This window comes from Candidatus Sulfurimonas baltica (assembly GCF_015265455.1).
In the GTDB taxonomy this organism is placed as follows: Bacteria; Campylobacterota; Campylobacteria; order Campylobacterales; family Sulfurimonadaceae; genus Sulfurimonas; species Sulfurimonas baltica.
In genome coordinates this window covers 922,741-1,384,113 of record NZ_CP054492.1, presented here as the reverse complement: position 1 = coordinate 1,384,113, position 461,373 = coordinate 922,741, and the positions used below count along the sequence as shown (strand labels likewise).

General features: G+C 33.0%; 473 protein-coding genes, 6 tRNA genes, 1 other RNA gene, 3 pseudogenes and 1 riboswitch (2 of these 484 cut by a window edge). Of the genes and pseudogenes, 237 read left to right on the top strand and 246 right to left on the bottom strand.

Annotation, left to right across the window (positions count from 1 at the left end):
- The 3 genes in view from HUE88_RS06955 to glyS are tightly spaced (at most 51 nt apart) and all read left to right on the top strand, a layout consistent with a single transcriptional unit that may run on beyond the window.
- Positions 1 to 853: the final stretch of a TonB-dependent receptor gene (locus HUE88_RS06955; RefSeq protein ID WP_194368007.1), read on the top strand. It extends 1,241 nt beyond the left edge of the window; the window shows 853 of its 2,094 coding nt (coding positions 1,242-2,094); its start codon lies off the left edge, out of view; the stop codon is at positions 851 to 853.
- Positions 854 to 861: 8 nt separating this feature from the next.
- Positions 862 to 2,694 (top strand): nitrous oxide reductase accessory protein NosL, encoded by a 1,833-nt coding sequence (locus HUE88_RS06950; protein WP_194368006.1) that lies wholly within the window; start codon positions 862 to 864, stop codon positions 2,692 to 2,694.
- Between the two features lie 51 nt (positions 2,695 to 2,745).
- On the top strand, positions 2,746 to 4,770 hold the full coding sequence (gene glyS, locus HUE88_RS06945) for a glycine--tRNA ligase subunit beta (RefSeq protein WP_194368005.1): 2,025 nt from the start codon (positions 2,746 to 2,748) through the stop codon (positions 4,768 to 4,770).
- A gap of 15 nt (positions 4,771 to 4,785) precedes the next feature.
- On the opposite strand, the gene HUE88_RS13995 is transcribed toward glyS, so the two are convergent.
- The 3 genes from HUE88_RS13995 to HUE88_RS06930 all read right to left on the bottom strand — a co-directional run bounded on the left by HUE88_RS13995 (position 4,786) and on the right by HUE88_RS06930 (position 7,517).
- Positions 4,786 to 5,136, bottom strand: coding sequence for a hypothetical protein (locus HUE88_RS13995; RefSeq protein ID WP_194368004.1), 351 nt, complete (start codon positions 5,134 to 5,136; stop codon positions 4,786 to 4,788).
- Positions 5,133 to 5,711, bottom strand: a complete 579-nt coding sequence (locus HUE88_RS13990; RefSeq protein ID WP_194368003.1) for a D-alanine--D-alanine ligase family protein — start codon at positions 5,709 to 5,711, stop codon at positions 5,133 to 5,135. Before HUE88_RS13990 ends, HUE88_RS13995 begins: the two co-directional genes overlap by 4 nt.
- A 282-nt stretch (positions 5,712 to 5,993) precedes the next feature.
- Positions 5,994 to 7,517 carry a hypothetical protein gene (locus HUE88_RS06930; protein WP_194368002.1) on the bottom strand — a complete coding sequence of 508 codons (1,524 nt, stop codon included), beginning with the start codon at positions 7,515 to 7,517 and terminating at the stop codon, positions 5,994 to 5,996.
- 60 nt (positions 7,518 to 7,577) lie between these two features.
- A riboswitch (cyclic di-GMP riboswitch) is annotated at positions 7,578 to 7,657 on the bottom strand.
- Positions 7,658 to 7,749: 92 nt separating this feature from the next.
- Between HUE88_RS06930 and HUE88_RS06925 the strand changes: the two genes are divergently transcribed.
- The 3 genes from HUE88_RS06925 to HUE88_RS13865 are packed head-to-tail and all read left to right on the top strand — an operon-like array spanning position 7,750 to position 11,879.
- Positions 7,750 to 9,642 (top strand): TonB-dependent receptor plug domain-containing protein, encoded by a 1,893-nt coding sequence (locus HUE88_RS06925; protein WP_194368001.1) that lies wholly within the window; start codon positions 7,750 to 7,752, stop codon positions 9,640 to 9,642.
- On the top strand, positions 9,643 to 10,062 hold the full coding sequence (locus tag HUE88_RS06920; RefSeq protein WP_194368000.1) for a hypothetical protein: 420 nt from the start codon (positions 9,643 to 9,645) through the stop codon (positions 10,060 to 10,062).
- Complete coding sequence (locus HUE88_RS13865; RefSeq protein WP_229860024.1) at positions 10,062 to 11,879, top strand: sensor histidine kinase; 1,818 nt, start codon at positions 10,062 to 10,064, stop codon at positions 11,877 to 11,879. Before HUE88_RS06920 ends, HUE88_RS13865 begins: the two co-directional genes overlap by 1 nt.
- On the opposite strand, the gene HUE88_RS06910 is transcribed toward HUE88_RS13865, so the two are convergent.
- Positions 11,848 to 12,582: a hypothetical protein gene (locus HUE88_RS06910; RefSeq protein WP_194367999.1), complete on the bottom strand. Its 735-nt coding sequence runs from the start codon at positions 12,580 to 12,582 to the stop codon at positions 11,848 to 11,850. The two genes, HUE88_RS13865 and HUE88_RS06910, sit on opposite strands and share 32 nt — an antisense overlap.
- Before the next feature lie 59 nt (positions 12,583 to 12,641).
- On the opposite strand from HUE88_RS06910, the gene HUE88_RS06905 reads away from it, so the two are divergent.
- Together HUE88_RS06905 and HUE88_RS06900 are read left to right on the top strand one after the other, a co-directional pair.
- A complete protein-coding gene (locus HUE88_RS06905) occupies positions 12,642 to 13,424 on the top strand; it encodes an alpha/beta hydrolase (RefSeq protein WP_194367998.1) in 783 nt (260 codons plus the stop codon).
- Positions 13,424 to 14,161 (top strand): ElyC/SanA/YdcF family protein, encoded by a 738-nt coding sequence (locus HUE88_RS06900; RefSeq protein WP_194367997.1) that lies wholly within the window; start codon positions 13,424 to 13,426, stop codon positions 14,159 to 14,161. The genes HUE88_RS06905 and HUE88_RS06900 overlap by 1 nt, the downstream gene beginning before the upstream one ends.
- Before the next feature lie 5 nt (positions 14,162 to 14,166).
- On the opposite strand, the gene truA is transcribed toward HUE88_RS06900, so the two are convergent.
- From truA to coaBC, 6 genes are read right to left on the bottom strand one after another with little or no spacing between them, the layout of a single operon-like run.
- Positions 14,167 to 14,877, bottom strand: coding sequence for a tRNA pseudouridine(38-40) synthase TruA (gene truA, locus HUE88_RS06895; protein ID WP_194367996.1), 711 nt, complete (start codon positions 14,875 to 14,877; stop codon positions 14,167 to 14,169).
- Positions 14,878 to 14,883: 6 nt separating this feature from the next.
- Positions 14,884 to 15,897 carry an LptF/LptG family permease gene (locus HUE88_RS06890; RefSeq protein WP_194372441.1) on the bottom strand — a complete coding sequence of 338 codons (1,014 nt, stop codon included), beginning with the start codon at positions 15,895 to 15,897 and terminating at the stop codon, positions 14,884 to 14,886.
- A complete protein-coding gene (locus HUE88_RS06885; RefSeq protein ID WP_194372439.1) occupies positions 15,897 to 16,712 on the bottom strand; it encodes a prepilin peptidase in 816 nt (271 codons plus the stop codon). The genes HUE88_RS06890 and HUE88_RS06885 overlap by 1 nt, the downstream gene beginning before the upstream one ends.
- A complete protein-coding gene (locus HUE88_RS06880; RefSeq protein ID WP_194372437.1) occupies positions 16,712 to 17,389 on the bottom strand; it encodes a di-trans,poly-cis-decaprenylcistransferase in 678 nt (225 codons plus the stop codon). The genes HUE88_RS06885 and HUE88_RS06880 overlap by 1 nt, the downstream gene beginning before the upstream one ends.
- Positions 17,386 to 18,132 (bottom strand): hypothetical protein, encoded by a 747-nt coding sequence (locus HUE88_RS06875; RefSeq protein WP_194372435.1) that lies wholly within the window; start codon positions 18,130 to 18,132, stop codon positions 17,386 to 17,388. Before HUE88_RS06875 ends, HUE88_RS06880 begins: the two co-directional genes overlap by 4 nt.
- A 7-nt stretch (positions 18,133 to 18,139) precedes the next feature.
- Positions 18,140 to 19,414, bottom strand: a complete 1,275-nt coding sequence (gene coaBC / locus HUE88_RS06870; protein ID WP_194372432.1) for a bifunctional phosphopantothenoylcysteine decarboxylase/phosphopantothenate--cysteine ligase CoaBC — start codon at positions 19,412 to 19,414, stop codon at positions 18,140 to 18,142.
- Between the two features lie 191 nt (positions 19,415 to 19,605).
- Between coaBC and HUE88_RS06865 the strand changes: the two genes are divergently transcribed.
- From HUE88_RS06865 to HUE88_RS06845, 5 genes and pseudogenes are all read left to right on the top strand, one after another.
- Complete coding sequence (locus tag HUE88_RS06865; protein WP_194372430.1) at positions 19,606 to 20,805, top strand: cation:proton antiporter; 1,200 nt, start codon at positions 19,606 to 19,608, stop codon at positions 20,803 to 20,805.
- 63 nt (positions 20,806 to 20,868) lie between these two features.
- Positions 20,869 to 22,127, top strand: a pseudogene (locus HUE88_RS06860) (catalase).
- 11 nt (positions 22,128 to 22,138) lie between these two features.
- Positions 22,139 to 22,657, top strand: coding sequence for an ankyrin repeat domain-containing protein (locus HUE88_RS06855; RefSeq protein ID WP_194372428.1), 519 nt, complete (start codon positions 22,139 to 22,141; stop codon positions 22,655 to 22,657).
- Positions 22,654 to 24,045 carry a phospholipase D-like domain-containing protein gene (locus HUE88_RS06850; protein ID WP_430733199.1) on the top strand — a complete coding sequence of 464 codons (1,392 nt, stop codon included), beginning with the start codon at positions 22,654 to 22,656 and terminating at the stop codon, positions 24,043 to 24,045. The genes HUE88_RS06855 and HUE88_RS06850 overlap by 4 nt, the downstream gene beginning before the upstream one ends.
- 14 nt (positions 24,046 to 24,059) lie before the next feature.
- Complete coding sequence (locus HUE88_RS06845) at positions 24,060 to 24,791, top strand: endonuclease/exonuclease/phosphatase family protein (protein ID WP_194372427.1); 732 nt, start codon at positions 24,060 to 24,062, stop codon at positions 24,789 to 24,791.
- A gap of 24 nt (positions 24,792 to 24,815) precedes the next feature.
- Here the strand turns inward: HUE88_RS06845 and dgt are convergent, their stop codons facing one another.
- Both dgt and HUE88_RS06835 read right to left on the bottom strand, forming a co-directional pair.
- Positions 24,816 to 26,261, bottom strand: coding sequence for a dGTPase (dgt, locus tag HUE88_RS06840; RefSeq protein ID WP_194372426.1), 1,446 nt, complete (start codon positions 26,259 to 26,261; stop codon positions 24,816 to 24,818).
- Between the two features lie 31 nt (positions 26,262 to 26,292).
- Entirely contained in the window at positions 26,293 to 27,009 is a 717-nt protein-coding gene (locus HUE88_RS06835) for an SdiA-regulated domain-containing protein (protein WP_194372425.1), read from the bottom strand.
- Between the two features lie 220 nt (positions 27,010 to 27,229).
- Between HUE88_RS06835 and HUE88_RS06830 the strand changes: the two genes are divergently transcribed.
- Together HUE88_RS06830 and HUE88_RS06825 are read left to right on the top strand one after the other, a co-directional pair.
- Positions 27,230 to 28,264 (top strand): leucine-rich repeat domain-containing protein, encoded by a 1,035-nt coding sequence (locus HUE88_RS06830; RefSeq protein WP_194372424.1) that lies wholly within the window; start codon positions 27,230 to 27,232, stop codon positions 28,262 to 28,264.
- Positions 28,265 to 28,267: 3 nt separating this feature from the next.
- A complete protein-coding gene (locus HUE88_RS06825; protein ID WP_194372423.1) occupies positions 28,268 to 29,398 on the top strand; it encodes a WD40 repeat domain-containing protein in 1,131 nt (376 codons plus the stop codon).
- 118 nt (positions 29,399 to 29,516) lie between these two features.
- Here HUE88_RS06825 and HUE88_RS06820 read toward each other — a convergent pair whose 3' ends face one another.
- The gene (locus HUE88_RS06820) at positions 29,517 to 30,929 is read right to left on the bottom strand and encodes an NAD(P)/FAD-dependent oxidoreductase (protein WP_229860183.1); all 1,413 of its coding nucleotides are present in this window, start codon (positions 30,927 to 30,929) and stop codon (positions 29,517 to 29,519) included.
- A gap of 288 nt (positions 30,930 to 31,217) precedes the next feature.
- Between HUE88_RS06820 and HUE88_RS13860 the strand changes: the two are divergent.
- Both HUE88_RS13860 and aspA read left to right on the top strand, forming a co-directional pair.
- Positions 31,218 to 31,568: pseudogene (locus HUE88_RS13860) on the top strand (cyclic nucleotide-binding domain-containing protein); the annotation flags it as partial.
- A 129-nt stretch (positions 31,569 to 31,697) separates the two neighbouring features.
- The gene (gene aspA, locus HUE88_RS06815; RefSeq protein ID WP_229860194.1) at positions 31,698 to 33,101 is read left to right on the top strand and encodes an aspartate ammonia-lyase; all 1,404 of its coding nucleotides are present in this window, start codon (positions 31,698 to 31,700) and stop codon (positions 33,099 to 33,101) included.
- Between the two features lie 302 nt (positions 33,102 to 33,403).
- Here the strand turns inward: aspA and HUE88_RS06810 are convergent, their stop codons facing one another.
- From HUE88_RS06810 to glmU, 5 genes are all read right to left on the bottom strand, one after another.
- Entirely contained in the window at positions 33,404 to 34,657 is a 1,254-nt protein-coding gene (locus HUE88_RS06810) for an IS5 family transposase (RefSeq protein WP_194368150.1), read from the bottom strand.
- 199 nt (positions 34,658 to 34,856) lie between these two features.
- On the bottom strand, positions 34,857 to 35,126 hold the full coding sequence (locus tag HUE88_RS06805) for an acylphosphatase (protein ID WP_194372420.1): 270 nt from the start codon (positions 35,124 to 35,126) through the stop codon (positions 34,857 to 34,859).
- A gap of 96 nt (positions 35,127 to 35,222) precedes the next feature.
- A complete protein-coding gene (locus HUE88_RS06800; RefSeq protein WP_194372418.1) occupies positions 35,223 to 37,592 on the bottom strand; it encodes an AAA family ATPase in 2,370 nt (789 codons plus the stop codon).
- Complete coding sequence (locus HUE88_RS06795) at positions 37,579 to 38,697, bottom strand: metallophosphoesterase family protein (protein WP_194372416.1); 1,119 nt, start codon at positions 38,695 to 38,697, stop codon at positions 37,579 to 37,581. The genes HUE88_RS06800 and HUE88_RS06795 overlap by 14 nt, the downstream gene beginning before the upstream one ends.
- A gap of 33 nt (positions 38,698 to 38,730) precedes the next feature.
- Positions 38,731 to 40,035: a bifunctional UDP-N-acetylglucosamine diphosphorylase/glucosamine-1-phosphate N-acetyltransferase GlmU gene (gene glmU, locus HUE88_RS06790; RefSeq protein WP_194372414.1), complete on the bottom strand. Its 1,305-nt coding sequence runs from the start codon at positions 40,033 to 40,035 to the stop codon at positions 38,731 to 38,733.
- Positions 40,036 to 40,180: 145 nt separating this feature from the next.
- Here glmU and HUE88_RS06785 point away from each other — a divergent pair, with 145 nt between their 5' ends.
- The 30 genes from HUE88_RS06785 (at position 40,181) to HUE88_RS06640 (ending at position 68,753) form a co-directional block, all read left to right on the top strand.
- The gene (locus HUE88_RS06785) at positions 40,181 to 40,945 is read left to right on the top strand and encodes a motility protein A (protein WP_194372412.1); all 765 of its coding nucleotides are present in this window, start codon (positions 40,181 to 40,183) and stop codon (positions 40,943 to 40,945) included.
- Between the two features lie 12 nt (positions 40,946 to 40,957).
- Positions 40,958 to 41,749: a flagellar motor protein MotB gene (locus HUE88_RS06780; RefSeq protein WP_194372410.1), complete on the top strand. Its 792-nt coding sequence runs from the start codon at positions 40,958 to 40,960 to the stop codon at positions 41,747 to 41,749.
- Positions 41,749 to 42,483, top strand: a complete 735-nt coding sequence (fliP, locus tag HUE88_RS06775; RefSeq protein WP_194372408.1) for a flagellar type III secretion system pore protein FliP — start codon at positions 41,749 to 41,751, stop codon at positions 42,481 to 42,483. The genes HUE88_RS06780 and fliP overlap by 1 nt, the downstream gene beginning before the upstream one ends.
- A gap of 6 nt (positions 42,484 to 42,489) precedes the next feature.
- On the top strand, positions 42,490 to 43,605 hold the full coding sequence (gene trmA / locus HUE88_RS06770) for a tRNA (uridine(54)-C5)-methyltransferase TrmA (protein WP_194372399.1): 1,116 nt from the start codon (positions 42,490 to 42,492) through the stop codon (positions 43,603 to 43,605).
- Entirely contained in the window at positions 43,605 to 44,183 is a 579-nt protein-coding gene (locus HUE88_RS06765) for a hypothetical protein (RefSeq protein ID WP_229860182.1), read from the top strand. The genes trmA and HUE88_RS06765 overlap by 1 nt, the downstream gene beginning before the upstream one ends.
- A gap of 158 nt (positions 44,184 to 44,341) precedes the next feature.
- Entirely contained in the window at positions 44,342 to 44,728 is a 387-nt protein-coding gene (locus tag HUE88_RS06760; RefSeq protein WP_194372397.1) for a response regulator, read from the top strand.
- A 3-nt stretch (positions 44,729 to 44,731) separates the two neighbouring features.
- On the top strand, positions 44,732 to 45,247 hold the full coding sequence (locus HUE88_RS06755; RefSeq protein WP_194372395.1) for a chemotaxis protein CheW: 516 nt from the start codon (positions 44,732 to 44,734) through the stop codon (positions 45,245 to 45,247).
- On the top strand, positions 45,244 to 47,223 hold the full coding sequence (locus tag HUE88_RS06750) for a methyl-accepting chemotaxis protein (protein ID WP_194372393.1): 1,980 nt from the start codon (positions 45,244 to 45,246) through the stop codon (positions 47,221 to 47,223). Before HUE88_RS06755 ends, HUE88_RS06750 begins: the two co-directional genes overlap by 4 nt.
- Positions 47,224 to 47,487 (top strand): hypothetical protein, encoded by a 264-nt coding sequence (locus HUE88_RS06745; protein WP_194372390.1) that lies wholly within the window; start codon positions 47,224 to 47,226, stop codon positions 47,485 to 47,487.
- Positions 47,480 to 49,576: a chemotaxis protein CheA gene (locus tag HUE88_RS06740; protein WP_194372388.1), complete on the top strand. Its 2,097-nt coding sequence runs from the start codon at positions 47,480 to 47,482 to the stop codon at positions 49,574 to 49,576. The genes HUE88_RS06745 and HUE88_RS06740 overlap by 8 nt, the downstream gene beginning before the upstream one ends.
- A 28-nt stretch (positions 49,577 to 49,604) precedes the next feature.
- The gene (locus HUE88_RS06735; RefSeq protein ID WP_194372387.1) at positions 49,605 to 50,411 is read left to right on the top strand and encodes a CheR family methyltransferase; all 807 of its coding nucleotides are present in this window, start codon (positions 49,605 to 49,607) and stop codon (positions 50,409 to 50,411) included.
- A gap of 9 nt (positions 50,412 to 50,420) precedes the next feature.
- Entirely contained in the window at positions 50,421 to 51,311 is an 891-nt protein-coding gene (locus HUE88_RS06730; protein ID WP_194372385.1) for a sensor histidine kinase, read from the top strand.
- Position 51,312: 1 nt separating this feature from the next.
- The gene (locus tag HUE88_RS06725; RefSeq protein WP_194372383.1) at positions 51,313 to 51,777 is read left to right on the top strand and encodes a chemotaxis protein CheD; all 465 of its coding nucleotides are present in this window, start codon (positions 51,313 to 51,315) and stop codon (positions 51,775 to 51,777) included.
- A gap of 2 nt (positions 51,778 to 51,779) precedes the next feature.
- The gene (locus HUE88_RS06720) at positions 51,780 to 52,820 is read left to right on the top strand and encodes a protein-glutamate methylesterase/protein-glutamine glutaminase (RefSeq protein ID WP_194372381.1); all 1,041 of its coding nucleotides are present in this window, start codon (positions 51,780 to 51,782) and stop codon (positions 52,818 to 52,820) included.
- A gap of 1 nt (position 52,821) precedes the next feature.
- Complete coding sequence (locus tag HUE88_RS06715; RefSeq protein ID WP_194372379.1) at positions 52,822 to 54,351, top strand: hybrid sensor histidine kinase/response regulator; 1,530 nt, start codon at positions 52,822 to 52,824, stop codon at positions 54,349 to 54,351.
- Position 54,352: 1 nt separating this feature from the next.
- Positions 54,353 to 55,645 carry a response regulator gene (locus tag HUE88_RS06710; protein ID WP_194372377.1) on the top strand — a complete coding sequence of 431 codons (1,293 nt, stop codon included), beginning with the start codon at positions 54,353 to 54,355 and terminating at the stop codon, positions 55,643 to 55,645.
- Positions 55,646 to 55,667: 22 nt separating this feature from the next.
- Positions 55,668 to 57,074 (top strand): COG3400 family protein, encoded by a 1,407-nt coding sequence (locus HUE88_RS06705; protein WP_194372375.1) that lies wholly within the window; start codon positions 55,668 to 55,670, stop codon positions 57,072 to 57,074.
- Between the two features lie 77 nt (positions 57,075 to 57,151).
- Positions 57,152 to 58,201, top strand: a complete 1,050-nt coding sequence (gene aroB / locus HUE88_RS06700; RefSeq protein WP_194372373.1) for a 3-dehydroquinate synthase — start codon at positions 57,152 to 57,154, stop codon at positions 58,199 to 58,201.
- Complete coding sequence (locus HUE88_RS06695) at positions 58,201 to 59,844, top strand: mechanosensitive ion channel family protein (protein WP_194372371.1); 1,644 nt, start codon at positions 58,201 to 58,203, stop codon at positions 59,842 to 59,844. The genes aroB and HUE88_RS06695 overlap by 1 nt, the downstream gene beginning before the upstream one ends.
- Positions 59,845 to 61,092: a tRNA (N(6)-L-threonylcarbamoyladenosine(37)-C(2))-methylthiotransferase MtaB gene (gene mtaB, locus HUE88_RS06690; RefSeq protein ID WP_194372362.1), complete on the top strand. Its 1,248-nt coding sequence runs from the start codon at positions 59,845 to 59,847 to the stop codon at positions 61,090 to 61,092.
- Positions 61,079 to 62,737, top strand: a complete 1,659-nt coding sequence (locus HUE88_RS06685) for an AAA family ATPase (protein WP_194372355.1) — start codon at positions 61,079 to 61,081, stop codon at positions 62,735 to 62,737. The genes mtaB and HUE88_RS06685 overlap by 14 nt, the downstream gene beginning before the upstream one ends.
- A gap of 73 nt (positions 62,738 to 62,810) precedes the next feature.
- The gene (locus HUE88_RS06680; protein WP_194372353.1) at positions 62,811 to 63,323 is read left to right on the top strand and encodes a 3-isopropylmalate dehydratase small subunit; all 513 of its coding nucleotides are present in this window, start codon (positions 62,811 to 62,813) and stop codon (positions 63,321 to 63,323) included.
- A complete protein-coding gene (gene leuB / locus HUE88_RS06675) occupies positions 63,323 to 64,390 on the top strand; it encodes a 3-isopropylmalate dehydrogenase (protein ID WP_194372570.1) in 1,068 nt (355 codons plus the stop codon). The genes HUE88_RS06680 and leuB overlap by 1 nt, the downstream gene beginning before the upstream one ends.
- Positions 64,387 to 64,635: a tetratricopeptide repeat protein gene (locus tag HUE88_RS06670; RefSeq protein WP_194365374.1), complete on the top strand. Its 249-nt coding sequence runs from the start codon at positions 64,387 to 64,389 to the stop codon at positions 64,633 to 64,635. Before leuB ends, HUE88_RS06670 begins: the two co-directional genes overlap by 4 nt.
- Complete coding sequence (locus HUE88_RS06665; protein ID WP_194372351.1) at positions 64,626 to 64,967, top strand: CiaD-like domain-containing protein; 342 nt, start codon at positions 64,626 to 64,628, stop codon at positions 64,965 to 64,967. Before HUE88_RS06670 ends, HUE88_RS06665 begins: the two co-directional genes overlap by 10 nt.
- Positions 64,968 to 65,804: a formyltetrahydrofolate deformylase gene (gene purU, locus HUE88_RS06660; protein WP_194372349.1), complete on the top strand. Its 837-nt coding sequence runs from the start codon at positions 64,968 to 64,970 to the stop codon at positions 65,802 to 65,804.
- 52 nt (positions 65,805 to 65,856) lie between these two features.
- Entirely contained in the window at positions 65,857 to 66,327 is a 471-nt protein-coding gene (locus HUE88_RS06655; RefSeq protein ID WP_194372346.1) for a tRNA (cytidine(34)-2'-O)-methyltransferase, read from the top strand.
- Complete coding sequence (locus HUE88_RS06650) at positions 66,324 to 66,476, top strand: hypothetical protein (protein ID WP_194372344.1); 153 nt, start codon at positions 66,324 to 66,326, stop codon at positions 66,474 to 66,476. Before HUE88_RS06655 ends, HUE88_RS06650 begins: the two co-directional genes overlap by 4 nt.
- A gap of 228 nt (positions 66,477 to 66,704) precedes the next feature.
- Positions 66,705 to 67,364, top strand: coding sequence for a LexA family transcriptional regulator (locus tag HUE88_RS06645; RefSeq protein WP_194372342.1), 660 nt, complete (start codon positions 66,705 to 66,707; stop codon positions 67,362 to 67,364).
- 12 nt (positions 67,365 to 67,376) lie between these two features.
- A complete protein-coding gene (locus tag HUE88_RS06640) occupies positions 67,377 to 68,753 on the top strand; it encodes an SH3 domain-containing protein (protein WP_194372341.1) in 1,377 nt (458 codons plus the stop codon).
- A gap of 3 nt (positions 68,754 to 68,756) precedes the next feature.
- Here the strand turns inward: HUE88_RS06640 and HUE88_RS06635 are convergent, their stop codons facing one another.
- Together HUE88_RS06635 and HUE88_RS06630 are read right to left on the bottom strand one after the other, a co-directional pair.
- Positions 68,757 to 69,062: a flagellar basal body protein gene (locus HUE88_RS06635; protein WP_194372339.1), complete on the bottom strand. Its 306-nt coding sequence runs from the start codon at positions 69,060 to 69,062 to the stop codon at positions 68,757 to 68,759.
- A gap of 56 nt (positions 69,063 to 69,118) precedes the next feature.
- A complete protein-coding gene (locus tag HUE88_RS06630) occupies positions 69,119 to 70,318 on the bottom strand; it encodes a tetrahydrodipicolinate N-succinyltransferase N-terminal domain-containing protein (protein WP_194372337.1) in 1,200 nt (399 codons plus the stop codon).
- Between the two features lie 75 nt (positions 70,319 to 70,393).
- Between HUE88_RS06630 and HUE88_RS06625 the strand changes: the two genes are divergently transcribed.
- Complete coding sequence (locus HUE88_RS06625; protein WP_194372329.1) at positions 70,394 to 70,870, top strand: ankyrin repeat domain-containing protein; 477 nt, start codon at positions 70,394 to 70,396, stop codon at positions 70,868 to 70,870.
- Position 70,871: 1 nt separating this feature from the next.
- Here HUE88_RS06625 and HUE88_RS06620 read toward each other — a convergent pair whose 3' ends face one another.
- Together HUE88_RS06620 and HUE88_RS06615 are read right to left on the bottom strand one after the other, a co-directional pair.
- On the bottom strand, positions 70,872 to 71,498 hold the full coding sequence (locus HUE88_RS06620) for a DUF6166 domain-containing protein (RefSeq protein ID WP_194372327.1): 627 nt from the start codon (positions 71,496 to 71,498) through the stop codon (positions 70,872 to 70,874).
- 186 nt (positions 71,499 to 71,684) lie between these two features.
- The gene (locus HUE88_RS06615) at positions 71,685 to 72,416 is read right to left on the bottom strand and encodes a competence/damage-inducible protein A (RefSeq protein ID WP_194372325.1); all 732 of its coding nucleotides are present in this window, start codon (positions 72,414 to 72,416) and stop codon (positions 71,685 to 71,687) included.
- 61 nt (positions 72,417 to 72,477) lie between these two features.
- Between HUE88_RS06615 and HUE88_RS06610 the strand changes: the two genes are divergently transcribed.
- From HUE88_RS06610 to HUE88_RS06590, 5 genes are all read left to right on the top strand, one after another.
- On the top strand, positions 72,478 to 72,768 hold the full coding sequence (locus HUE88_RS06610) for a hypothetical protein (RefSeq protein ID WP_194372323.1): 291 nt from the start codon (positions 72,478 to 72,480) through the stop codon (positions 72,766 to 72,768).
- Positions 72,769 to 72,888: 120 nt separating this feature from the next.
- Positions 72,889 to 75,276, top strand: coding sequence for an efflux RND transporter permease subunit (locus HUE88_RS06605; protein WP_194372321.1), 2,388 nt, complete (start codon positions 72,889 to 72,891; stop codon positions 75,274 to 75,276).
- Entirely contained in the window at positions 75,273 to 76,055 is a 783-nt protein-coding gene (locus HUE88_RS06600; protein ID WP_194372319.1) for an outer membrane lipoprotein-sorting protein, read from the top strand. The genes HUE88_RS06605 and HUE88_RS06600 overlap by 4 nt, the downstream gene beginning before the upstream one ends.
- 3 nt (positions 76,056 to 76,058) lie before the next feature.
- Positions 76,059 to 77,486 carry a DUF1302 family protein gene (locus HUE88_RS06595; RefSeq protein ID WP_194372317.1) on the top strand — a complete coding sequence of 476 codons (1,428 nt, stop codon included), beginning with the start codon at positions 76,059 to 76,061 and terminating at the stop codon, positions 77,484 to 77,486.
- Positions 77,487 to 77,502: 16 nt separating this feature from the next.
- Positions 77,503 to 78,108, top strand: coding sequence for a hypothetical protein (locus HUE88_RS06590; protein ID WP_229860181.1), 606 nt, complete (start codon positions 77,503 to 77,505; stop codon positions 78,106 to 78,108).
- On the opposite strand, the gene HUE88_RS06585 is transcribed toward HUE88_RS06590, so the two are convergent.
- Positions 78,095 to 79,330: a DEAD/DEAH box helicase gene (locus tag HUE88_RS06585; protein ID WP_194372315.1), complete on the bottom strand. Its 1,236-nt coding sequence runs from the start codon at positions 79,328 to 79,330 to the stop codon at positions 78,095 to 78,097. The genes HUE88_RS06590 and HUE88_RS06585 overlap by 14 nt on opposite strands.
- A gap of 254 nt (positions 79,331 to 79,584) precedes the next feature.
- Between HUE88_RS06585 and HUE88_RS06580 the strand changes: the two genes are divergently transcribed.
- Both HUE88_RS06580 and adk read left to right on the top strand, forming a co-directional pair.
- Positions 79,585 to 80,394, top strand: coding sequence for a CHAD domain-containing protein (locus HUE88_RS06580; RefSeq protein WP_194372313.1), 810 nt, complete (start codon positions 79,585 to 79,587; stop codon positions 80,392 to 80,394).
- Between the two features lie 76 nt (positions 80,395 to 80,470).
- Positions 80,471 to 81,118: an adenylate kinase gene (gene adk, locus HUE88_RS06575; protein WP_194372311.1), complete on the top strand. Its 648-nt coding sequence runs from the start codon at positions 80,471 to 80,473 to the stop codon at positions 81,116 to 81,118.
- Between the two features lie 44 nt (positions 81,119 to 81,162).
- Here adk and HUE88_RS06570 read toward each other — a convergent pair whose 3' ends face one another.
- From HUE88_RS06570 to HUE88_RS06560, 3 genes are all read right to left on the bottom strand, one after another.
- Entirely contained in the window at positions 81,163 to 81,732 is a 570-nt protein-coding gene (locus tag HUE88_RS06570) for an adenylate kinase (protein ID WP_194372309.1), read from the bottom strand.
- A gap of 8 nt (positions 81,733 to 81,740) precedes the next feature.
- The gene (gene aspS / locus HUE88_RS06565) at positions 81,741 to 83,495 is read right to left on the bottom strand and encodes an aspartate--tRNA ligase (protein ID WP_194372308.1); all 1,755 of its coding nucleotides are present in this window, start codon (positions 83,493 to 83,495) and stop codon (positions 81,741 to 81,743) included.
- 65 nt (positions 83,496 to 83,560) lie between these two features.
- A complete protein-coding gene (locus HUE88_RS06560; protein ID WP_194372306.1) occupies positions 83,561 to 85,351 on the bottom strand; it encodes a sensor domain-containing diguanylate cyclase in 1,791 nt (596 codons plus the stop codon).
- A gap of 92 nt (positions 85,352 to 85,443) precedes the next feature.
- On the opposite strand from HUE88_RS06560, the gene HUE88_RS06555 reads away from it, so the two are divergent.
- Complete coding sequence (locus tag HUE88_RS06555) at positions 85,444 to 86,298, top strand: NAD(+)/NADH kinase (RefSeq protein WP_194372304.1); 855 nt, start codon at positions 85,444 to 85,446, stop codon at positions 86,296 to 86,298.
- Positions 86,299 to 86,311: 13 nt separating this feature from the next.
- Here the strand turns inward: HUE88_RS06555 and HUE88_RS06550 are convergent, their stop codons facing one another.
- The 10 genes from HUE88_RS06550 to HUE88_RS06505 form a co-directional block, all read right to left on the bottom strand.
- Entirely contained in the window at positions 86,312 to 87,055 is a 744-nt protein-coding gene (locus HUE88_RS06550; RefSeq protein WP_229860180.1) for a methyltransferase family protein, read from the bottom strand.
- Between the two features lie 12 nt (positions 87,056 to 87,067).
- Positions 87,068 to 87,271 carry a DUF1450 domain-containing protein gene (locus HUE88_RS06545; RefSeq protein ID WP_194372302.1) on the bottom strand — a complete coding sequence of 68 codons (204 nt, stop codon included), beginning with the start codon at positions 87,269 to 87,271 and terminating at the stop codon, positions 87,068 to 87,070.
- 2 nt (positions 87,272 to 87,273) lie between these two features.
- Positions 87,274 to 87,780: a ferritin gene (locus HUE88_RS06540; protein ID WP_194372300.1), complete on the bottom strand. Its 507-nt coding sequence runs from the start codon at positions 87,778 to 87,780 to the stop codon at positions 87,274 to 87,276.
- Positions 87,781 to 87,831: 51 nt separating this feature from the next.
- Complete coding sequence (locus tag HUE88_RS06535; RefSeq protein ID WP_194372298.1) at positions 87,832 to 89,079, bottom strand: TIGR03862 family flavoprotein; 1,248 nt, start codon at positions 89,077 to 89,079, stop codon at positions 87,832 to 87,834.
- 135 nt (positions 89,080 to 89,214) lie between these two features.
- Positions 89,215 to 89,547, bottom strand: a complete 333-nt coding sequence (locus tag HUE88_RS06530) for a hypothetical protein (protein WP_194372296.1) — start codon at positions 89,545 to 89,547, stop codon at positions 89,215 to 89,217.
- Between the two features lie 91 nt (positions 89,548 to 89,638).
- Positions 89,639 to 91,285, bottom strand: coding sequence for a transposase family protein (locus tag HUE88_RS06525; RefSeq protein WP_194372294.1), 1,647 nt, complete (start codon positions 91,283 to 91,285; stop codon positions 89,639 to 89,641).
- An 87-nt stretch (positions 91,286 to 91,372) separates the two neighbouring features.
- A complete protein-coding gene (locus HUE88_RS06520; RefSeq protein ID WP_194372292.1) occupies positions 91,373 to 91,627 on the bottom strand; it encodes a hypothetical protein in 255 nt (84 codons plus the stop codon).
- Between the two features lie 51 nt (positions 91,628 to 91,678).
- Entirely contained in the window at positions 91,679 to 92,485 is an 807-nt protein-coding gene (locus HUE88_RS06515; RefSeq protein WP_194372290.1) for a DUF6615 family protein, read from the bottom strand.
- 89 nt (positions 92,486 to 92,574) lie between these two features.
- On the bottom strand, positions 92,575 to 92,913 hold the full coding sequence (locus tag HUE88_RS06510) for a hypothetical protein (protein ID WP_194372288.1): 339 nt from the start codon (positions 92,911 to 92,913) through the stop codon (positions 92,575 to 92,577).
- A 27-nt stretch (positions 92,914 to 92,940) separates the two neighbouring features.
- Positions 92,941 to 93,672 (bottom strand): hypothetical protein, encoded by a 732-nt coding sequence (locus HUE88_RS06505; protein WP_194372286.1) that lies wholly within the window; start codon positions 93,670 to 93,672, stop codon positions 92,941 to 92,943.
- Between the two features lie 284 nt (positions 93,673 to 93,956).
- On the opposite strand from HUE88_RS06505, the gene HUE88_RS06500 reads away from it, so the two are divergent.
- From HUE88_RS06500 to mrdA, 13 genes are all read left to right on the top strand, one after another.
- Positions 93,957 to 94,481, top strand: coding sequence for a phage integrase N-terminal SAM-like domain-containing protein (locus HUE88_RS06500; RefSeq protein WP_229860179.1), 525 nt, complete (start codon positions 93,957 to 93,959; stop codon positions 94,479 to 94,481).
- A gap of 96 nt (positions 94,482 to 94,577) precedes the next feature.
- Positions 94,578 to 94,709 carry a tyrosine-type recombinase/integrase gene (locus HUE88_RS13855; RefSeq protein ID WP_229860178.1) on the top strand — a complete coding sequence of 44 codons (132 nt, stop codon included), beginning with the start codon at positions 94,578 to 94,580 and terminating at the stop codon, positions 94,707 to 94,709.
- 120 nt (positions 94,710 to 94,829) lie between these two features.
- A complete protein-coding gene (locus HUE88_RS06495; RefSeq protein ID WP_194372284.1) occupies positions 94,830 to 96,365 on the top strand; it encodes a DNA repair protein RecN in 1,536 nt (511 codons plus the stop codon).
- Between the two features lie 10 nt (positions 96,366 to 96,375).
- Complete coding sequence (locus tag HUE88_RS06490; RefSeq protein WP_194372564.1) at positions 96,376 to 97,152, top strand: TatD family hydrolase; 777 nt, start codon at positions 96,376 to 96,378, stop codon at positions 97,150 to 97,152.
- Positions 97,153 to 97,226: 74 nt separating this feature from the next.
- Complete coding sequence (locus HUE88_RS06485; protein WP_194372282.1) at positions 97,227 to 98,456, top strand: lytic transglycosylase domain-containing protein; 1,230 nt, start codon at positions 97,227 to 97,229, stop codon at positions 98,454 to 98,456.
- Entirely contained in the window at positions 98,449 to 99,273 is an 825-nt protein-coding gene (locus tag HUE88_RS06480; protein WP_194372273.1) for a septal ring lytic transglycosylase RlpA family protein, read from the top strand. The genes HUE88_RS06485 and HUE88_RS06480 overlap by 8 nt, the downstream gene beginning before the upstream one ends.
- Positions 99,263 to 99,835 (top strand): imidazoleglycerol-phosphate dehydratase HisB, encoded by a 573-nt coding sequence (gene hisB / locus HUE88_RS06475; RefSeq protein WP_194372271.1) that lies wholly within the window; start codon positions 99,263 to 99,265, stop codon positions 99,833 to 99,835. The genes HUE88_RS06480 and hisB overlap by 11 nt, the downstream gene beginning before the upstream one ends.
- Complete coding sequence (locus tag HUE88_RS06470; RefSeq protein ID WP_194372269.1) at positions 99,832 to 100,326, top strand: KdsC family phosphatase; 495 nt, start codon at positions 99,832 to 99,834, stop codon at positions 100,324 to 100,326. Before hisB ends, HUE88_RS06470 begins: the two co-directional genes overlap by 4 nt.
- Position 100,327: 1 nt before the next feature.
- Entirely contained in the window at positions 100,328 to 100,849 is a 522-nt protein-coding gene (gene lptC, locus HUE88_RS06465) for an LPS export ABC transporter periplasmic protein LptC (protein ID WP_194372267.1), read from the top strand.
- Entirely contained in the window at positions 100,846 to 101,322 is a 477-nt protein-coding gene (gene lptA / locus HUE88_RS06460) for a lipopolysaccharide transport periplasmic protein LptA (RefSeq protein ID WP_194372266.1), read from the top strand. The genes lptC and lptA overlap by 4 nt, the downstream gene beginning before the upstream one ends.
- Positions 101,315 to 101,944, top strand: coding sequence for a ribosome biogenesis GTP-binding protein YihA/YsxC (yihA, locus tag HUE88_RS06455; protein ID WP_194372264.1), 630 nt, complete (start codon positions 101,315 to 101,317; stop codon positions 101,942 to 101,944). The genes lptA and yihA overlap by 8 nt, the downstream gene beginning before the upstream one ends.
- Positions 101,934 to 102,398, top strand: coding sequence for an N-acetyltransferase (locus HUE88_RS06450; RefSeq protein ID WP_194372262.1), 465 nt, complete (start codon positions 101,934 to 101,936; stop codon positions 102,396 to 102,398). Before yihA ends, HUE88_RS06450 begins: the two co-directional genes overlap by 11 nt.
- Positions 102,399 to 102,813: 415 nt before the next feature.
- The gene (mrdA, locus tag HUE88_RS06445) at positions 102,814 to 104,595 is read left to right on the top strand and encodes a penicillin-binding protein 2 (RefSeq protein WP_194372260.1); all 1,782 of its coding nucleotides are present in this window, start codon (positions 102,814 to 102,816) and stop codon (positions 104,593 to 104,595) included.
- A gap of 75 nt (positions 104,596 to 104,670) precedes the next feature.
- On the opposite strand, the gene HUE88_RS06440 is transcribed toward mrdA, so the two are convergent.
- The 3 genes from HUE88_RS06440 to HUE88_RS06430 all read right to left on the bottom strand — a co-directional run bounded on the left by HUE88_RS06440 (position 104,671) and on the right by HUE88_RS06430 (position 106,285).
- Positions 104,671 to 105,600 carry a calcium/sodium antiporter gene (locus HUE88_RS06440; protein WP_194372258.1) on the bottom strand — a complete coding sequence of 310 codons (930 nt, stop codon included), beginning with the start codon at positions 105,598 to 105,600 and terminating at the stop codon, positions 104,671 to 104,673.
- 7 nt (positions 105,601 to 105,607) lie between these two features.
- The gene (ybeY, locus tag HUE88_RS06435; protein WP_194372251.1) at positions 105,608 to 106,027 is read right to left on the bottom strand and encodes an rRNA maturation RNase YbeY; all 420 of its coding nucleotides are present in this window, start codon (positions 106,025 to 106,027) and stop codon (positions 105,608 to 105,610) included.
- 78 nt (positions 106,028 to 106,105) lie between these two features.
- The gene (locus HUE88_RS06430; protein WP_194372249.1) at positions 106,106 to 106,285 is read right to left on the bottom strand and encodes a hypothetical protein; all 180 of its coding nucleotides are present in this window, start codon (positions 106,283 to 106,285) and stop codon (positions 106,106 to 106,108) included.
- Between the two features lie 84 nt (positions 106,286 to 106,369).
- Between HUE88_RS06430 and queC the strand changes: the two genes are divergently transcribed.
- The gene (gene queC, locus HUE88_RS06425) at positions 106,370 to 107,044 is read left to right on the top strand and encodes a 7-cyano-7-deazaguanine synthase QueC (RefSeq protein ID WP_194372247.1); all 675 of its coding nucleotides are present in this window, start codon (positions 106,370 to 106,372) and stop codon (positions 107,042 to 107,044) included.
- Positions 107,031 to 107,693, top strand: coding sequence for a M48 family metallopeptidase (locus HUE88_RS06420; RefSeq protein ID WP_229860176.1), 663 nt, complete (start codon positions 107,031 to 107,033; stop codon positions 107,691 to 107,693). Before queC ends, HUE88_RS06420 begins: the two co-directional genes overlap by 14 nt.
- On the opposite strand, the gene HUE88_RS06415 is transcribed toward HUE88_RS06420, so the two are convergent.
- Positions 107,677 to 108,903: a putative glycoside hydrolase gene (locus HUE88_RS06415; protein ID WP_194372238.1), complete on the bottom strand. Its 1,227-nt coding sequence runs from the start codon at positions 108,901 to 108,903 to the stop codon at positions 107,677 to 107,679. The genes HUE88_RS06420 and HUE88_RS06415 overlap by 17 nt on opposite strands.
- Positions 108,904 to 108,950: 47 nt before the next feature.
- Complete coding sequence (locus HUE88_RS06410; RefSeq protein WP_194372236.1) at positions 108,951 to 110,084, bottom strand: TRAP transporter substrate-binding protein; 1,134 nt, start codon at positions 110,082 to 110,084, stop codon at positions 108,951 to 108,953.
- Positions 110,085 to 110,205: 121 nt separating this feature from the next.
- On the opposite strand from HUE88_RS06410, the gene HUE88_RS06405 reads away from it, so the two are divergent.
- A complete protein-coding gene (locus HUE88_RS06405) occupies positions 110,206 to 110,883 on the top strand; it encodes a hypothetical protein (RefSeq protein ID WP_194372234.1) in 678 nt (225 codons plus the stop codon).
- A 20-nt stretch (positions 110,884 to 110,903) separates the two neighbouring features.
- On the opposite strand, the gene HUE88_RS06400 is transcribed toward HUE88_RS06405, so the two are convergent.
- From HUE88_RS06400 to mobB, 5 genes are all read right to left on the bottom strand, one after another.
- Positions 110,904 to 111,899, bottom strand: a complete 996-nt coding sequence (locus HUE88_RS06400) for a hypothetical protein (RefSeq protein ID WP_194372232.1) — start codon at positions 111,897 to 111,899, stop codon at positions 110,904 to 110,906.
- On the bottom strand, positions 111,896 to 113,827 hold the full coding sequence (gene metG / locus HUE88_RS06395; RefSeq protein WP_194372230.1) for a methionine--tRNA ligase: 1,932 nt from the start codon (positions 113,825 to 113,827) through the stop codon (positions 111,896 to 111,898). Before metG ends, HUE88_RS06400 begins: the two co-directional genes overlap by 4 nt.
- A gap of 84 nt (positions 113,828 to 113,911) precedes the next feature.
- Positions 113,912 to 114,118 carry a hypothetical protein gene (locus HUE88_RS06390; RefSeq protein WP_194372228.1) on the bottom strand — a complete coding sequence of 69 codons (207 nt, stop codon included), beginning with the start codon at positions 114,116 to 114,118 and terminating at the stop codon, positions 113,912 to 113,914.
- Positions 114,102 to 114,944 carry a class 1 fructose-bisphosphatase gene (locus HUE88_RS06385; RefSeq protein ID WP_229860175.1) on the bottom strand — a complete coding sequence of 281 codons (843 nt, stop codon included), beginning with the start codon at positions 114,942 to 114,944 and terminating at the stop codon, positions 114,102 to 114,104. Before HUE88_RS06385 ends, HUE88_RS06390 begins: the two co-directional genes overlap by 17 nt.
- Before the next feature lie 5 nt (positions 114,945 to 114,949).
- Positions 114,950 to 115,453 carry a molybdopterin-guanine dinucleotide biosynthesis protein B gene (gene mobB / locus HUE88_RS06380; protein ID WP_194372224.1) on the bottom strand — a complete coding sequence of 168 codons (504 nt, stop codon included), beginning with the start codon at positions 115,451 to 115,453 and terminating at the stop codon, positions 114,950 to 114,952.
- Between the two features lie 97 nt (positions 115,454 to 115,550).
- Between mobB and HUE88_RS06375 the strand changes: the two genes are divergently transcribed.
- Positions 115,551 to 116,021 (top strand): hypothetical protein, encoded by a 471-nt coding sequence (locus HUE88_RS06375; protein WP_194372222.1) that lies wholly within the window; start codon positions 115,551 to 115,553, stop codon positions 116,019 to 116,021.
- Here the strand turns inward: HUE88_RS06375 and HUE88_RS06370 are convergent.
- From HUE88_RS06370 to rnpB, 9 genes are all read right to left on the bottom strand, one after another.
- On the bottom strand, positions 115,954 to 117,576 hold the full coding sequence (locus HUE88_RS06370; RefSeq protein WP_194372220.1) for a lytic transglycosylase domain-containing protein: 1,623 nt from the start codon (positions 117,574 to 117,576) through the stop codon (positions 115,954 to 115,956). The genes HUE88_RS06375 and HUE88_RS06370 overlap by 68 nt on opposite strands.
- A gap of 4 nt (positions 117,577 to 117,580) precedes the next feature.
- Positions 117,581 to 117,865 (bottom strand): YggT family protein, encoded by a 285-nt coding sequence (locus HUE88_RS06365; RefSeq protein WP_194372218.1) that lies wholly within the window; start codon positions 117,863 to 117,865, stop codon positions 117,581 to 117,583.
- A complete protein-coding gene (gene gltX / locus HUE88_RS06360; RefSeq protein ID WP_194372216.1) occupies positions 117,862 to 119,160 on the bottom strand; it encodes a glutamate--tRNA ligase in 1,299 nt (432 codons plus the stop codon). The genes HUE88_RS06365 and gltX overlap by 4 nt, the downstream gene beginning before the upstream one ends.
- A 98-nt stretch (positions 119,161 to 119,258) precedes the next feature.
- Positions 119,259 to 119,333 (bottom strand) — tRNA-Glu (locus tag HUE88_RS06355).
- A gap of 93 nt (positions 119,334 to 119,426) precedes the next feature.
- Positions 119,427 to 119,972, bottom strand: coding sequence for a response regulator transcription factor (locus tag HUE88_RS06350; protein ID WP_194372214.1), 546 nt, complete (start codon positions 119,970 to 119,972; stop codon positions 119,427 to 119,429).
- Between the two features lie 131 nt (positions 119,973 to 120,103).
- Positions 120,104 to 120,313 carry a hypothetical protein gene (locus HUE88_RS06345; protein WP_194372212.1) on the bottom strand — a complete coding sequence of 70 codons (210 nt, stop codon included), beginning with the start codon at positions 120,311 to 120,313 and terminating at the stop codon, positions 120,104 to 120,106.
- The gene (locus tag HUE88_RS06340; protein WP_229860174.1) at positions 120,310 to 121,113 is read right to left on the bottom strand and encodes a glucosaminidase domain-containing protein; all 804 of its coding nucleotides are present in this window, start codon (positions 121,111 to 121,113) and stop codon (positions 120,310 to 120,312) included. Before HUE88_RS06340 ends, HUE88_RS06345 begins: the two co-directional genes overlap by 4 nt.
- A 36-nt stretch (positions 121,114 to 121,149) precedes the next feature.
- On the bottom strand, positions 121,150 to 121,410 hold the full coding sequence (locus HUE88_RS06335; RefSeq protein ID WP_194372210.1) for a hypothetical protein: 261 nt from the start codon (positions 121,408 to 121,410) through the stop codon (positions 121,150 to 121,152).
- A gap of 44 nt (positions 121,411 to 121,454) precedes the next feature.
- Positions 121,455 to 121,789: RNase P RNA component class A (gene rnpB / locus HUE88_RS06330), an RNA gene on the bottom strand.
- A 174-nt stretch (positions 121,790 to 121,963) separates the two neighbouring features.
- Here rnpB and HUE88_RS06325 point away from each other — a divergent pair.
- Positions 121,964 to 122,581 (top strand): TetR/AcrR family transcriptional regulator, encoded by a 618-nt coding sequence (locus HUE88_RS06325; protein ID WP_194372208.1) that lies wholly within the window; start codon positions 121,964 to 121,966, stop codon positions 122,579 to 122,581.
- A gap of 92 nt (positions 122,582 to 122,673) precedes the next feature.
- Here HUE88_RS06325 and HUE88_RS06320 read toward each other — a convergent pair whose 3' ends face one another.
- From HUE88_RS06320 to mltG, 10 genes are all read right to left on the bottom strand, one after another.
- Positions 122,674 to 123,228, bottom strand: a complete 555-nt coding sequence (locus HUE88_RS06320) for a 2-oxoglutarate:acceptor oxidoreductase subunit OorC (RefSeq protein WP_194372206.1) — start codon at positions 123,226 to 123,228, stop codon at positions 122,674 to 122,676.
- A gap of 9 nt (positions 123,229 to 123,237) precedes the next feature.
- Positions 123,238 to 124,095, bottom strand: a complete 858-nt coding sequence (locus HUE88_RS06315) for a 2-oxoglutarate ferredoxin oxidoreductase subunit beta (protein ID WP_194372204.1) — start codon at positions 124,093 to 124,095, stop codon at positions 123,238 to 123,240.
- Position 124,096: 1 nt separating this feature from the next.
- Positions 124,097 to 125,230: a 2-oxoglutarate synthase subunit alpha gene (locus HUE88_RS06310; RefSeq protein WP_194372202.1), complete on the bottom strand. Its 1,134-nt coding sequence runs from the start codon at positions 125,228 to 125,230 to the stop codon at positions 124,097 to 124,099.
- Positions 125,230 to 125,577: a 4Fe-4S dicluster domain-containing protein gene (locus HUE88_RS06305; RefSeq protein ID WP_194372200.1), complete on the bottom strand. Its 348-nt coding sequence runs from the start codon at positions 125,575 to 125,577 to the stop codon at positions 125,230 to 125,232. The genes HUE88_RS06310 and HUE88_RS06305 overlap by 1 nt, the downstream gene beginning before the upstream one ends.
- Before the next feature lie 174 nt (positions 125,578 to 125,751).
- Complete coding sequence (gene sucD / locus HUE88_RS06300) at positions 125,752 to 126,624, bottom strand: succinate--CoA ligase subunit alpha (RefSeq protein ID WP_194372198.1); 873 nt, start codon at positions 126,622 to 126,624, stop codon at positions 125,752 to 125,754.
- A gap of 3 nt (positions 126,625 to 126,627) precedes the next feature.
- Positions 126,628 to 127,800 carry an ADP-forming succinate--CoA ligase subunit beta gene (gene sucC / locus HUE88_RS06295; protein ID WP_194372196.1) on the bottom strand — a complete coding sequence of 391 codons (1,173 nt, stop codon included), beginning with the start codon at positions 127,798 to 127,800 and terminating at the stop codon, positions 126,628 to 126,630.
- A 34-nt stretch (positions 127,801 to 127,834) separates the two neighbouring features.
- A complete protein-coding gene (gene fumC, locus HUE88_RS06290; RefSeq protein WP_194372194.1) occupies positions 127,835 to 129,226 on the bottom strand; it encodes a class II fumarate hydratase in 1,392 nt (463 codons plus the stop codon).
- A 1-nt stretch (position 129,227) separates the two neighbouring features.
- Positions 129,228 to 130,184 carry a malate dehydrogenase gene (mdh, locus tag HUE88_RS06285; RefSeq protein ID WP_194372192.1) on the bottom strand — a complete coding sequence of 319 codons (957 nt, stop codon included), beginning with the start codon at positions 130,182 to 130,184 and terminating at the stop codon, positions 129,228 to 129,230.
- 184 nt (positions 130,185 to 130,368) lie between these two features.
- Entirely contained in the window at positions 130,369 to 132,540 is a 2,172-nt protein-coding gene (locus tag HUE88_RS06280) for an NADP-dependent isocitrate dehydrogenase (protein WP_194372190.1), read from the bottom strand.
- 122 nt (positions 132,541 to 132,662) lie between these two features.
- On the bottom strand, positions 132,663 to 133,670 hold the full coding sequence (gene mltG / locus HUE88_RS06275) for an endolytic transglycosylase MltG (RefSeq protein ID WP_430733202.1): 1,008 nt from the start codon (positions 133,668 to 133,670) through the stop codon (positions 132,663 to 132,665).
- On the opposite strand from mltG, the gene HUE88_RS06270 reads away from it, so the two are divergent.
- Positions 133,594 to 136,713 carry a YhdP family protein gene (locus tag HUE88_RS06270; protein ID WP_229860172.1) on the top strand — a complete coding sequence of 1,040 codons (3,120 nt, stop codon included), beginning with the start codon at positions 133,594 to 133,596 and terminating at the stop codon, positions 136,711 to 136,713. The genes mltG and HUE88_RS06270 overlap by 77 nt on opposite strands.
- 5 nt (positions 136,714 to 136,718) lie before the next feature.
- Here the strand turns inward: HUE88_RS06270 and HUE88_RS06265 are convergent, their stop codons facing one another.
- Positions 136,719 to 137,921 (bottom strand): ABC transporter permease, encoded by a 1,203-nt coding sequence (locus HUE88_RS06265; RefSeq protein WP_194372178.1) that lies wholly within the window; start codon positions 137,919 to 137,921, stop codon positions 136,719 to 136,721.
- The gene (gene secA, locus HUE88_RS06260) at positions 137,918 to 140,509 is read right to left on the bottom strand and encodes a preprotein translocase subunit SecA (protein ID WP_194372176.1); all 2,592 of its coding nucleotides are present in this window, start codon (positions 140,507 to 140,509) and stop codon (positions 137,918 to 137,920) included. The genes HUE88_RS06265 and secA overlap by 4 nt, the downstream gene beginning before the upstream one ends.
- Positions 140,510 to 140,685: 176 nt before the next feature.
- On the opposite strand from secA, the gene lolA reads away from it, so the two are divergent.
- Complete coding sequence (gene lolA, locus HUE88_RS06255) at positions 140,686 to 141,201, top strand: LolA-like outer membrane lipoprotein chaperone (protein ID WP_229860171.1); 516 nt, start codon at positions 140,686 to 140,688, stop codon at positions 141,199 to 141,201.
- Between the two features lie 58 nt (positions 141,202 to 141,259).
- On the opposite strand, the gene acnB is transcribed toward lolA, so the two are convergent.
- The 4 genes from acnB to HUE88_RS06235 all read right to left on the bottom strand — a co-directional run bounded on the left by acnB (position 141,260) and on the right by HUE88_RS06235 (position 148,755).
- Complete coding sequence (gene acnB / locus HUE88_RS06250; protein WP_194372174.1) at positions 141,260 to 143,845, bottom strand: bifunctional aconitate hydratase 2/2-methylisocitrate dehydratase; 2,586 nt, start codon at positions 143,843 to 143,845, stop codon at positions 141,260 to 141,262.
- A gap of 123 nt (positions 143,846 to 143,968) precedes the next feature.
- Complete coding sequence (locus HUE88_RS06245) at positions 143,969 to 144,361, bottom strand: putative quorum-sensing-regulated virulence factor (RefSeq protein WP_194372172.1); 393 nt, start codon at positions 144,359 to 144,361, stop codon at positions 143,969 to 143,971.
- Positions 144,361 to 146,574, bottom strand: a complete 2,214-nt coding sequence (locus HUE88_RS06240) for a DNA translocase FtsK (protein WP_194372170.1) — start codon at positions 146,572 to 146,574, stop codon at positions 144,361 to 144,363. The genes HUE88_RS06245 and HUE88_RS06240 overlap by 1 nt, the downstream gene beginning before the upstream one ends.
- Positions 146,575 to 146,637: 63 nt before the next feature.
- A complete protein-coding gene (locus tag HUE88_RS06235; RefSeq protein ID WP_194372161.1) occupies positions 146,638 to 148,755 on the bottom strand; it encodes a flagellin N-terminal helical domain-containing protein in 2,118 nt (705 codons plus the stop codon).
- A 159-nt stretch (positions 148,756 to 148,914) separates the two neighbouring features.
- Here HUE88_RS06235 and HUE88_RS06230 point away from each other — a divergent pair.
- The 6 genes from HUE88_RS06230 (at position 148,915) to HUE88_RS14095 (ending at position 153,481) form a co-directional block, all read left to right on the top strand.
- Positions 148,915 to 148,998 (top strand) — tRNA-Leu (locus HUE88_RS06230).
- Positions 148,999 to 149,084: 86 nt separating this feature from the next.
- Entirely contained in the window at positions 149,085 to 149,954 is an 870-nt protein-coding gene (gene flgA / locus HUE88_RS06225; protein ID WP_194372159.1) for a flagellar basal body P-ring formation chaperone FlgA, read from the top strand.
- A complete protein-coding gene (locus HUE88_RS06220; protein ID WP_194372157.1) occupies positions 149,951 to 150,469 on the top strand; it encodes a UbiX family flavin prenyltransferase in 519 nt (172 codons plus the stop codon). The genes flgA and HUE88_RS06220 overlap by 4 nt, the downstream gene beginning before the upstream one ends.
- Complete coding sequence (gene coaD / locus HUE88_RS06215) at positions 150,469 to 150,960, top strand: pantetheine-phosphate adenylyltransferase (RefSeq protein ID WP_194372155.1); 492 nt, start codon at positions 150,469 to 150,471, stop codon at positions 150,958 to 150,960. Before HUE88_RS06220 ends, coaD begins: the two co-directional genes overlap by 1 nt.
- Complete coding sequence (gene tmk / locus HUE88_RS06210) at positions 150,945 to 151,520, top strand: dTMP kinase (RefSeq protein WP_194372153.1); 576 nt, start codon at positions 150,945 to 150,947, stop codon at positions 151,518 to 151,520. The genes coaD and tmk overlap by 16 nt, the downstream gene beginning before the upstream one ends.
- A 44-nt stretch (positions 151,521 to 151,564) precedes the next feature.
- Positions 151,565 to 153,481 carry a methyl-accepting chemotaxis protein gene (locus tag HUE88_RS14095; RefSeq protein ID WP_194372151.1) on the top strand — a complete coding sequence of 639 codons (1,917 nt, stop codon included), beginning with the start codon at positions 151,565 to 151,567 and terminating at the stop codon, positions 153,479 to 153,481.
- 73 nt (positions 153,482 to 153,554) lie between these two features.
- Here the strand turns inward: HUE88_RS14095 and HUE88_RS06200 are convergent, their stop codons facing one another.
- A complete protein-coding gene (locus tag HUE88_RS06200) occupies positions 153,555 to 154,562 on the bottom strand; it encodes a tetratricopeptide repeat protein (protein ID WP_194372149.1) in 1,008 nt (335 codons plus the stop codon).
- A gap of 241 nt (positions 154,563 to 154,803) precedes the next feature.
- Between HUE88_RS06200 and hisS the strand changes: the two genes are divergently transcribed.
- From hisS to HUE88_RS06175, 5 genes are all read left to right on the top strand, one after another.
- The gene (gene hisS, locus HUE88_RS06195) at positions 154,804 to 156,015 is read left to right on the top strand and encodes a histidine--tRNA ligase (RefSeq protein ID WP_194372147.1); all 1,212 of its coding nucleotides are present in this window, start codon (positions 154,804 to 154,806) and stop codon (positions 156,013 to 156,015) included.
- On the top strand, positions 156,016 to 157,743 hold the full coding sequence (locus tag HUE88_RS06190) for an FMN-binding glutamate synthase family protein (protein ID WP_194372145.1): 1,728 nt from the start codon (positions 156,016 to 156,018) through the stop codon (positions 157,741 to 157,743). It abuts the gene before it with no gap.
- Between the two features lie 8 nt (positions 157,744 to 157,751).
- Positions 157,752 to 159,581: a biosynthetic arginine decarboxylase gene (gene speA, locus HUE88_RS06185; protein ID WP_194372143.1), complete on the top strand. Its 1,830-nt coding sequence runs from the start codon at positions 157,752 to 157,754 to the stop codon at positions 159,579 to 159,581.
- A gap of 18 nt (positions 159,582 to 159,599) precedes the next feature.
- Positions 159,600 to 160,301: a serine O-acetyltransferase gene (gene cysE / locus HUE88_RS06180; protein WP_194372142.1), complete on the top strand. Its 702-nt coding sequence runs from the start codon at positions 159,600 to 159,602 to the stop codon at positions 160,299 to 160,301.
- 76 nt (positions 160,302 to 160,377) lie between these two features.
- Positions 160,378 to 161,547 (top strand): pyridoxal phosphate-dependent aminotransferase, encoded by a 1,170-nt coding sequence (locus tag HUE88_RS06175; RefSeq protein ID WP_194372140.1) that lies wholly within the window; start codon positions 160,378 to 160,380, stop codon positions 161,545 to 161,547.
- A 22-nt stretch (positions 161,548 to 161,569) separates the two neighbouring features.
- On the opposite strand, the gene HUE88_RS06170 is transcribed toward HUE88_RS06175, so the two are convergent.
- From HUE88_RS06170 to HUE88_RS06140, 7 genes are all read right to left on the bottom strand, one after another.
- The gene (locus tag HUE88_RS06170) at positions 161,570 to 161,773 is read right to left on the bottom strand and encodes a hypothetical protein (protein WP_194372138.1); all 204 of its coding nucleotides are present in this window, start codon (positions 161,771 to 161,773) and stop codon (positions 161,570 to 161,572) included.
- Positions 161,774 to 161,802: 29 nt separating this feature from the next.
- Positions 161,803 to 162,753 carry a UDP-3-O-(3-hydroxymyristoyl)glucosamine N-acyltransferase gene (gene lpxD / locus HUE88_RS06165; RefSeq protein WP_194372136.1) on the bottom strand — a complete coding sequence of 317 codons (951 nt, stop codon included), beginning with the start codon at positions 162,751 to 162,753 and terminating at the stop codon, positions 161,803 to 161,805.
- A 3-nt stretch (positions 162,754 to 162,756) separates the two neighbouring features.
- Positions 162,757 to 163,230, bottom strand: coding sequence for an acetolactate synthase small subunit (ilvN, locus tag HUE88_RS06160; RefSeq protein ID WP_430733198.1), 474 nt, complete (start codon positions 163,228 to 163,230; stop codon positions 162,757 to 162,759).
- The gene (locus HUE88_RS06155; RefSeq protein WP_194372134.1) at positions 163,230 to 164,924 is read right to left on the bottom strand and encodes an acetolactate synthase large subunit; all 1,695 of its coding nucleotides are present in this window, start codon (positions 164,922 to 164,924) and stop codon (positions 163,230 to 163,232) included. The genes ilvN and HUE88_RS06155 overlap by 1 nt, the downstream gene beginning before the upstream one ends.
- A gap of 77 nt (positions 164,925 to 165,001) precedes the next feature.
- Complete coding sequence (locus HUE88_RS06150) at positions 165,002 to 167,128, bottom strand: WD40 repeat domain-containing protein (protein WP_194372132.1); 2,127 nt, start codon at positions 167,126 to 167,128, stop codon at positions 165,002 to 165,004.
- A 6-nt stretch (positions 167,129 to 167,134) separates the two neighbouring features.
- Positions 167,135 to 168,337 carry a threonine ammonia-lyase gene (gene ilvA, locus HUE88_RS06145; RefSeq protein ID WP_194372130.1) on the bottom strand — a complete coding sequence of 401 codons (1,203 nt, stop codon included), beginning with the start codon at positions 168,335 to 168,337 and terminating at the stop codon, positions 167,135 to 167,137.
- Positions 168,338 to 168,347: 10 nt separating this feature from the next.
- Complete coding sequence (locus tag HUE88_RS06140) at positions 168,348 to 168,773, bottom strand: CoA-binding protein (RefSeq protein ID WP_194372128.1); 426 nt, start codon at positions 168,771 to 168,773, stop codon at positions 168,348 to 168,350.
- 155 nt (positions 168,774 to 168,928) lie between these two features.
- Here HUE88_RS06140 and HUE88_RS06135 point away from each other — a divergent pair, with 155 nt between their 5' ends.
- Positions 168,929 to 170,041, top strand: coding sequence for a tyrosine-type recombinase/integrase (locus HUE88_RS06135; RefSeq protein ID WP_194372126.1), 1,113 nt, complete (start codon positions 168,929 to 168,931; stop codon positions 170,039 to 170,041).
- Between the two features lie 110 nt (positions 170,042 to 170,151).
- Here the strand turns inward: HUE88_RS06135 and HUE88_RS06130 are convergent, their stop codons facing one another.
- The 5 genes from HUE88_RS06130 to HUE88_RS06105 form a co-directional block, all read right to left on the bottom strand.
- Entirely contained in the window at positions 170,152 to 171,072 is a 921-nt protein-coding gene (locus tag HUE88_RS06130; RefSeq protein WP_229860170.1) for a site-specific integrase, read from the bottom strand.
- A 944-nt stretch (positions 171,073 to 172,016) separates the two neighbouring features.
- The gene (locus HUE88_RS06120; protein WP_194372124.1) at positions 172,017 to 172,985 is read right to left on the bottom strand and encodes a helix-turn-helix transcriptional regulator; all 969 of its coding nucleotides are present in this window, start codon (positions 172,983 to 172,985) and stop codon (positions 172,017 to 172,019) included.
- Between the two features lie 225 nt (positions 172,986 to 173,210).
- A complete protein-coding gene (locus HUE88_RS06115; RefSeq protein WP_229860027.1) occupies positions 173,211 to 174,077 on the bottom strand; it encodes an IS3 family transposase in 867 nt (288 codons plus the stop codon).
- 11 nt (positions 174,078 to 174,088) lie between these two features.
- Positions 174,089 to 174,388, bottom strand: coding sequence for a transposase (locus HUE88_RS06110; RefSeq protein ID WP_194368079.1), 300 nt, complete (start codon positions 174,386 to 174,388; stop codon positions 174,089 to 174,091).
- Between the two features lie 87 nt (positions 174,389 to 174,475).
- Entirely contained in the window at positions 174,476 to 174,823 is a 348-nt protein-coding gene (locus tag HUE88_RS06105; protein ID WP_194372122.1) for a hypothetical protein, read from the bottom strand.
- A gap of 158 nt (positions 174,824 to 174,981) precedes the next feature.
- Here HUE88_RS06105 and HUE88_RS06100 point away from each other — a divergent pair, with 158 nt between their 5' ends.
- Complete coding sequence (locus tag HUE88_RS06100) at positions 174,982 to 175,359, top strand: TerB family tellurite resistance protein (RefSeq protein ID WP_194372120.1); 378 nt, start codon at positions 174,982 to 174,984, stop codon at positions 175,357 to 175,359.
- A gap of 73 nt (positions 175,360 to 175,432) precedes the next feature.
- On the opposite strand, the gene HUE88_RS06095 is transcribed toward HUE88_RS06100, so the two are convergent.
- The gene (locus HUE88_RS06095) at positions 175,433 to 176,677 is read right to left on the bottom strand and encodes a hypothetical protein (protein ID WP_194372118.1); all 1,245 of its coding nucleotides are present in this window, start codon (positions 176,675 to 176,677) and stop codon (positions 175,433 to 175,435) included.
- Positions 176,678 to 176,906: 229 nt separating this feature from the next.
- On the opposite strand from HUE88_RS06095, the gene HUE88_RS06090 reads away from it, so the two are divergent.
- The 7 genes from HUE88_RS06090 to HUE88_RS06060 all read left to right on the top strand — a co-directional run bounded on the left by HUE88_RS06090 (position 176,907) and on the right by HUE88_RS06060 (position 181,908).
- A complete protein-coding gene (locus HUE88_RS06090; protein WP_194372116.1) occupies positions 176,907 to 177,215 on the top strand; it encodes a hypothetical protein in 309 nt (102 codons plus the stop codon).
- 243 nt (positions 177,216 to 177,458) lie between these two features.
- Positions 177,459 to 177,758 (top strand): hypothetical protein, encoded by a 300-nt coding sequence (locus HUE88_RS06085; protein WP_194372114.1) that lies wholly within the window; start codon positions 177,459 to 177,461, stop codon positions 177,756 to 177,758.
- A gap of 23 nt (positions 177,759 to 177,781) precedes the next feature.
- Complete coding sequence (locus HUE88_RS06080; RefSeq protein WP_194372112.1) at positions 177,782 to 178,159, top strand: hypothetical protein; 378 nt, start codon at positions 177,782 to 177,784, stop codon at positions 178,157 to 178,159.
- A 23-nt stretch (positions 178,160 to 178,182) separates the two neighbouring features.
- Entirely contained in the window at positions 178,183 to 178,647 is a 465-nt protein-coding gene (locus HUE88_RS06075) for a hypothetical protein (protein WP_194372110.1), read from the top strand.
- A 25-nt stretch (positions 178,648 to 178,672) separates the two neighbouring features.
- Positions 178,673 to 179,128 carry a type IV secretory system conjugative DNA transfer family protein gene (locus HUE88_RS06070; protein WP_194372108.1) on the top strand — a complete coding sequence of 152 codons (456 nt, stop codon included), beginning with the start codon at positions 178,673 to 178,675 and terminating at the stop codon, positions 179,126 to 179,128.
- A gap of 201 nt (positions 179,129 to 179,329) precedes the next feature.
- Entirely contained in the window at positions 179,330 to 180,613 is a 1,284-nt protein-coding gene (locus HUE88_RS06065; RefSeq protein WP_194372106.1) for a type IV secretory system conjugative DNA transfer family protein, read from the top strand.
- 29 nt (positions 180,614 to 180,642) lie between these two features.
- Positions 180,643 to 181,908: a GGDEF domain-containing response regulator gene (locus HUE88_RS06060; protein ID WP_194372104.1), complete on the top strand. Its 1,266-nt coding sequence runs from the start codon at positions 180,643 to 180,645 to the stop codon at positions 181,906 to 181,908.
- 59 nt (positions 181,909 to 181,967) lie between these two features.
- Here the strand turns inward: HUE88_RS06060 and HUE88_RS06055 are convergent, their stop codons facing one another.
- From HUE88_RS06055 to HUE88_RS05995, 13 genes are all read right to left on the bottom strand, one after another.
- Positions 181,968 to 183,293, bottom strand: a complete 1,326-nt coding sequence (locus tag HUE88_RS06055) for an ATP-binding protein (protein WP_194372095.1) — start codon at positions 183,291 to 183,293, stop codon at positions 181,968 to 181,970.
- A 169-nt stretch (positions 183,294 to 183,462) separates the two neighbouring features.
- Entirely contained in the window at positions 183,463 to 184,791 is a 1,329-nt protein-coding gene (locus tag HUE88_RS06050) for a hypothetical protein (RefSeq protein WP_194372094.1), read from the bottom strand.
- Positions 184,792 to 184,851: 60 nt separating this feature from the next.
- The gene (locus HUE88_RS06045; protein ID WP_194372092.1) at positions 184,852 to 185,412 is read right to left on the bottom strand and encodes a hypothetical protein; all 561 of its coding nucleotides are present in this window, start codon (positions 185,410 to 185,412) and stop codon (positions 184,852 to 184,854) included.
- Between the two features lie 84 nt (positions 185,413 to 185,496).
- Complete coding sequence (locus HUE88_RS06040; RefSeq protein WP_194372090.1) at positions 185,497 to 188,868, bottom strand: ankyrin repeat domain-containing protein; 3,372 nt, start codon at positions 188,866 to 188,868, stop codon at positions 185,497 to 185,499.
- A gap of 62 nt (positions 188,869 to 188,930) precedes the next feature.
- Positions 188,931 to 189,836 carry a toll/interleukin-1 receptor domain-containing protein gene (locus HUE88_RS06035; protein ID WP_194372088.1) on the bottom strand — a complete coding sequence of 302 codons (906 nt, stop codon included), beginning with the start codon at positions 189,834 to 189,836 and terminating at the stop codon, positions 188,931 to 188,933.
- A 5-nt stretch (positions 189,837 to 189,841) separates the two neighbouring features.
- Positions 189,842 to 192,019: a WD40 repeat domain-containing protein gene (locus tag HUE88_RS06030; RefSeq protein WP_194372086.1), complete on the bottom strand. Its 2,178-nt coding sequence runs from the start codon at positions 192,017 to 192,019 to the stop codon at positions 189,842 to 189,844.
- Positions 192,020 to 192,096: 77 nt separating this feature from the next.
- Positions 192,097 to 194,841, bottom strand: coding sequence for an AAA family ATPase (locus tag HUE88_RS06025; RefSeq protein ID WP_194372084.1), 2,745 nt, complete (start codon positions 194,839 to 194,841; stop codon positions 192,097 to 192,099).
- Between the two features lie 94 nt (positions 194,842 to 194,935).
- Positions 194,936 to 195,385, bottom strand: a complete 450-nt coding sequence (locus tag HUE88_RS06020) for a hypothetical protein (RefSeq protein ID WP_194372082.1) — start codon at positions 195,383 to 195,385, stop codon at positions 194,936 to 194,938.
- 848 nt (positions 195,386 to 196,233) lie between these two features.
- Entirely contained in the window at positions 196,234 to 198,849 is a 2,616-nt protein-coding gene (locus HUE88_RS06015) for a hypothetical protein (protein WP_194372080.1), read from the bottom strand.
- Positions 198,849 to 200,741 (bottom strand): NAD-binding protein, encoded by a 1,893-nt coding sequence (locus tag HUE88_RS06010; protein ID WP_194372078.1) that lies wholly within the window; start codon positions 200,739 to 200,741, stop codon positions 198,849 to 198,851. The genes HUE88_RS06015 and HUE88_RS06010 overlap by 1 nt, the downstream gene beginning before the upstream one ends.
- Before the next feature lie 48 nt (positions 200,742 to 200,789).
- The gene (locus tag HUE88_RS06005; protein ID WP_194372076.1) at positions 200,790 to 203,564 is read right to left on the bottom strand and encodes a tetratricopeptide repeat protein; all 2,775 of its coding nucleotides are present in this window, start codon (positions 203,562 to 203,564) and stop codon (positions 200,790 to 200,792) included.
- Between the two features lie 13 nt (positions 203,565 to 203,577).
- Positions 203,578 to 207,159: a tetratricopeptide repeat protein gene (locus HUE88_RS06000; protein WP_194372075.1), complete on the bottom strand. Its 3,582-nt coding sequence runs from the start codon at positions 207,157 to 207,159 to the stop codon at positions 203,578 to 203,580.
- Between the two features lie 204 nt (positions 207,160 to 207,363).
- Positions 207,364 to 208,836, bottom strand: a complete 1,473-nt coding sequence (locus tag HUE88_RS05995) for a DUF3373 family protein (protein ID WP_194372073.1) — start codon at positions 208,834 to 208,836, stop codon at positions 207,364 to 207,366.
- Positions 208,837 to 209,014: 178 nt separating this feature from the next.
- Between HUE88_RS05995 and HUE88_RS05990 the strand changes: the two genes are divergently transcribed.
- The 3 genes from HUE88_RS05990 to HUE88_RS05980 are packed head-to-tail and all read left to right on the top strand — an operon-like array spanning position 209,015 to position 212,274.
- On the top strand, positions 209,015 to 210,391 hold the full coding sequence (locus HUE88_RS05990) for an AAA family ATPase (RefSeq protein WP_194372071.1): 1,377 nt from the start codon (positions 209,015 to 209,017) through the stop codon (positions 210,389 to 210,391).
- Complete coding sequence (locus HUE88_RS05985; RefSeq protein WP_194372069.1) at positions 210,384 to 211,844, top strand: hypothetical protein; 1,461 nt, start codon at positions 210,384 to 210,386, stop codon at positions 211,842 to 211,844. Before HUE88_RS05990 ends, HUE88_RS05985 begins: the two co-directional genes overlap by 8 nt.
- A 25-nt stretch (positions 211,845 to 211,869) precedes the next feature.
- The gene (locus HUE88_RS05980; protein WP_194372067.1) at positions 211,870 to 212,274 is read left to right on the top strand and encodes a hypothetical protein; all 405 of its coding nucleotides are present in this window, start codon (positions 211,870 to 211,872) and stop codon (positions 212,272 to 212,274) included.
- A 385-nt stretch (positions 212,275 to 212,659) separates the two neighbouring features.
- Here HUE88_RS05980 and HUE88_RS05975 read toward each other — a convergent pair whose 3' ends face one another.
- From HUE88_RS05975 to HUE88_RS05950, 7 genes are all read right to left on the bottom strand, one after another.
- Positions 212,660 to 213,250 (bottom strand): ankyrin repeat domain-containing protein, encoded by a 591-nt coding sequence (locus tag HUE88_RS05975; protein ID WP_194372065.1) that lies wholly within the window; start codon positions 213,248 to 213,250, stop codon positions 212,660 to 212,662.
- Positions 213,251 to 213,258: 8 nt separating this feature from the next.
- On the bottom strand, positions 213,259 to 213,975 hold the full coding sequence (locus tag HUE88_RS05970) for a metallophosphoesterase (protein ID WP_194372063.1): 717 nt from the start codon (positions 213,973 to 213,975) through the stop codon (positions 213,259 to 213,261).
- On the bottom strand, positions 213,972 to 214,772 hold the full coding sequence (locus tag HUE88_RS05965; RefSeq protein ID WP_194372061.1) for an inositol monophosphatase family protein: 801 nt from the start codon (positions 214,770 to 214,772) through the stop codon (positions 213,972 to 213,974). The genes HUE88_RS05970 and HUE88_RS05965 overlap by 4 nt, the downstream gene beginning before the upstream one ends.
- A 93-nt stretch (positions 214,773 to 214,865) precedes the next feature.
- The gene (locus tag HUE88_RS05960; RefSeq protein WP_194372059.1) at positions 214,866 to 216,254 is read right to left on the bottom strand and encodes a TraM recognition domain-containing protein; all 1,389 of its coding nucleotides are present in this window, start codon (positions 216,252 to 216,254) and stop codon (positions 214,866 to 214,868) included.
- A gap of 111 nt (positions 216,255 to 216,365) precedes the next feature.
- Complete coding sequence (locus tag HUE88_RS05955; RefSeq protein ID WP_194372057.1) at positions 216,366 to 216,944, bottom strand: hypothetical protein; 579 nt, start codon at positions 216,942 to 216,944, stop codon at positions 216,366 to 216,368.
- A 236-nt stretch (positions 216,945 to 217,180) separates the two neighbouring features.
- Positions 217,181 to 217,438: a CBU_0592 family membrane protein gene (locus tag HUE88_RS14155; RefSeq protein ID WP_430733197.1), complete on the bottom strand. Its 258-nt coding sequence runs from the start codon at positions 217,436 to 217,438 to the stop codon at positions 217,181 to 217,183.
- Positions 217,438 to 218,175 carry a hypothetical protein gene (locus tag HUE88_RS05950; protein ID WP_194372055.1) on the bottom strand — a complete coding sequence of 246 codons (738 nt, stop codon included), beginning with the start codon at positions 218,173 to 218,175 and terminating at the stop codon, positions 217,438 to 217,440. Before HUE88_RS05950 ends, HUE88_RS14155 begins: the two co-directional genes overlap by 1 nt.
- Positions 218,176 to 218,428: 253 nt before the next feature.
- On the opposite strand from HUE88_RS05950, the gene HUE88_RS05945 reads away from it, so the two are divergent.
- Both HUE88_RS05945 and HUE88_RS05940 read left to right on the top strand, forming a co-directional pair.
- A complete protein-coding gene (locus HUE88_RS05945) occupies positions 218,429 to 219,037 on the top strand; it encodes an LPP20 family lipoprotein (protein WP_194372053.1) in 609 nt (202 codons plus the stop codon).
- 100 nt (positions 219,038 to 219,137) lie between these two features.
- The gene (locus tag HUE88_RS05940; protein WP_194372052.1) at positions 219,138 to 219,650 is read left to right on the top strand and encodes a thioredoxin domain-containing protein; all 513 of its coding nucleotides are present in this window, start codon (positions 219,138 to 219,140) and stop codon (positions 219,648 to 219,650) included.
- A gap of 284 nt (positions 219,651 to 219,934) precedes the next feature.
- Here HUE88_RS05940 and HUE88_RS05935 read toward each other — a convergent pair whose 3' ends face one another.
- Positions 219,935 to 221,332, bottom strand: a complete 1,398-nt coding sequence (locus HUE88_RS05935; protein ID WP_194372051.1) for an ankyrin repeat domain-containing protein — start codon at positions 221,330 to 221,332, stop codon at positions 219,935 to 219,937.
- Positions 221,333 to 221,478: 146 nt separating this feature from the next.
- Here HUE88_RS05935 and HUE88_RS05930 point away from each other — a divergent pair, with 146 nt between their 5' ends.
- From HUE88_RS05930 to HUE88_RS05910, 5 genes and pseudogenes are all read left to right on the top strand, one after another.
- The gene (locus HUE88_RS05930; RefSeq protein WP_194372050.1) at positions 221,479 to 222,330 is read left to right on the top strand and encodes a hypothetical protein; all 852 of its coding nucleotides are present in this window, start codon (positions 221,479 to 221,481) and stop codon (positions 222,328 to 222,330) included.
- A 30-nt stretch (positions 222,331 to 222,360) separates the two neighbouring features.
- On the top strand, positions 222,361 to 222,927 hold the full coding sequence (locus HUE88_RS05925; RefSeq protein ID WP_194372049.1) for a transglutaminase-like domain-containing protein: 567 nt from the start codon (positions 222,361 to 222,363) through the stop codon (positions 222,925 to 222,927).
- Positions 222,928 to 222,946: 19 nt separating this feature from the next.
- A complete protein-coding gene (locus HUE88_RS05920; protein WP_194372048.1) occupies positions 222,947 to 223,243 on the top strand; it encodes a hypothetical protein in 297 nt (98 codons plus the stop codon).
- A 90-nt stretch (positions 223,244 to 223,333) separates the two neighbouring features.
- Positions 223,334 to 223,636: a hypothetical protein gene (locus HUE88_RS05915; protein WP_194372047.1), complete on the top strand. Its 303-nt coding sequence runs from the start codon at positions 223,334 to 223,336 to the stop codon at positions 223,634 to 223,636.
- A gap of 75 nt (positions 223,637 to 223,711) precedes the next feature.
- A pseudogene (locus HUE88_RS05910) lies at positions 223,712 to 224,629 on the top strand (IS256 family transposase); the annotation flags it as partial.
- Between the two features lie 70 nt (positions 224,630 to 224,699).
- On the opposite strand, the gene HUE88_RS05905 reads toward HUE88_RS05910, so the two are convergent.
- The 4 genes from HUE88_RS05905 to HUE88_RS05890 form a co-directional block, all read right to left on the bottom strand.
- Positions 224,700 to 224,972, bottom strand: a complete 273-nt coding sequence (locus HUE88_RS05905) for a hypothetical protein (RefSeq protein ID WP_194372045.1) — start codon at positions 224,970 to 224,972, stop codon at positions 224,700 to 224,702.
- Positions 224,973 to 225,068: 96 nt separating this feature from the next.
- Positions 225,069 to 225,344, bottom strand: a complete 276-nt coding sequence (locus HUE88_RS05900; protein WP_194372043.1) for a hypothetical protein — start codon at positions 225,342 to 225,344, stop codon at positions 225,069 to 225,071.
- Between the two features lie 150 nt (positions 225,345 to 225,494).
- On the bottom strand, positions 225,495 to 226,358 hold the full coding sequence (locus tag HUE88_RS05895) for a DUF808 domain-containing protein (RefSeq protein ID WP_194372042.1): 864 nt from the start codon (positions 226,356 to 226,358) through the stop codon (positions 225,495 to 225,497).
- A 208-nt stretch (positions 226,359 to 226,566) separates the two neighbouring features.
- The gene (locus HUE88_RS05890; RefSeq protein ID WP_194372040.1) at positions 226,567 to 227,565 is read right to left on the bottom strand and encodes an SPFH domain-containing protein; all 999 of its coding nucleotides are present in this window, start codon (positions 227,563 to 227,565) and stop codon (positions 226,567 to 226,569) included.
- A 384-nt stretch (positions 227,566 to 227,949) separates the two neighbouring features.
- On the opposite strand from HUE88_RS05890, the gene HUE88_RS05885 reads away from it, so the two are divergent.
- The 7 genes from HUE88_RS05885 to HUE88_RS05855 all read left to right on the top strand — a co-directional run bounded on the left by HUE88_RS05885 (position 227,950) and on the right by HUE88_RS05855 (position 231,333).
- Entirely contained in the window at positions 227,950 to 228,966 is a 1,017-nt protein-coding gene (locus HUE88_RS05885; protein ID WP_194372038.1) for a hypothetical protein, read from the top strand.
- 97 nt (positions 228,967 to 229,063) lie between these two features.
- Positions 229,064 to 229,531 (top strand): hypothetical protein, encoded by a 468-nt coding sequence (locus HUE88_RS05880; RefSeq protein WP_194372036.1) that lies wholly within the window; start codon positions 229,064 to 229,066, stop codon positions 229,529 to 229,531.
- Positions 229,532 to 229,711: 180 nt separating this feature from the next.
- Entirely contained in the window at positions 229,712 to 229,987 is a 276-nt protein-coding gene (locus tag HUE88_RS05875) for a hypothetical protein (protein ID WP_194372034.1), read from the top strand.
- A gap of 80 nt (positions 229,988 to 230,067) precedes the next feature.
- Positions 230,068 to 230,484: a hypothetical protein gene (locus HUE88_RS05870; protein WP_194372032.1), complete on the top strand. Its 417-nt coding sequence runs from the start codon at positions 230,068 to 230,070 to the stop codon at positions 230,482 to 230,484.
- Positions 230,485 to 230,559: 75 nt separating this feature from the next.
- Entirely contained in the window at positions 230,560 to 230,805 is a 246-nt protein-coding gene (locus HUE88_RS05865; RefSeq protein WP_194372030.1) for a hypothetical protein, read from the top strand.
- Entirely contained in the window at positions 230,798 to 231,142 is a 345-nt protein-coding gene (locus HUE88_RS05860) for a hypothetical protein (protein ID WP_194372028.1), read from the top strand. The genes HUE88_RS05865 and HUE88_RS05860 overlap by 8 nt, the downstream gene beginning before the upstream one ends.
- A gap of 2 nt (positions 231,143 to 231,144) precedes the next feature.
- Positions 231,145 to 231,333 carry a hypothetical protein gene (locus HUE88_RS05855; RefSeq protein ID WP_194372026.1) on the top strand — a complete coding sequence of 63 codons (189 nt, stop codon included), beginning with the start codon at positions 231,145 to 231,147 and terminating at the stop codon, positions 231,331 to 231,333.
- Between the two features lie 45 nt (positions 231,334 to 231,378).
- Here the strand turns inward: HUE88_RS05855 and HUE88_RS05850 are convergent, their stop codons facing one another.
- Genes HUE88_RS05850 through HUE88_RS05835 form a run of 4 tightly spaced genes read right to left on the bottom strand, consistent with a single transcriptional unit; the run spans position 231,379 to position 232,809 of the window.
- Positions 231,379 to 231,711 carry a hypothetical protein gene (locus HUE88_RS05850; protein ID WP_194372024.1) on the bottom strand — a complete coding sequence of 111 codons (333 nt, stop codon included), beginning with the start codon at positions 231,709 to 231,711 and terminating at the stop codon, positions 231,379 to 231,381.
- Position 231,712: 1 nt separating this feature from the next.
- Entirely contained in the window at positions 231,713 to 232,090 is a 378-nt protein-coding gene (locus tag HUE88_RS05845; protein ID WP_194372022.1) for a hypothetical protein, read from the bottom strand.
- Positions 232,091 to 232,573 carry a hypothetical protein gene (locus HUE88_RS05840; RefSeq protein WP_194372021.1) on the bottom strand — a complete coding sequence of 161 codons (483 nt, stop codon included), beginning with the start codon at positions 232,571 to 232,573 and terminating at the stop codon, positions 232,091 to 232,093. It abuts the gene before it with no gap.
- Positions 232,570 to 232,809: a helix-turn-helix domain-containing protein gene (locus HUE88_RS05835; RefSeq protein ID WP_194372019.1), complete on the bottom strand. Its 240-nt coding sequence runs from the start codon at positions 232,807 to 232,809 to the stop codon at positions 232,570 to 232,572. Before HUE88_RS05835 ends, HUE88_RS05840 begins: the two co-directional genes overlap by 4 nt.
- Before the next feature lie 234 nt (positions 232,810 to 233,043).
- Between HUE88_RS05835 and HUE88_RS05830 the strand changes: the two genes are divergently transcribed.
- From HUE88_RS05830 to HUE88_RS05795, 8 genes are all read left to right on the top strand, one after another.
- The gene (locus HUE88_RS05830) at positions 233,044 to 234,051 is read left to right on the top strand and encodes a hypothetical protein (protein WP_194372017.1); all 1,008 of its coding nucleotides are present in this window, start codon (positions 233,044 to 233,046) and stop codon (positions 234,049 to 234,051) included.
- Positions 234,052 to 234,486: 435 nt separating this feature from the next.
- The gene (locus tag HUE88_RS05825) at positions 234,487 to 234,876 is read left to right on the top strand and encodes a 4Fe-4S binding protein (protein ID WP_194372015.1); all 390 of its coding nucleotides are present in this window, start codon (positions 234,487 to 234,489) and stop codon (positions 234,874 to 234,876) included.
- A 4-nt stretch (positions 234,877 to 234,880) separates the two neighbouring features.
- Positions 234,881 to 235,258 (top strand): 4Fe-4S dicluster domain-containing protein, encoded by a 378-nt coding sequence (locus tag HUE88_RS05820; protein WP_194372013.1) that lies wholly within the window; start codon positions 234,881 to 234,883, stop codon positions 235,256 to 235,258.
- A gap of 66 nt (positions 235,259 to 235,324) precedes the next feature.
- Positions 235,325 to 236,752 carry a nitrogenase cofactor biosynthesis protein NifB gene (nifB, locus tag HUE88_RS05815; protein ID WP_194372011.1) on the top strand — a complete coding sequence of 476 codons (1,428 nt, stop codon included), beginning with the start codon at positions 235,325 to 235,327 and terminating at the stop codon, positions 236,750 to 236,752.
- Positions 236,753 to 236,755: 3 nt separating this feature from the next.
- A complete protein-coding gene (gene nifV / locus HUE88_RS05810) occupies positions 236,756 to 237,862 on the top strand; it encodes a homocitrate synthase (RefSeq protein ID WP_194372009.1) in 1,107 nt (368 codons plus the stop codon).
- Entirely contained in the window at positions 237,853 to 238,665 is an 813-nt protein-coding gene (locus HUE88_RS05805; RefSeq protein WP_194372007.1) for a hypothetical protein, read from the top strand. The genes nifV and HUE88_RS05805 overlap by 10 nt, the downstream gene beginning before the upstream one ends.
- Positions 238,666 to 238,893: 228 nt before the next feature.
- Entirely contained in the window at positions 238,894 to 239,865 is a 972-nt protein-coding gene (locus tag HUE88_RS05800; protein ID WP_194372005.1) for a leucine-rich repeat domain-containing protein, read from the top strand.
- Positions 239,866 to 240,389: 524 nt separating this feature from the next.
- Positions 240,390 to 241,388 carry an IS110 family RNA-guided transposase gene (locus HUE88_RS05795; protein ID WP_194369361.1) on the top strand — a complete coding sequence of 333 codons (999 nt, stop codon included), beginning with the start codon at positions 240,390 to 240,392 and terminating at the stop codon, positions 241,386 to 241,388.
- A 43-nt stretch (positions 241,389 to 241,431) separates the two neighbouring features.
- Here HUE88_RS05795 and HUE88_RS05790 read toward each other — a convergent pair whose 3' ends face one another.
- From HUE88_RS05790 to HUE88_RS05780, 4 genes are all read right to left on the bottom strand, one after another.
- Positions 241,432 to 242,805 (bottom strand): IS4 family transposase, encoded by a 1,374-nt coding sequence (locus HUE88_RS05790; RefSeq protein WP_194372003.1) that lies wholly within the window; start codon positions 242,803 to 242,805, stop codon positions 241,432 to 241,434.
- A 171-nt stretch (positions 242,806 to 242,976) separates the two neighbouring features.
- Positions 242,977 to 243,975: an IS110 family RNA-guided transposase gene (locus HUE88_RS05785; RefSeq protein ID WP_194369361.1), complete on the bottom strand. Its 999-nt coding sequence runs from the start codon at positions 243,973 to 243,975 to the stop codon at positions 242,977 to 242,979.
- 947 nt (positions 243,976 to 244,922) lie between these two features.
- Positions 244,923 to 245,054 carry a hypothetical protein gene (locus tag HUE88_RS13985; protein WP_268245919.1) on the bottom strand — a complete coding sequence of 44 codons (132 nt, stop codon included), beginning with the start codon at positions 245,052 to 245,054 and terminating at the stop codon, positions 244,923 to 244,925.
- Entirely contained in the window at positions 245,051 to 246,355 is a 1,305-nt protein-coding gene (locus HUE88_RS05780; protein ID WP_194370462.1) for an IS1380 family transposase, read from the bottom strand. Before HUE88_RS05780 ends, HUE88_RS13985 begins: the two co-directional genes overlap by 4 nt.
- A 299-nt stretch (positions 246,356 to 246,654) precedes the next feature.
- Between HUE88_RS05780 and HUE88_RS05775 the strand changes: the two genes are divergently transcribed.
- The 14 genes from HUE88_RS05775 (at position 246,655) to HUE88_RS05710 (ending at position 260,557) form a co-directional block, all read left to right on the top strand.
- Positions 246,655 to 249,354 (top strand): cation-transporting P-type ATPase, encoded by a 2,700-nt coding sequence (locus HUE88_RS05775; RefSeq protein WP_194372002.1) that lies wholly within the window; start codon positions 246,655 to 246,657, stop codon positions 249,352 to 249,354.
- The gene (locus HUE88_RS05770) at positions 249,329 to 249,466 is read left to right on the top strand and encodes a hypothetical protein (protein ID WP_194372001.1); all 138 of its coding nucleotides are present in this window, start codon (positions 249,329 to 249,331) and stop codon (positions 249,464 to 249,466) included. The genes HUE88_RS05775 and HUE88_RS05770 overlap by 26 nt, the downstream gene beginning before the upstream one ends.
- 117 nt (positions 249,467 to 249,583) lie before the next feature.
- Positions 249,584 to 250,105, top strand: coding sequence for a Na+/H+ antiporter subunit E (locus HUE88_RS05765; protein ID WP_194372000.1), 522 nt, complete (start codon positions 249,584 to 249,586; stop codon positions 250,103 to 250,105).
- Positions 250,092 to 251,069, top strand: coding sequence for a universal stress protein (locus HUE88_RS05760; protein ID WP_194371999.1), 978 nt, complete (start codon positions 250,092 to 250,094; stop codon positions 251,067 to 251,069). Before HUE88_RS05765 ends, HUE88_RS05760 begins: the two co-directional genes overlap by 14 nt.
- Positions 251,070 to 251,074: 5 nt before the next feature.
- Positions 251,075 to 251,353 (top strand): MrpF/PhaF family protein, encoded by a 279-nt coding sequence (locus tag HUE88_RS05755; protein ID WP_194371998.1) that lies wholly within the window; start codon positions 251,075 to 251,077, stop codon positions 251,351 to 251,353.
- Positions 251,346 to 251,639 (top strand): monovalent cation/H(+) antiporter subunit G, encoded by a 294-nt coding sequence (gene mnhG, locus HUE88_RS05750; protein ID WP_229860169.1) that lies wholly within the window; start codon positions 251,346 to 251,348, stop codon positions 251,637 to 251,639. Before HUE88_RS05755 ends, mnhG begins: the two co-directional genes overlap by 8 nt.
- On the top strand, positions 251,627 to 252,595 hold the full coding sequence (locus tag HUE88_RS05745; protein WP_229860168.1) for a hydrogenase subunit MbhD domain-containing protein: 969 nt from the start codon (positions 251,627 to 251,629) through the stop codon (positions 252,593 to 252,595). The genes mnhG and HUE88_RS05745 overlap by 13 nt, the downstream gene beginning before the upstream one ends.
- Positions 252,592 to 252,903: an NADH-quinone oxidoreductase subunit K gene (locus HUE88_RS05740; protein ID WP_229860167.1), complete on the top strand. Its 312-nt coding sequence runs from the start codon at positions 252,592 to 252,594 to the stop codon at positions 252,901 to 252,903. The genes HUE88_RS05745 and HUE88_RS05740 overlap by 4 nt, the downstream gene beginning before the upstream one ends.
- A 2-nt stretch (positions 252,904 to 252,905) precedes the next feature.
- Positions 252,906 to 254,366 (top strand): complex I subunit 5 family protein, encoded by a 1,461-nt coding sequence (locus HUE88_RS05735; protein WP_194371995.1) that lies wholly within the window; start codon positions 252,906 to 252,908, stop codon positions 254,364 to 254,366.
- Positions 254,363 to 255,856: a complex I subunit 5 family protein gene (locus HUE88_RS05730; protein ID WP_194371993.1), complete on the top strand. Its 1,494-nt coding sequence runs from the start codon at positions 254,363 to 254,365 to the stop codon at positions 255,854 to 255,856. Before HUE88_RS05735 ends, HUE88_RS05730 begins: the two co-directional genes overlap by 4 nt.
- A gap of 7 nt (positions 255,857 to 255,863) precedes the next feature.
- Positions 255,864 to 257,588: a complex I subunit 5 family protein gene (locus HUE88_RS05725; protein WP_194371991.1), complete on the top strand. Its 1,725-nt coding sequence runs from the start codon at positions 255,864 to 255,866 to the stop codon at positions 257,586 to 257,588.
- Between the two features lie 149 nt (positions 257,589 to 257,737).
- Entirely contained in the window at positions 257,738 to 258,862 is a 1,125-nt protein-coding gene (locus tag HUE88_RS05720) for a universal stress protein (protein WP_194371989.1), read from the top strand.
- A gap of 47 nt (positions 258,863 to 258,909) precedes the next feature.
- A complete protein-coding gene (locus tag HUE88_RS05715) occupies positions 258,910 to 259,911 on the top strand; it encodes a DUF21 domain-containing protein (protein ID WP_194371987.1) in 1,002 nt (333 codons plus the stop codon).
- Between the two features lie 199 nt (positions 259,912 to 260,110).
- Complete coding sequence (locus HUE88_RS05710; RefSeq protein WP_194371985.1) at positions 260,111 to 260,557, top strand: hypothetical protein; 447 nt, start codon at positions 260,111 to 260,113, stop codon at positions 260,555 to 260,557.
- 105 nt (positions 260,558 to 260,662) lie between these two features.
- Here the strand turns inward: HUE88_RS05710 and HUE88_RS05705 are convergent, their stop codons facing one another.
- A complete protein-coding gene (locus HUE88_RS05705) occupies positions 260,663 to 261,361 on the bottom strand; it encodes a nucleotidyl transferase AbiEii/AbiGii toxin family protein (RefSeq protein WP_194371983.1) in 699 nt (232 codons plus the stop codon).
- Positions 261,358 to 261,750, bottom strand: a complete 393-nt coding sequence (locus HUE88_RS05700) for a hypothetical protein (protein WP_194371981.1) — start codon at positions 261,748 to 261,750, stop codon at positions 261,358 to 261,360. The genes HUE88_RS05705 and HUE88_RS05700 overlap by 4 nt, the downstream gene beginning before the upstream one ends.
- A 177-nt stretch (positions 261,751 to 261,927) precedes the next feature.
- Between HUE88_RS05700 and HUE88_RS05695 the strand changes: the two genes are divergently transcribed.
- Positions 261,928 to 263,481 (top strand): IS1182 family transposase, encoded by a 1,554-nt coding sequence (locus HUE88_RS05695; protein WP_194371979.1) that lies wholly within the window; start codon positions 261,928 to 261,930, stop codon positions 263,479 to 263,481.
- A 236-nt stretch (positions 263,482 to 263,717) separates the two neighbouring features.
- Here HUE88_RS05695 and HUE88_RS05690 read toward each other — a convergent pair whose 3' ends face one another.
- From HUE88_RS05690 to HUE88_RS05650, 9 genes are all read right to left on the bottom strand, one after another.
- A complete protein-coding gene (locus HUE88_RS05690; RefSeq protein WP_194371978.1) occupies positions 263,718 to 264,962 on the bottom strand; it encodes an MATE family efflux transporter in 1,245 nt (414 codons plus the stop codon).
- Positions 264,963 to 265,191: 229 nt separating this feature from the next.
- The gene (locus tag HUE88_RS05685) at positions 265,192 to 265,542 is read right to left on the bottom strand and encodes a hypothetical protein (protein WP_194371976.1); all 351 of its coding nucleotides are present in this window, start codon (positions 265,540 to 265,542) and stop codon (positions 265,192 to 265,194) included.
- Positions 265,542 to 266,756, bottom strand: coding sequence for an ATP-dependent Clp protease ATP-binding subunit ClpX (gene clpX, locus HUE88_RS05680; RefSeq protein ID WP_194371974.1), 1,215 nt, complete (start codon positions 266,754 to 266,756; stop codon positions 265,542 to 265,544). Before clpX ends, HUE88_RS05685 begins: the two co-directional genes overlap by 1 nt.
- Positions 266,756 to 267,577, bottom strand: coding sequence for an SIR2 family protein (locus HUE88_RS05675; RefSeq protein ID WP_194371972.1), 822 nt, complete (start codon positions 267,575 to 267,577; stop codon positions 266,756 to 266,758). Before HUE88_RS05675 ends, clpX begins: the two co-directional genes overlap by 1 nt.
- On the bottom strand, positions 267,570 to 268,109 hold the full coding sequence (locus tag HUE88_RS05670) for a hypothetical protein (protein WP_194371970.1): 540 nt from the start codon (positions 268,107 to 268,109) through the stop codon (positions 267,570 to 267,572). Before HUE88_RS05670 ends, HUE88_RS05675 begins: the two co-directional genes overlap by 8 nt.
- On the bottom strand, positions 268,099 to 269,622 hold the full coding sequence (locus tag HUE88_RS14090; protein WP_194371968.1) for a sigma-54 interaction domain-containing protein: 1,524 nt from the start codon (positions 269,620 to 269,622) through the stop codon (positions 268,099 to 268,101). Before HUE88_RS14090 ends, HUE88_RS05670 begins: the two co-directional genes overlap by 11 nt.
- 77 nt (positions 269,623 to 269,699) lie before the next feature.
- Entirely contained in the window at positions 269,700 to 269,909 is a 210-nt protein-coding gene (gene nifT / locus HUE88_RS05660; RefSeq protein WP_194371966.1) for a putative nitrogen fixation protein NifT, read from the bottom strand.
- Positions 269,910 to 269,924: 15 nt separating this feature from the next.
- Positions 269,925 to 271,565: an L-aspartate oxidase gene (locus tag HUE88_RS05655; RefSeq protein ID WP_194371964.1), complete on the bottom strand. Its 1,641-nt coding sequence runs from the start codon at positions 271,563 to 271,565 to the stop codon at positions 269,925 to 269,927.
- Between the two features lie 2 nt (positions 271,566 to 271,567).
- Positions 271,568 to 272,674, bottom strand: coding sequence for an aldo/keto reductase (locus HUE88_RS05650; protein WP_194371963.1), 1,107 nt, complete (start codon positions 272,672 to 272,674; stop codon positions 271,568 to 271,570).
- A 309-nt stretch (positions 272,675 to 272,983) separates the two neighbouring features.
- Between HUE88_RS05650 and HUE88_RS05645 the strand changes: the two genes are divergently transcribed.
- A complete protein-coding gene (locus tag HUE88_RS05645; RefSeq protein WP_194371960.1) occupies positions 272,984 to 273,436 on the top strand; it encodes a GNAT family N-acetyltransferase in 453 nt (150 codons plus the stop codon).
- A 108-nt stretch (positions 273,437 to 273,544) separates the two neighbouring features.
- On the opposite strand, the gene HUE88_RS05640 is transcribed toward HUE88_RS05645, so the two are convergent.
- Positions 273,545 to 274,402 carry a hypothetical protein gene (locus HUE88_RS05640; RefSeq protein WP_194371958.1) on the bottom strand — a complete coding sequence of 286 codons (858 nt, stop codon included), beginning with the start codon at positions 274,400 to 274,402 and terminating at the stop codon, positions 273,545 to 273,547.
- 446 nt (positions 274,403 to 274,848) lie between these two features.
- Here HUE88_RS05640 and HUE88_RS05635 point away from each other — a divergent pair, with 446 nt between their 5' ends.
- The gene (locus HUE88_RS05635) at positions 274,849 to 275,085 is read left to right on the top strand and encodes a CopG family transcriptional regulator (RefSeq protein ID WP_194371956.1); all 237 of its coding nucleotides are present in this window, start codon (positions 274,849 to 274,851) and stop codon (positions 275,083 to 275,085) included.
- Positions 275,078 to 275,347 (top strand): type II toxin-antitoxin system RelE family toxin, encoded by a 270-nt coding sequence (locus HUE88_RS05630; RefSeq protein ID WP_229860166.1) that lies wholly within the window; start codon positions 275,078 to 275,080, stop codon positions 275,345 to 275,347. Before HUE88_RS05635 ends, HUE88_RS05630 begins: the two co-directional genes overlap by 8 nt.
- Before the next feature lie 116 nt (positions 275,348 to 275,463).
- Here the strand turns inward: HUE88_RS05630 and HUE88_RS05625 are convergent, their stop codons facing one another.
- The 11 genes from HUE88_RS05625 to cowN all read right to left on the bottom strand — a co-directional run bounded on the left by HUE88_RS05625 (position 275,464) and on the right by cowN (position 284,010).
- Positions 275,464 to 275,817, bottom strand: coding sequence for a HepT-like ribonuclease domain-containing protein (locus tag HUE88_RS05625; RefSeq protein WP_194371953.1), 354 nt, complete (start codon positions 275,815 to 275,817; stop codon positions 275,464 to 275,466).
- On the bottom strand, positions 275,810 to 276,109 hold the full coding sequence (locus HUE88_RS05620; RefSeq protein ID WP_194371951.1) for a nucleotidyltransferase family protein: 300 nt from the start codon (positions 276,107 to 276,109) through the stop codon (positions 275,810 to 275,812). The genes HUE88_RS05625 and HUE88_RS05620 overlap by 8 nt, the downstream gene beginning before the upstream one ends.
- 281 nt (positions 276,110 to 276,390) lie before the next feature.
- The gene (gene nifK, locus HUE88_RS05615) at positions 276,391 to 277,938 is read right to left on the bottom strand and encodes a nitrogenase molybdenum-iron protein subunit beta (RefSeq protein ID WP_194371949.1); all 1,548 of its coding nucleotides are present in this window, start codon (positions 277,936 to 277,938) and stop codon (positions 276,391 to 276,393) included.
- A gap of 1 nt (position 277,939) precedes the next feature.
- Entirely contained in the window at positions 277,940 to 279,403 is a 1,464-nt protein-coding gene (gene nifD, locus HUE88_RS05610; RefSeq protein WP_194371947.1) for a nitrogenase molybdenum-iron protein alpha chain, read from the bottom strand.
- Between the two features lie 26 nt (positions 279,404 to 279,429).
- Complete coding sequence (locus tag HUE88_RS05605; protein WP_194371945.1) at positions 279,430 to 279,792, bottom strand: hypothetical protein; 363 nt, start codon at positions 279,790 to 279,792, stop codon at positions 279,430 to 279,432.
- A gap of 43 nt (positions 279,793 to 279,835) precedes the next feature.
- Positions 279,836 to 280,750, bottom strand: a complete 915-nt coding sequence (nifH, locus tag HUE88_RS05600; RefSeq protein ID WP_194371943.1) for a nitrogenase iron protein — start codon at positions 280,748 to 280,750, stop codon at positions 279,836 to 279,838.
- Positions 280,751 to 281,048: 298 nt separating this feature from the next.
- The gene (locus HUE88_RS05595) at positions 281,049 to 281,381 is read right to left on the bottom strand and encodes a nitrogen fixation protein NifQ (protein ID WP_194371941.1); all 333 of its coding nucleotides are present in this window, start codon (positions 281,379 to 281,381) and stop codon (positions 281,049 to 281,051) included.
- Positions 281,378 to 282,598 carry an FprA family A-type flavoprotein gene (locus HUE88_RS05590; RefSeq protein ID WP_194371939.1) on the bottom strand — a complete coding sequence of 407 codons (1,221 nt, stop codon included), beginning with the start codon at positions 282,596 to 282,598 and terminating at the stop codon, positions 281,378 to 281,380. The genes HUE88_RS05595 and HUE88_RS05590 overlap by 4 nt, the downstream gene beginning before the upstream one ends.
- Entirely contained in the window at positions 282,595 to 282,960 is a 366-nt protein-coding gene (locus HUE88_RS05585) for a NifB/NifX family molybdenum-iron cluster-binding protein (protein WP_229860165.1), read from the bottom strand. Before HUE88_RS05585 ends, HUE88_RS05590 begins: the two co-directional genes overlap by 4 nt.
- On the bottom strand, positions 282,957 to 283,694 hold the full coding sequence (locus tag HUE88_RS05580) for a NifU family protein (RefSeq protein WP_194371937.1): 738 nt from the start codon (positions 283,692 to 283,694) through the stop codon (positions 282,957 to 282,959). Before HUE88_RS05580 ends, HUE88_RS05585 begins: the two co-directional genes overlap by 4 nt.
- Before the next feature lie 13 nt (positions 283,695 to 283,707).
- Positions 283,708 to 284,010: a N(2)-fixation sustaining protein CowN gene (cowN, locus tag HUE88_RS05575; protein ID WP_194371935.1), complete on the bottom strand. Its 303-nt coding sequence runs from the start codon at positions 284,008 to 284,010 to the stop codon at positions 283,708 to 283,710.
- 105 nt (positions 284,011 to 284,115) lie between these two features.
- Here cowN and HUE88_RS05570 point away from each other — a divergent pair, with 105 nt between their 5' ends.
- Positions 284,116 to 285,456 (top strand): nitrogenase component 1, encoded by a 1,341-nt coding sequence (locus HUE88_RS05570; RefSeq protein ID WP_194371933.1) that lies wholly within the window; start codon positions 284,116 to 284,118, stop codon positions 285,454 to 285,456.
- Between the two features lie 122 nt (positions 285,457 to 285,578).
- Here the strand turns inward: HUE88_RS05570 and HUE88_RS05565 are convergent, their stop codons facing one another.
- Positions 285,579 to 286,709, bottom strand: a complete 1,131-nt coding sequence (locus HUE88_RS05565) for a Fic family protein (RefSeq protein WP_194371932.1) — start codon at positions 286,707 to 286,709, stop codon at positions 285,579 to 285,581.
- A gap of 184 nt (positions 286,710 to 286,893) precedes the next feature.
- On the opposite strand from HUE88_RS05565, the gene HUE88_RS05560 reads away from it, so the two are divergent.
- Positions 286,894 to 288,447, top strand: coding sequence for an IS1182 family transposase (locus HUE88_RS05560; protein ID WP_194371930.1), 1,554 nt, complete (start codon positions 286,894 to 286,896; stop codon positions 288,445 to 288,447).
- 376 nt (positions 288,448 to 288,823) lie between these two features.
- On the opposite strand, the gene HUE88_RS05555 is transcribed toward HUE88_RS05560, so the two are convergent.
- The 4 genes from HUE88_RS05555 to HUE88_RS05540 form a co-directional block, all read right to left on the bottom strand.
- Entirely contained in the window at positions 288,824 to 289,402 is a 579-nt protein-coding gene (locus HUE88_RS05555; protein WP_194371928.1) for an Ntn hydrolase family protein, read from the bottom strand.
- A 60-nt stretch (positions 289,403 to 289,462) separates the two neighbouring features.
- Entirely contained in the window at positions 289,463 to 289,822 is a 360-nt protein-coding gene (locus tag HUE88_RS05550) for a hypothetical protein (protein ID WP_194371926.1), read from the bottom strand.
- A 1-nt stretch (position 289,823) separates the two neighbouring features.
- Complete coding sequence (locus HUE88_RS05545; protein WP_194371924.1) at positions 289,824 to 289,997, bottom strand: hypothetical protein; 174 nt, start codon at positions 289,995 to 289,997, stop codon at positions 289,824 to 289,826.
- A gap of 262 nt (positions 289,998 to 290,259) precedes the next feature.
- Entirely contained in the window at positions 290,260 to 290,565 is a 306-nt protein-coding gene (locus HUE88_RS05540; RefSeq protein ID WP_194371922.1) for a hypothetical protein, read from the bottom strand.
- Positions 290,566 to 290,757: 192 nt separating this feature from the next.
- Between HUE88_RS05540 and HUE88_RS05535 the strand changes: the two genes are divergently transcribed.
- Positions 290,758 to 292,122, top strand: a complete 1,365-nt coding sequence (locus tag HUE88_RS05535; RefSeq protein WP_194368113.1) for an IS4 family transposase — start codon at positions 290,758 to 290,760, stop codon at positions 292,120 to 292,122.
- Here HUE88_RS05535 and HUE88_RS05530 read toward each other — a convergent pair.
- The 19 genes from HUE88_RS05530 to HUE88_RS05440 all read right to left on the bottom strand — a co-directional run bounded on the left by HUE88_RS05530 (position 292,089) and on the right by HUE88_RS05440 (position 306,693).
- Entirely contained in the window at positions 292,089 to 292,346 is a 258-nt protein-coding gene (locus HUE88_RS05530; RefSeq protein ID WP_194371920.1) for a hypothetical protein, read from the bottom strand. The genes HUE88_RS05535 and HUE88_RS05530 overlap by 34 nt on opposite strands.
- A gap of 207 nt (positions 292,347 to 292,553) precedes the next feature.
- A complete protein-coding gene (locus tag HUE88_RS05525; protein WP_194371918.1) occupies positions 292,554 to 293,792 on the bottom strand; it encodes an RNA polymerase factor sigma-54 in 1,239 nt (412 codons plus the stop codon).
- A 66-nt stretch (positions 293,793 to 293,858) separates the two neighbouring features.
- Complete coding sequence (locus HUE88_RS05520) at positions 293,859 to 294,155, bottom strand: 2Fe-2S iron-sulfur cluster-binding protein (protein ID WP_194365652.1); 297 nt, start codon at positions 294,153 to 294,155, stop codon at positions 293,859 to 293,861.
- Positions 294,156 to 294,164: 9 nt separating this feature from the next.
- Positions 294,165 to 294,506, bottom strand: a complete 342-nt coding sequence (locus HUE88_RS05515) for a 2Fe-2S iron-sulfur cluster-binding protein (RefSeq protein WP_194371916.1) — start codon at positions 294,504 to 294,506, stop codon at positions 294,165 to 294,167.
- 26 nt (positions 294,507 to 294,532) lie between these two features.
- A complete protein-coding gene (locus HUE88_RS05510) occupies positions 294,533 to 294,955 on the bottom strand; it encodes a nitrogen fixation protein NifZ (RefSeq protein WP_229860164.1) in 423 nt (140 codons plus the stop codon).
- Positions 294,906 to 295,247, bottom strand: a complete 342-nt coding sequence (locus tag HUE88_RS05505; RefSeq protein ID WP_194371914.1) for a nitrogenase-stabilizing/protective protein NifW — start codon at positions 295,245 to 295,247, stop codon at positions 294,906 to 294,908. Before HUE88_RS05505 ends, HUE88_RS05510 begins: the two co-directional genes overlap by 50 nt.
- An 11-nt stretch (positions 295,248 to 295,258) precedes the next feature.
- Entirely contained in the window at positions 295,259 to 295,660 is a 402-nt protein-coding gene (locus tag HUE88_RS05500) for a P-II family nitrogen regulator (protein ID WP_194371912.1), read from the bottom strand.
- A gap of 1 nt (position 295,661) precedes the next feature.
- On the bottom strand, positions 295,662 to 296,186 hold the full coding sequence (locus HUE88_RS05495) for a flavodoxin domain-containing protein (protein WP_194371910.1): 525 nt from the start codon (positions 296,184 to 296,186) through the stop codon (positions 295,662 to 295,664).
- 11 nt (positions 296,187 to 296,197) lie between these two features.
- The gene (locus HUE88_RS05490) at positions 296,198 to 296,620 is read right to left on the bottom strand and encodes a NifX-associated nitrogen fixation protein (RefSeq protein WP_194371908.1); all 423 of its coding nucleotides are present in this window, start codon (positions 296,618 to 296,620) and stop codon (positions 296,198 to 296,200) included.
- Entirely contained in the window at positions 296,620 to 297,018 is a 399-nt protein-coding gene (gene nifX / locus HUE88_RS05485) for a nitrogen fixation protein NifX (protein WP_194371906.1), read from the bottom strand. The genes HUE88_RS05490 and nifX overlap by 1 nt, the downstream gene beginning before the upstream one ends.
- Before the next feature lie 45 nt (positions 297,019 to 297,063).
- Positions 297,064 to 298,323: a nitrogenase iron-molybdenum cofactor biosynthesis protein NifN gene (gene nifN / locus HUE88_RS05480; RefSeq protein ID WP_194371904.1), complete on the bottom strand. Its 1,260-nt coding sequence runs from the start codon at positions 298,321 to 298,323 to the stop codon at positions 297,064 to 297,066.
- Positions 298,324 to 298,421: 98 nt separating this feature from the next.
- Positions 298,422 to 299,204, bottom strand: coding sequence for a TIGR02757 family protein (locus HUE88_RS05475; RefSeq protein WP_194372538.1), 783 nt, complete (start codon positions 299,202 to 299,204; stop codon positions 298,422 to 298,424).
- A complete protein-coding gene (locus HUE88_RS05470; RefSeq protein WP_194371903.1) occupies positions 299,158 to 300,426 on the bottom strand; it encodes an RNA polymerase factor sigma-54 in 1,269 nt (422 codons plus the stop codon). Before HUE88_RS05470 ends, HUE88_RS05475 begins: the two co-directional genes overlap by 47 nt.
- Positions 300,427 to 300,452: 26 nt before the next feature.
- Complete coding sequence (lptB, locus tag HUE88_RS05465; RefSeq protein ID WP_194371901.1) at positions 300,453 to 301,175, bottom strand: LPS export ABC transporter ATP-binding protein; 723 nt, start codon at positions 301,173 to 301,175, stop codon at positions 300,453 to 300,455.
- Positions 301,162 to 301,581 (bottom strand): tRNA (adenosine(37)-N6)-threonylcarbamoyltransferase complex ATPase subunit type 1 TsaE, encoded by a 420-nt coding sequence (gene tsaE, locus HUE88_RS05460; RefSeq protein WP_194371899.1) that lies wholly within the window; start codon positions 301,579 to 301,581, stop codon positions 301,162 to 301,164. The genes lptB and tsaE overlap by 14 nt, the downstream gene beginning before the upstream one ends.
- Complete coding sequence (trpD, locus tag HUE88_RS05455; protein ID WP_194371891.1) at positions 301,578 to 302,564, bottom strand: anthranilate phosphoribosyltransferase; 987 nt, start codon at positions 302,562 to 302,564, stop codon at positions 301,578 to 301,580. Before trpD ends, tsaE begins: the two co-directional genes overlap by 4 nt.
- Positions 302,561 to 302,809 (bottom strand): RNA-binding S4 domain-containing protein, encoded by a 249-nt coding sequence (locus tag HUE88_RS05450; RefSeq protein ID WP_194371889.1) that lies wholly within the window; start codon positions 302,807 to 302,809, stop codon positions 302,561 to 302,563. The genes trpD and HUE88_RS05450 overlap by 4 nt, the downstream gene beginning before the upstream one ends.
- A gap of 121 nt (positions 302,810 to 302,930) precedes the next feature.
- Positions 302,931 to 304,883 carry an EAL domain-containing protein gene (locus HUE88_RS05445; protein WP_194371887.1) on the bottom strand — a complete coding sequence of 651 codons (1,953 nt, stop codon included), beginning with the start codon at positions 304,881 to 304,883 and terminating at the stop codon, positions 302,931 to 302,933.
- A 79-nt stretch (positions 304,884 to 304,962) separates the two neighbouring features.
- Positions 304,963 to 306,693: a YgiQ family radical SAM protein gene (locus tag HUE88_RS05440; protein WP_430733201.1), complete on the bottom strand. Its 1,731-nt coding sequence runs from the start codon at positions 306,691 to 306,693 to the stop codon at positions 304,963 to 304,965.
- Between the two features lie 131 nt (positions 306,694 to 306,824).
- On the opposite strand from HUE88_RS05440, the gene HUE88_RS05435 reads away from it, so the two are divergent.
- Genes HUE88_RS05435 through HUE88_RS05425 form a run of 3 tightly spaced genes read left to right on the top strand, consistent with a single transcriptional unit; the run spans position 306,825 to position 309,579 of the window.
- Positions 306,825 to 308,516 carry an AMP-binding protein gene (locus tag HUE88_RS05435; RefSeq protein WP_194371885.1) on the top strand — a complete coding sequence of 564 codons (1,692 nt, stop codon included), beginning with the start codon at positions 306,825 to 306,827 and terminating at the stop codon, positions 308,514 to 308,516.
- Positions 308,506 to 309,045 (top strand): flagellar basal body-associated FliL family protein, encoded by a 540-nt coding sequence (locus tag HUE88_RS05430; protein ID WP_194371883.1) that lies wholly within the window; start codon positions 308,506 to 308,508, stop codon positions 309,043 to 309,045. The genes HUE88_RS05435 and HUE88_RS05430 overlap by 11 nt, the downstream gene beginning before the upstream one ends.
- 54 nt (positions 309,046 to 309,099) lie before the next feature.
- A complete protein-coding gene (locus tag HUE88_RS05425; RefSeq protein WP_194371881.1) occupies positions 309,100 to 309,579 on the top strand; it encodes a hypothetical protein in 480 nt (159 codons plus the stop codon).
- Between the two features lie 4 nt (positions 309,580 to 309,583).
- Here HUE88_RS05425 and HUE88_RS05420 read toward each other — a convergent pair whose 3' ends face one another.
- The gene (locus HUE88_RS05420) at positions 309,584 to 310,501 is read right to left on the bottom strand and encodes a manganese-dependent inorganic pyrophosphatase (RefSeq protein WP_194371880.1); all 918 of its coding nucleotides are present in this window, start codon (positions 310,499 to 310,501) and stop codon (positions 309,584 to 309,586) included.
- 104 nt (positions 310,502 to 310,605) lie between these two features.
- Between HUE88_RS05420 and HUE88_RS05415 the strand changes: the two genes are divergently transcribed.
- On the top strand, positions 310,606 to 310,863 hold the full coding sequence (locus HUE88_RS05415; RefSeq protein ID WP_194371878.1) for a hypothetical protein: 258 nt from the start codon (positions 310,606 to 310,608) through the stop codon (positions 310,861 to 310,863).
- A gap of 56 nt (positions 310,864 to 310,919) precedes the next feature.
- Here the strand turns inward: HUE88_RS05415 and HUE88_RS14085 are convergent, their stop codons facing one another.
- The 4 genes from HUE88_RS14085 to HUE88_RS05395 all read right to left on the bottom strand — a co-directional run bounded on the left by HUE88_RS14085 (position 310,920) and on the right by HUE88_RS05395 (position 317,470).
- Entirely contained in the window at positions 310,920 to 312,752 is a 1,833-nt protein-coding gene (locus tag HUE88_RS14085; RefSeq protein WP_194371876.1) for a methyl-accepting chemotaxis protein, read from the bottom strand.
- A gap of 126 nt (positions 312,753 to 312,878) precedes the next feature.
- Positions 312,879 to 313,748 (bottom strand): radical SAM/SPASM domain-containing protein, encoded by an 870-nt coding sequence (locus tag HUE88_RS05405; protein ID WP_194371874.1) that lies wholly within the window; start codon positions 313,746 to 313,748, stop codon positions 312,879 to 312,881.
- 160 nt (positions 313,749 to 313,908) lie between these two features.
- Complete coding sequence (gene uvrA, locus HUE88_RS05400; protein ID WP_194371872.1) at positions 313,909 to 316,740, bottom strand: excinuclease ABC subunit UvrA; 2,832 nt, start codon at positions 316,738 to 316,740, stop codon at positions 313,909 to 313,911.
- Entirely contained in the window at positions 316,733 to 317,470 is a 738-nt protein-coding gene (locus HUE88_RS05395; RefSeq protein WP_194371870.1) for a sulfite exporter TauE/SafE family protein, read from the bottom strand. The genes uvrA and HUE88_RS05395 overlap by 8 nt, the downstream gene beginning before the upstream one ends.
- 131 nt (positions 317,471 to 317,601) lie before the next feature.
- Here HUE88_RS05395 and HUE88_RS05390 point away from each other — a divergent pair, with 131 nt between their 5' ends.
- From HUE88_RS05390 to HUE88_RS05380, 3 genes are read left to right on the top strand one after another with little or no spacing between them, the layout of a single operon-like run.
- Positions 317,602 to 318,027, top strand: a complete 426-nt coding sequence (locus HUE88_RS05390) for a chemotaxis protein CheX (protein WP_194371868.1) — start codon at positions 317,602 to 317,604, stop codon at positions 318,025 to 318,027.
- Positions 318,024 to 318,368, top strand: coding sequence for a flagellar motor switch protein FliN (fliN, locus tag HUE88_RS05385; protein ID WP_194371866.1), 345 nt, complete (start codon positions 318,024 to 318,026; stop codon positions 318,366 to 318,368). Before HUE88_RS05390 ends, fliN begins: the two co-directional genes overlap by 4 nt.
- Entirely contained in the window at positions 318,365 to 319,258 is an 894-nt protein-coding gene (locus HUE88_RS05380) for a hypothetical protein (protein WP_194371864.1), read from the top strand. The genes fliN and HUE88_RS05380 overlap by 4 nt, the downstream gene beginning before the upstream one ends.
- Here the strand turns inward: HUE88_RS05380 and HUE88_RS05375 are convergent.
- The 9 genes from HUE88_RS05375 to gltB all read right to left on the bottom strand — a co-directional run bounded on the left by HUE88_RS05375 (position 319,255) and on the right by gltB (position 330,594).
- A complete protein-coding gene (locus HUE88_RS05375) occupies positions 319,255 to 320,388 on the bottom strand; it encodes a hypothetical protein (RefSeq protein WP_194371863.1) in 1,134 nt (377 codons plus the stop codon). The two genes, HUE88_RS05380 and HUE88_RS05375, sit on opposite strands and share 4 nt — an antisense overlap.
- Before the next feature lie 10 nt (positions 320,389 to 320,398).
- Entirely contained in the window at positions 320,399 to 321,352 is a 954-nt protein-coding gene (gene dusB, locus HUE88_RS05370; protein WP_194371861.1) for a tRNA dihydrouridine synthase DusB, read from the bottom strand.
- Positions 321,353 to 321,367: 15 nt separating this feature from the next.
- Positions 321,368 to 322,384, bottom strand: a complete 1,017-nt coding sequence (locus HUE88_RS05365; RefSeq protein ID WP_194371859.1) for a hypothetical protein — start codon at positions 322,382 to 322,384, stop codon at positions 321,368 to 321,370.
- 13 nt (positions 322,385 to 322,397) lie between these two features.
- Complete coding sequence (dksA, locus tag HUE88_RS05360; RefSeq protein ID WP_194371857.1) at positions 322,398 to 322,748, bottom strand: RNA polymerase-binding protein DksA; 351 nt, start codon at positions 322,746 to 322,748, stop codon at positions 322,398 to 322,400.
- Between the two features lie 17 nt (positions 322,749 to 322,765).
- Positions 322,766 to 323,224, bottom strand: coding sequence for a 23S rRNA (pseudouridine(1915)-N(3))-methyltransferase RlmH (locus HUE88_RS05355; protein ID WP_194371855.1), 459 nt, complete (start codon positions 323,222 to 323,224; stop codon positions 322,766 to 322,768).
- Positions 323,221 to 323,784, bottom strand: a complete 564-nt coding sequence (locus HUE88_RS05350) for a thiamine phosphate synthase (RefSeq protein ID WP_194371843.1) — start codon at positions 323,782 to 323,784, stop codon at positions 323,221 to 323,223. The genes HUE88_RS05355 and HUE88_RS05350 overlap by 4 nt, the downstream gene beginning before the upstream one ends.
- Positions 323,784 to 324,629, bottom strand: coding sequence for an acetyl-CoA carboxylase, carboxyltransferase subunit beta (accD, locus tag HUE88_RS05345; RefSeq protein WP_194371841.1), 846 nt, complete (start codon positions 324,627 to 324,629; stop codon positions 323,784 to 323,786). Before accD ends, HUE88_RS05350 begins: the two co-directional genes overlap by 1 nt.
- 137 nt (positions 324,630 to 324,766) lie before the next feature.
- Positions 324,767 to 326,152 carry a glutamate synthase subunit beta gene (locus tag HUE88_RS05340; RefSeq protein WP_194371839.1) on the bottom strand — a complete coding sequence of 462 codons (1,386 nt, stop codon included), beginning with the start codon at positions 326,150 to 326,152 and terminating at the stop codon, positions 324,767 to 324,769.
- 2 nt (positions 326,153 to 326,154) lie between these two features.
- Entirely contained in the window at positions 326,155 to 330,594 is a 4,440-nt protein-coding gene (gltB, locus tag HUE88_RS05335) for a glutamate synthase large subunit (RefSeq protein WP_194371837.1), read from the bottom strand.
- 175 nt (positions 330,595 to 330,769) lie between these two features.
- Here gltB and recO point away from each other — a divergent pair, with 175 nt between their 5' ends.
- Entirely contained in the window at positions 330,770 to 331,387 is a 618-nt protein-coding gene (gene recO / locus HUE88_RS05330) for a recombination protein RecO (protein ID WP_194371835.1), read from the top strand.
- 4 nt (positions 331,388 to 331,391) lie between these two features.
- On the opposite strand, the gene tpx is transcribed toward recO, so the two are convergent.
- The 3 genes from tpx to HUE88_RS05315 all read right to left on the bottom strand — a co-directional run bounded on the left by tpx (position 331,392) and on the right by HUE88_RS05315 (position 334,013).
- Positions 331,392 to 331,964, bottom strand: a complete 573-nt coding sequence (gene tpx / locus HUE88_RS05325) for a thiol peroxidase (protein WP_194371833.1) — start codon at positions 331,962 to 331,964, stop codon at positions 331,392 to 331,394.
- 328 nt (positions 331,965 to 332,292) lie between these two features.
- Positions 332,293 to 333,081, bottom strand: coding sequence for a flagellar basal-body rod protein FlgG (flgG, locus tag HUE88_RS05320; protein ID WP_194371831.1), 789 nt, complete (start codon positions 333,079 to 333,081; stop codon positions 332,293 to 332,295).
- A gap of 110 nt (positions 333,082 to 333,191) precedes the next feature.
- A complete protein-coding gene (locus HUE88_RS05315) occupies positions 333,192 to 334,013 on the bottom strand; it encodes a flagellar hook-basal body protein (protein WP_194371829.1) in 822 nt (273 codons plus the stop codon).
- Positions 334,014 to 334,151: 138 nt separating this feature from the next.
- On the opposite strand from HUE88_RS05315, the gene rpoD reads away from it, so the two are divergent.
- Positions 334,152 to 336,017, top strand: a complete 1,866-nt coding sequence (gene rpoD / locus HUE88_RS05310; protein WP_194371827.1) for an RNA polymerase sigma factor RpoD — start codon at positions 334,152 to 334,154, stop codon at positions 336,015 to 336,017.
- Positions 336,018 to 336,029: 12 nt separating this feature from the next.
- Complete coding sequence (locus tag HUE88_RS05305) at positions 336,030 to 336,716, top strand: hypothetical protein (RefSeq protein ID WP_194371825.1); 687 nt, start codon at positions 336,030 to 336,032, stop codon at positions 336,714 to 336,716.
- Here the strand turns inward: HUE88_RS05305 and HUE88_RS05300 are convergent.
- The 3 genes from HUE88_RS05300 to hemL are packed head-to-tail and all read right to left on the bottom strand — an operon-like array spanning position 336,700 to position 338,822.
- The gene (locus HUE88_RS05300; protein WP_229860163.1) at positions 336,700 to 337,206 is read right to left on the bottom strand and encodes a hypothetical protein; all 507 of its coding nucleotides are present in this window, start codon (positions 337,204 to 337,206) and stop codon (positions 336,700 to 336,702) included. The two genes, HUE88_RS05305 and HUE88_RS05300, sit on opposite strands and share 17 nt — an antisense overlap.
- Positions 337,187 to 337,537 carry an AtpZ/AtpI family protein gene (locus HUE88_RS05295; protein WP_194371823.1) on the bottom strand — a complete coding sequence of 117 codons (351 nt, stop codon included), beginning with the start codon at positions 337,535 to 337,537 and terminating at the stop codon, positions 337,187 to 337,189. The genes HUE88_RS05300 and HUE88_RS05295 overlap by 20 nt, the downstream gene beginning before the upstream one ends.
- A complete protein-coding gene (hemL, locus tag HUE88_RS05290) occupies positions 337,530 to 338,822 on the bottom strand; it encodes a glutamate-1-semialdehyde 2,1-aminomutase (protein WP_194371821.1) in 1,293 nt (430 codons plus the stop codon). Before hemL ends, HUE88_RS05295 begins: the two co-directional genes overlap by 8 nt.
- Positions 338,823 to 338,917: 95 nt before the next feature.
- Between hemL and HUE88_RS05285 the strand changes: the two genes are divergently transcribed.
- On the top strand, positions 338,918 to 339,808 hold the full coding sequence (locus HUE88_RS05285) for an energy transducer TonB family protein (RefSeq protein ID WP_194371819.1): 891 nt from the start codon (positions 338,918 to 338,920) through the stop codon (positions 339,806 to 339,808).
- Between the two features lie 16 nt (positions 339,809 to 339,824).
- On the opposite strand, the gene HUE88_RS05280 is transcribed toward HUE88_RS05285, so the two are convergent.
- On the bottom strand, positions 339,825 to 340,757 hold the full coding sequence (locus tag HUE88_RS05280; RefSeq protein ID WP_194371817.1) for an HpcH/HpaI aldolase/citrate lyase family protein: 933 nt from the start codon (positions 340,755 to 340,757) through the stop codon (positions 339,825 to 339,827).
- Positions 340,747 to 341,097: a c-type cytochrome gene (locus tag HUE88_RS05275; RefSeq protein WP_194371815.1), complete on the bottom strand. Its 351-nt coding sequence runs from the start codon at positions 341,095 to 341,097 to the stop codon at positions 340,747 to 340,749. Before HUE88_RS05275 ends, HUE88_RS05280 begins: the two co-directional genes overlap by 11 nt.
- Positions 341,098 to 341,155: 58 nt before the next feature.
- On the opposite strand from HUE88_RS05275, the gene folD reads away from it, so the two are divergent.
- The 11 genes from folD (at position 341,156) to HUE88_RS05220 (ending at position 350,107) form a co-directional block, all read left to right on the top strand.
- On the top strand, positions 341,156 to 342,013 hold the full coding sequence (folD, locus tag HUE88_RS05270) for a bifunctional methylenetetrahydrofolate dehydrogenase/methenyltetrahydrofolate cyclohydrolase FolD (protein WP_194371813.1): 858 nt from the start codon (positions 341,156 to 341,158) through the stop codon (positions 342,011 to 342,013).
- On the top strand, positions 342,014 to 342,823 hold the full coding sequence (gene lepB, locus HUE88_RS05265) for a signal peptidase I (protein ID WP_194371811.1): 810 nt from the start codon (positions 342,014 to 342,016) through the stop codon (positions 342,821 to 342,823).
- Positions 342,810 to 343,487 (top strand): site-2 protease family protein, encoded by a 678-nt coding sequence (locus tag HUE88_RS05260; protein ID WP_194371809.1) that lies wholly within the window; start codon positions 342,810 to 342,812, stop codon positions 343,485 to 343,487. Before lepB ends, HUE88_RS05260 begins: the two co-directional genes overlap by 14 nt.
- 9 nt (positions 343,488 to 343,496) lie before the next feature.
- Positions 343,497 to 343,934 (top strand): ribose 5-phosphate isomerase B, encoded by a 438-nt coding sequence (gene rpiB / locus HUE88_RS05255; protein ID WP_194371807.1) that lies wholly within the window; start codon positions 343,497 to 343,499, stop codon positions 343,932 to 343,934.
- A gap of 9 nt (positions 343,935 to 343,943) precedes the next feature.
- The gene (locus HUE88_RS05250) at positions 343,944 to 344,276 is read left to right on the top strand and encodes a hypothetical protein (RefSeq protein ID WP_194371805.1); all 333 of its coding nucleotides are present in this window, start codon (positions 343,944 to 343,946) and stop codon (positions 344,274 to 344,276) included.
- 11 nt (positions 344,277 to 344,287) lie between these two features.
- Complete coding sequence (locus HUE88_RS05245) at positions 344,288 to 344,836, top strand: adenine phosphoribosyltransferase (protein WP_194371803.1); 549 nt, start codon at positions 344,288 to 344,290, stop codon at positions 344,834 to 344,836.
- A complete protein-coding gene (gene trpB, locus HUE88_RS05240; protein ID WP_194371801.1) occupies positions 344,836 to 346,035 on the top strand; it encodes a tryptophan synthase subunit beta in 1,200 nt (399 codons plus the stop codon). Before HUE88_RS05245 ends, trpB begins: the two co-directional genes overlap by 1 nt.
- Positions 346,036 to 346,041: 6 nt before the next feature.
- On the top strand, positions 346,042 to 346,431 hold the full coding sequence (locus HUE88_RS05235) for a hypothetical protein (RefSeq protein ID WP_194371799.1): 390 nt from the start codon (positions 346,042 to 346,044) through the stop codon (positions 346,429 to 346,431).
- 194 nt (positions 346,432 to 346,625) lie between these two features.
- Positions 346,626 to 348,038 (top strand): leucyl aminopeptidase, encoded by a 1,413-nt coding sequence (locus HUE88_RS05230; protein WP_194371797.1) that lies wholly within the window; start codon positions 346,626 to 346,628, stop codon positions 348,036 to 348,038.
- Positions 348,039 to 348,068: 30 nt separating this feature from the next.
- Positions 348,069 to 349,154, top strand: a complete 1,086-nt coding sequence (locus HUE88_RS05225; RefSeq protein ID WP_194371795.1) for a cytochrome c3 family protein — start codon at positions 348,069 to 348,071, stop codon at positions 349,152 to 349,154.
- 17 nt (positions 349,155 to 349,171) lie between these two features.
- Positions 349,172 to 350,107, top strand: coding sequence for a ChaN family lipoprotein (locus HUE88_RS05220; RefSeq protein WP_194371793.1), 936 nt, complete (start codon positions 349,172 to 349,174; stop codon positions 350,105 to 350,107).
- 20 nt (positions 350,108 to 350,127) lie between these two features.
- Here the strand turns inward: HUE88_RS05220 and HUE88_RS05215 are convergent, their stop codons facing one another.
- Positions 350,128 to 350,433: a gamma-glutamylcyclotransferase family protein gene (locus HUE88_RS05215; protein WP_194371791.1), complete on the bottom strand. Its 306-nt coding sequence runs from the start codon at positions 350,431 to 350,433 to the stop codon at positions 350,128 to 350,130.
- A 146-nt stretch (positions 350,434 to 350,579) separates the two neighbouring features.
- Here HUE88_RS05215 and ychF point away from each other — a divergent pair, with 146 nt between their 5' ends.
- Complete coding sequence (ychF, locus tag HUE88_RS05210) at positions 350,580 to 351,680, top strand: redox-regulated ATPase YchF (protein ID WP_194371789.1); 1,101 nt, start codon at positions 350,580 to 350,582, stop codon at positions 351,678 to 351,680.
- Between the two features lie 46 nt (positions 351,681 to 351,726).
- Positions 351,727 to 352,326 carry a hypothetical protein gene (locus HUE88_RS05205; RefSeq protein ID WP_194371787.1) on the top strand — a complete coding sequence of 200 codons (600 nt, stop codon included), beginning with the start codon at positions 351,727 to 351,729 and terminating at the stop codon, positions 352,324 to 352,326.
- Here the strand turns inward: HUE88_RS05205 and HUE88_RS05200 are convergent.
- Genes HUE88_RS05200 through HUE88_RS05190 form a run of 3 tightly spaced genes read right to left on the bottom strand, consistent with a single transcriptional unit; the run spans position 352,323 to position 355,078 of the window.
- Entirely contained in the window at positions 352,323 to 353,141 is an 819-nt protein-coding gene (locus HUE88_RS05200) for a phosphatidylserine decarboxylase (protein WP_194371785.1), read from the bottom strand. The two genes, HUE88_RS05205 and HUE88_RS05200, sit on opposite strands and share 4 nt — an antisense overlap.
- Before the next feature lie 27 nt (positions 353,142 to 353,168).
- A complete protein-coding gene (truD, locus tag HUE88_RS05195; RefSeq protein WP_194371783.1) occupies positions 353,169 to 354,242 on the bottom strand; it encodes a tRNA pseudouridine(13) synthase TruD in 1,074 nt (357 codons plus the stop codon).
- 17 nt (positions 354,243 to 354,259) lie between these two features.
- Complete coding sequence (locus HUE88_RS05190) at positions 354,260 to 355,078, bottom strand: thiamine-phosphate kinase (protein WP_194371781.1); 819 nt, start codon at positions 355,076 to 355,078, stop codon at positions 354,260 to 354,262.
- Positions 355,079 to 355,164: 86 nt separating this feature from the next.
- Between HUE88_RS05190 and HUE88_RS05185 the strand changes: the two genes are divergently transcribed.
- The gene (locus HUE88_RS05185; protein ID WP_194371779.1) at positions 355,165 to 356,349 is read left to right on the top strand and encodes a GGDEF domain-containing protein; all 1,185 of its coding nucleotides are present in this window, start codon (positions 355,165 to 355,167) and stop codon (positions 356,347 to 356,349) included.
- Positions 356,350 to 356,363: 14 nt separating this feature from the next.
- Here the strand turns inward: HUE88_RS05185 and HUE88_RS05180 are convergent, their stop codons facing one another.
- Positions 356,364 to 357,440 carry a DUF5644 domain-containing protein gene (locus tag HUE88_RS05180; protein WP_194371777.1) on the bottom strand — a complete coding sequence of 359 codons (1,077 nt, stop codon included), beginning with the start codon at positions 357,438 to 357,440 and terminating at the stop codon, positions 356,364 to 356,366.
- Between the two features lie 180 nt (positions 357,441 to 357,620).
- Between HUE88_RS05180 and HUE88_RS05175 the strand changes: the two genes are divergently transcribed.
- The 8 genes from HUE88_RS05175 to HUE88_RS05140 all read left to right on the top strand — a co-directional run bounded on the left by HUE88_RS05175 (position 357,621) and on the right by HUE88_RS05140 (position 366,589).
- Positions 357,621 to 359,333 (top strand): FAD-dependent oxidoreductase, encoded by a 1,713-nt coding sequence (locus tag HUE88_RS05175; RefSeq protein ID WP_194371775.1) that lies wholly within the window; start codon positions 357,621 to 357,623, stop codon positions 359,331 to 359,333.
- Between the two features lie 9 nt (positions 359,334 to 359,342).
- On the top strand, positions 359,343 to 360,323 hold the full coding sequence (locus HUE88_RS05170) for a succinate dehydrogenase/fumarate reductase iron-sulfur subunit (RefSeq protein ID WP_194371773.1): 981 nt from the start codon (positions 359,343 to 359,345) through the stop codon (positions 360,321 to 360,323).
- 10 nt (positions 360,324 to 360,333) lie between these two features.
- Positions 360,334 to 361,215 carry a CoB--CoM heterodisulfide reductase iron-sulfur subunit B family protein gene (locus HUE88_RS05165; RefSeq protein ID WP_194371771.1) on the top strand — a complete coding sequence of 294 codons (882 nt, stop codon included), beginning with the start codon at positions 360,334 to 360,336 and terminating at the stop codon, positions 361,213 to 361,215.
- A gap of 124 nt (positions 361,216 to 361,339) precedes the next feature.
- Entirely contained in the window at positions 361,340 to 362,116 is a 777-nt protein-coding gene (locus HUE88_RS05160; RefSeq protein ID WP_194371769.1) for an exodeoxyribonuclease III, read from the top strand.
- 44 nt (positions 362,117 to 362,160) lie between these two features.
- The gene (locus tag HUE88_RS05155) at positions 362,161 to 362,901 is read left to right on the top strand and encodes a fumarate reductase cytochrome b subunit (RefSeq protein WP_194371768.1); all 741 of its coding nucleotides are present in this window, start codon (positions 362,161 to 362,163) and stop codon (positions 362,899 to 362,901) included.
- Entirely contained in the window at positions 362,898 to 364,886 is a 1,989-nt protein-coding gene (locus HUE88_RS05150; protein ID WP_194371767.1) for a fumarate reductase flavoprotein subunit, read from the top strand. The genes HUE88_RS05155 and HUE88_RS05150 overlap by 4 nt, the downstream gene beginning before the upstream one ends.
- Positions 364,883 to 365,620, top strand: coding sequence for a fumarate reductase iron-sulfur subunit (locus tag HUE88_RS05145; RefSeq protein ID WP_194371766.1), 738 nt, complete (start codon positions 364,883 to 364,885; stop codon positions 365,618 to 365,620). Before HUE88_RS05150 ends, HUE88_RS05145 begins: the two co-directional genes overlap by 4 nt.
- Before the next feature lie 15 nt (positions 365,621 to 365,635).
- The gene (locus HUE88_RS05140) at positions 365,636 to 366,589 is read left to right on the top strand and encodes a cation diffusion facilitator family transporter (RefSeq protein WP_194371765.1); all 954 of its coding nucleotides are present in this window, start codon (positions 365,636 to 365,638) and stop codon (positions 366,587 to 366,589) included.
- Here the strand turns inward: HUE88_RS05140 and mog are convergent.
- Both mog and bioV read right to left on the bottom strand, forming a co-directional pair.
- Complete coding sequence (gene mog, locus HUE88_RS05135) at positions 366,582 to 367,115, bottom strand: molybdopterin adenylyltransferase (protein WP_194371764.1); 534 nt, start codon at positions 367,113 to 367,115, stop codon at positions 366,582 to 366,584. The two genes, HUE88_RS05140 and mog, sit on opposite strands and share 8 nt — an antisense overlap.
- An 11-nt stretch (positions 367,116 to 367,126) precedes the next feature.
- Entirely contained in the window at positions 367,127 to 367,648 is a 522-nt protein-coding gene (gene bioV, locus HUE88_RS05130) for a pimelyl-ACP methyl ester esterase BioV (protein ID WP_194371763.1), read from the bottom strand.
- A 258-nt stretch (positions 367,649 to 367,906) separates the two neighbouring features.
- On the opposite strand from bioV, the gene HUE88_RS05125 reads away from it, so the two are divergent.
- From HUE88_RS05125 to HUE88_RS05085, 9 genes are all read left to right on the top strand, one after another.
- A complete protein-coding gene (locus tag HUE88_RS05125; protein WP_194371761.1) occupies positions 367,907 to 369,307 on the top strand; it encodes a hypothetical protein in 1,401 nt (466 codons plus the stop codon).
- Positions 369,304 to 369,792, top strand: coding sequence for a hypothetical protein (locus HUE88_RS05120; RefSeq protein ID WP_194371759.1), 489 nt, complete (start codon positions 369,304 to 369,306; stop codon positions 369,790 to 369,792). Before HUE88_RS05125 ends, HUE88_RS05120 begins: the two co-directional genes overlap by 4 nt.
- Positions 369,782 to 370,282 carry a hypothetical protein gene (locus tag HUE88_RS05115; RefSeq protein ID WP_194371757.1) on the top strand — a complete coding sequence of 167 codons (501 nt, stop codon included), beginning with the start codon at positions 369,782 to 369,784 and terminating at the stop codon, positions 370,280 to 370,282. Before HUE88_RS05120 ends, HUE88_RS05115 begins: the two co-directional genes overlap by 11 nt.
- On the top strand, positions 370,261 to 371,736 hold the full coding sequence (locus tag HUE88_RS05110) for a type II secretion system protein GspD (RefSeq protein ID WP_194371755.1): 1,476 nt from the start codon (positions 370,261 to 370,263) through the stop codon (positions 371,734 to 371,736). The genes HUE88_RS05115 and HUE88_RS05110 overlap by 22 nt, the downstream gene beginning before the upstream one ends.
- A complete protein-coding gene (locus tag HUE88_RS05105; protein ID WP_194371753.1) occupies positions 371,733 to 372,695 on the top strand; it encodes a tetratricopeptide repeat protein in 963 nt (320 codons plus the stop codon). Before HUE88_RS05110 ends, HUE88_RS05105 begins: the two co-directional genes overlap by 4 nt.
- A 1-nt stretch (position 372,696) precedes the next feature.
- Positions 372,697 to 373,605, top strand: a complete 909-nt coding sequence (locus HUE88_RS05100) for a type II secretion system protein (RefSeq protein ID WP_194371751.1) — start codon at positions 372,697 to 372,699, stop codon at positions 373,603 to 373,605.
- A gap of 9 nt (positions 373,606 to 373,614) precedes the next feature.
- On the top strand, positions 373,615 to 375,270 hold the full coding sequence (locus HUE88_RS05095; protein WP_194371749.1) for a GspE/PulE family protein: 1,656 nt from the start codon (positions 373,615 to 373,617) through the stop codon (positions 375,268 to 375,270).
- A complete protein-coding gene (locus HUE88_RS05090) occupies positions 375,270 to 376,481 on the top strand; it encodes a type II secretion system F family protein (RefSeq protein WP_194371740.1) in 1,212 nt (403 codons plus the stop codon). The genes HUE88_RS05095 and HUE88_RS05090 overlap by 1 nt, the downstream gene beginning before the upstream one ends.
- Positions 376,482 to 376,593: 112 nt before the next feature.
- Positions 376,594 to 377,187, top strand: a complete 594-nt coding sequence (locus HUE88_RS05085; protein ID WP_194371738.1) for a prepilin-type N-terminal cleavage/methylation domain-containing protein — start codon at positions 376,594 to 376,596, stop codon at positions 377,185 to 377,187.
- 80 nt (positions 377,188 to 377,267) lie between these two features.
- On the opposite strand, the gene HUE88_RS05080 is transcribed toward HUE88_RS05085, so the two are convergent.
- The 7 genes from HUE88_RS05080 to HUE88_RS05050 form a co-directional block, all read right to left on the bottom strand.
- Positions 377,268 to 377,822 (bottom strand): class I SAM-dependent methyltransferase, encoded by a 555-nt coding sequence (locus tag HUE88_RS05080; protein WP_194371736.1) that lies wholly within the window; start codon positions 377,820 to 377,822, stop codon positions 377,268 to 377,270.
- 10 nt (positions 377,823 to 377,832) lie between these two features.
- The gene (locus tag HUE88_RS05075; RefSeq protein ID WP_229860162.1) at positions 377,833 to 380,043 is read right to left on the bottom strand and encodes a bifunctional diguanylate cyclase/phosphodiesterase; all 2,211 of its coding nucleotides are present in this window, start codon (positions 380,041 to 380,043) and stop codon (positions 377,833 to 377,835) included.
- A gap of 114 nt (positions 380,044 to 380,157) precedes the next feature.
- Positions 380,158 to 381,309, bottom strand: a complete 1,152-nt coding sequence (gene nspC / locus HUE88_RS05070) for a carboxynorspermidine decarboxylase (protein WP_194371732.1) — start codon at positions 381,307 to 381,309, stop codon at positions 380,158 to 380,160.
- Between the two features lie 11 nt (positions 381,310 to 381,320).
- Positions 381,321 to 381,575: a hypothetical protein gene (locus HUE88_RS05065; protein WP_194371730.1), complete on the bottom strand. Its 255-nt coding sequence runs from the start codon at positions 381,573 to 381,575 to the stop codon at positions 381,321 to 381,323.
- A gap of 34 nt (positions 381,576 to 381,609) precedes the next feature.
- Positions 381,610 to 382,794 carry a saccharopine dehydrogenase family protein gene (locus tag HUE88_RS05060; protein WP_194371728.1) on the bottom strand — a complete coding sequence of 395 codons (1,185 nt, stop codon included), beginning with the start codon at positions 382,792 to 382,794 and terminating at the stop codon, positions 381,610 to 381,612.
- A gap of 4 nt (positions 382,795 to 382,798) precedes the next feature.
- Positions 382,799 to 384,616, bottom strand: coding sequence for an MFS transporter (locus HUE88_RS05055; RefSeq protein WP_229860161.1), 1,818 nt, complete (start codon positions 384,614 to 384,616; stop codon positions 382,799 to 382,801).
- A 5-nt stretch (positions 384,617 to 384,621) separates the two neighbouring features.
- Positions 384,622 to 385,332, bottom strand: coding sequence for a DUF695 domain-containing protein (locus tag HUE88_RS05050; RefSeq protein WP_194371726.1), 711 nt, complete (start codon positions 385,330 to 385,332; stop codon positions 384,622 to 384,624).
- A gap of 173 nt (positions 385,333 to 385,505) precedes the next feature.
- On the opposite strand from HUE88_RS05050, the gene HUE88_RS05045 reads away from it, so the two are divergent.
- The 4 genes from HUE88_RS05045 (at position 385,506) to HUE88_RS05030 (ending at position 388,368) form a co-directional block, all read left to right on the top strand.
- Positions 385,506 to 386,807, top strand: a complete 1,302-nt coding sequence (locus tag HUE88_RS05045) for a porin (protein WP_194371723.1) — start codon at positions 385,506 to 385,508, stop codon at positions 386,805 to 386,807.
- Between the two features lie 130 nt (positions 386,808 to 386,937).
- Positions 386,938 to 387,465 (top strand): FMN-binding protein, encoded by a 528-nt coding sequence (locus tag HUE88_RS05040; RefSeq protein ID WP_194371721.1) that lies wholly within the window; start codon positions 386,938 to 386,940, stop codon positions 387,463 to 387,465.
- On the top strand, positions 387,465 to 387,938 hold the full coding sequence (locus HUE88_RS05035) for a hypothetical protein (RefSeq protein ID WP_194371719.1): 474 nt from the start codon (positions 387,465 to 387,467) through the stop codon (positions 387,936 to 387,938). The genes HUE88_RS05040 and HUE88_RS05035 overlap by 1 nt, the downstream gene beginning before the upstream one ends.
- Entirely contained in the window at positions 387,922 to 388,368 is a 447-nt protein-coding gene (locus HUE88_RS05030; protein ID WP_194371717.1) for a hypothetical protein, read from the top strand. Before HUE88_RS05035 ends, HUE88_RS05030 begins: the two co-directional genes overlap by 17 nt.
- Here the strand turns inward: HUE88_RS05030 and HUE88_RS05025 are convergent.
- Positions 388,339 to 389,289: an FAD:protein FMN transferase gene (locus HUE88_RS05025; protein WP_229860160.1), complete on the bottom strand. Its 951-nt coding sequence runs from the start codon at positions 389,287 to 389,289 to the stop codon at positions 388,339 to 388,341. The genes HUE88_RS05030 and HUE88_RS05025 overlap by 30 nt on opposite strands.
- A 3-nt stretch (positions 389,290 to 389,292) precedes the next feature.
- Positions 389,293 to 390,321: a bifunctional 3,4-dihydroxy-2-butanone 4-phosphate synthase/GTP cyclohydrolase II gene (locus tag HUE88_RS05020; protein ID WP_194371715.1), complete on the bottom strand. Its 1,029-nt coding sequence runs from the start codon at positions 390,319 to 390,321 to the stop codon at positions 389,293 to 389,295.
- A gap of 183 nt (positions 390,322 to 390,504) precedes the next feature.
- Here HUE88_RS05020 and HUE88_RS05015 point away from each other — a divergent pair.
- The 7 genes from HUE88_RS05015 (at position 390,505) to HUE88_RS04985 (ending at position 395,046) form a co-directional block, all read left to right on the top strand.
- Positions 390,505 to 390,581, top strand: a tRNA-Met gene (locus HUE88_RS05015).
- 19 nt (positions 390,582 to 390,600) lie between these two features.
- Positions 390,601 to 390,675, top strand: a tRNA-Gln gene (locus HUE88_RS05010).
- Between the two features lie 12 nt (positions 390,676 to 390,687).
- Positions 390,688 to 390,764: transfer RNA gene (locus tag HUE88_RS05005), tRNA-Met, on the top strand.
- A 712-nt stretch (positions 390,765 to 391,476) separates the two neighbouring features.
- Positions 391,477 to 391,722, top strand: a complete 246-nt coding sequence (locus HUE88_RS05000; protein WP_194371713.1) for a hypothetical protein — start codon at positions 391,477 to 391,479, stop codon at positions 391,720 to 391,722.
- Between the two features lie 59 nt (positions 391,723 to 391,781).
- Positions 391,782 to 392,900, top strand: a complete 1,119-nt coding sequence (locus HUE88_RS04995) for a tyrosine-type recombinase/integrase (RefSeq protein WP_194371712.1) — start codon at positions 391,782 to 391,784, stop codon at positions 392,898 to 392,900.
- A 90-nt stretch (positions 392,901 to 392,990) separates the two neighbouring features.
- Positions 392,991 to 393,503, top strand: coding sequence for a hypothetical protein (locus tag HUE88_RS04990; protein ID WP_194371710.1), 513 nt, complete (start codon positions 392,991 to 392,993; stop codon positions 393,501 to 393,503).
- 73 nt (positions 393,504 to 393,576) lie between these two features.
- Positions 393,577 to 395,046 (top strand): hypothetical protein, encoded by a 1,470-nt coding sequence (locus HUE88_RS04985; RefSeq protein ID WP_194371708.1) that lies wholly within the window; start codon positions 393,577 to 393,579, stop codon positions 395,044 to 395,046.
- A gap of 5 nt (positions 395,047 to 395,051) precedes the next feature.
- Here the strand turns inward: HUE88_RS04985 and HUE88_RS04980 are convergent, their stop codons facing one another.
- Positions 395,052 to 395,681: a hypothetical protein gene (locus HUE88_RS04980; protein ID WP_194371706.1), complete on the bottom strand. Its 630-nt coding sequence runs from the start codon at positions 395,679 to 395,681 to the stop codon at positions 395,052 to 395,054.
- A gap of 214 nt (positions 395,682 to 395,895) precedes the next feature.
- Between HUE88_RS04980 and HUE88_RS04975 the strand changes: the two genes are divergently transcribed.
- From HUE88_RS04975 to HUE88_RS04965, 3 genes are read left to right on the top strand one after another with little or no spacing between them, the layout of a single operon-like run.
- On the top strand, positions 395,896 to 396,132 hold the full coding sequence (locus HUE88_RS04975; RefSeq protein WP_194371704.1) for a helix-turn-helix transcriptional regulator: 237 nt from the start codon (positions 395,896 to 395,898) through the stop codon (positions 396,130 to 396,132).
- 39 nt (positions 396,133 to 396,171) lie between these two features.
- Positions 396,172 to 397,515: a hypothetical protein gene (locus HUE88_RS04970; RefSeq protein ID WP_194371702.1), complete on the top strand. Its 1,344-nt coding sequence runs from the start codon at positions 396,172 to 396,174 to the stop codon at positions 397,513 to 397,515.
- A 1-nt stretch (position 397,516) separates the two neighbouring features.
- Entirely contained in the window at positions 397,517 to 398,677 is a 1,161-nt protein-coding gene (locus HUE88_RS04965; protein ID WP_194371700.1) for a hypothetical protein, read from the top strand.
- 87 nt (positions 398,678 to 398,764) lie between these two features.
- Here the strand turns inward: HUE88_RS04965 and HUE88_RS04960 are convergent, their stop codons facing one another.
- From HUE88_RS04960 to HUE88_RS04950, 3 genes are all read right to left on the bottom strand, one after another.
- Positions 398,765 to 398,956, bottom strand: a complete 192-nt coding sequence (locus tag HUE88_RS04960) for a hypothetical protein (RefSeq protein ID WP_194371698.1) — start codon at positions 398,954 to 398,956, stop codon at positions 398,765 to 398,767.
- Positions 398,956 to 399,111, bottom strand: a complete 156-nt coding sequence (locus tag HUE88_RS04955; protein WP_194371696.1) for a hypothetical protein — start codon at positions 399,109 to 399,111, stop codon at positions 398,956 to 398,958. The genes HUE88_RS04960 and HUE88_RS04955 overlap by 1 nt, the downstream gene beginning before the upstream one ends.
- Positions 399,112 to 399,298: 187 nt before the next feature.
- Positions 399,299 to 399,958, bottom strand: a complete 660-nt coding sequence (locus tag HUE88_RS04950) for a hypothetical protein (protein WP_194371694.1) — start codon at positions 399,956 to 399,958, stop codon at positions 399,299 to 399,301.
- 364 nt (positions 399,959 to 400,322) lie between these two features.
- Between HUE88_RS04950 and HUE88_RS04945 the strand changes: the two genes are divergently transcribed.
- On the top strand, positions 400,323 to 400,463 hold the full coding sequence (locus tag HUE88_RS04945; protein ID WP_194371692.1) for a hypothetical protein: 141 nt from the start codon (positions 400,323 to 400,325) through the stop codon (positions 400,461 to 400,463).
- A 55-nt stretch (positions 400,464 to 400,518) separates the two neighbouring features.
- Here the strand turns inward: HUE88_RS04945 and HUE88_RS04940 are convergent, their stop codons facing one another.
- The 4 genes from HUE88_RS04940 to HUE88_RS04925 form a co-directional block, all read right to left on the bottom strand.
- On the bottom strand, positions 400,519 to 400,944 hold the full coding sequence (locus HUE88_RS04940; RefSeq protein ID WP_194371690.1) for a hypothetical protein: 426 nt from the start codon (positions 400,942 to 400,944) through the stop codon (positions 400,519 to 400,521).
- A complete protein-coding gene (locus HUE88_RS04935) occupies positions 400,941 to 401,597 on the bottom strand; it encodes a P-loop NTPase family protein (RefSeq protein WP_194371688.1) in 657 nt (218 codons plus the stop codon). The genes HUE88_RS04940 and HUE88_RS04935 overlap by 4 nt, the downstream gene beginning before the upstream one ends.
- A gap of 65 nt (positions 401,598 to 401,662) precedes the next feature.
- The gene (locus HUE88_RS04930) at positions 401,663 to 402,103 is read right to left on the bottom strand and encodes a hypothetical protein (RefSeq protein WP_194371686.1); all 441 of its coding nucleotides are present in this window, start codon (positions 402,101 to 402,103) and stop codon (positions 401,663 to 401,665) included.
- Positions 402,104 to 402,117: 14 nt separating this feature from the next.
- Positions 402,118 to 402,489 (bottom strand): hypothetical protein, encoded by a 372-nt coding sequence (locus HUE88_RS04925; RefSeq protein WP_194371684.1) that lies wholly within the window; start codon positions 402,487 to 402,489, stop codon positions 402,118 to 402,120.
- Between the two features lie 160 nt (positions 402,490 to 402,649).
- On the opposite strand from HUE88_RS04925, the gene HUE88_RS04920 reads away from it, so the two are divergent.
- The 4 genes from HUE88_RS04920 (at position 402,650) to HUE88_RS04905 (ending at position 405,253) form a co-directional block, all read left to right on the top strand.
- Positions 402,650 to 403,588: a helix-turn-helix transcriptional regulator gene (locus HUE88_RS04920; RefSeq protein WP_194371683.1), complete on the top strand. Its 939-nt coding sequence runs from the start codon at positions 402,650 to 402,652 to the stop codon at positions 403,586 to 403,588.
- The gene (locus tag HUE88_RS04915) at positions 403,575 to 404,264 is read left to right on the top strand and encodes a hypothetical protein (RefSeq protein ID WP_194371681.1); all 690 of its coding nucleotides are present in this window, start codon (positions 403,575 to 403,577) and stop codon (positions 404,262 to 404,264) included. The genes HUE88_RS04920 and HUE88_RS04915 overlap by 14 nt, the downstream gene beginning before the upstream one ends.
- On the top strand, positions 404,257 to 404,940 hold the full coding sequence (locus HUE88_RS04910; protein WP_194371679.1) for a hypothetical protein: 684 nt from the start codon (positions 404,257 to 404,259) through the stop codon (positions 404,938 to 404,940). The genes HUE88_RS04915 and HUE88_RS04910 overlap by 8 nt, the downstream gene beginning before the upstream one ends.
- A gap of 133 nt (positions 404,941 to 405,073) precedes the next feature.
- On the top strand, positions 405,074 to 405,253 hold the full coding sequence (locus tag HUE88_RS04905) for a hypothetical protein (protein ID WP_194371677.1): 180 nt from the start codon (positions 405,074 to 405,076) through the stop codon (positions 405,251 to 405,253).
- 36 nt (positions 405,254 to 405,289) lie between these two features.
- Here HUE88_RS04905 and HUE88_RS04900 read toward each other — a convergent pair whose 3' ends face one another.
- Positions 405,290 to 405,469, bottom strand: a complete 180-nt coding sequence (locus HUE88_RS04900; RefSeq protein WP_194368043.1) for a hypothetical protein — start codon at positions 405,467 to 405,469, stop codon at positions 405,290 to 405,292.
- A 203-nt stretch (positions 405,470 to 405,672) separates the two neighbouring features.
- Here HUE88_RS04900 and HUE88_RS04895 point away from each other — a divergent pair, with 203 nt between their 5' ends.
- Positions 405,673 to 406,266: a tyrosine-type recombinase/integrase gene (locus HUE88_RS04895; protein ID WP_194368044.1), complete on the top strand. Its 594-nt coding sequence runs from the start codon at positions 405,673 to 405,675 to the stop codon at positions 406,264 to 406,266.
- An 85-nt stretch (positions 406,267 to 406,351) separates the two neighbouring features.
- Positions 406,352 to 406,534 carry a hypothetical protein gene (locus HUE88_RS04890; protein ID WP_194368045.1) on the top strand — a complete coding sequence of 61 codons (183 nt, stop codon included), beginning with the start codon at positions 406,352 to 406,354 and terminating at the stop codon, positions 406,532 to 406,534.
- A gap of 119 nt (positions 406,535 to 406,653) precedes the next feature.
- Here HUE88_RS04890 and HUE88_RS04885 read toward each other — a convergent pair whose 3' ends face one another.
- The 4 genes from HUE88_RS04885 to HUE88_RS04870 form a co-directional block, all read right to left on the bottom strand.
- Positions 406,654 to 406,902 (bottom strand): hypothetical protein, encoded by a 249-nt coding sequence (locus HUE88_RS04885; protein ID WP_194371675.1) that lies wholly within the window; start codon positions 406,900 to 406,902, stop codon positions 406,654 to 406,656.
- The gene (locus HUE88_RS04880; protein WP_194368047.1) at positions 406,899 to 407,147 is read right to left on the bottom strand and encodes a hypothetical protein; all 249 of its coding nucleotides are present in this window, start codon (positions 407,145 to 407,147) and stop codon (positions 406,899 to 406,901) included. The genes HUE88_RS04885 and HUE88_RS04880 overlap by 4 nt, the downstream gene beginning before the upstream one ends.
- On the bottom strand, positions 407,147 to 407,446 hold the full coding sequence (locus tag HUE88_RS04875; RefSeq protein WP_194371673.1) for a DUF2958 domain-containing protein: 300 nt from the start codon (positions 407,444 to 407,446) through the stop codon (positions 407,147 to 407,149). Before HUE88_RS04875 ends, HUE88_RS04880 begins: the two co-directional genes overlap by 1 nt.
- A gap of 264 nt (positions 407,447 to 407,710) precedes the next feature.
- Complete coding sequence (locus HUE88_RS04870; protein ID WP_194371671.1) at positions 407,711 to 408,019, bottom strand: hypothetical protein; 309 nt, start codon at positions 408,017 to 408,019, stop codon at positions 407,711 to 407,713.
- Between the two features lie 159 nt (positions 408,020 to 408,178).
- Between HUE88_RS04870 and HUE88_RS04865 the strand changes: the two genes are divergently transcribed.
- Complete coding sequence (locus HUE88_RS04865) at positions 408,179 to 408,478, top strand: transposase (protein WP_194368079.1); 300 nt, start codon at positions 408,179 to 408,181, stop codon at positions 408,476 to 408,478.
- Positions 408,479 to 408,489: 11 nt separating this feature from the next.
- Positions 408,490 to 409,356, top strand: a complete 867-nt coding sequence (locus HUE88_RS04860; RefSeq protein ID WP_229860027.1) for an IS3 family transposase — start codon at positions 408,490 to 408,492, stop codon at positions 409,354 to 409,356.
- Between the two features lie 3 nt (positions 409,357 to 409,359).
- Here the strand turns inward: HUE88_RS04860 and HUE88_RS04855 are convergent, their stop codons facing one another.
- Complete coding sequence (locus tag HUE88_RS04855; RefSeq protein WP_229860159.1) at positions 409,360 to 409,587, bottom strand: hypothetical protein; 228 nt, start codon at positions 409,585 to 409,587, stop codon at positions 409,360 to 409,362.
- Between the two features lie 157 nt (positions 409,588 to 409,744).
- On the opposite strand from HUE88_RS04855, the gene HUE88_RS04850 reads away from it, so the two are divergent.
- The 3 genes from HUE88_RS04850 to HUE88_RS04840 are packed head-to-tail and all read left to right on the top strand — an operon-like array spanning position 409,745 to position 413,133.
- Positions 409,745 to 411,130 carry a choice-of-anchor D domain-containing protein gene (locus HUE88_RS04850; RefSeq protein ID WP_194371669.1) on the top strand — a complete coding sequence of 462 codons (1,386 nt, stop codon included), beginning with the start codon at positions 409,745 to 409,747 and terminating at the stop codon, positions 411,128 to 411,130.
- A complete protein-coding gene (locus HUE88_RS04845) occupies positions 411,130 to 411,579 on the top strand; it encodes a hypothetical protein (protein WP_194371667.1) in 450 nt (149 codons plus the stop codon). Before HUE88_RS04850 ends, HUE88_RS04845 begins: the two co-directional genes overlap by 1 nt.
- 60 nt (positions 411,580 to 411,639) lie before the next feature.
- Positions 411,640 to 413,133, top strand: coding sequence for an SUMF1/EgtB/PvdO family nonheme iron enzyme (locus HUE88_RS04840; RefSeq protein WP_194371665.1), 1,494 nt, complete (start codon positions 411,640 to 411,642; stop codon positions 413,131 to 413,133).
- 29 nt (positions 413,134 to 413,162) lie between these two features.
- Here HUE88_RS04840 and HUE88_RS04835 read toward each other — a convergent pair whose 3' ends face one another.
- On the bottom strand, positions 413,163 to 413,423 hold the full coding sequence (locus HUE88_RS04835; protein ID WP_194371656.1) for a hypothetical protein: 261 nt from the start codon (positions 413,421 to 413,423) through the stop codon (positions 413,163 to 413,165).
- Between the two features lie 224 nt (positions 413,424 to 413,647).
- On the opposite strand from HUE88_RS04835, the gene HUE88_RS04830 reads away from it, so the two are divergent.
- Positions 413,648 to 413,986, top strand: coding sequence for a hypothetical protein (locus HUE88_RS04830; RefSeq protein WP_194371654.1), 339 nt, complete (start codon positions 413,648 to 413,650; stop codon positions 413,984 to 413,986).
- Between the two features lie 20 nt (positions 413,987 to 414,006).
- On the opposite strand, the gene HUE88_RS04825 is transcribed toward HUE88_RS04830, so the two are convergent.
- The 3 genes from HUE88_RS04825 to HUE88_RS04815 form a co-directional block, all read right to left on the bottom strand.
- Complete coding sequence (locus tag HUE88_RS04825) at positions 414,007 to 415,776, bottom strand: Lnb N-terminal periplasmic domain-containing protein (protein WP_488349769.1); 1,770 nt, start codon at positions 415,774 to 415,776, stop codon at positions 414,007 to 414,009.
- Positions 415,777 to 415,792: 16 nt separating this feature from the next.
- Entirely contained in the window at positions 415,793 to 416,209 is a 417-nt protein-coding gene (locus HUE88_RS04820) for a hypothetical protein (RefSeq protein ID WP_194371650.1), read from the bottom strand.
- A gap of 130 nt (positions 416,210 to 416,339) precedes the next feature.
- Positions 416,340 to 416,972: a YihY family inner membrane protein gene (locus HUE88_RS04815; protein WP_268245928.1), complete on the bottom strand. Its 633-nt coding sequence runs from the start codon at positions 416,970 to 416,972 to the stop codon at positions 416,340 to 416,342.
- Between the two features lie 77 nt (positions 416,973 to 417,049).
- On the opposite strand from HUE88_RS04815, the gene HUE88_RS14150 reads away from it, so the two are divergent.
- Positions 417,050 to 417,349, top strand: coding sequence for a transposase (locus HUE88_RS14150; RefSeq protein ID WP_430733196.1), 300 nt, complete (start codon positions 417,050 to 417,052; stop codon positions 417,347 to 417,349).
- An 11-nt stretch (positions 417,350 to 417,360) separates the two neighbouring features.
- Complete coding sequence (locus HUE88_RS04810; protein ID WP_430733194.1) at positions 417,361 to 418,227, top strand: IS3 family transposase; 867 nt, start codon at positions 417,361 to 417,363, stop codon at positions 418,225 to 418,227.
- Positions 418,228 to 418,234: 7 nt separating this feature from the next.
- Here the strand turns inward: HUE88_RS04810 and HUE88_RS04805 are convergent, their stop codons facing one another.
- The 4 genes from HUE88_RS04805 to HUE88_RS04790 form a co-directional block, all read right to left on the bottom strand.
- Complete coding sequence (locus HUE88_RS04805; RefSeq protein WP_194371646.1) at positions 418,235 to 418,738, bottom strand: hypothetical protein; 504 nt, start codon at positions 418,736 to 418,738, stop codon at positions 418,235 to 418,237.
- 209 nt (positions 418,739 to 418,947) lie between these two features.
- On the bottom strand, positions 418,948 to 419,931 hold the full coding sequence (locus tag HUE88_RS04800) for a tetratricopeptide repeat protein (protein ID WP_194371644.1): 984 nt from the start codon (positions 419,929 to 419,931) through the stop codon (positions 418,948 to 418,950).
- The gene (locus HUE88_RS04795; protein ID WP_194371642.1) at positions 419,931 to 420,866 is read right to left on the bottom strand and encodes a hypothetical protein; all 936 of its coding nucleotides are present in this window, start codon (positions 420,864 to 420,866) and stop codon (positions 419,931 to 419,933) included. The genes HUE88_RS04800 and HUE88_RS04795 overlap by 1 nt, the downstream gene beginning before the upstream one ends.
- A 10-nt stretch (positions 420,867 to 420,876) precedes the next feature.
- On the bottom strand, positions 420,877 to 421,302 hold the full coding sequence (locus tag HUE88_RS04790; protein ID WP_194371640.1) for a hypothetical protein: 426 nt from the start codon (positions 421,300 to 421,302) through the stop codon (positions 420,877 to 420,879).
- A 287-nt stretch (positions 421,303 to 421,589) separates the two neighbouring features.
- Here HUE88_RS04790 and HUE88_RS04785 point away from each other — a divergent pair, with 287 nt between their 5' ends.
- Entirely contained in the window at positions 421,590 to 422,564 is a 975-nt protein-coding gene (locus HUE88_RS04785) for a hypothetical protein (RefSeq protein WP_194371638.1), read from the top strand.
- 474 nt (positions 422,565 to 423,038) lie between these two features.
- Here HUE88_RS04785 and HUE88_RS04780 read toward each other — a convergent pair whose 3' ends face one another.
- Genes HUE88_RS04780 through HUE88_RS04770 form a run of 3 tightly spaced genes read right to left on the bottom strand, consistent with a single transcriptional unit; the run spans position 423,039 to position 425,239 of the window.
- On the bottom strand, positions 423,039 to 424,139 hold the full coding sequence (locus HUE88_RS04780; RefSeq protein ID WP_194371636.1) for a hypothetical protein: 1,101 nt from the start codon (positions 424,137 to 424,139) through the stop codon (positions 423,039 to 423,041).
- 9 nt (positions 424,140 to 424,148) lie between these two features.
- Complete coding sequence (locus tag HUE88_RS04775; RefSeq protein ID WP_194371634.1) at positions 424,149 to 424,856, bottom strand: nucleotidyl transferase AbiEii/AbiGii toxin family protein; 708 nt, start codon at positions 424,854 to 424,856, stop codon at positions 424,149 to 424,151.
- A complete protein-coding gene (locus HUE88_RS04770; RefSeq protein ID WP_194371632.1) occupies positions 424,853 to 425,239 on the bottom strand; it encodes a hypothetical protein in 387 nt (128 codons plus the stop codon). Before HUE88_RS04770 ends, HUE88_RS04775 begins: the two co-directional genes overlap by 4 nt.
- Before the next feature lie 120 nt (positions 425,240 to 425,359).
- Here HUE88_RS04770 and HUE88_RS04765 point away from each other — a divergent pair, with 120 nt between their 5' ends.
- Together HUE88_RS04765 and HUE88_RS04760 are read left to right on the top strand one after the other, a co-directional pair.
- Positions 425,360 to 425,611, top strand: coding sequence for a helix-turn-helix transcriptional regulator (locus tag HUE88_RS04765; protein ID WP_194371630.1), 252 nt, complete (start codon positions 425,360 to 425,362; stop codon positions 425,609 to 425,611).
- Positions 425,612 to 425,944: 333 nt separating this feature from the next.
- Positions 425,945 to 426,790 carry a tetratricopeptide repeat protein gene (locus HUE88_RS04760; protein ID WP_194371628.1) on the top strand — a complete coding sequence of 282 codons (846 nt, stop codon included), beginning with the start codon at positions 425,945 to 425,947 and terminating at the stop codon, positions 426,788 to 426,790.
- A 72-nt stretch (positions 426,791 to 426,862) separates the two neighbouring features.
- Here HUE88_RS04760 and HUE88_RS04755 read toward each other — a convergent pair whose 3' ends face one another.
- Positions 426,863 to 428,332 carry an acetyl-CoA carboxylase biotin carboxylase subunit gene (locus tag HUE88_RS04755; protein ID WP_194371626.1) on the bottom strand — a complete coding sequence of 490 codons (1,470 nt, stop codon included), beginning with the start codon at positions 428,330 to 428,332 and terminating at the stop codon, positions 426,863 to 426,865.
- A gap of 149 nt (positions 428,333 to 428,481) precedes the next feature.
- Here HUE88_RS04755 and HUE88_RS04750 point away from each other — a divergent pair, with 149 nt between their 5' ends.
- Positions 428,482 to 429,357 carry an AraC family transcriptional regulator gene (locus HUE88_RS04750; RefSeq protein WP_194371624.1) on the top strand — a complete coding sequence of 292 codons (876 nt, stop codon included), beginning with the start codon at positions 428,482 to 428,484 and terminating at the stop codon, positions 429,355 to 429,357.
- A gap of 23 nt (positions 429,358 to 429,380) precedes the next feature.
- Here HUE88_RS04750 and mnmH read toward each other — a convergent pair whose 3' ends face one another.
- The 6 genes from mnmH to HUE88_RS04720 all read right to left on the bottom strand — a co-directional run bounded on the left by mnmH (position 429,381) and on the right by HUE88_RS04720 (position 435,449).
- The gene (mnmH, locus tag HUE88_RS04745; RefSeq protein ID WP_194371622.1) at positions 429,381 to 430,466 is read right to left on the bottom strand and encodes a tRNA 2-selenouridine(34) synthase MnmH; all 1,086 of its coding nucleotides are present in this window, start codon (positions 430,464 to 430,466) and stop codon (positions 429,381 to 429,383) included.
- Positions 430,467 to 430,601: 135 nt separating this feature from the next.
- A complete protein-coding gene (locus HUE88_RS04740; protein ID WP_194371620.1) occupies positions 430,602 to 431,396 on the bottom strand; it encodes a magnesium transporter CorA family protein in 795 nt (264 codons plus the stop codon).
- A gap of 9 nt (positions 431,397 to 431,405) precedes the next feature.
- On the bottom strand, positions 431,406 to 433,223 hold the full coding sequence (locus HUE88_RS04735) for a mechanosensitive ion channel family protein (RefSeq protein WP_194371618.1): 1,818 nt from the start codon (positions 433,221 to 433,223) through the stop codon (positions 431,406 to 431,408).
- Positions 433,224 to 433,385: 162 nt separating this feature from the next.
- A complete protein-coding gene (locus tag HUE88_RS04730; RefSeq protein ID WP_194371611.1) occupies positions 433,386 to 434,042 on the bottom strand; it encodes a hypothetical protein in 657 nt (218 codons plus the stop codon).
- Positions 434,023 to 434,472, bottom strand: coding sequence for a ribosomal protein S18-alanine N-acetyltransferase (rimI, locus tag HUE88_RS04725; RefSeq protein ID WP_194371609.1), 450 nt, complete (start codon positions 434,470 to 434,472; stop codon positions 434,023 to 434,025). The genes HUE88_RS04730 and rimI overlap by 20 nt, the downstream gene beginning before the upstream one ends.
- A complete protein-coding gene (locus HUE88_RS04720; protein ID WP_194371599.1) occupies positions 434,469 to 435,449 on the bottom strand; it encodes a DUF2156 domain-containing protein in 981 nt (326 codons plus the stop codon). The genes rimI and HUE88_RS04720 overlap by 4 nt, the downstream gene beginning before the upstream one ends.
- Before the next feature lie 98 nt (positions 435,450 to 435,547).
- Here HUE88_RS04720 and HUE88_RS04715 point away from each other — a divergent pair, with 98 nt between their 5' ends.
- From HUE88_RS04715 to HUE88_RS04705, 3 genes are all read left to right on the top strand, one after another.
- Entirely contained in the window at positions 435,548 to 436,576 is a 1,029-nt protein-coding gene (locus tag HUE88_RS04715; protein ID WP_194371597.1) for an IS5 family transposase, read from the top strand.
- A 382-nt stretch (positions 436,577 to 436,958) separates the two neighbouring features.
- On the top strand, positions 436,959 to 437,765 hold the full coding sequence (gene ppk2 / locus HUE88_RS04710; protein ID WP_194371595.1) for a polyphosphate kinase 2: 807 nt from the start codon (positions 436,959 to 436,961) through the stop codon (positions 437,763 to 437,765).
- Between the two features lie 79 nt (positions 437,766 to 437,844).
- Positions 437,845 to 437,919: transfer RNA gene (locus tag HUE88_RS04705), tRNA-Gln, on the top strand.
- 140 nt (positions 437,920 to 438,059) lie between these two features.
- On the opposite strand, the gene HUE88_RS04700 is transcribed toward HUE88_RS04705, so the two are convergent.
- Positions 438,060 to 438,551, bottom strand: a complete 492-nt coding sequence (locus HUE88_RS04700) for an HIT family protein (RefSeq protein ID WP_194371593.1) — start codon at positions 438,549 to 438,551, stop codon at positions 438,060 to 438,062.
- Positions 438,552 to 438,831: 280 nt separating this feature from the next.
- On the opposite strand from HUE88_RS04700, the gene HUE88_RS14145 reads away from it, so the two are divergent.
- The gene (locus tag HUE88_RS14145) at positions 438,832 to 439,131 is read left to right on the top strand and encodes a transposase (protein ID WP_430733195.1); all 300 of its coding nucleotides are present in this window, start codon (positions 438,832 to 438,834) and stop codon (positions 439,129 to 439,131) included.
- A gap of 11 nt (positions 439,132 to 439,142) precedes the next feature.
- Positions 439,143 to 440,009, top strand: coding sequence for an IS3 family transposase (locus HUE88_RS04695; protein ID WP_430733194.1), 867 nt, complete (start codon positions 439,143 to 439,145; stop codon positions 440,007 to 440,009).
- A gap of 61 nt (positions 440,010 to 440,070) precedes the next feature.
- Here the strand turns inward: HUE88_RS04695 and HUE88_RS04690 are convergent, their stop codons facing one another.
- Genes HUE88_RS04690 through HUE88_RS04660 form a run of 7 tightly spaced genes read right to left on the bottom strand, consistent with a single transcriptional unit; the run spans position 440,071 to position 447,588 of the window.
- Positions 440,071 to 441,354: a TRAP transporter large permease gene (locus HUE88_RS04690; protein WP_194371589.1), complete on the bottom strand. Its 1,284-nt coding sequence runs from the start codon at positions 441,352 to 441,354 to the stop codon at positions 440,071 to 440,073.
- On the bottom strand, positions 441,351 to 441,830 hold the full coding sequence (locus HUE88_RS04685) for a TRAP transporter small permease subunit (protein WP_194371587.1): 480 nt from the start codon (positions 441,828 to 441,830) through the stop codon (positions 441,351 to 441,353). Before HUE88_RS04685 ends, HUE88_RS04690 begins: the two co-directional genes overlap by 4 nt.
- A 14-nt stretch (positions 441,831 to 441,844) precedes the next feature.
- On the bottom strand, positions 441,845 to 443,290 hold the full coding sequence (locus HUE88_RS04680) for a Mur ligase family protein (protein ID WP_194371578.1): 1,446 nt from the start codon (positions 443,288 to 443,290) through the stop codon (positions 441,845 to 441,847).
- A complete protein-coding gene (locus HUE88_RS04675) occupies positions 443,290 to 444,027 on the bottom strand; it encodes an EstV family lipase (RefSeq protein WP_194371576.1) in 738 nt (245 codons plus the stop codon). The genes HUE88_RS04680 and HUE88_RS04675 overlap by 1 nt, the downstream gene beginning before the upstream one ends.
- Positions 444,027 to 445,064, bottom strand: a complete 1,038-nt coding sequence (locus HUE88_RS04670; RefSeq protein WP_194371574.1) for a D-alanine--D-alanine ligase — start codon at positions 445,062 to 445,064, stop codon at positions 444,027 to 444,029. The genes HUE88_RS04675 and HUE88_RS04670 overlap by 1 nt, the downstream gene beginning before the upstream one ends.
- A 15-nt stretch (positions 445,065 to 445,079) precedes the next feature.
- Positions 445,080 to 445,646, bottom strand: coding sequence for a Holliday junction branch migration protein RuvA (ruvA, locus tag HUE88_RS04665; RefSeq protein WP_194371572.1), 567 nt, complete (start codon positions 445,644 to 445,646; stop codon positions 445,080 to 445,082).
- 19 nt (positions 445,647 to 445,665) lie between these two features.
- Positions 445,666 to 447,588 (bottom strand): flagellar assembly protein A, encoded by a 1,923-nt coding sequence (locus HUE88_RS04660; protein ID WP_194371570.1) that lies wholly within the window; start codon positions 447,586 to 447,588, stop codon positions 445,666 to 445,668.
- A 103-nt stretch (positions 447,589 to 447,691) separates the two neighbouring features.
- On the opposite strand from HUE88_RS04660, the gene murJ reads away from it, so the two are divergent.
- The 7 genes from murJ to HUE88_RS04630 all read left to right on the top strand — a co-directional run bounded on the left by murJ (position 447,692) and on the right by HUE88_RS04630 (position 452,423).
- Positions 447,692 to 449,098 carry a murein biosynthesis integral membrane protein MurJ gene (gene murJ / locus HUE88_RS04655; protein WP_194371567.1) on the top strand — a complete coding sequence of 469 codons (1,407 nt, stop codon included), beginning with the start codon at positions 447,692 to 447,694 and terminating at the stop codon, positions 449,096 to 449,098.
- A gap of 214 nt (positions 449,099 to 449,312) precedes the next feature.
- Positions 449,313 to 449,780, top strand: coding sequence for a hypothetical protein (locus HUE88_RS04650; protein ID WP_194371561.1), 468 nt, complete (start codon positions 449,313 to 449,315; stop codon positions 449,778 to 449,780).
- A gap of 118 nt (positions 449,781 to 449,898) precedes the next feature.
- The gene (locus HUE88_RS04645; protein WP_194371559.1) at positions 449,899 to 450,126 is read left to right on the top strand and encodes a CopG family transcriptional regulator; all 228 of its coding nucleotides are present in this window, start codon (positions 449,899 to 449,901) and stop codon (positions 450,124 to 450,126) included.
- Positions 450,126 to 450,377, top strand: coding sequence for a type II toxin-antitoxin system RelE family toxin (locus HUE88_RS04640; protein ID WP_194371557.1), 252 nt, complete (start codon positions 450,126 to 450,128; stop codon positions 450,375 to 450,377). The genes HUE88_RS04645 and HUE88_RS04640 overlap by 1 nt, the downstream gene beginning before the upstream one ends.
- Positions 450,378 to 450,403: 26 nt before the next feature.
- Complete coding sequence (locus tag HUE88_RS13825) at positions 450,404 to 450,493, top strand: CcdB family protein (RefSeq protein ID WP_229860157.1); 90 nt, start codon at positions 450,404 to 450,406, stop codon at positions 450,491 to 450,493.
- A 15-nt stretch (positions 450,494 to 450,508) separates the two neighbouring features.
- Positions 450,509 to 451,909 (top strand): cysteine--tRNA ligase, encoded by a 1,401-nt coding sequence (cysS, locus tag HUE88_RS04635; protein ID WP_194371555.1) that lies wholly within the window; start codon positions 450,509 to 450,511, stop codon positions 451,907 to 451,909.
- Positions 451,884 to 452,423 (top strand): ribonuclease HI, encoded by a 540-nt coding sequence (locus HUE88_RS04630; RefSeq protein ID WP_194371553.1) that lies wholly within the window; start codon positions 451,884 to 451,886, stop codon positions 452,421 to 452,423. Before cysS ends, HUE88_RS04630 begins: the two co-directional genes overlap by 26 nt.
- A 296-nt stretch (positions 452,424 to 452,719) precedes the next feature.
- On the opposite strand, the gene HUE88_RS04625 is transcribed toward HUE88_RS04630, so the two are convergent.
- Positions 452,720 to 453,073, bottom strand: a complete 354-nt coding sequence (locus HUE88_RS04625; protein WP_194371551.1) for a hypothetical protein — start codon at positions 453,071 to 453,073, stop codon at positions 452,720 to 452,722.
- Between the two features lie 130 nt (positions 453,074 to 453,203).
- Here HUE88_RS04625 and HUE88_RS04620 point away from each other — a divergent pair, with 130 nt between their 5' ends.
- Positions 453,204 to 454,121, top strand: a complete 918-nt coding sequence (locus HUE88_RS04620; protein ID WP_194371549.1) for a class I SAM-dependent methyltransferase — start codon at positions 453,204 to 453,206, stop codon at positions 454,119 to 454,121.
- Between the two features lie 79 nt (positions 454,122 to 454,200).
- On the opposite strand, the gene HUE88_RS04615 is transcribed toward HUE88_RS04620, so the two are convergent.
- Positions 454,201 to 454,935 (bottom strand): cytochrome c3 family protein, encoded by a 735-nt coding sequence (locus tag HUE88_RS04615; protein ID WP_194371547.1) that lies wholly within the window; start codon positions 454,933 to 454,935, stop codon positions 454,201 to 454,203.
- A gap of 92 nt (positions 454,936 to 455,027) precedes the next feature.
- Positions 455,028 to 455,588, bottom strand: coding sequence for a DJ-1 family glyoxalase III (locus HUE88_RS04610; RefSeq protein WP_194371545.1), 561 nt, complete (start codon positions 455,586 to 455,588; stop codon positions 455,028 to 455,030).
- An 83-nt stretch (positions 455,589 to 455,671) separates the two neighbouring features.
- Between HUE88_RS04610 and HUE88_RS04605 the strand changes: the two genes are divergently transcribed.
- The 7 genes in view from HUE88_RS04605 to HUE88_RS04575 are tightly spaced (at most 60 nt apart) and all read left to right on the top strand, a layout consistent with a single transcriptional unit that may run on beyond the window.
- A complete protein-coding gene (locus tag HUE88_RS04605; protein WP_229860156.1) occupies positions 455,672 to 456,538 on the top strand; it encodes a UbiA prenyltransferase family protein in 867 nt (288 codons plus the stop codon).
- Entirely contained in the window at positions 456,535 to 456,924 is a 390-nt protein-coding gene (locus tag HUE88_RS04600; protein ID WP_194371543.1) for a GtrA family protein, read from the top strand. The genes HUE88_RS04605 and HUE88_RS04600 overlap by 4 nt, the downstream gene beginning before the upstream one ends.
- Positions 456,925 to 456,927: 3 nt before the next feature.
- The gene (locus tag HUE88_RS04595) at positions 456,928 to 458,220 is read left to right on the top strand and encodes an FAD-binding oxidoreductase (RefSeq protein ID WP_229860155.1); all 1,293 of its coding nucleotides are present in this window, start codon (positions 456,928 to 456,930) and stop codon (positions 458,218 to 458,220) included.
- Positions 458,217 to 458,948, top strand: a complete 732-nt coding sequence (locus tag HUE88_RS04590; RefSeq protein WP_194371541.1) for an SDR family oxidoreductase — start codon at positions 458,217 to 458,219, stop codon at positions 458,946 to 458,948. The genes HUE88_RS04595 and HUE88_RS04590 overlap by 4 nt, the downstream gene beginning before the upstream one ends.
- Entirely contained in the window at positions 458,945 to 460,435 is a 1,491-nt protein-coding gene (locus HUE88_RS04585) for an ArnT family glycosyltransferase (RefSeq protein WP_194371539.1), read from the top strand. Before HUE88_RS04590 ends, HUE88_RS04585 begins: the two co-directional genes overlap by 4 nt.
- On the top strand, positions 460,436 to 461,014 hold the full coding sequence (locus HUE88_RS04580; RefSeq protein WP_194371537.1) for an HAD-IB family hydrolase: 579 nt from the start codon (positions 460,436 to 460,438) through the stop codon (positions 461,012 to 461,014).
- Positions 461,015 to 461,074: 60 nt separating this feature from the next.
- On the top strand, positions 461,075 to 461,373 hold the 5' end (the start) of the coding sequence (locus HUE88_RS04575; protein ID WP_194371535.1) for a quinone-dependent dihydroorotate dehydrogenase. 760 nt of this gene lie beyond the right edge of the window; the window shows 299 of its 1,059 coding nt (coding positions 1-299); it begins with the start codon at positions 461,075 to 461,077; its stop codon lies beyond the right edge, outside the window.

Sequence of the window (461,373 nt, the reverse complement as noted above, 5' to 3'; positions counted from 1 at the left end):
AAGAGTTGATAAACTAAGTTTTGACATAAGTGGCAATGAGATTACTGCTTATGATTACAGCTCAAAAAACTATATAACAGGAGTTGGTCTTTATACAACCGATAAGTCATATACGCTTCTATCATCAAGAGTTGGGGCGACTTATAAGCTAACTGAGACTACAAACATGTATGTATCTATAGCAACGGCCAATCAAGCTCCTACTACAAGTGAATTAGGCGAGAATGAATCTTTGGAAAAATCAACAAGTTTAAACTATGAAGTTGGTATTAAAACAAGAGCCAAAAATATCTCATATGATTTGGCTGTTTATCAAAATGATGTAGATGACGAGATTATTCAGATTTTAGATTCTAACGGCAACTCTATATATGACAACGCCGGAAAGACTCAAAAAAGAGGTTTGGAGTTTAACGGTGTATATAAATTATCTCAGAATATGAACATTGGTGGCAGCTATGCTTTTAGTGATTTTAAATTTAAAAAATTCAATGAAAAAGTCGGTGCTGGATTAGTCTCTAGAGATTCAAACTATCTGCCGTATATTCCAAAAAACCAGTATTCGCTTTTTGCCGCATTTAACATGTCAAACGGCTTTAAAACACGAGTGACCGCAAAAAGTTGGGGCAGCTACTATATGGACAATGCAAATACAAAAAAATATGAAGGGTTTAAATTTGTTACTAATTTAATGGTGGGTTATGGATATAAATCGCATAATATACAGTTGAATATTAAAAATATGACAAATAAGTATTATGCAATGGAAGCTTTAAAAAATGTATACGGCAATGAATCATACAAGGCCGGAGCTCCAATGAGTTCAATGCTTACTTATAGCTATCTATTTTAGGAATTATTATGGTTGAAAAACAAATAAGAGATAAGAGTGACATATTTAATATTCCTGTTTTAAGGTTTTTATTTAAAAATCAATTGTTTATAATGGGTCTTAGATTAATACTTCTGGAGTTATTTATATATGCTATATACTTTGGACTTATCCATCATGTAAAAGAGGAAAACATCTTTACAACTGCAGTTTTTTGGTCATTGTTCTGGCCACTGTTTGTAGTTGTTACACTCTCGACTTTTGGCAGAATTTTTTGCGGTATCTGTCCACATGGCTTTATGGGAAAATATATAACTAACTTCGGCCTTAAAAAAAAGATGCCTAAAGTACTCTCTAACCCTTTTGTCGGTCTTTTGCTTCTTATAGTGGGTTTTTGGGTGGTTTATTATATATATCCTGAGGCCTATAAAACTCCAATAGCTTCATCAATCTTTTTTATTGTTTTAACGGTTATCTCAGTTGTGTTTTTTTATATATATAAAGATATGAGCTACTGCAAATCAATATGTCCTATAGGGACTTTGATGAGAGGTTTTGGAAAAATTTCTTTTGTAACGCTCGGTACTTATGAAAATTCTTGTAAGACTTGTACAACATTTGAGTGTGCAGATGCATGTTCATACAACCTCAAACCATTTACCTTTGATAAACGCTCAAGCATGACGGACTGTACTTTGTGTATGGATTGCAGTAGTGCATGTGAGGCAGTAAGTTTAAAATTTACAAAGCCATCTGAGTCGCTTTTTAAAAACTTTAAGATACAAAAAGCTGAAGTTTGGGCTTTCATTCTGATAACAGCGGCAATTTCCATTGCCATGAGTTTTCACCACGCACTTGGACGTGTTGCAATATCTGATGAATTTATATGGTCGAAACTCGGTCTTTTTTTAGAAGATAAAATAGCTATTAGTGGAGTTGATTATGTAGGAATCAGTGCACTGTTTTTTGCAATGCTTATAACAATCTCTTTAGTATACTTGGGAATGTACATTGCGGCAAAAGTTTTGAAAGAAGATTTCAAAAGAGTGTTTTATACTCTAGGTTATGCTTTTGCACCTCTGTTTATAATAGGGGGACTCTCACACACTTACGAATTTTTCTTTTTACACCACTACAGCGATATAGCAAATGGATTTATTCAAGGTTTTAATCTTACTCAAAACAGAGTAGAACCAATCGCTGCAAGAGGAGATAGCTGGCTTAGAATATTTGCTATTTTTAATTACATTGCCGTTGTTTGGGCATTTATAATTATGGCAAAGAGAATAAACTTTTTCAGTGCTTCAAAAATTGCCAAAATAGTAGCGTTTGTAGCCGCTTCTAGTCTAATTATTTTTTATCTGTGGCTTAATGTCTATAAAGTTTATGCCTTTAAAACCTATGGTGCTAAAAAGTTTTCGCATCATGCTCCAAACACTAAAAGGTTTCAATCAGTCTCCTTAATTGATGCAACACTTCTTCAGTCTGGAGAGAACAAGAGAGATGGAATTTTATGCGGCATGGATTTGGTTATATTTTATAAAACAAATCATGCAGCCACACTAAACGGTGAGGCTAGACAATACTGCTCTCTTTACTGTCTTGTTGATGACCTACATGTAAATAAACTTCCTCTTGAAAATATTCAGGTTGTTGATGCGAAAAGTTTGAAATTTATAGATGTGACAAAAGCTTTTTACGTAGTTGGCAGCAGACAAAAAGGGACTATGAGCGTAGAGAGTAAATATGCATTTTCAAACTATGAAGATGCCAGTGCGTTTGCAAAATTGTATGGCGGTAAAATTTTAAATTTTGATGGAGCCGTTGAGATAGCAAAAAAAGATTTTAAAAGCGCTCTTTAACCAATAAATAGATAAAATCGCGACAATAATATAAAATAAAGAGTCTAAGATATGTTAAAACCATTATTAATAGAGATTGGTGTAGAAGAGCTTCCAGCGGTTCCGCTTTTAAAAGAGTTAAACAATATTGAGAAGAAATATGCTGATATACTAGAAAAAAATTCACTTTTATGTGAGTTTGAGTTTTACTATACGCCTCGTCGTTTGGTTATTTGGCACGCAGAGTTTAAAACTCGTCAAGATGACAGTGAAGAGGAGTTCTTCGGCGCACCAATAGCTGTAGCATACAAAGATGGTGAGCCAACTCCGGCAGCTATCGGCTTTGCAAAGAAATGTGGAGTTTCCATTGAAGAGATTGGCAAAGCACAGAAGGGCGGGAAAGAAGTTCTTTACTATAAAAAAGATCTTAAAGGAAAAGCTTCTGCAGAACTTCTAGGTGATGTTATACAAAGCTGGATAAAGTCACTTGATTTTGGCAAGTCAATGAGATGGGGAAGCAACAGCGAGAGCTTTATTAGACCAATCAGATGGGTAAATGTGCTTTTAGGCGATGAATTAGTTGACATGGAACTTTTTAATGTTAAGTCATCAAAGCAAACTTTTGTTCACCGTATAAGCAATTTTGACGTTGTTAATATCAGTGGAGCTAAAGAGTATTTTGAAGTTTTAAAAGATGGCGGTGTAACACTCTTCCCTGAACTTAGACGTGAAAATATTTTGGCAAATTTTTCTTCACTTGAAAAAGACAATGGTATAAAAATTGAAATAGACGAAGATTTACTTGATGAAGTAGTTGCTATTACAGAACATCCAACTGCACTTTTAGGCTCATTTGATGAGTCGTTTTTAAGACTTCCCGCTGAAGTAATTATTACCTCTATGAAAGAGCATCAGAGATACTTTCCAGTTTTTAAAGATGGTAAATTAATCAATAAATTTGTTGTTGTATCAAATGCGCTTACTGATGATTTTACCAAGGTTATTGAAGGGAATGAAACAGTTCTTAGACCACGTTTGGCTGATGGGCTTTTCTTTTATGACAATGATCTCAAAAATGGACTTAGCACCAACGGACTTGAAAAAGTTGTTTTTATGAAAGGTCTTGGGACAGTTGCTGACAAAATACAGCGCGAGAAAAAAATAGCAAATATTCTTTTTGATATATATAAGCCAGAAGGCTCAAGTAAAGAGACTCTAGAGCGCGCTGTAAGTTTAGCAAAGGCTGACTTGACAAGCGAGATGGTTTATGAGTTTACAGAGCTTCAAGGTCTTATGGGAAGCTACTATGCAAAAGCACTAGGCGAGAGCGATGAAGTAGCTACATGTATAAAAGAGCAGTATCTTCCAGATGGAGAAGATAGTGAACTTCCTTCGTCTAAGTTAAGCGCTATAGTTGCTATGAGTATTAAGCTAGATACTCTTCTTGCAATGTTTAGCATAAACCAAATCCCAACAGGCACTCGTGATCCTTTTGCTCTTCGTCGTGCCGTTAATGGTCTTATTAGAATAACTAAAGAGCATAATTTAGAGTTTGATATTGTTAAGACTTTAAAAGAGTTGTTAGTAGGCTATGCAGAGTTTGATATGTCAAAACTTGAGGCATTCTTTTTAGAGAGAGTTAAGCAGTACTTTAAAGTAAACCCCTCAATCATTGTAGCTGTTTTAGCTTCTGGAGAGAGAGAACTTTTAGCCATGGGTAAAAAGATAGAAGCTTTAGAGACTATGGTAAACAGTGAAGGTTTCAGTGAATCTTTTTCAACATTTAAAAGAGTCTCAAACATCACTAAAGATATTAATATGTCAATAGAGATGATAGTTGATCACAAGCTTTTTGAGCATGAAGCGGAAAAAGTTCTACATGTAAGATACATAGAAGTCTCTACATGTAGATATAACTCTTATGAGGAGGAGCTAGATGCTCTCTTTGGTCTTAAGCCTGAACTCGACAAGTTCTTTGAGGATGTTATGGTAAATGCCGAAGATGAAAGTGTAAGAAATAACAGAAAATCTTTACTAGCTTCTATCTATAAAAGCATCTTGAAGATTGCTGACATAAAAGAGGTGAGTGTAGCATAGAGGGGGAGGATTCAGCTAAACTCTGCTGATTCCCTTATCTACGATAATCTCTATTATCTTGTTATATGAATATCCATGTTCAATTTCGAATGCTTTAACCAGATAGCTAGATTCATCTTTTATATCTGGAAGTAGATTTGCTCCCATAAAAAAGCAGTGTCCATAACTGTTTGTTTTAATATCTATTTGTGCAAAGTCTCTTGCTCCAAGATCCATAAAAGCGTTAACAGCAATATTTTTAACCCTGCTTACAAGCTCGCAATCTTCAGTTTTTAGGAATTCTTCTTTCTTCTCTGCTCGTGTTTTTAATCCAAGAACTTTAATTCCATTCTGTGATTTAGTCGGTACAACTTCAATTGCACTCACCAGTAAATCACCTTTTTTGTTTTAATAAGAGCAACTGTAAACTCTTGGCTCTCAAGGTACTCTTCAACTAAAACAGGCTCATTATATGTAGTATATAATGATAAAACTTTACTCTCAAACTGCAAATAATTTGTAACATAAGATAAATCGTCAATACCGTTGCCATAGGCAGAACTATTTGGTTTTATAAACAGTGGGTATCTTATCGGTATTTTGTTGTCATTTATATATTCGCCGGGAGTCGCTGTAAAATAATTTGCTGTATTGTGACCTTGCTCTTTTAAGTAAGATTTTGTTAATGCCTTGTCGGAGTCATATTTTAATGCCTCTTTTGATGAGCCTGAAAAATTTATATTGTTTGTTTCAAAGTATTCAGAGAGGCAAATATTTTCTTCATTTTCAATAAAAATGTTTTTTTTAGACAAAATCACTAAGTCCGGCTTTCTTTGCACAACGTCTTGTAAGTTTGATTTATTTAAACATATACTCACTCTTGCTTCGTGACCCATTACTTGAATTGATTTAATAATAGCATCATATGTGCCTGTATCTGTTGATATAATTTCTATATTCATTGTTGCCGACTCTCTTTATGGTTAAAGATGACTATCGCTTTGGATGGTATCCAGCAATCAGCTCATCGCATCTATCAGATTTTCTCGATATTAGAGTAAACCACATTTAAAAAGGTTCTAGTGCGTCTTGGTTGGGGGGGGATTTAATTATAAAAAAATGAAAACTACATCTTAGAAAAAGAAAAAACTCGCCCGCTTACATCCAAAAAAGGAGTTTGCATAGGAATGAAATTGTACACTCTAACCGCTTAATATATAGTGTGATTGTAAAGCAAAATCCAGCTATTCAACTCTACCTAATAGTGTCTTCTTTGATGTTAATGCTTTTATAAGTGCATTTTTAATTGACAAATATGAATCTTGATTTTGATCTATAATTTTCTTATCTCTATTCTCTTGTCTTTTTAAAGAATCAATTTCTCTTTTTATATCTGTATACTCAGTTATTGTGCTTGAATCAGCAAACTTAGAAGAGAGAATAGATTGCTTTTCTTTTAGATGTAATAAATAACTTTTAAGTGAGATTATTTCATTTTTTAATACTTTTTTCTCATTTTCATCTTTTGATGAACTTAAAGTCTCTGTGTATAAATTAAATTTTTTCGTGTCAGAGTTAATATTTTGAGATAAATTTTCTATCTCTTTTTTTAATCTGCTGTTATATTCTACAGGGGAAATTCCACCAATATAAAACTTAGAGATATCATTATTTAAATTATCAATCGTTTCATGTATATTCTCTATGGATATTTTTGCTTTAATATAAATCCTTACTATAGACATTATTGACGTAATATTCCATCTCATCCCATTTTCCGCTTCTATGCGTGGAACAGTGTATTTGTTTCCATCAAGAACAACAACATCCAAAGAATAATATTTTAAAAAATCTATCATATACTTATTTGATGAACCAACTTCTTCTAGTATAATATCTGCTATATAACCAAATACTTCTTTGAAATGTATTCTAAACAGATAGCCTGCAAACCCTTTGAAAAACTCATTTTGATTATCATATGAGTCAGTTAACTGCTCCATTATAATTGTTTGAATCAATGAAAATGCATTTTTTTCGTAAATTATATTATCTATGTTCTTAGATAAAAAATATGTATCAACAAACTCTTCAGCAGCAAAATAAAAAAAATCTTCATTATCTTGTTGTGAAAAAATTTCATCATTAAATGATTTGAGTTTAGCCTCATCTATGCCATTATATCTTGCTGCAATAGTATTTTTTTGATTGTCAGCAACTTCTTCTACAAGAAATCCGTCTAATAGTTTTATAATTATTTGATTACTTCTAATAATTACAATATCACTCTCTTCAAGTTCAAAAGCTTCTCTTACAGCAAATTTAATCAACTCTTTTTTATTTATCTCTTCATTCTTAATGTTGTTTACAAAATATATTATTTTGTCTTTTACATCTTCTGGGATAGCAATTAAATCATCTTTGCCTTTGTAATCATATTCGATTAGCTCCTCGTTTTCCTCAATAATATCAATAATAGAATCTAAGTTTAAACTATTTTTTGGCTCTGTTTTGTACTCGAACACTTTTATACGTATTGTATTTTCTGAGAGCTTTACTAATGGGTATCCAATAGGCTCAAAGTACTCTTTAAATGCATGTTTAATCTCCAATTGATTTTCGCTGTTTGAAAAATAGTCGCTTGGATAGTTTTTATTTAGATATGAGAAAAAATTTTCATTCTCAAAATCACCCCACTTAAAATCAATAGAGGGTTTAGGTAAATTTGTTTTTAGATAGATTTTTAATTCTGAAGCTATATTCTTCATTTTATTCCAATAGTAACTTAATGTATGAAGTAAACAACTGCTAAATTAAATAGAAGAAGTATCTGCAATCCGACCATCTTTTAGTAAAAAGATTCGTAACTTTCCGTCCTTACTTCACAATAAGTTTGGCTTTTTTTTATTTAGTCATTGTACAATATAATGTTTTAATTTATTATAAAAATTATTTTGAAGATTCTTATGTTAAAATTATATAAAAAATACAAGGTGAAGAATGAAATTAATATTTTTATTATTATTAGCCATAGGATTACTACACACTGAAGAGCTGGACGACTTGTTAGGAACTTACACACACAATAGTGACCTTTCTCAACAGACAAAACTTGAAAGTGGTGGAGCAGTTACTATCTTCACAAGAAAAGATTTAGATATTATGCAGGCTCATAGTCTAAAAGATTTATTAAAATCACACCCCATTGTAAGATACAAAGAGAGTCGCGGCGGAATTTCTGATATGTTCAACAAGGGTTCTTCGGCATTTTTCTCAAGCAGTAGTATACGTTTATATATTGATAATCAAGAACTTGTATCATCAACATTTGGAAGCGGTATTACAGCTTCTAACAATATTAACCTAGATAGTATTGACCATGTTGAGATATATACACGCTCACCATCTTATGAATTCTCTACTGAGCCAACATATATACTAATTAAACTCTATTCAAAAACTCCTGAGCGTGACAGAGGCGGGAAGTTAAATCTAAACTATGGAAATCGTGGATTCAATCAACAATCTGCATATTATGCAGATGAGCTGAAGGACTACTCTTATGTTACATATGTATCTAGAAGTGATGACAAAAAAAAGGAGTATTCAAGTCATAATATTCCAATAAAGCGTGATTCTGAGAGTAATTCATTTTTTGGTTCAATATATACTAACTACAATAAACTCCAAGTTATGGCAGGAACATCAAATCTTGATACCTCTATAGCGAGAAGTCCCACAGCTACCTATGAGGTCTCAACAGGTCATTATGACTATTTAAATATAGGTTATGAGACAACATATTTTAAAAATATATTTATTTCTGTAAATAATCAATTCACGCATATCTCCGGAGAGAATAAAGAAGCTGCAGCTGCCGGTTTTGATGAGTCACCTTACTCTCCAGATCTTGATTTTGATAGAGAAGAGGGTGTTTTTACTGCAGAGATAAAGTATACAAATGAATCAGATTATAATCGCTTAATTGCCGGAGCAAAGTTTCGTAATAAAAGTTTTGAGATGGTAGAAGCTAAAGTTGATGGTGTTTTAAGTTCCAAGGATGATTATAGTAGACAATCTATTAGTACTATTTTCTTAGAAGAGAGATATAGCATCTCCGATAATAATATAATAAGCGCAGCTACCCAATATGCTATTGTAGATAATAACGGAGGGATTAAAAATGAAGATCTTTTTCAATTTCGTTTAAGTCACACATATATTTATGAAAAATTTGTTTTTAAATCTTTTGCATATAGAGTTGAGTCATTAGTTGAGCCTTATATATATGTAGATTTTCCATGGACTGAACGACCACTTGATAATCAAGTCTTAAATGCGATTAGTGAGGAGATAAAGTATATTGACGGAAAAAACGAAATAGAGTTTGTAGCTACCTACGGTGTTACCAAAAACTTATTTCAGCAACTCCCATTTGCAAAAAATAATCTTGCAGTTAACCCATCAGGAGCTTTTACAAACAGTAAAAATGATGTAAAAAACATATCTACATTTTTGGAATATACTTATAATTTTGACATAGACAATAAACTTGTCTCAAATGTTTCATATGCAGATATAAGAAATTTTAATAACAAATCTATTGCTGCTTTTGTCCGCTCACTAAATAGAGTTGGAAAGTTTGATATTTTTAATGAGTTGGTTTACAATAGAAACAATATAAATAATAAATCTTATTATGATTACAGTGCAGGTGTAAAATATCGTTATACGAATGACGTAATTCTTTCTTTAAAAGGTGAAAATATTTTTAATAGGGGTTATGAAGATAGTTATTATAGAGTTGATCCAAACACATTTTTAGCAGAAGAACCTATAAATATATCCCCCGTTGAACAACGGTTTTTTATCAGTATGGAGTATATGTTTTAAATGAAATTAATTCTGTTTGTACTTTTAGCACTTGAGCTATCTGCTTTTGATACTGCTACTGCCTCTAAGATATTTGATAAAATATTTCATGCTATGGTGCCAAAAGAGAATGTTATTGTTTATACAAGTAATTATGAGTATAAAGTAGTTATTGCTAATGCTCCAAATCTATCTTTAAGCAGCGAGATTGAGAGTGCTGATATTATTTTAGTTGATTCATTTGAAGAAGTTCCTAAAAACAGTGAAAATTTACTGCTTTTTACAACATCACATGTAGTATATACGTCCAATAAAAATGCAGTTGGAGCTTTTTATTGGTATAGAGGGCATATAAAAATTGAGTTTTCAAAAGCAAGGTTGCAAAATAAAAAAATATCACTTCCAAAAAGTTTTGATAAATACATAAAGGATGGTGAATAATGTTTAAATTCAAAACTATACAGACTAAGGTGATATCTCTTTCATTCGCCATTATTATCTCGTTTTTTGGTATTAATTTTTTGTTTCAGCTTCATAAAATAAAGGAGTATGCGTTTGAAGTTATTCAGAGCAGTAATAGCATTGTAAATGATTTACTTGTTGAGCATACAAGCGCATATGTTTACAATCAAGACAAAGTAAATATTCAGCTAAGCATTGATTCCATTAACAGTGATTATATAAATTCCGTATATATTCTTGACAAAGATGGAGTTATTTTAGCAAAAAACAAATCATCCAATATTGTTCATGAGGTACACCCCAGATTTGAGGCACTTTTGAAAGAAGAAGAGAAAAGTATTAAAAATACAGAGGAATACATAGTCTTAAACACCTTCTCTGTGTTGGATGTCCCTATCGGTTATATGATCGTTGAGGCTAATTTGGATGCTTATTATGATTACGTAAAAAGAGAGACAACAGAGTTTATTATTGAAGGGTTGTTACTCATCGGTATATTTTTTATAATCTCTTATTTTGTAGCAAAATCTATAGTTTTGCCGATAGAGGATATTGTTAGAAAATTGCAAGATACAAAAGATGATGATTTTTTGATATTTCCTACTCAAGATCAAAAAGAGTTTCAGTATCTTGGGGTAAATATTGCCAATAAGCACAATAAACTCCTTGAGTCAAAATCAAATTTAAATACAATTTTCAATATGACTACAGACGGAATTGCAGTTATTGATAAAAATACAAACTTTCTTTTTGTAAACAGAGCCTTGAGTGAGATTACCGGATACTCAAAAAACAGACTCCTTGAGATATCTTTTCTTGAGTTTATATCTGCGGATTTTAAAGACGAGATGGTAGATAATATTAAAGATGTGTTTTATAAAGGGTCACACCATAATTTTCAAAGCAGCTGTATTGTTAATCATGATAATATTGTCGATGCAATTATTAGCATGAGTCTGATGCCCGACAGAAAAACAATTATGCTTGTTTTAAAGGATGTGACTCAAGAGAACCAATATAAAAGAGAAAAGCTAGAGCAAGAGCGTAAGTTTATAGAGCAGACAAGAATGGCTCAAATGGGAGAGATGATAAGCATGATTGCCCATCAGTGGAGACAACCGCTCTCTTCAATCTCTGCAACGTCCATGAATATGATGATTAAAATTCAACTTGGAGAGTACAACCTAGAGACGAAAGAGGGGAGAGATGAGTGTGAAAACTCCTTTGTAGGGCAGCTTGAAAAAATTGAAATATATACACAAAACCTAACTACTACAATAAATGATTTTAGAAATTTTTATAAACCAAACAAGTTGCCTGTGCTCACATCACTCAAGAGTGTTGTAGAAAAATCTTTAAAAATAATCGAAGGTTCACTTCATAATGACAATATTAATATTATCTATGATTACAATTTTAATGAAAAAATAGAACTTTATGACAGTGAACTTATGCAAGTTGTTTTGAATATATTTAAAAATGCTCAGGACAATTTTAAAGAAAAGGGTATTGAGAAACCGCTGATTAAAATAACCACAAAAGAAAGAAGTTTAATTATTTGCGACAATGGCGGCGGAATACCGGAAGAAATCATGAAAAATATATTTGATCCGTATTTTTCAACAAAAGACGAAAAAAATGGAACAGGGCTTGGACTCTATATGTCCAAAACAATTGTAGAAGACCACCACAAAGGAAGCCTACATGTAGATAATCAAGAGGCTGTAGAGGGAGAGGGTATTGGCGCTTGTTTTACAATAAAGCTTAATTTGTCTTCACAATCGATGGAGGGTTAGTTTTAAAGGCTCTCTTGAATGAATTTGCCCTTATGTCTCTAAGTTTTCCAGTTGCAATTGCCGGTAAAAAATATGCAACCTCTTGACTCTCGGCAGCATCGTGGTTATTGTCATACATAAACGCAATATGTTTCCCAAGTTTTGCAGCTTGTGCAGAAAGATTTCTGGCATAGGCGATGATGTTTTTGTGATGTCTGTCATATTTGTTTCCTGAAGCAAAGAAAACAAACTTGCCGCTAAGACGAATATTGAGGTAGTCTTGATAGTTAAGCTCTTTATCGTAGCGAGTTAGCTGATTGCTTGTGTATCTGTCTAAATCACCATCAAACTCTTCTAATATAGGTGTTGGTTCTATATTTGGTTTGTTAAGACCGAAAAGATATTTGATCTCTATAAGTTTGCCTCTGTATCCATCTTTGATAGCCGAAGCGAAAAGAGTACAGTTTTTATCAAATGCAAGCTCATCAAATTGACCCTTAAACTCATATCCTTGCCCATCTAAGCTTGCATTGTCTTTATACCCTATAGGTGCTATTGTAGGATTGTATAAAAAGATAGTTCCAATAACAGTTTTACGTTTGTGTTTAAGCATCTGCTCTAATTGTTCTGAATCGATTGTCTCATCACTCTCTTGAATGTAAATGTACTGCTCTACAATATACTCTAAATCTATTTTTCTTGAAAATTTCCCAAATGCTTGCATATAATTGTCCTATAATAATTATTCGAATTATACTATAATTCCGCTCAATAAGGTTACGAATGATATATACTCTATTTTTACTTTTTACGTTTGGTGTTTTAGCTTTTGTATTTTACCATTGGCAGTACTTTATGGTGTTTTCACCAACTTACTACCGTGAAGAAGAGCTAGACGATGACTTTGAAATACTTAGTATTAAGACAGATGATGGGGTTGAGCTTGAGGGTGTTGTCTATGAGCCAAAAAGTTTGTACAGAAAACTCCCCAGTATAAATTCGACACTTCTTTTTTTTGCAGGACGCTCTCACGACAGCGTAGGTCTTATTAAAAGACTCTCATTGTTGTTCCCACATGTAAGAATAATCACCTTCAACTACCGCTCTTACGGAAAAAGCGGTGGAGTTGTTAATGAAAAAAATCTCTTAGATGATTCTCTCAAAGTAGCTCAAATAGTTAAAAAAAATTATGGTGATTTTTATGTTTTAGGCTTCTCTATAGGCTCATTGGTTGCTGCTTATGTAGCGAGTAAAATGAGTGTTGCAGGTCTGTTTATGGTTGGACCGTTTGACTCTATTGCCTTACTTGTTAAAGAGAAGTACGGTTTTAATATGCCATGGATTTTGAGATATAAATTTGATAAAACTAAATTAGTCTCAAAAATAGATGCTAAGACTTATGTTTTTGCGAGCAAAGATGATGAAATAACATATATAAAAAATACAAGAAATTTAAAACAATATGTAAAAAACTTGGTACTCTACAAAGAGTATGAAGGGTTGTCACATAAAGAGCTTCTTTGGCATGAGGAAGTCTCAAAACATATAAATGAGGTGTTGGAATAATGGAATTTGGATTTTTTTTAAAGAAGTTTATAACTTTTTTTGTTGAGCCTTTTGGCATGATACTTATAGCTTTTGCTATTGGCTTTTATTTTTTGTTTAATGCAAAGTATAGAGTTGCAAAAGTTTTTCTAGGCTTTGCGCTTGGGCTTTTACTCCTTTTTTCATACCATCCGTTTTCAAACTTTTTAGTGAAAAATTTGGAAAACCAATATCCAAAATATTGGTATAAAGAAAAAATAAAATATATACATGTATTGGGAAGCGGACATAACACAGATGAATCTCAGCCATTATCATCACAAGTTGCAAGTAAACGAGTGCTTGAGGGTGTTATAATCCATCTGCAAACACCAAATTCTAAACTTATATTTACAGGTTATGAGGGGGATACAAATGTTTCCAATGCCCAGATGAATGCCTCTTTGGCTCTTGCGCTGGGTGTTAAGTCTGAAAATATTATAGTAAATCCAAAACCAAAAGATACAAAGGAGGAGGCTATTTTTACGAAAAGTTTGATTGGAGATGAAGCTTTTGTCCTTGTAACATCGGCAAGCCATATGCCTAGATCTGTAAAGCTTTTTAAATCACTTGGCTTAAACCCAATTGCTGCACCTACTGACTTTCATAAAAGAGATGTTAACCTGTATTTTACACCACCCGACATTGACAACCTGTATGACTCAAAAATTGCCATGCATGAATATTTCGGAATTTTATGGAGTATGTTGAAAAAGTAAATATATTAGTATTTAATTTTGGCTAAATAAAGACCATTGCATTTAGCAGGTTTAAGCTTGTGATTCTCTACGCATTGTAGCTTTTGAATAATCTTATCTGCATCTAGTGTAAGGAGTGCTCCAACAATAAGCCTTATCTGACTTCTTAAAAAGCCGTTTCCTTCGAAATGTAGGACTATATACCCTTTATGCTTATAAGCAAACGCTCTGTAAATAGTCCTACATGTAGAGTTTACATCACTTCCTGTTTTCATAAAATATTTAAAGTCAAATTCACCTCTAAAGAGCTTTATATTTTTCTCAACACTATTGAAATCTATAGAATCAACAAATGTAACATAGTTACCCTCAAAAGGATTGCTATCGCCTTGTTTTATCAGGTATCTATAAACTCTTTTTTTAGCACTATATCTGGCATGAAACTCACTCTCAACCTCTTTTATATGTTTGATAACAATTGAGTTTGGAAGCATCTCATTTAGAACTTTTTTAAGTTTTACAAGGTCATTCCAAAACTCCGGTAAATCAACATGGCAAACCTGACCTGTGGCATGGACACCTCTGTCTGTTCTTCCGCTGGCTATAATCTTTGAATCTACATGTAGTTTGTGAAGTACATGTTCCAGATTTCCAAGTATGGTGTTTGGAGAGCTTTTTTGTGTCTGTGAACCTAGAAAATTTGTGCCGTCATAGGCTATTGTTAAAGCACATCTCATAAAACACTAAAACTTTGCAACAATCGTTTTTCTGTAGATGAAATATGTTGCAGCTAGCCAAGCGGTAATAAACAATGGAATAGTATAGTATGAAAATTTACCCTGCAACCCAAAAGCAAGAACATCATAAACTAAAATTCCCAAAAATAAGTATAGATATATTTTCCCTTTTTGATGTCTTACATGTACAATTCCTATGCTTGCAACCAAAAACAGGCTTATCAAAGGAAAGAGACTAAGTAAAATATTTATTATAAATATTTTTTTGTAACCAGCACCACTTTGAAGCCAGTACTCAACAGGTTTTTTATAATCTAGAACATTCGTTTTCATTGTATCGTTAATAAACATTGTTTGAAAGTCTATTTGTGTAAACTTATCTTTCGAATAGCTGTAACCCTCCCCATCGCTCAGTTTTAATCGCAAAATTCCAGAGTCATTAATAATTTCTGCTTTTTTTGCCCCTATTAAAACCTCTTCATTTTGTTTTTTATTAAATAAAATAACATCAGAGTAGCTTTCATCCCCGTTATCGCTTCCAATATAGAGTAGCCATTCACCAAATTTATGACCAAATTCCGAAGCTGAGAGATTGAATTTTGCTTCACTTGTCTTATATGAAATAAAGTTTTTTGATAGAACTTTGGCATGTGGAAAAAGTACGAAAAAATTAAATAAAAGAATAATACATAGCATAGCTGCAGGTTTTAGCAATGTTTTTAGTATAAACTTAGGCTCTATGCCGAGTGCAAACAGCACAACAATCTCATTGTCATTTGAGAGTTTAAACAGGGTTAAGGTAGCGGCTATAAAAAAAGAGATAGGAAGCGAATAAAACAGCAGTTCAGGGATTATGAAAAAAAAGAGTTTTGTCATCTCCCATATTGACAGCTGTATAACAGCTGTATATGTAGCCAACTTTATAAGAAAAACTACAGAAGCTATGGCAAAAAGAGGGATAAAAATAGATAAAAATATAACAGATAAAGAGTCTCTTATATATTTTTTTAGTTCATGCATTAGTAAAGAGCCTCAATATATGTTAATACAGAGCTGTCAAATATGTAAACTAAAAATGTCGATAAAACCAAAAAAGGGACAAAAGGGACTGTTTGACCTTGCCCATATCTGTTTACAAGAAATATCATAATAGGAAGTGCTAAGATGGCTGAAAGAAATATAGCTGCAAGTGTTAGTTTTATTCCAAGAAGTGCACCCATTGTTGCTCCAACCATTATGTCACCTTCTCCCATAGCTTCTATAAATGGGTATGTGTGATAGTTTTTTGTCCAAGGTGTTATAGTTTTTTTTGCATATCTATGTGCAGATGATGTTAGGTGGTAAGATAGAGCAAACCTCAAAAGAGTAAATCCACCGGCAAAAAGAAGAGCATTCTGAAAGTTTGTGAAAACTCCGTGTAAGCTCCATGCACCGATTATTGCAAAAAACATAGCCAAAAGATTTAGCGAATCTGGAACCATCTTATACTTTAAATCAATCATAGAGAGAGATAAAAGCATAAAGAAACTGAGTGCTATAAAAACAACAGGAGTGCTAAAACCAAACTTGTTTACAAGCAATAAAAATATCAATCCAGATATCAGTTCTACAATAGGATACTGAACCGATATCTTAGCAGAGCAAAAAGAGCATTTTCCTCTTAAGAACAACCAAGAAAATATTGGTATATTGTGCCAAGGTTTCAAGTTGTTTCCACATGTTGTGCAGTGGGAGCCACCAAAAATTATGCTCTCATCCTTGGGAATTCGTAATATGATTACATTTAAAAACGAACCAAATAGCACACCGAATATAAAAGAAATAGTTAGTTCCATTATTTTAAGCCTCCAAAGCGTCTCTCAATTTTTGTAAAATCTTTAATTATTTTTTGTAAATCATCTATTGTAAAATCAGGCCAAAGAATATCTGTGAAAAATAGCTCAGCATATGCCGCTTGCCAAAGTAGAAAGTTAGATAATCTATGGTCTCCGCCTGTGCGAATAAGTAAATCTACATCGTGCTTACAGTCAAGTGCATTGAAGAGCATTGCTTCTGTAATATCATCTTCACAGTTTTTAATTTTATTAACGGCTCTTAATATCTCATCTTGAGCCCCATAGTTAAGCGCAAGTGATTGAACCAAGCCGTCACAATGTGAAGTTTTTTCTTGAACGTCTTTTATTGTTTTTTGCAGAGATTTTGAAAAAGCTCTGGTGTCACCAATAGGCTCAAACCGCACATTGTTCTTTAGATAAGCAGAAAGCTCATTTTTTAGATATGTTTCTAACAGCTTCATTAAAAACTCAACCTCTAGCCTGGGTCTTTTCCAATTTTCTGTTGAAAAAGCATAAAGCGTTAATCTCTCAATATCTTTATTTTCAGAACAAAATGCTGTAATCTCTTTAACAACATTTGCTCCAGCTTCATGACCTTTAACTCTTTTTTTACCTTTTAGCTCTGCCCATCTGCCATTGCCATCCATAACAATTGCAATATGTCTTGCTTTATTCATATGCAAAGGTCCAAAAGAGAGTTAAGATTAGCAATATAAAGAGGCTCTATAATATTTACAACAGAGATGTCTACATCATAAGAGAGGTTTTTCATATCATTTTCCAAAAATTGTTTAGTTTTATCAAAAGCAACATTTAGCTCAATGCTAACTCCGCCATTTTCAAGTGAAATAATACCTGAAATAGGTCCCAAAAGTTCAAGTGCCGCATAAAAGTTTATTTGACTCTTCTTAGTTTTCTTATTGTACCTTTTTTTAAATTGTAAAACAGAAAAATAGCCATGATAATTGAGTGGAATTGTCACAGTCTGATTGTGCAAAGAGAGTAAAAGGGCAGATGTGCTTGAAAATTCCTCTTTAGTCGATGCAACGCTTAAATGTTCAAGTAAGTTTTGCTTAAGAGTATTTTCCGGTTTCGCAGATGAGAGAACAGTTCTTAAATCTTTCAGCGAATATTCCAAATTTGTGTGTTGCATATTTTTAAGTAATGCAGGATGTTTTAAGAGTTGAGATAGTTGTGGTGTTGAATCTTTCGATTGTGTGAGTTGAGACCAATATTTTGCACCTTCGCTGAGTGGCTTGTCACTCTGTGCTGTAAGTGTTTTGTTGTCAAGCAAAACACTATATTTACCATCTCCTAAAGATTTTAAAATATCAACAGAGACTAGCTTTATAAGAGCTTTTGCCTCATTTGGATTTGTGCTGATCAACTTAACCAAAGAGTCTATTTGTGATATATTCATTTGGTAATTATTTGTGCATACTTTTTGCGTGTTCTAAAATATTAAACGCAACACTAAGTTTATCAGAGAGAGGGATTGACTCTATCTTGTCTGGAAGAATAAAATCAACCTTGTTAGTGTCAGTCCCAAAGCTAGATGAGTCTTTTAAGATATTTAGACAAACTGCATCAACGCTTTTATTGTCAATCATATTTGAAGCATTTTTAATTGCGTTGTTTGAGTCCATTTCAGCCTTAAAAGCAATAGTGGTTATATCTGTTTTATCAATAGAATTTAATATATCAATATTTTGTTTAAGTTTGAGTTCCCACTCATCACCTAAGGTCTCTTTTTTCAGTTTTCCCTCCTGAGCGTAAGCAGGTACATAGTCACTGACAGCCGCCGCCATAAAAAGGTATGGTTTTTTCTGTATAAGACGAATTTTATCATCACTCATAAGTGAGGCCTTTGATAATTTCCCTTTTTTTGCAATGCGTATAGAGTCACTTAAATACTCAAGCATTTCATCTGAACTTTGAACATCAATAGTATGGAGATCTTTTGGCAGATTGTCTTCAAATTTAGTTGAGATTAAATTGACATCTGCCCCTTTGCAGTAGAGTGCCGTAGCTAGAGATGAAGCCATTTTACCACTTGAGTAGTTAGAGATGTACCGTACATCATCAATCTTTTCTACAGTTCCGCCACCTGTAACTATAACTCTTCTATCGCTCCAAAAATCATCTTTAAGCATAGCTCTTGCGCAGTGCCAAAATATATTTATAGGTTCAGCCATAGCTCCATTTCCAACTGCTTTACATGCAAGCTCTTTAGTCTGGGTATCTACAAGCTCATAAGAGGCTATAGCCAACATTTTAAGGTTAGCTTTTGTAATTGGATTTTCAAGCATATTTGTGTTCGCAGAGGGTGCTATAATCTTTACATGTGGGTATGCCAAAGCAGTCTGTAAAAGCATATTGTCGGCTATAGCATTTGCCAGTTTCGCAATTGTATTGGCAGAGCAGGGCGCTATTACAAATAAATCTGCCCACTCCCCAGCCTTAATATGGTTATGGTCATTCACCCAAGATTCATTTGTGTCATCAAGCACTTGGTTTGAGGTGAGAGTTTCAAAAGTGAGGGGAGTTATAAATTTTTTGGCAGCTTCACTCATTACAACTTTTACATCCGCGCCGGCCTTAACAAAAAGTCTAACAAGTTCAGGTGATTTATAGACTGCAATTGAGCCCGTAACTCCTAGGAGTATCTTTTTACCTTTTAATAAATCTGTTGGAATAAGCATGGTTTACCTCGGTTTTTTTAAATAATTGTAGTTTGTATAATAATGTTTCTTATATGTTTATTTGAGTTATATTTTAGCAGGAAAACCTTTAAGATGTTTAACTTAAAACTATATAATCATCTATCATTGTATTTTGTTATTTTTTTTAAATTATTTTAGTTAAGTATTAAAAAAATAGTATAATGATTTTTATGGAAGCACATGACTTTTTTTTAACACTTTTTTTAATATTAATAGTTGCAAGAGTATTGGGCGAAATCTTTGCTAGATTTGGAGTACCGTCAGTTCTTGGTGAACTGTTTGCAGGAGTACTTTTAGGCTCATCAATTTTAGGTATAGTAGAGCCTAATGAAATATTGAAGATATTAGCAGAGATTGGAATTATTTTACTTCTTTTTGAAGTGGGGATAGAGACCGACTTCACGAGATTGAAAAATGCAGGAACCAAATCTCTTGTTGTTGCTATACTCGGTGTTATACTGCCCTTTAGCTTTGGTTTGTTAATAGCTTATTATATTTTTGGATTGTCATTTGACATATCATTGTTTATCGGTGGGACACTTACAGCCACAAGCATAGGTATAACCCTTAGAGTTTTAAAAGATATACATATGGAAAAGACTAATATAGCGCAAATTGTTATTGGTGCGGCTGTTATTGATGACATTATAGGGATTATTCTTTTAGTCTTTATATATGACTTCTCAATTTCTCATGAGACAAATTTTAACCATACACTCTCAGTTGCAGGGATGGTTATGATGTTTTTAGTATTGGCCCCGATTTTGGCTAAGTCACTCTCTTATATGATACATAAGTTTAATGGAAATGATTTAGTTCCAGGGTATATTCCAACGATTATTGTTTCGCTTATTTTATTTTTTGCATATCTTTCACATTTAGTTGGCGCTCCCGCTATTTTAGGCTCTTTTGCAGCAGGTATTGCACTCTCAAGAAGGTTCTTTCTCCCATTTGGTGCATTTTTGAGCACAAATGAAATACTTCTTGATGAAGTAAAAAAGAGTATGACACCAATTATTCAAATATTTACACCTATATTTTTTGTTATGGTCGGTCTCTCTATGGACCTAACTGTTATAGATTTCTCATCTTCTTCTTTTTGGATTATGGGATTATCTTTTGTTTCAATAGCTTTTGTGACTAAATTTATAGGTGCATTTTTCATTGTTCAAAGTTGCGTAAGAAATAATGTAATAATTGGAATCTCTATGATACCAAGAGGAGAAGTTGGTCTTATATTTGCAGAAATGGGGAGAGTAAACGGAATATTACCAAATGATATTTATGCAATGCTTATTTTTGTAATAATTATTACAACTGTTCTGCCTCCATTTTTATTAAAAAAATATTTTAAAGGTGAGTGCGCTTAGTATAATTTTTTATTAAGATTTTTTGTTATAGACTGTGTAAAACATTACATGTAAGGAATAGCTATGAAAAAGAGAATGACTACAACAGGTGGAAATCCAATTGGTGACAATCAAAATTCGTTAAGTGCCGGAGCGCGTGGTCCGTTACTTATGCAGGACTATCAGTTAATTGAAAAACTTGCTCATCAAAACAGAGAGCGAATTCCTGAACGTGTCGTACATGCAAAAGGCTCTGGTGCTTTTGGAACACTCAAAATAACTCATGACATAAGTGCATATACTAAAGCAAGTGTTTTACAGATAGGTGAAGTTACGCCTATGTTAATTCGCTTTTCTACAGTTGCTGGAGAGAAGGGTGCTGCAGATGCCGAGAGGGATGTTAGAGGGTTTGCCATGAAGTTTTACACAAAAGAGGGGAATTGGGATTTGGTTGGAAACAACACTCCTGTTTTTTTCGTAATGGTTACGGCTCTCACACATACAGCCTTATTAACGATAAAAATGAAAGAGCATATGTGAAGTTTCACTTTAAAACTGCTCAAGGAATTGAGACTATGTCAAATGCCGAGGCCGAAGCAGTTATAGGAAAAGACAGAGAGAGTTCTCAAAGAGATCTTTATGAGTCTATACAAAGCGGAAATTTTCCTAAGTGGAAATTTCAAATACAAATTATGACAGATGATCAGAGTAAAAACACGACGTTTAATCCATTTGATTTGACAAAAGTGTGGCCACATGCTGAGTATCCTATGATTGATGTTGGTGAGTTTGAGCTAAACAGAAATCCGCAGAACTATTTTGCCGAGATAGAACAATCTGCCTTTAGCCCATCAAATGTAGTCCCGGGCATAAGTTGGTCACCTGATAAAATGCTTCAGGCAAGAGTTCTCTCTTACGCTGATGCGCATAGATACAGAATTGGTACACACTATGAGATGCTTCCGGTAAACAAACCTTCTAGTGAAGTAAATACATATCACGCTGATGGCCCAATGAGGCTTGATGAGCCAAAAGGGAGTGATGCTTATTATGAACCAAATAGTTTTGACGGTCCTGTTGAAGATAAACAATATGTTGAGCCACCTTTTGACATAGATGGCGATTGCTTCAGATATGACCATCGTGAAGACAGTGATGATTATTTCTCTCAGCCAAGAGCACTTTTTAATCTAATGAATGGTTATCAAAAACAACAACTATTTAGTAATATTGCAGAAGCTATGAGCGGTGTGCCAAAAAATATAATTGACAGACAATTGGCACTTTTTAAAAAAGTTGACCCAGCCTATTCTGCAGGTGTCTCAAAAGCACTTGGCATATAAAAGGGTCAACAATGAAGATATCAGTTACGGAAGACGAAAATAGCAGGTATTTGGAACTTCAGCTTATGGCGCTTCATTTTGCACGAGTTGGTGAAACTAACACATTGAAAAATATGATAGAAGCCGGCCTAAATACTGATTTATCTGATGAAAAGGGGAATCCTCTTCTTATGCTCGCTTCATATAATGGTAATGTTGAATGTACAAAAATGTTACTAAACCATGGAGCACAGGTAGATAAAAGAAATGATAGAGGACAAACTCCACTTGGTGGAGTAGCTTTTAAAGGCAACCTTGAACTTGTTATGTTGCTTGTAGAACATGGAGCTGAAGTTAATGCAGACAATGGTGGAGGAAAAACTCCACTAATGTTTTCAGCGATGTTTGGACACAAAAATATTGTTGAATATTTAATAGATAAAGGTGCAGATATACAATCACAAACTTTCTTTGGTATGTCAGCTTTGCAAATGGCAAAGATTACTGGTGGAATAAGAGTTTTATTTGGAAAATCAAATAATATAGCATGATGAATATTGATATATCAAATAATTTAATCTATTATATTTTATCAGTATTCGGGGAATTGTTAATTGTTTTGGTATTTGCGCATATGATTTATAAAAAGCGAACGCCGGCTAGTATGACAGCATGGCTTCTGACTATGATATTGGTTCCATATGTAGGTGTTCTCCTGTATTTGATTTTTGGTTTAAGAAAACGAGAAAACAGATATAAGAAAAAACCAATAATACTTCAAAAACATACAAAAAATTTTTATAAGCAAAATCCCGTCCATGATGTACTAAGAAGTTATGGTATTGCAGATGCTAGTGAAAATGAGAAGTTTGAACTTTTTACGGATTCTGTAAAAGCATATGAAAAGTTTATGAGTTGTATTGAGGATGCTAAAACATCTATATATTTAAGTACATATATTTTTGAATATGATGATGTTACAAAAGAGATTGTAAAGGCACTAGTTAACAAAGCAAAAAATGGGGTAAAAGTTAAAATACTTATAGATTCACTCGGTTCTATAGGGTTGTACTTCTCTCAGTTTAAATTGAAAGAACTTAGGGAGTCAGGTGTTAAAGTTGAATTTTTTATGCCAATCTTTCAGATGCCCTTTAGAAACTACATAAACTTAAGAAATCATAGAAAGATTTATATATTTGATGATAAGAGGGTTTTAAGCGGCGGTATGAATATCTCAAGTGAATATTTCGGACCAAATATAGATGGAACAAGATGGGATGATATATTTTTTTTCAGCGAAGGTACATCTGCGGAACTGTTTTTTGAAATATTCGCTTCTGATTGGTTTTATGCTTCAGAGGAGAAGATAAGTTTTGCAAAAAATGGTGTTGCTAACAGCGGTGACACATTTTTACAAGTTGTACCATCTGGACCGGATATGAGTAAAGATATCCTTTATGAAGCGCTCCTGTGTGCAATTTACAGTGCAAGGAAGCGTATCTGGATTGTTACACCATATTTTATACCTGACAGCTCTATAATTCAAGCATTGATTATTGCTAAGCATAAAGGGATAGATGTTAAACTAATTACGCCAAAAGACTCACAAAATATAATTGTTAATCTAACTAGAAGTTCATACATGAGAGAACTTGAAGAGGTCGGGGTAGAGGTTGCACTCTATAATGGTGCGCTTTTACATGCAAAAGCAATACTTTTTGATGATACAAGTGCTATGCTTGGAAGTGTTAATTTTGACAATAGAAGTCTTTTTTTAAATTATGAAGTTGCTACATTTGTTTACTCTGTAAAAGTTATAGAAGATATTGAGTTTTGGATGAACAAGCTAGTTTCAAATTCATCAGCAGGTACGAAAGATGTATCTTTACCTAGAAGAGTTTTGGAAAACTTTATGAGAATTATAGCGCCTCAGCTATAGTAAAAAGAAAAATTATGCTTAAGCCTACAAAAACTATAAAATCTTTAAAACATCAAGATAAAAACTTAGGCAATAGTTTTACGGTTTTATGTTGGAATGTTGCTAAACTAACACTTAAAAGCGAATATCTTGACTACATAAACTCAATTGTACAATACAATAAAGTAGATGTTTTATTACTTCAAGAGGTGAAAAAACAGATAACAAAAGATTTGGAAATGTCAGAGTTCTCTTATGTCTTATCTCCAAATATTCAGACTAAAAAACACGTTTTTGGGGTTTTGAGTGCATTTAAAATATCTTGCGAGAATGATGTGTCACTTCTTACTCAAAAACGTGAACTTACATATGCAACACATAAAGTAACTCTAATAACTAAGCATAAAATATCTCACGACAAAGAGATATTGATAGTTAACCTGCATGCTATCAACTTTGTAAACAACAGTGATTTTTATAATGAGTTAGAGAGTATAAAATTAATGATTAAATCTCATACAGGAGCTATGATAGTTGCTGGTGACTTTAATACTTGGAATGTAAAAAGAGTCCAATACTTAAGAGAGTTTACACATTCATTGTCGCTAAAAGAAGTTACTTTTAGCGACAAAGTAAACCTAAAAAAAGTTTTTACAAATTGCTTAGACTATATATTTTACAGAGACTTGGAATTAACATACTCAAAAGTGATAGACAGCAAAAAAATCTCAGACCACAATCCAATAGTTGCTACATTTGAGTTTTGATTTTTACATGTATGATTTAGTGTGCTATTTAATAGCCAGCAAAACATGATATTCATGTAAAGCAAAATCATCTGTCATACCGCTGATGTAGTCAATAATGAGTCGCACTCTGTAGTACCACTCAAGAATTTTAAATGACTCTGTATCCTCTTTATCTAGTTTTTTAACATCATTTGAGTACGCTACAACATGCTTTGATGCTATTCTTTTTATAAGTCTCATTGCAATAAAACACTCTATCTCCTCATCACGCATTAACTTCTCAAAATCTTCTGAGCTCAGCCCTAAAAGAGGTTTATAAATATTTAGCAGTCCATTTATAATTGCGTAGCCTTGAAGTTCCAGTTTTTGGACATGTGCATTTTTGTAAATATGTTTTTCAGATATATTTTGTAAAATCTCAATAGCTTTGTAGTACTTACTATGTTTATCATACTCAAGCAATGCACTGTTAAACTTGCCGTTAAAAATGGCTTCGTGGTTGTCAATATAAATATCTACGACATGAAACACCAACGAAGTAACAAGTTTTGCTCTTACGAGAGTAAAAAACATGTTAAATTGGAAAGGTTCATCATCGCTTTTTGCCTTTTGGTATCTATCTTCTATAACCTCTAGCAGATAGTTTTCTCCCTCTTTTTCACACTCTGCTTTTATAAGGTTATAAACCTCGTCTAAACTAAGTATCCCTTTTTCAACAGAGTCTTCTAAATCTGCTGTAAGGTATGAGATGTCATCAGCTGCTTCCATAATGTAAGTTATTGGGAATCTATGTCCATGTTCTACGCCCAGCTTTTTTTGAATCGTCTTTATTAAATCTTTTTCACTGTAGTAAAAACCAGGTTTTTTCATAAGATAGTCAAAAGGTTCACCCTTTTTTGGTTTATCTTCAAATGCTCCTCTGGTATATTTTAGTACCGCTAAAGTTTGGGTGTAAGAGAGGTTTAGTTTTTGCAGTTTTGTGATTACTCTTATGGCTTGTGCGTTTCCGTCATAGTTGCAAATATCTTTGGCAATCATCTCTTTGAGTTTTTTACTCTCATCAGAACTTGCAGAAAAACTCTCAAGTATTGGCAGAGCATTCTCTTTTATCCATTTGTTGATAGTCTTTTCAGCAAAATGTCCAAACGGCGGATTGCCGATGTCATGAAGTAAACTTGTCATCTCGGCAGTAGAAACAAATGCATCTTTAAGAGTCTCTAAGCCATAGGTTTTTAGTTTTTCTTCTGTTAGCTTTGAGAAAATAGTTTTGGCTATGAATCGGGCAGTTTGCGCTACCTCTAGAGAGTGTGTAAGTCTTGTTCGTATAGATGCGTTTAGTTCTAGGGCAAAAACTTGTGTACGTTTTTGGAGCCTTCTAAATGCAGGTGCAGATAGTATTCGACCTCTGTCACTCTCTATGGAAATATCAAGATTATCTATGGGGTAAAACTCTCTGTCTACTGTTAATTTTTTTCTATAATCAATCATTTACTACCTTTGTTAATTTTATAATATTACTTTACAAAAATGGTTTATCCATCTTTATTATTTTCCCACCATCATCAGCAATATACATTTTACCATCATCGTCAAAACATAATCCTTCCTGACTAGCTTTAGGTAGTTTATAGGTTTTGATTGTTTTCTCGTTTTTTGGATTATATGCTATCAAAAGGTTATCGTGGTCACTAATCATATATAAAATATTTTGATAGTAACTAAGTGCTGCTATATCTACATAGCCATGATTAAAAATTTTTGTTATTTTCGCTTTTTTGTTTTCAAGTGTGTCTATTGTGAAAACGATTGAAGAGTCCTCTTTTGGGTAGATATTGTATGACTGGTTAGAAAGATATATAACACCATCAATAATCTCAATCGCTTCTAATCCATGTTTTTTATCTTTTTTAAGAACTTTTATGCCATTGAATTTTCTTTTTATAGGAACTTCTTTTAAAATTTTGAAACTTTTTACATCAACAACTAAAACAGAATCATCGCCCTCAACACAGAGATATAGAAGTTCTTTTTCATTGTCACATGCAATCCCTTCTAAATCAAAATTTCCAAGATAATGTTCTCTTTTTATTTTTCCTTTTTTGGAGAGTTCATATATATTACCCTCATCATTCACAACAAAAAGAGTTTTTGATGGAGCGTAAAAACAGATGCCTGATGCCTCTGGTATTTTAGCAATAACTTTTTCTTTGGCAATGATTTGAGTAAAAACACCCAACGATAGGATTAGTATTATTATATTTTTAATTTTTTATCCGTTTTAGTGTATATTAGAGTATCTTCAGTAGTGTCATTTTAGCATAATGATATAATTATTTAATCTCTTGTTTATTATAATGGGGTCACTACACCGCTGAGGCGTAGCTGTCAATAAAATCAGTAATCAACAAATTTTTACTTGATATTATGCCTATAATAATTAGATTAAAAGGTACAAAATGTTAAAAAAACTTTTTTCAATGTTTGGTAAGTCAGAAAAACCAAGTGAATTGGTACAATGGATAAATGAATTTAATAGAGGTGCGGTTATTTATGAAGATAAAGATTTAAACTCTTTAGAGGTTCTTCATATAGGCGGAAATTTTGATAGTTTGACATTTATACCAGAAGAAATAGATACGTTAACAAACTTGAAAGAGCTAAGTTTTGATAAAAACAATATAACGAAAATACCAAAAACAATAGCAAATTTAAAAAATTTACAAACTCTTATATTTAAAGATATGCCAATTGAAAATATACCATTAGAGATATTTGACCTTGAAAATTTAATTTATTTAACTTTTGGCAGGACAGATATGCTTGAGTTACCCAAGGAGATAGGTAGATTAAAAAATTTAAAATATTTAGGTTTATACACTTCAAAATTCAAAACTTTACCAGATGAAATATCTACATGTAGCGCATTAAAAGTTTTAAGTATTTTCAGTAGTGATATTGAGTCTCTTCCAGAGAGTATTGGTAAACTAGAGAACTTAGAGACACTAGATATGAGTTATTCTGATATGAAAGAGTTGCCGGAGTCATTTACTAAGCTAGATAAGTTAGTCAAATTAGATTTAGATAGTGCAAAAGATTTTTATAAACTTCCAAACAATATAGGAGATATGAAAAACTTAGAAGCTGTATATTTAGATAGAACTTTAGTTGATAATATTCCAGATAGCATAGGAGAGTTAATTAATCTTAAACTATTGAATTTAGAAGCAACCAAGATAACTTCACTTCCAAGAAGCATAGTAAATTTAAAAAAACTAGAGATATTGATACTCTTAAAAACAATGGTGACAGAGCTGCCACAAGAGATGCAAGCAATAGAAAATTTAAAAATAGCCACAAAAAGAGTAGAAACTAAATTAAGCAATATAATAACTGATAATGTAATACCACTTAGAATTAAAGTAGAAGAGGGGCTTACAAAAGTGGAAACTATTTATGATTTTAAATCTTTAAATGGGGAGATGTTACTGTAAAGTATGAAAAAACTAATAATATTACTCTTGGCACTTTTAGTAAACGCCAATGCTTCAATGGTGAAAATGCAAAATGATGATAGTTGGAATATGGCTCATGATAAGATATATATCTATGCACTCACAAGAAATTACGAGCAAGGTAGCTATAAAATAGAGATTTATGATAAAAAAAGTTTAAAGTTTGTAAAGTCAAAGCAACTAAGTATCACTAAGTCTTTTACTCAATACTACAACGCAACATATGTAAAAATACCAAACAAGCCAAATTCCATAGAGGTAGGTGATAAATATATTTATATAGGTACAGTTCAAGACATAACCTTTTATGACAAAAAAAGTTTAAATAAAGTAAGCAACTACAAGATAGCTTCGCCAAAGATTTGGGATGATGAAAAAGAAAAAAATTATATTTATGATACAAATGAAATTGGAAATTTTACAAAATATAAAAATTATGTAATAGCCTATGGAAAGGGCGATAATCTATATGTATTTAAAGATGATAAAATAGTTCGGATAATAAATATTAAAAAAGATTACCCTAAAAACATAGCTAAAATCCATGAAGACCTCGATGTAAGAAGGATAAATAGCGTTTTAGTTCATAACAATAGAGTATATACAGGCAATTGGAGAGGTTTTTTAAATATTTATGATTTAAACAGTGGTGAATTTTTGGATCAAATCAGTACTATTGAGTTTAACAAAGAGTATGGATACGTAACTGCCAAAGAGGTGAATTATATTGCATTATATAAAGATAGATGGATTTATATGGCACTTGATTATGATGGTTTAATGATACTCGATACAAAAACAAAAAAACTTAAAAATGTGAAAACACTTTTTGAAAAACAAAGAGCATATAGTGAAATTTTAAAAAAATATTATGACAATACTCAAATAACAAGTATATATAGGATGGTGTTTTATAAAGATAATCTTATCTTTAGTGAAGTAAATAAGAATGAAAACTATTTATACGTCTATAATCTTAAAACAAATAAAATTGTAGATACTTTTAAAAAACATACGGGAGACATTACGAGTATGTTTACAGAAGATGATAAACTTTTTGGACTTAGTTCTAGCGGGTACATTTATAAATGGGATTTACAAAACTTAAAGTGAGAGTCATTAGTTCATAAACTAGATTCCAAGTCAAGCTTGGAATGACGACAATTACGTCACTCTGAACTTGATTCAGAGTCTAATAGCTAATTACATGGGTGCCTCTCTACCATTTTTACTACATCAAACCACGCATCATTAGATGTTTATACATGTGCTTTAGCATATATACATCAAAAATCCACCATGAATAACGTGGAACTGAAATATCTTTCCAAAAAGGTATAGAAGGCATTGGTCCATCGTAACCAAACTCTGCCATGATTATTTCACCATATCGTGGTTTTAATGGGCAAACTGTGTAGCCATCAAACTTTTCTTCTAATGGTTTGTTACCCATAGCTGAAATAATGTTTTTTGCTACAATCGGTGCATGATGACGAGCAGAACCACCTGTTTTACCCATAGGCACTCCACAAACATCACCTATTCCAAATATATTTTTATAACGGCGATGTTGAAGAGTAAATTTATCTACTTCAAGCCAACCTTTTTCAGCCCCTTCTTCCCATACTAGATTCGACTCTCTTACAGCATCAACAGGACTCATAGGTGGAACAATATGTAGATAGTCATAATCTAAAACAACTTCCTCTTCCATTGATTCTACACCCCACTCATCTTTATGCTCATAAATATAATGAAAAGTAGCCTTCTTATTTTTCACATCTACTTTAATAAGGTTGTGCTTAAATTTTGTTGACATTCCTTCGTAACTATCTTGCGCTTTTTGTAGCTCATCTGCTACATTTTTAAGGCTAAAAAGTTTTCCCCCTGCAGTCGTGAAAATCATCTCAGTATGAAGTTTTTTCTGCTTTAAATAATCAGCACATAGACAAAGCATCTTCTGAGGAGCCCCACCACATTTAATGGCCGTTCTTGGCTGAGTAAATATAACACGAGGCTTTTTGCCAGACTCTACCTCTTTAGTTATGTCATTTAGCCATGTCCATCCCGTTGAACCACCATCAGCTGTGCCTTTTTCAAAGTCTGAAAGATAAACAGATGAAAGCCCATTTGTTCCAATGTCTTCTTTCTTAAGTCCTTCAATCCAGTCGTAGTTACACGCTGCGCCTGTCGCAACTACAAGGTAGTCATAACTAACTTCTTCGCCATTTCTAAGAGTTAGTTTATTGCTCTCAGCATCAATATTTTTTACTTCATCTTTAATCCAATTTACATCACTAGGAATAAAATCATTATTGTTCATGATGATATCTTCAGGCTGGTATACACCAGTTGCGATAAAAACTTGTCCTGGTTGATATAGATGAGTTTCATTTGGAGATATTATAGTAATATCAGGGTTGGAAATTTTAGACCTTAAGTGCGCCATTGCCATAATCCCACCAGCTCCTGCGCCAATAATTACGATTTTTCCCTTAACGTCTGTTGCAGCTTTAGCTTGCGTTGACATTGAAGCACTAGCAATTGCCATAGCTGCTACTGGTGAAATTCCTATTAGTTTAATCGCATCACGTCTTGATAAATGAGTTTCTACATTTAAAGTTTTTTTTGATTCTTGATTCACTATGTATCCTACTTATTAAATTAATAAGAAACTATAATATTATATAGCTAAAAAAAATCTTATATAGTAAAATATTTTTTACTTAAATATAGTTACATATAGATTCGCTTTGGAAACATTGAAGGTTCATTTTTAGCCTTTTAACCTATTATTGTTTAGTGTAGGTCTGAATTTATTGCATAATGTCATTTTTTTATATAATATAGTGGACTCTAAACTTATAACAAGGAATTAATATGTACACAGTATATCTTGCAGGGGAAATTCATTCTAAAAGGAGAGAATTTAATGAATACGGATAAAATTAGGGATTTTTTTAAGGGTGTTGAACTATTTTCAACATTGAGTGATGATGAGTTAAGCCTACTTCTTGATGAAGTTGAAGTAAGAACTTTAAACACAGGGGACCTTCTAATCCGCGAGAATCATCCAAGAAAAGCAATTCATTTTATTTATGATGGGAAGGTGGCTTTGTTTAAAACCACTCCTTATGGTGAAGAAAAGAAGATGGGGCTTTTTACAAACTCTGATTTTTTGGGAGAAGGTGCTCTTTTTGATGACTCCCCACATTCCACTTCAGCCAAGGCAGAAGTAGATACTACTGTTTTATCTATAAGAAAAGAAAAACTTTTTCATCTATTTGAAAATAACGGTATTTTGGCAACAAAAATATTTTCATTAATTGCAGGGGTGATTTCAAGAAGATTACAGCAAACTAACAGCCGTGCAGTCAACTCTTCGGCTCAATACAAATCAGGCCAAACTAGGATGGAACACGACCTTCTTGGAGACAGAAAAGTCCCTTTTGAAGCATACTACGGTATTCAAACTATGAGAGCTATGGAAAACTTCAACATAAGTGGAGTAACTCTCAACTTTTTTCCAGATTTAATTTTAGGACATGCTATAGTTAAGATGGCAGCAGCAAAAGCCAACTTTGAACTGGGTTACTTGGATGAAAAAGTAAAAAATGCAATCGTAGAAGCGTGTCAAGAAATCTTAGAAGGAAAACACCACGATCAATTTGGAGTAGATATGATACAAGGCGGTGCTGGAACCTCTACTAACATGAATGCCAATGAGGTGATTGCCAATCGAGCTTTGGAGATTATGGGTCACAAAAGAGGGCAGTACCAATATTGCCACCCAAATAATCACGTAAACTATTCCCAGTCTACAAACGATGCCTATCCCACTGCAGTGCATCTAGCTCTAAACTTTTCAAATAAAAAACTACTTGATGTTCTTCGTAATCTCGTTAGTGCTTTTGCAGAGAAGTCTCTTGAGTTTGCTGATATTATAAAAATGGGAAGAACCCAGCTTCAAGATGCCGTTCCGATGACACTGGGACAAACATTTCAAACTTATTCAGATACCTTGGAGACAGAAGCAAAGAAATTAGTCTACGCTGCAGATCATTTCTTAGAAGTAAATATGGGTGCCACAGCTATCGGAACAGGAATCAATTCTGACCCTGAGTACAGCGACAAAGTAGTAAAACATCTTAGAGAAATAACAGGACTAGACGTAGTATTAGCGACTAATCTTGTAGAGGCGACGCAAGATACAGGCTCATTTGTAATGTATTCAGCAACAATGAAGAGACTAGCCATAAAGCTATCTAAAATCTGTAACGATTTACGCCTTCTCTCTTCCGGTCCAAGAGCAGGTTTTAATGAAATAAATCTGCCAAAAATGCAACCTGGTTCTTCCATTATGCCGGGAAAAGTAAACCCTGTTATTCCTGAAGTAGTAAATCAGATTGCCTTTAAAGTTATTGGTAACGATTTAACCGTTAGTCTTGCGGCAGAAGCTGGTCAACTAGAACTAAATGTAATGGAGCCTGTAATCGCTCAGAGTATTTTTGAGTCTATAGAGATGTTGAAAAATGGAATGAAGACTCTTCAGTACCGCTGTATTGAAGGTATAACGGCTAATAGAGAAGTATGTCGCAAGCAGGTTGAAAACAGTATTGGACTTGTTACAGCCCTCAATCCTATACTAGGTTATGATACATGTACCATGCTTGCCAAAGAAGCATTGGAAAAGGATGCTAGTATTTACGACTTGGTTCTTGAAAAAGATTTGATGACAAAAGAAGAGTTAGAAGATGCTCTATTGCCTGAGAACATGACCAAGCCTAAAAAGAGAATTATTCGAGATTGGAAATAGAGAATTTATAAAGTGTGGATGTGTCGATTCATGTACCTTATAATCTGCTTCTTCGCCTTTAAATATTAAACTAGATTCCAAGTCAAGCTTGGAATGACGATAATTTCGTCACTCTGGACTTGATTCAGAGTCTAATAGCTAATTATTCAGAGAAGTTAATTGATGGGAGCACTGCATAACAACAAGAAGTTCATTTGCATCTAATTTTGCAAATATTTAAAAAAATACACTTTCGTATATTCCAAATTGATAATATATTCCATTAATATTATGGATATTTGAGATATTTACTTCTATCTCTTTCATCTATTAACACTCTTTCTCATGTTCATCTGTCTATATGCCAATAATCTTAGGTTAGCTGCTATACAAGCGATGGTAAAATTCATATTGTTTCTAACCAAACCTATAAATCTTGTAGTATGTCCTTTCATTTGAACTTTCAAATCTGCGAATCTATGTTCAACTTTTGCTCTTATCTTGTGTTTTGGTTTCTCATCTTCTCGCTGGATTTTTCTCTCATCACTGCTCATTTTCTGCTTCTCTTTAAGACATATCATATTCTCAATATCTTTTGATTGCAGAAGCTCATCTATCTCTTTGGACTTATAGGCTTTATCGGCATAACAAGCTTTTACATTTGGAATTGATTCTATAAATGGTTCAAGCACATCTATATCTGAAGTGTTAGCAAATGTAGTCATTGTTTTTAGAATCACTCCGCTCTCTTCATCTGATGCAATATGAGTTTTATATCCTTGTGTATATTGTTTTTTTGAGGATTGGTAACCTATTCTTATATCTGTATCTATTTTATTCTTATGCTCATAGCTATCTTTCTCATTTTCAATAATCTCTTGAGAAATTTTTACATCTTTAGTATCTATATCTTGAAGTGTGTCCAGTTGAGCGTTTTTCATTGTTTTTGAATTGTATTCTTTAGCGTTTAACAATTTTTCTATTTTCTTTTTTGAAGGTGTTCTTGATTTTAGCTCTTCATTTATTTGAATGTCTAGTTTGCTATTATCAGTTTCTACTTTTAATTTATCTTCACTTTTTTGCTCTTTAGTTTTATTGTTGATTTGAGTGTTTTCACTTTTGATAAGAGAAGCATCTACTAATACTGATTTACCCTCTTTGGCGATAAAGTTATTATCTTCTAGTTGTTTGTTGACTGCATTAAAAAGCTTATCATATAGTTTATTTGCAAGTAGTGAGTTTCTAAATCTACAAATTGTAGATTCGTCTGGTACGGTGTCTTCTAAACTAAGTCCAACAAACCTTATAAACAATAAATTGACATAAAGTGCATCTTCCATTGATTGATCACTGAGGTTGTAGTATTTTTGCACGAGGAGTATTCTAAACATTAACACATTGTCATAAGCAGGCGAGCCAGTAGCATTCTTTCCGCCTCTACCATTTTTATTTAGTATTGGTCTTAGTTTCTCAAAGTTTATTATTGAATCTAACTCTTTAAGAAACGAATTTACCTTATGGAGTCTTGATGTTATTGCTATATCTGAAAATGTGTTGTTTGTATCTTTAAATGCCATGTCTCTACCTTGTTTATAGCAGATATTTTAGCCAAAAAGTGCTGTTAAAGTGCTTGTTTTAGGGAGTTTTCCTTGATGTTCTGGGGTTATTTACTGTGCAGTGGTCTCTTGATACTCCATTCATAACCTATCCTATATGCTTTTATAGATTATTGCATGAAAAAAGTTTAGAGTGAAAAGTATGGCATTTTGTAATGTTTTAATATCTTATTTCAAAATCACCGCTAAATATCTCATCGCATGGGTGTCTCTCTATATTTTTTACGATACTTTCAGGCGAGCCTTTTTTGAGTATCTCGACAAAGCTATTTAAATCATTTTCATTACATGTAACGCAGGCTTCAACAGAGCCGTTTGGCAGGTTTTTAACATATCCGCTAAAGTTTTCTTTGATGGAATTTTCATAAGTATTTTTTCTGTAATAAACACCTTGTACTTTTCCACTTATAATAAATCTGTAATTTTTCATGAAGATTCCTTCTGCGAAAATGTATCAAAAATTTACTTATATCTTGATACATGTAGAAAAAGTGGAGATTCAACCTCTGGGGAGTAGCTTTAAATTTTAAAGTTCCACAACCCGCTCAAACATCTCTTTTATCTCCATCTCGTGGCTTATCAGAAATATCTGTCTATATTGCTCTTTAATGGTGTGAAAAGCCTCTAGTATCTCCATTCTTCTTGCTTCGTCTTGACTTCCGAACACTTCATCAAACGCTAAGAAACCTATGGAACTTGCACCGCTTAGTTCTGTTAGAGTTTTTGAGATAGCAATGCGTAGAACTAAGTTTGCTAGGTCTATCTCTCCACCACTAAAGCGTTCTATGGGGTATTTTTTTCCCTCATCGTAGATGAAAAAGTCGAAGTCGTTGCTTACCTCTATGTGTTGGTATTTGCCTTTGGTTATTTGAGAGTACATCTCGGAGGCAACGCTTGAGATACGAGGTGCTACTTTTGCGTTTAGTTTTGTCTTAAACTCTGCAAGAGAGAGTTTGATTTTCTCGTAGTCCACTAAGTCATCTTTTTTAGTTTGCACTTTTTTGAGTTGAGTTTCGTTGTTCTCAAGTGAGTTTTGGATGTTTTTTATCTCGCCGTCTATCTTTGCAGTTTGTACTTTTAGCTCATGAATAAATGAAGTTTTTGACTCTATGGTTTTGAGAAGACCTTCGTGCTCATCAAGTGCGTGTTTATGCTTCACATCGTCGTAAATAACGAGCTTAAACTCTGCTTCTTTATCTCTATATGTAGAGTCTAAAACTTTGATGTTTCTAGTTACGTTTGCTAAGTCGGATTTAACTAAGACAAATCTTTTCAGCTCTGTCTCAAGGCTAAGTAAATGTTTGTATTTTGGCTCTAACTCAGTAAAATTGCCCAGAACAATGTTGTGTTGTTTCTCATCGTAGTTGTACTGTTCAAGCTCTTTTAACTCTTCTTTATTTTTTAGACCTTTTTTCTCTACATGTACAAAATGTTCTTGTGCAGTTTTTAGATCTTGAAGCTTACTTTGTATAAGATTCAGGCTCTTTGAAAGCTCCAAGTGTTGCTTCTCTTTAGCTCTTTTTTGAGCTTCAAGTGTAGCTTTTTGAGTTTGTACATGTAGAAGTTGTTTTTTAAACTCGTTTATATTTTTTTGGTGCGTGTTATTTACTATATCTAAAAGAGAGTTTATAACATTGTCATACTCCTCTATAAGCGGTCTCGTACATGTAGGGCACTCAGATTCACTCCCTAGCTCTTTAAGTTTTGCTATTTTTGAGTTTGTGACCTCTATTTGCTTTTGTTCTCCAGCCATCTCTGCAAGAACCTCTTTTTCTTGCTTTTGACTTTCTGTTACGTTCTCTTGCAGTAAAGAAAGTTCTTGTTCTGTCTTTTTTAGCTCAAGCACGAATTGCTCGTGATTTTCACACGCTTTTTCTAGTGTTTGAATATCAGCCTTACTTTTACTAAACTGCTCTCTTAGACTAACTTGCTCTTTTAAAATACCATCTTTTTTGAGGTGAAACTCTTTTAACTTCTCTTGGTTTTTTAGTTGCTCTTGGAGGTTTGTGTACTCTGCTTTTAGGTTGCCTAGCTTGTTTAGTTCTTCTTGTTTGTGTTCTAGCTCATGAACCTCTGCCGATAGTTTTACTTGGTTCATAACCTCAGAAGACTTGGAGTTTTTAGCAAGTTCAAGTTCTGAATACAGCTTTTGTTTTTGCTCTTTTGTTTTAGCAAAAACCTCTAGTTCTTTTTTTACATGTAGCTCTCGATTCTTAATGCTCTCAAGCTCTTTTGTCTTACTTTTCTCATCTTCACTAAGAGCTTTTTTAGTCTCTTCATTGACTTTTATTTGCTCTTGTTTTAGCTTTATCTCATCCTCGCCTAGAAGAACCTCTGCAAATGCACTTATCTCACGTTTTAGCTCTCTGCTTTTCTCAACCAGCTCTTTTTCAACAAAGTCTATTTTCTCAAGCCCAAGAAGTTTTCGTATCATCTTTTTACGGTCTTCATTTTTTAGAGTGCTTAGACTTGTAAGCTCTTTTTGAGAAGCAAAAAGTGTGTGCATAAAAGCATCTTTGCTCATCTTTGTTAAGTTTACTATGGCGGTGGTAACCTCTTTTGCTCCAGTAGTTGTAAGAGAGCCGTTTTTGTAAAACTTTGCATTTGCAGTAAGACTTTTGCCGCGAAACTCACGAACCACTTTGTACTCCAAACTTTCAAACTCAAACTCTAGTTCTACAACAACTGCCTCTTTCTCAGATGCATTGGCATTTCGGATTAACTCTTTGTTTCCTCTTGTCTTAGCTTCACCGTAAAGTGCAAAAAGTATCGCCTCAAATATGGTAGATTTCCCGCTTCCGTTCTTGCCGATGATACCCACAAGACCCTCGCCAAACTCTATCTCAAATTTGGTGTATTTTTTGAAGTTGGTAAGCTTTATATTAGATAGTATCATTCGATATATCCTCATATTGTGCAAACAGTTCTTGAACTTTAAATTTTAGTCTTTCATACTCTTTTTCTTTCGTCTCTTCTTTGATATGCTCTAAGAAAAACTCCTCTAAAGAGAGTGCTTCTACGCCATCTATATTTGCCTCGTTTTGCCCATGTATAAACTCTCTTTTTACACTCACACTCATAGCATCAGGGAAGAGGTTTTTTATATTTGTGTTTTGAATATCAATAGATTGCAGAGCTGTTAAGTTTGTAAGTCTTATCTCCACAATCGCATCTTTTGTATCACTAGCGTCTAAAGTTTTTAGTGACTCTTCAAACTCTGCGCAATCTATCTCTTTAAGAATTATGGGACGTATTTTTATCTCTCGATAATCTACATGTAGAGTGTCGTTTAACTCTACATGTATAAAACCTTTTGAGTTTCTTTTGTCGTTTAGTGATGTTCTCTCAGTTGAACCGCTGTAGTAAACATTTTCATGATTGCCGACTTTTCCAAAGCCGTGCCAGTGACCAAGAGCAACATAGTCCATCATCTTAAATATATACTCTTTATCGCTCGGGTAAACCCACTCTCCAAACTCTTGCATTAAGTACCAAGCTCCAACCGAACAGTGCATCATCATAATATTTTTCTTACATGTAGAGATGTTTTGCTCGCAAAGTTCTATCTGAGAGAGTGCCTTTGTATCATCGTTCATATGGGGGAGGGTGTGAAACACTATGTCCTCAAATTCAACTTTTTTGTACTCTTGGTTGTACGCTACATGTAGATTTTTAAAGCCCTCAAATATCTTTAAAATAGGGCTGCTTAAATTAGTTCTAGGAGTTGAGTGATTTCCAGCTATTAGTATAAATGGAATGTCCAATGAGTCTATTATTTTAAACTGTTCAAGTGCAAAAGTTATAGCACGATTTGAGGGGCTAGAGCGGTGAAATAAATCACCGGTATGGATAATGTAGTCTGGTTTTATAAGTTTGATTTGCTCAACCACTTGAGAGAAAGCATCGTAAAAATCTGCTTCTCTTTGGTTGATATTATCTTTGTTTAAAATATCTAAGTCGCTATATCCCAGATGAGTATCGCTAAAGTGCATAATTTTCAAATATTCTCCTGATATAACAACAGCAGTTGTTTTTTACTTCTTGGCAAAAAATTTGTAATAAAAATCTTTTATAGTTCTTAATTTTGCACTGCTGACTGCAAGATGACCGCTCTCAATTTTACCGCTTCTTACAGTTGTTCCAGCAGCTACCATAACATCATCTTCTAGCGTAACAGGAGCTATAAGCTGGCTATCACTACCTATAAATACATTTTTACCAATAATGGTCTTATGTTTATTGATGCCGTCATAGTTACATGTAATAACTCCTGCACCGATATTTGTCCCCTCGTCAATCTGTGCATCGCCAATGTAGCTTAAATGTCCGGCTTTAACACCTTTGAGAGAACTTTTTTTCACCTCTACAAAGTTTCCTATATGTGAGTTTTCTATAAACGAAGCAGGGCGCAGATGTGCCAAAGGTCCAACATCCGAGTTCTTAACGATGCTGTCCTCTATAACGCTTCCTGCTTTTATGTGAGAGTTTACTATCAGGGTATTTCCAGTTATACGACAACCGTTTTCTACTGTACACTCACCTTCAAAAACTACTCCATCTTCGATGTATGTTGTTTGAGGAAGCTGCATAATGACACCTGACTTCATTAGTTGTGATTTTATTCTGTCTTGCATTATCTCTTCTGCAACTGCCAAATCAAGCTTTGAGTTAATCCCCTTAAAATACTCCTCCTCAACAAGTAACGGAGAGATCCTTAATCTGTCCTCTTTAGCCATTGATATCACATCTGTTAAGTAGTACTCTTTTTGAGCGTTGTCATTACTCAAAAGAGGAATGTATTTTTCAAGAACACTTTTTGAAAAAGCGTAAACCCCGGCATTTACTGTTGTTACTTTTAGCTCATCCGCAGATGCGTCTTTTTGTTCAACAATTCTCTGAACCTGAGTATTTTCAATAATAACACGACCATATCCGTCTGGATTTACAAGGTCAAATATCGACATAATGATTTCAGCTTCACTCTCTAAAAATCCCCGTAAAGAATCTGCAGTTATTAGAGGCATATCTCCGTTTAAAACTAACACTTTCTCATTTTTAGCCCTTACATCTCTCATGGCTCCACCCGTTCCGGGGAAGTTATCGGCATCTTGGACAATAAAGTTTATATTATTAAAGTAAGAGTTCATCTGCTCCTTGACACTCTCTTTTTGATGTGCAACTACCACTGTAACGTCATTGCTTATTTCCAAAGATGATTTAATAATATGAAAAAGCATAGGTTTACCGCTTATAAAATGAAGAACTTTTGCCTTGGTTGATTTCATACGGCTGCCTTGTCCGGCAGCTAAAATTACTATACTTATTTTATCTTTGTTCATCGATTTCTCTTGTTTGTTAAATTGATTGAATTATACCCTTTTAGGTGATATATTTGAAATTAAATTAAAAAAAGAACCATTTTAGTGGTGAGCCTAATATTTTTTGTGGTATTATAAGCCTAATATTTTGGTTTAAGGTTTGTTAATGGATTTAGGTACGGTCATTGGTATTGTTTTAATCATGGCGCTTCTAATGGGCGCTATGTCAATGGGTGTCGGTGTGGGTGCTTACATCGATATCCCCTCTGTTTTAATTGTTATCGGCGGTAGTATCGGTGCATTAATGATTTCATTTAAACCGTCTCAAATGAAGTCATTTACAAAAATCTTTATGATAGCTGTCAAGCCGCCCGAAGAAGATAAAGCTGAGTTAATAAAAAAACTTATAGGATTTGCTACTAAAGCAAGAAAAGATGGTATCTTAGCACTAGAGAGTGAAGTCAATGATGAGCCAAATGAGTTTTTAAAAAAAGGTTTATCAATGGCTATCGATGGAAATGAGCCTGATACTATCCGCGACCTTTTAGAGATTGATATGGAACAAACAAGTACCCGTCATAAAATCAATGGTTCTATATTCTCTCAGTGGGCAGGACTTGCCGGAGCTATGGGTATGGTTGGTACTCTTATCGGTTTGGTTGCTATGCTTTTAAATATGGCTGATCCCTCTGCCATTGGTCCATCAATGGCAGTTGCCTTGCTTACAACGATGTACGGTGCAATTATTGGTAACGTTGTTGGAACACCTATCGCAATTATACTTGGCATTAGAAATGATGACGAAACTTTAGTCAGAGAGATGATTATTTCAGGAATTATGTCAATCCAATCTGGAGATGCACCAAGAGCCTTGGAAGCAAAACTTTTAAGCTTTTTACCTCCTATAGAACGTGTTAGTCAATTTAACTAATGGGTATTTCTAATGGCTAAAAAAGCAAAATGTCCTGAATGTGAGAGATGTCTCCCCGGTTGGCTAGCAGCCTTTGGGGATTTAATGTCCCTTCTTTTGTGCTTCTTTGTTCTGCTTCTCTCTATGTCAAGCATGGATGCGAAGAAAATATCTGAAGCAATTGGTTCGTTATCGGGGGCAATGAGTGTTTTAGAAGGCGGTACAAAAACTGAAATTTCTAAACAGCGCATACAGGAATCAACACCTGTTGAAACACAAGATGAAACATCTGAGCAGGTAAACAGAATTACTGTATCAGCTGCTCAGGCTGTTGTTGACGCCAATGAGATGATAGAAAAAGGGCATGCGCCCTCTATCGTTTTAGAAGAGGCACAAGATGGTTTTGTAATTGAGCTACCGGCTTCACTGCTGTTTAAATCTGGAAGCGCAATCATACAAAACGATGATGCGATACTTTTTTTAAAAAGAATTGCTCTTATTATTGCAGAGCTTCCAAATGAGATAAAAGTAAGTGTTCAGGGGCATACGGATAGCAGTGGACCTGGTCAAAACAGTATATTTAAGGATAACTGGGAACTCTCTTCGGCCCGAGCAATATCTGTTTTACAAGAACTTTTGCTTGATGGAGTTGATCCAAAGCGTATTAGTGCATCCGGCTATGCCGAGTTTTCACCAAAAGCAACAAATGTAACGAAAAACGGCAAAGAGAAAAACCGCAGAGTAGAGTTGCATTTCTTTGGTGCAAAACCTAAAGATAAGAGTAAAGTAAGTGAGACGGTTTTGGACAAGGCAGCAAATAAATAATGCTTAGACTGTTTTTATTGCTTTTTAGCGTAAGTTCTTTTTTGGGTGCTGAAGCTGTGCAGATTCCTACAATGAACTTTCAGCTATCTGCTCCCGATACTCCTCAGCAACTAGTGAGCTCTCTTAATGTTCTAGTAGTGCTTACGCTACTTTTCTTGGCCCCTAGCATGGTGCTTGTTATGACAACGTTTACGCGCTTTGTTATTGTTTTTGGATTTTTAAGGCAGGCTCTGGGTACTCAACAGGTTCCGCCAACACAACTTCTTGTAATGCTTGCTATGGTCTTAACATTTTTTGTAATGGAACCGGTCGGAACAAAGGCTTACGAAGCTGGTATTAAGCCGTATATAGAGGAAAAAATCGGTTATGAAGAGGCTTTTGATAAAACTGCCATGCCATTTAAAAACTTTATGATTAGAAATACAAGAGAGAAGGATTTAGCACTGTTTTTTAGAATAAGAAAAATGGAGAATCCTCAGAGTGTAGCAGAAGTCCCTTTGTCTGTTATAATTCCGGCTTTTGTTATCAGTGAGCTAAAAACAGCCTTTGAGATTGGTTTTTTACTCTTCTTGCCATTTCTTGTAATAGACATGGTTGTTGCATCTATTTTGATGTCAATGGGTATGATGATGCTTCCTCCGGTTATGATAGCTCTGCCCTTTAAGATACTTGTATTTGTTCTAATAGATGGATGGAACTTGCTTATTGGTAATCTTATTGCCTCAATAAAGTAGTGATAGATGAATTGTAAATATTTTGGAATATGTGGAGCTTGCAGAATCTATGAAAATGGATACGCTTCCCAATTAAATGAAAAATTAGAGTTAAATATAGATAGATTTAAAAGCTTTTACAGTGGTGAAATATCTGTTTATGAGTCTCCCCAGCAAAACTACCGCTCAAGAAGTGAGTTTAAGATTTGGCATGATGGTGACATCATTCGATATGCTATGAATCATGTAGATAAAAAAGGGGTTGTGTTTGTAGATGAGTGCCCGCAAGTAAATGAGTTTATATTTGAATTAATGCCAAAACTTCTTTATGAAATTGACCGCAAGCAGATAGGTTTTAAGCTTTTTGGTGCTGATTTTTTAAGCTCAAGCAGTGGTGAAATAGTTGTTTCACTTCTTTATCATAAAAAACTAGATGAAGAGTGGCAAGAAAAAGCTTCAGAGATAGCAAAAACACTTGGAATATATATCATAGGTAGAAGTCGTAAGCAAAAAGTTGTAATTGGACAAGATTATATAACAGAAACGTTACATGTAGAAAACAAAGAGTATAAATTTAACTATATTGAGAACAGTTTTACTCAGCCAAATACTAAAGTAAATGAGCAAATGATATCGTGGGCTTTGAAAAACTTATCTAATATTGATGGAGATTTACTTGAACTTTATTGTGGTGCTGGAAATTTCACTATACCTTTTTCAAAAAAATTCAACAAAGTATTAGCAACTGAAATATCAAAATCATCAATAAATGCAGCGAAAACAAATATGCTATTAAATGATGTAAGTAATATTGAGTTTGTAAGAATGAGCGTTGAGGAGTTTGTTCAGGCTCTAGATGGCGCTAGAGACTTCAGAAGAATGAACGAGATAGAGATAAGTTCATACAATATTAAAAGCATATTTGTAGATCCTCCAAGAAGCGGAATGGATACTGCTTCTTGTGAATTTAGTTCAAGATATGAACATATTTTATATATATCTTGTAATCCAGAGACTTTAGTGAGAGATTTAGAGTTACTATGTCAAACACATGATGTTGTTGATATGGCTCTATTTGATCAGTTTCCCTACACCCATCATGTTGAGATGGGTGTAAAATTAGTTAAAAAAGGTAGTAAGTGATGAAAAATATATTTGTAGCCTTGGTTTTTTTGTCGTTTTTACATGCAGGTGAGATGCCGAATCTAGAGACAGGTGAAGTAAAAAGAATAGGGGCAATAATAAAAGACATAGGCAAGCTTCGTATTGATAATGATATGTGTAAAAAGCAGCTCAATGAAGAGAAGCAAAAAAACACAATATTAAGCGCAAAAAAAGATTTTGAAAATGATTTAGCAGCTAGTAATAAAAATTTGTCAAAAAAAGTTGAAGAGTTAGAGAAAATTATTTTAACTCTAAGAAAAAATAATAGCGTTGGCGTTGCACAAGAAGAGAACTCTTTTCCAAAGCTTGCGATGAAAGAGCAATACAAAGAGAAAGTTGTAGCTTTTAAGGCTGCTCCATTTGTTTTGCAAACCGATAGTATTATTTATAACTCTATAAATGGCAAAAAAATAGATGAGTGGAAGAAAGGAACATCCTTTACCTCAAACCAAAAGAGTGAAAACTGGATTAAAATAACAGGCTATTTTGTTGATAGAAAATGGAAAAACAGCAAAACTGAGATGTGGGTTAAAATACTACAGGTTTCTAAAAAGTAGTTATTTCTTTTTTTACTTTAGTTAGTTAAATTGTTATGTATAGTTTATGTTTATTTAATATGGCTTTTATATTCCTTCTAGTACAATCATCTAATGTTTATATAATAAATATTCGAGAAAGTTAAATTTCTCGGATAACTAATTTGGTGGAGAGTAATATGAGTAAAAAAATTATAATTGTTGATGATTCCAAGACCATTCTTGCAACAGCGGAAATGGCTTTGGAAAGTTTAGTTAGCGACGGATCAATAGTCTTAAAGACGTATGTGAATCCGGCAGAGTTGCGCGATGCACTGATTGGTGCAACTGAAGATTATGATTTGCTGATTAGTGATATAAATATGCCTCAGTTAAATGGTTTAGATTTAGCAGCAGAGCTAAAACAAACTGCTAATTTTAAAAGTAAGCCGATTCTTATCTTGACTACGGAGAGCTCAGCTGAAATGAAGATGAAAGGGAAAGAGATTGGTGTTACCGGTTGGCTAGTTAAGCCTTTTAGTGATGAAAAGTTAATTAAAGCCATTAAAATGGTATTAGGAATCTAATTTATGGATAATAAGAAAAAAACAAAAGATCTTGGCGCGGCACATAGGTATTTAACCTTTTTTGTTGATGAAGAACAGTACGGAATTGATATATCTAAAATAAAAGAGATTATTGCTCCTATAACAATCACTCATATACCAAAAACACCTCCATTCGTAAAGGGTGTAATCAACCTTAGAGGCTCTATTATTCCAGTAGTTGACATAAGACTTAAGTTTGGTATGCAAGAGCGTGAGATGGATATCAATACTGCAATCATTATATATGAAGTTGATAAAGTATATATTGGTTTTATAGTTGACCATGTAGAGGATGTTCTCTCCTTAAACGATGATAGCATCTCAGATGCACCTCATTTTGGAAGTGATATTGACACCTCTTTTATTGAGAATGTAGCTGAAGTGAATAATGATGTTATTATGTTGCTAAATCTAGAGAAAATATTTGAACCAGAAGAGTTACTAAATATTAGTAAATTAGAACAAGAAAACTTACATACAAAAGAGGAAGAAAAATGAAGATGACGATTAAAAAACAATTAGTAATAGCGCTATTATTGGTAGGGTTTATACCTTTTATAGTTGTAGCATTAACATCATATATTAAATCTAGTGATGCACTTAATGCAGAAGCAATTGATAAAATGGAGATAGCAAGAGATTTAAAGAAAAATCAACTGACGACTTATTTTGAAATGCTTGAGTCTGGCGTTGAAAATCTTTCTGACAATAGAAATGTTCATGCTATGAATAATGAGCTATTAGTTTTACATGAATCAGATAGCATTAAAGATAATGGACTATTTGATGTGACTAATAAACCTGAGACGCTTGCTATTTATTCAAAATATGATAAATATTTTAAAAAGTACACAGAAGAGAATAGTCTTTATGACCTTTTTATAATCTGTGCAGAGCATGGACATGTTATGTACTCTTCTGAAAAAGAAACAGAACTTGGACAAAACCTTGGTTCAGGGCAGTATCGTAATAGTGGTCTTGCAGAAGCATGGCGTATAGCAGTTAAAGATAGAGAGCCTCATATGACAGACATGGCACCTGACCCTATGCAAAATGGAGAGCCTGCAATGTTTATGGGTGTCCCTATTATGGAAGGTGGAGCAGTTGAGGCTGTTGTTACAATTCAACTTAATCCTAAAGCTATTAATAAAATAATGCAAGATAGAACAGGAATGGATAAAACTGGAGAGACATATCTTGTTGGACAAGATTATCTTATGAGAAGTGATAGCTTTGTTGACCCAATAAACCGTTCACTTTTAGCTTCTTTTAAAAACCCAGCTAATGGTTCAGTAAAGACATCATCGTCAAAGGCTGCTCTATCTGGAGGAACAGGTACAGAAAGCATTCTAGACTATGATGGTGATAAAGTTTTATCATCATATGCATCTTTTGAGTTTCTTGATTTAAAATGGGCACTAATTGCTCAGATTGAAGAAGAAGAAGTATTTAGTTCTGTTACTGATCTTCGTAACAGCACACTTATTATGGGAGCCGCATTCATTGTTTTAATCACTGCCATTGCTATATTACTTGGAAACTTTATTACAAAACCAATCATAGCAGCAGTAAGATCAATAATAGAAGCAAATGACCAAGTACTAAGCGCTTCATCAGAGATTGCAGACTCTGCAACAAGCTTAGCAGAGGGTGCTAGTGAGCAAGCAAGTAGTGTTGAACAGGTTAGTGCTACGATTGAAGAATCAACTGCAATCAATAGTCAAAACTCTAGCAACTCTCGTGAAGCTGATATCTTAGCTAAAGAGGCTAGAACCTCTGCTGAGAATGGTTCTAAAAAAGGTACTGAACTAATTGAAGCAATGGGAGAGATTAATAAATCTAGTGATCGAATTTCTAAAATTATTAAAACAATTGATGAGATCGCTTCACAAACTAAACTTCTTGCACTTAATGCTGCAGTTGAAGCTGCACGTGCAGGTGAACATGGACTTGGATTTGCAGTTGTTGCAGATGAAGTTAAAAGTCTTGCTCAACGCTCTTCAGACGCTTCAACTGAGACAGCGGCTATTATTGAAGAATCAATAAATCAAACAAAAAAAGGTGCAGAGATAGCTAAACTTACTTCTCAGTCATTTGAAGATATTCTAGAACGCATTAGTAAAACATCTAATTTAATAAGTGAAATTTCAATATCTACAAAAGAGCAAAGCGAGGGAATGAACCAAATTGCTATAGCAATGGGTGAAGTAGACCAAGTTACCCAACAAAATGCAGCTACAAGCGAAGAGGCTGCTGCAGCTTCCGAAGAGCTTAGCGCACAAGCTGTCTCTATGAAAGAGATTGTTAATGTTATTGCTGTTATGGTTGGTGAATCAACGGCAGCAGTAACTACAAAAAAACATAGTATAAATACAACAAAGCGCCAAGTTAAAAAAACTCAGGCAGTTAGACAAACTTCAAAAAGAGCAGAAGATATCTTCCCTCTAGATAAAGATGATCTTAAGGAGTTCTAAATGACCATAGATGGAGACACTCTTGAAATTGAGTTAGATATGGACATTAAAGATGTACTTGAGCTGAAAAACTTTGTAGTTGACAGGCTTGAGTATATTGAAGCTGTTTCACTTACGGGAGAGATGAATGAATTCTCCTCCTCATCATTGTTTCAATTACTTTTTAGCATGAAAAAATCTAAACCATCTATTGTAATAAATGCGATAGATAAAGATTTAAGGCTAGACAAATATGGTTTATTGCATTGGATAAAGAATGACTAAACAACAGATACGGGATATATTTATTGAAGAAGCAACAGAGATTATTGAGAAACTAGATGTTGATATTATAAATTTTGAAGATAATCCACAAGATAAAGATTTGCTTAATGAACTCTTTCGCGGTGTACATACACTAAAAGGGAGTGCTAACTCTTTTGGATTTACTAGGCTTGGTGAATTTGTTCACCATTTTGAAGATGTACTTGATTACTATCGTAATTCTGATGATATTGTAAATCCACAAAATATTGATCTTTTTTTATCCTCTGTTGATATCATTAAAGATGTTATGTGGAGAGAAGTTGATGGTAATGATGGTGTTCCTGATAATTATAACGATATTTTAGTAGGTATAAAATCTATTTTATCACAAAGCACAGAAGAGACAAAAGTTGAACTTGATGATTTAACAACTGAATTTTCAGAGCAAGAAGAAGTAATAGAAAACAATTTTGATGAAGATGATATTTTTAGAATGAAAAATATGCTTAAATATGGTGAAGAGTTATATCATATTTCTTTAACGCTTGATGATGATATATTTTTTCGTGGGTTTGATCATGCACGACTATTTAAACTACTTAGTGATGAGGGGCAAATACTTGAATCTTGGTGGAATATGGATGGCATTCTTCCACTTGAAGAATTCAACCCTGAAAGAAGCAGTATTAAACATGTAGATATATTCTTAGCTTCTGATAAGCCATCAGACGAAATTGAAGAGTTGTTTGAATATATAGATGAACATGAATACAGCTTTGTACGTGTAGAAAGAGAAGTAAAGAAAAAACCTGAACCTCAACCGCTTAAAGATGAAGATATTAAATTTGGACGTAGAGAAATTGACAATGAAGTGAAAACATCTGGTCGTAGAGAAAACGATAGAGATGACACAATAGCTGGAGTTGGTCGCAGAAAAAATGATGCACGCTCTTTTGTGAAAGTTGACACCACTAAGCTTGATGAACTTTTTGACTCAATTGGTGAGATGGTAATAGCACAAAACTTTCTTGCTGAAAATGAAGAGATAAAAAAGATTAAAAGCGAGGGTATCTCTAAAACTATAAATGTTCTTTCAAAAATTACACGTTTAATTCAAAATAGAGTTATGTCTCTACGAATGGTAGCTGTAAATGATACTTTCGAGAAGATGAAACGGGTTGCTCGTGATGCAAGTAAAAAAGTAAATAAAGAGATATCTTTAGAGATTGATGGTGCAGATACCGAGATAGACAAAACAATGGTAGATGCTCTTTCTGATCCTCTTATACATATTATGCGTAATGCGATTGATCATGGATTGGAAGATTGTGCAGAAGATAGAGTTGCATCAGGAAAAACAGCCATAGGCGTTATAACCCTCAGAGCATTTCACAGAGGCGGTAATATAGCTATTGAGGTATCAGATGACGGACGGGGAATAAACCGTGATAAAGTCTTTTCAAAAGCAGTAGAGCGCGGACTTATTGATGCTGAGGATGATTTAACAGATATGCAAGTATTTTCTCTAATAATGCAAGCTGGTTTTTCAACGGCAGATGCAATTAGTGATATCTCTGGTCGCGGGGTTGGGCTTGATGTTGTTCGCTCATCTATTGAGAAACTACATGGACGAGTTGAAATTGCTTCTGAGGTAGGAAAAGGCTCTACCTTTACTATTTTACTCCCATTAACTTTAGCTATTATTGATGGCATGATTGTTAAAAGTGCTGGTGATACTTTTATTATCCCAACACTTACTGTAGTAGAATCATTTATTCCATCTAAAGAGATTGTTCACTCCATTAAACGTAAAGGTGAATTTGTTGATTTAAGAGGAGAGATGATCCCTGTTGTAAGGTTAAATCATGTGCTTGAGATAGGTGACGAAAAACCTGATATTTGGGAATCTACACTTATGTGTGTAGAGAGTGAAAAAGGTAAATATGCTATTTTGGTAGATGATCTTGTTGGAAGACAGCAGGTTGTTATAAAATCTCTTGGTGCTACATTGTCAAGAATTAAGGAGCTCTCAGGCAGTGCTATTATGGGCAGTGGCGAAATAGCACTTATTCTAAATGTAGAAGAGCTCCTTAATAGGGACGCGTAAATAAGTGTATACAGAGCAAGCTCTGACAATGTCAGAATTCAAGATGTTCCAGAAACTCATATATAATGATGTTGGCATTTCTTTAGCAGACCATAAGCGTACTCTTGTTCAGTCACGACTTAGAAAATGGATAAGAGAGTTTGGATTGTCAAGTTATGAAGAACTTTATGAAAAAATAGCTAGTGATAAAAGCGGTCAGATGCTTATGTTGTTGGTAAACGCAATTACAACAAATGTAACATCTTTTTTTCGTGAAGAGAATCAGTGGATTTATATGCAAGAGCACTTAAATGAAATGTTTGATGTAAAGAATAGACGAATACGTATCTGGTCGGCAGCTTGTTCTAGTGGGCAAGAGCCATATAGTATAATTATATTTTTAAAAGAACATTTGAAAAACTTTGATGAGTGGGATATTAAAATTTTAGCAACAGATATATCTGAAGAAATTTTGAAAAAAGCCATTAATGGTGTTTATACAAAAAAAGATGTAGAGAATATGCCGAAAAACATTCTATTAAAGCATTTTAACAGCATAAAAGATAGCAATGGAATTAGCACATTTGTTGTTAAAGATGAAATTAAAAAATATATCATTTTTCGTGTTTTTAATCTAGTTACAGGCGACTTTTCAATGTTCAAAAATTATTTCAATATTGTTTTTTGTCGTAATGTGATGATATATTTTGACCGTCCAACACAAAATCAACTTCTTGAACAGTTTGCAAAATTACTCAACAAAAAGTCATTGCTATTTATTGGGCACTCAGAATCAATACATAAAAAAGATTATACATACAAATTAGTTGCACCATCAATATATAAACTTAATTAAGGAAAAATTATGGAAATTACAAATATTGCAGATAGTGAGCTACTTAAAGAAATCGGGCGCCGATTTGAAGAGAAAAAAGCCTCTATTTTAGAGATGGAGTTTATGACAAAAAAACTTCTTGAACTAAATGAAAAAAATAAAAACTCACAAGAGGTCAAAAGCCAATTTTTGTCTCTTATAAAAAATGAGTTTAACAACCCTATGTCGTCATTGCTTAACATATCCAATATGATAGTAAAAAAAACAACAGATCCAAAAATTGAAAAGTTATCCTCTATGATGCAGAGTGAGTTGTTAAAACTAGATTTTAGTTTAAAAAATATTTTTGCAGCCTCAGAGATAGAGGCAGGAGAGACAGCCAATGATTACTCCGATGTTGATATTGAGAGTATTTTTAATGAAAAGCTAGAGTATTTTAACTATCTTATAGAAGAAAAATCTTTAAAACTAAAGTATGTAAACAGATGTCAAGAAAAAGTTATTTCAGATTCTCAAAAGATAAATATTATTTTACTTAACTTAATATCAAATGCGTGTGAATATTCTTATAATAACTCTGAAGTTGTAGTTACTGTTGATTGTGATGATAAAAACTACATCATTAAAGTGAAAGATTCAGGGGAGGGTGTATATGAAGAGCATACGAAAGAGATTTATAATCGTTTTACTCACTTTGAGACGGGAAATACTCGAGCTACGGCCGGATTAGGCCTTGGACTAAGTGTTACCAGAGGAATGGTCGAAGCACTTGACGGTACTATTGACAATACCATAGAAAACGGGAAAACAGTTTTTACAGTTTTAATAAGTAAAATAGATGAAACAGACATGGACATATCAACAGGAATAGGCTCTAATGAGTTTTTATTTGACCAAGGTGACGGGTCGGTAGAATTTTAATATGTACATAAAGAAATTTATTCATGTTGGAGAAATTCATATTGGTGCAAGAGAAACTGAAATTAGTACAATACTAGGTTCTTGCATTGCCGTTTGTCTCTACGATAGTGTAAATTGCGTTGGTGGAATGAACCACTATTTAGTCCCTTTGTGGAATGAAAATGGTCTTCAAAGTCCAAAATATGGGAATATATCAATTCCTCGCTTAATTGAAAGTATGGTAAATATTGGTTGTGAGATAAAAAACATGGAAGCTAAAATATTTGGTGGGGCAAATGTAATTGATGTTTCAAGCGTTGAGATGATGATAGGACGAAAAAATATTTTAATTGCTAAAGAGATATTAAGAGAATATGGTATTCCAATTACAGCCCAAGATGTTGGCGGTGAAAAGGGAAGACGAATTATGATGCGCAGTGATACAGGAAAAGTTTTTTTAAAATATACAAAAAGTGGTGATGAATAGTTATGGGGATAAAAGTCTTAGTAGTTGACGACAGCGCCACAGCAAGAGCTATTATTACTGATATTTTAGAGAGTGACAATGAAATAGAAAGCGTAGCGACAGCTCCTGATGCCTATATAGCAAGAGATAAAATATTAAAAAATAAACCAGACGTCATATGTTTGGATATAGAGATGCCAAGAATGGATGGGATAACATTTTTAAGAAAACTTATGAAATATCTGCCTATTCCTGTTGTAATGGTATCTTCTCTCACAAAAAGGGGAGCCCAGACAACACTTGATGCTCTTGAGTTGGGTGCTATTGATTTTGTTGCCAAGCCACACTCTAATATATATGAAAATTCTGATGAAATTCGCAGTGAACTTTTAAAAAAAGTAAAAAGTGCAGCTATGGTGCAAGTTCATAAAAATATTAAAATTGATACAAATAGAGAACTTCTTTATAAAACACCTACTTTAGAGACTACTCAGAAGCTTATTGCTGTTGGCTCATCGACGGGTGGTGTTGAGGCATTAAAAGTGTTTTTGGCTCAATTCCCTCATAATAGTCCTGCTATATTGATAGTACAACACATGCCTGTAGATTTTACTAAACAATTTGCACAGAGACTTGATAGTATATGTAAAATGGATGTTAAAGAAGCAAAAGATGGAGATACCGTTGAGATAGGGCAAGTGTTGATTGCTCCCGGAGATAAGCACATGACATTAAGACGTTCAGGGCATAGATATTATGTTAATATATATAGTGGAGAAAAAGTCTCAGGTCACTGCCCATCAGTTGATGTCATGTTTGACTCTGTGTCAAAAATGGCCGGAGCAAATGCTATTGGTGTTATTTTGACGGGGATGGGTTCTGATGGAGCAAAGGGATTGTTAAATATGAGAAACTCGGGAGCCATGACTTTTGGACAGGACAGTAAAAGCTCTACAGTTTATGGCATGCCTAAAGTAGCGTATGATTTGGGGGCAGTTATAAAACAAAATTCATTGGATAAACTTCCAAAAGATATCTTATATTATTTACAGAAAGGAAAATAAATTGAATAACCATAATAATATTGCAGAATTAAAAAAAATAACAAAAAATCTAACTCTTTTATATGTAGAAGATGATGAACAAATTAGAAAAAGTACAGCGGAAATTTTCTCTCATCTAGTTCAAACGGTACATGTAGCAGCAGATGGACAAGAGGGGTTAGACCTTTATGGAGAATACTTTTTAGACAATGGTAGATATTATGATATTGTGATAAGTGATATTCAGATGCCACGTATGGATGGTCTTACTATGAGTAAAATGATTTTACAAACAAACAAAAAACAAAAAATCATTTTAATATCTGCACATGATGAACATATGCTAGAGGCAATCAATATAGGTATTGAAGGTTTTATACAAAAGCCTTTAAAAAGTCAACAGGTTTTTGATGTACTGAAAAAAGTATCTTTAACCTTCCACTCTGATGATCTTCAATACTTCAATGCACTTACAGAAGCTTCAATTATATCAAAATCAGATATGAACGGTATTATCACTTACGTTAATGACAATTTTTGTAAAATTACTGGATATACGAGAGAAGAGATGATAGGGCACTCTCACAGTATGTTTAGACATCCAAACAATCCTAATGAAATATATATAGATATGTGGAAAACTATAACTTCAGGAATAATATGGAGAGAGAGAATGGTCAATCTAAATAAGGATGGCTCTGAGTTTATTGCCGAATCTACAATCATCCCTTTGCTTGATGAAAATGACAATATTAAAGAGTATATGGCTATAAGAAATGATGTTACTGATGCTGTAACTTTTAAAAGAAAAATATTTTTAGAAGAACAGGAAAAAATAAAACGAATTAAAATTGCAGAGGCACAAAAATCTTTTCTTGTTGTCTTTACGCATGAGCTTAAAACACCACTAAATGCTATAATTAACTTTACTAAATATGTTAAAAAACAGATAGAATTGCCAAAAGAATTAAATAAGGAAAAGCTTTCTAGTTTGCTTGAATCAGTTTTAAGTAATGCCCATGATATGCTTGAGAATGTAACGCAAATACTCGAGGTCTCTAAACTAAATGCACATAAGTTAACCTATAATTACTCGGTATTTAATGCTAAGGATATTGTTTCTGAAGTTATGAAAAGATATAATTCACTTTTAACAGAAAAAAATATTACTTTAACATGTGATGTTCAAGATGACGCTTTAATAAGCAATGATGTATTTCGCGTTAAGCAGATATTCTCAAATATAGTTTCAAACGCTATAAAGTATGGCAATAATGAAATTAAAATCTCTGTTTTAAACAAAGAACATATAACAGTTTCAGTGGAAGATAATGGACCTGGTATAAAAGACAAAGATGCCGTATTTAACCTTTATTCTCAGGAGGATGATGGACTTCTTGAAAGAAAAAGTCAAGGTACAGGAGTTGGTCTGTATTTTGTAAAACTTCTTTGTACAGATTTACACATAAGCTACAAAGTCGAAGATAGAAATGAGGGTAGTGGAACAAAATTTACTCTCACATTTAATGAAAAACAAGAAAAAGGTGCATAAAATGAAAATATTAATTGTTGATGATAATAGCGATAATAGAATGACAGTAGAGCTTCTTTTAGAAGAGTTTGAGAATATTGAAATTTCTGAAGCCAAAGATGGTCAAGAGGCTATTGATATGTGCAAAAAAAAGCATTATGACATAATTTTTATGGATATCATGATGCCTAATGTCGATGGGATAAAAGCTACAAAAATTATAAAATCATTTGATAAAAAGGTGATGATTTTAGCCTTGAGCGCCTTGGATGACGAAGAGTCAAAAAATCAAATGCTTGCTAATGGCGCAGAAGACTATATTGTCAAACCAATTGAGAGTGGACTTTTTCATCAAAGAATGAAGAACTACTTGCAAATTGTCGAGCTTCGTAAAAGAAAACTCTACAATGTAAATGCCGTTAACGCTTTTACTGAAAAAATTTACTCAAGGACTATGGTCTTTAACATCTCTTCGTTGCAGTCACTATCTGAATTGTGGGATTATTATTTAAATAACCATCATTATGAGATAGAAAGCTTGGAAGATTGTATAAGAATGATATACGCTTATGGGCAACTCAATTTAAAAAAAGACCAAGTATTTACAATTGTTGCCGAAGAGAACGATGATAATTTATACTTAACGCTTACACCTCTAGATATTATAAGCGAGTTGGTTATACAAAAAACATTAGTAAAAAACTACAGTTCTGCCATTTTTATTCTTAAAAATAAAGAGCTCTCTTTTCGCCTTCCAAAAGCAAAGCCAATAAGTATTGAAAAAGTTGAAAAAATTGAAGTAACTGACTATCAGCAAAATATTTTAGGCAAAGTTCATTTTAGTAAAACAACTGCAGCCGATTATGTAGAAAACACTGCTGTATACGTTATTGATAAAATAGAAATACTTGAGAGCACCTTGTATGAAGTAGAGATTAAGGCAATTGCCTTTGAAAAAGATGCTAGTAAAAATATACTACTTGAGATTACGGAGTTGTTTGAAACATATATAAATGTCGTTGAAGAGCTGATAGAGTTTGAACATTTTGCCTATGCTCTTAAAACACTCAATGAGTTTATGAGAAATTTAGATATTGAACACGTTGACCCCGCAGATCATAAAAAGTTTGCCCTTTTATTTATGCTTCTCTTAGATGATATAGGAGAATGGAGAAATAATATATTTATAAAAATAGAAGCAAATGATGTTCATTATCTTGACTCATCACTTTTAAGCTCTTGTTTGCAATTGCAGTCAATATTTGAGAAAAAAGAAGTCTCTCAGCAAGATGAAGATGATTTTGAGCTTTTTTAAAATATTTAAATAAGAATTACATATGAAAAAAATTTTAATTATAAGCGATGGAGATGTTGGTGAACATTTCATACGCAGGACAATTGACACTTATACAAGTGAAAATATATATTATGTTGTTCAAAGAAAAGCAAAAGAGTATAAAGATGTAAATCCAAAACGTTTTAAATTTTATGAGTTTGATTCAACAAGTTTATACAAACTTTCAAATCTTCTGAAAATGGATTTTGTTCAAGTTATTATTGCTATGGAAAATCAACTTGATGTTGAAAATACAATTAAAAATATCAGAACTATCAAAAAACAACTTAGAGTTATTGTTTTAAACAGATGGAATTTACTCAATGAGGATCCAAATGTTGTTTTAATAAACTCAAATGAAATTTTAGCATCAAGACTTCTTGATTATTTGCCAAATGTACCGGTCATTGCCCAAAATGTCGGAATAGGCGAGGGTGAGATAATGGAGGTATTGGTTCCGTTTGGAAGCTCATTTGTGTATAGGCATATAGGTGTTATTGAGCAAAAGAATTGGCGAATAGTGGCAATTTACAGAAACAGAAAGCTAGTTATGCCAAATCGCCGCAGAATGATTCAGCCGAATGATTTGCTCCTACTGGTTGGAGAGCCAACAGTTTTAAAGTCAGTTTATCGTGCTATCAAGAGGGAACTTGGGCAATTTCCAGAACCATTCGGATCTAATATTTATGTCTATATTGATATGAACATTGTAAATCTAAAAACTATAGAAAATTTTGTAAAAATGGCGATTTTTGCATATGAAAAATTACATCAAAAGCTTTTTATAAAAATAGTGAATCCAAATAACATATCTGTCATTTGGAAGATTAAAGAGTATGTGAATGATGATATTACGATAGACATAGACTACAATAGTCTAAATTTAAAAGAGAATTTTTTTAGTGATATAAAAACATACCATGTGGGATTGGTTATTGTGCCAAAGGAGATGTTTAAAAACTATAGTATTAGACAGACTCTCTATGAAGCACATGTTCCTGTCCTTAAAATTGCTGATAAAACTTTTTCTTCAGTCAAAGATGCAGTTATAATTTTAAGTGATAATCGTGATATAGAAAAAATTTCATCTACAATATTTGATATATCTGAGCAAATGAACTTTAACATAGAGCTTTATAACTATTTAAATGAACACCAAGAGGCAAAAGAGCAGGTAATTGAGCACTATTACAATTTATCAACAATCTTTTCAAAGAATATTAAAGTTATAAAAGAGAGTGAAAATCCTATTAAAGTTTTAAAACAAAAAGATGATTTTATTCATCTTCTGCCGTTTACAAGAAAGTTGACTAAAAGACGAATTTACTCTATTTTCTCTACAGACAGCGAAAGACTATACCACAAACTTGATGATTATCATCAGATTTTTATTCCTGTTCAGATTTGATATAAAAATTTATCAAAATATTAGTTTGTTTTAAGTATTATATATCCAATTATATAATAAATAAATCTGGATAAATAATGCAAGTAAATATAGCTCTTAAAAAAGTTGTTGACAACTCCTATAACATAACAATTGACACACTCCCGACACTTCATTTTGAGACAAAAGTAGCAATAGTAACCAATGAAACGGTCTCAGCCATTCATTTAGAATATTTGCTGAAAAAAGTTTCTGCAAAAGAGTTACATGTAGTGACTTTGAAAGATGGGGAAGAGTATAAAAATCAAGAGAGTATAGATCTTATTTTAGAGTCACTATTTGAAAATCGTTTTAATCGTAAGTCCCTCTTGATTGCTTTTGGAGGCGGTGTTATCGGAGATATGACAGGTTTTGCAGCAAGCATATACCAAAGAGGGATAGATTTTATTCAAATTCCTACAACTCTTCTTTCTCAGGTTGATGCCAGCGTTGGCGGGAAAACCGGAATGAATAACAAATATGGAAAAAATCTTGTTGGAGCATTTCATCAACCAAAAGCTGTATATATTGACCCGTATTTTTTAGCAACACTTCCATCTCGTGAGTTTAGTGCTGGTGTTGCTGAAATAGTTAAAATGGCTGTAACATTTAATAAAGTTTTTTTTGAATTTTTAGAGGTAGCTGATCTTAATAACCATGAAATCTTACAAGAAGTAATAAAACAAGCTGTATCAACAAAAGCAGATGTTGTGACTAAAGATGAAAAAGAACATGGAATACGCGCTGCTCTTAACTATGGTCATACTTTTGGACATGTGATAGAAAATGAAACTAAATACAAAAAGTATTTGCATGGTGAAGCTGTAGCCATAGGAATGGTAATGGCAAATGAGATAGCTGTCAAAATGAATCTAATGAATGAAAAAGAGGCTGCTCGCATAAAAGTACTTTTAGAAAAATACAATTTACCCACTTCATATAAAATTGAAAATTCCCATAGCTTTTATGAAGCATTTTTTTTAGACAAAAAGAGTTCAGACTCTTCGATAACATTTATTATCCCTATTGGAATTGGTGATGTAACTATTACAGACAAGGTAGATGCAGGGACAATAATGTGTGTTTTAAACAAGTTTGGAGAATCTTAATGAAAATATTATTATTTTATTTTTTATTAACTTCATCTTTACTGTTTGCTGTGGATACAGAAAAAAATATTGCTGCAGATAAGCAGGAGCTTAAAAAAATAGAGCTTGAAAAAGAGGATCTTAGAAAAGAAAAAATAGCTGAATATGTTTTAGAGTTAGAGAATATAGAGGCAAATATAGAGAATAAAGATAGTGTTTGGATGAAAAGTTATGCCTCATATCTAACATCTTTAGACGTTAGAGAAAGCCTAGAAAAGATTAAAAAAAGAATAAATTTTTTACAAAGAATTAGAAAGATATCTGTTGCTCAAAAAGATGAGCTGGATGCACTTGTGTCAAAAGAGAAAATTTTAACATCTCAAATAGAAAAACTAAAGAAAAAAGACAGTTCTCCTTTTGCAAATATTTTAACTCCCCCTACTATTGATGAAACGGTAGTTATAACAAACCCATTTGATATTTTTACTGGTATTTCTTTGATTAAAACAATGGAAAAAGATTACAGTGATTATGTGCTGCAAAAAGAGGAGTTAAGTGAATTGATATCTCTGCTGAGATCGCAAATATTCATCTATAAAGAGATAGACACTATAGATACTGATGGCAAATATAAAGAAGATGCCAAGAAAAAATCAAAGCAGCTGGAGAGATTTGAGACTGCTTTAGATACTATGAGTGTGACTTCTGAAGTTTATCAAAAAAGATTGGAAATCATAGAGATAAAGATTAATAAAGATATTGAAGTTCAAATGCTAAAAATTGTAAGAATAGGCGTTATCGTTTTAGTTGTATTTATTATATTTTTCTTGCTTAAATTAGTTATTAAAAAATACATAACAGACAATGAACGATTTTATACTGCAAATAAAATTATCACATTTACTAATTTTACGCTAATTATTTTAATTCTATTCTTTAATTATATTGAGAATGTAGCATACTTGGTAACCATACTTGGATTTGCCTCTGCAGGTATAGCTATTGCCATGAAAGATTGGTTTATGAGCATCTTGGGATGGCTTGTTATAGTATTTGGTGGGAGCATACACGTTGGCGATAGAATACGTGTAGATATGGACGGAATGAAGTATGTTGGTGACGTTATGGATATATCTCTTCTTCGTATGACGATACTTGAAGATATTACGCTGACATCTGTTATGCAAAATAGAAGAGCCGGAAGAATTATTTTTGTACCAAACAACTATGTTTTTACGAGAATGATTGCAAACTACACCCACAGCACACTAAAGACTGTTTGGGATGGTGTACATATTACTATATCATTTGATTCAAATCATAAAAAAGCAATGCATATCTGTAAAGAGATAACTAAAAAATACTCTAAGGGGTATACGGATATAACAAGAAAACAGTTAAATAAATTAAGAAATCAATATAGTCTTAAAAATACAAATGTTGAGCCTAGAATTTTTTCATTTATTGAAACAAACGGCGTATCTATTGACTCATGGTATTTAACAAATGCTTATGCAACTCTTACTTTAAGAAGTGTTATATCTATTGAAATAGTTGATGCTTTTAATGCTGAAGATGATATTACTATTGCATATCCTACTCAAAAACTACATGTAGAAACAGCCAGAAAAAAACCGCCTTTTGATGAAAATGAAGTTGTATAAATGAAAAAGAAGGTCTATTTTAAAACTTTTGGTTGCAGAACTAATCTTTATGACTCTCAAGTTATGATGAGTGCAATGCAAGATTATGATGTTACGGAGATTGAAAGTGAAGCTGATGTTGTTGTTATAAATTCATGTACTGTAACTAACGGAGCCGATTCTCATGTTCGTTCATATCTCTCACATGTAGAAAAAAGCAGTGGCGCTAAAGTTTTTTTAACAGGTTGCGGTGCACATACAAAAGGCGAAAAACTACTCTCTCAAGGGAGAGTGCAAGGGGTGTTTGGTCAAAGTGAAAAAATGAAAATAGATTCAATGCTGAGCAAAGATAAACCTTTTTATGAACCTGGTGACTTGAACCATATTGATGAAGCAGTTGTTGATGATTTTGTAGGTATGAGCAGGGCATTTATAAAAATTCAAGAGGGGTGTAATTTTCGCTGTTCTTACTGTATTATCCCATTTGTCCGCGGTGATGCAAGAAGTATGGATGAGGGTAGAATACTAGAACAAATCAGAAGGCTTGCTCTAAACGGTTTTGGTGAATTTATCTTAACTGGCACCAATGTTGGGAGTTATGGTCAAAAAACAAATAGTTCTCTTGCACAACTTATGAAAAAAATATCTCAAATTCGAGGTGTTAGACGGATAAGACTGGGGAGTGTTGAACCAATCCAGATAACTGATGAATTTAAAGAGATACTTAATGAGCCTTGGCTTGAAAGACATCTGCATATAGCTCTGCAACACACATCTGAGCAGATGTTAAAACATATGAACAGAAGAAATGTTTACAAGCAAGATAGAGAACTATTTGAGTTCTTGGCTTCAAAAGGCTTTGCAATTGGAACTGATTTTATTACAGGTCATCCTGGTGAGAGCCAACAACTTTGGAATGAGGCTATGAGAAATGTAAAAGATTTACCGCTTACACATCTTCATGCTTTTACATACTCAAAAAGAGACGGCACACCATCTGCTATAATGAAGCCAGAAGTTAATGGTAAAGTGGCAAAAGATAGATTGCACGAATTAGAGTCGGTTGTAAAAGCAAAAAATCTAGAATTTAGAAAAGCTTTTAGCAGTGAATTAGAAGTTTTAATAGAGAATGAAAAAGATGGCCTCTATATTGGGTATGACCAACATTTTAATAAAATATCTGTAGAGTCAGATGAAGATCTTGTTGGCAATTGGCTAAGTATTAAAGATTATAAAATAAAAGAGGAGTTTAATTATGCTAGAGTCTAAATCAAACAGAATAGCCCTTTACGCATCAGCTTTTTTGGTGATTATCTTAGTTCTATTTGCAATGCTTAGGGATAATGCAGATAAAATAACTCTAGGTTATGCAACTGAAATCTTAGAGAACAGTTTGGTTAAAAAAGTAGTTGTCTCTAAAGATTATGTTTATCTTAAAACAGATAAGGATTTTTATAAAATAGCATCATCTCAAGTGACTCCTAAGATGTTTATTGATTACAAAGTAGAAGTTGATAGTGGTTCAAATATAATTGTATATCTACTTTTTTTAGTTCTATTTTTAGGTTTTGGTAGCTTGATATTTAGATGGCTTAAAAAAAGCTCACTAAGGATAGGTGGAGATTCTCAAAAAGATTTATCTGCTTCCGCTTACGAGTCAACAAGACCAATAGAGTCAACAAGAAGTGATGTGACATTTAATGATATTGGTGGAATCACTGACGTTAAAATAGAGCTTGAAGAGATTATTGATTTTATGAAAAATCCAAAGCGGTATAAAACTTTTGGTGCAAGAATGCCAAGAGGTGTCCTTTTGGTTGGTCCTCCAGGCGTAGGCAAAACTATGATTGCTAAAGCAGTTGCTAATGAGGCAGGTGTCCCATTTTACTATCAAAGCGGTGCTTCATTTGTGCAAATATATGTAGGAATGGGTGCAAAAAGGGTTCATGAGCTTTTCAGCGCCGCCAAAAATAACTCCCCATCTATTGTGTTTATAGATGAAATAGACGCAGTTGGTAAAACTAGAGATGGGCAAAGAAATGACGAAAGAGAAGCAACTCTAAATCAGCTTCTAACAGAGATGGATGGTTTTGAAAACTCCAGCGGAGTGATTGTAATAGCTGCTACAAACAAGATAGATGTCTTAGACTCAGCACTCCTTCGCGCAGGTAGATTTGACAGAAGAATTTTTGTTGAGCTTCCGACAAAGAGGGAAAGGGAATCTATCTTATCTAAGTATTTAGCTCAAATTCCACATGAGTTGGATATTAAGGCAATAGCAAATATGACAGTTGGATTTAATGGCGCATCTTTAGCTACATTAGTAAATGAAGCAGCACTTCTTTCGATAAGACAGCATGACTTTCAAGTTACTATTGAACATTTTCATCATGTAAAAGACAAGGTTATGTTTGGAAAGAAAAAGCTTCAGATGCTTAGTGAGATACAAAAAGAGTATCGCGTTACATATCAGGCTGCTAAGGTTGTGTGTGCTACATATTTTGACCTTCCTTTTGAAAAACTTATGTTATCCAGTGAGAAATTAACTCCTAGAACCGATGACCCATTGATTAAACATGAATTAGAGTCAAGAGTTAAGATGTTGCTGGCTGGAATGGTTGCCTGTGGGATTAAGTTTAACGAACATGCAAGTAGTGCGAAAGTTGATTTAGACGAAGCAAAAGAGATTGTAAATAAAATGCTTCAAGAATATGGCATGGGCGTATCTTTAATTGCTAAAGATAAAGAGCAAGAAATAATGATGGGCAGGCTTTATGCAGAGACTAAAATTTTATTAGAGTCACTTTTAAAAGTAATAAATAAAGTTGAAAATGTTCTATATGAAAGAGAAAGTATTACAAAGTCGGATGTTAAAATATTCATTGATCAAGCATTGCTAGAAAGCACTTTATAAAACTACAATCACAATTTGGCTATAATCGCAAAATTATTTAGAGATACAATATAAAAAATATAGGATTTTCATAATGCAAAAAGCAAATATTGATGGTAAAGTTTGGACATTCGGCAAAGATGTTGACACAGATTTAATCATAGCGGCTCGTTATCTTAACACTTCAGTACCAGAGGAGTTGGCAAAGCACGTAATGGAAGATGCTGACCCAGAGTTCGTAAACAAGATGAGAGTTGGTGATATAATAGTAGCAGGTGATAATTTTGGTTGTGGAAGCTCACGTGAACACGCCCCAATAGCACTTAAAGCAGCTGGTGTCGCAGCAGTGATTGCTCCAACTTTCGCAAGAATATTTTATAGAAACTCTTTTAATATGGGTCTTCCAATTTTTGAGCTTAAAGAGAGTGCTGAAATATCTGAGGGTGATGAAGTTAGTGTAGATATGAATAATGGAACTGTGACAAACAAAACTACAAATAAAACTTATAGTTTCACACCGATTCCAGAATTTATGCAAGAACTTATAGATGCAGGCGGACTTATGAACTTTGCACAAAATGAAATAAAAGCTCAGGAGAGCAAATGATGAAAACATATAAAATAGCACTTATTAAAGGTGACGGTATCGGCCCAGAGATAATAGATGAGGCTGTAAAAGTTTTAGATGCTGTGGCATCTTGCTACGACTTTGATTTTGAATACGAAGAGGCTTTAATGGGCGGCTGTGCTTATGATATAACTGGCGACCCGCTTCCTCAAGAGACTATAAATATTTCATTAAACAGTGATGCTGTCCTTTTTGGTGCAATAGGTGGAACTAAGTGGGATTCTCTACCTCGTGAAAAACGCCCAGAAAGCGGTCTTCTAAGGTTTAGAAAAGAGCTAGGTGTTTATGCAAATCTTCGTCCTGCTGTTGTTTATGATGAACTAATAAATGCTTCATCACTAAAGGCAAGCGTTGTTGAAGGCGTTGATTTGATGGTTGTTCGCGAGCTTATTGGTGGTATCTACTTTGGTGAACCAAAAGGTCGCACAGAGGACAAAGGTTGGAATACCATGGTTTACACTCGTGAAGAGATAGTTAGAATCGCTCATCAGGCATTTAAAATTGCAATGACTAGAAGTAAGAGAGTTTGTTCTGTTGATAAGGCAAATGTTTTAGATGTTTCTCAATTATGGAGAGATGTGGTTACTGAGGTTGCAACTGAGTACCCTGAGGTTGAGCTAAGTCACATGTATGTAGATAATGCTGCAATGCAACTGATTCGTGATCCAAGACAGTTTGATGTAATGCTTACAGGAAATATTTTTGGTGATATTTTAAGTGATGAGGCTAGTATGCTCTCAGGTTCTATCGGTCTTTTACCGTCTGCATCTGTTGGAGCTAGAATAGGTGTTTATGAGCCTATTCATGGCTCTGCTCCAGATATCGCAGGTCAAGGTATAGCAAATCCAATCGCTACGATATCTTCTGCGTCTATGATGCTTAGATATGCTCTTGGTGAAATTGATGCAGCAGATAAAATAGACAACGCTGTAAAAAGAGCACTGAAAGAGGGCTATAGAACAAAAGACTTGGCGCAGTATGATGCAAAAGAGGTTTGTTCTACAAGTGAAATGGGTTCTATTATTGCTAATTATGCGGCTAGATGAAAACATTAACCTTAGCTAATATTTACGAACTTCAGGGACTTAAAGAAGAAGCCCTTGAAATTTACAAAGAAATTTTAAAAAAAGACCCTTCTAATAGTGATGCAAAAATTGCTATAAGAAGATTATCTGGTATGAGAAAAAAGTTTTTAAATGTAAACACTCAAATGAAGGGCTTTTTTTTAAAATTGGATTCTGAAGTAGAGTTTAACGAATTTGAAAGGTGGTTATTGAAGTTATGGAATTAAAAGATGTAATACTCTCAACTTTAGCTGAGATGGAAGATGTAGGTTCTGATAAAAGTGATACAAAACCTATAAATAATTTTCAAATTAAACTAAAAAAAAAAGAAGAAGTGTACGAAGAAGATGAGAGTGAATATTTTGGAGAGAAAAACTCTAGTGATGAGATAAATTTTTTAACTTCAATGAGAGAGAGATTGCTAGTTCTTTTTGAGGGTTTTCAAGCACCAAACAACACCAATATTGAGGCAAAAGTTGATATGACGCTTAACTTCTTGGAATATGTTTTAGTTACCCTTGATAAAAGAGTACTAGAGCTTGAAAAAGGGGAAAAGTAAATGAGTAAGTATAGGGTTCTTATAGATGCTTATGACGAAAAAGGGCTTGTTCATAAAGTATCCACTGTATTTTATAATAATGATTTAAACATACTATCAAATAATGAGTTTGTTGATAAAGAGAATAATAAATTTTTTATGAGAAGTGTTGTTGATGGAGATATCGACCTAGATATACTTTATGACTTATTAAAAAAGGTTCTCCCCTCTAGTGCAAATATCAAAGTGATAGCGCCTAAGAAGAAAAATATAGTAATAATGGCTACAAAAGAGATGCATGCGTTAGGTGATATATTGATTCGTCATGAAGCAGGTGAGCTTGAAGCAAATATTTTAGCTGTAGTATCTAACTATAGTGATTTAGAGTCTTTAGTCACTAAGTTTGGCATTCCTTTCATGGCAGTTTCACATGTAGATTTAGACAGGGCAGAACATGAAAATAAAATACTTGAATGTTTGGCAGAGTTTAAAGATATAGACTATATTGTTTTGGCAAAGTATATGAGAATTTTAACTCCTAGATTTGTTGAAGTTTATGCTGATAGAATAATCAATATTCACCACTCTTTTTTGCCTGCCTTTATAGGAGCAAATCCTTACAAACAGGCTTACGACAGAGGTGTAAAGATTATTGGTGCCACTTCACACTTTGTAAATAATAACCTTGATGAGGGACCGATTATTGCACAAGAGGTAATACATGTAGACCATGCTTATGGTTGGAGAGACATGCAACGCTCAGGTAAAGATGTGGAAAAAGTAGTTCTTTCACGCGCTCTTAAATTGGCATTGGAAGACAGAATATTTGTATATGCCAACAGAACTGTAATTTTTTAACATACTAATATAATGAATTTATATATAGTAAAATCAACTTCGGGAGTATCATTTGTTTAACATAGTGCTCGTAAATCCGCAAATACCAAACAATACGGGAGCTATAGGTCGTCTTTGCGTTAACGCGGGTGCAGCTTTACATATCATAAAGCCAATAGCATTTGACATAGATGAAAAAGCAGTTAGGCGTGCAGGGCTTGATTACTGGGAAAAGTTAGAGCTACATGTATGGGAGAATATAGACGAGTTTTTTCTTGAGAATAAGATAACGGATAATGCATATTTTGCAACTACGAAAACAGATAAACCGTACTTTGAGGCAAAATTTAAAGATGGTGATTTTATATTTTTTGGAAGTGAGACAGCAGGAATTCCTGAGAATATTTTAAATGCTTATAAAGAGCAAAATATTACAATTCCAATGACTAAAGAGGGTCGAAGCCTGAACTTAGCCATAAGCACAGGCATTGTTCTTTATGATGCCATAAGACAAACGTATAGTACATTTAAGGAAAATATATGAATCCAGTTGTTAATGGAATAATGGTTGCATTATTTGTATTATTTCTTGTATTTGTTTTTAGCGGTTACCATAAAAATAAATCAGCGCAAAGAGAAGCAGATAGAGAAGCTCAGGAGAAAAAAGTCAGCGAAGATATATCAGTCAAATAAGATAGTAACTTCTAAAAAACTTTTCTAGCCCATATTTCTACGCTATTTTCAAATCTATCAAGTAAACTTTGTGCATTTTTTACGATAATTGCCATTTCTAATCCTTTTATTTATTCTCAAATACTACACATATTTTCAAATAAAAATAATAAATATTGCATTTTGTCATATTTTCTTTGACTAAAATGAAAAATAGTATTATAATTGTAAAAATTACAGGAGAGCGAAATGAAAAGTTTTTTAGAAATTGTTGAAGAGATTAAAAGTATTATATCTGCTGAGTTTAGCGGCAGGAAAATATTTGACAAAGATGTAGCCGATACCTTAGGTGTAAGTCAGATGAATTTTGCAACAATGAAAAAAAGAAATAAAATACCTTTCGGTGAGCTTCTTGATTTTTGTGCAACAAAATCTATTTCAATTAACTGGATGCTCTATGGACAATCTCCTGAGAGTCTTGTTGATGCAACAAACAAATTTTTTATGGTTAAATACTTTAGTGACATAAATGCTTCTGCCGGCGGTGGAGCAGATTCTGACACAGAAGATGCTCAAGAGATAGAGATACCGCACGCATTTGCAATGATGCTAGGCGGAGAGAGAGAATTAAAACATATAGAAGCCATAAATGTAAGCGGTGACTCAATGGAGCCAACTTTTAGCTACAACGATATAGTTTTTATAAACAGAAGTAAAACTGACATTAAGCGAGGCGGAATCTTTACAATAAGAACAGAAGCTGGTTTATTTATAAAGAGGGTAGTTCGAAGAATAGATGGAAAAATAGATATAATATCCGATAATGAAGTATATTCAACGCAAACTCTTGAGCCTGAAGAAATTGAAGTTATTGGTAGAGTTGTGAGTAGATTTGGTGAGGTTGATTAAAAGGTTATGTCATTGAAATATATTTATATAGTTTTATTCGTATTGCTTTTTACAGCTTGTTCTACGCAGAAATTAGAACCACAAGAGCCTTTGGTTCTAGATGAAAATAAAAGTGTCAATATAAAACTTGTTTTACCTAAAAAAGACACAGAGATTCATGACTTGAAAAATATTCCGCAAGATGTGGATTATTTTCTAAAAAACATAAACAGTAGTATATTAAAATATGATGTACAAGAAAAATATGAGAGTAGTTATTTCAGTGTATGGAATATTGATAAACCAAAAGAAGATGTAGAATCTGCTAAGTGGCCGTTTTTTTTATATAAAGCTGAGCAGAGCTATGGAGAAAATCTTCAGCCATTAAAACAAGAGTTTTTTGACAATATGTTAGAGAGTGCAAATTTCGGTGCATATGCTACTGTTAATTTAAAAGCAGTGACATTGAGAGAGACAAATATAAGGGCTTTTCCGACCATTAGACCTTTACTCCTAGACCCAACGCTTGCCGGAGAGGGATTTCCATTTGACTACATGCAAAATAGCACAGTACATGCAAATAAACCGCTTTTTATTTCACATTATTCTAAAGATATGGAGTGGGTATATGTTTTAAGTAGTTTTGCCTCAGGCTGGGTCAAAACATCTGATATTGTTATCTTGGGTGATAATGATGCAGATATTTGGCAAAAAGCACAACAGATACAAATTACCAAAGAGAATGTTCCTATATACACCATAGATGGAAGATTTCTTTTTAAATCAAGACTTGGGATGATGTTTGCCTTGATTTCACAGAGTGACAACGCATATACAATCTTAACAATTTCATCATATAAAGATTCTAAGCCACTTTTTACAGAATCTATAATATCAAAAGATATAGCAAGTAGAGGTGTGATAAGCTTAAATCAAAACAATTTAGGCGAAATAGTTAGAGAAGTATCAAAAACAAATTATGGTTGGGGCGGAATGTATGAGCAAAGAGATTGTTCTTCCATGCTCAGAGATATGTTTGCTCCATTTGGTATATGGCTACCAAGAAACTCTTACCAACAAAGCAAGATAGGAAAAGTTATAGCTTTTAATGGGATGAGTGATGATGACAAGATTAAGCTTATTAAAGATAAGGGTATAGCATTTGAGACACTTCTGTATAAAAAAGGACATATAGTTTTGTATGTAGGAACTTATAATGATGAAGTCATTGTGTTTCATAATACTTGGGGGATAAAAACTAAAAAAGACGGTGTTGAAGGAAGGGTAATAATAGGAAAACCAATTTTCAGTACTCTGAGACTCGGCAAAAATCAAGAAAATTATGACGAAGAAGCAGAGATACTGAAAAATTTAAAAAGCATGAACATCCTGACACAAGACGCCTTTTAGATATTATGCTTTAATATCTAAAAGTGAACCAAACATAGCATCCTGCGTTTTTATTGCTGTAACATTCACGGCAGTTGCATTCTGCGCAATAATCTGATCCGGAATCTCTTTTGCCAAATCTGTTTGACTTTTTGTAGAGTCGGTATTATCAGCTTTGCGATTGTTTGCCAAAACAGAACCGTTATCACTTGACATTCTAGTGCTACTAGGAACAAACCCATCTGAATTAACATTTGCTACATTATTTGCAGTCGTGTTCATCATGGTCTGATGAGATTGTATCGATGACATATTACTTGATATACTCATATTAACTCCTTTTGGTATCCCTAATTATACTACATGTTAGCTAAAAAAATAGCTACCTAATGAAGATCCGCATTTAGTTTAATCTCTCTTGTTGAACGTGAAGCAGTTAGCTCACCTGTCATAGAGTTTTGTCTAAAATGTATGCCGTTAAGTCCTGCTAAATCTTTACCCTTAAAGATTTCACCATCAAGAGTAAGATTGTTGTTAACCTCTTTAATTTTAGGGAGTTCTTTAGAATATATTTTAACTTTAGTACCTTCTAAAATTGCTACGCCTGCATCTAAAATACAGCCGTCACCCATAGGTATTCCACATGTAGAGTTTGCACCTAAAAGTGTGTTTTTACCTATAGAGACAGGATTTCCATCCGTTCCACTAAGAACACCAAGGATAGAAGCACCACCGCCAACATCGCTGCCTGCGCCAACAATAGCTGAGCTGGAAATACGCCCTTCAACCATAACCGGACCAGTTGTGCCAGCATTAAAGTTCACATAAGAAGCCCCCGGCATAACAGTTGTGCCTGCTGCTAGTTGAGCACCAAATCTAACTTTAGAAGTATCTAAAATACGAGTATTGTCAGCAGGAATAATGTGTTGTAAAAATCTTGGAAACTTATCTACAAAGTCAATATGCGGGTACTCATTTGATAATTTCAATTCAATTTCGAATTCACGAAGATAGTCAAGTTCAATTGGTTGACCATTTGACCAAGCAAGATTTGGAAGTACGCCAAAGGCACCATTTAGGTTAATACTTCTGAGCTCAACTTTAGCTTGTGATAATGCATATAGCTTTAGATAAGAAGCTTCTACGCTTTTTAACGCTTCATCAGCAAAAATAAATGTAATTTTAAACTCACCCTCTAAAGAGCCGCTATTCATTATTTGGTTGTAAAGTGCAGACACAACTTGAATGTTTTTATGAGCATCGCCATAAGCTTCATCAGAATAAGGTGTAAAAGCATTTAGACAGTTTCTTAAAAAAGCAGCGTTAATATTACAAACAACCTCGCTCTCATTAAAGTCAACTTCAATACCTTGTTCAAATAAAGCTTTTATGAAAATAGCCGCACTGCCGAAATTCTCATTCCAATTAATTATAGGGTAAGTTGCCTGAAGAGATTTCTCAATATTGAGTTGTCCTAAATCTACTCTACAAATACCAAATGCAAGAGGATCTTTGTATCCTTTAGTTGATGATTTGATATTTTCTATTAATGCTTTAAAGGCATCCGTTGTTTGAATTAGTTCCATAAGTTCTCTCTTTGCTAAATTATTTATGCAAGTATATTAAAACTTTACTAATACTTATTTATATATACTTTCATTATGGATAAATGGATACAATTTTTAAAAAATAATGACTACTTAGGTGTAAAAAAATATCTAAGAGATGGTGCTGATGTTAATGAAGCCGATGAGCATGAGGAGTCTGTGTTAGCTATGTCGTTTAGACATCATTGTGATATGGATTTGATAATGCTGCTTATCGAGAGTGGCGCGGATATATATGATTTTGACGAAGAGGGTGTTAGCATCTTTGAAGTAGCCATTACATACGGCAATATAGAAATAGTAAAATATTTAATATCTGATGGAATAGATGTAAACAAGACACACAGGAGAAGTGGATTTACCCCTATGATGGCAGCAGCTTGTTATGGAAGAATAGAAATTTTAAAACTTCTTATGCAAGAGGGTGCCGACAAAAATGCGGTTGACTCCAAGGGGTGGGGTGTGGCAGATTTTGCAAGAAAAATGAAAAAGAACAAAGTACTGGAGCTACTTGAAAATAGCTCTTTGTAATCTAGGAGGCGTGCAGTAGCTTTGCAAAGCTTTTATAGCCCTCTATGATATGCTGATTTTTTTGGCTCTGAATATAAAATTCAATTGCTTTTTTACCTAATCTAGGTATTTCATTTTTAACAGCCCAACTGCTTACTGTACCTTCGGGCACTTCTAAAATTTGTGCAAGGTTTTTTTGAGTTATTTGAAGCTCGTTGCAAATATCTTTAACAACGTTTGTTTTTTGTTTTGTTCTCTTTGTGATTTTTTTTACTTCTTTTTTTACTTCTGAAGAGACTATGTTTGCAGGTTCATTTTCTATTGTGCATTCTGTTTCGGCGGTATTTTTATTTATCCAGTTTAATACATCAGAAGCACTCATAACCCAATCTCTTGTAAATACTCTAATAATATCGTGAGTAAACTTTAGTGCATTCTCTCTTGCAAAATCTTCATCGCTAAGTTGACATAGTATTGAAAAGCCCAACTGTCTAGCGGCCGGCCCTGTATGTCCCCAGTCAAAACCATTTTTAGATTGAGCAAAAATCTCATATCTTACTGGAAGCTCCAACTCTCCATAGGTTACAAACTTACTTCCAAGTAGTGATTTGTGTCCTTTAAAAACATAGTTATTTCTAACAATAGCCATCTTTTACCTCTTAAATTTTAAATGTAAAATGATTGTTTATCTTTGTCTCTTCCTCTTTTTTTTCAAAGAAAGCAAATCTATAAACAATATATATGGATAGTGTCAGCAATAATAATACCAATAACCAAATTAACATGATAAATTTCCCTGATTTTTACTTATTTCTAAAAATCGACAAATAAAATATTAAATTAAATTATATGTAATATTGGAGTTTGATAAAAAGTCTGTAAAAAGCTTGAAATATTTTTCTACATGTAGCTTATCTGTAGAGCATAGTGATATTTCTACTGATATATTTGATTTACCAAGCATGGGCAAAGATGAGAGTTCTATATCTTCAGGGATCTCTTTCATAATAGATATAAGTGTGTTTTCACTGGTTTGAGCGAGGAGAGTCAGTCTGTACTTTTTTGCTGAGTTATTAAAGAGAGTGCTAATAACCGTGCTTATCATAGGATGTGCCATTTGTGGGAAGCCAGGAACAAAAAAATATCTATCTTCAAGAGAAAATCCTGACATGTTGTTTACAGGGTTAAATAATAAGTCTGAGTTTTGAGGCAAATCCGACATGTGTATTCTATGCGGATACGCTTCATCGCCAAATCTATTTATTATGTCTTTTTCAAACTGCTTGTGTCTAAAGAGCGGCTTTGATGTGAAAACATCTGCTGCAATAGCTCTTGTTAAATCGTCCGGAGTTGAACCTATCCCTCCAAATGAGAACATAACAGATTTTTTATCATTCATTATAAGTTTGTATATGTTTTTAATAAGCTCTTTGTCGTCTTTGATTATAAATGAAGCAAAAAGTTCATGTCCGTATTTGTTAAGTTCATTTTTTAAGAATTCAAAATGTTTGTCAACTCTTCGTCCGTTTAAAATTTCAGTTCCAATTATTAGCGCATAAAAGTTCATTTTAACCTACTAGTTTATTATTTTTAAGTATTATATTGTAAATTATTTAAGGAAAACAGATATGTCTTATGCAGAAAAATTAGAAGAGTTGATTACAAAGAGTGTTATACCTGATCTTGATGAGAGATTAGATGAAATTTTTGCAGAAATTGCTGACAGTAAAGAAGCTAATGAGGACGCAAAAGAAGAGATAGAGGAGCTACGTGAATTCAAAGCTGACCTGCAAGATGTTTTAGAAGATATAGTGCATGGAGACATAGACGAAGATGAGTGTAAGGAGCTGATAGATGATATTTTAGAGGCTCAAAAAGGTAGTGAAGAAGAAGATTTTGGATTCACTGAAGAAGATTAGTAGTTATCAAAAACGCAAGTGCTATTAATATGGCATTTGCAAATATAAACAATTAACCCATTAACACGCTTACTACACAAAAAATCAATATAATTCAGTACTAAAATCACAAGGAGTGTCATGAACTGGCGTACAAAAACCGAAGCTTTATTGGAAAAACTCGGAAAAAAAATAACTCTTCATCCAAAAAAAATCATTTTATTTATGTTGCTTGCAAGTTTTGCAATTATTTCAAACATACCAAAAATCACCATTGACACATCAACCGAAGGGTTTTTACACCATGAAGATCCGGCATTAGTCAAATACGAAGCCTTTAAAGAGCAGTTTGGTCAAGATGAACGAATTATGGTCGTTGTTAGGACTAAAGATATCTTTGATATTAAGTTTTTAGAGAGATTCAAAGAGTTACATGTAGAGTTGCAAAACAACATCCCGCACCTGACAGACATAAACTCACTTATTAATGCAAGAAATACAAGAGGCGATGGTGACAGGCTTATTGTTGAAGACTTGGTTGAAAACATGCCTCAAAATGCACAAGAGTTGGCTTTGTTAAAAAGGCTGGCTACAACCAGTGTAATGTATAAAAACCTTCTTTTAAATAGTGACAATACTCTAGCAACTATTATACTTGAGCCTAACGCATATGAAGGTTCTTCGAATTTAAATGCACTTGAAGGGTTTAGTGAAAGTAAAACAAAACAAGAAAAACCGGAATTTATATCAGATAAATCTAAAAGTGAGATGGTTAGAGCAGCTAAGGCTATTGCCGAGAAATTTACTGGGGATAATTTTGATGTTTTTATAGCTGGCTCACTTGCGGTAAATGACAATACAAAAAAATCTATGCAGTCTGATATGCAAAAGTTTATCAAGCTTGTTCTTCTGATAATAGCAATATTTTTATTTGTGGTATTTCGAAGAGTCAGCGGTGTTTTACTTCCCTTGTTTATAGTTCTTGTATCTTTATTGAGCACTGTTGGACTTATGGCAATGACTGGCACACCTATATCTGTACCGACTCAAATACTCCCATCATTTTTATTAGCCGTGAGTATCGGGGCTACAGTTCATCTTTTGGCAATGTTTTTTAAGCATTTCAATAGCAGTGAGTCAAAAAACGAAGCTGTCATATTTGCGTTAGGACACTCAGGACTGCCAATAATTATGACATCCTTAACAACTGCGGCAGGACTTTTGTCATTTAGTTCAGCAGAGATTGCACCCATAGCAGATTTGGGTATATTTGGAGCAGTAGGTATCATGTTGGCTTTAGTCAATACAATTGTACTGCTGCCAGCTATGCTTGTTGCATTGCCTATAAAAAAAGCCAAAGAGACACATAAGAACAACTCTGCAAAAATGGATAAAATTCTAATTGCTATAGCAAATTTCAGTATTTATCACGCTAAAAAAATAGTTGCTGTTACGGCTATTGTATTTGTTGTGTTTTTGTATAGTGCATCTCAGCTTGAGTTGAAGCACGACCCTCTTAGCTGGCAAAAAAAAGATGCTCCAATCAGGATAGCTACCGAGGTAGTAGACAGCAAGCTTAAAGGTTCTGTCACAATGGAAGTTATTCTTGATACAAAAAAAGAGAATGGTCTTCACAACTCAGAATTACTTAAGAAAATAGACAGAGTAAGAGAAAAAGCTGAAGCTATCAGTAACGATAAATATTTTGTAGGAAAGGGCTGGAGCGTCGCTGAAGTTCTAAAAGAGATTCATCGTGCTCTACATGCAAACAACGAAGAGTATTACGCCATTACAGATAACAATGCTCTAATTCCGCAAGAGTTTTTACTTTTTGAAAATAGCGGAAGTGATGATTTGGAAGATTTGGTTGATTCTTCATTTTCTAAAGCAAGACTGACATTCAAACTCCCTTGGATGGAAGCGAGTGAGTATGAGGCACTATCTCGGGAGCTGACTACACTTATTAAAGATGAACTTAAAGATGAAGTTGAGATTACTATAACTGGTATGGTTCCGCTTTTTCAAAGGACGTTGGTTGCAGCCATGGACACCATGGCAGTTAGCTACGCAACGGCATTTGTATTAATAACAATAATGATGATTCTGCTTCTTGGAAGCCTTAAAATAGGGATGGTAAGTATGCTGCCGAATGTCCTTCCGGTAGTTATGGCTTTAGGATTTATGAATATGGTTGGCATGCCGTTGGATATGTTTACTATGCTTATAGGGGCAATTATAATAGGTCTCTCAGTTGATGATACGGTTCACTTTTTTCATAATTATGCGAAATATCATCATAAAGGGGCGAGTGTACAAAAAGCGGTAGATGAGACAATGCTTGGAACAGGTCGGGCAATGGTTGCTACAACAATAGTTTTATCGTTAGGATTTTATGTTTATATGTTTGCTTCACTGAGTAACTTGGTTAACTTCGGTATTTTAACGGGTGGTGCTATAGGTATAGCCTTGCTCGCTGACATTATACTTGCTCCGGCGCTGCTAAAACTAATGTCAAAGGATGAAAAATGATTTTAAAAACAGTTTTAATAACCGCTCTGACGCTTAGCTCGCTTATGGCTATAACCGGTGAAGAGATAGCACAAAAAGTTCATGACAGAGATGACGGAGACAACATCGTCTCAAATATGAAGATGACTCTTATTGACAAGAGTGACAACATGAGAGTCCGTCAGCTTAAGGTCTTCACAAAAGACAAGGGTGTCGATACCCAAAAGCTGATGTTCTTTTTGGCTCCAGCAGATGTTAAAAATACAGGTTTTTTGACTTATGACTATGATGACAGCTCTAAAGACGACGACCAGTGGTTATATCTTCCAGAGCTTCAAAAAGTAAAAAGAATCGCTTCAAGCGATAAAAGCTCATCTTTTATGGGGAGTGATTTTACATATTCAGATATGACCAAAAGAAATGTGAAAGACTACACTTATGAGATAATGAAAGAGACGATGGTTGACGGATATAAAACTTGGCAGATTCTTGTAACACCAAAGAGTGAGAAAACTATTGACGAAACAGGTTACACAAAGTCTATTATATTTGTACGACAGGACAACTTTGTAATTGTTCAAGCACTTAACTATATAAAAGCCGGCAATAGATTGAAGTACATGATGCTTACAGGCTTGGAAAAAATCGACGGGATTTGGACAACAACAAAAATACAGATGGTTACAAAAAAAGGGAAGCAAACTCTTCATAAGACTATCTTGGAATTTTCAGATATTAAGTACAACCAAGATCTAAAAGAGTCGTTTTTTGTCACCAGAACCATAGAAAAAGGTCTATAAGGAATGTTACACAAAGTCTCTATTGGCTTATTGTTTTTTCTTACATGTAGCAACGCTCAAAATATTGTTGAAGATGATTTGGGTGGATTTGCAGCAGAGATAGTGAAAGAGAAAAATGTTGAGATTTCTGATGACTTGGCAGGCTTTGGAGAAGAGGTTATGCTGGACTCATCAACCAAAAACGAAGATGAAAGTATCTTCTCTTTAGGTGGAAATTTGGCTTTTAAAACCTCTGCGGGATATAAAAAACATAAAGTTGACGGTATTGAATATTCAGGTATAAACCAAGCTCAAACTTCGCTATTTATTCAGTTAGATTCTAAACTTTCAGAGAAATGGAAAATGCGAATAAGCACAAATATGTTTTATGATGCAATCTACGATTTATATTCACACAACAACTACAGTAACGATATTAAAGATGATTACAAAACACAAATCAGGATTGATGATGCTTATATTCAGGGCAAAATAAACTCACGTATTGATTTAAAAGTAGGTCGTCAAATAGTTGTGTGGGGAAAATCTGATAGCCTGAGAGTTACAGATGTTATAAACCCGCTTGACAACCGCCTGCCAGGGATGACTGACATAGAGGATTTAAGACTCAGTGTCGGTATGGCAAAGCTAGATTACTATTTTGGCAAATGGAACTTCTCTTTTATTGCTATAGGTGAGAATAGAATTATGATTGAAGCTCCCCCTAGAAGTGAATTTTTTCCAGTGGATGAAATATTTCCATCTGCACCGAATCCATTTTTAGAGTTAAAAATACCAAGCAACTCTTTAAATAACATGCAGTATGCAATGGCAGCAAATGGCGTTTTTTCAGGATGGGATTTGTCTTTTTACGCAGCACATGTACTTGATCAAAAGTGGAATTTTGACAATGTTCAGGGAAGTGTTCCTCTAAGCGACATAACAAGAGTTGTAAATAAAATTGATATGCTTGGAACCGCTATAAATATCGCGACTGGTAGCTGGCTTTTAAAAAGTGAAATAGCATATTTGAGCGGAGTAGGGTATAACTCAACTGCAGATGAAAAAAACCGTCTCGATGTCTTATTTGGTTTTGATTACATGGGAATTAAAGACGCTGTTGTCTCTTTGGAAATAGTAAACAGACATATTTTCAATCATGAAGCACAGATGAGATACCAGTCGGACTACGTTGATAAGAATGAGATGCAGACCGCCCTTAGATTTACAAAATCGTATTCAAATGACACTCTAAATACTTCTGCTCTGCTGAGTATGTTTGGCTCAAGCTGGGAAAATGGCGGTTTTGCCAGAATTTGGGTTGAGTATGAGATAATGGACGGAGTGAGTGCAAATGTTGGCATTGTAGATTATATAGGCGGAGATAGACCGTTTATGGAAGCAAATAAAGAGAACGACAGAGTATTTGCAGATATAACATATAGTTTTTAACTTTAAAGGGATATAGATGATTGATAATAGAATTGATGAGTTAACAGCAAAAATAAAAAAATTAGAAGATGAGCTGATAACAGAGTTCAAAAAGAAAAGTGAGGATTTTTACTTTACTATTGAAAACGAAAAAGTGAAGTTTGAAGAGAGGGTTATAAAAGAGGGGAAATCCCAAATCATCAGCTCTATAAAATATCTCTCATCGTTTCCGGTTACTGTTATTTTAACTATTCCTTTTATCTGGGCTATGATTATACCTGTGATATTGGCAGACATAATGGTCACCATATTTCAAGCTATATGCTTTCCTATTTATAAAATCCCAAAAGTTAAGAGAAAAGATTATGTGGTTATAGACAGGTACAATCTTTTTTATTTAGACAGAGTTGAGAAAATCAACTGCCTGTATTGTGAGTATTTTAACGGTGTGACAGCTTATGTAAGAGAAATAGCAGGAAGAACTGAGCAGTTTTGGTGTCCTATTAAGCACTCTAAACCGCTAAAAGAGAGACATACCAGATATGATAATTTTTTTGATTATGGAGATTATTTAACGTACAAAGATGAACTTAAAAAAAGAAGATCAGACTTTAAAGACCTTGAAGAGATTAAGCCTCTTTAAGAGCTTTTTCTCTCGCTTTATCTTTTTTACTTTTACCTTTTCCCTTAACCGGAGCAGGGCCTTTTACTTTTTTAGGAGCTTCACCTTTTAGCTCAAACCCTGTTATCTGCTCTGGAGTCAATTTTACCTTACACTTCTTCTCTATAACGCCAAAATGCTCTTTGTCCTCATGTGATATAAATGATACTGCTACACCGGATTTACCGGCCCTTGCAGTACGTCCAATACGGTGGATATAGTCAGTAGGAGAGCGTGGAAGATCAAAGTTGACCACACATGTAATATCGTCAATATCTAAGCCTCTAGCGGCAATATCCGTAGAAAATAAAATTCGTATCTTCTTAGCCTTAAAGTCACTTAGTGTCAGGTTACGCTCATCTTGAAGAAGATCCCCATGAAATGACTCTGCCTTGTATCCGTACTTAATAAACTTATCAGCTATATTGTCCGTAGCTCTTTTGTTTGCCATAAACACAAGTACCTGTTCCCACTTCTCACTTTCGAGCAGGTGTCTTAGCAGTGGACCGCGGTTTTCACGACTTACTTCTATTACTCTTTGAGTAACGCTATCTACTGTTGGTACTTCTTGTTCAATAGTGACTTGAATAGGGTTTTGAGTAATTTTAGAAGCAATATCTAGAATTTTTTGAGGGTAGGTTGCCGAGAAGAGAAGGTTTTGGCGTTTGAGCGGAATAGCTTCAAGAACAGCTTCAAGCTCCTCTGCAAAACCAAGGTTAAGCATTTTATCTGCCTCATCAAGAACAAAGAAGTCAAGATGAGAAAGGTTCATTTGCTTTTTTGAAAGTACATCAAGAAGTCTTCCCGATGTTGCAACCAAAATGTCACACCCTTGCTGAATAGCATAAATTTGATCGCCAAGACTTTCACCGCCGATAACACTAACAACTATGGGCTTTCTCTTTAGTGAAGCGCCAAATATTGAAAAGGCTTCCGCAACCTGAAGAGTAAGTTCACGCGTAGGTGTCAAAACCAAGGCTTTTATCTTAGGTTTCCCTTCACCAACATTCTTTGACCAAAGCTCAAGTATTGGTAAAACAAAACTAGCACTCTTGCCACTTCCTGTCTGTGCCATTGCCATTACGTCGTTGTGTTCAAGCACAAGAGGAATGACCTTCTCTTGAATAGGTGTCGGCTCTTTAAACCCACTTTTTTTAAGTGCATTTTGAATTTCTACAGAGAGTCCTAGTTTGGAAAATGGCATTTTACTTCCTCTTATAATATAAAACGTATTTTAGAGTGTTTTGGCTTTATAGGAGGTTTATTTATTTTACATGTAGAGTGTTGAATTTAAAGGTATCTCTAATAATGCGCTACTAGATTCTGAATCAAGTCCAGAATGACGAAAATATAGTGACTTGGAGTCCAGTTTGTGAATTTATCAGATGTCTAAATTATTTGAATTTTAAAGTATATTGGTGTATCATCTTGTATTTTTGATACAAAAAGGTAGTTATAGTGGATTTTAGAGAGTGGTTTGAAGAGAATGCCGATGTCACTAATGAGTTGTATATAAAACTGGATAATTATGAAGATATCGAAGTGCTACATAAATATCGTGTCAATTTAAGAAGATTATATGCCTGCAGCGAAGTGTATGCAAAACAGCTGAACAAAAAAAAATCTAAAGAACTCTCAAGACTTGTAAAAAAAATAATTAAGCCTACCTCTGCTTTACGTGATTTAGATGTATTTTTGGGCGAAATAGATACTTTTGCCTGCTCGCTTAAAACAAAAGAGAAACTCCATTCTCTGCTAACTTTAAAAAGAGTTTCTCTTTTTAAAGTTTTTTCTTCTTCGATTAAGAGTGTTGAGTATAAAAAAAATTTAAAAGATTTTCATGAGATGAGCAAAAGTGATGAGTTTTTTATATACAAAAAAATAAACAAAGCAAATAACTATAAAATTATTAGAGATATAGAAAAAAACATCTACGAAGATTTCAATAAAATAGATAAAAACACATCTTTCACAGAGCTTCATGAGCTAAGGATGAAGTTTAAAAAATTTCGTTACGGGCTAAATATTTATGAACAATGTTTTGAAAACAATAAAAAAATCTCTACAGATTTGTCAAAATTGAAAATCTTGCAGGATTTATTCGGAGCGATTCAGGATAATCTTGTGAGACTGAAATTAGTAGAAAGCTTGGAAGGTAAACTGACAAAAAAACAGCTCTTAGAATTAAAAAATTATTTTAAAAAAAATTTAAAAAGAGCAAGGGAAAAATTGTTTACGTTTAAAGAGGCTAAAACATGGCTGTTATAAATAGAATTATGGAGCATTATAGTTTATTTTAACCTCATTTATATATAATATCACCAATAAAACAGATAGGATAAATATGAGAATAATATTACTAGGAGCTCCAGGTGCAGGAAAAGGTACTCAGGCTCAATTTTTAACTAAAAAATACAACATCCCTCAAATCTCTACAGGCGATATGTTAAGAGCAGCTATAAAAGCTGGTACTGACATGGGTAAAATGGCTAAGGCTGCTATGGATGCTGGTCAACTAGTAACTGATGAGATTATTATTGGTCTTGTAAAAGATAGAATCGCTGAAGACGACTGTAGAAACGGTTACCTTTTAGATGGTTTCCCACGTACACTTCCTCAGGCTGATGCTGTTACAAATGCAGGTATTACCGTTGATGCTGTTATCGAGATAGACGTTCCAGACTCTGAGATAGTTACACGTATGGCTGGTCGTCGTGCTCACCTTGCAAGTGGAAGAACTTATCACCTTGTGTACAACCCACCAAAAGTTGAAGGTAAAGATGACGTAACTGGTGAAGAGTTAGTTCAACGTGATGATGATAAAGAATCAGTTGTTTTAGACCGTTTGAAAGTTTACCATGAGCTTACAAGCCCGCTAATAGGTTACTATAAAGAACAAGCTTCTAAGCTTGACACTTTAACTTACATAACTGTTGATGGAACGGCTGACATCGCTGATGTTGAGGCTAACATCGTTTCTAAATTAGGTTAATCAACTTCTACATGTATATATCCAGAAATTTTCTGGATATATAATTATATTTTAGACTTAACGAAACTTCCCATCTCGTGAACTATCTCTTCAATAGTACCTTCGCCACTTATTACATGTAGAAGATTTTTAGCACTGTAAAAAGCTTGTATCTCAGCTAAAGGCTCAGTGTAGACTTTCATACGGTTGTCGAAAACTTCTGTGTTGTCATCAGCACCACGGTTACGACCTAGAACTCTATCACGAGCTGTTTCTTCACTTACATGTACTTCTATAACGCTAGCAAGCTCTAAAAATGAGTCTACATGTAAGTATTCATCTAAAGCATTTAACTGCTCCATGCTTCTAGGATAGCCATCTATAATGATTATGTCAGTAGGAGCATTTTTAATGGCATTTGTGATAGTTTTAATCGCTACTTCAATAGGCACGATTAAACCTTTTGACATGTAAGAGTTTAACTCTTTACCAATTTCACTTCCGCTTGCAACTTCTGCTCTTAACATGTCGCCAGTAGAGTAGTGTGTTATTGCGTCGTTTTGTTCTGCTATCAACTCTGCATCTGTAGTTTTACCAGAGCCTGGAGCTCCGATAATTAAGAATAGTTTTTTCATAAGTGGGACTATTTTACTTGTTCACGTAAACGAATATGTAGGTCACGAAGTTGATTGTTGTCAACTGCGCTCGGTGCTTTTGTAAGAATACAAGAAGCTTTTTGTGTTTTAGGGAATGCTATAACATCTCTAATGCTTGCTTTTTTAGTGATAAGCATCATTAGTCTGTCGAAACCTAAAGCGAAACCGCCGTGTGGAGGTGCGCCAAATTTAAGAGCGTCAAGCAAGAAACCGAATTTCTCTTGAGCTTCTTCTTCTTCGATTCCAAGAAGTTTGAAAACCTCTTCTTGAACATCTGCTTTATGGATACGAATAGAACCACCGCCAAGCTCAGTACCGTTTAAAACGATATCGTAAGCAATAGACTCTATGTCTTCTACATTATCTTTATCTGTGTCTTTAGGCATAGTAAACGGATGGTGAAGCGCTTTAACTCTTCCATCTTCAACCTCGAACATAGGGAAGTCAACAACCCATACAAATTCGAACGCATCTCTGTCTAGGATATTCATCTTCTCATGCTCTGCTATGAAAATTCTTAGTCTTCCCATATAGTCAAGTACAGTCTTTTTGTCGCCTGCACCAAAGAATACAACGTCACCAACTTCAAGTTCAGTTCTCTCTATGATAAGTGCAATATCATCTTCAGAGAAGAATTTAACAAGAGGACCTTTAAGACCATCTTCTTTCATCTGAAAATAACCAAGCCCATGTGCTCCAAACTTACGTACAAAGTCTTCAAAAGTTTTCATCTCTCTCTTTGAAAACACCAAATCAGCGCCAGGAACTTTAAGAGCTTTGATGCGGTTTTTATGAGGAGTTTTTGCAATACCAGTAAAGATTTCGTTGTCACATCTTGAAAAAATATCAATAACATCAACCATTTTAAGGTCGTATCTCATGTCCGGCTTATCAGAACCATACCACTCCATAGCGTTATTGTGCGTAATACGGTTAAATGGAGGTTTAACATCAACATTACAAGCTTTGAACATAGCAGTAAGTAAATCTTCTGCAACTTTGATAACATCTTCTTGGTTACAAAAACTCATCTCAACATCTATTTGAGTAAATTCCGGCTGTCTGTCTGCACGTAAATCTTCGTCACGGAAACATTTAGCTATTTGAAAATATCTGTCAAATCCGCCAACCATTAAAAGTTGTTTGAAAAGTTGCGGTGATTGAGGAAGTGCGTAGAACTCGCCGTTATGAACACGAGATGGAACTAGGTAATCTCTAGCACCCTCTGGAGTTGATTTAGTTAAAATCGGAGTCTCAACTTCTAAAAAACCGTTCTCATCAAGGATGTTTCTAGCTGCAATTGCCGCTTTTGAGCGAAGACGAAAAACTTCGTATAAATCAGGGTCACGAAGTTCTAAGTAACGGTACTTAAGTGTAGTCTCTTCACCAACACTTTTGTCGCCGATTACAAAAGGGACAGTAGCACTTTTGTTTTCAATAATAAGCTCTGTAACTATAATCTCAATAGCACCAGTTTTTAGTCTTGGATTTGTTAAGCCTTCACCGCGAAGACGAACTTTTCCCTTAGCGATTAGAACAAACTCATCACGAACACCATCTGCAATCTTATGTGCCTCAGCACCATCTTCTGGATCACATGTAAGTTGAACTAAACCACTCTTATCTCTTAAATCTATAAAGATGATTCCACCGTGGTCACGGTAGTTGTTTGCCCAACCAGCTAGAATAACATCCTGCCCTATGTTTGCTTCACTTAAATCTGTACAATAATGACTTCTCATAAAATAGAGTCCTAAATATAATTTTTTGCGATTGTATCTAAAATTGTCTTATTGGATAATAAGTTTTAAGTATTATTAATAACTACTTTATTTCTACCACTGTTTTTTGCCTCATAAAGAGCATCGTCTGCTTCTTTTAAAAGAGCCTCTTTGTCAATGCTACCATCTCCATCAGTATAAGAAACCCCTACACTAATTGAAACAACATTAGTTGCAATTGAGTAATCATGAGGAATATTTAAATCAGTTACAGCTTTTAAAAGTGAATCAGCTACTTGTTTAGCACCTTTTATATCTACACCTTTTAAAAGAAGAACAAATTCTTCTCCTCCATATCTAGCTACCATATCACTTGGTCTTTTTAGCTCATGCAGAAGAGTTTTGGCAACTTTTTTAAGAACATTATCACCTTCTGCATGTCCATAGTGATCGTTATACTCTTTAAAACAATCAATATCTATCATAATAATAACAAGTGATGTTTGCTCTCTTAAGCTCTCTTTATACTTGATTTCAAAACTTTCATCAAAATATCTTCTGTTTGCTATGTCTGTTAAGCCATCACGCCTAGAGAGTTTTTCAAGAATATCATTTTTTATTTTTAAATCATATTCGCTCTTATGAAGTTCTCTTGTTCTATCTTTAACTTTTTCTTCTAGCTCTTCATTTAGCTCTTCTAATTCTAAATTTTTTAAAATAATTCTTCTTTCATATCTTGAAAAACTTTGTTTTATTTTTGCTGAGACATAATAAGAGATAAATAAAGTAACTATCATAATCAGCACTGCAAAATAGATAACTTTTTTAGATTTTTCATAGTATATTCTATACATATCACTCTTTTTTAAAGCTATCTCCTGCTCTATGTCTTTTAAATAAAAACCTGTTCCTATAATCCAATCTGTGCCAGGAACGTTCATAACGTAAGAGAGCTTTTCTTCAATAGTTTCAGTTTGTAAATTAACCCAATTGTAAGATACAAAATCGCTATTATTCTCTTTCATAATCATAATGATTTTTGCTATAGCCTTTCGAGTATATTTTTTTTCAAAATCAGAAATATTTTTACTAATATGATCTGGAATTTCTTTTTGAAAAAGTATGTATTCATCTTTATGTACAATAAAAATATATCGATTTCCAATATTGTTTATTTTTGCAATAGTTTGAATGAGTTCTTCATCTGTTCTTTTTATTGCGGAATCAAGATACTCTCCTGAGCCTAAGTACCAATTGTAATGATTAAATGCCTTGACATATTCTATGTAAGTGTAGTGTTCAGCACTATCTGGTGATTTTGGATTAGTGCTCCAAATAAATCCTCCACCATCTTTTTCACATAATTCTATCTCTTCTTTGACAGTATATTTGCCTGTCGCATCTTGAATATTGATAGCACAAGTTCCCTCTAAATGTTTTAAGTGTTTTGGAGCAAGTTTATAAAATCCATCAAAATCCAACATAAAAATATAACTTTCACCATTATTCCAAGCAAGAGTTTCTAGTGATGCTATTGTGATATTTTGTATCTCTTGTTTAGATTTAATATCTTTATATTTACTATAGATATTATTTGCTACATCATATGCTACATCAACGCGCTCTTTTACACGAGATTTTAGTTTTTCTTGTGTTATAGATTTTTGATAGACTATAAGGTCAGAAACACTAGATATCTTATCTTTACTTGTGCTCATTTCCATTTCATACATGTCTTTTTCTAATTCTTTTAGGCTTAAATCAAAGCTTTTATTGTACATCTGAATATAAAAGAAAGATAGCAATCCAACCATAAAAGGTATAAATAGTAATGGCCCAAATGATAAGAATTTTAAAAAATAGCTATTTTTAAACACAACTTACCCTTTTTTCACATATTATATCATTTTCATACTATTAATCGATAAAAGTGTATAATCAATGAAAATATTTTAAAAAAGAGTCGTTTTTGAATAATAAAATTATTAAAAAAATTGGTGTTGTTCTTAGACCCTCAACACCGGAGTTGAAAGATAGCTATATCAAGTTGGAAAAAATTTTCAACTCATATGACATCGAAGTAATGCTTGAGGAAAAGAGTGCCAACATGATTGGTATGGATGGTGAAAGCTTCGCCAAGATATGTATGGACTCAGATTTTTTAATAAGCTTTGGCGGTGATGGTACTTTTATATCTACTGTCAGAAAATCATTTGACTTTGATATTCCTATTTTAGGGATTCATGCAGGTACTTTGGGGTTTTTAGCAGACTTGTCTTTTGATGAGCTTGAGTCTTTTGCAGATAAAATAGTAAAAGGGGAGTATAGAGTTGATGAAAGAGCGATGCTTGAGGCTACTGTAATCAAAAACTCCAAAGAGCTTAAGATGTACGCTTTCAATGACATTGTATTAACTCGCACCAGTGTTTCAAATATGATTCACGTTGAGACATTAGTTAATTCAAAACCTTTTAATACTTACTACGGAGATGGTGTAATAGTATGTACACCAACAGGCTCAACAGCATACAACTTATCTGCCGGCGGTCCTGTACTTTTTCCTATGACAAATGTTTTTGCTCTTACACCTATTTGTCCTCACTCTTTAACCCAAAGACCTGTTGTTCTTCCTGGAAAGTACGCCATAGAGATGAAAACATCAGAGGAGAGAGCTTTGATAATTATAGACGGACAGGACATGCATGAGCTTGAACTCGGAGAGAGCGTAAACATCAAACTTGCAACTAAAACCATTAAATTAATGCATAAAGAAGAGTATAACTACTTTGATGTACTAAAAGAAAAACTTAGATGGGGCGAATAAACTCTACATGTAGCTATTTTGTAAATGGAAACATCATCCGAACACGCTTTTGGTAATCCTTATAGCTGCTTCCTAAAGTAGATACCAAATCTCTCTCTTCACACCAAAGACCAATAAAAATATAAATCGTCAAAGTGACACAAAGCATCAGATGCGAATATGACATGGTTGGAGTGAACCATATGCCTAGCAGAACTCCAAACTGTATTGGGTGTCGCATAAATTTATAAAAGAGTTTTTCCTTGAAATCAACAGGGAGTTCAGATTTATTGATAAGATTAAAATATACCTGTTGCAGACCAAATAGCTCAAAATGGTTGATTATAAATGTTGAGAAAAGTGAAAATAACCAGCCAAAGATATAACCTGCACTCAATAAAGCTTTTGCAGTTTCATTCTCAACCTGCCATAACAATCCGTCCAACGGCTGCCAATAAAGACATATAAGACCCAATGCTATGCCAGATGCAAGAACATAAGTACTTCGCTCTGCGGCTTGCGGGATAAACTTTGTCAGATATTTTTTAAATGATGGGCGAGCCATTACCGAATGTTGAACACCAAACAGCAAGACAAGCCCTAAGTTTATAGCAAAAGGATATTCTGAGGGGATTCTCTGCTGTGTATCAATATTGGTTGCCATAAAATCCCACTCACCAATATAAAAGATAAACCATAACTGTACTGCTATGGCAAATACATATGAAAATATCCCATATGTGAAAATAATTAGCTTACTTATTAATCCATCTTTCACATTTACACTCTTCTAACTTTTCAGTTCTTTTATAAATTTTTTAATGCTCTTTTTCTTGATTTTTTCACCATCTACAATAGCCGTAGGCTTTGATTTACAAGACTTGCACATTCCTATGCATGATTTTATTACAATCTGCGCATCGGGAAAATTCAAGGCTAATTTCTTTGCAAATTTCTTTTTTTTAGAATAATTTTTACAAAGTTTTATCAGCATAGTTATGCGCCAACTTGAGTGTCTGGTTTACGCTGGGAGAGTTGAGAGTCAATCATAAATATTCCATTTCCATCACCAACAAGTTTTAGTTTAGAGATAATTTCTCCAACACTCGCTTCTTCTTCTATTTGTTCTTGTACAAACCATTGAAGATAACCGTAAGATGCATGATCTTTTTGTTTTATTGCCAAGTCACACAGTTCATTAAATGAGTGTGTCATCATTTGTTCGTGCTTTAAACTATCTTTAAAACACTCTAAAAGTGATGTGTAATTAATATCTGGCTGTTCAATAGTGAGAAGCTCAATCTTTGCTCCCTGATTTAACATATAGTTATAAATTTTAAATGCATGCATACGCTCTTCTTCATGTTGCAACATAAACCAACTTGCACTGCCATTATATCCAGTGTTTGCACACCACGTAGACATGCCAAGGTAAAGATAAGAAGAGTAAAACTCTTTGTTGAGTTGTGTATTTAACTCAGATGCCATTTTTTTGTTAATCATAGTTTGCTCCTTGTGTGTTTATTATTATAACCAAAATTATTATACAAGGGTCTATTTTTTTGTTTGTAGCAATTTCAAAAGACCTCTTGCTGCTTGTTTACCTTGACCCATTACCCCTGTCAATAAATAGCCTCCCGTTGGCGCTTCCCAATTCAACATTTCTCCAGCACAAAATACACCAGGAAAATCCTTGAGCATCAGCTGTTCGTCTAGATTTTTAAATTTTAAGCCCCCAGCTGTGCTAATCGCCTCTTCAATTGGTCTAAAAGTTTCTAATATTAATGGAAACTTTTTAAGCGTCTTTGCCACTAACTCAGGATGAGTTAACAACTCCTTTGCCAATACCTCTCTGAGTAAAGAAGCCTGAATGCCAGATAAACCTAGGCGCTTCCAAAAAGCACTCAAACTCTGCTTCCCTTGCTTGCCACTGAGCTGTTGTTGTAATTGACTTTGGGTGCGATGAACAAATAGGTCCAAGTAGACCGTAAACGGAGATTTTTGCTCTATTTTCTCTCTCATAAATTTAGAAAAGGTATAGATTAAACTACCCTCAACCCCATTTTGACTTACTAACAACTCGCCTAGCTTTGATTGAAGATTTCCATTAATATCTGTAAAGCTAAGTTTTACATTTTTAAGCGGAGTACCAGAAAATTTTTCTTTAAACACTTCTGACCAAGTAACATTAAAGCCCATGTTTGCAGGTTTAAGCGGGGCGATTACCAGCCCTTTATCTTTTAGTGTGGTTGTCCAAGCGCCTGTTGAACCTAATCGTGGCCAAGATGCACCACCAAAGGCCAAAATGACTCCGTCAAACGAATAATCTTTGAGACCGTCAGGCGTATCAAACTGCCAAACATCCTTCGACCAACCCACTAGTCGATGTTTCATTTTGAACTGAGTATTATTTGCTTTGAGTTTACGTAACCAAGCACGTAGTAACGGCCCGGCTTTTTTATCAAGTGGATACACTTTGCCAGAGGAGCCAACATAGGTTTCAAAACCAAGGCTCTCTGCCCACAAGCGTATGTCATTGGGAGTAAAGGCTTCTAGTGCAGGTTGCAAAAAAGGTTGTGCTTCAAAATAACGACTCGCAAAGAGGGCAAAGTCTTCATCGTGTGTTAGGTTTAAGCCCCCGCGTCCCGCCTGCAAAAACTTACGTCCCGCAGAAGGCATCGCATCAAATACCGTCGGTGCATAACCTGCTTCAGACAACACTTGTGCCGCCATCAGACCCGCGGGACCAGCCCCGATTATAGCAATCTTGCACGATAATGTTTCTGAAATATCTGGCGACATAAATCCAATCCTTTGTGATTAAAATGTTTGATGATACTTTTTGAGATATTTCTGTTTTGTATTGATAGATGTCTGGTGATTTTATATTAAATATGTAATTATAACACAATAAGATTTTTCTAAATTTTATTCCTTTTACACAATGATATTAGTAATCTTTAAAAATACTTTATCTAATCCACTAACCACTTTATCTGCAGCAGAAACAGAGTCACCAACGTCTTTAAGGTCTTCAACAATCTTGTTAGAAACTTCTTTTATATCATTAAACTGCCTATGTAGTGTGTTTATATCTTTTGACTGTTCTTCAAGAGCTTCAATATCAAATCTCTCTAATAGCGCAGCTAATTCTTCATGTTTTATAATCATTACCGAATGCTCTCGTCCAAGTTGGCTATTATCTAAATAATCTTTTATCTGAAAATATGTATTTTCCAGTGAATCATACAGTGAATTATCTATAGCCATTTATGGTTCCTTTTTAATGTTATCTAACGTTTGAATTGAGAAATATTTGAGCCGCAGGGTCAAATATTTCTCTCCAATGATTTGTTATATCTCATTTAATTAGTCCTGTTTTTTCTTTTACAAATTCATATATTTCTTTAAAATAGTTAGTTTTTGCTTGAATATTATTAATGGTGTTTGATTCTAAAGAACCTTTACATTCTTCATGGTGATTGGATACTTGATTATTTGTTTCATCTAAATGGATATTATCTTGAATTTTTTCTTGAAATATACTTTTGCAATCTTGACATTGATATCTTTGCACAGTTCCATATCCATACACTCTCTTATTCTTTTTATGGATATTTTTTGAACCACAATTGTGACAACTTACATTTTTAAACCATTCTTCCCTTATTGATTGTTTTGAATTAATATTTTTCTCTAATTCATTTATTCTTTCCTCTGCATTCTGATTTTTAATAGTTTCAACTACCAAGTCCAATAATTTTTCAAACTGATTGTTTTTCCATAATATTCTTGTCATTCTTACATTTTGCCTGTCTCTTTGTTCTACTAATTCTAATGTATGAGCATCCAATGTTGTTACTTTATACCAATCAGGAATAGTTTCCGAAAAATATTTAGAATCTTTTTCTATATTTATTCCATATTTTAAACCATCATCTATAATAATCCAATCATTTAAATTTAATGTTTTTACTTTTTTTATCATTTTTAAGTTATTTAATGTTTTATTGAATAGTGCAGAGGTTATATCAGATTTTGAAGACTTTAATAGCTTTTTTAAATCACTATATTCATCTGAAATTTTATACGTCGCTTCTATATATTCAGTATATTGTGCATCGTGGTCGCGATTACAATATGTAATTGCTTCACGATACAAAGAGTCTTTTATTTCCCATAAATAACCTTTATTTTTTGCTGTATCTCTTTTTTCAGATAATTTTTTTTCATACTCTTGTCTTTCTTTTTCAAATATTTCTTCTTCTCTTTGTAACCTTTGTTCTTCTAGAAGCATATTTTTTTGTCTACAAGATAAAGCATAGTCATAATCACGATCATAGAAGAAAATATTACCATTTTCCATAAAAACAGAAACTTTATACTTATCAATGGTCACAAATTTAATTTTATATTCAGTATTTTCCTCATAATAAGTGTCTAGTTTTATTCTTTCATTAACAAAAAACATATAACTATCAGAAAAGGATTCGCTGTAGGCTTCTTCAAATGAAAAGCTCACATCTTGTTTACTTGGAATATTTTTTTTAATAAAATTGATAAGAGTAGATTTTTCATTACCTTGAAAACTAATTAATTTTGAGTCATGTTTTTGTCTAAAATGATTCTCTACTTCTTTGTAGCCAACAGGCTTTTCGTTTTTAGCCCAAACATGCTTATTGTTATCTGTATCATATAGATACCCATATTTATTCCCATTATTATCATAAACATTCATCCAATAGTGGTCTTGTAAAATAATATAGCCGTTTATTGGAAGTTTAAGTACTTTTTCAAAATCTTTTGTAAAACCCCATTCTTTACTTTTATAGAATTTTATATCCTCTTTAAAATATTTTAAATTGTCAGACAGATTATCGATATCAAGTTTATTAATGATATGTTTACATAATCTTCTAGGATCATCTATAGGATATTCTTTTCTTGTTTGCTTCCAATCTTCGCAAGTACAAGTAAGCTTTTCTGTATTTGTATCATATATATTCATAGCGAACTCTTGTATTAGCTTTTATTAATTCGTAACTGTGCTTTCTATTCCATTGTAAATGTAAGTTATATAACTTTTTACATTTTCTTATGTATTATCATACCCAATATAAGAAGCTGCACTCTCAAGAGCTTCAGCTAAAGAGTATGCTTGTTCTTTTGTTAAATGTAATGTTATTTCTTTCCTATTTTCATCCGTTGTTCTTAAATAAACTTGATGACTGTCACCAAAAAAATTGCTTACCGCTACATCAAGTGTAAACGGTGATTTGGTTTTATCGGCTTTACCATCCTCATATTTAGGAGGGTATAAATTTTCTTCAAAATATGTGGTTGTTGACATTTTAATCCTTCTTTTAATATATAACGTTTGACTTGAGAAATAGTTTTGCCGCTAGGGTAAACTATTTCTCTCCAAGGTTTTGTTAGATGATTCATTCGTGTCCCTCATATCATACACTGCGATGTAACGATAAACATTAAGTTCATTTTTTTCTATAAAATATTTCATTTCTTCTGAATTAATTTTATCCTCATCCACATTTAGTAAATATTGAGCATATGCTGGAAGTTCTTGTCTATCTGATGAGTCTTTTATATCTTGAAAATAATGGGTAAAGTACTCATTGTCAGCAGCTAGTGGGCAGCAAAACATACAATGAAAAGGATTGCTTTTTGATAATAAGTCATTTTTAGAAATTCTATTTCCATGTACTTTATCAGCAAATTCTTCAACAACTTTTGCATGAGACATAAAAACGGCACAATCATTAATATAGCCATTTTGACACATTGTAGTTGTGTTTTTATCAGGCAAACTATAATACATATAGAAAGGGATTCTCTTATGACTTTTAGCATACTTTAAAAGGGTGTTCATTTGTTTTTTTGTATTGGAAGGGTAGCGAAGCTTAGTAACATATGCATCATATTGTTTTCTGAATTTTTTTGCTTGAAATACCAATGGATAATTATATTTATTGCCAACTATCCATATTTCCATTTCATAATCAGCACCTGATAAAGTACTTTCTTGATGTCTTGTAAAAGTTGAGACATCAATGCATTTAAACTTTTTGTCTATTTCCTTCCATTTCCAAACTAAAAAGTCTGTTATAGATTCCTCATTAACATCTTTTACATGTAACATAAAGTCTTTAACTTCTTTTGCTAAAATTTTATTTGTATTACAAAGATTCATTATCTTCCTTATCTCATCTAACGTTTGTCTTGAGAAATAGTTTTGCCCGCTAGGGTAAACTATTTCTCTCCAAGGTTTTGTTATGTAGTTTATCTTTCTTCCATCGTTCCATCAGGTAGTAACCACATGCCATCATATAAATAGGTGGCTTCACCATCTAAATGCGTTATATTTGCATATAGATTTTTCATTTCATTATCTGCCATTTTATTTGTATGCTTTTTGTATCTATGATAGTTTTCAACATCATATCCCAAGTTATCAAGTTCTTCATTTGAAGTAACTTTTAATTTTAATTTTAATGCTTCAATATTATGAATCCAAATTTTTTCATGTTTAATGAAATACTTTCCTTTATACGCATTTTCATCTGACACCTCTTCATAACCAAGCGATAAAGCAAGTTCAACACTTTTTTTATAGTCCATATTCATAAATTAATCTCCTGCGTTTCGTTAACTACTTTCAATCAACTTCCAAATGTAACTAGATAATATATTTATAGTTGTAGAAAATACAATAGTTGCACTAATAGATAAAAGTGGGTATTTTCTAATAAATAATTCAATAGATTTAAAGATTGGTTTAGTGATTTTCTTTAGTTCAGATTCCAACTGATTTATAAAATTACTAGGAATAGCTTGCTTATTTATTTTAGATTGACATTCATTACAAATCATTGGTTTTTCTGTATTGTAAATAATATCACTTTTATCACCGTTTAAATCAAACAAACAGCCTCTTGTATCATCATGAACAAAATCATATACTTTATCACTAAGAGTTGAGCCTAACACTTTATAAAATATGTATATTTCATAAATATTTTTTAAAATAAAATTTTCTAATGAAATATCTTTCCTTTTTAAAATTTCTTCTAAACCAGCAACTGAAATACAAACTTTATTGTCATCAAGTCTATGCATATAAAAGTTATCATCATATTTATAATTCATCACTCCGATACAAAGACCGTCATGAGTTATATTTGATAAAATATTTTCCATTTCTTTAACTGAATAAACAACATCTAAATAGCCATCATCTTTGTTTGGTGCAGGTAAATCACATATTCGATTAAGTTCTTCTATGGCAAAAAACTTTGATGAATGTTTTTGTATTAAATCAAAATCAATTATTTTTTCAATATGTCCTATCATAATAAGTTTGACAGATATTTTAGACATTTAGTTCCTTTGTGCATAACTATTTATTCATTCCCATTATAGTGAACTAAGACTTAATATTAATGATTAATAGAACACATAAAATGTTCCATTTAAAGTGATAATTAATCAATTTAATGACAAATTGTCATATTATTGATTTATTTTTATTATTTGACTTATTATTCTTAAATAAAAAGTGTCCTTTTAGCACGAAATTAATCGTTATATAGACAAAGTGTAGAGTTATTTGTCAAATAACCCATTAAAAGGACACAATGTCCCTTGAGCGAGAGGTGTGAATTATGGAGAATAAGAAGAAATTATTGGATATTGTTCGTGATAAAATCAGGTTTAAACACTATAGTATATCTACTGAGAAAACTTATGTGTATTGGATTAAACAGTATATTTTTTTCCATAACAAGAAGCATCCTGTTGAAATGGGAAAAGTGGAAATAAAACAATATTTAACTTCTTTGGCAGTTGAGAATAAAGTTGCACCTGCTACGCAAAATCAGGCATTTTCTTCAATTTTATTTTTATACAAAGAAGTTTTAGGTGTAGATTTAAGCAATGAAAACATCCAAGCGTTAAGAGCCCAAGAGAGAAAGCATATCCCTGTTGTTTTAACAAAAGAAGAAGTTATGAAAGTTTTTGAAAATATTACTGGTATATATCAACTCATAGTTACTCTTATGTACGGTTGTGGACTTAGAATGAGTGAAGTTTTAAGCCTTAGAATAAAAGATATAGATATGGGGTTTGATAAAGTTTATGTTTGGGATAGTAAATCACTTAAAGATAGAAATGAACAAAGTTTCGTCTGATCCCAGAAGCAAAGAAATCAGAAGACATCACATCCATCCTAATACTTTAGGAAGAAATATAAAGATAGCCTCTAAAAAGCAAACCTTAGTAAAAGAGTGACATCTCATATTTTTAGACATTCATATGCTACGCATCTTCTACAAGCTGGAATTGATTTGAGAAGCATACAAGAGCTTTTAGGACATAAAAGTGTTGAAACGACTATGATTTATACTCATGCGCTGTGAGCGAAGAGAGGAAGTACTCTTGGGGTGTAGTTTCTGAAATGAACAAGGCTAAAGTCATAAGCCCTTTAGATTTTTAATAATAAGAAAGTATAATTTGAAAATATTTTACAAGGCATATAAATGATAGAGAGATTTTTTCTAAAAGATTATCTTAGTTTTAAAGAGGTTGAATTAGAATTAAATAGTGGGTTAATTGTTTTTACCGGTCCTAGCGGTAGTGGTAAATCTATTTTAATGAACTCTATTTTAGCTTCTCTTGGCAGTGCTTCTTGTGATGCAACTTTATGTGAGTCGAGTGTCACATGGGACATTAACGGCGAAGAGTTAGGCATAGAGAGTGATGATATAAATGTTTTCAAGCATATAAAAAAAGAGAAATCCAGATACTTTATAAACAACCAAAGTGTTTCAAAAAAAGCTATGAGCAGTCTGGCTTCAGGCTATCTTAGACATCTCTCTTTAAAAGATTTCAGCGATTTTGAAAATGACAACTTACTCTCTATTTTAGATAGCAGAATTGAGCACAAAGAGCATAAGATTTTTGCTTTAAAAGATGAGTATAAAGTGACTTATCTAGAGCATAAAATGGTTAAGAAAGAACTTTTAACTATAGAAGATGAGCAGAGAAAGATTGTTGAGCTAAAAGAGTTTGCAGCTTTTGAGATTAAAAAAATAGAAGATATTAACCCGACTCCATCAGAAGACAGTGAACTATTAGAGATTAAAAAAGGGTTGTCCAAAAAAGAGAAAGTATTGAAAAACATCTCGTTGGCTAACTCTATATTTGACTATGAGCATAATGTTTTTTTAGCTTTAGACTCTTTGGATATTGACAGTTCATTTTTTGGTGACAGCATGAATGAACTAAGAGCAATAATGGAGAGTGCAGAAGATAAGTTTAGTGCACTTGATGAAGTTGATGTAGAAGATGTTCTTAACCGCATAGAAGCACTCTCTGAGCTAAAAAGAAGGTATGGAAGCATTGAAGATGCTCTGAAATACAAAGAGCAGAAAATACTAGAGTTGAAAAAGTATGAAAATATAGAGATGACCAAGGGCGATTTAGAGCAAAGAGAAGCTGCCCTTGGTAAGAAGGTAAGAGAGTTAGCACAGAGACTTAATGAACTTCGACATGTAGAGATAAAACTCTTTACAGATGACTTAAACAGATACTTAAAAGAGCTCTATTTAAGAGAGGCGCAAGTAGATATAAAAGAGGTTGACTATGAACTCTCAGGAAAAGATGAGATTGTCATAAAGCTAAACTCAACAGAGCTGCAAAAAGTAAGTACAGGTGAGTTCAACAGGCTTAGACTTGCCATTTTGGCTCTTAAATCTGAGTTTATGGGTAAAAATGGCGGAATCTTAATGCTTGATGAGATAGATGCCAATCTAAGTGGTGAAGAGTCTATGAGTGTTGCAAAAGTTTTAAAGCAACTCTCAAAACACTTTCAGATATTTGTTATTTCGCACCAACCGCAGTTGACGTCTATGGGAGACCAGCACTTTTTAATACACAAAAATGGCGATGAATCTTTAGTTAAAAAGCTAGAACATCAAGAGAGAGTTGATGAAATAGCCAGAATAATCAGTGGTGACAGAGTTACCGATGAAGCAAAGAGGTTTGCAAAAGAACTTCTACATGTACAAAAGTAATAGAGTAGAAATGATAATAGATACACATGTACATCTTGATGATGAGAGATATATTGACGATTTAGACGAAGTCTTAAACAGAGCCAGAGAGAGCGGGGTAGAGCGTTTTATAATCCCTGGAGCAGACCCAAAAAATATAAACAGAGCCATAGAGATTTCTGAGAACAACAGCGATGTGTACTTTGCCGTTGGTGTTCATCCGTATGACATGGAGACATTTGAAACTTTAGAATTTGAAAAATATGTTAGTCATAGTAAATGTATTGCGATTGGTGAGTGCGGTCTTGATTATTTCAGACTTGAGGGAACAGACGAGGAGAAAGAGGCGGAAAAACAGAGGCAAAAAGAAGTTTTTGTGACTCAAATTGAGATAGCAAAAAAGTATAAAAAACCTTTAATTGTTCATATAAGAGATGCCTCTAGAGATTCAAAAAAGATATTGATAGATTGTAATGCCGATGAAGTTGGCGGTGTTTTGCACTGCTACAACGCTGATGAAGAGCTTTTGAGTTTAGCAGATAAAGGTTTTTATTTTGGGATAGGTGGCGTTTTGACTTTTAAAAATGCTAAAAAACTTGTTAATGTCTTACCAAAAATTCCACTAGAAAAACTTCTTATAGAGACAGATGGTCCATATTTGACTCCAATGCCACACAGAGGGGAGAGAAATGAACCGCTTTATACAAAACTTGTTGCAAAAAAAATCTCTGAACTTTTGGATATATCATTGGAAAGTATAGAAAAAATAACTACAGAGAATGCCCTAAAACTCTTTGATATTTCTTAATATTAAGACTTCTTAACTATTTTTAATATTGTTTTAGGTAAAATCAACTCTTTAAATTTTAAATCAGGATTGTTATGTTGAAATATTTTTTACTTATTTTATTACCGCTTTTGCTGAGTGCTAACCTTACTTTTTCTTCTAACCATAACAAAGAGGTTGCCATTCTTGAGTCTTTTGATATAGAAGCATCGTTTTTACATGATAAAGTTTTAAATAAAATGAAGAGCAACAACGTAACAATATACAAAGAGAAACATTTTTTCCAAGCAATGAATGAAGCTTATCTGTTTATACCTGCAATAAAAAATATATTGGCTGAGAATAATGTTCCTGCTGAATTTCTTTTTCTTGCAATGGCAGAATCAAATTTTTCTACAAGAGCGTATTCAAAAAAAAGAGCATCTGGACTCTGGCAATTTATGCCACAAACTGCGAAGCTCTACGGTCTTAAAATTGATGAATATGTTGATGAGAGAAGAGATCTTGTCAAGTCAACAGAAGCTGCAGCTAAGTATCTCTCCAACCTTCATAAAAGATTTGGCAAATGGTATCTTGCTGCCATAGCCTACAACTGCGGAGGCGGAAGACTAAACCAAGCTATTAGAAAAGCAAAAACAGATGAACTGTCAGTTTTACTTGACCCTAAAAAAAAGTATATCCCGAGAGAAAGCAGGCTGTATATTAGAAAAATTATTGCTTTGGCAATGATGGGGAATGATGAACAGTTTTTACTAAATAGTGAATACGAACACCTTTTAAACAGAGCAAATGCATACTCAATATCAACAATAAAGATTCCAAGAGGAGAGTCATTAAAAAGAGTCTCAAAACTAGTGGGAATTCCAATAGATGATTTGAAAAAATTGAACAGACACCTTAAATATGACTTTGCTCCTCCATATTTAAGTGGATATGATATATATATTCCGTATATTAAACTTTCTGAATTTAAACAAAAATATTTTGAAGAAAAAATTCAAAATATATATAGAGTACATATTGTAGACAGAGGAGACAACCTCTCCATGATAGGAAAAAAATATGGAGTCTCATATAGAGTTATTATGGATTTTAATTCTCTTAAAAATAGCCGATTACACTTAAAGCAAAAATTAATTATTCCAATTGACAACAAAACTACTGTTGCAAAGATTAATAGCAAGTTTTATTATATGGTGAAAAAAGGTGATACACTTGAGTCTATCTCAAAGTTTCACAAAATAAGTGTAAAAAATTTAAAGCTTCAAAACCACCTAGAGGATAATATGATAAGAGCTGGAGAGAGATTAAAACTATATGAATAAGTCTTCAATTTTCTTTATAATACTACTACTAATACTTACCTCTGGCTGTAGTTCAAGAGGCAAAAGGGTGTATAATAACTCTACAAAAGCTAAATCGTATTCACAGAATTCAGATGATCATAGCTCAACAGTAAACAAAAAAGATTATAATCATCCAACAATGAATCCTTACGTCATCAGAGGTATAAGATACTACCCAACAGTTGTAAGTGTTGGAGATGAGTTTAGTGGAAATGCAAGTTGGTATGGCCCAGATTTTCATGGTAAACTTACTTCAAACGGTGAGATTTATAACATGTACGATATGACAGCCGCGCATAAAACACTACCTATGAATACTATAGTAAAAGTCACAAACAAAAGAAATGGACTTAGCACAGTAGTTAGAATAAACGACAGAGGGCCATTTATAGCAACAAGAATTATAGATTTGTCAAATAAAGCAGCACATAAGATAGAAATGGTTGGAGCTGGAACAGCGCCTGTTTCCATTGAGATAATAGGCTTTTATAATAAAAATAAAAAAAATATTCCAACAAAAAAAGAGATGGAAGATTCTCCTAAACAAAAGTCAATAGAAGGTTTTGCTCTGCAAATAGCTTCTTTTTCAAAAATCGAAGGTGCACTTGCTGTTCAACAAAAACATAACAATACAAATGGCTATACAACCGTTATAAAAGATGTTCAGACAGAGCAGGGCAGAATGTTTAAAGTTTGGTTAAAAGGCTTTAGAAGTGAAGAGGAAGCTAGGGATTACAAATCTCTTGGGAATTTTAAAAATTCATTTATAGTAAGAGAGGATTACAATGATAGCTAAAACAAGAACAACTAAAGAGACAGATATAACAATTTCATTAAATTTAAATGGCAATGGCAAAAGTAACATAGACACAGGTGTCGGTTTTTTAGATCACATGCTAGAGAGCTTTTCAAAGCATTCACTAATTGATATAAACATTACATGTAAGGGTGATACACATATTGATGACCACCATAGCGTAGAGGATGTTGGGATTGTTTTGGGCTCCCTGTTGGCTGAGGCTATATATCCGGTTAAAAATATGGAAAGATTTGGATCTGCAAATATTGTTATGGATGAAGCTTGTGTTTCATGTGATTTAGATCTTAGCAACAGACCATTCTTGGTATACGAGGCTGATGTACACGGGAAGGTAGGCTCATTTGATACTGAACTTGTAGAAGAGTTTTTTAGAGCTTTTGTCCTTAATGCAAGAATCAGTACGCATATAGTAATGTTAAGAGGAAAAAATAAACATCATATAATAGAAGCTTCTTTTAAATCACTTGCAGTTGCCCTTCGTCGTGCAATGTCTAAAAATGAAAGAGTTGGAATACCTAGCACAAAAGATGTATTATGATTAAATTAATAGTATTGGATGTTGATGGATGCTTGACCGATGGAGGAGTTATATACTCATCTGACGGTAATGAGAGCAAGCAATTCAATATTAAAGATGGACTCGGTATAAGCACTTGGGTTAGAATGGGCAAACAGGTCGCTATAATAACGGGTAGAAACTCTAAAATAGTAGAGAGAAGGGCTAAAGAGCTCGGGATTCAGAATCTGCATCAAGGTATTGTAGATAAAGAAAGTGTTTTAAGAGAGATTGTTGATTCTTTAGGACTAAAATTTCATGAGGTTGCCGCTATTGGTGATGACTTAAATGATTTCAAAATGTTGAGCCTCGTTGGAAGAAGCTTTACTCCAAAAAATGGTGTTAAAGATATAAGAGTGATTGTTGACACTGTTTTATCTTCCAACGGAGGAGACGGAGCTGTTAGAGAGATGATAGAAACACTAGTCGATGAAAACGATTTAAGAGATCAATTTTTAGCTTTATGGATCTAATATGAACCTGAATATTTTTTTTATTATAATATCTTCTGGTTTATTAATGATATATTTTCTTTTTAAACCTCTTATTATTAAAGAGCAAAAATTTACAGACGTGGCTCTGTTTAATATATTTTCATTTACTATGTATGAATTAAATAATAAAGGCTTAATAACCCTTATGAATGGCACGGAAGCAACAAGATACTCAAATAGATATACAATAAAACATATAGACTACACGGATAACTCTAAAAACTATATAGCTAATATGAAATCTAAAAATGGCATATATAAAAATGATATAGTTACATTAGACGGTGATGTTATATACTATAGAGAAGATGGATTGACTTTTGAAACACAAAAAGCAGTCTACAATAAAAAAACAAGCATAGCTCAAGCAGATGGAAAATATATACTCTATCAGAACTCCGACAGTGTTGTTGGAACACAACTAAAATACAACAATCTTTTACAGCAGGCTAGCTCTAAAGATGTTACAGCAAAATATCAACTCATAGAGGAACAAAAATGAAACAAATATTAATTTTAACAATTTTCTTAACATTAACACTATCATCAGAAGAGTTACAGGTAAAAGCAAAACTTTTTAATGCTGATCAGAAAACAGGCATATCTGTGTTTGAGGGTGATGTGAATGTTATAAAGGGAAGTGATGAGCTAAATGCGTCAAAAGTTACCATTTATACAGATGAAAAACAACAGCCTACAAAGTTTATAGCTGAAGGAAATGCTTCATTTAGCGTAAAAACACTCGATGGTAATTTATATAGAGGCAAAGCACAAAAAGTTATATTTTTCCCACAAAAAAAAGAGTATCACTTCTATAAAAATGTTTATTTGCTTCAGGTAAATGAGAAAAAAGAGATTATAGGTGAGGAAGTTGTTTTGAAAACAATAGAGGGTAAAGCCTACGCAAAAGGGGCTGAAAAAGAGCCTGTTATAATGATATTTAATATTCCGGAAAAAAAGGAAAAGAATGATTGAGATAGTTGATGCAAAGTTTGTTACTTCAGCCCCAAATATAATGGCTGCTCCAGATACAATTGAGCAGGATGAAGTTGTTTTTATGGCTCGCTCTAATGTTGGTAAAAGTTCACTTTTAAATGCCCTTACAAATCATAAAGGCTTAGCCAAAGTCTCATCTACTCCCGGTAAGACAAGATTAATTAACTATTTTGATGTTACTTTCATAAATAGAGAAAATTCTGAAAAATCTTTAGCAAAATTTGTAGATTTACCAGGCTTTGGATATGCTAAAGTTTCAAAATCTATAAAAAGCGATTGGGAAAAAAATTTAACAGACTATATTTCCAAAAGAGAGCAGATAAAACTTTTTATTCACCTAGTAGATTGCAGACACCCATTTTTAGATATTGACAAATCAGTTAGTGACTTTTTACTTGAACACTCCAATGAAACGCAACACATAATGCAGATTTTCACAAAGATTGATAAGCTCAATCAAAAAGAGCAAAATGCTCTTAGACGTGATTTTCCTGAAGCTGTGATGGTTTCAAGCTCAAAGAAAAGAGGATTAGAAAAAGTAGTTAAAATTATATATGATATTTTAAATGAAGATATAAAAGAAGATATACATGAAGATTGAGCTTACAAAGGCAAGACTTAGCGATATTGAAAATATGCAAAAGCTTGTCTCCCCTGAAGTTGAATCTGGCATTATACTTATTAGAAGCTCCGATGAGATAGCTACAAACATAAGATCATATATACTTGCAAGAGATGATAGTGGTGAGCTTGTAGGTTTTTGTGCCCTTCATATTCACGCTTCTTCACTGGCAGAAATCAGATCATTAATAGTAAAAGAGGATAAAAGAGGCAAGGGGGTTGGTGAAAGTCTAGTGCTTAAAGCCTTAGACGAAGCTAAGGCACTTGGTCTACAAAAAGTTCTTAGTTTAACTTACAAGCAATCGTTTTTTGAAAAGCTTGGGTTTGTAGAAATTCCTAAAGAGTCTATCCCAGAGCATAAAATTTGGGCTGACTGTATTAAATGTAAACACTTTCCGGTATGCAACGAAGTATCTCTGATAAAAACTCTATAGCAAAATACCTATATGTTATAGGGTTTGTTATATATAGTGCATTAACTGGTATATACCTGTTTCTTCCGCCTCTTTTTGCAATTTTATATATCTACTTTGCTAAAGCACTTAAAAAAGAAGACAGCATTGCAATTCTATTGGTATCCTTGTGTTTGGTGATTTTTGAAGCTGAAAATGGATATGTACTTTTTAGCTCAATTATTTATTTTACTATTATTTATAAATATGTAATGCCAAAAATAGCTAAAAACTTTAGTTGTTATTCATGCATTAAAATCTCAACAGTGCTAATAGTCTATATTGGCTTTTATATCTTTAATTTACTCTTATCAAATGTTTTTCTCTTGCCATCGCCAAGTATAAATTATTATGTCATCTATTACATTATAATTGAGTTTTTTATAGTGAGTATATTATGAAAATAAAGTTCATCCTTTTTCTATTTTCCATTGTATGGCTAGCTATTATCATAAGAGTTTTCTTTTTGTCGGTAGAATCAAATACATATTATGAACAGCTCTCATACAACAATACTGTTAAAATAGAAGAAATAGCCCCTGTTAGAGGAGAAATAGTAGATAAAAACAATAAAGCAATTGCCATAAACAAGCTTGGTTTTAAAATACAACTATCTCCGCATCTCAGATCAAAGAAAAATATTAATCAGTTTAACAATGAAATAGATATATTAACAAAACTATTACCAAGCCTAGACAGAAACAAAATTATAAAAAACTATAAAAAGGTTGATTCATATTACAATCATAACTATATTGACATAGTTCAATTCGTATCTTATGAAGAGATTATGCCCGTTTATTCAATACTAAACTTAAGAGAAAACATAAGTATAATTCCAGCTCCAAAAAGATTTTATCCATATAAAGAGATTGGTTCACATATAGTCGGTTATGTTTCTCGCGCAAACAAGAGAGATATTAAAGATGACAACCTTATAGAACTTATCGGATACACTGGTAAAACAGGTATTGAAAATTATTACAATACCTATCTTCAAGGACTAGCAGGCAAAAGAGAAATCAAGGTAAATGCTAATAACCAAGAGGTTGAAGAGCTTTCAAACAAAGAGGCTATTGAAGACAGAAAAGTAATTCTAAACGTAGATATTGAATTGCAAAAATATATATCATCTCTTTTTGTAAATCAGTCTGGTGCAGTAATTGTTATGGGCGTAGACGGAGCAATACTCTCTGCTAGTAGTTTTCCTGAGTATGACTTAAATACATTTGTTAATGGTGTATCTATTGAGACTTGGAATAAGCTTTCAAATTCCATTGAAAAACCATTTACAAACAAGTTAATACATGGTCTTTATCCCCCAGGTTCAACTATTAAAACCGGACTAGGTCTAATTTACATAACAACAGATGTCAGCCCTTACTGGAGTGTAGATTGTGTTGCGTCTATGCCTCTTGGCAAAAGGATATTTAGATGCTGGAAAAAAGATGGACACAGAAAAACAGACCTTAAAAAAGCCATCAGAGAGAGTTGTGATGACTATTTCTACAAAGGAAGCATTCAAGTAGGCATTAAAAAAATGAGTGAAGGGTTAAACAGATATGGGCTTGGTAAAAAAACAGGAGTTGATCTGCCAAATGAATTTATTGGCACTGTTCCATCACGTGAGTGGAAAAGAAAAAAATACAATCAACCATGGTACATTGGTGAAACTGTAAATACATCAATAGGGCAAGGTGACTTTCTAGTTACACCTATGCAAATGGCTCAATTTACAGCTTTGATGGCAACTTCAAAACTTCCGCGACCATACATTGCAAAAAAAGTTGGAGATAATGAAATTAAGCCAGACTTAGAAGATGTTTTAACGGAAAAAGAGTTAAAAAGACTACCAACTATTCAAAAAGCTATGTATGAAGTTTGTAATTATCCATCAGGTACTGCCACAAACTACTTGAGTTCAAAAGTTAAGATTGCAGGAAAAACAGGGACTGCACAGGTTGTTGGTATCTTACAAGATATTGACAAGAGAGAGCTTGAGCATGAAATGGAATACTATACACGCTCTCACGCCTGGTTTACATCTTACGGACCGTATACAAACCCTCAGTATGTTGTTTTAGTTATGGTTGAACACGGTGGACATGGTGGTGCCGCAGCTGGTACAATAGTCTCAAACATATATAATAAGCTTTTAGAGTTGGAATATATTAAGTAGTAGTTTTTAGGAGTATTACATGTGGGCATTTATATGTAATACTAGCTAGATAGAATTTTTTAAAGAAACTTGTTGCTATACAACTGCATTTTGTATAAAAATAGCCAAAATCGCAAGCAAAAAGATTGCTCCAGCTTTATTATAAAGTTTATTTGCTAAGATAAACACAAGTGTTAAAGAAGCTGCAGCCATAATAAACATATCAAATTCAGTAGAGGCTAAATCTATAATTAATGGATTAAGTAAAGAGGCTCCGCCTATAACCATGGAAAAATTTGCTACATTTGAGCCTATAATATTTCCTATGCTCATCTCTGCATTACCTTTTTTTATGGCAACTAAAGATACCACAAGTTCAGGCAAAGATGTACCTAAAGCTATAAGAAAAAGTCCTATAATCCACTCACTGATACCAAAATCTCTTGCTATACTTGTTCCACTCTCAATAACGAAATTTGCACCGCCAATTGTAAGAACAAACCCAATAGTTAGTAAAATGATTGTTTTATTCCAGTTAAACTTCTCTTTAGCTAATTCTTCATCTATTCCACTCTCTAAATCTTCTTTAGAATCACTAAATAAGAAGATAAGATAAGAGACCATTACTAAAAGATATAGTAAACCGTCAAATCTACTTATTATGCCGTCTTGAATCATTATAAAAAATAGAACCACAGGAATAACTACCCACGCACTGTCTTGTGCAAATAAGTTTCTTGCTGGAGACATTTTTTTTGCTATAAAAAATACTAATCCTAAAACTAGTGTAATGTTAAAGATAACACTTCCGACAACATTTGCAACAGCCATATCACTCTTGCCTGCGGATGATGCCATCATAGATGCTGCCATCTCTGGCAGGGATGTTCCAAAAGCTATTAGCGTAGCACCAATGACAAAGTGTGATATATTAAAGTGAAGAGCAATTCTTTCAGACTCTTTTATTATGAAATCTGCACCGTAGATAAGAGCTGACATTGCAGCAATAAAAATTATAAAATCCATTGAATAACTATCCTTGTGTTCTTATTATTAAACTTTTTGGTAGATTAAATTCTTCAATCAACTCAGCTTCTTTTTCTCTCATCTCTCCATTATCAACTTCGTGATCAAAGCCAAGTAGATGAAGCAGTCCATGAATAAACAACAAGGCTAGTTCGTCACTCTCTTTGTGACCCAGCTCTTTAGCCTTATCTTCAACATGTAAAGATGATATAACAATACTTCCAAGTGGACACATCGGCATATACTCATACGGAAAACTTAAAACATCAGTATCTTTGTCAATATTGCGATGAATCTTATTTAACTCTTTAATCTCTTTGTTATCTGTAATTATTAACTCAATCTCTTTGTCTGTAAGAGATTGAGCTATAGCCTCTAAGGCATCAATATTAATTTCAAGTGAGGTTTTGTTATCTAAATCAATCATAAGGAGGATTATATCTAATGTGCGGGTCAATGTGGTTAAAATAGATACAAATAGTATCTATTTTTATATAGCAGTCTTCTATCCAGTAATATTTATACTACCGCCAATACCAGTTTTTTGTGCTGTAACTTGTTTAGACTGCTCATTAGCACTCTCTAAAACTTTTAGAATTTGACGCTCTTGAACTTCTGTCGCTTTTTTTAATACTTCCACTTGAACAGAACTTGAACCAGTGCCTGATGAAGATGATACATCCATAATAAATCCTTTATTGCTATATACTGCCATTATAATAGTTGTTTGTTTCAATAAAGATTAAAAAAATATGCTAAAATCTTTTTTATGAACTCAAAAATTAAAAAATCTGTCTGTGTGATGAGCGGCGGCATGGACTCAACGCTCAGTGCATATATGATGAAAAACAGTGGATACGAAATTATTGCAATACATTTCAACTATGATCAAAGAACACAAACAAAAGAGCTTGAGTGTTTTCATAAAATATGCGATAAGTTAAATGTTTTAGAAAAATATGTTTTAGACCTAGATTTCTTTAAACAACTAGGTGCTTCGGCTTTAACGGATAAAAATATAGAGGTTCCAACCGGTGGAGTAGAAGAGGGTATTCCTGTCACTTACGTCCCTTTTAGAAACGGTATATTTTTAAGTATGGCAGCAGCTATAGCGGAAAAAGAGGGTGCAGAAGTAATAAGCATAGGCGTAGTTGAAGAGGATAGCAGTGGATATCCTGATTGTAGAGAGTCTTATATCAAAAGTATGCAACAGAGTATTAATCTAGGGACAAAAGATGAAACGAATTTAAAGATTGAAATGCCACTTGTTCATCTGCAAAAATTCCAAATTGTTCAAAAATCATTAGAGCTACATGTACCGCTAGAACTTACTTGGAGCTGCTACAAAAATGACACGCAGGCATGTGGAGTTTGTGATAGTTGCAGACTACGACTAAATGGCTTCAATGTAGCTGGAGTAAAAGATCCAATTGATTACGAATGAGATAACTTTTAAGGATTTAAATATACTGCATGTATGTAATCCAAAGCTGAAAAACAGCTATATATCAATATGTAAAAAAGGTTTTATAAAACTAAAAACACCAAGAGTATCAGATAGATTTATCCAAAATTTACTTAGCAAAAAAGAGCTTTGGATAAGAAAACAACTTCTACATGTAAGCCAAAACAAGCCTTTGCAAATAAACCTTGAAGATGAAGTACTACTGTTTGGAGAGGTTTACAGTATAGATGCGCAAGAAGCAAAAGAGCTAAGATGCTACTTGGAAAAACTTAAAAAACCAGACGAAAAAAATGTAATTAAGTGCTACGACAATTTCTATAAACTATATGCTTCACAATATATAGTTCCAAAAGTGGAGCAGTTTTCTAAACTAATGAATTTAGATTATGAAGAGATAAAATTCAAAAAGATGAGAAGCAGGTGGGGCAGCTGTAGTTCAAAGAGAGTGATAACTTTAAATACTCAGCTGATAAAAATCGATAAAGAGCTAATTGATTACATAATTGTTCATGAATTAGCCCATTTAACCCACATGAATCATTCCCGAAAGTTTCATGATTTAGTTGATATGTATATCTCAAATGCCAAAGACTTAAATAAGAGGCTAAAGGCTATTCATCTTCTTTAACAAAATAGTTTAGATGATAAGTACTAGATGGTGACCACATCATCCAGCCGCTTGTATTTATATCCTCGGCTGCTCTTATCTGTTCTCTTACTTCAAATTTTCTATAGTGCTTTTTTGTATGTGCATAATCTTTAAAATACTGCAGCCATGGCCTTACTCTTTTTGAATCAATTCTGTCTTCTATATTTTTTATACTTCTGTAGATAACGGCATATGGATGCTCGGACGGATTCTCAAAATAAAACGATCCACTTGCAAATCCAGATGGGTAAAGCATAGGAGAAATATAGTCCGCATGTTTTGCCAAAGAGACAACTGTTTGACCTATATTATTATCGTCATCACTCCAGCATATGTTTCCATATGTATCTACAGATATAAAAACTCCATATTTTCTGAGTTTATTTTGTGCTAAATCTATAAATCTGCCTATAGTTTCAACTCTATTCTCTTGATTGTTGGTTTCACAAAATGCCAATCCTGATTTTGCAGGAAAACGGATGTAATCAAAATTTATTTCATCAAATCCAACTTTTGCAGCTTCTTCAGCCATAGCTATTGCATACTCATGTGATCTTGAATCAAACGGGTCGACCCAGGCCATATTATCATGGTTTCTCCATATAGATCCATCTATTTTTTTGATTGCATAATCTGGATTATTCGAGGCTTGAAGTTCATCTTTAAAGGTAACAATTCTGGCAATGGTATAAATATTTTTTGATTTTAGCAACTCCATAAAACCTTCTATATCTCTGTTTGTTCTATTTTCATGAGCTCCATAACTGTTTGCCTGCTCAAACGACGTTTTAAACAGTGTTGAGCCATATTCATTTTTAATGTCTATTACTAAAGCATTTATCTCGGTCTCATCAATCATCTTTAATACCTGCTTGATTTTTTTTGACGTAGTATTTGCAGACCAAAAGCTTAAGTACAAAGCCTTTACAGTGATAGATACCAACTCTGCATTGCTAATATTATTTTCAGTATTAATTTTGTATGGTCTGTAGCCGTAAGCTTTTACATGTATATATGTTTCATTAGTATCTATTGTAAAAGAGCCATTTTCATCACTTTTTACGCTAATCGTAGAGTCGCTAATTGTAGCATTTATTATCGGGGCAGATGTGTTTTTATCTACGAGAATGCCACTATATGAGGCAAAAAGTAAAGTTTGGAATAGGGCTGTTATAAGTATAAGTTTCAAAGTATCTCGCTAATTTAAATTAAAATGCGATTATACACTTATACTATTTATCTCTCATTAAGAAAGTATCTTAAACTTGCATCACTCCACTCTTTAGAGAGATTGAGATGCTGCTCAATAGAGGCATAAACTTTTTTAAATTCATTATTTTTGGAACTTAAATCCTCTATAACTTCTTTTAGAGCCTTTTTGCCAGCCACAATTACATCTTTTGGATATTGATGTATTGATATATTTAACTCTTTTAGCTTTTTAAGCGCTTTAATATTTTCAGCATGAAACTCATAAGTCATATTTGAGTTCATTTCGCTTGATGCAACCTCTATAATTGATTTATGTTCGTAAGATAACTTATTCCAAAACTGTTTATTAAAAGTAAGTTCTAAAATTGAACCAGGCTCGTGCCATCCAGAGTAGTAATATGGTGCAACCTTATAAAATCCCATCTTAATGTCAAGAGCAGGTCCTACCCATTCTGTTGCATCTATAACTCCTCTTTCAAGTGATGTATATATCTCTCCTGCGGGAAGCAAAATAGGGTTAACACCCATTTTAGCAAAAACTTCACCGCCAAGACCTGGAATACGCATTTTAAGCCCTTGCATATCGGAGAGTGAATTTATAGGCTTTGCAAACCATCCACCCATTTGTATATTTGTATTACCACCCATAAAAGGGTGAAGATTATATTTACCGTACTGTTCACGCCAAAGCTCCAAGCCACCACCAAAGAGCATCCAAGAATTTATCTCCTCAGCAGTAAACCCAAAAGGGATTCCGCTATAAAGTGAAAAAGCTGAGTTTTTGCCTTTCCAGTAATATGGACCAGAGTGAAAAGCATCAATCTGACCACTGCTAGCGGCATCAAAAACTGCCAGAGCAGGGACCAGAGTATTTTTCGGATAAATTTTTACTTCAATTGAACCTCCGCTTACATCTTTTACTCTCTGCGCAAACCGCTCAACTCCAACACCCATAATAGGAAAATGTGCCGGCCAGCTAGTAGCAAGCTTTATAATAGTTTTTTTATTACGATTTATATTTACTCTTTTTATATCATTGCTATTTTTTTTTGGATGTTTTGAGTAGTCTATTGCCTGACGGTTCTCATCGTTACACCCGCTTAGTGCGAGCGTTGCAGAAGCTGCTGTAGCAGTTGTTAAAAAGTCTCTACGGTTCATGTTTTGATAATACCTTAAAATTTACAAGTTACTATATTGTATCTAAAAATCTATAATAGTTTTTAAGGACAATCTATATAGAATCACAAAAATCAAGACCTCATTTAAGGAAATTAACACAATGACTACAATTATAAAAATATTTTTAACGATAGCTATTTTTTCTCTAACACTTAATGCAAAAGAGATTAGCAGTGAAGCAGTTATTGAAAATATGATAAAAGCATATGGGGGAGAGAGAAATCTTGAAAAATTAAGCTCATATGAACAGGTTTGGGGTATTCAAAGACAAACTGATGGGGTAAAAGGGACTGACTATCGTAAAATCACTCTCCCACACTATCTAAAAACTGAGCTTATCTACCCTGAAAAAACAGAAATAAGAGTAGTAATAAAAGATAGAGGAACAAAAGAGTTTTCTGGGAGAAAAGTGCAGGCAAAAGGACCAATGTTAGATGCCATGAAACTACAGCTCATGAGACTGTTTAGCCCTCTAACACTTAGGGAAAGAATAAAGGATATAAAACTTTTTATAGAGAAGGAGCATTTTCTACTCGCTTTAAAGAACAATAGTATCACAGCAAAATATTATATTTCTAAAAAAAGTTTTCTTGTTGAAAAAACTATAGGGGAGCTTAAAATGGGCTCTAATAGCATGGAGTTTTTAACAATTTATGAAGATTACAAGTCTGTCAAGGGTGTTATGATGCCGCATAAAGAGATAAAATACGCTGGCAGCGTAAATACTGCCGTAATGACTTTAAAAGAGACTAAGCCTATGCTATCTCCAAATATATAAGTTCTACATGTAGTCCAAAACTAAAAATCTAATGTTAACTGAGTCTGGTTTACGATAGGTCTGCTTAAAATAGATTTATCAACACCTACAATTAAAGCGAAGTTAAAACTGTTGTTTTTTAGTATCTCGATTATATCTTTTTCATTTTTGTACTTAAATATATTTTTATTATCTTCACACGCAATACTAAATGGAATAATAAAGATAATATTTGCCCAGGCAGCATTGCGCTGTAAAAATATCATCTCGCTATCTATTAAGCTCTCATTTGGCTCAAATATAAGAACTTTATCACTAGTTCCAAAATTTTTAATCTCAAATTTTTTATTTGTAAAAACCGCTTCAAAATGTTCAATTGGTGTAAATTTTCTAAGTCTAAAGTTTATTTTCAATGTTTTGTACAAATGGAAAAGCTCTTCAAGATATGGCATAAAAAATGGTGATATCAACTGTCTTTCATAAAAAACATCATCATATATAAAAGATGTCTCAAACAGTGTCTGTTCCATAATGTCAATAGGTTTAATGGCAGTATTAGGAAGTGTTTTTACATCTACAAACATATCTCTATTGTTTAGAGTAGGGCAGAATAAAATTGTAGTTTTACTCTCTAAATCACAAAGGGAGTTGTAAATGTATCTTATATCTCCGTTTAAAACAAAAAAATTCATTTGTGTTATTACCTGAAGAGCAAGTTTTAAGATTATTTCATTGCATTCATATACAGCAACCTCTTTTTCTATCATCTTAAAACGGAGTAATCTTTTTAAAGCATCATCTAAACTTGTAGCTTTTATCCAAGCTATTTCGCTGTCACTGATCTGCATAGGCTTATCAAAAACCACACCATAAGCACCATTTAAAATAGCCAAATCAACTTCTTTTTCATTGTATGCAAAAAAAAGATCACCTCTTTTTACCTTGGAAGCTTCAAAATTTATGTTCTCAAAATTATTTACACATGGTTCATTTACTAAAGATGCATGAGTAAGTGCTAAAAAATTTTCAAGTCTCATCCAATCGGTGTGCCTACTTTCTTAGGTTTTTCAGGTCTAACCAAACATAAACCATCTTCATCTTTAGCAGCAAGAAGCATTCCTTCTGACATCATTCCCATTAGTTTTGCGGGTTTAAGGTTTGCGACAACACAGACTTGTGTATTTAAAAGAGATTCGGCACTATAAAATTCTTTAATTCCAGCAACCACTTGTCTATTTCTTCCTTCGCCTAAATCAACCTGAAGTTTTAAAAGTTTTTTACTTTTTGGAACTTCTTCTGCTTCAACAACAGTTCCAATTTTTAATGATGTTTCAAAAAATTGACCTATCTCTATAAGGTTATCTTCTTCTTTATTGATTTCAAGCTCTTTTTTTTCATCTTTTGGCGCATTTGGTTGAGCTGCTGGAGCTTCAGGCATTAATGGCTCTTCTACACGTGGAAAAAGAGGGGGAACTATTTTAATATTAAATAATTTCAACAGTTTTTTATCTAAAATAAGCTCTTTATAGCTTGAGTTATCTATAGTGAAATTTAATGCATCAGCTATAATATTTGTTGTTTTAGGCATAACAGGGTGAAGCATTATAGAAGCTTTTGCTAAAATATTTGCAACTAAGGCGACTGTTGCTAGCGCCTCGTCTTTCTTCTGTTCTTTCATTTTTACCCATGGAGCATGTTCTTCTATTGCTTTGTTTCCAATAGCAAATAGTTTCCAAAGCTCTTCTAAATATCTGTGAGTCTGCATATTTTGCATAAATCCATCAAGATTACCCAATGCTTCGTCCATAGCATCAAGCTCTTTTTTATGATATTTAAGAACATCTACGCTATCTATCTCAAAATCAGAGTATTTTCCACTCATACCAATTATACGATTTAAAAGATTGCCCAAATCATTACTTAGTTCTGAGTTTATTCTATCTATGAATGCTCTTTGAGAAAAGTCACCATCTTGACCAAAAGGTACTTCTCTAAGCATAAAATATCTTAAATTTTCAACTCCGTAAGCATCTGCAACCTCTTTTGGAGAAACAACATTTCCCTTACTCTTTGACATTTTTTCGCCATCTCTTGTCCACCAGCCGTGTGCACCAATATGCTCAGGTAGTGGCAAGTCAAGGCTCATTAAAAATGCTGGCCAGTAAATAGCGTGAAAACGAAGAATGTCTTTACCAACAAATTGAGTTGAAGCAGGCCAGTATCTCATATTTGCATCATCTTTACCATAGCCTAACGCTGTAATATAGTTCATAAGAGCATCAAGCCAAACATACATAACATGCTTGTCATCATTTAGTGACTCTGGCATTTTAACGCCCCATGTAAAAGATGTTCTTGTTACCGAAAGGTCACGAAGACCGCCTTTTACAAAGTTAATTACTTCATTTGCACGAGAACGAGGAAGAATAAAATCAGGATTATCAGAGTAGTGTTTAAGAAGAGCATCCTCATATTTTGAGAGCTTGAAAAAATAGCTCTCCTCTTTTACAACACTAGTTGATCTTCCACAATCAGGACAAAATTCCCCGTCAACCAACTGAGTCTCAGGAAAAAAAGTTTCACAACTTACACAGTAGTGACCTTCATAAAAATCTTTGTAAATATCACCTTTTGCGTACATAACCTCGAAAGCTTTTTGAACACCTTTTTTATGGTCTTCATCAGTGGTTCTAATAAATTGATCATAAGAAATTTCAAATTCATCCCATAAATTTTTAAAAGTAGCACTAATCTCATCCGCAAATTCTTGTGTAGGTTTGCCATTTTTTTGTGCAGATTCTTCAATTTTTTGACCATGCTCATCAGTACCTGTTAAAAAGTAAGTATCCTCACCTTTTAACTTCTCATATCTAGTCATTGTGTCAGCTATAAAAGTAGTGTATGCATGCCCTATGTGAGCTTCGCCGTTAACATAGTATATAGGTGTTGTTATATATTTACTCAAAATTATTTTCCTTTAGTTTAATTCTTGTAAGCAACGAGTTGCGCGAGCTTTCTGTGGCTTTTACTACTTTTGCATTTAAAATGACTAGAACTCAAATCCACCAGTATCGCCCTTGGACATACTGTTGTAAACTGACTTAACATAATCAGTTCTTAGTTCACAGTTAAAATAGTGTTCACATTTGCTACAACTAATCAAGTCTTTGTTTTTTTGACAACTCTGTATTTTTATTACCATCTCATCAAGATGAAGTTCAAACTTATCTTTTTCTTGATTATCTATTTTTTGCATAAACTTCTTTTACTCTTGCAATTTCATACTTAGAGCCAAAAAAACATGCCGAAGTGTCATGGATACTTTTATGAGGAAGCGTCATTAAATCTACATGCCCATCTGTTGCCTCTCCTCCAGCAATTTTATATATAAAAGCAAAAGGAAATACTTCAAAAAGCTTGCGAAGTTTACCTTCTGGTTTATCAGCAGTGCCTGGGTAACTAAAAAGTCCGCCACCTTTAAGTAAAAGTTGATGTAAGTCAGGAACCATACCTCCGGAATATCTAAGACGGTAGCCTTCGCTAAAAAAACTATCTACTAGTTCTTTATGATATGGTTCCCAATTTTGCTGAGTTCCGCCTGGTGCGTTTATATTTCCTTTTTCTTTTAATCTAATCTCTTTAACAAACTCAAACTCGCCATCCTGAAGTAGGTGAAGTTTTGTTTTATGATGAGCAAATACCATCTCTACACGAGGGCCAAATACAACATAGCAAGCAGCAACCATATTTTTTGAGCCAAAAGAATTCTCATAAATTCCAAAAATTGAACCGACACTAAGATTTACATCTATAAGTGATGAGCCATCAAGAGGATCATAAGCGATATAATATTTACCAGCTTTATGCATTGGCATCTCATGCTCTTTTTCTTCACTTGCAATTGTGTGAATAGAAGCTACATTAGAAAACTCTTCCTCAATAATCATGTCACATTTTATATCAAGCTGAAGCTGAGTTTCTCCCGAACTATTCTCTATTTGTGAATAGCCTATATCTTTGGTATCTATCGCTATTTTAATTCTTTTTGCTGTTCTTTGAATTGCTTCGAATATATCAGTCATTTGCTTTACACCTCTTTTGCATTTTTTAGTATCCACGATATTACATTTTCGCAGTCGTTTATATCTAATATTTCTATATTTTCTGGTAGATTGTAGTTTTTCATATCAACGCTACTGTCTGTCGCGAGTGCATCCATATATGGAAAATAATCACTATCTAAAGAGCCTCTAAACACACTTATCCTTGGAAGTTGTAGATTTTTGAGCCCTTCAACTAATAATATATCAAACTTATCAAATAGCCTAATCATTTCGTCCAGCTCTTTTTGTCGCTGAGAGAAATAAGTTGTGCGATAAGGTGAAGTAACTATAACTTCCGCTCCAGCATCACTAAACTTGTAACTATCTTTCCCTTCAACATCAAAGCGAGCTTTGTCTTTAGGGTCATGTTTAATAATCGCGACCTCTTTTCCATACTCATGAATAAGCTTTCTAGCCACTTTTAAAATAAGGGTAGTTTTGCCACTGTTGGATGGACCTGTAAACGCAACTGCTAATCTTTTGCTCAAAATTACATCTTTATTTAAATTTTAAGTGATTATACAAAATAGTCATTAAAAGCTTGTTTAATAAGATATAATTCTACCATTATTTATAGGAATTACAATGAAATATTTTTATTTATTTTTTATTTTTTTAATACTTTTTACAGGTTGTTCAAATAAAAATGCTTTCACTGAGTTTAATATGAGCAAAGAGCAGGAACTAAGTGTATCAAGCCTGCAAAGTAGTAAAGTTATTTCTAATAAAGGGGAAATTAGTGGCGTTTTTTCAGCTATTTATTTAAATGAAGTTTACCCTGAATCATTTAAAGATAATGAATACTTTTTTGTTTACATGTATTTAAAAAAACCTTTAGAGTCTGAACCGGACTTAAAACTTAATTCAAAACCACCAACTAAATTGCAAGAACTACCAAAAGATAATAAATTTTCTCATCTAGTCTCAATAAAAAGTGATTGGAATAAATACTATATGGCCACTTTTTCAAAAGATAGCAGTGAGATTATTAACCTTGTTTTCGAAATCGATCAGTCATCTTCGGCTGCGTTAAGATATCAAAAAGATGAGCAATAGAAATCTCCTCTCCCATAACTTTTTTATACATAACATAATTAGCTAGAACTCTTTTACCGTATTCTCTACTTTCGCCATTAGACATCATCTCCATGCTTAAAAAAGGTTCATATTCACCTTCGCTAAAACTACCTTTTAGTAGATGCTTTTTAAAAAATCCCATACCACCATTATATGCATAGGCCAAAAACAACGGATGATATAATGATTTCTGCATCCATTTTATATGCGCTCTGGAGTATCTAATATTATTTTCTGGCATAAACATCTCGTCATAGTTTTTAATTGGTTCTCTAATGCGTTTGCTGATATCATCTGTCACAAATGGCATAATCTGCATTAGTCCAAGTGCATACGATCGAGACAGAGCAGATGGAATCATATTACTCTCTTGTCTCATAAGCGCATAAACCAAAGCTTTAGAGTCCAAGCTTAAACCTTCAAGATGTTTATCGTATGGCATTACGTAACCGTGAATATTGTATTGGTTGGCCTTTTGAATAATAAGAGCCTGAACAGGTAACATTTCCTTTTGTTTATAGAGTTCTACAAGGTTAAGAAGTTCATCTTTTTCTGTATTTCTTATCTCTTTTAATATTTTATCCCATTCAAATGGATCTAATAAACTTTTTTTTGAAACCTCACTGTTTGTCTTAAGTGAAGTAAAATAATTTTTAAAATCTACACTCATTTTTTCTCGTGCGTAAAGCGTGTATATATTAATATCCATACTCAAAAGAAGCTTATTTAAGTAATCTTTATCTTTTGTGATTTTGTATAACCAAAAATTATTTTTATCTACATCTATTTTATGTTTAGCTTGTGAGCGAGATAGTTCAAAATACCGTACAGCAGAGTCTATCTCTGAATGACGTAGGCTGTTTAGCGCTAAAAAAAAGTTACTTTTAGAGTTTAATTTTTCACCATCAATATAAAATAAAGATTGCTGAAGCTTGTCTAGCTTGTCATCATGTATAACTGTTTTAATAAACTGTGAGATTCTCCAAGATGATGTAAGTGAGTCTAGAAATTCTTTATCGAGCGATATATTTAAATATTTTCTTCGATACCTATATCCAGTATTATTAAATAATGTTAATATTGTATTGGCGTCGTAAGACTTATAGTTTGCAGTGGAGTGTTTTTCATTTAAAATATTTAGTACTTTTGCTTTTGGCTCTGATTTTAACCTTTTTGCTAAAATATCTCTTTGATAGTTTGTGAAATTTAAAGCCTTATATGGAGAAAAAGCGAGCTCTAGACACTCTGTGTCTCTTATTCTAAAAAGATCTGACCTTTTTTTACAAGAAATCTCTTTCTTAATTTCTTGATTTTTAGTTTTTTTTGCATAAGCGTACAGTAATTTACTGTTTTTTTTATTGTTTACTTGCTGATAAGCCTTATCTGCTTCATTTGAGTTAATATTTTGCTTTAGATACTGCCAAATCATAAAATCTTTAGCACGACTAGCTGGTTTTGACTCTATATCTTCAAGTGTTATTTTTGCGTAAGCACTTGTAAACACAAGAGAAAAAACAAGAAAGTGCTTAATCATTTTATTAAATAGCGTGAAGCAATGAACTCAGAAGCACTATAATTACTTGCAGTGCTACAATTATAATTAAAGGTGCCAAGTCTAAGCCATTAAAATTTGTCTTAATGATTTTTCTAACAAAAGCATATGCAGGATTTGTTATTCTGTGTAACAACTGTACCACCGGATTATAAGGATCTGGATTAACAAAGCTAAGTAAGGCAGTTATAATAACAACCCAAATATACACATTTATAAGTCCTACAACTAGCGAACCAAGACCCTGTATTATTTCAATAAGTATATTCATTTAACAATCTCCCCTATATAATTTTTAAGATATTTATATATCTCAGCAACATCTGGACCATTTCCAGCACCTGTTAATATAAAACGAAGAGGTTTAAAAAAGTCTTTACCTTTGAGTCCTGACTCTTTCATTATATGGTTTTTAAAGTCATTGTATTCTTCAAAGTAGGGTGCACTTTTAATAGTTTCTATCATTATTTTAGCTGAGGCTGAGAACTCTTCTGGAATAATTTTATCAGCAAAAATAGGCTCTATTTTAGATCTCAATTCTTTCGTTGTTCCTGCCTCTTCTAAGTAAACTCTTGCAAGTTCACCTATTTCATTATCAGCAAAACCAACATACCTTGATAACTCTTTAGCATCAAGATTTTTAAGATGCTCTCTATTTATATGTTTAAGCATGTCAATATCAAAGCGAGCAGGGGATTTAGATATTTTCTCTAAGTCAAACCAATCAATAGCTTCTTTTATATCAAAAATTTCTTTCGGTGGTTTATTTCCTATTAATATTAAGTAGTTTGCAATAGCATCTGGTAGATACCCCTCCTCAAGAAGCCACTTAACGCTTGATGCATCATCTCTTTTACTCATTTTTTTGCCACTATCGTTTAAAATAATAGGCAAATGAGCATACTCAATTTCTTTCTCATAACCAAGTGAATTTCTAATTAAAGCTTGCTTTGGTGTATTACTCATATGATCTTCACCACGAATAACGAGAGATATATCACTTAACATATCATCTACGGCGCAAGCAAAGTTGTATGTAGGTGTTTTATCTTGCCTCATAATAATAAAGCTGTCTACATCTTTTGGCTCAAAACTAACGCTACCTTTTATATAGTCCTTAATAACTATTGTTTCATCTGGTTTTTTGATTCTAATAGTAAATGGATTCATATTGTCTATAACAAGTTCATCAGGTAAATTTCTACATGCATCATCATATCTATATGGATTTTTATCTTCTTTGGCTTCATTGCGCTTTTTATCAAGCCACTCAGAAGAACAAAAACAGCTAAATGCTTTTTTGTTATGTATTAATTGTAAAGCCATTGCTGTATGAAAACGTGCATTTTCACTCTGATATAATACTTGAGAGTATTCTATACCAAATAAAGCCAACACATCAAGTATCTCTTTGTCCTTACCTTCTATATTACGTTCTTTATCTGTGTCTTCAATTCTAACTATAAGCTCTTCATTTCTTTGTTTTGACACAATATAATTAAATATAGCAACTCGAAGGTTACCTATATGCATATCACCAGTTGGACTAGGCGCAAATCTTAACATTAAAAATCCTAAAAATTATTTTTGTGATTCTATCCTATTTTAGCTAATAGTTATATTTGTAAAAGTTTTATTTTTGATTGTTTTTTGAAAAAAGAAAGTGGTGACCCCGAGGAGAATTGAACTCCTGTAACATGGATGAAAACCATGGATCCTAACCGCTAGACGACGGGGCCACTTAGTAATATCAATTACTGAGCCGGAATTATATAGATTTTTATCTTAAAAAATTATAAAATTGCTCAAACTCAGTAAAATCTATTGTAGATTTAGTTGTAAAAACTTCGAAGAGCTCTTATTATAACAGCATTTTTAGAAATACTTTCAGCTTTTGCATTTTCATTAACTATTTCATAAAGATCTAGAGGAAGTGAAATAGAAAACGTTTTAGTCTCTATTTTTTTCTTTTTATTAATCATTGACATAACACTCGTAAGTAATTCAATAATTTTTTTAGTATCTATTGGTTTTTGGATAAAACTATTTACCCCAACCTCAATAGACTCAGATATTTTTTCAATGTCATTACTTGCAGAGATAACAATGATTATCTGAGTAGGGTTAATCTCGCGAATTTTACGAGAAAGTTCAATTCCATCCATTCCGGACATAATAATATCTACGAAAACAACATCTGGAGCTGATTTCAGATAGGCATTAAGTGCATCTTCACTATTAAAGTATGATCCTACAGTTGAAAAAAAGTTTTTAAAAGTTGAGCTCAAAAGTTCATTAACAACTTTTTCGTCTTCAACAACCATAGCAGTTAGTTTTTTAGTTTCTTGTGTCAATTGAACCAAGTCTACATTTGACATAATAAATCCTTGTTTTAAAATATTAAAGAATTATAGCAGATAATTGGGTAACAAATGAAACTAAAATAGTACAAATAAGATTTATCCTTAACAAAATGACACGAAAGAGGGGATTAACTTAAAATAATATGTCAATTTTCATGTTTTTTAAATTTTTCTAACCACTCTAGATCAGGCTCTTTTGAATCCTCTTTTTGATACAGCAAAGAATCTATAATGCTAACAAGTGTCTTTTCATCCATAAACTCTAACAAATTAGGATTTATTGATGTTTTATCGATACCACTATATGCATTTAATAGATTTTGTATATCTTGTATAAGTTGTTCTTTTTTATTCATTTATTGCTCCATACTTTGTTGAAATCATTTTTTTCATTGAATATGTCTGTTGTCAGCTCTACTAAGCCAGTTTTTTTCATTATATATTTTGCTTTTTTAGGCCATGCTTTTCTATAATTAAACGAATGTGGATGGCCTCCTATAATATCAATGAATTTTTCATTTACAGCAGGGTCAAATAGTATAGATATTCCATTATTTAAGACTTTTTTATTGAGCCAGACTCTTGCATCTCTAAATACCTTAACCTTAGACTTTCTTACAATCCACCTTGATGCAAAATCATTTAAACATTCTCTGTATGCTTTTTGCTTTAGTTTTTTATCATATTTTAACAATTCTAATTTTTTTGCAGTTCCAGCATACGGGTAAGGTCTATAATCTCTTTTTAGACTTTTAGCTCTTTTTTTCCATAATAAATCATTTTCACTATGATTTTTAATAATTTTTTTGTCATAAACAATTGTTTTACTAAGTTTGGAATAGGGCAGATAAAGACTTGGAAGCTCTTTATCTCCTGAAAATGCCCCAAGACTAAGTATATTTCCTGTTATTTGTGAAACATAACCTCTGCCATATCCAGATTCAAGACCTGCGATTGCCATAATTGCTGCTGGTGGAATCTGATGCTTAATCCCTATCTCTATAGCATCCAAACATATCTCTGAATAGAATTTTTTTACATGCTCATATTTCCGATAAGGATACTGACTTGAAAACAAAGCAGTACTAAAAAATAGTGTTGCTAAAAACAGAGGTGTAAAGTATGAAATAGAAGTTTTCTCTACATTGGTTAACATAATGTATATTCTCTTGAAAATAATCCTGACTCTATTCTATTTAACAAGTGGAGAATTAGATATTGCTTTTTCAACTTCTGAAGAATCTATGCCATCTCCATGAAGCATAAGCTCTATATTGCCATCTTCACCACTTACTTGCATGTCTTTAATTTTTTCTTTCGTCTCTTTAATCATACATTCGCACTTGCCACTTTGACATCTCTCAACCATTTCAAGCACATTTTTTTTCTCTATAGCACCACTAAATGTTATCTTAACACCATCTTTTTGTGCTTCCACATTTGCTTTTTTCATATTTTATCCTTTGTAGTAATTAATATTAAATAGTATATATCGATATAGTAGGCACAGCTATAAGCCGAGTTTTGTTTAAATAGCATTAATCTACATCACCATTTGCATAGTGCGTCTAGCGAAACAGTAGCATTTAAGACGCTGACCACCTGTTTCTTGCTGCCATGTTGGGTTTACAAGCTCTCTATATTGCTATAAAGACTGGTGGTCTCTTACACCACCCTTTCACCTTTACTACATCTAGTGAACTAAATGCAGAAGTCTACTCTCTGTTGCACTTTCCCTCGTATTACTACGGCCATTAGTTAAATGGAACACTGTCTTATAGCAGCTCGGACTTTCCTCTTGTATTGCTACAAGTTGCTATCTGCTGTACCTATGAAATAATACTAATTTTTTCCTTTAAATCAGTTTTTTATTAAATGAACAAACGTTCTTCTTGGATTAGAATTGTATGAACAATTGTTCATTTAAAATAAGCTTATATTAACAAGTGTTCATGTATAATACTATTAAAATTAACAAGTGTTCACATACTTGCAGGAGGTCTATAGTGCCCAATAATACGACAGTTCAAAAGAAAACGAATACAAAGCAAAAGATATTAAAAGTATCCTCCACCCTATTCTCAGAGCATGGCTATAAAGGTACAAGTGTTAGAAAAATAGCCTCAGAAGTTGGTATAAGAGAGAGTGCTTTATATAATCACTTCAAAAATAAAGAGGAGATATTCTTAAGTGTTGCCAAAGAGATATTTGCTTCACCCTTCTCTGATTCTAATGAAGATATAAAAGAATCAGCGATGAAAGGAAAAGCTTTTTTACAGAAGTTTGCTATGCAGTATAAGCTTCTTACATTTGATAAAAACAACGAGAATATGTTTAGACTACTCATGATAGAGCTTTTTGCGAATAAAGAGCTCAGAGAGCAGTTTATGGATGAATTCCATACTCAAAATATAAAAACACTTTCAGAGGCTTTCTTTGTAATGATGCAGAACGATATAATACGCTCTTCTGATCCAATGATGGTTGCTTATGAGTTTTTATCCACCCTATTCTATATTAGACTGCAGATAACGCTTATGAGGTTTGATAATAGCTCTACGAACAACATGTCAACACAGTTTGAGAAACATGTAGAGTTTTTTTGGGAGAGCATAAGAGTATAATACTAGTTAATATAATTATAATATTAACTAGTATTAAAGTAAGTTTTAAAAAAAAGACAACCTATTACAGGCTGTCTTATAAATAGAACTAATTAAGCCATAGCTTCTTTAGCGTATTTTTCACCAAGCTCATAAGCTTTTTTATTTACATCGTGAACTTTAGCTGGTACTTTTGAAAGCATTGTAGCAATAAGAGTTTCTTTATCAATAGCATTCATCATAGTATTTGCAATAGCAAGTGCAACAACAGATTGAGTAATTACATTACCAACCTCTTCCTTGGCAATAGTAATAATAGGAATCTCATGAATATTCCAAGTTTTTCTATCTTCATCAGTTGGATGAACTAGATTTGGATCAACAACAATTGTTCCGCCTGGTTTAACACCATTCTTAAAAGAGTTGTAGCTTACATCTGCAACAGAAAGCATAAAACCAATCTCACCATCATTTGCATATGGATAATAAATTTCTTCATCATCAAGTTGAATATCAACAACAGTTGGTCCACCACGAACTTGTGATGTATATGTTGCAGTTTTTAGTCCATTTCCGCCAGTTTTAATTTTTGCAGCTGCAAAAATTTCACCTGCAAGAAGAACACCTTGTCCACCAACACCTGTAAATCTCATTAATGTTTTACTCATAGTGTCTCCTTATATTTTTTTCGCAAAGTCATCTTGAGTTATTGCTTTTCTCAGACCTTGATGAACTTTTTGAATCTCTGCGTACATGTCACAATACTCATCTGCTTCTGTATCTTGCTTTAAGATACCAGTTGGTAATATATTGAGTTGCTCTTCTGGCGTCATAAGGTCATATTTCTTCTTAGGAGCAGTAATACTGTCAATCCACTCTAAGTTTTCCATAGCAGAAACCATCTTATTTTTTCTACCAAGATTAATATGACAGTTGGAAAGCACTTCCATCATTGAGAAACCTTTGTGTTCCATCGCTTTAATAAGAACTTTTTCTAACTTTTTAGGGTCAAGCATAGTCTCACGAGCAACAAACGAAGCTCCAGCAGCGATAGCTAAATCACATGTATCAAAAGTTGGGTCAATATTACCAACTTTTTGAGTTACTGTCCACATACCTTTTGGTGTTGTTGGAGAAGTTTGTGAATTAGTTAAACCATAGATAAAGTTGTTAATAATAATCATAGTCATATCTATGTTTCTTCTACAGCCATGTATTGTATGATTACCACCAATAGCAAGTGCATCACCATCACCAGCAACACAGATAACCATTTTATTTGGTCTTGCTAATTTAATACCAGTTGCATAAGCTACTGTTCTACCGTGAGTTGTGTGAACTGTATTAAAATCAACATAAGAAGAAAATCTTCCCGAACAACCGATTCCAGAAACAACACATACATCATCTTGCTTTATGCCCATTTTTTCAATTGCTCTAACGAATGCCTTAAGAATAACACCATCACCACAACCCCAACACCATAGTGTTGGCATCTTTTGAAGTCTTAAATATTTTTCATAATTAAATGCCATCTTATAATTCCTTTACTTTAGTTACTATCTCATAAGGAGATATTGGTCTACCATTAACTTTAAATAAACCTTCAATATCAAGTCTAGCAGCTGCTCTTTGAATTTCACTATGGTATTGACCAATGTTAAGCTCAACAACTAAAACTTTGTCAATTTTATCAGTATGCTCTTTTATTTTAGCAGCTGGTGAAGGCCAAATAGTTATTGGTCTGAATAAACCAGCTTTTATTCCCTCTTTTCTAAGGTGTCTGATTGATTCTTTTGCAGCCAGTGAAACAGAACCGTAAGCGATAATCATAATTTCTGCATCATCCATCATAAATTCTTCATAAGACTCAAGTTCATCTTCATGAAATGCCACTTTGTCTTCTAGTCTTTGGATTAGTTTTCTACAAGTTTCAATCTCTTCAGTTGGAAAACCATTTTTATCATGATGCAGACCTGTAAAGTGGTATCTATAACCTTCAAACATCGGATTAAGAACCGCTGGTTCATCATGTTCACACTCATATGGAAAATAATCTTCTGGTGCTCCATCAAATCTTTTTCTTGGAACAATTCCAGCTTTAACATCTTCAACAGTTGGAATAACTGCTTTACCATGCATGTGACCGATAGTCTCATCTAGTAAAACGATAACTGGTTGCATAAATCTGTCAGCTAAATTAAATGCTCTTACAGTCTCAGTATAGCACTCAGCTAATGAACCTGCACATAAAGTGATTGATTTATAATCACCATGTGATGGGTTTTTAGACTGAAGGATGTCACCTTGAGAAACACGAGTTGGAAGACCAGTTGATGGACCACCGCGCATAACATTTACACAAACCAAAGGCACTTCTGCCATTTGAGCAAGACCTAAGTTTTCAGCCTTTAAAGACATTCCTGGACCTGATGTAGCTGTTAGTGCTCTATCACCAGCCATTGCAGCGCCGATAACAGCACAAATACCGGCTATCTCATCTTCCATCTGAATTGCTACCCCACCAATCTTTGGTAAAAGGTCAGAAATTTCGTGCATAACTTCGCTTGATGGTGTTAATGGATAACCACCAAAAAACATACAGCCTGCATCAACTGCTGCAATTGCCGCTAGTTCATTACCTGTAGATATTACTTCTCTAGTTGCCATTATTTAGCTCCTTGGTTTAGTGACATATAATTATTAGCAATAATAGCTGCTTGTCTCTCTTTTGCTTCATCAGTAAGTTTAGCAAAGCTAAAACCTGCAGCTTTATACTCTTTTGAGTCTGCTACATAAATAGCAAAGTCGGGACACGTAAGTTCACACTCATTACAACCAATACAAGATTCAGGGTGATCAATTGAAATCATTGCACCAAGAGTTGATGTTGATTCATATTTCATACCAAGCACACCTGAAGGACAGACTGACACACAGATGTCACATGCTTTACAGTTGCTTGTATTCACCCATACAGGTTGGTTACCTGGGTTTACAGTTTTAAAAGTTCCCATTTATTCTCCTCATTTATTAATGTATAAATTGTCTATACTGTGTCAATGTTTATTTAAACACTAACTTTTTTCATAAACAGATTAACTAAGTTTAATTAATATAGCTCTGAATTGTGCTGCTGTCGCCTTGTAAAAACAAATAATGTTACCTTACGGGGCTCGCACAAGAGTAAATTACTTAGCTAAAAGTTCTGCGATAGCTTTTCCAATTTCAGCAGGTGAAACAACCACTTTTACTCCAGCAGCTTCGAGTGCTTCCATTTTTTCTTTTGCTGTACCAGCACTACCACTAACAATTGCACCTGCATGCCCCATTGTTTTACCTTTTGGTGCAGTTTGACCAGCAATAAAAGCAACTACAGGTTTAGTGATTTGCTCTTTGATTAGCTTAGCAGCTTGTATTTCAAGATCACCACCAATCTCACCAATCATAACAATTGCATGAGTATCTGGATCTGCTTCAAACATTGGTAAGATTTGCATATATGAAAGACCAATAATCGGATCTCCACCAATGCCAACTGCTGTTGATATACCGAAACCTTCATTACAAACTTGATTAGCACCTTCGTAAGTTAATGTACCAGATTTTGAAATAAGACCAATATTTCCTTTTTTGAAAATAGAACCTGGCATAATACCAATCTTACACTCTTCAGCAGTAATAATACCTGGGCAGTTTGGCCCGATAGTCATCATACCATGCTTTGTAGCGTGAGCTTTAGCAGCTTGCATATCTTTAACAGGAGCCCCTTCAGTGATTATTACTGCAAGAGTAATTCCAGCTTCAGCAGCTTCCATTACAGCGTCACCAACAAATGCAGGTGGAACAAATATCATAGAAACAGTAGCGCCAGTAGTCATTACGGCATCGGCAACAGTATTAAATACTGGTTTACCTAAATGTTCTTGACCACCTTTATTTGGTGTAACGCCACCAACAATTTTAGTACCATATGCTAAACACTGCTCAGCGTGAAAAGTTCCCTCTTTACCAGTGAAACCTTGAACGATTACTTTTGTATCTTTATTTACTAAGATTGACATTAATTAGTTTCCTTTCGCTGCCGCTACAGCTTTAGCTGCACCGTCACCTAAATCATTACCAACGATAAGGTTAGCAATATTTGCATTTTTAAGAATTTCTGCTGCTTCTGGAGCATTTGTTCCATCAAGACGAACAATAACTGGAACATTAACATCAGTAAGTTTAGTAGCTTCAATAATACCATTAGCAATACGATCACAACGAACAATTCCACCAAAGATATTTACGAAAATAGCTTTAACTTTTGGGTTTTTAAGGATTATCTCAAAACCTTTTGCAACAGTCTCTGCATTAGCTGAACCACCAACATCAAGGAAGTTAGCAGGTGTTCCACCCATGTAGTTAATAGTATCCATAGTTCCCATAGCAAGACCAGCACCATTTACCATACAACCAATTTCACCATCTAGAGCAACATAAGAAAGGCCATACTTAGCAGCCTCTACTTCATCAGCATCTTCTTCAGTTAAATCTCTCATTGCTGCAATTTCTGGTTGACGTCCTAGAGCAGAGTTATCAAACCCCATCTTTCCATCAAGTGCAATAAACTCGCCCTTACCTGTTTTAACAAGTGGGTTAATTTCTATCATCTCTGCATCATTTTCCATATATAGTTTGAAAAGTTTATGTGCAAATTTGATAATATTTTTTTGCTCATCTGGATCTGTAAGACCAAGACCAAATGCTAATTTACGACCATGAAAGCTTTGAAAACCAATGGCTGGATCAACAGGAATTGTTATAATTTTTTCAGGAGTATTTTCAGCAACATCCTCAATATTCATCCCACCCTCAGTTGAAGCCATAATTAAAGGCATTTCAAGTTTTCTATCAAGAACAACTGATAAATATAATTCTTCTTTAATATCAACACCATCTTCAATATAAAGTTTTTGAACTAATTTACCTTCTGCTGTTGTTTGGTGAGTCACCAAAGTCATACCAAGAATTTCATTAGCTAACACTTCTACTTCTTCAAGAGACTTAGCAAGTTTTACACCACCGCCAAGACCACGACCACCTGCATGTATTTGAGCTTTAACAACCCATATAGGACCACCTAATTGCTCTGCAGCTATTACAGCATCTTTAACGCTCTCAACCATTATACCTTTTGGTATTGGAACACCATATTTTTTGAAAATCTGCTTCGCTTGATATTCATGTATATTCATTTATTCTCCTTATTTTAAAGTGGGCACAAAGCAGTTAAGCTTTAGGTGCAATCATATCTTCTGGTACAACATACTTATCAAACTCTTCAGCCGTTAAAAGACCAAGCTCGATAGCTGTAGCTTTTAATGTTGAATTGTTTTTATGTGCTGTTTTAGCAATTTTTGCTGCATTATCATAACCTACATATGGATTAAGTGCTGTTACAAGCATTAGCGAATTATGTAAAAAATGATCTATCTTATCAGCAACCGGCTCTAGCCCAACAGCACAATGATCATTAAATGAATTAATTGAGTCTGCCAATAAACGACATGATTGTAAATAGTTATATGCAATAACCGGCTTAAAGACGTTTAATTGAAAATTTCCCTGTGAAGCACCCATTGAAATAGCAACATCATTGCCAAAAATCTGACATGTAACCATAGTTACAGCTTCAGCTTGCGTAGGATTTACTTTACCTGGCATAATTGAAGAACCTGGCTCATTTTCAGGAATAGTTATTTCGCCAATTCCACAACGAGGACCAGATGCCAACCATCTAACATCATTAGCGATTTTCATCATGTCTGCAGCCAATGCTTTTAATGCACCATGTGAATATACAAGTGCATCATGCGAAGTAAGTGCATGAAATTTGTTTGGAGCAGTAATAAAATTGTGTCCTGTAAGTTCTGTTAGTTTTTTAGCAACTCTTTCACCTAATTCTGGATGAGCATTAAGTCCAGTTCCTACAGCCGTTCCACCTAGAGCAAGCTCACGAACTGCTTCTAGTGAATCTTTAGCCATTTTTTCACACTTGTTAAGCATTTCTACCCAACCGCTAATCTCTTGACCTAATGTAATCGGTGTTGCATCTTGAAGATGTGTACGACCAATTTTAACAATAGATTCAAATTTTACAGATTTTTCAGTAAGGGTAGCTTTTAATTTTGCGATAGCTGGAAGAACACGTGTCTCAACAGCAATTACTGAAGCTACATGTAGAGCTGTAGGATAAGTATCGTTTGAAGATTGTGACTTATTAACATCATCATTAGGATGAACTAATTTTTCTATTCTAAAATCACCACCAAGTATTTCAGTAGCGCGGTTAGCAAGAACTTCATTATTGTTCATATTTGACTGTGTACCAGAGCCTGTCTGCCATACAACTAAAGGGTAATTACCATCCAATTTACCAGACAGCATATCATCTGCTGCCAAAGCAATAGCATCTGCTTTTTTAGCGTCTAATTTACCAAGATCTTTATTTACTAGTGCAACTGCTTTTTTTAGATACGAAAATGCTCTTGTTATTTCATAAGGCATAGTCTCTTCACCAATAGCAAAATTTTCAATTGAACGCTGTGTTTGAGCAGCCCAATAAGCATCAATTGGAACTTCTATCTCACCCATTGTGTCTTTTTCTATACGTGTACTCAAATTATTTTCCTTCAAAAAATTTATTTTCATTAAGTGTATTTATTAACTCTTGAACAGAAGCACAAGAATTTTTAAACATCTCTTGCTCTTTCTCATTTAAAGTTACTTCTATAATTTTTTCAGCACCATTTGCTCCCAGCATAACAGGTACGCCAGAAACTACATCACTGTATCCGTATTCACCTTCAAGGTAAACAGCACAAGGATGAATCTGCTTTGTGTCTTTTAATATTGCTTCTACCATTATTGATGTAGACTTTGCCGGAGCATAGTAAGCTGAGCCTGTCTTAAGGTGTCCAACAATCTCTGCACCACCATGACGAGTACGAGTTACAATCTCTTTAATCTCATCATCACTTAAAACATCAGTAAGTGGCACACCAGCTACAGTAGAATAACGAGGCAAAGGAACCATATCGTCACCATGTCCACCCATAACGGATGCACGAATCTGACCACCGCCATATCCAAGTTTTTCTTGAATAAAAGCGGCCATTCTTGAACTGTCTAATATACCAGCCATACCGATAACACGACTTCTGTCAAAACCACTCTCTTTTAGTGCTACGTATGTCATAGCATCTAAAGGGTTAGAAACCATAATGATTATAGCGTTAGGAGAGTATTTAGCAATCCCAACAATAACTTCTTTTGTAATATTTGCATTAATCATAAGCAGGTCATCACGACTCATACCTGGCAATCTTGGGCTACCTGCCGTAACAACAACTACATCACAATTTGTTAAGTCAGACATCTCTTCCGCAACACTAACAACTGTATGACTTCTAACAGCTGATGCTGCTTGACTCATATCGAGTGCCTTACCGCGAGCAACATCAATTTTGTTGTCACGAAGGATTATCTCATGGCAAGATCCAAGCATTGCTAGAGAGTAAGCTACTGTAGCTCCAACATTTCCAGCACCTACTATCCCTACTCTTTTTCCTTGACTCATATGTACTCCTCAGTATAAAATATTATGATATTTTAAACAAATACACTTAAAAGATATGTGCTAACACATAAAATTTAAGTATATAAATATCATAGTAAAGACTTATTTTGCCTTTTTTATAAAACTAAAAAGTTTCATAAAAAAAGAAAATACTAAGAGGGACTCACCCTCTTGGTATGTAATATTATATGCTATCTATGATAGCGTTTAGTGTTGCAGATGGTCTCATCGCAGCTTCAGCTTTCGCATCATCTGGATGGAAGTAACCACCGATATCTTGAACTTTGCCTTCAACAGCAAGTAACTCAGCGATAATTGTATCTTCATTTTCAGTTAAAGCTTTTGCTACTGGAGCAAATTTAGCGGCTAACTCAGCATTTTCACCTTCAGCAAGTGCTTTAGCCCAGTATTGAGCTACGAAGAAGTGAGAAGCTTTGTTATCTGGCTCACCACATTTTCTACCTGGCTCTTTGTTGTTGTCTAGGTAAGCATCATTTGCAACATCAAGACCAGCAGTTAATGCAGCAAGTTTAGAATCATTGTTTTTTTGACCGATAAATCTTAAAGACTCAGCAAGTGCTAAAATCTCACCTAGTGAATCCCAACGAAGGTGACCCTCAGCTAAGAACTGATCAACGTGCTTAGGAGCCGATCCACCAGCACCAGTCTCATATAGACCACCACCAGCTAATAAAGGAACGATTGAAAGCATCTTAGCAGATGTTCCAAGCTCTAAAATTGGATACATATCTGTAAGGTGATCACGAAGAACATTACCTGTTACAGCGATAGTCATTTTACCTTCACGAACACGAGCATTTGTAAAACGAGTAGCGTTAGTTACATTCATGAATTGGATATCTAAACCAGTAGTATCAAACTCTTTAAGGAATGCATCTACTTTGATTTTAACTTGTACATCATGAGCACGGTTTTCATCTAACCAGAAGATTGCAGGAACGTTTTCAATTCTTGTTCTCTCAACTGTTAAACGAACCCAGTCTTTGATTGGAATATCTTTAGTACGAGACATTCTCCAAATATCACCAGCTTCACACTCAAAACTCATAAGAACACCATCAGCGCCTGTCACAGTAACAGTACCAGCTTCTGCAAGTTCAAAAGTTGTTGGATGAGAACCGTACTCTTCAGCTTTTTGAGCCATAAGACCGATATTTTGCATTGTACCCATAGTTGAAACATCGTACTGACCATTTTTAACACAGTCAGCTACCATCTCAGCATGAAACATAGCATAAGTAGAATCAGGGATAACTGCAACACACTCTACAGCAGCACCAGTTCTATCCCACTGCTTACCACCTTCACGCACAACTACTGGCATAGAAGCATCAATAATTACATCGTTAGACGCGTTAAAATTAGTTGTACCTTTATCAGAATCAACCATAGCTAGTTTAGGAGAGTCAGACTCTAATACAGCTAAGAAGTCAGCTTTAATTTCAGCTTCTTTTGCATGACCTTTGATTTTTTTCTCTAAATCAGACATACCCTGATTAGGATTAACTTTAAGTTCTGCAAATGTGTCTGCATGTTTAGCAAATACATCTTTAAAGAATACAGTGAAAGCATGACCGAACATAATTGGATCAGAAATTTTCATCATTGTTGCTTTAAGGTGTAGTGACCATAAAACATCATTTGATTTTGCATCTTCAATTGTTTTTGCATAAAAATTATTAAGTGCAGCAATTGACATGAAAGTACCATCAAGAATTTCACCATCAATAGCATTAACAGATGTTAATTCTTTACCGTTAAGTGCTATAGTAACTTTTTGTGCTTTTGCAACAGTAACTGATTTCTCATTACCAAAAAAGTCTCCATTTCCTTCCATATGTGCAACATATGATTTAGGATTTTCCGGGAATGCTCTAAGTTTGTGAGGATTCTTTTGAGCAAATTTCTTAACTGCTACTGCAGCACGTCTGTCTGAATTACCTTCACGTAAAACAGGGTTAACTGCTGAACCTAAACATGTGCTATATTTAGCTTGAATAGCTTTTTCATCAGCATTTGCTGGATTTTCAGGATAGTTAGGAATATCATAACCTTGGCCCTGAAGCTCTGCAATACAATCTTTAAGCTGACCAACAGAAGCTGATATATTTGGAAGTTTAATAATATTTCCATCTTCTTGCAAAACAACTTCACCTAGTTTTGAAAGTTCATCTTCTGCAAGACCCATTGCAGCTAAAACTCTACCTGCTAGTGATATATCACTAGTAACTACTTCAACGCCTGCTGCTTTAGTAAAAGCATTTACGATAGGTAATAACGAATACGTTGCTAAAGCTGGTGCTTCATCAATTTTAGACCAAATAATTTTTGACATTTTCTGTCCTTAGGTTAATATTTGTTTTTGCTAGTTAACATTTACGCTACAAAAACTTATAGTGACATACTACCACTAAGATAAATAATATTTAGCTACCTTCCATTATTTATAAGATGTATTTAGTTTTTGTTTCTTTTAGTAACACGCTTAATGTTGCTCAGATGTGTAGAATAGTTACGCGAAAAATCATGGGTTCCATTATTTGATTTCATAAAATATAAGTATTCTGTCTTAGCAGGAAATATTGCTGCTCGAATAGCATCAAAACTTACATTACAAACCGGAGACGACGGAAGTCCCTTATTCACGTATGTATTGTACGTAGATTTATCTTCTCTTATCCTTTGAGGTGATACTTTTACATGTGAATATTTACCATAATTGAGAGTTCCATCCATCTGTAGTTTCATATTTTTTTTAAGCCTGTTATATATAACAGAACTTACCAATGACATCTCTTCAATACTAGCTGATTCTTTTTGAATAATTGAGGCAACTGTTACAAAATGAAACCATTTCTTTTCATTGTAATTGCCAAATAATTTAATAGAGAAATTTTTCATCTGATTAAGTGACTCAGCAAGCAAAATTTTAATTATCATTTTTTCAGTTATTCCAATAGGCAAATAGTACGTATTTGGAACAAGAACGCCTTCTACATGTAAGGCTTGCAAATCATACTCTTTTTGCAATACTGTTCTATTTAGTTTCAGATTTTTTGCCAACTCATCTAAAAAAATGTATGTTGTTTCTCCAGGTATTAAAGTTATTTCTTGAAGCGCTGCCTTTGCAGTTGTAAGCTTGTATAGAAAATCGCCTCTTGTACTGTGTGTTGTTCCTATGTTTATCCATCCACTTTGAGGGGAGCCTATCACTCTTAATAACAGTGAATCAAGTTTACTTACATTATAATTTTTATCACTCAAATGTGTTATAATCTTATTAATAGAACCTTGAGGTATATAGATGACTTTTGGGGAATTTATAGGCTTATTTAGGTAATACATGAACGACACAATTATTATTAATACTATTTCAAAAATCCACTTCATGCTAATTAGTGTTCTCTCTTTCATTTTATTAACACTTTCTATAATATTTATACTTCTGCAAAATGGGCTGTATATAGATGATATATCACTTCCAAATATTAAAGTTAAGAAATTATACATTAAATGGGATGAAAAGCTAAGTGTAGTTATAGAAGAATTTAATGTTGTTAAAGAAAAAAACAGTAAAGATTCTAAGATAGACTATGAGATGTTTAGAGAAGTCTTAAAAAGCACTGTATATATTGATAGCTGGTTTGAAAAAATTATTATAAAAAAAATATCATTTAATGATGTGGAAGGCTCTTTTAGATATATTGACGGTGGAAATGGTTTTTTATCTGCATTTTCTCCTACCTTCTCGCTTGAGAGTTCAATGTTCTTTGAGTCACATATGTTTAACATCAAAATAGATAAATTTACAGATAAGAAAAGAGATATTAATGCTAGTGGAAACCTAATCTTAAATACTATTGGCAAGATAGAGTTGGCTGTTTCATTAAACTTAGACATAAGCAGTGACACAAATTTAAGTATATATGCAATAAGTGATACTGAAAAACTTTCCTATAGATTAGAATCTTCAAATAATATAAAAAATAGCAGATATATTGTCGATATGTTTAATATGAATCCTAGCGTCAAATACTGGGTTTACGATGCTATTGAGATGTCAAGTCTATCAATTAGAAGTGCTTACGGTTGGCTTGAGTATGACAAAGTAGACGAAACGTATCTAAACTTACATGTTAAAGCTACTGCAAATGATTTGAAATACACCTATGATAAACAACTGGAACCCGTAAATACGCTTTATACTGATTTGGAATTTAAAAATGGCATACTTTACATAAAACCTCAAAACGCGTTTTCGTATGGTTTTTTTCTTGATAAAAGCTGGTTGAAAATTGATTTTTCTAAAAAAGAGGAGCTACTTTCACTCTACCTACTATTTAACGGCAAAGTTGACAAAGGGTTGTTAAGCTTACTAAATAGATATAAAATAAGATTACCGTTTATACAAACAGAAGGTGAAGTAGCTACAAATCTGGAACTAAATATCAATCTAAGATCAGCACAAGTTACAGCAGTTGGTGACTTTTATGCAAAAAAAGGGCAAATAGACTACCTGGGTTTAAATATAGATGTCTTTGATGCACATGTATTATTAAATAACTCATACATTACTATAAATAATATGCTTGCGAAGTATAAAGACATTGCAACTTCACATGTAGATATGTATTTTAATGCTCGCGAGTCTTCTGGAATCTTAGATTTTAGAGTTGAAAAGCTCTCTTTTAAAGAGAAAGGTTTAACACTGCGAAATATTCCAGAGCCTCTACATGTAGCCTATTCTATTTCACCACAAAATTATTATCTAACTATTGACAACTCAAATTGGATATTTAAAAATGAACTTTTAAAAGTTTCTTCAATGAAAATACCTTTTGATATGGAAAAATTAACGGCTCAAATTCCTATCACTTTTGTAGAGGTTCCAAAAATTGCAACAGCTCTCGTGTCGGGCAAAATTTTACTAAAGTCTGCTAAGGCTAATATGAAAATTGACTTACTAAAATTAAACTATAACAATATAAAGTTAGGCCAATCACCGGCATCTGTAAATGTTTTTTATAATAATGGTTTCACCATATCTTCAAAAGAAAAAATCACTTTGGATATTGATAGCATTGACTACACTTTTAATAATGCTAAGGTGAATATAAATTCAGATAACATCATTGTAAATAATCTCTCGCTTAATATAAGTGATAAATTAAAATCAAAGATTAGTGCTGTTTACAATTTTAAAAAATCAATTGGTAACGTAGATGTTCATAGTGTAGAGTTTGCAAACTCTACACTAGGCGAAATTTTTAAGTCTGACAAAACCATACAACTAGATGTAGAATCAAAAAATTCAGAAATAAAGATAGCTTCCAAGGAATACGATTTAGATTATACGATGAGTAATAATGAATGGAAGTTGAGATTTAATTCTTTAGAGAAGATAGCTGAAAATTCCAAAGCTCTAAAAGAGTTTGGCTTGACTAATGGAAATTCTACAATCATTAAAAAAGAAAATGATAAAAATATAAAATTTTCAGTAAACAGCGAATACAAATATAAAATTTTAGTAAAAGACAATGTACCCATAAAAAACTATACTGTAAACGGGGAATTGCAGAGTGAAAACGGGAAACTCTCTCTTACAGTAAATGACTCCGTTGATGTAAGTATAAATGATTATATAACAATTAAAGCAGAGAGTGTTGGTATAAATATCAATGAAATTCTAAACTTCATATCTGACAAAAACAGCTCAACCAAAAGCGGAAGCAATCTAAAGTTATCACTAACAGCTAGAAATTCATATATCTATTTCAATAAGGATAGATCTGCGGTCTCTGACAATATTAATCTTAAGTACAAAAACAATATTGTAACTGCAAGCCTAGCACACAAAGATGGAAATGCCAACTTTAAGTTCAGTGATGGAAACTTTCATTTGTATGGAAAAGATTTTGGTGATATTTTTATGGACAATCTATTTGCTCGCTCGAAGTTCAAAGGTGGTATTTTAGACTTTGCAATAAATGGTAGACCGGATAAGCATAATGGTATGATTTTTGTTAGAAACACTACTATACTTGATTATAAGATTCTAAATAACATACTTGCATTCGTTAACACTATTCCATCTTTAACTACATTTTCATTACCTGGATACAATAATAGCGGACTGGCTGCTGAGAGCACATATATGAGTTTTGTTTTTGATGAAAACATATATACAATTAGTGATTTATACCTAAAATCTAAAGAGATTGATATCATCGGCAAAGGTAATGCCAGTATAAAAAATAACACTATCAATATAGATTTGAACTTGAAAACTGATCTAGGGAGTGCAATATCTAAAATACCGATAGTAGGATATATATTGTTAGGCAAAGACAGCATCTCTACTTCTTTAAAAATAAGAGGAAAATTAGACAATCCAGAAGTGACAACTCAAGTAGCAAAAGACATAATGGTAGCACCACTGAATATTTTAAAGAGAACTCTGATGCTTCCGTTTGAGCTTTTTAAAAGCGGTGATGATAAAAAAGAATAACCTGTTTACTCATTCCTCAAAACAGTTAATATATCTATTTCACTCGCTTTTTTTGCTGGATAATAAGATGATGCAACAACTATTGTGAATGCTCCAGCAACTATAAGGATAAAGTCTTTTAGACTTAAATCAAGAGGTAGCGTAGATGTAGGGTAAACGTCTTTTGGCAAGTGCACTATATCAAAAGTACTCAGTATCCATAAGCCACTCATTCCAAGAATTACACCAACTAAAATACCGCTGATACCTATCACTATGCCCAAATACAAAAACACTCTCTTAATTTCCGAGGATGTAGCCCCAAGTGATAAAAGCAGTGCTATCTCACTTCGTCTATTCATGACATTCATTAAAAGAGAAGATATAATATTTATAGCTGCTATTAAAATAATAAGCATAAGCACTATAAACAAAGAGGCCTTTTCTAACTCCAAGGCTGCGAAGAAGTTAAGATTGTCTTCCCACCACCCCTTTACAACAACGCTATTTGGAAGAAAGCTTTTTAGTTCAATAATGTCAACTTCGGGATTTTTAGAGAAAATATGAATCCCATTGTACTGATCAGTTGGCATATGCAACATTGTTTGAAGAGATGAGAGGGTTGTGTAGCTATATGCTTTATCATATGCGGAGAGACCTGAATCAAATACACTTTTAACTTTAAATCTTTTTATTTTTGGAGTTATAGAGAGTCCACCTGGTTCTACTTGTGTAAAAATATACATAAGCCTATCATCTGTAAAAAGATTGAATTCATCTTTAAGAGATTTGCCAATTAGTACATCAAATTTTTTAAAATCACTATTTTTTATTGCGTCATTTACGACACTGTTTACTTTAGCTTCACTTTTAAAATCTACTCCAAATATATAGCCACCCTCTAGCTTTGTCCCACTTCTAGCCATTACAGCAGATTGAACATAAGGACTAAAATGAAGCTGTGGAAATTTATTCTCTAAATCTATTAATAGACTTTCATTAACTGCGCCAAAAAACTTTGGCATAACTGTCAATGGATAATTCATAATCGTAAGCTTTTTTTTAAACTCTTTGTCGAAACCATTCATAAGAGCCATAGCTATAAGAAGTACCATTACACCAAGGGAAATCCCTAGAAATGCAAGTAATGCAGACAAGAAAATAAATGGCTGCTCACTGTCAAATCGTAAAAATCGTTTTACTAGATATGGTACTATCGATGTTTTCAAGAAGAAAAAGCACCGCTTCCGGCAAATACACCCTTCTTGGGACCACTTTTACCACAACACTGTTTGTATTTTTTACCGCTTCCACAAGGACATGTATCATTTCTTGAAATCTTTTTAGAACCATACTCATCATCACTATCAGAGTGACTGAGTTGTATAGCAGCTGCTGCGTGTTTACGCTGAAGCTCTAACTGCTCAGCAACCTTTCTAGCCTCTTGCTCAGGGTCTTCAACTCTAAACTGAATTATTTGAAGAGTCTTTATTGTATTGAACTTGATGTCACTAATTAATTCCGTAAAAAGATTAAAACTCTCTTTTTTATATTCTACTAATGGGTCTTTTTGATTGTATGCTCTTAGTCTTATACCTGTTTTCATATTGTCCATAGCATACAGATGCTCTCTCCAAGCACTGTCTAGCTCTTTAAGATATAGCTCTCGCTCAATTTCATTTGAAATTCCATCATCCAATACACTCATTTTATCATCATAAGATTTTTTAACACTGCTAACTAAAGCCTCTAATAATTCTTCATATTCAAGTGAAGAGAAATCATCTATCTTAAGTTCTAAATTAACCTCTTCACGCAATAGTTTAAAAACTTTTTCTAAATTGAAATCTTCTTTGGCCCCACCGTCAAATATATCTGCACTGGACAGAATGTGTGCCACATATTCTTCTCTAATTTCATCAATCTTAGATGAGATATTATATTCACTATTAAGTAATTGAGCTCTAAATTTGTAAACTATTTTTCTCTGCTCATTTGCAACATCGTCATACTCTACAATCTGCTTTCTACCTTCGTAGTGCATATTTTCAACTTTTTTCTGAGCTTTTTCAACTGCACGAGTAACCATTTTAGACTCTATATATTCACCATCTTCAACACCAAGACGCTCCATAATAGATTTGATTTTATCACTTCCAAAAATACGTAGAAGATTGTCTTCTAGAGATAGATAAAATTGTGTTGTACCTGCATCACCTTGACGACCTGAACGACCACGAAGCTGATTATCTATACGACGATTTTCATGTCTCTCTGTTCCTACTATATAAAGACCACCAAGTGCTCTAACTTCATCATTTACTTTAATATCAACACCACGACCTGCCATATTTGTTGCAATTGTTACAGCGCCTTTGGCACCGGCATTTTTAATAATTTCACCCTCTTGTGCATGGTTTTTAGCATTAAGTACAGTATGAGCAATTTTTTCTTTTTTTAGAACACTATGTAGCACTTCAGATTTATCAATAGAAGCAGTACCAATCAGAACAGGCTGACCAGTTTTTGAAAGGGTTTTGATTGTATCTATTACAGCTGCAAATTTCTCTTCTTCTGTTTTATAAATTAAATCATTTAAATCTTTTCTAGAAATTGGAATGTTAGTAGGTAAAGATATAACATCTAAAGTGTAAATTTGTGCGAATTCTGATGCTTCAGTCTCTGCTGTACCAGTCATACCGGCTAGTTTATCATACATTCTAAAGTAATTTTGGAATGTAATATCTGCTAGAGTTTGTGTCTCTTCTTTGATGTCAACACCCTCTTTTGCTTCGAGTGCCTGATGAAGTCCTTCCGAAAAACGACGTCCTTCGCTGAGACGACCAGTAAACTCATCAACAATCACAACTTCACCATCATTAATTACGTAATCAACATCTTTTTCAAAAAGATAATTTGCTTTTAAAGCTTGATCCAGCACATGTGGAAGTGAAGAATTCTCTGCAGAATAAAGATTTTCAACTTTAAACAGTTCTTCTGCTTTAGTTATACCATCTTCTGTAATAAGAATGACTTTATCTTTTTCATCAACTGTAAAATGTTTCTCTTTTTCCAATGTAAGAGCTATAATATTTGCATCTGTATAGTCTTGCATAGTATTATTTGTTGGTCCTGAGATAATAAGAGGCGTTCTTGCTTCATCAATTAATATGCTGTCAACTTCATCAACTATTACAAAATTATGGCCTCTTTGAACCATATTTTCAGCTGAATAACTCATATTGTCTCTTAAGTAGTCAAAACCAAACTCATTGTTGGTTCCATAAGTAATATCTGCTGAATAAGCCTCTCTTTTAACAGACGAATCATGCATATTCTCCAGTAAAATACCAACCGATAGACCTAAAAACTCATATAGAGGTTTCATCTCATTGGCATCTCTAGAAGCAAGGTAATCATTAACTGTTACTAGGTGAACCCCCTTACCAGTCATTGCATTCAATACAATTGCCAAAGTAGCAACAAGTGTTTTACCCTCACCCGTTTTCATCTCAGCAATTCTACCCTCGTGAAGAACAATGCCGCCTATAATCTGAACATCAAAATGTCTCATCTTTAGCGTTCTAACACTTGCTTCTCTGGTTATAGCAAAAGAGTCTTCTAGAACGTCTTCTAAGGTTTTTTCCTCTTTTAATACGCTATTTTTTAACTCCGTAAAAGCATCTTTTAATTCACTGTCATTTAGAGCTTGATATTTACTCTCTAACTCATTTATACTATTTACAATCTTTGTATATTTTTTTAATTCTCTATCATTTGATGTACCAAATACTTTACCCATTAATGCTTGTAGCATCTCCAACCTTATATGCATCACCAAAACTTATAGAATATGGCAATTTTGAAATTGCTATGATTTTATCACACTTATAATAACAATTTGCATAAATTTATAAATGAATTTTATTATTATTAATATTATATAATATGTAAACAATCGCTTTGATATAATTTTCAACAAAAAGGAATTATTTGAAATATTTACTATTAGCTATGCTACTTATAACTCATGTTGCTGCCTCGATGAATGATATAACCTCTTTTGAAGCAGATTTCACACAAACCATAACTGATGATAAAGATAAGACATTAACTTACAGTGGGCATATATTGGCCTCAAAACCCCAAAATGCCAGATGGAACTATATTGAACCAGTTAAAAAAAACGTTTTTATAACTCAATTTGAAGTTACTATAGTTGAGCCTGAGATTGAGCAAGTTATTGTAAAAAGAATCGAATCAAATTTTGATTTTTTTAAAATGATTTCAAATGCGAAGAAGATAAATAATAATACATATGAGACAAAATATAAAGAGTCGGTATTTAAAATAGTTCAAAACAACAGTCTAATAGAGTCAATATCATATATTGATGAATTTGAAAACAGAGTCAAGATAATTTTCAAAAATCAAAAACAAAATCACACTATTGATTTAAAAGTTTTCACCCCTAATTACCCTCTATATTTTGACATTATCAGAGATTAGATTTAAATAACTAAGAGGTTAACGACGCATAAGTTGCGTCGTTTTTTGAATTTTAAGGTTATACAGCTTTAATAGTAACACCGTATTTCTCTTCCGCAGTTGTACGTGCTTCGAGCTTATAGTCTTTTATTTCATTGAAGTTTAAGTATTTATAAACATCATCTGTTTTACCTGCAAGTTTTGCAGGAACGATATCCATATACTCTTCTACCGTAGGAATACGTCCAAGTTTAGAACATACTGCTGCAAGTTCTGCAGAACCTAGATAAACTTGAGTTCCTTTTCCTAAACGGTTATCAAAGTTACGAGTTGATGTTGAGAAAACTGTACAACCGACACGAGCTGACGCTTGGTTACCCATACATAATGAACATCCAGGTATCTCTGTATTTGCTTCTATCGCTTTAAATACATCGTAATAACCTTCGTTGATTAGTTGTTGCTCATCCATACGAGTTGGTGGAACAATCCAGAATTTTTCAACTGCAACTGCACTCTCACCACGCATTACTTCACCAGCTGCACGATAGTGACCGATATTAGTCATACAGCTTCCTAAAAATACTTCATCAATTTTTGTGCCAGCTACTTCGCTTAAAAGTTTAACGTTATCTGGATCATTTGGACATGCTAGAATTGGCTCAGTAATTGTATTAAGGTCAATGTTGATTACCGCTGCATACTCTGCATCAGCATCTGGTTTCATAAGTGTAGGATTAGCTAACCACTCTTTCATCTTATCAACACGACGTTGTATTGTACGTGTATCTTCATAACCATCAGCAATCATAGACTCTAAAAGCACTACATTTGATTTTAAGTACTCAATAACTGGTTCATTATTTAAAAGTACTGTACATGCAGCTGCTGAACGCTCTGCTGATGCATCTGAAAGCTCAAATGCTTGCTCTGCTTTAAGATCAGGAAGACCTTCAATCTCTAAAATACGACCAGCAAAGATATTAATCTTACCAGCTTTAGGAACAGTTAAAAGACCCTCTTGAATCGCTTGGTAAGGGATAGCATTTACAAGGTCACGTAAAGTGATACCTGGTTGCATTTCACCTGAAAAACGTACAAGCACTGATTCTGGCATAGTAAGAGGCATAGAACCAGTTACAGCAGCGAATGCAACGATTCCTGATCCACCAGGAAATGATATACCTAAAGGGAAACGTGTGTGAGAATCTGCACCAGTACCAACTGTATCTGGAAGAACCATACGGTTTAACCATGAGTGTATAACTCCATCACCAGGACGTAAAGCAACACCTGAACGGTTAGCAATAAAGTCAGGTAGTGTATGGTGCATTATTACATCAGATGGTTTTGGGTATGCAGCTGTGTGACAAAATGATTGCATAACGAAGTCCGCAGAGAAACCTAAAGCTGCAAGCTCTTTAATCTCATCACGTGTCATTGGACCTGTTGTATCTTGTGAACCAACAGTTGATGTTTCAGGCTCAACATACATACCTGGACGAACACCAGCTAAACCTGAAGCTTTACCAACCATTTTTTGCGCTAAAGTAAAACCTTTGCCTGTATCAGCTGGTTGCTCAGCAGTTAAGAATACTTCAGATGCACCTAAACCAAGAACACCACGAGCCTTAGAAGTAAGACCACGACCAATAATAAGTGGAATACGGCCACCAGCACGCACTTCATCAGTAATTGTATTAGGGTTTAGTTTAAAAGTAGCGATACATTTGCCATCTTTGTGAGCTTCACCTTTATAAGGATAAATAGTTACAACATCACCTGTTTCCATACCAGAAACATCAAGTTCTAATGGTAATGCACCTGAGTCTTCACATGTAGCGAAGAAAATTGGTGCAATAAGAGAACCTAAAACAACGCCACCGGTACGTTTGTTCGGAACACCTGGGATGTCCTCACCCATGTGCCATTGAACAGAGTTAACACCTGATTTACGAGATGAGCCAGTACCAACAACATCACCAACGTATGCAATAGTATGACCTTTTTCTTTTAAAGACTTGATTGTGTTAATAGGATCTTCCATTTTTGATACAAGCATAGAATTAGCATGTAATGGAATATCAGAACGTGTAAATGCTTCAGAAGCTGGAGAAAGATCATCTGTGTTAGTCTCACCTGGAACTTTGTAAACAGTTACAGTGATCTCTTCAGCTAGTGCCGGTTTAGAAGTAAACCACTCAGCATTTGCCCAAGAAGTCATAACCTCAGTAGCATGAGCATTTCCACCTTTATGTAACTCTTCGACGTCATTAAATGCGTCATAAACAAGTAAAGTGTGCTTAAGTGCTTCTTTAGCTGCTTCAACTACTTCACTGTTTGTAGAAGTTAAACAATCAATAATTGGTTTAACATTGTACCCACCAAGCATCATACCCATTATTTTAACTGCATGCGCAGGAGTTATACCGCTAACAGTTACTTTTGCAGATGCAACATCATTTAAAAAAGCAGCTTTTACATATGCAGCATCATCAACACCTGGTGACACACGGTTTGTAATAAGATCCACTAATTCTTCTGTACAGTTACTCTTAATTAACTCAATCACTTCTGCTGTTTGTTCAGCAGAAAGTGGAAGTGCTGGTACTCCAAGTAATTCTCTCTCAGCAATATGTGCTTTATACTCTTCAATAAATGCCATTGTCATTCCTGTTTAATTTAAATTTTATGGATTATATCTGAATATGCAGGGTCAAAATAAACAGTGTTACCAAAGTAAACATATTTTTATCTATTTATATGATGATTGTTAATATTGGTAACACTATATAGATCTAAAACTCACTTCGGCCTCTATTATGCTTCTATCTTTTCCTCTATAATTACTTTTTAGCCACAAAAGATATGCATCAGGAATATCTGAGTAAAACATTCCTTTAAATTTTCCAAATTCTACTTTTGATTTTTGTTGTATTTTTAAAATTTTCTCTTCACAAACAGCTTCTAATAATATATGTTCGAGCAATAGAATGAATTCATTAAACTCTAATCTTTTTTTAATAACAAATGTATACGTGTTAAAATCAAATATGCCGTTACGCTCAGACACAAATGCTTCTATCTGTTGTATCTGCTGTACTGATAGTTGCTCTAAATTATCTACATGTACACTAAATGAGTTTGTGTACTTTGTAAAAATAAAATGTGGTTTAGCCATTAGAGAATTTCACGAATACCTTTAGAGTTTGGAGAAGATAAAACACCCTCATTTTCCAACTGCTCTATAAGTCTTGCTGAACGGTTATAACCTATTTGTAGCTTTCTTTGAAGGTATGAAATAGATGTTTTTCTATCTGACAATATAACATTTCTAGCATCACCATAAAGCTCATCTAACTCTTCATATGTTTCATTATTAGAATTATTAAATTCATTCTCTTCCACTAAAAAGCTTTTGTCATAATTTGGTGCTCTTTGAGATTTTATAAACTCAACAATTTTTTCTATTTCTGCCTCTGTACTCCATGGTGCATGCAAACGAACTAAACCGGTAGAGCCAGGAGGAGTAAACAACATATCGCCTTTGCCAAGAAGGGATTCAGCGCCTTGCTGGTCAAGAATAATTTTAGAATCAATTCTTTGCCCTACCCTATAAGATATACGAGATGGCAAATTTGCTTTTATTAGTCCCGTAACAACATCAACAGATGGTCTTTGTGTTGCAACAACTAAGTGAATTCCAGAAGCTCTTGCCATCTGCGCCAGTCTAGCGATAGAGTGCTCAACATCCTTTCCGCTTGTCATCATCAAGTCAGCTAACTCATCTATTATAACTACTATATATGGGAAGTGTTCACCACCCTCTTTTTTTACTTTATCATTATAGTTTTCAATATTTTTTGTTCTGTTTTCACTCATAAGCTCATAACGGCGTTCCATCTCAAATACCATATTGTTAAGAGCTACTATTGCCTGCTTTGGCTTTGTTATTACTGGAGTTAAAAGATGCGGAATATCATTATATATTGAGAACTCAAGCATTTTTGGATCAATCATTAGAAGTCTTAACTGATCTGGAGAGTTTTTGTACAAAAGAGATAAAATCATTGCGTTTATACCAACACTTTTGCCACTGCCCGTTGTTCCTGCTATGAGGAGGTGTGGGAGCTTTTTTAAATCAGTTATAAAAGGTTTTCCAACTATATCTTTACCTAAAACTATAGTCAATGGTGATGATGATTCCTTAAAAATCTGACTATCTAGTAAATCTCTTAAATAAATAGTATCAACAGTTGCATTTGGTATCTCGATACCGACTACATCTTTTCCTGGTATTGGAGCTTGAATACGGATAGTTTCGGCTGAGAGCGCCATAGCTAAATCATCTTGGAGATTTAATATTTTACTTACTTTTACATTTGCAGCAGGTTTAAACTCGAAAGTTGATACAACTGGTCCTGCATACGTTCTTACTACATCGCCATCTATCTTAAAATGTGCTAATTTTTCTATCAAAAATCCTATCTTGTCATCTAGCTCACGCTCATCAACACTGTGTGCTTTAGAATTTGGTTTTTGTAAAAAATCAACTGATGGGAGAGTGAAATTTTTTGGTTTTTCTACTTCTCCCTTTTCAATAGATGCTAATAGCTTTGCATTTTCTTCCAACTCATCTACAACAATTGCAGAACTTTGTTCTTTAATTTCGTGAACCAACTCTAATATATTATGCGGTTTTTCTTGTGAATTTACACTATCATCAACTACTGATGATTTTAAAGTCTCTACATGCTCTTCTCTTCTTAGATATGCAGGTTTGTCTATCTCAGATTCAAACTCTTGTTCAATTTTTTCAATCTCTTGGGTTACATGTACTTTTTTTATCTCTTTAACATCTTTCACAGGTACGGAGGAAACTCTTTTTTCTATAATATTTAAATTTTTATTTTTAGAAAGACTTTTTTTATCTGCAATTTTAGTTTTTATATTTCCTAAAAATATGTCAACCAGTTCATGAGCGCTTTTATCAAGTATTATTACTATTGAAACAATTGTAATTATTAACCAAAATATCCAAAGCCCGAATGATCCAATATATGGAGAGAGGAACTCTACAAAATCAGAACCTATGCTTCCTCTTAATTTGTCACTTACTAAGAGTGCCTGTGCTAAGAGTAGAGAGAAAAAGATTAAAAATGATGTTATTGCTAATTCAAATTTTCTTATATTTAGTACAGTGTTTTTATAAAAAAGATATAAAGGTATTAAAGAAGCAAATATATATATGTAAGATATATACCCAAAATAGCCATGATTATATTTAGCGAAGGTAGCTCCGTAACTACCCATTATGGTGTTGTCTCCAAGCGCCGTAGCAAATCCAAGATATATCAGTAAACCAAAAAATATTATAAATAGAGTATCTTTCAAACTATAGCTGCCTTTAAAAATAAATAGTGTTAATTAAGGAAGTATAGCCAAAATCGTTCCAGATTATAAATAGTTTACCAGACTTAATTGAGAAACTTTACCAACTGTATACAGCATAGCCGAATAGTTATTGGTCAATTGTGTCAACTGCAAAGATGCCTCAGCTAGATCTGTATCTATTACAGATGAACGGAGCGACATTGTTGAAATTTCAAGTATCTGTGTTCTCTCTAATGAAAACGTAAGAGCATTTGACTGAGCTCCAACTTGAGCATGAGATTTAGATACATGATCTCTTAAATCATTTAATTTTGAAATTGAATTTTCTATCCCTATGCTTCTTATGTCACCACTTGAAGTATCTGGATGGAATTTATAATTTTCAACAGAAGTTATAACTTCTCCTAAAGTTTTAAAAAAATCTGTTTTTGGGTCACGAATTGTTAATGCATTATTTGTATTAAATGTTGCAACAGATGCATCTGTAGTAAAATCTCCACTATTTGAGTCATAAATAGCTATAGTAGCATTCGTACTAGCTATATTAAAATCAGAAAAACTTATTTTACCATCAGATGACAGAGAGGTACTTCCTATATTATTTGAAGCCATTATTGCTGCATCATACTGAGTATCATTACCTGGTGCAGTAGCTGGAAAATTACCACTTACAGCCATGTTTACAACATCCATAAGTTGACGATATGTCATTTCACTTGCTGGCGTTGCTACTCTTGTGCTATCCATATTAAAAATATTATATGTTCCGTTATCATAGTTACCATCGTTATCAGTATCTAGTGAAAATGTGGAACCTCCATCTAAAAGATTAATGCTTACATTATAGTCCGTATTAGATACGGTTTTACCTTGTAATATTAAAGATTTTCCATCTAAACCACCAGTATAGGTTCCATCTAAATCATAAGTGACTCCAGAAAAAACTTCATGAAGTTTTGTAGAATTAGTTGCAAATGCATTGTCATCTTTTAGAATTTGAGAAACATTTGATGAAATTGTACTACCTGAAACACTGAACTGTGTTCTATCATACAAGAGAGCATCAATATTCGTGATGCCGGCAATAGCTGAACTATATGGAGATTTAACAAACTCTTTAACATAAAGATTATTAGCTGGAGGAACAGTTGGATTTATAATCTCATCAAAATTTGTCTCACCGCTATCCAATGAATCTATATTATTCACATTTGCAGCGCCACCACCGCTAAAATCTGTCGCACCTACTATATGAAAATCTAATTTGCTTGAACCTTTCAGCTTATCTTCTATAACAATCTGCCCTGAAGAGTTCATTGAAACATTAACCACATCTACAACCCCATTACCATACTCATCACCTATTGCAATCAATAAATCATCTATTGTATTGGTATCTGTCATTTGTATCTGTTTTTTAAATGCCGTGCCGTCACTTTGTGTACCGCTAAGGTAAAAATAATGATTATTAGGAGGCACTATAGAATTATCTGTATCGCCCATCAAATCTCGAATAGTATCACTGCTTGAAATGGTAGTAGGAGTTCCGGTAACTGTCGCATCTGTAAAGTCAGGATATTTAGAACTTAAATTAGTTTGAACAACATTGCTTGTAATTTCTCTTTTAACAAGAACCTCTTCACCTAAAAATAGATCAGCACCGGTCAAATTATACTGTTGCTCCACTCCCGATCCTAAAAATGCGTTCATTGAAATATTATTTCCCTTGTATTTCCCATCAGCACTTATTGGTTTTGTGTCTACTGCTGAACCAGAGAATAGATACTGACCATTAATAGATGTGTTTGCCAAGCTGATAAAATGACCTTCAAGGCCTCTTAACTCTGCAGCTATAGCATCAAGAGATACTGAGTCGTTTGTACCATTGGCAGCTTGAATAAGAAGGGTATTCATCCTATTCATACTTGTGTCAAACTCATTTAAAATAATATCCGTCTGATCCGAAGTTTTATAGCCACTCTCAACACTTTTAGCGACTTGATTTAGCGTAATCAACTCATTATCAAGTCTCATAGTATCCGTAAAGACACCTATATTATCACTGGCATATTGAATTTTAAGTCCAGATGCAATCTGCTTATTTACATCAAACAACCTCTCGTTTGCTCTAGAGCCCTCTGCAGCCACATTTTTGTAGTACATGCTAGGTGTTACTCTCATGATGCACCTCCGTTTAATCTTTAATATTTTACTGTACTTATGCTTTATCTAATTTATACAGCAATTTAAGTTCCATGCGACATATATCGACAAAAAAGCATTTACAATTCATTTTAAAAATACTTTAAGTTATAAACCACTATCATTCCACTCTTTCATGCCAGAGTGGTGGAATGGTATACACGGCGGATTCAAAATCCGCTGCCGCAAGGCTTAGGGGTTCGAATCCCCTCTCTGGTACCACCTTTTTTATGTTATCACACTAAATTATGTTATCACACTAAATAATGTTAGAATTGTAAAATATTTTATATTGGATGATTATTTAAATGCTAACAAAAACTTTTTTTTCACTTTTTATCTACTTAACGTTATATTCCAGCAGCACTTTAGATGAAACTTACTACGTAAATACAAAAACTATCAATCTTTCACATATAATTCCTAATGTAAAAAATGATTCAAAACTATTTTCAATTGAAAACACTAAACACACAAAAAGAGTAAAAACAAAAGATTTATTAAACACGCTAAAACAACTTGGATATGCAGAGTTTAGCTCAAAAAGCAGTTATACAAACTTTGTATTAAAAAGTCCTATCGATACATCAAAGATAGAACTAAAAATAAAAAATTATTATCAAAACAAATATGAAAACATTAATATTACAGATATTTTTATCGAGCCAAGAGGTTATTTGGTATCATTGCCTGAAAATTACACAGTAAACATTAGAAGCAGAAATTATTTATCAAGAAGCGGAGTGATATATATTAAAACATCAGATAATAAAAAAATGTTTTTCAACTATGATGTTACAGCTACTGTTTTAGTGTATATAAGTAAAAAAAAGATAAAAAAAGATGTAGAGCTATCAGTTTTAAATGTGAGTAAAAAGAGTATAATTTTGGATAAATTTGTAGATAAGCCGATACAAAATGTAACCAAAGGTCTGTTTCAAAGTAAGCGTCACATATCTGAAAATAAAATTTTAACCATTAGGGATGTTGAAACTTTTAATATTGTAAAAAGAGACTCTTTGATAAATGTCAGTTTAAAAAGTAATCATATGACAATAAGCTTCAGCGCCAAAGCTCTTCAGGATGGAAAAGAAAATGACATCATAAGAGTTCAAAAAAATAATGGGACAAGAGTTAAAGTTAGAATTACCGGTAAAAATAGAGCGGAGATGCAATGAAGTTAATAGTAGCTACAAGTGGTGCCAGCGGAGTAAACTTAGGTCTTAAGGTACTTAAACTACTCCCGTTAGATATAGATAAACATTTTATTATGACAAAAAACTCTGAGATAGTTTTGGATAAAGAGATGAGTGTTACAGTACATGAGAATGAAGACATCTCAGCAAGCATAGCCTCTGGTTCATTTGGAAGTGATGCTATGATTATTGCTCCTTGCAGTATGAACACACTTGCAAAAATAGCATGTGGAATTTCGGACAATCTTGTAACAAGATGTGCTAGTGTTATGATTAAGGAGCAAAAAAAGCTTATACTTGCCCCAAGAGAGATGCCATTTTCTGCAATAGCATTAGAAAACATGCAAAAACTAGCTACCTTAGGTGTAATTATCGCACCGCCTGTTATGGCTTACTACTCTGAGCAACAAACTCTTGACGAGATGGAAAATTTTATAATTGGGAAATGGTTTGACCTACTTAATATAGAAAATAATTTATACAAAAGATGGAAATAATGAGAAAAATAGCACTTTATCCTGGCACATTTGATCCTATAACAAATGGTCATTTCGACATAATCGAGAGAGCTTTAAGACTTTTTGATGAAGTAATAATAGCAGTTGCTATTTCTCAAGATAAAAAGCCAATGTTTTCCCTTGATGAGAGAATAGAGATGACTAAAGAAGCTGTTAAAAGTTTAAGCAATGTAACCGTTGTTGGTTTTGACAACTTAACTGTTGAACTTGCAAAAACACACGATGCAAGTATAATCATTCGCGGCCTAAGAGCTGTAAGTGACTTTGAATATGAGCTCCAGCTTGGATATCTAAACAATTCTCTTGATGACACCATTGAGACTGTATATCTTATGCCAAAACTACAAAATGCGTTTATAAGCTCATCAATTGTCAGAAATCTTCTGAAATTTAATGGTAAAACAGAGCACTTGCTACCGCAAGAAGTTCAAAAAATTATAGGAAGTATGACATCATGTACATTGCACTAGAAGGGATTGATACTGCAGGTAAAAGCACGCAGATAAGTAATTTAGCAAAGTATTATCCAGATGCAATAATCACAAAAGAGCCAGGGGCTACAAAAATTGGCAAAGAGATAAGAGAGATGGTTCTTAACGCTCGTGCCAAAAGTAAAAAAGCTGAATTTTTACTTTTTTTAGCAGATAGAGCGGAACATATAAAAGAGGTAATTGAGCCAAATATATCAAGAATGATTATATCTGACAGAAGTGCAGTAAGTGGTGTTGCTTATGCGTTAGTTCAAGGTGAAATAGACAAAAAAGATTTAGTTTCACTAAACAACTTTGCTACAAATGGAATTTATCCAGAGAAAGTTTTCTTGCTTAAACTCACAAAAGAAGAACTAGAGTTTAGACTTTCTCAAAAAGAGCTAGATGGGATAGAACTCAGAGGGTCCAAATACCTATTAGAAATTCAAGATGCTCTAATAGAAGCTACGAAACTCCTAAATTTAGAGCTTATAGAGATAGATGCAACAAAAAGTAGAGAAGATATAACAATAGAGATATTAAATAATATTAAAGATTAGTTTTATTAATAAAAATTTTTAAAACATAAATTTGAGGAATATTGATGAAAAAAGACATAAGAAACCTTCTGATTATAATTTCCATTATATTATCACTAGGTATGACCGTCATATATTATGTGTACAATGAACATAAACAAGTCACAATAAAAAATAAAGAGCTTATAAAAAAAGAGCAAGTTGAAATTAATTTTTCAAACAAAAAAACACAAATTGAACAGGCTTTCAAGAAGATGTATGAGAGTGCAAGGACAATTTCACTACTTCCATCTGTTAGACAGATAGATAGCGGTAATAGATTAAGTGAAGATGAGGATATTGTATCTACAGGGAGGTTTTCAGAAGATGCTTTTGCAACCGTTCAACAACTCTATAATGATTTGGTATCAAATGTAAATGTATCAGAAATCTATGCTGTTGCTGATGGACTTGATTTTCAAAAGGGTCAATTTCCTTTTTTTATGTTTGACTCTCTGGCAATTGGAAATGAGCAAGAAAATGAAAATGATGCTAGAGTAAATCCTGATTTTCCTGAGGAGGCTGAAGAAGCTGAATACTTGTATTACCCGACTCAAATTGAATATTTTAAGAAAAAATATCCAATATTCAACTATAAAAATCTAGGAGAAATCCCTGCTCTTTTTTCGCCACTTTTAAGAACTTGTGATAATACTCAATATGTTTCAAAATCAACCGGTAACGTAGAAGATAGTTTTGGCATCTTATACTCTGTGCCTTTTTATAATGATCAGAACAGAGTAAAAGGTATCATCTCTATAATTTTTAGAAAAAATTTGCTTGAATCTCTGCTAGTTGGTGTCCCTTTTATAATAATTACTGACAATGATAAAAAAATGGCAAAAGAGATTGATTTTTCAATGCCAAAAGAGTTTAGTCAGTTTGTTTTGTATAACACAAAACATAATATCTACATTGCAGATAGACGAGATAAAGAGATTGTTTCGTTAGTGAGTGCCAAGAATAAAGATATTTCAAACTTTCATGAATTGGTAATTAATACAACTGGAGAGAGTGACTGGAAACTTTTTATGAGAATTCCAGAGACTCTTTATGCCCAAAATCTTCAACAAGAGAGTGAGATTTATAAACTAAAAATAGGTTTCATAGTATTTACAACCCTGTTTTTGATTATATTCATGATTTATAGAACACAAAAGTTATTACATAATATTAATAGTGGCACAAAAGAGTTTGATGATGTTGTGCGAGATTTAATAAATAATATTTCATTGTCAGTAGAACAATCATCAAAAAATAAAGATATTCTTTATACCACTAATGAGAATATAGAAAATAGCTTTTTAATGACAAATGAAAATAGTGTTAGATTACAAAAAAACTATAAAGTTTTAGCAGAATTAGTAACTAGTATGAAAGATGTAATGTCAAAAATAGACTCAAATAGTGAGAAACAAAATGATGCGGTGCATGCCATGAATAAATTAAATGAACAAGCTGGTGAAATCTTAAAAGTAATAAATTTTATCAATGAGATTGCAAATCAAACAAATTTATTGGCATTAAATGCAGCAATTGAAGCAGCTCGAGCAGGACAACATGGATTGGGTTTTTCAGTTGTTGCAGATGAAGTTAAACAACTTGCCAATAAAACAAAAAAAAGCCTTATAGAGATTAGTGCAACAACAAATCTCATAACACAAAGCATAGGTAAAATTGGAAGTGATTTAGAGCATAACTCTCAAGAGATTTTGCATGTCTCAGAATATACAAAAGATCTTGTTGAAAAAGCAGATAGAACAAAAAATGAATTAACAAAAACCATAAGCGCATCAGAGAGTCTAATATTAAACAACCATGAAGTAAAGGAAAATTTAGAGACTCTAATAGAAGGTATGGAAATTATCACAGAATTCTCAAAGAAAAATAAAAAATCCAGTGAAGATATTCAAGCCGTTGCTTTAAAGAGATTTAATGTTTAAATTGTGTGACTTTAGCTAGGGAGAGCAACTGACACAGTTTTGAATGGTCCCCTGAACGCTATCTATATTTATTTCAGAAACTATCACTACTTAGTCTTTTATAATTTTCACACCCTTGAACAACCCCTCCGTTGCAAGCTTTTTCAAAAAGATTTTTTGCTTTTTCTATCTCTTTAGCTTTTTCTTCTTTATAATTAAAATCTAAAAAAAATGAAATATCGAATTTATCTTCATTCTTTTTATAATAAAATAAATTCCCAAGGGTAAAACAACTATTTGCAATACCGCCCTCGCATGCTTTTTCAAACAAATATTTAGCTTTCTTTTTCTCATCGGTTTTTCCATGAGCATAATTAAAATCTAAAAAACTTGAAATAGATACTTGTTGTTCTTCTTTATAAAAATACAAATATGCAAGATTAAAGCAACCATTCAAAAAGCCTGCATCACAAGCTTTAGTGTATAGCTCTTGAGCTTTTTTCTTGTCTTGCTTAATTCCATCACCAAGATAATATAAAACTCCTAGATTAAAGCAACCATTTATAAAGCCTGCATCACAGGCTTTCGTGTATAACTCTTGGGCTTTTTTCTTGTCTTTGGCTACTTCATAACCATTTGAATACAAAAATCCAAGGTTTAAACAAGCAGAATTATTTCCACCATCACATGCTTTAGCGTATAACTCTTGAGCTTTTTTCTTGTCTTGGGCTACTCCCTCCCCTTCAGAATATAAAACCCCTAAATTCAAGCAAGCATCTGCATTTTTATTATCACATGCTTTAGTGTATAGCTCAAAAGCTTTTTTCTTATCTTTTGCTACTCCATAACCATTAGAATACAAAAAACCAAGATTTAAACAAGCATCAATATTTCCGCCATAGCATGACTTATTATATAACTCTTGGGCTTTTTTCTTGTCTTGGACTACTATTTCACCATTGTAGTATAAAACTTCTAGGTTATAACAGCCAGTCATATTTCCATCTTCACAATCTTTATTGTTTTGATTTAATAAAGCTTGTGAGTCTGCACACAAATTAATACTAATTATTACAGCCAACAAAATAAAAGTTTTTTTCATTTTTATCCAAAACAATATATTTTTTAGTTAAATAATACTAAAGAGGAACTTTGTTATCAATTAAGGTCCATTAATATAGATCCAATTGGTTAAATCTCCATTTTTAAAACAAATATTTAGATTTGTAATATTTTCTAAATATGGAGTGCTAACCCTTAGTCTATATATTATATAAGCTAAAAATGGTATCCTTTCATAAAAATAAAAAATTAAACAATATTGCGCACTACTAAGGATAAAAATGATTAATTCACTAAGAGGAATGAATGATATTTTAAGTGAAGACTATGAGAGATTCACTTACTTTATCAACACAGCCACAGATATAGCTCAAAAGTATGGCTTTCATTTCATAGAGACTCCTCTGCTGGAAGAAACAGCACTTTTTAAACGCTCAGTTGGTGAATCTAGTGATATCGTCGGCAAAGAGATGTATCAGTTTATAGACAAAGGTGAAAACGATGTTTGTCTTAGGCCTGAGGGGACAGCCGGTGTTGTTCGTGCATTTGTACAAAAAAAACTTGATAAAGCTGGTGGAATATACCGTTACTTTTACCATGGTTCAATGTTCCGTTACGAGAGACCTCAAAAGGGTCGTTTAAGACAATTTCATCAGTTTGGCGTTGAGAGTTTTGGCGTTGACAGCGTTTATGAAGATGCTACTATGATTATGATGGTTAGCGATATTTTAAAAAAGCTTGGTATCGGATATAGGCTTCAGCTGAATTCACTTGGTGATAACAACTGTATGCCAGATTATCGCACTAACTTAGTTAAATTTGTGCAAGCGTGCAAAGATGATATATGCGAAGATTGTATCCGCAGATTAGATACTAACCCTATCCGTGTGCTTGACTGTAAAAATGCTAAGTGTCAAGAGTTATATGTTGGTGCTCCAAAGCTTATACAAAATCTTTGCCCTACATGTAGCGATGATTTTGAGACTCTTAAGAAAATTTTACAAAACAATGGAATTGATTACGAAATAGACACTAATTTAGTTCGTGGGCTTGATTATTACTCTAAAACAGCCTTTGAATTTGTAAGCGATAACATAGGAAGCCAAAGTGCCATTGCTGGTGGTGGCAGATATGACAGACTTGTTGAGTTTTTAGATGGTCGCCCTACTCCTGCTGTTGGTTTTGCTATGGGAATTGAGAGGCTTATGGAGCTTATTGTAATGCCCGAGAGTGTAAGAAGTGGTTATTATCTTGGCGCTATGGATGATGAAGCTATTGATTTAGTTGTTGGTTTAACTCAGAAAAAAAGAGCACTCCATAAAGCTACATGTGACTACAAGACAAAAAATCTTAAAAGCCATTTAAAGGCAGCTGACAAAGTTAATGCTAAATATTGCGCAGTTATAGGTTCAAATGAGATTGCAGACGGCACAGTATGGATTAAAGATCTAGAAAATAAAACAGAACAAACAATACCTTTGAAGGATTTTTAATTGGAAATACTACACGCTATATGGGCTATCTTTATAGATTTCATTGAGTTTTTTTTATTAGCGGGTGTTTTTTTAATTGCTATATTATTTGTTTATGACAGATATATCCAGAGAAAACATGCACTACTGATTAATTACCCTGTTATCGGTCGTTTCAGATACCTGTTTGAAGCGTTAAGAGAACCTCTGCGTCAATACTTTGCAGAAGAGACATTTTATGATTCAAAAGATAAAGTAGACTGGGTCTACACAGCAGCAAAAGACAAACCAAATTATAAATCTTTTTCAGTTGCACAGCCATTTTCAGGTTCAAGATTTATTATTAAACATGCAACTAATGTACTAAATGAGAATGAAGTAAGTTATGACACATCTGTTGTTTTTGGAAAAAACAGAGAGATTCCATTTACTTCACACACTCCAATTATCCGTTCTGCCATGAGTGATGGCTCACTTAGTCCTGAAGCCATCCGTGCATTCTCTATAGCCGGTGCAAACTCAAACTTAACTATTAATACAGGAGAAGGTTCACTTACGTCCAATCATCTTTTTACTCATAAACCTGACCTTGAAAACTGTGACTATCTAGAAATAGTAAAAAGTAGTCCCTATGCAGAGTTTATATTTAAACTTGGAAAATTACTATTTAATACACCAAGAGCCTTAAAATGGTATAGAACTGTTTTATTAAACAAAAAAACTCAAAATACATATATATATGACACAACTTCACATGTACTCTTTCGTGTAAACTGGAAAGCACCTATAGAAGCCTTTCCTAAAGAAGTTCCATCTGATCTACCAAACATAATTTTTCAAATGGGCTCAGGACTCTATGGGGTTCGTGATGAAGATGGAAAATTTGATGAAGTTAAGTATCAAAAAGTAATGAAATTTTGCCGCATGACAGAGATTAAGATTGCGCAGGGGGCGAAGCAGACTGGTGGAAAATTATCTGGCTCTAAAGTTACAGCTGATATTGCATACTACAGAGGTGTGCCTGAAGGTAAAGATGTTTTTTCACCAAATCGTTTTCCTTTTGCGGATAGCACTTCTCATTTGTTAGATTTTGTAGAAAGATTACAAAAACTATCTAATAAACCTGTTGGATTTAAAATAGTAATCTCGGACTCTAAAGCCGTAGAAGAGATGGTTAGAGAAATTTCTGCTAGAAAATCTGCAGGTAGAAGCTTGCCAGACTTTATAACAGTTGACAGCGGAGAAGGTGGAAGTGCAACGGCACCACTGGAACTTATGGAATCAGTTGGACTAACTACAAACAATGCACTTTTTGTGCTTGACACTCTTCTTAAAAAATATAATGTAAGAGAAGATATAAATATCGTTTCAAGTGGTAAGATATTAACTCCTGATGATGCAATAATCACTTTAGCTATGGGTGCAGATGCTGTTGGTATTGCCAGAGGTTTTATGATGAGTGGCGGATGTATTCGCGCTAGAATGTGTTCTGGTTTTGGTTCACATGTTTGCCCTGTTGGAATGGCAACTCAAGATGAAAAGAAAAGAGCTTCATATCTTGTTATTAAAGAGGGCAAGGAGATAGGCAACTATCATATAAATCTCGTAAAAGGGATAAAAGTCGTTTTGGCAGTTATGGGTATTGACCATATTAATAAATTAGATAGAAGTATGCTTACTTTTAAAAACCAAAATGGTGAAATATTCTTTAATGTAGAAGAGTATTTTCATCATAAATTACATGTATAGGTGGGAAAATGAAAAACTTCGGTCTTGATATCTGGTCAAACAATAACTTTATAATTGAAGATGGGCAGATTAAATTAAACTATAAATCTATGCCATCAATTTTGCAAATAGTTGAAGAGATTCGTTCTGATGATGTAAGGGGGCCTATTTTACTTAGGTTTCCTCATCTAATTAAAAGACAAATTAAAAGCTTATACTCGTATTTCGATAAAGCTATGACAGAGAATTCCTACAATGGAAACTTCAATGCTGTTTTTCCTTTAAAGGTAAATCAATTCCCACATGCTGTAGATGCCATAACGTCTCAGGGTGCACAATTCAACTATGGACTAGAAGCAGGAAGTAAAGCTGAACTAATTTTAGCGATGAGTAAAACTCCTAGCGGAGCACATATCACTGTTAATGGCTTTAAAGATGAAGAGATGATTACGCTAGGGTTTATAGCTGCTCAAAGTGGACATAACCTTACAATAACAATAGAAGGTCTTGGAGAACTTGAGACAATTATAGAAGTTGCAAAAAAGTGTGACTTAAAAGTTCCAAATATAGGGATAAGAGTTAGACTTCATAGTGCCGGGAGTGGTATATGGGCAAAAAGTGGAGGAATGGACGCTAAGTTTGGCTTAACTTCCACAGAGATTATTGAAGCTGTCAGATTACTAAGAGAAGAGAATTTGCTGCAACATCTAAGTATGATTCACTTTCATATTGGTTCTCAAATGTCAGATATTGCACCTCTCAAACGCGCTCTAAGAGAAGCTGGTAATATCTATGCCGAACTTAAAAAAATGGGGGCTTCATCACTAGACAGTATAAATATTGGTGGTGGATTGGCAGTAGAGTATGACCAACACACTCATTCAAAATCTCGAAACTACTCAGTGGAAGAGTTTTCAAGCAGTGTTGTGTTCTTGCTAAAAGAGATTATGGATGCTAAAAATGTTAAACATCCAGATATATATACAGAGTCTGGAAGATTCATAGTAGCTTCACATGCTGTATTAATAACCCCTGTATTAGAACTTTTCACTCAAGATTATCAAGAGAAATTATTAAACTTCAAAGAGGTAAATCCTCCACTTATAAAAGAGCTTATAGATCTAAATAGTCTGCTAAATAATAAAAACTGTATAGAATACCTGCATGATGCGCTTGACCACATGGAATCAATTTTAACTCTATTTGATTTGGGTTACATAGATTTACAAGACCGCTCAAACGCTGAAATATTGGTACATAATATTATTAAAAGAGCGCTCTACTTAACATCATCAAATCCAACAAATGAACTTGAACAACTACAAGTAAGACTACAGGAGAGATATCTAATAAATGCTTCTATTTTTCAAAGCTTACCAGATTACTGGGGATTAAACCAACATTTTCCGGTAATGCCTCTGCACCACTTAAATGCAACTCCAATAAGAGCTGCATCATTATGGGATATTACATGTGACAGTGATGGAGAGATAGGTTTTAATCCGGAAAAACCTCTCTATCTGCACGATGTAAACCTAGATGAAGAAGATTACTTTTTAGGCTTTTTTAATGTTGGTGCTTACCAAGAGACATTAGGAATGAATCATAATCTATTCACTCATCCAAGTGAATATACAGTCTATATAAATGATACGGATTACACGATAACCAATAAAGTTGAGTCAAAAAGTATTTTGGATATTCTAGAGTCACTAGGCTACAACAAAGATATTCTCTCAGATAAACTTAAAAATGATTTGTTAGCTTCCGAGTTTATTACAGAAAAAGAAAAAAATGATACACTTGCCAAATTGGAACTATATTTAGAACAAAATGGTTACTTAAGAACAACAAATTAATTATTTAGGACTTTGACCTTGGGACTCTATGCTGAAATAAAAGAAGACTTTTCAAATGCTTACAACAATGACCCTGCACTCAATTCTAGGCTTGATTTCTTATTTAATTATCCCGGAGTTTGGGCTATAGCTTGGTATAGAGTTGCTAGTAAACTCTACAATTCTAACTTTAAAAGTTTAGCCAGAGTGATTATGGGGTTAACTCAAATCTTAACTAATATAGATATTCATCCTGCGGCAAGAATTGGAAAAAGAGTTTTTATAGACCACGGCACAGGTGTGGTTATTGGCGAAACAGCAATTATAGAGGATGATGTACTTATTTATCAAGGTGTAACTCTTGGCGGTGTATCTCTAACTCAAGGCAAAAGACATCCTACTATTAGAACTGGTGCCGTATTGGGTGCCGGTTCAAAAATCCTAGGAAATATAATAATTGGTGAGCACGCAAAGATTGGGGCAAACTCCGTGGTAGTAAAAGATGTGCCAGATAATGCAACGGCAATTGGAATCCCTGCACATGTAATAGAAAAAGGGAGATGTAAAGATCCTCTTATGCACAATATGCTTCCAGATATAAATAAAGAGATGTTTGAGTATATGCTAAAAAGAGTTGCTGTTTTAGAACATATATTAGTTGAAGATAATAAAGAATTGCTCGAGCAAGATTTAGAGCTTGAAAAAATATATGAATCTTTTATTACTGCTATGAAAAATTAAAAAATCCTCCTTCTCTTAACTGATATATATTATTATTTTAGTATAATGCCCTCATTATTTCACCTAAGGGTTTCAAATGCTAACAAATCGCATTAACACACTATCTGAATCGATTACAATCGCAATTTCAACGCTCGCACAAGAGCTAAAGTCACAAGGTAAGGACATCATAAGTTTTTCTGCTGGAGAACCTGATTTTGACACTCCGCAAGTTATCAAAGATGCTGCCATAGAGGCTATCAACAGCGGTTTTACCAAATATACTGCCGTTGACGGAATCCCTGCTCTTAAAGATGCTATTGCCAATAAACTAAAGAGAGATAATGGGCTAATATATGCTCCGAATCAAATAATCACCAACAATGGTGCAAAGCACTCTTTGTTTAATCTTTTTGCCGTAACCATTGATAAAGGTGACGAGGTTATTATCCCTTCACCATACTGGGTTACATACCCTGAATTGGTTTTATACCATGGTGGAACTGTAGTTAAGATAGAAACTCATGACTACAGTGAGTTTAAAATAACTCCCCAGCAGTTAAAAAATGCTTTGACACCAAACACTAAAATGCTAGTACTTACAAGTCCATCAAACCCTACAGGATCTGTTTACACAAGAGATGAGCTGATTGCACTTGGCAAAGTTCTAGAGGGAACTGATGTAATTGTAGCTAGTGATGAGATGTATGAAAAACTTATATATGACGGCGAATTCACATCTAGCGCAGCTGTAAGTGAAGATATGTACAAAAGAACCGTTACTATAAATGGTTTAAGTAAATCGGTAGCTATGACCGGATGGAGATTTGGTTACATGGCAGCTCATAATACTGAACTTATACAAGCTACTAAAAAGCTTCAAAGTCAAAGCACTTCAAATATCAACTCTATTACTCAAAAAGCTGCTATTGTAGGACTAAACGGGGATGCGGATGCTGATATAGAGATGATGAGAAAAGCATTTGCTCAACGTCGTGACGAGGCTGTTAAGCTTATTAATGCAATTGATGGACTAAGTGTTTTCAAGCCTCATGGCGCATTTTACCTTTTTGTAAATATAAAAGAATTAAGTAATGATTCAATGGAATTTTGTAAAGAGTTGTTATCTAAAAAAGGCGTAGCTGTAGTTCCTGGTGTTGGTTTTGGGAGCGAAGGTTATTTCAGATTTAGCTTTGCTACAGATATTGAGAGTATAAGAGTTGGTATAAATAGAATTGAAGAGTTTGTAAAAGAGCTTAAAGCATAGTCTCTACTAAAGTAGGTTTAACCTACTTTAGTGATTTAAGTGCTTCTATCACTTCATCAAGATTTTCAAGCGGAATATGGACTTTCCATTCAGGTTCAGCTGCATTTCCAGCCAAAGATATACCAATACTAGCAACCGGCGTACTTTTCTCACCATAAGGCTTATCTATTTTCATAACAGAGATAACACCTTTTTTTGTTCCATTTAATGCGATAGTTTTTGACATCTTATACTCCTTAATTTTGCTAATATATTTTACTTTAACAGTCTAGCAATTTTCACCTGAAGCTTTAGCCACAATTTATGCTCCATTAGCGGAAATCCTGAAAATGTCTTACCACTCTCTTTTATGCTCTTTGTTATTCCGCTTCTTGCTGCAAACGTATTAAAAGGTCCAATATCTAAGTGTCCTGCTGCTGCAGATTGCCCACCCATAACAACATTACGTCCAAGTTTTGTAGAGCCTGCGAGGCCAGATTGAGATACCATTACACAATACTCGCCAATCTCACAGTTGTGTCCAACCTGAACCAGATTGTCTATTCTAGTACCTTTTTTAATTAATGTCGTACCAAATACCGCTCTATCGATTGTTGTTGAACTTCCAATCTCTACATCATCCTCAATAACTACATTACCGTTTTGATAAATCTTTTTATGCTCACCAAGTTTATTAGTAGCAAATCCAAAGCCATCGCTGCCTATAGTTGTATTCGCATGAATAATACAATCTTTTCCAATGGTGCAGTCTCTGTAAACAGTTACATTAGGATAGATAACAGTATTATCACCAATAACTGTTTGGGCGCCAATATATACATGTGCTAAAATCGTGCAGTTCTTGCCAATTTTTGCCCCATTTGCAATTTCAGCTTTAGGAGAGACTCTGCTCCCCTCGCCTATCTCTGCACATGGCAATTGATCGTCCTCAATCAGAGGAGAAAAATACTTTGATAAAACTGCCATTGACCAATAAGGAGAATCAACTACTAAAGCCGCACACCCTTGTGGTATATGGCTTTTTAAAGATTTGTCTATTATAACAGCTGCTGCTTTAGTAGTATCTATATCTTTTATATATTTAGAGTTTGAGACAAAAGTAACTTCACTTGACTTTGCATTATTTAATGTATTCATACCCGTTATTTCAAAATTAGTGCCATTAAACTCAGCACCAATTATAGAAGCTACTTCTACTAAATCCATTAACTATCTTTCAAGTGCTACAGCACCGCTTCTAACAATCTCTTTTGGATTGTATCTTTTGATAACTTGCAAAAAATTCTCAACTCTTTTTGGCTCATCTGCAACCATAACTATAATTACATTATCACCAACATTTACTATTTTGCCATTATATGCTTCGCAAAGAGTACTTATGTCAGTAATATTTTCAGTGATTGGGAACTTAACCAAAGCCATCTCTTTTTCAACCAAGTCCGCATGCTCATAGACTCTAAGAACAGGGATAAGCTTATGTAGCTGTTTCGTAATTTGCTCTATAACTCTTATAGAACCTGATGTAACAATAGTAAGCCTAGAGTATTTACTATCAGGAATCGGAGCAACAGTCAAAGATGTAATGTTGTATCCACGACCAGAGAAAAGATCTGTAATACGAGATAAAACACTAGCCTCGTTTACTACAATAACAGAGATAACTCTTCTTTCACTAGCTTCCATTATTTCTCCTTCTTCTCTAATAGCATCATATTAAACAGCGACCCACCTGATGGAACCATTGGCATAACGTTTTCCATTCTTTCAACAACAACATCTATAAATGCAACTATGTTCTTCTCAACAGCATCTTTAAGAGCTGCATCAAATTCCTCTTTTGTATTAACCCTGTATCCAATTCCACCAAACGCCTCTGACAATTTTACGAAGTCAGGCTGAACACTTAAATCGGTCTCACTATGTCTTTTATCATAAAAAAGTGTTTGCCACTGACGAACCATTCCAAGAAAGTTATTGTTAAGAATGATATTTATAACCGGAAGTTTTTGCTCAACCGCAGTCATTAACTCTTGACAATTCATAAGGATTGAGCCATCTCCGGTAAAATTAACACTTATTTTTTCAGGACAAGCTGATTTTACACCCATAGCTGCCGGAAAACCGAATCCCATTGTTCCAAGTCCACCAGAACTTATAAACTGTCTAGGGCGAGAGAATGGGTAAAATTGAGCTGTCCACATTTGATGTTGACCAACATCAGTAGAGATATTTGCATCATCACCAAGTAGTTGCCCGACTCTTTCAATAACCCATTGTGGTTTAATTCTATCTGTGTCTTCATGATAAGCCAAAGGGTGAAGCTCATCAAATTTACTTATAGTATCTCTCCAAGAGGCATACTTCTCAGGTTTAACTTGTGAAGATAGTTCTAGCATCTCTTTTACAACATTTTTTACGTCACCAACAATTGGATAATCTGCATTAATTAACTTAGAAATTGATGCAGGATCGATATCTACATGTATAACTCCTGCATTTTTTGCAAATTCTGAAAGTTTACCGGTAACGCGGTCATCAAATCTTGCACCTAGAGCAATTACCAAGTCAGTCTCGCTCATTGCCATATTTGCAGCATATGAGCCATGCATACCTAGCATAGAGATCAATAAATCATCATCATGGCTCAAAGTACCTCTTGCCATAAATGTCTCTACAGCAGGGATTCCTGTTTTATGAACCAACTCTCTAACTTCATCAGCAGCATTTGAATTTATGATACCGCCGCCAAGATAAAAAAGTGGTCTTCTAGATTTAGCTATAGCTTCCATCGCTTTTTTAATTTGACGAGGGTTACCTTTGATATGTGGCTTATAAGTTTCCAAGTCAAGCTCTATTGAATAATCAAATTCAGCAATCTGAGCAGTTACATCTTTTGGAATATCTACATGTACAGGTCCTGGACGACCACTTGATGCTATATAAAATGCCTCTTTCAGTACACGTGGTAAATCAGCTGCATTTGTTACAAGATAGTTATGCTTAGTACATGAGCGACTTATACCAACAGCATCAATCTCTTGAAATGCATCAGTACCAATCAGACTCATCGGAACCTGCCCGCTTATTACAACTAATGGAATTGAGTCCATATATGCATCAGCTAAACCAGTTACAGCATTTGTAAACCCTGGTCCACTTGTAATCATTGCAACACCAACTTTACCGCTAGCTTTTGAGTAGCCCTCAGCGGCATGAACAGCAGCTTGTTCGTGTCTTGTCAAAATATGTTTAAAGTTATTTTGTTTATAAATCTCATCGTAGACATTCATGATAGCTCCGCCTGGGTAGCCAAACACTGTGTCAACGCCCTCCGCAATTAAAGCCTCAATGACCATTTGTGCGCCATTTATTTGCATGAAAGTCTCCTCTAATAAAAAATTTGCTTATTATACCTATCTTCCCTATATTTTACTTTAAAGGAGGATGTAAATTTCTACTCTAATATTGATTTAACAATCATTGAGGGTCTCCAGCTACTTATTGAACCTTCAGTTTGAGATTGTAAATTTAATTTCGAATTAGGATAGTTTTTTTTAAATTGCTCAAAAAAAGTAAAAATTTTATCATCTAACCCATAATACAAAATATAATTTTTAATCCCTTTTTCAATATTTGATTGTTCTTGTTTTTCTCTTGTACTTACTTCTAGTTGAGTAATGTAACAGCGTGCAAAGACATTAGCTATTGGAACATTTTTTGAATTTATTTTCATGTATTTTTCTAAATTTTTTTTAATCTTAATTGCATCGCCTCTAAATGCATGCCCGTTTACGGTACATAAATCATCATCCCATAATTTTTGAAGGTTTACACCCTCTATAGAGTTTTGTAAATCACCATAACTATCTAAAAGATTATAAGCAACGACGATATCATTATCTCTTATGGAGTTAAAAAATTTATGTTTATTCTCTATCTCAAGTAGAGTATCTTTAGCCTCGTCTTTAAAATCTTCAAAATCAAGTAAAACCCTAAGAAGCTTTACTGCTGAATGTGTATCATTTTTTGCAATAAATTTTTGTGAGTTTACATACAGCATGTCAGCATATTTACTCAAAGAATCATATTCTGAATACTCTTTCAAAAATGGGTGTATTTTCAATAGCTCATATACAAGTTTAAAATCTTTTTGAGCAATAGCAATTTTAAACCTTCTATGAATCTTCGCATTAGTTGATAAAGCATGAATAAGTTTTGATTTTTCGCTCAGTCCCCTATATGGAGCCAAAATTTCATTAACTTTATCTGCAGATTTTGGCTCAAGCATATACTTTTGAGCCAGCATAAATGATTTTTTCCAATTTAATTCCATCAATTTATAAAGAGGTGTCTCTTTATATAACGGATGTTTATTTGCTAAGGTATAAGCCAATGTTATTTTGCCATGCTTTGCGTGCAATACAAACTTATCAAACTCTTCATACTCTTTAATTAGATTGTTCATTACTTGTTTTTTACTTGGAATTGTTACAAAATTGCCAAATATGCCAACTGCTCTTTTTTTATCACTTTTTCCAAACAACTCTTTTGCTTTTTGTACTGTTTTTATCCATAAAGTATCAAGAACTATATAAGTCTCTGTATATTTTAAAAGTGGATTTTTTTCAACCTCTGCATATATCTGCACGTAATTTTTTTCTCGAAGAAGCTGAGTTAAATGATTTTGACCAAGATATATTTCATATAAAATAAACTCTCCACTATCCGTGCCAATTATAAGATGTTTATTGTTTTCATCAAAATTTATAGAAGTGATTTTATTGCTAAGTTTAATATATCTTCTTGATATCAACTCATAACTATTTAAATCATATACTAAAACATAACCAAGAGCAGTTGCTAAAAATAAAAACTTTTCATCATCACCGAGAGTAACTTGTGCAATGTCGTCATGTAATCCATCAAGTCTTGTAATTATTTTACCGTTACTTGTATCCCATATGATTGCGCTATTGTTTTTATCTATGCTAAAGAGTCTCTGTTTGCTTAAAAACTGCAACTTCATAACCGGGGCTGAGTGAGCTCTTAATTTATATATCAATGTCATTGTAGACAAACTAGATATATGTATATTTTTATCATAACTAGCGGTTGCAACCAACTGTGCATTATCACTAAATGATATGTCGTTTACACAATCAATATGACTTGTTAGAGTAAATGCAAGCTGTCCGCTTTTAACATCGGATGCAAAAATTTTACCATCATCACCAGCAGAGAACATATATCTGTCTTGTGGGTCAAATGCAACACAAGAGACATCTCCGTGGTGTCTATCTATCTTAGAAATAATTTTTTTTGTTTTTATGTCATAAAGCCTAGACTCTTTGCAATCAGAGCTTATTACAACAAAATATTTTGCATTAGAGCTAAAACCAAAAACATTGGAGCTGTATCTAAAGTGGACTATATTACATTTAATAGCACTTTTTACATTAAGTGTATTTATGTCTAAATAGTGCATTGTAGTAGATGAATCAACAACTAATACTCTATTCTCATCTATAATTTTAGTATATACGACTGCTTCACTAAAACTACTGCTTTTTACAGGTAACATTCTATATTAGTCCCTTATGTAGCCCTCTTGTTTTAAAACATTATGAATCTCGACTTGATGCTGTTCACCCTTTGTCTCTACATGTACGGTTACATTTGCATCGCCATAGTCAAGCGAAATCGACGTTCTGTCATATGAAATATGAACAATATTTGCATTTAACCCTTGAAGAATCTGTGTAAAATGCATAAGAGAACCTGGTTTATCAATCAGTGTAACTGTCAATTTCATCTTTCTTCCAGACTTTAAAAGACCCTTTTCAATAATAACAGAAAGAAGCGTAACATCCATATTCCCGCCACTTAAAACTACGGCAACTTTTTTACCTTTTAGATACTCTAATTTTTTATGAATCAAAGCGGCAACACCAACGGCACCAGCCCCTTCAACTACAAGTTTTTGTTTCTCTAGTAAAAACAAAATTGCACTGGCAATCTCTTCATCATCTACGCTGACAAACTTGTCTACGCTATCTAACATATATGCTAGTGTTATAGGAGAAGTATCACGAACTGCTATTCCGTCAGCTATAGTCCTTACACTTAGTGTGTCAACAACTTTTTTAAGATCGTATGAATTTTTCAGAGCCGGCGCACCTGTAGCACTAACACCTATGACTTCTATGTTTGGATTTATACTCTTTATAGCGCATGCCATTCCAGAGATAAGTCCTCCACCGCCAACTGGGATGATTATGGCATCAAGATCTTCACATTTATTGAGAATATCTAAAGCTAAAGTCCCCTGCCCTGCAATAACATCTTCATCTTCAAAAGGGTGTATAAATGTTAAAGAGTTTTTCTTTCCATACTCTGTAGCGTATGCATAAGCTTCATCATAATTGCTTCCGGCCAGGATAACTTCCGCACCATAATACTTAACACCGTTTACTTTTGTAAGAGGCGTTGATTCTGGCATAATAATCACAGCTTTAATATTAAACTTTAACGCAGAGAAGGCAACACCTTGTGCGTGATTTCCAGCACTAGCTGCAACGACGCCGCAAGCTCTTTGCTCATCGTTTAATGATGCTATTTTATTGTAAGCACCTCTTATTTTAAATGCACCAGTTATTTGCAAATTCTCTTTTTTCAAGTAAACTTCACAACCAGATATTTTGCTTAAATATGGCGCATACGAGAGAGGTGTGTCAACCACAACATCTTTTATGCGTTCTTTTGCCTCATATATCTTTTTTATATCTAACAATAAATTTTCCTTACAGAGCTTTGTGCTCTATCATACTACACATATTTTGAACAACCATCATTCCGGCATTTTTTGCTCTTTGAGCCGCATCATTGTTAACAATCTCTTTTTGAGCCCAAAAAACCTTTATATCTCCGCGTTTAATACACGCATCAGCAACGTTATCTAGCTCTTTTGACTTTCTAAAAATGTCAACCATATCTACTGCAAAAGGTATCTCTCCAAGTGAGCGATAAACTTTTTCACCCAAAATCTCATCCTCTTTTGGGTACACTGGAACTATCTTAAATCCTTGCTCTTGAAGATATTTAGCTACTCTATGACTTGGCTTTGAAGCGTCAGGAGAAAGCCCTAAAACTGCAATCGTTTTCACACTGCTAAAAATATCTTTTATCTCTTTTTTATTTGAGTTAACACAAGGGAATTCACACTCCATATTTTTCCTTTATCATATATTGTCATTTGTCATCAAGTCTCGTACCCATAGGGCTTAGCTTGTATTATTATGATATAATTTTTTATCAACTATAGTCCAGTTTCATCAAATCAATCGGACTACAGTCGGACTTATTCCAGAAATTAGGATTTATCTTGAAAACACTTCCAAAGCGAATCCCAACTAAAACTATAGGCGTCTTCTTTAAGGAGATTATATCTAAAAACAATAAAGCTATCGATAAAGTATTTATCATCAGATATGTAGATGAAAATAATAAAGAGCGACTAAAAACTATAGGTAAGTACTCTAACGGTATCAGAGAAGCGTACTGCAAAGCCAAGATCAACGAAATAACAACTAAAATAAGACTAGGAGAAGACCTACCACATATAGCAAAACAAAAGAATAAACTAACTTTTGATGATTTAGCACAAAGATATTTTTCTGATAAAGAACACACAACAAAAGAAGCCGAAAAAGAAAAAGCTAGATACACTAACCATATTGAAAAAGATATTGGTCACTACTTCGCAGAAAACATTACAGCTGATATATTATTGAAAATGCAAAACGAATTTAGAGCAAAACTTGCACCAAGGACAGTTAATCATTTAATCTTTATGATTGGTACTATTTACAAACATGCTCAAAAGATGGAATTATACAAAGGCTCATCCCCTACTTCAACATTAGATGGACTAAAACTTGATAATAAGCGAGAAAGATATTTAGAACTTACAGAGATTACAGAACTTTTAGATGAATCACTAAAAGCTTCTTTAGAAGTATGGCTATTTGTAAAACTAGGCTTGTCAACCGGTTCTAGGGTTGGCACAATTATGAATATCAAGAAAAAAGACATAAATATAAAATCAAATTCTATTACTCTAAAAGATTTTAAAAATAATAAAACATATAATGGCTTTATCTCAGATGATAAATTAAAAGAGGAATTAATAAGTAGAGTAGAAAATTTAAAAGCAAATGATAATATCATATTTTATGAAAGAACATCAATTGAGTACAAGCTCAGACCTATACTAGATACCCTCTTTAACTCTGAACTAAATATAGATGATAGAAAAAACAGAGTTGTTATACATACGCTTAGACACACTTTCGCTTCTCATTTAGCCATAAATGGCACACCTATTTTAGCCATTAAGGCCCTCATGAATCATTCTAGCATTGAGATGACTATGAGGTATGCACATTTAGCACCAAATGCTGGATACGAACAAGTGAGAAAATTATACAAGTCCTAAAGTATATAAATGAATCAATACATTTATTTGGAATGACCTCACTTTAATAGACACTTATTTTTCATTAAGCCTAATTTAGTAATTCTATCTAACATATTTTCCAATTATATTTACCCTCCCAAATAATGTTCACTTATAGAAGCCCTATAATGCTTCATTTCCCAACTTACACCTTGAAGAGCTTGTTCGTACGAATAACCATTATCTTGATAAGCTCTAATACGGTTTTGAGCAAATGTCCAGCGAAAGCCATGTGAGCCTTCAGGTTTTATACCTAATTTTATACATGTATTGCGTATATCATTAGCGTACTCTTGATATTTTATTTTGAACTGTTTGTTTTTTTCTATGTAGTTTTTCAATATTTTATACATTTCATAACTGAGCATTACGATGCCCTCTTTTCCGCCCTTCTCTTTTGTCCATATTTGACCAACCGTTTGCCCTTCTATCTCATCATAGATTGTACCTCTAAGTTGTTCTTGTTTAATAAAAGTAACTGCTTCACTTCTTGCTCCACCTTCTAGTTGAATATGTGCAGCAATTTTATGTAAAGGATTTTTCAAATTATGAATAATTAAATGTGGATCTGGATAAACTCTATTGTGGTAACCATCTGCAACTTGCTTGAACTTTCTTGCACTGTTTAGAACTTGCTGTCTGATATCAAAGTTATATTCAATGGGTTCTTCATATTTATTAGCACTGTATCTATTGAGTGCAAACTCAAGCTTACCCAAAGCAGATGAGATTTTTTCAACATATTGTTTACTAGGATAATACTCAACTTTATATTCAAAATATGCCTCTATATATTCAGCAGTTATTAGCTCAAAATTTTTGAGTTTCCAATGTTCTTTTAGATAGTTACCTAGATTGTTCCATACATTTCTATATGTCTCCATTGTTTTGTAAGATGACACATAATTATAGTGATGATGCGAAGGATCTATTTTGTCTTTCTTTTTAACGCCTTCTGCAAATATCATCTTAACTAACTGTGAAGTTTGATAGTATACACTTCCTCTCATTTTTATTCCTTGTATTTAAATCGTTTATTCCCATATGGGTAGTTTTTGGTGAGTCAATCTGCTTTTTTAATCTGAAGCATTAACAGCATATATACCTAAAACCAAACGCCTTTATGGTCATCTGGGACTTAGCCTTAAGCTAAATGTACGCACAGACAAAACTACACATAAACTCTAAACGACAAGTACGAAATAAAAATAAATAAAGAGCCAGTATATGACAAAATTTGTAAAGTGTGAAGAGGTTGAACTTTTTTATAGTAGGCAAATTTTTAAAAATCACCCGTTTCCTATTATAGAAAAATTGCTCAAAACATTGCTGTTATGCTGTAAAGTCATTTTATATTAATTTAAGGTTTTACAGCTGAATTTACAGAAACTTCACAGTTGACTTTACAGGAAAGGTAAACTCAAATTTGACAGTTTTTTTCTTTTTTGCATCAATCACAATATGATTATGATAACAATATACTACAATAGCACAACATATGAATTCACAAAACTATAAATTGACCTATTAGTTATTCAGAACTCTTAAACATGGCAATATTTATATCAGTGATTATCAATCTATTAAGGAGCTCAAAGAAGGTGTAAAAGCTTACATGTATAAATACAATTTCAAGAGATTTCATTCAGCTATTGGTTATCAAAAACCTATGAATATGTATCTTGAATTTATAAAAATTGTGGGATAAAGTAACAGTTAGAGGTGGATATTAATTAAGCTGAAAAGTTGTCTTGATTTTTCAGGCCATTATACTATCAAGTTTGACCTTTTTTTAGACTCATATTTCTCTCCATTAATTTCATAATATTTTAACTACTTTAGAAATTAACTTCGCTGAATTTATGTCTTAAATATTTAGGCCATTATAGTATTAAAATAGTATAAAAAACTTCATGTGCAACATAAATGTGAACAATAAAAAATTATATAAACTTTATACGTCAGGATGTGTCATTTCAAAATTTTTAAGTGATTTCACATATTCATCTAATTCTTTTAACATTTTTTTTCTAATTCTTTTTGGAGAAATAACTTTTATATGAGGTAGCCATGATTTAATAAGATTATCAACCTCTTCATCAGAGCTAACTTTAAAAGACACTACTATAGAACCATCATCATCTTCTCTTACAAGCTCTTGGGATACAAAATGTTTTTTACGTTTAAAATAATGAGCTATTGGTTGCATAATTTTTACTTTTACTTCATATTGAACACCATCATCAAACCAAGCAGTATGAACATTTTCAAGTATGCTGTCTATTGGTTTTTTCATAGTGAAGCTCTTTTGTGAATAATCTACTTGTGATATATCACTAATAAAAAAAGTTTTTATTTTTTCAGATTCTAACTCTTTGGCAAAAAGATACCAAATCTCATCAAAACTTATTATCTTATATGGTTCTACTACAAATTCTCTTTTATTTATCATTATAGTAGTAATTCTCTTGTTTTCTATTCCATATTCAAGCTCATTCAGTTTAGCTGAATCAACATCTATACTCTCATATGGGTTTTGCTTTATAAGGTATGGTGTGGCAAAGTTTGGTACCAATAGTTTTGCTAAAAGAGAGTGTGAAGACTTTGAGAACTTAGGACTTATATCCATAATCATAGAAAGGGAAAGAGACAATAAAACCATTTCAATATCTTCAAAAGAAGTTCTCTTAAGAGAGAATCCTTCAGTAAAGTAAAGCTTACCATCATCAGTTTTTTCAATAGGGAAATAACATAAACGACCTATATCTCTTTGAATAGTACGAAGACTTACTGAAAATTCTTGAGCAAGTTCTTTTTGTGTTGGTCGTTCATCTTCATCTAATTTTGAAAGTATTAGAATCAGCCTGGTTACTGTTGTGTCATGTGATTTTAAATCATTACTGCTGTCATTATTTTCTTGCATAGTCCATCTCATTTTTTTTGATAATTTTATAATATCTAATATATCATTAATATAGATATTCTTTATTTGTACATATCATTCTTTCGTAAAGAAGGATTACAAAAAAAACTTACTTAATGCATGAGCCATTATGAGTTCCTTTTTTGGCTAATAATAGAATATACTATTATAGAAGTGCAGGAAGAATGGAATGGTAACTTAAATTCATACACTTTTTTATAAATTCTAAGCAACCATTTCCATTTGTAACACTTTGTTTATTTCTTCAAATTTAACAGGTGATAAGTTTCCAAGATAACTATGTGATCTGACTCTGTTATAATGAAATTCTATATATTCAAATATCTCTTGTTTTGCCTGCCTCTTCGTATAAAAATATGTCTGATACACTAAATCACTTTTGAGTGTTTTAAAGAAGCTCTCAGCCACTGCATTATCCCAGCAGTTGCCTTTTCTGCTCATGCTTTGAATTATAGAGTGTTTTTCCAATAAATCTTTATGTGCATAAGAAGCATATTGACTCCCTCTATCTGTGTGCCATAGTAACCCTTCGGAAGGGTTTCTATGCTTAATAGCCATGCTTAAGGCATCATTTACAAGTGAAACTTTCATAGTGTCATCCATAGACCAACCGACAACTTTTCTTGAGTATAAATCAATCACAGTAGCCAGATAGAGCCAACCTTCACCTGTATGGATATATGTAATATCTCCTACATATTTTTCATCTGGAGCAGATGCATAAAAATCCATGTTTAGGAGATTAGGAGCTATTGGTAAGTTATGATTAGAATCTGTCGTATTTTTATATCTTCTTTTCATGTTCACTTTTAGACCCAGTTCTTTCATGATACTGGAGATACGCTTTCTTGATACTAATACACCGTAGAGTTCTTTTAGTTTGTCTTGAATTCTTCTTGTGCCATAGTTTTTTCTACCTTGAATAAATATAACTTCAATCAAATCATTGAGTTGCTCGTCTACTTTTTTAGTAATGCATCCAGTTTTTATCCAATGATAATAAGATGTCCTATCTACCTTGAGCACTTTACTCATAAGATTAATACTAAAACTTTTTCTATGTTCATACATCCAGGCGTACTTTATAGAACTTCTTTGGCGAAGTACGCGGTCGCCTTTTTTAAAATGTCACGCTCTTGCTTTAAAAGCTTTACCTCTCGTCTGAGGCGTTTATTCTCTTCATCTAGTGTCTCTGTTGAAGATGATGTATTTACAACTCTCATTGGTATTCTATGCTCTTTTTTATAACTGCTCATCCAGTTATATAAAGTCTTTACATGTATATCTAAATCAGCTGCTATCTTTGAGACACTCTCGTTATTATTAAGTATTAATTGAATTGTGGAATCTTTAAATTCTTTGGTGTATTTACTAGTTCTCATGGACTACCTTTATTCGTTTTATTTTAACTTAGAATTATTTAAATTCTATGTATGAAATAAGGTTACCACTCCAGAAGTCCCTATTATTTAGCATTCATTAACATCCTTATTTAATAACTTATACGAGCACCCTATTCTGATTTGAAACTCTTCTATAGTCATATCAGGGAATACATAAGGTGGTAGAAGTTCAAAAAACAGCTTGTATTCACATCTAATATAATTTTCTAGCATCATTTTTTCATAAATATTTTTATAATCCCCTCTTTCATGTTTGTCTAAAGCCTCTTTCAAAAAATTTAGGCGACGTTTTAAATTTTTTAAGTTGCTTACTATTGCAAAACCTAAGTCATGAATATCACCTCTTTTTTCTATATAATAGTTATCTATGAACTCTTTAATTAAATAATAATCTTTATGTATTTCTTCTATCATTAGTAAACCTTTTAATAAGTAGTTGATTAAAATATTACTAATTGTAAATGACAAGATGTGTCGCTTCTTTATAATTGTGCTGCGTTTTTTCATAGATAGCATTAAGATTTAAATATCTATATGCTATTATAATGTCAAATAAATTAGTAGGGGTGTTTATGTTTAATTTTTTAAGTGGTATGGATCTTTTTAATCAACACACAAACAAGGACGCTATTAAAAATATATTAGCTGTACTAATGATAGTTGTGGTTAAAGCAGATGATAAAGTCTCCGTTAAAGAGCAAAATAAAGTACTAAGTTTTTATAAAAATGAATTTGGCATGGACACAGACGCGACTGAAAAACTTTTTGATTCTGTTAAGCATGATGATGCTACTTTTCACTCATCTCTAGCTGAACTAAAAATAATACTTCAAGATGACATAACAGCAAAAGCAAAGGCACTTCATCATTTAAATGGTGTTATGTATTGTGATGGCAGTGTAAATGTAGAATGTGACTTATTTGAAGATATTAGAAAATTTTTAATATAAATCCATATATATTTATTTCATCCTTCAAAAATCTGATATACCAACCCTATATTACACAAAGAATACTACATTCCTAGTCCAGATTTAACTTTATTTTGTTCTGATTCAAATACTTAATAACTCCATAAGACAAAGCTTGAGGACTAGATGCTGATGTTCCTATAAATCTTTTTTGATTATCAACTAGTATTTCATTTACCGTTTCATACTTTATATTAAAAACCTGCCCCTGAGGTGCTAAAATATTTTTTTTATTTAGATCTAGTGTAGAGTAGTTTTCATATACTGATATAAACAATTCAGGATATTTGTTTTGATACTTTAGGATAAAATTATTAACTTTGTCAATGTAAGAAAAATTATATCTCACCATGTTTAAAGAGTCTGATTTTAAGTATTCAATATAGATATTATCCAAATCATTTTTAAGATGATTTGGATATGTTTTATCGGATTTTTTATATGAACTATATATTGAATCATAGTTAATAGATTCAACAAGTTTAACATTATTATTTCCAATTAAAGAGTTGTTTATATATTGAGAAAAGAGTTCAACTTCAGAGTATCTAATCAAATTTTTTATTACATTATTATTTAAATCAGACTTCATCGATATATTTTTTTCTATATATGATTTTATATTTAAAAAATCTATTTTTTCTTTGGTATATAAATAATTTCTTATATAGTTTGATAGTTTGATTTTTTTATCATAATTATTTCCACATAAATACTGATATATTATAGATAAAGATTGTTTAGTTGATTTTTTCATATTTATTTTTTTGTCATCAAAAAGAATATAATTTCCAAATGATTTATAAATTGTTACATTATTTAATTTTTCTATTTTATTGTTAAATACTGATGCTATTCTTTGAAATCTATCAAGTTCATTTTTCAATTTATTGTTAAAAAAAGGGTTATTTGTATAGCTAACATATCTTGATGGTAGGTTGAAACTATATCCATAAGACATATTGATAAAGATCTGTTGTTTATGCAATTTTTTAGATAAATACGAAATAATATCTATATCACTTAATTCATTAGAAGATTGGAAATTTCTATTAATCATAAAGATATTGTTTTTTAAAAAATTGATTTTATTATTCAAAAGAGTGTTTTCGATTATTGAGATTACTTTTTTAGCATGTGTGCCATTGTCAAATATCAATATTAATGGGTGATTCTGAGATATTTTTTTATTTTGAATTATAAAATCAATATCTTCAGTGTTCTTGATGATTTTTGTATTAAAGGAATTTCCAAATAACAAATTAGAAAAAATAATTAATAATATAAACTGTCTCATTGCAACTTTCAATATTGAATATTTCTACACCAATTAAGCAAAATAATTAATGCTATATTTTTCACTATATCACACATTAAATAAAATATCAGTTCTTTCATTATTATTTATGAATACGCTGGCGATGAAAAAATTAAAATAAATGACTTTTTTTGGAGAGCAACTAGTCATGACATAAGCTGTCATAACTAGTTGATATAATTTTCAAATAAAATAAGAAGGATAGATAATGAGTAACAACACATATTATGAAAAAGTATATTTTGCGACGGCTTGTAGTCTTAAAAGTCCAAATAGTAAACTGGGTGATAGTTATGATGGAGGGTGGAAACACAATGAAATTTTTGAGAACAATGGCACAGTCTATAATATTGACATCATAGGAACAGATAAGTTAAGAATATTAGAAATTCAAGATAAGAATTTTTTTGATAAAACTATTTCTGAACATAATATCAATCTAAAAGACGATGATAATTCTGTGTTTGGTCATATTTATACAGATCAAAAAACTGGAGTTGATTATTACCTAATATAAATCTCACAATATAGCGGTTACGATTACAATATAGATTACCGCATTGCACGACCATCAACTGAGGAAGAGACACGAACGCTAGTAGAAGAGTGTGGAATATATACAACTTATGAAGTTATGGGCTATATCACGAATCGTTAATTTTATATTTATATAAACATCACTTTATCAAAATAATAAATATTATGTGACATAAGCTGTCACTCTAATCTAGTAAAGTTATAAAAATAAAAAGGACTTAAAATGGCCCCTAAATCAAATGCAAATACAAAAGAAACACAAATAGAAGATTGGGCTTTAAATCACTTTGATAACAGTAAGGAACCTTCATTTAGTTTTGACGTTGACTCCTATGAACTGCAATATTTTTTAGATAACACTTCTTTTGAAGATACAAATTGGAATCATTGTGACTTTAGTGTTTCTGGAGTTAAAAGTTATGATGAAGAATATAACTCATATTGGATAGGAATATTGATAGTTAATGCAGAGGGCAAAGATGTGTCAGACTTCTTGGAACTAGCTCAAATATTTAATATTTAATAAAAACAACACTAGGAGTGACTGTGCATAAAACAATCTTTTTTATTACTGATTTTGATGGCTTACATAAATTTATATATAATCTAGGACAAGAGGAAATATATGCATTTAGTTCATATGACATTGCTAAAAAAAATTTAATTATTTGGAATAGTTTTTTAGATTTTGGATTTATGGTAGAAGCAGTCGTTCCAATTGATGTAAATATTAACAATCCTGTAGAGGTTGCCGATAGCCTAATGTTGACTGGTCAGTTAACTATGCTTAGCAATAAAGAGAAAACATTTTATAGCATTGACATGAACCTTGATGATACAGAGCATGTAGCAGAGCTACTAAATGTGTTAAGCAGCAGTAAAAGTGATAAAGTTCTGCAAAACAGCTCTAATAAGTTATACTAACCAAAATTATTTAAGGATAAAAATTGAAACTATTTATATCGCTAATATTCGTACTTGTATCCCTTCAAGCTCAAAACTTTACAAAACAAAATCTTCTTGGTTCATGGGAACTATCTTCTGCAAAGTTAAATCAAATAGTGTCTTTTGGAAAGTACATAGGCAAAAATAGAAATGAAGTTTTAGAGCTTCTTTTTAATCCACAAGGCTTGATGAAAGTTGTAAGCACAGGTGATGTTTATAACTATGAAGTAGTGCAAGGTCAACTTAAAATATATGAAACTAAAGTTTATAGAAATAACTACCAAATAAAACGAAAGAGCCGTTATGACCTTATGAAAATAGTGGGTAGTTTTGAAGGGTGTGAAGTAGTAAAAATAGTTGAAAAGAAAATACCAGGATATAAACAAAAATATGATTTAAAAATGTGTAAAACATCAAACCTGCCACAACCAACTTATCAATCAGAAATATCAAGATATAAATTTTAAAAAATAAAAATATAAAAGGACAAAGTTGAAAGTAGGACTAATAAAAGACACAGAGCTAAAAGAAGAAACACCGTTAGTTGATGTAAAGTTTACACATTCACTATGCATAGGCCAAACAGGAAGCGGTAAGACTACTTCATTTATTTATCCAAACATAAAACATCGTATGGAAATAGGACATGGTGTACTCTTCTTTGATATAAAAGGGAGTGAGCACTTAGCATTAAAAAAACTTGCTTCAGATGCAAATAGACTTGATGATATCGTTGAGATAGGTAAACCATGGGGTTCTAACATAAATATTATAGAGTCTCTTAACAATAGAACTTTTGCAACTCTATTGCAAGGCTTGGTTGGAGATCCATCTGATGCTGGAAGCAATACATATTTTTATAACGAAGCTATGAGCTTAGGCACAAGTATATTTAATATACTCAAACTTAAATCTATAATTTCTAAAGAGATACGTGAGATAGGGTAAGCTGTTGCATTTATACTAGATGACTCTTTTACTCTAAATGAATTATATAACATCTCGTACAATATAGATACTCTCTATAAATTTATTCAAGATATTAAATATTTTACAAAAGAGTTACATAATTTTATAATAGAGAATACCAAGTATTATAATGGTGCGCATAGTGAAGTATATAAAAATATAGTTTTAAATTACACAAATGTGAACGCATCACTAAAGTACTTTACTAAATATGATGTAGAAGCAGATGATAGAAATGATGGTGGTAAGTTTGAGTCATCTCTTCTGTCTGTTATTAGCACTCTTTCATCAGGATTTAGCTTTATGGGAACATCTTCTGCAAAGTATATATCTGAGAAAGAAAATCCTCTAGATATAGTTAAATCATTACAGGATGCAAAGATTATTATAATAAATGTTCGAGTGGTTCCAGATACTATACTAGAGTTGATGTTAGAACAAATATTTGAAAAGATGATTGATTTAAACCTTCAAAGTGAAGATGATAAAAAACCTATATCTATCTTTATAGATGAAGCACAGAGACTTATAAACAAAGATATACCTCTTGATGTTCTTAGAAGCTCTAAAGTAGATGTCCTTATGGCAGTTCAAAGTGAGCTTCAACTTATTAGTAAGTTTAAATCAAGAGAAGATTGGCAACAAATCTCTGTAAATATTGCTCAGAAATATGCATTTAAGTCATCTTTTTTTGGAGGGGATCATTTACTATCTTTTTATGTAGAAACTGCAACTTTAAATACTTTTGAATATGTAAAAGAGCATGATGCGAACATACTTAGAGCAAACCCAATATTTTTAAATAAAGAGGATTTTGATGCTGTTGAACATACTTATCAGCATGATGTATTAAAACTACAAGATATAGAAAAAAATGAGATACTTTTTTATGATGTTACACACTTTGAAAATGAGAGAGAAGTTATACTGTTAAACACTAAAACAAAACAAAAAAAGTATAAAAAATTATTTACAGAGTTTCAAGATAAGCTTATAGAAAATGAAATAAAGCTTTATCTTAAAGAGCCTATTGAATCATTAGTTACAATTTATCCTGTCCCAAAAGATAAACTACAAATCATGTATGATCAACATGAGAAATATAATCAAACTAAATTGAAAGATACTTTTGTTAGTAGATTTTTAACACAAGACAAGGCCTTCTCTTGTGCATATGATATTGGAGAACTACTTGCTAGTCAAGATAATGATACTGATATATTAGATATTTTTGATTCCCTAATACGTGATGAATTTTCAGATGAATTAATCATAGATGAATACTCTGATGATGAAAAAATAATAACTAATGAATCTAAAGACTTGGCATTAACCATAGTGCTTTTGCTTGAACACAATGGTGTTTTTGTAATCAATAATGAAGATTTTTTTACTGTTTATTTTATGAGAGAGATTTCTAATATTACACCTATAAAGTTGCGTTCAAGATTTGATGATTTATAGAGTATTGAATTTAAAAAAGGGATTTATTTATGAAAATGAAAGATAAAATATTACTAATAGAGGACGATGCCACATTATTAAATAAACATATTAAAAATATTGTTTCATTAGGTTATGAGATTGTTGTAGTAAGTGATTTTGTGCAACTAGATGATGTAATAAAAAAAGATAAAGATGATTTTTTTATTGCTTTACACGATCACTTTCTTTCAAAAGATTTTGAAAATAGATCATTGTCATTGTTGATGGACAACAATATACCCGCGATAGTATTTGCAGAGGAGTACAATGAAAATATTGCCGAAGAAGCAGTTTCTAAAGGTGCTTTAGATTATGTTATTAATAATGATGATGGAATTGACTATATCTACATTAAACAAATGATTGAACGAGCCTATAAAAATCAAGTTGTAAAAGCTATTGTTGCCGATGGAAATAAAAGAGCGCGTTCTATACAGGTAAACTTATTGAAAAAATTCAATATACAATCATATGAAGCAAATAGTCATGCCCAAATAGAAACCTTGCTTAAAGAAGATAGTAACATTGGTTTACTGGTAATTGACCAATCTCTGGATGATGAAAAAGGCACAAATGTAATCTCGGAGCTTCGAAAAACATATAGCAAAGACAATCTAGCTATTATTGGAGTGAGTGAACATGGGCATTCAAGCCGTTTGTCTATAGAATTTTTAAAAAAAGGTGCAAATGATTTTATTACTAAGCCATTTACCAGTGAAGAGTTTAACCTTAGAGTTTTACAATCTTTAGATACTTTAGAATTTATACATGTAAATAAACAGAGCGCCTTGACTGACCATCTCACAAACATGTACAACAAGAGAGCTTTTGAATCTTTAGGTATTGAGATTCTTTCAAAAGCTAAAAAAGAGAGTGTAAGTCTAGCTTGTGCGGTACTTGATATTGATTATTTTAAAAAAATAAATGACACCTATGGTCACCATATTGGAGACAGAGTTTTAGTAACTGTTGCTGATTTATTTAGAGAACATTTTCGTAAAGACGACTTAGTGGCTAGGGTTGGAGGTGAAGAGTTTGTTGTTTTGTTAAGCAATATTTCTAAAGAGAAGCTTTTAAATATTTTTGAGGGTTTTAGAGAAAAAATCGAATCAACAACTATCTCCACAGATTCTGGCAATATTAATATTACTATTTCAATTGGTTTATATATAGCTCAAGAGTATATATTGAGTAAACTCTTTGAGCACGCCGATGAATTGCTTTATAAGGCTAAAAACGGCGGACGCAACCAGGTTAAAGTTAATACGGATTAGTATAATGTCCCCCTTTTGTCAAGACTAAAAAGCCGTTGTATTTTAAATTTGGTGTCATATTATATACTCTCTTTTAAATAACTATCTTTTGTTACAACTAAGTAAGAAGTGGTTTTGTCAGAAACTATGTTTATTGACTTTTGCATTAGCTTTTCTTTCACTTTCTCTTCATCAACCCTGTTTTGCCATTTGCACTCTATGAAGCAGATATTTTCATCATCAAACGCGACTATATCTATCTCTTCTTTGTTGTTCCACCAACGACCGACTTTCGTTGGTATAAAATCTAAGTACTTTTTAGGATTTTCTAAAATATCTTCAACTACATAGTCTTCAAACGCGAAAGAGACAAATCTATCATTAAAGTTTAACTCTATCTCATCTAACACAGCTCTTTTTTGCTCTATCTCTAAAAAGTTATAGTTTTTAAATACATAAAAAAACCAAAAGTTTAAAAATTTATCTTTTATTTTATAGCGACCAAATTTACTCTTTAGCGGATTTGTTTCAGTTACGGGAACCTCTTTTTCAATGATGTCCAACTCTATAAGTCTTTGCATATATTTTGTTAGATATGAAGAAGCCAGTCCAAGGGATGCGCCTATATGACCTATCTTAGTGTTGCCCTTTGAGATGCTTTCTAGTATGGAGAAGTAACTTCTAGCATCTGAAATCTCATCTTTAAGTAAAAAGTTCCCCTCACTGTAAAGATATGAATTTTTATTTAAGATCTTCTGCTCTATATTTTGCATAAAATCCATAGATGAATCATACTCATTTAGATATTTTGGAATACTGCCAAAAGATGCGTAAATCTGCATTAGCTCTAGCTTTGTAGATCCTGGCAAGAACTCTTGCAAGTAGTTAAATTTAATGGCTTTTATATGAAACTGTGAAGTCCTTCTGCCATAAAGTGGAGCATTGTAAGCAAGAACTTCTGAGTGCATCATAGAAAGAACCGAGCCACAAAGTATGAGGTGAATATTTGAATTTATGAGACTCATATCCCATATTTTTTGTAACTTTGATGAAAAGGTTTTGTCTAACTGCGTTAAGTACTGATACTCATCTATAACTAGAACTAACTTTTTTTCAAGTTCAAGAGTTGCTAAAAACTCTAATGCCTCTTCAAAACTATCAAACTTTAAATGTTTGGCGATTGACAATGGAGCAAATTGTCGTATTTGCTGAGTAAATGCTGATAGTTGAGAGTTTAAATCACTTAGTGTTATATAGAGATATATGCTAGGTTTGGATTCAATGTACTTTGATAAAAGTGAAGTTTTACCAACTCTGCGTCTTCCATACATAACGCTAAAAGTAGCATCACTTTTTTTATACTCATCTTCAAGCGCTTTAAGCTCATTGGTTCTATTAACAAACATTATGTTCTCCAACATTATAATTTATATCATAATTATATCTAAATAAAAACTTCTAAGTTTTCAGAAAATAGACTAAGTGGCTAGGGTTGAGTAAACTCTTTGAGCACGCCGATGAATTGCTTTATAAGGCTAAAAACGGCGGACGCAACCAGGTTAAAGTTAATACGGATTAGATGATTACTTTATGAGTAATCATCCCGTCAAGCATATAATCTATTTTATCAGCTACGTTATCAAAACATTTGTCTGACACATACTTAAAGGTTGTTATAGTGATTCTATCTGAACCTTCCTCCACATATATTTCTTTATCAGCGGACATATTTACAATTATTTTATAATCAGTAATGTCTTCAATAGAATTAAATAAACTATCTTGAAATGATATAGTCACTGATAATGATTTAGGATAAGCACTAGTATCTATATCCTCAACTTTAGGAGGAGTTTCCATTGTAATTAAATTTATTGAAGAATTTTGAGTAAAAAAGTATTTATTAAATTTCAAAAATAAATTTTCTACTTTTGTTGGTGTGATAAAGAAAAATTCACAATTTTGGAAATGTATAAATTTTGGAAATTCAGAATCTGCAAAAAACTCAACATTATCCTTATCTGTTTCATACACTATTTTAGCATTATCGACAACGAAAAAGCTAATACCTTCGTTATCTACTTTTTCCATATCGGATACAAGAGTTGTCATATCGGTGTATTTCCCGTTGTAAGACTCTAATGTAAACTTACGAGCAATCCAATCTTTTTTATCTTCAGTATTTAAAAAATCAACACTTATTTCTGGTTGAACTGCACGTTTTGGCTCCTCTTGTGCTTTAAGCACTTCTTGGACTGGATTTTGATGTTTTTCAAAATTTTTGTCTCTTTTATTTTTAGCTTCTTGAATTTCTTGGGCTGTTAATCCAGTTGAAGCCAACAGCTCGTCTGTGATAGTTCCATCAGTACGGTAGGCCTTTTCTGTATTAAGTCTAACGATAAATTTTTCTTCAAAGTCATCAATAAAATCTTCTTTCTTTTCTAATACGATATTTATAAAATTAAATAAAATATTAAAAACATAATCTGTAGTTTCCAAAATATCAATATTATGCAATAGGTATTTAAATTGATTTATACCAAAAATAGTATTGATAGCAAAAGCAACGTTGTAATATTCTACTATCTGCTTGGCATTGTGTATATTTTTATAATTATCAAAGAAGTCTTTTAGATGAATATTATATTTGTCAGTATCTGTTAAATACTCTCTATCATCTTTATCTAGACGGTCCTGTATATGTATCTTAAATGCAGTGTCAGAGCTATTCATCGCAACCCTGAATCCACTTCCAGCCAATAAATGTACTAATCCTGCATCAGCATTAATCTCTTGCTCCCCATCAAATATAAACCAATCTGGCAAATCAGATATATGTTCTTGTAAGAATTTAAATTCTTGAGTAGTTAATAAACCGTTGATTTTTAAAAAAGTTTTTTTCATTGTGTCTTCTCCTTGTTAATAGAAAATTATATTATATAGACACGACAGCATATGTCATTATTATTGCTTCCATAAAATATCATCAATAGCTATTTTTATACTCTCGGCATAGACCTCATTAAAACTATCATTTTCACCTATTCCTTTAAAAAATGGAAATTTATCTAAAGCACTCTCCCCTACTGGGTAAAAACCACCTGTATGTTCCCAGTACTTTAAAGATTTCCCTTTCATGATGTGTACATACGGTTCGCTGTTGGTTAAAACATAAAAATATACGGGTATACCATCTTTTATAAAATCAGAGTACTGTACATGTAGTTCTGCGGAGAACTCTTTTAAAAAGTCGTTTGATACATTTTTTCTGTATTTTACTTCCACAAAAGAAGCATTGTCTTGACTTGGATGAACTACTAAAAAGTCTGGCATATACTGCATACGATTTTTTAACGACTGAATACCTTGTTTATCACTTTTAAGTTTTGCAAAAGCCGGAGACAACTCTTCTATACCAACTTTGTTGACATGGCATCCCATCAACTCAAAATGGTGTTTGCAGATTAGTTCTGCATAGTCGCCTTTAATTTTTTTTATATTAAAATTATTGGTATCAGTTGACATTTTATACCGCCTTCAATCTTTTTTTGAAACATATCCTGCTATCACTTAATCAAATATTTAAAATTTTCATATTATGATTGTTAATTAACTTAAAAATTCTATTATAGAAGGACTTTCACAGAATAAAGCATACTCCAATGGTGTATGTCCCCATGAAGTTTTTTGGTTGATATCTACTCCATATTTTAATAAAAGTTTCACCATTTCTAAATCTTTATTAAGAATTGCGAACATAAATAGTGATCCTTCCGGAAGAAAATCAAAGATTTCCGAATGTGCACCATTAATTAATAAGAATTTAACTATATCAAGTTGTCTTCTCTTCACAGCTTCAACAATTGGTATTTTAGGCTCGGCATAACTGTCAATCTTAATATTCATATATTCATGTATTATATCTTCCTCTGATGCTTCTATCAAAAATTTTACTACTGAAAGAGAGTGAGCATAAATTGCTTCTAGAAGATGTTCTGATGATATATCCATCCCAGTTCCTTCAAAAATCATCGAATCCAACATATCTATATTTTCATTTTTTATCGCCTCTAAAAACTGACTATTTTGATTTTCTATTCTCATGCCGTATTTTATATTTGCTTTTTGATTCATCTCGTGTGTAGTTAATTTTTGATAATCATCAAGTGAATTTTTATTATATAAATCTCTAAAAATAGAAACATTTAACTTTCCATTATCGAAACATTTATTTAATTGAGCAATATAATCCTTAGTTATGACTCCAGAGTTTTCAAAAATATTATTATAAATTCCATATGGGAAATTCTCTTGCGCATTAAACATATCTGTTATTAGTACATTTAATTCATATGAAAAGCTAGCTTCATACAACTCAAAACATGTATATATTGTTATATACTTTACTATATCAGCAAAGCTTTCATTTTTCATTGAAAACCTTACTAGTATTGCAAGTTCTATTAAAAACTCCATATATTTACTAGAATTTTCAAGCTTTTTTGTATATTCGTATAAAGAATCTATAGTACTATCATTTGAAAAGTTTTCTACAATAAATTCATAAATCCTTTTATCCATCTCTTCATATGTTGCATTCCTAGAACTTAATTTTCTAAGTTGTTGTTCATAGTACGTTTCATCACCAATATACGTTGCAGCATCCCATTTATCATAAGCTTTTTTAGTATACCATGCTAATTCGTTATTTTCTTCTAAAGCTTTAATTTGATGATTTAAAATTACTTTCTTTAACTCTTCAAAATCATCCAACTTATACAAAGCCCATGGTAATTCATTGAAGCTTCTTTGCGTAATTAGATGATTTTCTAAATCAAAATAGTAAGCCAATTCTTTATGCAGATTTTCTTTCTTATCTTCATAATACTCTTTTTCTATAGTCTCAGCTATAATCCTATGAAAAGGTGTAATAAGCTTCTCTCCATCTATAAGTCTCTCATTTACAAATGGTCTTAGTTGTTCTGATAGTCTTGCCCATACAGATATGGGAAATCTTCTTACTTTAACTCCGCCAATAGTTAAAGTTAAATTATTGTTATTTTCTTCTTTCTCAAGACTTGAAAGTATATCTTCATCATGACTAAGTAAGTCTAGTAATTCACTTTCACTTAGTCCATCTCTTGAAGCGGATATAAGACCTAGTACTTTATGCACAATAGCTTTATCATGATGGAATTTTGTTGTTAAATTATCTATAAACTCTTTGATTATTTTTTGAATTCCGATTGCAAGTTCTTCCTTTTCATCTGTTTGTTTCCAAGTCTTGATCTCTTCAAACGCTATCTTTAAGTATAAAGGTGAGCTATTGCTCTCTTTTAGTTTTCTAATGGCATATTTGTATTGTGCATCGGTTAAACTTCTCTTTTCTTTTTTTAGTAACTCATCTAATATCTCTTTTGCTACATCTTCATCTATAGGTTTTATCTCAAGTTGATTAGCTGTATCTATGTTTGTCTTTAATAAATCATAGTAATACTCATACCCTTTTTGGTCAAGCATTGATAGAATGATTTTTAAATTACTTGGTAACTCTAGTGGTAACCACTTTAAATGGTTTTTATCTTGTAGTTGGTCTAATGCGTCCAAAATGATTACTGTTGGTTCCATTAAAGTCTCTAACAATGCTTTTATCTGAACATTAAACTCATCATCATCTTCTTCAAATTTTTCTGGCAACTCTAGTCTGTCTTGCTCTGCTAAGTCTGTGATGAGTAATTCAAGTAGAGTTCTTATATTTGAAGAGGATGCTGTAGCTCCTATGAACCTATAGACTATAGTATGTGTCAAGGCCTCTTCTACTTCATCTATAGCTTTTGCTATAAAAGAAGACTTTCCTATACCTGATATACCGTGAACTATAAAAGGTTGTGTACATGTATTATTGATATAGTTTTGTACTTGTATTAGTTCTTCTTCTCTTCCAAAGAAAGTGTCTGTTTTTAATATTTTAAATCTTAGTTGTTCTGATTGTTCTTGTTTAAGAGCTGAAACTTCTTTTGTGTCTATTTGTTTATCTATAGCTTGTGTTAATTTCCCTATCATAAACTTTTCAAACTCACATAGGTGCTTTTTATCTACAAATGGTTTCTTTATGTCTGTTGAGAGTTTTACTGTAGATTCCAAAGTGTTTTCTTTAGATAGTGCATCTATAAGTTGCTCTTTAAATACTGTGGCTTTTGTTTGGTCTTTGTCTATAAATAATTTAGCTGGCTCTTGTGATAAGTCTAGTGAATCGATATTGGTTATTTCACGCAAGAAACCAAAGACATAATCTTTGTCTAGTTCTGGCAAGTTTTTTTGTTCTTTTTCTAAATCTGTTTGAAGTTTTTGTTGAAACTCTGTTGGATTTAAATATTGTAATATTCCCTCTTCAACTTCCGCTTCTGTCGCTGACATAAAGTATTTATTATATTGAGCTGTGTTTTCTTCAAACAGTTCTTTTGCTGCTGTTTGAAGTATGTCTCGTAGTTTATTTTCTTCTTTTTCCCACTCTTTCCAATCTTTGTATTCCCCATTAGGATCCCTTTTCTCTAGGACATAAGCATGAGAACTATTATTTAGCATTAGATGATTAGTGTCTTCCACGTACCATTTTTCTAGCATTGATATAGCTACACTGTTATCCGCATAAAATTCTAAAATAGACTCAAATTCATCTTTTTGAATAGCATAAGGAAGAGATACCCACCCATAACGATTACCTGTCATAATTAAGAAGTTTGGATGTGGATAATGTTTACATGCTTTTACTTCATTTAGACATAATTTTAGAGTTTTTTGGTCAAGTTGAGCTTCTTCACTAACTCCCCAGCGTAGGTCAACTGGTTGAAATGTATAACCTTTATCATTACAATACTTATCTATCTTAGGGAATACTTTTTCATGTAATACTTGTCGTTCTTCTCGAAAGTCATTGAATGGTGAGCTTATGAAGAGTCTGAAGGTTTTTGCATTGGCCAAGGAGAGTCCTTTTGAATTTTATTTATTTTTTCATATTGATGCTAGTAGTAATGTCATCTGAATTACAAAAAATGTTTCCATTTTAATTCAATAATGTTAGTATCCTTAATATTTCTAAACATAAGAATATATTTGGCAGGTACTTTTGGTAATTCTGTTGCTAAACTATGTAACTTGTCAAAACCACCTGTTGTATCAAAAACCCCATTCACTTTAAAATATAAAACACTCAAAATAGTTTTGAGATAAATTGAATGATGTTTATACTGCGTATGCATCAGGGCATCCAATTGAAGCAGTAATCTATCGACTGACTTTGATGAAAGGTTTCTAATATTATTTTTAATCATTGATGTAATAATTCTTAATAGTAATATTTCATCATCATAAACTTTAGCGAAAACATTTTCTGTAAAAATATTTTCGGCAGTTGCAAGATCTGCACTTTTTAAGGCTTTTTCAATTTTTTTTATATTTTGAGCTTGTTCTTGTTCTGATAGATTTGAAGAATAGTTCTTACAATTTTTCAACCCATTTTTTAGAACATCCTTTATGTTTTCTACAATGAACTCAACCTGCTTTTGAATCGCATCCTTAGACACATCTAACCATTGTGATTTAGCCAAAAGATAAGCAAATCCGTCTTCTGCTCCATTTTCGAGCGCATCATCTAGCTTAAAAGGGAGTATTATCCGTCTGTTATTTGAAGCAAGCTGAAGCTCATTTAGAACTTCTCCTGAGCCTTGCATATTTTCTTTTTTACTGCCAACAGAGTATTTTGAAGCAAGTAACAAGAATATCTCACACCCTGTAATTGCGGGTGTAATAGTTCTAGCATAGTGCTCACCAATTCCTATCATATTGGGGGCGAACCAATTAGTTATATTGTTCTTTTGCAAGGCATCTGAAATAGCTGTTGCTAGCTCAGAGTCATAACTATTATATGATATAAATATAGACTCACTCATAGCTATTAAGTATTATCTTCAATAGTTTTATGATTACGAACTTGTGCTCTAATATTTTGGATAGTTTGATCTGCCTTATTTAATTCTTGACTTGCAACTTTATTTACTATAATAGTGTCATTTTTTCTTGAATTGATTTGACCTTCAATCATTTCAATTTCATCTTGTTTCTCATCTTCGTCTAAAGAATCATCTGATTTTATCTCTTCTAGTTTTTCTTCCAGCTCTTTAATTTGAAGTCCTCTTTCTTCTAAGTCTTCATCAGAAGAAAATTGATTTTTCAAATTTTTCATTGTTTCTGGATTAATGATAGTAAGATTTATTTTATCTCCACTCGAAACTTGCAGTGAGATTTCAGTTGCAGAGTATTCATCACTTTCACTAAAAACAATACGTTCAACTTGTTTTTTAGACATATTTGTTACATCTTTATAATAATAAGCATGTGATTGTTTTGATATATATTCATTTTTAATAAAATCATAATAAGTGTTAAAGACATCAATTTTATCTTTTGTTAAAAAGATAAACTGAATATATTGAACAGCAAAAAGTATATCTCCATCTTTCGTTGACCAAAACGACATTTCATTGTGAGAAGTAATTTTCTTACTCATTGAATCATTTGTTTTATCTTGAATTTTTGACCAATCATGTAAAACGATAGCCTCACGATTATTCGCACCAGTTATATCAGTAAACTCAATGTCATCTTTTGTAATACCACACTCTTCTAAAGCTAATTTTTCTATTTCATTATTTATTTTACTTTTAATAATCTCTTTAGCCTTAAGCCCAGAATAAAGGTTTTGATCTTTTAAAACAGGTATTTGTTTGATAATTGAATCTCTGTATTCAACAACTGATTTAAGCCACTGCTTCGTTGCCTGCATTAACATGTCAATTGTATTGATTTTTTCTTTTTTTCTATGTAATAACAACAATTTAGAAAACTTACTTTTCCATATCATTATAAAAACTACAAACAACACAAATGGCACCAAAACTAGAACTGGCATATTGCTTGGCAAAACTTTATATAACATTCCAGCCACAATTAAAGCAAACGAAAAGAAGGATAAGGATACTAAGATAGCAATTATTTTTTTTATTTTAATAGTTGAAGCAATAAGTAAATTTACTTCATCTAATTTCATTTCATTTTCTTTTATTTCATGCATTTTCTTTCTGTATTCTTTTACAGATTTTTCTTCTTTTTTTAGAAGATTATGAATCTGATTAAAAATAGGACGATTAAAAAAATTCCATAAGTATTTTGTGTCATCATCTTGTAATTCTATATCATTTTTTAAAATTACTTCTGAAGGTATAAACACTTCTTTATAGTCTGGATTATTTACATGCATAAAATCCATTATATTATTTTGTTTTTTTTGATTCTCAAGCTTTTCTTTTGTTTGTATAAAGGTTCTTGTTAAGTTTGCTAAGTCAACTTTGGAAGATGAATATTTTTTACCTTCAAAATCATATATGCAAATTTCATTATTTTCATTGACAAATGCAAAAGATTTTTCATCTATTGTTAAAAAGTCTTTACTAAAAGAAAATTTATCATTTATTGTGGCTACTTTTTCTCCGCTGCTTGACCAAAGTTCTATGATTTCTGTGCTTGTTCGTGTTAAACAATAATCATTTCGTAAGAATCTCCATGCAGTAAAGAAAGTTTTTTGATTCTGGAATGTTATAACGCTATTTCCAGTATCGGTATATACTTTCAAATCTCCATCTTTCGTAATAAAAGACAGATAACTCTGATCTAGTTCAACATCATCAAATGAGCTAACTTTCAAGTCAAATGTAGCAAGTTTTCTTCTATATTTAACACTCCATAATACAACACTTTCATCTTCTAATAATGCCAATATTTTTCCATCACCAATTTTACTAATTCCTACAATGCTATTTTCACTCTCAAATGTAGCTTGCTTTCGCCCTTTTGCGCTCCAAACAATCATAGTATTATCTTTTGAAATAGATAAAAATTCTCCACCATCAAGGTTAAGCAATCCTATCACTTTTTCACTGTGACCAACTAATTCTTTGGGTTCAAAATCACCCGCCTCTCGAAGATACAGTTCACCATCATAATTAACTTCCCAATTATTACTAAGTTTTATCCTCATTTTTTCTTTATCATTATCATTAAAGTAAATTTTTTCCATTTATAGCGCCCTATGCTTGTTGATTTTTTTCTAATACTATTTTTGTTACTTAAATTATTTCATCTTACTGTGACAGCTTATGTCATTAAAGTTATAAGTTCAGCTTCATTCACTATCTCTTTTTCTTGAAGTAGTTTTGCAAGTGCTGACACCTTGTCCCAATGCTCATTTATTAATATTTGCGTTTTTTCCTTTGCTTCATTTAACCACAATTTTAGTTCCGCTTCTATCTCCTTTTCAAAAAGTGAATCTTCTTTAAAATTAGATACATTTATATAACCTGTACTTTCACCCATTCCAAGTGTTGCTATAGCATAGTGAGCATATTTTGTTGCCATGTTTAAATCGCTTGAAGCTCCGCTGTCAAAGCCCTCTTCACCATACTCTTTTAGTTGTGCTTCTCGTCCTGCAAATGCAATGCAGAGTTTATTTTTTATATCTTGACGAGTCAAACTACTTAAGTCTGCGTCTTGATCGTATGATACAAACCCTAGTGCGCCACCTCTTGGGACAACTGTAATCTGCTCTATTTTAGCTTCTGGCATTAAAACTATTGAGACTACAGCATGCCCTGCTTCATGTATGGCTGTTGATTCCATAAGTTTGTCTATAGATTTATGAGTTATTCTTGAGCCATGTTTGATTATGTTTATCTGCTCTATTAAAATATCTTGAGTAATATTCTCAAGGGAATGTCTAAAAACATAAAGGACACTCTCTCTTGCAACCTTTTCCAAATCTGCACCTGTCATACCGGCTGTATATGTTAAAATCTTCTCTTTATCGAATGAACCTGATATTGGTTTTTCTAAAATCTTATCTATAAAAAATTCCCTAGCTGCACGATCAAGTGAATCTATCTCTACATGTAAGTCAATTCTTCCTGAACGAAGTATTGCAGGGTCTATTTTTTGTTTTAAGTTTGTTGCGGCTATTACAAACACCATTTCATCTGCACTATCAGAGAAACCATTTAATTCAGTTAGGAACTGATTGATTATTACATCAAATCTAGAACCATCTCTCGTTCCAATAGCATCTATCTCGTCAATAAAAACTATAGCTGGTGCATATTCTCTAGCTTTTTTAAAGATTTTTTTCATAAGCTCTATATTTAGTATTTCTGTGCCTGTTGTTTGTATGAAAGGCAAGTCTGCTTCGTTTGCAAATGCTTTGGCGAGCATAGTTTTACCCGTTCCTGGAACACCATAAAGAAGCATTCCTTTTGGCGCACCTACATTAAACTTGTCCAGTTTTTTAGGATCTTTTAGTATATTTATTACTTCGCCTAGTCTTTTTTTCGCGACCGCATGTCCTGCCACATCTTTAAAACTGATAGATGGAACGGTAAATACTAAACCTTCTTCACCACTAAAATCTACTGACCTTGAGAGTTTTTTACGCACAACATCGCTAAATGTAAATGTGAGAACTCCAGAATCAAAATTTGTAGCTAGTTTATATTTAAATGTTTCATTTTTTCTGAAGATATTATGCAGAAATTTTATTTGAGCTTCACTATTTAAATCTAAAAGTTCAGACTTTAAAAGCTCAGAGGAGTGCTTGTCTATCCTAAAATCAACTCGGCTTATAAGACTGTCATTCGCTCTTACATAATCAGTAATCAAATCAAATATTACTAATGGTAATTTCGATTTTAACTTACGTACATCTACTTGAGGGGCAAATGAAAGCAGTAGTAGAGCAATAATACTATCAAATGTATCATACTCAATATCGATGCCATATATTGACTCAAAATTAGCCTGAACCTCTAGAACTTTAGTTTTAGTAATATTTAACAGCGCATCAAAAGGTAATTTATTAAAAAGAACTATTTGACCTTGTGAAAGTCTTGAGAGTAACTCTGGACTTAATGCTTTTCTTGAATCACCCTCTATTATTCGCTCTTCCCTGCCTATTGCATCTATAATAGTGCTATTTGCTTCAAGGGGGTTTTCCTTCATGAGCTGCACAAAGTCGCTGTTATTGTAAAGTTCTGAACCCAAGTTTGATGTAAATACAACGATAGTATTTTTAAAATCTATAATCTCGCCAGTAAAACCGTCTTCTGCCTTGCCAGATGATAACATCATTAAAAAGTTCGAAAGCACATCAGGATGTGTTTTTTCTATCTCATCAAAAACCACTACTGAGTTAGGATTTTCTTTTACAAATTTTGTGAGTTTACCTTCGGTTGCATCAGTGTAACCCTTTTCTAACCCAAACAGCCCAAACCCATCCTTAGAACTACTATACTGAGTCATGTCAAAAATCTTAAAAGCATCGTACCCTTCTAGCTGGTCAACTATAAGCTTTGAGAGCATAGTCTTTCCAGTAGCTGGAGGGCCAAGAAAAAAGTAAATAGCTTTTGGGGTGTCTGTAGCTATGTTATAACTGGACTCAACGATTTTATCACAAACTGCTTCTATGGCTTGGTCCTGTCCATACACCTGTGATTTAAGAGATTCTTCTAGTTTAGAAATATTCTCTTTAACTTTTTTAATGCTATTCGTTTTTTCTACAAAAATTTTAGATACTATAGCCGTCATTGCAAAACCATTTGATTCCAAATACTCTTTGAACTTTTTTACTTCATCATCAAACGGTACGACATTATGTTTTTTAACATTTTCGATACTTTCTTTTGAAACTTTGCTTGTCAAACTTGGTTCTATGCTTAAGTACTCATAGACAAGTTTTCTAACATTTGGATCAATCAATTCTAAAGTTGAAAGTGCCTCTTTAAAGTACTCTAGTGAAATAGCAGATGCATTAGCATCAATCGCAAACTTTTTAGCCGTTAAAAATAGTGTTCTCATATAATTCCTTGTAACAGTATTTCAAAAGGCTAAAGAGGTAACAAGAATCTAATTAATTCTTATTGCCTCTTTAAAAAAAATTATTCTAATTTTATTAAATTCCATCACTATTTGATGAGTTTCTCAACTCGCCAATCATTTTAATAATTTCAACGGTTCCAGATTCCAATACTTTAACTATTCTTTTAAATTGCTTTTCTGTTAATGTGTTGTCTTCCAAAGGAATTTCAATTGTATAATTTATTTGATCCTCGTTGCTATCATAATCCCATGTTCCAAACTTAGTATTTGAATTATGATCCAACAATGATTCAAAAAGAACACACTTATCTATCCCTGTAGCTTTTATTGAACCGATACCGTTTGTAAACTGTATTAACTCACCATTCTCTAATAAATAAATAATATAACTATTTTTATCTTCTAATATATTATTATATTTACTAAATGCTATAATTGAAACAGTATCACCGCTATCTGACTTTATAATACTACCGCCAATTTCATCTATGTATTTTGTTACTTCTTCTATGCTTATCGCCATTTTTTCTATCCTTTTATTTTTTTGTACCGAGGAATAATAACAGTAGCTATTGACACCTTGTGTCATATACTAATATAAAAATTCTTTATTACTTAATAAATTATAAATAATTTTATTTAAATAATTAAAAAAGTATATTATGTTACATAAAACTAAATTTTATGTTCTTACTGTCATTCACCACCCACTTAACCAGATTTATAAAGGTTTAAATACGATGGTCCAAAAAACTCAATAAGTTGAAATTAAGATTGTAGGGGGAGGTAAGAAGGTGTTTCTTTAGTTTAGAGGGGTGATCTCTAAATTAGTGGTTAATTTTTTGAAGCCTTATTATGCTTATAGTTAACCACCAATAAAACTTTCTCATTATCAAAAGAATGACGTGTATACCATCATGGCATATCGGCCGCATACTTTATTGAGCTTCTCTTGAAAAGTATAATGTTGCTTTCTTTAATATTCAACGCTCTTGCCTAAGTAGTTTAGTTTCTCTTCTTAATAAAATAATTTATCCCCTAAACGTTTAAAAGCGATAGCAATAATGGTGCAAGCAATAAAAAGGAAAAAAAACATGATTGCTTTGTCAGGATTCTCATCGGATGAGAATATTGTTCCAAGTATTGAGAAAAAAGCAATCACCATGGATATAACCATTAATAAAGCAACAGTTATAGCTTTAGCATAAAACATGATTTCGGATATCATTTATTTTCTTTATTTTAATCTAAAAAAAGCAATATAGAACAGAATTTTTTGAATATAATTATAGCATAACACTATTAAGGACAACTTATACCATAGTTTGAGGTGTCTTTTAAGCACCCGTTTTTACTATTAAGTCACATTTCTTAATCTCCTGTTAAATATATATCTAGAGTTTCTTTGCTACATACATCATATATACGAGGATTGATACATATAATTTTTTTAGAATATTTTTTAGCCTGAGTTAAGACTTCTTTAGTTCTTATGTCATCTGATTGTTTATTTAATATCAAAAACACTATATCTGATAATTTTAAAACATCCTCCCTAGATTTCATATATTGTTGCTCATTAAAATTATTTTGCTTCTCAGGGTTTTTTTGTGTACGAGGACTTCCATGTGTAAGAGAGTAAGCATCAACTTTCATATGTGAATAAATTTCATCAAATACCGTATATCTCGTAAACATATCTTTTGAACTATTTTGATTAAAGTCTTGAATATAATCTTCTTCTTCAAATGGCATAGGGACAGTCAACTCTTTTATTTTTTGAATATCAACTTCTAATGCCAAATCAACAAATATACGCTCTGTGCCTTCCCTAAGTGATGAAATAAGTTCTATATTTCCATGTTTAGAGATTATTTTTTCTAATTCTATCTTAAGAATATTTTTCAACTTATCATCTGGCATATTTTTGTCACTATTACCAATGACACCTATAGAGATATCATCAATAGGAACAATTTTATATCCAGTACTTGCAAGATAGTTTGGCATATATAAAACTGAGTATAGGTCATATATTATTGTCATTTTACGTTTTACATCATTGAATTCACCTAAACTTATTAAGCAGTTGTGTTCTTTGATATCTTTGTTTTTATCCTTATTAAATTTCCAACCGTTTATATAATGAAATGCATTCCAGCGCTCATGCTCAGCTTGCATAAGTTTAGCAAGCATGCCTTCGTCTTTCATTAATATCTCATAGTATTTATTAATCATCTCTTCATCGAGATGAGACTCATCATCATATAGTTTTGGGAGTTGACTAGAGAAGTTAACTAGTTCTTTTTGAGTTATCTTTAATTGAGAACAAAAAGGCTTAAAAGCTTTTTTATTTTCCTTAAGAAGCAGTCTTCTTATTTCTACTTGTGTTTTATCTGTGTCATCATACTTAACTTTTTTAAGACCAAGTGACATAAGTTTTGTATTTATATGAAGTGCCTGCGATCGATTTGATTCACGATCGCTAAATTTTGTGCTATCAAGCCACTTACTCTCTATTATTTTTACAAATATTTTATCTTCAAAATCACCAATACTTTTATCATTATATATATCGCCGTATCCGTTATGAATTAGTTTAGCAATATTTTCATGATTTTCATCAATAAAGTATTCACGACTACATATTTTACTTGCGTCACCAAAAGTAAAAAATTGTTTAAATTCATCTTTATTTTCATCAATACTCTGACTCAATTGCATATTGTGGTACATTGCAAAATGTACTTTTGTCTTCATTGTTTTATGTACGGCATCTTTAATATAAACCTTATCGTGAAGATTTACAACACACTCAAGATTGATGTTTTCATCATCATGACAAATAAAAACATTTGTTAAATTGTTTAGTGCCCAAACATCACTATTGAAAAAATTTGGATTTTCCATAGAAAGATGGTGTTCATGAAATGAAATAGATTTTATTTTAGAGAGTTCTGTGAAGTTTGATTTTACACGAGTGATAAATGATTCTGTATTTTCATTAATACAATGAACAGTTAGATGGTTTTTGTTTGGTAAAATTGAAAGTGTACAAAGGTGATATATTATACGTTCAGCTAAATTGCCATCACCAATTACCACAATATTATAGGATTCTTCTCTTTTAGCAATAGTATGAAAATTTCCAAGCACGGTATGTTTATCAAAAAGGTATCTTACTGCATCGTCATTAAAAGAGTATGGTTTAAATTCCAAAGGAAGATCAGCTCTACTATTTAATACATTTTGTTTAAAAAGTGCTTTATAATCCTGATTTTGTAAATGAATATGTATTATTGTTGGTTCTCCAAATTTCTCTTTATTCATAGTATCTGGTATTTGTTGTAGCAATTTACCGGCAATTTCTATATTTTCACGATCATTTCCTGCTGATATTACAACTCGTTCAAGATTTTGAAACTTAATTGAATACTCTTCTATGGTTCCAAAAAAAACTCCAAATCCCTCATTTTGAAAATATCTAGCATGAGCATTAGCAATATCAGGTTCAATGATAATAATATTGCTTTCATGTCCTGATTTTATTTCACTTTCAAGATACATACGATTGTTTTCGCCTAAGCCTATAACTAGCGTGTGTTTTACATATGAAAGGGTTTTAAGTTTTAATAACACTATCCAATCTTTAAAAAGTACTAACACAACAGTAAAAAGTAATGCAAAATGGGCAATAAACTGTGCTGTAATTACCTTTGTATTGGTTAGTTCACCTGGCAGTTGCACAAAAAGATTTTCAAAAGCCAAAAACCATACAGATGAAAATATACTCTTATCTGTAGACACTTGTACACTTGCTATAGAAAGCTCAACTACTTCTTTTATGCCTGAGACACCCAAATAATATGCAAAGACAAATATCATTATAATAATAAAAAGTTTATTTTTACTGACTGTTCTCATCACTTTGAAAAAGATATCTGCAATACGATATATAATATTTTTGAGTTTTAAACTAATATCCATCAAGACTCCCTAAAGGTTATCTCATACCCAGCATTAGCCAGATAATTTGGAATATATAAAATAGCATACATGTCATAGATTACCGTTAGTTGAAGTTCTGGTTTTTTAAACTCTGCAAGTGGCATTAAGCAGTCATGCTCTTTTTTTGGTTTTGATTTTACCTCGTCATAAGTCCAACCATTTAAATAATGAAATGCATTCCAGCGGTTATGTTCTGCTCTTGTAAGTTTTTCAAGCATTGTCGTGTACTCTTTTGGAAAATAGCGTATGTTTATGCTGCTTTGATCGCCCCATAGTTTTGGAAGCTCTTTTGAGTAATCTTGTAAAAATTCATCACTAAGTCCAAGAGAATCTCTATCATCTTTTAATGAAGCATCAAATATTTTACGGTTATGTTCTAAAAGCTCTTTTTGAGATTTCTCAGATTTAACGCTATGAAGTCCTAGTGCTTTTAACTTCATTGGTATATGCTTACTTTGGGCTATACTTGAGAGCTTATCACTTAACTTTGAAGCATCATACCACTTGTCATGTATCTTATCTTTAATAGTCTTGTTTTGTAAATCATATAAGTCATTTGGAGTATACTGCTCTGCATATTGATTGTGTACTAACTTCGCCATCAAATCATGTTTTTCATCTAGTAAATTATCTCTTGTACATATTGCTTTTACATCTGCAAAACTAAAGAACTGTTTGAAGTTCTCTTTATCCGTATCTATTTTACTGCTCATGTTGTAAGCATTAAATATAGCAAAATTAATACGGGTTTTTAGAGTCTTTTCAACCGCACGAGACAAATATGTTTTGTTAAAAAGGTCTGTAGCAATTTTAAGGTTTTTCTCTTCATCATCGTAGCACACGATTACATGAGTAAGATTCTTTTTAAACCAAAGTTCTTCTTGATTAAAGTATTCTAGAGTCTCATCATCTAGTGTTACTGATTCTAATGAGATTACCTTTTCTATGCCAGAGTATCGTTTAATCACTTGCTTTTTAAACTTTTGGGCATCTTTATCTACTACATGTATAGTTAATTTATTCTCATTTGGGAGGTGCGCTTTTTTTGCCGCTTGGTAGATAATGTTAAGTGCAAGCTCACCATTACCAGCAACAACTATATGATAATCTTCACTACCATCCATAATTTCACTGCTTTGCCCATCAACATAGTTCTGCTCAAAAAATGATTCTGCCGCCTCTTCATAAAAGGAAAATGTCTGAATATCTATTTTATGAGTTTTATCTGCATCTGGAGCAATAAACGCTTGATGGAAAAGAGCATTTAAATCTTGGTTTATAATATGAACAACTATTTTAATAGGAGTGTCAATATTTTTGCGTTTATAATGGTCTATAATAGTAGTTGCCAACTCCATATTTAACCTGTCGTTACCAAGTGCTACAATGGCATAGTCCATTGTTTGAAAGTTTAGTTGTTCAAGATGTTCACCATCAAAAGCATCTCCTTGAACCACTCCCATGCCAGCTTTTCTAAAGTGTTCAATTTTATCATTTTGGATATTTTTTTCAAAGATGATATATGAGCTATTTTTATTGGCAACTTCATTTGTAAGAAGCGCAGCACTAAACTCACCCAATCCAAAAACTGTAGTGTGTCCGCTTTCAGAAATGCGCTTTACAAGTTGCATATTTACTGCATCTTTGAAGTAAAGTAAAACAGCAATCATAGAAGCTGATACGATAGATGCAAACTCTAAGCCATTACCTAAAGCATCTAAAACTTCATTGCTATTTACTGCTAATGAAAAGCGTAATACAAAAGCTATTACAGCAACTGCTCCTATGGTTAAAGCTTTGTTTTCTAGTAAAAAGTAAACTACGCTTGGAGAGTTTCTATAGCTATTTATGATTTCATTTAGTTTTTTCATTGTTTCCTCTAACTATGTTTTAAATATTCTTTATTAATATTTTAGCTGTTATTTTGTTTTGAAAAAATTTAAAATCTTCCATATTATATTTTTTTCTAATTGTTCTACATCTTTTATAAACTTAGTGTCTTTTTCACTAGGCTCAACATAAGTAAAATCAGCTTCAAAAAATTTTACAAATATCTCATACTTTTCTCTATCAAAATCATCTTCCGAATCTCTAAGTGGAATATAACCATCATGTTGTTGCTTTATCACCACTTCATACTCTTTGCCAAGTTTATCTTTATACAAGTCTATGAGTTTTAGAGCTAAATCATCTAAATTCTTAATTGCGATACTGTTGCCTAGTCTCTGCTCACATTGATACCATTTAATGAATGCGTACATAAACCATGTGATATCATCTTTTTGATTAAAGTCAATTATCTCAAAATATTTTGAAAACAGTTTTCCTGCTTCTTCATACTCTTTGTTATTTGCTTTTGAACAGGCTAAGGAATCAAGTGCTCCAGTGTAATCCTTCACCCATTTATCTTCATCTAGCTTGTAAAGCTCTTCAAGGATAGAGAGGTTTTTAGAATAAAATGGTATTGCTTCATCGTAGCTGCTTTGCTTATAATATGAATAGGCTAACCAATCAAGTGCTTTAGTGTAATCCTTCACCCATTTTTCTTCATCTTGCATGTAAAGCTCTTCAAGGATAGAGAGGTTTTTAGAAAAAAGTGGTATCGCTTCATCGTAGCTGCTTTGCTGATAATGTGAATTGGCTAACCAATCAAGTGCTTTAGTGTAATCCTTCACCCATTTATCTTCATCTAGCTTGTAAAGCTCTTCAAGGATAGAGAGGTTTTTAGAATAAAATGGTATTGCTTCATCGTAGCTGCTTTGCTTATAATATGAATAGGCTAACCAATCAAGTGCTTTAGTGTAATCCTTCACCCATTTTTCTTCATCTTGCATGTAAAGCTCTTCAAGGATAGAGAGGTTTTTAGAAAAAAGTGGTATCGCTTCATCGTAGCTGCTTTGCTGATAATGTGAATTGGCTAACCAAAGAAGTGCTCCAGTGTAATCCTTCACCCATTTATCTTTGTCTTGCTTGTAAAGCTCTTCAAGGATAGAGAGGTTTTTAGAAAAAAGTGGTATCGCTTCATCGTAGCTGCTTTGCTGATAATGTGAATCGGCTAACCAATCAAGTGCTTTAGTGTAATCCTTCACCCATTTATCTTTGTCTTGCTTGTAAAGCTCTTCAAGGATAGAGAGGTTTTTAGAAAAAAGTGGTATCGCTTCATCGTAGCTGCTTTGCTGATAATGTGAATAGGCTAACCAATGAAGTGCTTTAGTGTAATCCTTCACCCATTTATCTTTGTCTTGCTTGTAAAGCTCTTCAAGGATAGAGAGGTTTTTAGAAAAAAGTGGTATCGCTTCATCGTAGCTGCTTTGCTTATAATATGACAAAGCTAACCAATAAAGTGCTTTAGTGTAATCCTTCACCCATTTTTCTTCATCTTGCATGTAAAGCTCTTCAAGGATAGAGAGGTTTTTAGAAAAAAGTGGTATCGCTTCATCGTAGCTGCTTTGCTGATAATGTGAATTGGCTAACCAATCAAGTGCTTTAGTGTAATCCTTCACCCATTTATCTTTGTCTTGCTTGTAAAGCTCTTCAAAGATAGAGAGGTTTTTAGAAAAAAGTGGTATCGCTTCATCGTAGCTGCTTTGCTGATAATGTGAATAGGCTAACCAATCAAGTGCTTTAGTGTAATCCTTCACCCATTTATCTTTGTCTTGCTTGTAAAGCTCTTCAAAGATAGAGAGGTTTTTAGAAAAAAGTGGTATCGCTTCATCGTAGCTGCTTTGCTTATAATATGACAAAGCTAACCAATGAAGTGCTTCAGTGTAATCCTTCACCCATTTATCTTTGTCTTGCTTGTAAAGCTCTTCAAGATTTGAAACTTTTTCCTCAGGAGTTAGTACTTTTTTATTTGCACCAAACTTCTCTTCTAAGAATGGCACTTCATCTTCCCAATTTTTCTCTCTTTGTGGATTGTCATAGTAATAATAAGCTACTTTTGTATCTCCTCCAAATTTATTTGTTAATAGTTTTTGAAAATTTCGTCCCTCTTCACTATCGGTATAACCCATCACTTCTTCAAATGTCAATGATTGAAGTTGTCTCATATTGAAGTTTGGCATTAAATTATATTTCCATTTTATGCCATACTCTGCTATAAAATCTACAATCTCTTTTGTTAAATATACATTCTCAAAAATAAATTGTAATCTTCCTACATCTGTTGAGCCTTTCATTTTAGGGGAAACTCTTGCTGCATACTCGATAAGCTCATCTAGTGTAATACTTAACTTTAAATTTTCTGTCATATCATTAGCCTTTTTTTTAATATTATTACTTGTGTCTTTCTGGATAGCATTAAAATAGTTATCAACACCATCTTCTCTAAGTTTTGCAATCACTCCATTTCCAACAAATCCTTTAAATTGTGACAACATATCTTCAAGGTCATCTCCAATAGGCATATTAGGCTGTATTCTTGCTATATCTATATATTTTTGTCCATTACATTGTAAAGGAACTTCTATACCTTTAGTTAACAAATAAAAAGTTTTTTCCGCTACTTCAGTTATTGCTTCTACAAAGAGTAACGCAACTGTAAAGTCCATCATCTCTATTTCTGACCTACCTTCAATTAATGCAGAAAATTTTGCTATATCTAAAATATCATCAATTGTAACACCTTGTCTTGCATCTTGCTGAACTTCTTCTACTTGGCTCTCTAAGCCTCTTAGTATATCTGCATCTGTCATGTTTGTTTTTTCCTTATAATTGTTGTTTTATTGCTACTATTTCTTTAACCATCATTTGAGCCATATCGCTATTTTGACCAAACTTTCTAACCGTAACTACATATAACTTAGTAAGAGTGTCTAGTAACCTACTTTGATCGTTTTGATTTCGTAAAGAACCAATTAGTCCTTTTAAAATGTTACTATACTCTTCATGCCATCTCTCATGATCTATTGCATATAGCTCTCCTAAAATTTGAACCTTTTCAATTTGAATTTGTATTTTGTTATAGTAATCACCCAACTCACCATATACGCCAGCTAAGTCAGTCATGCTGATTAAATAGCTTCTAGTCCACTGTTGCGGAATATAATAAAAATATTTCTCACTTAGATTTTTAGCTTTTTGCACTATATGCAAAGCCTCTTCAAATCTTTGCTCTTTTATATATAAATTACCTAAACTATTTAGAGCGAGCATATAGTCTAGAGCCCATTGATTTTGGTCTTCACGATAAAACTCTTTTAGTATCTTTAGTGATTCCTCTTCAAGTTCTATCGCATCATCTAGACGATTTTGATTTTCGTAAGAAAATGCTAGATTATGCAATGATGTGGTGTAATATTCTACCCAAAGAACTGGATCTTGTTCGAAAAGTTCTTTTATTATTTTTACTGCCTCTTCTTCAATGTTTATCACTTGATCTTGGCGATTTGCATCAGAATAAGTAGCAGCTAAATTAATTAGTAATAGAGCATATTCCCCTGCCCAATAAGAAGGATTTTCCTTATAAAGATCAGTTAGTATACCTAGGGATTCTTCTTGAAGTTCTATTGCTTCTTCAAGGCGATTTTGATCAGACAAAGAACCGGCAAAATTACCTAATACAGATATATAGGGTTCTAACCAATAAGCTGGATCTGAATAGTAAAGTGGTCTCAATATTTTTAATGATTCTTCTCCTAATTCTATTGCTTCTGTTATATGGTTATGTTTTCTATAATTTTCAGCTAGATTATTTAATACCATTAAATATGTATCTATCCAGCGCGTTTGATTTTTAGAATATAGCTCTTTTGTTATTTTGAATGACTCTTTTAGAAAATCTATCGCTTCTTCTTCACGGTTTTGCTTGGAGTATGAGAAGGATAGACCCGTTAATGCCAGAATGTAATTGTCTACCAACAGATTACCATATGAATTAGCTGGAATATCTTCAGCATAAGGTTCTGTTAAACTATTTAGATAATCATTATATAAATCTTTTGAAATATATAAACAGCTTTCTTGATATGCAATAGCTTTATGCATCCGGTTGTATCTACGATGATTGGTACCGATATTGGAAAAATGAAGAAGGTACTCTAATACCCAATCACTATTATTAGTCATTATAGCTATAAACTCAGCAAACTCTTTTTGTTTCTCTTTGTCTTTATATCTTAGTTCATATTCTGTGATGAGTGTTGCGTAGAGTTTACCCCATCTATTAGAGTTGAAGGGTTTGTCTTGGTTTTGTTTTATAAGTTCTTGATTAGCTTTTATAACAGCTTCATGCTCTTCTCTTTGGTTTGGAAGTTTAGCTATTACATCTTCAAACTCTCTATGGAAGAAGTACATTAACTCTTCGCCATCTTGAGTCTTTGAGCTTAGAAATGGTTTTAGTTGTGTTTGTAGTCTTGACCAGTGAACTAATGGTAGTTCTTTATTTGGGTTATCATGCCAAGTCTCAGGTGCCATTCTTTTTATGAACTCTTCATCTGCTGATATAAGTTGTAGTAGTTCACTCTCACTTAGACCATCTCTTGAAGCGTATATATAGCCTAGAGCTTTGTTTACAAACTCTTCATTGTGATGATATACTTTATATAGATTTTCAACAAACTCTTCTATTATCCCTTGTTGAGTATTTTGGAGTGTTTGAGTTGTATCTCCACTTTTCCAGTTCTTCATCTCTTGAGTAGCTATACTTACATACAGAGGTGATTTTACATTTTCAAACTGTTGTAAAAAGTAGTTTGTTTGATAATCATCTACAGTTCTATCTTCTTTTTCAAGTAAAGCTTTTAAAAGTTGTATTGGTTCACTGAATTCAGGAATCAGATGAAGAGTGTCTGTTTTAGTTTTTAGTGTTGTTAGGTATTTACTGTCATCTTTGTATTTTACATCATCTAGTGCTGAGATTACTATTTTTACATTTGATGGTAGTTGTTGTGGTAACCATAAGAAGTTATCATCGTTTTGCAGTTGGTCTACTGCGTCTATAAAGACAACTATGCTCTCTTTTATGTTTAGTATCTCTGTGTATACTCTATAACTAAAGTCTTCAAATGATTCTTGATTTTCATTTGAGTTTATGGTGAGTTTATCTTCATCTTTTTTTGCTTTTTCTTCTTCGGTTCTTATATCTACATGTAACTCTTCAAATATGCTCGTAAGTATCTCTTTAGAAGAGCTAGAGTTTGGAGTTGCACTTACAAATCTATAGAGTACTTTCTTTTGAAGTGTCTCTTCTGCTTCTTGAATCGCTTTAGATATAAGAGCAGACTTTCCTCTTCCTGACTCTCCATATATAACTAGTGGTTGTTGATTGTCATCAGAGATATAGTTTGCTATTGTTTCTCTTAGACTCTCTTGTGCTAGGAAGTCTTTTCTTTTAGTTTGAGCGAAGTAGCTTTGGGCTGCTAGTTCTATTTGAAGTGGAGTTTGTTTTTCACTATCCTCTTTTGTCTTTTGAGAATCAACTTGTGCTTCTAAGAAGCTTATCATTCTATCTTGAAACTTTGTTAAGTACTCTTCATTTAGAGTATCTTTATCTGTTTGGGTAGTTTGTACATGTAGAGTGTTATTATCTACTAGAACATCCTCTACTCTTTTTTTAAATAGTTGTGCTTCTTCATAGTCATCTACTATAAATTTATCTTCTGTTTGTGTTGTTTTATCTACATCTCTAAAGAAACCAAAGATATGTTCTGGGTCTACTGTTTGAAGTGTGCTGTCTTTACTAAGTAATGTTTCTCTTTGATATTTGGTTGGGTTGATGTAAGGAATGATGCCCTCTTCTACTTCTGCTTCTGTAGCTGAGAGAAAGTACTTTCTTGTTTGTTCTTCATTTAGGCTTGAGTTATTTACTGCTGATTGTAATATTGTTCGTATGTTTTTTTCGATTTTTAACCAAGCTTCAAACTCTTCATATTCTTCTTTTCTCTCTTTTAGGATGTAAGAGGCTGGGAGTTGGTTTAGGTCTTTTTTATACCATTCTTGTAATTGTTGTTTTTCATCATCTGTTGTAAGTGATAGTAACTCTTCATACTCATCTGCTTCAATAGCATACGGCAAAGGTATCCAACCATATCTGTCACCTATCATAATCAAGAAGTTAGGATGCATATGACTCTTACATGCTCTTACTTCACTTAGACAAAGTTCTAATGTCTTTTGGTCAAGTTGTGCTTCGTTGCTAACTCCCCATCTTAGGTCAATTGGTTGAAACGCGTAACCTTCTTTAGATGCATAATCTTTTATGTGTGGAAATACTTTAGTTTGTAGTACTTCACGCTCTTTGCGAAAGTCGTTAAATGTTGATGAGATGAAGAGTCTGAAGGTTTTTGACATGTAAATTTGCCTTTAATTTATTTTTAAATTTTAAATTTAATTATTCTACATAAGATATTATTTTTATGTACTTAATTATGTTATTTTTCATCTAAAACTTTTATCTCTAAGATAAATATGATCTCTTTAGATACATCCATCCTCCCCTTAGTGAAGATTGGAAGCCCAAAAAGAGCTTCTTATAGATTTAGTTAATTTTATAAATTAAAATTTATAACGCAAATACACTCTGATGTCTTGTGCTTTATCGACCACAACTCCGGCAATATCTGTTGATGCAGGAAGATCACTAATTTTCATTGGTGTTCCACTTTGTGAACCAAAGAAACCGTTGCTTCCAGTATAGTCGTAATCAATATATGTATAACGCACTTGGAAACTTAGAGAATCAACTAGTGGCTCTGTAAAGTAAACCTCATAAACATCTCCACGAGCTGCTACTTTAGAACCAATAGCTGTATCTTCTGCATATGTAAATGATCTCCAATATTTACTTCCATGATTGAACTCAATTCCCCATTTTCCTTTTTCAGAAATCAATGAAGGCATTTGTGTTCCAATCCAATAGCTATAACCATTTTCACTATCCATAGAACCAAGCATAGCTTTTGCGCTGTCTGGGTCTGTTTTTGACATAGCACCACTAACAAATACAATAGTATTATCTAGATAGTCAGATATACCACTGCCTATTCCATTAAAAGAAACAAAAGCAGAAGCTAGTTCAAGTGCTCCCACTTTTTCCATTGCTGGATTGTAGCTGGCAGGATTAAATGCTCCAAATTGATCAAACCCAGCATTTTTGATATCTATAAGGTTACTAGCGTGTGTATATTGAAATTCAACACTCAGCTTAGAACTTTTGTATGGAACTAAGTTAAAAGCGTACATGTTAATGTTTCCAGTGTCATTAGAGCTAGCATCGCTATAAGGTGTAGCGCTGAAACGGGCTTCGGCATTGCTCATACCTCTACCAGTAGCAAACTTAAAAGAAGAACCCTCTAAGCCAGTTACAGAAGCAAGTTTAAACTTAATGTTTCCACCATCAAATTCAGCATTACTAATATGTGCTAATGGAGAAGTTGCATCATCATCTTCACGATAGCTGATAAGCTTACCATTGTTTGATGGTCTTCTACCAATACCAAAAGACCAAGGAACATCCATACCAAAGAACGTATCATTCATATAGTCAATATATGCTGAGCGAACACGTAATGTATCATCTTGCTTATTTTCAGAACTAACCCAATCAAAGCTATCCATAGCAGCACTTTGAGGATTTATCATAGTGCGTTGACCAAATAACTTATTGTATGCCAACTGCCCTCCAAATTTTACATTTTCACTTGCCTCATAGCTCATATTTAGCCATAAGCGATTACTAAGCAGTGCGTCATTACTTTGCGTAGTACCATTTGCCATTTTATAGTTAATGCTATCAACACTTGTTCTAAAGTCAACACCCCATTTTAGGTTATCCCCATTAGAAGAAGTACTAGATACTAACTTAGAACTTAACTTTGAATTTTCAGTCTTAAGAATATTGACTTCAGTTTTTAGAGCACTCATCTCTTTTTCAATTTTTTCAAATCTATCGGATGAAGAGCTTTCTGCAAATGCACTTGATATAATAAGTGATGATGCTAATAGTGATATTGTGAATTGTTTTTTCATTGTTTTCCTTTTATAATCACGTTAAGCGTGCTTATAGTTAGAATTTTAATGTCTTGTGGTGACAGGGTATGTCTCACTTAGCAACTTGAATATTTTTATAATTATTCTTAGAAATTAATATACGACACAACATGTCACTTGTTGTGTTTATAATACTAAATTACGCAAGGAGTTTATTATGGTACTAAAACAATTAAAAGAAATCATTACTAAAAGTGCACGTAAACATCAATATTTATCATGGCAAAAAAGTGGATACTTTTACTCTCCATTTATTTCAAAATTTGCAACTATTGATAAACATGAGTACAACGCCTCATACTATGGTGTATACAACTTAGTTTCTAATCCAAAAATTTACTATATTACAGTGCTTAGTTTTTACAATGGAAACTATATGCTTAAATGTGGAGATGCATGGCTTGAAGGCACTTTAACTGATAATACTGTAGATAAACTCATCAGGATGACTCTTAGTAAAAATAATGAAAATAATAATACAAACAAGTTGACTCCTCAACTACTAAAAAAGAGCTATAACACAGTGCCAAAAAGTACAGACTGTAACTTTGATCAAAATCATTACGAATATGCAACAGAGGTATGTGCTCATGTCTCTAACTTTCTCAATGACTTGCCTGAAGATATTTTTGACAATTTATATATGCATTATAATCAAGGTCTTAATGGTATAAACATCACTATACTAAATGTAAATAACGATTTACAGATGAAGTTTGATAGATATGCATTTAAAAAACATATACTATTAGAAGGAGATAAAGGTAGCGGTAAAACATATGCTGCTACTATGTGGGGAAAAGAGAAAAATATTACACAACTTTTTGTTGGTGGTCATGAACAATTTGAATCTATAGATTTTTTAGGACATTATATACAGCAAAAAAGTGGTGAGCTTATTTGGAAAGATGGTTCACTTAGTGAAGCTTTTCGTAAAGCAAAAGTTGGCGAAAAAACCATTCTTATATTAGATGAAATACTAAGAATACCAAAAAGAGAGTTAAATCTTCTCATCTCAGCGCTATCTCCAATAGATGGAAAATATGTTTTAAGAACTGGAAGAGCTATAAGCTCAAAAGATGATATAGCTATAGAAGAAGTAATATACGCACCAACAGAAAATTTATGGGTAATTGGAACAACAAACATTGGTGCCAATTATGCAGTGGAGTCGATGGATGAAGCATTAATAGATAGATTTAAACCTATTAGAAAAGATACTACAAAAGAAGAGATGAGAGCTATACTTTTACAAACAGCAAAGAAGAGAAAAATCTCTCTTATACATGTTGATAAATTAGTAGATTTTTATTCAAAAATGAACCGACTTTATCTTACAAAAATAATAAATAAAATAGTTAATATTCGCCATCTAAACGAAGCTTTAGAACTGGCAACTAACCATTCTGAGATACAAATCATATTAGAAGATTCTATACTACTATGGGTTGAGCGTGATTATGATGGCTATCCAAACAAAGAGCAGATAAGTGCTGTTGAAACTGTAATGAGGACTATTTATGACTATGAATAAACAAGAAATAGCAAAATACGCCAATCAACTTTACGTTGAGATGCAAATAAACGAAATGCTACCAATAGAAGAGTATGAAATATTTGTGAAACCTTATTACAACACTGCTAATTGGAGGTTTTATGAAGGAAAACATCAAATTGTTATTGGAACAGAAATATTTGAGCATTCTAAAATTTGTGATACAACTCAACAAAAAGTAAAATATTTAAGCGCGTTTTTATATCATGAACTAGCTCACAGCATATGGACAGATAAAGATTTAAATAAGGTAGATAGTATTTTAAAAAAAGAAGATTTTTCATTTGATATTTTTAATCTTTTTGAAGATGCAAGAATAGAAGAAAAAATGAGAAAACATACTAAAAAATCATTTAACTGGATAGAATTTGAATCTCTGAATAAACCAATTAATCCATTGGAAATATTTTTTTATATACTCCAATGTGAGCATAAAAAAAGTGATCTAGAAAATATAAAGAATATTATTCCTGTACATATATTTAGTATGGTATTTGACTATTATAAAAATGTTTTAGCATGTGATTCGTCAGATCAAATTATTGAAATTATGAAAAACTGGTATAAAAGCTTTCCAAATACACCTAAGCATATAAACTCTTTAAACAAAAATGGCTATCTTTTTAGTGAAGAAGTAAAAACTTTTAATAATACAGAAAAATTTGATGAGCTGATAGAGGGATTGTCTAATGTACTAAGCACAGCTGGGCACAACAGTCAAAAAAACAGAGATGATAAAGCTAATATCAATAGCATGAAGTCAACAGGATCACTACTTTACGATGAACCAGTTGCTGTGCCATTTGACATAAAACAAAGAGATATTTTACTAAGTAAAATGGAGAAACTTTTTTTTACACGCTCTAGAAATCAAGCTACTAATATACCATCAAAAAGGCTAAATATTAAACGCTTAACATTTGGTAATGAAAAAAAATTTAGAAGAAAAGTTGCACCAGATGCTTATAAGAAAAAAATAACAATTATTCTAGACTTATCTGGGTCCATGTCCTTGATTATAGAAAATATGAGGCTTCTTATAGATGTTCTTGATAAAATGGCTGCTAAAAATATAATTGATGCAACTTTGATTTTAACTGAAACTTATAGTTATGAAATACTCCCTATGCCACTCAAAAATGGCACGATAGAACATCTAGTGCCCGCTTACGGAGGAGAAGGTATGCATAATTGTATGTCAAGCAATATAGACCTACTCTCTTCAAGTGACTTTGTATGGATTTTAACAGATGGGTATATAGATGAAAAGCCTCTAAATAAAGAGTATTTTCATAAGTATAATATTATAACGCATGCTATGTATATTGGTGACATTAGCGTTAAAGAAGAGATGGGAAAATCTTTTGACTATGTTGTCTGTGAAGAAAATGTTACAAACTTAGCTAATATGATTTTTGGTATGATTAAGTAGTTAGGTATTAATACGAAGGAATACAATGACACATAAATTACTACGCGAACTAGATGAAGAGTATAAACAAAAACGGGCTACAGTTATTGCAAATAATTACAACGATATAGTTGGTGAGGTACATGAGTTTTTCCAAATGAATGTAATAAATCAGTTTATAAAAATAGATGTAATAGAGATAACAAAATTTGATTATATGACAAATTTAGACACAGAGGGTGATAAGCACTTATGGGTAAATTTCTTATGTGAAAATAATTTACTTAACAAATTTAAAGTTGTTATTAACTCAGGTAGTAATTATTGTCAATTTAACACTGAAAAGTATGCATTAAATGAGATAAATTTCAGTGTAAAATCAATTGAAATATTTTCAAGATTATGCTTAGGTGTATTTCGACGTGGTTATGATAAACCGGAGCAAGCATAAACTCCAATATTTCCTCTTTTCAATTGAAATAATAATCAATTCCTAGCAGGAGTAAGGTAAGAGGCAGTAAAAATACAACTGGGACTAAAAACACTCCACTAAAACACCCATCACCTTTTCTACGGCAATTTATTTCCTGCATAATAAAAAAAAGTATTATAAGTGCAGTAAGTCCTATCAGTATCATTCCTGCATAAAAGAGTACGTCAAGTAAATAAAGTACATAAATAAATAATGACAATTTTAAAAGTTCGAAAAATAGGTCTAAAAGTGATTCAAATAAAGCACCCAAAGTGTATCTCCTTTTTTTTCCTTAGTATAACTAAAAATGCGACTGAATTAAAATAAGTCTAGTTTATTTTGACATTACATTCATCTAATATTTTTAATATGATAATAAATTGAACACATCTTTATGCCCTTTAACAGTAGCATGAGTATATGCTGTATTCCCATAATTATCAGTGGCTTTTATATTTGCACCATGATCAAGAAGTAATTCAATTATTTCTTTGTGTCCATTACTAGCAGCTGTAATCAACGCTGTTTTCCCATTATTGTCAGTGGATTCTATATTCGCACCTTTGCTAAGAAGTAATTCAACTATTTCTTTGCGTTCATAAAAAACATCAACAACAAAAATTAATGCTGTTTTCCCATCATTATCAGCTGCTTCTATATCTGCACCTTTACTAAGAAGAAACATAACTATTTCTTTGTCTTCACTAAAAGCAGCAGCAAGGATTAATGCTGTCCTTCCATTATTATCAGCTGCTTCTATATTTGCACTTTTACTAAGAAGAAACTCAATTCTCTCTTTGCGTTCACCAAGAGCAGCATAAATTAATGCTGTCTTTCCATCATCATCAGCTGATTCTATATTTGCGCCCTGCGCAAGAAGTAATTCAACTGTTTCTTTATTTCCATCATTAGCAGCAACAATTAATGCTATTTTTTTATCATTAGAAGTTTCCATAGTAATCCTCATTTTTTATCTGCATATTTTTGCAATGCACTGACTTGAACAATATTATAATTCAACATCGGCTCTTTAGTATCATAGATCTCTAAGGCTGTTAGCTTACCGCCATACACACACCCTGTATCTATACCAAATGAATAATTATCTATCTTTACCTTATCAAAAACTTCATGTCCATAAACAATAATTCCTTGATTTCCATCATACCATTCACTCCAAAATCTTGCATTCCATGCTGTTCGACCCAAGGCCAATGTTTTCTGATTTTCATCAAGAGTTCTTATGCGCAATAGTGCTTCTTGGTCTTTTTTATTTGCATTTTCAAGACTTATTTTATTTGTAATTCCTGCATGAAGAATAACCGTATTATCAATTTTGATAAAAAAAGGAGCTGCTTCTAAGTATGCCATATCTTCATCTGAAATATTTTCATAAATTGATAGTTTTTGCTCATTAAAAAGCATAGGATTTTTTTTACCCGTTTGCTTTGAGAGTTCATCATGCTTTTTGTATCGTATGTACTTATATTCATGATTTCCTAGAACTAAACCTATTTTTTCTTCTCTTACAAAAGTAATCACCTCATTTGAAAAAGGTCCTCTATCTAAAAGATCTCCTACTATAATTTCGGTGTCTTCATTAGTTATTTTAAGTTCTTCACGAAGAGTTTTAAATTCATCTAAACAACCATGAATATCACCATATATTATTGTTCTCATTTTTCTTCTTCAATTAATAGTGGATTTATCATTGCTAAAAAGTCATCTCTGGCCTGCGCATTTGCACTAGCAACTATATAACCCTTGTGGTGAATCGGATCTATTTCTACTCCATCTAAATCAGTCACAAAACCACCACTGTTGTTTATAATAAGACAAGCTGCAGATAAGTCCCAAGCATTAGAGTATGAATTGAAATAAGCTATATAGTTGCTAAATGCACCCTTTGCGACCATGCACATAGAGTAAGTGATAGAACCGCCTATTGATGTAAGTTTTTTCACCTTGTCCTCTTTAAAAAGTTGGTTTAAACTTTTCACAATCGGGTGTTCACGTTCAGGTTTAAAATTTACAACTGCAACAGTAAGATTGTTTCTTAAGGGCAATGTTAACATACCTATATAAGATTTGGCACCTTTTTCAGTTTGGAAAAACTCATTTGTAAAAGGGTTGTAAACAATACCAACAATAACTTCACCATTTTCAATTAAAGACAAGTTTATTGCAGATGTATTCTCATGTGTAATAAATGACCAAGTTCCATCAATAGGATCTATCGCCCAGTAAGGTTTAGTTGCATCAATCTCGTCACAATTCTCTTCACCCATAACTTGAATATCAAAACTATCTTTAAGTCGCTTAGTCATATAGTCTTGTATTTGTTGGTCTATATTGCTTATTGGAGACTCATCTGATTTAAACTCAAAACTAAAAGTATTTGTCTCTCTAGCTTCTCTTATTATTCGTCCTGCTTCCTCAACGATTTGTTTTGCTATGATTAAATATATATTTCTCATGTGTTACTCCTCTTGTTTATTGTTATAAGTTTATAGTAGTGTTGTGACAACTTATGTCATTAATGATACTGATTATATATACATTTTTAATAATTAAGCAACCGATATTATTTTATTTTCCTTGACTTTAACTAATTCATTTTGTAATAATCTGTCTTTTTCTTCTAACATGTAGTGATATTTAGTTTCTTTTGTTTGTGTATTAACAATAATCATTCGCTTATATCCATCTGGTCGAAAATATATCCAACCTAAAGGCAGTGGATTTTTTCCTAAATTTTGCCATTTAATTTGAGCTAATACTTTCTCTTTCTCATCTATAAACATTGGTTTTGCTAACGACTTTTTATTCTTATATTCATATTCAAAAGTATCTAGTGAATTCTCTCTATGGTTGGCATACTCATAATTATGTAATATATTTCCTAAAAATTCATTACATGTTGTTTTTCCTAATTTATTTTCAAGCTGCTCTATATTTTGCATACTTGCGATTAACTCAACTTTCATCTCACGGAAAAGGTCTATATGAGGAAGATTTCTTTTACTTACACTTCTTTGAAACTCATCTATAAACAGTGTGATTGGCTTGTCATTATTGCGGAGCAAAAGTCTATTATATAATATATTTATAATTGATGAAGTAAGATTCTCATCATATGTTTCTGCATGTAAAATTACAATTTTTCCATCTTCTAACAATTCTTTTAACTCATATTTACCATCTAGCCCATTTTGAGAAAAAAGATAAATAAGACTACGAAGAGTAAATAAAACAGCTCCTGAGCCAGAAGAAGGAGAGTCTTGATCAATATCTTTATAAAAATCATTGATTTTTTCTAATGTGCTTTCAAATTCCTTAGAAAATTGTCTTATGAGATAAATATCATATTCGCTTACTCCATGATCAACAAGTTCTAAAATTTTCTCAAGATCCAAGGAATATCTTATAATTGTACAATCAAGTATAAACTCGTTAAGAGAAGAGAAACTTGATACAATCATACTTATAGATTTAGGCTCAAAACGGTACTTGAAATTTAAATCATTTTTGTTTTTGAGCAATAATTCTAAATTTTTAGCAATTGCAAATATATCATATATTTGTCCTGCTAAATTTAGTGCTGATGTTATCCAAAATTTATCCCCTTCTTTTCCATTTATCTCACTTAATGTGTTTAAAAAAAGGGATCTTGATATATTTTCAAATACATTTATTTTTTCGCCCCATGGTACACCTATCTCTATTACATCGTTAAGCCTACCATATTTGGATGCTATAGCTTTAACATGTGAATGCAAGCTCCCTTTGATATCAACAATAAACATCCCATAATTTTCTTGAATTCTACTAGATATATTTGGCAACATAAAAGAAGTTGTTTTCCCGCATCCTGTTTCGCCAATACATAGAGCATGCCTGAAATCATTTAGCACAATTGGTGTTGCTTCAGGAATGTTCTCTTTTATAAATCCTGCCATAATTCATCCTTTAAATAAGTCTTATGAAGGAATTGTATAAAACCTAAACGTCAGGATGTGTCATTTCAAAATTTTTAAGAAAATTCACATATTCATCTAATTCTTTTTGATTTATATTAATATCTTTTCAGGCTTATCCAAGTTGTTATTTATTGCATATCTAAAAGCCTCATCTTTATTTTCAAAATAGTATTTACTGAAAACTCCGGCATCAATCATCCACTTTTTATGTTTTGTTTTAATGGTTATATCATTTGCTTCTTCTTGATTAATCTTTGTAATTTCACTTTCACGCTGTGTATCATATTCAGCTGTATCACTTGAAGAAGAACCGAATAGTTCTTTAATTGTTATAATTAAAGCTATGGGATATATAATCAATCCCACTACTGCCAATAGAGACGCTCTAATTTGATGTATGAAACCATCACTTTTTTTATCAGTAAAAAATATGCTTATTCTCATACCATATTCTTTTAGGCTTGCTTCATAGCTACTGTTAAATAAAACAGACCCCGCTATCCCAATTAATGCATTTAAGGCTATTATTATTGTAATCAGCACTCCTAAAAATATGAATAAAGCAAACTCACTATCTTTGTATTTTAATAAAACCAAGATACCTATACCTAATAATATCATTCTATATATACTACTCTGAACACCTCTAACCATACTTATTGTTTTCATTCTCTTCTCCTTATATAAGATTATCACTATTTATTCCAAACGAGTTTATAATGATTATTAACACTTTACTGTATTTTATCAGTTTTTTTAACAGTTTGGCACATTATGTATTCTAAAAGTATAAAAAACTTCATGTGCAACATAAACGTGAACAAGAAAAAATTATATAAACTTTATACGTCAGGATGTGTCACTTCAAAGTTCTTACAAAAAACACCTGCTATATATTATACTTCTTATTTAGTATTATTTATTTTTATATATTTCCAAACACCAAATAAACTTATTAATATCCAAAAAAATTCAATAATAAATGATGATATATTCCAATTGAACATCAATGAGTATAAAATCAACAATGAACCAAATACATTTAATAAAGAGTAAGACAGTGATGTAGATTGTACTTTTTCAAGTTGAAGTAAAAAATATGTAACCAATACAATAAACACACCAAATATTCCTAAATAATCATAGTAAAATAGATTTTCCATTATACTTTTGTGATATCTTTTAATTCATATCTCTCAATCATATGTTTTAAAATACCTACTAAATAACTTTGATTATGGTTGTCTAATTCAAGGTAATAATTTAAGCTTTGATTGGGAAACCATTGCACTGCTTTTGTTTGGGTTTCACACTCCACATCATATAAAACCACTTCATTTATAAAGTGAAATTGACTTTCAGGTATAAAACAAAATTCTACTTGTCCTTCTTTATATGCACTCTTGTGTTTTTTAATGTATTCATTTAATCTACCTGTTATTAATTTAGATTTTGGTACAAAGTAAATGTATTTTTTACCATTTAAAAGATTGTCATGCACAGCTTTAACTAATTCTTCATCTATATTACTATCATTTGATATACCTACATCATTTGAAAGATCAGGAGTAACTACCCATACACTGCTTGCTGATGATTCCCAAATTGCTAATGTTTTTTCATTTATAATACTTCCAAGTCCATTGGCTTTTATAAAATCTTCTAAAATACCTATTTTACCTATAAAATTTTCCTCAAGCTTTTGATTTGAATAAAGCGAGTGTATCCAAACTGACATGAGTGCTATAAATGTTGTAATTGATGCTCCTATTAAAAGGTTTAATCCACCCAGTACTTCTTGTAAATATCCAATATAAAATGCTATGGCGAAAGTTAACACCGTTGCCAAACTTTGGAAAGATGGACTTTTAAAAAATTTCATTATCTTATTTTCTTCCATTATTTTTTATCCTTTATTATAAAAAAGTTATCTATTTAATATTTTAACTAGATATTATAGCGATTTTTGCAAGCTAGTTATACAGCTTTGCAATAACACCGGGTATCATAGTGTGAAAGCATACTAAGTAAAAGTTATTGAAATGAAAACTATTTATATATTTATAAATTTATATAGAAATCACTATATCACGACACAACCTGTCATTATAACATTTTATAATTTCTGTAAACAAAAATACAGGAGTAGAAGAATGAAGAAGACTAACACAAAACTAAATAAGAGTATTACTTCAATACTAGTTGCATCATTACTGTCAATAGCATTTACAGGTTGTGGTGATAAAACACCAGAACCTCAATTAACTAAGTTAGATGAGCGTTGTCATATAGACAGTGTATTGGCTCCGGAATGGGTTTGTGGTAATTCAAAAATTGAAGGGACTATGACTGCTGTTGGCTCAGCACAGTTCAGTAAACTATGGGAAGGTTTCTCTCGTCGTGAGGCTATATCAAATTCTCGCTCAAACTTAGCCCATCAGATAAAGACTGTAGTCAAAGATAAAGTAGAAACATTTACACGTTCTACTGGCATAGGTGAAGCCGAAGTTGCTGACAAAGTATCTACACAAGTATCTAAGCAGGTTGCAAAAGTCACATTAAATGGATCTAAGCAGATGAAATACTGGCAAAGTCCCAAAACAAAGGATATTTACGTACTTATTGGTGTTGCTCAAAGCAGCATAAATGACGTAGTAAAAAAACAAGTATTATCAAGCTATAAAAATGATGATTCGTTGTGGCAACAATTTCAATCTAAACATGCACTTGAGAATCTTGAAAAGGAATTTCCCACAAATTAGTTTTGTAAATTCACTTAATAGTAAATAATGTATTTGCATTAAACACCTACTAAGTGAATCTCATATACTATAACAAAATTTTATCTTAAGGACCTATATAATGAAATTAATATCAATTATTTTATTTTTATGCTTAAACGTTTTTGCTATTGAAAAACCACATGATCTTCTTGACTCAATATCGGATCATGCTATTCGTATTGGAAACGGAAATTCAAATAAGATTTATATTTTTGTTGATCCAATGTGCCCTTATTCAAAAAAGCTTATTACTAAAATCAGTGAGGATAAAATGCTGCAATTGATGAATAGTTATTACATTTTTTTGTATCGTCTCCCTAAGTTTGAATCTGATAAGCTAACACAGCATATTTATCAATCTGATGATAAAAAAGCTTGTCTTGAAAATGTAATGGTTAATAATAAACAGATTAATTTAGATAACATTCAAATAAGTACAGATAAGCAAAAAATTATTGATAAAATCGCAACAGTTGGTAAAAAGTTAAATATGGTTCACAGACCATACATGATGGTATTTGAAGAAGGCTCAAACTATTGTAGGGTCTCTGAAGGAAGTGCCCCATGTATGGAAGAGTTTGATTTTGAATAGGTTGCTTTTATTTATTAGCTAAATTAGTTTTTATTTCCTCACTGCTTTTCTTTCTAAATTTAATCTAAATAGAACAGTACAAGGGTCATTGGGTTCCTCTTTCTCCAGAAAAAGAGTTTAGTAGAGCAAAATTTTACCTTCACTACCCATCAGCAACTTTAACACCATTTTTCCAAACACCACAACTTTCACTTGAAAAAGATTTGTCCTCATAAATACATCAAGCCTTAAACATACCAGCATTCAAGAAAATAATAAATTTTTTCTCAAACAAAGTTCATTTACTATTCAAATATACTTTGTATATACTTCTCAGGATACAATTGAGATAGTATATTTTCTATAGATCTTGGGGCACTTCCATCTATTATCATTTTTATCCCAATAACAATACATGTCAATTCTCGCTCATACTCAAACAAAAAATCAGGATCAGTAAAACCTTTGTTTTGTGCTTCTACTAAGCCTTCTTCAATAATGACTTGTGAACGCTTAATCTTATAATACATTCCTATTTTTTGTAATAATTCTCTTAATATTTCGTTTGTTTCATATACACTATTTGAAGCAAGAATATGTAGACCATCTTTTCGAGCGTGAGTAGCATAATTTACTAGCTTAGCTACTAAATCACTTGGATTTTCTAAACCAGCCTCATTATAAGTACCATTTATAATTTCATTAAAATTATTAATTTCTTCTAGCAATTCACCTCTTGTATTTAGCAATTTTTTTGGAAGACTAGCTATAGAAAACTTATCTTTAAAATGCTTATAATAAGTCTCAATAATATCCGTTGTTGCATCTATTTTTTGAGATAATAATTGAGAACCTTCCCCGTGCATCGTACTTATTACAGATACACGAATCATATTTAACTCTCTATTGAGATTAGATAAGTAATCAGTTTGTTTTCCTGAGCGTTGATGTACTTTGTTTAGCCATTCTTGCGCTAAAATTGCAAATTCTTGTATATATTCTGATTCCATTCCATCTATGGCCATTGTATATAGTCTTTTTATAAATGGATTTTCTTCTTCGCTAATTCTGGTCTCTATAGACAATATACCATCCGCAGGAACATTCTTAGCAATATCTATGAGTTTTACCTTAAGTACATCATATGATTCTAACTCATAAGAATAAAGAGCATTGTTCGTTTTTGTGTCTGTTGACGTCTCATTAGATTGATTTTTTTCTAATATCAGTTTTTTCTCTGCATCACTAAGATTATTAAATTCAAACAACTCCTTAGTTAGTTTAAGATAGCTTCTTTGTATTTGTGCCATTTCAAAAAGTTCTTTTATATCAAATGCACTATAAGAAACAAAGTTAATAGCTTTATCAGAAAACCAATCCTCTTTATCTACTTGAACTTCCAAATCTGCACCAGCTTCTAAAAGTAAAGAAACAATATCTTTATGTCCATATTTTGAAGCCATCATAAGAGCTGTATATCCAGACTCATTTTGCATATCTATATTGGCTTCCATTTCTAGAAACTGCTTTACTTTTTTCATGTCTCCATTTGCTGATGCATGAATAATATCGTCTGCTTCTTTTGCTACACAATCATCTTGTATAGATTCATCAGAGGATGTAGTATAATCATCATCTTCACCTAACCACTTTTCACCACTAAGTAGTTTATTAATTTCATCATTACTTAATACTATTGCCATAGTATTCCTTTTTAATTAATTTAAATTAAACCAACTTTACTAAAGTGGTATGACAGCTTGTGTCAACTATATTAATCTTTTTTATATATTAAGACTTATTCTATTACAATTAGCTCTAATAATATATAAAAAAGGGAAAGAAAGATATGAAATCAAAAAACTATAAGAAACTAATCTATTCTGTAACATTATTCATAATTGGTATTTGGTTTGGTGCTTGGTTTATTGCTGATTATAGAGATCTGACACACCAGCCTGTTGGCGATGTGTTTGATAGTTTAAGTGCATTGTTTGGTGGGCTTGCATTTGGAGGGGTTATTCTAACAATTAAAATGCAACTAGACGAGCTAGAAGAGACAAGAGAAGAACTTGCTAAAACTGCAGAAGCAAACTATGCAATGGCGAATGAATCAAAAGAAAAAGCCATATTAGAATTGTATCAAACCTACTGCAGTGAAAACTTTCAAACAATTAAGACATCTTCATTTAAAATTATTATATCCGCTATACAAAGTAAGTCATATAGTGACTTTATGATAAGTAGATTTTTTGTTGTGTCAACAAAAAAATTAACAGAAGATATAGCCAAAGAACTGCCAATTTATAAGGATGAATTGGCTATAAGCTTTGATGATTTTGTAGGTAAAGAACAATTTGATAGATTTAGACTAGATGAGTTGATAAATTTTTTCATTTTATTATCTAATAAAAAATCTTCTAAAGATGTCATTAAAAATTGCGATTTCTTTTATGATTGGTGGAGACCACTTTTTTGGTTTATTTCAGAACTACAAATTGAACATTATAATGAAAGTGAAAACGAAAATATTAGAAAATATTCTAAACCACCATATTTAAGGAATGTTGTACTATTACTAGACAATATATATGAGCACAAACCATTTCAAACACAAAAAGAAATTTGGCAGTATATTCTAAGTCACCCTAAAGTACAATCATATAACATTGACAAGAAATATAATGAATATATAAAATAGCTAAAACTAGTATAAACAAAAAGGATTAAAATGATAAATTTTTTAGAAGAAACTAGTATCATAGACTACTCAAATAAAGAAATACAAAAGTTAGCAACTAATCTGTCAAAAAACTGCAAAACAGCTACTGAAATAGCAAAAAATTGCTTTGAATATGTTAGAGATAATATAAATCATTCCGGAGATTTTAAAGACGATATAACTACATGTAAAGCAAGTGATGTATTAAAACATAAAACTGGCTGGTGTTATGCAAAAAGTCATTTACTTGCTTCTTTGCTAAGAGCGAATAATATCCCTACTGGATTTTGTTATCAACGATTAAGTTGTTCAGAATATAAAAAAGACATCTATTGTCTTCATGGGTTAAATGCAATTTACTTAAAAGACTATGGCTGGTATAAAGTAGATGCAAGAGGAAATAAAGAAGGTGTTAATGAACAATTTAATCCTCCAGTTGAAAAGCTAGCATTTGAATTAGGGGAAAATGAATTTGATTTACCAGATATGTACTCAGAACCATTAGAAGTAGTTGTTAAAACATTAGAAAGATTTAAAACATATGATGAGATGATAAATAATTTTCCTAACATTTAGCATTATACGAAGGATTAATATGAACTTAGATGAAGAATTAGAATTTGAAAGAAAGTCTGCTGATTTAAAGATACTATTTTTAGAGACAGCAATTAAAAAAAGAAATATATTAGAAGTGGTAGAGTTATATGAACTTAATGAGGCTCAAATAAAAATTTACCTAAAGTTTGCAGAAAAAGTAGCAGAAGAGCGGAAAGTATATAATGAGTATATAAATGAGATAGACTTTAAGGCGGTTATAGATATGTATCCAAGATTAGAGAAGTATGTTGATTTAAGCGTAAAACAAATAATAAGATATATTCAGAACCATTAGAAGTAGTTATTAAAACATTAGAAAGATTTAAAACATATGATGAGATGATAAATTATTTTCCTAACATTGAGCATTATACGAAGGATTAATATGAACTTAGATGAAGAATTGGAATTTGAACGGAAATCTTCTGATTTAAAGATACTATTTTTAGGGACAGCCGTTAAAAGTAGAGATATATTAGACGAAGAAGATTTATATGGTCTTAATGAGGCTCAAATAAAAATTTACCTGAATTTTGCAGAAAAAATAGCAGAAGAGAGGAAAGTATATAATGAGTACATAAAAGAGATTGACTTTAAGGCAGTTATAGATATGTATCCAAGATTAGAGAAGTATGTTAGTTTAAGCGTAAAACAAACAGTAAGATATATTCAGAGTAATGAGAAATAAAAACGGTAGTAAGGGCGGGACCGTTCATAATTCCGTGTCAATCGGGTAAAATTATATTTACTCAAGGAATGACACATGAAAATAGAAATCGATGTAGAGCAATTTGCTCGTGATATAAAAGCTGGTAAAAGTATTGGCGGTTCAGATGGAGCATTAGGTTCGCTCATCAAACAACTCACAGAAGCCGCTCTTGCGGCTGAGATAGATTCTCACCTCTCGCAAGACCTCAATAGAAACCGTAAGAACGGCTACAACTCAAAAACTATGAAGAGTGATCATGGAACATTTGAGCTAGATGTTCCAAGGGACCGCAACGGTAGCTTTGAGCCTGAAATTGTTAAGAAAAATCAAACGAGTATGACAGGTGAAATTGAAGAGAAAATACTTTCACTCTTTGCACTTGGCAACAGCTATTCCCAGATAGCTAAACACATAGAGGATTTTTACTGTGTAGGTTTCTCTAAAGCCACCATAAGCGCTGTAACAGATAAAATAATACCTATGCTTCAGGAATGGAAAACTAGACCTTTAGAGACTGTTTATCCATTCATATTTTTAGATGCCATCCATTACAAAGTAAAAGAAGACGGTCGTTATATCTCAAAAGCATTTTATACAGTTCTTGGTATCAGAGTTGATGGAAAGAAAGAGATACTTGGTTTATACCTCAATGAAAGTGAAGGCGCTAAGTTCTGGCTGCAAGTGTTGACCGACTTGAGTAACCGTGGAGTCAAAGACATACTCATCGCATCCGTAGATGGACTTAAAGGCTTCCCTGAAGCCATCAATTCTGTATTTCAAGATACTCAGGTTCAACTCTGCATAGTGCATCAAATACGCAACAGTCTGAAATATGTGGGCTCGGCTTATCAAAAACAATTTGCAAAAGAACTAAAAGCGGTTTATCAAGCTTTCACAAAAGAAGAAGCAGAATTTGAGCTTGATAAACTTGAAGAAAAATGGGGTAAAAAGTATCCTATCGTTTTTCAATCCATCTCTGTGCTTTATCTTAGCAACGACGTCTCCCCATGCTTTTACTATTATTTCCATCTATTGACTCCCCCTACCACTTAATAATTTTTTTGTCTTCATTAAACAGCACGGCAATCTCTTCTATTCTATCTATACCTTTGATAATGTCAAGAAATCCTTGGAACGATATCTGACCAGTTTTTTCAAATCTTGCATATTTTCCAAAGCTCATACCAATATGCTCGGCAAAAAGCTCTTGCGTCTTAAATCTTTTTTTTCGAATCACTTTTACTTTTAATGCTAGAGATTTAACAATCTCTGCTGATGTCATAAACTCATAATTATTTTTTAATTGATTATTCATTATTCTTCTTTTTCGTGCATATATTTCTGAATTATATCATATTAACAATAAATAGGAATAATAAGCACGATTTCATATAAATCTTCAAATCTATATTTATTTTTTAAAATGATCTTTGAATGCTTGAGAAACCTGCTCAAGAGCCTTAAGAATTTCTGAATTAATTGGATTATTTTGTTCAAAACTAACACCGGTACCATCTTTTTTAATCAAGTAAACTACCCCTTCTTCAATAGCCACCTTTTTGATTACAACCCAATTATCATTAAAAAGTGCGAAGATATCAATCTGATCTATTCTATTGATAATTTTATGTTCAGGATCTACATAATCTAATTTAAAACCTTTAATTAATATGTCACTATTTTCCATTATCTTCTCCTTATTTTGAAAAGTCATATCTTGCCTTAACACTTGCACTTGTTACTATATAGCCTTTGTGATTAATAGGGTCATCTCAACCCATCTAAATTGGCTACAAGCCTATCACTATTTTTATAATCAAACAAGTTGCAAATAAGGCTAGTAACTTCCCTTTAATTTTTTAAATGTTTTTTCTACTATTAATGCTATTGTTCCGACAATTAAACCTACAAGTAAGTCTGGAAGTATACTTGGCAATGCATGAAGCATATCATGTAATTGATGAACATTGTGAAGAAATATTCCGCCAGCGACCAGAAGCATAGCTATTGTTCCAATAAATGTTAAAAATTTGATTATTTTTGGAAGCCCTTGAACTAAAAGCTCTCCAACTTTTCCAAGCAACTTATTTTTCTCATCTGATATCTCAATTAACTTGAATCCAAAGTCATCCATCCTAACCAACAGAGCCACTACACCATATACACCTATAGTTGCCAATATCGCCACAACAGTAACTGATATTATCTGAACAGGCAAAGTTTGTTTTATAACTGATCCAAGCGCTATTATTATAATTTCTATAGAAAGGATAAAGTCTGTTAAGATTGCTGACTTTATTTTGCTAGCTTCAACTTTCAAAATCTCTTCTTCAGAGAGTACTTCCCTACTCTTTTTAACATGTATATGTGGGTAAAAATATTCATGTATCTTTTCAACACCTTCATAAGCCAAATACACTCCACCTAACATTAAAATAGGCACTATAATCCATGGAACAAAGGCACTCAGCAAAAAAGCAAGAGGTAAAATTATAAGTTTATTTTTAAAAGAACCTTTTGTTATTGCCCATAAAACAGGAAGCTCCCTTGAAGCGCAAAACCCTGATGCCTTTTGCGCACTTACAGCAAGATCATCACTCAATATACCTACTGTTTTTTTTGTTGCTACTTTACTCATTGTAGCTGCATCATCTAGTAAAATAGCAATATCATTAAATACCGCAAAAAAGCCACTAGCCATCTAGTATATTTCCTTATTAATATTATTTTTTTATATATTATAGCAATTTTTTATAAGCTTGCTGTGTTTGAAATAATGAATCTATAATATACCTTCAATAAGTTAAAGTGATGATGTATCTTATTCGTTGTGACAGCCACCCATATTAAAATTGTAAATATGGGTATGAAGAAATAGTAAAAGTAAGTATTCACTATTGTTTAGCTTCTTAATCTATATCTTCTTTTTGTTTCAAAGCTCTTGCAACCATATCTATCATTGGAGCAACGCCTGACATTAACTGTGACGAATCATTATAAAAACTTAGATTTGCACCATTAAACATGCGAGAAACAGAATCAGCAATTTGAGGCACCTGCTCAAGAGGCAGCATATCTTTGCGTATTTTATTTTGTTCTATTTCTTCGACGAGCATTGATTTTGCTTTTAGCAGATTCATCTTCGCTTTGAACTCATATACATCTATCATCTTCGTCATAACCAACATATCCTGCTCTGCTTCAAATATCTTATGCGGTGTAACTAATGCTATATCCTTTTGTTTATGCTCACGCTCAAGATTTTTACGTTCCAACTCAATGTTCATACGCTCCTTCTGATTTTCAAACTCCTCTTTTTTAAGTCGGAGTTCTGAAGCTGAACTTTCTCGCTCAATTGCCTCTTCGGTTTTAATATCAGAAAGTTCACTATTTGCTCTTAGCTGATTACGAACTTCAGCCTCAAGCTGTTTTCGTATCTCATCTTCTACAATAAACACCTGTGCTACCTGAACCACATTAATAGCAATTCCCCATGTTTGTGCGATTACACTTAGTTCGTTGACAATAGCATCAGTAAGTGTAGTTTTACGCTCGTCTATACATGCATCCATATCCATATGAGAAACTTTATCACGAAGTTCACCAAGTGACACATTTGCTATAAGATTGTTGATGTCTGTAAGACCTTTGTTCTCAGAAAAATCAAAACGTTGTGCGACTATCTCTGGATTTTCTACATGATAGATAACAATACCTTTAAAACGAAGGGGAATGCCATCCTTAGACTCTTGTGTCATAGCAAACTGTGCCTCAATCTGAGTACTTGGTATCATTATAAACGATTGACCGGGCCATATCATTGCACTTCTTGCAACACCTAAATTTTTAATTTTACCTGATTTGGCAACTACAAGATACTCGTTTGGTTTAGCTTTTACAAATTCCATTGGGAACCTCCATGTTTGTTATTAAGAAAGTATAGGAAGCTACAATGACAGGTTATGTCGTGATTATTTAGTACATTTTTTCAGATTGATATAAGAGGGTGCTATTTTATGATTTTTTATTATACAAAAAATAGTTTTATTCCCATATGGAAGTATAGTAAATATTGCCACAGCTATAACCCAGTTTAATAGATCAATAAATAATAGCATTCGGAAAAGAACCTATAACTTTACATCCGTGTTTAACTATTATAGTTACTATTTGTTACACTACATGCAAAAAAATAGCCCATATAAATCCAACGTTAAAAAAATAAATTCATTATGTTAAAATTTTCTTTTAATTAGTTCTACATAGACTTATGCTAAAAAGGTGAAATATATATGATTAATAAAATGCTAAATGATGGGATAAGTAAAGTAGCCATAGCGCAAGGAACCTTCTTTCTCTTACTTACTCCAATGTACTTGTGGATGGTCTATTATAAGACAGTGTATGATACAGATTTAGGAGGTTTATTGGTTCTTTCTACTATACTGCTTATTGTTTATTTTCCATTTCAGGTAATACTTTCACAAAATAAGCAAGAGCTTAGCATACATAGTTTACTTGACAATGAAGATGCACGACGCTACCTCAATATACTATTTACTTCTGTAGGTATATTTGTAGCTGGTGGAGTCCTCTCGGTTTTTTTTACACATATGAAAGGTAATATTTTTTTTCTAATAATTGGATTTAGTATATATGCTTCGTGGTTATATTTAAGTCATAATATATTTCTTATTTGGATGAAGAGTGACTTAGCGAATTTTGTAAAGATCGCGGCTATGCTTCTTCTTATTATTGGACTTTTTATAGCAAGTAGTATTTTAGATATACGCGAAGAGTTTGGTTTTAGTTATATTATTGCCTTTATTAGCGTCTTCGTCCAAGCAATATTTACCTTGATATTAATTATGCCATCTATTGCTATATCTGTATTCAGACTTGTATTTAATTCTAAACCTAGTTCGGATAGTAGTAATAATAGTAATGTAACTTTGATGCCACTTCTTTTTACACCAGGAGGCTTATTTATGTTTTTTATGTTTTTTATGTTTTTTATGGATTGGTTCTCAAATTACATAAATAGTTTCAACTCTCATACAGTAGCACTACTTTTAACTGTAAGTATGATAGGGATAAGTAGTTTAGGGACTTACTTTCAGTTGCGAGTATTTGCAGGTACATTTTTTTACACTCACATTAAAAAAATAAGCCTTGTGCTACTTGCTCTTTTTTATGGCATTATGATTATCAATATGAATATTGTCAATACAATAGATAACACTAGTAAAAAGATTCAAATAATACAGGCAAATGTAAGTAACTTTAACAAGACTGTACAGCCCAAGTGATGTTAATCGACACCAAAGTCTCACGATTTGTTTTTATAATTCATGCAAGGCACAAATCAAATTTGACACTTTTTGCTTTTTTTGTAACAATCGCTCTATGATAATGACAATAATATACTACAACGATAAAACAGGTGGATTTGCAAAACTTCTTGTGGATATACCAGATAAAGAGGAATATTACTATTATGACAGTAAATCACCTCCAGTTGAAGATATGCTAGACTCTGCTATAAACGAAGTGTCACAATATGGAGGAGAGATAGATTTTCCAATAGAGCTTATTTCAGGTGTCAATGATTATGATGAACTAGACATCTTTCTCAAAGCATCATTTTGTAAAAAAGATAGAGAATTTTTAAAGACATGCTTATTTCTTGCAATGCCAATTGCAACAACAAAATCTTATAAAAACATCAAAACAAAAGAAACATATTTTTCGCAAGCACTAGGAATAAATGCTCTTCTACTAGTTAGAGAAAAAGTAGATGGCAAATATGAAGGATCACACCTAAGCTATATAGAGTTAGAAAATGGCTTTTTAGAGATTGATGGGCTTGAATAATTATTCTTTAGAGGTTGGTATTAAACCTACAACTTCCATATCAAAAGCTTCTGCAATTTTACAAAGATGTAATAAGTTATAACTTACATCATGTTTTCTAGTTTCAATTTTATCAATGAAAATATTAGGTTCAAATTTTAGTCAGGTGGAGTATCGGAAATAGCACTTCTTGGTGGAGCAATGACTTTAGCGGAAGTTGTTCAGTTTGCGAGGGATGGCAAAAGTCCTACGGGAACATTGATTAAAAAAACAAAAGACCGTGGTTTAAAATTAAGAGACTTTTTTACCGGAGCCGAAAAACAATCCCCAGATAAAACCAATAGCCATGACACAGATAATCTAATAAAAGATAACGACAGCACCAATAAGAAATCCTTTAAGTCTAGCGATTTAGGAGAGAAATCCCATTCTAAGAATAGTGTATCAAAAAATTCAAAATCAAGCAAGAACGGTTGAATATAAAGACACTAGCAATTTATACTTGACTCGTTCTGGAATATTAAATAACATATAGTAAATCTGCTAAAGGAGACTACATGTTAGTTATTACAATTATAGGATTTATTGTTGCGATTATCACAGTCTACTCATTAGTACTATGGGTTAATGAATATAGCGTAAAGAGATATAGATATGAGTTTTTTAACTTCTCAAACTATTTGGCTACTGCTATAGGGTATGGGATGATATATTTTGGTGAGGGGTGGTATAGAGAAGCTCTAGCAAACAACCAAGATATTTTAAATGGACAAGTACTGATTGTAATAGGATTTTTACTGGTAGTTTTAGTTATCTATTCCAACATAAAAAACACATCATTTATATTTGGAGTAGTAATGACTGTTATACAGCTCGCTCTTTATGCTGTGCTTGCCGTAGTTGGTTTTTATGTACTTTTAGCTGCAATGGCATTTTTTTCACAGACTAAGCCTGTATACAGTATCAACAGGTAGGTGGTTCAAAATGATTTTACAGTTTTTGATTTTTTTGGTAGCATATAAAAAGTTTACAGAGATGAGGGAGATATTATGAAAAAAGACACTAAACAAGACATATATAATAAGATATTGATATTTGCTTCACTAGCAGTGATAATCCAAAGCATCTATTCAATATTTACTAGTAGTGGTCCTATAAACCAACATATTGGCTTTTTAATACTTTCATCTATTATATTTATATTGGGAGTAGCCATTGCTGCAACAAATAAATTGACTAAAAAAAGACAAGACCAAATAACAGAGGATATAAAAGAGGAGAAAAACAATGTTTGAGTATTTAAATCAAGGGTTTATAATAATGGCTTTATTGGTTATTGTTCCGGGCTCTTTTACGCTTATAATAATAAGTAAAAACAAAAAGAAAGATACAGAACGAAAAGTTATTAAAACATTTATGATGCTAGTCTTTATAGCACCTATATGGCATGCATACTATACATACCAAACAGCAGAAGACAATATTGGTTACTTCAAACAAAATAAGGAGTTGCATTGTGCAAGTCTGACGTCATCCTATAAAGTATCTAAAAATGATAATTGGCAACTTGATAAAAATTACTTTGTTAAAGACTCACTGATGATAAAAGCAAATCATTGTAAAATATTTTAGAAATGAGCAAAGGTAATATAATGCAGCTTGATTACTATTGCCAATTTGAACTTTTACCAGATGCAGATGGATGTGTAAATGTGTTGCTGTTTTTAGTGTTGGTTTTTGGGTTTATCCACATTGTTTTAATAAATAAAAAGTATAAGTTTATGTTAGATTATTTTATGGACAGATTTGGGAAGTACTTTTGACCAATGTAGCTCCAGCACTTATCTAGCGCAAGAGCATTTATTAAACTACTTGTAAATTTGATACAACGCTGGGTGAGCAAGAAACTTTTCTGGCCAAACTATCCATGATTCTTCATCTCTTTGATGAAACTTAGCCCCTAATTTTAGTGCTTTCTTTGTTAGTTTAACTTTTTTATCCTCAAAAATTATAAAATTACTATTCTCCAAAATATCAAGTAATTCCTTTCGATTAATTACTAAAACAGAAGCAAAACTGCTAACAGATAAAAATTTGTGTGGCGTTTTTAAATTCCTTTTGCGTGATAGTAAAATCTTACACCTTACTTTTAATTTTAACAAATTCATATACATCAAAAACACCTCAATACAATCTTCCATTTTAATATCCTGAACTAGCATGTCGTTCTTCTGGTTTTGGCATTAAATTACAACGAGCCAGTATTCTATTTAACTTGTGCACGATTTTTGCCGCATCATACTTAGAAAATTTGTACTCTTTTTCATTATACTGCATACTCAAATATACAATAGAATCATCTTTGCATTTATATACAATAAATTCAATCTCATAAACTTCATAAAGTTTGTCTAATACTAAAAAGTTTTTTTGGTACGATTGAAATATCTCTAAAAAATCTATACAAGGAATCCAATGCTCAAACACCAAGATATCATCAATTTTAATACCAGAAAAATGAATTTCTTTGCCAGTATGCTCAACAGCTGCATATATATTTTTTGCGATTAAATAATACATTTAGACATCCTCTTTCAGAAATTTATACACTTTTCGTATTGTTGTGTGAGACACTTCAAACCCATTGAATTTCTTTAAAAATATGACAACCGAATAAGGAGATAATCCCTGATTGTCAATCAGGTCTAACAGCAGGCTCTTTTTGTTAAGCAGCTGGTCTCTTTTTGGACTTTTCTTTTGATTTTTTATAGATGCGCCTCTAATTTTTTGAGAGCTATTAATGCCTTTTAAATTTTCGAATTTATTTTTTTGTGATTTAGCAATAAATAAATTATAAATTTTACTTACTGCTATTATATAAGCAGCTAAACTTATCAAAATTGCATCAACATCTACAAACTTTGCTTTTAGTGCAAAATACTCTTTTTTTTGCTGTTTATGAACCTCATATGCAACATCATTATTTTGACGGCACACCCAACGGCATGCCTTCTTCTGATTTTTTTCAGAAATTTTTGTATATTTAGTAATATCAGGCATCATAAAACCTTTATTTTGTTTGACACAATATATCTTGCAATCTCACTGATAGAATATTCAATAGTCGAATTTTTTGCATCCCCTGATTTTGAATATTCTAGATTAATAGATTGTTTACGCCACCTATCAATCGTGCTGAGACTCTTGTTCAAGGCCTTAGAGACCTGTTTTCTGCTTAAAACTAAACAAACAAATATAGCAAATAACCTGTCTTCCATTTCTTTTTTTTCATCCTTCATCACGTATCTCCATCTTTAATTAATTTTTATCAATTGGCGCCTTTTGATATCACAATTTTACTATTCATTTTTCATAAAAAGCCCGCATGAAATACATGTGAATAACTTAAAGTTATGTGAAAAAACTAACGAATGCTAAGGTGCATATTTACTGAATAATATGACATATTGTCATATTATTTATATTGTATTGTTTACTCAGCTAAAATAATCAAAAAGAATAAAGGACTTAAAATGAAAACTTGTAAATACCCAGAACTAATAAATTTAGAAATAGATTTAGATAAACAAATTGCTAATCTAATAGAAGGTATTAACTATTCAATTGTTAATCTCAATGTGAGAGAAAGCGCAAAAACAAATGACATGCTTTCAAGAGCTACAAAGCATTGTAAGTACTTGATTGAAAACATAGATTTTCAATTACAACACTTGTCAAATTTTGACACAAGAGAAATTTACTATGCTAAAATTATTTTGAACATGGAAAATAGAAATATTAAGGACCCTTTATTTGTAGCTACAAAAGATTTTCCATGGCTTGTTACGCTACCTGCATTTAAGGATTACTATCAAAAATATAAGCGCTGTAAAAAGCATTTATATAAAAAATTTGACTTAGTAATAGATGAACAAAAAAGACGAAGGGGGTACATAGATACAGAGTTAGATAACAGTATTAAAATTAAGATGTTGAAAACTAGCATTGATACAATCAAAAGTAAAATAAGTAAAATCAAGAAACATAAAAAATTGAAAACATCACTAGCCTACATGCTTGATGAAGATGTTGAAAACCTGTATGAAATTATAAAAAAAACTAATCTCAACTATACGAATACTTCACAAACAAGATATTTGATGTTTGAATATATAGTTTTAGCACCATTTAGAATTGATAGAAAAAAACAACATAAATTGTATAAACAGGCTAAAAAAGAGTTTATTATCCGAAAATTTGAAAATATAAGGCTATATGAGCATTTTCTTGAAGTTAATGAGCAAAATGCCCTACGATACATAGCAACTTTGTATCATGAATATTTAGCACTAGATTATGAAAAAATTCGAGAATTATTTATATATTTATTTTCTGATAATATGACAAAAACGACTAACATGTTAAATGATTTTTTTAATTACAGGGAACATAGTATACATGGTAGAAAAATAGATAGGAGAGAATTTTTACCAAACCCACCACCAGAATTTGAAATAATTTGTGATTTTTCTAGTAAATAATCATACTTAAGTGAAGAATAGTGAAAGTTGTAAAGTGGGCTTAATTAAATTTCATCGGACTATTATCGGACTCTACATTAAAAAAGAAAATAATTTATATCAATAGGCTCCTACATTAAGTGCTTTTAAGAAATAAATATTTAGAAATTCACACTCCATATTTTTTCCTTTATCATATATATCAAGTTTTATTATATCAATCGGACCAATATCACAAATTGGGATTTGTCTTTAAAAGACTTCAAAAGCGAATCCCAACTAAAACTACAGGCATCTTCTTTAGCGGAGATTATATCTAAAAACAATAAAGTTATCGATAAAGTATTTACCCACATATCTGATGATAAATACTTACAAACATCAACTAATTAGCAAAACATTCAAAAGGAATAAAATATGTATATAAACTATTCAAGCTAATTCAAGGAGTTTATTATGGCAGTTAAAATTACAGATGAATGTATATCATGTGAGGCATGTGCACCAGAGTGTCCGGTTGCGGCAATATTAGATGAGGGTAATGAAAAAAATCCTTTTGATAATTTATTCTATGTTAAACCTGAGAGTTGTGTTGAGTGCATAGGTCATGCGGATGAGCCTAGATGTGTTGAAGCTTGTCCGACTGAAGGGGCTATTGTTTGGGATATGCCATATACTTTAGAGTTTAATGAACATTACAGAGATGGACACGAAAGTGGAGTTTACAATATTCGTGAACATAAGAAAAAAGGTCTAATGCTGCCAGAGCAAAAAGAGCAAGCATTTATATCTGAAGTCTCTATGAGCGACAGAGAATCTAACGCTGTTATCGGGCGTTGGTCATAACTACATGTCAGTTAAAATTACAGAGCTTTGTATCAACTGTAACGCCTGTATTGATGAGTGTCCGGCAACTGCTATTGTAGAAGCTGACGATGCTCCAATAGATACTGAATACACTTATGTAAAACCTGAAAAGTGTATAGAGTGCGTTGATTGCACTGTGCCAAAGTGTGCATATGTCTGTCCTAGCGAAGGTGCAATTATCTGGGACATGCCATATATAGAAGAGTTTAACGACTACTATATGTCTGGTGATGCAAACGGCGAGTATAAAATTCGCGTTCATAAGAAAAAAGGTGTATTTTCACCAGCCAACCAGCCTCGCCCTTTTAGAGAAACAATCTCAGTTGAACAAAGAGAAAATAAAATGGCTGTTGAAATATAATTTAATCTTCCAAGGAACACTTTATGAATGCCTATCTGTAAGAAACACAGAAGTTAAGGATATAAAATGAGCTGTTCCACATCATCAAATCAAAACAATATTAGTGACGAGATTCAAGGCAAAATAAACGCACACCCTTGTTACAGTGAGGGTGCTCATCAACACTATGCCAGAATTCATCTGGCTGTTGCCCCTGCATGTAATATTCAGTGTAACTATTGTAACAGAAAGTATGACTGTTCAAACGAGTCTCGTCCCGGTGTTACAAGTGCCAAACTATCTGCTGAAAATGCTATAAAAAAAGTGCTTTATGTTGGTGGTGACATATCTCAACTATCTGTTGTGGGGATAGCTGGTCCCGGTGATGCTCTAGCAAACCCTAAAAAAACATTCGATACATTTAGAATGCTTCAAGAAAAAGCGCCTGATTTAAAACTATGTCTCTCAACTAACGGGCTTAGAGTTGCAGACTACATAGAAGAGATAGTGAAGTACAATATTGACCATGTGACAGTAACTATAAACACGATTGATGAGAGTGGTGAGATTGGTAGTCAAATATATCCTTGGGTTCATTTTAACCACAAAAAAGTATGGGGAAAAGATGGAGCTAAACTACTTTTACAAAAGCAACTCGAAGGTATTAAAATGCTTACAGACAGAGGTATTTTAGTAAAAGCAAACTCTGTTTTAATTCCAGGTATAAATGATAAAGACCTTCCAAATGTTGCTAAGAAATTAAAAGAATTGAATGTATTTATTCATAACATTATGCCTCTTCTTTCAAGCCCAGAGTTTGGAACTAAGTTTGGACTGGATGGTGTTCCAAGCACAACTGACCAAGAGGTTATGCAAGCACAAAAAGCCTGCGGTGTGGATATGAAGCTTATGAGTCACTGTCGCCAATGTCGTGCAGATGCTGTTGGGCTAATCGGTGAAGACAGAGGTGATGAATTTTTAACAGAGAGCTTCACAAATATGAGTTTTGAAGAGCTGGAGACTAGATATGACATAGATGGCAGAAAACGAAAACATGCAAATATTGAAAATTGGAGAAAACATTTAGAGTTGGCAAACAAGAGAATAAAACTTGAAAAAGCCTCTAAAAAAGAGCTGAGTTCAAACGGCAAAACCAAACTTGTTGCCGTTACTACATCGGGTGAAGGTATGATAAATATGCACTTTGGTTCGGCTCAGGAGTTTTTGGTCTATGAAGCTGGAGACAAAGCTATCAAGTTTGTAATGCATAGAAAAATCGAGAGTTCCTACTCTGGTGCTGATTACGGTGAGGACTACAATCCAATTGATGAGATTAAAACATCTCTAAAAGATTGTGATATTCTTCTTACTGCCAAGATTGGAGAGTGCCCAATGAACGACCTAAATGAGATAGGACTTATCTGTGATGAGGAGTATGCCCATAAACCAATTGAAAAGTCTGTTCACGATGCCGTCATAAAGCACTTTTACCAAAAGACTAAAGAGATTGGCTAAACAATGGCTATTATAAATGACACCACCCTAAGAGATGGTGAACAGGCTCCTTATGTATCTTTTAATATAAATGAAAAGATTAAAATTGCTCAGCTTCTTTATGAATCCGGTGCAGATGAGCTTGAAGTCGGTATTCCCGCTATGGGTAAAAAAGAGCAAGAGGACATAAAAGAGATTTTAGCTCTTAATCTGCCTATTCCTATTATGAGTTGGAACCGTGCGACTATGAGTGACCTTGAGTGTTCGCTAGAGTGCGGAGTTAAGTCGGTTGATTTGTCAATTCCTGTTTCACAAACTCTCATTGACATAAAATTTAATGGAGATAAAGAGAAGCTTTTTAGAAACCTTGAGAGTGTTGTAAAACTTGCAAAAAAAGAGGGTCTGTTTGTCTGTATCGGCGGAGAAGACTCTAGCCGAGCTGACAATGAGTTTTTAAAAGAGATTATGAGCTTTAGTCGTGAGCTTGGTGCAGATAGGTTTAGATACTGCGACACAATAGGGATACTGACCCCAAACAGGACTTATGAGAACATATCTTATCTCTGCTCATTAAACTTGCTAGATATTGAGATGCATACACACAATGATTTTGGCATGGCTACGGCAAACTCCATCGCCGGCATAGAAGCTGGAGCGATTAGTGCAAACACTACCGTAATTGGGCTTGGCGAAAGAGCCGGAAATGCCTCATTTGAGCAGGTTTTGATGAGTTTGAAACATCAATTTAACGAGAACAGAGATATCAATGCTGTAAAACTTCAAGAGTTGGTCAAGTTTGTGTCTATTGCTGCAAACAAACCTATTGGTGCTTCTCGTCCAATTATCGGGGAAAATATATTTTCACACGAATCCGGCATACATGTAAATGGAATGATAAAAAACAAAAATGCTTATGAGGCATTTGAACCGGAGCTTGTAGGTCTACATAGATACTTTCCCATAGGAAAACACTCCGGTGCTTCAACTCTTCTTTATCATCTAAAACTAAGTGGTATAAATCCAATAGCTTCGAGAGTTCAAAAAATGCTTCCTAAAGTCAGAGAGATTGTTACAGAGAGAAAAAGAGTTCTGGATGCTCAGGAATTAAAAGAGCTGTACTTATGTTCATAGGCTGGATTAGAAAGAAAAGCTTTAGTCTTGACTTGGAAGAGCTAAACTCACATGTAGCCATAGACAAAGCACTTATTACTAAAACTTTTGAGAAAAACAGCTCTTTATGTTTTGGGGCATATAAGGAGGACAAGCTTATCTCTTTTATATCTGCTATTGAACTGCCGGAATCTGTACTTATAAACAATTTTTACTACATAAAAGAGACAGACAGTGATATAAAAACAAGACTTATGAGACTGCTTCTAAACAATCTAAGCCAAGAGACAAAACCTATTCTTTTTATGTCAAACAAAGATGAGAAAGAACTGCTCAAAGATTTTAATTTTAACGAATATGCAAAATTTAAAAAAGCTGTTTATAGCGGCGGAGCTGTATTTAACTTCTCAAATGCGACTGCTAAAAGCATTAACAATGAGAACTTTTTGCCTGTAATGGCAACAATGGATAAAAAAGCTTTTAATGAAGACAGGATTGAGTATGCCAAAAGCATTTTGCTAAAACAATCTTCACTGGTTTTATCAACAGAGTATGGGTATCAACACTCATATGCCATCAATAAATCAATTATAAAAATATCACCTTGGGTCATGAGCAGTGCTGCATTTAGCGATGCAGAGAAGATGATAAGAGGAGTTATATACCACAGAGGTCTTAAGAAAATTCTTGCATTTATCCCTAGTGATGTAGAAGAGATAACAAATTTGTATAAGTCTTACAAATTTGATTTGGGTGATGAGTACTCCCTGCTCTACCTAAATTCAAAACCATCCATAAACTTGGAGATGGTGTATGCGTTTTGAAGATAAAATAATCTGTGAGTGTGGCATGAAGACAGTCTCTCAGGCAGTTGAGGTTTTTAAAGAGACTTCCCTTCCCTATAAAAAAGCAAATAACTAGTTACAGAGTGCAACAAGACATGTTGCAGAAGAGCACTAATGGCTCTTTTCAACATGGTGGAGTTTGGTGAAGTAGATTATGAAGAGATAGATTTTTTAATACAACAAAAAAATGATAGATAGAGAGATACAATGGACAATAAACTAAAAGATTTTTCAAGATGGATAAACAGCAAAGGACTTAGTTCAAAGATACCCTCTGAGATTGACAGGCTAAAAGAGTTATCTGTTTTAGATTTGTCAAAATGTAAACTAAGAGAGCTTCCTGAGAGTATCTGTTATCTTCCAAATCTAACAGTGTTAAAACTATCTGGAAATAGACTAAAATCACTCCCAAAAGAGATAGGAAGACTAAAAAAACTTAGAAACCTGCAATGTGAAAACAACCTTTTAGAAGATTTGCCAAAAAGCATAGGTGAACTTGAATCGCTCGTTATTTTAAATCTCAACGGCAACAGACTTACATCTTTAGTGGATGAGCTGTTCAATCTAACTAAACTTACAAGGCTGACCATTGCTGCGAACTCTCTACATGTAGTTTCGCCAAAGTTGAAAAATCTAAAGAATTTACTATACTTTTCACTAGATACAAACGACTTAAAAGAGTTGCCGGATGCCTTTGAACCTATGTCATCGCTTTATTATCTCGACCTCTCATACAACCATTTCACCCTGCTTCCAAAATCTATAGGAAACATAAAAGAATTAGAGACACTTTTGCTTGAGGGGAATAACATTAGTGACTTACCATCGCTTGAGTCTCACGATATGCTTATAAAACTAAATCTAAACGACAATAACTTAAGTAAAATAGATTTTGACATAAGCAAGTTAGAAGATTTGCAACTGCTAAGTCTGGATAATAACAACTTAGAGTATTTGCCAGATTCTATTTGTAAACTTGAAAAGCTAAACTACTTAAGTGTAAGTGCGAACAAACTCAAAGAGTTACCTTCTTGTATAGGTGAGTTAAAAAACCTACTTGAATTAGACATAGATGAAAATGAGATAAAAGAGTTTCCAAAATCTTTCTATGAACTAACTAAGCTAAAAAATCTTTATATAGATGATAATGAGGGATTAAAGAAGCCAGATTTAGGATAGTGTTCAAAACTTTGTGTCAAACCGATAAAACAACAGTTCAATATGGACGAGGCACTTGAACTCATAAAGCAAAGTGCCATAATTGATGGCAAAGATGGAGTACTTGCTCCACTGATTAAATAACATACAGAAGCAGTTCTCGAAGCTGAAATTTAATATGGTTGAAAATGGCAAGAATAATTTATAGCGAAGAGATTAGATGAAACTTTAAATATATAACTCAACTCGTATGTTCTTTTTTTTGTAAATTTTTAGTTTATACTTCTTTTGAGTTGTTCGTTAGAAGTAATGTATCGGTACTTAACTAAAGCGGCATAGTCTAGCTTGTGCGAAAGTCGGATAATTACACTTTAAATTTGAGTGGCGAGTGGATCGGTTTCTAATATCTTTTTTTTGCAAGAAAAAGTTGAAGCTAGATCGGATTGAATCACGAGGCAAAGTTATGTGTAGTATTATTGCTTAAAAGTCACATAGGAGTTTACTCCTATGCTAACGAACTCTCTTAAAATAGTAGGAGGTTCACGGTGTCAAATTGTATCGGAATTGATGTATCAAAAGCAAGTATAAATATTCATATAGCAAAGAATAAGCAGGATTTAGTTTTAGAGAATAGCATTAAAGGTTTCAGGTCTCTTATCTCTAAATTAAAAAAAATATATAAAAAAGAGATGGAGAATATTGTCTTTATTTTTGAGCCAACAGGTAGTTATTCTGAAGCACTTAGAAAATATTCTTCAGAACAAAATATCAAGTGTTTTATCATAAATCCTAAGCAGTTTAGTAATTATGCTAAAGCATTGGGAGTGGAAGTAAAAAATGATATTGAAGATGCTAGAGTTCTTTCAAAAGCTCTTCATTTAGCTAAAGATAATCAGATCAAGGTTCCTGTATATAACGAAGATATAGAACATATTAAGGAGTTGATGAGTTTTTATAAATTCACGAAAAAACAAACAACACAACAGAAGAATCATCTTGAAGCATTGACAAGTAAAGATGGTGATAACTTCTCAATTAAAGAACTTAAAAAGTCTATCAAAGAATCGAAAGAAAAAGAGCTTAGAATTATTGAACAAGTACAAACTTTAATTGATTCTACGGATGAATATAAAATTGCATATGACAATATTATATCAATAAAAGGAGTTGGTCAAATTGGTGCCATTGTACTTTTACATCTCTTTTTAAAATACCCAGAAGCTAATCAAAGGCAGATTACCTCGTTAACAGGTCTAAATCCAATTTATAGACAATCCGGTACATCAATTCAATCAGGTTATAAAATAGCAAAGTCAGGCGCAAGTCTATATAGAAGTGTGATTTTTATGTCAGTTCTTACTGCTGTACAACATGATAAAAATTTTAAAAGTTTTTATGAGAGATTGAAATCTAAAGGAAAACATACAACATCTGCTCAAATTGCTGTCATGCGAAAAATAATACTTACTGCACATTCTCTTTATAAAAATAATAGAAAATATAATGAAAATTATAATACTCATGAAGCTTCTGATATGGAATAAAATTGAAGAGAATTGTTACTATCGGTATCATTTTTAAAGGAAGTTAAACGTGGCGACTTTCGCACATAAAACCTAACTCTTTTTGAGTGTAAGCACTTAGCACTGCGAGAATAGTGAGTAAATCTTTATTATCCTTTACAACATTCTCAATTTCAGAGATTTTTGTCAGTATTTGAATAAAAAGTTGCATAGATATTGCCAAAGTTTCAAGTTCGCATTCTAAATCTCTAAATAGTTCTCCAAGAGTTTGAGGCTCATGTTTTATGCGATTTATATAGCTTACAATATTGTATGCGAACATGGATAGCGTTATTTTTGCAATCAGCGATTCATAGATGCGATTCTCTTCTTTTCCAAACCCAAATAGGTTTCGTAAATCTTTATATCCTTGCTCGATATTCCATCTTTTTTTGTAGGTCGCTAAAATCTCTTTACCAGCTATAGTGATGTCAGTTGAGATAAAAATTAATAAGTCTTTGCCTGTGTGCAAAAATACGAGTTTAACTTTTCCTAAGACAGCATGTCCTACAATGGCATCGAAATATTTGTAAGATATTTTGCCATGCTTACCACTGCTTTTATGACGAGAATTTTTCAAACTCTCATAGATTGTATCCATAGTTTTATATTTGCCTTTAAAATTCCAAATGAGTTTATTATTTGGAAGTCTAGCTATTACTGGTATACCAAGTTCATTGGCTTCTTTAATGAAGTTTGGTTTAGCATACCAACTATCAACCAATAGGTAATCAGCGTCAATACCGTTATTTAAAGCTCTTTGGAGCATCTCAATAGCTAGTGTATTTTTGCCTTTAGTAATTTCATTCTTTCTCTGATAAGCATTACTTTTGTGATGTAGTTTATTTGTGAACTCTGATATATTCTTACGATAACTATCATTCATCTTGATAGAAAAATCAAGCTGGAATGTTGAATGTGAATCTGCATAATTTAGAGATACAATATTTAAAGCATTGATACTTCTATGTTCTTTGTTGCTCCAGATATATTTACAGCTACCTTCGATAAATTTACCTCTTTTAGCTTCGACTGTGTCATCAATAATGAGCAAGCGATGTTCACCATTTTTATGTAGTGGTTTTATTCTTTGCAAAAGTGCAGTAGTACTTAGCATTAAAAACTTTCGCCAGTTGTAACGACTATCTTTGATAAATCTGTAATAGGCATCTTTCCCAAATGCACTATCGCTCTTTTTTATAAATGTTGACTGGCGTTTTTGCATCACTAACATATAAACGAAGTGTAATATTATTTGAAATGGTGGATAGCCAACATTTCGTTTAATGAAGTTGCTCTGCTTAAGTATTTTTGTGATTTTTATCTCTGTTAGCACTTCAAGTATTGGATTCTTTAATATGCTTTTCATAGCAGTTTCTATATAATTTGCAAGTTCCATAAAATAGGCCTTTATAATGATGTTAGTGGTAACAAAATTATACATTAAAGTGCCTATTTATGGGCTTTAATACTTAAAATTGGTTCGTGGATTTAATGAAATCTATGTGCGAAAGTCGCCACGTTTAACTTCCTTTAAAAATGATACCGATAGTAACAATTCTCTTCAATTTTATTCCATATCAGAAGCTTCATGAGTATTATAATTTTCATTATATTTTCTATTATTTTTATAAAGAGAATGTGCAGTAAGTATTATTTTTCGCATGACAGCAATTTGAGCAGATGTTGTATGTTTTCCTTTAGATTTCAATCTCTCATAAAAACTTTTAAAATTTTTATCATGTTGTACAGCAGTAAGAACTGACATAAAAATCACACTTCTATATAGACTTGCGCCTGACTTTGCTATTTTATAACCTGATTGAATTGATGTACCGGATTGTCTATAAATTGGATTTAGACCTGTTAACGAGGTAATCTGCCTTTGATTAGCTTCTGGGTATTTTAAAAAGAGATGTAAAAGTACAATGGCACCAATTTGACCAACTCCTTTTATTGATATAATATTGTCATATGCAATTTTATATTCATCCGTAGAATCAATTAAAGTTTGTACTTGTTCAATAATTCTAAGCTCTTTTTCTTTCGATTCTTTGATAGACTTTTTAAGTTCTTTAATTGAGAAGTTATCACCATCTTTACTTGTCAATGCTTCAAGATGATTCTTCTGTTGTGTTGTTTGTTTTTTCGTGAATTTATAAAAACTCATCAACTCCTTAATATGTTCTATATCTTCGTTATATACAGGAACCTTGATCTGATTATCTTTAGCTAAATGAAGAGCTTTTGAAAGAACTCTAGCATCTTCAATATCATTTTTTACTTCCACTCCCAATGCTTTAGCATAATTACTAAACTGCTTAGGATTTATGATAAAACACTTGATATTTTGTTCTGAAGAATATTTTCTAAGTGCTTCAGAATAACTACCTGTTGGCTCAAAAATAAAGACAATATTCTCCATCTCTTTTTTATATATTTTTTTTAATTTAGAGATAAGAGACCTGAAACCTTTAATGCTATTCTCTAAAACTAAATCCTGCTTATTCTTTGCTATATGAATATTTATACTTGCTTTTGATACATCAATTCCGATACAATTTGACACCGTGAACCTCCTACTATTTTAAGAGAGTTCGTTAGCATAGGAGTAAACTCCTATGTGACTTTTAAGCAATAATACTACACATAACTTTGCCTCGTGATTCAATCCGATCTAGCTTCAACTTTTTCTTGCAAAAAAAAGATATTAGAAACCGATCCACTCGCCACTCAAATTTAAAGTGTAATTATCCGACTTTCGCACAAGCTAGACTATGCCGCTTTAGTTAAGTACCGATACATTACTTCTAACGAACAACTCAAAAGAAGTATAAACTAAAAATTTACAAAAAAAAGAACATACGAGTTGAGTATATAATTTAAAAGCTCACTTTTTTTGTTCCATATTCCCTAAATGTTTGTGGAACTTTGCAGTTTTAACTTTTTGAACACTTTGTGGAACACGGAAAACTAATATGAGTGCTTCGTGTTCCAAAAATAAGTAGTCTTGAAACTTTCTTAAAACTGCTGATGCAACCGTTAACTATGATGTCATATTAATTACTATCGCTTATTCACACAAAACTTTTAACAGTCTTCCTTAACAATAAATATTTTTAATCTTTTTTATGTCACATCACAGATATGTGCATTAGTATTATTTGAAACGCAATGACTTACGCTATCTGATACTATTACTAATATCAGCTGTTTCTTCTTCTAGCGTAGCATATGAAATTTCAATTTAAAGTTTTAAGTATTTTTTTTAGTTACTGCTCTATTATAAATTATTTTGTGTTATAGTTATTTATTAATATAGTGAAGCTATGTAATTATTTTTAATGATTACATTGAGCTGGTTTAATAGTGTTTCTAATGCTAAAACTACACTTTATCTTGGCTCATCTTACTCTCCACTTATAACCCAAATAAATCCATAATATGAATTCCACTCTCCACTTGTAAAAAAATATCATTTTTTTCAGAAAAGTAACAGCGGATTAGGCTGTAAAATTATGCTTCACATGTTTTAATTCCAAATTTATTCAGATGTTGACACTTTTGGCAAGGTTTACTGTTTTTTTTACAATAGTATCCTGTAATAAGCTTATTAAGAGATGGGTTTGTCAGCGCTTTGTTTTTCATTTCAAACTCTCTTCATAAGCTCGGTATCTTATTTTTTGGAGGAGATTTTGGAACTGCTCGTTTACCTTGAGTATTAATCCTCTGGCATGTGAAACTACTTTACCCGCTATGTTGTAGAGTTTGTATCTAATTGTTTTAATGGTGTGCTTTTGAAGATTTGTGTCCAGTATCTGTTTAAACATCAAGAAAAGGTTATACGCAAGTGTTCCTATTAAAAAGTAGAAAGCATTTGCCTGTGTATTGGATGTTGGAAGATAGCTCATATTAAAACCATTTTTTAACTCTTTAATCTTATTCTCACTTGTTTCACCTCTTTGACGGTGCAGTTTAATAATCTCCTGCGGGCTTAAATTATTATCATTAGTGGCGATACAGTAGTAAATCTCATCTTGATATTGCATCATCACTTCATCGCCTATATAGCCCTTAAGCGTTGGGAGTGTAGGTGTTATATCTTTTTTAATTACTATCATTCTAAAAGCATTATCTGTATCACACATCGTGTGCATAAACTCTGCTACTTTCTCTCTTTTGGAAAAAGTTTGCCAATCATCATCTTTAATATCTTTGATTGAATCAAATACATTTTTATTCTTTTTAGCTGTTACAGTGAAAAAAATATTTTCTTTATCGCAGTGGTTAAAAATAGCAGCTTGATACGAAGCACTATCGGCCCTGAATCTGTCAAACTTCACACTAAAAGGGAGCTGTGCTTGACACTGTTTAAGAAACTCCAGGTTTTTACTAGCAGGTGCCTCATTACCCTCTCGGAAATCTACATCAATCACATATCCACTGTTAATATGTCCAACCATAGGCATATAACCAGGTGCATCTTTATATGACCACTTTGCTGTATTTTTATGAGCTTCAATAAATGTAGCGTCTATGTCTAAAATAAGCTCTTCATTTTTGAGTGATTTTAAAAATCGTTTGAGAAATTGCTTGTTGATATTTCTTACTCCATCGGTGCCAAGTGCAGCATGTCTGTGAAGATACTTTGTAAATGCTCCTGCTGTTGGAATATTTTTCATTTTTAGCAGTAATGAGAGCGCGCTATCTAATCGTATCTCTTTTATATCATCTAAGACTCTGCCTCCGCTATGGAGCATCAGAATAAGTGGATAAATAAATTCAAACGGAGTGTATCCGTTTGGATGTTTGGCTAAAGGAATGTTCGTGTTGCAAAGTGCTTCAAGGTTCATACCCTTAAGATACTCCCCAAATATTGCTACACCTGTTCTAGGAGTTAATTTTTCGTTTGTAGTTTCGATATTGAAGTTTAATATTGTTTGAGGCATAATCTCTCTCGTGCAGAAAAAGTTGCACCCGTTGGGTGAAAACATTGAGTGTAACTTTTTCTTGTTAAAGTACCTAATTATAGAGCAAGTCGGCTTGTTGTCTAATTTGGTATGGAATTATTGGGGTATAATAACGTCTACTAAAGATGGTGTGTTTGATTTAATATATAGAGAATTAGCTAAAAACAAATTTATTAGCAGTGAAGCTTGTCATTGCTACGGCGGCAGTCATTTTGTTTTTAGGGATAACATACTGGCTTATTAGTAAAAAATCCTAGAAATATTTAAAAGGTTCTCAAATGAATACGAAACTTCAATCACAAGACTGGCACGCTGAGAGTGTAGAAAAAACATTTACTTTACTTGAAACCTCAAAAAATGGGATAGAAAATGAAGAGGTAGAAAATAGACTAAAAATATATGGACAGAATCAGCTTCCTGAGCCAAAAACTCATAGTCCATTTATACGATTTTTATATCAATTTCATAACGTGCTCATCTATGTATTGATGGCTGCCGGTCTCGTTACGGCTCTACTTGGGCACTGGGTGGATGCCAGTGTAATTGTAGGTGTGGTATTTATTAATGCTGCAATAGGGTTTATCCAAGAAGGAAAAGCTGAGGATGCTTTAAAGGCGATACAGCAAATGCTTTCTGCTAATGCTATGGTTATGCGTGAGGGTAAACAAATTTCCATTAAAGCAGAATTATTAGTTCCAGGGGATATCGTCTTTTTACAATCAGGAGATAAGGTTCCAGCAGACTTGAGGCTTTTTCAAGTAAAAGGACTTCAAGTTCAAGAGGCAGCACTGACAGGTGAATCTATAGCCGTAGAAAAAATTGTAGATTCTGTCTCTGAGCAAAGCGTGATTGGTGACCGTAGATGTATAGCCTACTCCAGTACTCTTGTTACGCATGGCCAAGGAAGGGGTGTTGTCGTTAAAACTGGGGCAGACACAGAGATTGGCCGTATCAGTACCCTTGTCTCTGAAGTAAAGTCCTTAGAAACACCACTAATAGCACAAATGACTCAATTTGGCCGTTGGCTTACCCTAGCAATAGTAATCATCGCTATAATTACTTTTATAATTGGATTTTTTATTCAAGATTATGTACTGGATGAAATGTTTCTTGCTGCAGTAAGCCTCGCGGTGGCTGCAATACCTGAAGGCCTGCCTGCTATTATGACCATTACACTTGCAATTGGAGTACAGCGTATGGCAAAGCGTAACGCAATTATTCGTAAGTTACCAGCTGTTGAGACTTTGGGGGCAGTATCTGTTATCTGCTCAGATAAGACAGGGACACTGACACGTAATGAGATGACGGTGCGTACTATTGCCACTACCAACAACCTCTTTGATCTATCGGGAACGGGCTATAACCCACACGGTAAGATATCCATGCTTGGTAAGGATATGGATCTTGAAGAACGACCTCTATTACATGAACTTTCACGGGCTGCAATGCTGTGTAATGATTCTTCATTGGAGCAAAAAGAAGATGAATGGTTTGTCCACGGAGATCCGATGGAAGGCGCATTACTTGTTGCAGGTTTCAAAGCGGGCTTGGATATTGACACGGAAGTAAAAAAATACCCTCGTACGGACCTTATACCATTTGAATCTGAACACCGCTTTATGGCAACCCTTCATCATAGCCACACCGGTGAGGCATTTGTCTTTATTAAAGGAGCACCTGAACAGATACTAGAGATGTGTTCGCTTCAAAGATCTCTTGATGGAGATGTCTCTTTAGAAGAAGCCTATTGGCTACAACGAATAGAAGAATTGGGATCACAGGGGCAACGGGTACTTGCAATGGCTATGAAACCAGTCAAATATGAAAAGATGGAATTGACATTTTCTGATGTCGAAAGTGATCTTATTATGCTTGGAATGTATGGCATGATAGACCCTCCTCGTGAGGAAGCTGTTGAAGCTGTTCAAGTTTGTAAAAAAGCTGGCATTCGTGTGAAAATGATTACTGGAGATCACGCTGCTACAGCTCTGGCTATCTCTCGCCAGCTAAAGCTTATCAATACAGAGGATGTATTGACAGGAGAAGATATTGCAAAGATGAACGAAGAAGAGTTAAAATTACGTGTAAAAGATGTGGATGTTTATGCTCGCGTCAACCCTGAACACAAACTGCTTCTTGTAAGACTGCTACAAGAACATGGTCTCATTGTAGCAATGACGGGTGATGGAGTCAATGATGCACCTGCTCTAAAACGTGCAGATGTAGGTACAGCTATGGGATATAATGGAACTGAGGCTGCTAAAGAGGCTGCGGAAATGGTACTTACTGATGATAATTTTTCTTCAATCATCCACGCCGTGGAAGAGGGTCGTACCGTCTATGACAATCTTAAAAAAGCCATCTTATTTATTCTTCCTACCAATGGTGGTCAGGCGCTGATAATTCTTGCCGCCATCATGTTCGGTTTTCACGAACTACCCTTAACGCCGGTACAAATACTTTGGGTAAATATGGTTACAGCGATCACTCTGGCTCTCTCATTGGCGTTTGAACCGTCTGAAAAGAATATAATGAATAGAGAACCACGAAAAGTACATGAAGCGCTACTTACCCCTTACCTAGTGTGGCGAGTCGCATTTGTTTCAACTATCTTAATGGCTGGAACATTTAGTCTATTTCTTTGGGAAATGGGGGAAGGAGCTTCAATAGAACATGCACGGACAGTTTCCGTTAATACGCTACTTATGTTTGAGGTATTTTATCTATTTAATGCTAGATATATAACTTCTTCAGTACTAAACTGGTCAGGATTTACCAGTAATCCTTATGCTCTTCTTTCCATTGCCATACTGATTGTTTTTCAGCTAGCGTTTACATACCTTCCAGTAATGCAATCTTTATTTGGCACGACAGCGATTAATCTTAGTATGTGGTTGACAATTATAATTGTCTCTTCTTCTGTTCTTTTCCTTGTTGAATTTGAGAAATATATTGTACGTAAATTGTATTATAAGTAATCGTAGAAAAAGTGTTATAGAAGATAAAGAATTTACTGATGTTAATAAAATAACAGCATCATTTGGTCTTTCTACTATGGGAAGCAATGAAACTCTTAATGAAAAATATTAATTACCTTTCTATGATATTTTGGTAGAATAGTTGACAAGAGTGAGTATTGAGAGTATTATCTGGATATCAAGTTAGAAAAATATCTATAGTGATTAGCCGATGGATAAAGGAGCAATTATGAATTTTATAAAAAATATTGCTTTGTCAAGCGTAGCGGTACGGGGGTTCTTGTTTTTACTTATTTGGTGGGTGCTTACAGATGGCAATATATCCTCTTTGTGGTTGGGAGTGCCTTCCGTAGTATTCGCTGTCTTTCTCAGTGTAATACTTTTACCTCCAATATCCTTGTCTTGGAAGGCATGCGTAATTTTCGTACCATTCTTTTTTATGCATTCTATGAGAGGAGCTATTGATGTTGCCTGGCGGGTTTTTCATTCACACCTTCCCATCCAGCCTGATCTGATTGAATATTCATTAACTCTACCTCCAGGCTTATCACGAGTGGTAATGATAAATATAGTAAGTTTACTACCAGGTACATTGTCTGCAGAACTAAATCAAAATATTATAAAAGTCCATGTCTTAGATGTTCAAAATGATTTCAAATCTGAACTCAAGGCGATAGAACATCATGTAGCAAAAATGTTTGGTCTCTCTGTGAATGGTTATAATAAAGGAAAATACAATGAAACGATTTAAAAATATCTTGTGCGTACTCGAGTCTGAAGAGGATTGTCATCCTATATTGGAACGTGCAATTACACTTGCCGAAACAAATCAAGCCATTCTGACTATCGTCACTGTTGTTCCCCACATTACCGTTGACTTTAATCTGTTTAAAGACGATCCTGATATCGACTTACAAACTATTATGGAAAATGAAAAAAAAGAAAAACTCGATTCTTTAGTAAAATCGTTTTTACATAAGATCAAAATAGAGACGAGAACGCTATCGGGAGTCCCTTTTCTTGAAATTATTTATGATGTTTTGCGTAACGGACACGACCTTGTTATAAAAATGCCGGAAATTGCAGATTGGTTGGACCATTTATTTGGCAGTAACGATATGCATCTATTACGTAAATGCCCGTGCCCAGTCTGGCTAATAAAACCTGATTCTCCAAAATCCTATCATAATATTTTGGCAGCTGTCGATCTTGACAGTGATGATGCAGAACAGTTAGAAGCATCACAGAAAGCTTTGAATCTGCAGATTCTTCAAATGGCAAGTTCTCTGGCCGTGAATGACTTCTCACAACTACATGTTGTCCATGTTTGGGATGCTCCTGCCGAAAGTCTTATGCATAGTCCCTTTATAAAGATGACGAAAGAAGAAATTGATGACTATGCTAACAGGGTAAAAGATCAGCAAGAAGAAAAGCTCAATACATTTTTACATGATGCAATCGATAGTCAAGTAGGTAATATGCTGGATTATCTTAAGCCAAATATACACTTAATCAAAGGCTTAGCTAGTCAATCGATTCCTCAATTGGCAAAGAAGATTGAGGCAGATATAATCGTGATGGGTACGGTAGCACGGACCGGTATTCCAGGCTTTATTATGGGTAATACTGCCGAAACCATCCTTAATCAGATACATTGTTCAGTACTAGCAATCAAACCCCCTGAATTTATCACGCCAGTAAAATTAGAAGAGTAAATGGTATGCAGACCTTCTATCTTGGATTAGCACTATTTTTACTACTTAATTTGGTAATAGGGATGTGGCGTATTTTACGTGGTCCTACCCCTGCTGATCGGATGTTATCTGCACAGCTATTTGGAACCATTGCAGTTGCCATTTTACTGTTACTATCCCAGGCAATGGATAATGCAGCTCTGCGTGACCTAGCTCTAATTTTTGCTCTATTGGCTGCCTTAACAGCGGTGGCATTTGTACAGCGTGCTTGGCCGAAAGAAGATTTGGAGGATGACATTGCTTGATTATGCTACATTGATATTGCTGATTCTTGGTGCTATTTTCTTTTTTGCAGGTACTTTGGGTCTTATACGTTTTCCGGATGTATATACTCGGCTTCATGCCTTAACGAAGGCTGATAACGTAGGACTGGGCTTAATTATAGCAGGTCTCTGTCTGCAAGCAGAGTCGTGGACCATTGTTGGTAAACTGTTTCTAATTTGGGTGTTAGTACTCTCATCTGGAGCAACGTCTGCTCATCTGATTGCCAAGAGTGCATTACACAAAGGAATCCCATTTTGGAAACGCTGAGTTTTCTTGCATATGCTTTTGATGGCTTATTATGTGTCTCCTTATTATTAATAGCATGGATGTCATTGGCCAGTCAGAATCTATTTAAGGCTATTGTGCTCTTTGTTACATTTGGGCTTTTAATGGCACTAGCTTGGGTGCGCCTGAATGCCCCTGACGTTGCTATGGCTGAAGTAGCCATAGGTGCAGGCTTGACTGGTGCACTGCTGCTGGCTTCACTAGCGAGACTCCGTGAGATCAGCATCGTCGAAATAGGTACTAGTAACTTCAAAACAAATATACACCATACCTCTTATAATGTCCGTTGGCCATTATTTATATTCTTAGTAATTCTCGCTATGGGGCTTGGTTATGCAATATTTTCCTTACCTGAGCATGCTGTAGGACTTCAAAAAGTAGTAGAAGAGAAGCTACAAAGAAGTGGCGTTTCAAATCCTGTCACAGGTGTATTGCTGAATTTCCGAGCTTACGATACCTTCTTAGAGATGATTGTACTGCTGGTAGCACTTTTGGGAATATGGGCACTGGAAGATTCAATACCACATACCAAAACTATTCTTAGTAGTCCTGTTTTGGATGCATTGACAGGGCTCTTAGTTCCACTACTGATATTGGTTGCAGCCTATCTGTTATGGGTAGGTGCACATGCGCCTGGTGGTGCATTTCAAGCAGGATCTGTATTAGGAGCAGCTGGAGTGTTACTGCTCTTGTCGGGCTGGCAACTTCAAAAGATCTTCTCTTCATTTACCCTACGGTTCATTCTTGTGGCCGGTTCAGCTCTATTTCTTGCTGTTGCCGCACTAAGTATGTTGATCACAGGCAGATTATTGGAATATCCTCCTGCCCAAGCTAGCAGCCTGATTTTTATGCTTGAAAGTGTAGCAACAGTTTCGATTGGTGTAACGCTGATTACTCTATTTCTCAGTGCTTTTTGGGAAAAAGAAGACGAAAAATGAATATGCTATTTATTTATGCATTGACAGGTGCTGGTCTCTTTTGCTTGGGATTGTATGCTCTGATTGTATACGTACACTTGCTGCGAAAGATCTTGGCTATTAACATAATGGGCAGTGGAGTATTTTTAGTACTGGTTTCGTTGGCTCTACGTAGTGGAAACGCCCAACCTGATCCGGTGCCACATGCCATGGTAATAACCGGGATTGTAGTTGCCATTTCAGCAACGGCACTAGCCCTAATGTTGATGTTAAAAGTGACCATTGCAACGGGAAAAGCAGAACTTCCAAATTCGAAGAAAGTAGAATAGCCGTGGAAACCTTAATAAACATTCCATGGGCCATTTTTCTTATTTTGTTGCCATTAGCAGGTGGTATAACCTGTTTTCTCTGGCCTGAGAAAACAAAAATCGTTGGACTTAGCACCATAGTCTCTGTTGTGATTTCAGTGGCAGGGCTTACTTGGGTAATGATTGAAACTGGACCCTTTCATCATACTGTCGGCGGTTGGGGTGCTCCGCTGGGTATTGATCTATATGCTGATGGGCTTAGCCTTTTGATGTTAACAATAACTTCTCTCGTAGGGCTGGGAATCAGTATTTATGCAACGGGATATTTCAATTCAAATTATTCGATTCGTTTCTGGCCGCTTTGGCTCTTTATAATGGCCGCTTTAAATGCACTATTTTTATCAGCAGATATCTTTAATTTTTATATAACACTGGAGCTGATGGGGCTAGCAGCCGTTGCATTAACAGCTTTAGGTACGAGTGCAGATGCCTTAACTGGAGCTATGCGTTATTTATTGGCGACGCTACTGGGCTCGCTGGTCTATCTATTTGGTGTTGCTTTACTGTATCACAACTTCGGTAGTGTCGATATTACGATTCTCTCTCAACGAATTGAATCTACGCCGATTGTTTGGGCAGCATTAGGCCTCATGAGTACAGGGCTTATACTTAAAACAGCACTTTTTCCTTTACATTTCTGGCTTCCTTCTGCTCATGCAAGTGCTCCGGCTCCAGTGAGTGCTATTCTTTCTGCATTAATAATAAAAGCCTCTTTTTATATTCTGCTTCGTATATGGTTAGATATATTTGCTCCACTTGGTTATGAACTTGTTGCTACACTACTTGGAGTGTTTGGTTCGGTAGCTATTCTTTGGGGTTCTATACAGGCTTTGCTGCAAACCCGGTTAAAGCTGCTTATTGCCTATTCGACCATAGCTCAGATTGGTTATCTTTTTCTGGCATTTTCACTCGCAATAAGCGGTGCTATGACAGCTTGGAGTGCTGTTGTTTATCTGATGTTTTCTCATGCTTTAGCAAAGAGTGCTATGTTCCTGGTAGCAGGTAATTTAATGCATTTTTGTGGACATGATCGTATTAAAGATTTAGACCGTATCGCACAAAGACTGCCTGTAACAGCAGCTGCATTTGCTCTAGCTGGGGTAAGTATCGTAGGTTTACCTCCAAGCGGTGGTTTTATCGGCAAGTGGTTTCTTCTCGAAACAGCACTGCAACAGGAACAATGGGCTTTTACAGCAGTCATAATGCTTGGTAGCTTACTGGCTGCTGGCTATATTTTCAAGGTTTTGGGCTTTGCATTTACTCAAGCTATTGCATCTCATGACCCGCATGTAATCCCTGCTCATATGGAGTGGGCAGCACTTCTACTTGCATGCATGGCAATTATTGTAGGTTTTTTCTCCTCACCCTTATTATTTATAGTTGACATCGGCAATCCATTTGAAATTAGTGAGCTAAAACGATGAACTGGAATACATGGATTCCTCTTCTAGTAGTCCTCTCTTCCTTAGTTCCTGCCCTCATGATTTTTGGACTACCCCAAGAGAAGAGACGTCTGCGCATTTTTTTAAATCTTTTTGGGGTTTTTACAACACTTTTCTTTGTCATATGGATGTTTTTTGGTGTCTATCATGGTTACCATTACGAAGTACGTCTACCACTATTGCCAGATCTCGATATGGTATTGCGTGCCGGTCCTTTGGCTTTACTGTTTTCAGGTCTGTCTAGTGTCTTGTGGTTACTAACAACAATCTATGCTATAGGTTACCTAGAAGGCTCAACCCATAGTAGCCGTTTCTTTGGTTTTTTCAGTCTATGCGTCACTTCAACCATTGGAATATCCTTATCCGGAAACCTAATCACTTTTTTAATTTACTATGAGATGTTGACACTATCGGCCTATCCGCTTATAGTACATCGAGGGACAGAGGAATCCCGTCTTGCTGGAAAAACCTATCTTATATACACCCTCTTTGGCGGTGCATTACTATTACTTAGTACTATATGGTTATATAGTTTGGCAGGTACCTTGGAGTTTACTCCGAGGGGCTTTATTGACGGAATCGATGAAGAGCACAACTTTGCTCTTATAAGTATTTTCATTCTTTTTATAGCCGGATTTGGCGTCAAGGCAGCACTATTTCCACTGCATGGATGGCTTCCTATGGCCATGATAGCCCCAGCTCCTGTGAGTGCTCTGCTACATGCAGTAGCCGTAGTCAAGGCAGGTGCCTTTGGTATCATACGCGTAGTGTACGAGGTTTTCGGAATAGAAAAAGCAGCATTGCTTGGTTTGACGCAGCCGCTTGCGATGTTGGCATCGGTTACCATCATCTACGGTTCGTTACGGGCGCTGTTTCAAGATGACCTGAAACGTCGACTTGCCTTTTCTACTGTGAGTCAAGTCTCCTATATTATTCTTGGTGTGGCTATTGTTGGTCCCATTGCAACTGTAGGAGGTGTGGTACACCTGGTCCACCAAGGTCTGATGAAAATAACCCTATTTTTTTGTGCCGGAATCTTAGCGGAAACTCTGGGTATACATAAGATTAGTGAGATGAATGGCGTAGCCCGACGTATGCCTTGGACAATGGCAGCTTTTAGCATAGGTGCCTTGGGTATGATTGGGGTGCCACCGATTGTAGGTTTCGTCAGCAAATGGTATCTGGGGCTAGGTGCACTTGAAGCAGGAGAACAATGGGTAATTGTAGTTCTTGTTGGAAGCAGTCTTCTAAACGCAGGTTATTTTTTACCGATTTTATATCGTGCTTGGTTTCTTTCGGCACCAACTTCATGGCCACATGAAGATCACTTTGGGAGAAAAGAGACAAAATTGACTTTACTTCTGCCACCGCTTGTCACTGCAGTATTAGCACTACTTTTTGGCCTCTTTGCTGCATCGCCATTTAGTCCTCTTGAATGGGTTGAGTTGATTGCAAAGCGGGAGTTTTACTAATATGTATATGATACTTTTAGAGAGTTTACTTTTCTTAAGTGTAGGCTTGCCACTGTTGATTTTATATATGCTGATAGTGAAAAAAATGCACTCCATAGCACTTTATTTAGCTCCTTGGGCGGCAATACCGGCATTGATGGCGGCTATATTTATAACACCAGACACAATAGAGTGGAATCTGCCATGGCTGCTGCTTGGTTCCAAGGTTGGACTTGATCCAACAGGGAAAGTATTCTTATTACTTGCGGGCCTATTATGGACAGTAGCAGGAATCTATGCCAAAATATATTTTCCAGATATTGACAAACAAATTAGATTTTATCGCTTTTTTTTACTCGCGATGGTGGGAAATTTTAGCTTAATCCTTGCACAGGATCTTGTGAGTTTCTATTTTGGTTTTACTTTAATGAGTTTTGCCTCTTACGTTTTAGTGGTTTTCAAAGGCGATACTGTAGCCTTCAAGGCAGGAATAGTGTACATTGCTTTGGTCGTAATAGGTGAAGTAATATTGTTCGCTGCACTGCTTATGGCTACGAAGGCTGCTGATACTACAACGTTTGAAGCTGTACGGCAAAGCTTAACAAATGCCCCAAACAAAGATATGATAATACTCTTGGCTCTGGTTGGTTTTGGTATTAAGACTGGTCTCATCGGCTTACATATGTGGTTGCCACTTGCGTATCGGGCAGCACCTACACCTGCGAGTGCCGTACTTTCAGGTACCATGATTAAAGCCGGCTTGCTAGGATGGCTGCGACTGTTGCCACTGGGCGAGATTGCTCTGCCAGATTGGGGTGCGGGTGTTGTGATATTGGGTCTGGCTACTGCATTTTATGGAGTAGCCATTGGATTAACACAACGCAATCCAAAAACTTTGCTGGCTTATTCCAGTATCAGTCAGATGGGTATCATCACCATATCTATTGGATTGGGAATGTTTGCTCCGCAGGCTTGGCCTATTATCCTTCCTGGCATTGCTTTTTATGCCCTGCACCATGGACTGAGTAAAGGTGCACTGTTTTTAGGTGTTGGTCTTTCAGGTAGTAATCATCATCTACAGCGTCACTGGATCTGGTTTGGTCTTTGGTTACCTGCGCTAGCGTTAGCAGGGGCCCCATTGACTAGCGGTATGATGGCCAAGTATTTGATAAAGAGCTATGCATTTTATGCTCCTACTCCCTGGGATTGGTTGCTACCGATTTTATTGTCAGCCAGTGCAGTTGCCACAGCATTACTGATGGCTCGGCTACTATATCTACTTCGACCGGCTGCTATCCCCTTTGGTTCAGTTCCCGTGGCAGGACTTGTATGGCCCTGGATAGTACTGCTTTTGGCCATTATTGTGGTGCCTTTATTAAGCCCTTCCTTGGAGCACATAGGAAAAATGGAGCTAGTTGGAAGCCTTTGGCCTCTACTACTTAGCTTTTTTATATTTGTTGCTGTCTTAAAAACAGATATATTTCGATTTCTACAACCTGTGCCCGCAGGTGATGTGCTGGTGTTATTGCAACATACTCTACAATTATTGCAGTCTATGATTAAACACTTCAGTAAGGTTCAACTTTATTTTATGAAAATGAAGCGCTTTTCCAAGTTAGGAATCGCTATTGTTTGGAAAGATATTATAACAATAACAAAAAAAAATGAGTCCTTTTTCACTAACTGGGAGACCTCCGTTTCTTTCGTTGTTGTCTTAATGCTTGTGACAAGTATATTGGCAATGATATCCTGATTAATATTATCTTGCTTTGTTTTGCTTACCTTTTGTTCCTTTTTAAACCCTCTGAAATACTAAAAAAATTATTTTAAGATAATATAATGCATAGCTAAGATGTGTCCAAAAAATGATACAATAAATATTATCACAATAGGAGAATAAAGATGAAAGAGGTTTGTAATATATTGGTTGCTATTGATAAGTCGAATATGTCACAAGAAGCGCTCAAAAGGGCTATCTCTATTGCAAAGGAGAAAGATGCACAACTGTATATTATACATATTATTGAATCCTCTTTTCTTGCGCCAGTCTTTGTTAGTTCAATTGATGAAGATACTTTAAGAAGTAGTATAACACAACAAATAGAGACTCTTAATGAAGAAGCTAAGGTTGACTTTATACTGTTTATAGAGTCAGGTACACCCGCTTCCTTGATAGGATACAAAGCAAAAAAAATAAAAGCTGATTTGCTTGTTGTTGGAATTAATGATAAAACTGATATTAGGAATGAACATTTTGGTTCTACAGCATTGAAACTAATCCAAAAAACAAATATTCCAGTTTTAATAGTTAAGAATGAAGTAGTTGGAAATTACAACAAGATGATTTTTCCTACAAATTTATCTGATTATTCCAAAGAGAGCATATTATTGGCAAACACTCTTTTTAGTAAAACTTCAAAAAAGTATATAAGTGCTTGCGAGTCTCTTTATGAGTTAGAGACATTAGAAGAGAGAATCTCTGTTCAAGAGAAGAAGAGCTATAAAATAGAACTGTTTAAAAGTGCAAAAATAAAGTTGGATGAGTTTTTAGGCGATGTAGAAGATGGTGAGATAGAATTGATTGCATGTGATACTTCAGCTAATGAGGATCTCCTAGAAAATATAGAAAAAGATGATTCTGATTTACTTGTATTAGGCTCTAAGGGAGTAAATAATTTAAATTCATTTATTTTTGGCTCAACAGCAACTTATCTATTGCAAAGATCTTCTATTGACACACTTATTTATGTTCCTATAAAATCAAAAAAAAGTTCTTCTAATATAGAAGAAAAAGATAAATCTTCTGCAATAGAGCAAGACCTTCAAAGCCGAAGAGATGAGATTAGAAGTGATTTTGAATCTCTTTTTGAAGAGCATTTAAAGATTGCTAACTGGAATATTCCTGAAGCAGAGGACCAAAAAATAGCAGAAGGTTTATCATTGATATTAGATGAAAAACTTGATGAAATTAAACAAAAAATAAAAGAGGGAAGATACCAGGAAAAACGAACTGATTTTTGGGTATGAAATGAGTCAAAAAGTTAAAACAAAAAATTGAAAAGACATGATAAAGTATGACTGACTTAGTAACATGGATTGGAATATTGATATGCATATCACAAGCTGGAATGTTTTCAGGTCTCAATTTGGCATTTTTCAGCCTAAGTAAGATGCGACTTGAAATTGAGATGTCAAATGGTAACAAAGATGCTGCCAAAGTACTTAAATTGCGGAAAGATTCAAATTATCTCTTAACTACGACTTTATGGGGAAATGTCGGAGTAAATGTATTGTTAGCACTTCTTTCAAACTCTGTAATGACAGGCCTTGTAGCCTTTATCTTTTCTACTTTTATTATTACTATTTTTGGTGAAATTGTTCCACAGGCATATTTTTCTCGTAATGCCTTACGTGTTGCATCAATATTCTCACCCGTGGTACATTTTTATCAAATACTCCTATGGCCGTTAGCTAAGCCTTCTGCAAAAATTCTTGATATGTGGTTAGGTAAAGAAGGAATAAAGTTTTACAAAGAGAATGAGATTGAAGAAATATTAAGGATGCATATACGTGAGAAAGACAGTGATATTGCTCATGTTGAGGGAACTGGAGCACTTAATTTTCTTGCCATTGATGATTTACAGGTAGGCCAGGAGGGTGTACCTATTGACCCACAAAGTATAATCTCTTTAGAGTTTGAAGGCAGACATCCAATTTTCCCAACTATAACCTCTTCTGCAAATGATCCTTTTTTACGCCTTGTGTATCAATCTAAAAAGTCATGGGTAATTATTATAGATACTCAAGGTAAGCCTAGGCTAGTAATAGATGTGGACCGCTTTATAAGTGCTGCATTATTTGAGTATGATACTTTTGAACCAATAAAGTATTGTCATAGACCAGTGATTATCTCAAATCTTGAGTCAACTCTTGGCGATACACTACCTGGACTTAAAGTTGATACTGAAGATGATGTTATAGACAAGGATATTGTCATTATATGGGGTGAAGACCAGCGGATTATTACAGGTACGGATATTCTTGGACGACTGCTACACGGTATTATTACAAAATAATTCATATGACATAATTTATTTATTTTACTTGACTTAATTAACTCAGAATATACAACTTCTATATTTTTGACGCACTACAAATCTGTTAAGGATTACCTATCCTTAACCCTTAAAATTTTTAATTAACATATATCTAAAATAGTTCTGTTAATTTTTTTTGAATAAAGTACAAAGATAAAAAGTAATTAAAGGAGTTAATGTGAAAGTAAAAGTTTTTACTATTGTTAGCCTACTTATTATAAATAATGTTGGCTATGCACATCAAGAGGTACTAATAGCTAAACACAGTACTAAGGTCGTTAAATCAAAAAAAAGACAACAGAATAATATAAAGAATGACATTATAAAAACTCTTATAGATCGAGGTCTTTACAAAGATGTAGCTCAAAAATTGGCAATAGATATAGACTACATCTCAGGACATAATATAAATGAGTTAATTCAAGTTCTTGGTAATGATATTACATATAATCAAGTTATTGAAGTGCTTGCTGATAAAGTTTTACATAAAAATGATATTGACTTTTCAAACAAAGATACACTTATTGCTATTGCTCAAAAATTAAAAAGATTTAACATTTCATCTTCTATACGTCATTCCCTATATCAAATGGCAAAAGATCAAGTTGTATTTCAAGCAGCTTGATTAAAACCTTATAATAAAGAAGATACAGTAAAGTATTAAATGAAAAATTGAAGTAAGTTCCAGTAACTGTTCTTTTTGGAACAAACGAACTCCACAGAAGCACATCTAAGTTAATATTTTTTGACATTCTTGCTTTATAATCTCAGGAGCATTTTTAGCATCATTTATGTAATTTTCAAAAGGCGCTACAATTTCTATCTCCTCTTCGAAAGTTTTTTTATCTAAGTTCTCCAATGAAGTTTTTAACTCTTTCAAATCTAGTTCATTAATCAAGCCTCTCTCAAGCATATTTTGCAGGATGCCATCTTTTAACTTTATAGCTATGGCGATATCTATAATGTCTCTTGTAAGATTATCATTTCGTCTATAAACTATTTTCTTAGCAATAATATCTTCTATGCTCTCAACATATACATCACTGGTAAAAATAACTTTTGAATTGTCAAGTAAATACTCAGATGAAGCATTTTGAGAGACCAATACGTCGATTTTTATATTATTCTTCTTCTCCAATACTCTTATGTGGTTTGATAGATCAATGTACTTGCTAGTATTAAATTTATTTGTTTCATCTATCCAATGCTTTGGGCTAAGGTAGTTTAATATTTGTACATCAGTCACAAATAAGTCAATATCAAAACTAAGCCTGTGTTGAAAATAGTATATAGCTAATGCAGTTCCACCACCAAACCTGATTGTAGAGTAGTCTTTATTTGGTAAAGAACTGTAAGCATCTTGAATAAAACTGTTTAAAGCGTGTATCTGTTCACTGTAATGTTCTTTTATAAATTCAATATTTTTCATAATGAAGCCAATACTGTTTCAACTCTCTTAGGAGATATTCTATAGTAGTTTGTAAAATCCACTATCTCTTCTTCTAATGCTTCATTCTTTATAGTTTTAAGTGCATATTTATCATACACATCTAAAGGCTCTTTTTTATAAAACAGATTTTTTAAACCAGTAAGTGTAAAATGCTTTTTTTTATTTCCTATAGAACAATTCACCGTTGATAAAAGCATCACTGGCTTTGATCGAGAGTTTTGTTCCTTTGATAAGATATCTTTAACATCATCCATGCTCATATTTTTAAGCAGCTGAGCAAGGGTATGCTTTTTGTTATCTTCTTTACTCCAGTCAGATAATGTAGATGGAGCAATACCAAATACATCAAATATATCTTTAGTTTTCATAAGTACCCTCCTTTTTTATAATTATACGATATTCGGATTAAAATAGCAAATTGGAATGTCCCCTGTAAACTAGACAGTTCCAAATACAGTAGAGACTGTGAAAGAACTCCCAAAGCAAGTGATAATCACAAATAAGCTAAAATAGATATATCATATATCAACGAAAAAGGCTGAACAATGCCAAATTACAAAGAGGGGTTAAACCGCCATCAACAACTCTTATTTCCTCCCAGTCTGGATGAGTATGTTGATGAGGATAATTCAGTAAGGGCTATTGACAGCTATGTCGATAGTATAGATTTAGCTACTTTGGGAGTGTTTACAAGTAGTGGTAGTTCTGATGGTCAACCTGCATATCATCCAGCACTACTTTTGAAGATTTATCTCTATGGATATCTCAATAGTATCCGAAGTTCTAGAAAGCTCGAACGTGAACTTAAACGCAATGTTGAGATGATGTGGCTTTGTGCTGGACTTACTCCTGGATACAAGACTATTGCTAACTTTCGCAAAGATAATCCCAAGGTACTGAAACAATTATTTCGTGACTTTGTAATGCTATGCCGTTCTGTCGATTTGATTGATGGAGAAGTCGTTGCCATTGACGGTGCCTTTTTACGGGCTAATGCATCAAAGAATCAACTTATCTCTGAAACAATGACTCGTAAGGATATAGAATCTGTTGATGAGAAAATAGCAGAGTATTTAAGTTCACTAGAGTATAGCGATAGCTGTGAGAAGAAAGAGATAGCATCAGTAGTACACAAGCAATATCTGGATCGACTTAAAAAATATAAATCAAAATTGAACAGTAATCTACACACATTGAAAGAGCGTAATGTAACACAATATTGCAAAAGTGATCCCGATGCTACCTTGATGCGTAAACCGGCACATCATCTTATGGCCTATAATACCCAGATTGCTGTTGATGGTAAATACAAGTTTATTGTCGCTACTGACATCTCCACCAAAGGAGTTGACTTAGATCAACTTTATCCTCTAGCAACTCAAGCTAAAGAAGCTACAGGCAATAAACATATCAAAGTCGTAGCTGATGCAGGTTACTACAATCCAAAAGAGATTAAGAGATGTGTTGATGAGGGAATAGATGTTTATGTACCCATACAAGATAAGCAAAAAAAGCAAGTAGACAGAGGAAAGTTTCCTCGTGATGCATTTCATTATGATGAAGCCAACGATTGCTATCACTGCCCAAACAACAAAGTGTTAAAGCGAAAAAAAACTATTTATGAGAATAAGGGTATCAAGCGTTTTATGTATTTCGGTACCCACTCTGTATGTAAAGTCTGTCCATTACGTTCAGAGTGTCTTCCTGAGAAAACACCTGCAAAACGTCTCTGGCGCTGGGAGCATGAAGCACTCATTGTCGAACACCGTACAAAGATGCAGACACCAGAAGCTAGAACTATGATTAAACAGCGTGCCGCTCTGGCAGAACACCCTTTTGGTACAATCAAACAAAATCTTGGCTGGAGCCACTTTCTGATGCGTGGTAAAACAAAGGTTGCTGGAGAAAATGCTCTCATTATGCTCACCTATAATTTCAGAAGATTGTTGAACCTGATTGGCATTGCACTGTTTCAAAAGCTTATGAAAGCGTTAAAAAGTGGCAATCTTGAGAGTATCAAGCAAGAAATAGCGGAGTATCTTGCAGTTTTATACTTTTTTAGGACATTTTTTCGTCAAAAAATGAGTTTTTCCGCCTGAACCTTAAAAAATGTTCTTAAGCTCGACACTTTTTACTGATACATGATTAGTTCTTTCACAGTCTCAGTAGATTTTTGAACTTTTGCCTTATTTTTAAAGACAACTGAAAACACTATGTCATAAAAGTGGAAAAGACTTTCAACTGTTTGGAATGATTAAACCATGCATCAATCTTAAAGAACATGGTACACACTATTGAACAAGTAATTACATCTATACAAGATATTAAATCTCTGCTATAGGAGGTTAATTCTTCGCATAATCTTTCTTACTTCTACAAAAGAGAGAACAAACATCCCCATATAACCAAGTGCTAAACCAAAGACTACAGATACTGAGTTTTCTGAGTAAAGTCTTGTAATATAAAATGCCACCACAAAAAGAGCTATCCCGCTCACTCTTACAAATAGAGCCTTCCCAAATGCTCCAGAAGCTTTAATCAAAGAGAGTTGAAAAGCATTTAACATAATAAATATAAAGAAAAAGCTCAAATGAGTCAGGTATAAATACGCACCTTGGTACTCAGGTTTAAATGCCAGTGAAACAAACTCTTGAGAATAAAAAACCATTAGTAGCACAAAAGAGCCACTTATTAAAAATGCAAACTTATAAAACCATCGCTGTAGATCAATTATCTCTTTGTATGATTTATGAGTATGGAGTTTAGAGAGTTCAGGAAGTAAAAATCGGAAAACTGGAAATACAAAAAGAGTAATCATGTACATCAAAACAGGTTTGGTAACCACTTGAAAGTCTCCCAACTCCTCTATGCTGTAGTAGTGCATAAGAAAAAATACTGCCATATATATCATGACTATTCCTGAGCCAAATTCTACAGTAGAGAGTACTGCGTTTTTAAGGAATGTTTTTGTATCGGTATCAAATTCTACTTGAGCTAAATGCGGTTCATTAATTTCACGGCGTTTTTTTAGCCATATAAAGATTGAGAGTCCCATATAACTCATGATGGTCATAATAAAAAGTGACTTTAGACCATTTGTATGTGCTATATAGTAAGCTATCAAAAACCAAATGGCCCCAAGTATTGGTTCCATAAATGTACTCTGCTTCATTATAGAGTAGAGTCTATACATAGCTAACTGATTAGTAAGATAAGCATAAGAGCTCATGGTAAGGATAGTGAAAACAAGATACCAGTAATGTATCTCTATACCAACGCGATGCTTTAGATACGGAAGTATAAGACCCCATGACAAAAGTACAAGGACTATGATGAAGTATCTAAAGATATTGATAATATTCTCATCTTTTTTACTCTTTGCGTAAGCTACGACCATGGATGAGCGAAAGCCTATAAGAATAAGGAGTGAAAAAGAGAAAATATCTATGGCTGTATAATAGAGAGTGAGTACATCTTTTTCTATGATTCTCGCTAAAAATATTTTAAATGAAAAGCCTGCTACTACGGTAAATATCGAAATCAATATCGCATGGTAAAAATGTTTTTTAATCTCTTGCAAACTTTATTCCTAATTATATTTTTTATAGTTTACATTATCGCACAAATTTATGATATTTTGTATGCATATTATGTCTACGAACTAGACAGTTGCAAAACCTGTAGATTTTGTAACTTTCTCTAAGTTTCAAACCAAATTGTTAAACTATCATATAATTTTAATGACTATCGGTTACTGACACAAAACTCTCAACGGTCTCAGATTTAGCAAGTTTGGAGTTTTGTGACGTTTAAGAAGCCACACTCCAGACTAAGTTTTTAAACGCTTTCATTATAGGCTTTTGCATATCTTTCATCATTGTTATTCTTAGCTCACCTATCATATCTTTGTAGATTGGACTTGCTTTTATGGGGTCGTCTGCTCTTGCTAGATTTATAATGGAGTGAACACTAAGGTTAAACGGTGACGGGACTTGGTCATTTATGCCATCATATACCGACATAAAAAGGTTGTAGTTATCATAGTCCATCTTACACTCATCATCTAAAATCTTAAGTGCCAAAATTGTTGCATATTGAATCTGCTCATCACTAAACTTATATGTTTTTGCCCACTCGTACACTGTTGATTGATCATCCATCAGTTCTTCTCCTTTTGTACATATGTCAACTCTACTTCACCCTTGCCGTCTATAAAGCTTTTAGTGATTTTGCACCCTTGAACATCATTTTTAGCCGGTAGCTCATACTGAAGCGGTAACATGATTTTTTCTATTATCCCTCTTAGTCCACGTGCTCCAACGCCTTTTTTATCCGCCATTTTTGCTATCTCTTCTAAGGCATCTTTGCTAAACTCCAGATCAATTCCATCGAGTTCAAACAGTGCTTGATACTGTTTTATAATCGCATTTTTAGGCTCTGTTAGGACTTTTATCAGGTCTTCTACTGATAATGGATTTAGTGTTGTAATTACTGGGATTCTTCCTATAAACTCAGGGATAAGACCAAAGCTTATTAAGTCTTTTGACTCAATGTCGTTAGAACTTAGTTTCTCTTTCTCTTTACTCTTTAAAAAACCCATCTCTTTAGTTTTATTTTTTTTCTTTGTCTCTTCATCATCAACTAAACCAACAAAAGCACCACCACAAATAAATAGTACATGTGTAGTGTCAAAAAGAACTGTCTCTGCGGATGAACTTTTTCTGCTCCCCTTTAGAGGGACATAAACGTCACCACCCTCTAAAATCTTAAGAAGACCTTGCTGAACGCCCTCTCCGCTTACATCTCTGCCGCTTGTTGCACTCTCGCTCTTGTTTGCGATTTTGTCTATCTCGTCTATGTAGATTATCCCTTTTTGAGCTTTTTCAAGGTCAAAATCAGCTGATGCTAAGAGACGGGACAAAATAGACTCAACATCCTCTCCAACATATCCAGCTTCGGTGAGTGCTGTTGCATCTGCTACTGCAAATGGTACATCCATGATTTTTGCCAAACTTTTTGCTAAAAGTGTCTTACCGCTACCAGTTGGTCCTACAAGCAAAATGTTACTTTTTTCAATCTCTATATTGTTATGAACAGGCTTATCGATTCTTTTATAGTGCGAGTAAAGAGCAACACTTAAAACTTTTTTTGCTTCATCTTGACCTATGACATAGTTGTCTAAATGTTCTTTTAGTTTTGTAGGGATACTGAGTCCCTTTTGAAACTCTTTTTTAGCTTTTTGAAGTTGTGATTTATGTAAAACAAGAGAACAAGTCTCTATACACTCGTTACATATATGAGACTTTTCAGCACTAAAGATTTTCTCTACCTCATCAGAGTTTTTACCACAAAAATCACATGTAAATTTTTCCATTATAAAGCCTTTAAAAACTCATCAGTAGAATCTTGTATGAGTTGTAAATTGTGTGCAGATATAAATTTTTTCTCTTTTTTTGAGTACTCTTGCTTGTTTGACACTACATAACCATCTTTTAAATTTAGAGTAAGTTCATTTGCTACCATTCTGTAAGTATCACGAGAGAAATCAACACCTAAAAATAGATAGCTTTTATCTTTTTTATACTCTTTTAAAAATGTCGGCATAGCAAACCCACCCATAGCTTCTGTAAGCCAGTCAACAAAGTCTGCATCGCTTATGATGAAGTTCTTATCTGGGAGCATACAACCAAGAGGTTTAAAAAGAATCGGTATAGAATCATCTAGCTCCTCTTTATCTACATGTAGATATTCTTTTTTATCTAAATCGTATTTATAAACTACAAATCTATCATTTGCTGCCATTATTCTCGATATGCCTGTAATCATAAAATGCTCTATATCTTCATAGATTTTACATCCACTATCATCAAGATTTAAATCAATCATATACTTTGGTTGTATGCTCTTAAAGTACTCATATGTAAATGGCAATTCATACTCTTTTGAAGCATAAATATGATTTGTCATTTGCACAATAAAGTCACGACCTCTTCTATGTTCTAAACTCATAGCTGCTCTTGAGTACTCATACATAAGCCTTGAACTCATAGCACGACCACTGTTTAGTGAAAGAATCATACTATCACTATCATACGGGAGCGTGCTTCCATCTGTTGCTTTTGTATTTTCAAACACTCTCATACCAACAAATGGTACTAAACTTCCATCTTTAAGGCTTTGTACTAAATTATCCATGACATCCAACTCCTGTGTAACTAAGATAAGCTTTATTTAGTTCAACTCTTAATCTCTCTAAGTCTAACTCTTTACATAAATCACTAGGCATATTTATATAAAATACAGAACCATCTTTGCCAATAAGAAACAAAGACTTGGTAAGCTTGTCTTTTAAGCTACCACTTACTAGTTTTGTACCGTACATATTTCCAAACTCTTCTTCGCTGTCTATGACTACTTCAAATTTTTTGAGTCTGTTTTTTAAAATATTTTGTGATTCATTATTTTTATCAAAAATCATATAACACTTTATGGGAACTTGTATATCACTTAGAAACTCATCTATCTTGATTATCTCATCAATAGAGCTATCATCTACATGTGTAAACGAGACCAATATTGTCATAGCTTTGTCTGGATGGCTTCTTTTTATCTCTATTGTTTTGCCATTCATGTCTTGAACTTCAATATTTTCAGCCATATATCCAACATCGATAAAGTCTTCACATAGCGCCAAAAGCTCATCTTTATATATTATTTTAGATTCCATATTTTTTTATCTTATACCCAATTTGTCTCTGCGTAATTCCTAAAATTTTTGCAGCTTCGGCTTGATTGTTTTCACTGTTTCTCATAGCACTTTTTAAAGCCTCTTCTTCTAATTCATCAAGGGTTTTGTTGTTTAATGAAAAAGAATCACTAGTAGCAACTACTTTGACATTATTAAGTGCTGGTAAAAGCAAGCTCATCTCAGAAGCTGTTATCCCATCTTCACTTCCCATAAGAACAATTCTCTCTATAGTGTTTTCTAACTCTCTTACATTACCAGGCCAAGGATAAGCCATAAGTTGTGCCATTGCTTCATCAGTTATAACAACATTTTTTTTATGGTTTTGCATTGAGCGTTGTAAAAAGAAATTAACCAACAGTTTAATGTCATCTCCTCTTTTTCTAAGAGGTGGTAAGTCAATTGGTATAACATTTAGTCTATAGTATAAATCCTCTCTAAACTCTCCATCTTTTACCATCTGTTCTAAGTCTCTGTTTGTTGCAGCGACTAGTCTCACATTTACATGTATAGTTTTAGATCCGCCTACTCTCTCAAACTCTCTCTCTTGTAAAACTCGAAGAAGCTTTACCTGTGCTGATGCACTAATATCTCCTATCTCGTCTAAAAACAGTGTTCCTCCATCTGCAAGTTCAAATCTACCTTTTCTTGTCTCTTTAGCATCAGTAAAGGCACCTTTTTCATGTCCGAAAAGTTCACTCTCTAGCAAAGTATCTGTTATAGCAGCACAATTTAATTTAATAAATGGCTCTTCTACTCTCTTACTTCTTTTGTGTATAGCTGATGCTACTAACTCTTTACCGGTTCCCGTTTCGCCTCGCACTAAAATAGTTACATCACTTCCAGCTATTCTGTCAATAACTTTATACATATTTTGCATCTCTTTTGAGTCGCCAATAATGTCACCAAAATTATGCACTTTTGAATCCCACTCCATTTTATAATATAGTTTTAAATCTTTGAGTCTCTCTTTTTCTAACTCAACAGCCATACTAGAGCTAATGTACTGAGCAAACAGAGAACTTACAATTGTCAAAGTCTTAACTGTCTCTTCAAAGTCCATTTGTGTAGCTTTTGTTAAGTTGGCACCAAGAACACCAATTACACTATTTTCCGCTATTAAAGGGACTGCTACATAAGATAGTGTCTCGCTATTTTTATTCCCAGATTTGTTTAAAAATAAAATATCATTATGAATATTCTCAATTACAATTGGCTCCATACTTTTTGCAGCAAGACCAGTAGCACCCTCTCCTAGCCTGTATTCAGATATAACCTTTTGGTGTCTGTTAAGACCAATAGATGCAAAAATATTAAGCATCTCGTCTTCAAGCTTATATATTACGCAGTTTTCCAAACTCAAAGAGTTCTTGAGTGCCATTAGAGACTTCTCCAAAGACTTTTGAATATCTCTTGAATCTGAAATCAAAGATGCTATATCATATATAACCAGCAGTTCTTTATTAGTAACACACTCTTTGCAACTTTTTATCATTTTCTCTTCTTTGTTTTATATACTATATTATATATTTAAGTGTATATTAAAAATACAAGTTAGTGCCTATATATTAATCAGTCAGCAAGTTTCTTACATGTAGTTTCTTGTGGCAGACTTTTTGGTGCCGGTTTTATCCACCATGTCTCACCGTTGCTAAGCACTACCTCTCCGCCCCAGTTATCATCACTGTCGAACTCTATACTCTCTATAGTCTCTTCCATATCTTTTTTCGCTATATAGAAAAAAATCTCATCTGCGCTCTCTCGTAACATTACCTTTGCCATTTTTATATCCTTTTATTAATTTGTAAATATTTTCTGTAGTATTAACATAAACTTGTTGTCTTCATACCAGACTTTAAAATATCCCTTTTTTGGCTCATTGATTAAAATTGATTTTCTTAATTTCAAATTTTCATCAGCAAAGTCATCACGATTATGAGCTCCTCTACTCTCTTGCCTTTTGAGCGCAGATAAAACTACAGCCTCTGAGACTTCAAGTCCATTTTTTAACTCTAAAATAGAGCTAAGTTCAACATTGTTTTGCCTACCTTTGTCTATACAGTGCAAAGTTGCTGTTTCTCGTCGTAAATATTTTAAATAGTCAAATGCCTTTGTTAAGCTCTCTTCGCTTCTATGAATTCCAGCTAAATCAAACATTGTTTTTCCCATGCTGATTCGCATAGAGTTAAAGTTTTTTGAGCTCTCCTTGTCAAATATCCAATCAACCATTTTTTGATCTTTTGCAACAATATTGTAATCAATAGGCAGATACTCTTTACTTTTAGAAAATTTCAAGGCATTTATACCAGCCAGCTCTCCAAACACTGCACCATCAAGTAAAGAATTACCGCCGAGTCTGTTTGCTCCGTGAACTCCGGTTACTGCACACTCTCCACAAACAAAAAGACCTTTTAACTTTGTTTTAGTCATATCAGACTCTATACCGCCCATGCTGTAGTGTGCGACTGGCTTAACGGGCAATAACTCTTTTGATATATCTATGCCTGCTTGCATAAAAGCTGTTTTATATAGAGATGGCAGCTTTGCCTCTATGTGCTCAAGAGTAAGATGCCTTAAGTCTACAAAGACTTTTTTACCTGATTCTATCTGTTTTGATATAGCCAAACTAACTACACTTCTAGTATCTAACTCATCTACAAATCTCTCATTTTCATTATTGACAAGATAGCCACCTTCGCCACGCGCAGCTTCACTTACTAGATAATTTGTTTTTATCATTCCAGTTGGATGAAACTGTACAAACTCCATATCTTTTAGATTTAATCCTGCACGAAGAGCTATAGCCTGCATGTCACCAGAGTAATCTTGTGCATTAGTACTAAAACCTCTGTATAATCCAGCATATCCGCCACCAGCTAAGATAACTGACTTTGAAGGATAGACCATAACAGATGAATCAAACTTTCTTAAAACTACTACTCCACTTACTCTGTTGTTCAATGTAGTAAGGTTCATAACAAAATTGTTGACTAAAAATGTAACACCAAGTGTTTTAGCTTTTTTAATAAGCACTTGCATTATCGCCGAACCAGTTTTGTCACCTACGTAACAAGTTCTTTTTGAACTTCCGCCACCAAAACTTCTTTGAGCTATAGAGCCATCTTCGTTTTTGTCAAACTCCACGCCATACTTAACTAACTTCTCTATGATTTTTGGTGCTCTATTACACATGTAAGTAATTGCATTTTTGTTTTCTAAGCCAAAACACGCCTTTATTGTGTCATCTACATGTAGTTTAATCTCTTTAGAGTTATTAGAATCCAGCACAGCATTTATACCGCCACTAGCTAAAGAACTATTTGACTTAAATAGATTTCCTTTTGTAATAACTGCTACTTTATTGTTAGATTTTTTTGCTTCTATGGCTGCCATTAGCCCTGCTATACCGCCACCGACTACTATGACATCAAACATCATGACTACAGCCTATAAAGTAAGTCATATCTATTTCTATCTACTGACTTTACTTTTGATATTTCGCAATTTTCTTTTACATGTACCGGTGCTTTTGAGGCAAATAAACTACTAATTATCCCAGGTGTTGAGCGCACAAACTGAAGAGCAAGCTGTATATCACTCGTTAGTGTCATAGACTCATCTAAAACCACTCCGCTCTCGCGCGTGAATGATTTTTTAAATAGCTTCATTTGAAGTAAAGATGATGAACTTATAACACCTATGTTTAATCTATGCGCAGCTTGAATGATTGTACATTCCTCACCGCCTACTTTTTGAGTTGGAGTTGTATAGGCATTTGTTTTTCCCATATTAAACGGAAGTTGAACATATTTAAATCGATGATTTTCTCCACCAACTTTTATGGCAATTTTTACTAATTTTTCTAAACTTATTAACTCTTTATTTTCAGCCGTAAAACCATTCCAAACACAAACTCCATAAGATTTAAACAGACCTTCATCTGCTAGTTTTTCAAATCTTGTAAATATTTTCTCAACCAATTTATAAAACTCTTTTTCCCCAAGCTTTATAAGTTGCATCTCTGGATTGTGAAGATAATATATGTCAAGAGATTCAACACCTAAATTTACCAAACTTCTTCTACATGAGTACTCTAAAAAGTCAGGAGTCATACAATGCTGGTCTACTTCTATATCATCTTTTGTCGCTAAGTTTTTCTCTATGATATTTTCTTCTATCCACATGTAAGGATTTTTAGGAAATGGGTAATCAAGCTGTATAAAGCCACCTTTTGAACAGATTATCAACTCTTCTCTGGAACTAATACCCTCTGCAAAAAGCTCTTTAAGTGCTTCACCTATCTCTTTTTCACTTTGTCCGTATCTGTAGTTACTTGCTGTATCTATGAGGTTTATGCCACTTCTAACGGCTTCTTTGACACCCTCAATATAGTGAAAAACATAGTTCTCTTCTTTGTACGGTTCTGCATTGAAAGTTCCAATACCAAGCTTTGAAAAGATTAAGTCATTATGCTTTATATAAAAGTCTTTATAACTTGAAAACTTTTTAGCAAAGTTTTGCGTGTCCGTAAGTGTTGCAAATCCCATTATGCACTCTTTTTAGATATTTTGCTTGCATACAGGATTATTGAAATAATATAAATTAAAATTGACACCAGCAGTATAATAGTCTCCATAAATAATCCTTCAGTAATATAATTTTTTACATACAAGAAGTGTTCCCTTAGCTACATGTAGAGAATAAAGTTCAAACTAGATTCCAAGTCAAGCTTGGAATGACGATGGTTTTAACTTGTAATGACTACAATTCCGTCATTCTGGACTTGATCCAGAATCTTATAGCTAATTATTCACAGAGTTAAGTTAAAATATATCCTGAAAAACACAAGGTTAAAAATGGAAATTATAAAAGCAACATTAGAGGATATTCCCCAGTTATGTCTATTGCTAAATTCTCTTTTTCAACAAGAGACAGAATTTTCACCAGATGAAAATGCACAAATACGAGGACTTACAACTATACTTTGCAAATCAGAGCTTGGTCATATAATAGTTGCTAAAGAATCAAACAAGATTATCGCTATGGCAAACATCTTATATACTGTCTCAACAGCCCTTGGAGAGAGAGTTGGTATATTGGAAGATATGGTTGTTTCTCAAGATTATCGTAACCAAGGAGTGGGTTCAAAACTTATAAAATATGCAATAAAATTTGCTAAGGAAAGTGGCTGTAAAAGGTTAACATTGTTAACTGATGAAGATAACAATCTTGCTCATAAATTTTATATTAAAGAAGGGTTCAGTCGTTCAACGATGGTGCCGTTTCGTATTATGCTAAATAACGATTAAAAAAACAATAAATTTGTTTTAAAAGTGGAGATTCAACCCCTGGGGCGTAGTTTCGCCCATGTCTGCAATTGTATTTGTATTTAATGTTAATTCTGCCATTATTTTTCCTTATAAAAAAAGAGTTTTATGTTTTCCTGGGAAAAGTTTCCCACTTCTACCTATATTTTGAAATACATCTTCATCAAATCTTTCTGGGGATGCATCTCCACACATTGAATGTGGATAAAGTCCTCTCCCACCAACCATATCAGGCAGAAGTGAAGATGAATATCGTTGCATCACTCTTGTGTTATAGGCTATTGTTTTATCTGTACGGTTGTCTATCACTTTTACTTCATCCATGTATATATATTTTTTTGCATCTTCTGGAAGATGTAGTTTTTTAGTTGTAACCGTATAGTTCATTTTTGGCATAGCCTCTTTAGTTGTTTGAGTTATTACTAAAGTCAGAGTCTGTTTTATCTTTTCTATTTGGATTTGGAGGGATTTTCTTTTGTTATCTACTTGAGTCCATTTTTCACTTATTAATGTAAATTCCACTTGAGATAATATTTTTTTTTCTTTATAATCAAGCCAAGCTTCATCAAATAATACTTTTTGCTTTTTCGTCTCTTCCGCCACTGCAAATCCCTCTTTAACCAAGTCTATGTAACTTTGAGGGGCATCTTTAAAAGAGTATATTTTCACATTACCATCAGGAGTGTTAAGTGCCATTGTTTGTAGATGCACACCATCAAGATAGTTTATCACCATTAGTTTTGCATCTTCATCAGTAAAACCATTATATAGTTCATCTTCCCAGTAGATACTAAGAGGTACTTCAACCACCTCCCCTATCCATGTATTTGGATTAGGTTCTGCGGAGCAGTATTTCATTCCATAATATTTTGCAGATACAGTACTACAACCATTTATGCTAAGAAGCAAACCTATAATTAATCCACTTGTTAAAAACAATCTTTTCATCTACGCCACCTCTCTCACATCTACATGTAGATTATTATTTACTACTAAAACACTTCTACATGTAGAAATCACATTAAATATATTTACCACTGTTTTATCCTTTTTATCTCTGTCTCCGCTGCACCGTAAATGTCCCCAAAACATGACTTATCGGTTATTGCTATTTTAAGTAAGTTTTTCACTATTTATTCCTTGTTATTATTAAATATTTTATAAATCTAAACTAGTTTACTTTTTTAAACTTGCTATGCCTAAAAATAATAATAAATAATAAAAAAAATTTAATATATGTTAATAAGAGTTACATGTAATATATAATATGCTGAATTATTCTTATGAATATTTATACTTTTACTATATTTTCTAAACATCACTATTCAGGCACAATTGACAAAGTGAATAAAATTGAATACAATAAGTAATATAAATATTCTAAAGGAGATTTTATGAAAACTGTAACAATGAGAGTTGATGATACTGTTTACGATATGATTAAACTTGCAGCAGAAGGGCAAAAAAGAAATCTTTCAAACTTTATAGAGTTTGCTACGATGCAGTATTTAACATCTTCTCAGTTTGTCGAAAATGATGAAATGTCTGAGATATTAAATGATAAAGAGCTTGTTCAAAATTTGATGAATGGTTTAGATGACTTTAAAAATGGCGATTACAAAATTGTCTAAGTACAAAATTGCTGAAACTAAAACATTTGAAAAAATCAAAAAAAAGATAGATAAAAAACTATACTCAAAAATAGAAAGTTTTGTTTATCCACAACTTAGAGAAAATCCATTTTTCGGTTCTAATATTAAAAAATTAAAAGGCAATCTTGAGGGATACTATAGGTATCAGATTGGAAACTACAGACTTTTTTATCTTATCGAAGATGAAAAGCTTATCATTGTTATAGTAGATTTTAGGCATAGACAACAGGCTTATGATTAATATATAAGTAGCCAGAAGAAAAAATCTTCTGGCGTAGGAGAGTTTTATTTACGAAGAACTATCTTACATAATCAAAAAAGTAATCAGTTTTGAGACCGTAAAATAAACTATATAAATCAGTTATCCGTTAAAAGTTTTTTAATGATTGTTTTAAAAATAGGTAAGTTATATCTAACAACATCTTCTATGATATTATCATCTGTACTGTCATAATCATGGGCTATATAATTTCTTACAGAACTTATGCCTTTTAAATCTTCACTTGTAAAGTTTTCAAGTATTTTAAATTCATTATCATCTTTTAATTTAGAGAATTGTTCAGCTATTCTTACAATATTCATTCTAATAGCTGGTTTCATTATTTTATCTTCAATAGCATGAGTTATTTTTAAATCGTTTGTATTTAAAATAAACTCGATGTTTTCAATACATTCATAAACTTTAGCAAGTCTATTAGCACCACTAGACATTAATTAAATCCTTTAAAATTGATTTATTATCGTCTGAAACCAAATCTATTGGAGTTTTAAAAATTGTTTGCAATTCTTTTTTTATATCATCTATTCTAAGAAGTTTTGCAAATCCACCTTGATACTTCAAAGAGAACTTATCATAGTCTAATTTATATGCTACATCTATATCACTATATTTAGTTTGTGTGTTTTTTGCATAACTCCCAAATAGTCCTAAAAGTATTAAACCCTCTTTTTCATATGTTGGTTTTAGCTCTTTTAGTTTTAATAAAATTTCATTCTTATTCATAGCTAACTTCCATGTATATTTTTATGATTATAACATAATCTTTTTCTTTGAATTACACCATGTAAATAAATCTCCACTTTTAATTACTTTTGATATTTACGATTATGATACTCCTAAATATTCTGCCATTTCTACTTGATAAATATAAATCTACATGTAGATATTTGAATGTGGAGATTCATTTATAGGGATGTGTTTGCGTATGAAATGTGAGTGGATTATTGCGTGAAAAAGCCAGAAGAAAAAATCTTCTGGCGTAGGAGAGTTTTATTTACGAAGAACTATCTTACTGAATCAAAGAAATAATCAGTTTTTCCAGTATCTTTAGTCTCTTCATCAAGCTGATCAAGAATAGCGTTTGTAATCCAAGTTAGTAGATTTAATCCACCCTTGTATCCGCTAATAGAGTATCTATGTAAATGGTGTCTGTCAAAGATAGGGAAACCAATACGGATTAGTGGTGTATTTGTATCTCTATAAAGCTCTTTACCATAAACATTACCAATCATAAAGTCAACCGGCTCAGTAAATAGTAAACTTCTTAAATGCCATAAATCTTTACCTGGCCAGATTTGACATTCACTAGCCCAGTCAGATTTATCAACGATTGCTTGCATATCTGCTTCCCAACCCTTTTTAGGAGCGTTGTTACAAAGAATATGAGTTGGAATACCACCCATCTCAACTATAAATGAAACAAGACCTAGTAAAAAGTCAGGGTCACCATAGATTGCAAACTTTTTACCATGCATATACGGGTAAGAATCTTGCATTGCATCAACAAGTTGAGCACGTTGCATTTTTAACTCAGCACTAATATCTTTACCAGATAGTTCAGCAAGCTTCATTACAAACGCATCAGTTCCAGATAGACCGATTGGATTACAAGTCTCGTACTCTTGCTTCCATTTGTTTTTAATCGTCTTAGAAGTTTGCATTGTTGAATACTTCTGTAAAGAAACAGTAGCCTTTGCATTGATTGCAGTTCTTGCAGTCTCAAGCGTTGTACCACCAGCATATATAGAATATTCACCAGCTCCTGTATTCCACTGCTCTTCATGGTCACCAATCAAAAAGATTTTATCACCAAATGATGCAGCTATCTCTTTTATCTCTTTAAGTGACCCAAGGTATGGTTCAAATCCAGGGATAATGTTGATTCTCTCTTCATCAAGAACTTTTTCAGATTTTGGAGGATTTAACTGCTCTAAAATCGCTTTAATCATGTTGTCATAACCAGTAATGTGGCTACCAACAAAAGATGGTGTATGTGCGTAAGTGACAGCAGTATTATCTAACTCACCCTCAGCATCTTGTATTGCTCCAGCAACGAAAGCATTCAAGTCATCACCAATAACTTCTGCCATACATGTAGTACTAACAGCAATCATTTCAGGCTTATACATAGCGTTACAATTTCGTAAGCCATCTTTCATATTTGCAAGTCCACCAAAAACAGCTGATGATTCACTCATACTATCTGAAACACATGGTGTAGGCTCTTTAAAGTGTCTTGTGAAATATGTTCTAAAGTAAGATACACAACCGTGAGATCCATGAACATAAGGCATAGTGTTTTCAAAACCTAGAGCAGCCATTACAGCACCTAGAGGTTGACAAGCTTTAGCAGGGTTAACAGTAATTGCTTCTCTACTTAAGTTCTTTTCTCTATAGTCCCAAGACTTTGTCCACTCAGCGATTTCTTCTACTTTAGCAGGGTTCACTGAACCCATGTTACTTTCAAACTCTTGTTTATTTTTAAAAACTTCTTGATACTCTTCTTTTAAAAATAGTTTCTGTCCGTTTACAATATTTTCTACGTCTTGCATATTAAGCTCCTACTTCTTGTTTGTCCCATGGTGCTTTAGTATGAGACCAAACTGGTGAATTCATAGCTAAATCCATGTCTTTAGCAAAAATTGCGAATGCATCATAACCATGGTATGGTCCTGAATAATCCCAAGAGTGCATCTGTCTAAATGGTAATCCCATTTTTTGGAATACATACTTTTCTTTAACACCAGCAGCAACTAAATCTGGTCTTAATTTTTTAACAAATTGCTCTAACTCATACTCATTTGCATCATCATAAATAAGTGTACTTCTGCTTAAGTCTTCTTTTGTTCTTTTGTAATCATCACCATGACCAAACTCATAACCAGTACCGATAATCTCCATACCTAAGTCTTCATAAGCTCCAATAACGTGACGAGGTCTTAAACCACCGATATAAAGCATTACTTTTTTGCCTTCAAGTTTTGACTTATATTTAGCAATAACTTCATCTGTCATTTTTGTATACTTAGCGATTACAGCTTCAGTATTTGCTACAATCTCACCACCAAAAAACTCAGCAATTTTTCTTAAACTTGCAGTCGTATTACTTGGACCAAAAAAGTTGTATTCCATCCAAGGAATCTCAAACTCTTGTTCCATGTGACGAGAGATATAGTTCATAGAACGGTAACAATGAAGTAAGTTTAGTTTTGACTTTGGAGCGATTGCCATCTCTTTATAAGTAGCATCACCAGTCCACTGAGCGATAACTCTAAGACCCATCTCTTCAAGTAAAAGTCTTGTAGCCCAAGCATCTCCACCAATGTTATAATCACCTATGATAGAAACATCATAAGGAGTTGATTCAAAACTAGATCTAGCACTTGTATCAGTCATAACCTCATCACGAATAGCATCATTAGCAAGGTGATGACCAAGAGATTGAGAAACTCCACGGAAACCTTCACATGAAACAGCGATAGTTGGCTTTGAACTCTCAGCTTTATGTTTTTTAGCAACTGCTTGGATATCATCTCCAATTAGACCAATTGGACACTCAGATTGAATAGATATACCGTTATTTAGTGGAAATAATTCATCAATCTCACTAAGAGCTTTTTTAAGTCTTGTATCTCCACCAAATACAATATCTTTTTCACTAAAATCAGTTGAAAAGTTCATTGTTCCAAATGTATCAATACCTGTTGCCCCTGTATAGTAGTTTCTTCTACCGCCACGTGAGTATTGACCACAACCAATAGGTCCGTGAGAGATATGAATCATATCTTTTATCGGTCCCCAAACAACACCCTTACTTCCAGCGTATGCACAACCACGTTGACTCATTACACCTGGAACAGTTTGTTTATTACTTCTTGTAGTATCACAAGCACCTTTAACACCCTCTGGTGAATCAACACCTAGATGTTTTGCTCTACTTTTTGCAGCTTTTTCAGGATATACCTCTAAAACTTCTTTGATAGCTTCAAGTTGTAATTTTTCTAACATTTCACTCATAATTTCTCCTTTAGAAGTTAAGTAGCTTACGCTACTGTAACTCTATATAGATTCATATCATCTAGATTTTTACATAAATCTTTTGTAACATCACCATCAACAGATTTAGATATTTCACTAATTTGATATTTATTAGTGTAATAAATCATTTTTGAATTATTTGCAGCAAGTTTAACGTCTGTTTTATCGAAATAATCAATAAATGCAACGTGTGCAAATGTTCCTGCTGGAACTTCAAAATTTAATATAACTTCACCTTTAGCTGTTTCTCCTGTCAATGTAACAGTCTTACCTGTTGCTTCAACACCTTCATTTACTTTTTCAATTACCTTATCAAAAGATACATCGTTTCCTTCACTTGCTGGAAAATGATAACCACATACAAACATATTAATTCCTTTTTATTATTATTATTTAAACACTAAGTTAAACTTAGTAGTCTGACTCTTTTTGACCTACAACAGCCTCATCAGCTCCATCTTCAAGACCGTATTCCATCAATAAGTCTTCTAAGTCATCCATTTCTAAAGGTCTTGGAATAACTTTTAAATCATTAGCAATAATTTTTCTAGCTAATTCTCTATATTCCATTGCTTGATCAGAATTTGGAGAATACTCAACAACTGTCATACGTCTTAACTCTGCTCTTTGAACATGGTTTGAACGAGGTACGAAGTGAATCATTTGAGTACCAATAGATTTTGCTAATTGCTTAGCTAGGTCATACTCTTTATCTGTCATACGTGCATTACACACTAAACCAGCAAGACGAACACCACCAGTATTTGCATATTTTAAAATACCTTTAGAGATATTGTTAGCAGCATACATTGCCATCATCTCACCAGACATAACGATATAAATCTCTTGTGCTTTACCTTCACGAATCGGCATAGCAAATCCACCACAAACAACGTCACCAAGAACATCGTAAGATACAAAGTCTAGCTCATCATCATAAGCACCCTCTTCTTCAAGAAAGTTAATTGCAGTAATAACACCACGACCAGCACAACCAACTCCTGGCTCAGGACCACCTGACTCTGTACACATAATGTAACCCTCAGTAATTTCTGTATCTTCTGGATTAAATTCACCCGCACCTGGCTTACAAACATCTTCTAATTCTAAATCTTCAACCGATCCTGCGTCAGCTGCAAGTTGCATAATTGTATTTTGAGCTTTTTCGTGTAGAATAAGTCTTGTTGAATCTGCTTTAGGATCACAACCAACAATTAGTATCTTTTGACCATAATAGTGACACATTGCTGCCAATGTATTTTGAGATGTAGTAGATTTACCAATCCCACCTTTTCCGTAAAATGCGATTTGTCTTAGTTCAGCCATATCGTTTCCTTTTTATCTATTAATTTTGTTTCGCTTATTACATTACATATAGTGTTCCTTAGAAAAATTCATTAAGATATAAATTTATAAATTTGTCTATAAGTACTTGTTTTAGGGCTTTATATAGGTGTATGTTAGTTGTATAATCTAATTTATACATTTTTTGTCATAGTTAATTTAGCCTACAATTTTGCAAATATTGCAAAACAAAAATGTTTTTAGAGGAAATTTTGTTTAGGATTTAAAAGGATATTATTGAGTTTGTCTATTTGATTTGAACGAGAAGGTTTATACTGAATTACATTCTACATGTAAAACAGTTTACTTGGTCTTTACATGTAGCACAAGCTGGAGCTACTTCATCTATGCTGTCATAGATAAACTTCTTCCAAAGTTTATCTTCTGGTTTAATAGCAGCTAATGATGGAAAGTGTGTTTTCATAAAGCGTCCCATCTCAACTCTATTTTTAAAACCTAAATCTTCATAAAGATGGTTCATCATCAGGGATACTTTTGCAAGATACGGAGCAACCTCATTTTTGCTATGTTCATCTACAGAGTAAGTTTGCAAAAACTTAGTTACTTTTTCCTCTAAAGCTTTATTTTTGTCTGTATTTATTATTTTTCTCATAAGTTTATCTCCACCATTTTTCCATTTACAATTTCGCCAAACTCCACACCAAAACTGTAACACTCATACAATTCTGTTTTTGTAGGTATAAGCTTTATCTTTATTGGAGTTAAAGGCACACGAAATTTAAGTGCTTTTAGTCTTGAGTTTATCATCTCTATAGCTTCTCCACTCCAGCCATAACTGCCAAAACATCCTCCAATTTTACCAAGTTTTTCTAAAACCATCATACAGCTAAGAAGTTCCCAGACTACTTTTGGAACATCACCGTTGATTGTTGGAGAGCCGATGATGACTCCTGTGCTCTCTTCTAAAATTGCAATCATATTTTGTTCATCAAGAGCAGTCAAATCATAGATATTTGCTATGATATTTTCACTCCCTTGTAAACCATCATAAATACTATGTGCCATATTTTTAGTATTTTTATAACTAGTTACATAAAAAATAGATACTATCTTTTTGCCATGAATTCTCTCTTGAACATGACTCCATTTTTTATACAACTCTATATATTTTTTTGGATTTTTTCTTATAATTGGACCATGAAGATTACAGATAATATCGATATCTAAAGTCTCATATATATTTAACGCCTTTACAACATGGCTCTTAAACGCTCTCATAATATGGTCGTAGTAGTACTTAAAAGCGTAATCAAAGTCACCGACTAAATCATCAAATAATCTACTGTCATAGTAGTGAGAACCAAAAACATCTCCACTAAACAAAACTTTGTTTTCAACCAAGTAACTGCTCATGGTCTCAGGCCAGTGAAGATTTGGTGTGCTTAAGAACTTTAGTGTTTTAGAACCTAACTTTAACTCTTTGTTTGTCCAAACAGTTTCAAACTTTATGGTGTCACTTTTAGCAATTGACTTTAGCATCGGTTGTGCCATTGGAGATATAAATACCTTGGCATCTACAGCTCTACATGTAAGCTCAGCCAAAGCACCACTATGGTCAGGTTCAAGATGGTGCATAATAATATATTTGATTTCATCATATGAACATAACGACTCTATCTTTTGGAAAAACTCATCTTGAAACTCCTCTTTTACGGTGTCTAAAATGATTACGCCATCTTCTGTTTTTAGTAGATAAGAGTTGTATGTAGTGCCATTTGCAGTCTTCATGATGATGTCAAATGTTCTAAGATCAGGATCACTAACTCCAATATAGTATAAATCTTCACTAACTCTTATTGCATTACTCATTTTAGTAGTATCCTTTTTAACCATAAAGGGGGATTCTCTTTCATAAGTTTTTGTATAGATTTAAGTACCTCTTCTATCTTTTCATCCTCTTGTGATGAACGCAGAGGAAAAGTTCCCGCTAGTTTTACCATGCTTGCAGCTTTTGGTCCTATTTTAGCTACATAAACTATATCGCTGCCATCAATACACATGATTTTATACTCTAGTTTATCACTCTCTTGTTCATACTTTAGTGATGAGTCAACTTCATTAAGAAGTTCATAGCTCTCTTCATTTACCCCATAGATATAAAATTTTTCACACCAACCAAAGTGCTCATCTACATGTAGACCATCTTTTGAGGCAAAAGCTATCTTAATCATATTACATATACCAAAATATTTTCATCTATAACTTTTGATAAAGTATCATATATTAAACCATAAGTACTAGTTGAGGCCATTGAACAACCGGCACAATTACCTTGATAAGCAAGTCTAATCTCTATGTTCGGCTTGTTGACATAATCAAGAATCATAATATTTCCACCGTCTTTTAGAAGTATAGGTCTAATATATCTCCCGATTGCATCCTCTAAAATTTCTATCTGTTTTTCATAAGTGCTAGTTCTGTATGTTATATTTAACTTGGCTGAGAGATTCGGCTTGGTATCTAGCCCACCTACCATTGATATCGCTAGTGGATGGTTGGATTTTGCAGCATTTAAGATACACGCAAACCCCTCTTTTACAGACTCTTCATTTGTTCTATCTTTTAAAAGAAGATACCCAAGTCTAAAGTTGGCATTTTGATGGTTTTTTGCTACTGCTTTTCTAAAGTAAGAGATACTTTTTTGTATATCTTCTTCAACACCGAGTTTTGTCTGATACATCAGTGCAAGATTATAATTTGCAGAGTCATTGTCATATTTACTTGCTTTTAAAAACCACTCTCTAGCTCTTGTGAAGTCTTTATCAACTCCATCACCCTTGAGATACATCAAGCCTATGTTTGTCATAGCTTGGTCATTCTCTTTTTTTGATTCATCTTCCCAAATAGCATACGCTCTATCATAATCTTTAGTTTTATATGCCTGTAGTGCTTCATTGTGACTCATAATTAATCCTTTTTTAGCAACACTCAAACTCAACCTGCTCAAGTACTTCTATACCTGCTTCGAAGTCATACTCTTCAAAAAGGTCAGATATGTAAAATACATTTGCGCAAACTAGGTAGAGCGTGTCTTTATTACCATCTTTTTCAAAAACTTCTCTATAGTTTTGTGGTATTTTATTCATAAAGTTATTCCAAAGTCTGTTTTTTGACTCTGGTTTTAACTTAAATAGTTCAATCATAGCATCTATAACCAACGCCGAGTTTTCATAACAATCGATATTGTCAAAAGTTATATATCTATCTTTTATCTCACTCATTAAGAATTCTCCTTAATTAATACTATTAACCTTTACTATACAAGTTATGTTCCCTTGAGACTCCAAAGGAATAATTTATGCATAAATAACTACAAGGATAATATTATGGTAAATAAAAAATTAATTCGTGAACTTTTGAATGAATCAGCATGTTCACATAATGATAAAAAAAAGAGTAGTTGTGATAAACCAAAACCAGGTGCGACAACTGGTGGATGTGCTTTTGAAGGTGCTCAAATTGCCCTATTCCCATACGCTGATGCGGTTCATCTTGTTCATGGTCCTGCTACATGTCAAGGAGCTTCTTGGGAGACAAGAGAGACTCCAACAAGCTACGAAGGTGAAAACAACACTCTAACGGGTTACTATACAGATGTAACAACCAATGACATTATCTTTGGAAGTGATAAAAAACTTATAACATCTATTGAGTATCTTATAGAGCATAAAAAACCAAAGGCGATTTTTGTTTATGAAACTTGTGTAACTGCTATGATTGGTGATGATATAGATACTACATGTAAGAACTTAGAGAACAAACACAATATTAAAATAGTTGTCGTTCACGCTCCAGGATTTGTTGGAAGTAAAAACTTAGGCTCTCGTCTTGGTGGAGAAGCTGTTTTAAATCAACTCATAGGAACTCGTGAGCCTGAGGAAATTCACCCTTTTGGTATAAACCTCATTGGTGAGTACAACGTGACAGGCGATATGTGGCAGTACACGCCTATTCTTGAAAAGATTGGTATTAAAATAGTCTCAACGCTGGCTGGTGATGGAAGAATAGAGAAGATTCAAACAGCACACACCGCAAAACTAAATGTCATTGTATGTGCAAAATCTTTAGTTACACTAACTAGAAAAATGCAAGAGAGATATGGCATACCTTACATTTCTGTATCGTTTTACGGAAAAAGAGATACTACAAATGCAATTATGTCAATCGTAAATGCTTTTGGTGATGAAGAGTTAACTGCAAAAGCAAAAATCATAATAGCCCAAGAAGAAGAAGCTCTGGAGAAGAGACTTCTTCCATATAGAAAAATCCTAAATGGCAAAAAAGCCATACTCAACACTGGTGGAAATAAATCGTGGTCAATAGCTTCAGCACTTCAAGACATAGGGATAGAAGTAGTTGCAACAAGTGTTAGAAAATCGACACTTGAAGATATCGAGATAGCCGCTCAGTATGTAAAAATACTTATGAAAGTTCCAGCAAACGAACAAGCAAAACTTATAGATGAGCATAATGTAGATATTTTATTAGCAGGGGGGCGAAGCCTCTACACTGCCATAAAGAAAAGAGTAGCCTTTGTAGATGTAAACCAAGAAAAAAAGCTAAGTTACGGAGCATACGGAGGACTTGAAAACTTGGCAAAAGATGTTTGTGCAGCTGTAAACAACCCAGTTTTTAAAATAGTTGGAGAAGCTGCTCCTTGGGAGTAAAATCTCTACATGTAAAGATTTTTATAGTTGTTAAAAGTGGAGATTCATCCTCTGGAGTGTAACTTCATAGTAAATCCTTTGTGTTGGACTTACTATTTATGGCATATTGGAATGTCCCCTATTTAATAGACAATATCGTATCTGATATTTCTTCCTTGAGTACCTTCAATCTGATGTAAACAACCCAATTTCACAAGCTCTTGTATATCTCTTTTTGCTGTTGCCAAAGATGTTTTGGTCATTGCAACATATTTTTTTGTAGTAAGCCCGCCTTGAAATTCTCCTTCGTTATACTCTAATAACTTGCTCAGCACTTTTAATTGGCGCTGATTTAAAGTAATTTGACGCACCTTATCCCAAAACTTTGTTTTTTGTATAACTCTGTTGATCGCATCAAGTGTCTCTTGAAGTGAGTCGTTAAATCTATCTAAATACCATAATACCCAAGCTGTACAATCTAAATCTGGATTGTCTATCAAGTTTTGAGACATCTCTAGTTTGTCATAATAATTTTTACGATCTTTTGCTATTGCACTAGAGATAGAAAAATATTTATATTCTATCCCAAAATCTTTTGAGATTATGTAATCACTTATGATTCTTGCCATTCTGCCATTGCCGTCATCATAAGGGTGAGTAGTTACAAACCATAAATGTGCTATCGCGCTTTTAATATAGATATCGTCATCGCTTGTATTAATATACTTCAACAAAGCATCCGCATCATTATCTATTCTCTTAGCAGGCACTCCTACGAAATGTACTTTTTCTTTGCCAATTACGCCTGAGACAATTTGCATGTCATCATAATCACGAAACACTCCCAGTTTGATTTTAGTAAAACGGCTTGGAGTCTGGGAAAGAAGTGAAATATGCCATTTATGTAAACGCTCTAATTCTAGTGGCGTTGTGTTGAGTATGGTATCCATTAAAATATCCGCGAGAGAGTCAGTGTGATGGGTAGACTTGTCATATTCTTTGTCAAATGTTGCATCTAGTTTTTTTCTTATTGAAGATCTTACACTCTCTCTTTGAAGATGTTCCCCCTCTATTGCAGAAGTGGAAACAATCTCGCTTGTAAAAAGATCTATCTTAATGTTGGTTTGAGTATCTTTATCAAGAAGCGTGATTAATGCTTTTACTTGACCTATACTCTGAGATATTTGTGTGATTTTAGGAAGAAGCTCACGAAGGTTATAATTAAATTTTGGATAATTGGGATGTTGCCAAATCCATAGTTGTTTCTTTTTCATTTTTACCTCATGAGCTGATTAGTTTTCTAATCGTATCATTATATGAGCTACTTGTCAATTATAAATAGCTCATATTTTAGATAGTTCCAAAATCTACAGAGACTGTGAAAGAACTCCCAAAGCAAGTGATAATCACAAATAAGCTAAAATAGATATATCATATATCAACGAAAAAGGCTGAACAATGCCAAATTACAAAGAGGGGTTAAACCGCCATCAACAACTCTTATTTCCTCCCAGTCTGGATGAGTATGTTGATGAGGATAATTCAGTAAGGGCTATTGACAGCTATGTCGATAGTATAGATTTAGCTACTTTGGGAGTGTTTACAAGTAGTGGTAGTTCTGATGGTCAACCTGCATATCATCCAGCACTACTTTTGAAGATTTATCTCTATGGATATCTCAATAGTATCCGAAGTTCTAGAAAGCTCGAACGTGAACTTAAACGCAATGTTGAGATGATGTGGCTTTGTGCTGGACTTACTCCTGGATACAAGACTATTGCTAACTTTCGCAAAGATAATCCCAAGGTACTGAAACAATTATTTCGTGACTTTGTAATGCTATGCCGTTCTGTCGATTTGATTGATGGAGAAGTCGTTGCCATTGACGGTGCCTTTTTACGGGCTAATGCATCAAAGAATCAACTTATCTCTGAAACAATGACTCGTAAGGATATAGAATCTGTTGATGAGAAGATAGCAGAGTATTTAAGTTCACTAGAGTATAGCGATAGCTGTGAGAAGAAAGAGATAGCACCAGTAGTACACAAGCAACATCTGGATCGACTTAAAAAATATAAATCAAAATTGAACAGTAATCTACACACATTGAAAGAGCGTAATGTAACACAATACTGTAAAAGTGATCCCGATGCTACCTTGATGCGTAAACCGGCACATCATCTTATGGCCTATAATGCCCAGATTGCTGTTGATGGTAAACACAAGTTTATTGTCGCTACTGACATCTCCACCAAAGGAGTTGATTTGGATCAACTCTATCCCCTATCAACCCAGGCTAAAGAAGCTACAGGCAATAAACATATCAAAGTCGTAGCTGATGCAGGTTACTACAATCCAAAAGAGATTAAGAGATGTGTTGATGAGGGAATAGATGTTTATGTACCCATACAAGATAAGCAAAAAAAGCAAGTAGACAGAGGAAAGTTTCCTCGTGATGCATTTCATTATGATGAAGCCAACGATTGCTATCACTGCCCAAACAACAAAGTGTTAAAGCGAAAAAAAACTATTTATGAGAATAAGGGTATCAAGCGTTTTATGTATTTCGGTACCCACTCTGTATGTAAAGTCTGTCCATTACGTTCAGAGTGTCTTCCTGAGAAAACACCTGCAAAACGTCTCTGGCGCTGGGAGCATGAAGCACTCATTGTCGAACACCGTACAAAGATGCAGACACCAGAAGCTAGAACTATGATTAAACAGCGTGCCGCTCTGGCAGAACACCCTTTTGGTACAATCAAACAAAATCTTGGCTGGAGCCACTTTCTGATGCGTGGTAAAACAAAGGTTGCTGGAGAAAATGCTCTCATTATGCTCACCTATAATTTCAGAAGATTGTTGAACCTGATTGGCATTGCACTGTTTCAAAAGCTTATGAAAGCGTTAAAAAGTGGCAATCTTGAGAGTATCAAGCAAGAAATAGCGGAGTATCTTGCAGTTTTATACTTTTTTAGGACATTTTTTCGTCAAAAAATGAGTTTTTCCGCCTGAACCTTAAAAAATGTTCTTAAGCTCGACACTTTTTACTGATACATGATTAGTTCTTTCACAGTCTCTACAGTTTATGAGATACTTATTCCCTATTAAGCCTGTCTCTCTCAGTAAAAATGAGAGAACAAATTTCTTTTTCTTCAAGATAGTTAGGAATACCTTGAACTATGCAACCGTGACATCTATGTTTAATATCACTCAGTACTTCCTTAATATTTGCTAATCTTTTTTGTTTTGCTGGTGTATGCTTTTTTACAATACCGCCATAGTGATAAACTAAATTACCACCTTTGGCTATAAAGTTAAAAATAGTTTCATCTATTCTCCAAATTTTTTAATACTCATATAACGCTTGTCGTGAGCAATAGTTTACCCGCTAGGGTAAACTATTGGTCTCCTCGTACTTGTAATCTGTTCTGTCGTGCAAACTCTTATTCATTACAATATGAAAGTCTTTTGAAATGCTATCATCTATTTCGGAGGCGAATTTTATTGTATTTATAATAGCCTCTTCAATGAATTTACCTGTCTTTAATTCTGAACTTAAGTAATTATTAAACAATTCAGAGTTCTCATTTGTACTTAGTGAAAATGCAATTTTGTCCACAAGTACATCAGCTATCACAATTTCACCTTTATAATTTTTTTGCCAAATAAAAAAATCTCCTTTTTCATTTTTACCAGCAATCATAATGGTTAGCATTTTATTGCTAGGTTGAAAATTCAAGTCAGTAAATTTAATTAATCCTGTTGGTGGAAGGTAAGTACAATACATTAATTTATTTAGAATTTTATGCCCTTCCTCTGCGATACCGGTCATACCAAAATAAACATCTTCTTTAAGTTTAAAAAGCTTTTGATAGTTATCATTAATAATTCCATCTTTTTTAGCACGTTTATCTGCTGCTATACAAAACTCATTATTATGTTTTACTACACAAACTACGATGCTCATTATTTTATGCCTTTATGATAGATAACGTTTAGAGAGAGCAATATGAACCTACTCTTGGGTTCATGTTGGCTCCTGCGTTTTGTTAGTCTTGTTCTTTAATTGTTCATCTGCAGTAGGAATACATAAAAATTTATCTTCTAAGAATTTAAATGTATTGTTTACAATAATTTGTGTATTTGGAATGTGATATAATGATTCCTCTTTAGACCAATATTGTTTATTAATATTGACACAGTCATTTACACCTTCTGTAAAGCCTTCAACAAGATTTTCTTTTGCAATAATTTTTTGTATAAAATTAATTGCGTCTTCTGATGTACTAAATAATTTAAAATGTTTTGTAATGTATACTTCACCTACTATAATAACTTGATAGCCACCAACTACTTCTCTATATCCTACCCTTGTGTAATATGACATTTTAATAATCTTCTTTAGGAAATGTTTTAAGTTCAACTACTGATATGATTTCTTTTACAGAATATTCTAATTTTAATGTTTCAATAGCCATTGTTTTTGAATTTGCAGTAATGATACTATCTACATTATTATCATCTTTATTGATGTAAAAAACTTTAAAATTCCTATTTCCCATATTGATTCCTTATCTTAAACTAACAAACTGTCTTGCGAAATAAGTTTACCCGCTAGGGTAACTTATTTCTATCCAAGTACTTGTTATAACTTTTTTGAAAATAAACCTTGTTGAATTAGTGTCTTAAATATTCAGGCCATTATAAATGACCAATAAAAACTTTACTTGCTAGGTTTACACTCCATTTACCAGATATTTCGTATATTTCATTTTTAACTTTTATATTTTTCTTCAAAATTTCTCCTTGTATTTGTTATACTTATTATTTTGAAATCACTGAAACTGGTAAATTCACATTGTTTTTACTCGCGTGACTCGTAAGTTTTAAATTAAATTTTTTAAAATCTTCTTCTGATTTTACTTGAAAATATTCTGATTTCATTAAATAATAATCATTTTCTGAAACATATGGTCTTAATATTTCCATACTGCGATGAGAATATGAACGTATGTCATTAATATAATTTTTTTGTATTCCAAAATAAAATGTCATACTTAACAAGATTGCACTCGCAATTAATCCCTGAAAAGTCGGCATATGATTAAACATAGTTTGTAAGTGTTGCATGCCCTTTATTTCACTTTTTGAATATTTTAATGTAAAAAATAAGATGGCTAATCCTAAAAGATAAATAATTAACTCAACTTTCGCACATAGATTTCACTAAATCCACGAACTTAATTTGAGTATTAAAGCCCATAAATAGCCACTTTTTAGTATAATTTTGTCACCACAACATCAAAAATACAAGGCTATTTTATGGAACTTGACAATTATATACAAACTGCAGTGAGAAGCATATTAAAGAATCCAATACTTGAAGTGCTAACAGAGATAAAAATCACAAAAATACTTAAGCAGAGCAACTTCATTAAACGAAATGTTGGCTATCCACCATTTCAAATAATATTACACTTCGTTTATATGTTAGTGATGCAAAAACGCCAGTCAACATTTATAAAAAAGAGCGATAGTGCATTTGGGAAAGATGCCTATTACAGATTTATCAAAGATAGTCGTTACAACTGGCGAAAGTTTTTAATGCTAAGTACTACTGCACTTTTGCAAAGAATAAAACCACTACATAAAAATGGTGAACATCGCTTACTCATTATTGACGATACAGTAGAGTCTAAGAGAGGTAAATACATTGAGGGAAGCTGTAAATATATTTGGAGCAATAAAGAACATAGGAGTATCAATGCGCTCAATATCGTATCTCTAAATTATGCAGATTCACATTCAACTTTTCAATTAGATTTTTCTATAAAAATGAATGGTAGCAATAGAAAAGATATTTCAGAGTTCACAAATAAGCTACATCACAGAAGTAATGCATATCAGAGAAAGAGTGAAATTACTAAAGGCAAAAATATACTAGCTATTGAGATGCTGCAAAGAGCTTTGGATAACGGTGTTGATGCAGATTACTTGCTCGTAGATAGCTGGTATGCTAAACCGAATTTCATACATCAAGCTAATGAACTTGGTATGCCAGTAATAGCAAGACTTCCAAACAATAAACTTATTTGGAACTTTAAAGGCAAACATAAAACTATGAATGCAATCTATGACAGTATGAAAAACTATCGTCACAAAAGTAGTGGTAAACATGGCAAAATATCGTACAAATATTTCGATGCCATTGTAGAACATGCAGTTTTAGGTAAAGTCAAGCTCGTATTTTTACACACAAGTAAAGAGTTGTTAGTTTTTATCTCAAGTGATATTACTATTGCAGGCAAAGAGATTCTAGCAACTTATAAAAAGAGATGGAATATTGAACAAGGCTATAAAGATCTCAGAAACCTCTTCGGTTTTGGAAAAGAAGAAAATCGTATCTATGAATCACTAATTGCAAAAATAACACTATCTATGTTTGCATATAACATTGTAAGTTATATTAACCGTATAAAGCATGAACCACAAACTCTTGGAGAACTCTTTAGAGATTTAGAATGTGAGCTTGAAACACTGGCAATATCAATGCAACTCTTTATTAAAATACTGACAAAAATCTCTGAAATCCAAAATGTTGTCAAGGATAATAAAAATTTACTCAATATTATCGCTGTGCTCAGTGCTTATACTCAAAAAGAGTTAGGTTTTATGTGCGAAAGTTGAGTAATTAATATTGAAGATGAATCATTATATTTAATTAGAGATGTGCTGGCATCCTCGTATATGGAGTCTAAATAGCCTGTATAGAAAAATGATATTTTATTTACAACAAAATATTGTAACTTGTCAAATCCAGGCGATAAGATTCGCTCCCAAAACCCACTACCTATTGCTCCAAGAATTATTGTTGCTAACATCCCTGCAATTATTTTAAGATAACTATTCATTATTCTCCTTTATTGTTTAGTAGATAACTATTTATTCATTCCCATTATAGTGAACTAAGACTTAATATTAATGATTAATAGAACACATAAAATGTTCCATTTAAAGTGATAACTAATCAATTTAATTACAGATTATTATGTTGTTGATTTATTATTCTTAAATATAAAGTGTCCCTTAAGCGACAGAAATCTCTTCTACATGTACAACTAATCTCTAACCTTATAAATCTTCTTTCTCTCTTTAGAAGATGGAACATTTAGAAGTTTTCTGTACTTTGTTATGGTGCGTCTTACCATCTGCATGTTGTATCTCTGCATCACCATATCAACCAAGTCTTGGTCAGTTAGTGGCTCTTCATGGTTCTCATTTTCTATAAGATTTTGTATATAGTTTTTAATCTCTGCAGATGACAAGTTTTTGCTAACTGCATTTGTAAAAAATGACTTTAGTGAAAACATTCCTCTCTCACACTTTATGTACTTGTTTGAAACTGCTCTGCTTATGGTCGATTCTTCAAAACCTATCTCATCTGCAACTTGAGCCATAGTCATAGGTTTAAGCTCACTTCCTACAAAAAAGCCCATCTGTTTTTCTACTATGATTAGCACGAGCTTGTAAAGAGTTGATTTTCTAAGCTCTAGTAAGTTAACCAAGTCTCTAGCCTCTTTTAGTTTATCTTTTAACTCACTATTTTTAGTTTTAAAAGGGTCTTTAATGACTATATCTGGATAATAACTCTGATTTATTTTAACAGATATGTCATCTCCTACATCAACAAAAAAATCTGGGACTATATATGTTGAGTCTTCTTGAAAGTCAATCGCAGGAGGATATTTAAACCTTTTTACAATCTCTGTCGCTTCCATAAACCTATGATGTTTATGATACTTATCTATCTGTTTTAAATTTTGGATTATTTTTTGAACAAAAAGATTTAACTCATCATCTATAAAAAGCTGTGATAGTTGAAACTCAAATGATTCAATCATATCTAAAGAGCCTATCCCACTTGGTTCAAGATAAGAAAACCTTTGTCTGACACTCTCTACAAACTGATTTGTTGTGTTACATGTAATAGCTATTTGTTCTATATCACCTTCGAAATACCCATCACTATTTATATTTTGAAGTATTTCATGAGCCACTTTTTGTGAAGAAGGAGTTGGAAACAGTGGAGCATCTAGTTGATTTAAAACAGTATCGTATAAAGACTCTTTATATAAACTCATATTCTCAATAAAACTACTTTTATTATCAGATGTTGATAAACTTGAGTAATTTGATTCAAAAGATGATTTATATTCCAAAAATGGATTATCAAAGCTATGCTCTTTAAAGATTGCTTCTAAATCTTGAACCTGTGCTTGCAACAATGGCAACCAAAGTTTTAGTGACAGTTGTAATGATTGTTTTTGTGTTGTAAATAAATTAAATGTACTTGACATAAGAATATTATACTCAAACCATAAGAGGCTTGAGCAGCTCAATTGTGCATATATTATGCAGTTTCATTAGTATTTTAGTCTAACTAAACCATTTGGTTTTTCGATTTTCATTTGACATGCAAGTCTGGAGTTTGGTGTACATGTACCAGAACAAATCTCTTTTAGCACTTTTACTTCTTTTTCTGTTTTATCAGATAAAAATTCCATTCCAGATACAACTTCAACTACACATGTACCACACTCACCATCACGACACCCAAAAGGAAGTGCAGAACCACTTGCCTCAACGATTTCTTGGATAGTACTACCCTCTTTTACATTGATTGCTAAAAAATCATTTACTATTTCTACTCTTGTTGTCATTTTTTTTCCTTAATTGTATGGTTTAATAATTACGTCGCCCTTAACTAATGTTTGACATGCTAGTCTAACCTTAGGACTTATTGTAAACTGCTGACAATACTCAGCATCTTTTGCTTTTAGTACACCCATTTCGATTAACTTATTAAGCTCTAAATCATCTATATAGTTTGTAGGCTCCTCATCCTCAATATTTTCATATTTGATTAAACAATTTCCACACTCACCATCTTGACACTCAAAGTTAATTGGTATACCGTTGTCCTTAGCCAATCTAATAATCGGCTCACCTTTGGGTGCGTGATAAAGACCATCTTTATCTTTGCTAAAACCCATAAAAATCACTTTTGCCATCTATTTCTCCTTTTTTTTTAAGATTGCTACTTATTTAATTTAGCCATTTTTTTTCTATGAGCATCCATAGCTTCTTGTTCTAGTATGTCTTCGCTAACATAACCATCTTCTATTAGTTTTAGCTCATGCTCTCTGCAACCAATAATATCAACTTCCATCTCAGTACCAAAAAAGTGTACTTCGTAAACTCTTATCACTTGTAAAAACTCACCAATGTCTTTTATGTAACCAACACTGCCCTTTGGCATCATCAGCGTACCAATCTTTGCATGTGGATAAGTCCCATCATTTACAATATCTTCTAAAAGTTCTACTTTTTGTCCGAGAAAATACTTCGCTTCTTCTTCATCTTTGCCAGAACGACTAGCTGTTACACTGTCGTGCAGCTTGACATTAGGATCAACAACCACAACTGTTTCCTGGCTGCGGTATGCAAGCCATACATCCACTTAGTTTTCCATCTTTAAACATACCCCAAATATCAGCTGCACTCGGAGCATAGCCGTTTGTAAATCTTCCATAAACTTTAAGAAGCGAGTACTTTAAAAAATCAAGCAGTTGTTCTTCTTGCTCGGCAAGATTTGAAAACCCTGTTTTAATTAAAGTGCCATACTCTTTTAGTATATGAAACCTCTTTACATCTATAAGGTTTGAGTCATAATCTAAATCAAAAAATTCAAAATAATCTTCCGCATCAGTAAGTTCATAAAACTCATCCAATGACTTTGTATTGCTATTCATAAATCATTCCTTTAACTACATGGTGTGTCAATCTGAGTCGTTAAACCGCATGGCACATTCTGTATTTTTTTATTTACCTGAGTTGTTAGTGCATCGGCATCCTTTTCACCTGTTCTTATTCTCTCAACACCGCCCACATCAAGCCACCACATTTTTCCTGCACCTCTGCCTAAATCGTGGCAATTGCTTCTAATGCACTCCATCGCTATCTCTCTATGTTTAACATCAGAAACCACTATTTCAAGCTTGACTTTAGAGACCAAGTCTGTTGGCTGATTATCAGCCTCTTTAAGTCCAAAAGAGCCCTTGCCAATAACATCACTCACTGTAATTCCTTCGATGTTGTTGGCAAATAAATCTTCCAATACATTTTTTAAATCATGTTGATTAATAACCGTCATTACCATATACATCTTAATCCCCTAGTTCTGATTTTAATATACCAATCCATTTCTCTATCCTTCTTGTTGTTTTTTCAGATTCATTGTGTTCATCAATCGCTAAACCACATAATTTATCATCCATCTCAGCAAATGAATACTCATAACTGTAGTCATCCTTTGGGACAAAGCCTATAGGTTTGGCACCAGCACCAGTAAACGTTTTATGCAGTTTTCCCAATGCAGAACAAAAATGTTCCCCGTGTTTTTTACAGTCTCCTGCACCAAAAAATGCAACCGTTTTCCCACTAAAGTCTATGTCATCATCTTGTATCTCTAAAACAGGGTCAACCCAACTAAAATGCAAGTCACCTTGTCCCCAAGTAGAACTTCCTAAAAAAAGAACGTCATATGCAAGGAGCTGCTCTTCTACGTCATCGAAGTCTTCTTCCATATTGATTACATCTTCCTCATCAATATTAAATGCCTCAGCTAATGCATTTGCAACCTTCATACTTGTTCCACCTGCTGTACCTACAAAAATTCCAATTTTACTCATATAAATCCTCCTTACTTTTTATAATCTTCATAAATTTCCATAACACTCTTGAGCATCTTTTCGCCCTCTTCTTCTAGCTTTTCATATGTTCGAAATGAGTATCTGTGTGCATCTTTAAAAAATTTGTTTACAATTACAATTTTGTCGGCAATTACAACTGCTCTTCCAAATCCCTCATGGCTCATCTCCATTACAACAGAACACATAACTCCCGTCTTTGTTTCAAAAGCGAGTGCAACAGACTGATAAATAAGTCTAATATCTTGAATCTGCATCTCGTCAATATCTGCAATAACTGGGATATTTTTCAAATCCTCTTTAGTTTTTACATACTTCTCTTTTAAAATATCCTCATCAGTTCTATTAGTCCATGTACCAAATTGGTCAAGTGCTCTTACTTGACCTATAAGTGTATTTATAAATAACTCTTTCATTATTTACTCTTTTTTTCTATGATTTTTTTAATAAACGGAGGCGGGTTTTCATTCAACATATTTACAAGTTTGTTTAGCTCTTCATCAATAGAGATAATCTCTTTGTACTTAATAGGAAAAATCCCTTTTCTGATAACTTTAGCAGCCGCAGTTGGACCAATATTTAAAAAATAAACAATGTCACACCCCTCTAAAGATGCTACTGTTTGGTCTGTATCTTTAGTTGTTATTTTGATAATAGTAGAGATTTCAAAATCATCACTGTTAACATCATAAATATTAAACTGTTTCGTACTGCCAAAATGTGCATCTACATGTTCATTGTCATTTGTTGCAAATGCCACTCTTATGCTTCCAAGGCTGTTATCTGCTGAAGTTACTTTTATAGTTGAATTCATTTTACTCTCCGTATCTTTTATAAATATACATTCATAAAGTGTTCCCTAGAGAGAATTTATAGTGTTTGCTACCTCAAATAACATATAACAACTCCCCTCATAAAGAGTGTCATTTACAAGTTGATTACCTACTGTCTCGTAGTTTGGGTATCCTCTAAGTACTAAGGCTTTTTTATACTTGTGTGCAATTCTTTCACCGTGAAAATTACTTATTAGCAAATCTGCTTCTTGTAACTCTTTTTCAACATCTTCAAAATCACCAACGATAATATTCTCACAGTCTAGTTCATCCAAAGCTGTTGTTTTTGTCGGAATCACAATAGCTTTTATATTTGCACCGGCTTCTTTTATGGTAGTTGCTATAGACAAAGCCTGATCTGCTTCAAGTGCTAAAACTACATCTGTGCCGCCTAGCGCAAAATGTGTATCTAAAAGAGCATCTTGAAGTCTTTTTCTCCATCTAACAACACTTGGTTTTGGCTTTGATATATGTTTAAAATCCATCAAAGCCTTGTAAAATTTATCTACATGTAGAAGTCCACTCAAAGTGTTAAAATGAAGATGTGTAGATTTAGGATTTTTATCTCTAAACTTTTCACCAGCCTTACACACCGAGTCACCTACAGTTATCACCAAGGCACTGTCTCCAAGGTTTTTAATCTCTTCAACACTGATTCCGCCACTGCTAAGCGCTCCTTGTTTTACTCCTAAGTGACCATCAAGTGATTCACTTAAATCTGGCAGAGCAAAAGTCTCAAAGCCAAAACTAGAGATTTCTTCTTTAATCTTCTCTACTTCTATTGGTGTCAAGTTTACATTTGGGATTAAAAGAGCTTTTTGCATATCTATTTCATCTTTAGGCTCTACTAGTTGTTCTATAATTGCCTCTATTGATTTAGCAAAACCACTCTCTAAACCACCCTCAAAGTCAGGTGTATGCACATACGACATAAGTTGTGTATCTTTTAACAAAAATGTAGCACCTTTAATATCATCACCTTTTGTCTCTGTCATGCCGGTTGTAAAAAGACCTACTAAGTCTGGCTTTACTTTTTTTGTGATGTTTTTTACAGCTTCACTTATAGAGTAGTCTCCCCCGTCAATAACTGCAGTAATATCATTAACTGCTGTAGTTTGAACTGCAATTGGGTCGCTAAAGTGACGAGTGAAAAATACTTTACTAAATGAGGCACACCCTTGTGCTCCGTGCATAAGAGGCATACAGTTTTTTATACCTAAAAAACAGAGTAATGCTCCCATTGGTTGTGATAATTTTATTGGATTGGTTTGTAGTGGTTTGTTCATGATAAATTCCTATTAGAATCTATATTTACATTTTTTGTTCCGTGCAAGTTACATTAAGCATTCGCCGATTCAAGTTTTAAGCGGGCAAAGAGAGCCATTTATAGATTTATTTTCTCTTGTCCGATTCTGTATAGAGCAAAGTCATACTTTAAAGGGTCGTTTTTATCAAAGGATTTTAATGTTTGAGTCAGCTCTATGGCGGCTTGAAGGTCATAACTTTTTCTTTGTAAAAGTCCAAGCTTTATAGATACGTTAAATGTGTGCGTATCCAATGGCATTATTAAATCAGATTTGTTGATTTCGCTCCACAAACCCATATCAATATTGTCATCCCTTACCATCCATCGCAAAAACATCATCCACCTCTTCAGTGCTCCTGCACCCTTTGTTTTGGTGGTGATTTTTCCTATTAAAAAGTTATACCCTTGTGAATCGTGCGGATACTCTACATGTAGAGTTTTTATAAGCTCGTTTATTCCATCAATAACGTTATTCTGCTTAGTGTATCCACTCTTAAATATAGCCTCTAAATTACTTTTTTCATTTAATCTTTTAAGGGCAATAAACAGGGCAATAACATCTTCGCTTTTTTGAAATCTATAGTAATGGTTTTTTAAAGACTCTTTTATCTCATCATCACTTTTTTGCAAAACACAAAAGTCGAGTGAGTCTAAAAATTTTACAATCTGCTTTACATTTCCATACGCAAAAAGGGCACACACCAAAGAGATAGTCGGGTCTTTGTGACGGTGTGCAACCAAAATCGGGTCTAGCTTGTCGTAAGATATTTCACTTGTGCTGTTTCTTTTAAGAACTTCTAAATCAAGTCTTTTTTTAATGTAATAAATAGAGTTTTTTCCTCTCGCTGGAACCTGCGATATTTAACTGTTTTCTATATTTGGCAATAGTCCTTCTGACCATGACTACTTTGAAGTTTTCTTGAATCATTTCTAGCAGTTTCATGTCACTAAGTGGTTTATTATGGTTTTCCCGCTTGACTATAGTAACTAAAAACTCTTTTATTGCCGCATTTGAAACATCCTCATCAATAGCAGTTGTAAAGAACTCTTTCATGGCAAAAACACCTCTGTTACATGCTATATATTTATTTGCGATTGCTCTTGAGATTGTAGATGGGTTATGTCCAAACTCATCTGCCAAAGTCTTCAGAGTAAGAGGCATTATCGCACCGCCTGTAAAAAACTCATACTGATACTCAACTATCATAAGCCCCACTTTATACAAGGTGGCTTTTCTCATGTCGAGTGCGTCAACAAGGCTCTTTGCCTCTTTAATTTTTTGCGAAATAAATTCATGCTCAACCGCATAACTTGTGTCTATAAGAATAGTCGGATAATAGGCATCATTTAGCTTGACCTCTATGGCTTCATCATCATTAAAAAATATCATCAAATCTGGAATAATCTGAGCTGAATCCTCTTGGTACTCTATTGCCGGAGGATTTTTAAATGTTCCAAGAACACGCATAACTTCACTGAAATGTTCTTTTCTTGAATAGCTGTGAATATCCTCCATGTTATTAATAACTTCCACACACAGAGGATAGGCCTCTTCACTTATGTCTGAGCTCTCCAACTGAAATATAAATGACTCTGCCAAATCTTTTGCAGCTATACCAATTGGCTCTACATGTGAGAACCTCAAACGAACTTTTTCAAACTCCGAGATATCAATATTTTTGATTTTACAAAACGCTTCACTGTCACCTTCATAGTAACCATTTTCATCCAGATTAGCCACTACAAATGAGGCAATAGATTGCGATATAGGCGTTGGAAACAGCGGTGCTTCCAACTGCTCGTCAAGTACATCATAAAGAGATTTTTTTTGAACCGTCAATGCTTCTATCTGCTCTGTTCTAGAGTTGTTTACCTGACCTGAAACTATTTTTTTGGGAATCTTTTTTTCAAAGTTTTCTTCGTATCCAGACTTTACTTCCACGACAGGATTGGCATCAATAAAAGGGGACATCGCTTCACCAAGATCACTCAAGCTAGAGTGCAAAATCGGCAGCCAATTACGAAGTGTGTTAGAGAGCTTGTGCTTGTTCTCTACACTTTGATTTTGTCTTAATGCTGCCATAAACTACAATCCATGAAATCTAAGCTCTAAAGCTTAAAGTCCTCACCAAGATAGTGCTTACGTACATCGCTGTTTTTCCCTATCTCTTCGCTTGTTCCGCTGGCGAGTAACTCACCGGACTTGATTACATATGCTCTGTCACATACGTCCAATGTTTCACGAACATTATGGTCTGTAATAAGAACTCCTATCCCGTAAGATACAAGCTGTTTTATAACAGTTTGTATATCCAAAACAGCAATAGGATCAACTCCGGCAAAAGGCTCATCAAGAAGTAAAAATTTAGGCGCATTTACAAGTGCTCTTGCTATCTCAACACGACGGCGCTCGCCACCGCTTAAACTAATACCTTTGCGAAAACGGATCGGTTCAATATTAAACATATCCAAAAGTTCCAATATTCTAACCTCTTGGTCTTTTTTATTTTTTATACCAACTTGAGCGGCAATCATCAAGTTCTCTTCAACGGTTAAATCTTTAAAGATAGAAGCCTCTTGTGGGAGATATCCGATCCCCTTCAAGGCTCTTAAATGCAGTGGCATTCCAGACAAATTTTCTTCATCATAATAGACCTCTCCGTCACTTGCCTCGACAAGTCCGCAAATCATATAAAACGTAGTTGTTTTACCGGCTCCGTTTGGTCCAAGCAGTCCAACAACTTCGCCGCTGGAGACCTCAAGACTCATCCCTTTTACTATCTCTAAATCTTTTATTTTTTTCTTTAAATTAACTGCCCTAAGCGTGTGCATAGTCTACCTTATATTGTCTAGTTTCGTTTGATGTTTTTTCTATATCTATTATTAGTGTGCTGATCCCTGCAGAGCTTAAAATCCTAATCAGTTCATCATCACCCCACTCTACAAAATGAAGAGCATCTTTATCGAGCTCCTCCAACATTCCGAGTGACACAAAGTGGTCCAAGCCGTGGTTGTACATGTCGTAGTGAAAAACCCTCTCCCCGTAGCACTGCTGCAAAGAGAATGTTGGAGAAGTTACATTATCTGAGACTCCTAAAAATTTAACAAACTCTTTTACGAAAGTTGTTTTTCCAGCCGCGAGGTCACCTCTTAAAATAACAACACCGGAGCTGAATTTCCCCCCAATATCTTCTACTAAAGTATGAAGTTCTTCTAATTTAAGCTTATAAATCATCATAGTTTATTTGATATTTCAATAATATTTTTCAGCTTTTCTTTGGCTTTTCCGCTTTTTATAGCATTTAGTGCAATTTCTAAACCATCTTGAATATCTCTTGCCAACCCATCAACCATTAAGGCAGATGCAGCATTAATAAGTACTATATCTCTTTGAGCATCCGTAGCCTTATTATCAAAAATATTATGTAAAATAGAGGCATTCTCTTTTGCATCTCCACCCATAATTGCTTTAAGTGGAACTCTTTTTATCCCAAACTCCTGAGGGTCTATCTCAAACTCATGAACCAAACCGTCACGAAGTATAGAAGCATAGGTTATATCGCTTATACTGATTTCATCCATCCCCTCGCGTGAGCTTACTACCATAGTAGATGTAGCACCGTTTATTTTAAGCGCTTCTGCCATCTTTGAAACGAAACTCTTATCAAACACACCCAAAAGAGATTTTTTCACTCCTGCCGGGTTTGTAAGGGGTCCTAAAATATTAAATATTGTCTTGTCTGGTATGGTTTTTCTAATTGGATTTATAAAACTCATGGCAGGATGGTGGTTTTGCGCAAACATAAAAGTAAAACCTGACTCTTCCAGAAGTCTGGCACTGTTTTGAATACTTAGATTAAGCCTGACTCCCAGCTCTTCAAACATATCTGCACTGCCTGATTTTGAAGTAATAGAGCGGCTTCCGTGCTTTGCAACAATGCTTCCGCAAGATGCAACCAAGAGTGCAACAGTTGAAGAGATATTAAAACTTCCAATTTTGTCTCCGCCTGTTCCAACTACATCAAGAGCTTTTATACTTAGTTCATTGCTAATAGGCAGAGGCAAAGAGAAAGAGCGCATAACTTCTGCTGCTGCAGCGATTGACTCAACAGAAGTATATTTGTCCAACTTCATACTTAACAAGAACTCTCTCATATCTGAATCACTCATCTCATGATTAAAAAGTGAAGTAAATTCTTTTTTTGTTTCATCATAAGTCATGACAACTCCTTGATGTACTCTGCCTGCAAAGATTTTGGAGTAGATTTAGTAGTAGGAATTTTTATAACTTCATATTTTTTTGTTTCATTAAGATAGTTAATAGTTAAAATATTCCCAACATCAATATTTTTACTAGCCTTAACAACTATATTGTTTATTAAAACAACACCGTTGCTGATCATGTCTTGCGCAACAGATCTTCTTTTTGTAATATTTACTGAATTTAAAAATTTGTCTATTCTCATGTTTAATACTCTTAAATAATATTTTTAGCATATTGTAGAGTATTAAAACTGAAAAGGATGTAAGAGTTGGAACATTTTTTGCATTATGAAGCGGCTGCCTCTAAAAATATGTATTTTTTTCTTAAATTATATCTTTTGTCGGAGCACCCAAATAGTACCCTTGGGCAAAATCTACGTCAAGTGCAACAAGCTTATCATACACACTTTTAGAGTGAACGAACTCCGCTATAGTTTTTATGCCCATTTTTCTTGCAAACTCTACAATGGTCTCCACAACCATTTGCGAGTTAATATCTCTGTCTATAGTCTTTATCATAGAACCGTCAATTTTTATGTAATCGACTTTTAATTTCATTAGATATTCAAAATTAGAGTATCCAGTACCAAAATCATCTATAGATATATGGCACCCGTAATGTTTAACTATCTCAATAAATTTTATTACTTCGTCAAAGTTCTCTATACCCTCTGATTCTAGTAATTCAAAAGATACATATTTTCCAATTCCCGTTTCTTCTAGCTTTTCAATAATTAACTTTACAACCTCAATATGTGAGATATCTTCTACTGAAATATTTATAGAAAAAGGGTATGGTTTTGCTTCAAATTTAGCAAAGGTTTTTCTAACCATGATTTTTGTCAACTCATGATAAATTCTATTTTTCTTCGACAATGCAAGAAAATATATAGGTGGAATGTAGTCACCGTTATCATCCTCTAGCCTCATAAGTGTTTCGTATTTAACAATCTGTCCCGTTTTACAGTCAACGATTGGTTGAAAGAACGGTACCAACATATCATTCTCAACAGCAAGTTTAAGTTTTTTTGTCCATTTTAAATTACTTTCATACTCTTGTGTCTTCTTCATATTTGCTTCATACATTAAGTACTTTTTCTTCTCTTTTTTTGCAACTCGCAAGGCAATATCAGCCTGCGTAAGCAGATATGAATCCCCATGTGCTATACCAATTGTCACATTTATATAAACACCGTTATCCTTCTCTATAGAAAAATACTCTTTTGTTATGCTGTCCACAATATGCAGTGCGATACCTTCAAGCTCTTCTAAGTCAAATTTTTTAACACTATAGATTACATATTCATCTGCATGTAGCTTATAAAATTGGCTATTAACATCTATTATACTTTTTATTGAAGTAGCAAGCTTTTTTAAAACTGTATCACCGATGTCATAACCATATAGATTGTTAATCTCTTGGAATCCGTCGATGTTCACAATCATAAGGAGTGCCTCTTCTCTGCGCTCTAAGACATCCAATAATCTTCTTCTGTTTGGCAAACCTGTAAGTGGGTCGTTATAAAATTGATTTTCCAAACTATCTAGCATATTGTTAAAAACATTTTGCATAGAATTTATCTCTGTTATATTGTTTTCGAGTGTTAATCGTTTGCTGATATCACTATCGTTAGATATAGAGTCTACAGTCAATATGAAATTTTTAATAGGCTTGATTAGATATTGATTGAATTTAAAGTAGAGCAGAATAAATATAAAAAATGTTAAAAATACTACAAATATAACAAAGAAATTTGTCATTTTTGACAAAGATACTTTTACATCAACAATCGGATATGAGATTTCAATAACACCTAAGACATCATTGCTTTGTGCATTTGTGTGACATTTCAAACACTCTTGAGTTGCGACAACCGGGTAGTGAAATTGAATAATGTCGTCACTTGTAATTTCTAAAACCTCTTCGCCATTAAAAGCTTTTTGAAGACTTTTTAAATTTGTATTTTCTTTTTCATTCTTTCCAAAAATATCTGAAACTTTTTTGCTTCTGAATACATTTATATTCATATTTTCATCAATCTCATTTAGCCTAGATATTGTATTGTCAATATCTTCTTTCGTCCACCCTTTTGCCATACCAGAGTAAAGACTTTCAAAAATTAACATGCTTGTTTTTTTTGCGTCATCTTTGGAAAGGCTTAAGATAGCTTGTTTTTTCATATATGTGCTATAAAAAAATACTGATATAAGAGTAACAGTCAATGACGCAAGTATAACACTGCCGATAACTTTTGTATAGCTTGTTCTTTTTTTCAAATTAAAACCTAATTATATATATAATGCTACGTAATACTATTGAATATTTCATTAAAGACTGATTAAAAAAATTTAAAGCCTATGTAGCAAATCCAGTGGAAAAGCCATCTTTCTCAACAACAATCGATTTTTGTTTCTCTTTTCTTTTTGTGTCTTTTTCAACAAATATTTTCTTTCTTGTTTTCGGGTCCATTTCAGTATAGTACATAACTGCTGAATATGTACCTGGAGTTGGGGTAAAAACCTGTGCCTGCTCTGGATTCATCTTTAACTCATCTGTTGTAAATCTTTTCAATTCATGCATATCTTTCTCTTCACATCCGGGGTGAGCAGCAATAAGGTAGTAAGTCAAGAACTGGTTCTTACCCTCTTGCTTATTAAGCTCGTCATACATCTTTTTAAAATCTATAAGTGTTTGTTTCCCTGGCTTTCCCATAAGCTCAAGTACATGTTGCTGTGTGTGCTCTGGAGCAACTTTCATCTGTCCGGATATATGATATTTAACCATCTCCTTCAGATAGGAGTAGCCATGCTTTTTATCTGCTGTAATCAAGTCATATCTAACACCCGAAGCTACAAAAGCCTTTCTGACACCATCGACTTCCCTGACTTTTCTAAGAAGCTCAATATTTCTACTGTGGTCTACATGCATCACCTTGCAAAGTCTATCTGCATCAACACAGCGTATATCATCACATGTACCCTTTTTCAGCTTTTTGCCACACTCATATCCGTACATGTTAGCGGTCGGTCCGCCTACATCAGAGATAATCCCTTTATAATCTTTGTACTTGTTAAAATCTTTTGCTTCTTCTAGTATATTTTCTTCACTTCTAGTTCTAATAGTTCTACCTTGATGAACACCGATCGCACAAAAGTTACACTCTCCCCAACATCCATGATGTGTCATAATAGAAAATTTTATAGTCTCTAAACACTTCACCTTGCCCATCTTTGCGTAATATGGGTGAAGTTCTCTTGTAAAAGGGAGATTAGAGTTTGCATCCATTTCAGATTCATCAAGATAGTCACACGGAGGGTTTTGAATTAAAAAACGGCTATCAACAGGTTGGCAAAGTCCGTTGGCGGAAATAGGGTCATTGTTGTCATAAAAATCATCAAATAAATCTATATATTTTTCTTTATCATCCAAGCACTCCTGATGTGATGGCAGCTGCTTAAACTCATCCTTAGGCTCTTTTGCTATATAACATATACCTCTCACATCTGTATAGTTTTTGCCATCATCCAAAGCTTTCGTCAACTCTTCTAGGGCTATTTCACCCATTCCGTAAATTAAAATATCTGCTTTAGAATCAAATAAAATCGGCTTTTTAAGTTTATTTGACCAATAGTCATAATGTGTCACTCTTCTTAAACTAGCTTCAATACCTCCAAGCACAATTGGAGCTGTACTTTTATAGTATCTTCTGATTAAATTACAGTAGACACTGAGTGCGCGGTCTGGTCTTTTGTCGTTTTTTCCACCCGGTGTATAGTCATCAGAGTTTCTAAACTTTTTAGTGGCTGTATAATTACTAACCATACTATCAACGCTTCCACCGCTCACGCCCCAGTAAAGGCGAGGTTCACCAAGTCTTTTGATATCCACATCGCTGTTAATATCGGGCTGACCTATCATTCCAACTTTATAGCCCATTCTCTCGAGCATGCGACCGACCATCGCAACACCGATAAAAGGGGAGTCTATGTAGGCATCTCCGCTAACCAAAATAATATCACACTGTCTCCACCCTTTGGCATCCATCTCATCTCTTGTGGTAGGAAGAAAGTCTTTATTTGTAAATATTACAGTATCTTTTTTAATATCTTTTGTCTTACTTCTTCTACTCAAAATCTAGCCTTTTGTATATGTAAAAATTATAATTTATCTTTTATGAGTATAATAATACTAAATCAATTTGAAATAAGAGATTACGTATGACTTACCCCTATAATAATTTAGAAAACTTTACACTTCACGCTCTGCTAGAGCGCTCAATAAAACTCTATAAAGACGAGCCCTCTTTTGGCATGGTTGGAGAAAAAGCCATGAACTACGGCGAGTTTATGCAAAAAATAGACAAAACAATAGATATTCTTAGAAAAAACGGAATATCAAATGGTGACAAAGTAGTGTTACTTGGTGAAAATATGCCCAACTGGAGTGTTGCATACTTTGCAGTAACCTATTTCGGTGGTGTAATTGTTCCTATACTTGTGGACTTCCATCAGTCAGAAGTTCACCATATAATCAGACATTCTGAGGCCAAGGCAGTCTTTGTATCAGATAAGTATATATCAGCAATACAAGAGTGCGATAATTCAGAAGTAGAGCTTGTTATAAAACTTGATAATCTTCTAATAGTTGAACCATTGACTAACAAAGATTATATCTCAAGGCTTAAACAAAGAACAAAAGAGTTTACTCAGCAAATCTATAAATCTTCAAACGAATTTACAAAACCTGAAGAAGATGACCTATGTGCCATTATATATACTTCAGGTACTACCGGGCACTCTAAGGGTGTAATGCTTTCACATAAAAACTTAGTAACAAATGCTATGTCAATGCACACAAAAGCTAAAATATTAAAAAGTGATGTGCTGTTGTCAATTTTGCCACTTGCACACACCCTTGAGTGTACTGTAGGTCTTATTGTCCCTGTTCTTCATGGGTGCAGTGTTTACTATATAGATAAAGCACCAACTCCAAGTGTACTTATAAAGTCGTTGGAGATAGTAAAACCTACTATTATGATCAGTGTTCCTTTAATAATTGAAAAGATTTATAAAAACAAAATTTTACCGAACTTTACAAGTTCATGTATTGTAAAAAATCTATGTAAAGCTTCATTTATAAGGAAAAAGCTAAATAAAATTGCGGGTAAAAAGCTTATCAAATTTTTTGGCGGAAGAATTAGACTCTTTGCTATAGGGGGAGCGCCGCTATCTCCATCTGTAGAAAAATTTTTAATAGAGGCAGAATTTCCTTATGTCGTTGGTTATGGCTTAACCGAGACTTCCCCTATGCTTGCTGCTTCTGCATTGGGCAAAGCAACCAAACTAAAATCAACCGGAACAGCAATGGCAGGTGTTGAGTTAAAAATAAAAGATAAAGATCCAAAGAGTGGTGAGGGTGAAATTGTCGCACTGTCTCCAAGTGTTATGATGGGATATTACAAAGATAAAGAGAAAACTAAAGAGATTATGGAGAATGGGTGGATTTTAACAGGGGATTTGGGCTATATTGATAAAGATGGTTTTTTATTTATAAGCGGAAGAAGTAAGAATGTAATCATAGGTTCTAGCGGAGAAAATATTTATCCGGAACAAATTGAGGCAGTTATAAATCAAAACGAAGCTGTTTTGGACTCTCTTGTAATGGAGAAAAACTCTCAACTTGTGGCTAAAATACATTTAGACTATGACTTTATAGATAAAAAATTTAAAACTTATAATTCTTCTGACACAAAAGCAGCCGATGATATTACAAAGTTTTTAGAAGAGATGCGAATTGATGTGAATGCTCAAGTCTCCTCTTTTTCCAGGATAATTAAATTTATTGAACAGAGAGATCCTTTCGTAAAAACGCCGACTAAAAAAATAAAAAGATATATTTATGAAGATTAATTTTAACACAACAGATATACGTAATTTAGTAAAAAAAATTATATTTATTGTTATTTCCCTTATAATGCTTTTGTTAGTTATCATAGGGATAAGGCAATCAGATTTTACCAAAATAAAAAAATATGATACTAATGACAAATCACCTAGAGAAACCGTCTACAACCCTAATAAAATAACTTTTAATTATTACACCACAAAAGTTACTCTCAATGATGAAAACTCACTGGCAAACCTTGGTGATTTTGTATTTAATGTTGCTGGAGAGAGAAAACTTATTGCAAATATTTCATTGAAATATAAACAAAAAAATAAAATTGAAGAGTGGATTAAAAGCGATAGTGACATAAGAGAAGAGATTATTAAAAAAAGTGTTATTCTCAGAGATGCCATAATAAACACCATGATAGGAAGCACTGATGCAACCGTCAATAGTAAAAGAATGAGAAATGATTTAAAAGAGAATATAAATAAAAATTTGTCGAGTGGTGAGATCGAAGAAGTTTATTTCAATTCGTTTATACTTCAATAGCGCATATTCTGTGGAGATTAAAATCTTTTACACTAAACAATCTAAAGGGTACCAGTGAATAGAATAAAAAAAATAATGCATAAAGACGAGTCTATACTTGTAAAAGCTGAAATTTCAAAAACTTTTTACAGTGGGATAGCATCACTCTATGCTCTTGGTGCCATACTTCTTTTTATTGGCTATGAATATAAGATTGGAGTTATTGGTGTAGTCCTTATTATGCGAACATTTTATGTTCATCTCCAAGAGATTAAAGAGAAAAAGTCATACCACTGCTTACTCACACAAGATCGACTCATTATTCTAAAAGGGTATAAAAAAAGGGAGATATTTCCAATTAATCTAAAAGAGATAAGAACTATTTATATAAAACCAATAAATAATTATCTAAAGAATATTATAGATGTTGGAACACTAGAGGTAATAACAACCAGTGGAGGGAGATATGTGATAAGCAATATAAAAAAACCATACACCTACCACAGAGCAATTATTGGAGATATTGTGAGCGCCACACATTACTCCAATAAATAGATAATTAAAACTGTCTTTGAAGAAAAGGTATAACCTGCTTTTTACGGCTTAAAACTCCATCAAGCCAAACTTCGGAATTTTCAAGTTTACATTCAAAAGCAGCTTCTATCTTACTCTCATCATCACTTAGAACTAAAAGTTGTGAACCCTCTCTCATAATATCAGTTAAAAGTATAAGAACTGAGTGCAGATTGCCCTCATCTTTTAATTTTTTCATGTCTTTATGTAAATCATATTTTATTTCGTCAAATACACTTAAGTCAACTACTTCAAGCTGCCCTACTCCAAGTCTAGAACTTCCCATGTCAAACTCTTTATAATCACGAGTATTCAACTCACGAGCTGTTGCACCTTCTACTGCAGATTTAACTATAAACATCTCCATGCCAAGTGCTTTATAATCTTCTATTTCAGCAATCTTAGCAAGCTCTTTACAAACCTTTGTATCTGCTTTAGTACATGTAGGTGATTTGAAAATTACAGTATCACTTAAAATTGCACATAACATCATACCTGCGATATCTTTTGGAATATCAACTCCATGATAATCGTACATCTCTTTTATAACTGTATTTGTACATCCAATAGGACGAATCCAGCACTCTAAGGGTGTATCTGTGGTTAAATCACCTAGTTTATGATGATCTACTATCCCTAAGATTGTAGCTTCCATAATATCTTTTGGAGCTTGAGCTTTATCAGAAAAATCAACTATATAAACTTTTTCTCCTGCAACAGAAGTTTTTAATTCAGGTAACGTTCCACCAAACTTATTTAAGATAAACTCTGTCTCAGGAGATATCTCTCCTTGACGCGTAGGTACGCACTCTTCACCGAGCTGATTTTTAAGATATGAAAGAGATATAGCACCTATAATAGAATCACTATCTGGATTAGTATGACCAAAAATATACGTTGACATTTAATAACCTTTAATTTTTTTGCAATTATACTAAATTTTTACATTTAAAAAGGTATGTTCTTGTTATTTGTTGATATAATACATTAAAAAAAAAAGGTTATTTAATGAAAAAAACTACATTGTCCATAATATTGACTTTTGCCTTAACAGGAAGCATTTATGCAAACGAGTGCCTAGAAGCACTTAATAGTTATAATGAATATTCTGACTTATCTAAAGATGCAACAGATAATGCAACAAAACTAAAACATGAGAGTGCATCTATGGATTATTTAAAAAAAGTATCTATTTACTGTGACCATCTCAAAGATGAAGAGAAAGAGGATATTGAACAAATATTAGAAGATTATAAGAAAAAATAGTTTTAAAAAGCACATCTCTTCTTTGGGATATTTCCCAAAGAAGTTTTGCAAAAAGATTAGTTAGCCTCTTCCACCATTTCATCCAATATATTAAACAGTTCCATAGAAACTTTCTCTGTTTTAACAAAGTCATCTATTATCTTTTTATCTGTGTTTTTATCTCTACTAGCAGATACATTCAAAGCGATAGCATCGTTTATATTTGTATGTACTGTTGCATGAGGTATTTTTATCTGTGCGTAAGCATTTGTCTTACCAAAGAATTCTCTTCCTTCACCTTCATACCATTTACCAAATCTGCAGTTATGGTGGTCTGAGAGAAGTTTCTCTTCATTGTTAAACACAGTTCTATACCCATTTATTTTAAACAGAACATGATCTAGTTCAGCAAGGGTAATAAATACTTTATTTGCGATATAGCTACTGCTATGATTTAACTCTTCTACAGTTTGTGCCATTTCATCAAAACTATCTTGAAAACCGTCAACTTTATTTTTAGCCTCGCCTGACACTCTCTCCATTGCTTCACTCTGCTCAAGCATAGTTGAAGAGCTTTGGTTTACAACCCCGATACTTACCTCTATCTCGCCGGTAGCTTTTTGAGTTCTCTCAGCCAGTTTTCTCACTTCATCAGCAACTACAGCAAAACCTCTACCGTGCTCGCCGGCTCTTGCTGCTTCAATAGCGGCATTAAGTGCAAGGAGGTTTGTCTGGTCTGCAATCTCCTTAATAAGCTCTACTACTGCTGAAATGGAAGCTATGTTTGCGTTAAGCTCATCCGAACTTCTTCTAGTCTCAGAAGATGATTCTACAATATTTTCAAGCGCCTGATGAAGTCCGCTATTGTTTTCTCTAAGTTCACTAATCCCTTTAGAGCTTTTTGTGTTAAGCTCAGACATTATTTTTATCTCTGCCAAGTTACTCTCTGTACTTGATTGAACTTTTTGAATACTCTCTTTTACTCCGGAAGAGAATACATTGCCCAAATCTACAACAAATTTATTTCTCTGCAAAGAGTATTCAACTTCAATAGTTTTTTCTCTTGCAGCTTCTGTTGCTTGCTTATTCTCCACAATTGACTCTTTTACCTTAATAACCAACTGGTTAATGCCTCTGCCAATATTGGCAATCTCATTTTTTCCTTTCATATTACATGTAGTTTCAAAATTGTTTTCCACAACAGTTAATAGATAGTTTTCAAGTCTTTCTACCCCTACAAGAATATTGCTGATAATATATATAGCAACTCCCAGAATAAGAATCAAGATTAAAGAAAATATTACAACTTCTGCGTCAGCTATTTCAAGTGAATCATTCATGTCTTGCATGATTAAAAGATTTTCATTTATATGTTCGGAGACAAAATTTTCAAGTTTTGCATAAAGCTTTTCTGTACCGCCATCAACTTTGAGCATATATTCATTTCCTGCATCAGTACCGTTTTTTATATACTCATTAGCCATGATTAGAGTTATTTGATAAAAATCATTCAGCTCAACTTTGAACTCCTTTAAATTATTGAGCATTGTGGTGTTATCAATAGCCATTTTTTTATAGCCATTATTTTTGTGATACTCCATAAGCTCATCTATTCTTCTGTTAGCATCATCAAAATGCTTCTTTGCTTTAGAAAATCCATCATCAAAACCAGGTTTTGCCCTTGTCGCAGATACGTCAGTCAGCCACTGCTGTATCTGTATAACATCAACTTGGAGTTTTGAAAGAGTAAATGTGTGTGGCAAAACTTTCTGCATAGAGTGCTCTATATTGTTCTCAACACTTCTTATGTTGGAGTGGTTTAAAAAAGCCACCACAGACATAGATACAAATATAACAACTCCGACTGCTTTTAATATTTGCTTAATACTAAAGTTTTTCAAAAATTCCATTTACACATCCTTAAATTTTGTTTATATATATTAACTAAATTTTTATTAAAGAACAAGTTAAAATTGATTATTGTTTCATAGTGTTATATATATACACAAATTTGTAACTATTCTCTACAGACGATATCAGTTAAATTTTGTTCGGTACAAACAATGGTGGCATAACTCCTCAACCACATCCCCATTTTTAAACCCGTTAGTAATAAATTTGGAACGCTCTTTGTTTAAGATATAAGTAAGAGATTCATCTTTAACGTTGCCCAGATTTATTTTTGCCTCATAGTCAAAACAACATGGAACAACATCTCCACTACTTAAAATTGCCATTTGAGAACTCAATCCATGGCAGTAACCTTTATCGCCGACAAAGGGAGCTTCGAGTGATGGCCAAATAAAAAGGGAGTCAAAATTAAATAAAACTTTAGATATAACACGCAATTTTTTAGTTTTATCTTCCGTAGATAGTAGTTTGGCACCAAGTTTATCGAACATTATCGATATAACTTCATTGTTATAATCTTTGTGAGAGTTGTCGCTGCCTTCGTTCCACAGTCTGTAGTTAATGAAAGATTTATTGTTCAGAGCGCGAAATCCAAGTGTAAATTCAGCTATACGAGTTAGATAAACCTCTAAAGAGACAGGGAGGTTATTTGCACGGTAACTATTGAGGGAGAAGTTGATTTGTTTTATTGCTGGATGATTTAAAACCTCTACATGTAGAGGTTTAAGATAATACCCAGCGGTTGTAATATGGACATTAAGACCTGCTTTATAACTAATGTCTAGATACTCTCTTATATTTTCAACTAAAAGCGGGTCACCTACTACATGGTATGCAATATCATCGGTAAAGGCTTTTGCCTGAGTATTTACTTTTTCAAACAGGCTCTTATCCATGTTTGTGACAGCCCTATTTGAAGAGGGGCAAAAGTCACATGACAATCCACATTTAGATGTGAGTTCGATGTAGACTTTGTGCATTTTACTTTTTGACATCTACCCTCTTTTTTTACTAAATATTAACTTTTTAGCAATAGTAGCTTAGAATGTTGTATTCTTTATATGATATAGGGTTGACATATCAGGAGGATATGAAACACTTATATCATTTTTCACAACAGAAATTTATTTAAATTTACAACTCTACATGTGGACTCTATTTTTTATGCAGAGCCAGCTCTTTTTTCAAATACTCACCTGTGTAACTTCCTGTTTTTTCATACTCATCTGCTAGTGTTTCCGGTGAGCCTTCCGCAATAATAAGTCCTCCGCCAGAGCCACCTTCAGGTCCCATATCTATTACCCAGTCAGCATTTTTTATCATATCTAGATTATGTTCGATTATTAGTACACTGTTTCCGAGTTCAACAAACTGATGCAAGACATCTGTAAGTCTGTCCACATCTGCAAAGTGAAGTCCAGTCGTTGGCTCATCCAAAATATACAGAGTTTGTCCCGTATCTTTACGGCTGAGTTCTTTGCTTAGTTTGATTCTTTGAGCTTCACCACCGGAGAGTGTAACAGCGTTTTGACCAAGTGATATATAACCAAGACCTACATCCACAAGAGTTTTCATTTTTTGGTGTATTTTAGGAATCGGTTTAAAAAACTCAAAAGCTTCATCGACACTCATATTTAAAACATCAGATATAGTCTTTCCTTTATAGAAAACTTCTAAAGTCTGTTGGTTATATCTTGTACCGTGACATGTGTCACACTTCACCATAATATCTGGCAAAAAGTGCATCTCAATTTTGATTTGACCCTCGCCTTGACACTTCTCACATCTGCCACCTTTAACATTAAAACTAAATCTTGAAGTTGTGTATCCTCGTATTTGTGACTCTTTTGTTTTAGAAAAAAGCTCTCTAATCTCATCCATTACGCCTGTATATGTTGCCGGATTAGATCTTGGAGTTCTTCCTATTGGGCTTTGATCAAGATATATAACCTTATCTACATGTTGAAGTCCGGTTATCTCTACACCTGCTACTTTTTTTACTTTTCGTGCATGATTTAAAAGCTCTCTTGCAGTAGGTAGAAGTGTCTGAAGCATAAGTGAACTTTTTCCGCTTCCACTAACACCCGTAATACATACAAAGTTGTTAAGAGGTATTTTTGCGCTTAAGTTCTCAATATTATTAATAGTTACATTTTTTATCTCTATAAATTTATCTTGCTCACGTCTATAAAAATACTCTATTTTTTTTCTACCATAAAGATAATCAGCAGTAAGTGTTTTAGCTTTTTTCAGTTTATCTAAAGTACCGCTAAACACAACCTCTCCGCCAAACTTCCCTGCCCCGCTGCCTATGTCAACTATAAAATCTGCATTTTCAATAGTCTCTTTGTCATGCTCAACTACTATAACGCTGTTGCCTTTTTCTTGAAGACTTCTAAGAGTACGGATAAGCTTTAGAGTATCTCTCTCATGTAAACCGATACTTGGCTCATCTAAAACATACAAAACACCAGTTAAGCCGCTGCCTATCTGAGAAGCTATACGAATTCTTTGAGCTTCGCCGCCACTAATAGTTCTAGCATCACGACCCAAAGTAATATATGAGAGTCCAACATCATACAAAAAGTAAAGTCGCTCTCTTATCTCATTTAAAATAGGTGCCGCAACCTGCGTATCTTGAGCATTCATTTGAGTAAAATTATCTTTGTTATCAAACCACTCGTATGTTTTTCCTATAGGCATATCCAGAAGCTCTGCTATCCCTTTATCTGCAACTCTAACAGCAAGTGATTCTCTTTTAAGTCTGTGCGAGTTACATATATTACAAACTTTTTCACTCATGTAGTCTGCTAACTCTTTTTCATCTTTAAACATGTCGTATGCTATTCTGATGATTCCAGGCCACACTCTTTTCACTTCATGGTTTTTCCAAAGAAATGAAACCTCTTCTATCCCGCCATGCAAGATTGCTTTTTTCTGATGCTCAGGCAGTTCAGAGTAAGGAGTTGTGATATCTATCTTGTTTGCCGCACAAAATCCCTTTAAAAATGTAAAATAGTACCCCTTGTTAAAGCCGTACACTATTTTAACAGCGCCCTTTTCCACACATAAGTCACTATCTATGATCTTTTCATGGTCAAGTGCATAGCGAAGCCCTAAACCGTCACATTCAGGACAGGCACCTTTAGGTGAGTTAAATGAGAAAGAGAGTGGCTCAAGCGGGTCAAAGCTTATCTTACAATCAAAACAAGCATTGTGTTCGCTATAGTGAATCTGCTGTGCTTTTATACCAAGCTCTTTATGGTTTAATATATCTATCTCTAACTCGCCATAACTCTCTTTTAAAGCTTTTTCAACATCTGCTGCTATGCGCTCTTTATTTTCAGGCTTTACAACAACCCTATCTATAACAACTTTAATGGTATGTTTTTTAGTTTTACTTAGTTCTATATCTTCATCTAGCCTAACCATAACACCATCAATCATAGCCCTTACATAACCCTTATGAACAAGAGACTCCAACATGTCAGCATAAGAGCCTTTTTTTTCACTTACAAGAGGAGCTAAAAGGACTAACTTTGCACCTTCTGGAAGCTTTGCAACTTCACCGATTATGTCTGATGCACTCATTTGTGAAATTACTTTTTTACACTTATGACAGTGCTGAACTCCAACACGTGCATACAAAAGTCTAAAGTAATCATAAATTTCAGTAATTGTACCAACAGTTGAACGAGGATTTTTAGAAGTTGTTTTTTGATCAATCGCAATTGCTGGAGTAAGACCCTCTATTTTATCAACATCTGGTTTTCCAACACGGTCAAGAAACTGTCTTGCATAAGAAGATAGTGACTCCATATATCGTCTTTGTCCCTCCGCATAGAGCGTATCAAAAGCTAAAGTCGATTTTCCGCTTCCGCTTAGACCCGTAAAGACAACCAATTCATTTTTTGGAATTGTTAAATTAATATTTTTTAAATTATTTTCTCTTGCACCTGTTATTGTTATTACATCTTTTTTAGCCATTTATAAAAATCCTATTTATTAAATATAAAACTACAAAAAGGTAGAAAACTATTAAAAGTTTTTTTTGCAGTTGTGAACTCACTTTATCTTTTAAAACTATCCCTACATAGACACCAATCAGTGATGCTATACCAACAATAACTCCACTCTCAAAATCTACATGTTTGCTTAATGATTGAGAAATCAACCCGGCAACTGATGAGAATACAACAAAAAAAAGCCCAGCTGAAATAGCTTTTTTAAGTTCTACATGTAGAAATCCCACCAATATTGGAACAAGTATTATACTGCCTCCAACACCAATAGTCATACTTACGGCACCCAATATAAAACCAATTATAAAAAGCAGAACTCGGTTTAAGTCCTTTTGCGGTGTATCTTGTACTGTTTTAAAAAACAGTCTCATAAGTGCAAAAACTGCAAAAGCCAAGAAAATAATTTCTAAAGTTTTATCATCAAAACTTGAAGTTATTGCCCCACTAAGCAGTGCGCCAAAAAAGCCGCCAGAGCCTATTACAATAACCATCGGCACATCAAGTGTACCTTTTTTATTGTTTAAGTAACTCCCATATATAGAACTAAAAACCATCTGCACAACCGATATGCCTATCGCTGATTTAGTACTGTAGCCTAATAAGAGCAGGATAGGAACTAAAATTGTTCCGCCGCCAATACCAAAAAAGCCAGATAGAGTACCTACACCAACTCCTAAAAAAATAAATTCAATCATACATTAATACTTTTTAGGAATTATACTCAACATACACTTTATAGTTGTTTTATATAAGATTATAAACTATTGTTTAATTTTACTTTGAGATTCAATAAAGTATAATGACTATAATTAAGGGATTGTATAAAATGTTAAAAACGATTATAAAAGCTTTGGAAAATTTTTGCATACATCAGATTAGAGAACCTCATGAGATACACTGCAATATTATTAAAACGAGAACACTTATTGCTTACATAGATACAGAAACTTCCAACAACAAGAAACATAGGGTCTATTTAGCCATATCACCTAGTTTTGCGCAAAGAATATCAACTCTTTTACTAGAAGAGGATGAAAGCGATAATGAGACTCTTATCGATATGACGCTAGAAACTGCAAATTTAATAGTTGGTAGCGCAAAAGTTCTTGCAGAAGGGACAGGAGAGAATCAATTTAATATAAAAATTCCTTGTTTTGAGAAATTTGATGTATTTGATTTTGATTATGATCATGCAAAAGTTGTTAAGATAAAAGAAGATGAAATGATAATTGCCATCAAGGAACTAATTTGAGCAAAAACAAAAATCAAAATCCATACGGTGAGAAACCAGCAGCATATAATCCACAAAAAGAGTTGTCATGGATGAATTATGGCGGTCTTTTGGATATGGAAGTGGAGTTTGTTTCAATCCTAGGAGAGACAGAGCTTACAGTTAGAGATGTTTTGAAATTAGCAAAAGGTTCTCTTATTGATTTGAAAAAACCAGCAGGTGAAAGTGTTGAGTCTTATGTCAATGGCCGTATTTTAGGCAAAGGTGAAGTTATGGTTTATGAAAAAAATCTTGCTATTCGTATAAATGAAATTTTAGATTCAAGTGCTGTTTTATATCACCTTTCAAAAGAGAAGCTATGAATAAACTTTTCCTTCTTTTTTTACTTCCCCTCTCCCTGTATAGCTCAAAAATTTTAAGTTATAATATTTACGATAGAACGGACAGAGTTGATGTGATGATAACTTTTGATACACCATATGATGGAATTATAAAGCAAAGCATTGGTACATCAACAATTACAATTAAACTTGAAGATGCAACTATAGAATCAACAAAATTAAAACAAATATCTTCTGACTATATAAAATCATTAAGCATAACACCAATGGAAGGGTACACTAAAATTGTTGCATCAGTCCCTTCTTCTGTAGTGATAAAGGCTTCAAAAACATCTGATGGTTATGGATTAAGACTAAGATTTGCTAATAAAACAGAAGTAATAAAAGAATCTTCCTCTACAACTCAAGTCGAAACCTCACCATTTGCTTCACTACCTACCAAAAAAGATGGCGGAATGTCTAAAAGCTACTTTATAGTTACAGCAATACTAATACTTGGAATTATTATAATGCTATATATTAAAAATAAAGTTGCACCAAAAAATAGCAAACAAAAACAAACTTCACCTTGGTTATTCAAAAATAATTCAGAATCCCCAAGTGAAACTTCTCAGCACACAAGTGATGTAAGTATAAGATTTCAAAGTTCAATAGATAAAGAAAATAGTGTAGTTATGCTTGATTTTGGTGAACAAAGCTATCTTGTACTTATGGGTAAAAGCAATGTACTTCTTGATAAGTTCAAAGACAATAAATCAGTCACGCAAGATGATTTTGATACTATTTTACAAAACAGACATAAAGAACTAGATGATTTTTTGCACTCCAATAGTGAAAGCATTGGTAAAAACGTAAAAGAACCTCTTCAGGCCTATAAGGAGAGGGCAGCCTCTATAGCCTACGAGGCTTAGGAGTCTCTTTCAAACCGCTCTCTTAAAAGCTTTTTTATTGTTTTTATATTTGAATTGTTTAATTGATATTCATTATCCATCATTTTACTGATGTGGTAAACTTCTGTAACTGTTATGCCGTAAGGGTCTTTTTTTTCTTTTGTAATTTTGTTGTCATCAAAAGAGTACAAATATAAATTTTTACGAGTTAGTTGTACATAAAATGTAACTACAATCTCATCTGTATGTTTTTTTTCTATTGCCACTACAACTTTTTGCTCATCACTATATTTTGAATCCAAAGAGAGTAAATCTCTAATCTCAACTGCATATATAAAGCCGACATAAAACTTATTATACAAGTCAAGGTATCTCTGCGTATTTTCACTCATTAAGAAGTTCATATCTATTATATATTTAGCATGGCTTCTTATTGTTTTAGTAATCCAAGACATTGTATTATAATATCTAAATTGATAATTTTTCAGAGTGTGTGCTTCAATCATTTTTGGCGAACTTATTTTCTGTTTTGCCAAAAGTTTTCTTGGATTTTTGGCAACTATATAATCAAGTACATTTTTAGCTGAAAACTCTTCTGTAACCCATACTTTACAATAATCAGGAAACTGCTTAACACCAGTAGCTCCGGCATTTAAAATAATTAAAGCTTTTACATCATAATTGGGAAATATAATTTCCAAAAGAGCTTTTTTCTTTCTTAGTCTTTTTCTTAACTTCAACACAGATTTTACAAGTGTCATCTCTACAAAATATAACTCTTTGTCTTTTGTAACAAACATAGCATCAAATTCACTAATCTCTCTACTTTTTGTTCTATAAACAATCTGTTGTTTTTCACTTATTGAGAGCGTATTTGCATAAGCTTTAAACTTATTTTGATGAAAACCCTTTAAGATAAACTTATCTACATGTTTATTTTCTTCGGCATATATTAATAGTTTTTCATATATAAAATTTTCAAAAACTTCACCCTCAAAAGAGCGGTAAGAGCTTAAAAAAAGTGGATCATCTAGATCAATACCTTTTTTTATTAACGAAAGAAGATGCTTAACATTGTATTCATAGTGAAGTAAATTATCACCTAAATCTCTATCATCTAATACTTTTATCGAGTTGCTTATCTCTAACATATATCAATCATCAAGTTAACAGCTCGCTATTCTTAAAAAAGTCATCTATTACAGCGCGGTACTCTTGTATATCACTAATACTATTCACGCTGTTTCTAAGTGCTGATGCACCTCTGTATCCCTTAGAGTAAGTATGGGTGTGCTTTCTAAACATCGCAACACCATATGAATCATAAAACTCTATCATTTTATCAAAGTGCTCCATGATTATATCATGCTTGATATTTTTGTCAATATCTTTAGTACCTGTTCTAAGTTGATGAAAAATCCAAGGAGCACCAACGGCGCCACGTCCTATCATAACTCCATCAGCTCCTGTATGCTCTAGAACCCATTTTGCTTTATCGTAAGAGTCTATATCTCCATTTGCAATCACTGGAATGCTGACAGCTTTTTTAATCTCTGCTATTGCATCATAATCAACAGCGGATTTAAACTTTCCGGCTCTTGTTCTTCCGTGAACTGCTAAAAAATCGGCTCCGCTATCTTCAACCATCTTTGCTATGTCGATATGATTTTTTTCTTCAAATCCAAGTCTGATTTTTACGCTTGTCAAGCTTTTGTTTGATGTCTCTTTTATGGTTTTTATTATCTCACCCATCAATGGCAAGTTTAAAAGTAAAGAGCTTCCGCTTCCATGTCCAACTACCTTGGGCACAGGACATCCGCAGTTTAAATCTATTATGTCAATTCCATTAAACTCATTTAAAATCTCAACAGCCCGTTTTACAACATCAACATCAGCACCTGCAATCTGAACAGAATAAGGGTCTTCTATGGGTGATTTTTCTAGCATGTGAAGAGTTTTCTTAGAACCATGCGCTAAAGCATTGGAGCTAAGCATTTCACTAACAGTGAGGTCGGCTCCAAATTTTTTAACAACACTTCTAAATGGAAGATCCGTGTATCCGGCAAGTGGAGCTAAAACATATATAGGTTTATCAAAGGATAAATTTTCTAACATATTATCATATTCACACTACAAAAATAGATTAATGTCAAAATATTTTCCGCACTCTCTTAGTGAGCTATATGCTTTAAAATAAATATAATCATTACTTTGAGAATTATCAAGTATTTCCTGCGCGGGTGCCAACATTTCTAAATCAAATAAAGTGTAGAGGTACGCTTCCATAATCTTGTCATCTTCTGCACTAAGAGTTTCAAAAAGCTTAATTCTTTGATCTGGAATCATTGTTTTTGAAAGCGCTTGAGAGACTTTAATATAGTCTTGTGAATTTAAGTCTAATTTATCAAACAGTGAAATCAACGACTCATTGGAAATTTCCAAAGTGTTTTCATCGGCATTCACTCTAGATAAAATTACAAATAACGACTCTTTAGTTAATGAATTTTTATACCTTAATATATCATTCAAGGGTGCATCTTTTACAAAATCAACATAAACTTCCCTCGCTAATGAATCATCATGTTTACTCATATTATTAAGTATATCTTCATGTGTTAGCTCGCCGTTTTTATACTTGTTTCTGCTGTTTTGAATAACAAACGAATTAAACGACGGTAGTGAATATTTTTTAAGATCCACAGATTGACCACTTTTAATTTTATTTATTATAGTAAGGACTTCACTAATTTTGCTATTTTTTATGTTAGTATCTAGAACACCATTAGGGAGAATAGCTGCATTATCAACAAGAGTACCTAATAATTTATATCTTTCAGTTTTAAAGCTATGAGAACGATTTTCTTTGCCAAGATAAGCATCTACCATTGCATCAACAATTTTCTCAAAGTCTTTTTCGTATTTACGAAGTTTAAGTCTCCCTAATATTGCATAAAATGCAATATGTGCAACACTTGCGATATATAATATAATCAAAGGTACAATTACCAAGATAGCTATAGAAATTGATGGCAATTCAAGACCAAACAAAGTAATACTTGCACTATCTTGCGTGATAAAAGCATAAACATACCAACCTACTAAAATAATTAATATAAATGCTGATATTGTGTATCTTTTTATGTACATTAAATAACTCCTATTATCTAGATTTTTCTACTATCTCTCTACAATCAATGCAGTATATCGCATGTGGCTTAACCTTTAATCTTTGAAAACCAATAGGTTCTTCACACATTTCACATATTCCATAATCACGAGTAGATATTTTTCCCAATGTTACATTAATCTCTCTTAATTCTTGCTCTTGCTGCCTAACTATCGCACTCTCAACCATTGAACTGTTGCCTACTGATGCATGGTCTGCCTCATCGTTCAACTCCAATGAATTAAGCTGGTCAAGCTCATCGTTAAAGCCTGAAATATTTTTCATAATTTGTACTTTTCTACTCTCTAAAATCTCTTTGAAATACTTAAATTCACTCTCTTGCACTGACATTCCCTTTTATGTTATTTATGATATGGATGGTTACTTAATATAGAAAAACCTCTATAAATTTGCTCTAGTAAAACTACTTTTGCAATTTTATGACTCATTGTGATATTTCCAAGACTTATTACGGCATCGCTTTGTTCTAAAAAACTATCTTCAAAGCCGTAAGCACCACCTATAAAAAATTTAATCGCAATTTTACCATCTAATAGCTTACTAAACTCATAACTATCGATTATTTTTCCATCAGGATGCAAACTTACACTAAAACCTTTGTTTATATGTGGATTTAGAAGCTTTGTATACGCCTGCTGTGAGGCAATTGATGAAATAGTGTGTGCTTTTGTTACATCTTTATTAAAAAGTTCAATATCTTGAATTTTAGCAAAGCGTGAGATCATTTTTATAAGCTCTTTATTTAATGGGTCATATGTTGAATGCTCTTTTTTGGCAATCGAGACTATATCTATATTCACTTTATAAGTCCGCTTCCAACAACATGATAAGCTACATGTGAAAAAGTATCCTCAAGTGTTACTCCTCCGATGGCACCGACTAAATGTTTTGATTTCGAAGCAATCTCGTCAAGCTTACTTCCTAGAACTGTTGATATGCCCTCTTTAGTGTTTGTCTCTCTAAAAGCCCCTAAACCAATATAATTTAAATCCATATCATTTGCCTGCAAAACTTCTTCTTCGTTATGAGTAGATATTCCTAGTATTTTGTCTTTTTTAATAACACTTCTCAATATTTCGACAGCTTTAAATATATTCTCATCTATAGCTTTTAAATCTTCCTGCCCTACATGTACACCATCGCAAAACTCTATGAGTTCATAAGAGTCATTAACGATTAAAAATCCGTCATAAATTTTTCTGATATTAATTAACTGCTGTTTTATAAACGCTATATCTGCATTTTTGTTGCGATACTGAATAATCTCTGCATTTTGATTTTTTGCAAGTTCTACAAATGCTTCTAAAGAGAGACTTTCTCTATCTAAAAGATTCTGATCGCAAAGTGCATAAAGTCGCATTAAGCAACTTTAAAGAGTGTAAGAAGGTCTGAGAGAGTGTTTTTTAAGTTATTTCTATTGACTATCATATCAATAGAACCTTTTTCAAGGAGAAACTCTGCTCTTTGAAATCCATCAGGAAGAGCTGAACCAATTGTTTGTTCTATTACTCTCTGTCCGGCAAAACCTACAAGTGCCCCCGGTTCAGCAATAATAATATCTCCGAGTGTTGCAAAAGATGCACTAACTCCACCCATAGTTGGATCAGTTAAAACAGAAATATACGGTAAGTTGTGCTTTGCCAATTTAGCAAGGGCAGCAGATGTTTTACTCATCTGTAAAAGTGAAAAAGTGCTCTCTTGCATTCTAGCTCCGCCACTAGCACTTAAGATTACAACACCATGCCTTTTATCAATAGCGCGCTCTATAGCACGAACAATTTTTTCACCCTCCACTGAGCCTAATGAGCCACCCATAAAAGCAAAGTCAAATATAACAATTTGCACAGGTACACCATTCATCTCGCACTCACCGCTCACTACTGATGAAGTTTTGCCAGTCTTTTTTGTTGCCTCTTCAATTCTCTGCTTGTAAGACTTTTTGTCTACAAACTTTAGTGGATCAACTGGTTTCAAATTGCCATCATATTCTACGAATGTACCCTCGTCTGCCAAAAGCTCAATGCGCTCTTGCACCCCTATACGTATATGGTAGCCACACTTTGGACAAACATGTTTTTGTTTTTCAACCTCTTTGTAAAACATTAAAGAGTGACAAGATTTACACTTCACCCAATGAGATGATGCTTCGCTTTTTATTGGTTGTTTTTTTTCTGAGTTAAAAGAGAAAATGCTTAAGAAGTTCAAAATGTATCCTTATATTATAAATAATCGGGATTATATCTTATTTTGACTTTATTTGTAGAATTTAGGGTAATATTGCGCTAAAAAGTAGACTGTTTTTTCTACATGTAGATAGTTTACATGTAGAAAAATTATTGTGATTATTTAAGTAAAGATTTTATAATACTTCTTGCAGCTTCACGACCGTCAAATGCAGCTGTTACAACCAAGTCGGCACCTCTGTAACAGTCTCCGCCGGCGTAAATACCAGCAGTTGTACTTTCGTGAGTATCTTTGTTTACGATTATCCCGCCCCACTTATTTGTATCTATTCCGTTTTCCGCTAAAAATGATGGAACTTCTGGATCAAAACCCAATGACATAATAACTACATCAGCATTAACTCTAAACTCACTCCCTTTTAGTTCTTCCATTTTTTGGCGGCCACTATCATCTTTTACTCCTAAAGTAGTTTTCACAACTTCAACAGCTACAGCTTTACCAGATTCATTTAAAATTATTTCTCTTGGGGATGCTAAAAAAGTAAAAGAAACGCCCTCTTCCATAGCATTTTTATATTCTTTTTGACTTCCAGGCATATTATGAGCATCACGACGGTAAAGACAAGTTACAGATTTTGCACCCTCTCTTTTTGCTGTTCTAAGACAGTCCATAGCAGTATCTCCACCACCTATAACAACAACATCTTTATCTTTAAAATCAAACTTTTTGTCATATGGCGTTTTAAAATTTTTCTTTTGAATTGATGTTAAATAATCCATAGCATCATAGACATTAGGAGCATGTTCTCCTGTTAATGACGCACTTTTAGCCTTTGTTGCACCAACGCCGATAAATATTGCATCATGTGTATTTGCAATATCTTCAAAAGCAATATCTTTTCCAACTTCACAATTTACAATAAGCTCCATACCTGCTTCTTGTAAAAATTTTACGCGACGATTAACTATCTTTTTATCGAGTTTAAAGTTTGGAATTCCATATGTTAAAAGTCCTCCTGCTCTATCACTTCTCTCATACATAGTAACAGCAATTCCAGAACGCAAAAGATAAGTTGCAGCTGATAATCCAGCAGGACCACTTCCTATTACAGCTACTTTTTTATTCGAAGTTACTCCAGGAAATTCTGGCTTAAACCCTTGTTTAAAGCCCTCTTCTGTAATATGTGTTTCTATTGAACCAATTGTAATAGCACCATGACCATCATTTAATGTACAATCACCTTCACATAGTCTATCATGAGGACAAACTCTTCCCATTACTTCTGGAAATGGAGAAGGCTCATTAGATAATTTAAATGCAAACTCTAAATCTTTTTCACTAATAGCTTTTAGCCACTGTGGAACATAATTATGTAATGGACATTTGTTTAAACAAAATGGATCTCCACATTGAATACATCTATCACTCTGACTTGCTGCTTCATCACGCTCAAAAACTTCATAAATTTCACCAAAATCTTTTGTTCTTTCGACGACTAATCTTTTCTTTGCTTCTATTCTATCAACTGTTAAAAATTCTCTCATTGTTAATCTCCGATCTCTAAGTTCATAGGTAATTTAGTTAAATTTTTAGGTTTTACCAACCAGAAATTACGTACTTCTACTCTAAAGTTATCAAGCAAATCTTTTGCTTTTTTACTACTTGTTTCTACTACATAGTCTTTTAATAATTTTTTCAAATAGTGTCTTGCCTCATCGCCATCATCTGTGTCAATACGAATAGACTCTACAAGCTCACGGTTAACATTTTCAACAAAGCTGTGATCTTCATCGTAAACAAACCCAATACCGCCTGTCATACCAGCACCAAAGTTTATACCTGTGCGCCCAAGAATTACGACTATACCACCTGTCATATATTCACAAGCATTATCTCCGGTACCCTCAACTATAGAGATTGCACCTGAGTTACGTACAGCAAATCTTTCACCTACGCAACCTGATATATAAAGTTTACCACCAGTAGCTCCATACAGACACGTATTACCTCCGGCACTAAAATGTTCACCCTCATTTTTGGAAGTAATAATGATTTTACCGCCATGCATACCTTTACCAATATAATCATTTGCTACACCACTCAAGTAAATTGATACGCCTGGAATTAAAAATGCGCCTAAAGCTTGTCCAGCTATTCCGTTTAAATTAATTTCGATAGTATCAGCTTTAAGTCCAGTATCACCATAATATTGAGCTATTTCACCACTAATAAGTGCACCAAAACTTCTATGCTCATTAGTAATATCTCTATTTATTCTAATAGGATGTTCCGGATGTTTAATAGCACTCATTGCTTCTTTTAAAACATCTTTTTCAAAAGCATTATCATCAAATGGAGGATTAGATTTTTGCTGATGAGTATTAACACCATCTTCTTGGTGAAGAACTGAACTAAAATCAAACTTTTTAGCAAAAGGATCTTCTACAACTTTTAACAGATCAACACGACCAACCATCTCTTCTATAGTGCTAAAACCTAAAGTAGCCATAATAGATCTAATATCTTCAGCCATTAGCGTAAAATAGTTTACAATTTGATCAACATGTCCCTTAAAGAACTCTTGGCGAAGTTTTTCATTTTGTGTTGCTATACCAACAGAACATTTATTTACATGACAAATTCTCAACATCTTACAACCAACGATTGTTAATATTCCTGTACCAAATGCGTAAGACTCAGCACCTAAAAGGGTAGCTTTTATAACATCCAATCCTGTTTTTAAACCACCATCTGCTTGAACTTCAACTAGCTCTCTAAGGTTATTAGCTTTTAGTGCATTATGTGCTTCACTAAGTCCAAGTTCCCATGGGTTACCTGCAAATTTTATAGATGTTAATGGAGCAGCACCTGTACCGCCATCACCACCAGATATAATAATTTTATCGGCATATGCTTTAGCAACACCGGCTGCAATAGTACCAACACCAATAGTAGAAACCAATTTAACCGCTACTCTAGCTTTTGGATTAACCTGTTTAACATCAAAGATAAGTTGTGCCAAATCCTCAATAGAGTAAATATCGTGGTGAGGAGGTGGTGAAATAAGAGTAACACCAGGGACCGTATGACGAAGTTTACCAATAAGTGGAGATACTTTATGACCCGGAAGTTGACCACCTTCACCAGGTTTAGCACCTTGAGCTACTTTAATCTGAATCTCTTCTGCACTTCTTAAATAAGCCGGTGTTACACCAAATCTACCAGATGCAACTTGCTTTATTTTTGAATTACGATCAGTACCAAAACGCTCGGAATCCTCACCACCCTCTCCAGAGTTTGACTGAGCACCAATCTTATTCATTGCCATAGCTATCGTTTCATGTGCTTCAGGAGAGATTGAACCAAGACTCATTGCAGCTGATGCAAATCTTTTAAATATTTCCTCTTTAGGTTCAACCTCTGAGATATCAATAGCTTTTCTATCAGATTTTAGTTCAAAAAAGTCACGTATAAACTTTAGTCCACGTTTATTTACTAAATCTCTTAATTTATCATAATCTTGTTTTTTGCCACTCTCTGCAACTGCATGTATTGCATGAATTACAGAAGGACCGAAATCGTGGTGTTCTTGTCCGTTATAAAACTTATAATATCCACCAATATTAAGTGGGAAAATTTTATTAAAACCACTCTCTTCAAAAGCATCTTTATGATATTTTGTAAGTCTTTCATCTATGTCATCGTAGTTTAATCCGTTTAAAGCAGAGTGAGAACTGCTAAAACAATCTTTAACTATTTCACGACTAAGACCCATAACATCAAATAATCCAGAATTACGATAAGAAGCTATTGTTGCAATACCCATTTTAGACATTATTTTAAGAAGTCCTGCATTTAATGAACCATGAACTAATTTTAAAGCTTCATGACAATTCACATTAATAGCTTTAGATCTGTCAGTGTGTTCAGCAGTGGTAGCAAAAAGAAGATTTGGGTATACAGCAGAAGCACCATACCCGATCAAGACAGCTGCACCATGAGAATCTGTAACTTCTCCAGTAACTGCAATCATAGAAACGAGATGACGAATCTTAGATTTAAGAAGAGCAATATTTAGACGACCAATAACCATTGCCATAGGCATAATCTTATTATCTTTACTAAACTCATAATCATCCAATATCACTATTCTAGTTCCATCATTTTTAACAGAGCTTATTACATTTTCTACCAAGGTTTCTAATGCATCTTTAAGCCCACCACTAAAAGCAGTTGAAAATGTTTTATTGCAATAAAAAGCCTGATAGCTAGGTGATTTTTTATCTCCGAATGATTTTAATACTTCTAATTTTTCTCTAGTTATAATTGGTGATATAGCCTTTAAACGATGAGCGTGAGTTGGAATTTCATCTAAAATATTATGAATTTCACCAAACCCTGTATTGAGACTCATTACGACTTTTTCTCTGATAGGATCAATTGGAGGGTTTGTAACCTGCGCAAATTTCTGTTTAAAAAAGTCAGTAAATGCTCTTTGCTTATTTGAAAATGCAGCAAGCGGTGTATCATCACCCATCGAACCAACAGCTTCTTTTCCTTCAATAATCATAGGTTCAATAACTTGTTCAATAACTTCATGAGTAATATTGAAATATCTTTGTCTGTTGATTAGATCTTGTCCCTCATAGTCACAATTAGTCATATATTGATCTTCTACATGTTCTTGCAGATATATCATATGCTCATTTAACCATTTCATATATGGGTTTGAGCTTTTCAGGTAATCATTTATCTGATCATTTTTAAGTAGTTTTCCAAATTTTAGATCTAGCCCCAACATCTCACCAGACTGTAGTCGACCTCTCTCTTTTATATCCTCTTCTGCAATATCTACAACACCATACTCACTTGCTATAAGAAGATTATCATCTTTAGTTACTATATATTTCGACGGACGAAGACCGTTTCTATCTAATACACAACCAATATAACGTCCATCAGTTACAGAAAATGCAGCCGGTCCATCCCAAGCTTCAAATACTGTTGAATGATACTCATAAAATGCACGAAGTTCAGGATCCATATGTGGAGCATTTTGCCATGCACCTGGGATTACTGCACGAACTGCTTTAAAGAAATCCATACCATTAACTAGAAGAAATTCAAAAAAGTTATCAGCACTTGCGCTGTCAGATGAGTTCAATTGTAAAATTGGCAATATTCTTTGCATCTCTTCATCTGTAAAAACATCACTTTTTATAGACTCAGATTTTATCTCAACATTAAAACGGTTACCTTCAACAGAGTTAATCTCACCATTATGAGCAACTGCACGAAATGGCTGTGCAAGTCTCCATTCAGGAAGAGTATTAGTTGAAAATCTTTGGTGAAAAAGTGAAAAAGAGATTTTAAAGTTCTCATCTTGTAAATCTTTATAAAACTCTTTAATATGAGTAGGCATAACAAGCCCTTTATATGAAAGAACTGTTGAACTCATTGATGCTATGTAAAAGTTTCTATCATCTACTAGTTTATGTTCGCTCTCTTTGCGAGAAAGATATAAAAGAGCATCAAATCTGTTTGTAGCCATAATTGAGTTTGGGATTATAAAAAGTTGAACAATATTTGGAAGTGATGCTAATGCCTGTGCACCTAGCGCTCTTACATCAACTGGTACCTCACGTCTAAATACAACTTTTAGATCATTATTAATACAGATTGATTCGATTATGTCAAGATGAGCTAAATCTTTTGTAAAAACAGATGCTATTGCAAATTGCTTTGGTAGTTCGATGCCATTTATGGATGCCTCGTTACGAAGAAAGTCCTCCGGCAAAGAGAGAAGTAGTCCACTACCATCACCTGTTTTACCATCAGCCGCTACTGCACCACGATGCATCATTCTCTCCAATGCTGTAACAGCATCGTTTAAAACTTTATGAGAAGCTTTATTTTTAATGTTGGCAACTAAACCAAATCCACAATTATCTTTGAATGATCTTAACAAATCACGATATTCAACCATCTTCACTCCTAAATTTTACAATTTATGCAAATTTTTTCAAATTTTAATCTCTTTTTAATATAACTTGGTATATTTAGAGATAGGTCACGTATTGTACTATTTAAAGGTTTAAGAAAGTATAATATTAGAAATATTTTTTTAATAAATTTCAATTATGTAGGGAAAAGAAGCAAATATGCAAGGTTTTATTCTAAATCTTAATAAAGTTAAAGATGAAGACTTGATAGTTACAATATTATCAAGAGATAGCTTAGATACTCTTTATAGATTCTATGGAGCAAGACATGGAGTGATAAATCTTGGCTTTAAAATTGATTATGAAAAAGACAATTCTACAAAATCAACTATTTCAAGATTAAAAGATGTAATCCATATTGGTTTTAGGTGGATGAATGATTATAAGTTATTGAAAGTTTGGCAAGACTTTTTAGCACTTTTTTACAAACACCTAAAAGATGCAGAGGAGATAGATGAGTTTTACTTTGACTTAATAGAGAACGCATCACAAAATTGGAATAAACAAAACCCAAAAAGAGTAGCTATAGAATCTTATATAAAAATGTTGGAGCACGAGGGAAGACTACATGTAGATCTTGTTTGCTTTTTATGTTCGCTTCCTATAAAAAATGATGTTTCACTTATACGTGCATATCTCCCAACTCATAAAGAGTGTTCTCACACCTTCAGTATAAAAGAAAAAGAATTTAATGAGTTATTTCAAAACAAGTCCACCCTATTTCTAAGTGACGAAGAAATAAACAGACTTTGGTATGTATTGCTTGAAGGGCTTTAAATAGTTACAACAACTCAGCAAGCTCAACAGCGTTCATCACTTTATTGTAATCTGGATGCATTCCAAGGTCTGGGACAATCTCTTTGTACATTATTTTCCCATCTTTGCCAATAACAAAAATTGAACGAATCAGCAACCCTTTAAGTTCACCATCGGTAATCACAACGCCATATTTTTCACCAACTTCCCTATGTGCAAAATCTGAAGAAACATCAATGTTCTTTATACCACGTCCTTCACAAAAACGATCATCAGCAAAAGGAAGGTCCATTGAGACAACAGTCATATCAACATTCGGATAGTTTTTAATCTCATCATCAAACCTCTTTGACTCCAGAGAACATACAGGTGTATCAATAGATGGAACTGTTGCAATCACTTGCACTCTGCCACTTTTACCGCCTATTGTTTTAATAGACAAGTCCGTCTTTACAACACGTACTATTGGTGCATCTTCACCAACATTTGGATAATTTCCTTTAACCATCAATACCTTGCCTTCACTTTTAACAACTATGCTAGAAGCAATTAAGAATGTTGTTGATAGAATAAGTAATACTACTGCGATTTTTTTCATGAGATTGTCCTTCTATTTTAAATTAAGTTTTACATTATAGCTATTAATAAAAAAAATACCAATTACAGAATATGCAAAGATAAAAAATCAATAGAGATGACTATAGAGACAGCAAGTATATATTCATTTAAAGTAATCACCGAAGTAGTAGATACTGATGAGCAATTTGAACTTATTAAAAATTTAAATTGTGATTAAATTCAAGGCTATCTAATCTCTAGGCCTCTTCCGAAAAATGAGATTGACAGATTTTTAAATATAAAATAATGATTTGAGATTGTTGAATAAGCTTGATATCAAATAGTATCAAGCTGTATTTAAGGAGTTACTATCTTTTTAGATTATTTACAGTTTGTAGCATTTCATCACTTGTAGTGATTACTTTTGAGTTTGAATCATAAGCTCTTTGACCCGTAATAAGGTCAGTTAGTTCAACAACAAGTTCAACATTACTTAACTCAACAAAACCTTGTCTCAATACTCCAAGACCGTCAAGACCAGGAGTACCCTCAACTGGTTGACCAGAGCTGTCTGTTTCAATATAAAGGTTATCTCCCATAGAGTGCAGACCGGCTGGATTTATAAAGTTTGTTAGTGTAACTTGTCCGATTTGTGTAGCCTGAGTCTGTCCAGGCTGAACAACAGTCATTGTTCCATCTGTACCTATACTGATGTTTGTTGCATCAGGTGGAATAACAACTTCAGGAACTAGTTTGTATCCATCACTATTAACCATCGTGCCATTTTCATCAATTTTAAATGCACCATTTCTTGAGTAGACCTCAGTTCCATCTGGAAGCTCAAGTTTAAAAAATCCTCTACCAGTTATAGCTAAGTCCAGTTGATTGTCAGTCTGCTTGAGACTTCCCTCTGAAAAAATCTTATTTATAGCGGTAGGACGAGAACCAAGACCAACTTCTATACCTGTAGGACTCTTTGTTACATCACTAGTAGAAGTTCCAGCATATTCCATAACCTTGTACATCAAGTCTGCAAACTCTGCACGAGATTTTTTAAATCCAATTGTATTAACATTGGCAATATTATTTGCTGTGGTATCTATTTGTGTCTGCATCCCCAGCATTCCGGTAGAGGCAGTATAAAGTGATTGCATCATAATTTTATTCCTTAATTTTATTTCATAAAATGAAGAAAACTCTTCATTTGTTATTCCAGTAAAGAAACAAAAGTTCCTTTACTTCGCTGGCGCCGCTTAGACTACTAAAGCTAAGATTTTCTAGCAATTTTTTCAATTGCATCGCGGTTCATATCATTCATCTGTGTATCCATGGCTTTTTGATACATTCCTACGAGACGATTTGTCTCTATCATATTTGTCATCATTTTAACGGCATTAACATTGCTTTTTTCTACAAAACCTTGTCGTACAGCTCCACTCTCATCTAAACTTTTAAGTTCATCAATTCCAGGATATTTATAAAGATTATCACCCTCTTTTTTTAGAAGATTCATATTATCTGGCTGTGCAACAAAAAGTTTAGAACCAGCGACTAGCTTTACACCGTTTGGTACATTAGTGTACATGTTTCCATTTTTATCGACTTCTATTATGCTGTCTTCTCTGTTGATAACTATTGGGCTTTTTGATGCAAAATAATCATTTGGCAAAACTTCATAACCTTGTTTAGTCACAAGCTTACCTTCATCATCGGCAGTAAATGAGCCATCTCTTGTAAGTCTTACTCCCTCTGGTGTTTTAACCATAAAGAACATGCCCTCTTTCGAAAGAGCAAAATCTAGCGGATTATCGCTTTTTTGCAATGTTCCTAGCGAATGATTAGTAAATGAGTCTACAATTTGTGGAGCTTTATTCATGGCTCTGTTTAGAAACTGAGCCGCTTCTTTGGTATTATTTTCGTTTGGAACTTCATCTCTTGCCTCTTTATAAAGACGCATAAAATCGCCAACAACAAGATTATCTTCCTTAAATCCAATTGTATTTACATTGGCAAGATTATTTGCAATAGTATCTAAACGATTAAATTGAGTCACCATACCTGCTGTTGAGCTATAATATCCACTTTGCATAAAAATCCCTTTTTACTAGTTTATTTCAAATACAAAAGCAAGTAGTGTGCCAATAAATAAAAAAGGAGGCTTTAAGAATGTTTCGGTATAATCCACCTTTAAAAAATCTTACAAACTCTACATAAAGGCATACTTTATATGACAGCTAAAGAACTCAACAAAGCAATTGAAACTTTCTTTACCAATCAAAAATCAAAAGAGTGCTCAACATATGAATCACTGATTGAACTTTTTGACAAGCAACCAACGGCAGCACAAGCAAAAAATATATTTAAGCTTATTACAAAAAATAAAGCTTGTATATATACAGCATCAGAACATGCAAAACTTCTCAATGACAAAGAAGCTGAGGCAAGAAGATCTGTACAAAGAAAAATGCTTGAAAACAATGAAACTGATAAATTTGACATATTAAAAGAGCATGAACTTCTTGAGTGGTCTCGTTCAGACTCTCCTGTACGTATGTACTTACGTGAAATGGGTCAGATTCCTCTTCTTACGAAAGAAGAAGAGATTGAGATATCTAAAAAAATAGAAAATGGTGAGAGCATTATAATTGATGCAATCTGTTCTGTTCCATATTTAATAGATTTTATTTTAGACTATAGAGAACCTTTAATAAACCGTGAAAGAAGAGTTAAAGAGCTATTTAGAAGTTTTGAAGATGAAAAAGAAGAAACAGATACTAATGATGACACAGATTCTAATGATGACTCATCTGACGAAGTTGAAGAAGTAGTCTTAACAGCTAAAGATAAAACAAGAGTTGAAAAAGTTACTGTAAGTTTTAAAGCATTAGAAAAAGCAAAAAAAGAGTGGATTAAACTTGCTGATCAATCAAAAGAAAATTTAGATGGTGAAATAACAGAAGAGATAGTTATGTATTTCTTGGGAGTTACATTTAAAAAAGGTGCACTTAGAGAAAAATTATTAGAGTTGGGGCCAACCTCAAAACTAATAAATGAACTTGTTAAAGCTATGGAAACTGCACTTAAAAGTGATGATGGTTACGATAAAGAATTAAAAAGACTAGAATACAAACTTCCATTATTTAACAAAACTTTAAAAGCAAATCACAGAATTTTAGTTGATAAAATTTGTGACTTAAACAAAGAAGACATTGCCAATATGGTTCCAGAAGCTACTATGGTTAGTACATATATGGAAATTAAAAAGCTTGCACAAACAAAAGAGGCTTCAAAAAACAGCTTTGATATGGAACCTGAAAAACTAGCTGATATTTTAGAACAGATTAAACGTGGTAAAAATATTTCTGAAATCTCAAAAACTAAGATGGCTAAATCAAATCTAAGACTTGTTGTATCTATCGCTAAAAGATATACTAATCGCGGACTCCCTTTTCTTGATCTTATACAAGAGGGAAATATTGGTCTTATGAAAGCTGTTGATAAGTTTGAATACCAAAAAGGGTATAAATTTTCGACATATGCAACTTGGTGGATTCGACAGGCTATTAGCCGTGCAATAGCGGATCAGGCAAGAACTATCCGTATTCCAATTCATATGATTGAAACAATCAACCGTATTAATAAAATAATGCGTAAACACCTTCAAGAGCACGGCAAAGAGCCGGATGTTGAAACAATTGCTGAAGAGGTTGGATTGTCAGTTGAAAAAGTAAAAAATGTAATTAAAATTACAAAAGAGCCTATCAGTCTTGAGGCTCCTATAGGGAGTGAAGATGATGGTCGTTTTGGAGATTTTATAGAAGATAAAACATCACTGTCTCCATCTGATGCTATATTAAAAGATGATTTAAGAGTTCAGATTGAGAGTGTGTTAGAACAATTAAACGAGAGAGAAAAAGCTGTTATAAAACTTCGTTTTGGGATAATGGACGATGAAAGCGATAGAACATTAGAGGAGATTGGAAAAGAGCTAAGTGTTACTCGTGAACGTGTTCGTCAAATAGAGTCAAGTGCGATCAAGAAATTAAAACATCCTAAAGTTGGAAGAAAACTTAAGAATTACATAGAAGAGTAGCAGAAACAATATATGACATTTGAACAGCAGTGGATAGAGTATGACTACAACCCTTTTATACTCTTTGATTCAATCGGTAAAATAATATCACTTAACTCTGAAGCACAGTTCTTGCTTGGTGCTACTAGTGCAGATGAGATTTTTAAAATAGCAACCGCTTATGCGAATGTAACTTTTGGGTTCAAGACAACTTTTATAGAGTTAGAGTTTGGGCGTTATAAGTTTTTCGCTGTTACAGTAGGGTATGAAAATGAAAATGAAGTAGGGATTAAACTCTACCAATCACCATCTTTCAAGATTAATAAACCTCCTCAACCCATCGGTGAACTAACAAATATCTATACACTTGTAGATTTATGTATATCTACAAACTCTATTAACTCAAATATAATTTTTACAAAAGAGTTTGATCCGACAATACCTGAAATTATCATTGACTCAAACAGCTTTATAAAAATACTGAATAAAATATATTTATGTTTTATTCATAATGAAAAAATTAATACCAAAATATTTTACAGGGTTGGAGAGCACATAAAATATGAAGATAAAAAGTATAGTCTATTTTCTGTTGAAATAAGTGCTCAAAACATAGACAATCATAAGATGAATGAACTCGAAATTTTAACTGCAAATACAAGCTTTTATATAGATATAAAAAAGAATGTAACCATAAATATACCTATGATAACTTCTTAGAACTTATATATCCGACAACAATTCCAAGTAACAGAGATGGAAGATAGGTTGAAATATCTAAGAGGTTATTGTTTTTTAGAGCAATAAACCCCAATATAAGAAATAGATAGGGGATAAGTCTGTAGAGTGAAAAACCTGCCCTCCCGCCTTTTTTAATATCACTAATATTTAAAATTTTTATCTTCTTTTTCTCTTGTTTAACAATCTCTTTTAAATCAAGCTCTTCGTATGGGGCATTATTTACAGGTTCATCTTCATAAAGTGCATATGGATCTTCCAACTCATCAAGAAAGTCTCTTTTTTCATTAATATTTTCAGCTTGAACCTGCATCTCAACCATTCTCTTATACGCAAACGTTGAACCTATAATGATGAAAAAACTGCTTAAAAAAGCCACCTGTAGATTTATGAAAAACTCAAACGAAAATAGCTGCGTAGCCAAAATCAGCAACTCAACTGTCAAGAAGGATTTAATGGCTTTTTTCGCCATAGTCATCTTCCCAAAAACTATCATCGTCTTCATCATCCTCTAGTTTCTTTTTAATCGCGTAACGAGGCTCTTTGGCTAACTCTTCATACTCTTTATACTGTTTTGAATAAGCTTTGTACACGTTCAAGACAGCAGCTGCTATACCTACAGCAACTCCAATCCAAAAAGTCCAGGCATACCCTGTCATGCTTTTTAGTAAATACCCTATTCCAACACCCATAACAACTGCTACAACCATTGAAATACCCAAAGAGAGGCTATCAGCCGCCTCAATTATGGGTTTAATTCTAGGCTTGTGTTCCTCTTTTGATTCTTCTTTATTTTCACCCATTTGTAATTGCCTTAAATACTCTTGCACTTGCAGCAATTGTATTTTCAATCATCTCATCTGTAATTGCTGTAGATATAAAACCTGTTTCATAAAGTGAACATGCAAAGTAAAAACCTTCTTTAAGCATACCTGAGTGAAACTTGGCAAAAAGTTCCGCATTTGAGTTACATGCATCAGCGAAGTTTTTCACCGGTTTTTCATTAAAGAAAAATCCAAACATACTTCCGCGTGTATCTATCTGCATTGTAATTTTGCAAGCCTCTGCTTCCTTTTGCATCCCCTCAACCAATCTAGTTGCTCTTGCGTTTAATACGGACATCACTTGAGCATTTTTCTTTAGTTTACTAATAGCAGCCAGTCCAGCTGCCATTGCAACCGGGTTTCCACTAAGTGTTCCAGCCTGATATACAGGACCTTCAGGGGAGAGTTTTGCCATAATCTCTGCTCTTGCGCCAAATGCACCAACCGGCATACCGCCACCTATAACTTTACCGAGAGTAAGCATATCCGGCTTAACACCAGTTATAGACTCTGCACCATTAATAGAAGCTCTAAAACCACTCATAACTTCATCGAAAATAAGCAGAGTTGCATTTTCATCGCAAAGCTTTCTTAACTCATGTAAGAACTCTTTATCTGCCGGAACCAATCCCATATTCCCTGCTATTGGCTCAATAATCACACATGCTATATCTTTGCTGTCTGCAAAACATTTTTTTACACTCTCTATATCATTATAAGTTGCAAGTAAAGTATGTTTAGTAAAATCAGCAGGAACACCTGGTGAACTAGGATTTCCAAAAGTAACAGCACCGCTTCCAGCTTCAACAAGTAGTGAGTCACTGTGCCCGTGGTAACAACCTGTAAACTTTACAATATCATCACGACCTGTAAATCCACGAGCCAAACGGATAGCACTCATAACTGCCTCTGTTCCGCTGCTTACAAATCTTATCTTATCAATTGAGTCAAACATAGATATAACAAGCTGTGCTAAGTCTGTCTCAGCCTGCGTTGGTGCTCCAAAGCTAAGACCATGTTTTACAGCTTCTATAACAGCACTCTCAATTGCCTCATCTCTGTGACCAAAAATAAGCGGTCCCCAACTTTGTACAAAGTCGACATACTTGTTTCCATCAACATCAGTTAAATACGCTCCGCTGCCTTCTGTAATAAATATAGGAGAACCTCCAACGCTTCTAAATGCTCTTACTGGAGAGTTAACTCCGCCTGGGATTAATTCTTTTGCTTGATTGAACGCTTTAAGTGATGCTTCTGTACCCATTGAATGACCTTCGTAATTTTTTTTGTTATTATAGCCAATAACTATTAATCTATATTAGTTATAATCATTCAAAAATTTATAATAAATGGAAATATTTGAATCGCTCATCTTTTGCCCTTTTTGTGGCACTCTTAATTCATTTTTTACTTATCTTGCTCTTTTGGCTGCTTGGTAGTATAACGCCTGAAGTAAAAAAACCAATAAAAGAAAAAGAGGAACAAAGGATGAAAGTATCTCTAAAAGAGATGCCTAAAAAGTTTAAAGATGCAGGAGTTACAAAAGAAGTAATAAAACCACCAAATATAGCTCCACCTATGCCAAAAGGAAAACAACTTAAAGAGATTGTTAAGCCGATAAACCAACAGCCAATCTTGTATGATCAAAAAAAGATACAAGAGCAACCAGAAATAAAAAAACAGCCAATAAATCCCCCAAAAGAAGAGCCTGAAGAAGAAGTAAAACACACAAATAAAACAGAGCCTCTTCCACCAAAAGAGAAGCATGTAGTTTTAGAGCCTAAAAAAGAGCCGGTGAAAGAAGAAAAAAAAGATCCTCTTGCCTGGATGTATGAAGACAAATCAGAGCAAGAGGTAAAGATGAAAAAAACTGTTGTTCAAAACAGCAGTAGTATAGACCAGAACATAAAAGAGCTTTACGGAGAGGAGTTTGGTAAACTAACTCCAGGGCAACAACAGTATATAATAGACAATCAGGAGATTATGAGAAGAATTACTCAACAGGTCTTAACCAGAGTCGCAAGTGTAAATTTACCAAGAGACATAAATGTGAATAGAACCAATATTATAGAGTTTTATCTTCATCCAAATGGTGACATAAGTGATTTTAGATTTTTACAAAAAAGCGGATATTTTGTGCTTGACAACACTACTAAAGAGACTATTGATTATGCATACAGCAAATACCCAAGGCCAAGCGAAAAAACATTGATTAGATACAATGTTTTTTATAATTTAGCGAGATATTAAACTCTACATGTAGAGTTTATTTTTTCTCAAGTAAAGCTAAAGCGCCTTTATAGATTGGCTCATCTATAAAACCATACTCCTCATCTACAAAGCCTGTTATACCCTGCTCTTTATGCATTTCAAAAAGCTTTATAATGACTTGTGCTCTTTGGATATCTTTAACTTCATTTACAAAGATTTTATTTACATGTAAAACTTGGTCTGGAGATATACACCCTTTTGCATCATAACCGATACTCTTTTCAAGTTCTAACCATTTATCGAACTCTATTAAATTTTTAAACTCCTGATAAACAAAAGAGACAGGTTTTATACCCATTGTTTTACATGAGATAAAAAAATGTGACAACATGTAAAGCATTGTCGGATTATCTCTGTTTATAAGCTTATGAGAAAGTTTTATATCTGCAAACAAATCTAAAATACCCAAATAAAATGTTGTAACATCTTCATGAACTCTCAGAGAAGATAAATTGTGCCAAGCTGATGCAGTTTCTATTGAGAGGTGAAGTTCAATATCGTCATTCAAAAGTGCACGTACCTGCTTAACTTCCTGCGGCGTTCTGATTTTAGGAACTCTTATGGCATCGGGCATAAATTGATTCAGGTATGTAATCTCTTCATATCCAGTTTCATCAAGAGAGTTTACCCTTACAACAAGTTTTTTATTACATGTAGCTAAATGTGATATAAATATGGCACACAAAACTAATGCAAAAGGTTTCTCTTCCTTGCTTACTCCATCTTCTAAATTAAGCATTATGCAGTCTGCATCTAAATCTTCTATTTTGCTTAAATGCTTTATATTGTTACATGACAACATTAATACTGAACGAAAATTATTATCTTTGTTTATATTTCTGTATTTAGGTTTTGCAAGAGCATCAAGAGCTTGTAAATCTCTGTTTTCATACGCAATTTGTATCTCTTTTAATAATTCATTTCTCATCTGAGCTGCTTTTTTTCTGTTTTTCCTGTAAATAAAAATAGAGTGCCTGAATCTCTTTTTTTGTTAAAAAGTATCTAGGCATACCATCTTTTCTTTCGTTTAAAGCATTGTAAAATCTACTAAAATTAATATTGTTTATAACAGCGCCTCTAAAGCTTTTTTTCTTTTTCTTTTCCATGTAAGAAGCAACCAGCTTCCCCTCTCCACTCTCTCCATGACATAGATGACATCCTATTCCTCTCGGGTTCTTATAGAGCGACGATGCGTACTCCATAGGGGTTATAAAGCTTGATTTAGCAAATAGGTAAAATGGTATTAATAAAAATAATATGTATCTCATAAAGCGACCCTTCAATATATAACGGTATAATAACAAAAAAATAATTTATGAGGTTTAAATGCAACTTCTCGATGGAAAAGCACTTTCAACAAAAATAGAAACTATTGTACTTAATGGCGTAAAAGAATTTAAAAAAATTTCTGGCTCAGTTCCAGGATTAGCCGTGGTACTTGTAGGTCATGACCCCGCAAGTGCTGCTTATGTAAGCATGAAAAAGAAGGCATGTGACAGAGTAGGATTTTATTCTGTTACACATGAAATGCCAGAAGATATTTCACAAGAAGCAATAGAAAACACTATCACCATGATGAATAACAATCCAAATATTGATGGCATATTAATTCAACTGCCACTTCCCCCACAAATAGATACAACAAAAATACTTGAGCTAGTAGACCCAAGCAAGGATGTAGACGGTTTCCACCCTTACAATGTTGGTCGTTTAACAACTGGGCTTGATGGATTTGTTCCATGTACTCCACTTGGGGTTATGGAGCTTTTAGCAGAGTACAAGATTGATGTTAAGGGAAAAAATTGCGTTGTAGTAGGGGCTTCTAATATAGTAGGAAAACCTATGGCTGCCCTGCTTTTAAATGCTGATGCAACTGTTGAAATCTGCCATATATTTACTGATAATTTGAAAAAACATACACTAAATGCTGACATTCTTTTAGTTGGTGTCGGTGTAATCAACCTTATAAAAGAAGATATGGTAAAGCAAGATGCAATTATAATTGACATTGGAATAAACAGAGCTGATAATGGAAAACTTGTTGGTGATGTTGACTTTGAAAATGTTAGTAAAAAATCTTCTTACATAACCCCTGTTCCAGGCGGAGTTGGTCCTATGACAATAGCTATGCTTCTGAGCAATACCCTAAAAGCTGCAAATGCCAATGCACTTAAGAGAGCATAGATGAAAGAGATTTTACATAAAACTTATAGATTCTCAAACTCATGGACAGGTACTATAATAATAGTTTTATTTGTTATATTTTTTATAGCTCAAGCGTTTAGAATACCTAGTGGCTCAATGAAAGATTCACTTCTTATTGGTGACCATCTTTTTGCTAAAAAATTTGCCTACGGTATTTCTATGCCGCATATACCATTCCTTGAAATGTCAATTATGCCTTGGAGCGATAATCTTCGTCTTATAGACGGAGACAAGCCAAAAAGAGGCGATATAGTGATTTTCAGACCGCCAAACAACACTAAGCAGCATTTCGTAAAAAGATGTGTAGCAACTCCTGGTGATGAACTTTTCTTACATGAGAAAAATTTGTTTATTCATTTCAGTGAAGGTGATGAATGGATAAAAGAGAACTTCAAAGATTTTGAAATAGTTGTTTTTGCAGGAAGACTGTGGGTTAAAAATCCTTACAGAAAACAACATCCAGGTATTCATAATGATGATAAAATAGTTGATAATGGCAAATACCACGCTCAGCTGTTTAACTTTGCCCCTATTAAGATTGAAGAGGACAACTACTTTATGATGGGTGACAATCGTGACCACTCAAATGACAGCCGTTTTTGGGGAGCAGTGCCTTATGATAACATTGAAGGAACTCCTTGGTTTATTTACTTCAGCGTTGATGAGCATTGGGAAATCAGATGGGATAGAATCGGTAAAACTCCTACAGACTTGGAATCACCTGAACACTTAGATAAAGCAATAGCAGAACGAATAAAAAAAGACAAAGATGACCATGGAATCTATTGATTTACTTAAAATACTAGCAGCCGTATTGGCGCTTGCAGTAGCAATTATAGGACATGAAATAATGCATGGCTGGGTTGCTTACATGTACGGCGATTCAACTGCAAAAAATGCAGGCAGATTAACTATAAATCCTCTCTCTCATATAGATTTGGTTGGAACAATCATAGTTCCGTTAAGTTTGTACTTTTTACCAATGCTTCTAGGTGGAGAAAGTGGCTTTTTATTTGGTTGGGCAAAGCCGGTTCCTATAAATACAGCAACCGTTATTAAAAGAGCTGGATACAACGGAGCTATGCAGGTTGATTTAGCTGGGATTGTATATAATTTCACATTGGCAGTTTTTGCCTCTATAGCGATTGTTTCTATGAGTCAACCAAGTAGTGCTGACAGCTTGGCTTATATATTTGCATATATATTTGTATTTCAACTATTAATTATAAACGTTGTTTTAGGTATTTTCAACCTTCTTCCTATACCTCAATTCGATGGTGCTCACTTTATTATGCACTTATCTCTGAAATACAAACTAAATGCAATTGCGGAATTCTTTTACAAGAACGAGAGGTATGGGATAATTATAGTGCTTATTGTTCTTATGACCCCTTTAAAAAATTATCTGTTGCTTATGCCTGTGCAAACAGTTTTAAACTTACTAATATCATAAAGGAAAAAAATGAAATTTTACATAGCTACAGACCATGCTGGAATTGATTTAAAAGACTACACAGTTGAACTGCTCAAAGAAAAAGGGCACGAAGTTGTAGACTTAGGTCCTTTTTCAAAAGAGAGAGTTGACTATCCTGACTATGCAGTTAAAGTATCAGAAGCTGTTCTGGCAGATGGCGATGCACAAGGGATTTTGATATGTGGCTCAGGCATCGGCATGAGCATGGCTGCAAATAGACACACAGGAATACGAGCAGCACTTTGTCATGACGCATACACTGCAACTGTAGCTCGTGGACATAATGATGCAAATATTCTCTGCTTTGGCGAGAGAATTATAGGTCGCGGTGTGTGTGAGTCTATTCTTGATGCTTGGATAGCCGGTGGTTTTGATGGTGAAAGACATGTGGGACGAGTGGCAAAGATAGAAGCAATTAACTCTTAAAGGAAAGCTATGTTTTGGGAATGGTCATTTTTAACAATACTATCAATAGTTTCTATATATCTATTTGTTAAAATGTTTTACTTTAAAAGCATTACAAACAAAGAACAAAGAAGCAATGAGTTGATGAAGCTAACTCTTAAAGAGGCTGAGATACTTATAAGAAAGTATCAGATTCAGTTACAGCGTGCTTTAGGGAATGTTGATATTTTAAGCGATGAGTTAACAAAACTAAGAAATGAGCTTAAAATACTAAAAACGAGAAATACTAAGCACAGACAAGAGACAGACCGCTTAAACAGTAAAATAAAAGCACTAGAGAGTCGTATTGACGCTCTATTATAAAGGAATAAATCATGAAACTTAGCAATATTGAGAGAAAAATAATTGAAAACTCTATAAGAGACATAAAGGATTTTCCAAAACCTGGAATTGTTTTTAAAGACATAACAACTTTGTTAAATAACAAAGAAGCTTACGGTGTCTTGATGAACCATCTTTATCAGAGATACAAAGAGTACAACCTAGATTTTATTGCCGGTATTGACGCAAGAGGTTTTATTTTTGGTGCAGCTCTTGCACAGATGCTTGGAATTGGTTTTGTCCCTATTCGCAAAAAAGGGAAACTTCCATATACAACAATAAGTGAAAAATATTCTCTTGAGTACGGAGTAGATGAAGTTGAAGTTCATATTGACGCTTTTAGCGGTATAGAAAATGCGAGAGTTCTTCTTATCGATGATTTAATAGCTACTGGTGGAACTGCAAATGCTGCTGCTACACTTGTTAAACAAGCAGGTGCACAGTGCATAGAAGCTTGTTTTATAATCGGTCTTAGTTTCTTAGACGGAATAAAAAGCTTAGAGAGTAAAACTGCTGTTTATTCTCTGATAGAGGTTGAGTAATGTATATACCATCGGCTTCTAAATACGACCCAGATGAAAATGGACATTTTGGTATCTTTGGTGGTAGGTATGTTCCTGAAACACTTATGCCAGCACTATTAAGGCTGAAGGTTGAATATGATTCTATTCGATTTGATAAAAAGTTTTGGAGTGAAGTTGACTACTATCTTAAAGATTATGTAGGTCGCCCTTCCCCGCTATATTTTGCGCAAAATATTTCAAATGAGCTTGGTGCAAAAATTTATATAAAAAGAGAAGATTTAAACCATACCGGTGCACATAAAGTTAATAATGTAATAGCTCAGGGGCTAATGGCAAAAAGACTCGGTTATAAAAAAATTATAGCCGAAACCGGTGCTGGTCAACACGGTGTAGCAACTGCTACTATTTGCGCACTTTTGGACCTAGAATGTGAAGTTTTTATGGGTGCAAAAGATGTTCAAAGACAAGAACTTAATGTTTTCAGAATGAAGCTTCTTGGCGCTAAAGTGAACTCTGTAGAGAGCGGTTCACGCACACTAAAAGACGCAATGAATGAAGCAATACGTCACTGGGTCACAAACGCGAGGGATACTTTTTATATTATAGGAACAGTTGCCGGTCCGCATCCATACCCGATGATGGTTAGAGATTTTCAAGCTATCATAGGCTATGAAGCAAGAGCGCAGATACTTGAAAAAGAGAACCGTCTGCCAGATCATGTAATAGCTTGTATTGGTGGTGGTTCAAATGCAATAGGGATGTTTCAGCACTTTTTAGAAGATGAAGAAGTTGAATGTATAGGTATTGAAGCAGGTGGACTTGGAATAGAAACTAACAAGCATGGCTGTTCACTTAAAAAAGGGCGTCCGGGTGTTTTACATGGTCAAATGAGCTACACACTCCAAGATGAAGATGGCCAAATTTTAGAAGCACACTCTATCTCAGCTGGACTTGACTACCCGGGCATTGGGCCGGAACACTCTTTTCATAATGACAACAAATCTGTAAGTTATGATAATGTGACAGACCAAGAAGCACTTGATGCTTTTGTATGGTTGTCTAGAAAAGAGGGGATAATTCCTGCATTTGAAAGTGCGCATGCTGTTGCTTACCTTAAAAAACTACCAAACATAAAAGATAAACTAATAATCGTTAACCTCTCCGGTCGCGGTGACAAAGATATGATTCAAGCTAAAGATATTCTTCATTTCGATTAAAATCATATGAGTATTTTTGCCCTACAATCACCTGCGGGTGGTTTTTTAGATGAAGAACTAAAACGGTTTAACAAAGAGTTTGATGACTGGTGTGTTCAGTTTGACAGCCTTGAAGATGCTAGTATTATTGCAAAGAGTCTTGACAAAAAAAGAACTGCAGATGTTATTGAGATTACACCACTTAGTTACCCAAAGTACTTTTTTCACACTCTAAAAGGTATCATCCATGCAACAAGACAAATCGAAGATAAGATAATATGCATTGTTGAGCCATATATGGGTCAAAATTTTCGCATCGCTGTGTGTGACTTAACTACAAAAAATGTAAGAATTACAAATACCAGCTATAAAAATGTGTTAAGTGTAGAAGGTGCATTTGCACACTTTGAGCTGTAAAACATTATCTGCCGTTACGCGACCATAAATATAAAATAGACCTCAATTAAATCTACACTTTTAAACGATTGTTATGTAAAACTTAAAGACATAAGTTAAAAACTAAATTGTCTCCCAATTAAACTACATGTCAACTCTTCTTTATACATTTTTGGATATTATTATTTTTTAAAATTAACCTCTTACGGAATAATATGAACACAAAAATACTAAATAAAAATATATCAGATATATCAGCGAATATCTTAGTTGAGTTTTTAACTGAAGATGAATTATCTCTACATGCAGAGTACAAATTACTAAACTTAGCCGGCTTTAAAGCAGAACAAGACTCTATATGTTTTTTACATGAAAAAGGTTTACTTCTTTGTGGTGTTGAAAGCAAAAACAGTGAAGATGTAAGAAGTGCTACGGTTAGCATGATTAAAGCACTTAAGAGTTCTAACTATGAAAGTGCTAAGCTAAGTGCTATTTCTAATTCTACACTACCTGCTATAGTTGAGGGTATTGTTTTAGGTGGTTATGAATTTAATGATTATAAATCTAAGCCAAAAGAGATAACACTTAAAGATGTTTCAATAGCATCAAATGAATTAAATTTTGAAGAACTTGAAAACACTTTCAATGAAGGTATGATTGTTGCAAAAGCTACATGTTTTACACGTGACATTGTAAACACAGCACCTCAAGAGATGCACCCACAATCTATGGTAGAAGTAGCTAGAAAATTGGCAGCTGACAACTCACTAGAGTGCAGTATCCTTCAGGAAAAAGAGTTAGAAGAAGAGAACATGGGTGCTATGCTGGCTGTTGGTCGTGCCTCTGTTCATGGAAGTGCTTTAATACACCTCTCATACAAACCTGCCAACCCTAAAAAAATAATATCTCTTGTTGGAAAAGGTCTAACGTATGATAGTGGCGGACTTAGCCTAAAAGCTCCAACAGCCATGGTAACTATGAAAATGGATAAAGCTGGAGCATGTGCAGTTATGGGGATGATAAAAGCAGCAAGTGAATTGAAGCTTGAAGTTGAAATTCACGCCTTTATTGGTGCGGTTGAGAATATGGTTGGGGCAAACGCATACAAACCTGACGACATATTAGTATCAAGAAGTAAAACTACTATAGAGGTTAGAAATACAGATGCCGAAGGTCGATTAGTTTTAGCAGATGTATTGGCTTATGCTCAAGACAAGATAAAAGCTGACTATATATTTGACTTTGCTACACTTACCGGTGCATGTATGGTTGCCCTAGGTCAGTACACAACCGGGGTTATGGGGCATTCAGATAAGATAAAAAATGACTTTTTAAAAGCCGGAACTGAATCTGGTGAGTTAGTAGGGTTCTTACCATTTAATAAACATCTTAAAAAACTTCTAAAAAGTGAAATAGCAGACATCTCCAACACATCTTCAAAACCATATGGTGGAGCTATTACAGCCGGACTTTTTTTAGATAAGTTTATACAAGATGACATGAAAGATAAATGGATGCATTTTGACATAGCTGGATCTGCTTACACAGAAACTCCATGGGACTGTAACGTATACGGTGCAACAGGTGCCGGCGTACGTATGGTGACTCACTACTTGAAAAATATATAACCGACAATAAAACAAACAATTAGAGAGAAAATGAAACATTCAATATTCGTAATACCTATTATAATTTTAATGGCTTGGAGTTATTTACAAGCTGAAAATAAACAACTCCAAACTACTCAAAAAGTTTACAAACATTCAAAAGAGGAACTTAAAAACAAGTGTGATACATGCCATGATATGCGTGAAGGAAACGAATACTTCCACATGCCTGTAAAAATAGGAACTTGTACTGCATGTCATAATGTTAATACTGATACAAAAGATCTTCTTAGAATAAAAGAATCTCCTGAAATGTGTATATTATGTCACTCTTCAAAAAGAACTACTTACTACGAAGATAAATATCAGCACCCTGCTATTAAACAAAGAGGCTGCACAGGCTGTCACGACCCACATTCCGGTGAACGTCAATTTAGACTAAAACATGATAAAAGAAAAGATCTGTGTCTAAGTTGTCATACAGAAAAAAAAGAGTGGATTAACAGTGTTAAAAATAAACATGGTGCGATATTTTTAGAAGATGGCGGATGTTTCTTTTGCCATGATCCACACGGTACAAATAGACCAAAAATGTTAAAAGCTCCAACATCTAAAGATTTATGTCTTTCATGTCACAACAAACCGCTAAAGAGAGATGAAGACGGTAAAATGCTTCTAAATATGAAAGAGCATCTAGAAAATAACACTAAGTGGCATGGTCCAATAATAACTGGAAATTGTGTTGGGTGTCACAATCCACATGGTTCTGATAATCATAGAATGCTAAAGGGCCCTTACCCTTCTAAAAGTATTGAAAAATTTAAACCTGAGAGTTATTTCTGTTTTATTTGTCACGACAGTGAAAAAATAACTCAGGCATTTACAACAACATTTACAAATTTTAGAAGAAATGATAAAAATCTTCATACCGTACATGTACAGAAATCTTCGATTGTATGCGGAACCTGTCATGAATTTCATGCCGTAAAAGAGCAAATACCTCTGCTTAAGGATAAAACAACATTTGCAGGTACAAAATTCTCTTTAAACTATATGAAAAATATAGATGGCGGTTCTTGTAACCCAATTTGTCATAACAAAAGAGAATATAAAAGAGGGCCTGAGGCTAAAAAATAGTTATACAAGGAATCAATATGCAATTTATTTTAACATTGTTTATATCTATGCTATTTATTGGGTGTACAGAGCCAATTACTCCAAAGCAACTCTATCATTCACTAGATTGTAAAGAGGGTATCTATTCGTTAAAAAGTGCCGAATGCATAAACCATGAAGAGTTTATTGAGAGACTTGAACCCTATAAAGTAATATTTATAGGAGATCATCATAGTAGTAAAAAGCACCATGAAAATGTTGCGGATATAATCTACAGTCTATCTAAGAAAGGCTACCGAATTCATCTTGCCAACGAGTGGTTTACACCTGCGGACAATGATATTTTGGACGATTATGCAAATGGATTACTAAATGATGAAGAGTTTACTAAAAAAATAAACTGGGAAAAAAGAAAGTACTTTAAATTTAATCTTTTTTCACCAATATACCACTCTATCATTAAAACAAAAGGGAAACTTTACGGAATTAATCTATCAAAAACACAGCGTAAACTTATTTCAAATAAAAATATTTCTCAAATGAGCACGGAGGAAAGAAATTTTTTCGACACACTTGATTTAGATGTATTTGCACATAAAGAATTTCTATCACCATTTTTCAATCATTGTCAACAAGCAAGAGGCACTCAAAGCACTTCAGAGTGTATAAATAGAATGTATCGGGTTCAGGTAGCATGGGACAGTAAAATGGCAAACGAGAGTGCTAAAATAGCAAAAAACATGTTGCTCTCGAGCAAAGATAAACTTATTGTTTTTGCTGGAGAGATGCATTTAAGTAATGGGCTTGGTGTTAACATGCGATTTGCAAGAGAGTCTAAAATGCCATTTGTGACAATACTACCACAGCGTAAAATTTACACTAATGTTTTACATGGTAAATCTGATTTTATTTATATATATAAACAAGACGATGAAGCCAAAAAGATTGAAGCTGAGTTAATTAAAGGAATGTAAATTAATCCAGCAAATTATTCTTAATCATTTAGCAAATAAACCCATGCCGTTTCTTTAGTACCGTCAGTCAATACAATCGTTTTTTCTTCTCTTTTAAACAAATGTGGCAAACTTTCATAATCATCTATTTCATCTATTTCATCTTGTGTAACTTCAAATAAAATGCCATTTATAGTTTTATTACCTCTATGTGTATACACAAGTAGTGGAAAGTCTCCTTCCATAATCTCGTACATACCAGTAAGGGTTGCTTCTTTATGTTCTCTATTTCTAGCAAATTTACTCTTTTGGAGTGTTCCATAACTAAATATTTTAATGTTTCTCATGCTACAACCTTTAAATATAATTGATATATTTTATCTAATTTGCATAGCACAGGAATAGCATTGAAATATATTTTACTCATAAGAGTTATTTTTGCATACTTAAGATATTATTGCATAATTATTTTTTTATTATAAAAAGGGCTAAAATGGGTTTAAGTATAGGTCTAGTAGGACTTCCAAACGTAGGTAAATCAACAACTTTCAATGCACTAACAAAAGCACAAAATGCAGAGGCAGCTAACTATCCTTTTTGTACAATTGAGCCAAACAAAGCAGTAGTTCCTGTTCCAGATAAAAGACTGGCAGAACTTGCTAAAATTGTTAATCCTGAGAGAATTCAATACTCAACACTTGACTTTGTAGATATTGCTGGTCTTGTTAAAGGTGCTAGTAAGGGTGAAGGATTAGGAAACAAATTTTTATCAAATATTCGTGAAACAGAAGTTATACTTCAAATTGTTAGATGTTTTGACAATGACAACATCGTTCACAATGAAGGGAATATTGACCCTTTAAGAGACGTTGACATAATTGAGGGTGAGCTAATACTTGCTGACATAGAAGTATTACAAAACAGAATAGACAGATTGAAAAAACAAGCAAAATTTGATAAAAATGCTCAAGCTATTTTAACTATTGCCGAAGAACTTTTAGAATTTTTAGCTGATGGAAACTTAGCAAGAAATTTCGTAAAAAAAGATACAGAAGAGTATATTCAACTCAATAATGAAGTTAGACTTTTAACCAACAAAGAGATAATGTATGGTGCCAATGTTGATGAAGATGGATTACTTGAGGATAATGATTATGTTATCAGACTTAAAGAGCACGCTTCTAAAAACAACTGTGAGATTATCAAGTTATGCGCAAAAATAGAAGAAGAATTAATCGGTCTTGAAGAAGATGAAGCACAAGAATTTTTGAACGATCTCGGCGTTGAAGAATCAGGATTAGAACAAATAATCCATAAAGGGTTTGATAAACTTGGACTTATGAGTTACTTTACTGCAGGTGTTAAAGAAGTACGTGCTTGGACTATTCGTAAAAACTCTACTGCACCAAAAGCGGCAGCAGCTATACACAACGATTTTGAAAAAGGTTTTATTCGTGCAGAAGTTATAGCTTATAATGACTATGTAGAACTTGGTGGAGAATCTAAAGCTAAAGAAGCTGGAAAGATGAGACTAGAAGGCAAAGAGTATATCGTGCAAGACGGAGATATAATGCACTTTAGATTTAATGTTTAATAATAAATGCCGATTTAACAAGTAATAATATAAAATAGGAGTTATTATGGAGATTAAATATGTTGGTCCAAAACCAATTATTTCACACACTGGCATCGATTTTGACAATAATAAGGAAGACAAGTTTGTCTATCTAAATATTGTCGTTCAGCTTCTAAAGTCTCTAAATCACAACTATATAAAAGATAAAATATATACATACCAGACAGATACTTCCAGGTTATCTATTGGTGACTTATATCAGGAATTAAAGAAGTATTGCCCTAAAATAAGCTCATTAATTGAAGAAAAACGCCAAACTACACAAGAAGAAATAGACCATGATATTAAAAGAGCTGAAGAAAATACTATATTAACTGATGAAGATAAAAAAACACTAGAAAACAATATAAAAATCATGAGTGACTATATGATTCAGCGTTCAATAAATAAAACTATTTATTACTGTGCTGTGGATTTGCTTGCTGATGTAGTTAGAAATGAAAAAATTGGCTTTATAATTGTCCCTATGTTTCAAAAATTTGCACATGTTCTTCACTCTGTGCAGGGAAGTCTCAGAAAAGGGAAAAATCCAATAGACACAAAACTAGAGATTTACCAAGAAGATGGTAAATTACTAACAAAACTTATTATTAAAGATAATTAATTAACTTTTGCGATAGTGTCAGCATACTTAACATTATCGCCAGCTTTAATATTTAATTCCAACATCCCTTTTTCGGCTAATATTACTATAGTCGATCCCATCTCAAAACAACCAAAATCATCACCCTTGTTAAGATTTAAATCACTATAACTATAGGTACTGCTCTTAAGTGCATCGGCATTAGTTTTTATATTTGCCTCAAAAGCAACTTGCATAACACCGACGTTTAACGCACTTACTAGCACAATATAAAATCTTTTTTTAGATACAGTTTCACACATCAAAACTACTCTCTCGTTTTCTATAAAAAGGTTAACTCTCTTTTTAAGAGATGGAATATTTACAGGGTAAAATTTACCTGGAATATGTGTAGCTTTAAGGACTTTGAGGTTTGTAGGAATATGATAACGATGGTAATCTTTTGGTGAAAGATAAAAGTTTACAAAAGTTCCATTGTGAACTCTGTTTTTCTCTTCTTGAGAAAAATTATCACCTAAAAGCTCATCACATTTATACCTCATTCCTTTAATTTGAAGCGCATACTCTTCTTGTAGTTCTCCGCACTCCGATATAAGAGAATCACAAGGGGATATGAAATCATCTGCATCTAGTGAATATATTCTATCTTCTCTCAACTTTCTCGTAAAAAGAGCATTTAAGCTGCTATAAGTATTTGGTGAATTAAATTCACTCATATCTAAACCCATTAAATTTACATAGGAATTATTTATAAAATTTTGAATTGTTTTTGAAAACTCTTTATTTGCAAATTTTGCAAAACTTTGTGAAATTGCCGAAGTTATATGTCTACTCATATATATTTATCCTGATTATTTATTTTTTTAAATAAGCTTTCGCTTTGCTAACTCTTCTATAAGAACCGTTGCATATGACCCTTTTGGAAGAGAAAAGTTTAACTCATACTGAGCTTCCTCTTTCTTAAACCTGCCCTCTATTTTTTCAGGAAAAACCCAAGCATATCTTCTTGCACCGTCAACATTAATTTCATCGTTGTAATCTTTTTCTATTATTCCGGCAGAGTCTGATGACATCTTAACCTTACCACCGCATAAGAGACCTGTGGGGGATATTGTTTTATCATTAAACCTGTTAGAATCTTCCTCTTGCCCATCAAAATCAAAAAGCCTGCCATGTGGATAATGTTCCATTATGTCACCTCTAATGAGCTTAAATGGATGTTTTTGAGACTTCATTTTTGTTAATTCATCGTTTGTCATATTCAAAAGTGATTCTAGCTCTTTGGCTTCAAAATTTTGGATAAGAGTATTTATCTCTAATCTTCTACTTAGCCATAGGTTAAATAGATGGCTCTGATAAGCATTTATAAGTAATTTTTTTATTTTCGGATTACGCTCTTTTTTTTCACCTTTAGCTATTTTTTCACCATCTATATGATTATCACCGTCATTTCCAAAACGTTGATAACCAAAAAAGTTTGGCATACCAAATTTAGAAATATTTTTAAGAGCTTCGTCTATTTTTTGAGCAGAAGTTGGATTTACTTTTTTAAGTATGATATAAAATCTATTACCTTTTAAGTGCCCTATTCTAATCTTATTATTATGATATGCTTTTGATAAAATCTTTATATTTTCATGTGAAAAATTATCCATTGCTTCTTCATATTTTTTATGCAAGGATATATATTGTTTAGTCATAGCATGCTTGTCTTTAAGACCTGCGTAACCTATCTCTTTATTTTTAATTCCTAAATATTTAGCAATCATACTTACAAGTTCAAGTGTAGAGAGGTTTTTCTTTCTTACAAATAATACAAGATGCTCGCCTTCGCCTGAAAACTCATAAAGTGGTAATTCTTCAACAACAAAATCTCTAGGTGTTTGCTTAAAATGAAACTCAATACTAGAGTGGTTTAACGAATAAAATCTATCCATACTTTTATAATCCTTATTTAAAAATGATTCGCTTTACAGCAATTTACATATCTCTTTCTTACACTTTTAGCAAAAATATTTAGTGGCGTTCTGCTCTGCTCTGCCCGTCTTAAAACAGCTTTTTTATCTCTTTTGTCAAATGCAACCAACATTTCATACTCTTCTCCGCTGCATCCAATAGATTTTGATATGTTTTTATTAAATTTAAACCCTACTCTATTTACTGATGCAAGCTTATCTAAGTCACTAAACAGACCATCTGAGATATCCATTCCTGAGCTTAAAAATCGCTCTGAATTTGATAAAAATTTATCTCTTAGTTTTATATCTACAAACTTAGATTTCTTATTAATTTTACCTAAATTCATAAGCTTTCTTAAATCTTTTTTACTTCTACCAAGCTCTCCAGTAAAAGCGATTAAATATCCCTCTTTAATATTACTTCTCAAAAGTGGTCTATTCGTTTGTGAAACAATCGTTATAGTAATATCGAGCTTAATATTACTTATAGTATCTCCACCTATTATTTCAATTGCATATTTGGACGCAGCATCTTTAAAGCCTGATGATAGCTCTCTCATCTGTGTTTTAGTAATGCTGCGAGGCATAGAAACACTCAATAGTGCATATTTTGGTTTTGCATTCATGGCAACTGCATCTGAAATATTTATTATCATTGCCTTATAAGCTATTTGATAATAACTCATCCACTCACGCTTGAAGTGCACATTTTCAAAAAAAGCATCTTTTGAATAAACATTCTGTTTTATCAAAGCCCCATCATCACCAATATATTTACTCTTAAATTGTGATATAAAATAATTTTCTAGATTCAATAAAACTTCTTACAGTGGCTTTAAGTTAGTATTAAAGCCAATAGATATAAAATAAGGTACATTATACCATTTTTTAGGAAAACTTCATGAAACAATCTATAAAAAACATTTTCAATAACTTAATACTATTTCTATTTTTAATCACCTTACTTGCCGCTGGTGGTGTATTAGTCGCTATAGATCATAGTAATACTTTCACAAAAATAGACAATCTAAACAATCAAAAACATATCATATCAACTTTAACCACTTTTTCTAAAGATGACATAGAATTAGCATTAATACAGTTTAATGGTAAAAGCACGCAACTGCACTATGAAATAGAGAAACTACATAACTTGTATAGATATAATTTTACAGAACAATATGTACTCTCAAATAAAGATGAGTATCTTGCAGATTTAAATGAACTAAGCACTCTAACAACTTCATTTAATATAAAAGCTCGTCACTATTACACAACCAACACTAAAAAAGATGAACTAGATGAAAACTTCAACCTGCTTTACAATAAAATTGACTCTATAATATTCAAAAGCATAATATATTCAAAAGAAAAATTTTATATATATAAAAATATCACTTACGTATCATTTGTTATAATCTTGTTAGCATTGATTTTTTATAGAAAAAAGTTTAATGCCATATACGAAGATTTACTGTTTTTATACAACGTGAATAAAAAAGATTATGTAATATTTTCAGAAGAAGTTGATGCTATCGCTTTAAGAATGATTAGAAAACCAGTTACAGCCGATAATCCGTCAATGATAGATCCAGTTACAGGTATTAATAATCATAAAGGAATGATGAACGCATACTCTGAGAAAAAAGGTGTAAAGGATGGAAATTTTACAACCATTACTATTATTGAGATTAATAATTTTTCAAAAACAAACAGAGTCTATCCACAGGAATTTGTGCAAACTATACTCAAAAAAGTTGCTTTTACAATATCTCTGCATGAACAGGCATTGGATGTTATAGCAAGAACTGATTACAACCAATTTACTATAATACTTTCACGTGAGAAAAAGGAGCAGTCATTTAAAGATATTGAGGCTATTCGTCAAAGTATTTCTGAATTAAGACTGCAATCACCAACTACAGGAACAGTGAAGATAACAGTGAGTGGCGGGTTCGTTGTTAAACCAAACAATGTCTCTCTTGAAAACTCCATAATAGAAGCAAAAAAAGTTTTAGAATTTGCTAAAGAACAAGGAACTTGCAGCATATGTCAAATAAAAGATTTGGCTAAAAGTGAACTCTAAAAGCAAAAACTTTTTTATAAAAATGAGACTTTAACTTTATGCTTATCAAAACCCAGCAGTGAGCTGTCTTTTTCTCCTTGCAGCAACTTTACAAACTGCTCCTGAGATATAACGGGAAGGTTAATCTCTCTTCCTACTGCTTTTTCTATTCTTTTTTGCTCACCATCAAACAACATAACATCGCTTTTGCCCCTTACGATAATAAAATCAGCATTTTCGTCTTTGGCTTGAATTAAAATATTACCGGCTATCTTAAGTGAAAAGTCTTTACTAACCAATGTTGAATATGGCGCCAGATCTTCATATTTTAGGCTTATATCAACATAATTAGCTTTTGATTCTTTTATCATAGCGCTTGCAGAGTTCTTATTTAAACCATCAAAAGATGCAATATTAAAACCATTGAAATATTGAGAAATATCTGCACTATGTGTTTTAGTATTTACAGATGCACTAATTCCTGAATAAGTAACTTTTGGCAACATTGATAAAAGTGTTTTTATTCTATGCTCTTTACTTATGTCATAATTAAAAACTCTATTTTCAAGTGATGTATGATACCAGATACCATTGTCTGCATTAGAAATTTTACTTAAAATATCTTGTTTCAACTCAGGATTTTGTTCAATAATATCACTGGCTATAAGCAGCGAATGGTCTCCAATATAATCTCTATTTATATCATATGTATTTGAAGCATAATAATCCAATTCATAATTTTTCGCATACTCATCCATGTCCATTGGGGTTACATACTCTTTAAATGAAACAATTTTTTCTAGAAAATCCTTCTTATCTATTATTAAGTCTCTTGTAGCTCTATATATACTAATAGGTTCGATGATAAACTCATTTGAAGTTGCATCAACTATATTTACAATAAATTCATTTGCATTCATATAAAGATTATTTATTTTTAGATTAAAATCAACTGTAGGCTCAAAACTAAATTTTTCAATATTGTTTATTTTATTGAGAATACTCAAGATAGTGTCTCTTTGCTTATACTCTATGGTGTATTTTTTATAGTAAGGGAGATAATCAACCTTAGAATCAAACCTAAAGAGTTCTACATGTAGTTCTTTAATCATAATTTTCCTTCTAGCATTATATTAAAAATAAGAGAGGAGTATATCACAAAATAATAACAACAATATATAAAATATAATGTCTCAAAAGGTAACAAAATGGAGTATATAAGATCTTTTTATGCGTTACAAAGGGTAATAATTGTACAATCCAAAATATTTTAATTAACAAAGGAAAGCTAGATGAGTATTCCTATTTATACTTACGATGCAGTTATTGTTGGAGCTGGTCTTGCTGGCTGCGCAGCAGCAAGAGAACTACAAAATGCAGGGAAAAAAGTTGCTGTCATAACAAAACTACACCCTCTCAGAAGCCACTCCGGGGCAGCTCAAGGCGGCGTAAATGCAGCATTTAGTGATGAGGACAGTGTAGAGCTTCACGAATTTGACACAGTTAAGGGCTCTGATTATTTAGCTGATCAAGATGCTGTTGCTTTTATGTGTGAAAAAGCTCCCGGTACTATTCGCTGGGTTGAGAGAATGGGTGCAGCATTTAGCCGTACAGCTGATGGAAAAATTGCTCAAAGACCTTTTGGTGGACAATCTTCACCTCGTGCCTGCTATGCAAAAGACAGAACTGGATTAACACTGCTCCAAACTATTTATGAGCAAGCTCATCGTTCAGGTGTAAAGTTTTGGGACGAATGGTATGCAGCAGATGTCATATATAAAGATGGTAAAGTTTCAGGTGTTGTAGCCTTTAATATTCGTGATATGCAAATGGCAATTTTTAATGCTAAATCTGTGATGTTTGCTACTGGCGGATATGCACGTTCATATAAAATAAACTCTAATGCACATGCAAATACAGGCGATGGACTCTCTATAGTTGCTCGCCATGGCCTCCCTCTAGAAGATATGGAGTTTGTACAGTTTCATCCATCAGGACTTTCAGGAAATGGTGTTTTAATTTCTGAAGCTGCTCGCGGTGAAGGTGGTAAGTTATTTAACTCTCTTGGTGAAAGATTTATGGAAAAATATGCTCCTAACGCTATGGAGCTTGCATCTCGTGATGTTGTAAGTCGTGCAATTCTCAATGAAATCAGAGAAGGTCGCGGTGTAGGACCAAGAAAAGATGCAGTTTACATAGACGTAACTCACCTTGGTAAAGATTTAATTATGGAGAGGCTACCTGAGCTACGTGACTTGGCAATCACTTTCTTAGGTCTTGATATGATTAAAGAGCCTATTCTTATATCAGCAACTGCACACTACTCTATGGGCGGAATTCCGGTAAACATAGCTGGAAATGTTCGTAAAAATAATACTGAATTTATTGAAGGTTTTTATGCAGCTGGTGAATGTGCTTGTGTTTCAGTTCATGGTGCCAATCGCTTAGGTGCAAACTCTGTACTTGAAGCTCTTCTTTTTGGTCGCTATGTTGGTAAAACAATGGCTGCAGAAGTTGAAAATATTGAACTGCGTGTTGCAACACAAGAAGATGCAAAAACAGCACTTGCTGAGATTGATTTTATCTTAAACAATAATGGTAAAGAAACAATTACAAATTTAAGAGAAGAGTTACAGCAGTGTATGACAGCTAATGCCGGTGCATTCAGAACAAAAAATACTTTAGAAATAGCAGTAGCAAAAGTTAAAGAACTTCGCCAAAGATTTAAAGATATAAGAATAAAAGATAAATCAAAAATATTTAATACAGAACTGCAAGAAGCAATAGAGTTTGGTCATATGATTGACTATTCTGCTTTTATTGTTGAGAGTGCAATAGCTAGAAATGAGAGTCGTGGTGCTCACTTCAGAGAAGACTTTGACACTAGAAATGATGAAGAGTTTTTAAAGCACACTATGGCTTACATGTCTGAAAATGGCGATATTACACTTGACTACATGGATGTTGTACTTGGCAAACATGAACTTAAAGCAAGAACATACTAAGGAGAACTTATGAGTACACATTCAATAACTACACAAAAAGTAAACTTCAGAGTATTTCGTTTTAATGCTGGTGATGATTACCTTCCATATTATGAAAATTACACTATGGAAGTTACATCAGAAGAAGTTGTTTTAGATATATTAAATAGAATTAAATGGGATTTCGATGGTAGTTTTTCATATCGTCGCAGCTGTCGTCACGGTATTTGTGGTGCATGTGCCATTAAAGTAAATGGTCGTTCAACTCTTGCTTGTAAAGAGAGTATGACTACTATGATAGATTGGTTTGGAACTGATTTAACACTTGAGCCACTAAGTATAAAAAGAGCTGTTAAAGATCTAATAATCGATAAGGGTGATTTTTGGAAAAAGCACGATGCTATTCATCCATATCTAATATCTCATATTGATGAACATCCAGAAATGGAGTGTGCTGTTACTCCAGAACAAGCTGATGAGTTAAATGACGCAGATTTATGTATTCAGTGTGGCGCTTGCCACTATGCTTGTCCTGTTGTTGAAGTAAACGAAGACTTTTTTGGTCCTGCTGCATTTGCAAAAGCTTACCGTTTTGAGGCAGATGTTCGTGATGATGCCCATATTACAAGACTTGAAGAACTACATGAAGAGAAACAAGGTCTTTGGGATTGTGTTAAATGTTTTGAGTGTGCAGAGGTTTGTCCAAAAGAGGTGAATCCGATAGACAAGATTACTAAACTACACCAAATGCTGTTTAAAGAGGGAGTTGCAACTAGTAATGTAGCAACTCGTCATGCAGTAGGGTTTAAACACTCAATCGCTAAACATGGCGTACTTGATGAGGGTGGATTAGTTCTTTATTCTGAAGGACCGGCTATTATAAAGCACATCCCTGTTGCACTTAAGATGTTTAGAAAAGGCAAAATTGTTATGCCATGGGCAATACCAAAATCTGATAATTTAGATGAGATTCAACAACTTATAAAATCATCATCAACAGTAAAGTTCTAGGAGTAAATAGATGAAAAAATTAAAATACGCACTTTTTACTGGTTGTACAGCAAAACAGAGTACTCCAGAGCAATTAATGTCAACTTATGCTGTTGCAAAAAAACTTAATATTGAGTTAATTGAATTAACAGAAGCTTCATGCTGTGGAGCTTCTCATCTTCAAGACTTTGACGATTTTTTATCTTTAGTTTTAAATGCTAGGAATATTGCTTATGCTGAAAAGCACGGCTTAACAATGGTAACTATATGTAATACATGTCAACTTAATACTGCCATGACTAAGCACCGATTAGATCACAACTCAAAGCTAAAGGCTAAGGTTAATGAGAAGCTAAATGAAGTTGGATTAGAGTACAAAGGTACTTCCACTATCACTCACTTTTTATATGCAATAATTGATGATTTTGGCCTTGATAAACTAAAAGAGATGGTTGTTACTCCACTTAGCAAATTTAACATTGCACCATTTTATGGCTGTCATAATATTCGCCCTTCAGAGCTTCAAAATGAGACTCATAAAACAAAAGAGAATCCTTATAACCCCACTTCGCTTGATGATTTAATAATCGCTTGTGGTGGTAAGAATGTTGATTATGAACAAAAAAATAAATGTTGCGGTTTCCATGTAGAGCTTCAAGCTCCTCATACTGCTGCGGTCTTAACAGGCAACGCAATAGCTGGCGCAGTTGATCAAAATGCTGACTGGATGGTAACTCCATGTCCACTTTGTCATCTAAAGTTGGATACTCAGGCAGATCATGCTTCAAAAGCTATAGGTCGTGAAGTAGAGCTTCCAGTTTTACATATGCAACAAATGGTTGGTCTTGCACTTGGATGTAGCTCCGAGGAACTTGGCCTTAAGCATCACGTTGCAGAAGTAAACTTTATATAATTTATCACACTAAAGGAAGCAATTCCTTTAGTTGCACTAGCGCTTGGTTTTTCTCAGCAGAAGACTCACGCACCTCGGTGCTTTTCACCTACAAACAAACACATCAATAAAAAAAGAATAAATAATGTCAAACTCAATAGAAATAATCTCATGGAATGTCAATGGCATTCGTGCTGTAGGCAATAAAGAGGCTCTTAAATGGATTGATGAACGAAATCCAGACATCTTATGCCTTCAAGAGATAAAAGCGCTAGAAGAACAGATACCTATTGATTTATTTGATAAAAAATATGCCGATACATTAGTTAATTCTGCAACAAAAAAAGGCTACAGCGGGACTATGACTTATAGTTCAATTAAAAGTGACTACAACTCTACATGTAGAGATATTGACACCCTCAGCGAGGGGAGAATAGTTGAAACTCACTATGGAGATATAGTGCTTTTTAACATATATTTTCCTAATGGTCAAAAAGATGATGAACGGTTAGCCCATAAGATGAAATTTTATGATGATTTTTTATCTTACAGCGAAAAACTAAGAGAAGAAGGAAAATCCATAATCATATGTGGAGATGTTAATACTGCTCACAGAGAGATAGATCTTAGTAATCCAAAAGCAAACTCTAAAACATCTGGTTTTTTGCCGGCTGAGAGAGCGTGGATAGATAAACTGATAGAGCATGGCTATATAGATACTTTTAGATATGTCAATGGTGATGAAACAAATAGGTTCAGCTGGTGGTCTTACCGTTCAGGAGCAAGATTGAAAAACATTGGATGGAGAATTGACTATTTCTTTATCAGTGAAGATTTATGTGAGAATCTTGAAGATGCTTTTATACTTGACGAAATTACCGGCTCAGACCACTGTCCAGTTGGGATAATAATTAGTATTTAATAAAAAAAACAATATAATTCAAACAATTAATTATATGGGGTAATATGAAGCAGATAAAAATAGATAAAATACCGGCTAGACTAGACTTTATCCAAAGTGCAAGTGGTCTTATACTCGCACTCTTTATGTGGGCGCACATGTTTTTTGTATCTACAATATTACTTGGAAAAGATGTTATGTACAGCGTAACAAAGTTTTTTGAAGGTGAATACTTTTTTGGAGAATCATATCCAATTATAGTGACAATTGCAGCAGGAGCTATTTTTATAATTTTTATAGTACATGCTCTAGTTGCGTTACGAAAGTTTCCATCAAATTATAAGAAATATGCGATTATGAAAAATCATATTAAATCGCTAAATCATACTGACACTACTCTTTGGTTTTGGCAAGTTTTCACTGGTTTTGCAATGTTCTTTTTAGGCTCTGTTCACCTCTATATCATTATGACAAACCCTTCAGAAATTGGTCCATATGCATCAGCTGATCGTGTTGTAACTGAGTGGATGTGGCCGCTGTATATACTACTGTTATTGGCAGTAGAAATACATGGTTCTGTAGGTATATATCGTCTTGCACTAAAATGGGGATGGTTTGAAGGCAGTGACACTAAAAAAAGCAGAAACAATCTGCGTAAACTAAAATATGCAATTACAATATTTTTTCTTACTCTAGGATTTTTAACTTTAGCAGCTTATATCAAGATAGGTATTGAGCACAAAGATAAGGCCGGAGAGAGATATCATCAAGTTACAAAGACTGTTCAACAAGGGGCACAACAATGAAAATAATTTACACTGATTCGCTAATCATTGGTGGTGGACTTGCAGGATTAAGAGTTGCAACAGGAGTTAAAGGACGCGGACATGATGTAATTGTACTAACACTAGTACCGCCAAAGCGTTCACACTCTGCAGCAGCACAAGGTGGGATGCAAGCATCTTTAGCCAACTCTAAAATGGGCGAAGGCGACAACGAAGATGTACACTTTAATGACACTATCAAAGGTAGTGACTGGGGAGCCGATCAAGAAGTTGCCAGAATGTTTACACACTGTGCTCCAAAAGCAATTAGAGAGTTAGCACAATGGGGAGTTCCTTGGACTAGAGTTCAAAGAGGTGACAGACAATCTGTAATCAATGCAAAAAAAGTCACTATCACAGAAAGAGATGAGGCACATGGTCTTATCACAGCCAGAGATTTTGGCGGTACTAAAAAGTGGAGAACCTGCTACACATCTGACGGGACTGGACATAGTATGCTTTATGCTATGGACAACAAGGCACATGAAGATAAAATTGAAATTCATGAAAGGCTTGAAGCTATATCACTTATACATGAAAATGGTCGTTGTTATGGTGCAGTCGCAAGAAATTTAATGACTGGTGAGTTAGTTGCTTATGTTGCAAAAGCAACTACTATAGCTACTGGCGGATATGGTAGAATTTATAGCGTTTCTACTAACGCTGTTATTTGTCAAGGCATAGGGCAAGCTATAGCATTAGAAACAGGTGTTGCGACACTTGGGAATATGGAAGCCATACAGTTTCATCCAACAGCTATTGTTCCTGTAGGAATTTTAACTACAGAGGGTTGTCGCGGTGATGGCGGACTGCTTCTTGATAAAGATGGCTATAGATTTATGCCAGATTATGAACCAGAAAAAAAAGAGCTTGCATCTCGTGATGTTGTCAGTCGTAGAATGACTGAGCATATCAGAAAAGGAAAAGGCGTTAAGTCTCGCTATGGCGATCATCTATGGTTAGATATAACTATACTTGGACGTGCTCACATTGAAAAAAATCTTAGAGAAGTAAAAGAGATTTGTGAAAATTTTCTAGGTATAGATCCTGCAGTGGACTGGATACCCGTTCGCCCTACGCAGCATTACTCAATGGGTGGAATTCGTACAAAATTCACAGGTGAATCACAAACACTAAAAGGTTTATACTCATGTGGCGAGGCAGCTTGCTGGGATATGCACGGCTTTAATAGACTTGGCGGAAACTCTGTTAGTGAAACAGTTGTAGCTGGTATGCTAGTTGGTGAATATATTTCTGATTATCTAGATAGCAAAGATAGTGACATACAAATAAATACTGCCGTTGTTGAAGAAGCATTAAAAACTGAGGATGATAAACTAGAGGCTCTTCTTAAAAAAGAGAATGGCGAGGATGCGTATATTCTTCGTCGTAGAATGGAAGAGATTATGATGGAAAAAGTTGGAATATTCAGAAATGGAGATGACCTTCAAAATGCTGTAGATGAACTATCAGAACTTCTAAAAAGAAGTGAGAACATAGAAGTTTTTCGCTCCAAAAGTAAAGCAGCAAATCCAGCTTTAGTAAATGCGTACAGAACTCAAAAAATGCTTAAAGTAGCACTTTGCGTAGCTTATGGAGCACTGCTAAGAAAAGAGAGCCGCGGGGCACACTCCAGAGAAGACTATCTTGAACGTGATGATGAAAACTGGCTAAAAAGAACCATAACAAGCTGGGAAGATGAAAAACAAGTACTGCCAACGGTAAGCTATGAAGATATCGATATATCAAAAATGGAGATACCTCCCGGTTTTCGCGGTTATGGAAAAGATTTGACAAACCCTCATCCGGATTCGCAAGAGAGACAAAAAATTGTTGACGATATAACAGAAAAACTTGAGGCACAGGGAGCATCTCGTTTTGATATTCAAAATGCTCTCATGCCGTTTATTGATAAACTTCCAAAAAAATATCAGGGAGTTAATGAAAGATTAGGAGAAAATGTATGAGTGAAGAAAAAAATAGAATTTTAAAAATAAGTATTTTAAGATTTGATCCAAATGATCCAGAAGATTTTCCTCATATGCAAACTTTTGAAATTGAAGAAGCACATGGTATGACGCTCTTTATAGCGCTTAATGAGATTAGAGAGCATCACGACAATTCACTAAAATTTGATTTTGTATGTCGTGCTGGAATCTGTGGAAGTTGTTCTATGCTTGTAAACGGAACTCCTACTTTAGCATGTAAAACACTAACGTCAAAACTTGGTGTAAATATATCTTTGGCACCACTCCCTTTATTTAAACTTATAGGTGATCTCTCTGTTTACACCGGGCAATGGATGCGCTACTTAAATCAGCACCTAGAGACTTGGATACACAATAGAGAAAAAGAATTAAATGTTGATAAACTCGAAGAGAGAATGGAGCCAGAACTTGCTGATGAAATTTATGAACTTGAACGTTGTATAGAGTGCGGGTGCTGCGTAGCAGGGTGTGGTACCATTCAGATGAGACAAGAATTTATTGGGGCTGTTGGTCTTAATAAAGTAGCAAGATACCACCTAGATCCAAGAGACAAGAGAAGCGATGAAGAGTATTATAACCTTATCGGAAATGAAGATGGTGTATTTGGATGTATGTCACTTTTAGGATGTGAAGATGTCTGCCCTAAGAGTTTACCACTACAAGTAAAGATTGCTTATCTTAGAAGAATGATGATTAAAACATCAATGAAATAATATAAAAGAGATAAAATGAGTAAAGAAAAAAAGATATTTTGGATTATTATATTTAACTCATTAATTGTAATTTCTGAAATATTTTTTGGAATTATTTCAAACTCTTTTGCTCTAATTGCTGATGCTTTACATAATACTGGTGATGTTTTAGCTATTGCAATTACATATATGGCAATAAAGCTAGGAGCAAAAAAAACTACATTTAAATATACGTTTGGTTTTATAAAAGCTGAAATGATGGCAGCATTTACAAATACGATGTTTCTATTTATAACTATGTTATATATGATTTATGAATCAATAAATAGGTTTTTAAATCCAGAAGTAATAGAACCTGGATATATGATAGTTGTTGGGACAATTGCTGTAATAGCTAATGGTGTCAGCGCCTACATATTGCACTCTCTTGGAGTTGAACATGATCACGGTCATGACCATTCTCACGACCATTCTCATGAACATAATCACCACCACCATGGAGATGCAAATATTCAATCTGCTTACTTACATATGCTAAGTGATGCTCTTATATCCGTTGGTGTTGTTGTTGCAGGTATATTTATATATTATTTTAAAATTTATTATATAGATTCAGTATTAACTATAATTTTCTCAATTTACATTTTAAAACACTCATATCCACTGCTTAAAAAAAGTTTTTTATCACTGATGGATGTAAATACGACAGATGTATCTCAAGAGAGTTTGGATGAGATTATAAAGAGTGATAAGTCGATTCTAGAATATAATGACCTACATATCTCTAGACCAAGTTCAAAATTCAACTTTATATCGTTTCACATAGTTTTAGATGATGACGAATTAAGTCTTTCAAATATAGAAAAAATCACACATAGTATAAAACATAAACTCGAACATATTGGATTTAATCATATATTGATTCAAGTTGATTCAAGCAAACATCTCAAAAACCAGACACATTGTGATTACAACGGAGCGGTTATTTAGCTTTTGGTCTAAAAGCCTTAATAACACTCTCGTTAGTCTCAATAAACGGACCTTCAAGCAAATCTATACAATATGGAACTGCCGGAAAAACTGCATCTAAACACTCACGAATTGATTTTGGTTTTCCCGGTAGATTTATAATTAGACTTTTTCCTCTTATGCCAGCTGTTTGACGTGATAAAATAGCCGTTGGCACATACTTCAAACTAACTTGTCTCATAAGTTCACCGAAGCCTGGCATCATCTTCTGACAAACATTTTCAGTAGCCTCAGGTGTGACATCACGTAGCGCAGGGCCTGTTCCTCCTGTGGTAACAACCAAACAGCACCCTGCTTCGTCGCATAACTCTTTCATTGTCTCTTCAAGTATATCTTGCTCATCGGGGATACATCTATAAACTATTTCAAATTCGCTGGATAAATAATCTTTCATGGTATCTTGTATCGCAACACCGGATATATCCTCATATATCCCTTTGCTTGCTCTGTCACTTGCTGTTATAACACCTATTTTTATTTCACTCATATATTTTCCTATTAATTTATTTGTAAAAAATGGTTTGCATTTTTTATATAAGTTACAGTAGCAATTTGTAAGAAAAATTCTCTTGCTCCGCAGACATCTATTATTTTGTCTTCACTTCCAAGATAGACTTCTATTTTTATACCTTTTTGAGATATTATTTTTAACTCTTGCAAATCCCACTCATAGTTCAGTAACTCTTCAAGCTCTTCTTTTTTAGTGCTTGTCTGTTCAACTATTTTCTTTTCATGTGGAGAGAAACACAAATCAACAAATTGCCTTATATACTGGCTTGTATTTTTAGTGAAAGACAGTAGCTGTAATCTCTTAAACTTTTCATTTTTTGTTTGAAAAAAAGCCGGTGATATTAGCACAAGGGTGTCAACTCTATTGGAACAAGACAGCTCTTGCTTAACATGTTCTAATGCTTTAATGGCTCCGTAGCTAAATCCACATGTAGTATATTCAGATGAGTTTATAAACTTCTTAAAAAGATACTCCTCATTTTTAAGAGAAAACCCGTTAAAATATTTCATTTAAACTCTTTAAAAGCGCTAGCGTATGGGGATAAACTAATATTTTAAATCCTTTAATAAACAATTATTTATACTGTTTTTGTATTATACTTTGTAATCACTAACACAGCACAAAAACATCTTTAAAAGAAATATTATTTACACTTAATTATTCAATATATCTTAAAAATAAAATATCTATAAATTTATTTAATGTACATAAAAAATTAATTAATAATTAAACTGTTATAATACAAAAAATTATGTAGAAAGATGTAAATGGCGCTCTTTAATTCAATTAATATTCAAAATAACTTTGCATCTGTCTTAACAATTGACAAGAAGGATGGTTTTTTTACAGTCATTAAAGATGAAGTTTTAGAATTGTCAGAATTGAAAGATTATTTAATTGACAAAAAAAATTTTTATGTCAGTTCAACTCAAGATAATATTTTAGATGAAGAAGTTACAATCGCTTCAGCAATTAAAAACGACAAAGTTATAAAAAATTTAATTTTAAGTAAATTAAAAAACTTACTATTTAGCAATAATATATTACTGAATTACACTAAGTTATCTAAAAATAAGCAGGATGAAACAACAACTTATAAAGTTGTTGGTGTTTATGAAGAAGAATATTTAAAGATGTTTCAATATTTTAATGATACTAGTGAGATAAAAAATGCGACAATTAGCAGATATTCACTTTTTTCTATATCGCAAAAGTGTATAAAAGCAGATAACTATTTATCAGTTTACACGCATGCAAATAAAATAATGATTTTAGCTGTGCAAGACAACAAATTAGTAGGATATGTGCGTGCTAGTTCAATTGTTGTTGACGATCCCATGGAGCGTCATAATGCAATGATTAATGAAATTAATAAAACGATTGCATATATTGGGCAACAGTATAGAGATGTAAAATTTTCATTAATAGCATTAAGTGGTTCAATATCTATAGATAATGTCGTGTGCGAACAAATATCTTTAATAGTAAATATTCCTATTTGTGTTTTGTATCCAAACACAAAATTTAAAGGTTTATCCAACGAAGAATTTCAACACTATATACTTCCTCTTGGAAATTACTTTGTAAATAAAAAATTTAATTTTATTCCAACATTTATAATTAGTGCAAGGCAATATCTTATAGGCGTGCGTGCAAGTTTGATATTTTCAATATTAGTTTTTTTCACCACTTTATATTTTGCGTACGATGCATATTCACAATATAAAGATATTCTAGTTAAATACGAAGGAAATAAAAATAATTTACTAAGTATGATTCAAAGAACAAGCACATATTCACAAGTTGATCTTCAAAAAAGTTGGACACATATTGAAATTGCAGAAAAATATTTGAAAGATTATCCATCTGACACTTTTTTACTTTTAAGACCATTGATAGAACTACGCAAACCAGAATCAATAGATTGGAAAAATGAAAATGATAATTCAACTTTTAAAATAACTTTTAAAAAGCAGTTTAGTTCATTAGAATCGCTATATAGATTTGAAAAAAAATTCAATGAATTATTTAATGATATAAACTCTTCTATTTCTGCAGAAAATATCAATAAAACAGATTACACTACACTTGAGTTTAATGCCATTATTAGCACACTAAAAATGAGTAATACTGACATACAAAACTCAAAAAGAAAAAGAAAATTATGATAATTAAATCGTTAATAATAACTTTAAGTTTAACTCTATCTGCAATGTTGTTTAACAGTATATCTTGGTTTGAGAGTGAACAACAAAAAATTATTCAGATAAATAAAGAGCATATAAGAGATATAAGAAAATTAAAGAAAATTTCTCAGATCAACACTTGGCTTGACGACAATATAAAACCATCTATAGTATCTCTTCCAGAAAATGATTATCTTGCAGAAGAGAATTTAGTTAGTTTTTTTGACAGTAATGCTAAAAATCTTAACTTTAAAGTTAACAAATATATTTATGATCAGGGAGTATCAAAACATCTAGATGTGTATTATGAAATAGACAGGGATAATAAGGCACAATTAAAAGCACTTATCGAAATTCAATATCAAAAAGGTTTTATACGCTTTAAAGAGCTGAATGTGAGAGAGAAAATAATTACTGGTGAAATTCAAATATTACAGATATATAAAGGGGATAATAATGAATCTTGACAATCGTCAAATAACAATCTTGCTGCTTCCTTTTATTATTGCAATATTAACATATATATTTTCTGACGCCATTGCACAACATGCAAGATATTTTTTTCCTGTGTATGAAGAGTATGCTGATAAAAATTTGAAAAATAAAGCCGAAATTTATCTACAAATAGAAGCTCAGAATGAATCATATATGAAAGTTATTAAAGATGTTGAAAATAGGAATAAAAATTCACAATGGGTAAGTAATAATGTACTTTATAATGCAATATCAAAAAATGATTCCAACACGGACACTACTACACAGCCAGCAAAACAGCTATCGCAAGATTATCCACTAATCTTACAAATGAGTTTTCCCAAGAAAGATATGGCTATCATTAGCGGAAAAATTGTTAAGTTAAACAATACAATACACAATGCTAAGCTTATTTCTATTGAGCAAAGACGAGTACTACTACAATTTAAGGAGAAACAAAAATGGTTATATATGTTCAACTAATCACAACAATACTATTACTTAGTGGCTGTTCAATTAATACTAATTCTTTAAGTAAAGATGATTATAAAATAAAGGATGTAAGTGGGGCTGAAATGATAAAAGATTTTCAATCAACCCAAGAAAAACAAAATGGTGACATACCACAAATTATGCTTCCATCAGTATATCAAGAGCCATCTATTTTTAGTGAAGAAAAAATTACATTTTCTGCTGAGAACACAAGCTTAAGTAAACTTTTATACCTATTATCTCAAACATCAGGACTTAATTTAGTTATTGACAATGATATTGATACAAATATTCCAATAACTATGTCTGTTCAGGATGCTTTAATTGAAGAAGTTCTGGAAATTATTATGAATATTTCTGGAAATTATTATGTTTTACAAGGCAATATGTTACATGTAAAACAATTTATAAGAAAAAACTTTGATATTCCCTATGTTCATTCAACAACATCATTTGATTCGGAATTAGGAGGTGATACACTAAATTCTACACAAGGGATTAAAGGCAACTTTAAACTAAAATTTAATAATCCTGAAAAATCAAATAATTTTTACGAAGAAATTGAAAACAATATTAAATCTATTCTAAGCAAAGATGGTAATTATGCACTTAATGCCTTTACTGGAACTTTAACGGTATATGATAAAAAACACAATGTTGATGCTATTGAAAAAATGATAAATTCTATAAAAAGAAAATCAAGTCAACAAGTTGTAATTCAAGCTAGAATTTTAGAAGTTATTCTAAATAATGGACACTCTCTTGGTGTAGACTGGAGTGCCTTAGGTAAAAGCATCTTAACATCTGGAGATACACTAGCTATGTCTCAAACATTAGGTCTTAGCGGTGCTACTGCCGGAGTAGCGACTTACAATCATAATAATTTTTCTGCGATTATATCTGCTCTAGATTCAGCCGGAAACATTGATACGCTATCTAACCCTAGAATCAAGGTTTTAAGCGGACAATCAGCTTTAATTACATCTGGTAAACTTATCCCTTATTGGGAAAAAAATCTTTTAATTACACCTGCAACCTCAGGATCTCCTGAAACACGAACTATTACATATGATAGACGAGATATTCTTGATGGAATTACAATGGGTGTTACTCCCAGTATTATGAAGAATGGAAACATTATGCTAAATATCATTCCAGTCAGCTCAAGCATAGAAAGTAACGCTATTTATGTTGATGAAGATGGTGTTACAGTTGCCACAGCGCCAGTTATTAATATTAAAGAAGCAGGTACAACAATTTATGCTAAAGACAACGATTTAGTAATGATTGGTGGACTTATAAGTAATGTGAAAAATAAAAAAGTAGAAAGCGTACCTCTACTTGGTGACATTCCATACCTTGGCGCACTATTTAGCAGAACTGTATACACTGAAGAAAAAAGAGAACTAATCATTCTACTTAAATTAAATATAGAAGAACAATGAAAATATTATTAGCTACTGTTTTTACATTAGTATCTTTGCTAGCAGATGATTTGTCTTTTTCAAACGACAATGAAGCTGTTGCTAACAAACATACGCCTGTTTACACTATTCAACTTTTTACCACTAAAGATTTAAAATATGCAAATGAATTAGTTGAAAATATGAATAGTCAATTTCAAAATAAAACACATGTATATAAATCTGGCGAATATTATGTTGCAAGATTTGCTCAAGATAGATCATATAAATATTTAAAACCTTTTGTTTTTACAATGCAAAATATGGGATATAAAACAGCATATATTTCAGAATTGACTTTAGAACAAATGCAAAGAGAATTAATAAAAGACAATAAAACAATAAAAAAAGAACCTATTGAAATAAGTCAAAATACTATAACTGTTCCTAAAATCTCTAAATCAAATATAACTCTTAAAGCAAATGATGCATATAAAAGGGGAGATGAGTATGAGGCAATTATGTACTATGAAATGTTATCAGCATCTGGCTACAGTAACAATAAAATTAAAAATAATTTATGTTATCTTTATGGAAAAAGAGGAGCTTGGTTAAATGCTAAAGAGTTAATAGATAAAGAGCACTATCAATCAAAATTTTTATATGCATATGCTTACGGAGCGGTACAAAGCTTGCAAAAAGATTACTATAGTAATCTTTTACCCTATATTTCAGTAGACAATAGTGGTCTTTTAATGTTATTAACTGCTACTTATTTTGAGAGAAAAAATGATATGCAAAGAGCTTCATCTTTTTATAAATTGGCATACGAAAAAAATCCTACAAATCCTTATATAATTTATTCATATGCCAGAAGTGCAGATATTCAAAATGATAAACAAAAAGCAAAAAAACTTTATAATAAGGTATTTGAAAAAGTAGACTTTGAAAATCAGATTTATAAAATTACTAAACAAAGATTAGTACAAATAGGAAACTGATATGAAAAAGCACGGATTTACACTAATAGAAATGGCAATAACTTTGACAATCATTGGTTTGATTGTTGGTGGTTCTCTTAAAGCTGTGAAATCTATGAGAGAAAAAAGTAAAATTTATGAAGCCAAAGAGAATGTAATTGCTGCAAAAAATGCGATAATAGGTGCTGCATTAGAAAATTCTTATTTACCAAACCAAAGTGAATTTAGTAAAAATCTTTCACCAGTAAAAGGAAATCAAGCAATAATGCTATATTCTCCAGACTCTGATTTAGTTAATGATGACATCTGTACTTATACATCAACAAAGTTAATAGTTATAGATAACAGTCCTAATGAAATTAATCCAAGCGTGCCAGCTCGCACTATTGATAATGTAGCCTTTGTAGTAGCTTCTGCTGGAGCAAACTATAATATGCAAACTGCAACCATTAATGGTACCCCTAGGGTGGTTAATATTCATGCCTCGTTTATACAAACAGACGATAATACAACTCCTATTGACAAACAATCAGATGAATATGACGATGTAGTTGATTGGGTAACTTTAAGCCAATTAAAAAGCAGTATTCAATGCAAAGATAGTTTAAGATTAATAACAAATAATATTCCGTTGCTTGATATCAATATATCTAAGAGTGTACCAATCTACACTGATGACGACACACCTACCTCATACACTTGGCAAGCCAAAATAGCAGAAAACATCACATCTGCATCTTACATTAGAGTGAAATGTAATGGTGCTTTGCAGCCATTGAAACTAGATAGCTATTACAGAAATCACTCTTGTAGCTCTTTTATGTTAGATATATATTTTGGAGATTCTGAACAAGCAAATAGAGTTGATATTAATGTTTCAGATAACTATGGGAACTCTGACATAAGAAGTTACTCAGTTTCACTTAAATAAGGATGATGTATGACAGATTATAGACCAATTGGAATGATTTTAGAAGAGCTTGGTTTTGTAACAAAAGACCAAATTGCTATTGCCCTTGACGTTCAAAAAGCAAATCCAAGTTTTTTGGGAGAAATTCTTCAAGATTTAGACATAGTAACATCTAGTGAAATTTCCGAGGCTATTGCCTTTCAAAATAAGTTAGAATATTTAAACCTTGATGACATAATACCATCACCGGATGTTTTAAAAATTATATCGCAAGACATAGCCGTAGCACGAAATATATTACCAATAAGTATTGATGAAAAGCATATAGTTGTAGCAACTCAAGATGTTAATGACCTTGTAACACAAGATTATATTAAAAAAATTTCAAATAGAGAGGTTAAGTTTGTAGTTGGAGATAAAAAAGCAATAGCTAGACATGTACAAATACACTACAATGAATTGATTAATCCAATTAGAGCTGAGATACGAAGTGCTGTTAAGCAAACAGTAGATGGTGTTGAGATAAACTTACCTAATTTAGTAAATCTTTTAATTAATAATGCGATTAAAGATAATGTTACTGATATTCATATAACACCTGAACACTCAGTTACTAATGTTTTTTTTCGTATTGATGGAGTGCTTAGCCATTACTATTCATTGCCATTCAAGCTACATGCTCAAATTTGTGCAAGATTAAAAATTCTCAGTGATTTAAATATATCAGAACAAAGAGTACCTCAAGATGGAGCATTTAGCTATAATTTTTTAAATGAAGGTTTTGATATTCGTATCTCTACTCTTCCAACAAACCATGGCGAGAACATTGTAATGAGAGTATTGGGGAAGAACTCCTCACTTTTTAGTTTAACATCTCTTGGTCTTTCAGAACAAAACAGTAAAAAAGTTGAAAAAATTGTCAACAAACCATATGGAATTATACTTGTTGTAGGACCAACTGGTAGTGGTAAAACTACTACGCTATATTCCGCACTTCGTAAAGTTGACTCACTCAAAAAAAATATTATGACAATAGAAGATCCTATTGAATATAAATTTTCATTTATCAAGCAAACGCAATTAAACGAAAAAGCTGGATACACCTTTAATGCTGCAATTCGTGCTTTTATGCGTCAAGATCCAGATGTAATGCTCGTAGGTGAAATAAGAGACTCTCAAACAGCAGAGCTAGCCATACGTGCCTCAATTACGGGTCACTTAGTATTGTCGACATTACATACAAATGATGCAATAGGTACAATACCTAGATTAGAAGATTTGGGCGTTCCGCCATATCTTATAGGTTCTGGTTTATTAGCTGTTCTTGCTCAACGCCTTGTCCGTAAACTATGTAAAACATGTAAGGAACCTTTTGATGTTACCGACGAAGAGCTTAAAGAACTTGGAGTGTCAGAACGTATTTTAGATTTACACAAAGAAAGAGAATTATATAAAGCTGTTGGATGCCCTGTTTGCAAAAACTCCGGCTATATTGGAAGACAGGCAATTATAGAGATACTAGAGATTGATGAAGAGATAGAGTCAATGATTGCTGCTAAAGCAACATCACTAGAAATTTTAAAATTAGCTCACAAAAAAGGGATGCTTTCCATGAAAGAAGATGGGTACATTAAAGTTCTCACTGGAATTACAACTTTTAGTGAGATAGATAGAGTTATTAACTAATGTATTATTTCATACAAGGTTTAAATACTAAAGGGCAAAGAAGTATTAATTTTGCTGAAGCAAAGGACTATAAACAACTTGTTTCAAGATTAGAAAAACAAGGTGTTTTGCCATTAAATATTATAGAATTACCAAGTTTTTTATCTTTTATTGTTCCATCTAGCGGGAAAAAAATACTTCAAGAAGAGGTGATAGAACTTATTGATAACATGTATTTAGTTATAAAATCAGGATTACCACTGCACCAAGGAATAGTAGACTTAGCGGAAGATAGTGAGAATGCTCGATTTAAAAACATGTTGCTACAAATTGCAGATGAGATTAATGCAGGTAAATCATTATCAGAAGCATTTAAATCATATGAAAAAGTTATAGGTAAAATGTTACTAAATCTAATTAGGATTGGTGAAGAGACAGGACAATTGGAGACAACTCTTAAAAGAGGAGCAGCTTTTTTAAAAAAAACAATGGCCCTAAAAAAGAAAGCTAAATCTGCTTTAATTTACCCCTCATTTGCTTTTTTTGCAGTATTTGGAGCAATGCTTGTATGGATGATATATGTTGTGCCGCAAATGACAGAACTTTTTACAGAGATGGGTATTAAATTACCTCCATTAACTTTATTAATTATGGCTACCTCAGATTTTTTCACAGATTATATTAGTTATATGGTAATAAGCTTAGTTGTTTTTATAATTTTATTTAAAATATTACACGCTAAATATAAAATAATACGCTGGCATACAGATAAATTATTGTTAAAAGTACCTGTAATAAAACATATTATTTCAGGCTTCAATATTGCTTTTATAGCAGAGTATCTTCGTTTAGCTATTGTTTCTGGAGTACCAATGTATACTGCGCTTGAAATATTAAAAGAGACTACAAATAATGAGCTTTACAAGAAAGCGCTTATCGATGCTACTGCTGATGTAGCAGGTGGAAATCAACTCTCAGAAGCTTTAAAAAAAACGAAACTATTTACACCATTTATGCTTAGAATGATAAGCGTTGGTGAAAGTTCTGGGTCTCTGGACACTCAACTAGAACTTATTTCTGAATTTTATTATTCAAAAGTAGATTATTATGCTGAAAATATTGGAAAGGTTATCGAACCTGTAGTTTTGATATTTGTTGGTAGTTTCATGGCTTTAATTATGGTTGGTCTTATGGGGCCTATGTATGACCTTATTGGGCAAATAGACCAGTAAACAAGTGTGTTTTACACAAAAAAATATTAATAACTAAAGCTAATGTTAGTTTCTTGCATTTATTTATATATTTAAGGTATACTCCTGAAAATACATTTTAAGGTTATACATCATGAAAAGACACGGTTTCACTCTAATAGAGCTATCTATTGTACTAATTATTATTGGTTTAATTATCGGAGGTGTTATGAAAGGTAAAGATTTAATTTCAAATGCCAAACAAAAAAACATCTACAGCACTTGGATTCAGGCATGGGTAGTAGCGGTCAATGCTTATGAGGATCGAACTGGCGGAACACTTGGAGACGGAGTAGTAAATGGTGGTACTCAGGCAAATGAAGATGGCAGATTTGACACTATAAACCTTTCTTCAACAACAGGAGTTCAAAATATTTTAAAATCTGTTGGACTAGATGCACCGGCTGTTGGTTTAAATAATGGTGGTAGCTATGGAATAAGTGGTAAATATTCTACTTCAAATTCTATTGCTATACTACAATACTTACAAAGCCACACGGATGGTGGAAGTAAAAATAAACTATATATTACAGGAGTACCTACTGATGTTGCTATGGCATTTGATAGACTATCAGATGGTAAATTAGACCCTGTGTCTGGGTTTTTTAGAAGGTACCCTGACAATTCAGCTGCAAAATGGCCTGATCCAGCTGTAACATTAACGGTGGATGTAACACTTAATCTATAATAGTTAACAACGCACTGTCTCTCACCATAAAATATGGTGAGAATATTTACTTTTAACTATATAAAAAAACTTCTAAAACTCTAAGACTTCTTAGCAACTAAAGAAGCAACTTTAACTCTTTCACCCCTTAGGTTTGTGTCAATTCTCTCTTCATAGTAGATTATATCCATCCCGATAAAAGAGTGTAAGAGTTCATTTTTTCTCAAAAGATAGTCTAGGTTTGTAGTTGGTAAATTAAAGTCACCGTGAGCAACTATAAATGTCTCAAACACAACTACTCCTCCAATCTTTAATGCATCTTTCATTTGCGAGACCAAGCGACGATTTAAGTAGTTTATATTGACAATTAAATCATACTTGTTTGGTGTGATGTTATACTTGTCTAAATCAGTCTCAATCTTGTTTATTGTAGAGCTTTTCTTTACACGTGCTAGTGCATAGTCTGATATATCTATTGCATCAATATAAAAGCCCAAATCAGCTAAATAGTGAGTATTTCTACCTGTGCCACATGCAACATCAAGAGCTTCTCCAATCTTTACATGTTCTATGTACTTTTCAAGTAAAGGAGAAACTGTTTGAGGCATAGGATTTTCTAGATATCTTTCATTCCATCTTTTTTTATCTTCCAACATATGAAACCTTTTATTTGTTATGTTTTAAATATTGTAGCAGATTATCGTATGAAAGTGGTTTCGAATAGTAGTAACCTTGAAAGATATCACACTTATAGTTTTTCAACACATCTACCTGTTCTTGTGTTTCAACTCCTTCTGCAAGAGTTTTCATATTGAAATTTTTTCCTATGTTGATAATGCTTTGAACCAAGGCTCTTTCACTTTTATCATATAATATTTTATCGATAAAACTTTTATCTATTTTAAGTTCATTTATTGGTAGTTTTTTTAAAATACTAAGTGATGAATAACCTGTACCAAAATCATCCAAAGACATCTCTATGCCATGCTCTTTTATTGCATTTAAAATTGGTAAAACTTCATCTAAATCCTCTATAGATAGACTCTCTGTAATCTCCAAAGTCAACATAGATTTATTAAATGCTTCATTATCTATCAACCTTAAAATATATTCTAAAAAATCGGCTTCCATAAGTTGAACAACAGAGATATTTATTGATAGATTAAAGTGTAGATTTAGCTCAGATTGAATTTTTTTAATCTCTCTTAGTGAAGTAGTTATAATAAACTCTCCAAGCTCTCTCATAAGTCCTGTCTCTTCAGCAACCCCTATAAACTTATCAGGTCCTACAAAACCAAGCTTTTCATTCTCCCATCTTGCCAATGCTTCTACGCCATGAAGAGAGCCATCTGCATTTATTTGTGGTTGATATGCCATCCAAAGTTCTTTTTTCTCTATGGCAGAGCGAAGCTCTTGCTCAATATCAGCTTTTAAAATATTGTTGTGGCGCATTTTTTCCGAGAAAAAACAATATGAATTTTTTCTTTTTTTAGCCTCATACATAGCAGTATCTGCCAGGCTTAACAACTCCTCAATGGTTTGAGCGTCTTTAGGATATACTGAAATTCCAATGCTCAGACCTACTCTAAACTCTTTATTATCAATATGATATGTTTTAGATATTTCATTTATTAATTCTAAAAACTTTTTATTAAGAACTTTTTCATCTTGACACTTTTTTAAAATAATAAACTCATCTCCGCCCTGTCGCACAATCATCTCGTTATCGGTGAAAAAAGATCTTAGTCGATTTGCAACTTCTACTAAAACATTATCTCCAACGATATGACCGAATTTATCATTTATGTTTTTAAAATTATCCAAGTCAATAAACATTACATAATATCCATTTGTATTGTTTAGACTCCATCTATCTATATTCTTGTACATGTAAGTTCTATTTGGCAGCAGAGTCAGGGTATCATGCAAGGTCTGAAAAACCAGTGCATCATTCTTGCGTTTTTCTGAAGTAGAGATATACTTAAAAAGCAAATAAAATAGAATAAAACTTAAGATAAAGATTAACGAATATACTGCTAAAACAGATATGAATTCATTATAAATTTCATCAGAGCTATTTTTTATTAAATACCACAGTCTAAATTTTTTATTGTAGGTCAAGCCGACAATAGCTTCTTTATCCAACATATCTTTTATTTCAAAAACAATTATTGAATTTGTATCTCTTAAACCATTTATTGAAAGATTATGCTTCTGTCTTATATTTTGAAACGATGAATTAATAATCATTTCAGAAATAGGCTTATTATATAAGAATTCATAGTCTAAATTGTTTTTATTGTTGTCATACAGCCTATAAAATTCGTTTATATTAATAGAATCCTTTATAATAATCACAGACTTATTTTTGGATAATGTTAAGTTGGTTAAAAAACTATTTTCTCCGTTCAAGTTTAACGCTGCGTTTAAAACACCGATAACATTTCCCTCAACGTCTCTAATTGCCTTTCTCAGCGGTACAACCCACGCATCAATGGATTTCATAAACATAGCTCTGCCAACAACCATATTGCTACTCTTAAGAGCTTCTTTAAAAGATTCCTTAGTAATTTCATTTTTTAGAAGATTTGATTTTTTTGGCAACTTAATATTTGAACTTGTTAAAATAATATTACCGTCAATATCTGCCAATCCGAACCCAAGCAATAGTGAGTCTTTATCTAGCGCCCCATCTAATATTTTTTTGCTCTCTTGTATGTTTTTATAGACACTGTTTCCAAGAAGTTGATTTCCCAAAATAGTTAATAGCATATCTTCTTGAGTGAATATTGAGTTAGCAGCTTGAGCTATAATCTCTGTATAGTATTTATACGATAGTAAATGTCTGTCTTTGATTTCATGATATCTTATATACAACAGCGCTGAGTATAGGAACAAGACTACAATAAATATAAAGTAAAATATGCTCCACACATTTTTTTTAAAAATCATAGTTTTATTATAGCAGAATTATTTAGCGACATTGTTCAATTATGACAATCTACTTTTATACTCTTCATACCCAAACTCTTTTACTACATGCAGAGTATTATCTTCTTTTAGTATTGCCAAAGAGGGGAGTTTAATACCATTAAAAGTTGTATTTTTAACAAAAGTATAGTGAATCTGGTCTTCAAAGATTATCCTGTCTCCAAGTTTCAACGGCTCATCAAAAGAGTAATCGCCCATTATATCACCGGCCAAGCATGTATTGCCGCCTAGTCTGTAATTATATTTTTTTTCACCTGCTTCACCGCTTCCTCTTACATCCGCACGATAAGGCATAGCTAACGTATCAGGCATATGTGCCTCTGCCGAAGTATCAAGTATCGCTATATCTATACCATTGTGAACGATATCTAAAACAGTACTAACCAATACTCCTGTTTCCCAGCCAATAGCCTCTCCAGGCTCTAAATATACCTCTACATCATACCTGGCTTTAAACTCTTTTATAATACAAATCAACTTCTCAACATCATAACCTTTTTTGGTTATATGATGTCCACCGCCAAAATTTATGTATTTTAAACCCTTAAAATATTTTGAAAACTTATCTTCAAAAGAGACCAAAACCTCTTCAAGGGCATCAACATTCTGCTCACACAGTGCATGAAAATTCAATCCATCAATATGCTCTAAGACGCCTTCATCAAAGTTTGCCAGAGTTGTCCCTAAACGGCTATAAATTCCGCATGGGTTGTAAATATCTTTTGGAGAGGATGATACTTCCGGGTTTATTCGAAGAGATAAACTTATATCTGGATTTATGCTCTTAACTCTGTTGCAATATTTAAAGAGTTGACTTGGTGAGTTAAAGACAATATGGTCTGAAACTCTTGCAATTTCATCTATGTCTTCATCTTTAAAAGCCGGAGAGTATGTATGAACTTCTTTGGTTTTATCATCTTTGGCAAACTCTTCTCTGGCTAGAAGTGCTTCATGAAGTCCGCTTGCTGTGCACCCTTTAAGGTATTGTTTTACCAAAGGGAATGTACTCCACATTGCAAAACCCTTAAGTGCTAAAATGATTTTAGCACCACTTTGTTTTTGTACATAATCAAGTAATTCAAGATTGTTTTTTAAAAGTTTTTCTTCACATATATAGCATGGTGTTTTTAGAGTTGTATCATTAAATATCATATCTATCTCATTTATGGTTTTAGTGGATATATTTCATCATTTTTTTCAGTCTCATATATACAGTATAACTCTAGTTCTTTATGAAGTTTTACCGCTGTCTGAATACCTCTACTTTTGCAATGGTCTCTAACTAAAAGTAACTCTTGATTGTCATGAAATGTTAATTTTAATATATCAGCACCGGCATAACCTTTATAAGTATGTATATTTTTAACTGCGTAGTCCATTGATTTTTCAATAACACAACGCATGTTATCGTTATACATATTTGCCCTTTTTGTTCATAAAATCACTTTTTAACTAAATTTCTAGCTCTTTAACTTCCCAAGGAAGACCTTGAGTATTCATCTCAACCATAAATGGATCTGGGTCTAGTTGTTCCATATTAAATACTCCCTGCCCACTCCAAATACCTTTTAGCATTAACTTTGCACCAATCATAGCAGGAACACCTGTTGTATAAGACACACCTTGAGAATTTGTCTCTTTAAAACACTCTTCATGGTCTTTTACTTGATAGATATAGATTTTTCTTTTAACTCCATCTTTTATACCTTCAGCGACAATACCTATATTTGTTTTGCCTTTAGTTCTTGGCCCCAAAGATGCAGGGTCTGGTAAAAGAGTCTTTAAAAACTCCATTGGAACTATCTTTTGCCCCTTATGCTCAACCTCTTTAATTCCCAACATACCAACATTTTCTAAACACTTCATATGTGTTAAATAACTTTGACCAAAAGTCATAAAAAATCGTATTCTCTTAAGACCTTTAATATGTTTAACAAGTGATTCTAACTCTTCATGGTAAAGCAGGTATGAATCTTTAGGTCCAACTTCCGGGTAGTCCCAAACCATTTTTATCTCCATTGGCTCAGTATCTATCCATTCTCCATTTTCCCAGTAACGACCTTTTGAGCTAACTTCTCTAAGATTTATCTCTGGATTAAAGTTTGTAGCAAATGCATAACCATGGTCACCGGCGTTACAGTCTAAAATATCTATAGTATGAATCTCATCGAAATAGTGTTTTTGAGCATAAGCACAAAACATATTTGTAGCACCTGGGTCAAATCCACTTCCAAGTAAGCCCATAATACCGGCCTCTTTAAATTTTTCGTCTCTTTGCCACTGAAGTTTATATTCAAATTTTGCCTCATCAGGGTGTTCGTAATTTGCTGTGTCTAAATAAGGTGTTTTAGTAGCAACACATGCGTCCATAATAGTTAAATCTTGGTATGGTAGAGCTACATTTATAACAATATCAGCTTTACATGTAGAGATAAGTTTTACTAATTCTTCAACACTATCTGCATCAACTTGAGCAACTTCAATATTTGCATTTGGTAGTTCTTTTTTTATATCTTCACATTTAGAGAGAGTTCTGCTCGCAAGTACAATTTTGCCAAACACATCACTGTTTTGCACACATTTATATACAACTACACGGCTAACTCCGCCTGCTCCAATAATAAGTGTTGTTTTCATTTATTTATATCCCTTTTAATTTAATAATTTTATTTCTAAGCTCATCCGCTTTAATTTCATCTGAGATAGGCTTTCCAAAGTAAACAGTTATTTCTCTTTTTTTGAAAAAACTTTTTTTCGTTTTGCCATTGTGTCTTGAAAATATACTTCCAAATACACCATCTATATAAAAAGGTACTATATCCACACCATTTCTATCAATAAACTCGTAACCTCTGTAAAATTTTGCAACATCAGAATTTCTAGATATTTGACCTTCTGGAAATATTGCTATAATTCTACCATTTTTTAGTCTATTTGAAGCCTCAAAAAAAGAATTTTTAGATGCTTTTGATGAAAGTGGTATTAAGTCAGCTTTTTTAAATATAGCGTTACAATACTTCCAGTTATAAATGTCTTTATCTATCATATAGTTAATCCTTCTCTCTATTGGAAGTTGAACAATCAGCCAATCTACCCAGCTTACATGGTTACCCATAAGAAGCGCACCTTTATCTTTTGGAATATTTTCTAATCCTACATATTTATAACTGTGACGACTCTTTAACATTAACTCAAAAATTACCCAAAATAGCATTACAAAGTAGCGTCTAAAAAGCATTACACTAAGATAAAGCCCTACAATAGCCATAATATAAAAGAGTATCTTTGCGTTAGCACCGAAATATGCGAATAGTGTTGTTATCATTAAAAATACAAACATAAAAATAGTTTGTATAAAATTATTTCCGGCGAGTATAGTGCCCAGATGAACATTTGGTGATAAATACTGAATTTTTGCATTGAGAGGAACCATCAAGAGACCTGAAAAGATACCAAAGAGTATAAACTCAATCGCTAAAAATATAACCGAAGTTGTAAATGGAATTGATAGTACTACAAGGGTAATTCCTATTGCACTAAGAGCTGATAGCCCTGTATTTATATAATATTTTGAAAAGTTTGCGGCCAGTATTGAACCAAACACTATGCCAAACACTGCCAATGACATAATGCCTTGAACAACTAACGCATTAGTAATACCAAGCTCACTCTTTGCATACTCACCGAAAATTGCTAAAATAACTTGAGAGATAGACCAAAAGAGACCAAGAGCTATAATGTTATCAAATATCTCTTTTTTTCTTTTTATCATAATCATGTTTTTCTTTAAATATGCACCAAATACGTACCTCTTAAATCTAAATTTTCTGGCACTTTTTTCAATCATTTTATTTGGAAGTTTAGAAGCCAAATACCATTCAATAACTGAACCTAAGACTAAAAGCCACCCAAGAGGTGCTATTACTTTTAAAATCTCCTCTTTTGTGTAAATAACATCACCGATCATACCTTCAAAGAGTGCAGTGTAAAAAATAATGCCTATCAGTATTGCTGATGTAGTTATGGCTTGAACCGCCCCATTTCCAGCACTTATAAACTTTAGGCCGACCAGCTCTTTTATATATCCATACTTAGCAGGTCCATATATTGCACTTTGAAGAGCCAATAGAAAAGTTAAAGCAAATGCGACTAAAAACCACCCTTGGTAGTATGAGTAGGTAATCAAAAGTGTTATAAAGACAGCAGATATTGAAGCGTATTTCATAATTAAATTTTTAGGAAACTTATCTGCTAAAAAACCTGCTGGAGAGAACATTAAGATAAACGGAAGGAGCATAAGTGAATTTACTATTGCTGTTAAGACTATCTGAGTGCTTCCGTCATAAACTTTAAAGACAGTATTTTGAACTATTATTTTATGTCCTAAATCTGTAAAAGCATTTAAAAATATAACTAAAAGATAGTTTACAACACCGGCAACTCTAAACATATCTCTCATTCTATCTAGCTTTGAGTCTCAACTAATATTGTACTCCAAAGTTCGTACTCGCCATGTTCTTCTTTTATAGACTCCAATAATGGAGCTATCACCTCTCTTAGTTCATCTTCGTTTAGACTATGCTCTTTTGTTAATGCCACTCCATACTCAAGCTCTTCACTGCTAATATCATCTTTAAAAGTAAATCCGCATGTTAAAGCTTTTTTAATAAATCTCTCTTTTTGCGTAAAAGTATCAAATGAAGCATAGTGCTCTACTTCTCTAGAGATAGATTTATCATCACCCTCTTCTTTCATAAGAGAGATAATATGCTCACTCTGCATTAAACAGAGTTCTAAGTCGGTTGGAAAAATATTGAAATCAAAGAACTGCCAATCTTTATCTCTTGCAGCATTGCTCTCATATATGTAGCCTGTCGGTTTTAATATTTCTGTCACTATAGAGTCTAACTTTTTTGTATCGGATGCATAAAAGTAGACTTCACTCCACTCGCCAACTATTCTATTTCCAACATAATATGCTCTGTTTTCAAGCTCTAATGCAATAATAAGAGACTCTTTAGTCTCAAAAAATGAATCAAGTTCATCATTAATTGCGTCAAACTTTATAAAAACACTAAATATCCAAGGACAATCCTCTTTATGCTCTTTGGCATCCAAATATACTTCTATATTAACAACTTCGTTATCTTCTAATCTACTAAATGTTTCTCTCATATTTCACTTCATTTATTTTTTATTTATTATAACAAACTTAGCCATAAAATAGAGTGCAAAAGCTTTTTAATAATAATTATCATTTTAATATTCATTTAAGAAAATTTAATATATAATTTCCATACAACAAAAGATTAAGACAACATTTGTTTTAATCATTAAAAAGGAAAATTATGAAATTATTAAATAACAAATTAGGATTAAGTGTAGCAACAGCACTTTTACTTTCAACTTCTGCATTTGCAGATACAGCTTCAGACATAGCAGAGTTAAAAAAAGAGATAGCAGATCTTAAAGAGCTTTCAAGAACTTTGGTTGATGAGACAAGTGATCTTAAAACTGGTTTTAACTATACTAAAGTAGATTCTACTAAATCATACAGCGGTATGGGTGCAGCAGCTTCTAAAGTATACTACTCTAAATCTCCACTAAGTATCGGTGGTTATGGAAAGATGGATTACTACCACAAGTCAAAAGAAGGCTCAAAAAATGCTGATAATATTGATGTTTACAGATTTATCCCTTATATAGGTTATAAGTTTACAGATAACATCATTATGAATGCTGAAATAGAGTTTGAGCATGGTGGTGCCGAAGATGGTGCTACTGGTGATGGTTATGTAATCATTGAGTTTATGTACCTTGACTTTCTTTTCAATGAAAACATAAACCTAAGAGTTGGTAATATGCTAGTGCCAATGGGGCTAGTAAATGAGAGACATGAACCAACACTTTTTACTACTGTTCAAAGACCAAATACATCTAAAAAACTAATTCCTTCTACTTGGCATGAAAACGGTCTAATGGCATATGGTAATATCACAGATGATTTATCATATAAAGTTGGTGGTTTTTCTGCTCTACAATTAGAAAGAGGATCTAAAGAAGGTAATAATTGGTTAAGAGAAAGTCGTCTTGGTTCATTTAGAGCAGATGAAAAAACTGAAAGATTAGGACTAGCTGTTGTTACAAGAGTTGACTATACTGGAATCAATGGTTTGCTTGTTGGTGCTTCTGCTTATTTAGATTCAGATGTAACTATGGCTGATGTTCATTTTGATTATAGCATAGACGCTTTTAGAGCTTATGGTGTTTATACACAAACTAATCGCTCAGGTGCTAGAACTTATGGTTGGGATCATGATGATGATCTTTTAACACCAAATAAAATTGTGAATGAAGCAAAAAAAGCAAAAGGTGGTTTTATAAATCTTGGTTATGATGTACTATCATTAACACAGTCTAAAAATAAAATGCCTGTTTTTGTTCAGTACGAAACGGTATCTGCGCAAGACGAATTACACGGTGGAGATTCAGTTGATTCTACAGATACAATCACTGTAGGTATCAACTACTTCCCACATGAACAAGTTGTACTTAAAGCTGATTATGCAATGGAAAAAGATAATGGTAACCCTCTTAATAATGAAGATGAGACAAATATCTTTAGTCTTTCTATGGGTTTCATTTTCTAAAAAGTTTTATTCTCCTTTTTGGCGCTCCTTTTCTCTCCTGTTGTGGAGCGCCATATAAATCTTTACCTAATTTATTGACAAAATGATGATTATTATATACAATCAACAAAAAATTAAAGAGCACACAATTATGAAACAAATTTTTATACTTTTACTTATACTTTTAACAACTAACTTAAGCGCTAAAATGCTTATTTCGCCTTATGATGCAATGATAGCTGCTTATGGTGAGACAAGCGAAATAAGTAAAAAAAACATTGTATTAAAAAACACTCAAGCTAAAAAAATCTCTCAAGATGCAAAAGTTAAACTTTATAGTAAAATCATTAGAGTTTTTACAGCTAAAAAAGACAATGAGCTACTAGGACATGGCATCTTAATAAGCAGAACTATGAGAACAAAAACCGTAGTAGTTTTATATATAATCACTAAAGATTCTGTTTTAAAGAGTAGTGAAATAATCGCTTTTAATGAGCCAATGGAGTACCTTCCTTCAAAAACTTGGCTTAAACAGTTTGAAAATCTATCTACTGACAAAAGACTTAGAGTCTCTAAAGATATCCCTACTATTACCGGTGCTACACTTACTGCTAGAGGATTAGTGGATGGTTCAAGAGTTGCCTTCGCTTTTTATGAAGAGATGCTAAAAGGTAAATAATGAAATTTACACTAGTCAAAAACATACAAAAAGACAGTGCTATGAGTCTTATATTAAAGGGCTTTTTGATTTTTATATTTTTATATTTAATAGCAGATGTTTTAGTAATGAAGTCAAGTTTTGGTATATCTATTGAAACAATTAATACAACACTTTTTGGTAACGAAGAGACATATGCGGATCCCTTAACAGAGTCTGCTTTTTTAGAGTTTTGGCATACACAGATATTTTTTATAATGATGATTCTGCTTACTCTAAACGCTATTTTTATTAGAGTGGCAAAAAGAAGCAGAGTTATAATAACAAATATGCTTATGATTAGTGCTATCGCTTCTCTTATATCTCTTCCGCTAGCTTTTTACGCCTCTACTATATTTGTAAATATATATTTAGTCACTTTTTTTACTTGGCATCTTGTAGCTGCTTATATGGTCTCTTACTCATTTTGGAAGCTACATGCAAGAAGCGTATAAACTCTCAATACTTTACTATCTTATATTCTCGCTGCTACTTATTGCTAGTGCTGTAATGCTTTTTGAGCATAAAATAGGTTTTAGTTTAAACAATATTTTAGAGTATTATATTGGCAATGAGGAGAAATTTATACCTGCTAAAAACAGTAGTGGAATTTTAAAAACAATACTGCCGCATATCTTTGTATTTGGACTAATAACTATGGTTCTTACACACTTTTTAGTTTTTACAAAACTTCGCTATAAAAAAAGCACATTAACTCTAATATATCTAACTTTCATAACTGCATTTTTAGAGATTGCTGCACCATTTTTAATAGTTAATGGGTTTGAGTTTTTTGCTTATGTAAAACTGCTATCTTTTTTTCTTTTCCTAACGCTTATACTATATATATCTTGGCTAATCTTTTACAGCATTATTTATGAGTAGATTTTTTGTAAACTTAGATATATTTTTACTTATTATAATCTTCTTATCGCTCTGCATCACAATATAACCTACACCAAGAGAGTCTAAAAACTTATACGCCTTATTGGTCGGCATTACACTTGCAGCTGTCGCATAAGCATCTAAATCAGCGCTAGGCATACTTCCAATCAATGTTATAGATATAAACTTAGTCTGTGGTGCTTTTAGCTTTGGATTTATTAAGTGATTATTCTTAGTAGTTTTTACATACCTGTTATAATTTCCGCTTGTTGTTATACCTAAATCTTTTTTGCTTGTCTCAAATGATAAAAGATGAGTCTCACTAAAAGGGTCTTGTACATGTATGCTACATGTAGATAAACATCTTATATCTCCGCTAGCACGAATAGTTGCATTTTCAATATCTTTGTTTCTAAAATATTCTGCCACTTTGTCAACGGCGAAACCTTTGCCCATTCCACCCAAATCAACCTGCATACCGTACTCAATACAAGCTTTTTCTTTTTCTACATGTAGCCCTTGTATTTTAACTATTGCGCCACTCAACTCTTTTCTTGTAGCCACTCTTTGCTCTTCTCCAAATCTATATAGAGATTTTGTAATAGAACCGATTGTTATATCAAAGTAACCATCTGTCCGTTTATAGTATCTTTGACTCAGTTTCAGCGCTTCGTAGCTATACTCGTCTAAACCTATTTTAAATAAATTTTTATTTAGTTCATAAATTATAGAATTTGGATTGTATGAAGATATAGAGTTGTCTACATCTTTTATAATATTAAAACCATTTTCAATGTAGTTTTTATTTTTTTCTTCTACTGATATTGTTATAAATGTTGACATGATTATTTGAGTGCGAGAGATTGTTTCAGCCTCTAAAAAGAGTACTAAAACAAAGAAAAGTAAAACTATTTTAGACATAAGTTATATATCAATTACCTCATTAACTTCTAATCCAAATCCGCCCAAACCTACAAACTCAGTCTGTTTTAAAGATGTTAGTAAATTCATCTTTGAGATTCCAAGACTTTTTAGTATTTGAGCACCGGTACCTATCTCTTTCATGGCAGCGTTGTCTTGATGATTTGTTTTATTTATAAAGACTAAAACTCCGCTGTTTAGTTTTAAGTACTCTATAGAAGATACAAGATTATTGTATTTTTTTTGATTTAAAAGAAGTTCTATATCTGGTATAACATTGTGAACCCTAACATTTGCAACAGCTCCTGCATTGTGAAATACAATAGCAGTATGCTCTACTCTGTCATGATCTGTGAAAGTGTGTTGCTTGACTTTAGTGCCAAAGAACTCTATCTCCTGAACGTCTGTCTCATTTACAAGCCTCTCGTTTGCTAAACGGTACTCAACAATATCAGATATGAAAACTGTTTTAAGATTATGCTTCTCACCAAAAATATCCAAATCATCACGTCTAGCCATTGTTCCATCTTCTTTAATGATTTCACATATAACAGAAGACTCACTAAGTCCAGCTAAACGACATAAATCTACAGAACCTTCTGTGTGACCAGTTCTTACAAGAGTACCGCCATCTTTAGCAATAAGGGGGAAAATATGACCCGGTTTAACCAAATCGTCCGCATGACTAATCGGATTTGCTAAAATCTTAATAGTATCATCTCTCTCAGAAGCCGATATACCGGTTAAAGCATTTTTTGCATCAACTGACACAGTAAAAGCTGTCTCATATGAGGATGTATTTGAACTTATCATTGGGTTAAGTTCAAGTCTAGTAGCTATGGCCTTACTAAGAGCAACGCAGATAAGTCCTCTCGCATGTGTAGCCATAAAGTTTACATGCGCAGGAGTTGAAAAAGCAGAGGCATAAACTAAATCACCCTCATTTTCTCTATCTTCATCATCACACATGATGACCATTTTACCCTTTTTAATTTCATCAATTGCTTCTAATACTCTTTGTATAGGTGTCATATTTTCTCTTTGTATAAATTATTCATTTATTATATATAAAACTTATTTAAAAAGAGTTCAACTGCTACTATAAAACTTATTTTATTGTGAATATTAAAATTTAAGCCTATAACACTTGACAAATAGAAGTAATAAACCTATAATTCCGCTCCATTAAACGCACTACTTGCTTTTAATACGTGTCGCGGAATAGAGCAGTTCGGTAGCTCGTCGGGCTCATAACCCGAAGGTCACAGGTTCAAATCCTGTTTCCGCAACCAATTTTTACTATACAAATGATGGGGATTCGCCAAGTGGTAAGGCACTAGCTTTTGGTGCTAGCATTCACAGGTTCGAATCCTGTATCCCCATCCACCTTTTAAATATCGCGGAATAGAGCAGTTCGGTAGCTCGTCGGGCTCATAACCCGAAGGTCACAGGTTCAAATCCTGTTTCCGCAACCAAATATCCCCTAAAATACGCATTTCAATCACTTTTATCAAAACATAAATCCTCTAGAAAAACCTATGAAAATCACTATCATTTATTTAAAACACAATTTTACATTTTTAAAATATTAAAAGTACCTTGCTCTTATTGAATACAAATATTTTCCCTAACTACACTATATTGAGCAATTTAAAAATGGCTCAAAAAGTAACCTTTCAACTTTTTGATAAATGTGTAAAAAATGTTTTTCTAGGCTATTTCCTATGTAACCTAAATTTTTCATTATTGAACTGTCTTCTTACCCTTATTGTCTTCTCGAATCAACTTTCTCTATTTAGTCTACATATTACGCATTAGCATATGAGATATATCCTGATATTATTTTCTAAGAAAAAGCATTTAATACTACTCTTCTCACAAAACCTTTGTTACAAATTTAGTATATTTAGCACTTTTATTAATTTCGTGATTTTCTCTTTTAAAGCTGTAGCGAAATACATCATTCCTATTTCAGTATATATTTCACGATAAAATTAATAAGATTTTCGTGATTATTCTAATAATTTACAGTCAATAATTTCAACTCTTTTTTTTGTCTTATATTTACACGACAAAGGCTGTTGTATTCCCAGTACACAGGCATTTAAAACACTTTACATTCAAAATTTATTACATTACAATACGTCAATTCAATACGCCAATTCAAAACGAAAAGGAGAAGAAATTTTGGAGAATTTTGCACAAGATCGATACAAGTTATTAACGCAACACTTTAAGAAGTACACGATTACAAAATCTGAACTGGCTAAAGAAGTACTTGGTGTATCTCTCTCAACAGTCAATCGATATATGGCAATGGGTACGGGTGTACCTCAATGGAAGAAACTGGGATCAGAAGAACACAGCAGAGTTGTATTTGACTTATTGGATGTGGCTTTGTTTCTAGACACTGATAAAGTAAAGGTTGCATAATGATTCAGTTCATCGTCACTGCAATCTTTATATTATTATATAAACACAGAAGGGGTACTATGATTACATCAAAACGTTTTACAGGGGTACAATTAAACCACCTTAAAAACGGCACAGACATCACATACTATATTAATTATTTTGATACAGATCTGAAAAAAAATGTACAATTAAAAGTGGGAAAACGCTCAGAAGGTATCAATGAGGTATTTTGTAAAAATATGAGAAGTGATATTTTAAATAAAATAAGACTAGGAGATAAATCTGTAAGTCAGTTTAGAAAGACTAACCCCATAACGTTAGATACACACGCAAGTACATACTTTCAGCACCTTAGAGATAAAGAAGCTTCAGAGAAATCGACTAAGAATGAAGAAAATAGATATAAAAACCATCTTAACAAGCCATTGGGTTCTAAGTCTTTAGCAAAAATAACCACAGATGATGTTAATGCTCTAACTAAAAACAAAAGGAGTGCTGGTCTTAGCAATGCAACAATTAAACATATTCATGCCTTATTATCTGTAATTATTTCATACAGCATTAAATCTGGCGGCTATACAGGTTATAATATTATGCAGTCTATCAATATAAACAAAGTGAAAATCGACAATGCTAGGGAGCGATTTTTAAGTGCACCAGAAGTCAAAACCCTACTTTCAGATAAAGAGATAGTAGGAAATCCGCTACTAAGCACCTTTTGTAAATTTGCACTAAGCAGTGGATCAAGATTAAGCACACTTCTTTCTATAAGACGCAAAGATATAAACTCAGATACAGGTATTTTAACTCTTAAAGATGAAAAGAATGGCTCTACTTATTCTGGCTTTATTGCAAAAAATTTATTTAATAATGACATTACATTTTTAGACAAACTAAAACCTAACGATTTTGTAATTAGTACCAACGGATTAAAAACAGGACAAACAGTAATCCAAAAACCATTACGCTCTATTTTAAACCGTCTTTTTAATGAAAACCTAGATAGTAACGATAGGAAGAACAGAGTTGTTATCCATAGTTTAAGACATACTTTTGCTTCTCTTTTAGCTATTAATGGGACGCCAATTTATACGATTCAAATTCTGTTAAATCATGCCCAAGTCACAACTTCACAGCGTTATGCAAAGCTAGCACCCGATAGTGGATCAAATTTCGTGCAAGCGCTTTACATATGAAACAGTTACGCCCATTAGCGTCTCTTAAGAGACTTACCCCAACAGCACTTGAATCTCAAGTCGCTGCACTTATATCAGGAATTAAAAAAAATGAAAAATTCATTAACAACAAACTATACAAAAGTTAGCTCAGCAACGGGCTCAAAAATAGCAACAGGTACAGCAACCGCTATTAGCGGCATACTAAAAGATGCTAAAAAGCATAATATTTATGTGATAGCGGAACAATGGACTGATGATAGGTTAGCATTAGCTGGTCTGTTCTTAGGTGATGATGCTACAAAAGCAACGCATAGTGTTATGGACAACGTAAACGACCGTACAATCGACTATGACTTAGTAAAAGCTAGTAGTAAAAAAGAGGTTAAGAATTTTATAAACTACCATACGAAGCTAATGGCAGATACTACTATTTACATCGTTAAATCCACCAGAGATGTTCAACCTAGCTACGAATTTATTGCTCTTGGCTCTACACTTAATGTGAGTACAATCAAAGAAGTTCCTTACGATGGTATGGATAACTTGTACTATCTCGGTACGGATAGAGCTTGCTTTGATTTTGTATCAGCAAGTGCAGCAGAAATCGCGATGGCTTCGTAGGTCTTACTATGATTACTGATAACAATAGAGTAACAGAGACTTGGGAAACCAAGTCGCTGCATATGGAGATTATATGAAAATATCACACTTATCATACACAGTACATGCAGATGAATCTTTTCTATGTAAGTTAAAAGACTTTTTGACTACACTGAAACTATTTGTTTTTGACTTCAATATTTTAACTAACACTTACAGTTATAAAATCAACCTTAATAGCTATATGGAGTCTGATTATGTAGGTTCTGATCTACTGCTGCACCTTGGTGGTGAAATGAAAGCTATAGGAAAAGTTCTACTAACAATACAACTGATTGATAGTCAGCAGTTCAAAATTAGCTATTTAGACATAGGGAAAGAAGTAACATTGGAAGAGTCCAATAAAATAGATAAGGTAGGCGGCTATTCTGACTGCATGATATTTTATCGTAAAATATTAAGTAATAATGATCTTCTTCAACATGAGTATAAAATTTTTAAAAAAATCTCTGCGTTTGTACTAGCTCAACCACTAACTGTTGAAACTTCACTTAACAGTATAGAATTTAACTCTAAATTTTTTGATTACAAAGAATATGGCACTTCAACAAAAAAAGCAAGAGAAGTGTTTAAAGACAGTACCTTATCACAGCTGGTAGAAACAGATGCTAGTCACCTCACATACAAAATGCAAAGAGCTAATGTTGATGAAACTGTTTACACAAATCCAGTTTACAAGTATAAGGCTAGCATAACTGACCCTCAGAAGATTGTTGATTTATATCACACAAAGAAGAATCTACCTGTACAAAAATTATCTGATATGACGGAAACAAGGGTACTACAAGCTTTATCTTCCATAATAATATCAAAACTAAAAGGCAACAAAAAACTAGTTACAGTTCAAAAAGATGCGACAAATGGCTACCATGTGATTACAGATGCAGCACTGAGTAAGAGTTGGGTAGCACCAATCAATACTAAAGACGGTGTTGTATTAACATTTGATTCATTATTTGAACCAAATACAAATTATGCCAGTCTATCCACTGTGAAAGAAAAATATAATTTAAAGTTTTATAACTGTGTTGGCAATATAACGGCAACTGAATATAAAAAGATAGACGACAAATCAGAAGTAACTATTACCCCTGAAGATTATATATACGATGGCAAGGATAAAGTGATAAAAACATTCCCAACTACATACGCCAAAGACTATGACCTCGACACTCTAAATACCAAAACTGAATATGTAGCAACACTACAAGTAAATGATTTTGTTAAAAGTGATGATACTAGTTACACTCTATCTGAATTGGAAGGTGTAGCTTCTTATCTATCTAAAGTTGCTGCTAACTATATTGTTGGAAACTATAAAAACACTTATCATGAAATACATGAACCACTTTTGGTGATACCTCTAGTAATCCATGATGAGTTGCAAAAAAACATAAAGGGCTGTTCAAAAGTGGAGGACTTGGGTGCTGGCGGTTATAGCTTCATGAATGATTTTTATACAACACATGATAATCTATTATGGAACTTAAGACAGGTCATATAGTGAGATTAAGGAAGGAGATAGCTCGCAAGAGCCTTCTTCTTGTTCTTCAAGTTATCATATAAAAAAAGTTTTGACTCAATTATACGAAGCTCTTTCAACACAATTTTAGCACTTAAGTTAACACCATAGAGTACTAAAAAGTAATCTTTAAGCCTGTTTTTTAAGATTTCCCCTTTCATGAATGCTTCTCTTAGTTCTTGAAATACCCCTTTATTTGTCTCTTCTAGATGTTCTATAGTAGTAATATTTCTAGCTTTTATTAAAACTACAAATGTTTTCAGTTTGGACACTACACCTGATGTTACATCATCAAATTGTGTAGGAGTTACAGTTTTAAATTTTAATGTTTCTAAGTGTGCTGCAAATATCTCAAGTTCTTCTGAGTTGAGAGATTTACATACATTTTCTCCAATAGAGCAAGCTCGCTCTGAATCTTTAAGTAACTGAGTAAAATATTTGACTAAACGCTGGTCTATGTTTGAAGTGATATCTTCATTATTTAGTTTATGAATATGTCTTATATCTATAGGTGACTGACTTAAAGGTCTTGTAGAAAGGTTGAATGGTTGAAGCTGCTGCTTCATCTTACTATCAAGAGGTTCACACTGTTTAGTTTCTTTATTATACTTTTCCACTACAACCCCTTATATAAATAAGTATAGTCAATATTTTCGATATTGTCAAATAAGCCCCAAATAAGGCGATTTAGTAAATTATAAGCCGATAAATAAGCCCCATATTCATTTTCATTGATTTTAACAGCAGTTGAAAAGTTCTTGTAACAAATAAATGTCCAGAATATATAAATATACTTTTATATATCTAAATTACGACAATAAAGCGATTCCAATGGATAACGAAAATAAAATTATAGAGATGCTAGAAAAAGAATATAAAGCTTTTTTATTATCAAAAAAGCAAGTTGCAAAAATAATGGGTATCAGTTTGAGCTCAGTAGATAATTTATTGTCATCTGATTCAAATAAATTACCAGAATATATAAAAATGGGGGATGGTTTAAAAAGTTCTATTCGCTTCAGTGTTGTTTGTGTTGCGAAATTTTTAAGTAGAAGCAATGAAGCATAAAATGTGGAATGGGTGTGGTGGGTGTCTTAGGAGTAAACTATGAAAATCCTATTTACTCAATTTACTTCTCTATCTAGACCAGTAGTGAAAACCTATAAAAAAGATTTTACTAAAAGTATTGGTGCTGCAATGTTTCATTCAAAATATCAAGTTTTACAAGTACAAAGTTTACAAGATTTTGATATTTATCTCAATCAAATGAGTGTTTTTGAAACTATTACATTAGGTTTACCAAAAAGTATGTCTGGTGTATCTAAAACAGCTAAGGAGTATAACAAGGTTAAGAATCCTGACTTTATCTATAGAGGCAAAACCCAGGTTAAATATCTTAATGATATATATGATTATATTGATGACATATACTCCCTTTATTTTATAGATATTGATTATGATAAGTCTCAACCTAAATTCTTTAAAATGAGTACACCGCAAGATGTAGAAGAGTCTCTTTACAAGCTCATTCCTGAGTTACAAGGAGTGCAACTACTAATTAGACCAAGTTCTTCAGCTGGTATCTTTAACAGTGTAACAGGTGAAAGAAGAAGTGATAAGCCATCGTGGCATATTTACTTTGTCGTATCTCATACTACCGTTATTAATATTGACAATCTGACTGAGTACATCAAACGAAGGTCTCATAGAGAAGATGTTAATCTTGCTTATATCAAACAGAGTAAGTCTAATGCAAACCTTGAACGATTCTACTGTGACTTAGCAGTTGCTGATGCATCTAGAATTATTGTGGAAGCTACACCAATACTAGAAGCTCCTCTTCAAAAAGAGTTTACACCATCCGTTATAACTGATGGTGGGGTGTTAAACTTATCTAAAATAGATTTCACAAGTGAGCCTTTATATAAAACAGTTCATACCAAAATAAATTCAAATAAAAATAATCACTCCACCTTAAACACACACCCCACCCACTACACAAACAATAAAAGTTTACAAAGTAGAGTACTTGTGTGTACGGATGAAGATAAAGAAAGAATTCTAAGTATCTATAAATATCTAAAGCAAACTGATAAACCCATTGCTAAAGAGTTCATCCAAAAGCTTAACGATGGAGTAGTCTCTTTATTACTGCAACACTTAGGATATGAAGTTGACGCTAACTATAAGTTTAAAATGAGAGAGGAAAAGACCCATTCTGCCAGTATCCGATACGATGGGTATTTACGAGATTTTGGATCAAACTTTTCAGGAACAATCATTAATTTTATGATGGAAGTGTACTCGCTCAAATTTATTGAAGTATGGAATTATTTACAAAACTGTTTTGGAAAGAATAAAAAACTTTCAATCAAAACACAGGTCGCTTTACCAGATGCAAAAGCATTTGAAAAAAGCTTACAAACTCAAGACAAATATAAGGATTCATAAAATGAACTTTCAAGAAGAAACAGCGAATGAAATCGCTACAAATAATACAACAGAGAGTACTTTAACTAGTACAACAAATATAGCAACTGCACCAAGCATTACAGCAGAATACTTAGTTCAACAAATCGTTGATTTTACGCAGTATCAGTTACTGAATAATATACATACTGGTCCAAGACTTAGCTCAAAAGGTATCTTTCAACTTTTTTCTAACATGATGTTACCTAAGACTATTAGTTCACAACTTCGCAAAGAATTAGAAGCTCAAGGACTCATCAGTGCTGCTAATGGGAACATACCATTTTTTAAAATTTCAGAAGAAGATATAGCCTTAGTCTATTTTGGAAAATTTGATGGTGACTCATATGTCGTTCCAAACCTACATATTGACACTATAGAACCTGAGCATCATAATATGTATCAAACTCTCTATAATAAAAATAACGAAGAAAAAAAATCTTCCATATGGAAAGATAAAATGATTGAGCTTGGACTTAATGAAGTCGAAATTAGTAATGATGGCAGCAATATCTGTATAGTTGGTCAACCTATAGAAGGTTTAGATGAAGTTATGTTTGATTTTCCACCTATAACAGATTCACTACCTAATGGTGCATACCTTATAAACTATAAGGGCTCTCCTCGTTTTTATGTTGAAAATAGATATGCCCTTCTACATACTCTTCATAATCTTTCATTCATGTCTGTGGATATTGGACCATTTTTTTATCAAACATTTGAAGGTGGTATCCCTGTTCAAGAAGAGTTAGATAATAATAAAAAAAATATACCGGAGGATCCTGAATGGGAGAACATCCAGAAAGGGAGTTTCTTTACAGGAGATAGTGAAGACAGATGGTTTGAGATTAGTACTGTTGTTGCATATATACATTCCCTTAAAACAGGTGTTTATCAAAAGTATTCGAACCTTACAGAGTTAAATGGTAAAGACTTTTTTATTATGCGTCAATATCTTCACGAAGGTCCAGAACAAACAGAAGAGGACATTAAAAATGCTCTTACAAATATTTTTACTTATCTTCATACAGTAAATGATAAAGATATACTAGAATTTATGCGTGATGATTTAAAAATGTATACTCCTGTATTCTTTGAAAAATATATTGATGAGAATATAGATACAGCTCTCACCACATTATAATCAGCCAGGTTTAAAAGGTCTATCTTAGCACCTATAACACCCACCCCACCAACATCACAATTAAAGAAGAGTCGTAATAACTCTTCTTTAACTCTCCTTAATCGCTTTTACTAACGAAGGCATAACTTCAAATATCTCAGCTAATTTGACGTAACTTCCACTTTTTGAAGCATATATATTTTTATAGAGTGTCTTCGGACTCAACCCATACGGGTCAAGTTCACAAATCTCTTCTATCTTTGCTTTTAACTCTCTTGGTAAATCTTCATAATTTTTCATTACTTCCCCTTACTGTTATCTGTACTTATATTATAGTTGCAAACGCAACCACCTTGCGAACCACTATCTTTGTGATTATCTCTTTTTGAATCACCACTTTTTTGGGTTTTATTTCTTCGGCTATAATAAGCCTCTTTTGGATTATTTTTATTCATCTTTCATTCCTTGTTATTTTTAATAAATCTTCTATCTTTGGCAAAGTTACCTTTGCAGCTAAAACTTCGTTTATTTTTTGTTCTAAATGAAGCATATTTTTATACTCTTCATATACTAATTCTTCATCTGCATCATGGTTAAAAATCCATAAATGTACACTGTTTTCGTTATAATAAGCCCTGATATTTATTTCATTATACTAAAGGCATAGTCATCCTGACTATCCCACACGGAAGTAATAGTTGTCATTTCTTCATCCTCTATCTTCTTTTTGAAGTACTGCTCTAGCACCTCCATAAACTCATCACATATTTCGTAATAAGCATTATCTAATTTACTTAGATATTCACTATTAACTACAGCACCATAATTTTCATTATCAACTATGTCAATGTAATACTCTTCATTTTCATCATATCCGTCCTCTTCTACCGTTTCATCGGTATCAATATCAATATGAAACTCTTGAAGTATCTTAAATACTTCCAGTGATGCTTCATCGCTCAGTTCACTTTGACTAAACAACATCACTAATTCTTGATGTAATGGTAAATCTATATCGTGCTCATTTGCATAACCACTTTTTCCATCACAATATCCATTGTGGTAATATTGTATAAAACCACCGTTTGTTACTTGTTGATTCATCTTTCCAATCAACACTGCGAATTTAGCTATATTGCCAAACTCTTGCTTGTACCATTCAAGTATCTCTTTATATGACGTAGCTTCTCTTTGTTGCCACTCCTCATACATAATATTTAATATCGCTTGATGGTATCCATCTTCTTTTATCTCTGAAGCTCTTTTTATAACTTCATCTTTTAACTTTTGACTTGCTTTCATAGCAACTCCTATTTTTCACACAATACTCTGTGTCTAATAGATTTATTTCTATCCTAACTAATTGTAATTATTATAATTAATATAGAAATGACACTTTGATATCCATATAGTTTAATAAACCCCGATTAAGCCGAATAACAAATCTATAAGGTACAACAAAATAAATCTCCGTTCTGTATCTGTATGTATCAAAATAAAAAGCAGTAATGGAGTGGGTTTTCTTAGCTGGAAGACTCTATATGTTAACATATGTATACGAAATACCCCTTCCTTGCTTTTTTGAAATATAAATTTTCACAGTGCGGAACAAATATTTAATAAAAGCACTAGCTACAGCGGTGCTTATAAATAAAAAGGATTTACCATGAGTGAAGTATTGTTGTGTAATAAAAAGTTGCAGCTTTTTATAGAAGAAGCCGAGAAGAACAAAAGCTCCAAAATAAAAGAAATTCAAGATCCAATTCCGTATGACATACAGGTTAAGTTGGGTCTAGTTGGATTTTAAAGAAAGTATAGTTGATGCGCAAGCATCAACTATACTTTCTTGTTGCGTGATTTTGTTAAATTGGTTCTTCTACTATATAATTGTTTAAATAGTTAAAGTTTTGTTTTTTAGAGCTACTTATAAAGAGGGTTGTCTTTACATCATTTTCAGAAATATTATCATCAAAAGACACACCAAAGATAGATATTAATAAATTGTTATCAATCATTCTATGTATCATTTCTGAAAGTTCCATTATCTGTTTTTTGTCATTTACTTTAAAATACACCAAAATACTATCGGCTTCAAAGTTTAAAGTAGCTAACTTTATAGCTTCTTGCAGTGTATGAAAACTACTATCCTCAACAATGCACATAGCTATGGAATCTTTATCTTTTGCAAACGCTTCAACATCTTCAGTATTTATTGTAATATCATTGCTACCATAAGTTAAAATTTTACCTAGTTCTATTCTAAACTCATTCTTTGATAATATTTTCATATTTTATATTCAACTAAATAGTCATTAAATCTTTCTCCAGCACCTACAGAGATATAGCTAACATGAGGTGTCTCATTTTTATTTAAAAACTTTATAACAGAGCTAAAGTGTTTAGTCTCATCTAATTTGCTAATTACAATACCTTCTATGCATAGCGATGAATAGGCATCATAGGTATCAATATAATCTTTATATTTTATTGTTGATGGCAGAACAAGAGAAAAAGAGACTTCATCAAGTAAATTGTATTGTGTTATATCAAAGCGTAATTCAATATCGCTGGCTACTCTACCTACTGTATCTATCAACACAACATCATAATCTTTTAACTTTTCTTGGTTAATATTTTCATTTGTAATATTATCTATATTTATATATTCTATGTTTTCATCTTTACAAAAAGAGCTTAACCTACAGTTGGCATACTTGTCAAATTTACCTAAACTTACAATAGCAACCTTATTATTTTGTGTATATCGCTTTGCTAACTTCATAATAATAGTACTTTTCCCAACTCCGCTAGAACCCAAAAATATCATATTTTTTTCATATTGATTTGGTCTTTTAAAAGCTAGCTTGTGTTTTATACCATCTGTTAATATTTTTACTTTTTCCTCTTTTGTATAAAATACTTTTTCTTTTACTGATTTCAATTAAACTCCTATCTAAATATTTTCAAGAGTATAATATATAGAACGGACTACTTTATGTCCGCTTGTCAAAAGGTATAATGATTATTTATTTTTTTAATGCCTATCACTAAATTTTCTGCTGTTTCCTCAGAGAAATGCTCATCATTTTTTATAATATATGTCACATTATGACCTTCTTCAATAGTGCTAAGTACCCACAAAAAATGTTCAATAGCTTCAAGCGATGTATTTGGATTAATTTTTACATATATTAAAATATAATTGCTATTATTTAATTGCTTAATATTTTTATCTCTATTTGTTTCTTTTATAACATTATAAATACACTCATCACCAATATATTTCTTAGTATCTATAAAATTTATGCAATGAGCATCTATATTGTTTAGAAATTTTAAACGATTTGAATCAATTTTTATTTTATCATTGCTAGTTGCATATTGCATTTCTTCAAACTTTTCTAATAAAACTTTATCAGAAATATTTTTTTTTATAAATATTGGCAATCTGCTTAGCATTGTTAATTATCTTTTTTATTTACTGGTCTATTCCAAGCACTATTCAATATAATTTTTGATGGTAAAAAATCAATATTGTGAACGATATGATTCCAAGATATATCTAAATTTTTAAGCTTTTTTAGTTGTGTTATTTCTTGAGGTAATTCTTTTAATTGATTATGAGATAGGTTTAAATTTTCAATAGATACTAACTCAAAGAGAAAGACAGGGAGTAAATGTAATTTTTTAGAAGACAAATCTAAACTTTGTAAGCTTAATAAAGCATTTTTATTCATACTGTTATTTTTAATATCACATAATTTCAAAATGTCATCTACTTGATGTTTATTCGCCCAATCTAGTAACTCATTTACAAAATCATCTGATTGCATTTTAGATCCTAATGTTTATTTATCAGAAGTTTAATATATTTGAGAGACTGCTTTATGTCCGTTTTAATTTACTTTAATCTCAAAGTATTAATACTTAGCAAGATAAGCATATAGTTTTATAAAGAAGATATAATACAAACAACTGACAAAAGGTTTTAATGTGGGATATAAACACGACTATGACAAGATTTTAACTAGACTTACAATGATTTTAGCAAGGCTCAACGATGGAGAATCTTTGTCTGTTAAGGAGTTATCTGAGGAATTTAATGTTAGTTCTAAAACTATTCAAAGAGACTTTAATGAAAGACTATCAGCTTTTCATATTTATCAAGACAAAAGAAAATGGAAAATGCAAGATGGCTTTAGCATTGAGAAAACTAAATCACTTCAGGAACAGTTAGTTTTAGACATCATAGAAAAAATAACCGAGGGGATTGGTGGTAAATTCGCCACAACTTCACATAAGCTACTATCTAAAATCAAAAATGAAGATTTCAATCCAATCTATACAAAATTAAACATAGAAGACATAAGTGACAAGTTTAATGAAATTCAGGTTATCGAAAAAGCAATAAAAGATAAAACTGAATTAGAGTGCAGTTATGAAAATGAAAGAGAAGGAGTATTCAAAGCAACGATACAACCTCTTAAAATAGTAAATTATGAAGGCTTTTGGTATTTAGTTGCATTTAGAGATGAGCGTATACAAAAATACTACATTAAGACGCTTTCAAATATACAGCCTACTACTCAAACTTTTGAAACAGATGATGAGATAGAAGAGCTTTTAGAAAACTCTATAAACATCTGGTTTAAAGCAGACATAGAACCATTTAAAGTGAGAATATATGCTGATAAAATTGCGACAAAGTATTTTAAACGCAGAGCCTTACCCACACAAACGATAGAAACACTAAGCCAAGACGGCACAATGGAATTTAATGTTAAGATAACTGATGAAATGGAGATAATACCAATAATCAAATATTGGATACCTCATTTAAGGGTATTAGAGCCTGAATGGATTAATGATATAATTGATGAGGAATTGAAGATTTATTTTAATAATAGGGAGTTAAATAGTGATAGAAGCTGAACTAAATAATAAAATACCAAAACTTGAAAGATGGGAGGATATCTTATCTTCCAATGTATTCGGACTATTAGAGTTAATAGACAATAAATATTTATTAAAGATAGTAGCTAATGCTAAAAATATTCATGGGCGCATAATTCTATATGATTTTAAAGAGAGAAAGATTAAAAAAGTTGAACTATGGAAAAAATTTCTGACAGGTTATGAACCTGATATTATTGTAACATTAGATAATGATGATTTTTTTATCATTGAAGTTAAATATTTTAGCCATGAGCATAATAAAAAAGAAAGAAAATCTGAAGATGATAAAAAAAGTACAGCTGAGGATGAAAAAAGTGGACAACTTGCAACATACCTTAATCTAGAGGTAGAGAACAAAAAAAGTGATTTTATTATCTACTTAACAGCTGATTATCAAAGTTTAAAAAGAATTGATAATAGCAAAGAAAAAATAAATAGTAAAAAATGCTTAGATAATATTTACCATATACATTGGGATGATGTAAATGAGTATTTAATACACCAAGTTGAACATCTTGAAGGTACAGAAAAAAAAATAGTTAATAAGATTATAGAGTATCTTAACTTTAAGGGGTTCACCTACTGGAATGGATTTAAGTATAAAGATGAATATCAAAAACTAGATATAAATATAGGAGAATTTTGTGGATAAAAATCAAAAACAGCAAGTTACTGATATTGTAAATGCATTTAGATTAATAAATAAAGATATTAGAGAATGTTTTGATATTATGAGTGAAAAATTAGAATCAACAAAAAATTTTAAAAAATGGAAAAAAAATGAAGCAGGGGTAAAACAAGCAAAATTAGATTACTGGGATGCAGAAGGCCTATTTTATGGTTGGGATAATGCTTACTACTTAAATTGTTACGGTTTATATAATGAAAAGGTAGTTGGTTTTACTTTTGTAGTTAGTATAGATTATGATGAAAAAGATTATGAAAATTATGCAGTTCTTTTAGAACAGTTAGACGTAAATATTAATAAAAACACTCCCATGCTCTGTATAGCTGGTATTTATGAACCAATTTCTACTAAAAATATTAAATTAACTGATGAGAATGGTTGGCACTATGTGGATGGCATATTACAACTTACAGGTAATTGGAAAAATTACGAAATAAATAAAATACAATACAATGAATGGATTGATGTTGAAATCGAGTACTTGGAAGATGGGAAAATGATAAAAGGATATGAAGGGTGGTATAAAAGAGCCAAAGTAGAAATTAAAAATATAACAGATATTTCATCGAAAGAAGAGGCTCTAGAAATTATTGTTGATTTAATAAAATGTGAAATGCAAAGTAAAACAGATATAAAGTAGTCCTCAACATCCAATAAATTACTATTCAAATAACGAGGAGTTAGTCTGAAAAAGTAGTGTTATTGATAAGTTTATGATTATTGAATAGGTAGATGATGAAAACTTAGAAATTGTACAAACAGTACTTAACAATTTGAAAGCTGGGTTGATTAAAAATATTGGAACAAATGGGAAAGCATCTAAAGTCAGAACACCACCATATCAACCCAAAGTGAAGGCAATTATAAAAGATGATGACTTCGGTACAAACGATAGCAGTGGAAAATATATAAATCCAGCTGCTTATAAACAGCGGTTACAAAATAAGAAGTAAAACCACTTTCACATTTAATGAAGTTTCTAATACTCTCTATTTTTGCGTGAGATTTAAATTCTTCCAATACTCTCTAAATTTTAGAGTGTAATATACAGATGCTTCTTCTCTTGACATTTGAAGAGGAATTTTCATGTTTGGAGATTTAGCAATCCAACTACCATCTACTAGTTTCATATCATACTTAACAAGATAATAATATTCACCGTAAGTCATAAGCACTCTTTGAAGGATTTTTAAAATTATAGCAAAACACTATCATTAATTTGATGGTGGCTTTTCTTGTGGCTTAAAACACTATAAACTCTACTATTTTATAGTGTTTCCTTTGTTTAGTCGCTTTACTCGACCTCTTTCACTTTGTCTGCATCCAAAACCCTATAATATATCCTTTATAAGGACTTATTAGGAGGTTTATTATGAAAACTACAAAATCTATAAAAAGAATCAAAGAAAACATTACAATCGTTGAGTTTAAAAAAATTATGGCTGCAACTCGTGGAGATGACTCTATTAGAGAGAATACAAGATTAAACTTACTCAGAACCTTTGTAATGCTGTATCACACAGGTATGAGACTAAATGAACTTCAAGATTTAAGAGTACAAGATATAAAAGAGCTACTTGAGAATGAAACGGTTAAAGTTCTATCAAAAAAAACATCATCAGAAAGAAAACTCTATCTTACTAAAGAGTTCAAAAAGAACCTTACACCACTATTTGACTTTGAGATAGAAGATGATGAGAATAGAGTTATCTGTAAAGGTAGCAATAAGAACAAACGAACAGGAATAAATCCTATAACATTCATACAGCAAGTAAATCAATATCTAAAAGTTCTTGGTAGCGGCTACACTTCCCATTCGTTTAGACAAGGTATTTTAAGCGACTTTGGAGCTAAGGGAGTTAACATAAAGATTATGAGTAAATTTATTGGACATTCTGATATCAAGACGACCCTCAAATACGTTCAGCCCAGTGACGAAGACATTATGATGAATTTGATTAGGTAGCTTGAAGTTATAAAATTCGACAAATTGCCATATTTTTAACTTCAACTCAAATTTTATGAGAGAATCTATTTTAAGGAGTATAATTATGCAGACATATAAAAATAGCAGTAACGTCAATGAAACTAACGATTCAACTGAAACTTACTCATACCAAGGTAGCGAAGTTATAATAATTACCGTTTTTAAAACTGGGGTGAATAGTGTAGCTATAGTTGAGGATGTCAATACAGGAGAACAGTTTGAAGTCTTTAGAGACCAACTTTATTAAACTCAAAATACTTCTCCATTTCTTGAGGAAGAAGATGCTTCGAGTATAAAGCGATAAATCTATTTTATCGATAATCTTGACTATGAATTTTTACTGTAATTACTTTTATTCGTCAGTACTCATAAATGTACCTCTTCAATAACAATGTTTACGCTATCCTCAAAATCATGATAAATTTGTGAAGCATAATACTCGTGGACGTTACCCATGTTCTCTATTTTAGACCCATCAAAAAACTTAGCAACTGCATTTTTAGAAAAAAACTCGTTTGCCAATTCTATAGCTGCAGCTTGAGCTTTAATAAGAGTCTCAAAAGGTTTTATAACTTGAATATCGTTATAGCTAATTACTATGACTAAATATTTCATCTTTCCTCTCCTATCATAAAATAAATAGCGTCTCTAGCGTTTCCAGTGCAAAGACCGCCATCAATTTCATTTTCTTCAAGATAATAATTATCTTCATCTTTCTCATCACTTGAGTAAACGTTAACGATATAACCTTCAGAAGTTACAGATTCAAATATCTCATAAAAAAGTCCATTATATTCAAACTCAATCGTTTCACCATTTTCTAATTTTCTCTCTAACTTCTTTAACTTTGTATTGTTCATTAGTGGAGCTTCTTTACTTCTGATAGCGGTGTTGGCGTGAAGTGAATATCACGCTCAATAGGTAAATTTAGAGGACCACGAACTGATTCTAATTCTTGTAGAGAAAAGTAGCCAAGTTCTGAAGAGTGACCAACAACATAGCCGAAACATGTAAAGTCTTTTATAGATATCTCGGTGATGTACCAAGTCCAGTTAGCATCTGGTGTGAAAAGTTTGATGTGACATATTGGGTCTTTTGTGTTTTCTGTATCGTAGAGGTTTGGAAGACTATTTAAGAGTTCGGGAGGTATGAGTATCATTATTGACAACCTTATGTTTTTAAGATTATCATATTTTAAAGATTCATATACACGTTTAAAAATTCACTTACGAAGACATATTGTTTAGTGAGTTTGAGGATTTTTGAGAAAGTGTATTAGGAAGTACACTTTGTGAGATACCTAGTAGCTTAGTAATCTTTTAGGTTGAAGCGATTTGCTCCAAAACCTACAATTTTAGGAATTATCCGATGCTGACACAGATTATTGAACACTACTAATTTTAGATTTTAAGGCTGTCTATAATTAACTGAGTTTCATATATTTTGAAAAATCCTTTTCAATTTTATTATGTAAAAACCATTTTTGAAGCTCTAGTTTTCTATTAATTTTTTTGGTTTTTTCTTCTTTTGACCATTGATTTGATTCTAACTCTTCATTGAGTGCCAAAAGCTCCATACTATTTTCTTCAAAACTTCTTTTTAATATAGCAATATCTTCATTAAAAATAAATACTGATTCAGAAGTATTAGAAATGAATAGTGAATATTTTTCTAAACTGCTAGTGCCTGATTGAAGGATATAAGACTTATATATTTGAAACTGTTCATACACCTTAAATCTTCTTTCAAATAAATCATGTGTTAATTTTATTTTTTCAATTTTCCATTGTCTATATGCGATAAATGTAGTAATTATAGTGGAGTGGTAACCTTATTTCATACATAGAATTTAAATAATTCTAAGTTAAAATAAAACGAATAAAGGTAGTCCATGAGAACTAGTAAATACACCAAAGAATTTAAAGATTCCACAATTCAATTAATACTTAATAATAACGAGAGTGTCTCAAAGATAGCAGCTGATTTAGATATACATGTAAAGACTTTATATAACTGGATGAGCAGTTATAAAAAAGAGCATAGAATACCAATGAGAGTTGTAAATACATCATCTTCAACAGAGACACTAGATGAAGAGAATAAACGCCTCAGACGAGAGGTAAAGCTTTTAAAGCAAGAGCGTGACATTTTAAAAAAGGCGACCGCGTACTTCGCCAAAGAAGTTCTATAAAGTACGCCTGGATGTATGAACATAGAAAAAGTTTTAGTATTAATCTTATGAGTAAAGTGCTCAAGGTAGATAGGACATCTTATTATCATTGGATAAAAACTGGATGCATTACTAAAAAAGTAGACGAGCAACTCAATGATTTGATTGAAGTTATATTTATTCAAGGTAGAAAAAACTATGGCACAAGAAGAATTCAAGACAAACTAAAAGAACTCTACGGTGTATTAGTATCAAGAAAGCGTATCTCCAGTATCATGAAAGAACTGGGTCTAAAAGTGAACATGAAAAGAAGATATAAAAATACGACAGATTCTAATCATAACTTACCAATAGCTCCTAATCTCCTAAACATGGATTTTTATGCATCTGCTCCAGATGAAAAATATGTAGGAGATATTACATATATCCATACAGGTGAAGGTTGGCTCTATCTGGCTACTGTGATTGATTTATACTCAAGAAAAGTTGTCGGTTGGTCTATGGATGACACTATGAAAGTTTCACTTGTAAATGATGCCTTAAGCATGGCTATTAAGCATAGAAACCCTTCCGAAGGGTTACTATGGCACACAGATAGAGGGAGTCAATATGCTTCTTATGCACATAAAGATTTATTGGAAAAACACTCTATAATTCAAAGCATGAGCAGAAAAGGCAACTGCTGGGATAATGCAGTGGCTGAGAGCTTCTTTAAAACACTCAAAAGTGATTTAGTGTATCAGACATATTTTTATACGAAGAGGCAGGCAAAACAAGAGATATTTGAATATATAGAATTTCATTATAACAGAGTCAGATCACATAGTTATCTTGGAAACTTATCACCTGTTAAATTTGAAGAAATAAACAAAGTGTTACAAATGGAAATGGTTGCTTAGAATTTATAAAAAAGTGTATGAATTTAAGTTACCATTCCAGTCATAGTGCTCGGCAAAACTAGGCAAAGATGTTAAAAGAGTCAACATTATTAAAAGTAAAGGAATGATTGTGAAAATAGTATAAAAACTAAGACTTGCAGCAAAAAGGGTTAACTCTTTATCAAAAAAAGTATTGATAAAGAATTTTACGTGTCTAAATAATTTTATTATTTTATTTTTCGTTTCTGGCATGTGGGTTACCTTCTCTATATTTTGAACCACAAATTATACAGTAATTACATTCTTAATATTAACTTTTTAAATAATAGAAAAAATTAGACTCTGTTTACTTAAATTTTATTAATATTTAGGTACTATGCCCCAAAATAAAACAAAAACAAGGAAAAAAATGCATAACAAATCAACAACAATAAAGCTAATAAGTCTTTCGACTTTGCTATTATTTACAGGCTGTGTCGCTCCAAAACCACAGGTTACACAAACACAGGCTACGCCAAAGGTATCTAAAGTCTCTCCAAAAACACCTCAAGAACTAAGCATTAATAGTATTTCAAAAAAAACAGAGTTAAAAGAACCTGAAAAAGCAGACTACTCAATAAACTTGAACAATACAACAAACTCTAACGCTGACATAATATTAAAGAATAAGGGTGAAATGCCATTAACTATTAATAGTATTAAGCTTATTACAAGTCAGCCAAGTTTGTTTAAACTAGATAGCAACTGTCCTAGTATCATTAATGGAAAAGCGGATTGTAAGTTAAATCTTCAATTTTTAGGTAATAATATTGGTCGTTTTGATGCAAAAATTGCAATTGACTCTGATGACACAAAGAAAAAAATCAAAGATATTTCAGTTACTGCGGAAGCTGTAAATAAGTTTAGTGGTGTTGTAACAAAAATAGATTCAGAAACTACAAAAGTTGAAAGAATAATTAAACTAAACTTTAATTCTGCAAATAAACTTCAATACATTAAAGTCAAAAACAATGGTATTGAAACTCTATCACTTGGCCAACCATCTATAAAAGGTCCAGATAAAAATAGTTTTTCAATAGAAAAAAATTCTTGCGGTAACACACTAAAAGTAAAAGAAAGTTGTGAAATCACAGTAGGATACAAAGCAACTAAAGATGGATTTAGTGATGCGACAATTGACTTACCATCAAATGGTGATATTACTCCTTCAAAATATGTAAGATTAGAAGGATTTTCTAAGCCCTTTAGTATTACTTTAGATAATTTCGTTGTTTCAAAAAATGTTAAAGACTTTTTAAATGACTATTTTGCATCAAAAAATTCATTTTATTATAGAACTATTTTTCAACAAAAGACAGATAGAGCATTTGAAAGTGCTGTAGACTCTGAAATTAAAAAATATTTTACAAATAATAGCTATAGAATACAAAGTAATCCAGACGATGCTGACAAAATTCTAACTATTTATCCATCAGTAGAAGTAGTTAAAGATTCAGCACAAAATACAATTACATATAAAATTGTAGTTAATGGATATATTACTACAAAATCTAACTATGACAGAAACACAAAAACTGGCGATAAAATGATACTTGACAACAACAGTTCAAGTACAGAGTTCACTTCTATTGCTTTTAACAATTTACTACTTGACAAAGAAGCTTTTGAATTTGGTATGACTATTCATGCAGACAATGTTGGTGATGATCAAGAATTAGCTGCAATAGTAGCAGATATGATGACATCAAAACTATTTAACGTTATAGGTTTACAAGATTCAAAAGGCAACAATTAATGAAAGTTTTAGCACTAACAGTAGGTTTAATTACTTTTTTTAGTGTCAACGCTTTTGCTTTAGCTTCAGAGTTTCAAACTAATGTTGATTCTCTAGAAGCTAACTTTAAAGTAGAAAAATCTGAACCAGCTAAAAAAGCGGATACGGTTAAGATTGCAAAAGAAGTAAAGAAACAAAATATTATTAAAAGAGAACCTGTTGCACCGAATGTACCAAGTTCTTCTTTTGTTGATAATCATCAGCTGATTCAAGTAGTTAAATCAAATGATGAAGTATTGAAATATAGTAAATATAATAGATTAACAAAGAGAATAGAAACTCAAGTACCACTTGGAATCACAGTACTTCAACGTACAGCAATTCTATATAGTGCGAATAAAGTTTTAACATTAAAGCATTCAACTAACGGTGTAGAAAAGTATTATTTCTATTTCTTTAGTAGATCATAGTCACCCTTCCCTCGGGGTGATACTCTCATTTAACTCAAAAAATCATCACTAGGAAATATAATGAAAGATATAATCATATTTTTATTTCTTTTAGCCTCTTTAACACTCAATGCCTCGCAAAGAGTAGCCCTCATTATTGGAAATAACGACTACAAAGATGATAATAAACTCTTCAATCCAGTCAATGATGCACAATTACTCAAATCTACTCTCGAAAAATCAGGGTTTTTCACCATATATCTTGAAAATGCCACTTTAAAAGATATAAATAGTGGATTAGATAAATTTAAAAAAGAATTATCCATAGATAGTGTCGGACTTTTTTATTTTGCAGGTCATGGCATACAGGTAAATGGGAAAAACTATTTATTACCTATTGATTTAGACCTTCAAGATGAAAATGAGATTAAATATAGTGCATTGGAAGTTGACAAAGTTGTTAGGCTACTCAAAGAAGTGAAAAATAATACAAATATAATAATTTTAGATGCATGTAGAAATAATTACTTTGAGGTTAAAAATCATGGTCTGGCTCCATTTGTAAATCCAGATGGCTTATTTGTTGCTTATTCCACCCAAGCAGGACAAAGAGCATTAGACGGAGATAAAAATACTAATAGCCCCTTTGCCTTGGCTCTTGCAAATAATATAAATACACAAGATGTAGATATTGAAGCTCTGTTTAAACAAGTAAGAAGCGATGTTTACACACAAACGAATGGCAAGCAAAGACCAAGTACTTACAGTGAGATTTTAGAGCCTTTTTATTTTTCAACTAACAAATCTACCACGAGAGCATTAAAGAAAAAAAACTTAGCTAAAGCAAATATTCAAACAGTTGATTTTAAAAGACATACTCGCTATATAGAACCAGAACTTGTTATGATAAAAGCGGATAAATACGTAAAAGGGAATAACTCTGATTTTGACACTTCTCCAGCCCATGAGATGACTATAGAAAAAGATTTTTATATTGGAGTATATGAGGTTAGCTTTGAAGAGTATGATCTTTTTTGCCTTGATACAGGCTGGAAAAAACCAAAAGACGATTCTTTTGGCAGAGGAAAACAACCGGTTATAAATGTGAGTTGGCAAGATGCGATGGAATATACACGATGGCTAAGTAAAAAAAGTGGTAAACTCTACCGACTCCCTAGTGAGTCAGAATGGGAATATGTAGCTAGAGACAAGCAAAACTATAACTATGGAACTGTAAATGACGATGCACTCTTAACTAGATATGCCTGGTATGAAGAGAATGCAAAATCTCATCCTTATCCTATTGGTAAAAAACTTGCGAACAGTTTTGGTGTACATGATATTTTAGGCAATGTAAGAGAATGGATGCAAGATGATTATGTAAAATATGATAACTATTTATATGCTGACAAATCATCAAATGCTCATGCCGTTATTTTAGATTCTACTCAAAAAATAGTTCGTGGCGGTTCTTGGTACAGCTCTTATGAAGATATGAGAGTTTATAAAAGAGATTTAGCAGAAATAGATTTAAGAGATAAAGCGACAGGGTTTAGAGTTGTTTTAGAGAAATAAACAGGCTTTAAAAACCTGTTTAAAATTTACTAGTAAGCTATTTCAGAAGAGTTACTTGTTGGAGCTGCTTTTTGCGCTGCATTTCCAAACCAAAAGTTTACACCGAAATATATGCCAGAGCCAGAGCTAGTTGTTGTAATCGTATACGAAGACCCATCATATGCTTCAATCGGTTGCCAAATTGCACCTTTAAAGTCATATCCAGCTAAAAGCTCAATTTGATCTGCTACTACATAACTAAGTGAAGCACCTACTTTATAGCCAATTCTACTCCATGTAGCACTGTCCACATAAGGACTATTTATTTCAACTATTCCATAATTAAAACCAAAAGGAATCCCAAAATAAAGATTATTTGTGAGTTCCCAACTTGGTTTTAAATCAAAACCAATTTCTGTTAAACTTTTTTCACTTGACTGAATTAAATATCCATCTCCATATGAGCGGAGTTTTTTATATCTTCTTATTTCTCATTCACTTTAAACATCTGAGTAAAATTTGGCAATTTATACTTATGCCATTTTGGGTTTACATCTTGATGTTACCTTTTTCCTTAGCAATATTTGGAAGCTTTAGCATCTACCATCCGCTCTCAATTTTGTGGACAACACTTTTTACTCTATTTTATCCACTTAGTATTTTATTGCATTTCATTGGTTTTGGAGATTTATTTGATAGAGTTTTGGAGAGTTTTACACAGCTGTCAGATTCTGCGACACAGATATCTCTAAGTTATTACTACTTGGCTTTACAGATTATTTTATCGTTTGTTGCTATATATAAAAAAGCTGGCATGTGGATTTTACTTGTAATGAGTTTTGGTGTTTTTGTTTATGCTATTTTAAGTTTGTAAGCTTTAGCTATATTCACTATTTAGAACAGTTTGTTAATTCCAAATTCATAATTTATAAACTCTGTTTCTGCACATACTTTTTCAAAATTGAAATAAAGTTTATAATCTTTAAAAAGAAATATATTATGATTGAATACATATTTGTCATAAACTTTATTATCATTAACAAACAGTGGCTGGTAATAAGCCAAACTTTTCATATTAAGTATTTCATATATCATTCCACCAACTTGTGGATTGAAAAAAACATGAGTATTATCATTTGCATTATATCCAAGTCCGAAATTTAAGATAGCAAATAAATTTATATCATTTCCTAGTAAAAAATCTATCCCTATACCACCGTCAATTTTAACAGTATCTACATAGCTCATATCTTCACTGTACTCTTTTTTAACAGCTAATTCAAATTGGTACGATAAATCATCTGTTAGGGTGTCATAAGGAATATAAGATTTCATTCCATATAGTGTTAATTCTTCTAATTCAATAGTATCTTTGTTGAGCAAAACAGATAAATTAAATATTTTTAATTCACTTTCACCAAAATATTCACGGTTATAATCATTTAAGAGATGAGAAGCTGGCAAGAAAGATAGTTTTAAGTAGTCATCCTCATTTATATATTTGTACCCTATGCCAAATTGCCTTTCATTAGGAATTTTACTTGGTGTTTTATATTTTGATATATCAAAAGTATTAGTATCTTCTTGCTCAGCTTTTTGAATATTATGCTTTAGATTTTTAAATTCATCTGTACTTATATCATTTTCTTTGTATTTTACAGTACTGTATGCTTCAAGTAGTTTTAATGAATAAAAATCTAATGTTGATATTTCAGTATATTCTTTATGCTTAACAATGTTTTTTATATTATCAATTTCGTTGTCATTTAAATGTTCTGTTAACATTTTTATTAGCCATTCATTGCTTGGTAATAATTCACTTTTTTTTATCAAATTATACTTGTATAAAAATTTGACTGTGTCTAGTGGAGTTACCCAAAACTTTTTGTCATCATATATTTTTGGATTTACTAATGATAAAGTGTAATAAATAACTGTGGAGCAGTTATAGCTTGTAAAAAAGTATTTCATATCAATATCTTTTAATTCCCAGATATGATAATAAATTAATTTTCTTCTATATTCAGATAAATTTAGTTCAAATTCCCAAACATTTCTATTCTCTTTATCTGTATATTCTTTAACTATATGTTGATATGGTTGCAAAGCAAACATTCCAGGCATTCCTGAAAATATATTTTGATAAGCCAAGCTAAGTAAATTTACAGTATCTAATACTGTGTAAAACGTGACGGCATGATTAACTTTTCGTCCTTGATGATTTTCACCACTGTATTTTAAAAATGTATGCCCCATCATACTTGGAGGATTTTTTACATTTTCCGAAGCATAAGTTATAAAAATTTTATCTGCAGGAGCTTTCATTTTATAAGTATTGAAATCTGTACAATGTATTTCTGGAAACTCTTGCTTAGATATATTTAGCTCATGTGTAATAAATAGTAATCTTGCGGGAAATTTGCATTGCGGATGGTTATTAATATCTTCATACTCATGTGTTGAGTTATAAAATCCATTAATAGTATCGTCTAGCTCATTTTGTAGTGAAAACTCTTCACTTAATATAAATGTTTTGTCTGTAATATTAATGTTGCCATTATAGTGAAGAAGTGCTTTCCACTCATTTTTTTCATAGAGTTTAAACTTATGAGCTGATTTTAAAGTATTTTGAGGAGAAGCGTATAAAAGGACTGAAAGGCTTATTAGAAGAAAGAATCTTCTAATAACTTATCTCTGTGTTACTTTGTACACCACCATTACTGTGTATGTTTACAGCATCATCATATTTCCACAATGCACCTGAAGCAGCATCAGTAGTTGTAGAAAGAATTGAAGCAAAACCACCTAAAATATTAGCAACAACCCATCCATTAACTGATTTTTTGACCGTAACAGGCTGAAATTCACCTGCATTACTTGATATTTTTATATCCCTATTTCTTCTCTCAACTGATATTGTTGCAGGAGTAGTTACATATTGTGGACTACTTCCATCAGCATAAGCTATAGTTATTGGCATTGGTTTATCACTATTTATACTAAGAGTTTGCTTTCCGCCGCCTCCAAATAGAGTAGCACATCCACTAAACATTACAGCACTAATTAGTGGTAATGCAATTATAAGTTTTTTGTTCAATTTCATCCTTTAAAATTTTTCGAGATTGTATCACATTTAACACAAATAATCAAATTGATAAGATAAAGTAATAATAAATAATTATAAATGTTATTTTATATTGTTTATATTTCAAGACCTTTAGTTTACTTTAGCGATTCTCTCTGTTTTGATATACTCGATTTATCATATAACACAGCTTTAAACCGTAAATAAAAATAATCCATGAGACGTAAATCCATAAAAATAAAAACATAAGAATTGAAAAAGAGCCATACATAGTTGTGTAGGACTTGTTAAAAAACACATAGTAAATAAATGCATTTTTGGAAATACTAAAGATTATGGAGATAATAAATGAACTTATTAAAGAGGCTTTAGGATGAATCTTGGTGTTTGCACCTATTTGAAAAATTAGAAAGAATAAACCCCATATAATAATATACGGAATAAAAGGAAGTATGTTTAAGCCTGGTATATACTCATTTGAAGAGACGAGGTTTGCTACATAACCGGTTATATAAAAAGAGACTCCAAGTGCTATAGGAGTCAGAGTCAGCATTGTCCAGTAAGTTGTAATCGACTCCCAAAGAGTTCTTTTTTTAGCATGAAAAATCTTATTTGCAATGTACTCAAAGTTTTTGAAAAATAAAAGTGAGGCTACCAAAATCATAGCCAAACCTATGACTCCCATTTTTGCAGAGTTTGCCAAGAAGCCATCAATATGTCCCATGATTGATTCCGAATTAACAGGCATAAGGTTTGAGAAGATAAATACTTTTATGCTGTCTGGAGTGGTAACCTAAATTCATACTAAGAAATTAACAATTCTAAGTTAAAATAAAATGAATAAGGGAAATCATGAGAAACAGTAAATTTAATAGAGAGTTTAGAGACTCAACAGTGCAATTAATTCTCAACAATAATGAGAGCGTCTCAAAAGTTGCAGGAGACTTAGATATAAATCCAAAGACATTATACAACTGGATTAGTAGCTATAAAAAAGAACATAATATAGCAACACAAAGCATAAAAACATCTCACTTTGGTGAAACTCTAGATGAAGAAAATAAACGCCTTAGACGCGAGAATAAGCTACTTAAACAAGAGCGTGACATCTTAAAAAAGGCAACGGCGTACTTTGCCAAAGAAACTCTATAAAGTACGCATGGATGCAAAAACATCAACAGAGTTTCAGTGTTAAACAGATGTGCATGGTTCTTAAGGTAGATAAATCATCTTATTACCATTGGATAAAAGCCGGCCGTATCATCAAAAAAGAAGATACTCAGCTCAATAATTTAATTGAAGCTATATTTGTTCAAGGTCGAAAGAACTACGGGACAAGAAGGATACAGGACAAATTAAAAGAGTTGTATGGCTTGTTAGTATCTAGAAAGCGAATTTCTAACATAATGAAGACTCTTGGTCTAATAGTAAAAATGAAAAGAAGATATAAAAATACAACTGACTCTAATCATAATTTACCAATAGCACCAAATCTACTCAATAGAGATTTTTATGCATCTGCACCAGATACTAAATATGTGGGTGATATTACCTATATATCAACAGGAGAAGGATGGCTATACCTTGCTACTGTCATAGATCTATACTCCCGAAAAGTTGTAGGGTGGTCTATGGATGATACTATGAAAGTTTCACTTGTAAATAATGCATTAAATATGGCTATACAACATAGAAATCCACCTCAAGGGCTATTGTGGCATACAGATAGAGGTAGCCAGTATGCATCTTATAGTCATAAAGATTTATTAAAAAACAATGGCATAACTGCAAGCATGAGTAGAAAGGGTAATTGCTGGGATAACGCAGTTGCTGAAAGCTTCTTCAAAACTCTAAAATCTGACTTGGTATATCAAACCTATTTTTATACTAAAAATCAAGCAAAAAGAGAAATATTTGAGTATATAGAATTTTATTATAATAGAGTAAGAAGTCATAGTTATCTAGGAAATGTATCTCCTTCTAAGTTTGAGGAGATGAACTTGGTGTTGCAAATGGAAACAGCTGCTTAATAATGTATTATAAAGAGTATGAATTTAAGTTACCACTCCAAAATATAGCGAATTCAGCGTCATCTGAACTAAGTAAGGAAAGAGTTAAGTTCTCACCATTTATGAAAACAGTCTTATTCAGTGTAGCAAAAAAATGCAAATCTGTTTTTTTCTTTACTATCTTTACATCAGCGACAATTTTTACATGATATTCTGGGATAGGTGCTTGAGTTTCATTAAGCTGATAGGTAGTCATTGGAAGCCAAATCACTTTCTCATTCACTATTATTCCACTTGTATAAGTCTTTAAAAAGTCCATAGCAAGTGCTCCATCTTTAATGAGTGTTGTAGACTTTACTTCTATTCCATTAGCCTGTTCTATCGCATTTGCTCTTGCTCGTCTAAGTACCATTTGCTGTGCTTCTTGAGAATTTATGTTCACAATTGCTAAAGAAGCTTCTGCATTTATGTCTTTTATTGTCTGGGCAAGAAGACTATAACTAAAGAGTAAACCTATAAGAGTAAGTTTCATTAATTAAATTCCTATTTTTGGCTAAATTGTACTTATAAATAACTTTACATGAGCTTGATTAATGAGTTTCTAAAATTGATTATTTGAATAATCTTTTTTATTATGAAATTAGACTTAATTAAAACACAGGTGCATCATAGTTATAACATCGTGTAACGACAGCTTATGTCACATGATGTTATAGCTATGATGGCAAAATTTAATTTTCATTACGTCTTATGAAAATATTTTTCTATAGTTTCTTGCACATCATCACTATGTATAAAATCCTTTAAAAATTGGTAGTCTTTATCTGATAAATAATCCAATGCATCATAAAAACGTCCATAGGATTGATTAGTATAAAGTTTCTCAATATGCTCTGAAAGTTCAATCACATATTTTTCTTCTTTATTATTATACTCTGTCATTTTCATCAAAAAACGAAGCACTAAAGTAATAACTCCCAACCATAAAAATAAGCCAACAGAGTGACTCCAAATAGCATCAGACGTGAGTGTATTTAGAGATTCATCTAAAAAGACAGTTATCTCAAATAAAAATTCCACCATTAACCACACAATCAGTAAGGCGAATACTATAGTCAGTGTTACCAATATTTCCAGCAAAGAACAGAAGCTAAACATAGCGCGTGAGAAACAGCATTGTTGTAGTGAGAAAGTTATACGAGATGTAAAAGATTTAGATAATTCTTGTCGCTGAAGAAATTTTCTAATAGCTGACATTGTTTCATGTGTTGTACATGTATTATATTTACGAGCAATTATCTCACCGCCTAGAAATGCGAGAAAAATCATTACAAAGTCAAGACCCTTATCACTTAGATACTCGATTAGGCTACTTACTGCTTTATTTTCTTTTGCTTCTTCCTGGCCCTCAATTAATCCAATAAATTCAGATGCTTGCTCATTTGTAGAGTCTTTTTCTAATACCATCATAAAGTATTTCTTTGCACTTTCAAGGTCTTTTAGATTAAAAAGTGCTGTTCCTCTAAACATCAAGAGTGTTACATTTTCAGGGTAACTATCTAGTGCTTTAACTAAAAATTCATCAGCCTCTTTTTCATAACCACCATCAAGAAGATTTTGAGCGTATACTTCTGCTCTTAGTTCAGAAGACAAGGCTTTATCGAAAGCAGCATCTGCCTGAACAAATGAGAATAAAAATAAAATTATAAAAAATAATTTCTTCATTAGTCTCCTAAAACAAGTATTATTTTAGCTTGCTTTAAAACATCTGCATCAAGTGCATTTATCATAGCTAACTGCTTTTTGTTGATAACAATATTTGATTTTTTATTTCGGTAAACACTATCTGGTTTAATCTCTAAAGGTATATGAAAAACACGTTTATCGTTTCGCGCTTCTTCATAACCAAACATATATCCTACTGATGTATTACGTTTCATTAGCATGTTTTTACTTACTAAATTTGCTGGGTAAATCTCTTTTCCATTTTCATCAACAAGACGAACTATCATCGCCTTTTTAAAACTATCTAATTGACTAATGTCTATTAAAATACCTGTATGGTTATTTTTTGTCATTGAACTTAAGACATTTTCTAAGTAAACAACGCCAGAGCTATTTCCTTGCGTTCGTAAATCTTCAAGAAGCTTCTGTATAGTCTCTCGCTCTTTTTGCATATAAACAGCGCTTGCATGTGCTTCAGAAATAATGGAAAAATCATTCCAGTATTTTTGTATTTTTTCATTCCATGAAAGTTTTTTTGGATCGCTTAACAACGCAGATAAAAGATCTTTACCCATTTTAAGTTTTATAGTTGCTATAGAGCTCTTGTTAGAGTTATTATAATTATTTGAGATAATTTGACCACCACGAATAACTCCCTGAACACGACTGGAAATAATATCACTTGTCTGCATTCCGTCTTCGATAGTAATCTCTGAATCTATCTGCACACCCTTAACAACTTCAAGGAGATTTCTTTGTGCTATTACTTTTGCAGAAATTTTTGCAGCAAAACTACTTTGACCTTCAGCTGATTCACCTTCACAAAGTATATGCCCCTCTGTCCAGTTTATTTTACATAAACCAGTGTCATCTATAACGTCGCGTGATTGAAGGCTTAAGCAAAGTAATAAAACTAAGAGTGTAAATTTTTTCATAAAAATCCTTTTATTTTGTTATTAGCCAAAGATATAGGGCACCATCTTTATCTATATACTCATCTTTAACAATAACATTTTGAATATGATTAGAAGATGTCTGGTGTGAGCTAGAATGAACCTCTTGAGTGTTATCTTTAGAGCTGCTGTATAAAGTAACTATACTCTCAACATGTATATTTAACTGTGCGGACAACCTCGCCTTAGCAGTAATAAGTGCTATCTTTTTTTGAAGTTTTTTGTTACGCTGTTTTTCAGCATAACCGACGACACCATTGTAACCTTTATAGTTAGGATTACTTATCCATACTGGTTTTGAATTTTTTTCTATAGTTTTAACTTGCATACTATTTGTTACAGTAATTTGTTTCTGCTTTACACAGCCGCTGAAAAATAAAATTGACGATATTATTAAAAAGTAAAATATATTCATCATAATTCCTAAATAATTTGCTTATTGTATTTAAATTTTTATTTAACGTATATAAAAACTACATCCAATATTCTATTTTTACTAAGTTTCAGCTCATCTTGTAAGCCGAGCTTATCAAAATGTAGAACTAAAATAACAGATAGAAGTTAAAATAAACTAAGCAATATGCTTGTCTTAATTTTTATTGGCATTAATAAATATAAACGCTATAATTGCACATCAATACTCAGATATAAAAAAATGTTCACTTATGTTCATAAATCTAAATTAAAATACACACAAGGAAAAAAATGAAACTACTACTATCACTATTAATGCTATTAACAGTAGCTAATGCACAAGATAAACTAGAAACTTCAAAAACAAGTTGTATTCAACAATCTGTTTATCCAAACAAAACTTTGGATGAACAAAAAAAGATACTAATTGAAAAAGCAAAACAAAAATCTCTTGAAGAGTTATATGGAACATTAATAGTTTCAAAAACAGATATTGAAAATGGTAAATTAGTAAGTGATGCTATAAAGTCTCGTGCAGTTGGTGCAGTAAGAGTAAAAGGCAATCCATCATTTTATAATGGTAAAAACCTTGGTGAAATTTGTACAGATGTAAATGTTTATATAACTAAAAAAGATTTAGAAAAATATAGACCTAAAAAAGTATCTTTAACACACTTTTGTTTTAATGACCCAGCAGTTGCAATGAAAGATATAAAACAACAAGCAAAATATGGAGCATATAAAGAGATGATATCTCAATATAAAGCTTCTTTAAAATTAAGTGGCGAACAATCAGAACAACTGATACATGAGTTTGTAATAAGTAATGATAAATTTGACTTTGATACTGCTTCTTATTGTTTTAATGCTGTGGGGACTATCCTTCCTTATGAGTTAGAGATGGATGAAAACATTCAAATAAAAAAGGTCACTTCTATAAAAGAAGTACTATCAAAAAATCAAACTTGGAGAGGATATTATATTTGTGGTCAAGGAAAAACGAATTTAGATGTAAATATTAAATATGTTGATAGTGAAGATATTAAAGCAACATTTAAATTTAGTGGTAATGGAAGAGGAGAATTTGAATTATATGGAATATATAATAAAGAAACGAAAGAGTTAAATTTTATGCCTGGAAAATGGATTTATAATCCAAATGGTTATAGCACTGTTGGAATGAAAGGGTATATTATTAATGATAAAATATATCGTGGAAATATAGATTCAGGTTGCCAAGAGTTTGAAGTAAAATTGAAAAAATAGTTTAATAAAAGTTCTCTTTATTTGAAATAAACCAAATAAAACTATAAGATATCTCTACACCCAAAAACGGGTAATAGGTATCTTATGAAAAAAAGAAAAATCAAAAGACTACTTTAAAAAAAACATTAAAATTCAACGATAATAAAAATTAGTTTTTATATCTTAAACTTATATTTGGAACAATGTCAGCTATATAGAGTTTCCATGTTCCACAAAGTGTTCAAAAAGTCACAATCGTAATTTTCCATAAATCCTTAGGAATTTTGGAACAACTTTTCAAAGTACTAAAACGGTACCAAAAACGGTCACTAAACTTCACTTAATTTCCTGTTTTTGAGGAAATTTTAAAATAAAGAAGCCTTTATTTCCCACTATTTCCGGAAGTTATAGGAAAAGAAGTGTGTTCGTAATAGACCCGTATGTTCGTATCCGAAACTATTTTGTAATATCAAAGTACATTGTGTCCAAATTTCTCTATACAAAGAGATATAATTCATCTTCAATAATTGCTTTTACGCTTGTATGATTATTTTGGATAGTTCTATAATTAATGCCTGAAATCTTATCCGACATAGTGATCCAAAATTCATCCTTGATACCAAGATGATTGTCCTTTAACTCTTTTTTTATAACTTTATCATAGATAATTTTTGCATCATAAATATACATCTCAAACATAAATGCATCTTTAGTATTAGTCTTGAGCATATTTCGCAAATAGTCTTTATGTTTATCTATTTTCTTTGTGGTAATTTCTCTTACTAAAAAAGACTCCTGAGTTAATAAAGAAAACGCCATCCCTTGATTGTACTCATTTAATACATCCCTGCCAATAGTTATTGAATTATTCTCTACCGTATTAACAACTGGATATTTACTATTATTAACACTTACTGATACATGCTTTGATATTGAATGTTTATTATGTGCTAAATATTTTTTAACTTTATCATAATTAATCTCAGCTTTTACATGAGTCAAGATAAACCATGATTCATTATCAAGATCTGAAGTTTCATCTACATTAGCAACTGATATAACTTCTTTATAGATCAAATCGCCTTCTTCTTTTACATAGACAATATTTCTACTATTATGTTCTATATAGATGTAATCACTTAGTTTTACATTTGACTCATTACGATGAATTTTAGTTATCTCAGTTACTTCATATACAAAATTTATAATATCAAATATTTTACTATTTATGTTCTTGTTTAAATAGACATGATCATCATCATAATGCTTAAAGGGTAGTCCTTTATATGACTTAACCATATCACTTAATTGTGAGTATGCGCCGAATCCATCTTTTGGGCCATCAAGAGCATTACTTTTAACATAAAACTCTAATGTGTCACCAATATCTCGTTCTTCGAGATATTGGTTGATATTTTTTTTATTAACTTCATAAAAATTAATAATTTCGTCTATAACTTTTTTATTATGTTTATTACGTAAAAACAATTCGTATATAGCCGTATAATAGAACTCCACCCCAGCTAAGTCTTCTAAGTAGGAATAATCTTTTAGGTCTGGTAATCTACTGGCTATAAAATCAATATTGTTACTCATATAATCACCCTACTTCAATTTGAGAATTTTAAGACACTCAATTTTAATTATTTCAGGTGCATCTGTTGCAACATCCATATATTTTTCAAAAGGCTTTACAATTTCTATCTCTTCATGAAAAATTTTAGTATCAAGCGCCATCAAAGATTCATATAATTCACTCACATCATTTAGCGTAATATGCTCTTTATCATAAAGATTTTTTAAAATATTATCTGCGTATTTTATGGCAATAGCTATATCTATAATATCTCTTGTTAAGTTATCATTACGTCTATATACAATTTTTTTAGCGATTATATCTTCTATGCTTTCAACATAAACAGTAGATGAGAATAGACTATTTGAGTCATCTACTAAACAATCAGCGATATTATCTTGAGACACCAATACATCAACCTTTATATTATTTTCTCTAAAAAGTACTCTAATATGATTAGATAAGTCAATATATTTATCACCATTAAAAATGGAAGTCTCTTCTATCCAATGTTTTGGGCTCAGATAGTTAAGAACTTGCACATCAGTTACAAACAGATCAATATCAAAACTAAGTCTATGTTGAAAATAATATATAGCCAAAGCAGTACCGCCACCAAAACGAATAAGAGAATTATTTTTATCTGGTAAATATGGATACGCATCTCGAATAAAACCGTTTAAAGCATTAATCTGGTCGCTGTAGTGTTCTTTTACAAACTCTATATTGTCTATCATGCTGATAACAACTTCTGCACTCTATCAATCGGAATTTTATAGTAGTGTATAAAATCTTCTATCTCAGTTTCCATCGCTTCATTTTTGATAGTTTTAAGTGCATATTTATCATATATATTTAACTCTTCTTTTTTATAAAACAGTTTTTTCAAACTTGTAAGTGTATAGTGTTTTGATTTATCGCCTATAGAACAGTTTACCGTTGATAATAGCATCATAGGTTTAGGTTTTGGATTACTTTTTTCTAATATACTCAAGACCTCTTCTAGTTCAAGGCTTTTTAAAAGTTTCGCAAGCTGATGCTTCTTATGTTCAGGCTTATTCCAATCAAATAGTGTGGCAGGAGCAACACCAAATACACTGTTAATATCTTTTGTTTTCATGAAACACTCCTTTTTGTTATTATACGATAATCGGATAAATATTACAAGTATGTTATAGTTTGAAGTACAATTGAAATCTACAAGCATATAATAATGTATTTTAAAGAAGAAGGTATTCACATGAATAATTTACAATATAGTGAAAATAGATACAATTTATTAGTTCAACACTTTAATAAATTTGCAATTACAAAAGAAGAGTTGGCAAAGTATGTCCTTGGAGTCTCATTATCAACAGTTAATCGTTATATGGCAATTGGTGTTGGTGTGCCTCAATGGAAAAAGCTAGGATCGAAAGAACATAGTAAGGTCGTATTTGATCTTTTAGATGTTGCTAATTTTCTTGAGTCCAATAAAATTAAGATTGCATAATATATCTGCCTAAGTAAATCATATTTTTCTAGGGTATTTCATAGGGTCTTTAGTATTTCATACTATATAATGGCACAAATTGACATAGTTAGTAAGATTTTTAAAAGTGCGATATATGACTGTATAGGTCACTTTGAGACATCATCACACAACATAAGAAAACCATTTAAAAGAACTCATAACCCGAAGGTCACAGGTTCAAATCCTGTTTCCGCAACCAATCAAAATACTTTTCAAACCCAACAAACAGCCACATTAAACGTCAATTTTTGCCATATTTAATATTAAGCGGCATTTGTTATAATAAATCCAATTTTTTACCAAAGGCTCTCTATGAATATAGCGTTGAAATTTTTTGTACTTCTTTCTTTTTTAATTTTCTACACCTCAGTAAATGCTGACACTCCTCAAATCAAAGGTCTTGATAAAGAGTTAAAAAAACCGTTGATTGAGCGATACATTATGGATGAACTTAAAGATTTGCGAATGGAGAATATGAAAATTAAAAATGAGGTTGAAAAAAGAATTTCAAGAGCAGAAGTTGAGCAAACAGACAGAGCAGCCAGATATATTACTGACACAATCGGCAATATGTTTTACCTAATTGCTGCTGCAACATCTATACTTATTTTTGCCGGATGGAACTCACTTAGAGATGTAAAACGAAAAACTGAAGAGATAGTTGAAACCAGATTAGATGCAATTACGCAAAAATATAATGCTCAGATGCAAACTCTACAAGAGACACTGACACAACAATCTAAAAAAATATTGGATAATCAAAACAAAATATATAACACACAGTATATCCACTCTTTATGGATGCGCTCAAATTTGGAGACAAATCCACAATCGAGAATAGACCTTTATGATGAAATTTTAAAAGTAAATAGCAATGATGCGGAAGTTTATGCTTATAAAGCAGATGCAGTTATTGACATAGATGAGTACGAGTGGGCCTTAAGTCTTAGTAATAAAGCCATAGAAATTGACCCAGAATACGGGTACGCTTACTGGCAGCGCTCTTGCGCAAATGCGGCTCTTAACAATAAGAATGAGGCAATTGAAGACTTACAAACAGCCATAGAAAAATCTCCCCATTTAAAAGATGAGATTGATGGCGAAGTATTGTTTGAAAATATAAAAGAGAGTGAAGATTTCAAAAAGATTCAAGGTTAATTTACAAAGGCAACTGCTTAACCCAAAAAAACTTCATTTGTGGGTTAAGATGTACAATAGTAATAAAATAGCTTAATAAAGAGTGAAATTATTTTCAAGTGACACTAGGTTGTTCTCTTTGAGTTGTTTAATAAGGTCTGCTATTTTTAGAGCTTTTTCCTCTTCATTAGCAATTGAACTCTCTGCATCTAAATTAAACTTATTCATATTTATATCTAAATATCCCGTGTCAAATTTTCCATTTTTAAAATTCTCATCTCTTGCTATCTCTCTATGAAGTGATATATTAGTTTTGAAGCCCTCTATATGAAACTCATCCAATGCTCTCCTAGCTTTAGCAACTGCACCCTTCCAATCAAGAGCCCAAACAATCAGCTTTCCAAGCATAGAGTCATAACATGTAGGCAGTTCGTACCCACTATATAGGCTGGTGTCTAGTCTTACTCCAGGACCACCAGGTGTTAAATATTTTTTAACCACTCCAACCGTTGGCATAAAATTTTTCTGAGGATCTTCAGAGTTGATTCTAAACTCTATAGCATATCCTCTAAACTGTATCTCATGTTGCAAATATTTTAGCTTGTCACCGGCAGCTATCTCTATCATTCTTTGAATAATATCGACTCCTGTAACTATCTCAGTTATTGGATGTTCAACTTGAACTCTCGTATTCATCTCTATAAAGTATATATTATCTTTCTCATCAACTAAAAATTCTACAGTACCTACGCTCTCATATCCAAGCTCTTTCATAGCATTTACGGAGATATTGCAAAGTCTTTGTCTAACTTCATCGCTTAACAATGGTGATGGTGTTATCTCTATAACCTTTTGATGTCGTCGCTGAATAGAACAGTCTCTTTCGCCTAAATGGACTACATTTCCATATTGGTCAGCAACAATTTGAATCTCAATATGCCTAGGATTTTGAACATATTTTTCTATAAAAACATCCCCTTTACCAAAATATTTTATAGATTCGTTGGTAGCGGAGTCAAACATTTTTGAAAAATCTTCAGCAATATGGACAATTCTCATACCCCTTCCACCACCACCAAATGCTGCTTTTATTATGACTGGATAACCTATCTCCCCAGCAATTTTTCTACCCTCTTCTTCATCTGCTATCGGGGAATTTGTCCCTTCTAAAACTGGAACGCCTATTTTTTTCATAGCAACTTTTGAAGCCATTTTATCACCAAAGAGTTCTATATGTTTTGGTTTTGGTCCTATAAAAATCAACCCATTATCTTCGCACTCTTGTGCAAATTCAGCACTCTCTGACAAGAAGCCGTAACCAGGATGGATAGCATCACAGTTTGTTTTTTTTGCTATATTAATTATTTTGTCATATTTCAGATACGCATCTACTGAGTTGCCAACTATAGGGTAACACTCATCGGCTCTTGCAACCCATACTCCATTTGCATCAGCTTCAGAAAATACAACTACAGATTTTATTTCAAGTTCTTTACATGCTCTTATAATTCTAAGGGCTATTTCTCCTCTATTGGCTACTAATATTTTAGAAATTTTTTTCATAATATATCCTCATACTTAATTAAAACGATATTCTAATCAATTAAAAACTAAAACTCTTCTTATTTTTTGTCAATTTATTTGTTCATAAATACAGTAATTATTGTCCATAATTGTCATTTTTGTTATCTAAACTTGCTATAATTTTTTTTATGAATAAAAATACTTTAGAAAAAAATACTAAAATAGCCAATAGCATAATGTATTATATTTATACACATATAGATGTAAACATTGACATGTATGAACTAAGTGACAATTTTGGTATAAGTAAATTTCATATGCATAAAGTATTTAAAAATACATTTGGCAAAAATATCTATGAGAGCATTAAATCAATAAGATTACAAAAAGCTGCCAGCCTTCTCTTAACCAATAAATACTCTACAATATCAGAAGTAGCTAAGCTATGTGGATATAGTTCTCATTCCTCATTTATAAAAGCTTTTAAAAACAAATTTGAAGTTGGACCCAAAGATTGGAGAAACGGTGCATATATAAACTATTCAAACTCTATTTTACAAGCGTCTAACATATCTACAAATTCCAGTGTAGATTTCTCAAAACTTTGTGCAACAATAGTTAATATGCCATCTATAAAAAGTTACTATATACGCAACAACGGATATATTAACAATGTAAAAGAGACTTGGCAAAAACTCTATACTCTGATTTTGAATCATAATGTAAAAAAATATCAAATGGTAGCTCTTCTGCACGATAATCCAACCATAACAGATCTTAATAACTGTCAATACATAGCTTGCATAATAACAGATGAACAAGAGGAAGTGTTTACAAAAAGATTGCCAAATTTTAAAATTTCCGACGGCGTATATGCAAAGTTTGATTTGCAGGGCAAAGGAGAAGATGTACTAAGATTTATACAATGGGTATATCATGATTGGCTTGTTGATAGTGAATATGAAACAACAACAAAACCTTCATTTATTGTTTACCATAAAAACAATTATCTAAATAATGAAAATTTATTTGATATAAGTTATTACCTACCAATTAAATTTTAAAACTTAGTCTCTGCACTTATATATCACTCAAAAAGTGCTAAATATGCAAATACCTCTTCGCTCGAACCTCTAAACTTCACTTTTTCTGAGCGCTTAAGTATTTGATAGTCATACATAGGGTCATAATACTCTACTAAAAGATACTCAACCCACTCTTTATGTGCGTCTAGTGTTGTGCTTCTAATCTGTTCATTATATGCTTTTTCAAAAATAGTAGTTACATGTAGATATCTCTCGCTGCCGATTCTTTTTTTTATCCTGCTCATTGCACTTAGTATATCATCTCTCCACACACCAAGCGCATCAACAAACCCTCCATCTGCATACATTTTCTGTGCATCGGTTACATATTCATTAAATGTCGTATCTATTCTCTCTTTCATAGATGTCTCCAAAATAACAAGGGGAGCTGTTAAAAGATATTTTGCCAAACTATTTGGCATATATGCACTTCCTATGTTTTTTCCTTCATCTTCAAATACCAGATGCTTAAATCCTATGTCGAGTTTTTTGATAATATCATAAGCTAGATTATTCTCAAAATTAATCTGACTTGGCTGAGGCGTTAGTTTTCTGCCAAATGATGATCCTCTATGATTTGCCAAACCCTCAAGGTCAACGGAATTTTGTATTTTTTTGAGTAGTATTGTTTTTCCGGAGCCGGTACGTCCGCCAAGTATAATTGGTTTAAAATGATTAGGTGACTCTTCAAGTTGTGTCAACAGGTAGTTTCTAAATGCTTTATAGCCACCTTTAAGACGTGTGATATTATATCCGGCCTCACGAATCCACTCTTGAGATATTTTAGAGCGTTGTCCCCCTCTAAAGCAATAAAGCATAGCATTTGGGTTTGTCTCTATAAAATCAAGCCATGATTTTATTCTGTCATCTTTTTTTGTTCCGAAAACCAATTCATGTCCGAGTTTTATTGCCTCAGAGTTTCCTTTTTCTTTGTAACGAATACCAACAAGGTGTCTCTCCTTGTCATTCATAAGCAAAAGGTTTATGGCATTGTTAAAAGCACCTTTTTCAAACTCAACAGGAGCACGAACATCAATCAGAGGTGTATTATTTAAAACTATTGACTTAAAATCATTGATTTGAGGCATTAAATAACCTCAATCAGGTGTATACCCTTTTTAGTTGTTTCAAAGAATCTATTTTGTCCCATTATCTGCCTTAATTTATATATATTAAAATGGATTATACAACTTTAATGTGAAAGGTGTAATGTAATTATAAGACTATCCCTTATCTGTTTTACCTTTACTAAAATAAAGCACACCTGATGTAACAGTAAGAAGAGAAACCATAAGCAAAACTGCACTTACAGTCCCACTCTTGCCATCTGCAAAAGGGAGACCGCTTGTGTTCATACCAAAAAAACCTACTACAAGATTAAGAGGAAGAAATACAGCTGATATAAGAGTAAGAAGATAAACCATCTTATTCATCTTTTCGTTTGTACGTGCAGTGTAAAAATTATAAATATAATCTAGTTTTGAGAGCTGAAGTTCAGCAGAACGCTTTGTCCTCTCCATGTGCTCATGCAGGTCAATATAGCTATTTATTGGGAAACTTTCTTCTTTGTTGTAAGCTTCAATTACCTCGCTCATAATCAGTGATGCTCTTAGTAAAACCCTCTCTATTCGAAGTATGTCACGCTTAAGGTCAAGCCAATTTTTCATAAAATCATCAGTCACATTATCATCATATAAAAGCTCTTCCATATCCACAACTTTATCTTGGTAACCTGTAAAAGATTTTAAAAAACCGTCTAATATACTATCTGTAATTTTGTGTGGACCCCCAAATCTATCACCAATATCCTTAAATGTTTTTTTGTTTTTATCATACATGTAACTACTATTTGAAGTTAGTACAAAACCCGTAGAGTTAACCTCTAGCTTGTCCTTAATAACGGGAAGTCTAACAATAAGCATATCATAACCATCATTTTCATCAAAAAAAGATGGATGCAACTCGTTTGCTAAATCCTCTAGGTGTAATGTGTCAATCAACTGTTCTAAATTTTCCATAGTTATCCTTTATAATGGCATGTGCCTTACATGTAAATCAAGTTGCGGGAATGGAATCTGTATCCCATTCTTATTAAGTGTATTGTATATTAAGATTAGAAAATCTGACTTTAATGAATTTGGACGGAACTTATTGTCCCAATCTACCCACACTAACAACTCAAAATCTACGCTACTGCTGTTCATAGCTATCATCCACACTTCAGGCTTCTTATTTATATCATCTCTAATATATGTAAGATTGCAATTTTCAAGTTCATCTAATATTACTTTCTTAACAATGTCCACATCTGTCCCATATGCTACACCAAAGGGAATATGCACTCTTCTTGAGATGTCATCAAGTGTCCAGTTAATAACATTATTTTGAATAAACGATGAGTTAGGAATAACTATATCAATATTATCAAATGTTTTAATAGTAGTTGAACGGATACGCATATCTGTAACTCTGCCACGCATTGTATCATTTATCTCAATTGTATCCCCGATGCGTATAGTACGCTCAAACATTAGTATGATTCCGGCTATCAGATTTGAGACAACGGTTTGAAGTCCAAAACCGATACCGATTGACAATGCTCCTGCAATCAAAGAGATAGATGTCATATCTATTCCCAAACTCCCCATTGCAACAATAAAGGAGATAGCAATAATCAAATAATAGCCTATATTTGAGGCTAGACGCACTGACATCTGACTCATATCCGGCCATTTTCGAGAGATACGGGCAACCCATCTTTTATAAAACCTACCTACTATCAAACCAAATATAATCAAGATTATAGCTTTAATCAAACTTGACAAGCTTATTGGTTGCTCGTTAAATACGAATAATGGAGATGTGAAATAACCTTTTATTTGTGACAAAATCTCCCTGCTCTCATAAAGTGTTGAACTAAAAAAAAGTTTTGTAGAGCCGAGAACTTCTTTTGCTATTTCTCTGAGTATCTTAAACTCTTCTACATAAACTGGGAAAAATTCTGTAGAAACCTCTTTTATATGAATTTCAATTCCATCAATTAACTTAAAAAATGTTTTACTTCTTTTATTCTTCAACATGCAAAGAGATTGTTCAATCTGAAGCATAATTTTTTTGTTTAGCTGTTCTTGGTATTGTGCTTCATAAGATTGTATTTTCTTTTTGATACGTTCAATTTTAGCACTATCCTCAATCAGCGCCTTTTCAAGATCAATCTCTAAAGAAATTTTTTCCAAAGATATTTTTTCAATCTCTTTATCTGTTAGCTTCATTTTTATATCTATATCAGAATCAAAATCACACTCTAGCAGCGAAAAAACATTAAAAAGGGTTGATATTATCTCTTCTTCATGAGCATCTAGCAGCTTCTGTTTTGCCTCTATATTTTTTTCCTGAAGTTTATAATATGCGTATTGCAACTGGTAAGAGAGGAGTTTTGGTTTATCAGCTTCAACAATGTTCTCTATTGCCTGTTTTAAAAAGATTGATTTTTTATTAACTTCACGGAGCATTTTACGATTTAAATTTTGTTTAACACGCACTGAAGCGGCAGCATTAATAGCGTAATAGTAATTGTTGAAAGTCAGTGGTTTTTTTGACACTGATTTTAAATCATATAGCTCAATTTGATTTTTTTGCGATGATGCACTTCGCACTCTCGACAAATGCAGCTTCTCTTCTTCTGATATTTCTAAAGACTTTAATTTACTCTTCTCATCACTTTCAATCTGTTTTTGTATCTCTGTATAATATGCCTCATTCTCTGTGTTTTCATACAGTTTTGTGTCTATTGTTGCTGCATACAAAACATAACTGCTAAGGAGCATAATTATAAATAATTTCATTGTGTTCACCTTTGAATAAATATTGGCACAACTATAACACAAAAAAATATAAATAGTTTAATTAAAACCTCAGATTAATTCATAAACTAGATAACTCGTCACTCTGAACTTGATTCAGAGTCTCATAACTAATTATTCAAAGAGTTTAATTACATGTAACAACTACTCGGAAAATGTAATTTTTTCATTCAATAATACTTTTTGTCTCTCTATTATAGTCTCTTCATTTTGTATGATATTTTTAAATTTTGCATATAATTTATACTCAATAAATACTGCAAACACACCAAGTATACCAAGCAATGATAGCGTACTAGAGAGTTTAACATCAAAAAAGTCAAGTATCATAGCGCTAACCGCACCGCCTATCATGGCAACGGAGACAACGAATGACCTTAACATAAGATAATCTTTAATTTCTATATCATCTTTCATAAAATCAACAGTATGAATTCTTGAAATTTCAAATGTTATCGCTTGCAGAGTAAAGATACTCAATATTGTATATGTAAACACCACCATATCCATCTCAGAGAGCATATAACTGCATATCTGTATAACATCTAATATAATTACAAAAAGATATATACGGTAAATCCTAATCTTCTTAAACAGCGGTTGAATCAGTCCGTCAGTTGCACCGATAAGCATATATAAACTTATCATAAATACAGGTAAATATGTCCCTTCAAGCTTTGTAATATAGGGCATAATAACCCAGTCAATATAAGTTGTTAAAAAAAGAACAACAACCTGTAGCTTAAGTAACTTACTGTTTCCAAGCTCTCTATATAGTTCTTTATAGTGTTTTATCGCCATACTCTAACTCCATAAGATAGGCATCACACCCATCTAAATAAAAGGCTTCAAGTCTCTTTTTTATATTAAAGCCAACTCTCTCATATAAAGCAATGGCTATTTTATTGTCTGTTCGCACTTCGAGAGTAGTTTTTTTAAAACCCAAAGATATCAACTCTTTAGATACTAATTCCAATAGTTTCTCAGCTATTTTTTTTCCACGATAAGCCTCGCTAACTCCGATGGAGTACAGTTTGGCATTGGTTCGCTTTATTAACACCAAAACATATCCTGCGATACTACCATTTACCTCCGCTAAATATAACATGTTATTTCGCACATGGTAAGCAAAAGAACTTCGAGAGAGTGGAAAGTTCTCCTCCGAAAAAAGTTCACCCTCTAAGGCATAAAGCTTAGAGACATCACATAATCTTGCTTTGCGAATTATCATTTTTGATAAATTGTATATTTCGGAACAAGCTTAAATGGACGGTAGGACATCTTAACCTTACGAAGATTCTCAAATCCCATATCATCACCAACATTGATATAGACTGCATTATAATGCTCTTTAAGCATTTTGGAAAACTCACGGAAGATAAACTGAGCACATCCAAGAATTTCAAAATCTGTCTTTTCTATTATGACACTCGCTGTATCATGACTAATGCGCTCTCCTACCGTAAACCCTTTTAGCTCACCGTTAATATATATAACCAAGCCAATAAGAGAGAGTTCATCATAATATTTCAACATCTGTTTAATCGCAAAACGCTCCTGATGAATCCCTTCAAGGAAGTTTTCCGCTTCCTCTCCCGGCATGTATTTCACCCTGTCTGAGACCCACTTATTAAATAGTTTTATTATCTCATCTTTATGTTTAACGCTATCAAGCTTTTCAATAACATGTTCAGGATACGACTTTGTAAACTTATTAATCTCTGTACGTTTTGTGTGGTAGCTGTTTCCACGCAGTTCAATCAGGCTGTCAACCGAATAGATATAGTCAACAAGTTTTTTTTCTAAGATATAGTTCTCCAGCATCACAAACATACTCTCAGCTTCATCGGTAGAGTGAACAAACTCTTCAACCATAGACTCCTGCACATAATCTATGCGGGCATAATAAGGAGAACTGTTGTTGGAATTCATAATCTCAAAACACTCAATTATCACATCTGTAATATATTTTTTCTTTCCTAGTGGAGGAAGCAACATGGTGAGTTCCCCTCCCGTCATTACGAATAGACAAAAACATTTGTTTATGATTGCATAAAATCCGCTACTGTTTGCAAGCCAAATATAATTTGCTGCAAATGTATAGTCACTTATGTCTACTTCAAGTTTTAAAAGATACTTTTCCATAATAGGTTTTGAGTCAAGTATAAAAGGCTTGAGTGTTTGATTGTTTACTGTTAAATTAGCCATTAAAATCCTTTGTTTATATTAAGGGCATCTCTAAAAACTAAGAGAAATTAGCCCTTAACCAATAATTTGATAAAATAAAGAAAAAAGAGAGAAGAAAAATGGCTGGATTGTTTGATTACGAATTTCAATTGGAAAAAATAAACCAACATCAACCACCATTGAATAAACTCAACAAAGTTATCAACTGGGAAATATTTAGAGCGCCGATTGAAGAAGCGCTATACGTAGAGCCAAAAGCGCCAGGAGGAAGACCTCCTTATGACAAGTTGATGATGTTCAAGATAGTAATACTCCAAAAATACTATAACCTCTCAGACGAACAAACAGAGTTTCAAATAAAGGACAGATTGTCCTTTATGCAGTTTCTAGGACTTCAAATAGGCGATAATGTTCCAGACGAGAAGACCATATGGCTTTTTAAAGAGAACCTAAAAGAAAAGAAGCTTTCAAAAACTCTTTTTGAGCTATTCACATCTCAATTAGTCAACAAAGGAATAGTAGCTCGAGAAGGAAGTATGGTAGACGCTTCATTTGTAGATGCTCCAAGACAAAGAAACTCAAGAGAAGATAACGCGGATATTAAAAAAGGTGCTATTCCTTTAGAATTTGCAAAGAACAAAGCGAAACTTTCTCAAAAAGATACAGATGCTAAATGGATGACCAAAAACAATGAAAGACACTATGGCTACAAGAATCATGTAAACGCGGATGCTAAAACTAAACTCATAACGAAATTTAGTGTTAGTAGTGCAGCCCCTCATGATTCCACAGAGTTAGAGTCTATTGTAAATGAAAATGATAATATTTTATACGCTGATAGTGCGTACAGAAGCGCGAAGATCGAAGAGTACCTTGAAACTAAGCAATGTAAAAGTCATGTGCACGAAAAAGGATATAGAAATAATCCACTAGACGCGCAACAAAAGCTTGCCAATTCTATGAAGTCAAAAATAAGAGCGAGAGTGGAACATATATTTGGATTCATGACCAATTCAATGAATGACGCCCTGCATATGACTTCAATAGGAATAAAACGAATTGAATCAAATATAGGGTTCTTGAATCTAACCTATAATCTTTTTAGATATGAACAGTTAGTTAGGCTTCAAAAAGTGAAAATAATGTAAAAGAAGAGTAAAACAAGATGGATTACTTGAGTTTTTAAGAGTAAAATCTTAAAAACTTAGGTAATTTTTCTTACAAAAAAGTTTGAAAAGTTAAAAAAAATAAAACGGGTTGATTTAGGCTACTTTTTTAGTGGTTTTAAGAGGTGCCCTTAATATATATGAAATCATACATCGTTTTTTATATTTTGCAGTATAAATTTTCCAAGGTTCTGCTAAGTCCATATTCTAGGAATAAATCTGTATGTTTTATAGTGAATTTTATAGAAAAATTTAGAAAAATTTTCATAAAAATGAAAAAAACGGATATAGTTCCAATATAATTTTTTTATCAAAAAAAATATTCTTTTTAAACACAAACTTTTAATATATTATGGATTACAAAATGCAAAAATACGACTTGACAGAAGAGCAATACAAAGAGGCTATTAGTACATACTCTGAATCGCTGGCACTTGAGCCATATCAGGCTGAGCTTGTGAAACTTCAACAACACATAGAGAACCATAGCCTCAAGCTTATCATTCTTTTTGAGGGGCGTGATGCGGCGGGCAAAGGGAGTGTTATTGGCAGTGTTAGCCGATATATGAATCCAAAACATTACCGTATTGTTGCTTTAGGGCGTCCTAGCGAGCAGGAGAGAACACAATGGTATTTTCAAAGATATATTAAACATTTTCCTCATGGAGGAGAAATAGTACTCTTTGACAGAAGTTGGTATAACCGTGCGATGGTAGAACCTGTTTTTGGTTTTTGTTCTCAAGAGGAGCATGAGCTTTTTATGAAACATGTTGTCCCATTTGAAGAATCTTTGGTCCAACAGGGAACAGTAGTTGTCAAGCTTTACTTTAGCGTTATAAAAGAGAAGCAGGCAGAGAGGTTTGAGCAACGTAGAACAGACCCTCTTCGACAATGGAAACTAAGCGAAATTGATTTGCAGGCACAAAGCATGTGGGGGCAGTTTACAAAGACTAAATACCGTATGCTAAAAGATACATGTCACAACGAGGCACCATGGTACGTAATACGTTCAAGCGACAAACATAAGGCGCGTTTAGAGACTATGAAACTTATTTTAAATCAAATTGACTATGACGGAAAAAATCATTCACTAGATTTGTCACCTGACACAAAAACTGTTTTTACTGCCAAACAAGAGATAGAGATAATGGATAATGATGGGCTTTTATAGCTAAAATTACATAAAGTTAAGGAAATTATAAGGACACTCTCTTTATAATTTCACCCGTTATACAAGCTATAACAAATAATGGGGATTCGCCAAGTGGTAAGGCAGTAGCTTTTGGTGCTACCATTCACAGGTTCGAATCCTGTATCCCCATCCACACTACAAATATCACTCAAACAAACACTACACAAAAAGAGATATTATGCCTGAGATAGACGGACTTACATTAACAATCAGAACTGTTGTATTTATTGCTGTTGCGGCACTATTTTTCTTTATACTTAAATCTAAAAAAAACTAAATATATTTTGGCAGCAAACTTTTAATTTTTCTGTATATTTTTTCAAAGTCGCTTGAATAGACTCTGGTATCTGCAATAGAAGTTATAAAGTTAGTGTCACGTGACCATCTTGGAACAAGATGCATATGAATATGTTCTGCAATCCCTGCCCCGCCTGCAACACCTAAGTTCATACCGATATTTACGCCCTGCGCGCCATAACCCTCTTTTAAAAGCCTGACACATTTTTGAGCCATAGCACTTATATGCAGCCACACTTTGCTATCTAACTCTTCAAGTTTATCGATGTGTGCATGTGGAATAATCATAAAATGCCCCGGAGTATATGGGTATTTGTTCATAACAATAAAACAGTGTTCATCTCTGTAGAGCACATGTTGCTCTTCATCATCTTGTGCATGTGAACTAATATGACAAAATACACAACCCTTTATTTTTTTATTATTAATATACTCTTCCCGCCAAGGTGCATATAAAATATCTTCCAATTTATCCTCCTATGGTTAATAACAAGCTTTAAAGTATTATAGTTTAAATTGCTTATATCTCAAATATATTTAATTAAGCTATCTGAATAATTAGCAACTAGACTCTGAATCAAGTTCAGAGTGACGGAATGTCGTCATTCAGAGTGACGGAATGTTGTCATTCCAAGTACGATAATGTCGTCATTCCAAGCTTGACTTGGAATCTAGTTTGGAGTGGTAACCTAAATTCATACTAAGAAATTAACAATTCTAAGTTAAAATAAAATGAATAAGGGAAATCATGAGAAACAGTAAATTTAATAGAGAGTTTAGAGACTCAACAGTGCAATTAATTCTCAACAATAATGAGAGCGTCTCAAAAGTTGCAGGAGACTTAGATATAAATCCAAAGACATTATACAACTGGATTAATAGCTATAAAAAAGAACATAATATAGCAACACAAAGCATAAAAACATCTCACTTTGGTGAAACTCTAGATGAAGAAAATAAACGCCTTAGACGCGAGAATAAGCTACTTAAACAAGAGCGTGACATCTTAAAAAAGGCAACGGCGTACTTTGCCAAAGAAACTCTATAAAGTACGCATGGATGCAAAAACATCAACAGAGTTTCAGTGTTAAACAGATGTGCATGGTTCTTAAGGTAGATAAATCATCTTATTACCATTGGATAAAAGCCGGCCGTATCATCAAAAAAGAAGATACTCAGCTCAATAATTTAATTGAAGCTATATTTGTTCAAGGTCGAAAGAACTACGGGACAAGAAGGATACAGGACAAATTAAAAGAGTTGTATGGCTTGTTAGTATCTAGAAAGCGAATTTCTAACATAATGAAGACTCTTGGTCTAATAGTAAAAATGAAAAGAAGATATAAAAATACAACTGACTCTAATCATAATTTACCAATAGCACCAAATCTACTCAATAGAGATTTTTATGCATCTGCACCAGATACTAAATATGTGGGTGATATTACCTATATATCAACAGGAGAAGGATGGCTATACCTTGCTACTGTCATAGATCTATACTCCCGAAAAGTTGTAGGGTGGTCTATGGATGATACTATGAAAGTTTCACTTGTAAATAATGCATTAAATATGGCTATACAACATAGAAATCCACCTCAAGGGCTATTGTGGCATACAGATAGAGGTAGCCAGTATGCATCTTATAGTCATAAAGATTTATTAAAAAACAATGGCATAACTGCAAGCATGAGCAGAAAGGGTAATTGCTGGGATAACGCAGTTGCTGAAAGCTTCTTCAAAACTCTAAAATCTGACTTGGTATATCAAACCTATTTTTATACTAAAAATCAAGCAAAAAGAGAAATATTTGAGTATATAGAATTTTATTATAATAGAGTAAGAAGTCATAGTTATCTAGGAAATGTATCTCCTTCTAAGTTTGAGGAGATGAACTTGGTGTTGCAAATGGAAACAGCTGCTTAATAATGTATTATAAAGAGTATGAATTTAAGTTACCACTCCAGTTTACCTAAATAGGTGGACATCAAAGAAATGCAAACACAAGATTTGGAAATATTACAACCAAAACAAGTCCCAAAAGTTGTAAAAGTATAAATGGTACTATCCCTTTATATATCTCTATTGTTTTGATTGTATCTCCAGCAGCTCCCTTTAAAAAGAACAAAGAGAGTCCAAACGGAGGTGTTAAAAATGAGGCCTGTAAGTTTAGAGCAATTAAGACAGCAAACCAAATAGGATCTATCCCAAAAGCCTCCATGACCGGAACTAAGATAGGGACGACTATAAAAGATATCTCTATAAAGTCTATAAAAAAACCGAGTATAAAGATACTAAGCATTGCAACGGCTATAAAAACCCATACATCTCCTATATCCTGGCTAAAAAACTCCAATATAAGGTCTGAACCTCCAAGTTCATTAAAGACAAGAGAAAATGCAGTAGCTCCTATAAGAATCATAAAAATCATACCTGTGAGTTTAACACTCTCCAGCGAAGCATACTTTAACATCTCAAAGTTTAATGATCCATTGAACGCACTAAGTACTAGTGCACCTATAACGCCAAACGCTGCCGATTCTGTAGGTGAAGCAACTCCGGCAAATATACTTCCTAAAACAGAGACCATCAAAAGGAGTGGTGGAACTATGGAAAAAATAGCCTCTTTGATACTAACTCTTTTAATATTTTTAGGTATCGGTGCCAGCTCTGGGGAAAAGTAAGAGCGGATTAAAATATAAAATATATACAATCCTACAAGCACAAGCCCAGGAAGTACTGCTGCTATAAAAAGGTCCCCAACACTAACACTCATAACATCACCTAAAATAATCAAGATAATAGATGGCGGTATAATTTGTCCTAGAGTCCCTGAAGCGGCAACAGTTCCCGAAGCCAAACCTTTGTCATACCCTGCTTTTAACATAAGAGGAAGTGCTATGACACTCATCATAACAACAGAAGCTGAGACTATGCCCGTTGATGCAGCTAGCATTGCCCCAACCAAAACAACGCTGACAGCTAGCCCTCCCCTTACATCACGAAAAAGAGAACTCATCGAAACTAAAAGCTTCTCAGCCATTTTGGACTTTTCAAGCACTAACCCCATTGTAATAAACATAGGGACTGCCATAAGAGTAGTGTTAGACATAATTCCATATATTCTAAAAGGTAAAACTGAAAAAACATCAAAACCAAGTTCAGGGATAAGAAATGCAAAAGCTATTGCTACGGTTCCAAACACAAAGGCGACTGGAATTCCGATAAGCAGCAGTGCTAAAACAACTACAAACATTAGTAGCGCTGTCATAATGACTTCCACATGTAGAAATTAGTTTTTGTATCCTTAATAGCCTGAAGAGCCAAAAATATAAACGATAACGGCATAAGTGACTTCACTAAAAAACGATAATCCAAACCTCCTGGATTTGAAGAACACTCATCTTGAATGAAACTTTGGGAAACAAAATCTAAACCTATATAGATAATCAAAACTGAAAAAGGGAAGATAAAAAAAAGAGAAGAAACAGTATTTATGAGTGCTTTTGTTTTGTCAGAAAATGTGGCGTAAAAAATATCTACCCTTACATGTGCATCTTCTCTTAATGTATAAGCAATACCAAAAAGAATAACAATATCAAAAAGGTGCCACTCCAACTCCTGAAGGGCAATAGAGCCACCAGAAAATAAGTATCTTACAGTTGCATCATAAACGACAAGTAAAACCAGCAAGCCTAAGATAAAAGCAGTAAAATATCCCAAATATTTCAGGCTTTTATCTATCATTTTACAAATCCATCTTAGATAAAATTCGGTGCATCATTTGCAAAAAGAATTATATCTCCCGCCTTTGTCTGATGTGCTAAAACATCTTGAATTTTAGACTTGTCATGTAACATTGTTTTATTTTTAACAGTTAAATTTTTATCAAATAGCTCTACATTTAGTGAACCCGTCACAATAACAATGTCAAAAACATTATTAATTGCTTCTATAAGTTTAAGATTAAGCTCATCACTGCTCTCAACAAGTCCTGGAGTTACTATCACCTTTCTGCCACTGTGTAGTGAACAAAGTCTTACACCTTCAAGCATTCCATCTATGTTGCCGTTATAGCCATCATCTAAAATTATCTTACCGCCTGCAAGAATCTTTTGAAGTCTATGCTCTACCGGTTTTAGTTTTGAAACAGCTTTTTTTATCTCATCACTGCTCATACCAAATGATTTTGCGATTTTCACCGCAACCGCGATGTTCATAGACTGAAATGAGCCTAGTATATCCGTATGAAGAGATAAGATTTCACCTTCACACTCTAAGTCAAAATCGGTTCCAGATAAAGTAGCTTGCATATTCTTGATTTCATCACCAAAGAAAGTGACTCTGTCATGTGGCTCATCTGTAACAGAAGTATGAATAAATGCGGTTTCAAGTCTTGGAGATTTCATAATCTCCAGCTTTGTTGCAATAATATTTTTAAGAGTTTTAAAATACTCTACATGTGCTAGTCCAACTTTTCCGACAACAACAGTTTGAGGCTCTAAAAATGTTGTAATATTATAGATATCACCACTCTCTCTTGCTCCGGCTTCACAAACATAAATCTCTGTATCTTCGGGCAAAGACTCATTGACATCTTTAATAATTCCACCAAGCGTATTCACGCTTCTAGGAGTTGCATATACTCTGTATTTTTTACCCAAAATTTCGGCAACAAAGTTTTTTATGCTTGTTTTCCCGTAACTTCCTGTTATGCAAACTATTTTTAAGTTTTTCATACTTTTGAGTTTTTTCTTCGCCTCTTTTTCAAATGCGGCAAAAAGAAACTTCTCTATCATAATACTACCTACATATGCAACGGCCAAAGGCATAAAAACACCATAAGTTTGACATGCAGACTTTAAAGTACAAAGAACATCCTGAAAAAGAACCAAAGAGACCAGAAGAATTAAAAAACGTTTCACTCTCCATGTCAAGACTAGTTTTTTATCCAATCTTTTGTGCCAGATAAACATGGCTGGCAAAACTGCAAATAAGAAGAAAATTATAAAAAAACTTCCTGTTGTATAGTAAGCAATAAAGGGGATAAAAAAGTAAAAAATATGCCAATGCGGCTTATGATGCTTGAAAAGTACGCGAGAGAGTTTGTAATCATACCACTGCAGATTTGTTATTAGGTACCATCCTAAAACAGTTACAAAAAGCACATTTGTAACAAAAGCCGATAAAGTTTCAATATTTTCCATTATTTATGTTCCAGCGTTTTTAGAAATGTATTTTGTATATGATCAGAAATATCTTGTGAATGGTCCATGAAAAAGAAATGTCCACCTTCGTAGGCTATGAGATGAGAATCCGATATAAGCTCGTCTATCTTGTGTGCACTGCTTAGCGGTGTGGCTGTATCTTCCTTACCCCAACAAAGAAGAGCTTTGCCTCCATACTGAGAAAACTCATATGAAAAATCTTCATTTACTACATTTTTAAAAGTTTGATACATCGGCTCACTTAAAGATTTTGCATCATCTGCCACAAATAAATTTCTAAGCCTTGCTAAACCAAATACTTTAAGCATTTTAAATAGAGTTATTTTAGCATACACTTTAAATGATTTCTTAACATAAATACCGGCACTAGAGAGCAATACAAGTACTTTTGGTTCAAGTAAAAGTGCAACCTTACCACCAAAAGAGTGCCCCACTATTATGTCTTTAGAAGCATTTAAGTGAACCATCAGAAGCTCTACCACTCTTGCATAATCTTTTGTAGTAAGCGTTAAGTTACATGTAGAGTTACCAAACCCTGGCAAATCAATATAAATATGACGAAAACTATTCATATAAGGTCCGAATGAGTTTTTCATCAAACCCTTATTACTGCCCCAACCGTGTAAAACTATTAAATCAATTTTTGCCTTTGGATTTAATATCTCATAACTTATATCTAAAGTATGATGATTAAACTGTATAGACTTAACTGCCATTATTTACCTTTTGCTTTTGTGATTGAGTGAATATAGTCATAATTAACTTTTGCCCTTTTTGCATGCGGTAATGAGTTTGCTAAAAGTTCAATAGAAGCTTGAAAATCTTCAAAAAGATAATTTGCCATAGAGCCAGGAATAGGATTAATCTCATTTAGATACACTTCACCCTCTACCACAAAAAAATCACATCTTATAAGTGATCCTTCAAAAAGATTTTTATAAACTTTTATAAAAGTTTTCTTTAATTTTGATTCTAGCTCAGCACTTATATCCGCTTTTAAAGCTCTGTCGCTTCTTGAAAAGTCCATATATTTTTTTTCAAAGTCTAAGAACTCCTCTTTATGAGGCTCTTCTACTATAGAAAAATGCATCACAGAATTCGCCATAAATCCAGCTAGGTTATACTCTTTTACACCCTCTAAAAAAGGCTCAACGATAACACTTTTGTCATACTCGAATGCACTATCCAAGGCATAGTCAAGTTCACCCTCTTCTTTTACTATACTCACTCCAATGGAACTTCCAAGACGAGCAGGTTTGATAATAACTGGATATGGTATTTTAATATTACTGTGTTCTTTTGAGCTTAACTCTTCATACTTTACACTTTTAATCCCTCTCTCATTACATAACCACTTTGTATATCTTTTGTCATATGAAAACACACTCGCATCTATTCTTGGTCCAATATATTTAATTGAATAAAAATCCAGCAGAGCCGCAATTGAACCATCCTCGCCATCTGCTCCATGAATAAGATTTAAAAATATACCGGCATGCTCTTTAGAGCTAAACATACTTTTTTGAGTAAAAGCACCTTTAGATAGAACCAGCTTAGGCATTTTTTTATACTCGCCTTTGCTAAAAGTGGTTGCTCTCATTTTTGATGGCTCTATTAAATAGAATGTATGATCTTGATCACAAAAAACAAAGCTTAAATCAGAATCTGATAATTTCTCTTTTAAAGTTATAGCACTTACTATACTAATTTCATGCTCGAAACTAGCTCCACCGAATAAAATTGTTAATTTCAATATATATTTCCTTAATTAAATTGTTTGAAGAAGTTTTAAAGCCTCTTTTACTAGTGAAGCGGTATCACTTCCAGAACACGCACTTAAAACCTTAGAGATTTTATCTTTTTTAAATCCTAATGACTCCAATGCCTCACTCGCTTCACTAAATGCCCTGCTTTTTGGCTCTTGTGAGGATGAAAGCAAATCAATATCAAAGCCGTTTAGCTCAACCAAAATACGCCCTGCACTCTTTGGACCAATACCTGGGACTTTTTGAACTGCCTTAATATCTTTGTTATTTATAATAGTTGCAAACTGATTTGGGGAGTAAGTAGAGCAAATTGCAATTGCAACTTTTGGACCTACTCCGCTAATTTTAATTAACCTCTCAAAAAGCTTCTTCTCGCCCATATCTAAAAAACCAAACAGCAGTTGGGCATCCTCACGAATTATATGGGAGGTAAAGAGCTTCACTTTATTGCTGCTGATTGCTGAAAAACTTTGTAGCGATATAAAAACCTCATAAACTACGCCGCTAACTTCTACATGTATAAATGTTGGTTCTTTATGCTCAACAACTCCGTGTAATCCAACTATCATATTATTTCTACTTGCTTTTTCACTCTTTAATTGCCCTTATTTCATACTGTCCATCTGAGTTTTCAACTAAAGCAAACACTTCATCATTGGAGCCCTCTGATGGGGTAAATCTAAGCTCTATTGGTGGATCTACAAGTTTAAAAACCAACTCGTTATGTCCAACCCATCTATCACGATTTATTATCCTTGCATCAAAAATATTATCTTGAAAAGATGCCGTTTGTGTTGTTAAAAGTGTGAGCTTGTCCTCTTTAGTCTGTCTCTCTTCTTTTATTAATTCCAGATGCTCTTGCATTTTTTGAAACTGTTTATACTTATTTATAAATGCTGCCGGCATTTTTATACCATTGTTTTTATAGTGTATTAACTTTTTTTTAACCTCATTATACGCAGACATGTTATCGTTAATAAGTTTTTTATATTTAGCCATCTCATTGGCTATTTCATTAATGCTTGTGCGAAGTTCATAAATTTCAGCCTTGTTTTCACTAAGTCCAGATTTTTTTTCTTTTTGCAAAAGAGGGTCTATTGTAAAAATATTCTCACTACCTTGAAGTTTTTTAATTTCTATAAGACGAGAGGCTGTAGCTTCGACATGAGAGGTACATACACTTATTTCTATATCTTTGGCTCTAATATCCCCTCCCATAGCTTGCTCAACTTCAACTTTGTTTCCTATAACTGTTCCATGTTCAAGTCGTGTTATTTTAATATTCCCACCGATTGCTAAGCCTTTGTGCACATTAATTGTTAAATCATCTGCCCGCAACTCTGAAGTGCCATGTGTTTGCCCATTTACAGTAGCTCTTCTGGCATGAACCTTTGCATTTGGTCCAACATTCCCTTTTATATCAATCTCGCTTACTTCAACACTCATACCATTACCGATAGCATCTTTTTGTGCATCATTCTCTTTTACGCTCAGAGTAACATCCGAGTCTAAACCAGATGTAATTGAACCGGTTGTTTTAAAATTAATTGACTCTACATCCATATCTGATTTAATAGTATATGCTGTTCCATCTAAAGAGATATACCCATTCTCTTTGGCTATGTATTGAATATTGTCAGGATTATCTACTATTTTTATTGTTTCATCTACGGTAAATGTTGGCTCATGAGTCACTTCAGGCTCTCTAGGTTCCATAAACTCACCGCGGCAGTTCCTACCTGCCTTGCCTTTTTTTGGTTTGACATACTCAATTAAAAGGTCATCCTTGAGGACACTCTTAATAAAACCTCTGCTGGAGTAGTCAACGCGATCATTCTCTCCGGCCTCTTTCTTATGCTCAAAATGGAGTATTAAATCATCATCAATTGTCTGCATTGGCTCATATGACTCTGCAATAAGAATATTTTCATTTTTTTCATATTTTAGGCTTCCGTCAACTTTTACCAAAGCAGATACTTTTGATACCATTTCGTCAAGCATCTCATCAAAGATATTAATAAGTATTCCGGCACGAATTTTACTTTTGTTTATATAGTTTAAAAATTCCACTTCAAAATTAGGAGTTGCTTTAACCTTTGAGCCCTCTTTTATGCTTAAATAAACTTTGCACTTTGTAGCATTTGCGCCGACTGCTGCATGAAAATCCTTAAACATGTCACCGTCGCCGTCACTCTCTTTTGAAAACATCTCTATTTCATAAACTTGTTTTATCTGAAAGTCAGGGTTTAATATAGAGGTAACATCATCAAGCTTGTATATTTCATCTCTATCAATCTCTTCCCATACAACTTCTTCTTTAACCTGCTCAACTTTACAAATTCTTTTATATGTTTGAACTTCCAATATTGTAAAATCTAAACTTGATGTGTTAATATTGTTTTTTTTTGCTAATTCCACCAACTCTTTAGCAACATTTTCTGTTCTTATAACTGTTGGACGAATTTTTTTTGATATTGTAGATTCTTCTTTGCTTGATCCAAATAATCCCATATTTTCATTATCCAAAATTAAATTTTTAAAAATTAAACTCTACATTTTAATCAAATATTTGTTAAACTTTCGTAAAAGTTATAATTATTCTCAAAAGAAGCCCATGTTTAAAGCAATTTTTACCAATAGTTTTGGAATTTTATTTTCAAGAATTCTAGGATTTTTAAGAGATTTACTGACCGCTTCAACTCTTGGTGCAAACGTCTATAGTGATATATTTTTTATAGCCTTTAAGCTACCAAATCTTTTTCGAAGAATTTTTGCAGAGGGTGCTTTTACCCAAGTCTTTATTCCGGCCTATGCAAGGTCTAAACACAAATCAGTTTTTGTAGCAAATATCTTTGTAATTTTTTTATCAATTATAGTAGTTATTACTTTGCTTGTAAATCTTCTTCCAAGTCTTGCAACACAAGCTATAGCCGTTGGTTTTGATGATAAAACAGTAGAGATAGCTTCCCCTTATGTTGCTATAAATTTTTGGTATCTTCCGCTTATATTTTCAGTCACTTTTTTAAGTACTCTGCTCCAATATAAGCACCATTTTGCAACTACTGCTTTCTCGACTGCTCTGCTAAATATTTCACTCATTTTAGCTCTGTATCTCTCTGAGGACAAGAGCCAAAGTGAGATAGTTTATTACCTTAGTTTTGGCGTAGTTATCGGAGGAGTTTTGCAGCTCTTTGCACATATGATAGCTATACAAAGGTTGGGTCTGTACAAGCTTACATGTGGCGGCTTTAAATATTTAAAAAACAAGTCAATAAAAATCAAAAATGAGACAAGAAAATTCAAAAAACAGTTTTTTCCTGCAATTTGGGGCAATTCTACCCCTCAGGTGAGTGCATTTTTAGACACCTTCTTGGCATCTTTTTTAGTAACTGGCTCAATCAGTTATCTCTACTATGCAAACCGTATATTTCAACTCCCCCTTGCTCTTTTTGCTATAGCTACTTCCATAGCCCTTTTTCCGAGTGTTGCCAGATATATAAAAAATAATGATGAAGCTAAAGCCCTCGCATACCTGAAAAAAGCCTTCTGGTTTTTAACATTTTTACTCACAGCCAGTGCCATTGGAGGAGTCGTTCTCTCAAAGGAGATTACTTGGCTACTTTTTGAGAGAGGTTCTTTTGCTGCACAAGATACGGCAAATACTTCACTAGTACTTCAAATGTATATGATTGGACTTCTCCCGTATGGTCTTCAAAAACTATTCTTATTATGGTTATACGCAAAAGAGCAACAACTTCGTGCCGCAAAAATAGCAACATTTTCCCTAGCTTCATACATTCTCTTTGCTCTAACTCTTATCTCTCCAATGGGAGCAAGTGGTTTAGCTCTTGCAGGGACAATCAGCGGTTTAGTAGGCTTTACGCTTACCATAAAAGCATTCGGTCTAAAAAACTTTTTTGATATACTTCGAAATAAAAATGCCATCTACCTTGTCGTTGGTTCTGTCGCATTTACCATAGGACTTGTGCTTTTTAAAGACTTTATTCAAATCTACATGTAGAGATATTTAAACCTAGTTTTATCACGAACAATATCAAGAAGCTTCTTTTTCAAACTCATTATCAATCCTTTCACTTAAGCAACATTATGACAAATTGTCATATTTTTAACTAAATTTAATTTATTAACACACATTTACCGTGTTATTTATTTATGTTACTTGTATGTTATTATGATAAAATGTTCGTTGAATAAATAGTTATGGAGTAAAAAGTATGAAATTTATTTTAATAGTAAGCATAATTTTTTTAAATTTTATTAATGCAGATGAAGTTGTACGAAAATGTACTAAGAATGATTTAATTGGTACATGGTCAGTAACACATATAAAATTAATTGATAAAGATTCAAAAGATAGCTTAAGTCATTTTTTAATGAAAAATCAAATTTTGGTATTTAAAAAGAACAATGAAATAAGATCACTCTATTCATATTCTCGTGATAATTCATTTGATATTAAAAAAGCTTTTGAGTTGTTAGAGGTACCACAAGGTGATACATATAAAATTGAAAATGGTGTAATTTCTTATTTTAGAGATAATAAGCAAATTGATAGTGCTAAATGTGATTATTTTAATCAAGATTTGAAAAAAGCCAATATCGATAAAGGTTCAATTTCATTGATGAGATTTTCAAAAGGAAAACAAGCAGTTGGTAATGTATATGAAAAAATAAATCCATAACAAAACATAGGAGCTAATAAGTTACCTAGCGGTCACTTAATAGCTCTATACAAACGTTAGATTCATGCTTGAAATTTATCAACTTTTGTAGTATAATGTAGATACAAAAGGATACAACATGAAAAAAGCAATTAATATTCGTATGGATGAACTGTTATTAACTGATTTAGATTCATATGCTCATGAATTAGACCGGTCGCGAACATATATCATAGAAAAAGCTGTTAGTACATATTTTGACACATTGGATGAAATGATTTCTGATAAAAGAATTGATGAACTTAAAGCTGGAAAAACTGAAGTATATTCACTAGAAGAAGTTGCACAAAGACTTGGTCTTAATTAATGTTCAAAATCATAATTCCTCAAGCTACATTTAAAGAGCTAGAAAAGATAGACTCTGAAAATCAAAAACTTATTTTTTTCAAAATTAAAGACCTTGAAAAAGGAGTCTTTACAGCAGACAAAGCTTTAAAGGGAAAACACAAAGGTAAGTTTAGAAAAAGAGCTGGGAATTACAGAATAGTATATTTAAAAGAAAATGATATTTTGGTGATTACCCTTATCAGAATAGCCCATAGAAAAGAAGTATACTAAAACATAGAAACCAAGCGGGTATTTCTATGGAAAATCTAGGTTCTGTAGTCTGTTCAGTAAAAGATAAAAGAGATGAAATTATCTCGGCAGTTGACTTTATGACAACTGGTTTTTAAAAGGAAAATAACTACATGTATATTTACGATTCAGTACAAAAAACAAAACGAGAGTTTATTCCGTTAGAAGATGGGAAAGCCTCTCTTTACGTATGCGGACCTACCGTTTATGACGATGCCCACCTAGGTCATGCAAAGAGTGCTTTGGTTTTTGACCTGCTAACCCGTGTGCTAACTGCTAATGGTTACGATGTAACTTATGCGAGAAATATTACTGATATTGACGATAAAATCATTAAAAAAGCAGTTGAGCAAAACAAAGATATTAAAGAGATTACTGACTACTATACAGATGCTTTTCATAAAGAGATGGAGGCTATCGGTGTATCACGTCCAACAATTGAACCAAAAGCTACAGAATCACTAGAAGCTATGACTGAGTTAATCCAAAAGCTTATAGACTCTAACCACGCCTACAGAACTGATGAGGGAGATGTTTACTTTGATACCGCAAGTGACAGCGAGTACCTAAAACTATCTTCAAGAGTTCAAGATGAGGATGAGAAGCAACAAAGAGTTGAGAGTTCATCTGCTAAAAAGAACCCTGCTGACTTTGCTCTATGGAAGAGCGTAAAAGACAACACTATTACATTTCCTTCCCCTTTTGGTGCAGGTCGTCCGGGTTGGCATTTGGAATGTTCTGCGATGATTGAAAAACATCTTGCAAAGCCAAATGCTGAGTTTGCTGTTGATATCCACGGTGGTGGAGCAGATTTGCTTTTCCCACACCATGAAAACGAAGCTGCACAGACTAGATGTGCAACTAACCATGAACTTGCGAACTACTGGATGCATAACGGTTTTGTAAATATAGATGGAGAGAAAATGTCTAAGTCTTTAGGAAACAGCTTTTTCTTAAAAGATGCCCTAAAAGAGTATGACGGAGAGGTTCTGCGCTTTTACCTTTTAAGCACTCACTATAGAAGTAACTTCAACTTTAACACTGAAGATTTAGCATCTTCGAAAAAGAGACTAGACAAAATATATAGACTTAAAAAACGTCTATTTGGTTTGGCCCAAAACTCTGACCAAACTACATTTCATAATGAACTCTTACATGTACTGAGTGATGACATGAATGTATCGAGTGCCTTGGCTCTTATTGATGAGATGATTTCAAATGCAAACGAAACTTTAGACACTACCGGTAAACATAAAGAGCTTAAGCGTGAGACAATCTCTAATCTATCGTACATAGAAAAAGTTCTTGGTTTTGGGTTTAAAAATCCTTTTGAGTACTTTCAGTTCGGAGTTGATGAAGATACAAAAGAAAAAATCGACATGTTGATTTCGCAAAGAGATGAAGCTAAAAAAGCAAAAGATTTTGCAACTTCAGACAAACTTCGTGATGAGATTTTAGCCTTAGGTGTTAGTATAATGGACACACCAAATGGAACTTTTTGGGAAAAGGTGTAACTCCATAAACACTCATACCAAGAGTAAAATTTTTCTTTTTACAGATGCAAGCGTAAACCCACAAACAAATATTGGGTTTGGAGCATATTTACTTCTGCAAGAGGATGAATTATCATCAGATTTATATGAAAAAGGTGTAGAAACTAAAAAATTTGAAAACACCTCCTCAACTAAACTAGAGTTGGAAACTTTACTATGGGCACTAAGTGAAATAACTCCGGAGCTTCATGAGATTACAATATATACAGATTGTCAGAATATTATAGGTCTAAAAGACAGACGAGAGCGTTTTGAAAAGAACAACTACATATCAAAGAATAACAAGCAGATAAAAAACCGTGAGCTCTATATTGAGTTTTATAAGTTTACTGATTTATTGAGATGTGAATTTGTTAAAGTAAAAGGGCATAAAAAAAGTAGTGTAAAAAACAGTATAGACAATGTTTTTACTCTTGTTGACAAGGCTTCTAGAGTTGCCCTTAGAAATTATTCTAATAAAACTGCACATATATAAAACACATAATAGCATTGGATTTAAAAGGCTTTTTCATGGCGTGGCGGACTTTATGAGGGTTGAAAGATTCCATCTCTACATGTAGGCACAAAACTTTGGTTATTTAGAGAAGATATATTAAAGGGAGTCCAAGCGAAGTTGTAGTGGGAGAGCTTCAAGATAATCAAAAAGGCTTTGAGAGTTCTAACAAACTTCGTGATTAGATTTTAGCCTTGGGTGTTAGTATTATGGATACGCAGCAGGGGATTTTTTGGGAAAAAGTATAATTAAATAAAGTAGACTTGCTTAAGTCTACTTTATGCCAAAAAAGCAACATCAGTTACTGATTTGTTTTGCTCCAATAAACCTGCTGAGTATTCTATATTATTTTTTTGAATATCTAAATAGGCACTTGAAAAATTTCTTTTAAAATTTTCAGCACATTGAAGTGTTGCTAGAGATGCTTGTCCGCCATTATCACCATATAATATATCATCAACTTGATTCAATATATCTTGAAATGTTATAGGCTTGCTAGTGTAAGACTTATATGTACCCATAATATGAGAAATAACTAAATTATCACTCAAACCATTTATAGTTTCCATCAACGCTTTTTTTGTTTGTATTTCAATATTTTCAAATATTGAATAGTCAGAGAAGTTTTTCATTTTGTTATCCTTTGTTTAATTTAAGCAATTAATATTCCAACGCAAGTTTATCTTAATTATCTTATAAAAAGTTTAGCTTGATGTAATATTTGATATTATTTTAAATAAATATATAAAATAGAGAATAATTTTGAATATAAACGATATACAAGCACTTCTGCAAGAAAACTCAAAAGATTTATCAACTGAATTTAAAAGGCTTTTTCATGGTCGTGGCGAACTTTATGAGGGTTGGAAGCACTTAACTATTGACTCTATTGATGAGATTTTGAGTGTTGCTCTTTACTTTGAGATGCAACCTAAATTAGAGACTGAGTTGGTTGAGATGTTAAAAAATTTCATCTCTACATGTAGACACAAAACTTTGGTTATTCAGCGAAGATATATTAAAGGGAGTCCAAGCGAAGTTGTAGTGGGAGAGCTTCAAGATAATCTACATGTAGTAGAAAACGGAATGAAGATAAAACTAAATCTTCTCTCAAACCAAAACAGCGGCTATTTTCCTGATATGAAAAACGGCAGAGAGTTTGTAAGAGTAAATGCAAAAGATAAAAGTGTCTTAAACCTCTTCTCATACACATGCGCTTTTAGTGTTGCGGCAAAACTCGGCGGTGCTAAGAGTGTTTCAAATATTGACATGAGCAAAGGTGCATTAACCACAGGAAGAGAAAATCATCACTTAAACAACATAGATACCAAAGGTGTTGCTTTTTTGCCATATAACATCTTAAAATCTTTCTCACGAATAAAGAAAAAAGGTCCCCATGATTTGATTATTATAGATCCGCCAAGCTTTCAAAAAGGGAGTTTTGAGGCTACAAAAGATTACGAGAAGATTATCAAAAAACTGCCAGATATTGCATCAGAGAATTGTACACTGTTAGCTTGTCTCAACTCCCCTGAGCTAGATGCAAGTTTTATTATAGAGCTTATAAAAGAGCTCTCACCAAGTTTTAAATTTGTAAAGCGGCTTGAAAATGTAAAAGAGTTTGCAAGTGAAAATGAAGATAGGTCTTTAAAAAATTTAGTTTTTATAAGAGAAGTTTGACAAAAAACAAAATAATTATGATTAGTTGAGTGGAAGATAAAGAGAAGCAGATGCAATCTGCTTCTCTTTACATGTAGTACTATTTTTTCTTTGGTGCTGTAGTTGTATCTTTAAAATCATCTAAAGGATTGATTGTTGGAGAATAAACCCAATCAGGTTGATTTTGGTAATTTGGCATAATATCATTTTCTTGTAGTTTACCTAAAGGCTTGATATAGCTTTTTGTTGGATTTTGTATTACAACATCATCTCTTAAAAAGAATCCTGAACCTTTTTCTTGATCCATTGCACTAAATATTCTGATATCGCTAAGTTTCTTAATACCAGCAGAATCATAATCTACTTTAGCATCATGACAAACAGCACAAAGCTTTTGAATATTGCCTCCATCAGCATTAGTGTTTACTCTTAAGTACATAAAGTTTTTGTTAGATGGATGTGCTTCATGACAACTAATACAATCAAGCATTCCATTTTTAAGTAAGTTAGTTGGCACACTTGCGATTTTTGGATTTGGAACCATACCGATAGGGTGTGTAGTATGCATGTGAACTGGTCTAATACCTGCTCCACCAAATTGAGTTAACTCATGACAACCTAAACAATTTTTTGCAGTTAGCTTATCAAAACTTTCTCTGTTTAGAGGGTTTTTCATTTTTGTATTTTTTACAGCAAATAACTTATCATCTACCGCAAAGTGAGTACTGTGACAACCTAAACAAGTTATACCATCATGTGGACCTGCTGCGCTTAATATATTTGGTGCTAAAGCAATTAGTAAACCTAATGCAATACCGCTAATACTTTTTCTCATATTGTTCATCCTTCTATTGAACTTAAATTTTTCTTGTGACGATTTTATCACTTTCTTTATTTATATATTCTTAATTTTGCTGATATTTTTTATTATTTACAAAAGTCTGCCAAAAGTCCACTCTTTATCAAAGAATATGTCTTTTCACCCTTTAATTTTTTTACTATTGCAAGTGCAAAACATATCGCTGTTGCCGGTCCTCTTGATGTCATAACATTACCATCTTCTACAACCATTGCCTCATCTGCACGATATCCATCTTCTCTAATGTGTTTTTCAAATGAGGGATAACATGTGTAATTGTGCTTTAAAACTCCAGCCTCACTTAAAGCAAAAGGTGCTGCACAAATTGCTCCAATATATTTTCCTTTAGAGTCCATCTCTTTTAAAATTCTTTGTACGTTTTCATCTTCTGCAAGTGCAAAAGTTCCCTCAACTCCACCAGGTAAAACTATCATATCTAATTCATCTACTACTACATTATTAATATTTATATCACTTATGATTGATATACTATTAGCACCTTTTACCGAGCTATCATCATTTAAAGAGGCTATAAGCACCTCTATTTCTGCTCGTCTTAAAACATCAATAATACTGACGGCTTCTATCTCTTCAAATCCTCTTGCCAGTGGCACTAAAACTTTTGTCATAATATCTCCATATATGTTCATTTATGCAAATTCTATACTTTTAATGTTATAATCTACTTTAAATTAGTTTAAGGATTTAGTTTTTGAGTGATATATTTACGCTGTTTAGAGTACATCAATATATAAAGAATTTATTCATTTTTATGCCCCTGCTTTTCTCTTTTTCATATTTCAATGCTGAGAATAATTTAAACACTTTTATTGCCTTTGTTCTATTTTCTATTCTTGCGAGCAGTATTTACATTTTTAATGACCTTATGGATGTAGATGAAGATAGAGCCCATCCGATTAAAAAAAATCGCCCTTTAGCATCAGAAAAAGTCTCTGAGAAAACTGCTAAATTGCTGATTTTACTATTGTCTGTATTCTCACTCTCTATATCATTTATTTTTTATACTCAACTTTTCGTTGTACTTCTCATATATTTTATTCTTAATATTCTCTACTCTACAAAACTAAAACATATCGCTATTTTAGATATATTCATTATCGCAACAGGATTTGTGTTGAGGCTTTTTGCGGGTTCGGCAGTTACGGGAATTGAGCTCTCAATGTGGATAATTATTATGACATTCCTGCTGGCAATATTTTTAGCCTTAGCAAAAAGAAGAGATGATGTTCTACTATCACTTCTAGGGCAAGAGACTAGAAAAAACATAGACGGATACAACTTAGAGTTTGTAAATGCTGCAATGGTGCTTATGGCAGGAGTTGTAGTGGTTAGCTATATACAGTACACGATTTCGCCAGAGGTTATACAAAGGTTAGATACAAACTATCTTTATATAACTTCATTTTTTGTAATACTAGGAGTTCTGAGATATATGCAGATAACCTTTGTTGAACAAGATAGCGGAAGCCCAACAAAAGTGGTAATACGAGACAGGTTTTTAAAACTAACGATTGTCTTTTGGCTAATAAGCTTTATAGGTATAACTAAACTTATATGATGATTATTAGATATGCACTGTTTGCTATCATATCTACTGTAGTAAATATATTGTTTCAGTATTTTAGTTTTATTATCTATGATGGTTTTTTATCACTCTATACGGCTATGTTTGTTGGGACGTTGGCTGGTCTTGTTTTGAAGTATATATTAGATAAAAAGTATATATTCTTCCATACGCCAAAGAGCAAAAAAGATGACGGTAAAAAGTTTCTTTTATACTCTCTTATGGGAGTTTTAACGACCTTTATATTCTGGGGCTTTGAGATTGGTTTCGACTACATGTACGAAGATGAAAATGCAAAATACATAGGTGCAGTAGTTGGTCTTAGCATTGGGTATGTTGTGAAATATTTTTTAGATAAAAAATTTGTATTTAAGGGGTAAGTCGTGAGTTTAATAAGTTGGGGAATGTACCCAAAAATCAAAAATCAAAAATTTTCTCTAAGAGACACAACAACTCTTTGTAACTACATTAAAGAGAGTAAAGAGTTTATACCTTTTGGAAACGGGCGAAGCTACGGAGACAGTGCTATAAACGAAAATATTCTTTATGTAAAACCATACAACAATTTTTTGCATTTTGATGAGAGTGCCGGAGTGCTTACATGTCAAGCGGGAGTTCTACTAAGTGAGATACTTGACTCTTTTGTACCTCGTGGCTGGTTTTTAAAAGTAACACCAGGGACAAAACTTATAACAGTTGGCGGAGCAATTGCCAGTGATGTTCACGGAAAAAATCACCATATAGAGGGATGTTTTAGCGAGTGTGTTGAAGAATTTACCATTATGCTTGAAGACGGGACTATCAAATCTGTAAAAAAAGGGGATGAACTTTTTTTAGCTACATGCGGCGGTATGGGACTTACGGGTGTTATACTAGAAGCTAAAATTTCTCTAAAAAAAATCAACTCCAAGTTTATAAACCAGACAACCATAAAAACTAAAAATTTAAAAGAGACTTTCGAAGCTTTTGAGAGCAACAAAAACCTCCCCTACTCCGTGGCTTGGATAGACTGCCTAGCACAAGGTGAAAACATTGGAAAATGTCTTTTAATGGTTGGAGATTTCGCAGATGACGGCAACCTTGAGTACAAAAGCAAAAAGAAGTTAAGCATACCTTTTAACTTTCCATCTTTTGCTCTAAACACTTTAAGCGTAAAAGCTTTCAACTGGCTCTATTATGCAAAAGCTCCGGATGGAGTATCTAAACAAAAAGTTGATATAGATACATTTTTCTATCCTTTAGATGCCATAGGAAATTGGAATAGAATTTATGGTAAAAACGGCTTTACGCAGTATCAGTTTATCCTCCCTAAAGAGAGCAGTTTTGAAGGTTTAAGTGAGATTCTACGTGAGATTTCCACCTCTGGGAAAGGCTCATTTTTAGCAGTTTTAAAATTATATGGCAAAGCCAATGAAAACTACCTCTCTTTTCCGATAGAGGGGTATTCCTTGGCACTTGATTTTAAGATAGAAGATGGTCTTTTTGAGCTTTTAAACAAACTCGATGAGATTGTAGTTAAGTACAGCGGTAAAATTTACCTAACAAAAGATGTACGTGTAAGTAAAGAGACTTTTGAGCAAGGTTATCCTCAAATAGATAAATTTAGAGAGTTTAGAAAAGAGAACAATATGGATAGTAAATTCAATTCATTACAATCAAAAAGGGTAGAGATATGAGTTATGTTTTAATAATCGGCGCAAAAAGCGACATCGCAAAAGAAGTTGCAAGAACTTATGCAAAAAATGGCTACAACCTTTATTTAGCTGCAAGAGAGAGCTCATCTTTAGAAGATTTAAAGCAAGATATTGAAGTTCGTTCAGGCGTACATGTAGAGCTTAAAGAGTTTGATATAACTGCTTATGAAACGCATGAAAGCTTCTATAAAGAACTACAAGAGAAACCTCTTGGAGTCATAGTTGTATCTGGCTATATGGTTGAGCAAAAACTTGCACAAAAAGATTTCAATGAGTCACTGCAAACTATAAATGTAAACTACACAGGAGCAGTTAGTATTTTAAATATTGTTGCTAATGATTTTGAGAGTGAGCGCAGAGGTTTTATAGTTGGAGTTAGTTCTGTTGCTGGTGACAGAGGGAGAAAAGCAAACTACATTTACGGAAGTTCTAAAGCTGCTTTTACTGCTTACTTAGGTGGTTTAAGAAACAGACTATATGAGAGTGGGGTAAGTGTCCTTACTGTAAAACCGGGCTTTGTAAACACTAAAATGACTGAAAATTTAGATTTACCTGAGAAACTAACTGCTGAGCCTGAAGATGTAGCAAATGATATATACAACGCTCAGCAAAAAGGGAGAAACGTACTCTACACCAAATCTATTTGGCTTCTTGTAATGCTTATAATTAAACATATTCCAGAGTTCATGTTTAAGAAAATGAGCATATGAGAGAGTACTATAACAAAGAGGTTAAGACCCTCTATATAATCTTCTTTTTTAAGATTTTAATTCTTTCATTTTTGCCGCTTACAGGTGATGAGGCATACTTCATAAAATGGGGGCAGAACCTCAGTTTAGGGTATTATGACCATCCACCTATGGTTGGCTGGCTGATATACCTTATGAGTTTTGTAAACGAGAGCTACATATTTTTCAGATTATTTGCTGTTGTGACAACTTTTGTAGCGGCCTATGTTATCTATAAAATAGCCCTACTCTACAAAGTTAGAAACACAAAAGCCTTTTTAGTAGCTCTTATATTTTTAGCATCACCTGTTGACCTGCTTCTGGCACTTATGACAAACGATATTGCCCTGCTCTTTTTTAGCTCTCTTGGAACTTTGTTTTTACTCTATTCACTGGAGAAAAAAGAGTGGTTCAGGTATGCTTTACTTGCCGGTATATTTTTAGGTTCTGCATTTTTGAGTAAATATTTTGCTGTATTTTTAATGCTCTCATTACTTGTTTTTTCACTCTACATGTACAAATCAAAAGCTGTCAAAAATGTGCTAGTTGTTACTGTTATTATATTGCTGTTTATAGCTGAAAATCTATACTTTAACTATAACAGCTGCTGGAACAATATAATATTTAACTTCTTTGCCAGAACACAAGAGAATAGTTACAACATAGGGACAGTAATTGGCTATTTTGGACTTATTTTATATGTTCTAACTCCATGGGGATTGTACTTTTTATTTAAAACAAAATTTGAAAAAACAAAACTCTTAAAACTTCTTTCTATTATATTAACATTTGGCTTTTTCGTATTCTTTATCGTCTCGTTAAAAAATCAAATAGGACTCCACTGGTTCTTAATTTTCGTGCCGTATATATTTTTACTGTTTACTTTTTTAGATGATAAATATATGACTAAACTATTCAAATATAACGCCGTTTTCACATTTGTACATGTAGCAGTATTTATAACTGTTTTACTATTTCCAACTTCAATGCTAAAAAATCACAATAAATACTCAGATATACTTCTCTACACTCAGCCTGAGGAGATTTGCAAAGAGCTTGACAAACTAAGTGATAAGCAGATTTTTACATTCAGCTACTCAACTGCCTCTGTTCTCTCTTATCACTGCAAAAAAGATGTTACGGTACTCTTTAGCGGATCAAAATATGGGCGTATGGATGACAAACTGCTGGATGTAAGGAGTTTATCGAATAAAGATATAACTCTCTTTAAGAAAAAGCCAATTGATGAAAATCAGCTAAAGCAAGTTTGTAAATCTTACACGATCGAGAAAAAAGAGATTAAAAAGGCAAACTTTTATATGGCTACTTGTAGAGAGTTTAACTATGAAGAGTATAAATCAAACTACTTAGATTTTCAAAATGAAAGATTTTATAATATACCAGAGTGGCTTCCTATTGGAGAGTGTTACTTCAAAGATAGATATTTTAAAAATGATGAGAGTATGTAAATGACACTAGCACTATTTGATTTTGATGGGACATTAACAAGCAAAGACTCACTTGGAGAGTTTTTAAAATACAGTGTCTCTAGAGGCAGATATATCTTAAATATGATTAAATTTTTTCCCTACTTTATTCTTTGGCAACTTAGGTTAATGAAAAACAGCGTAGCAAAAGAGCACCTTTTTAGAATTTTTTTTAATGGAATTAGCGAAGATAATTTTAGAGATATTGCCACAAAATTCTCTCATGAGAAGCTGGACTCTATTGTAATAAACGAGAGAATGCAAATAGTTAAAAAACATCAAGCAAACGGAGACAGAGTTATCATAGTTTCAGCCTCTATAATGTGTTGGCTTCAACCATGGTGTGACAAAAACGGCATTGAACTCCTCTCGACACAACTTGAGTTTATAAACGGCCTATTTACAGGTAAATTTTTAACACCAAACTGCCATGGCATAGAAAAAGAAAACCGTATAAAAAAGCACCTAAATCTAAAAGATTATGAGAAGATTTGTGCCTTTGGTGACAGCTCCGGAGATACACAGATGCTCGCTCTTGCAGACGAAGCAACAAAGTATTAATAAACCTTTACCTTTTTTTCAGTATAATCACTAAATTATTGTAAAGGCAAAATATAAGTCATGATAAATTATCAAAGCATAAAACCTTGGCTATTTAAACTTCAACCTGAGAATGCTCACCATGTAGCAGAGACCGTACTTAGACTTCCTAATCTTTGCCAAATTCCTTTCAACTCTTTCTTGGAGTCTCATTTCATTACCAACGATGTTTTGTCTCAAGAGCTTTTTGGACGTACTTTTTTAAACCCTGTCGGACTTGGCGCTGGATTTGACAAAAATGCAACCATGATTCGCGGTATGCAGATTTTAGGTTTTGGTTTTACTGAAATTGGAACTCTTACTCCAAAGCCGCAGGAAGG

Coding starts and splice junctions, on each gene's coding strand:
- HUE88_RS06880 (WP_194372437.1), bottom strand. CDS start 17,389: ATGAATAAAGCAAGACATATTGCAATTGTTATGGATGGCAATGGCAGA.
- HUE88_RS14150 (WP_430733196.1), top strand. CDS start 417,050: ATGAGAAACAGTAAATTTAATAGAGAGTTTAGAGACTCAACAGTGCAA.
- HUE88_RS06170 (WP_194372138.1), bottom strand. CDS start 161,773: ATGTCAAAAACTATCGCATTAAATGGAACAAAAAAAGGTGTTATCTCT.
- HUE88_RS06925 (WP_194368001.1), top strand. CDS start 7,750: ATGAAATTAATATTTTTATTATTATTAGCCATAGGATTACTACACACT.
- HUE88_RS05055 (WP_229860161.1), bottom strand. CDS start 384,616: ATGAGAGATATGTTTAGAGTTGCCGGTGTTGTAAACTATCTTTTAGTT.
- HUE88_RS05590 (WP_194371939.1), bottom strand. CDS start 282,598: ATGAGTAATGCAATAAGAGTTAGTGAAGATTTATACTATATTGGAGTT.
- HUE88_RS05955 (WP_194372057.1), bottom strand. CDS start 216,944: ATGAAAACAATAAGTATGGTTAGAGGTGTTCAGAGTAGTATATATAGA.
- HUE88_RS06535 (WP_194372298.1), bottom strand. CDS start 89,079: ATGTCGCCAGATATTTCAGAAACATTATCGTGCAAGATTGCTATAATC.
- HUE88_RS06600 (WP_194372319.1), top strand. CDS start 75,273: ATGATTTTAAAAACAGTTTTAATAACCGCTCTGACGCTTAGCTCGCTT.
- tmk (WP_194372153.1), top strand. CDS start 150,945: ATGTACATTGCACTAGAAGGGATTGATACTGCAGGTAAAAGCACGCAG.
- HUE88_RS05065 (WP_194371730.1), bottom strand. CDS start 381,575: ATGTATAACGATAACATGCGTTGTGTTATTGAAAAATCAATGGACTAC.
- HUE88_RS06755 (WP_194372395.1), top strand. CDS start 44,732: ATGGATAATAAGAAAAAAACAAAAGATCTTGGCGCGGCACATAGGTAT.
- nifV (WP_194372009.1), top strand. CDS start 236,756: ATGGCTATTATAAATGACACCACCCTAAGAGATGGTGAACAGGCTCCT.
- HUE88_RS06725 (WP_194372383.1), top strand. CDS start 51,313: ATGTACATAAAGAAATTTATTCATGTTGGAGAAATTCATATTGGTGCA.
- HUE88_RS06090 (WP_194372116.1), top strand. CDS start 176,907: ATGAGTAACAACACATATTATGAAAAAGTATATTTTGCGACGGCTTGT.
- HUE88_RS04780 (WP_194371636.1), bottom strand. CDS start 424,139: ATGAGTAACAATATTGATTTTATAGCCAGTAGATTACCAGACCTAAAA.
- HUE88_RS05090 (WP_194371740.1), top strand. CDS start 375,270: ATGTATTATTTCATACAAGGTTTAAATACTAAAGGGCAAAGAAGTATT.
- HUE88_RS06720 (WP_194372381.1), top strand. CDS start 51,780: ATGGGGATAAAAGTCTTAGTAGTTGACGACAGCGCCACAGCAAGAGCT.
- HUE88_RS04660 (WP_194371570.1), bottom strand. CDS start 447,588: ATGGGATTATTTGGATCAAGCAAAGAAGAATCTACAATATCAAAAAAA.
- yihA (WP_194372264.1), top strand. CDS start 101,315: ATGATTGAGATAGTTGATGCAAAGTTTGTTACTTCAGCCCCAAATATA.
- HUE88_RS06630 (WP_194372337.1), bottom strand. CDS start 70,318: ATGGAACTAATTCAAACAACGGATGCCTTTAAAGCATTAATAGAAAAT.
- HUE88_RS04895 (WP_194368044.1), top strand. CDS start 405,673: ATGAAAACTACAAAATCTATAAAAAGAATCAAAGAAAACATTACAATC.
- HUE88_RS05905 (WP_194372045.1), bottom strand. CDS start 224,972: ATGAATAATCAATTAAAAAATAATTATGAGTTTATGACATCAGCAGAG.
- HUE88_RS06320 (WP_194372206.1), bottom strand. CDS start 123,228: ATGAGTAAAACATTAATGAGATTTACAGGTGTTGGTGGACAAGGTGTT.
- HUE88_RS04730 (WP_194371611.1), bottom strand. CDS start 434,042: ATGGCGATAAAACACTATAAAGAACTATATAGAGAGCTTGGAAACAGT.
- uvrA (WP_194371872.1), bottom strand. CDS start 316,740: ATGGCTAAAAAAGATGTAATAACAATAACAGGTGCAAGAGAAAATAAT.
- HUE88_RS14090 (WP_194371968.1), bottom strand. CDS start 269,622: ATGATAAAAAGTTGCAAAGAGTGTGTTACTAATAAAGAACTGCTGGTT.
- HUE88_RS06010 (WP_194372078.1), bottom strand. CDS start 200,741: ATGAAAAAACTAAATGAAATCATAAATAGCTATAGAAACTCTCCAAGC.
- HUE88_RS06780 (WP_194372410.1), top strand. CDS start 40,958: ATGGCTAAAAAAGCAAAATGTCCTGAATGTGAGAGATGTCTCCCCGGT.
- HUE88_RS06085 (WP_194372114.1), top strand. CDS start 177,459: ATGGCCCCTAAATCAAATGCAAATACAAAAGAAACACAAATAGAAGAT.
- HUE88_RS05040 (WP_194371721.1), top strand. CDS start 386,938: ATGAAACAAATTTTTATACTTTTACTTATACTTTTAACAACTAACTTA.
- secA (WP_194372176.1), bottom strand. CDS start 140,509: ATGCTACAAGCATTAATGGGTAAAGTATTTGGTACATCAAATGATAGA.
- trmA (WP_194372399.1), top strand. CDS start 42,490: ATGAATTGTAAATATTTTGGAATATGTGGAGCTTGCAGAATCTATGAA.
- HUE88_RS05640 (WP_194371958.1), bottom strand. CDS start 274,402: ATGAAAAGATTGTTTTTAACAAGTGGATTAATTATAGGTTTGCTTCTT.
- HUE88_RS05655 (WP_194371964.1), bottom strand. CDS start 271,565: ATGATGTTTGATGTCATAGTAGTCGGTGGCGGTATAGCAGGGCTAATG.
- HUE88_RS05145 (WP_194371766.1), top strand. CDS start 364,883: ATGAGTGAAGAAAAAAATAGAATTTTAAAAATAAGTATTTTAAGATTT.
- HUE88_RS05835 (WP_194372019.1), bottom strand. CDS start 232,809: ATGAAGGATGAAAAAAAAGAAATGGAAGACAGGTTATTTGCTATATTT.
- HUE88_RS04630 (WP_194371553.1), top strand. CDS start 451,884: ATGGAACTTTTTGGGAAAAGGTGTAACTCCATAAACACTCATACCAAG.
- HUE88_RS05490 (WP_194371908.1), bottom strand. CDS start 296,620: ATGAAAGAGTTATTTATAAATACACTTATAGGTCAAGTAAGAGCACTT.
- hemL (WP_194371821.1), bottom strand. CDS start 338,822: ATGGGTACAGAAGCATCACTTAAAGCGTTCAATCAAGCAAAAGAATTA.
- HUE88_RS06370 (WP_194372220.1), bottom strand. CDS start 117,576: ATGATTAAGCACTTTCTTGTTTTTTCTCTTGTGTTTACAAGTGCTTAC.
- HUE88_RS05100 (WP_194371751.1), top strand. CDS start 372,697: ATGAAAAAGCACGGATTTACACTAATAGAAATGGCAATAACTTTGACA.
- trpB (WP_194371801.1), top strand. CDS start 344,836: ATGTATATACCATCGGCTTCTAAATACGACCCAGATGAAAATGGACAT.
- HUE88_RS06590 (WP_229860181.1), top strand. CDS start 77,503: ATGATTGATAATAGAATTGATGAGTTAACAGCAAAAATAAAAAAATTA.
- nifT (WP_194371966.1), bottom strand. CDS start 269,909: ATGGCAAAGGTAATGTTACGAGAGAGCGCAGATGAGATTTTTTTCTAT.
- HUE88_RS05865 (WP_194372030.1), top strand. CDS start 230,560: ATGAAAAAAGACACTAAACAAGACATATATAATAAGATATTGATATTT.
- HUE88_RS14145 (WP_430733195.1), top strand. CDS start 438,832: ATGAGAAACAGTAAATTTAATAGAGAGTTTAGAGACTCAACAGTGCAA.
- mnmH (WP_194371622.1), bottom strand. CDS start 430,466: ATGCCTCAAATCAATGATTTTAAGTCAATAGTTTTAAATAATACACCT.
- HUE88_RS04805 (WP_194371646.1), bottom strand. CDS start 418,738: ATGAAACTTACTCTTATAGGTTTACTCTTTAGTTATAGTCTTCTTGCC.
- HUE88_RS05205 (WP_194371787.1), top strand. CDS start 351,727: ATGGAGATTAAATATGTTGGTCCAAAACCAATTATTTCACACACTGGC.
- ruvA (WP_194371572.1), bottom strand. CDS start 445,646: ATGATAGTTGGATTACACGGAGTTGTTGAGCATAAAGAACCAACATTT.
- HUE88_RS05085 (WP_194371738.1), top strand. CDS start 376,594: ATGAAAAGACACGGTTTCACTCTAATAGAGCTATCTATTGTACTAATT.
- HUE88_RS04990 (WP_194371710.1), top strand. CDS start 392,991: ATGAAAAATTCATTAACAACAAACTATACAAAAGTTAGCTCAGCAACG.
- HUE88_RS04860 (WP_229860027.1), top strand. CDS start 408,490: ATGTATGAACATAGAAAAAGTTTTAGTATTAATCTTATGAGTAAAGTG.
- queC (WP_194372247.1), top strand. CDS start 106,370: ATGAACTCAAAAATTAAAAAATCTGTCTGTGTGATGAGCGGCGGCATG.
- HUE88_RS06750 (WP_194372393.1), top strand. CDS start 45,244: ATGAAGATGACGATTAAAAAACAATTAGTAATAGCGCTATTATTGGTA.
- gltX (WP_194372216.1), bottom strand. CDS start 119,160: ATGTTAAGATTTGCGCCTAGTCCAACTGGTGATATGCATATAGGTAAC.
- tsaE (WP_194371899.1), bottom strand. CDS start 301,581: ATGATGATTTATAAGCTTAAATTAGAAGAACTTCATACTTTAGTAGAA.
- HUE88_RS05635 (WP_194371956.1), top strand. CDS start 274,849: ATGAAAACTGTAACAATGAGAGTTGATGATACTGTTTACGATATGATT.
- HUE88_RS06400 (WP_194372232.1), bottom strand. CDS start 111,899: ATGAGACTTGAAAATTTTTTAGCACTTACTCATGCATCTTTAGTAAAT.
- HUE88_RS06130 (WP_229860170.1), bottom strand. CDS start 171,072: ATGAGAGGAAGTGTATACTATCAAACTTCACAGTTAGTTAAGATGATA.
- HUE88_RS06105 (WP_194372122.1), bottom strand. CDS start 174,823: ATGATAGAAGAAATACATAAAGATTATTATTTAATTAAAGAGTTCATA.
- HUE88_RS05995 (WP_194372073.1), bottom strand. CDS start 208,836: ATGAAAAAACAATTCACAATATCACTATTAGCATCATCACTTATTATA.
- HUE88_RS06540 (WP_194372300.1), bottom strand. CDS start 87,780: ATGATTAACAAAAAAATGGCATCTGAGTTAAATACACAACTCAACAAA.
- HUE88_RS05895 (WP_194372042.1), bottom strand. CDS start 226,358: ATGGCTAGTGGCTTTTTTGCGGTATTTAATGATATTGCTATTTTACTA.
- HUE88_RS05670 (WP_194371970.1), bottom strand. CDS start 268,109: ATGGAATCTAAAATAATATATAAAGATGAGCTTTTGGCGCTATGTGAA.
- HUE88_RS05940 (WP_194372052.1), top strand. CDS start 219,138: ATGAAATTAATATCAATTATTTTATTTTTATGCTTAAACGTTTTTGCT.
- HUE88_RS05730 (WP_194371993.1), top strand. CDS start 254,363: ATGAACTGGAATACATGGATTCCTCTTCTAGTAGTCCTCTCTTCCTTA.
- HUE88_RS04690 (WP_194371589.1), bottom strand. CDS start 441,354: ATGACAGCGCTACTAATGTTTGTAGTTGTTTTAGCACTGCTGCTTATC.
- HUE88_RS05415 (WP_194371878.1), top strand. CDS start 310,606: ATGAAAAAAACTACATTGTCCATAATATTGACTTTTGCCTTAACAGGA.
- HUE88_RS04715 (WP_194371597.1), top strand. CDS start 435,548: ATGGCTGGATTGTTTGATTACGAATTTCAATTGGAAAAAATAAACCAA.
- HUE88_RS06530 (WP_194372296.1), bottom strand. CDS start 89,547: ATGGCTATAGATAATTCACTGTATGATTCACTGGAAAATACATATTTT.
- HUE88_RS06390 (WP_194372228.1), bottom strand. CDS start 114,118: ATGCAAAAAATAGATAATCAAGAAAAAGATAAGTTTGAACTTCATCTT.
- HUE88_RS05155 (WP_194371768.1), top strand. CDS start 362,161: ATGAAGCAGATAAAAATAGATAAAATACCGGCTAGACTAGACTTTATC.
- HUE88_RS06410 (WP_194372236.1), bottom strand. CDS start 110,084: ATGAACCGTAGAGACTTTTTAACAACTGCTACAGCAGCTTCTGCAACG.
- HUE88_RS05965 (WP_194372061.1), bottom strand. CDS start 214,772: ATGAGAAATATATATTTAATCATAGCAAAACAAATCGTTGAGGAAGCA.
- HUE88_RS05180 (WP_194371777.1), bottom strand. CDS start 357,440: ATGATTAAAGAACTACATGTAGAACTCTTTAGGTTTGATTCTAAGGTT.
- HUE88_RS05050 (WP_194371726.1), bottom strand. CDS start 385,332: ATGAGAGAAACATTTAGTAGATTAGAAGATAACGAAGTTGTTAATATA.
- nifD (WP_194371947.1), bottom strand. CDS start 279,403: ATGAGTGAAATGTTAGAAAAATTACAACTTGAAGCTATCAAAGAAGTT.
- HUE88_RS05620 (WP_194371951.1), bottom strand. CDS start 276,109: ATGAATAAGAATGAAATTTTATTAAAACTAAAAGAGCTAAAACCAACA.
- mtaB (WP_194372362.1), top strand. CDS start 59,845: ATGAAAAAGAAGGTCTATTTTAAAACTTTTGGTTGCAGAACTAATCTT.
- HUE88_RS05625 (WP_194371953.1), bottom strand. CDS start 275,817: ATGTCTAGTGGTGCTAATAGACTTGCTAAAGTTTATGAATGTATTGAA.
- nspC (WP_194371732.1), bottom strand. CDS start 381,309: ATGATATTTAATGATACAACTCTAAAAACACCATGCTATATATGTGAA.
- HUE88_RS05975 (WP_194372065.1), bottom strand. CDS start 213,250: ATGGAAACTTCTAATGATAAAAAAATAGCATTAATTGTTGCTGCTAAT.
- aspA (WP_229860194.1), top strand. CDS start 31,698: ATGGAACACGACCTTCTTGGAGACAGAAAAGTCCCTTTTGAAGCATAC.
- HUE88_RS06760 (WP_194372397.1), top strand. CDS start 44,342: ATGAGTAAAAAAATTATAATTGTTGATGATTCCAAGACCATTCTTGCA.
- HUE88_RS04865 (WP_194368079.1), top strand. CDS start 408,179: ATGAGAACTAGTAAATACACCAAAGAATTTAAAGATTCCACAATTCAA.
- HUE88_RS04890 (WP_194368045.1), top strand. CDS start 406,352: ATGCAGACATATAAAAATAGCAGTAACGTCAATGAAACTAACGATTCA.
- HUE88_RS05315 (WP_194371829.1), bottom strand. CDS start 334,013: ATGCAAAGTGGATATTATAGCTCAACAGCAGGTATGGTGACTCAATTT.
- recO (WP_194371835.1), top strand. CDS start 330,770: ATGCAAGGTTTTATTCTAAATCTTAATAAAGTTAAAGATGAAGACTTG.
- HUE88_RS04615 (WP_194371547.1), bottom strand. CDS start 454,935: ATGAGAAAAAGTATTAGCGGTATTGCATTAGGTTTACTAATTGCTTTA.
- HUE88_RS06115 (WP_229860027.1), bottom strand. CDS start 174,077: ATGTATGAACATAGAAAAAGTTTTAGTATTAATCTTATGAGTAAAGTG.
- HUE88_RS05095 (WP_194371749.1), top strand. CDS start 373,615: ATGACAGATTATAGACCAATTGGAATGATTTTAGAAGAGCTTGGTTTT.
- HUE88_RS05775 (WP_194372002.1), top strand. CDS start 246,655: ATGAATACGAAACTTCAATCACAAGACTGGCACGCTGAGAGTGTAGAA.
- HUE88_RS04695 (WP_430733194.1), top strand. CDS start 439,143: ATGCAAAAACATCAACAGAGTTTCAGTGTTAAACAGATGTGCATGGTT.
- HUE88_RS04810 (WP_430733194.1), top strand. CDS start 417,361: ATGCAAAAACATCAACAGAGTTTCAGTGTTAAACAGATGTGCATGGTT.
- lptA (WP_194372266.1), top strand. CDS start 100,846: ATGAAACAAATATTAATTTTAACAATTTTCTTAACATTAACACTATCA.
- HUE88_RS06730 (WP_194372385.1), top strand. CDS start 50,421: ATGGAAATTACAAATATTGCAGATAGTGAGCTACTTAAAGAAATCGGG.
- HUE88_RS04680 (WP_194371578.1), bottom strand. CDS start 443,290: ATGGAAAATATTGAAACTTTATCGGCTTTTGTTACAAATGTGCTTTTT.
- HUE88_RS05870 (WP_194372032.1), top strand. CDS start 230,068: ATGTTAGTTATTACAATTATAGGATTTATTGTTGCGATTATCACAGTC.
- HUE88_RS13825 (WP_229860157.1), top strand. CDS start 450,404: ATGGAAAATCTAGGTTCTGTAGTCTGTTCAGTAAAAGATAAAAGAGAT.
- HUE88_RS04740 (WP_194371620.1), bottom strand. CDS start 431,396: ATGGAAAATTTAGAACAGTTGATTGACACATTACACCTAGAGGATTTA.
- HUE88_RS06220 (WP_194372157.1), top strand. CDS start 149,951: ATGAAGTTAATAGTAGCTACAAGTGGTGCCAGCGGAGTAAACTTAGGT.
- HUE88_RS05885 (WP_194372038.1), top strand. CDS start 227,950: ATGATTAATAAAATGCTAAATGATGGGATAAGTAAAGTAGCCATAGCG.
- ychF (WP_194371789.1), top strand. CDS start 350,580: ATGGGTTTAAGTATAGGTCTAGTAGGACTTCCAAACGTAGGTAAATCA.
- HUE88_RS06055 (WP_194372095.1), bottom strand. CDS start 183,293: ATGTTTGTTAATAGAACCAATGAGCTTAAAGCGCTTGAAGATGAGTAT.
- HUE88_RS05760 (WP_194371999.1), top strand. CDS start 250,092: ATGAAACGATTTAAAAATATCTTGTGCGTACTCGAGTCTGAAGAGGAT.
- HUE88_RS05550 (WP_194371926.1), bottom strand. CDS start 289,822: ATGTCATATTACACAAGGGTAGGATATAGAGAAGTAGTTGGTGGCTAT.
- HUE88_RS05435 (WP_194371885.1), top strand. CDS start 306,825: ATGACTTACCCCTATAATAATTTAGAAAACTTTACACTTCACGCTCTG.
- HUE88_RS05495 (WP_194371910.1), bottom strand. CDS start 296,186: ATGAGTAAAATTGGAATTTTTGTAGGTACAGCAGGTGGAACAAGTATG.
- HUE88_RS06335 (WP_194372210.1), bottom strand. CDS start 121,410: ATGAAAAAAGCAAATGTGGAAGCACAAAAAGATGGTGTTAAGATAACA.
- HUE88_RS04845 (WP_194371667.1), top strand. CDS start 411,130: ATGAAAGTTTTAGCACTAACAGTAGGTTTAATTACTTTTTTTAGTGTC.
- HUE88_RS05825 (WP_194372015.1), top strand. CDS start 234,487: ATGGCAGTTAAAATTACAGATGAATGTATATCATGTGAGGCATGTGCA.
- HUE88_RS05405 (WP_194371874.1), bottom strand. CDS start 313,748: ATGTCAAAAAGTAAAATGCACAAAGTCTACATCGAACTCACATCTAAA.
- HUE88_RS06620 (WP_194372327.1), bottom strand. CDS start 71,498: ATGGCTATTGTTAGAAATAACTATGTTTTTAAAGGACACAAATCACTA.
- HUE88_RS05875 (WP_194372034.1), top strand. CDS start 229,712: ATGACTTTAGCGGAAGTTGTTCAGTTTGCGAGGGATGGCAAAAGTCCT.
- HUE88_RS06120 (WP_194372124.1), bottom strand. CDS start 172,985: ATGCAAGAAAATAATGACAGCAGTAATGATTTAAAATCACATGACACA.
- HUE88_RS06605 (WP_194372321.1), top strand. CDS start 72,889: ATGAACTGGCGTACAAAAACCGAAGCTTTATTGGAAAAACTCGGAAAA.
- HUE88_RS06830 (WP_194372424.1), top strand. CDS start 27,230: ATGTTAAAAAAACTTTTTTCAATGTTTGGTAAGTCAGAAAAACCAAGT.
- HUE88_RS04610 (WP_194371545.1), bottom strand. CDS start 455,588: ATGACAAAAGTTTTAGTGCCACTGGCAAGAGGATTTGAAGAGATAGAA.
- HUE88_RS05545 (WP_194371924.1), bottom strand. CDS start 289,997: ATGGGAAATAGGAATTTTAAAGTTTTTTACATCAATAAAGATGATAAT.
- HUE88_RS06645 (WP_194372342.1), top strand. CDS start 66,705: ATGAAAAGTTTTTTAGAAATTGTTGAAGAGATTAAAAGTATTATATCT.
- HUE88_RS06765 (WP_229860182.1), top strand. CDS start 43,605: ATGAAAAATATATTTGTAGCCTTGGTTTTTTTGTCGTTTTTACATGCA.
- HUE88_RS06005 (WP_194372076.1), bottom strand. CDS start 203,564: ATGACAGATGCAGATATACTAAGAGGCTTAGAGAGCCAAGTAGAAGAA.
- lepB (WP_194371811.1), top strand. CDS start 342,014: ATGAAAGAGATTTTACATAAAACTTATAGATTCTCAAACTCATGGACA.
- lptC (WP_194372267.1), top strand. CDS start 100,328: ATGAACCTGAATATTTTTTTTATTATAATATCTTCTGGTTTATTAATG.
- HUE88_RS06710 (WP_194372377.1), top strand. CDS start 54,353: ATGAAAATATTAATTGTTGATGATAATAGCGATAATAGAATGACAGTA.
- HUE88_RS05715 (WP_194371987.1), top strand. CDS start 258,910: ATGACTGACTTAGTAACATGGATTGGAATATTGATATGCATATCACAA.
- sucC (WP_194372196.1), bottom strand. CDS start 127,800: ATGAATATACATGAATATCAAGCGAAGCAGATTTTCAAAAAATATGGT.
- HUE88_RS06930 (WP_194368002.1), bottom strand. CDS start 7,517: ATGAAGAATATAGCTTCAGAATTAAAAATCTATCTAAAAACAAATTTA.
- cysS (WP_194371555.1), top strand. CDS start 450,509: ATGTATATTTACGATTCAGTACAAAAAACAAAACGAGAGTTTATTCCG.
- HUE88_RS06865 (WP_194372430.1), top strand. CDS start 19,606: ATGGAAGCACATGACTTTTTTTTAACACTTTTTTTAATATTAATAGTT.
- HUE88_RS05970 (WP_194372063.1), bottom strand. CDS start 213,975: ATGAGAACAATAATATATGGTGATATTCATGGTTGTTTAGATGAATTT.
- HUE88_RS04940 (WP_194371690.1), bottom strand. CDS start 400,944: ATGAAAATATTATCAAAGAATGAGTTTAGAATAGAACTAGGTAAAATT.
- sucD (WP_194372198.1), bottom strand. CDS start 126,624: ATGTCAATCTTAGTAAATAAAGATACAAAAGTAATCGTTCAAGGTTTC.
- HUE88_RS05705 (WP_194371983.1), bottom strand. CDS start 261,361: ATGAAAAATATTGAATTTATAAAAGAACATTACAGTGAACAGATACAC.
- glyS (WP_194368005.1), top strand. CDS start 2,746: ATGTTAAAACCATTATTAATAGAGATTGGTGTAGAAGAGCTTCCAGCG.
- HUE88_RS05695 (WP_194371979.1), top strand. CDS start 261,928: ATGCCAAATTACAAAGAGGGGTTAAACCGCCATCAACAACTCTTATTT.
- HUE88_RS06825 (WP_194372423.1), top strand. CDS start 28,268: ATGAAAAAACTAATAATATTACTCTTGGCACTTTTAGTAAACGCCAAT.
- HUE88_RS06520 (WP_194372292.1), bottom strand. CDS start 91,627: ATGTCAACAACCACATATTTTGAAGAAAATTTATACCCTCCTAAATAT.
- coaD (WP_194372155.1), top strand. CDS start 150,469: ATGAGAAAAATAGCACTTTATCCTGGCACATTTGATCCTATAACAAAT.
- HUE88_RS06595 (WP_194372317.1), top strand. CDS start 76,059: ATGTTACACAAAGTCTCTATTGGCTTATTGTTTTTTCTTACATGTAGC.
- HUE88_RS04625 (WP_194371551.1), bottom strand. CDS start 453,073: ATGAAAAACTTCTCTGACTATTCAATATTTGAAAATATTGAAATACAA.
- HUE88_RS06650 (WP_194372344.1), top strand. CDS start 66,324: ATGAATCCAGTTGTTAATGGAATAATGGTTGCATTATTTGTATTATTT.
- HUE88_RS06585 (WP_194372315.1), bottom strand. CDS start 79,330: ATGCCATTTTCCAAACTAGGACTCTCTGTAGAAATTCAAAATGCACTT.
- rpiB (WP_194371807.1), top strand. CDS start 343,497: ATGAAATTTTACATAGCTACAGACCATGCTGGAATTGATTTAAAAGAC.
- HUE88_RS05025 (WP_229860160.1), bottom strand. CDS start 389,289: ATGTCTAAAATAGTTTTACTTTTCTTTGTTTTAGTACTCTTTTTAGAG.
- HUE88_RS05110 (WP_194371755.1), top strand. CDS start 370,261: ATGGTTATATATGTTCAACTAATCACAACAATACTATTACTTAGTGGC.
- HUE88_RS06270 (WP_229860172.1), top strand. CDS start 133,594: ATGCTAATTAGTGTTCTCTCTTTCATTTTATTAACACTTTCTATAATA.
- fliP (WP_194372408.1), top strand. CDS start 41,749: ATGCTTAGACTGTTTTTATTGCTTTTTAGCGTAAGTTCTTTTTTGGGT.
- HUE88_RS05820 (WP_194372013.1), top strand. CDS start 234,881: ATGTCAGTTAAAATTACAGAGCTTTGTATCAACTGTAACGCCTGTATT.
- HUE88_RS05740 (WP_229860167.1), top strand. CDS start 252,592: ATGAATATGCTATTTATTTATGCATTGACAGGTGCTGGTCTCTTTTGC.
- HUE88_RS05305 (WP_194371825.1), top strand. CDS start 336,030: ATGACATTTGAACAGCAGTGGATAGAGTATGACTACAACCCTTTTATA.
- HUE88_RS06490 (WP_194372564.1), top strand. CDS start 96,376: ATGATAATAGATACACATGTACATCTTGATGATGAGAGATATATTGAC.
- hisB (WP_194372271.1), top strand. CDS start 99,263: ATGATAGCTAAAACAAGAACAACTAAAGAGACAGATATAACAATTTCA.
- HUE88_RS06245 (WP_194372172.1), bottom strand. CDS start 144,361: ATGGCTAAACCACATTTTATTTTTACAAAGTACACAAACTCATTTAGT.
- ppk2 (WP_194371595.1), top strand. CDS start 436,959: ATGCAAAAATACGACTTGACAGAAGAGCAATACAAAGAGGCTATTAGT.
- HUE88_RS14155 (WP_430733197.1), bottom strand. CDS start 217,438: ATGGAAAATCTATTTTACTATGATTATTTAGGAATATTTGGTGTGTTT.
- nifX (WP_194371906.1), bottom strand. CDS start 297,018: ATGAATTCAACTATAAAAGTAACTTCAGCAGATAACAGCCTTGGAAGC.
- HUE88_RS04750 (WP_194371624.1), top strand. CDS start 428,482: ATGAATAAAAATACTTTAGAAAAAAATACTAAAATAGCCAATAGCATA.
- HUE88_RS05350 (WP_194371843.1), bottom strand. CDS start 323,784: ATGCGACTTTATGCACTTTGCGATCAGAATCTTTTAGATAGAGAAAGT.
- HUE88_RS06485 (WP_194372282.1), top strand. CDS start 97,227: ATGTTGAAATATTTTTTACTTATTTTATTACCGCTTTTGCTGAGTGCT.
- gltB (WP_194371837.1), bottom strand. CDS start 330,594: ATGGTTGAATATCGTGATTTGTTAAGATCATTCAAAGATAATTGTGGA.
- mdh (WP_194372192.1), bottom strand. CDS start 130,184: ATGAGTCAAGGAAAAAGAGTAGGGATAGTAGGTGCTGGAAATGTTGGA.
- HUE88_RS05565 (WP_194371932.1), bottom strand. CDS start 286,709: ATGAAAAAGAAACAACTATGGATTTGGCAACATCCCAATTATCCAAAA.
- HUE88_RS05790 (WP_194372003.1), bottom strand. CDS start 242,805: ATGGAACTTGCAAATTATATAGAAACTGCTATGAAAAGCATATTAAAG.
- HUE88_RS04795 (WP_194371642.1), bottom strand. CDS start 420,866: ATGAAAAAATTTACACTCTTAGTTTTATTACTTTGCTTAAGCCTTCAA.
- leuB (WP_194372570.1), top strand. CDS start 63,323: ATGAAAACATATAAAATAGCACTTATTAAAGGTGACGGTATCGGCCCA.
- HUE88_RS06280 (WP_194372190.1), bottom strand. CDS start 132,540: ATGTCAAAAATTATTTGGTCTAAAATTGATGAAGCACCAGCTTTAGCA.
- HUE88_RS05395 (WP_194371870.1), bottom strand. CDS start 317,470: ATGATTGAATTTATTTTTTTAGGAGTTGGTGTAGGTACTCTATCTGGC.
- HUE88_RS06140 (WP_194372128.1), bottom strand. CDS start 168,773: ATGGAGTGTGAATTCCCTTGTGTTAACTCAAATAAAAAAGAGATAAAA.
- truA (WP_194367996.1), bottom strand. CDS start 14,877: ATGAGATGTGCTTTAACAATAGCCTATGACGGCACAAATTTTCTAGGT.
- HUE88_RS05900 (WP_194372043.1), bottom strand. CDS start 225,344: ATGGAAAATAGTGACATATTAATTAAAGGTTTTAAATTAGATTATGTA.
- HUE88_RS05275 (WP_194371815.1), bottom strand. CDS start 341,097: ATGAGATACATATTATTTTTATTAATACCATTTTACCTATTTGCTAAA.
- HUE88_RS04790 (WP_194371640.1), bottom strand. CDS start 421,302: ATGATGAATATATTTTACTTTTTAATAATATCGTCAATTTTATTTTTC.
- acnB (WP_194372174.1), bottom strand. CDS start 143,845: ATGGCATTTATTGAAGAGTATAAAGCACATATTGCTGAGAGAGAATTA.
- HUE88_RS05525 (WP_194371918.1), bottom strand. CDS start 293,792: ATGTCAAGTACATTTAATTTATTTACAACACAAAAACAATCATTACAA.
- HUE88_RS04840 (WP_194371665.1), top strand. CDS start 411,640: ATGAAAGATATAATCATATTTTTATTTCTTTTAGCCTCTTTAACACTC.
- HUE88_RS05855 (WP_194372026.1), top strand. CDS start 231,145: ATGAGCAAAGGTAATATAATGCAGCTTGATTACTATTGCCAATTTGAA.
- HUE88_RS05650 (WP_194371963.1), bottom strand. CDS start 272,674: ATGGGATTTGCAACACTTACGGACACGCAAAACTTTGCTAAAAAGTTT.
- HUE88_RS05150 (WP_194371767.1), top strand. CDS start 362,898: ATGAAAATAATTTACACTGATTCGCTAATCATTGGTGGTGGACTTGCA.
- HUE88_RS05060 (WP_194371728.1), bottom strand. CDS start 382,794: ATGAAAACAACACTTATTATTGGAGCAGGCGGAGTTAGCCGTGTAGTT.
- HUE88_RS13865 (WP_229860024.1), top strand. CDS start 10,062: ATGTTTAAATTCAAAACTATACAGACTAAGGTGATATCTCTTTCATTC.
- HUE88_RS06340 (WP_229860174.1), bottom strand. CDS start 121,113: ATGTTAACCAATGTAGAGAAAACTTCTATTTCATACTTTACACCTCTG.
- nifH (WP_194371943.1), bottom strand. CDS start 280,750: ATGGCTGAACTAAGACAAATCGCATTTTACGGAAAAGGTGGGATTGGT.
- HUE88_RS04925 (WP_194371684.1), bottom strand. CDS start 402,489: ATGCAATCAGATGATTTTGTAAATGAGTTACTAGATTGGGCGAATAAA.
- HUE88_RS05800 (WP_194372005.1), top strand. CDS start 238,894: ATGGACAATAAACTAAAAGATTTTTCAAGATGGATAAACAGCAAAGGA.
- murJ (WP_194371567.1), top strand. CDS start 447,692: ATGTTTAAAGCAATTTTTACCAATAGTTTTGGAATTTTATTTTCAAGA.
- HUE88_RS04770 (WP_194371632.1), bottom strand. CDS start 425,239: ATGAAAACAAAAGATATTAACAGTGTATTTGGTGTTGCTCCTGCCACA.
- folD (WP_194371813.1), top strand. CDS start 341,156: ATGCAACTTCTCGATGGAAAAGCACTTTCAACAAAAATAGAAACTATT.
- HUE88_RS05915 (WP_194372047.1), top strand. CDS start 223,334: ATGAACTTAGATGAAGAATTGGAATTTGAACGGAAATCTTCTGATTTA.
- HUE88_RS05520 (WP_194365652.1), bottom strand. CDS start 294,155: ATGACAACAAGAGTAGAAATAGTAAATGATTTTTTAGCAATCAATGTA.
- clpX (WP_194371974.1), bottom strand. CDS start 266,756: ATGGAAAAATTTACATGTGATTTTTGTGGTAAAAACTCTGATGAGGTA.
- HUE88_RS14095 (WP_194372151.1), top strand. CDS start 151,565: ATGAAAAAAGACATAAGAAACCTTCTGATTATAATTTCCATTATATTA.
- HUE88_RS05030 (WP_194371717.1), top strand. CDS start 387,922: ATGCAAGAAGCGTATAAACTCTCAATACTTTACTATCTTATATTCTCG.
- HUE88_RS05880 (WP_194372036.1), top strand. CDS start 229,064: ATGATAATGACAATAATATACTACAACGATAAAACAGGTGGATTTGCA.
- HUE88_RS06805 (WP_194372420.1), bottom strand. CDS start 35,126: ATGAAAAATTACAGATTTATTATAAGTGGAAAAGTACAAGGTGTTTAT.
- HUE88_RS05540 (WP_194371922.1), bottom strand. CDS start 290,565: ATGCAACACTTACAAACTATGTTTAATCATATGCCGACTTTTCAGGGA.
- HUE88_RS05920 (WP_194372048.1), top strand. CDS start 222,947: ATGAACTTAGATGAAGAATTAGAATTTGAAAGAAAGTCTGCTGATTTA.
- mog (WP_194371764.1), bottom strand. CDS start 367,115: ATGAGTGAAATAAAAATAGGTGTTATAACAGCAAGTGACAGAGCAAGC.
- HUE88_RS06875 (WP_194372435.1), bottom strand. CDS start 18,132: ATGAATATATCACAAATAGACTCTTTGGTTAAGTTGATCAGCACAAAT.
- HUE88_RS06150 (WP_194372132.1), bottom strand. CDS start 167,128: ATGTTACCTGTAAAAAGCAGTAGTTTTAGTGAAGCAGTCGTATATACT.
- HUE88_RS05420 (WP_194371880.1), bottom strand. CDS start 310,501: ATGTCAACGTATATTTTTGGTCATACTAATCCAGATAGTGATTCTATT.
- HUE88_RS05160 (WP_194371769.1), top strand. CDS start 361,340: ATGTCAAACTCAATAGAAATAATCTCATGGAATGTCAATGGCATTCGT.
- HUE88_RS05365 (WP_194371859.1), bottom strand. CDS start 322,384: ATGTACATAAAAAGATACACAATATCAGCATTTATATTAATTATTTTA.
- HUE88_RS05980 (WP_194372067.1), top strand. CDS start 211,870: ATGACACATAAATTACTACGCGAACTAGATGAAGAGTATAAACAAAAA.
- tpx (WP_194371833.1), bottom strand. CDS start 331,964: ATGAAAAAAATCGCAGTAGTATTACTTATTCTATCAACAACATTCTTA.
- ybeY (WP_194372251.1), bottom strand. CDS start 106,027: ATGATTGATTTAGATAACAAAACCTCACTTGAAATTAATATTGATGCC.
- glmU (WP_194372414.1), bottom strand. CDS start 40,035: ATGAACAAAGATAAAATAAGTATAGTAATTTTAGCTGCCGGACAAGGC.
- HUE88_RS05035 (WP_194371719.1), top strand. CDS start 387,465: ATGAAATTTACACTAGTCAAAAACATACAAAAAGACAGTGCTATGAGT.
- HUE88_RS06610 (WP_194372323.1), top strand. CDS start 72,478: ATGTCTTATGCAGAAAAATTAGAAGAGTTGATTACAAAGAGTGTTATA.
- HUE88_RS06385 (WP_229860175.1), bottom strand. CDS start 114,944: ATGACTGATATATTCGAAGCAATTCAAAGAACAGCAAAAAGAATTAAA.
- nifK (WP_194371949.1), bottom strand. CDS start 277,938: ATGCAAGACGTAGAAAATATTGTAAACGGACAGAAACTATTTTTAAAA.
- HUE88_RS05570 (WP_194371933.1), top strand. CDS start 284,116: ATGGTAAATAAAAAATTAATTCGTGAACTTTTGAATGAATCAGCATGT.
- HUE88_RS05300 (WP_229860163.1), bottom strand. CDS start 337,206: ATGGCGAAAAAAGCCATTAAATCCTTCTTGACAGTTGAGTTGCTGATT.
- aspS (WP_194372308.1), bottom strand. CDS start 83,495: ATGAGAAGTCATTATTGTACAGATTTAAGTGAAGCAAACATAGGGCAG.
- cowN (WP_194371935.1), bottom strand. CDS start 284,010: ATGAGTGAGATAAAAGATAGATATATAACTTTTGACAATATCGATTGT.
- HUE88_RS06505 (WP_194372286.1), bottom strand. CDS start 93,672: ATGTCTAAAATATCTGTCAAACTTATTATGATAGGACATATTGAAAAA.
- HUE88_RS06315 (WP_194372204.1), bottom strand. CDS start 124,095: ATGGCATTTAATTATGAAAAATATTTAAGACTTCAAAAGATGCCAACA.
- HUE88_RS06350 (WP_194372214.1), bottom strand. CDS start 119,972: ATGTCAAATGTAGACTTGGTTCAATTGACACAAGAAACTAAAAAACTA.
- HUE88_RS05045 (WP_194371723.1), top strand. CDS start 385,506: ATGAAATTATTAAATAACAAATTAGGATTAAGTGTAGCAACAGCACTT.
- HUE88_RS05175 (WP_194371775.1), top strand. CDS start 357,621: ATGAGTATTCCTATTTATACTTACGATGCAGTTATTGTTGGAGCTGGT.
- HUE88_RS05555 (WP_194371928.1), bottom strand. CDS start 289,402: ATGAGCATCGTAGTTTGTGTAGTAAAACATAATAATGAGTTTTGTATA.
- HUE88_RS06495 (WP_194372284.1), top strand. CDS start 94,830: ATGATAGAGAGATTTTTTCTAAAAGATTATCTTAGTTTTAAAGAGGTT.
- HUE88_RS06745 (WP_194372390.1), top strand. CDS start 47,224: ATGACCATAGATGGAGACACTCTTGAAATTGAGTTAGATATGGACATT.
- HUE88_RS05115 (WP_194371757.1), top strand. CDS start 369,782: ATGAATCTTGACAATCGTCAAATAACAATCTTGCTGCTTCCTTTTATT.
- HUE88_RS06800 (WP_194372418.1), bottom strand. CDS start 37,592: ATGATACTATCTAATATAAAGCTTACCAACTTCAAAAAATACACCAAA.
- HUE88_RS04965 (WP_194371700.1), top strand. CDS start 397,517: ATGAACTTTCAAGAAGAAACAGCGAATGAAATCGCTACAAATAATACA.
- HUE88_RS06855 (WP_194372428.1), top strand. CDS start 22,139: ATGAAGATATCAGTTACGGAAGACGAAAATAGCAGGTATTTGGAACTT.
- HUE88_RS04945 (WP_194371692.1), top strand. CDS start 400,323: ATGAGTGAAGTATTGTTGTGTAATAAAAAGTTGCAGCTTTTTATAGAA.
- HUE88_RS05215 (WP_194371791.1), bottom strand. CDS start 350,433: ATGAGAAACATTAAAATATTTAGTTATGGAACACTCCAAAAGAGTAAA.
- HUE88_RS06670 (WP_194365374.1), top strand. CDS start 64,387: ATGAAAACATTAACCTTAGCTAATATTTACGAACTTCAGGGACTTAAA.
- HUE88_RS05860 (WP_194372028.1), top strand. CDS start 230,798: ATGTTTGAGTATTTAAATCAAGGGTTTATAATAATGGCTTTATTGGTT.
- HUE88_RS06680 (WP_194372353.1), top strand. CDS start 62,811: ATGCAAAAAGCAAATATTGATGGTAAAGTTTGGACATTCGGCAAAGAT.
- HUE88_RS05470 (WP_194371903.1), bottom strand. CDS start 300,426: ATGGCAGCATTAAGACAAAATCAAAGTGTAGAGAACAAGCACAAGCTC.
- lpxD (WP_194372136.1), bottom strand. CDS start 162,753: ATGGATTTAGTAGAAGTAGCTTCTATAATTGGTGCTGAGTTTAATGGC.
- rpoD (WP_194371827.1), top strand. CDS start 334,152: ATGACAGCTAAAGAACTCAACAAAGCAATTGAAACTTTCTTTACCAAT.
- HUE88_RS06035 (WP_194372088.1), bottom strand. CDS start 189,836: ATGAGTGAGTCTATATTTATATCATATAATAGTTATGACTCTGAGCTA.
- HUE88_RS05120 (WP_194371759.1), top strand. CDS start 369,304: ATGATAATTAAATCGTTAATAATAACTTTAAGTTTAACTCTATCTGCA.
- flgA (WP_194372159.1), top strand. CDS start 149,085: ATGCTAACAAAAACTTTTTTTTCACTTTTTATCTACTTAACGTTATAT.
- HUE88_RS04800 (WP_194371644.1), bottom strand. CDS start 419,931: ATGAAGAAATTATTTTTTATAATTTTATTTTTATTCTCATTTGTTCAG.
- HUE88_RS05280 (WP_194371817.1), bottom strand. CDS start 340,757: ATGAGAAATGAATTATTAAAAGAGATACAAATTGCGTATGAAAACAGA.
- HUE88_RS06705 (WP_194372375.1), top strand. CDS start 55,668: ATGAAAAAAATTTTAATTATAAGCGATGGAGATGTTGGTGAACATTTC.
- HUE88_RS05230 (WP_194371797.1), top strand. CDS start 346,626: ATGAACACAAAAATACTAAATAAAAATATATCAGATATATCAGCGAAT.
- HUE88_RS04955 (WP_194371696.1), bottom strand. CDS start 399,111: ATGAATAAAAATAATCCAAAAGAGGCTTATTATAGCCGAAGAAATAAA.
- HUE88_RS05700 (WP_194371981.1), bottom strand. CDS start 261,750: ATGAAAACTAAAGATATATTTGATGTATTTGGTATTGCTCCATCTACA.
- flgG (WP_194371831.1), bottom strand. CDS start 333,081: ATGATGCAATCACTTTATACTGCCTCTACCGGAATGCTGGGGATGCAG.
- HUE88_RS06525 (WP_194372294.1), bottom strand. CDS start 91,285: ATGAATATATATGATACAAATACAGAAAAGCTTACTTGTACTTGCGAA.
- HUE88_RS04760 (WP_194371628.1), top strand. CDS start 425,945: ATGAATATAGCGTTGAAATTTTTTGTACTTCTTTCTTTTTTAATTTTC.
- HUE88_RS05685 (WP_194371976.1), bottom strand. CDS start 265,542: ATGGATGATCAATCAACAGTGTACGAGTGGGCAAAAACATATAAGTTT.
- HUE88_RS05235 (WP_194371799.1), top strand. CDS start 346,042: ATGAGTATTTTTGCCCTACAATCACCTGCGGGTGGTTTTTTAGATGAA.
- HUE88_RS06900 (WP_194367997.1), top strand. CDS start 13,424: ATGGAATTTGGATTTTTTTTAAAGAAGTTTATAACTTTTTTTGTTGAG.
- HUE88_RS05500 (WP_194371912.1), bottom strand. CDS start 295,660: ATGTATATGGTAATGACGGTTATTAATCAACATGATTTAAAAAATGTA.
- HUE88_RS04645 (WP_194371559.1), top strand. CDS start 449,899: ATGAAAAAAGCAATTAATATTCGTATGGATGAACTGTTATTAACTGAT.
- HUE88_RS05390 (WP_194371868.1), top strand. CDS start 317,602: ATGTTAAAAACGATTATAAAAGCTTTGGAAAATTTTTGCATACATCAG.
- HUE88_RS06740 (WP_194372388.1), top strand. CDS start 47,480: ATGACTAAACAACAGATACGGGATATATTTATTGAAGAAGCAACAGAG.
- HUE88_RS05185 (WP_194371779.1), top strand. CDS start 355,165: ATGAAACAATCTATAAAAAACATTTTCAATAACTTAATACTATTTCTA.
- HUE88_RS04950 (WP_194371694.1), bottom strand. CDS start 399,958: ATGAAAGCAAGTCAAAAGTTAAAAGATGAAGTTATAAAAAGAGCTTCA.
- HUE88_RS05675 (WP_194371972.1), bottom strand. CDS start 267,577: ATGGATAATTTAGTACAAAGCCTTAAAGATGGAAGTTTAGTACCATTT.
- HUE88_RS06845 (WP_194372427.1), top strand. CDS start 24,060: ATGCTTAAGCCTACAAAAACTATAAAATCTTTAAAACATCAAGATAAA.
- HUE88_RS04850 (WP_194371669.1), top strand. CDS start 409,745: ATGCATAACAAATCAACAACAATAAAGCTAATAAGTCTTTCGACTTTG.
- HUE88_RS05165 (WP_194371771.1), top strand. CDS start 360,334: ATGAAAAAATTAAAATACGCACTTTTTACTGGTTGTACAGCAAAACAG.
- truD (WP_194371783.1), bottom strand. CDS start 354,242: ATGGATAGATTTTATTCGTTAAACCACTCTAGTATTGAGTTTCATTTT.
- HUE88_RS06950 (WP_194368006.1), top strand. CDS start 862: ATGGTTGAAAAACAAATAAGAGATAAGAGTGACATATTTAATATTCCT.
- HUE88_RS06615 (WP_194372325.1), bottom strand. CDS start 72,416: ATGAACTTTTATGCGCTAATAATTGGAACTGAAATTTTAAACGGACGA.
- HUE88_RS05530 (WP_194371920.1), bottom strand. CDS start 292,346: ATGAATAGTTATCTTAAAATAATTGCAGGGATGTTAGCAACAATAATT.
- HUE88_RS06030 (WP_194372086.1), bottom strand. CDS start 192,019: ATGGAAAAAATTTACTTTAATGATAATGATAAAGAAAAAATGAGGATA.
- nifN (WP_194371904.1), bottom strand. CDS start 298,323: ATGAACAAACCACTACAAACCAATCCAATAAAATTATCACAACCAATG.
- lptB (WP_194371901.1), bottom strand. CDS start 301,175: ATGCACACGCTTAGGGCAGTTAATTTAAAGAAAAAAATAAAAGATTTA.
- HUE88_RS06110 (WP_194368079.1), bottom strand. CDS start 174,388: ATGAGAACTAGTAAATACACCAAAGAATTTAAAGATTCCACAATTCAA.
- HUE88_RS06310 (WP_194372202.1), bottom strand. CDS start 125,230: ATGGCAACTAGAGAAGTAATATCTACAGGTAATGAACTAGCGGCAATT.
- HUE88_RS05430 (WP_194371883.1), top strand. CDS start 308,506: ATGAAGATTAATTTTAACACAACAGATATACGTAATTTAGTAAAAAAA.
- HUE88_RS05125 (WP_194371761.1), top strand. CDS start 367,907: ATGGCGCTCTTTAATTCAATTAATATTCAAAATAACTTTGCATCTGTC.
- HUE88_RS04975 (WP_194371704.1), top strand. CDS start 395,896: ATGGATAACGAAAATAAAATTATAGAGATGCTAGAAAAAGAATATAAA.
- bioV (WP_194371763.1), bottom strand. CDS start 367,648: ATGAAATATTTTAACGGGTTTTCTCTTAAAAATGAGGAGTATCTTTTT.
- HUE88_RS05935 (WP_194372051.1), bottom strand. CDS start 221,332: ATGGCAATAGTATTAAGTAATGATGAAATTAATAAACTACTTAGTGGT.
- HUE88_RS05560 (WP_194371930.1), top strand. CDS start 286,894: ATGCCAAATTACAAAGAGGGGTTAAACCGCCATCAACAACTCTTATTT.
- HUE88_RS05505 (WP_194371914.1), bottom strand. CDS start 295,247: ATGAATAGCAATACAAAGTCATTGGATGAGTTTTATGAACTTACTGAT.
- HUE88_RS05105 (WP_194371753.1), top strand. CDS start 371,733: ATGAAAATATTATTAGCTACTGTTTTTACATTAGTATCTTTGCTAGCA.
- HUE88_RS04755 (WP_194371626.1), bottom strand. CDS start 428,332: ATGAAAAAAATTTCTAAAATATTAGTAGCCAATAGAGGAGAAATAGCC.
- HUE88_RS05645 (WP_194371960.1), top strand. CDS start 272,984: ATGGAAATTATAAAAGCAACATTAGAGGATATTCCCCAGTTATGTCTA.
- HUE88_RS04995 (WP_194371712.1), top strand. CDS start 391,782: ATGATTACATCAAAACGTTTTACAGGGGTACAATTAAACCACCTTAAA.
- HUE88_RS04735 (WP_194371618.1), bottom strand. CDS start 433,223: ATGAAATTATTTATAATTATGCTCCTTAGCAGTTATGTTTTGTATGCA.
- HUE88_RS05890 (WP_194372040.1), bottom strand. CDS start 227,565: ATGGAATTTGTAAAAGCTAAACCAAACGAGTATCTTGTAGTTGCCAAA.
- HUE88_RS06100 (WP_194372120.1), top strand. CDS start 174,982: ATGTTTAATTTTTTAAGTGGTATGGATCTTTTTAATCAACACACAAAC.
- HUE88_RS06345 (WP_194372212.1), bottom strand. CDS start 120,313: ATGAATAAAAAAGAACAACTTATACAAGATATACAAAATCTATTAAAT.
- HUE88_RS04650 (WP_194371561.1), top strand. CDS start 449,313: ATGAAATTTATTTTAATAGTAAGCATAATTTTTTTAAATTTTATTAAT.
- speA (WP_194372143.1), top strand. CDS start 157,752: ATGAAAAACTTCGGTCTTGATATCTGGTCAAACAATAACTTTATAATT.
- HUE88_RS06375 (WP_194372222.1), top strand. CDS start 115,551: ATGAAATATTTTTATTTATTTTTTATTTTTTTAATACTTTTTACAGGT.
- HUE88_RS05170 (WP_194371773.1), top strand. CDS start 359,343: ATGAGTACACATTCAATAACTACACAAAAAGTAAACTTCAGAGTATTT.
- HUE88_RS06200 (WP_194372149.1), bottom strand. CDS start 154,562: ATGAAAAAAACTTTTATTTTGTTGGCTGTAATAATTAGTATTAATTTG.
- HUE88_RS05845 (WP_194372022.1), bottom strand. CDS start 232,090: ATGTATTATTTAATCGCAAAAAATATATATGCAGCTGTTGAGCATACT.
- HUE88_RS06045 (WP_194372092.1), bottom strand. CDS start 185,412: ATGTCAACTGATACCAATAATTTTAATATAAAAAAAATTAAAGGCGAC.
- HUE88_RS04855 (WP_229860159.1), bottom strand. CDS start 409,587: ATGCCAGAAACGAAAAATAAAATAATAAAATTATTTAGACACGTAAAA.
- HUE88_RS05380 (WP_194371864.1), top strand. CDS start 318,365: ATGAATAAACTTTTCCTTCTTTTTTTACTTCCCCTCTCCCTGTATAGC.
- HUE88_RS05960 (WP_194372059.1), bottom strand. CDS start 216,254: ATGGCAGGATTTATAAAAGAGAACATTCCTGAAGCAACACCAATTGTG.
- HUE88_RS06510 (WP_194372288.1), bottom strand. CDS start 92,913: ATGGACTATAAAAAAAGTGTTGAACTTGCTTTATCGCTTGGTTATGAA.
- HUE88_RS05250 (WP_194371805.1), top strand. CDS start 343,944: ATGTTTTGGGAATGGTCATTTTTAACAATACTATCAATAGTTTCTATA.
- HUE88_RS04985 (WP_194371708.1), top strand. CDS start 393,577: ATGAAAATATCACACTTATCATACACAGTACATGCAGATGAATCTTTT.
- HUE88_RS05945 (WP_194372053.1), top strand. CDS start 218,429: ATGAAGAAGACTAACACAAAACTAAATAAGAGTATTACTTCAATACTA.
- HUE88_RS06885 (WP_194372439.1), bottom strand. CDS start 16,712: ATGGAACTAACTATTTCTTTTATATTCGGTGTGCTATTTGGTTCGTTT.
- HUE88_RS06060 (WP_194372104.1), top strand. CDS start 180,643: ATGAAAATGAAAGATAAAATATTACTAATAGAGGACGATGCCACATTA.
- HUE88_RS06365 (WP_194372218.1), bottom strand. CDS start 117,865: ATGAATATACTTATTGAAATAATACAGGGTCTTGGTTCGCTAGTTGTA.
- dusB (WP_194371861.1), bottom strand. CDS start 321,352: ATGTTAGAAAATTTATCCTTTGATAAACCTATATATGTTTTAGCTCCA.
- HUE88_RS05850 (WP_194372024.1), bottom strand. CDS start 231,711: ATGGAAGATTGTATTGAGGTGTTTTTGATGTATATGAATTTGTTAAAA.
- HUE88_RS05140 (WP_194371765.1), top strand. CDS start 365,636: ATGAGTAAAGAAAAAAAGATATTTTGGATTATTATATTTAACTCATTA.
- HUE88_RS04885 (WP_194371675.1), bottom strand. CDS start 406,902: ATGAAATATTTAGTCATAGTAATTAGCTATAACGATATTCAAGTTATA.
- HUE88_RS05295 (WP_194371823.1), bottom strand. CDS start 337,537: ATGGGTGAAAATAAAGAAGAATCAAAAGAGGAACACAAGCCTAGAATT.
- HUE88_RS06480 (WP_194372273.1), top strand. CDS start 98,449: ATGAATAAGTCTTCAATTTTCTTTATAATACTACTACTAATACTTACC.
- HUE88_RS06850 (WP_430733199.1), top strand. CDS start 22,654: ATGATGAATATTGATATATCAAATAATTTAATCTATTATATTTTATCA.
- HUE88_RS04720 (WP_194371599.1), bottom strand. CDS start 435,449: ATGGCTAATTTAACAGTAAACAATCAAACACTCAAGCCTTTTATACTT.
- purU (WP_194372349.1), top strand. CDS start 64,968: ATGAGTAAGTATAGGGTTCTTATAGATGCTTATGACGAAAAAGGGCTT.
- HUE88_RS06235 (WP_194372161.1), bottom strand. CDS start 148,755: ATGAGAGTAACACCTAGCATGTACTACAAAAATGTGGCTGCAGAGGGC.
- HUE88_RS04960 (WP_194371698.1), bottom strand. CDS start 398,956: ATGAAAAATTATGAAGATTTACCAAGAGAGTTAAAAGCAAAGATAGAA.
- HUE88_RS05765 (WP_194372000.1), top strand. CDS start 249,584: ATGAATTTTATAAAAAATATTGCTTTGTCAAGCGTAGCGGTACGGGGG.
- HUE88_RS04765 (WP_194371630.1), top strand. CDS start 425,360: ATGAATAATTTACAATATAGTGAAAATAGATACAATTTATTAGTTCAA.
- HUE88_RS05985 (WP_194372069.1), top strand. CDS start 210,384: ATGAATAAACAAGAAATAGCAAAATACGCCAATCAACTTTACGTTGAG.
- mrdA (WP_194372260.1), top strand. CDS start 102,814: ATGAAAATAAAGTTCATCCTTTTTCTATTTTCCATTGTATGGCTAGCT.
- HUE88_RS05950 (WP_194372055.1), bottom strand. CDS start 218,175: ATGGAAGAAAATAAGATAATGAAATTTTTTAAAAGTCCATCTTTCCAA.
- HUE88_RS05260 (WP_194371809.1), top strand. CDS start 342,810: ATGGAATCTATTGATTTACTTAAAATACTAGCAGCCGTATTGGCGCTT.
- trpD (WP_194371891.1), bottom strand. CDS start 302,564: ATGACTTATGATGAAACAAAAAAAGAATTTACTTCACTTTTTAATCAT.
- HUE88_RS05725 (WP_194371991.1), top strand. CDS start 255,864: ATGATACTTTTAGAGAGTTTACTTTTCTTAAGTGTAGGCTTGCCACTG.
- HUE88_RS13990 (WP_194368003.1), bottom strand. CDS start 5,711: ATGAATATAGAAATTATATCAACAGATACAGGCACATATGATGCTATT.
- HUE88_RS04590 (WP_194371541.1), top strand. CDS start 458,217: ATGAGTTATGTTTTAATAATCGGCGCAAAAAGCGACATCGCAAAAGAA.
- HUE88_RS06545 (WP_194372302.1), bottom strand. CDS start 87,271: ATGCTGATAAAACTTTGTAAAAATTATTCTAAAAAAAAGAAATTTGCA.
- coaBC (WP_194372432.1), bottom strand. CDS start 19,414: ATGCTTATTCCAACAGATTTATTAAAAGGTAAAAAGATACTCCTAGGA.
- hisS (WP_194372147.1), top strand. CDS start 154,804: ATGATTAATTCACTAAGAGGAATGAATGATATTTTAAGTGAAGACTAT.
- HUE88_RS05595 (WP_194371941.1), bottom strand. CDS start 281,381: ATGAGAAAAATAATAAATACAGACAAAAATAAAGCTTTAGAGGAAAAA.
- HUE88_RS04900 (WP_194368043.1), bottom strand. CDS start 405,469: ATGACTTACGGTGAATATTATTATCTTGTTAAGTATGATATGAAACTA.
- HUE88_RS04875 (WP_194371673.1), bottom strand. CDS start 407,446: ATGATACTCATACCTCCCGAACTCTTAAATAGTCTTCCAAACCTCTAC.
- dgt (WP_194372426.1), bottom strand. CDS start 26,261: ATGATTGATTATAGAAAAAAATTAACAGTAGACAGAGAGTTTTACCCC.
- HUE88_RS06570 (WP_194372309.1), bottom strand. CDS start 81,732: ATGAAAAAACTATTCTTAATTATCGGAGCTCCAGGCTCTGGTAAAACT.
- HUE88_RS06450 (WP_194372262.1), top strand. CDS start 101,934: ATGAAGATTGAGCTTACAAAGGCAAGACTTAGCGATATTGAAAATATG.
- HUE88_RS06695 (WP_194372371.1), top strand. CDS start 58,201: ATGAAAATATTATTATTTTATTTTTTATTAACTTCATCTTTACTGTTT.
- HUE88_RS06685 (WP_194372355.1), top strand. CDS start 61,079: ATGCTAGAGTCTAAATCAAACAGAATAGCCCTTTACGCATCAGCTTTT.
- HUE88_RS06405 (WP_194372234.1), top strand. CDS start 110,206: ATGACTACAATTATAAAAATATTTTTAACGATAGCTATTTTTTCTCTA.
- HUE88_RS06920 (WP_194368000.1), top strand. CDS start 9,643: ATGAAATTAATTCTGTTTGTACTTTTAGCACTTGAGCTATCTGCTTTT.
- HUE88_RS06095 (WP_194372118.1), bottom strand. CDS start 176,677: ATGAGACAGTTTATATTATTAATTATTTTTTCTAATTTGTTATTTGGA.
- HUE88_RS04675 (WP_194371576.1), bottom strand. CDS start 444,027: ATGGCAGTTAAGTCTATACAGTTTAATCATCATACTTTAGATATAAGT.
- HUE88_RS04880 (WP_194368047.1), bottom strand. CDS start 407,147: ATGAACAATACAAAGTTAAAGAAGTTAGAGAGAAAATTAGAAAATGGT.
- HUE88_RS05375 (WP_194371863.1), bottom strand. CDS start 320,388: ATGTTAGAGATAAGCAACTCGATAAAAGTATTAGATGATAGAGATTTA.
- HUE88_RS05340 (WP_194371839.1), bottom strand. CDS start 326,152: ATGAGAGAATTTTTAACAGTTGATAGAATAGAAGCAAAGAAAAGATTA.
- HUE88_RS05925 (WP_194372049.1), top strand. CDS start 222,361: ATGATAAATTTTTTAGAAGAAACTAGTATCATAGACTACTCAAATAAA.
- HUE88_RS04685 (WP_194371587.1), bottom strand. CDS start 441,830: ATGATAGATAAAAGCCTGAAATATTTGGGATATTTTACTGCTTTTATC.
- HUE88_RS05720 (WP_194371989.1), top strand. CDS start 257,738: ATGAAAGAGGTTTGTAATATATTGGTTGCTATTGATAAGTCGAATATG.
- HUE88_RS14085 (WP_194371876.1), bottom strand. CDS start 312,752: ATGGAATTTTTGAAAAACTTTAGTATTAAGCAAATATTAAAAGCAGTC.
- HUE88_RS05580 (WP_194371937.1), bottom strand. CDS start 283,694: ATGAGTCACAATGAAGCACTACAGGCATATAAAACTAAAGATTATGAT.
- HUE88_RS05930 (WP_194372050.1), top strand. CDS start 221,479: ATGAAATCAAAAAACTATAAGAAACTAATCTATTCTGTAACATTATTC.
- HUE88_RS06430 (WP_194372249.1), bottom strand. CDS start 106,285: ATGGATGTATCATCTTCATCAGGCACTGGTTCAAGTTCTGTTCAAGTG.
- HUE88_RS04970 (WP_194371702.1), top strand. CDS start 396,172: ATGAAAATCCTATTTACTCAATTTACTTCTCTATCTAGACCAGTAGTG.
- HUE88_RS06305 (WP_194372200.1), bottom strand. CDS start 125,577: ATGGGAACTTTTAAAACTGTAAACCCAGGTAACCAACCTGTATGGGTG.
- HUE88_RS04580 (WP_194371537.1), top strand. CDS start 460,436: ATGACACTAGCACTATTTGATTTTGATGGGACATTAACAAGCAAAGAC.
- HUE88_RS06000 (WP_194372075.1), bottom strand. CDS start 207,159: ATGTCAAAAACCTTCAGACTCTTCATCTCATCAACATTTAACGACTTT.
- HUE88_RS05220 (WP_194371793.1), top strand. CDS start 349,172: ATGCAATTTATTTTAACATTGTTTATATCTATGCTATTTATTGGGTGT.
- HUE88_RS06020 (WP_194372082.1), bottom strand. CDS start 195,385: ATGGCGATAAGCATAGAAGAAGTAACAAAATACATAGATGAAATTGGC.
- HUE88_RS04600 (WP_194371543.1), top strand. CDS start 456,535: ATGATGATTATTAGATATGCACTGTTTGCTATCATATCTACTGTAGTA.
- HUE88_RS06890 (WP_194372441.1), bottom strand. CDS start 15,897: ATGCATGAACTAAAAAAATATATAAGAGACTCTTTATCTGTTATATTT.
- HUE88_RS06470 (WP_194372269.1), top strand. CDS start 99,832: ATGATTAAATTAATAGTATTGGATGTTGATGGATGCTTGACCGATGGA.
- HUE88_RS06155 (WP_194372134.1), bottom strand. CDS start 164,924: ATGCAAATAAATGGCGCACAAATGGTCATTGAGGCTTTAATTGCGGAG.
- HUE88_RS04775 (WP_194371634.1), bottom strand. CDS start 424,856: ATGATAGACAATATAGAGTTTGTAAAAGAACACTACAGCGACCAGATT.
- HUE88_RS04785 (WP_194371638.1), top strand. CDS start 421,590: ATGAAACTACTACTATCACTATTAATGCTATTAACAGTAGCTAATGCA.
- HUE88_RS05990 (WP_194372071.1), top strand. CDS start 209,015: ATGGTACTAAAACAATTAAAAGAAATCATTACTAAAAGTGCACGTAAA.
- HUE88_RS05840 (WP_194372021.1), bottom strand. CDS start 232,573: ATGATGCCTGATATTACTAAATATACAAAAATTTCTGAAAAAAATCAG.
- HUE88_RS05830 (WP_194372017.1), top strand. CDS start 233,044: ATGAAAACTTGTAAATACCCAGAACTAATAAATTTAGAAATAGATTTA.
- nifB (WP_194372011.1), top strand. CDS start 235,325: ATGAGCTGTTCCACATCATCAAATCAAAACAATATTAGTGACGAGATT.
- HUE88_RS06665 (WP_194372351.1), top strand. CDS start 64,626: ATGGAATTAAAAGATGTAATACTCTCAACTTTAGCTGAGATGGAAGAT.
- HUE88_RS05780 (WP_194370462.1), bottom strand. CDS start 246,355: ATGCCTCAAACAATATTAAACTTCAATATCGAAACTACAAACGAAAAA.
- HUE88_RS05200 (WP_194371785.1), bottom strand. CDS start 353,141: ATGAGTAGACATATAACTTCGGCAATTTCACAAAGTTTTGCAAAATTT.
- HUE88_RS06050 (WP_194372094.1), bottom strand. CDS start 184,791: ATGAAAAAAACTTTTTTAAAAATCAACGGTTTATTAACTACTCAAGAA.
- HUE88_RS06910 (WP_194367999.1), bottom strand. CDS start 12,582: ATGCAAGCATTTGGGAAATTTTCAAGAAAAATAGATTTAGAGTATATT.
- HUE88_RS05450 (WP_194371889.1), bottom strand. CDS start 302,809: ATGAGAATAGACAAATTTTTAAATTCAGTAAATATTACAAAAAGAAGA.
- HUE88_RS05080 (WP_194371736.1), bottom strand. CDS start 377,822: ATGTTGGAAGATAAAAAAAGATGGAATGAAAGATATCTAGAAAATCCT.
- HUE88_RS06635 (WP_194372339.1), bottom strand. CDS start 69,062: ATGAGTATATCAAGTAATATGTCATCGATACAATCTCATCAGACCATG.
- HUE88_RS05225 (WP_194371795.1), top strand. CDS start 348,069: ATGAAACATTCAATATTCGTAATACCTATTATAATTTTAATGGCTTGG.
- HUE88_RS05020 (WP_194371715.1), bottom strand. CDS start 390,321: ATGACACCTATACAAAGAGTATTAGAAGCAATTGATGAAATTAAAAAG.
- adk (WP_194372311.1), top strand. CDS start 80,471: ATGAGAATAATATTACTAGGAGCTCCAGGTGCAGGAAAAGGTACTCAG.
- HUE88_RS05805 (WP_194372007.1), top strand. CDS start 237,853: ATGTTCATAGGCTGGATTAGAAAGAAAAGCTTTAGTCTTGACTTGGAA.
- HUE88_RS05535 (WP_194368113.1), top strand. CDS start 290,758: ATGGAACTTGACAATTATATACAAACTGCAGTGAGAAGCATATTAAAG.
- HUE88_RS05755 (WP_194371998.1), top strand. CDS start 251,075: ATGCAGACCTTCTATCTTGGATTAGCACTATTTTTACTACTTAATTTG.
- HUE88_RS05515 (WP_194371916.1), bottom strand. CDS start 294,506: ATGGCAAAAGTGATTTTTATGGGTTTTAGCAAAGATAAAGATGGTCTT.
- HUE88_RS06175 (WP_194372140.1), top strand. CDS start 160,378: ATGCTAACAAATCGCATTAACACACTATCTGAATCGATTACAATCGCA.
- aroB (WP_194372373.1), top strand. CDS start 57,152: ATGCAAGTAAATATAGCTCTTAAAAAAGTTGTTGACAACTCCTATAAC.
- ilvN (WP_430733198.1), bottom strand. CDS start 163,230: ATGGAAGCTAGTGAAAGAAGAGTTATCTCTGTTATTGTAGTAAACGAG.
- HUE88_RS06025 (WP_194372084.1), bottom strand. CDS start 194,841: ATGAGAACACTATTTTTAACGGCTAAAAAGTTTGCGATTGATGCTAAT.
- HUE88_RS06625 (WP_194372329.1), top strand. CDS start 70,394: ATGGATAAATGGATACAATTTTTAAAAAATAATGACTACTTAGGTGTA.
- HUE88_RS06515 (WP_194372290.1), bottom strand. CDS start 92,485: ATGAATCTTTGTAATACAAATAAAATTTTAGCAAAAGAAGTTAAAGAC.
- HUE88_RS06735 (WP_194372387.1), top strand. CDS start 49,605: ATGTCAGAATTCAAGATGTTCCAGAAACTCATATATAATGATGTTGGC.
- HUE88_RS05605 (WP_194371945.1), bottom strand. CDS start 279,792: ATGTTTGTATGTGGTTATCATTTTCCAGCAAGTGAAGGAAACGATGTA.
- HUE88_RS04640 (WP_194371557.1), top strand. CDS start 450,126: ATGTTCAAAATCATAATTCCTCAAGCTACATTTAAAGAGCTAGAAAAG.
- HUE88_RS04830 (WP_194371654.1), top strand. CDS start 413,648: ATGCCATTTTGGGTTTACATCTTGATGTTACCTTTTTCCTTAGCAATA.
- HUE88_RS06440 (WP_194372258.1), bottom strand. CDS start 105,600: ATGGATTTTATAATTTTTATTGCTGCAATGTCAGCTCTTATCTACGGT.
- HUE88_RS05585 (WP_229860165.1), bottom strand. CDS start 282,960: ATGATTAAGATAGCTTTTGCCTCAAAAGATGGTCTACATGTAGATGAG.
- HUE88_RS06810 (WP_194368150.1), bottom strand. CDS start 34,657: ATGGCATTTAAAGATACAAACAACACATTTTCAGATATAGCAATAACA.
- HUE88_RS06785 (WP_194372412.1), top strand. CDS start 40,181: ATGGATTTAGGTACGGTCATTGGTATTGTTTTAATCATGGCGCTTCTA.
- HUE88_RS06015 (WP_194372080.1), bottom strand. CDS start 198,849: ATGGATATTAGTTTAAAACTCAAAAATATTATATATCGTATTGCAGAT.
- HUE88_RS05245 (WP_194371803.1), top strand. CDS start 344,288: ATGAAACTTAGCAATATTGAGAGAAAAATAATTGAAAACTCTATAAGA.
- HUE88_RS04585 (WP_194371539.1), top strand. CDS start 458,945: ATGAGAGAGTACTATAACAAAGAGGTTAAGACCCTCTATATAATCTTC.
- HUE88_RS06905 (WP_194367998.1), top strand. CDS start 12,642: ATGATATATACTCTATTTTTACTTTTTACGTTTGGTGTTTTAGCTTTT.
- rimI (WP_194371609.1), bottom strand. CDS start 434,472: ATGATAATTCGCAAAGCAAGATTATGTGATGTCTCTAAGCTTTATGCC.
- HUE88_RS06500 (WP_229860179.1), top strand. CDS start 93,957: ATGGAGAATAAGAAGAAATTATTGGATATTGTTCGTGATAAAATCAGG.
- HUE88_RS13985 (WP_268245919.1), bottom strand. CDS start 245,054: ATGAAAAACAAAGCGCTGACAAACCCATCTCTTAATAAGCTTATTACA.